General features: G+C 71.8%; 404 protein-coding genes, 11 tRNA genes, 8 pseudogenes and 1 riboswitch (2 of these 424 cut by a window edge). Of the genes and pseudogenes, 194 read left to right on the forward strand and 229 right to left on the reverse strand.

Annotated features, from left to right (window positions below):
- Positions 1-1,192 carry the 5' portion of a tetratricopeptide repeat protein gene (locus Dvina_RS35540; protein ID WP_223093649.1) on the reverse strand. Its footprint begins 107 nt before the window's first position, so 1,192 of the gene's 1,299 nt are visible here — the first part of the coding sequence; it begins with the start codon at positions 1,190-1,192; the stop codon falls past the left edge of the window.
- A gap of 443 nt (positions 1,193-1,635) precedes the next feature.
- On the opposite strand from Dvina_RS35540, the gene Dvina_RS35545 reads away from it, so the two are divergent.
- Positions 1,636-2,001, forward strand: a complete 366-nt coding sequence (locus Dvina_RS35545) for a DUF2203 domain-containing protein (protein WP_223093650.1) — start codon at positions 1,636-1,638, stop codon at positions 1,999-2,001.
- Here the strand turns inward: Dvina_RS35545 and Dvina_RS35550 are convergent.
- Entirely contained in the window at positions 1,998-2,633 is a 636-nt protein-coding gene (locus tag Dvina_RS35550) for a TetR/AcrR family transcriptional regulator (RefSeq protein ID WP_223093651.1), read from the reverse strand. The genes Dvina_RS35545 and Dvina_RS35550 overlap by 4 nt on opposite strands.
- 93 nt (positions 2,634-2,726) lie before the next feature.
- On the opposite strand from Dvina_RS35550, the gene Dvina_RS35555 reads away from it, so the two are divergent.
- Both Dvina_RS35555 and Dvina_RS35560 read left to right on the forward strand, forming a co-directional pair.
- Positions 2,727-4,901, forward strand: a complete 2,175-nt coding sequence (locus tag Dvina_RS35555) for an MMPL family transporter (protein WP_223093652.1) — start codon at positions 2,727-2,729, stop codon at positions 4,899-4,901.
- A 16-nt stretch (positions 4,902-4,917) separates the two neighbouring features.
- Positions 4,918-6,063 (forward strand): aromatic ring-hydroxylating oxygenase subunit alpha, encoded by a 1,146-nt coding sequence (locus Dvina_RS35560; protein WP_223093653.1) that lies wholly within the window; start codon positions 4,918-4,920, stop codon positions 6,061-6,063.
- A gap of 43 nt (positions 6,064-6,106) precedes the next feature.
- Here the strand turns inward: Dvina_RS35560 and Dvina_RS35565 are convergent, their stop codons facing one another.
- The 9 genes from Dvina_RS35565 to Dvina_RS35605 all read right to left on the reverse strand — a co-directional run bounded on the left by Dvina_RS35565 (position 6,107) and on the right by Dvina_RS35605 (position 15,568).
- Positions 6,107-7,432, reverse strand: coding sequence for a hypothetical protein (locus tag Dvina_RS35565; protein WP_223093654.1), 1,326 nt, complete (start codon positions 7,430-7,432; stop codon positions 6,107-6,109).
- 174 nt (positions 7,433-7,606) lie between these two features.
- A complete protein-coding gene (locus Dvina_RS35570) occupies positions 7,607-8,851 on the reverse strand; it encodes an ATP-grasp domain-containing protein (RefSeq protein WP_223093655.1) in 1,245 nt (414 codons plus the stop codon).
- Between the two features lie 11 nt (positions 8,852-8,862).
- Positions 8,863-10,080, reverse strand: coding sequence for an MFS transporter (locus Dvina_RS35575; protein ID WP_246655535.1), 1,218 nt, complete (start codon positions 10,078-10,080; stop codon positions 8,863-8,865).
- Positions 10,077-11,288 carry an ATP-grasp domain-containing protein gene (locus Dvina_RS35580; RefSeq protein ID WP_246655536.1) on the reverse strand — a complete coding sequence of 404 codons (1,212 nt, stop codon included), beginning with the start codon at positions 11,286-11,288 and terminating at the stop codon, positions 10,077-10,079. Before Dvina_RS35580 ends, Dvina_RS35575 begins: the two co-directional genes overlap by 4 nt.
- Positions 11,285-11,599, reverse strand: coding sequence for an avidin-fold protein (locus Dvina_RS35585; protein WP_223093657.1), 315 nt, complete (start codon positions 11,597-11,599; stop codon positions 11,285-11,287). The genes Dvina_RS35580 and Dvina_RS35585 overlap by 4 nt, the downstream gene beginning before the upstream one ends.
- Positions 11,596-12,867 (reverse strand): SidA/IucD/PvdA family monooxygenase, encoded by a 1,272-nt coding sequence (locus Dvina_RS35590; protein WP_223093658.1) that lies wholly within the window; start codon positions 12,865-12,867, stop codon positions 11,596-11,598. The genes Dvina_RS35585 and Dvina_RS35590 overlap by 4 nt, the downstream gene beginning before the upstream one ends.
- Positions 12,854-13,849 carry an FAD-dependent oxidoreductase gene (locus Dvina_RS35595; protein ID WP_223093659.1) on the reverse strand — a complete coding sequence of 332 codons (996 nt, stop codon included), beginning with the start codon at positions 13,847-13,849 and terminating at the stop codon, positions 12,854-12,856. Before Dvina_RS35595 ends, Dvina_RS35590 begins: the two co-directional genes overlap by 14 nt.
- On the reverse strand, positions 13,849-15,222 hold the full coding sequence (locus Dvina_RS35600) for a class I tRNA ligase family protein (protein WP_223093660.1): 1,374 nt from the start codon (positions 15,220-15,222) through the stop codon (positions 13,849-13,851). The genes Dvina_RS35595 and Dvina_RS35600 overlap by 1 nt, the downstream gene beginning before the upstream one ends.
- Positions 15,215-15,568 carry a cupin domain-containing protein gene (locus tag Dvina_RS35605; RefSeq protein WP_223093661.1) on the reverse strand — a complete coding sequence of 118 codons (354 nt, stop codon included), beginning with the start codon at positions 15,566-15,568 and terminating at the stop codon, positions 15,215-15,217. The genes Dvina_RS35600 and Dvina_RS35605 overlap by 8 nt, the downstream gene beginning before the upstream one ends.
- Before the next feature lie 145 nt (positions 15,569-15,713).
- Between Dvina_RS35605 and Dvina_RS35610 the strand changes: the two genes are divergently transcribed.
- Positions 15,714-18,965, forward strand: coding sequence for an AfsR/SARP family transcriptional regulator (locus Dvina_RS35610; protein WP_223093662.1), 3,252 nt, complete (start codon positions 15,714-15,716; stop codon positions 18,963-18,965).
- Here Dvina_RS35610 and Dvina_RS35615 read toward each other — a convergent pair.
- The 3 genes from Dvina_RS35615 to Dvina_RS35625 all read right to left on the reverse strand — a co-directional run bounded on the left by Dvina_RS35615 (position 18,904) and on the right by Dvina_RS35625 (position 21,553).
- Positions 18,904-19,101: a hypothetical protein gene (locus Dvina_RS35615; RefSeq protein WP_223093663.1), complete on the reverse strand. Its 198-nt coding sequence runs from the start codon at positions 19,099-19,101 to the stop codon at positions 18,904-18,906. The genes Dvina_RS35610 and Dvina_RS35615 overlap by 62 nt on opposite strands.
- A gap of 36 nt (positions 19,102-19,137) precedes the next feature.
- A complete protein-coding gene (sigJ, locus tag Dvina_RS35620; protein WP_246655537.1) occupies positions 19,138-20,010 on the reverse strand; it encodes an RNA polymerase sigma factor SigJ in 873 nt (290 codons plus the stop codon).
- 109 nt (positions 20,011-20,119) lie between these two features.
- Complete coding sequence (locus Dvina_RS35625) at positions 20,120-21,553, reverse strand: WGR domain-containing protein (protein WP_223093664.1); 1,434 nt, start codon at positions 21,551-21,553, stop codon at positions 20,120-20,122.
- 180 nt (positions 21,554-21,733) lie between these two features.
- Here Dvina_RS35625 and Dvina_RS35630 point away from each other — a divergent pair, with 180 nt between their 5' ends.
- Genes Dvina_RS35630 through Dvina_RS35640 form a run of 3 tightly spaced genes read left to right on the forward strand, consistent with a single transcriptional unit; the run spans position 21,734 to position 25,320 of the window.
- The gene (locus tag Dvina_RS35630) at positions 21,734-23,461 is read left to right on the forward strand and encodes an elongation factor G (protein ID WP_223093665.1); all 1,728 of its coding nucleotides are present in this window, start codon (positions 21,734-21,736) and stop codon (positions 23,459-23,461) included.
- A gap of 10 nt (positions 23,462-23,471) precedes the next feature.
- Entirely contained in the window at positions 23,472-24,404 is a 933-nt protein-coding gene (locus Dvina_RS35635) for a DUF389 domain-containing protein (protein WP_223093666.1), read from the forward strand.
- Positions 24,397-25,320 carry a small ribosomal subunit Rsm22 family protein gene (locus Dvina_RS35640; protein WP_223093667.1) on the forward strand — a complete coding sequence of 308 codons (924 nt, stop codon included), beginning with the start codon at positions 24,397-24,399 and terminating at the stop codon, positions 25,318-25,320. The genes Dvina_RS35635 and Dvina_RS35640 overlap by 8 nt, the downstream gene beginning before the upstream one ends.
- Before the next feature lies 1 nt (position 25,321).
- On the opposite strand, the gene Dvina_RS35645 is transcribed toward Dvina_RS35640, so the two are convergent.
- Complete coding sequence (locus Dvina_RS35645; RefSeq protein ID WP_343217045.1) at positions 25,322-27,169, reverse strand: glycoside hydrolase family 9 protein; 1,848 nt, start codon at positions 27,167-27,169, stop codon at positions 25,322-25,324.
- A gap of 224 nt (positions 27,170-27,393) precedes the next feature.
- Between Dvina_RS35645 and Dvina_RS35650 the strand changes: the two genes are divergently transcribed.
- From Dvina_RS35650 to Dvina_RS35660, 3 genes are read left to right on the forward strand one after another with little or no spacing between them, the layout of a single operon-like run.
- Entirely contained in the window at positions 27,394-27,918 is a 525-nt protein-coding gene (locus tag Dvina_RS35650; protein ID WP_223093668.1) for a PadR family transcriptional regulator, read from the forward strand.
- A 29-nt stretch (positions 27,919-27,947) separates the two neighbouring features.
- Positions 27,948-28,625 carry an ABC transporter ATP-binding protein gene (locus tag Dvina_RS35655; RefSeq protein WP_223093669.1) on the forward strand — a complete coding sequence of 226 codons (678 nt, stop codon included), beginning with the start codon at positions 27,948-27,950 and terminating at the stop codon, positions 28,623-28,625.
- Positions 28,622-31,003 (forward strand): ABC transporter permease, encoded by a 2,382-nt coding sequence (locus Dvina_RS35660; protein ID WP_223093670.1) that lies wholly within the window; start codon positions 28,622-28,624, stop codon positions 31,001-31,003. Before Dvina_RS35655 ends, Dvina_RS35660 begins: the two co-directional genes overlap by 4 nt.
- 258 nt (positions 31,004-31,261) lie before the next feature.
- On the opposite strand, the gene Dvina_RS35665 is transcribed toward Dvina_RS35660, so the two are convergent.
- Genes Dvina_RS35665 through Dvina_RS35675 form a run of 3 tightly spaced genes read right to left on the reverse strand, consistent with a single transcriptional unit; the run spans position 31,262 to position 32,926 of the window.
- Positions 31,262-32,128, reverse strand: coding sequence for an alpha/beta fold hydrolase (locus Dvina_RS35665; RefSeq protein WP_223093671.1), 867 nt, complete (start codon positions 32,126-32,128; stop codon positions 31,262-31,264).
- Complete coding sequence (locus Dvina_RS35670; RefSeq protein ID WP_223093672.1) at positions 32,125-32,718, reverse strand: P-loop nucleotide/nucleoside kinase family protein; 594 nt, start codon at positions 32,716-32,718, stop codon at positions 32,125-32,127. The genes Dvina_RS35665 and Dvina_RS35670 overlap by 4 nt, the downstream gene beginning before the upstream one ends.
- 46 nt (positions 32,719-32,764) lie before the next feature.
- Positions 32,765-32,926, reverse strand: a complete 162-nt coding sequence (locus Dvina_RS35675; protein WP_223093673.1) for a hypothetical protein — start codon at positions 32,924-32,926, stop codon at positions 32,765-32,767.
- 98 nt (positions 32,927-33,024) lie between these two features.
- On the opposite strand from Dvina_RS35675, the gene Dvina_RS35680 reads away from it, so the two are divergent.
- Positions 33,025-33,918: a hypothetical protein gene (locus Dvina_RS35680; RefSeq protein WP_223093674.1), complete on the forward strand. Its 894-nt coding sequence runs from the start codon at positions 33,025-33,027 to the stop codon at positions 33,916-33,918.
- A 290-nt stretch (positions 33,919-34,208) separates the two neighbouring features.
- Here Dvina_RS35680 and Dvina_RS35685 read toward each other — a convergent pair whose 3' ends face one another.
- The 4 genes from Dvina_RS35685 to Dvina_RS35700 all read right to left on the reverse strand — a co-directional run bounded on the left by Dvina_RS35685 (position 34,209) and on the right by Dvina_RS35700 (position 38,852).
- Positions 34,209-34,901 carry an HAD family hydrolase gene (locus Dvina_RS35685; RefSeq protein WP_223093675.1) on the reverse strand — a complete coding sequence of 231 codons (693 nt, stop codon included), beginning with the start codon at positions 34,899-34,901 and terminating at the stop codon, positions 34,209-34,211.
- A 71-nt stretch (positions 34,902-34,972) separates the two neighbouring features.
- Positions 34,973-35,284: a tyrosine-protein phosphatase gene (locus Dvina_RS35690; RefSeq protein WP_223093676.1), complete on the reverse strand. Its 312-nt coding sequence runs from the start codon at positions 35,282-35,284 to the stop codon at positions 34,973-34,975.
- Positions 35,284-36,015, reverse strand: a complete 732-nt coding sequence (locus Dvina_RS35695; RefSeq protein ID WP_223093677.1) for a peptidylprolyl isomerase — start codon at positions 36,013-36,015, stop codon at positions 35,284-35,286. The genes Dvina_RS35690 and Dvina_RS35695 overlap by 1 nt, the downstream gene beginning before the upstream one ends.
- A gap of 74 nt (positions 36,016-36,089) precedes the next feature.
- Positions 36,090-38,852, reverse strand: a complete 2,763-nt coding sequence (locus Dvina_RS35700; protein ID WP_246655538.1) for a cellulose-binding domain-containing protein — start codon at positions 38,850-38,852, stop codon at positions 36,090-36,092.
- A gap of 125 nt (positions 38,853-38,977) precedes the next feature.
- Between Dvina_RS35700 and Dvina_RS35705 the strand changes: the two genes are divergently transcribed.
- Positions 38,978-40,015, forward strand: a complete 1,038-nt coding sequence (locus Dvina_RS35705; protein WP_223093679.1) for a hypothetical protein — start codon at positions 38,978-38,980, stop codon at positions 40,013-40,015.
- A gap of 57 nt (positions 40,016-40,072) precedes the next feature.
- Here the strand turns inward: Dvina_RS35705 and Dvina_RS35710 are convergent, their stop codons facing one another.
- Positions 40,073-40,426: a DUF1304 domain-containing protein gene (locus tag Dvina_RS35710; RefSeq protein ID WP_223093680.1), complete on the reverse strand. Its 354-nt coding sequence runs from the start codon at positions 40,424-40,426 to the stop codon at positions 40,073-40,075.
- A gap of 191 nt (positions 40,427-40,617) precedes the next feature.
- On the opposite strand from Dvina_RS35710, the gene Dvina_RS35715 reads away from it, so the two are divergent.
- On the forward strand, positions 40,618-41,478 hold the full coding sequence (locus Dvina_RS35715; RefSeq protein WP_223093681.1) for an aminoglycoside phosphotransferase family protein: 861 nt from the start codon (positions 40,618-40,620) through the stop codon (positions 41,476-41,478).
- Between the two features lie 4 nt (positions 41,479-41,482).
- Here the strand turns inward: Dvina_RS35715 and Dvina_RS35720 are convergent, their stop codons facing one another.
- Both Dvina_RS35720 and Dvina_RS35725 read right to left on the reverse strand, forming a co-directional pair.
- Positions 41,483-41,686, reverse strand: a complete 204-nt coding sequence (locus Dvina_RS35720) for a hypothetical protein (protein WP_223093682.1) — start codon at positions 41,684-41,686, stop codon at positions 41,483-41,485.
- A gap of 118 nt (positions 41,687-41,804) precedes the next feature.
- A complete protein-coding gene (locus tag Dvina_RS35725; RefSeq protein WP_223093683.1) occupies positions 41,805-43,517 on the reverse strand; it encodes an ABC transporter substrate-binding protein in 1,713 nt (570 codons plus the stop codon).
- Positions 43,518-43,570: 53 nt separating this feature from the next.
- Here Dvina_RS35725 and Dvina_RS35730 point away from each other — a divergent pair, with 53 nt between their 5' ends.
- Entirely contained in the window at positions 43,571-44,446 is an 876-nt protein-coding gene (locus Dvina_RS35730) for a Vgb family protein (RefSeq protein ID WP_223093684.1), read from the forward strand.
- A 142-nt stretch (positions 44,447-44,588) separates the two neighbouring features.
- Here Dvina_RS35730 and Dvina_RS35735 read toward each other — a convergent pair.
- A pseudogene (locus tag Dvina_RS35735) lies at positions 44,589-45,455 on the reverse strand (phosphatase PAP2 family protein); the annotation flags it as partial.
- A gap of 86 nt (positions 45,456-45,541) precedes the next feature.
- Between Dvina_RS35735 and Dvina_RS35740 the strand changes: the two are divergent.
- Together Dvina_RS35740 and Dvina_RS35745 are read left to right on the forward strand one after the other, a co-directional pair.
- Complete coding sequence (locus Dvina_RS35740; protein WP_223093686.1) at positions 45,542-46,795, forward strand: MFS transporter; 1,254 nt, start codon at positions 45,542-45,544, stop codon at positions 46,793-46,795.
- Positions 46,796-46,830: 35 nt separating this feature from the next.
- The gene (locus Dvina_RS35745; RefSeq protein WP_223093687.1) at positions 46,831-47,064 is read left to right on the forward strand and encodes a hypothetical protein; all 234 of its coding nucleotides are present in this window, start codon (positions 46,831-46,833) and stop codon (positions 47,062-47,064) included.
- A 104-nt stretch (positions 47,065-47,168) separates the two neighbouring features.
- Here Dvina_RS35745 and Dvina_RS35750 read toward each other — a convergent pair whose 3' ends face one another.
- From Dvina_RS35750 to Dvina_RS35770, 5 genes are read right to left on the reverse strand one after another with little or no spacing between them, the layout of a single operon-like run.
- Positions 47,169-48,365, reverse strand: a complete 1,197-nt coding sequence (locus Dvina_RS35750) for an EAL and HDOD domain-containing protein (protein WP_223093688.1) — start codon at positions 48,363-48,365, stop codon at positions 47,169-47,171.
- A 31-nt stretch (positions 48,366-48,396) separates the two neighbouring features.
- The gene (locus Dvina_RS35755; RefSeq protein ID WP_223093689.1) at positions 48,397-49,623 is read right to left on the reverse strand and encodes an EAL and HDOD domain-containing protein; all 1,227 of its coding nucleotides are present in this window, start codon (positions 49,621-49,623) and stop codon (positions 48,397-48,399) included.
- A gap of 54 nt (positions 49,624-49,677) precedes the next feature.
- Entirely contained in the window at positions 49,678-50,340 is a 663-nt protein-coding gene (locus Dvina_RS35760) for a GNAT family N-acetyltransferase (RefSeq protein ID WP_223093690.1), read from the reverse strand.
- Positions 50,341-50,349: 9 nt separating this feature from the next.
- Entirely contained in the window at positions 50,350-50,976 is a 627-nt protein-coding gene (locus tag Dvina_RS35765) for a hypothetical protein (RefSeq protein ID WP_223093691.1), read from the reverse strand.
- 57 nt (positions 50,977-51,033) lie between these two features.
- Positions 51,034-51,687 carry a hypothetical protein gene (locus tag Dvina_RS35770; RefSeq protein WP_223093692.1) on the reverse strand — a complete coding sequence of 218 codons (654 nt, stop codon included), beginning with the start codon at positions 51,685-51,687 and terminating at the stop codon, positions 51,034-51,036.
- A 26-nt stretch (positions 51,688-51,713) separates the two neighbouring features.
- On the opposite strand from Dvina_RS35770, the gene Dvina_RS35775 reads away from it, so the two are divergent.
- The 3 genes from Dvina_RS35775 (at position 51,714) to Dvina_RS35785 (ending at position 54,069) form a co-directional block, all read left to right on the forward strand.
- Entirely contained in the window at positions 51,714-51,896 is a 183-nt protein-coding gene (locus Dvina_RS35775) for a hypothetical protein (RefSeq protein WP_223105892.1), read from the forward strand.
- 22 nt (positions 51,897-51,918) lie between these two features.
- Positions 51,919-53,139: a phosphoglycerate dehydrogenase gene (gene serA / locus Dvina_RS35780; RefSeq protein WP_223093693.1), complete on the forward strand. Its 1,221-nt coding sequence runs from the start codon at positions 51,919-51,921 to the stop codon at positions 53,137-53,139.
- 297 nt (positions 53,140-53,436) lie between these two features.
- Positions 53,437-54,069 carry an HNH endonuclease family protein gene (locus Dvina_RS35785; RefSeq protein WP_223093694.1) on the forward strand — a complete coding sequence of 211 codons (633 nt, stop codon included), beginning with the start codon at positions 53,437-53,439 and terminating at the stop codon, positions 54,067-54,069.
- Positions 54,070-54,145: 76 nt separating this feature from the next.
- Here the strand turns inward: Dvina_RS35785 and Dvina_RS35790 are convergent, their stop codons facing one another.
- The 3 genes from Dvina_RS35790 to Dvina_RS35800 all read right to left on the reverse strand — a co-directional run bounded on the left by Dvina_RS35790 (position 54,146) and on the right by Dvina_RS35800 (position 58,524).
- A complete protein-coding gene (locus Dvina_RS35790; protein ID WP_223093695.1) occupies positions 54,146-54,997 on the reverse strand; it encodes an FG-GAP repeat domain-containing protein in 852 nt (283 codons plus the stop codon).
- Between the two features lie 124 nt (positions 54,998-55,121).
- Complete coding sequence (locus Dvina_RS35795) at positions 55,122-55,991, reverse strand: FG-GAP repeat domain-containing protein (protein ID WP_223093696.1); 870 nt, start codon at positions 55,989-55,991, stop codon at positions 55,122-55,124.
- A gap of 103 nt (positions 55,992-56,094) precedes the next feature.
- Complete coding sequence (locus Dvina_RS35800; RefSeq protein ID WP_223093697.1) at positions 56,095-58,524, reverse strand: GcvT family protein; 2,430 nt, start codon at positions 58,522-58,524, stop codon at positions 56,095-56,097.
- A gap of 338 nt (positions 58,525-58,862) precedes the next feature.
- On the opposite strand from Dvina_RS35800, the gene Dvina_RS35805 reads away from it, so the two are divergent.
- Entirely contained in the window at positions 58,863-59,156 is a 294-nt protein-coding gene (locus Dvina_RS35805) for a DUF4193 domain-containing protein (protein WP_223105893.1), read from the forward strand.
- Positions 59,157-59,170: 14 nt separating this feature from the next.
- Here Dvina_RS35805 and Dvina_RS35810 read toward each other — a convergent pair whose 3' ends face one another.
- The 3 genes from Dvina_RS35810 to Dvina_RS35820 form a co-directional block, all read right to left on the reverse strand.
- Positions 59,171-60,073, reverse strand: a complete 903-nt coding sequence (locus tag Dvina_RS35810) for a ribonuclease Z (protein ID WP_223093699.1) — start codon at positions 60,071-60,073, stop codon at positions 59,171-59,173.
- Positions 60,060-60,791: an aminoglycoside phosphotransferase family protein gene (locus Dvina_RS35815; protein WP_223093701.1), complete on the reverse strand. Its 732-nt coding sequence runs from the start codon at positions 60,789-60,791 to the stop codon at positions 60,060-60,062. Before Dvina_RS35815 ends, Dvina_RS35810 begins: the two co-directional genes overlap by 14 nt.
- 138 nt (positions 60,792-60,929) lie before the next feature.
- On the reverse strand, positions 60,930-62,639 hold the full coding sequence (locus tag Dvina_RS35820) for a VanW family protein (protein WP_223093703.1): 1,710 nt from the start codon (positions 62,637-62,639) through the stop codon (positions 60,930-60,932).
- Positions 62,640-62,800: 161 nt separating this feature from the next.
- On the opposite strand from Dvina_RS35820, the gene Dvina_RS35825 reads away from it, so the two are divergent.
- Together Dvina_RS35825 and Dvina_RS35830 are read left to right on the forward strand one after the other, a co-directional pair.
- Positions 62,801-63,628, forward strand: a complete 828-nt coding sequence (locus Dvina_RS35825) for an ATP-grasp domain-containing protein (RefSeq protein ID WP_223093705.1) — start codon at positions 62,801-62,803, stop codon at positions 63,626-63,628.
- Positions 63,621-64,163, forward strand: coding sequence for a phosphoribosyltransferase family protein (locus Dvina_RS35830; RefSeq protein WP_223093707.1), 543 nt, complete (start codon positions 63,621-63,623; stop codon positions 64,161-64,163). The genes Dvina_RS35825 and Dvina_RS35830 overlap by 8 nt, the downstream gene beginning before the upstream one ends.
- On the opposite strand, the gene Dvina_RS35835 is transcribed toward Dvina_RS35830, so the two are convergent.
- From Dvina_RS35835 to Dvina_RS35875, 9 genes are all read right to left on the reverse strand, one after another.
- Positions 64,152-65,201, reverse strand: coding sequence for a hypothetical protein (locus Dvina_RS35835; protein ID WP_246655540.1), 1,050 nt, complete (start codon positions 65,199-65,201; stop codon positions 64,152-64,154). The two genes, Dvina_RS35830 and Dvina_RS35835, sit on opposite strands and share 12 nt — an antisense overlap.
- 80 nt (positions 65,202-65,281) lie before the next feature.
- Positions 65,282-67,726 carry a glycoside hydrolase family 2 protein gene (locus Dvina_RS35840; RefSeq protein WP_223093709.1) on the reverse strand — a complete coding sequence of 815 codons (2,445 nt, stop codon included), beginning with the start codon at positions 67,724-67,726 and terminating at the stop codon, positions 65,282-65,284.
- A gap of 83 nt (positions 67,727-67,809) precedes the next feature.
- The gene (locus tag Dvina_RS35845) at positions 67,810-68,868 is read right to left on the reverse strand and encodes a LacI family DNA-binding transcriptional regulator (protein WP_223093711.1); all 1,059 of its coding nucleotides are present in this window, start codon (positions 68,866-68,868) and stop codon (positions 67,810-67,812) included.
- A gap of 22 nt (positions 68,869-68,890) precedes the next feature.
- Positions 68,891-69,700, reverse strand: a complete 810-nt coding sequence (locus tag Dvina_RS35850) for a carbohydrate ABC transporter permease (protein ID WP_246655541.1) — start codon at positions 69,698-69,700, stop codon at positions 68,891-68,893.
- Complete coding sequence (locus Dvina_RS35855; RefSeq protein ID WP_246655542.1) at positions 69,697-70,596, reverse strand: carbohydrate ABC transporter permease; 900 nt, start codon at positions 70,594-70,596, stop codon at positions 69,697-69,699. Before Dvina_RS35855 ends, Dvina_RS35850 begins: the two co-directional genes overlap by 4 nt.
- A 28-nt stretch (positions 70,597-70,624) precedes the next feature.
- Positions 70,625-71,908 (reverse strand): ABC transporter substrate-binding protein, encoded by a 1,284-nt coding sequence (locus Dvina_RS35860; RefSeq protein ID WP_223093715.1) that lies wholly within the window; start codon positions 71,906-71,908, stop codon positions 70,625-70,627.
- Positions 71,909-71,932: 24 nt separating this feature from the next.
- Positions 71,933-73,873 (reverse strand): cellulase family glycosylhydrolase, encoded by a 1,941-nt coding sequence (locus Dvina_RS35865; protein ID WP_223093717.1) that lies wholly within the window; start codon positions 73,871-73,873, stop codon positions 71,933-71,935.
- A gap of 248 nt (positions 73,874-74,121) precedes the next feature.
- Positions 74,122-76,266 (reverse strand): terpene synthase family protein, encoded by a 2,145-nt coding sequence (locus Dvina_RS35870; protein WP_223093719.1) that lies wholly within the window; start codon positions 76,264-76,266, stop codon positions 74,122-74,124.
- Between the two features lie 15 nt (positions 76,267-76,281).
- A complete protein-coding gene (locus tag Dvina_RS35875) occupies positions 76,282-77,067 on the reverse strand; it encodes a bestrophin-like domain (protein ID WP_223093721.1) in 786 nt (261 codons plus the stop codon).
- A gap of 87 nt (positions 77,068-77,154) precedes the next feature.
- Here Dvina_RS35875 and Dvina_RS35880 point away from each other — a divergent pair, with 87 nt between their 5' ends.
- Positions 77,155-78,282, forward strand: a complete 1,128-nt coding sequence (locus Dvina_RS35880) for a hypothetical protein (RefSeq protein ID WP_223093723.1) — start codon at positions 77,155-77,157, stop codon at positions 78,280-78,282.
- Positions 78,283-78,298: 16 nt separating this feature from the next.
- Here the strand turns inward: Dvina_RS35880 and ispH are convergent, their stop codons facing one another.
- From ispH to Dvina_RS35915, 7 genes are all read right to left on the reverse strand, one after another.
- Positions 78,299-79,252, reverse strand: coding sequence for a 4-hydroxy-3-methylbut-2-enyl diphosphate reductase (gene ispH, locus Dvina_RS35885; RefSeq protein ID WP_223105896.1), 954 nt, complete (start codon positions 79,250-79,252; stop codon positions 78,299-78,301).
- Positions 79,253-79,266: 14 nt separating this feature from the next.
- Positions 79,267-80,292 (reverse strand): family 2 encapsulin nanocompartment cargo protein polyprenyl transferase, encoded by a 1,026-nt coding sequence (locus Dvina_RS35890; protein WP_246655544.1) that lies wholly within the window; start codon positions 80,290-80,292, stop codon positions 79,267-79,269.
- Between the two features lie 2 nt (positions 80,293-80,294).
- Complete coding sequence (locus Dvina_RS35895; protein ID WP_343217046.1) at positions 80,295-81,731, reverse strand: family 2B encapsulin nanocompartment shell protein; 1,437 nt, start codon at positions 81,729-81,731, stop codon at positions 80,295-80,297.
- Complete coding sequence (locus tag Dvina_RS35900) at positions 81,721-83,145, reverse strand: family 2B encapsulin nanocompartment shell protein (protein ID WP_223093727.1); 1,425 nt, start codon at positions 83,143-83,145, stop codon at positions 81,721-81,723. Before Dvina_RS35900 ends, Dvina_RS35895 begins: the two co-directional genes overlap by 11 nt.
- A gap of 246 nt (positions 83,146-83,391) precedes the next feature.
- Positions 83,392-84,009 (reverse strand): L-threonylcarbamoyladenylate synthase, encoded by a 618-nt coding sequence (locus Dvina_RS35905; RefSeq protein WP_223093729.1) that lies wholly within the window; start codon positions 84,007-84,009, stop codon positions 83,392-83,394.
- 29 nt (positions 84,010-84,038) lie between these two features.
- Positions 84,039-84,857: a hypothetical protein gene (locus tag Dvina_RS35910; RefSeq protein ID WP_223093731.1), complete on the reverse strand. Its 819-nt coding sequence runs from the start codon at positions 84,855-84,857 to the stop codon at positions 84,039-84,041.
- Between the two features lie 163 nt (positions 84,858-85,020).
- The gene (locus Dvina_RS35915) at positions 85,021-85,881 is read right to left on the reverse strand and encodes an NAD(P)H-binding protein (RefSeq protein ID WP_223093733.1); all 861 of its coding nucleotides are present in this window, start codon (positions 85,879-85,881) and stop codon (positions 85,021-85,023) included.
- A gap of 97 nt (positions 85,882-85,978) precedes the next feature.
- Here Dvina_RS35915 and Dvina_RS35920 point away from each other — a divergent pair, with 97 nt between their 5' ends.
- Positions 85,979-86,518, forward strand: coding sequence for a TetR/AcrR family transcriptional regulator (locus Dvina_RS35920; RefSeq protein ID WP_223093736.1), 540 nt, complete (start codon positions 85,979-85,981; stop codon positions 86,516-86,518).
- A complete protein-coding gene (locus Dvina_RS35925; RefSeq protein ID WP_223093738.1) occupies positions 86,515-87,663 on the forward strand; it encodes an aminotransferase-like domain-containing protein in 1,149 nt (382 codons plus the stop codon). Before Dvina_RS35920 ends, Dvina_RS35925 begins: the two co-directional genes overlap by 4 nt.
- On the opposite strand, the gene Dvina_RS35930 is transcribed toward Dvina_RS35925, so the two are convergent.
- Positions 87,644-88,063 carry a DUF350 domain-containing protein gene (locus Dvina_RS35930; protein WP_223105898.1) on the reverse strand — a complete coding sequence of 140 codons (420 nt, stop codon included), beginning with the start codon at positions 88,061-88,063 and terminating at the stop codon, positions 87,644-87,646. The two genes, Dvina_RS35925 and Dvina_RS35930, sit on opposite strands and share 20 nt — an antisense overlap.
- Positions 88,064-88,267: 204 nt before the next feature.
- Between Dvina_RS35930 and Dvina_RS35935 the strand changes: the two genes are divergently transcribed.
- Positions 88,268-88,603 (forward strand): YciI family protein, encoded by a 336-nt coding sequence (locus Dvina_RS35935; RefSeq protein WP_223093740.1) that lies wholly within the window; start codon positions 88,268-88,270, stop codon positions 88,601-88,603.
- Positions 88,600-89,850, forward strand: a complete 1,251-nt coding sequence (locus tag Dvina_RS35940; RefSeq protein WP_246655545.1) for an RNA polymerase sigma factor — start codon at positions 88,600-88,602, stop codon at positions 89,848-89,850. The genes Dvina_RS35935 and Dvina_RS35940 overlap by 4 nt, the downstream gene beginning before the upstream one ends.
- Here Dvina_RS35940 and Dvina_RS35945 read toward each other — a convergent pair.
- On the reverse strand, positions 89,844-90,710 hold the full coding sequence (locus Dvina_RS35945; RefSeq protein WP_223093742.1) for a LysR family transcriptional regulator: 867 nt from the start codon (positions 90,708-90,710) through the stop codon (positions 89,844-89,846). The genes Dvina_RS35940 and Dvina_RS35945 overlap by 7 nt on opposite strands.
- Positions 90,711-90,780: 70 nt before the next feature.
- Between Dvina_RS35945 and Dvina_RS35950 the strand changes: the two genes are divergently transcribed.
- Complete coding sequence (locus tag Dvina_RS35950) at positions 90,781-91,641, forward strand: dihydrodipicolinate synthase family protein (RefSeq protein ID WP_223093744.1); 861 nt, start codon at positions 90,781-90,783, stop codon at positions 91,639-91,641.
- 11 nt (positions 91,642-91,652) lie between these two features.
- Here Dvina_RS35950 and Dvina_RS35955 read toward each other — a convergent pair whose 3' ends face one another.
- Entirely contained in the window at positions 91,653-92,063 is a 411-nt protein-coding gene (locus Dvina_RS35955; protein WP_223093746.1) for a PLD nuclease N-terminal domain-containing protein, read from the reverse strand.
- Positions 92,064-92,158: 95 nt separating this feature from the next.
- A complete protein-coding gene (locus tag Dvina_RS35960) occupies positions 92,159-92,572 on the reverse strand; it encodes a hypothetical protein (protein ID WP_223093748.1) in 414 nt (137 codons plus the stop codon).
- Positions 92,573-92,656: 84 nt separating this feature from the next.
- Here Dvina_RS35960 and Dvina_RS35965 point away from each other — a divergent pair, with 84 nt between their 5' ends.
- Entirely contained in the window at positions 92,657-93,262 is a 606-nt protein-coding gene (locus Dvina_RS35965) for an MBL fold metallo-hydrolase (RefSeq protein ID WP_223093750.1), read from the forward strand.
- Positions 93,263-93,285: 23 nt separating this feature from the next.
- On the opposite strand, the gene Dvina_RS35970 is transcribed toward Dvina_RS35965, so the two are convergent.
- A complete protein-coding gene (locus Dvina_RS35970) occupies positions 93,286-93,729 on the reverse strand; it encodes a MarR family winged helix-turn-helix transcriptional regulator (protein ID WP_246655546.1) in 444 nt (147 codons plus the stop codon).
- A 40-nt stretch (positions 93,730-93,769) separates the two neighbouring features.
- Between Dvina_RS35970 and Dvina_RS35975 the strand changes: the two genes are divergently transcribed.
- The gene (locus Dvina_RS35975) at positions 93,770-95,044 is read left to right on the forward strand and encodes an FUSC family protein (protein ID WP_223093752.1); all 1,275 of its coding nucleotides are present in this window, start codon (positions 93,770-93,772) and stop codon (positions 95,042-95,044) included.
- On the opposite strand, the gene Dvina_RS35980 is transcribed toward Dvina_RS35975, so the two are convergent.
- Entirely contained in the window at positions 95,030-95,416 is a 387-nt protein-coding gene (locus Dvina_RS35980) for a DnaJ family domain-containing protein (protein WP_223093754.1), read from the reverse strand. The genes Dvina_RS35975 and Dvina_RS35980 overlap by 15 nt on opposite strands.
- 35 nt (positions 95,417-95,451) lie before the next feature.
- Here Dvina_RS35980 and Dvina_RS35985 point away from each other — a divergent pair, with 35 nt between their 5' ends.
- Positions 95,452-96,030 (forward strand): DedA family protein, encoded by a 579-nt coding sequence (locus Dvina_RS35985; RefSeq protein ID WP_223093756.1) that lies wholly within the window; start codon positions 95,452-95,454, stop codon positions 96,028-96,030.
- A 181-nt stretch (positions 96,031-96,211) separates the two neighbouring features.
- Entirely contained in the window at positions 96,212-96,802 is a 591-nt protein-coding gene (locus Dvina_RS35990) for a chaplin family protein (RefSeq protein WP_223093758.1), read from the forward strand.
- 115 nt (positions 96,803-96,917) lie between these two features.
- On the opposite strand, the gene Dvina_RS35995 is transcribed toward Dvina_RS35990, so the two are convergent.
- Positions 96,918-97,745: a PhzF family phenazine biosynthesis protein gene (locus Dvina_RS35995; RefSeq protein WP_223093760.1), complete on the reverse strand. Its 828-nt coding sequence runs from the start codon at positions 97,743-97,745 to the stop codon at positions 96,918-96,920.
- A gap of 79 nt (positions 97,746-97,824) precedes the next feature.
- Positions 97,825-98,250 (reverse strand): hypothetical protein, encoded by a 426-nt coding sequence (locus Dvina_RS36000; protein ID WP_223093762.1) that lies wholly within the window; start codon positions 98,248-98,250, stop codon positions 97,825-97,827.
- A gap of 236 nt (positions 98,251-98,486) precedes the next feature.
- Here Dvina_RS36000 and Dvina_RS36005 point away from each other — a divergent pair, with 236 nt between their 5' ends.
- Positions 98,487-99,392 (forward strand): phosphotransferase family protein, encoded by a 906-nt coding sequence (locus Dvina_RS36005; RefSeq protein WP_223093764.1) that lies wholly within the window; start codon positions 98,487-98,489, stop codon positions 99,390-99,392.
- Here Dvina_RS36005 and Dvina_RS36010 read toward each other — a convergent pair.
- On the reverse strand, positions 99,379-100,605 hold the full coding sequence (locus Dvina_RS36010; RefSeq protein ID WP_223093766.1) for a DUF1501 domain-containing protein: 1,227 nt from the start codon (positions 100,603-100,605) through the stop codon (positions 99,379-99,381). The two genes, Dvina_RS36005 and Dvina_RS36010, sit on opposite strands and share 14 nt — an antisense overlap.
- A 10-nt stretch (positions 100,606-100,615) precedes the next feature.
- Positions 100,616-102,043 carry a DUF1800 domain-containing protein gene (locus tag Dvina_RS36015; protein ID WP_246655547.1) on the reverse strand — a complete coding sequence of 476 codons (1,428 nt, stop codon included), beginning with the start codon at positions 102,041-102,043 and terminating at the stop codon, positions 100,616-100,618.
- A 159-nt stretch (positions 102,044-102,202) separates the two neighbouring features.
- Here Dvina_RS36015 and Dvina_RS36020 point away from each other — a divergent pair, with 159 nt between their 5' ends.
- Positions 102,203-103,444, forward strand: a complete 1,242-nt coding sequence (locus Dvina_RS36020; protein ID WP_223093770.1) for a 6-phospho-beta-glucosidase — start codon at positions 102,203-102,205, stop codon at positions 103,442-103,444.
- On the forward strand, positions 103,441-104,418 hold the full coding sequence (locus Dvina_RS36025; RefSeq protein WP_223093772.1) for an N-acetylglucosamine kinase: 978 nt from the start codon (positions 103,441-103,443) through the stop codon (positions 104,416-104,418). Before Dvina_RS36020 ends, Dvina_RS36025 begins: the two co-directional genes overlap by 4 nt.
- A gap of 11 nt (positions 104,419-104,429) precedes the next feature.
- Here Dvina_RS36025 and Dvina_RS36030 read toward each other — a convergent pair whose 3' ends face one another.
- The 4 genes from Dvina_RS36030 to Dvina_RS36045 form a co-directional block, all read right to left on the reverse strand.
- Positions 104,430-106,622: an MMPL family transporter gene (locus Dvina_RS36030; RefSeq protein WP_223093774.1), complete on the reverse strand. Its 2,193-nt coding sequence runs from the start codon at positions 106,620-106,622 to the stop codon at positions 104,430-104,432.
- An 11-nt stretch (positions 106,623-106,633) separates the two neighbouring features.
- The gene (locus Dvina_RS36035; protein ID WP_246655548.1) at positions 106,634-107,194 is read right to left on the reverse strand and encodes a TetR/AcrR family transcriptional regulator; all 561 of its coding nucleotides are present in this window, start codon (positions 107,192-107,194) and stop codon (positions 106,634-106,636) included.
- Between the two features lie 509 nt (positions 107,195-107,703).
- Positions 107,704-109,191 carry a pyridoxal phosphate-dependent decarboxylase family protein gene (locus tag Dvina_RS36040; protein WP_223093778.1) on the reverse strand — a complete coding sequence of 496 codons (1,488 nt, stop codon included), beginning with the start codon at positions 109,189-109,191 and terminating at the stop codon, positions 107,704-107,706.
- On the reverse strand, positions 109,181-109,753 hold the full coding sequence (locus tag Dvina_RS36045) for a helix-turn-helix domain-containing protein (protein WP_246655549.1): 573 nt from the start codon (positions 109,751-109,753) through the stop codon (positions 109,181-109,183). The genes Dvina_RS36040 and Dvina_RS36045 overlap by 11 nt, the downstream gene beginning before the upstream one ends.
- Positions 109,754-109,805: 52 nt before the next feature.
- Between Dvina_RS36045 and Dvina_RS36050 the strand changes: the two genes are divergently transcribed.
- Positions 109,806-110,546 (forward strand): metallophosphoesterase family protein, encoded by a 741-nt coding sequence (locus Dvina_RS36050; RefSeq protein ID WP_223093780.1) that lies wholly within the window; start codon positions 109,806-109,808, stop codon positions 110,544-110,546.
- On the opposite strand, the gene Dvina_RS36055 is transcribed toward Dvina_RS36050, so the two are convergent.
- Complete coding sequence (locus Dvina_RS36055; protein WP_223093782.1) at positions 110,533-111,405, reverse strand: SDR family NAD(P)-dependent oxidoreductase; 873 nt, start codon at positions 111,403-111,405, stop codon at positions 110,533-110,535. The genes Dvina_RS36050 and Dvina_RS36055 overlap by 14 nt on opposite strands.
- Before the next feature lie 84 nt (positions 111,406-111,489).
- Between Dvina_RS36055 and Dvina_RS36060 the strand changes: the two genes are divergently transcribed.
- Genes Dvina_RS36060 through Dvina_RS36070 form a run of 3 tightly spaced genes read left to right on the forward strand, consistent with a single transcriptional unit; the run spans position 111,490 to position 114,530 of the window.
- A complete protein-coding gene (locus Dvina_RS36060; protein WP_223093784.1) occupies positions 111,490-112,023 on the forward strand; it encodes a TetR/AcrR family transcriptional regulator in 534 nt (177 codons plus the stop codon).
- 40 nt (positions 112,024-112,063) lie between these two features.
- A complete protein-coding gene (locus Dvina_RS36065) occupies positions 112,064-113,698 on the forward strand; it encodes a chitinase (RefSeq protein ID WP_246655550.1) in 1,635 nt (544 codons plus the stop codon).
- Positions 113,699-113,720: 22 nt separating this feature from the next.
- On the forward strand, positions 113,721-114,530 hold the full coding sequence (locus Dvina_RS36070; protein WP_223093786.1) for a serine hydrolase domain-containing protein: 810 nt from the start codon (positions 113,721-113,723) through the stop codon (positions 114,528-114,530).
- Between the two features lie 7 nt (positions 114,531-114,537).
- Here the strand turns inward: Dvina_RS36070 and Dvina_RS36075 are convergent, their stop codons facing one another.
- Both Dvina_RS36075 and Dvina_RS36080 read right to left on the reverse strand, forming a co-directional pair.
- Complete coding sequence (locus tag Dvina_RS36075; RefSeq protein ID WP_223093788.1) at positions 114,538-116,439, reverse strand: S8 family serine peptidase; 1,902 nt, start codon at positions 116,437-116,439, stop codon at positions 114,538-114,540.
- Positions 116,440-116,643: 204 nt separating this feature from the next.
- On the reverse strand, positions 116,644-117,624 hold the full coding sequence (locus Dvina_RS36080) for an aldo/keto reductase (RefSeq protein WP_223093790.1): 981 nt from the start codon (positions 117,622-117,624) through the stop codon (positions 116,644-116,646).
- A 64-nt stretch (positions 117,625-117,688) separates the two neighbouring features.
- Between Dvina_RS36080 and Dvina_RS36085 the strand changes: the two genes are divergently transcribed.
- Positions 117,689-118,621, forward strand: a complete 933-nt coding sequence (locus Dvina_RS36085) for an ArsR/SmtB family transcription factor (RefSeq protein ID WP_223093792.1) — start codon at positions 117,689-117,691, stop codon at positions 118,619-118,621.
- Positions 118,622-118,733: 112 nt separating this feature from the next.
- Here the strand turns inward: Dvina_RS36085 and Dvina_RS36090 are convergent, their stop codons facing one another.
- Positions 118,734-119,327, reverse strand: coding sequence for an acyl-CoA-like ligand-binding transcription factor (locus Dvina_RS36090; RefSeq protein ID WP_223093794.1), 594 nt, complete (start codon positions 119,325-119,327; stop codon positions 118,734-118,736).
- Between the two features lie 95 nt (positions 119,328-119,422).
- Between Dvina_RS36090 and Dvina_RS36095 the strand changes: the two genes are divergently transcribed.
- From Dvina_RS36095 to Dvina_RS36105, 3 genes are read left to right on the forward strand one after another with little or no spacing between them, the layout of a single operon-like run.
- Entirely contained in the window at positions 119,423-121,690 is a 2,268-nt protein-coding gene (locus tag Dvina_RS36095; protein ID WP_223093796.1) for a putative bifunctional diguanylate cyclase/phosphodiesterase, read from the forward strand.
- Positions 121,691-121,694: 4 nt separating this feature from the next.
- Entirely contained in the window at positions 121,695-123,707 is a 2,013-nt protein-coding gene (locus Dvina_RS36100) for a prolyl oligopeptidase family serine peptidase (protein WP_223093798.1), read from the forward strand.
- A gap of 1 nt (position 123,708) precedes the next feature.
- A complete protein-coding gene (locus Dvina_RS36105; protein WP_223093800.1) occupies positions 123,709-124,866 on the forward strand; it encodes an ankyrin repeat domain-containing protein in 1,158 nt (385 codons plus the stop codon).
- Between the two features lie 223 nt (positions 124,867-125,089).
- Here the strand turns inward: Dvina_RS36105 and Dvina_RS36110 are convergent, their stop codons facing one another.
- Positions 125,090-125,752, reverse strand: coding sequence for a hypothetical protein (locus Dvina_RS36110; RefSeq protein ID WP_223093802.1), 663 nt, complete (start codon positions 125,750-125,752; stop codon positions 125,090-125,092).
- Positions 125,753-125,797: 45 nt separating this feature from the next.
- Entirely contained in the window at positions 125,798-127,045 is a 1,248-nt protein-coding gene (locus tag Dvina_RS36115; RefSeq protein ID WP_223093804.1) for an MFS transporter, read from the reverse strand.
- A 120-nt stretch (positions 127,046-127,165) separates the two neighbouring features.
- Between Dvina_RS36115 and Dvina_RS36120 the strand changes: the two genes are divergently transcribed.
- Complete coding sequence (locus Dvina_RS36120) at positions 127,166-127,834, forward strand: hypothetical protein (RefSeq protein ID WP_223093807.1); 669 nt, start codon at positions 127,166-127,168, stop codon at positions 127,832-127,834.
- A gap of 137 nt (positions 127,835-127,971) precedes the next feature.
- Here Dvina_RS36120 and Dvina_RS55810 read toward each other — a convergent pair.
- Positions 127,972-128,199 (reverse strand): annotated as a pseudogene (locus Dvina_RS55810) (transposase); the annotation flags it as partial.
- Between the two features lie 14 nt (positions 128,200-128,213).
- Positions 128,214-129,324: pseudogene (locus Dvina_RS36125) on the reverse strand (chorismate-binding protein); the annotation flags it as partial.
- A 369-nt stretch (positions 129,325-129,693) separates the two neighbouring features.
- Between Dvina_RS36125 and Dvina_RS36130 the strand changes: the two are divergent.
- Positions 129,694-129,909 (forward strand): DUF5999 family protein, encoded by a 216-nt coding sequence (locus Dvina_RS36130; protein ID WP_223093811.1) that lies wholly within the window; start codon positions 129,694-129,696, stop codon positions 129,907-129,909.
- 31 nt (positions 129,910-129,940) lie between these two features.
- Here Dvina_RS36130 and gcvP read toward each other — a convergent pair whose 3' ends face one another.
- On the reverse strand, positions 129,941-132,766 hold the full coding sequence (gene gcvP, locus Dvina_RS36135) for an aminomethyl-transferring glycine dehydrogenase (protein WP_380030524.1): 2,826 nt from the start codon (positions 132,764-132,766) through the stop codon (positions 129,941-129,943).
- Between the two features lie 76 nt (positions 132,767-132,842).
- A riboswitch (glycine riboswitch) is annotated at positions 132,843-132,943 on the reverse strand.
- A 31-nt stretch (positions 132,944-132,974) separates the two neighbouring features.
- Here gcvP and Dvina_RS36140 point away from each other — a divergent pair.
- The 3 genes and pseudogenes from Dvina_RS36140 to Dvina_RS36150 all read left to right on the forward strand — a co-directional run.
- Positions 132,975-133,634: pseudogene (locus Dvina_RS36140) on the forward strand (nucleotidyltransferase domain-containing protein); the annotation flags it as partial.
- A gap of 48 nt (positions 133,635-133,682) precedes the next feature.
- On the forward strand, positions 133,683-134,429 hold the full coding sequence (locus Dvina_RS36145; RefSeq protein WP_223105903.1) for a nucleotidyltransferase domain-containing protein: 747 nt from the start codon (positions 133,683-133,685) through the stop codon (positions 134,427-134,429).
- Positions 134,426-135,019 (forward strand): class I SAM-dependent methyltransferase, encoded by a 594-nt coding sequence (locus tag Dvina_RS36150; protein WP_223093815.1) that lies wholly within the window; start codon positions 134,426-134,428, stop codon positions 135,017-135,019. The genes Dvina_RS36145 and Dvina_RS36150 overlap by 4 nt, the downstream gene beginning before the upstream one ends.
- Positions 135,020-135,144: 125 nt before the next feature.
- On the opposite strand, the gene Dvina_RS36155 is transcribed toward Dvina_RS36150, so the two are convergent.
- The 5 genes and pseudogenes from Dvina_RS36155 to Dvina_RS36175 all read right to left on the reverse strand — a co-directional run bounded on the left by Dvina_RS36155 (position 135,145) and on the right by Dvina_RS36175 (position 137,779).
- Positions 135,145-135,333 (reverse strand): hypothetical protein, encoded by a 189-nt coding sequence (locus Dvina_RS36155; RefSeq protein ID WP_223093817.1) that lies wholly within the window; start codon positions 135,331-135,333, stop codon positions 135,145-135,147.
- A 34-nt stretch (positions 135,334-135,367) separates the two neighbouring features.
- Entirely contained in the window at positions 135,368-135,574 is a 207-nt protein-coding gene (locus Dvina_RS36160; protein WP_223093819.1) for a hypothetical protein, read from the reverse strand.
- Complete coding sequence (locus Dvina_RS36165) at positions 135,568-136,020, reverse strand: hypothetical protein (RefSeq protein WP_223093821.1); 453 nt, start codon at positions 136,018-136,020, stop codon at positions 135,568-135,570. The genes Dvina_RS36160 and Dvina_RS36165 overlap by 7 nt, the downstream gene beginning before the upstream one ends.
- A 107-nt stretch (positions 136,021-136,127) precedes the next feature.
- A pseudogene (locus Dvina_RS55815) lies at positions 136,128-136,622 on the reverse strand (NACHT N-terminal helical domain 7-containing protein); the annotation flags it as partial.
- 155 nt (positions 136,623-136,777) lie between these two features.
- Positions 136,778-137,779 carry a hypothetical protein gene (locus tag Dvina_RS36175; protein ID WP_223093826.1) on the reverse strand — a complete coding sequence of 334 codons (1,002 nt, stop codon included), beginning with the start codon at positions 137,777-137,779 and terminating at the stop codon, positions 136,778-136,780.
- A gap of 73 nt (positions 137,780-137,852) precedes the next feature.
- Here Dvina_RS36175 and clsA point away from each other — a divergent pair, with 73 nt between their 5' ends.
- From clsA to Dvina_RS36235, 12 genes are all read left to right on the forward strand, one after another.
- Positions 137,853-138,464 (forward strand): cardiolipin synthase ClsA, encoded by a 612-nt coding sequence (gene clsA / locus Dvina_RS36180; RefSeq protein WP_246655551.1) that lies wholly within the window; start codon positions 137,853-137,855, stop codon positions 138,462-138,464.
- Positions 138,461-139,327 (forward strand): DUF881 domain-containing protein, encoded by an 867-nt coding sequence (locus Dvina_RS36185; protein WP_223106255.1) that lies wholly within the window; start codon positions 138,461-138,463, stop codon positions 139,325-139,327. The genes clsA and Dvina_RS36185 overlap by 4 nt, the downstream gene beginning before the upstream one ends.
- Positions 139,324-139,656 carry a small basic family protein gene (locus Dvina_RS36190; protein ID WP_223093830.1) on the forward strand — a complete coding sequence of 111 codons (333 nt, stop codon included), beginning with the start codon at positions 139,324-139,326 and terminating at the stop codon, positions 139,654-139,656. Before Dvina_RS36185 ends, Dvina_RS36190 begins: the two co-directional genes overlap by 4 nt.
- 2 nt (positions 139,657-139,658) lie before the next feature.
- A complete protein-coding gene (locus Dvina_RS36195; RefSeq protein WP_223105904.1) occupies positions 139,659-140,351 on the forward strand; it encodes a DUF881 domain-containing protein in 693 nt (230 codons plus the stop codon).
- Positions 140,352-140,382: 31 nt separating this feature from the next.
- Positions 140,383-140,763: a glycine cleavage system protein GcvH gene (gene gcvH, locus Dvina_RS36200; protein WP_223093832.1), complete on the forward strand. Its 381-nt coding sequence runs from the start codon at positions 140,383-140,385 to the stop codon at positions 140,761-140,763.
- Between the two features lie 140 nt (positions 140,764-140,903).
- Positions 140,904-141,344 (forward strand): oxoglutarate dehydrogenase inhibitor Odhl, encoded by a 441-nt coding sequence (gene odhI / locus Dvina_RS36205; RefSeq protein ID WP_223093834.1) that lies wholly within the window; start codon positions 140,904-140,906, stop codon positions 141,342-141,344.
- Between the two features lie 73 nt (positions 141,345-141,417).
- Complete coding sequence (gene ftsR, locus Dvina_RS36210) at positions 141,418-142,065, forward strand: transcriptional regulator FtsR (RefSeq protein WP_223105905.1); 648 nt, start codon at positions 141,418-141,420, stop codon at positions 142,063-142,065.
- Positions 142,066-142,223: 158 nt separating this feature from the next.
- Positions 142,224-142,688 (forward strand): bifunctional nuclease family protein, encoded by a 465-nt coding sequence (locus Dvina_RS36215; RefSeq protein ID WP_223093836.1) that lies wholly within the window; start codon positions 142,224-142,226, stop codon positions 142,686-142,688.
- A 334-nt stretch (positions 142,689-143,022) separates the two neighbouring features.
- Positions 143,023-143,643 carry a MerR family transcriptional regulator gene (locus Dvina_RS36220; RefSeq protein WP_223093838.1) on the forward strand — a complete coding sequence of 207 codons (621 nt, stop codon included), beginning with the start codon at positions 143,023-143,025 and terminating at the stop codon, positions 143,641-143,643.
- 55 nt (positions 143,644-143,698) lie between these two features.
- A complete protein-coding gene (locus Dvina_RS36225) occupies positions 143,699-144,634 on the forward strand; it encodes a GlxA family transcriptional regulator (RefSeq protein ID WP_246655552.1) in 936 nt (311 codons plus the stop codon).
- Complete coding sequence (locus Dvina_RS36230) at positions 144,635-145,273, forward strand: DJ-1/PfpI family protein (protein WP_223093840.1); 639 nt, start codon at positions 144,635-144,637, stop codon at positions 145,271-145,273. It abuts the gene before it with no gap.
- A gap of 10 nt (positions 145,274-145,283) precedes the next feature.
- Positions 145,284-145,901: a DUF2461 domain-containing protein gene (locus tag Dvina_RS36235; protein ID WP_223093842.1), complete on the forward strand. Its 618-nt coding sequence runs from the start codon at positions 145,284-145,286 to the stop codon at positions 145,899-145,901.
- A 42-nt stretch (positions 145,902-145,943) separates the two neighbouring features.
- Here Dvina_RS36235 and Dvina_RS36240 read toward each other — a convergent pair whose 3' ends face one another.
- From Dvina_RS36240 to Dvina_RS36250, 3 genes are all read right to left on the reverse strand, one after another.
- The gene (locus Dvina_RS36240) at positions 145,944-147,086 is read right to left on the reverse strand and encodes an FAD-dependent oxidoreductase (protein ID WP_223093844.1); all 1,143 of its coding nucleotides are present in this window, start codon (positions 147,084-147,086) and stop codon (positions 145,944-145,946) included.
- A gap of 124 nt (positions 147,087-147,210) precedes the next feature.
- Positions 147,211-147,807 (reverse strand): hypothetical protein, encoded by a 597-nt coding sequence (locus tag Dvina_RS36245; protein WP_223093846.1) that lies wholly within the window; start codon positions 147,805-147,807, stop codon positions 147,211-147,213.
- 11 nt (positions 147,808-147,818) lie between these two features.
- Complete coding sequence (locus Dvina_RS36250) at positions 147,819-148,799, reverse strand: zinc-binding dehydrogenase (protein WP_223093848.1); 981 nt, start codon at positions 148,797-148,799, stop codon at positions 147,819-147,821.
- 132 nt (positions 148,800-148,931) lie between these two features.
- On the opposite strand from Dvina_RS36250, the gene Dvina_RS36255 reads away from it, so the two are divergent.
- Entirely contained in the window at positions 148,932-149,558 is a 627-nt protein-coding gene (locus tag Dvina_RS36255) for a TetR/AcrR family transcriptional regulator (RefSeq protein ID WP_223093850.1), read from the forward strand.
- A 124-nt stretch (positions 149,559-149,682) separates the two neighbouring features.
- On the opposite strand, the gene Dvina_RS36260 is transcribed toward Dvina_RS36255, so the two are convergent.
- Positions 149,683-151,167 carry a glycosyltransferase family 4 protein gene (locus Dvina_RS36260; protein WP_223093852.1) on the reverse strand — a complete coding sequence of 495 codons (1,485 nt, stop codon included), beginning with the start codon at positions 151,165-151,167 and terminating at the stop codon, positions 149,683-149,685.
- 25 nt (positions 151,168-151,192) lie between these two features.
- Positions 151,193-153,190: an amylo-alpha-1,6-glucosidase gene (locus Dvina_RS36265; RefSeq protein ID WP_343217047.1), complete on the reverse strand. Its 1,998-nt coding sequence runs from the start codon at positions 153,188-153,190 to the stop codon at positions 151,193-151,195.
- Positions 153,191-153,432: 242 nt separating this feature from the next.
- Between Dvina_RS36265 and glgX the strand changes: the two genes are divergently transcribed.
- Genes glgX through treZ form a run of 3 tightly spaced genes read left to right on the forward strand, consistent with a single transcriptional unit; the run spans position 153,433 to position 159,458 of the window.
- The gene (glgX, locus tag Dvina_RS36270; protein ID WP_223093854.1) at positions 153,433-155,538 is read left to right on the forward strand and encodes a glycogen debranching protein GlgX; all 2,106 of its coding nucleotides are present in this window, start codon (positions 153,433-153,435) and stop codon (positions 155,536-155,538) included.
- Positions 155,535-157,748, forward strand: coding sequence for a malto-oligosyltrehalose synthase (treY, locus tag Dvina_RS36275; protein WP_223093856.1), 2,214 nt, complete (start codon positions 155,535-155,537; stop codon positions 157,746-157,748). Before glgX ends, treY begins: the two co-directional genes overlap by 4 nt.
- 9 nt (positions 157,749-157,757) lie before the next feature.
- The gene (gene treZ, locus Dvina_RS36280; protein ID WP_223093858.1) at positions 157,758-159,458 is read left to right on the forward strand and encodes a malto-oligosyltrehalose trehalohydrolase; all 1,701 of its coding nucleotides are present in this window, start codon (positions 157,758-157,760) and stop codon (positions 159,456-159,458) included.
- Between the two features lie 4 nt (positions 159,459-159,462).
- Here the strand turns inward: treZ and Dvina_RS36285 are convergent, their stop codons facing one another.
- Complete coding sequence (locus Dvina_RS36285) at positions 159,463-160,719, reverse strand: NAD(P)/FAD-dependent oxidoreductase (protein WP_223093860.1); 1,257 nt, start codon at positions 160,717-160,719, stop codon at positions 159,463-159,465.
- A 47-nt stretch (positions 160,720-160,766) separates the two neighbouring features.
- On the opposite strand from Dvina_RS36285, the gene Dvina_RS36290 reads away from it, so the two are divergent.
- The gene (locus Dvina_RS36290) at positions 160,767-161,378 is read left to right on the forward strand and encodes a TetR/AcrR family transcriptional regulator (RefSeq protein WP_223093862.1); all 612 of its coding nucleotides are present in this window, start codon (positions 160,767-160,769) and stop codon (positions 161,376-161,378) included.
- Positions 161,379-161,472: 94 nt separating this feature from the next.
- Here the strand turns inward: Dvina_RS36290 and Dvina_RS36295 are convergent, their stop codons facing one another.
- Positions 161,473-162,042 carry a WD40 repeat domain-containing protein gene (locus tag Dvina_RS36295; protein WP_223093864.1) on the reverse strand — a complete coding sequence of 190 codons (570 nt, stop codon included), beginning with the start codon at positions 162,040-162,042 and terminating at the stop codon, positions 161,473-161,475.
- 81 nt (positions 162,043-162,123) lie between these two features.
- On the opposite strand from Dvina_RS36295, the gene Dvina_RS36300 reads away from it, so the two are divergent.
- Positions 162,124-162,474 (forward strand): ArsR/SmtB family transcription factor, encoded by a 351-nt coding sequence (locus Dvina_RS36300; protein WP_223093866.1) that lies wholly within the window; start codon positions 162,124-162,126, stop codon positions 162,472-162,474.
- On the forward strand, positions 162,467-163,333 hold the full coding sequence (locus tag Dvina_RS55555) for an SRPBCC domain-containing protein (protein WP_223093868.1): 867 nt from the start codon (positions 162,467-162,469) through the stop codon (positions 163,331-163,333). Before Dvina_RS36300 ends, Dvina_RS55555 begins: the two co-directional genes overlap by 8 nt.
- Positions 163,334-164,177: 844 nt before the next feature.
- Here the strand turns inward: Dvina_RS55555 and Dvina_RS36310 are convergent.
- Both Dvina_RS36310 and Dvina_RS36315 read right to left on the reverse strand, forming a co-directional pair.
- A complete protein-coding gene (locus Dvina_RS36310; protein WP_223093870.1) occupies positions 164,178-165,839 on the reverse strand; it encodes a substrate-binding domain-containing protein in 1,662 nt (553 codons plus the stop codon).
- A 370-nt stretch (positions 165,840-166,209) separates the two neighbouring features.
- Positions 166,210-167,187: an ArsR/SmtB family transcription factor gene (locus tag Dvina_RS36315; RefSeq protein ID WP_223093872.1), complete on the reverse strand. Its 978-nt coding sequence runs from the start codon at positions 167,185-167,187 to the stop codon at positions 166,210-166,212.
- A gap of 87 nt (positions 167,188-167,274) precedes the next feature.
- On the opposite strand from Dvina_RS36315, the gene Dvina_RS36320 reads away from it, so the two are divergent.
- From Dvina_RS36320 to Dvina_RS36340, 5 genes are all read left to right on the forward strand, one after another.
- Entirely contained in the window at positions 167,275-168,534 is a 1,260-nt protein-coding gene (locus Dvina_RS36320) for an MFS transporter (RefSeq protein ID WP_246655553.1), read from the forward strand.
- 86 nt (positions 168,535-168,620) lie between these two features.
- Entirely contained in the window at positions 168,621-169,508 is an 888-nt protein-coding gene (ppk2, locus tag Dvina_RS36325; RefSeq protein ID WP_223093874.1) for a polyphosphate kinase 2, read from the forward strand.
- Between the two features lie 124 nt (positions 169,509-169,632).
- Positions 169,633-170,466 carry an MEDS domain-containing protein gene (locus Dvina_RS36330; RefSeq protein ID WP_223093876.1) on the forward strand — a complete coding sequence of 278 codons (834 nt, stop codon included), beginning with the start codon at positions 169,633-169,635 and terminating at the stop codon, positions 170,464-170,466.
- A gap of 27 nt (positions 170,467-170,493) precedes the next feature.
- The gene (gene malQ / locus Dvina_RS36335; protein ID WP_246655554.1) at positions 170,494-172,212 is read left to right on the forward strand and encodes a 4-alpha-glucanotransferase; all 1,719 of its coding nucleotides are present in this window, start codon (positions 170,494-170,496) and stop codon (positions 172,210-172,212) included.
- 7 nt (positions 172,213-172,219) lie between these two features.
- Entirely contained in the window at positions 172,220-172,606 is a 387-nt protein-coding gene (locus tag Dvina_RS36340; protein WP_223093880.1) for an SRPBCC family protein, read from the forward strand.
- 4 nt (positions 172,607-172,610) lie between these two features.
- On the opposite strand, the gene serS is transcribed toward Dvina_RS36340, so the two are convergent.
- Together serS and Dvina_RS36350 are read right to left on the reverse strand one after the other, a co-directional pair.
- Complete coding sequence (serS, locus tag Dvina_RS36345) at positions 172,611-173,900, reverse strand: serine--tRNA ligase (RefSeq protein WP_223093882.1); 1,290 nt, start codon at positions 173,898-173,900, stop codon at positions 172,611-172,613.
- A gap of 47 nt (positions 173,901-173,947) precedes the next feature.
- Entirely contained in the window at positions 173,948-174,625 is a 678-nt protein-coding gene (locus Dvina_RS36350; RefSeq protein WP_246655555.1) for a TetR/AcrR family transcriptional regulator, read from the reverse strand.
- Between the two features lie 83 nt (positions 174,626-174,708).
- On the opposite strand from Dvina_RS36350, the gene Dvina_RS36355 reads away from it, so the two are divergent.
- Positions 174,709-176,121, forward strand: a complete 1,413-nt coding sequence (locus Dvina_RS36355) for a DHA2 family efflux MFS transporter permease subunit (protein WP_223093886.1) — start codon at positions 174,709-174,711, stop codon at positions 176,119-176,121.
- Here Dvina_RS36355 and Dvina_RS36360 read toward each other — a convergent pair.
- Together Dvina_RS36360 and Dvina_RS36365 are read right to left on the reverse strand one after the other, a co-directional pair.
- Positions 176,069-177,580 (reverse strand): DHA2 family efflux MFS transporter permease subunit, encoded by a 1,512-nt coding sequence (locus tag Dvina_RS36360; protein WP_223093888.1) that lies wholly within the window; start codon positions 177,578-177,580, stop codon positions 176,069-176,071. The two genes, Dvina_RS36355 and Dvina_RS36360, sit on opposite strands and share 53 nt — an antisense overlap.
- Before the next feature lie 106 nt (positions 177,581-177,686).
- On the reverse strand, positions 177,687-179,051 hold the full coding sequence (locus Dvina_RS36365) for a cytochrome P450 (RefSeq protein WP_223093890.1): 1,365 nt from the start codon (positions 179,049-179,051) through the stop codon (positions 177,687-177,689).
- A 136-nt stretch (positions 179,052-179,187) separates the two neighbouring features.
- Here Dvina_RS36365 and Dvina_RS36370 point away from each other — a divergent pair, with 136 nt between their 5' ends.
- Positions 179,188-180,213 (forward strand): adenosine deaminase, encoded by a 1,026-nt coding sequence (locus Dvina_RS36370; protein ID WP_223093892.1) that lies wholly within the window; start codon positions 179,188-179,190, stop codon positions 180,211-180,213.
- A 45-nt stretch (positions 180,214-180,258) separates the two neighbouring features.
- Here Dvina_RS36370 and Dvina_RS36375 read toward each other — a convergent pair whose 3' ends face one another.
- Complete coding sequence (locus tag Dvina_RS36375) at positions 180,259-180,903, reverse strand: dihydrofolate reductase family protein (RefSeq protein ID WP_223093894.1); 645 nt, start codon at positions 180,901-180,903, stop codon at positions 180,259-180,261.
- A 113-nt stretch (positions 180,904-181,016) separates the two neighbouring features.
- Between Dvina_RS36375 and Dvina_RS36380 the strand changes: the two genes are divergently transcribed.
- From Dvina_RS36380 to Dvina_RS36395, 4 genes are all read left to right on the forward strand, one after another.
- Positions 181,017-181,871: a metal ABC transporter substrate-binding protein gene (locus Dvina_RS36380; RefSeq protein WP_223093896.1), complete on the forward strand. Its 855-nt coding sequence runs from the start codon at positions 181,017-181,019 to the stop codon at positions 181,869-181,871.
- Positions 181,872-181,881: 10 nt separating this feature from the next.
- A complete protein-coding gene (locus Dvina_RS36385; RefSeq protein ID WP_223093898.1) occupies positions 181,882-183,306 on the forward strand; it encodes a M1 family metallopeptidase in 1,425 nt (474 codons plus the stop codon).
- Between the two features lie 9 nt (positions 183,307-183,315).
- Complete coding sequence (locus Dvina_RS36390) at positions 183,316-185,232, forward strand: DUF4132 domain-containing protein (protein ID WP_223093900.1); 1,917 nt, start codon at positions 183,316-183,318, stop codon at positions 185,230-185,232.
- Positions 185,233-185,443: 211 nt separating this feature from the next.
- Positions 185,444-186,031, forward strand: a complete 588-nt coding sequence (locus Dvina_RS36395; protein WP_223093902.1) for a TMEM165/GDT1 family protein — start codon at positions 185,444-185,446, stop codon at positions 186,029-186,031.
- A gap of 46 nt (positions 186,032-186,077) precedes the next feature.
- On the opposite strand, the gene Dvina_RS36400 is transcribed toward Dvina_RS36395, so the two are convergent.
- Positions 186,078-186,425: a Fur family transcriptional regulator gene (locus Dvina_RS36400; RefSeq protein WP_281428417.1), complete on the reverse strand. Its 348-nt coding sequence runs from the start codon at positions 186,423-186,425 to the stop codon at positions 186,078-186,080.
- 249 nt (positions 186,426-186,674) lie between these two features.
- Here Dvina_RS36400 and Dvina_RS36405 point away from each other — a divergent pair, with 249 nt between their 5' ends.
- Entirely contained in the window at positions 186,675-188,282 is a 1,608-nt protein-coding gene (locus tag Dvina_RS36405; RefSeq protein ID WP_223093904.1) for a DHA2 family efflux MFS transporter permease subunit, read from the forward strand.
- A gap of 79 nt (positions 188,283-188,361) precedes the next feature.
- On the opposite strand, the gene Dvina_RS36410 is transcribed toward Dvina_RS36405, so the two are convergent.
- The 6 genes from Dvina_RS36410 to Dvina_RS36435 form a co-directional block, all read right to left on the reverse strand.
- Positions 188,362-188,715, reverse strand: coding sequence for a DUF4406 domain-containing protein (locus tag Dvina_RS36410; RefSeq protein WP_223093907.1), 354 nt, complete (start codon positions 188,713-188,715; stop codon positions 188,362-188,364).
- Positions 188,712-189,488 carry a DeoR/GlpR family DNA-binding transcription regulator gene (locus Dvina_RS36415; RefSeq protein ID WP_223093909.1) on the reverse strand — a complete coding sequence of 259 codons (777 nt, stop codon included), beginning with the start codon at positions 189,486-189,488 and terminating at the stop codon, positions 188,712-188,714. The genes Dvina_RS36410 and Dvina_RS36415 overlap by 4 nt, the downstream gene beginning before the upstream one ends.
- A gap of 68 nt (positions 189,489-189,556) precedes the next feature.
- A complete protein-coding gene (locus tag Dvina_RS36420) occupies positions 189,557-190,591 on the reverse strand; it encodes a lysylphosphatidylglycerol synthase transmembrane domain-containing protein (RefSeq protein ID WP_223093911.1) in 1,035 nt (344 codons plus the stop codon).
- A gap of 469 nt (positions 190,592-191,060) precedes the next feature.
- On the reverse strand, positions 191,061-191,795 hold the full coding sequence (locus Dvina_RS36425; protein WP_223093913.1) for an IclR family transcriptional regulator: 735 nt from the start codon (positions 191,793-191,795) through the stop codon (positions 191,061-191,063).
- Positions 191,796-191,852: 57 nt separating this feature from the next.
- Complete coding sequence (gene lysX / locus Dvina_RS36430; RefSeq protein ID WP_246655556.1) at positions 191,853-195,113, reverse strand: bifunctional lysylphosphatidylglycerol synthetase/lysine--tRNA ligase LysX; 3,261 nt, start codon at positions 195,111-195,113, stop codon at positions 191,853-191,855.
- A 54-nt stretch (positions 195,114-195,167) separates the two neighbouring features.
- On the reverse strand, positions 195,168-195,668 hold the full coding sequence (locus tag Dvina_RS36435) for a hemerythrin domain-containing protein (RefSeq protein WP_223093915.1): 501 nt from the start codon (positions 195,666-195,668) through the stop codon (positions 195,168-195,170).
- A 197-nt stretch (positions 195,669-195,865) separates the two neighbouring features.
- On the opposite strand from Dvina_RS36435, the gene Dvina_RS36440 reads away from it, so the two are divergent.
- Together Dvina_RS36440 and Dvina_RS36445 are read left to right on the forward strand one after the other, a co-directional pair.
- Positions 195,866-196,195 carry a CU044_2847 family protein gene (locus tag Dvina_RS36440; RefSeq protein WP_223093917.1) on the forward strand — a complete coding sequence of 110 codons (330 nt, stop codon included), beginning with the start codon at positions 195,866-195,868 and terminating at the stop codon, positions 196,193-196,195.
- Positions 196,188-200,303: an NACHT domain-containing protein gene (locus tag Dvina_RS36445; RefSeq protein WP_223093919.1), complete on the forward strand. Its 4,116-nt coding sequence runs from the start codon at positions 196,188-196,190 to the stop codon at positions 200,301-200,303. Before Dvina_RS36440 ends, Dvina_RS36445 begins: the two co-directional genes overlap by 8 nt.
- A 3-nt stretch (positions 200,304-200,306) precedes the next feature.
- On the opposite strand, the gene Dvina_RS36450 is transcribed toward Dvina_RS36445, so the two are convergent.
- The gene (locus tag Dvina_RS36450) at positions 200,307-201,068 is read right to left on the reverse strand and encodes a polyphosphate kinase 2 family protein (protein WP_223093921.1); all 762 of its coding nucleotides are present in this window, start codon (positions 201,066-201,068) and stop codon (positions 200,307-200,309) included.
- Positions 201,069-201,195: 127 nt separating this feature from the next.
- Here Dvina_RS36450 and Dvina_RS36455 point away from each other — a divergent pair, with 127 nt between their 5' ends.
- On the forward strand, positions 201,196-201,678 hold the full coding sequence (locus Dvina_RS36455; RefSeq protein ID WP_223093923.1) for a cation:proton antiporter regulatory subunit: 483 nt from the start codon (positions 201,196-201,198) through the stop codon (positions 201,676-201,678).
- Between the two features lie 5 nt (positions 201,679-201,683).
- On the forward strand, positions 201,684-202,868 hold the full coding sequence (locus Dvina_RS36460; protein ID WP_223093924.1) for a cation:proton antiporter: 1,185 nt from the start codon (positions 201,684-201,686) through the stop codon (positions 202,866-202,868).
- 38 nt (positions 202,869-202,906) lie between these two features.
- Here Dvina_RS36460 and Dvina_RS36465 read toward each other — a convergent pair whose 3' ends face one another.
- The gene (locus tag Dvina_RS36465) at positions 202,907-203,761 is read right to left on the reverse strand and encodes an NmrA family NAD(P)-binding protein (protein ID WP_223093926.1); all 855 of its coding nucleotides are present in this window, start codon (positions 203,759-203,761) and stop codon (positions 202,907-202,909) included.
- A gap of 122 nt (positions 203,762-203,883) precedes the next feature.
- Between Dvina_RS36465 and Dvina_RS36470 the strand changes: the two genes are divergently transcribed.
- The 4 genes from Dvina_RS36470 (at position 203,884) to Dvina_RS36485 (ending at position 207,463) form a co-directional block, all read left to right on the forward strand.
- Positions 203,884-204,294: a winged helix-turn-helix transcriptional regulator gene (locus tag Dvina_RS36470; protein WP_223093928.1), complete on the forward strand. Its 411-nt coding sequence runs from the start codon at positions 203,884-203,886 to the stop codon at positions 204,292-204,294.
- 163 nt (positions 204,295-204,457) lie between these two features.
- Complete coding sequence (locus tag Dvina_RS36475) at positions 204,458-205,192, forward strand: hypothetical protein (RefSeq protein WP_223093930.1); 735 nt, start codon at positions 204,458-204,460, stop codon at positions 205,190-205,192.
- A 118-nt stretch (positions 205,193-205,310) separates the two neighbouring features.
- Entirely contained in the window at positions 205,311-205,736 is a 426-nt protein-coding gene (locus Dvina_RS36480) for a MarR family winged helix-turn-helix transcriptional regulator (protein ID WP_246655557.1), read from the forward strand.
- On the forward strand, positions 205,733-207,463 hold the full coding sequence (locus Dvina_RS36485; RefSeq protein WP_246655558.1) for an MFS transporter: 1,731 nt from the start codon (positions 205,733-205,735) through the stop codon (positions 207,461-207,463). The genes Dvina_RS36480 and Dvina_RS36485 overlap by 4 nt, the downstream gene beginning before the upstream one ends.
- Positions 207,464-207,535: 72 nt before the next feature.
- On the opposite strand, the gene Dvina_RS36490 is transcribed toward Dvina_RS36485, so the two are convergent.
- From Dvina_RS36490 to Dvina_RS36500, 3 genes are all read right to left on the reverse strand, one after another.
- On the reverse strand, positions 207,536-208,729 hold the full coding sequence (locus Dvina_RS36490) for an RNA polymerase sigma factor (protein WP_223105913.1): 1,194 nt from the start codon (positions 208,727-208,729) through the stop codon (positions 207,536-207,538).
- Between the two features lie 75 nt (positions 208,730-208,804).
- Positions 208,805-209,137 (reverse strand): YciI family protein, encoded by a 333-nt coding sequence (locus tag Dvina_RS36495; protein ID WP_223093932.1) that lies wholly within the window; start codon positions 209,135-209,137, stop codon positions 208,805-208,807.
- Between the two features lie 34 nt (positions 209,138-209,171).
- Positions 209,172-210,446 carry an amino acid permease gene (locus tag Dvina_RS36500; protein ID WP_246655559.1) on the reverse strand — a complete coding sequence of 425 codons (1,275 nt, stop codon included), beginning with the start codon at positions 210,444-210,446 and terminating at the stop codon, positions 209,172-209,174.
- Positions 210,447-210,517: 71 nt separating this feature from the next.
- Here Dvina_RS36500 and Dvina_RS36505 point away from each other — a divergent pair, with 71 nt between their 5' ends.
- Entirely contained in the window at positions 210,518-211,477 is a 960-nt protein-coding gene (locus Dvina_RS36505) for a GlxA family transcriptional regulator (protein ID WP_246655560.1), read from the forward strand.
- 107 nt (positions 211,478-211,584) lie between these two features.
- On the opposite strand, the gene Dvina_RS36510 is transcribed toward Dvina_RS36505, so the two are convergent.
- From Dvina_RS36510 to Dvina_RS36530, 5 genes are all read right to left on the reverse strand, one after another.
- Positions 211,585-212,229: a tetratricopeptide repeat protein gene (locus Dvina_RS36510; protein WP_223093934.1), complete on the reverse strand. Its 645-nt coding sequence runs from the start codon at positions 212,227-212,229 to the stop codon at positions 211,585-211,587.
- Positions 212,230-212,311: 82 nt separating this feature from the next.
- Positions 212,312-215,386 (reverse strand): caspase, EACC1-associated type, encoded by a 3,075-nt coding sequence (locus Dvina_RS36515; protein ID WP_223093936.1) that lies wholly within the window; start codon positions 215,384-215,386, stop codon positions 212,312-212,314.
- Positions 215,373-215,717, reverse strand: coding sequence for an effector-associated constant component EACC1 (locus Dvina_RS36520; protein WP_223093938.1), 345 nt, complete (start codon positions 215,715-215,717; stop codon positions 215,373-215,375). Before Dvina_RS36520 ends, Dvina_RS36515 begins: the two co-directional genes overlap by 14 nt.
- A 274-nt stretch (positions 215,718-215,991) precedes the next feature.
- A complete protein-coding gene (locus tag Dvina_RS36525) occupies positions 215,992-216,141 on the reverse strand; it encodes a hypothetical protein (protein WP_223093940.1) in 150 nt (49 codons plus the stop codon).
- Positions 216,142-216,262: 121 nt separating this feature from the next.
- On the reverse strand, positions 216,263-217,093 hold the full coding sequence (locus Dvina_RS36530; RefSeq protein WP_223093942.1) for a SigB/SigF/SigG family RNA polymerase sigma factor: 831 nt from the start codon (positions 217,091-217,093) through the stop codon (positions 216,263-216,265).
- Positions 217,094-217,410: 317 nt separating this feature from the next.
- On the opposite strand from Dvina_RS36530, the gene Dvina_RS36535 reads away from it, so the two are divergent.
- The 7 genes from Dvina_RS36535 to Dvina_RS36565 all read left to right on the forward strand — a co-directional run bounded on the left by Dvina_RS36535 (position 217,411) and on the right by Dvina_RS36565 (position 226,154).
- Positions 217,411-218,166, forward strand: coding sequence for an SAM-dependent methyltransferase (locus tag Dvina_RS36535; RefSeq protein ID WP_223093944.1), 756 nt, complete (start codon positions 217,411-217,413; stop codon positions 218,164-218,166).
- An 18-nt stretch (positions 218,167-218,184) separates the two neighbouring features.
- Positions 218,185-219,354: a cytochrome P450 gene (locus Dvina_RS36540; RefSeq protein ID WP_223093952.1), complete on the forward strand. Its 1,170-nt coding sequence runs from the start codon at positions 218,185-218,187 to the stop codon at positions 219,352-219,354.
- Between the two features lie 151 nt (positions 219,355-219,505).
- Positions 219,506-221,146, forward strand: coding sequence for a DUF4331 domain-containing protein (locus tag Dvina_RS36545; RefSeq protein ID WP_223093954.1), 1,641 nt, complete (start codon positions 219,506-219,508; stop codon positions 221,144-221,146).
- 32 nt (positions 221,147-221,178) lie between these two features.
- Positions 221,179-222,459 (forward strand): tetratricopeptide repeat protein, encoded by a 1,281-nt coding sequence (locus tag Dvina_RS36550; protein WP_223093956.1) that lies wholly within the window; start codon positions 221,179-221,181, stop codon positions 222,457-222,459.
- Positions 222,456-223,970 (forward strand): nickel/cobalt transporter, encoded by a 1,515-nt coding sequence (locus tag Dvina_RS36555; RefSeq protein ID WP_223093958.1) that lies wholly within the window; start codon positions 222,456-222,458, stop codon positions 223,968-223,970. Before Dvina_RS36550 ends, Dvina_RS36555 begins: the two co-directional genes overlap by 4 nt.
- 330 nt (positions 223,971-224,300) lie before the next feature.
- Positions 224,301-225,386: a hypothetical protein gene (locus Dvina_RS36560; protein WP_223093959.1), complete on the forward strand. Its 1,086-nt coding sequence runs from the start codon at positions 224,301-224,303 to the stop codon at positions 225,384-225,386.
- 69 nt (positions 225,387-225,455) lie between these two features.
- A complete protein-coding gene (locus tag Dvina_RS36565; protein ID WP_223093961.1) occupies positions 225,456-226,154 on the forward strand; it encodes a DUF5753 domain-containing protein in 699 nt (232 codons plus the stop codon).
- 31 nt (positions 226,155-226,185) lie between these two features.
- On the opposite strand, the gene Dvina_RS36570 is transcribed toward Dvina_RS36565, so the two are convergent.
- Both Dvina_RS36570 and Dvina_RS36575 read right to left on the reverse strand, forming a co-directional pair.
- Positions 226,186-226,392 (reverse strand): DUF397 domain-containing protein, encoded by a 207-nt coding sequence (locus tag Dvina_RS36570; RefSeq protein ID WP_223093963.1) that lies wholly within the window; start codon positions 226,390-226,392, stop codon positions 226,186-226,188.
- Positions 226,393-226,428: 36 nt separating this feature from the next.
- A complete protein-coding gene (locus Dvina_RS36575; protein ID WP_223093965.1) occupies positions 226,429-227,247 on the reverse strand; it encodes a helix-turn-helix domain-containing protein in 819 nt (272 codons plus the stop codon).
- 155 nt (positions 227,248-227,402) lie between these two features.
- Between Dvina_RS36575 and Dvina_RS36580 the strand changes: the two genes are divergently transcribed.
- On the forward strand, positions 227,403-228,089 hold the full coding sequence (locus Dvina_RS36580) for a Crp/Fnr family transcriptional regulator (RefSeq protein ID WP_223093967.1): 687 nt from the start codon (positions 227,403-227,405) through the stop codon (positions 228,087-228,089).
- 11 nt (positions 228,090-228,100) lie between these two features.
- Complete coding sequence (locus tag Dvina_RS36585) at positions 228,101-228,283, forward strand: hypothetical protein (protein ID WP_223093969.1); 183 nt, start codon at positions 228,101-228,103, stop codon at positions 228,281-228,283.
- 308 nt (positions 228,284-228,591) lie between these two features.
- On the opposite strand, the gene Dvina_RS36590 is transcribed toward Dvina_RS36585, so the two are convergent.
- Positions 228,592-230,997, reverse strand: coding sequence for an ATP-dependent Clp protease ATP-binding subunit (locus Dvina_RS36590; protein ID WP_223093971.1), 2,406 nt, complete (start codon positions 230,995-230,997; stop codon positions 228,592-228,594).
- Positions 230,998-231,187: 190 nt separating this feature from the next.
- Here Dvina_RS36590 and pcaD point away from each other — a divergent pair, with 190 nt between their 5' ends.
- Complete coding sequence (pcaD, locus tag Dvina_RS36595; RefSeq protein WP_246655561.1) at positions 231,188-231,955, forward strand: 3-oxoadipate enol-lactonase; 768 nt, start codon at positions 231,188-231,190, stop codon at positions 231,953-231,955.
- Here pcaD and glgA read toward each other — a convergent pair.
- Positions 231,940-233,124 carry a glycogen synthase gene (glgA, locus tag Dvina_RS36600; protein WP_223093973.1) on the reverse strand — a complete coding sequence of 395 codons (1,185 nt, stop codon included), beginning with the start codon at positions 233,122-233,124 and terminating at the stop codon, positions 231,940-231,942. The two genes, pcaD and glgA, sit on opposite strands and share 16 nt — an antisense overlap.
- A gap of 62 nt (positions 233,125-233,186) precedes the next feature.
- Here glgA and glgC point away from each other — a divergent pair, with 62 nt between their 5' ends.
- From glgC to Dvina_RS36630, 6 genes are all read left to right on the forward strand, one after another.
- Positions 233,187-234,440, forward strand: a complete 1,254-nt coding sequence (gene glgC, locus Dvina_RS36605) for a glucose-1-phosphate adenylyltransferase (RefSeq protein WP_223093975.1) — start codon at positions 233,187-233,189, stop codon at positions 234,438-234,440.
- 54 nt (positions 234,441-234,494) lie between these two features.
- Complete coding sequence (locus Dvina_RS36610) at positions 234,495-236,618, forward strand: alpha-1,4-glucan--maltose-1-phosphate maltosyltransferase (RefSeq protein WP_223093977.1); 2,124 nt, start codon at positions 234,495-234,497, stop codon at positions 236,616-236,618.
- 130 nt (positions 236,619-236,748) lie between these two features.
- Positions 236,749-238,449, forward strand: a complete 1,701-nt coding sequence (gene treS, locus Dvina_RS36615) for a maltose alpha-D-glucosyltransferase (RefSeq protein ID WP_223093979.1) — start codon at positions 236,749-236,751, stop codon at positions 238,447-238,449.
- A gap of 17 nt (positions 238,450-238,466) precedes the next feature.
- Positions 238,467-239,795 carry a maltokinase N-terminal cap-like domain-containing protein gene (locus tag Dvina_RS36620; RefSeq protein WP_246655562.1) on the forward strand — a complete coding sequence of 443 codons (1,329 nt, stop codon included), beginning with the start codon at positions 238,467-238,469 and terminating at the stop codon, positions 239,793-239,795.
- Between the two features lie 8 nt (positions 239,796-239,803).
- Positions 239,804-241,924, forward strand: a complete 2,121-nt coding sequence (gene glgB, locus Dvina_RS36625) for a 1,4-alpha-glucan branching protein GlgB (RefSeq protein WP_223093984.1) — start codon at positions 239,804-239,806, stop codon at positions 241,922-241,924.
- Between the two features lie 19 nt (positions 241,925-241,943).
- Entirely contained in the window at positions 241,944-242,384 is a 441-nt protein-coding gene (locus Dvina_RS36630) for an SRPBCC family protein (protein ID WP_223093986.1), read from the forward strand.
- Here the strand turns inward: Dvina_RS36630 and Dvina_RS36635 are convergent.
- Positions 242,372-244,021, reverse strand: coding sequence for a hypothetical protein (locus tag Dvina_RS36635; protein WP_223093988.1), 1,650 nt, complete (start codon positions 244,019-244,021; stop codon positions 242,372-242,374). The genes Dvina_RS36630 and Dvina_RS36635 overlap by 13 nt on opposite strands.
- Positions 244,022-244,150: 129 nt before the next feature.
- Here Dvina_RS36635 and Dvina_RS36640 point away from each other — a divergent pair, with 129 nt between their 5' ends.
- The gene (locus tag Dvina_RS36640; protein WP_223093990.1) at positions 244,151-244,756 is read left to right on the forward strand and encodes a hypothetical protein; all 606 of its coding nucleotides are present in this window, start codon (positions 244,151-244,153) and stop codon (positions 244,754-244,756) included.
- Here Dvina_RS36640 and Dvina_RS36645 read toward each other — a convergent pair.
- Complete coding sequence (locus tag Dvina_RS36645; RefSeq protein WP_223093992.1) at positions 244,741-245,271, reverse strand: hypothetical protein; 531 nt, start codon at positions 245,269-245,271, stop codon at positions 244,741-244,743. The genes Dvina_RS36640 and Dvina_RS36645 overlap by 16 nt on opposite strands.
- 24 nt (positions 245,272-245,295) lie before the next feature.
- On the opposite strand from Dvina_RS36645, the gene Dvina_RS36650 reads away from it, so the two are divergent.
- Together Dvina_RS36650 and Dvina_RS36655 are read left to right on the forward strand one after the other, a co-directional pair.
- Complete coding sequence (locus Dvina_RS36650) at positions 245,296-246,126, forward strand: serine hydrolase (RefSeq protein WP_246655563.1); 831 nt, start codon at positions 245,296-245,298, stop codon at positions 246,124-246,126.
- Between the two features lie 80 nt (positions 246,127-246,206).
- Positions 246,207-247,034 carry a transglutaminase-like domain-containing protein gene (locus tag Dvina_RS36655; protein ID WP_223093994.1) on the forward strand — a complete coding sequence of 276 codons (828 nt, stop codon included), beginning with the start codon at positions 246,207-246,209 and terminating at the stop codon, positions 247,032-247,034.
- Positions 247,035-247,039: 5 nt separating this feature from the next.
- Here Dvina_RS36655 and Dvina_RS36660 read toward each other — a convergent pair whose 3' ends face one another.
- The gene (locus Dvina_RS36660; protein WP_223093997.1) at positions 247,040-248,359 is read right to left on the reverse strand and encodes a diguanylate cyclase domain-containing protein; all 1,320 of its coding nucleotides are present in this window, start codon (positions 248,357-248,359) and stop codon (positions 247,040-247,042) included.
- A 21-nt stretch (positions 248,360-248,380) separates the two neighbouring features.
- Positions 248,381-249,709, reverse strand: coding sequence for an ABC transporter substrate-binding protein (locus Dvina_RS36665; protein ID WP_246655564.1), 1,329 nt, complete (start codon positions 249,707-249,709; stop codon positions 248,381-248,383).
- A 271-nt stretch (positions 249,710-249,980) separates the two neighbouring features.
- On the opposite strand from Dvina_RS36665, the gene Dvina_RS36670 reads away from it, so the two are divergent.
- The 4 genes from Dvina_RS36670 to Dvina_RS36685 all read left to right on the forward strand — a co-directional run bounded on the left by Dvina_RS36670 (position 249,981) and on the right by Dvina_RS36685 (position 254,470).
- Positions 249,981-250,748: a C40 family peptidase gene (locus Dvina_RS36670; RefSeq protein ID WP_223093999.1), complete on the forward strand. Its 768-nt coding sequence runs from the start codon at positions 249,981-249,983 to the stop codon at positions 250,746-250,748.
- 81 nt (positions 250,749-250,829) lie between these two features.
- Positions 250,830-252,812, forward strand: a complete 1,983-nt coding sequence (locus Dvina_RS36675) for a methyl-accepting chemotaxis protein (RefSeq protein WP_223094001.1) — start codon at positions 250,830-250,832, stop codon at positions 252,810-252,812.
- 54 nt (positions 252,813-252,866) lie between these two features.
- Positions 252,867-253,811 (forward strand): SMP-30/gluconolactonase/LRE family protein, encoded by a 945-nt coding sequence (locus Dvina_RS36680; protein ID WP_246655565.1) that lies wholly within the window; start codon positions 252,867-252,869, stop codon positions 253,809-253,811.
- A gap of 8 nt (positions 253,812-253,819) precedes the next feature.
- Positions 253,820-254,470, forward strand: coding sequence for a GNAT family protein (locus Dvina_RS36685; protein ID WP_223094003.1), 651 nt, complete (start codon positions 253,820-253,822; stop codon positions 254,468-254,470).
- A 37-nt stretch (positions 254,471-254,507) separates the two neighbouring features.
- Here the strand turns inward: Dvina_RS36685 and Dvina_RS36690 are convergent, their stop codons facing one another.
- The 12 genes from Dvina_RS36690 to Dvina_RS36745 form a co-directional block, all read right to left on the reverse strand.
- Positions 254,508-255,005 carry an LURP-one-related/scramblase family protein gene (locus tag Dvina_RS36690; RefSeq protein WP_223094005.1) on the reverse strand — a complete coding sequence of 166 codons (498 nt, stop codon included), beginning with the start codon at positions 255,003-255,005 and terminating at the stop codon, positions 254,508-254,510.
- A gap of 4 nt (positions 255,006-255,009) precedes the next feature.
- Positions 255,010-255,768, reverse strand: a complete 759-nt coding sequence (locus Dvina_RS36695; protein WP_223094007.1) for a class I SAM-dependent methyltransferase — start codon at positions 255,766-255,768, stop codon at positions 255,010-255,012.
- Positions 255,769-255,899: 131 nt separating this feature from the next.
- Positions 255,900-255,972: transfer RNA gene (locus Dvina_RS36700), tRNA-Cys, on the reverse strand.
- A gap of 5 nt (positions 255,973-255,977) precedes the next feature.
- Positions 255,978-256,050: transfer RNA gene (locus Dvina_RS36705), tRNA-Arg, on the reverse strand.
- A gap of 5 nt (positions 256,051-256,055) precedes the next feature.
- Positions 256,056-256,137 (reverse strand) — tRNA-Tyr (locus Dvina_RS36710).
- Between the two features lie 65 nt (positions 256,138-256,202).
- Positions 256,203-256,282: transfer RNA gene (locus tag Dvina_RS36715), tRNA-Met, on the reverse strand.
- Between the two features lie 2 nt (positions 256,283-256,284).
- A tRNA-Lys gene (locus Dvina_RS36720) sits at positions 256,285-256,357 on the reverse strand.
- An 11-nt stretch (positions 256,358-256,368) separates the two neighbouring features.
- Positions 256,369-256,443: transfer RNA gene (locus Dvina_RS36725), tRNA-Glu, on the reverse strand.
- A 16-nt stretch (positions 256,444-256,459) separates the two neighbouring features.
- Positions 256,460-256,532 (reverse strand) — tRNA-Leu (locus tag Dvina_RS36730).
- A gap of 6 nt (positions 256,533-256,538) precedes the next feature.
- A tRNA-Gly gene (locus Dvina_RS36735) sits at positions 256,539-256,613 on the reverse strand.
- 17 nt (positions 256,614-256,630) lie between these two features.
- Positions 256,631-256,702, reverse strand: a tRNA-Asp gene (locus tag Dvina_RS36740).
- Positions 256,703-256,738: 36 nt separating this feature from the next.
- Positions 256,739-256,810, reverse strand: a tRNA-Ala gene (locus tag Dvina_RS36745).
- 454 nt (positions 256,811-257,264) lie between these two features.
- On the opposite strand from Dvina_RS36745, the gene Dvina_RS36750 reads away from it, so the two are divergent.
- Positions 257,265-257,732 (forward strand): HAD domain-containing protein, encoded by a 468-nt coding sequence (locus tag Dvina_RS36750; RefSeq protein ID WP_223094009.1) that lies wholly within the window; start codon positions 257,265-257,267, stop codon positions 257,730-257,732.
- A 37-nt stretch (positions 257,733-257,769) separates the two neighbouring features.
- Positions 257,770-259,332: an LLM class flavin-dependent oxidoreductase gene (locus Dvina_RS36755; RefSeq protein ID WP_223094011.1), complete on the forward strand. Its 1,563-nt coding sequence runs from the start codon at positions 257,770-257,772 to the stop codon at positions 259,330-259,332.
- On the opposite strand, the gene Dvina_RS36760 is transcribed toward Dvina_RS36755, so the two are convergent.
- Positions 259,317-260,210, reverse strand: coding sequence for an SDR family NAD(P)-dependent oxidoreductase (locus Dvina_RS36760; protein ID WP_223094013.1), 894 nt, complete (start codon positions 260,208-260,210; stop codon positions 259,317-259,319). The genes Dvina_RS36755 and Dvina_RS36760 overlap by 16 nt on opposite strands.
- Complete coding sequence (locus Dvina_RS36765; RefSeq protein WP_223094015.1) at positions 260,207-261,121, reverse strand: SDR family NAD(P)-dependent oxidoreductase; 915 nt, start codon at positions 261,119-261,121, stop codon at positions 260,207-260,209. Before Dvina_RS36765 ends, Dvina_RS36760 begins: the two co-directional genes overlap by 4 nt.
- Before the next feature lie 95 nt (positions 261,122-261,216).
- Here Dvina_RS36765 and Dvina_RS36770 point away from each other — a divergent pair, with 95 nt between their 5' ends.
- From Dvina_RS36770 to Dvina_RS36780, 3 genes are read left to right on the forward strand one after another with little or no spacing between them, the layout of a single operon-like run.
- Positions 261,217-261,783 carry a TetR/AcrR family transcriptional regulator gene (locus Dvina_RS36770; RefSeq protein ID WP_223094017.1) on the forward strand — a complete coding sequence of 189 codons (567 nt, stop codon included), beginning with the start codon at positions 261,217-261,219 and terminating at the stop codon, positions 261,781-261,783.
- Positions 261,784-261,808: 25 nt separating this feature from the next.
- The gene (locus Dvina_RS36775; protein ID WP_223094019.1) at positions 261,809-264,601 is read left to right on the forward strand and encodes an AfsR/SARP family transcriptional regulator; all 2,793 of its coding nucleotides are present in this window, start codon (positions 261,809-261,811) and stop codon (positions 264,599-264,601) included.
- Positions 264,598-265,242 (forward strand): VOC family protein, encoded by a 645-nt coding sequence (locus Dvina_RS36780; RefSeq protein ID WP_223094021.1) that lies wholly within the window; start codon positions 264,598-264,600, stop codon positions 265,240-265,242. The genes Dvina_RS36775 and Dvina_RS36780 overlap by 4 nt, the downstream gene beginning before the upstream one ends.
- Here Dvina_RS36780 and Dvina_RS36785 read toward each other — a convergent pair.
- Positions 265,239-265,811, reverse strand: a complete 573-nt coding sequence (locus Dvina_RS36785; RefSeq protein ID WP_223094023.1) for a histidine phosphatase family protein — start codon at positions 265,809-265,811, stop codon at positions 265,239-265,241. The two genes, Dvina_RS36780 and Dvina_RS36785, sit on opposite strands and share 4 nt — an antisense overlap.
- A gap of 36 nt (positions 265,812-265,847) precedes the next feature.
- On the opposite strand from Dvina_RS36785, the gene Dvina_RS36790 reads away from it, so the two are divergent.
- Positions 265,848-266,537 carry an HAD family hydrolase gene (locus tag Dvina_RS36790; RefSeq protein WP_223094025.1) on the forward strand — a complete coding sequence of 230 codons (690 nt, stop codon included), beginning with the start codon at positions 265,848-265,850 and terminating at the stop codon, positions 266,535-266,537.
- On the opposite strand, the gene Dvina_RS36795 is transcribed toward Dvina_RS36790, so the two are convergent.
- From Dvina_RS36795 to Dvina_RS36805, 3 genes are read right to left on the reverse strand one after another with little or no spacing between them, the layout of a single operon-like run.
- A complete protein-coding gene (locus Dvina_RS36795; protein WP_223094027.1) occupies positions 266,518-266,964 on the reverse strand; it encodes an Lrp/AsnC family transcriptional regulator in 447 nt (148 codons plus the stop codon). The genes Dvina_RS36790 and Dvina_RS36795 overlap by 20 nt on opposite strands.
- Positions 266,965-266,994: 30 nt before the next feature.
- Positions 266,995-268,143: an acyl-CoA dehydrogenase family protein gene (locus Dvina_RS36800; protein ID WP_223094029.1), complete on the reverse strand. Its 1,149-nt coding sequence runs from the start codon at positions 268,141-268,143 to the stop codon at positions 266,995-266,997.
- Entirely contained in the window at positions 268,140-269,246 is a 1,107-nt protein-coding gene (locus Dvina_RS36805; RefSeq protein ID WP_223094031.1) for a M24 family metallopeptidase, read from the reverse strand. The genes Dvina_RS36800 and Dvina_RS36805 overlap by 4 nt, the downstream gene beginning before the upstream one ends.
- A gap of 168 nt (positions 269,247-269,414) precedes the next feature.
- On the opposite strand from Dvina_RS36805, the gene Dvina_RS36810 reads away from it, so the two are divergent.
- Positions 269,415-270,362 carry a sensor histidine kinase gene (locus Dvina_RS36810; protein ID WP_223094033.1) on the forward strand — a complete coding sequence of 316 codons (948 nt, stop codon included), beginning with the start codon at positions 269,415-269,417 and terminating at the stop codon, positions 270,360-270,362.
- Positions 270,363-270,372: 10 nt separating this feature from the next.
- Positions 270,373-271,281: a 5'-3' exonuclease gene (locus Dvina_RS36815; RefSeq protein WP_223094035.1), complete on the forward strand. Its 909-nt coding sequence runs from the start codon at positions 270,373-270,375 to the stop codon at positions 271,279-271,281.
- On the opposite strand, the gene Dvina_RS36820 is transcribed toward Dvina_RS36815, so the two are convergent.
- The 4 genes from Dvina_RS36820 to Dvina_RS36835 form a co-directional block, all read right to left on the reverse strand.
- Entirely contained in the window at positions 271,271-273,748 is a 2,478-nt protein-coding gene (locus Dvina_RS36820) for a glycogen/starch/alpha-glucan phosphorylase (RefSeq protein WP_246655566.1), read from the reverse strand. The two genes, Dvina_RS36815 and Dvina_RS36820, sit on opposite strands and share 11 nt — an antisense overlap.
- Positions 273,749-273,890: 142 nt before the next feature.
- Positions 273,891-274,571 carry a hypothetical protein gene (locus Dvina_RS36825; RefSeq protein ID WP_223094037.1) on the reverse strand — a complete coding sequence of 227 codons (681 nt, stop codon included), beginning with the start codon at positions 274,569-274,571 and terminating at the stop codon, positions 273,891-273,893.
- A 93-nt stretch (positions 274,572-274,664) separates the two neighbouring features.
- Positions 274,665-275,591 carry an MHYT domain-containing protein gene (locus Dvina_RS36830; RefSeq protein ID WP_223094039.1) on the reverse strand — a complete coding sequence of 309 codons (927 nt, stop codon included), beginning with the start codon at positions 275,589-275,591 and terminating at the stop codon, positions 274,665-274,667.
- Between the two features lie 180 nt (positions 275,592-275,771).
- On the reverse strand, positions 275,772-278,528 hold the full coding sequence (locus tag Dvina_RS36835) for a DEAD/DEAH box helicase (RefSeq protein ID WP_246656626.1): 2,757 nt from the start codon (positions 278,526-278,528) through the stop codon (positions 275,772-275,774).
- Positions 278,529-278,591: 63 nt separating this feature from the next.
- Between Dvina_RS36835 and Dvina_RS36840 the strand changes: the two genes are divergently transcribed.
- Positions 278,592-279,299, forward strand: coding sequence for an HAD family hydrolase (locus Dvina_RS36840; RefSeq protein WP_246655567.1), 708 nt, complete (start codon positions 278,592-278,594; stop codon positions 279,297-279,299).
- A gap of 118 nt (positions 279,300-279,417) precedes the next feature.
- The gene (locus Dvina_RS36845) at positions 279,418-279,798 is read left to right on the forward strand and encodes an Hsp20 family protein (RefSeq protein ID WP_223094043.1); all 381 of its coding nucleotides are present in this window, start codon (positions 279,418-279,420) and stop codon (positions 279,796-279,798) included.
- A 15-nt stretch (positions 279,799-279,813) separates the two neighbouring features.
- On the opposite strand, the gene Dvina_RS36850 is transcribed toward Dvina_RS36845, so the two are convergent.
- From Dvina_RS36850 to Dvina_RS36875, 6 genes are all read right to left on the reverse strand, one after another.
- Positions 279,814-280,698, reverse strand: coding sequence for a diacylglycerol kinase family protein (locus tag Dvina_RS36850; protein WP_246655568.1), 885 nt, complete (start codon positions 280,696-280,698; stop codon positions 279,814-279,816).
- Between the two features lie 138 nt (positions 280,699-280,836).
- Positions 280,837-281,775 carry a twin-arginine translocase subunit TatC gene (gene tatC / locus Dvina_RS36855; protein WP_223094047.1) on the reverse strand — a complete coding sequence of 313 codons (939 nt, stop codon included), beginning with the start codon at positions 281,773-281,775 and terminating at the stop codon, positions 280,837-280,839.
- An 80-nt stretch (positions 281,776-281,855) separates the two neighbouring features.
- Entirely contained in the window at positions 281,856-282,122 is a 267-nt protein-coding gene (gene tatA / locus Dvina_RS36860) for a Sec-independent protein translocase subunit TatA (RefSeq protein ID WP_223094049.1), read from the reverse strand.
- 192 nt (positions 282,123-282,314) lie between these two features.
- Complete coding sequence (locus Dvina_RS36865; protein ID WP_223094051.1) at positions 282,315-282,581, reverse strand: hypothetical protein; 267 nt, start codon at positions 282,579-282,581, stop codon at positions 282,315-282,317.
- 10 nt (positions 282,582-282,591) lie between these two features.
- A complete protein-coding gene (locus tag Dvina_RS36870) occupies positions 282,592-283,539 on the reverse strand; it encodes a helix-turn-helix transcriptional regulator (RefSeq protein WP_223094053.1) in 948 nt (315 codons plus the stop codon).
- Positions 283,536-284,549: a helix-turn-helix transcriptional regulator gene (locus Dvina_RS36875; RefSeq protein WP_223094055.1), complete on the reverse strand. Its 1,014-nt coding sequence runs from the start codon at positions 284,547-284,549 to the stop codon at positions 283,536-283,538. Before Dvina_RS36875 ends, Dvina_RS36870 begins: the two co-directional genes overlap by 4 nt.
- Before the next feature lie 106 nt (positions 284,550-284,655).
- Between Dvina_RS36875 and Dvina_RS36880 the strand changes: the two genes are divergently transcribed.
- On the forward strand, positions 284,656-285,735 hold the full coding sequence (locus Dvina_RS36880; protein ID WP_223094057.1) for a DUF3866 family protein: 1,080 nt from the start codon (positions 284,656-284,658) through the stop codon (positions 285,733-285,735).
- A gap of 70 nt (positions 285,736-285,805) precedes the next feature.
- Here Dvina_RS36880 and Dvina_RS36885 read toward each other — a convergent pair whose 3' ends face one another.
- From Dvina_RS36885 to Dvina_RS36910, 6 genes are all read right to left on the reverse strand, one after another.
- Complete coding sequence (locus Dvina_RS36885; RefSeq protein ID WP_223094059.1) at positions 285,806-286,381, reverse strand: hypothetical protein; 576 nt, start codon at positions 286,379-286,381, stop codon at positions 285,806-285,808.
- Entirely contained in the window at positions 286,378-286,599 is a 222-nt protein-coding gene (locus tag Dvina_RS36890; RefSeq protein WP_223094061.1) for a hypothetical protein, read from the reverse strand. Before Dvina_RS36890 ends, Dvina_RS36885 begins: the two co-directional genes overlap by 4 nt.
- A 34-nt stretch (positions 286,600-286,633) precedes the next feature.
- On the reverse strand, positions 286,634-287,992 hold the full coding sequence (gene pafA, locus Dvina_RS36895) for a Pup--protein ligase (RefSeq protein ID WP_223094063.1): 1,359 nt from the start codon (positions 287,990-287,992) through the stop codon (positions 286,634-286,636).
- A 35-nt stretch (positions 287,993-288,027) separates the two neighbouring features.
- On the reverse strand, positions 288,028-288,627 hold the full coding sequence (locus Dvina_RS36900) for a dTDP-4-dehydrorhamnose 3,5-epimerase family protein (RefSeq protein WP_223094065.1): 600 nt from the start codon (positions 288,625-288,627) through the stop codon (positions 288,028-288,030).
- 49 nt (positions 288,628-288,676) lie between these two features.
- Positions 288,677-289,546 carry a glucose-1-phosphate thymidylyltransferase RfbA gene (gene rfbA, locus Dvina_RS36905; protein WP_223094067.1) on the reverse strand — a complete coding sequence of 290 codons (870 nt, stop codon included), beginning with the start codon at positions 289,544-289,546 and terminating at the stop codon, positions 288,677-288,679.
- A 319-nt stretch (positions 289,547-289,865) separates the two neighbouring features.
- Entirely contained in the window at positions 289,866-290,039 is a 174-nt protein-coding gene (locus tag Dvina_RS36910) for a hypothetical protein (protein ID WP_223094069.1), read from the reverse strand.
- 204 nt (positions 290,040-290,243) lie between these two features.
- On the opposite strand from Dvina_RS36910, the gene rfbB reads away from it, so the two are divergent.
- From rfbB to Dvina_RS36935, 5 genes are all read left to right on the forward strand, one after another.
- Positions 290,244-291,236, forward strand: a complete 993-nt coding sequence (gene rfbB, locus Dvina_RS36915) for a dTDP-glucose 4,6-dehydratase (protein WP_223094071.1) — start codon at positions 290,244-290,246, stop codon at positions 291,234-291,236.
- Entirely contained in the window at positions 291,233-292,099 is an 867-nt protein-coding gene (rfbD, locus tag Dvina_RS36920; protein WP_223094073.1) for a dTDP-4-dehydrorhamnose reductase, read from the forward strand. The genes rfbB and rfbD overlap by 4 nt, the downstream gene beginning before the upstream one ends.
- Positions 292,096-292,497 (forward strand): DUF2304 domain-containing protein, encoded by a 402-nt coding sequence (locus Dvina_RS36925; protein WP_223094075.1) that lies wholly within the window; start codon positions 292,096-292,098, stop codon positions 292,495-292,497. The genes rfbD and Dvina_RS36925 overlap by 4 nt, the downstream gene beginning before the upstream one ends.
- Positions 292,484-293,185 (forward strand): glycosyltransferase family 2 protein, encoded by a 702-nt coding sequence (locus Dvina_RS36930; protein WP_223094077.1) that lies wholly within the window; start codon positions 292,484-292,486, stop codon positions 293,183-293,185. The genes Dvina_RS36925 and Dvina_RS36930 overlap by 14 nt, the downstream gene beginning before the upstream one ends.
- 79 nt (positions 293,186-293,264) lie before the next feature.
- A complete protein-coding gene (locus Dvina_RS36935) occupies positions 293,265-294,944 on the forward strand; it encodes a hypothetical protein (RefSeq protein WP_223094079.1) in 1,680 nt (559 codons plus the stop codon).
- A 113-nt stretch (positions 294,945-295,057) separates the two neighbouring features.
- Here the strand turns inward: Dvina_RS36935 and prcA are convergent, their stop codons facing one another.
- From prcA to arc, 5 genes are all read right to left on the reverse strand, one after another.
- Positions 295,058-295,930: a proteasome subunit alpha gene (gene prcA / locus Dvina_RS36940; protein ID WP_223094081.1), complete on the reverse strand. Its 873-nt coding sequence runs from the start codon at positions 295,928-295,930 to the stop codon at positions 295,058-295,060.
- Positions 295,931-296,104: 174 nt separating this feature from the next.
- Positions 296,105-296,947: a proteasome subunit beta gene (prcB, locus tag Dvina_RS36945; RefSeq protein WP_223094083.1), complete on the reverse strand. Its 843-nt coding sequence runs from the start codon at positions 296,945-296,947 to the stop codon at positions 296,105-296,107.
- 395 nt (positions 296,948-297,342) lie between these two features.
- Positions 297,343-297,558, reverse strand: coding sequence for a ubiquitin-like protein Pup (locus Dvina_RS36950; protein WP_223094085.1), 216 nt, complete (start codon positions 297,556-297,558; stop codon positions 297,343-297,345).
- A gap of 47 nt (positions 297,559-297,605) precedes the next feature.
- Positions 297,606-299,123, reverse strand: coding sequence for a depupylase/deamidase Dop (dop, locus tag Dvina_RS36955; protein ID WP_343217049.1), 1,518 nt, complete (start codon positions 299,121-299,123; stop codon positions 297,606-297,608).
- Between the two features lie 162 nt (positions 299,124-299,285).
- A complete protein-coding gene (arc, locus tag Dvina_RS36960; RefSeq protein ID WP_223094087.1) occupies positions 299,286-301,052 on the reverse strand; it encodes a proteasome ATPase in 1,767 nt (588 codons plus the stop codon).
- A 210-nt stretch (positions 301,053-301,262) separates the two neighbouring features.
- On the opposite strand from arc, the gene Dvina_RS36965 reads away from it, so the two are divergent.
- On the forward strand, positions 301,263-301,553 hold the full coding sequence (locus tag Dvina_RS36965; RefSeq protein WP_223105923.1) for a ferredoxin: 291 nt from the start codon (positions 301,263-301,265) through the stop codon (positions 301,551-301,553).
- Positions 301,554-301,769: 216 nt separating this feature from the next.
- Here Dvina_RS36965 and Dvina_RS36970 read toward each other — a convergent pair whose 3' ends face one another.
- From Dvina_RS36970 to Dvina_RS36980, 3 genes are all read right to left on the reverse strand, one after another.
- Positions 301,770-302,339, reverse strand: coding sequence for a hypothetical protein (locus Dvina_RS36970; RefSeq protein WP_223094089.1), 570 nt, complete (start codon positions 302,337-302,339; stop codon positions 301,770-301,772).
- Positions 302,317-303,225, reverse strand: a complete 909-nt coding sequence (locus Dvina_RS36975) for a tRNA (adenine-N1)-methyltransferase (RefSeq protein ID WP_246656627.1) — start codon at positions 303,223-303,225, stop codon at positions 302,317-302,319. Before Dvina_RS36975 ends, Dvina_RS36970 begins: the two co-directional genes overlap by 23 nt.
- 65 nt (positions 303,226-303,290) lie before the next feature.
- Positions 303,291-304,505, reverse strand: a complete 1,215-nt coding sequence (locus Dvina_RS36980) for a site-2 protease family protein (RefSeq protein ID WP_223094091.1) — start codon at positions 304,503-304,505, stop codon at positions 303,291-303,293.
- Between the two features lie 70 nt (positions 304,506-304,575).
- Here Dvina_RS36980 and Dvina_RS36985 point away from each other — a divergent pair, with 70 nt between their 5' ends.
- Positions 304,576-305,433: a RecB family exonuclease gene (locus Dvina_RS36985; protein WP_223094093.1), complete on the forward strand. Its 858-nt coding sequence runs from the start codon at positions 304,576-304,578 to the stop codon at positions 305,431-305,433.
- Positions 305,434-305,706: 273 nt separating this feature from the next.
- On the opposite strand, the gene Dvina_RS36990 is transcribed toward Dvina_RS36985, so the two are convergent.
- Complete coding sequence (locus Dvina_RS36990; RefSeq protein WP_223094095.1) at positions 305,707-305,886, reverse strand: hypothetical protein; 180 nt, start codon at positions 305,884-305,886, stop codon at positions 305,707-305,709.
- A gap of 406 nt (positions 305,887-306,292) precedes the next feature.
- On the opposite strand from Dvina_RS36990, the gene Dvina_RS36995 reads away from it, so the two are divergent.
- From Dvina_RS36995 to Dvina_RS37020, 6 genes are all read left to right on the forward strand, one after another.
- Positions 306,293-307,501 carry a sensor histidine kinase gene (locus tag Dvina_RS36995; RefSeq protein WP_246655569.1) on the forward strand — a complete coding sequence of 403 codons (1,209 nt, stop codon included), beginning with the start codon at positions 306,293-306,295 and terminating at the stop codon, positions 307,499-307,501.
- 65 nt (positions 307,502-307,566) lie between these two features.
- Complete coding sequence (locus Dvina_RS37000) at positions 307,567-308,172, forward strand: LuxR C-terminal-related transcriptional regulator (RefSeq protein WP_246656628.1); 606 nt, start codon at positions 307,567-307,569, stop codon at positions 308,170-308,172.
- 86 nt (positions 308,173-308,258) lie between these two features.
- Positions 308,259-309,056: an ABC transporter ATP-binding protein gene (locus tag Dvina_RS37005; protein WP_223094097.1), complete on the forward strand. Its 798-nt coding sequence runs from the start codon at positions 308,259-308,261 to the stop codon at positions 309,054-309,056.
- A 5-nt stretch (positions 309,057-309,061) separates the two neighbouring features.
- Positions 309,062-311,617 (forward strand): ABC transporter permease, encoded by a 2,556-nt coding sequence (locus tag Dvina_RS37010; protein ID WP_223094099.1) that lies wholly within the window; start codon positions 309,062-309,064, stop codon positions 311,615-311,617.
- Between the two features lie 176 nt (positions 311,618-311,793).
- Positions 311,794-312,561 carry an ABC transporter ATP-binding protein gene (locus Dvina_RS37015; protein WP_223094101.1) on the forward strand — a complete coding sequence of 256 codons (768 nt, stop codon included), beginning with the start codon at positions 311,794-311,796 and terminating at the stop codon, positions 312,559-312,561.
- A gap of 5 nt (positions 312,562-312,566) precedes the next feature.
- Complete coding sequence (locus Dvina_RS37020) at positions 312,567-315,119, forward strand: ABC transporter permease (protein ID WP_223094103.1); 2,553 nt, start codon at positions 312,567-312,569, stop codon at positions 315,117-315,119.
- Between the two features lie 50 nt (positions 315,120-315,169).
- Here the strand turns inward: Dvina_RS37020 and Dvina_RS37025 are convergent, their stop codons facing one another.
- Entirely contained in the window at positions 315,170-315,808 is a 639-nt protein-coding gene (locus Dvina_RS37025) for an HAD family hydrolase (RefSeq protein WP_223105927.1), read from the reverse strand.
- Positions 315,809-316,091: 283 nt separating this feature from the next.
- Here Dvina_RS37025 and Dvina_RS37030 point away from each other — a divergent pair, with 283 nt between their 5' ends.
- Both Dvina_RS37030 and Dvina_RS37035 read left to right on the forward strand, forming a co-directional pair.
- Positions 316,092-319,334 (forward strand): CHAT domain-containing protein, encoded by a 3,243-nt coding sequence (locus Dvina_RS37030; protein ID WP_246656629.1) that lies wholly within the window; start codon positions 316,092-316,094, stop codon positions 319,332-319,334.
- Between the two features lie 3 nt (positions 319,335-319,337).
- Positions 319,338-320,060, forward strand: a complete 723-nt coding sequence (locus tag Dvina_RS37035) for a hypothetical protein (RefSeq protein WP_223094107.1) — start codon at positions 319,338-319,340, stop codon at positions 320,058-320,060.
- A gap of 63 nt (positions 320,061-320,123) precedes the next feature.
- Here the strand turns inward: Dvina_RS37035 and Dvina_RS37040 are convergent, their stop codons facing one another.
- The 3 genes from Dvina_RS37040 to Dvina_RS37050 all read right to left on the reverse strand — a co-directional run bounded on the left by Dvina_RS37040 (position 320,124) and on the right by Dvina_RS37050 (position 322,887).
- Entirely contained in the window at positions 320,124-321,263 is a 1,140-nt protein-coding gene (locus tag Dvina_RS37040) for an alpha/beta hydrolase (protein ID WP_223094109.1), read from the reverse strand.
- A complete protein-coding gene (locus Dvina_RS37045; protein ID WP_223094111.1) occupies positions 321,260-321,817 on the reverse strand; it encodes a PadR family transcriptional regulator in 558 nt (185 codons plus the stop codon). The genes Dvina_RS37040 and Dvina_RS37045 overlap by 4 nt, the downstream gene beginning before the upstream one ends.
- A 101-nt stretch (positions 321,818-321,918) precedes the next feature.
- Positions 321,919-322,887 (reverse strand): ketopantoate reductase family protein, encoded by a 969-nt coding sequence (locus Dvina_RS37050; RefSeq protein ID WP_223094114.1) that lies wholly within the window; start codon positions 322,885-322,887, stop codon positions 321,919-321,921.
- 156 nt (positions 322,888-323,043) lie between these two features.
- Between Dvina_RS37050 and Dvina_RS37055 the strand changes: the two genes are divergently transcribed.
- Positions 323,044-323,433, forward strand: coding sequence for a hypothetical protein (locus Dvina_RS37055; protein WP_223094116.1), 390 nt, complete (start codon positions 323,044-323,046; stop codon positions 323,431-323,433).
- A gap of 109 nt (positions 323,434-323,542) precedes the next feature.
- Here Dvina_RS37055 and Dvina_RS37060 read toward each other — a convergent pair whose 3' ends face one another.
- Together Dvina_RS37060 and Dvina_RS37065 are read right to left on the reverse strand one after the other, a co-directional pair.
- Complete coding sequence (locus Dvina_RS37060) at positions 323,543-324,478, reverse strand: M56 family metallopeptidase (protein ID WP_223094118.1); 936 nt, start codon at positions 324,476-324,478, stop codon at positions 323,543-323,545.
- On the reverse strand, positions 324,475-324,846 hold the full coding sequence (locus Dvina_RS37065; protein WP_246655570.1) for a BlaI/MecI/CopY family transcriptional regulator: 372 nt from the start codon (positions 324,844-324,846) through the stop codon (positions 324,475-324,477). Before Dvina_RS37065 ends, Dvina_RS37060 begins: the two co-directional genes overlap by 4 nt.
- A 162-nt stretch (positions 324,847-325,008) precedes the next feature.
- Between Dvina_RS37065 and Dvina_RS37070 the strand changes: the two genes are divergently transcribed.
- The 3 genes from Dvina_RS37070 to Dvina_RS37080 all read left to right on the forward strand — a co-directional run bounded on the left by Dvina_RS37070 (position 325,009) and on the right by Dvina_RS37080 (position 327,159).
- Positions 325,009-326,223: a pyridoxal phosphate-dependent aminotransferase gene (locus Dvina_RS37070; protein WP_223094120.1), complete on the forward strand. Its 1,215-nt coding sequence runs from the start codon at positions 325,009-325,011 to the stop codon at positions 326,221-326,223.
- A gap of 118 nt (positions 326,224-326,341) precedes the next feature.
- Positions 326,342-326,752 carry a hypothetical protein gene (locus Dvina_RS37075; protein WP_223094122.1) on the forward strand — a complete coding sequence of 137 codons (411 nt, stop codon included), beginning with the start codon at positions 326,342-326,344 and terminating at the stop codon, positions 326,750-326,752.
- 5 nt (positions 326,753-326,757) lie between these two features.
- On the forward strand, positions 326,758-327,159 hold the full coding sequence (locus Dvina_RS37080) for a hypothetical protein (RefSeq protein WP_223094124.1): 402 nt from the start codon (positions 326,758-326,760) through the stop codon (positions 327,157-327,159).
- Here the strand turns inward: Dvina_RS37080 and Dvina_RS37085 are convergent.
- Positions 327,156-327,812, reverse strand: a complete 657-nt coding sequence (locus tag Dvina_RS37085; RefSeq protein WP_223094126.1) for a hypothetical protein — start codon at positions 327,810-327,812, stop codon at positions 327,156-327,158. The two genes, Dvina_RS37080 and Dvina_RS37085, sit on opposite strands and share 4 nt — an antisense overlap.
- 73 nt (positions 327,813-327,885) lie before the next feature.
- On the opposite strand from Dvina_RS37085, the gene Dvina_RS37090 reads away from it, so the two are divergent.
- Entirely contained in the window at positions 327,886-328,620 is a 735-nt protein-coding gene (locus tag Dvina_RS37090; protein WP_223094128.1) for a phosphotransferase enzyme family protein, read from the forward strand.
- A 17-nt stretch (positions 328,621-328,637) separates the two neighbouring features.
- Here Dvina_RS37090 and Dvina_RS37095 read toward each other — a convergent pair whose 3' ends face one another.
- On the reverse strand, positions 328,638-329,519 hold the full coding sequence (locus Dvina_RS37095; RefSeq protein WP_223094130.1) for a PAC2 family protein: 882 nt from the start codon (positions 329,517-329,519) through the stop codon (positions 328,638-328,640).
- 158 nt (positions 329,520-329,677) lie between these two features.
- Here Dvina_RS37095 and Dvina_RS37100 point away from each other — a divergent pair, with 158 nt between their 5' ends.
- Complete coding sequence (locus Dvina_RS37100; RefSeq protein WP_223094132.1) at positions 329,678-331,324, forward strand: glycosyltransferase family protein; 1,647 nt, start codon at positions 329,678-329,680, stop codon at positions 331,322-331,324.
- Positions 331,325-331,334: 10 nt separating this feature from the next.
- On the forward strand, positions 331,335-334,847 hold the full coding sequence (gene metH, locus Dvina_RS37105) for a methionine synthase (protein WP_223094134.1): 3,513 nt from the start codon (positions 331,335-331,337) through the stop codon (positions 334,845-334,847).
- Between the two features lie 123 nt (positions 334,848-334,970).
- On the opposite strand, the gene Dvina_RS37110 is transcribed toward metH, so the two are convergent.
- Complete coding sequence (locus Dvina_RS37110; RefSeq protein ID WP_223094136.1) at positions 334,971-335,456, reverse strand: DUF7919 family protein; 486 nt, start codon at positions 335,454-335,456, stop codon at positions 334,971-334,973.
- Positions 335,457-335,566: 110 nt separating this feature from the next.
- Between Dvina_RS37110 and Dvina_RS37115 the strand changes: the two genes are divergently transcribed.
- On the forward strand, positions 335,567-336,361 hold the full coding sequence (locus tag Dvina_RS37115; RefSeq protein ID WP_223094138.1) for a GntR family transcriptional regulator: 795 nt from the start codon (positions 335,567-335,569) through the stop codon (positions 336,359-336,361).
- A 100-nt stretch (positions 336,362-336,461) separates the two neighbouring features.
- Here Dvina_RS37115 and Dvina_RS37120 read toward each other — a convergent pair whose 3' ends face one another.
- Positions 336,462-337,073: a YdeI/OmpD-associated family protein gene (locus Dvina_RS37120; protein WP_223094140.1), complete on the reverse strand. Its 612-nt coding sequence runs from the start codon at positions 337,071-337,073 to the stop codon at positions 336,462-336,464.
- A gap of 39 nt (positions 337,074-337,112) precedes the next feature.
- Here Dvina_RS37120 and Dvina_RS37125 point away from each other — a divergent pair, with 39 nt between their 5' ends.
- Positions 337,113-339,197: an AAA family ATPase gene (locus Dvina_RS37125; protein ID WP_223094142.1), complete on the forward strand. Its 2,085-nt coding sequence runs from the start codon at positions 337,113-337,115 to the stop codon at positions 339,195-339,197.
- Here the strand turns inward: Dvina_RS37125 and Dvina_RS37130 are convergent.
- Both Dvina_RS37130 and Dvina_RS37135 read right to left on the reverse strand, forming a co-directional pair.
- Positions 339,190-340,485: an RNA-guided endonuclease InsQ/TnpB family protein gene (locus tag Dvina_RS37130; protein WP_223094144.1), complete on the reverse strand. Its 1,296-nt coding sequence runs from the start codon at positions 340,483-340,485 to the stop codon at positions 339,190-339,192. The genes Dvina_RS37125 and Dvina_RS37130 overlap by 8 nt on opposite strands.
- Positions 340,404-340,973 carry an IS607 family transposase gene (locus Dvina_RS37135; RefSeq protein ID WP_223094146.1) on the reverse strand — a complete coding sequence of 190 codons (570 nt, stop codon included), beginning with the start codon at positions 340,971-340,973 and terminating at the stop codon, positions 340,404-340,406. The genes Dvina_RS37130 and Dvina_RS37135 overlap by 82 nt, the downstream gene beginning before the upstream one ends.
- Positions 340,974-341,009: 36 nt before the next feature.
- On the opposite strand from Dvina_RS37135, the gene Dvina_RS37140 reads away from it, so the two are divergent.
- Positions 341,010-341,735 (forward strand): helix-turn-helix transcriptional regulator, encoded by a 726-nt coding sequence (locus Dvina_RS37140; protein ID WP_223094148.1) that lies wholly within the window; start codon positions 341,010-341,012, stop codon positions 341,733-341,735.
- Positions 341,736-341,834: 99 nt separating this feature from the next.
- Here the strand turns inward: Dvina_RS37140 and mctP are convergent, their stop codons facing one another.
- The 3 genes from mctP to Dvina_RS37155 form a co-directional block, all read right to left on the reverse strand.
- Positions 341,835-343,493, reverse strand: coding sequence for a monocarboxylate uptake permease MctP (mctP, locus tag Dvina_RS37145; RefSeq protein ID WP_223094150.1), 1,659 nt, complete (start codon positions 343,491-343,493; stop codon positions 341,835-341,837).
- Between the two features lie 6 nt (positions 343,494-343,499).
- Positions 343,500-343,730 carry a DUF3311 domain-containing protein gene (locus tag Dvina_RS37150; RefSeq protein WP_223094152.1) on the reverse strand — a complete coding sequence of 77 codons (231 nt, stop codon included), beginning with the start codon at positions 343,728-343,730 and terminating at the stop codon, positions 343,500-343,502.
- A gap of 128 nt (positions 343,731-343,858) precedes the next feature.
- Positions 343,859-344,767: a threonine ammonia-lyase gene (locus Dvina_RS37155; protein ID WP_223094154.1), complete on the reverse strand. Its 909-nt coding sequence runs from the start codon at positions 344,765-344,767 to the stop codon at positions 343,859-343,861.
- Between the two features lie 75 nt (positions 344,768-344,842).
- Here Dvina_RS37155 and Dvina_RS37160 point away from each other — a divergent pair, with 75 nt between their 5' ends.
- The gene (locus Dvina_RS37160) at positions 344,843-345,754 is read left to right on the forward strand and encodes a LysR family transcriptional regulator (RefSeq protein ID WP_223094156.1); all 912 of its coding nucleotides are present in this window, start codon (positions 344,843-344,845) and stop codon (positions 345,752-345,754) included.
- 22 nt (positions 345,755-345,776) lie between these two features.
- Here Dvina_RS37160 and mshC read toward each other — a convergent pair whose 3' ends face one another.
- Entirely contained in the window at positions 345,777-347,027 is a 1,251-nt protein-coding gene (gene mshC / locus Dvina_RS37165) for a cysteine--1-D-myo-inosityl 2-amino-2-deoxy-alpha-D-glucopyranoside ligase (protein ID WP_223094158.1), read from the reverse strand.
- A gap of 168 nt (positions 347,028-347,195) precedes the next feature.
- On the opposite strand from mshC, the gene Dvina_RS37170 reads away from it, so the two are divergent.
- The gene (locus Dvina_RS37170; protein ID WP_223094160.1) at positions 347,196-347,537 is read left to right on the forward strand and encodes an ArsR/SmtB family transcription factor; all 342 of its coding nucleotides are present in this window, start codon (positions 347,196-347,198) and stop codon (positions 347,535-347,537) included.
- A gap of 53 nt (positions 347,538-347,590) precedes the next feature.
- Here the strand turns inward: Dvina_RS37170 and Dvina_RS37175 are convergent, their stop codons facing one another.
- Both Dvina_RS37175 and Dvina_RS55380 read right to left on the reverse strand, forming a co-directional pair.
- Positions 347,591-347,932, reverse strand: coding sequence for an NUDIX hydrolase (locus Dvina_RS37175; RefSeq protein WP_223094162.1), 342 nt, complete (start codon positions 347,930-347,932; stop codon positions 347,591-347,593).
- A gap of 20 nt (positions 347,933-347,952) precedes the next feature.
- Entirely contained in the window at positions 347,953-348,084 is a 132-nt protein-coding gene (locus Dvina_RS55380; RefSeq protein ID WP_281428166.1) for a hypothetical protein, read from the reverse strand.
- A gap of 111 nt (positions 348,085-348,195) precedes the next feature.
- On the opposite strand from Dvina_RS55380, the gene Dvina_RS37185 reads away from it, so the two are divergent.
- From Dvina_RS37185 to Dvina_RS37195, 3 genes are all read left to right on the forward strand, one after another.
- Positions 348,196-349,869 (forward strand): SulP family inorganic anion transporter, encoded by a 1,674-nt coding sequence (locus Dvina_RS37185; RefSeq protein WP_223094164.1) that lies wholly within the window; start codon positions 348,196-348,198, stop codon positions 349,867-349,869.
- A gap of 69 nt (positions 349,870-349,938) precedes the next feature.
- Positions 349,939-350,739, forward strand: a complete 801-nt coding sequence (locus Dvina_RS37190) for a MerR family transcriptional regulator (RefSeq protein WP_246656630.1) — start codon at positions 349,939-349,941, stop codon at positions 350,737-350,739.
- Between the two features lie 20 nt (positions 350,740-350,759).
- Positions 350,760-351,104 (forward strand): VOC family protein, encoded by a 345-nt coding sequence (locus tag Dvina_RS37195; RefSeq protein WP_223094168.1) that lies wholly within the window; start codon positions 350,760-350,762, stop codon positions 351,102-351,104.
- Between the two features lie 9 nt (positions 351,105-351,113).
- On the opposite strand, the gene Dvina_RS37200 is transcribed toward Dvina_RS37195, so the two are convergent.
- The 4 genes from Dvina_RS37200 to Dvina_RS37215 form a co-directional block, all read right to left on the reverse strand.
- Positions 351,114-351,845, reverse strand: coding sequence for an SCO1664 family protein (locus tag Dvina_RS37200; protein WP_246656631.1), 732 nt, complete (start codon positions 351,843-351,845; stop codon positions 351,114-351,116).
- A gap of 78 nt (positions 351,846-351,923) precedes the next feature.
- Positions 351,924-352,496: a DUF3090 domain-containing protein gene (locus Dvina_RS37205; RefSeq protein ID WP_223094172.1), complete on the reverse strand. Its 573-nt coding sequence runs from the start codon at positions 352,494-352,496 to the stop codon at positions 351,924-351,926.
- A gap of 264 nt (positions 352,497-352,760) precedes the next feature.
- Complete coding sequence (locus tag Dvina_RS37210; RefSeq protein WP_223094174.1) at positions 352,761-353,465, reverse strand: MSMEG_4193 family putative phosphomutase; 705 nt, start codon at positions 353,463-353,465, stop codon at positions 352,761-352,763.
- Positions 353,462-354,508, reverse strand: coding sequence for an LLM class F420-dependent oxidoreductase (locus Dvina_RS37215; RefSeq protein ID WP_223094176.1), 1,047 nt, complete (start codon positions 354,506-354,508; stop codon positions 353,462-353,464). Before Dvina_RS37215 ends, Dvina_RS37210 begins: the two co-directional genes overlap by 4 nt.
- Before the next feature lie 118 nt (positions 354,509-354,626).
- Here Dvina_RS37215 and Dvina_RS37220 point away from each other — a divergent pair, with 118 nt between their 5' ends.
- The 4 genes from Dvina_RS37220 to Dvina_RS37235 all read left to right on the forward strand — a co-directional run bounded on the left by Dvina_RS37220 (position 354,627) and on the right by Dvina_RS37235 (position 359,600).
- A complete protein-coding gene (locus tag Dvina_RS37220) occupies positions 354,627-355,598 on the forward strand; it encodes an aldo/keto reductase (protein ID WP_223094178.1) in 972 nt (323 codons plus the stop codon).
- Between the two features lie 41 nt (positions 355,599-355,639).
- Positions 355,640-356,602, forward strand: coding sequence for a YncE family protein (locus tag Dvina_RS37225; protein ID WP_223094180.1), 963 nt, complete (start codon positions 355,640-355,642; stop codon positions 356,600-356,602).
- 13 nt (positions 356,603-356,615) lie between these two features.
- A complete protein-coding gene (locus tag Dvina_RS37230) occupies positions 356,616-356,807 on the forward strand; it encodes a DUF5703 family protein (protein ID WP_223094182.1) in 192 nt (63 codons plus the stop codon).
- Between the two features lie 267 nt (positions 356,808-357,074).
- Positions 357,075-359,600 carry an EAL domain-containing protein gene (locus Dvina_RS37235; RefSeq protein ID WP_223094184.1) on the forward strand — a complete coding sequence of 842 codons (2,526 nt, stop codon included), beginning with the start codon at positions 357,075-357,077 and terminating at the stop codon, positions 359,598-359,600.
- Between the two features lie 6 nt (positions 359,601-359,606).
- Here Dvina_RS37235 and Dvina_RS37240 read toward each other — a convergent pair whose 3' ends face one another.
- From Dvina_RS37240 to Dvina_RS37285, 10 genes are all read right to left on the reverse strand, one after another.
- Positions 359,607-359,825 (reverse strand): DivIVA domain-containing protein, encoded by a 219-nt coding sequence (locus tag Dvina_RS37240; RefSeq protein WP_223105929.1) that lies wholly within the window; start codon positions 359,823-359,825, stop codon positions 359,607-359,609.
- Positions 359,826-359,840: 15 nt separating this feature from the next.
- On the reverse strand, positions 359,841-360,278 hold the full coding sequence (locus Dvina_RS37245) for an SRPBCC family protein (protein WP_223094186.1): 438 nt from the start codon (positions 360,276-360,278) through the stop codon (positions 359,841-359,843).
- A 79-nt stretch (positions 360,279-360,357) separates the two neighbouring features.
- Positions 360,358-361,014, reverse strand: coding sequence for a GH12 family glycosyl hydrolase domain-containing protein (locus tag Dvina_RS55820; protein ID WP_223094188.1), 657 nt, complete (start codon positions 361,012-361,014; stop codon positions 360,358-360,360).
- A gap of 373 nt (positions 361,015-361,387) precedes the next feature.
- Positions 361,388-361,717 carry a DUF3140 domain-containing protein gene (locus Dvina_RS37255; RefSeq protein WP_223094190.1) on the reverse strand — a complete coding sequence of 110 codons (330 nt, stop codon included), beginning with the start codon at positions 361,715-361,717 and terminating at the stop codon, positions 361,388-361,390.
- 30 nt (positions 361,718-361,747) lie between these two features.
- On the reverse strand, positions 361,748-362,527 hold the full coding sequence (locus Dvina_RS37260) for a DUF899 domain-containing protein (protein WP_223094192.1): 780 nt from the start codon (positions 362,525-362,527) through the stop codon (positions 361,748-361,750).
- A gap of 30 nt (positions 362,528-362,557) precedes the next feature.
- On the reverse strand, positions 362,558-363,994 hold the full coding sequence (locus Dvina_RS37265; protein ID WP_246655571.1) for a M1 family metallopeptidase: 1,437 nt from the start codon (positions 363,992-363,994) through the stop codon (positions 362,558-362,560).
- 39 nt (positions 363,995-364,033) lie between these two features.
- Entirely contained in the window at positions 364,034-365,290 is a 1,257-nt protein-coding gene (locus Dvina_RS37270; RefSeq protein WP_223094196.1) for an FAD-dependent oxidoreductase, read from the reverse strand.
- A 49-nt stretch (positions 365,291-365,339) separates the two neighbouring features.
- Positions 365,340-366,686, reverse strand: coding sequence for an FAD-binding oxidoreductase (locus Dvina_RS37275; RefSeq protein ID WP_223094198.1), 1,347 nt, complete (start codon positions 366,684-366,686; stop codon positions 365,340-365,342).
- Positions 366,687-366,782: 96 nt separating this feature from the next.
- On the reverse strand, positions 366,783-369,281 hold the full coding sequence (locus Dvina_RS37280) for a polynucleotide kinase-phosphatase (RefSeq protein ID WP_223094200.1): 2,499 nt from the start codon (positions 369,279-369,281) through the stop codon (positions 366,783-366,785).
- Positions 369,278-370,699 carry a 3' terminal RNA ribose 2'-O-methyltransferase Hen1 gene (locus tag Dvina_RS37285; RefSeq protein WP_223094202.1) on the reverse strand — a complete coding sequence of 474 codons (1,422 nt, stop codon included), beginning with the start codon at positions 370,697-370,699 and terminating at the stop codon, positions 369,278-369,280. Before Dvina_RS37285 ends, Dvina_RS37280 begins: the two co-directional genes overlap by 4 nt.
- A gap of 91 nt (positions 370,700-370,790) precedes the next feature.
- On the opposite strand from Dvina_RS37285, the gene Dvina_RS37290 reads away from it, so the two are divergent.
- Positions 370,791-372,503, forward strand: coding sequence for a hypothetical protein (locus tag Dvina_RS37290; protein ID WP_246655572.1), 1,713 nt, complete (start codon positions 370,791-370,793; stop codon positions 372,501-372,503).
- Between the two features lie 525 nt (positions 372,504-373,028).
- On the opposite strand, the gene Dvina_RS37295 is transcribed toward Dvina_RS37290, so the two are convergent.
- The 3 genes from Dvina_RS37295 to Dvina_RS37305 form a co-directional block, all read right to left on the reverse strand.
- Positions 373,029-373,724: a hypothetical protein gene (locus tag Dvina_RS37295; RefSeq protein WP_223094206.1), complete on the reverse strand. Its 696-nt coding sequence runs from the start codon at positions 373,722-373,724 to the stop codon at positions 373,029-373,031.
- A gap of 58 nt (positions 373,725-373,782) precedes the next feature.
- Positions 373,783-375,084, reverse strand: coding sequence for a M20/M25/M40 family metallo-hydrolase (locus Dvina_RS37300; RefSeq protein WP_223094208.1), 1,302 nt, complete (start codon positions 375,082-375,084; stop codon positions 373,783-373,785).
- Between the two features lie 85 nt (positions 375,085-375,169).
- Positions 375,170-376,015, reverse strand: coding sequence for an SGNH/GDSL hydrolase family protein (locus tag Dvina_RS37305; protein WP_223094210.1), 846 nt, complete (start codon positions 376,013-376,015; stop codon positions 375,170-375,172).
- A gap of 90 nt (positions 376,016-376,105) precedes the next feature.
- Here Dvina_RS37305 and Dvina_RS37310 point away from each other — a divergent pair, with 90 nt between their 5' ends.
- The 4 genes from Dvina_RS37310 (at position 376,106) to Dvina_RS37325 (ending at position 378,600) form a co-directional block, all read left to right on the forward strand.
- Complete coding sequence (locus Dvina_RS37310) at positions 376,106-376,684, forward strand: hemerythrin domain-containing protein (RefSeq protein ID WP_246655573.1); 579 nt, start codon at positions 376,106-376,108, stop codon at positions 376,682-376,684.
- Between the two features lie 230 nt (positions 376,685-376,914).
- Positions 376,915-377,002, forward strand: a tRNA-Leu gene (locus Dvina_RS37315).
- A 102-nt stretch (positions 377,003-377,104) separates the two neighbouring features.
- A complete protein-coding gene (locus tag Dvina_RS37320; protein WP_223094214.1) occupies positions 377,105-377,572 on the forward strand; it encodes an AbrB/MazE/SpoVT family DNA-binding domain-containing protein in 468 nt (155 codons plus the stop codon).
- Positions 377,569-378,600 (forward strand): tyrosine-type recombinase/integrase, encoded by a 1,032-nt coding sequence (locus Dvina_RS37325; protein ID WP_223094216.1) that lies wholly within the window; start codon positions 377,569-377,571, stop codon positions 378,598-378,600. The genes Dvina_RS37320 and Dvina_RS37325 overlap by 4 nt, the downstream gene beginning before the upstream one ends.
- A gap of 322 nt (positions 378,601-378,922) precedes the next feature.
- Here the strand turns inward: Dvina_RS37325 and Dvina_RS37330 are convergent.
- Positions 378,923-379,231, reverse strand: a pseudogene (locus Dvina_RS37330) (helix-turn-helix domain-containing protein); the annotation flags it as partial.
- A 318-nt stretch (positions 379,232-379,549) separates the two neighbouring features.
- Between Dvina_RS37330 and Dvina_RS37335 the strand changes: the two are divergent.
- The 3 genes from Dvina_RS37335 to Dvina_RS37345 all read left to right on the forward strand — a co-directional run bounded on the left by Dvina_RS37335 (position 379,550) and on the right by Dvina_RS37345 (position 382,953).
- Entirely contained in the window at positions 379,550-380,632 is a 1,083-nt protein-coding gene (locus Dvina_RS37335) for an IS110 family RNA-guided transposase (RefSeq protein WP_223092947.1), read from the forward strand.
- 754 nt (positions 380,633-381,386) lie between these two features.
- On the forward strand, positions 381,387-381,665 hold the full coding sequence (locus Dvina_RS37340) for a copper transporter (protein WP_380031590.1): 279 nt from the start codon (positions 381,387-381,389) through the stop codon (positions 381,663-381,665).
- Positions 381,666-381,804: 139 nt separating this feature from the next.
- Positions 381,805-382,953 carry an ISAs1 family transposase gene (locus Dvina_RS37345; RefSeq protein ID WP_246655574.1) on the forward strand — a complete coding sequence of 383 codons (1,149 nt, stop codon included), beginning with the start codon at positions 381,805-381,807 and terminating at the stop codon, positions 382,951-382,953.
- Positions 382,954-383,200: 247 nt separating this feature from the next.
- On the opposite strand, the gene Dvina_RS37350 is transcribed toward Dvina_RS37345, so the two are convergent.
- Positions 383,201-384,892, reverse strand: coding sequence for an NB-ARC domain-containing protein (locus Dvina_RS37350; RefSeq protein WP_223094220.1), 1,692 nt, complete (start codon positions 384,890-384,892; stop codon positions 383,201-383,203).
- Positions 384,893-385,227: 335 nt separating this feature from the next.
- The gene (locus Dvina_RS37355; RefSeq protein WP_223094222.1) at positions 385,228-385,728 is read right to left on the reverse strand and encodes a hypothetical protein; all 501 of its coding nucleotides are present in this window, start codon (positions 385,726-385,728) and stop codon (positions 385,228-385,230) included.
- Between the two features lie 119 nt (positions 385,729-385,847).
- Between Dvina_RS37355 and Dvina_RS37360 the strand changes: the two genes are divergently transcribed.
- Positions 385,848-385,988 carry a hypothetical protein gene (locus Dvina_RS37360; RefSeq protein ID WP_223094224.1) on the forward strand — a complete coding sequence of 47 codons (141 nt, stop codon included), beginning with the start codon at positions 385,848-385,850 and terminating at the stop codon, positions 385,986-385,988.
- Between the two features lie 82 nt (positions 385,989-386,070).
- On the opposite strand, the gene Dvina_RS37365 is transcribed toward Dvina_RS37360, so the two are convergent.
- Positions 386,071-387,105, reverse strand: coding sequence for a tyrosine-type recombinase/integrase (locus Dvina_RS37365; protein ID WP_246655575.1), 1,035 nt, complete (start codon positions 387,103-387,105; stop codon positions 386,071-386,073).
- A gap of 224 nt (positions 387,106-387,329) precedes the next feature.
- Between Dvina_RS37365 and Dvina_RS37370 the strand changes: the two genes are divergently transcribed.
- The 7 genes and pseudogenes from Dvina_RS37370 to Dvina_RS37400 form a co-directional block, all read left to right on the forward strand.
- The gene (locus tag Dvina_RS37370) at positions 387,330-388,532 is read left to right on the forward strand and encodes an IS110 family RNA-guided transposase (RefSeq protein ID WP_223092370.1); all 1,203 of its coding nucleotides are present in this window, start codon (positions 387,330-387,332) and stop codon (positions 388,530-388,532) included.
- Positions 388,533-389,735: 1,203 nt separating this feature from the next.
- Positions 389,736-394,502: a LamG-like jellyroll fold domain-containing protein gene (locus Dvina_RS37375; RefSeq protein ID WP_223094226.1), complete on the forward strand. Its 4,767-nt coding sequence runs from the start codon at positions 389,736-389,738 to the stop codon at positions 394,500-394,502.
- A gap of 438 nt (positions 394,503-394,940) precedes the next feature.
- Positions 394,941-402,023, forward strand: coding sequence for a polymorphic toxin-type HINT domain-containing protein (locus tag Dvina_RS37380; RefSeq protein ID WP_223094228.1), 7,083 nt, complete (start codon positions 394,941-394,943; stop codon positions 402,021-402,023).
- Between the two features lie 8 nt (positions 402,024-402,031).
- Positions 402,032-402,511 (forward strand): hypothetical protein, encoded by a 480-nt coding sequence (locus Dvina_RS37385; RefSeq protein ID WP_223094230.1) that lies wholly within the window; start codon positions 402,032-402,034, stop codon positions 402,509-402,511.
- A gap of 682 nt (positions 402,512-403,193) precedes the next feature.
- Positions 403,194-403,577, forward strand: a pseudogene (locus Dvina_RS37390) (IS110 family transposase); the annotation flags it as partial.
- Between the two features lie 181 nt (positions 403,578-403,758).
- Positions 403,759-404,907 (forward strand): ISAs1 family transposase, encoded by a 1,149-nt coding sequence (locus tag Dvina_RS37395; RefSeq protein ID WP_246655574.1) that lies wholly within the window; start codon positions 403,759-403,761, stop codon positions 404,905-404,907.
- 139 nt (positions 404,908-405,046) lie between these two features.
- Positions 405,047-405,409, forward strand: a pseudogene (locus tag Dvina_RS37400) (transposase family protein); the annotation flags it as partial.
- Positions 405,410-405,766: 357 nt separating this feature from the next.
- On the opposite strand, the gene Dvina_RS37405 reads toward Dvina_RS37400, so the two are convergent.
- The 5 genes from Dvina_RS37405 to Dvina_RS37425 form a co-directional block, all read right to left on the reverse strand.
- Positions 405,767-406,615, reverse strand: a complete 849-nt coding sequence (locus Dvina_RS37405; RefSeq protein WP_223094232.1) for an IS3 family transposase — start codon at positions 406,613-406,615, stop codon at positions 405,767-405,769.
- Between the two features lie 86 nt (positions 406,616-406,701).
- A complete protein-coding gene (locus Dvina_RS37410; protein ID WP_223094234.1) occupies positions 406,702-406,935 on the reverse strand; it encodes a hypothetical protein in 234 nt (77 codons plus the stop codon).
- 681 nt (positions 406,936-407,616) lie between these two features.
- Positions 407,617-408,612: an aldo/keto reductase gene (locus Dvina_RS37415; protein ID WP_223094236.1), complete on the reverse strand. Its 996-nt coding sequence runs from the start codon at positions 408,610-408,612 to the stop codon at positions 407,617-407,619.
- Between the two features lie 78 nt (positions 408,613-408,690).
- Entirely contained in the window at positions 408,691-409,305 is a 615-nt protein-coding gene (locus tag Dvina_RS37420) for a hypothetical protein (RefSeq protein ID WP_223094238.1), read from the reverse strand.
- Complete coding sequence (locus Dvina_RS37425) at positions 409,302-409,691, reverse strand: hypothetical protein (RefSeq protein ID WP_223094240.1); 390 nt, start codon at positions 409,689-409,691, stop codon at positions 409,302-409,304. Before Dvina_RS37425 ends, Dvina_RS37420 begins: the two co-directional genes overlap by 4 nt.
- A gap of 271 nt (positions 409,692-409,962) precedes the next feature.
- On the opposite strand from Dvina_RS37425, the gene Dvina_RS37430 reads away from it, so the two are divergent.
- A complete protein-coding gene (locus Dvina_RS37430; RefSeq protein ID WP_223094242.1) occupies positions 409,963-410,565 on the forward strand; it encodes a hypothetical protein in 603 nt (200 codons plus the stop codon).
- A 107-nt stretch (positions 410,566-410,672) separates the two neighbouring features.
- Here the strand turns inward: Dvina_RS37430 and Dvina_RS37435 are convergent, their stop codons facing one another.
- Positions 410,673-411,308: an SMI1/KNR4 family protein gene (locus Dvina_RS37435; protein ID WP_223094244.1), complete on the reverse strand. Its 636-nt coding sequence runs from the start codon at positions 411,306-411,308 to the stop codon at positions 410,673-410,675.
- Between the two features lie 758 nt (positions 411,309-412,066).
- Positions 412,067-412,768 carry a TetR/AcrR family transcriptional regulator gene (locus tag Dvina_RS37440; protein ID WP_223094246.1) on the reverse strand — a complete coding sequence of 234 codons (702 nt, stop codon included), beginning with the start codon at positions 412,766-412,768 and terminating at the stop codon, positions 412,067-412,069.
- Positions 412,769-413,014: 246 nt separating this feature from the next.
- Between Dvina_RS37440 and Dvina_RS37445 the strand changes: the two genes are divergently transcribed.
- The 5 genes from Dvina_RS37445 (at position 413,015) to Dvina_RS37465 (ending at position 418,594) form a co-directional block, all read left to right on the forward strand.
- Entirely contained in the window at positions 413,015-414,055 is a 1,041-nt protein-coding gene (locus Dvina_RS37445; protein ID WP_246655576.1) for a medium chain dehydrogenase/reductase family protein, read from the forward strand.
- Between the two features lie 105 nt (positions 414,056-414,160).
- Positions 414,161-414,820, forward strand: coding sequence for a DUF998 domain-containing protein (locus Dvina_RS37450; RefSeq protein WP_223094248.1), 660 nt, complete (start codon positions 414,161-414,163; stop codon positions 414,818-414,820).
- A gap of 125 nt (positions 414,821-414,945) precedes the next feature.
- On the forward strand, positions 414,946-415,605 hold the full coding sequence (locus tag Dvina_RS37455) for a DUF998 domain-containing protein (RefSeq protein ID WP_223094250.1): 660 nt from the start codon (positions 414,946-414,948) through the stop codon (positions 415,603-415,605).
- Between the two features lie 73 nt (positions 415,606-415,678).
- Complete coding sequence (locus Dvina_RS37460) at positions 415,679-416,587, forward strand: alpha/beta hydrolase (RefSeq protein WP_223094252.1); 909 nt, start codon at positions 415,679-415,681, stop codon at positions 416,585-416,587.
- Between the two features lie 495 nt (positions 416,588-417,082).
- The gene (locus Dvina_RS37465) at positions 417,083-418,594 is read left to right on the forward strand and encodes an arabinofuranosidase catalytic domain-containing protein (RefSeq protein ID WP_223094254.1); all 1,512 of its coding nucleotides are present in this window, start codon (positions 417,083-417,085) and stop codon (positions 418,592-418,594) included.
- 161 nt (positions 418,595-418,755) lie between these two features.
- On the opposite strand, the gene Dvina_RS37470 is transcribed toward Dvina_RS37465, so the two are convergent.
- The 5 genes from Dvina_RS37470 to Dvina_RS37490 form a co-directional block, all read right to left on the reverse strand.
- Positions 418,756-418,944, reverse strand: a complete 189-nt coding sequence (locus Dvina_RS37470) for a hypothetical protein (protein WP_223094256.1) — start codon at positions 418,942-418,944, stop codon at positions 418,756-418,758.
- Complete coding sequence (locus Dvina_RS37475) at positions 418,941-419,342, reverse strand: hypothetical protein (RefSeq protein ID WP_223094258.1); 402 nt, start codon at positions 419,340-419,342, stop codon at positions 418,941-418,943. Before Dvina_RS37475 ends, Dvina_RS37470 begins: the two co-directional genes overlap by 4 nt.
- A gap of 28 nt (positions 419,343-419,370) precedes the next feature.
- A complete protein-coding gene (locus tag Dvina_RS37480) occupies positions 419,371-419,760 on the reverse strand; it encodes a 3'-5' exonuclease (protein WP_223094260.1) in 390 nt (129 codons plus the stop codon).
- Between the two features lie 372 nt (positions 419,761-420,132).
- Positions 420,133-420,768, reverse strand: coding sequence for a response regulator (locus Dvina_RS37485; protein ID WP_246656633.1), 636 nt, complete (start codon positions 420,766-420,768; stop codon positions 420,133-420,135).
- On the reverse strand, positions 420,768-422,699 hold the full coding sequence (locus tag Dvina_RS37490; protein WP_223094264.1) for a sensor histidine kinase: 1,932 nt from the start codon (positions 422,697-422,699) through the stop codon (positions 420,768-420,770). Before Dvina_RS37490 ends, Dvina_RS37485 begins: the two co-directional genes overlap by 1 nt.
- 107 nt (positions 422,700-422,806) lie before the next feature.
- On the opposite strand from Dvina_RS37490, the gene Dvina_RS37495 reads away from it, so the two are divergent.
- From Dvina_RS37495 to Dvina_RS37505, 3 genes are all read left to right on the forward strand, one after another.
- Positions 422,807-423,364: a hypothetical protein gene (locus Dvina_RS37495; protein WP_223094266.1), complete on the forward strand. Its 558-nt coding sequence runs from the start codon at positions 422,807-422,809 to the stop codon at positions 423,362-423,364.
- Positions 423,365-423,584: 220 nt separating this feature from the next.
- A complete protein-coding gene (locus Dvina_RS37500) occupies positions 423,585-423,974 on the forward strand; it encodes a hypothetical protein (protein ID WP_223094268.1) in 390 nt (129 codons plus the stop codon).
- A gap of 446 nt (positions 423,975-424,420) precedes the next feature.
- Positions 424,421-426,628, forward strand: a complete 2,208-nt coding sequence (locus tag Dvina_RS37505; RefSeq protein WP_223094270.1) for a ricin-type beta-trefoil lectin domain protein — start codon at positions 424,421-424,423, stop codon at positions 426,626-426,628.
- A 182-nt stretch (positions 426,629-426,810) separates the two neighbouring features.
- On the opposite strand, the gene Dvina_RS37510 is transcribed toward Dvina_RS37505, so the two are convergent.
- The 3 genes from Dvina_RS37510 to Dvina_RS37520 all read right to left on the reverse strand — a co-directional run bounded on the left by Dvina_RS37510 (position 426,811) and on the right by Dvina_RS37520 (position 431,733).
- A complete protein-coding gene (locus Dvina_RS37510; protein ID WP_223094272.1) occupies positions 426,811-428,376 on the reverse strand; it encodes a methyl-accepting chemotaxis protein in 1,566 nt (521 codons plus the stop codon).
- Positions 428,377-428,709: 333 nt separating this feature from the next.
- Positions 428,710-430,275: an IS1096 element passenger TnpR family protein gene (locus Dvina_RS37515; RefSeq protein WP_223094274.1), complete on the reverse strand. Its 1,566-nt coding sequence runs from the start codon at positions 430,273-430,275 to the stop codon at positions 428,710-428,712.
- A gap of 339 nt (positions 430,276-430,614) precedes the next feature.
- Positions 430,615-431,733 (reverse strand): baeRF3 domain-containing protein, encoded by a 1,119-nt coding sequence (locus Dvina_RS37520; RefSeq protein WP_223094276.1) that lies wholly within the window; start codon positions 431,731-431,733, stop codon positions 430,615-430,617.
- A gap of 145 nt (positions 431,734-431,878) precedes the next feature.
- Here Dvina_RS37520 and Dvina_RS37525 point away from each other — a divergent pair, with 145 nt between their 5' ends.
- The 12 genes from Dvina_RS37525 (at position 431,879) to Dvina_RS37580 (ending at position 441,961) form a co-directional block, all read left to right on the forward strand.
- Entirely contained in the window at positions 431,879-432,604 is a 726-nt protein-coding gene (locus Dvina_RS37525) for a response regulator transcription factor (RefSeq protein WP_223094278.1), read from the forward strand.
- The gene (locus tag Dvina_RS37530) at positions 432,601-433,686 is read left to right on the forward strand and encodes a sensor histidine kinase (protein WP_223094280.1); all 1,086 of its coding nucleotides are present in this window, start codon (positions 432,601-432,603) and stop codon (positions 433,684-433,686) included. Before Dvina_RS37525 ends, Dvina_RS37530 begins: the two co-directional genes overlap by 4 nt.
- 113 nt (positions 433,687-433,799) lie before the next feature.
- Complete coding sequence (locus tag Dvina_RS37535) at positions 433,800-434,291, forward strand: YflT domain-containing protein (protein ID WP_246655577.1); 492 nt, start codon at positions 433,800-433,802, stop codon at positions 434,289-434,291.
- A 49-nt stretch (positions 434,292-434,340) separates the two neighbouring features.
- Positions 434,341-435,291 carry a TerC family protein gene (locus Dvina_RS37540; RefSeq protein WP_223094282.1) on the forward strand — a complete coding sequence of 317 codons (951 nt, stop codon included), beginning with the start codon at positions 434,341-434,343 and terminating at the stop codon, positions 435,289-435,291.
- 187 nt (positions 435,292-435,478) lie between these two features.
- Positions 435,479-435,790 (forward strand): calcium-binding protein, encoded by a 312-nt coding sequence (locus Dvina_RS37545; RefSeq protein WP_223094284.1) that lies wholly within the window; start codon positions 435,479-435,481, stop codon positions 435,788-435,790.
- Between the two features lie 4 nt (positions 435,791-435,794).
- Positions 435,795-436,673, forward strand: a complete 879-nt coding sequence (locus tag Dvina_RS37550) for a hypothetical protein (protein ID WP_246655578.1) — start codon at positions 435,795-435,797, stop codon at positions 436,671-436,673.
- Between the two features lie 313 nt (positions 436,674-436,986).
- A complete protein-coding gene (locus tag Dvina_RS37555; protein ID WP_223094286.1) occupies positions 436,987-437,226 on the forward strand; it encodes a hypothetical protein in 240 nt (79 codons plus the stop codon).
- 899 nt (positions 437,227-438,125) lie between these two features.
- Positions 438,126-438,389, forward strand: a complete 264-nt coding sequence (locus tag Dvina_RS37560) for an acyl carrier protein (protein ID WP_223094289.1) — start codon at positions 438,126-438,128, stop codon at positions 438,387-438,389.
- 2 nt (positions 438,390-438,391) lie between these two features.
- Positions 438,392-439,537, forward strand: coding sequence for a beta-ketoacyl-[acyl-carrier-protein] synthase family protein (locus tag Dvina_RS37565; RefSeq protein ID WP_223094294.1), 1,146 nt, complete (start codon positions 438,392-438,394; stop codon positions 439,535-439,537).
- Positions 439,534-440,040, forward strand: coding sequence for a hypothetical protein (locus Dvina_RS37570; RefSeq protein ID WP_223094296.1), 507 nt, complete (start codon positions 439,534-439,536; stop codon positions 440,038-440,040). Before Dvina_RS37565 ends, Dvina_RS37570 begins: the two co-directional genes overlap by 4 nt.
- The gene (locus Dvina_RS37575) at positions 440,037-441,404 is read left to right on the forward strand and encodes a class I adenylate-forming enzyme family protein (protein ID WP_223094298.1); all 1,368 of its coding nucleotides are present in this window, start codon (positions 440,037-440,039) and stop codon (positions 441,402-441,404) included. The genes Dvina_RS37570 and Dvina_RS37575 overlap by 4 nt, the downstream gene beginning before the upstream one ends.
- A gap of 8 nt (positions 441,405-441,412) precedes the next feature.
- Complete coding sequence (locus Dvina_RS37580) at positions 441,413-441,961, forward strand: DUF1697 domain-containing protein (protein ID WP_223094300.1); 549 nt, start codon at positions 441,413-441,415, stop codon at positions 441,959-441,961.
- Here Dvina_RS37580 and Dvina_RS37585 read toward each other — a convergent pair whose 3' ends face one another.
- The 5 genes from Dvina_RS37585 to Dvina_RS37600 all read right to left on the reverse strand — a co-directional run bounded on the left by Dvina_RS37585 (position 441,962) and on the right by Dvina_RS37600 (position 445,967).
- On the reverse strand, positions 441,962-443,287 hold the full coding sequence (locus tag Dvina_RS37585) for a cation:proton antiporter (RefSeq protein WP_246655579.1): 1,326 nt from the start codon (positions 443,285-443,287) through the stop codon (positions 441,962-441,964).
- A gap of 69 nt (positions 443,288-443,356) precedes the next feature.
- The gene (locus tag Dvina_RS37590; protein ID WP_223094302.1) at positions 443,357-444,106 is read right to left on the reverse strand and encodes a Crp/Fnr family transcriptional regulator; all 750 of its coding nucleotides are present in this window, start codon (positions 444,104-444,106) and stop codon (positions 443,357-443,359) included.
- A gap of 28 nt (positions 444,107-444,134) precedes the next feature.
- Positions 444,135-444,440: a hypothetical protein gene (locus Dvina_RS37595; protein ID WP_223094304.1), complete on the reverse strand. Its 306-nt coding sequence runs from the start codon at positions 444,438-444,440 to the stop codon at positions 444,135-444,137.
- 3 nt (positions 444,441-444,443) lie between these two features.
- Positions 444,444-444,569, reverse strand: a complete 126-nt coding sequence (locus Dvina_RS55385) for a hypothetical protein (RefSeq protein WP_261959843.1) — start codon at positions 444,567-444,569, stop codon at positions 444,444-444,446.
- Between the two features lie 144 nt (positions 444,570-444,713).
- A complete protein-coding gene (locus tag Dvina_RS37600; RefSeq protein WP_223094306.1) occupies positions 444,714-445,967 on the reverse strand; it encodes an IS701 family transposase in 1,254 nt (417 codons plus the stop codon).
- 661 nt (positions 445,968-446,628) lie between these two features.
- Between Dvina_RS37600 and Dvina_RS37605 the strand changes: the two genes are divergently transcribed.
- Complete coding sequence (locus Dvina_RS37605) at positions 446,629-447,651, forward strand: LuxR C-terminal-related transcriptional regulator (RefSeq protein ID WP_223094308.1); 1,023 nt, start codon at positions 446,629-446,631, stop codon at positions 447,649-447,651.
- 60 nt (positions 447,652-447,711) lie between these two features.
- Here the strand turns inward: Dvina_RS37605 and Dvina_RS37610 are convergent, their stop codons facing one another.
- The 7 genes in view from Dvina_RS37610 to Dvina_RS37640 are tightly spaced (at most 17 nt apart) and all read right to left on the reverse strand, a layout consistent with a single transcriptional unit that may run on beyond the window.
- Positions 447,712-448,500: a thioesterase II family protein gene (locus Dvina_RS37610; protein ID WP_246655580.1), complete on the reverse strand. Its 789-nt coding sequence runs from the start codon at positions 448,498-448,500 to the stop codon at positions 447,712-447,714.
- 12 nt (positions 448,501-448,512) lie between these two features.
- Complete coding sequence (locus Dvina_RS37615; protein WP_246655581.1) at positions 448,513-449,805, reverse strand: beta-ketoacyl synthase N-terminal-like domain-containing protein; 1,293 nt, start codon at positions 449,803-449,805, stop codon at positions 448,513-448,515.
- Complete coding sequence (locus Dvina_RS37620) at positions 449,802-450,041, reverse strand: phosphopantetheine-binding protein (protein ID WP_246655582.1); 240 nt, start codon at positions 450,039-450,041, stop codon at positions 449,802-449,804. The genes Dvina_RS37615 and Dvina_RS37620 overlap by 4 nt, the downstream gene beginning before the upstream one ends.
- Before the next feature lie 17 nt (positions 450,042-450,058).
- Complete coding sequence (locus Dvina_RS37625) at positions 450,059-451,279, reverse strand: hydroxymethylglutaryl-CoA synthase family protein (RefSeq protein WP_223094312.1); 1,221 nt, start codon at positions 451,277-451,279, stop codon at positions 450,059-450,061.
- Positions 451,263-451,544, reverse strand: a complete 282-nt coding sequence (locus tag Dvina_RS37630) for an acyl carrier protein (protein ID WP_223094314.1) — start codon at positions 451,542-451,544, stop codon at positions 451,263-451,265. Before Dvina_RS37630 ends, Dvina_RS37625 begins: the two co-directional genes overlap by 17 nt.
- A complete protein-coding gene (locus tag Dvina_RS37635) occupies positions 451,541-452,464 on the reverse strand; it encodes an LnmK family bifunctional acyltransferase/decarboxylase (RefSeq protein ID WP_223094316.1) in 924 nt (307 codons plus the stop codon). The genes Dvina_RS37630 and Dvina_RS37635 overlap by 4 nt, the downstream gene beginning before the upstream one ends.
- Positions 452,461-461,373 carry the final stretch of an SDR family NAD(P)-dependent oxidoreductase gene (locus Dvina_RS37640; RefSeq protein ID WP_223094318.1) on the reverse strand. Its footprint extends 11,718 nt past the window's final position, so the window shows 8,913 of its 20,631 coding nt (coding positions 11,719-20,631); its start codon lies off the right edge, out of view; its stop codon occupies positions 452,461-452,463. The genes Dvina_RS37635 and Dvina_RS37640 overlap by 4 nt, the downstream gene beginning before the upstream one ends.

The raw sequence follows: 461,373 nt of genomic DNA on the forward strand, positions 1-461,373 counted from the left end.
GTTCGTGCCAGATGACGGCCAGGCGCGGGGCGGCGGCCTCGTCGAACGCTTCGGCGCACTCGGCGAGATAGCGCACGGTCTCCGGGGCTTCCGGGCCGTCGCGCTCGATGACGAAGGCCAGGAGGCGCTCGTACGTCGCGTGGGCGGCCTCCTCGTCCCCGGCCGCAAGGTGGGCCTCGGCCAGGTCGTCGAGGGCGTCGTCGGGCTCGTCGGCCGCGTGCCCCGCCGGGTCATGGGCGGTTGCGGGGGCGCCGCGGGTGGGTGCGGTGCCGGCCCGCGCGTCACGGCCGTGGTCGCGGTCGTGGTCATGGTCGTGGTCATGGTCGTGGTCGTGGTCGTGGTCGTGGTCGTGGTAGGGCTCGTACAGCGGAACGGCTCGTTCGGGGTGGCGGCCGCGCAGGTAGACCCGGGCCAGGGTGTCGCGGGCGGCCCTGGTCTCGGGGGCGTCCGGGCCGTGCCGCAGCTCGTGCCATTGCAGGGACGCCTCGTACTGGGCTGTGGCCGCGCCCAGGGTGCCGGTCCGCTCGTAGAGGTCGGCCAGGCGCTCCAGGGTGGCCAGCACGATCGGCGCCCCCGGGCCGTAGATGCGCTCCAGGCTCTCGATCGCCCGGTGGTACTGCCGCTGTGCCCCCAGCAGGCTCCGGTACGCCCGGAGCACGCCGCGGTGCAGGCTCGCGTACCGCACGGTGTCCCGCTCGTAGACCTCGGCCAGGGCCAGGCGCAGGCCGAGCGTGCGCCGATGGTCCGGGCCCGGCCCGCGCACGGCGTCCGGGATGGCCCGCCGCAGCAGGTGCCGGGCCGCCGCGAAGTCCCCGGCCCGCTCGTGCGCCTGGGCCAGCCGCAGCCGGCCGTGCACGCTCACGGCGTGCCGCGCACCGAGCACCCGCACGGCGTCGTCCGCCGCGGCCTCGAGCCCGCCCGGGTCCCGCTCCGCGTGCGCCAGGGAGATCCGCACGTCGAGCACGTCGGCGTGCTCGGGGCCCAGCTCCCGCCGCCGCTCGTCGAGGATCGCCCGGAGGTGCTCCGCGGCAACGGCCCGCCGCTCGTCGAGCTCGGCGAGCCGCTCCGCGAGGGCCAGCCGCTCGGTGTGGTCGTCCAGGTGGGCGCGGTCGGTGAGCGCCGCCTCCATGACCGGCCCGAGGCGCTCCCGTTCGGCGCCGGTGCCCGCCTCCCACGCCGCGATCAGCTCCACGATCGGAGGCTACTCCGGCCGCGACCCGCCGCGAGCCGGAGCCCGAGCGCTTGCACCCCCGTTCGGGCCGGACCACCCCACGACACTGCACACCCCACCGTGCCGAGCCCGGCAACGCACACGCCGCCGCACAGCGACACGCCGCCACGCGGGCACAGAGCACCACACCACCCGCACCGCGCCGCACACCCACACAGCACCGCACAATCTGCCCAGCGCCACACGGCCACAGCACACCGCACACCCGCACAGCACCGCCAGCACACCGCCCGGCCAACAGGCCGCCCTCGCCGTCGCACGGGGCAGCACGGCGTCGCACAGGCAGCACGGCGTCGCGCGGACGGCGCGGTCGGCGCGGCATGGCGTTGGAGGTCTCGGCGGGCCGGTGGGGGCGGGATGCCGTGCTGGTGGTGGCTCGGTGGGCGTATGGCAGGGTGGGCGCCATGGTGGTGTTCACCGTGCCGGAGGCGCGGGCGGAGTTGGCGCGGATCAGGCCGACGCTCGATCGGCTCGTCGCGGTCCGGGCGGATGCGGCGGAGCTGGCCGCGGCCCTCGCGCCCGGCGGGGTCGGCACGGTGCTGGGCGGGCGGGCTGAGCTCAAGGCGGCTGAGGCTCTGCTCGACGAGCTGATCACCACGGTGCAGGAAAGCGGGGTGCACCTCAAGGGGTTCGCCCCGCTGCTGCTGGACTTCCCGGCCCGGCTGGACGGCGTCGACGTGCTGCTGTGCTGGCTCGAGGGCGACGCGGGGCTGGACTGGTACCACCGGGTCGACCTCGGCTTCGCCGGGCGCCGGCGGCTGCCCGACTAACGCGCGAGGATGCCGGCGACCGTGGCGTCCAGGGCGTGCTGCACCGCGGCCCGCTGCACCTCCGGCGGGAAGTTGCGCAGCGGGCCGTCCAGGAGCAGGTCGGCGACGCCGTGCGCGGTGGCCCAGGCGAACATGCCGAGGTACGGACGGCGCTGCGGGTCGATCGCGCCCAGCTCCACCAGGCGGTCCAGGATGCGCATCAGCATCTGGAACGGGGCGGTCTCCAGCGGATCCATGCCCTGACGGCCGGTCATCGGCTCGGAGTGGTGGAACGCGGTGCGGAACAGGCCGGGCTTCTCCAGGGCGAAGCTGATGTAGCCGTGGCCCAGGGCCCGCATCCGGGCCGCCAGCGCCTCGACCGTGTCGTCGGCGGCGGCGGTGGCCTCCAGCTCCTGCTGCATGCGCTCGGCCAGCTCGGTCAGCGCGCAGTCCTTCACGGCGTGGATCAGGTCCTCGCGGGAGTTGAAGTGACGGTAGGCGGCGGTGGCGGAGACGCCGATCTGGCGGGCCGCCTCGCGCAGGACCACGGCCTCCGGCCCGCCCGCCCGGGCGAGCTCCAGCGCCGCCCCGGTCAGGGCGTTCGCCAGGTCTCCGTGGTGGTACGAGTGGCGGCTCAACTTGCTGGAAGGCACCTCCCCATCCTCCTGGATGTTGACAGCGTTAACAATCCGTGCAATGTTGACGCTGTTAAGTTTACGCCGTCAACATCCCGTGGGGGAGAGCAGATGTTGTACCGGTACGGCACCTTCATCCATCGGCGGGCCCGGCTGATCCTGGTCGTCTCGCTGCTCCTGCTGCTCGGCGCCGGTATTGCCGGGGCCGGCGTGTTCGGGCGGCTGCAGGGCGGCGGGTTCGACGACCCGGCCTCGGAGTCCTCAAAGGCCCAGCAGCTCATCGACGAGCGCTTCGGCGGACGGCCCAACCTCGTGCTGCTCGCCCGCGCCGCCGACGGGTCCGTTGACTCGGCCGACGCCGCGGCCGCCGGGGCCACGCTCACCGCGGACCTCAAGGGCGAGGCCGGGGTCAGTGACGTCGTGTCGTACTGGTCGGCCGGGGTGGCCGAGCTGAAGTCGGGCGACGGCCGGGACGCGATCGTGCTGGCGCACGTCGGCGGGGACGAGACCGAGCGCCGGGAGCGTTCCCAGGCGCTCATCGAACGCTACGCCGTCGACGGCTCGGCCCTGTCCGTGCGGGCGGGCGGCGAGGCGGCCGTGAACGTGGACGTCAACACGCAGGTCGCGCGCAGTTTGGCCATCGCCGAGGCCATTGCGGTACCACTGACGCTCCTGCTTTTGATCATTGTCTTCGGCAGTGTGGTGTCGGCACTGCTCCCGCTGGCGGTCGGAGGAGTCGCGATCGTCGGGACGTTCGCCGAGCTGTCGCTGCTGGGCGCGGTCACGGACGTGTCGGTGTTCGCCATCAACCTCACCACCGCCCTCGGACTCGGGCTCGGCATCGACTACGCGCTGCTCATGGTGAGCCGGTTCCGCGAGCAGCTCGGCACCCCGGGCCAGGGGGACGGCACGCCGGTCGCCGAGGCGCTGGCGGCGACGGTCGCGACGGCCGGGCGGACCATCCTCTTCGCGGCCGCCACGGTCGCCACCGCGCTCACGGCACTGCTGGTGTTTCCGCTGTACTTCCTGCGCTCCTTCGCCTACGCCGGGATCGGGGTCGTCGTGATCGCCGCGGTGGGTGCCCTGGTCGTGCTGCCCGCGCTGCTGGCCGTGCTCGGCCGCCGGGTCGAGGCCGGGCGGGTGCCATGGCGGCGGCGCACCGATGCCGGGCCGGCGGCGGACTCGCCGTTCTGGGGGCGGCTCGCGGGCGCGGTCATGCGCCGCCCCGCCCTGGCCGCGCTGCCGGTCGTGCTCGGGCTGCTCGTCGCGGCCAGCCCCCTCGCGGGCGTGCGGTTCGGCACCCCGGACGAGGGCGTGCTGCGCCCGGGCAGCGACGGGCGGGTGGTCGCCGACCGGCTCGCCACCGGGTTCGCCAGCAACCAGAACGCGGGCGTCGACGTGGTGCTCGACGGCGCCGTGAACCGTGACGCGCTCACCGGCTACGCCGCCGCACTGTCCACACTGGAGCACGTCGGCGCGGTGACGAGCAGCGCCGGGATCTTCGCCGGCGGGACGAAGGTGCGCGACGGCGATCCGAGCCTGAGCCGGCCCGACGGTGAGCGTCTCGCCGTCGCCACGAACCTCACCGCCAAGTCCGACGGCGGGCAGGCGCTCGTGCGGGCCGTGCGGGCGGCCCACTCGCCCGTGCCGGCGTACGTGGGCGGCACGGACGCCCGGCTCATCGACACGACGCACGCCATCTCGTCCCGGCTGCCGTTCGGTGTCGCGGTCGTCGTGCTGGCCACGTTCGCGCTGCTGTTCCTGTTCACCGGCAGCGTCATCCAGCCGCTGCGGGCGCTCGTGCTCAACGTGCTCGGCCTGTCCGCGACCATGGGCGTGCTCACCTGGATATTCCAGGACGGGCACCTGGCCTCGTGGCTGCAGTTCACGCCGCGGCCGATGGACACGGCGATGACAGTGCTCATGTTCTGCATCGTGTTCGGCCTGTCGATGGACTACGAGGTGTTCCTGATCGGCCGGATCGCCGAGCTGCACGGCCGCGGCCTGCCGACGGACGAGGCCGTGCGGACCGGCCTGGCCCGGACCGGGCGGATCGTCTCGGCCGCGGCGATGCTGCTGGCCGTGAGCTTCTTCGCGTTCGGCACGAGCACGGTGAGCTTCCTGCAGATGTTCGGCATCGGCTGCGGCCTGGCGATCATCGTCGACGCGACGCTGATCCGCGGCATCCTCGTCCCGGCGATCGTGCGCGGCCTGGGCCGGCTCAACTGGTACTCCCCCGCGCCGCTGCGGCGCATCCACACGAAGGTGGCGCTCAGCGAGGCTTAGGCGGCATCCTCTTCCCATGACGGAACCGCACGCGGCGCCGCTCGATCCGGCCGGGATCGAGCCGGCGCTGCGACCGTTCGGCGCATCGAGAACGCTCCCGGCCGCCGCGTACACCGACCCGGCCGTGCTGGCCTGGGAGCGCCGGCACCTGTTCGCCGGGGCCTGGACCTGTGTGGGCCGGGCCGACGAGCTGGCCCGGGACTGCACACACCGGGCCGTGACGGTCGGGGACGTCGGCGTGCTGCTCACGTTCGGGCCCGAACCGAAGGCGTTCGCGAACGTGTGCCGGCACAGGGGTCACGAGCTGCTCGGTGACGGCATGGCGGCGGACCGGCCGGCCGCCGTGTGCCCGTATCACGGCTGGGCGTTCCGGCTGGACGGCACGCTCGCCACCGCGCCGCACATGGCCGGGGTGGCGAGCTTCGACCCGGCCGAGCTGGGCCTGGTCGAGCTGCCCGCGGCCGTGTGGCACGGCTGGCTGCTGGTGAACGCGGGCCGGCCCGCACCGGTGGTGACCGAGTACGTCGGGGCGCTGGACGGGCTGCTCGCGCCGTACGCCATCGACAATCTCCGGCTCAGGGCCCGGCACGTGTACGCCGTGCAGGCCAACTGGAAGGCGATCGTCGAGAACTACCAGGAGTGCTACCACTGCCCGCTGATCCACCCCGAGCTGTGCAAGGTCTCACCGCCGACGTCCGGCGACAATTGGGCCCTGCCGGGCGCCTGGGTCGGCGGCACGATGGACCTGCGCGAGCACGCCGAGACCATGTCCTTCGACGGGAGCGGTCCCGGCGTGTTCATCGAGGGTGCGCCCCGGCGGACCATCCTGTACGTCGCGCTGTTCCCCAACCTGCTGATCTCGGCCCACCCGGACTACGTGATGACCCACCGGCTGACCCCGCAGGCGCCGGACCGGACCGAGATCGAGTGCAGCTGGTACTTCGCCGAGGGCATCGAGGACCCGGCGTACGCGGTCGACTTCTGGGACCTCACCAACCGCCAGGACTGGGCCGCCTGTGAATCGGTGCAGCGGGGCCTGAGCTCGCCGCACTACGTGCCCGGGCCGCTGGCGGACAACGAGGACGCCGTGTATCAGTGGATCGCCCTCGTCGCCGCCGCATACCTCGACCCGGCCGGCGCGATCGCCGCTCAGACCGCGTGACCCGCTCGGCCCGCCCGGGCAATACTGGGCGGGCCGGGAACACTCACACCTCGTGGAACACGCAGCCCGACAGTGCGCCGGTGTTCCAGGCGACCACCCCGGCGTCCAGGTCCGGCGCGGCGCGCACCCACGTGCCCGAGTAGCCGCGCCCGGTCAGGAACGCGCCCCACGCCGCCACCCACGGCCGTGGCGGGCCGCCGGCGTCCGGCATGAGCTCCGGCTCGGGCACCACCCTGCGCTGGAGCACGAACGGCCCGCCCTCGGCCGCCCGCAGTGCCCGGTCCCACTCGTCCGCGCCGGCCAGCCAGCCGGCCGTGAAGCCGGCCCCGCCGTGCAGCATCGTCGCCTTGAGCACCAGCCGCTCGCGGTCGCGGCGGGCGTACTCCAGCAGTTCCTCCCGCTCGCCGTCGACGGTGACCGGCCCCGGCCGCAGCATCCGGGTCCACGGCAGCACCCGGTCGACGAGCTCCAGCTCGGCCGCGTCCAGCCGGTCCCGGTGCCGCTCGTCGGACAGCAGCGCCAGGGCGGCCTTGCTGCCGTAGAGCTCGGAGGCGATCGGGGTGAACATCGCCACCTCGCCCCGCGCCGCCGCGGCCAGCACCGGGTCGAGCAGCGCCGGGCCGTCCGGGCGCAGCAGGTCCTCGATGAGGAAGAGGCGGTACACCACGTCGATGCGCCGCCCGCCGACGAAGACACCGCCGGCCCGGACGTCGAGCTGCCCCGCGTGGCAGGCGAGCGCCTCGACGCCGTGGCGGCCCATCAGCTCGGCGTTCTGGCGCAGCTGGGCCTCGAGCTCGGGGAAGCTCTCCGGCCAGTCGACGATCGCGACGAGCCCGCCCGCCGACGGCGCCTCGTCACGCAGGGTTGCGCACAGGGCGGCCATCGTGTCGACGTGCGCCAGGCCGTGCTCGGCGGCGAACGCGGCGAAGTGCGGGCTGCCCAGGAACCCCTCGTTCAGCCCGGCGTTCTCCAGGCCGCCGACGGCGCCGCTCACGTTGAGCTCGAGCAGCTTGAATCCGTCGGCGTCGGTGTAGAGGTCGGCCCGGGACAGCCGGGTGGCCTGCCCGCCGGCCGCGCGGGCGGCGTCGATCTGCGGGCCCTGCGCCCCGACGGCCGCGGCGAACGCGCCCGCGTCGCCGCCGAAGAGCCGGTCCGGGAGGCTGGTGAGCAGGCCGTGCAGGCCGCGCAGGTCGGCGTCGAGGCGTTCCCGCTCGGCCCGGCTCAGGAACAGCGGCCGGGGCATGTGGCCGTTGGCGTAGTACGCCTCGTGCAGCCCGGAGGCCCGCACCGCCTTGGCCAGCTCGTCGTGCGGCATCCGGCCCGCGGCCACCGCCTCCATATAGGCGTCGGTGATGTGGTTGCGGGTCATGCCGCCACCTCCGCAAGCTCCGGCGCCGACATGAACCCCACCCTGCAACATTGATTCACGGCCACTCCGCTGCGCTCCGTACCGCTCATGCCGCCACCTCCGCAAGCTCCGGCGCCGACATGAACCCCACCCTGCAACATTGATTCACGGCCACTCCGCTGCGCTCCGTACCGCTCATGCCCTGACCTCCGGCTCGATCTCGATGCGGCTCTCGATCGCCTTGATGCGCTGGTAGTCGGCCTCGATCTGCTCCGGGTCGGGGCCGGCGAGGATGACCCAGGCCAGGTACGTGACCAGGTCCTCGGTGGCGACGACGCGGTCACCGGTACCAAAGGGAAAATGCTTGTCGACGAATGTCGGCAGCGCGTCGACGCCTTCGAAGATGTCGCCGTTGCGCCAGACGCCGGTGGCGGGCGCGGAGATGAACACCGCTGACAGGTGCTGCCGCAGGTCGTAGGACTCCTTGAACTCCCCGCGCAGCCGGTGGGCGACGGTCCGGGCGATCTGGCTGTCCCCTGTGGACATCCGGGTGATCATCTGGTGGCCGCCGCCGGCCGGGCGGGCCGCCGTCTCGAACAGCCGGGGGCCCTGCTTGGTGAGCATGACCTCGCTGTGCCCGGGGCCGTTGCGGATGCCCAGCGCGTCGAGCACGCCGAAGACGTACGGGCGCAGCTCCAGCACGTCCGGGTCGTCGGCGGGCAGGAACTGCACCCGCTCGTAGATGCCGATCCGGTCGTCGCGGCGGTGCTTGGCGTAGCGGCACACGTCGACCAGGCCGTGCCGGCCGTCGACCGAGTAGGTGTCGACCAGATACTCGGTGCCCTCGGCGAACTCCTGCACCAGCACGCCCTCGTTGCGCACGCCGATGTAGTTGAGCTTGCCCAGGATGCGCTCGAAGATGGGGTGCCAGTCCTCGCCCGGCTGGACCAGGTGCACGTCCTCGGTCGCGCCGGAGTTCGGCGGCTTGACCACGAACCGCTCGTCGGCCAGGCCCTCTGCGGCGATCCAGGCGTCGAGCTCGTCCCGGTCGGCCGAGCAGTGCTGGCGCAGGTGCGGCAGGCCCGCCCGCTGCAGCGCCTGGGCCATCCGCCACTTGTCCCGCCGGTCGGGCCAGGTCGCGGCGTCGTTGCCCGTGCCGGGGCACAGGATCGCGGTCAGCTCGTCGCACAGCTGCACGCCCATCTCGGAGCCCGCGACCAGCCACTGTGGACGATACTGGCGCAGCTCCTCGGCGAGCGCCTCCACCGGCCGGTCGCCGAGCACGTGCACGGCGGCGAAGTTCTCCGGATGCCAGGTGCCGTGGACGGCCTCGACCGCCTCACCGGCGACCATGACCGCGATCGGCGTCAACCCCTCGGCCCGGAAGGCGTCGGCATACTCGTGCCCGGTCGAGACCGGTTCGACAATGATTGCTTCCATCGTGTCCTCCTTCAACTCGAGCGTTCGGCGCGGCGCATGCCGAACCAGGCCGCGGTCAGCCCGGCGAGGCTGGTCAGGCCGAAGATCCACCAGACCGGCGGCCCGATGGCGAGCCACAGGGCGACGCCGCACACCGGCCCGAGCACGGTCCCGAGGCCGTACATGGCCTGTGCCGCACCCTGGTACCGGCTCAGCAGCTCCTCCGGCGCCGCGAGGGCCGGATAGGCGAACATCGTCGGGCCGCCGACGATCTCGGCGAGCGACCAGACGACGGTGCCGGCGACGAACGCCACGACACCCCATTGGAATCCGTACAGCGAGTGCCCGAGCGCCAGCAGCACGAACCCGGTCGCGGCCACCCAGCGGGCCGGACGGCGCTGGGTCAGCTTCGTCACGAGCAGCTCGAGGCTGATGACGATGAGGCCGTTGAGGGACAGCATCGCCGCGTACCAGCCGGTGGCCAGGCCCGCGTCGCGCATCGCCAGCGGCAGCACGGCGACGTACTGCACGTAGACGAAGACGTTGATGAACATAGCGGCCAGGAACAGCGTGTAGCGCCGGTCGGCGAGCACCGGCCGGTAGCCGCCCCGCTGCTGGGCCGCGGACTCCGTGGCGCCGCGCGGGAACAGGAACACCGCCAGCAGCGCGAAGGCCGCCGTGGAGGCCGCCTCGACCCAGTAGAGCAGGTCGTAGGAGACGGCGACGAGCACGGCGCCGAGCAGCGGGGCGGTCGTCGCACCGACGTTCTGCACCAGGCGGTACAGCGCGAAGATCATCACCCGGCGGTGCTTGGCCGTGTGGGTGGCCAGCATCGCCGCGGCGGCCGGGCGGAACAGCTGGGTCGTCGCCCCGACCAGCGCGACGATGACCAGCACGGCCGGGTACTGGTGCAGGTACAGCACGGTGGGCAGCAGCACCGCCGAGCCGGCCATGCTCAGCAGCGTGGTCGGGCGCGGGCCGAGCCGGTCGCCGAGCGCGCCGCCGGCCAGCAGGCCGACCACGAGCCCGGCGCCGTACACGCCCAGCGCCCACCCGGCCTGGCCCGCACTGAACCCGCGCGCGGTCATGAACAGCACGAGGTACGCCTGGAAGAACGTCCCGAGCTGGTTGACGAGCACGCCGGCCAGCAGCGCCCGCACCGGCGTGGGGGTGGCCCGCAGGGTCGCGAGCACCCCCGCGCCGGCCGGCTCCTGCTGCTGCTGCTGATCCTGGTCCTGCACGGCGGTCACGAGGTCACCCGCAGGGCGCCCGCGGCCGCGTCGAGCGCGGCCGTGACCTCCGCCGCCGTCGCCGCGACGGCCGTCACGAAGCCGAGCCGGGTCAGCGCGCTGCCCTTCGGCGGCGGCGAGACGACCATGCCCGGGCGGGCCATGACCACCGTGCGGTCGGCGGCGGCCGGGAGCCTGTCCGCGGCGAACCCGATGGTGCCGATGCGGGTGTCGTCGGCCTCGGCGTAGAGGAACCGCACCCCGGCGACGGTGTGGCGCTGCGGCGGCACGATGTATCGCTCGCCGCAGGCCGTCGCCGCCACCGCCAGGCCCGGCTGGACGCCTGTCGCGCGGGCGCCCAGGTAGCCGATCAGGTCGCCGCCGAGGCGGGCGTTGACCTCGATCACCCGCGGGCCGTCGGCGGTGAGCCGCAGCTCGGTGTGGGTGACGCCGTCGCCGTAGCCCAGGGCGGTGTGGGTCCGCTGCAGGATCGCGGCGAGCTCCTCGTCGCGCAGGAGCGGGTCGGCGCCGTCGACGAGGTGGCCGACCTCCTCGAAGCAGGGCGGGTACCCCAGCTGCTTGCGGGCCACGATCATCGGCGTCACGCGGCCGCGGTGCACGACCGAGTCGACGCTGATCTCCGGGCCGTCGGCGTAGCCCTCGACGAGGACCCGGGCGTCGTGGGCCGGCGCCCCGGGCACGGTGGTGTCGTGCGCGAACGCGAACCGGGTGGCCAACTCGTCCGGGTCGTCGACGCGCACGACGCCGAGGCTGGCCGCGAGCGCGCGGGGCTTGAGCACCACCGGGTAGCCGATCCCCTCCGCCGCGCCCAGGGCCTCCGCGACCGAGGTGACGAGGACCGACGGTGGCTGCCCGACGCCGGCCGCGGCGAGCGCGGCGCGGGTCAGGTGCTTGTCCCGGCAGGCGGCGACGGCGGCCGCGCCGGGCCCGGGCAGGCCGAGCGCCTCAGCGACCCGGGCCACGGGCAGGACGAAGCCCTCGTCCCAGCACAGCACGCCGGCCGCGGCGCCGGCCTCCTTGACCGCGAGGGTCAGCGCGTCCGCGTCGCCCAGGTCGGCCACCTGCGTGGAGCCGGCGAGGTACGGCGTCTCCCAGGTCGGCGCGGCCGGGCTCACCAGGTGCAGCCGGTAGTGCGGGGCGATCTCCTCCAGCAGGTAGCCGCGGTAGTCCTGCAGGCCCGTGCCGATCAGCACGATCAGCGGCTTCACGCGGGCACCTCCTCGATCCGCGACACGCCCACCGAGCCGTCGTCGCGCCGCCAGCGCTCGGTGAGCCGCAGCCGCCCGTCGGCCAGCCGGTCGGGGGTGCTGACGCATGTGCCGGCGACCACCGCACCGTCGGCCATGACCTGGCAGTAGGCCGCCTTGATGACGCCGTCGGCGGCGCAGGTGCCGACCAGCCGTCCGGTGCGCACCGGCCCGCCCGCGAACTCGGCCCAGACCAGCGAGCCGTCCTGGTGGTAGTGGCCGCGCGCGCCGTTGGGCTCCGCGGGCTGCACGACCAGTCCGTCGTAGCTCATGCGATCCACCGCACCGGGCACAGCTCGTCGATGACGTTGTAGACCGCCCGGCCGGCCATCGCGTTGATGACGCCCGCGGCCCGCACCGGCAGGAGCGTGAGGTTCGCGTCCGGGACGCCGTGGCTGTACCGGGCCCGGTTGAGCACGAAGATGCGGTGCCCGTTCATGCCCTTCCAGCGCAGCGAGTAGTCGGGCTCGATGAGCATGTCGCCGTCGTCGTCGTACTCGACCCGCTCGGCCAGGTCGTCGTCGAACGGCACCGGGCTCGCCTCGCGGCCGACGGCGACGATGATGTGCCGGGCCCGGTGCACCTCGCGGCCGCCGGGCGTGTCGCAGCGCATGACGAGCTCGCCGCCGTCGGTCTCCACCGCGACGACGTCCCGGCCCGGGTACAGCACCGCCGGGAACCGGTCCAGGTCAAGCATGCGGTCGTAGTTGGCCTGGTACAGCACCCGCAGCGCGCCCGGGGTCAGTGCGTCGCCGGTGGGCCCCTGCTCGACCACGAGCCGGCGCCGGGTGCCCCGGCTGAGCTGCTGCAGGAACTGCTGGTGCGCCGGGCGGTAGAACTCGTTGGCCACCGGGGAGTCGTCGATGGTCTGGAACCACTGCCGCCGGCCGAGCCAGCGCACGTCGGTGAAGCCGGCGTTGATGAGCTTCAGGACGCACTCGAGGCCGGTCTGCCCGCCGCCGACGACGGCGATCGGCGCGTTGAGGTCGGCCCGCAGCCCGTCGATGCGCCACCCCAGGTCGTCGGCGATGAGCACCGACTCCGGCAGCCCGGCCATCCACGCCGGGCGCACCGCCCGCGTCCCGACCCCCACCGACAGGTGCTGGGCCCGGGCCACCGGACGGCCGCCGGCATGCAGTTCAAACCCGTCGCCGGTGTACGTGACCCGCTCGATCGGGGTGCCGTAGTGGATACCTTCGATGCGGCGGGCGGCCCAGGTCAGATACCGCACGTACTCCATCCGCGGGATCGTGTCGAACTGGGCGTTGAGCAGTGCGAAGAGCCGGCCGGTGGTGACCAGGTAGTTCATGAACGTCAACGGGTGCTGCGGGTCGACGAGCGAGACCAGATCCTTCATCCACGACGTCTGCATCCGCACGCCGGGGCTGAGCAGGGCCGGGTGCCACGCCGGGCCGGGCTGGCTGTCGAAGAGCGCGGCGCGGCCGAGGTTCGCGGCCGGGAACAGTGCGGCCAGGCTCAGGTTGGCCGGTCCGGCCCCGACCCCGGCCACGTGATACGTGGGCAGATCATTGCTGTACACGAGTGTCCTCCTGATTGTGGTGAGGGCTGTCGGGCGTGGTGCCGAGGATCTGCTCGGCCGCCCGGGCGCTTGCCGCCAGCGCGGTCTTGGCCGCGCCGCCGGAGCCGCCGGTGAAGGCGAGGACCCGGCCGCCGGTGCCGGGCACCTCCCGCAGGCACAGGACCGGCGGGTCGGCGTAGCAGTCGGTGGCGTCGACCCGGCGCACGGGCGGGCCGGGGCGCAGTCCCGGCAGGCGGCGGCGCAGCAGGCGGGCGACGTCGACGGCCGGCCGTGCGGGCGGGTCACCGGGGGCGACGGCCCACTCCTCGGTAGCGACGCCGGCGAGGAGCAGGTCGCCGCCGAGCGGGATGCCGTACAGGGCGCCGTCGCTGAAGATCGGCGGGAGCGGCCCCTGGCAGTGGTGCACGGTGTAGCGGATCGCCTTGACCCGCAGGCCCAGCGCGTCGAGCCCGGCCCGGGCCAGCAGCGCGGGCGTCCACGCCCCGGCCGCGTAGACGAGCACGTCGGGCTCGCCGGGCAGCCGGGTGGTGACCGTCGCGTTCGCCCGGGCGGCCAGGTCGGCCAGCACCGCGGCGCGCAGGGCGGCCGGGTCGGTGCGCCCGCCGCCGGTGTCCAGGACCGCGCTCGTGCCGGGCTCGAGGGCCGCCCAGCCGAGCGCGGTCAGCTCGGGGACGCCGACCACGCGGGCGTCCAGGCCGGCCAGGGCCCCGGCGCCGGCCGCGCCGAAGAGGACCGACGGCAGCGGCACGAACGCCGCCCACCGCCGCAGCACCGGGCTGTCGCGCAGCTCGGCGAGGCTGTCGCGGGCCAGTTCCCGCTGCCGGGGATCGGGGTCGTAGCCGCGCACCGCCCCGCCGGAGACGCTCGTCGCGTCGCGCAGCCCCGGCGGCCCGGTGGCCAGCTCGACGTCGGCGCCGGCCCGGGCCAGCCGCCAGGCGAGCAGGGAGCCGGCGAGGCCGGCCCCGATGATGCCGATCCTCATCAGTCGCCGCCGGTGAGGACCGCGCGTAACGTGGCCGCCTCGGCCGCGCCGTCCGGCCCCGCGGCGAGCAGGCTCAGCAGGGCGCGGGCGGCGAGCGGCGCGTCGAAGCCGGCGTAGCGCAGGGCCAGCTCGCCGCGCTGCTGCTCGGCCGGGCGCAGCGCCGCCGGGAGCGACTCGGCGTGCGGGTGGCCCGCAAGCAGCGGCCGGACGTATGCGGTGAACGCGTCGAACGCCTCGCGGGTGAAGTCGCTGCCGACCCGGTCAGGCCGGTTGAAGGCCAGGAACAGCCGCACGATCGCCGGGTCGGCGTCGGCGAGCAGGTCGTTGGCCCACACGGCGTGGTTGCGGCTGGTGGAGAACTTGAACCCGTCGAGGGTGAAGAACCGGTTCACCACGCTCATCCCGGCCAGCCGGCCGAGGTCGACACCGGCCGTGGCGAGCAGGGCCGGCCACATGATGCCGTAGAAGTAGGCGTTGTCGATGCCGTAGAAGTTCCACATGCCACGGACCCGCTCGTTCCAGACGCGGGCCATGGCCGCCGGGTCCTCGGCGACGCCCGGCCGCAGGCACTGGGCCACGCCGCGGACGAAGTTCAGGCAGACCTCGACGTAGACGTCGAGGCGCAGCCCCGCGATCGGGCCACTGCCGGCGACACCCCAGTCGGTCGGGTACGCGGCCGGGATGACCGGCAGCGGGCGGGACAGCGCGGTGTCGATCAGGGCGCGCACGTCGACCGGCAGCTCGGCGCGCAGCCACAGCGACTGCAGGGCCGGGCGGTGCGCCTCCAGGTCGAGCACGGGGACGTTGGCGCGCAACGGCACCGCGGCGCCGCCGCAGCGCGCGCAGCGCACCTCGGTCATGTCCTGGGCCGAGGTGAAGCCGCCGCAGCCCTCGCAGCCGCCGCCGCACGCCTCGTGGCCGCAGGCGCCGCAGAGTCCCTCGACGTAGGAGTGGTGCAGGGTTCGGGCGCAGCCGGCGCAGCGGTGCAGGGTGATCGTCCGCTGGGGCAGCGCACCCGACTCGACGAGCCGCCCGGCCATCGTGGCCATGGCCTCGGCGTAGCCGGGGGCCCGGGGGTCGATGAAGGCGTCGTAGTCGATGCGGGCCCGGCGGAACGCCTCGACGATGTCGTCGCGGAAGCCGTCGACCATCTTGTCGACGTCCACGCCGTCGAGCTCGGCCCGGGTCAGCACCCAGTTCTGGTGCACGTCGACGCCGGCCATGGCCAGCACGTGCTCGCCGCGGGCGCGGGCGGCGCGGGCGGCGAAGTCGGCGGCCAGGTACGGGCCGGAGAGGTGGCCGATGTGCAGCGGCCCGTTGGCGGTCGGCGGCGGGATCGACACCACGTCGACGAGCGGCTCCGGCTCAGCCATGCTGCACCTCGCTCGGGTCGTGCCAGTAGGCGCTGAACACGACGAGCGGCTCGTCGGGGCGGCGATTGTGCACAACGTGGCGTTCGCCGGATTCGAGCAGGAACGCGTCACCGGTCCGGACATCGACGGGTTCGCGCCCGTCGACCGACACCGCGGCGTCGCCCTGCACCACGATCGACAGCTCCAGCTCCGGATGCTTGTCCTCCGGGCTCTGGCCACCGGCCGGCACCTGGTACCACATCGCGCGGAACGGCAGCGCTGTCACGCCCTCGTAGTCGTCCCACCGGAACACGTCCACGTCACCCACGGGCCGGTTCGGCCCACGGCCCATCTGATACGTCCGCATGGCGAACGACTATCGGACCCGTCCCCTGCGTCGCGGCTGCGGCGGCCTGCCCGTCCCCTTGCGGTGCCCTTGCGGTGGCCCCTCGTTTACGCATCCCGAATCTTTGGGGCCGAAAGGAGTGGCGCGTCGGCGATAGTGTTCGATCGTGCAGTTTCGATTACTCGGCGCGGTCGAGGCCGACATCGCCGGGCGGCCGATCAAGCTCGGCTGGCGGCAGGAGCGGTGCCTGCTCGCCCTGCTGCTGCTGGAGAACGGCCACCCGATCCACAACGAGCGGCTGGCCGAGCTGATCTGGGAGGGCGAGCCGCCGCCGGACCCGCGGGCGGCGCTGCAGGTGGTGGTGGCCCGGCTGCGCGGGCACCTCAATGCGGCCGACGCGGCCGGGCACGGGGTGCGGCTGGTGACCAAGGGCGACAGCTACGCCCTGGAGGCCGCGCCCGAGCAGGTCGATCTGGCCCGGTTCAAGATGCTGGTGGCCCGGGCCCGCACCACCGAGCACCCGGACCGGGCGGCCGCGTTCCTGCGCACCGCGCTGCGGCTGTGGCGCGGGCCGGCCCTCGCCGACGTGGCCGGCCCGTGGCTGCGCCGCCGGGTCGCCGATCCCCTCGACGAGCTGCGGCTGGCCGCGACCGAGGAGCTCATGGACGTGGAGCTGGCCGCGGGCCGCCACCACGAGCGTATCGCCGAGCTGACCCAGCTGGTGGCCGAGCACCCGCTGCGCGAGCGGCTGCGGGGCCAGCTGATGACGGCGCTGCACCGCGAGGGCCGCCGGGTGGCCGCCCTCGACTCCTACGACCAGCTGCGCCGCACGCTGCGCGACTCGTTCGGCCTCGAGCCCGGCGCCCAGCTGCGCGAGCTGCACGCCCGGATCCTCCGCGCGGACACGCACCCGCCGGCGGCGGTGGCGGCCGCGGCGGCGCGGGCGCCGGTGGCGCCAGTGGCGGTACCGCAGCCGCCCATGATGACCGCGGCCCGCCCGCCGACACCGGCCGAGTTACCCGCCGACGTCGCCGGGTTCGTGGGGCGCACCGAGGAGCTGTCCCGGCTCGACGCGATGCTCCCGCGGTCGGCCGACGGCGCCGGACCGGTCGTCGTGACCGCGATCGCCGGGACGGCCGGGGTCGGCAAGACGGCTCTGGCCGTGCACTGGGCGCACCGGGTGGCCGCCCGGTTCCCCGACGGGCAGCTGTACGTGAACCTGCACGGGTACGCCACCTGCGATCGCCCGGTCCCGGCGATCGAGGCGCTCGGCGGGCTGCTGCGCTCGCTCGGCGTGCGCGAGGACCGGGTGCCTGACGATCTCGGCTCGGCCTCCGCGCTGTACCGCTCCATGCTGGCCGGCCGCCGCGTGCTGCTCTTCCTCGACAACGCCCGCTCGGTCGAGCAGGTCCGCCCGCTGCTGCCCGCCGGCCAGGGCTGCCTGGTCGTCATCACCAGCCGGGACCGGCTCACCGGCCTCGTAGCCCACGACGGCGCCCGCCGGATCACCCTGGACATCCTGCCCCAGGCGCAGGCCCGGGCCCTCCTGCGCGACATGCTCGGCGCCGACCGGATCGCGGCCGAGCCGGAGGCCACCGACGAGCTCGCCGCGGCCTGCGCGTTCCTGCCCCTGGCCCTGCGGATCAGCGCGGCCGACCTGATCAACCACCCGCTGCGCAGCATCGCCGTGCACGTCGCCCAGATGCGCGGGGCCGACCCCCTCGCCGCGCTGACCGTGGACGGCGAGCGGGCCGTGCACAACGCGCTGGAGCTGTCCTACCGCACGGTCACCGCCGAGGCCCAGCGGCTGTTCCGCCTGCTGGGGCTGGTGCCGGGCGACGACTTCACCGCCGCCGCGGCCGCCGCCCTGGCCGGTGTCACCGGCGCCGAGGCGGCCGCGCTGCTGGACCGGCTGGCCGCGGCGCACCTCGTGGTCGAGGCGGCGCCGGAGCGGTTCACCTTCCACGACCTGCTGCGCTCCTACGCGCGGACGCGCACCGGCGCCGACGATCCGGCACCGGAGCGGGCGGCGGCCGCGCGGCGGCTTTACGACTGGTACTTCGCCACCCTCGACGCCGCGGCCGGGCAGCTCTACCCGCAGCTGGTCCGCCTGCCGTGCACCGGTGTGGCCGCGGTGGCCCCGTTCTGCGGCACCGCCCAGGCGCTGGCCTGGCTCGAGGCGGAGCGGCGCAACCTCGTGCAGCTGGTCCGGCACGCGGCCGCCGACTACTACCCGGAGATGGCCTGGCGGCTGGCCGACGGGATGCGCGGCTTCCTGTCCCAGAGCGGGCGGCTGTTCGACTGGTTCGCGGTGTGCCGGGCGGGCCTGGCGACCGCGGAGGCGGGCGGCGACGTCAACGGCCAGGCCGCGATGCTCATCGGCCTGGCCAGCGCCAACCAGTGGGTGTGCCGGCACGACGAGACGGTCGCGGCGCTGCTCGGCGCGATCCGCCTGGCCGAGGCCGGCGGCTGGCTCGAGGGCACGGCGTGCGCCCGCAACAACCTCGGCATCGTCTACGACGACCTGGGCCGCCCCGACGAGGCGCTGGAGCAGCACAACCGGGCGACCGCGCTGGCCCGCGAGCACGGCTCGACCCGGCTGCTGGTCCCGTTCCTGGACTCCCTCGGCCACCACCACTACGTGAGCGGGCAGCTCACCGCGGCCAAGGAGTGCTTCGACGAGTGCCTGCGCATGGCCGAGACGCTCCAGCCGTCGACCCGCACCACCGCATATCTGCTGGAGTCGCTGGCCGGCACCTACCGTGCCCTGGGCCGCCTGCGCGACGCCGCCGACACGGCCGATCGGGCCCTCACCCTGTGCCGCGACGTCGGCAACCGGCTCCAGGAGACGACGATCCTGTCCCTGCTCGCGATGATCCATGCGGAGCTCGGCGAGCGGGAGTGCGCCCTGGACCTGGCGGCGCAGGCGGTCGCCACCGCCCGGTGCCTGGAGGGCAGCTACGGCACCGCCCGCGCCCTCATCGCCCTGGCCATGGCCAGCCGGGCGGTGGGGCTGCCGCAGCGGGCCGCCGAGCTCTACGCGGAGGCGGGCACGCTGCTGTCCGAGGTCGGCACCGCGTATCACCGCGCGGCCGCGTCGATCGGGCTGGCCGTGGCCCTGCGCGACCTCGGCCGCCTCGATGCGGCGCTGCAGCACGCGAACGACGCGCTGGCCCTCACCGAGCAGGGCCGCTTCCGGGTGCTCCAGGCGCACGCGCACGCCACCATCGCCGAGATCCACCTGAGCCGGGGCGACCCGGTCGAGGCCCGCGCAGCCGCCCGGCGCGCCGCCGCGGCCCACCGCCCGACTCACAGCACGGCGGTCGAGGCGCGCATCCGCGCCCTGGAGGAGCACATCAGCGACGGCTCGCCGCACGCCGGCCGAGCGCCATCAGCACCGCACCCACCAGCGCCGTGACCGCTCCCAGCACCGCGTAGACGGTGGCCAGGAGCCAGCTGGTGGACTCCTGCCCGATCTCGACCCGCACGCCGATGCCGAACAGCACCGCCACCACGAGGAAGCCGATCCCGGTCGGCCGCATCCACGTTCCCACGCGATCAGTACAGCATCCGGGCACAACCCGGACGGGTCAGCCGTTTGTCCAGGTCCGCAGCTTCTCCGGGTTGCGCACGGCCCAGATGCGGGTGATCCGGTCGCCGGCCGCCTCGAACGCCATCACGGTTGTGGTGACGCCGCCGACCTGCGCCACGAGCCCGGGCTGGCCGTTGACTGTCCGCTCCAGCACGGTGAGCTCCGGCCCCAGCGTGAGGATGCGGATCATCCCCTGCGCGATCGCCGCGGCCCCGACCACCGGCTCCAGCAGTGCCGGCACGATCCCCCCGCCGTCGGACACGGCGACCGCATCCGGGTCGAGGACGCCGATCAGCGCGTCGATGTCCCTGGCCGCCCAGGCCCGCGCGAACTGGCGCACGAGCCCGGCCTTGCGCTCGGCCGAGGCCCGCTCGACCCGGGCCGACTCGATGCGCCGCCGGGCCGACGACGCGAGCTGCCGGCACGCCCCCGGCGACCGTCCGACGACGGCGGCGACCTCGGCGAAGGAGTACCGGAAGACGTCGTGCAGCACGAACGCGACCCGCTCGGCCGGCGTCATGTTCTCCAGCACCACGAGGAACGCCATGTTGACTGACTCGTCGAGCGTGACCCGGTCGGCGGGGTCCGCGCCCGCGCCGCCGTCGGTGTCGCCGGGCAGCGGCTCCGGGATCCACTCGCCGACGTAGCGCTCCCGCCGCACCCGCGCCGACCCGAGCAGGTCCAGGCAGATCCGGCTGGTCACGGTCGTGAGCCAGGCCCCGGGTGAGGCGATGCCGCGGCGCTTGTCGGGCGCGAGGGCGTACCACCGCGCGAACGCCTCCTGCACGACGTCCTCGGCGTCGGCGAGCGACCCCAGCAGCCGATACGCCACGTTGAGCAGCTGCCGCCGCTCATCCATGACCGCGCTCATCACGCACCACCTCCACGGGGCCCGACGACGCAGCCCCCTGAAGTGTCAGCCGGCCGGCCGGGCGGAGCCGGGGGCGGCCGCTGCGGGCCGCCCCCGGGAGGGGCTGGGGTCAGACCAGCTTCTTGATGTCGCCCAGGGCGCGGTAGAAGCCGCCGCGGGAGGACTCGCGGATCTCGGAGACCAGGTAGCGGGCGTTGGGCTCGCGGATGCCCTTCGGGAACTGGACCTGCCAGTCGCGGTGGTAGCCGTCGCTCAGGACGCGGATGCGCAGGCGGGAGCCCTCCTGGATGCACTCGACGATCACGCCGTCGCCGGCGGCGGTGTCGGCGGCGCGGGTGAGCTCGACGGTTGTCGACGGGGCCACGCGGGTCATCGCGGCCGGGGCCTTGACGTCGACGAACTCCGGCACGACGCCCTGCTCGGCCGCGCGGACGGCCTCCTCGCTGGCGTCGATGCAGGCCAGGGAGCCGTCGGTGGTGACGATGTAGAGGCGCTCGTCGTGGTACTGCATCGAGTATGCGCTGCCGCAGCCCGTGCCCAGCTTCCACAGGCGGGTGCCGTCGGCGGCGAAGCAGTAGACGGAGGAGCGGTGGTCGCCGGCGAAGACGTAGCGGCCGCCGGGGGCGGTGGCGTTGGAGAAGATGGTGTCGTCGCAGCGGTAGGTGACGCCGGGCCGGCCGGACTTGGTGAACTGCAGGACGGAGTTGGAGGACATGCCCGAATACACCGAGTCGGCCTCCTGCCAGCCGAAGAGCACGGCGCCCTTCGTCGGCTGATACCAGTTTTCGTCGCCGGTGCGCCAGTCGTAGCTGGTCACGCCGCGGCCGTGGCCGTGGTAGACGGCGTCGGCGTCGCAGCGGACCATCCAGCCGGCGGCGCCGTGGCCCTGGCGGCGCCACAGGAACTCGTCCTCGTGGTCGATCGCGCAGATGCCGCCCTTGGCGTCGGAGACACCGAGGATGCTGTCGTGGATGTCGAGCCAGTAGATGTCGATGTCGGGGGCGATGGTGTACGCCAGCCGCGGCACCTTGCCGGACAGGTCGTAGACGTTGCCGTCGTCGCAGCCGGCGTAGATCCAGGCGTCGTCGGCGACGATGCACTTCACGCCGTCGGGCAGCTGATACTGCCGCTCGACGGTGGCGTCGTGGCGCAGGACGGTGATCGCGCCCTTCTCGTTGCCGACCATGCAGACGTCTTTGTCGATGAAAATGCCGAAGGCGGGCGCGCCCGAGCGGTACTTCCACAGCACCGGCGCGGTCTTCGCGGTCGAGTGCTGGCTGACGATCACGCGGCGGGTCACCGAGCGCGGCGCGCGCTGGCCCGGCACGGCCGGCGCGTAGCCCTTGCGGACCTTCTCGCCGATCTTCTTGGTGGCGTCGGCCTGGGCCTTCGCGCCATCGGCGTAGGTCTTGGTCGTGGTCTGCCCGGCGTCGCCGATGCGCCCGTAGCGGACAGTCATCTGGTTGCCGTCGACAGTGCACTCCCAGAACTTGTGTGCGCTCCCGGTGTCCTCGGACAGTTCCAGATACGTCGTCTGCGCCATCGACCCGAGCCTCTCTCACGTCCAGTAGATGGCCGACACAATAGCGACGGGGTACGACAAGAAACGCGGTACAGTCACCGGCAGCAGTGCACAGCCGCACGAGTGAGGAGCAGGACATGCGCCGACAGGTCATCACGCCCCGGCCTTCGTCCGCCTCGCCCGTGAAGGACCTGACCCGCTGTGAGCATCCTCAATCTCGGCATCGTCGCGCACGTCGACGCCGGTAAGACAAGCCTGACCGAGCGTCTGCTGTTCGACGCCGGCGTCATCGACCGCCTCGGCAGCGTCGACTCGGGCAGCACCCAGACCGACTCGCTCGACCAGGAGCGCCGCCGCGGCATCACGATCAAGACCGCGGTCGCCACGTTCCGGCTCGGTGAGCTCACCGTCAACCTCATCGACACGCCCGGCCACCCCGACTTCATCGCCGAGGTCGAGCGGGCCCTGCGCGTGCTCGACGGGGCGATCCTGGTGGTCTCCGCGGTCGAGGGCATGCAGGCCCAGACCCGGATCCTGCTGCGCACCCTGCGGCGGCTGCACGTCCCGACGCTCGTGTTCATCAACAAGACCGACCGGACGGGCGCCGACCCCGACCGCGTGCTCCGCCAGATCGGCCACCAGGCCATCCCCATGTGGCGCGAGCACGAGGCGGCCCTCGCCGAGAGCGACGACGAGGCACTGCAGTCCTACCTGGACGATCGGCCGATCGACATCGGCCGGCTCACCGCGCAGGCCAAGGTGTTCCCGGCGTACAAGGGCAGCGCCATCACCGGCGAGGGCATCGACGAGCTCACCCGGGCCATCGCCCGGCACCTCCCGGCCGCCGCGGAGGACGCCGAAGCCGAGCTGCGCGCCACCGTATTCAAGATCGACCGGGACCGCACGGCCCACGTGCGGGTCTTCGCGGGCGTGCTGCGCGCCCGGACCCGGGTGAACGACGACAAGGTCACCGCCATCGACGACGGCCGGCGCGAGCACATCGGCCCGGGCGAGATCGGCCGGGTGCACGGCCTGCGCACGGTCCGCATCGGCGACACGCTCGGCACCGGGAGCGCTCACGGCGCCGTGTTCGCCCCGCCCACCATGGAGGCCACCGTCGAGCCGGTCGACCCGGGGCAGCGCCGGGCACTGCACGGCGCGCTGCAACGCCTGGCCGAGCAGGACCCGCTCATCGACCTGCGCCTCGACGAGGAGCGCGGGGAGCTCAAGGTCAAGCTGTACGGCGAGGTCCAGCGGGAGGTCATCCGCGACACGCTCGCCGAGGAGTACGGCCTGGCCGTCACGTTCGGCGCCACCGTCACGCTGCACCTGGAGCGCCCGGCCGGCCGGGGCCGCGCCGGGGCCGTCATCGGCAAGGACGGCAACCAGCACATGGCGACCCTGGAGCTCGAGATCGCCCCCGGCGAGGGTCTCGAGGTGCGCCTCGACGTGCCGTTCGAGCATCTGCCCTTGTACGTCTACAAGACCGTCGCCAACTTCCAGGACTCGATGCTCAGGTACGTCCGCGCCGCCCTCGCCCGCGGCGGACGGCACGGCTGGGACGTCGACGACGCCCGCGTCACGGTCACGCGATGCGGCTACATCTCACCGGTGAGCACCGCCGGTGACTTCCGCCGCCTGAGCGCCGAGCTCGTGCCCCGGGCCCTGGCCCGAGCCGGGACCGTGCTGTGCGAGCCCGTGCACCGCTTCACGCTTGACGGCCCGGTGGGAGCGCTCACAGCCACGCTCGGTGCCCTGCCCCGCTTCGGTGCGGTCCCGGAGCCGCCGGACGTGGGCCCGGCCCGCTTCACCGTGCAGGGCACGATCCCGGCGGTCCGCCTGCCCGAGCTGGAGCGGGCCCTGCCCGGCCTCACCCACGGCGAGGGCACGGTGGAGGCGGCCTTCGAGGGCTTCCGGCCGCGGTCGTGATAATGGTCGGGTGCTGCACTTGAGAGTGATCAGTCCGCCGGAGGCGACCGAGCGCGTGGTCGGGCTGCTGAACCGGGAGGCCGGGGCGACGAACGTCATCGTCATGCCCGGCGCGGCCCGGGAGCCGGCCGGTGACGTCGTGCTCGCCGACGTCGTGCGGGAGTCCGCCAGCCCCGTGCTGTCGGCGCTGCGGGAGCTCGGCATCGAGGAGCGCGGGTCGATCGCCATCGAGAACGTCGACGTGTCGCTGTCGCGCACGGCCGAGCGGGCGGCCGACGCGGCGCCCGGGCTGTCCGGGGACGCGGTCGTGTGGGACGAGATCGAGCAGAAGACCGGGCAGGAGACCGAGCTGTCCGGGACGTTCCTGGCGATGCTGGCCATCGCGACGGTCATCGCCGGCATCGGCGTGCTGCTCGACCAGCCGATCCTCATCGTCGGCGCGATGGTCGTCGGGCCGGAGTTCGGGCCCCTCGCGTCGCTGTGCGTCGGGATCGTGCGGCGGCGCGGGCGGCCGGTCCGGCGGGCGCTCGTCGCCCTGGCCGTCGGCTTCCCGGCCGCGATCGCGGTGACGGTCCTGACCACCTGGGGCCTGGATCTGCTCGGCCTGGTGGACAAGGGCATGCTGCTGCGCGACCGGCCGCTCACCGACTTCATCTGGCGGCCCGACGCGCTGTCCTGGGTCGTCGGGTTCTTCGCGGGCGTCGCCGGCATGTTGTCGCTGACCTCGGCCAAGGCCGGGCCGCTCATCGGGGTGCTCATCTCGGTCACGACGGTGCCGGCGGCGGCGAACATCGCGGTGGCCCTCGCCTACGGGGTGCCCCACGAGGCCGGCGGCTCCGCGCTGCAGCTGCTGATCAACCTGGCCGCGATCGTCGTGGCCGGCGTGGCGACGCTGCTGGTGCTGCGCACGCTGTGGCGCACCGGGCGCAAGCGGCATGCCTGAGCTGCGCGAGGCGCTCGACGCGCTGCTGGCCGACGTGCCGCCGGCCCGGCTCACCGACTCGGTGCGCCGGCTCATCGAGGTGTACCGCAGCGGCCTGCCAGCCGGCGAGCCGTTGATCCGCAACATGGTGGATGCGACGGCGTACGCGGCGTACCGGATGCCGGCGACGCACGCCGCGGTCGTCGCCGCGCTCGCGACGCTGCCGGCGATCGCTCCGCGCAGCCACGTCGACCTCGGCGGCGGCACCGGAGCCGCGGCCTGGGCGGTCCAGGAGCGCTACGGCACGATGCCGCACACCGTGCTGGACCAGGTGCCGGAGGCCCTGAAGCTCGGCGAGCGCATCGCCAAGCAGTACACCTGGCAGCCGTGGCAGCTCGGCGAGCCGGTGCCCGCGGCCGACCTGGTCACGGCGTCGTACGTGCTCACCGAGCTCGACGAGGAGCAGCAGCACACCCTCGTCGAGCAGGCGGCCACAGCCGCGGGCACGGCCGTGGTGCTGATCGAGCCCGGCACCCCGCCCGGCTACCGCCGCATCCTCGCCGCCCGCGACCAGCTGCTGCGCCGGGGCTGGCACATCGCCGCGCCGTGCCCGCACGAGCTCGCGTGCGGCCTGCAGGGCAGGGACTGGTGCCACTTCGCCGCGCGGGTCAACCGCTCGTCGCTGCACCGCCGGCTCAAGGAGGCGAGCCTCGGCTACGAGGACGAGAAGTTCAGCTTCGTGGCCGCCGTGCCCGGCCCGGCCGGAACGCGGGGCCGGATCGTCAGGCATCCCGCGTTCCGCAAAGGGCTCGTCACGCTGCAGGTGTGTCAGCCCGATACGACCGTCGGGCCCGTGCTGGTGTCCAAGCGGGAGGGCCAGGTGTACAAGGCCGCCCGCGATGCGGAGTGGGGCGACGCCTGGCCGCCCCCGGGCTGAGTCACGTCTGGTCGGCCACGAACGACGACACCCAGGCCAGCGACGCGTTCCAGTTGATGGTCAGCTCGTTCGTCGACCACGACATGATGTCGTCCATGTAGCACAGCTGCGGCTTGCACCCGCGCAGCGCGTTGCCGGCGACCTCGTCCTGCAGCTGCGAGTTGGGGCCGCCGGCGAGGGTGCCGCGCGGCGGGTTCGGCAGCTTCGGGTCGAGCTGGTGGGCGTACCAGCGGCTGTGCTGGTTCTTGGACGCCTTCTCGCCGTAGCCGGTGACGTAGGACTGGTTGAGCCCGTTGCGGCCGAGGATGTAGTCCATCCCGGAGAGCACGCCGTCGCGGTACTTCGCCTTGCCGGTCAGGTCGAACGCGGTGGCGACGACGGCCAGGTTGTTGAGGATCTGGCTGTTCGAGCCCCAGTCGTAGCCGCCGCTCGGCGCGTACGGCTGCCCGTAGGACTGGCCGGCCATCGTCTTGAGGTAGCGGTCGGCCCCGTCCACGACGGACTGCCGGACCCGCTCCCGGTCGCCCAGCCGGTTGTCCACGGTGGCCAGGTCGAGCCGGCCCAGGGCCGCGGTCGCCCGCCAGTCGAACGGTGCGGCGAACACGTCGGCCCGGTGCAGCGGCGAGCTCGTCACGGCCGTGCCGTACTGCTTCTCGCCGGTGGTGATGAACAGCTCGGCCGCGGCCCAGTAGAACTCGTCGCCGACGTCGGTGTCGCCGTAGGCGCCGCCGCCCGTCGAGTCGGAGTCCGGCGCGTACATGGTCGGGTGGGCCAGGGCCGCCGCGTACGCGGTCCGCGCGGCGGTGAGCAGCTTGGCCGCGTACGCCTTGTCGTAGGGCTCGAAGACCCGGGCCCCCTGCGCGGCCGCGGCGGCCAGGTTGAGGGTCGCGGCGGTCGACGGGGCGTGCAGCTGCCGCTGCTGGGTGTCGGCGGCCGGGTCGGTCGGCAGCGCGGTCCAGCCGGCGTCGTGGACCTTGTGGTGCGCCATCCCGGCCAGCGGCTCACCCGCCGGGACCTGCATCTTCGTGAGGAAGTCGAGCTCCCAGCGGGCCTCGGCGAGCACGTCCGGGGTCTTGCCGCCGTGCTCGGGCAGGCGCAGCGCCCGGGCCTGTGACGCCTTCGGTGAGCGCTCGTAGAGGCTCATCAGCTGGGCGACCGAGATGCCGCCGTTGACGACGTACTTGCCCTGGTCGCCGGCGTCGTACCAGCCGCCGGTGACGTCGAGGGTGTAGTTGCAGCCGGTCCCGGGCACGCACGGGACCTTCGAGTCGCCGCCGTTGGGGGTGTCGGCGGTGTGCCCGGCCTTGCGGGCGTAGCCGGGCGCGATGGCCCCGTCGATGGCGACGCCGCTGCGCTGCGGATAGAAGAAGGACAGGGCGTCCACGCTGAGCTGCCGGTACGCCTTCGGGTCGAGGTCGAACGGCAGGCTGCTGCGCCCGTCCACCTCGAGGGTGTAGGTGTGACCGCTGCCCCGGTACGCGCTGAAGTCGACGACGTGGGTGGACTGCCCGGAGGAGGCGTCCAGGCCGCGGGGTTCGGACTCGCCGGCGGCGACGACCTTGCCGGCGTTGTCCTTGAGCTGCCACGCCAGCGGCCGGGCGGAGTCCGACACGACGGTGGCCCGCTTGGGGCCGTCCGGCAGGTAGCCGACCTGGTTGACGCGCACGGGCGTGTCCGGGATGTGGTCGGGGGTGGCCGGGAACGCGTAGGCGCTGTCGGCGCTCGTCCCGGGCAGTCCGCTCTCGCGGGTGGAGAACACGACTGGCACTACGACGGCGGGCACGGCGACGGCGACGGCCACGGCGGCCAGGCGCGCGCGGCGGGACTGCATGAAGGCGGGCAGGTGCACGGAGCTCCTTCCGGTCGGGTGAGGGTGTTCCGGGCGACGCTAGCTACGAACAAGTCGCGCTAACCGGACAAAACACCCCACCGTGGCGCCGGTCACACTTCGCGCATTGCGGTTGGCACGAATCGCCGTACAAATGCAGGGCCCTGTTGTATGAAATGCCTGATCAGCATGCTCTACACCACACGTATACACAGCATGTATACGTGTGGTGTAGAGTCCCGGCCATGTCCATCGGTCAAGCGTTTCTGGGGCTGCTCGAAGCCCGCCCCCGCCACGGGTACGACCTGAAGCGGGCCTACGACGAGCGCTTCGGCATCGACCGGCCGCTCGCCTACGGGCAGGTGTACGCGACGCTGTCCCGGCTGCTGAAGCACGGCCTGGTAAGCGTCGACAGCGTCGAGTCGGGCGAGGGCCCGGACCGCAAGCGCTACGCGATCACCGACGCCGGGGTCGCCGACGTCGAGCAGTGGCTGGCGCAGCCGGAGAAGCCGGAGCCGTACCTGCAGAGCACCCTGTACATGAAGGTCGTGCTCGCCCTGATGAGCGGCCGGGCCGCCGCCGACGTGCTCGACACCCAGCGCGCCGAGCACCTGCGGCTGATGCGCGAGCTGACCCGCCGCAAGAGCGCCGGCGACCTGTCCGACCAGCTCATCTGCGACCACGCGCTCTTCCACCTCGAGGCCGATCTGCGCTGGCTGGAGCTCACCGCCGCGCGCCTCGACGACCTGGCAAAGGATGTGCGTCCGTGAATGGTTCGCAGCGAGGCGGAGGCGACGGCATGCCCACACTGCTGTCGGCCGACGACCTGTACAAGACGTTCGGCGCCACCCAGGCCCTGGCCGGCGCCTCGATGTCGGTCGCGGCCGGCGAGGTCGTGGCCGTCATGGGCCCGTCCGGCTCCGGCAAGTCGACGATGCTGCACTGCCTGGCCGGGATCCTGCGGCCCGACGCGGGCCGGGTCATGTACCGCGACCAGGAGCTCTCCGCCATGTCCGACGGCCGCCGCAGCGCCCTGCGCCGCAGCGAGTTCGGCTTCGTCTTCCAGTTCGGCCAGCTCGTCCCCGAGCTCACCTGCCTGGAGAACGTCGCCCTGCCCCTGCGCCTGGACGGGGTCCGCCGCCGCGACGCCGAGCAGCGGGCCCGCGACTGGCTGGAACGCCTGGAGATCGACGACGTGACGACCAAGCGGCCCGGCGAGGTCTCCGGCGGCCAGGGCCAGCGCGTCGCCGTCGCCCGGGCGCTCGTCACCGGGGCCCGGGTGGTGTTCGCCGACGAGCCGACAGGCGCCCTGGACTCCCTCAACGGCGAGCGGGTCATGCGGCTGTTCACCGCGGCCGCCCGGGAGAACGGCGCCGCCGTCGTGCTCGTCACGCACGAGCCGCGGGTCGCCGCCTACTCCGACCGCGAGATCGTCGTGCGCGACGGCCGGGCCCTCGACCTGGAGCGGACCCGATGAGCGCACCGCGCCCGCACGCCCGCCCCGGCGCGCTGCGGCGCTGGTCGTCCGAGGTCGGGCTCGGCGCGAAGCTGGCCATCGGCGGCGGCCGGGAAGGGCTCGTCCGCACGGTGCTGACCGCGCTCGGGGTCGGCCTGGGGGTGGCGGTCCTGCTGCTGTCCGTGTCGATCCCGGGGATCCTCGACGGCCGCCACGTGCGCACCGACGCCCGCGACGACCTGCACTACGGCAGCGAGGAGCCGGCCCGCAGCGACACGTCGGTGCTCATGCTGCCGATCCAGAGCTCCTACCACGACCGCGCCGTGACGGGCCGCTTCATCCAGCCCGACGGCGCCCACCCGATCCTGCCGCCGGGCGTGCCGGCGCTGCCGCCGGTGGGCTCGATCGTCGTCTCCCCGGCCCTGCGCGACCTGCTCGCGTCGCCGGACGGGGCCCTGCTGCGCGCCCGCTTCCCGCAGCCGATCAGCGGCACGATCGGCAAGGAAGGACTTTCAGGCCCTAACGAGTTGTACTTCTACGGCTCCCGCGCCGACCTGGCGCAGGACCAGCCCCAGGTGCTGCGGCTCACGCACTACGGGTCCGAGAGCAGCAACGATCCGCTCAACCCGGTCCTGCTGCTGCTGGTCGTCGTCATCTTCGTCGTGCTGCTCATGCCCGTGGCCATGTTCGTCGCCGCCGCCACCCGCTTCGGCGGGGAGCAGCGCGACAGGCGCCTCGCCGCGGTCCGGCTGGTCGGGGCGGACACGTGGATGACGCGCCGGATCGCCGCCGGTGAGGCGGTCGTCAGCGCCGCGCTCGGGGTGCTCATCGGCCTCGGGTTCTTCTTCGCCGCCCGGTCCGTCGCCGAGCGCTTCGAGCTGGCCGGGCTGAGCGTGTACGCCTCCGACGTGCGGCCCACCCCACTGCTGGCGGGGGCGATCGTGGTCGCGGTACCACTTGCGGCTCTGCTCATGACGCTCCTGGCTCTTCGCCGGGTCGTCGTCGAGCCGCTCGGTGTCGTGCGCAAGGCGGTGGCCAGGGCGAAGCGGCGGCTGTGGTGGCGGCTGCTGCCCCTGCTGGGCGGGGCCGCGCTGCTCGTGCCGCTCCTCGGCGGGCACCGCACCGAACGGTTCAACGTGTGGCAGGCGGCGTTCGGCATCATCCTGCTGCTGCTCGGCCTGGCCACCCTCCTGCCGTGGCTGTTCGACAGGCTTGTCACCCGCCTCAGCTCCGGCGGCCCGGTCGCCTGGCAGATCGCGATCCGCCGGCTGCAGCTGTCCCACGACAGCGCGCTGCGGGCGGTCAACGCGGTGGCGGTCGCCGTGGCCGGGACGATCGCGCTGCAGATGCTGTTCGCGGCGGCCCAGGCGCAGAGCACCGCGCCCACCGACCAGGACGTCACCCAGGTCCAGGCGGTCATGCGCACCGAGCTGGGCGGGCTCACCACCGTGCACAGCCAGGCCGAGGTCGAGGCCGCGCTGCGCGGCACGCCCGGCGTGAAGACCGCCCACTCGTATTACCAGCACTTCGGCGGCCCGATCGGCGCCGGCGACCGGGACTTCCTCGAGATGGTCGTGGCCGACTGCGACACGCTGCGCCTGATGGCCAGCCTGCCGTCGTGCGCGGACGGGGACGTGTTCGCCGTCGACCCGGCCTCGATCCCGCCGGAGCAGCAGCCGCAGGGCCTGCTCGACGCCACCGCGCTCGGCGGCAAGGAGCTCGAGTTCGGCAAGGACGCCAAGGACGGCGCCGAGCCGATCCGCTGGAGCGCACCGGCCCGGCTCACGACGGTCAGGCAGCACCGCGACCCGTTCGGCTCCGAGCACACCGGCCTGCTCGTCACGCCGTCCGCGGCCCCGCCGATCGGCGCCGACGCGCACTTCTACACCTTCATCGGCATCGATCGGGCCACCCCCGACGTGGCCGAGCGCGTGCGCAACACGGCCATGTCGATCGGCCCGGCCAACGACGTCTTCATGCTCTCAGCGGTCGGCGTCGACAAGACGTTCGCGAGCATCCGCCGCGGCCTGTTCGCCGGCGCCACGGTCGTGCTCGTGCTCGTCGGGCTGAGCCTGCTCGTCAGCACCGTCGAGCAGCTGCGCGAGCGGCGGCGGACGTTCGCGGCGCTCGTCGCGTTCGGCACCCGGCGGGCCACGATGGCCTGGTCGATCCTGTGGCAGACCGCCGTGCCGGTCGCGCTCGGCCTGGTCACCGCCTCGATCATGGGCCTGATCCTCGGCTCGGCGCTGCTGCGGATCGTCGTCGTCGAGGTCCGCCCGGACTGGGCCGGCATCGGGGTCGTGGGCGCCATCGCGGCCGCCGTGGTCCTGCTGGTCACCGCGGCCAGCCTGCCGCCGCTGTTCCGGCTCATGCGCCCAGAGGGCCTGCGCTTCGAGTAGGTACGGCCCGGCGTACCCCTCCCCGCCATGGACACGACGGTGATCGTGGCGGGGCTGGGTCACCGCCTCGTGGCTGATCGGCTGCGACGCGCCGCCAGCACGGTCCGGGAGGCGGCCGGGTCCTGCGGGCCGGGACGCCACGCACGCCCTGCCGCCGTTCGCCGGGCTCGGCCTGAGCATGGGACTGCGTGACGCCGCCGCCCGGGCCTGGCGGGTGGCGTCGGGAACGGTCACGGTGATCCGCCCCGACCGGGTCGTTCAGCCGAGCACGTCCCGCAGCTTCGCCGCGAACTCCTCCGGCTTGCCCGCGTAGCCGTGCTCGCCGCCCAGGAATCCGCCGTGGTGGCTCGGGAACACGGTGGCGACCTGGCCCAGCGCGGCGGCCAGGCCCTCGGCGGTGCGGGCGGTGTAGGTGCCGGCCGACTCCTCGCCCACGGCGACCACGATCCGGGTCGGGGCGGCGGTCAGGGCGGCCACGTCCGGCCGGTAACCGGTGATCGCCCAGGAGCGCTTGGACAGCAGCGGGTCGTCGCGGGTGCCGTCGTCGGTCGCGGGCATGCCGAACGCGGCCGGGTCGGGCAGCGGCTGGGCGAAGAAGTCCTCGGTGAACTCGCCGGTCCACGCGGTCATCGCGATGAACGCGGCCATGCCTGCGCCGGTGCCCCCGGCCTCATAGGCGTCGTTGAAGCGCGCCTGGGCCCGGCCGGCCGCCTCGGCGTCCGGGAGCACGGCGTTGATCGGCGGCTCGTGCGCGACGAGCGTGCCGACGTCCTGCGGGTGGGCGGTGACCCACTCCAGGGCCGTCACCGCGCCGCCGCTGCTGGCGAACACGTCGACCGGGCCGGTGCCGAGCGCCGCGGCCAGCTCGTGCAGGTCGGCCGCCTGCTGCTGCGGGGTGTTGTCGGACCGGCCGTCGGCTCGGGTGCTGCGGCCCAGCCCGCGCGGGTCGTAGGTCACGACCGTGCGCTCCGGGAAGTGGCCGGCCAGGCAGCGGAACCCGTCAGCGGTCATCGGCTGGCCGATCATGAACAGCACGGGCCGCCCCCCGGCGGGTGGCAGCGGGCCGGCGACGTCGTACACCAGGTCGGCGCCCGGGAGCGAGAGCGTGTGCGTCGTCTGCGTCATGGGCTCAGCGTACGGTTGACCCAGGCGATGATGTGGGCGGCTGACTGTTCGGGCGACACGTCATCGGTCCGCACGACTAGGTCGACGGTGGCCCGCAGGTGCGCCGCGAAGGCCAGGTGCTTGTCGATCGCCCGCTCGCGCCAGCGGGGCCGGGCCTCCAGCCGGGCCGTGCGGACGTCATCGGGGCAGTCGAGGACGGCGAAGTACAGCTCCCGGATCCAGCGGCGACCGGCCAGCGCATCCAGCTGCTCGCGGGTGAACGGGGCCAGCAGGACCGTGGGCCGCCCGCTCTGGGCCGCGCCGTGGGCCACGCTCAGCCACGCGTCACGCAGCGCCGGCCAGTCGACCTCGCCGAACTCGCAGGCCCGCTCGAACGGCCCGATCAGCCAGTCGGCGTCGAACACCATGCACTCGGGCAGCCCCCGCACGAGGTGCGGCAACACCGTCGTCTTGCCGGAGCCGGAAGCGCCGGTGACGATGAACAGCGGCAGCCGGCGGGCGGGCTCGGTGTGGCCGCAGTCGGGGCAGACCGCGAGATCCCCGCGGGGTGCCATGGCGATGGGCTCGTCGCAGCGCTGGCAGTAGTGCACCGATCGACACTAGCGGCGCGCCGGAGGGGTGGCGGGCCGCCCTGCGCTACGAGACGACCCGGGTGAAGAAGTCGCCGAATCCGGTGCCCAGCTGGGCGATGAGCCCGCCGATGCCGCGGGCCACCCTCGCCGCCGCGTCCGGGCGGAACGCGATGAACCAGACGAGGAAGATGACCAGGCCGAACTGCAGTGTTTTCTTGAGCGTCATGGACCTTGCCCCGTGAGTCCTATTGGTGCATTGACCACCAAAGTAACCCGATCGAGGCAGGTTAGTGGGCGAAACGTGAACAAGCGATACTGGATATGATGTCTGTGCCAGCCGAGGTCCGCCGCCTGCCCAACCAGCCGGGCGTCTACCGGTTCCGCGACGCCGAGGCCAGGGTCCTCTACATCGGCCGGGCGACGCAGCTGCGCTCGCGGGTCGCGTCCTACTGGTCCGACCTGCGCGACCGCCCCCGCCTGCGCCGGATGACCCCGCTCATCAGCGCCGTCGAGGCCGTCGTCTGCGACTCGGTCCACGAGGCCGCCTGGCTCGAACGCAACCTGCTGCGCCGCCGCAAACCCCGCTGGAACCGCGCCCGCGACGGCCAGGAGTCAACCGTCCACATCGGACTCGAGGAGGGCCCGTCCAATCCGGGCCTCAAGGTGTTGTACTCCCCCGGCCCCGGCTACTTCGGCCCGTATCTCGGCGGCGCCCGCGCCCGCAACGCCGTCTCCGCCCTGCACCGCATCCGCCCGCTCGCCTACACCGCCGCCCGCCTCACCGGCGCCGAGCGCGACATGGCCGCCGCCCGCGGCGTCACCGCGGCCGACCGCGCCGCCCTCGCCACCTCCATCCGCGCCATCCTGGCCCGCGACCCCGCCGAACTGGCCACGGCCCGCGCCGACCTGATCGCCGCCCGCGACCGGGCATCCTCGAACCTGTCGTTCGAGCTGGCCGCGGAGATCCACGAGGAGCTGGAGGCGCTGGACTGGATCGTCAGCCCGCAGCGCACGGCAACGCTGGAGCCCACCGACCTGAGCGCCGCCGGCTGGTCGAACGGCATCCTGGTCCTGTTCCGGGTCCGCGCCGGCCGCCTGGACGAGTGGACCCAGCGCCCGTGCCCACCGGAGCGGGCGAAGCGCTACCTGACCGCCACGCCCGCCGACTGGCGCGACTTCGCCACCCGCAACGCGGAACTCGCCGCGTCGCTGCAGTAGGAGCCCGCCGCGCACCACAGCCGCCACCCCACCCGACCCGCACCGGCCGCGCACGGCACGGCACGGCACGGCACGGCACGGCACGGCACGGCACGGCACGGCACGGCACGGCACGGCACGGCACGGCACGGCACGGCACGGCACGGCACGGCACGGCACGGCACGGCACGGCACGGCACGGCACGGCACGGCACGGCACGGCACGGCACGGCACGGCACGGCACGGCACGGCACGGCACGGCACGGCACGGCACGGCACGGCACGGCACGGCACGGCACGGCACCAGGGATTATGCGGTGGCCAGGAGGGTCGCGAGGTCGGTGAGGTCGTCGACCGTGTCGGACGGGATGAACGAGTCGGGGTCGTCGCGATGCACCCCGGCGCCCGGGTAGCCCGCGTTCGTCACCAGGACCGGCCGCATCCCCGCGTCGCGGGCCCCCTGGTGCTCGCGGCTTCCACCGTCACCGACGTACCAGCACTCAGCCGGCTGCACGCCGAGCCGCCGGGCCGCCGTCGCGTAGAGCCGCGGCGCCGGTTTGCGGGCGCCCTCCTCCCACGAGAAGACAGCGGCGTCGATGAGCGGCGCGTAGTCCGTCCCGCTCCAGCCCTGGCACAGCTCCGCTCCGCAGTCGCTGAGCACGCCCAGGCGCATCCCGTGCCCGCGCAGGGACTTGAGCACGTCGAGCGCGCCGGGCCGGGGACGCCAGAGCGGTACTGACCCCGCATGATGGGCTTCGACGGCCGCATCCAGGCGCGCACCGGTCGCCTCCGTCCCGCAGCGCCGGGCCATCTCGGCCAGGATCGTCCGCGTGCCACCGAGCCGGCCGGTGATCCGCTCCGTGAACGACGTGGCCATCGCCGTCCAGAACGCCTCCGGCTCCACCCCGAGCGCGGCGGCCGTCACCGCGGCCGCACCCCGCCGGCCGCCCTCGATCCCCGGGTCGGTAAGCGTGCCGAAGAAGTCGAAGACGATCGCCCGCATCCCCAGACCTTACCGACGGGCCGGTGTCAACCAGGTGTCAGCGCGACGCCGCCGAGCGCCAGCGAGCCGCGTCAAGCCACAAGCCGATCGCACAGCGCGGTGAGCTGCGTGTCGGTGAGCCCGTGGGCGCGCAGGTACGCCTCCACGCCCCCGAACCGCTCGTCGACCCGCTCCAGCGCACCCCGGATCGTGGCCGGCTCACACTCGTCGGGCCGCTGCCAGCACACGGCGGAGTACGCGTAGTCCTCGGCGATCACCGCGTCCGGCACCCCCGCGACGCGCAGGAGGAGGGCGATCAGCATGCCGGTGCGGTCCTGGCCGGCGGCGCAGTGCACCAGGACCGCGCCGGGCGGCCTCGTCGGCGCCGCGCAGGTCGATCCCACTAGGCGTACGCGATCGTGACCTTCTGCAGGACGATCTCCGTCTTCGGCGGGCCGTCGCCGGTGCCGTTCGGGTCGGCGGCCACGCCGGCCGCGGCTACCTGGTCGATCAGGTCCATGCCCTTCGTGACCTGGCCCAGCATCGTGTAGTCGGTCTGGAGCTGGGTGTTGTCCTTGTAGTTGATGAAGAACTGGCTGCCGTTGCTCTCCGGCTGGCCCGTGTTCGCGATCGCCACGGTGCCGCGCAGGTACGGGGCGCCCGTGTTCTCGGTGGCGTAGCGGTACGCGGGGCCGCCGGTGCCTGTCGCGGACGGGTCGCCGCACTGGAGGACCCAGATGCCCTGGGTGGTGAGGCGGTGGCACTTGGTGTTGTCGAAGAACTGCTTGCCCGCCAGGTACGCGAAGCTCGCCGTCGAGCACGGAGCGCCCACGCCGTCCAGGGTGATCTCGATCGGGCCCAGGTTCGTCGTGATGCTCATCGTCGCCTTGGCGGCCTTCGGGGTCGCCGGTGGGACGCCGACGTCCTTGGTCGTCGCGTCGGCCGGCGACGGCTTGTACACGCAGCCGCCGGAGCGGGCCGGCGGGGCGGACGAGGGCCCGGTCGCAGTGGCGCCGGCGGCGTTGAGCGGACGGCCCTGGACCGGCTTGGTGCCGGTGTCCGTGCCGGCGGAGCAGCCGGTCAGCAGGAGTGAGCAGGCGAGAGCGGCGGTCACGGCACGGCGGCGCAGAGTCACATAGGTACCTTATGGCAAATCAGAAACGCCGGCCCCTGGAACCGGGGGCCGGCGTATCCGATCACAGCGAAACGTTACGAGACGGAGCAGGCCGTGCCGTTGAGCGTGAACGCCGTCGGCTTGGCGTTCGTGGTGTTGTTCCAGCTGGCCAGGAAGCCGAACTCGGCGGTGCCGCCGTTCGCGGCGATCACCTTCGTGTAGTCGGCGTTGGTGACTGTCACGTTCGCGCCCGACTGGGCGTTGACGCCGCCCCAGATCTGGTTGATGACCTGGCCGTTGGCGAATGTCCACTTCAGCGTCCACCCGTTGACGGCGGTGGCGGAGCCGTTGGTGATCTTCACCGAGCTCTGGAAGCCGCCGCCCCACTGGCCTGTCACGCTGTACGCCACGTTGCACGCGCCGGCCGGGACCGAGACGGACGCGGACGGTGACGTGGAGCGCGACGGCGAGCTGGACGCCGAGGCCGAGCGGGACACGGAGGCCGACACCGACGGCGACGCCGAGCGCGATCCGGACGCCGAGGGCGAGACGGAGTACGACGGCTGGGGGCCGGTGCGGTCGCCGTAGATGATGCCGCGGCCGTTGGTGCCGATGTAGACCCGGCCGTAGATGCGCGGGTCACCGGTGATCGCCTCGCCGATGTTGCCGTACTGGTGCGCGTCGTCGTTCACGCGCAGCCAGCTGGCCCCGGCGTCGTCGGAGCGGAAGACGCCCTTCTTGCCGTCGACCGTGCCGACGATGAACACCGCCGGGTTGGTGCGCCCGGGTGCCGCCTTGCCGAAGCCGACGTTCAGCGCGGCGGTCGCGGTGGCGAGCTTCGTGAACGAGGCCCCGGCATCGGTCGAGCGGTAGAGGCCGGTGTCGCCGGCCAGCCAGACCTCGCCTGTCGCCCCGGCCACGGCCTTGAACTTCGCCGTGGTCGGCAGCCCCGTGGCGGCGGTGGTGAAGCTGGCCCCGCCGTTCGTGCTGACGTAGAAACTGCCGGCGCTGTACCCGTAGAAGACGTTCGGGTTCACGCGGTCCGACTCGACTGTCGCGTTCTGGGGGATGCCGCTGGACTGGGTCCAGGTGTTGCCGTAGCCGACCGAGTAGACCACCGCGCTGTTCTTCGGCGCCCACAGGAACCGGGAGCCGTCGGCGTTGGCCGCGATGGTGCCGCCCTCGTTGATGCCCCCGGGCTCGGAGCCCTGGAACCAGTTCGCGCCGCCGTCGGTGGAGAACGCGGCGTGGCTGTCGTTGGGCCGGTCGGAGTCGGTGAAGTTGCCGGCGCGGACCATCACGCTCGGGTTGAGCTCGGCGTAGTCGAGGCTCGTGGTCGAGGTGAAGATCGGCTGCTTGAACATCGCCGCCGGTACCGCGTCGAGGTTGGTGTGGCGGAAGCCGCCGATGTCACCGAGGGCGGAGATCAGCGGGGCGCCGCTCGGCGGGCTGATCAGGTCGAGGACGGCGGTCTCCTCGAGGCCCGGGGCCATCGGCTTGATGGTGATCTGGCCGCCGGTGTCCCAGGTGGTCAGGTCGGTGCTGCCGTAGATCGTGGCGCCGGTGCCGTACATGAACCGGTTGGAGTTGAACGGGTCGATCTCGACGGACTCGTTCATCCAGCCGAGCTTCGGCGTGACCTCGGGCGGCTGCGGGTTGGTGCCGAAGTCGAGCCACGGCGCGCGGGTGATGTCCATCTTGTAGCGGAAGCTGCGGTTCGGATAGCTGGTGAAGTCCCAGATCCGGGTCCAGGTCGCGCCGCCGTCGGTGCTGCGGAAGAAGATGGCGTCCGGCCACCACGACACCTGCGTGGCCACCATGATCGTGTTCGGGTGCTGGCGGTCGATGGTCAGGCCGCTGTACCCGAAGTAGTCGTCGGAGCTGCTGGACGGGATGGGGCTGATCTGCGTCCACGCACCCGTGGCGGTGTTGTACTTCCACACGTCGCCCTTCGCCCCGTCGTACGGGCCGCCGGTGTCGCTGGTGGAGATGTACAGGTAGCCGCCGGCCGTGTCGAGGACGCCCTTGTGCGCGATGTATCCGGTCGGCTGCCCGGCCAGGCGGGACCAGGTGGTGCCGCCGTCAGTGCTGCGGTACACCGTGTTCTGCTTGTCCGCGACGCCGACGTAGATGGTCTGCGTGGTGTTGCCGGCGGTACCGCTGCGCTTGTCGAACGTCACCCAGACGATGCCCTGGTTGTCCGTCAGGTACCCGTTGGGGTCGGTCGGGTCCTGCGCGTAGTTGCCGGGGTTCGGGAACGCCGTGACCTTGGCCCAGGTGACACCGGAGTCGGTGCTGCGCCACAGGCCGTTGCCGCTGGGCGCACCGAGGTACAGAATCGAGTTCTTGTTGGGGTCGATGGCGAGCCGCTCACCCTGCCCGCGGCCGGGCATGTTGCCGCCCAGCTTGAACGGCAGGACACTTGTCTGCCAGGTCGCGCCCTTGTCGGAGCTGCGCAGGACCGCGCCGTTGTTCGGGTCCCAGCTGTTGGTGTACATGCCGGCGGCCACGTAGACCTTGTTGGGGTCGACGGAGTCGGTGGCCAGGCTGACGACGCCGTTGTACCCCCAGTTGTCCTGCCCCACCCAGTCGAGCAGCGGGACCCAGCGGTTGGTGGCGGTGTCGAGGCGATACGCCCCGCCGATATCGGTGCGTGCGTAGACCAGGCCGGACTGCGACTGGTTGAAGATGATGCCCGGCACGAAGCCGCCACCTTCGATCTGCACGTTCTTGAACGCGTAGGGGTCGGCGGCGGCGGCGTCCGCGGGCCGCGCGGCGGTCTGGACGGCGATGCCGATCGCCGCGACCGCCACGGCCGCCACGGCTGCGGCGCCGACCCTCCTGGATCTGGTCCTCATCGATCTGAATGGCATGCGCGGATGGTGTGTTTCGACACTCTTCCGGGTCAACGCGCCCCAGGTGGGGGGCTGGTCAAGCGCTTCGACAGCGTGAAACTCTCATACGGTTGTTAGGGTGGGCGCGGATGAGGAACGGCCGGACCTTGATCGCGCTCGCCGTGGCCCTGCTGGCCGGCGGCGTCCTCCTGGCGACCACACATCGCACGCCGACCCCGCCACCGGCCCGGGCCCCGGCCGTGGCGGCGATGGAGAAGCCGTCGGTGGCGATCTCCGCGAACCTCGCCGACGGCACCGACTACACCCCGCTGTTCTATGTGACAGCTCCCGTCTCGGTGGGTACCGCCCCGACGCCCGACGACACCGCCGACCGCCTCCTGCTGCGCTCCCCCACCGGCGACCGGGAGCTGCACCGCCTCGCCAAGGGCCGCTACGCCCAGTTCCTCGGGTTCACGGCCGCGGCCGGCCGCCTGTACTGGGCGGAGTCCTCGGCGCTCGCCGGCGGCGGCTACGAGACCCGGCTGTGGACGGCGGCCGTCGAGGGCACCGACCCGCCCGTCTCCCTGACCGCGGACATGGGCGCCGCGGTGTTCTTCGACTCCGAGTTCGACCTGGTCGTCGCCGACGGCCGGGTCAACTGGATCGCGGCCGCCCCGGACAGCGACACCCGCACCGAGCTGCGCAGCGTCGCCGTCACCGGCGGCCCGGTGACGACCGTCGCGTTCGCGGGCCGGTTCCGGCACACGGCGTGGCCGTGGCTGCTCAGCGTCGACGACGCCGCCCCGCTGGTCCTGGCCGACCCGCTGACCGGCGCGCGGCGCACGGTGACGAAGGCCGCCGCCGAGTCGGTCGTGTGCACGCCGACGTGGTGCCGGTCGATGGTGACGGCGGCCGGCGACAGGTACCTGTTCGACGTCCGCCATCCGGACGGCTCGGCCCGCCGCCGGGTCCCGGGCAACCTGAACGCGATCACCGTCGACGCGGCGATCGGCGGCCGCTACGAGATCTTCACCGAGTATCGCAACGAGCGCTCGACACTCGTCGCCTACGACCTGGACACGTCGACCATGCAGACGCTCACCGAGAACACGGGCGTCTCCGCGGCCCGGGCCGGTGTGGTCTGGTGGGCCGAGGGCGGCGAGTGGCGTTCGGTCGACCTTCGCTAGGTGGTCGAGGGAGATGCCGAGGAGGCGTGCGCAAGGCCGGCCCGAGCCGCCCGGGGCTCAGCGCGCGAGCAGCACCGCCGCAAGGGCGAGGGCGCCCGGAAGTGCCTGCACGAGCAGGATTCGCCGGCTGGCCGTGGCCGCACCGTAGATCCCGGCGACGATGACGCAGACGAGGAAGAACACCTGGAACGCCACGGACCCGGTGATGAGGCCGTAGGCGAGCCCGGCGACGAGGAATCCGTTGTAGAGCCCCTGGTTGGCGGCGAGGGCCTTGCTGGCGACGGCGAACTCTTCGGTGGTCCCGAACGCCGCGCGGGTCCGCGGCGCCGTCCACAGGAACATCTCGAGCACCATGAAGTAGAGGTGCAGGAGCGCAACGACGGCGACCAGGACGTCCGCGACGATCTTCACGCCCGAGAGCGTACCCGCACCACCGGCCGGCCGGCCGCGCGCCGGTCGTCGACAGGGACCGCGCGGGCCGGCTGGTATTTTCGGCGGTATGACCCGACCGTTGCGCGCCGGTGCCGCGCGGCACCGGCAGCTCCTGCTCGCGGCGGCCGCCGGCGGGCTCGCCGGGCCGGGGCGGGAGGCGCCGGCGCCGCATGACGCCTGAGGCGTGGCTCGACGCGCGGCTGGCCGAGGCCGGGCGGCGGCGCACCGGGCCGGTCACGGTGGTGAAGCGGCGGGCCTGGGGCACTGTCCGGCGCGCCGACACCGACGGCGGCCCGGTGTGGCTGAAGACGCCGGCGCCCGCCGTGGCGTTCGAGGTGGCGCTGTACCCGCTGCTGCACCGCCTCGCCCCCGCCCGCGTCCTGGCCCCGATCGCCGCCGATCCCGAGCGCGGCCGGCTGCTCCTGCCGGACGGCGGGCCGACGCTGCGCGAGCGGGACGACGGCGGCCAGGCGTTCCTCGCGGCGCTCCCCCGCTACGCGCAGCTGCAGCGAGCGACGTCCCGCGCGGTGCCGCAGCTGCTCGCCGCCGGCGTCACCGACATGCGCCCGAGCGTGCTGCTGCAGCGGTTCGACGAGGCCGCCGAGCTGGTGCCCGCGATCCGGGCGCGGCGGAGCTGGTTCGCCGACGTCGCCGCGGCTCTGGGCGCCTCGGCGGTCCCGGCCGGGCTCGACCACGCCGACCTGCACGAGGGGAACGTCTTCGCGGACGGCGAACGGTTCTTCGACTGGGGCGACAGCGTCGTCGGGCATCCGTTCGGGTCGATGCTCGTCGCGCTGCGGCGGGGCGGGGACGCGGCGCGGGACGCCTACCTGGACGGGTTCACCGACCTCGCCCCGCGGGCCGCGCTCCTCGAGGACCTGCGCCACGCCCGGATCGCGGCAAACGTGATCCGGGCGTTGACGTGGCAGCGGGCGATCGCCGCCGATCCCCGGGCGGACCCGGCGTTTGCGGACGGACCGGCGGTACACCTGCGGCAGTTGCTGGAGCCCGACCCCTGGAACTGCCCGTGAGGCGTCAGTCCTCCTCGGCGACCTGCGTGTCCTCGGTGTCGCGGTCGTGGTTGTCGGAGTGCCCGGTCAGCCCGTCGACGATCGCGTCCACGGGCTGACCGATGTAGTCGAACGCCGGGACGGCGATGTCCTCGGCCTCGTCGCGGATGGTGTCGATGTCGACCGAGTCGTCGACCCGCGGTACCCCGTCGCGTCCAGTAGCAGGCATACGCACCGCATATCCAGGCCGGCGCCCCGTCAAACCTGCGGCGCCGCCACGAGCGCGAACATCACCGGCTCCACGCGGCCATGGGCCAGGATCGCCCCCGGCAGGTGGCGGCTGTTGCTCACGCCACGCCCAGCGCGGTGACGTCCCAGGTGCCGTAGTACTGGTTCACGAACACGTTCGTGAGGCGCGGGTTGCGGTAGTTGAGGACCTGGTCGTAGACGAGCGGCAGCATCGAGGCGCTGTCCATCACCTCGGCGTCGAGCTGTTGCCAGATCCCGGCCGCGCGGACCGGGTCGGCGACCGTGCGGGCCTCGTCGAGCTGCTGGTTGATGAGGGGGTCGTTGAGCTCGGCGTAGTTGTTGTTGCCGCTGGGCCGGATCTGGCGGCCGTCGACGAGTGTCGGGTAGAAGCCGTAGCCGGTCGGGAAGTCGGCCGACCAGGCGGACATGATGATCCCGTACCCCTTGTTGTGCACGTTGTCCGGGCTGCCGACTGTCGAGCGGGCGTACAGCGACGGGTCCGACGGGTCCAGCCGCGCGGTGATGCCGACGGCGGCCAGGGACGACTGCACCGCCTCGGCCGTCTTCAGCGAGCGCGGGCTGCCGGTCGTCGCGATCACGGTGTCGAAACCGTCCGGCTTGCCGCAGCGCTTGAGCTCGTCCTTGGCCTTGTCGGGCTGGGCCTGGCCGGACCGCGTCCGGTACGGGTCGAGCCCGTCGTCGTAGCCGGGGATCCCGGGCGGGAGCATGCCGCCGGCGATCTGCCCGCCGCCGCGCGCGAGCTGCACCGCGTGCTTGCCGACCGCGTACTGCACCGCCCGCCGGCAGTGGATGTCGTCGAACGGCGCGACCCGGGTGCTCAGCGCCGCGTACTGCACGAAGCCGGTCGTCGGCTCGTCGGCGTTGGCCTTCAGGGTCGGGTCGAGCCTGATCTTGGCCTGGCTCGCCGGCTGCACGCCGCCCTGGCCGGCGTCGGCGTCGATGGTGCCGTCGAAGAGCTGCCTGTCGATCTCGTTGGGCTCGGTGCCGATGGTGAGCTCGATGCGGTCCGGCAGGGCCTTGCGCACCGGGTCGGTCGCGGGGTCCCACGCGTCGTTGCGGACCCAGACGACCTTCTTGCCCGCCTCGATGCGCTCGAACCGGTACGGCCCCGACGCGACGGGCATGTCGCCGTAGCGCTCCCCGGTGTCCTTCACCTGCGGGACGGGCGCGGCGACGCCCATCGCGAGCAGGTACGGGAAGTCCGCGAACGGCTCCGCGAGGTGGAACGCGATCGTGCGGTCATCCGGCGTGGTCACGGACCTGAGGTCGGCCCCGTCGCGGTACGGCCCGGCGTACTCCTGGCCCTGGTCCAGCTGGTCGATCAGGTACGTCGGGCCGCCCGACAGCACGTCCTGGGCGAAGAGCCGCTCGATGCCGTACTTCACGTCCTTCGCCCGGATCGGCGAGCCGTCCTCGAACTTGATGTTGTCACGGAGCCGGAAGGTGTACGTGAGCCCGTCCGCCGACACCGCCGGCTGGTCCTCGGCCAGGTCGGGCACGAGCGCGGTGGTCCCCGGTGCGGCGGCCGGTGTCAGCAGCGTGCGCACGTAGAGGCGCTGGAGGTTGTAGACGGCGTTGATGTACGACCGGGTCGGGTCCCACGAGTCGGCGTCGTTCGCGCTGGCCAGCCGCAGTGTCCCGCCGGGCGTCGCGGACGGGTTGACGACCCGGGTCAGCCCGGCGTCATACCCGCCGGCCGCGGTCTCCTCCCCGGTGCCGTTGCCCTTCCCGGCGCACCCGCCGGCCAGCAGCATCGCCACCACGACAGCGGAGCACACCGTAGTTCTCATGTGACCGAGGGTAGTCTTCGGCGGGTACCGTGCCGGGCGATTAGGGTGCGGAGATGATCGAGATGCAGGAGTTCACGGTCGGCGAGGCGGGCGACGGCCCCTACGGCATCACCACCGGGCCCGACGGCAACCTCTGGTGCACGCTCGTGCACGCCGGGCGGATCGCCCGGCTGACCCCGACCGGCGACGTGACGCTCTTCGATCTGGACAACCGCGCCGCCGGCCCGTCGGTGATCGTCGCGGGCCCCGACGGCGCCCTGTGGTTCGCCCGCTTCCAGGACGGCCGGATCGGGCGGATCACCGTCGACGGGGAGCTCTCCTCGGTGGCGGTACCGTCGCCCTACGGTCTGGCCTTCACGCCCGACGGCGCGCTCTGGTCGACGGAGCTCAACGCCGACCGCGTCTGGCGCACCCCGCCGAGCGGCGGCGACCCGGCCCCGTTCGACCTGGGCACCTCCGCCGCCATGCCGTCGATGCTCGCCGCGGGTGCGGACGGCGCCGTCTGGTGCACGCTCAACCAGGGCAACGCCGTCGCCCGGGTCGACACGCCGGCGGTCTTCGCGCTGCCGACCCCCGGCGCGGCTCCCGTGGGCATCGCCGCCGCCCCCGACGGCACCGCGTGGTTCGTGGAGATCGGCGCCGGGCAGGTCGGGCGGATCACTCCCGGCGGGCACATCGAGGAGTACCCCCTCGCCGACCGGGCCGCGCGGCCGCACGCGATCGTCGCCGACCCGGCCGGAGGGTGCTGGTTCACCGAGTGGGCCGGCAACCGCCTCGGCCACATCAGCGCCGACGGCACGGCGATCCGCTCCTTCGACCTGCCCGCCCCGGGCTGCGAGCCGCACGGCCTGACCATCGGGCCGGACGGCGCCGTATGGGTGGCCCTGGAGGTCGGCCGCGTGATCCGGTTCAGCGACCCGGGAGCCTGAAGGTCTGCTCGGCGCCGCCCGGGCGCAGCGGCACGGTGATCTCGCTGTTCGCCGGGAGCCGGTCGGTGACCGGCTCCGGCGGGTACTGCTGCGCCTGGGCGGCGGAGGTCTCGTCGTCGTCGGCCGCGGCGTCGGGGATCCACCGCGGGACGACCCGGTGGGCGGTGGCGAGCACGCCCGCGACCACGACGGCCGCCGTGCCGGCGATGCCGAGCGCGCCGCCCGCGTAGGCCACGAACAGGCGGCGCCGGCTCAGGTCGTCGACGGCCTGCTGGATCACGTCGTCGGTGAGCCGCAGGGCGATCAGCGCGCCGATCAGCAGCCCCACCCCGAGCAGGGCCAGGAACACCGTCGTGTGCACGTTCACCCGGCCGTAGGTGACCCCGCCGTGGCTGCGCTGCGCGATCAGGATGAACAGCGCGGCCGCCGCGGCCCACGCGCCCACCACGAGGAACGCGGCGACGGCGTCGCTGGGCCGGTGCCAGCCCGCCGAGAGCGTCGCCACCCCGACGAGCGACGCCAGGCCGGCACCCGCGAGCGCCACGAGGCCTCGGGTCTTGGGCGGCACCACCAGGATCAACGCGACGGCGACCGAGGCGGCGACGGTCGTATGGCCGCTCGGCAGGCTGTTGCCGGCCGCGACCCGGTCGACGTCGATGCCCAGGTGGGGCCGGTAGATGAGGGCCTTGAAGAGCTGCGTGGTGGCGTTCGACCCGCCGATGATGAGGACCGCGCCGACGGCCAGGGCGAGCCGGCGGCGGGCCAGGGCGATGAACCCGATCACGACCGTCGCGCCCGCGATCGACGCGACGGAGATCGTGCTGAGCGTGTCGTGCACGAGCCCGGCGACGCGCTCCTGCCCGATGCTGTTGCCGGTGAGCGCCACGTAGTCGAGCAGCTGGCCGTGTTCGCTGTGCACGAAAAATCGCCAGACCGCAATGAAGCCGGCTACGTGTGCCACCGCCATGACCAGGAGCCACGCGGCGAGCCGAAAGGGCCACCGTCGCATGGCCAGCAAGATAGCCCAATACCGCCGGTTGCGCTCAACGCGATACCTGTTGCTTTCCGGATGGCACATGAGATCGGCTGGCCGGCATGCGCGACACACCCTACCGGCCGGTCCTGCGCCACCCCGTGCTGCGCCGCATCCTGCCCGGCCTCGGGATCTCGGCGCTCGGCGACGGGATGTCCCTCGTCGCCGTCAGCTGGCTGGCGCTGACCCTCGCCCCGCCGGCCTCGCGCGGCACCTGGGTCGCCGCGGCCGTGGCGGCGTACTCGCTGCCGAGCGCGCTCGGGGGCGTGCTCTTGCGCCGGTACCTGCGCCACCGTCACGGCGCGCAGCTGGCCGGCTGGAACGCCGTGCTGCGCGCGTCCGCGCTCGGCGCGATCGTGCTGGTGAACGCCCTGGGCGCGCTGTCCCTCGCCGGATACGTCGGGCTACTGGCGGTCTCCAGCCTGCTCGCGGCCTGGGGGTCGGCCGGGCGTTACACGCTTATCGCCGACGTCCTCCCGCCCGAGCACCACCTGGCCGCGAACGGTCTGATGGGGACGCTGACGGAGGCGTCCGCGATCGCCGGTCCGCCGCTGGCCGGCCTGCTGATCGGCTGGACCGGCCCGGTGTTCGTCCTCGCCCTGGACGCGGCGAGCTTCGCCGTGCTGGCCGTGACGTACCGGCTCGCGGTGCCCCGCGGCGCCGGACCGGCTCCGGCCGGCGAGCCGGAGGCGGACACGCCGGGCGGCCCAGCGGACACCGCCGGCGCCGGCCGGAACTGGCTGACCGCGCTGTCGTTCGTGTTTTTCCTGCTCTTCGGCCCGTTCTACGTCGCCCTGCCCCTGTACATCGCCGACGACCGGCACGCCTCGGCCACGCTGCTGGGCCTGTACTACACGGTCTTCGGCATCGGCGCCGTCGCGGGCGGCCTGACCAGCGCGTATCTGCGCCGGCTGCCGCTGCGCCAGGCGCTGTTCGGGATCGTGCTGGCCTTCAGCCTGGCCGTGCTGCCCCTGGGCCTGGACGCACCGGTGTGGCTGACGCTGCCGGCGTTCGCGCTGGCCGGCCTGTGCTGGGCACCGTACATGCCGCTGGCCATGGCCCTCTTCCAGCGCACCGTGCCGCCGGCCCGGCTGTCGCAGGTGCTCGCCGTGTTCGGCTCCGTGACGGTGATCGCCGTCCCCCTGGGCACCGCTGCGGGCGGCCCGCTCGTCACCTGGCTGGGACCCCGGCAGACGCTGCTCGTGAGCGCCGCGGCCATGGCCCTGCTGGGCGCCGGCGGGGCGGCCGTCACGATCGTGCGATCATTCCGGAAACCACGGGAGAAAACGCACCCGGATGGGTATGTACACCGGTAGGAACACCTCGAGGGGGGCGTTGGACGATGGTGCTGGTGGGCTACACGGTCGAGGCGAAGGACGGCCAGATCGGCGCCATCGACCGCAAGACCTACGACGGCCGCCAGGTCTACGTCTGCGCCGGCGACGGCTCCCTGCTGAAGGTGGACGTCAACACCGTGGAGCGCATCGACCACCGCAACCACAAGATCTACCTGGCCGTCACCCGCGGCGAGCTGACCGCGGTGGAGGGGGCCGCGCCCGGCGCCGGGCGCGTGCGCAGCCGGTAGGCGACCGCGCAGATCGCCGGCGCGGTCCGGTAGCCGGCGAACGGGACCGGCCGGGCCAGTGGTACGCCGAAGCCGCCGCGGTCACCGGGCCTCGGCCGGCCGGCTCAGGGCGCGGCCGGCTCCGGCTCGGCCAGGGACGCGTTCGTCCAGCTCAGCGCGGCCAGCAGGTCGGCGTGTAGGTCGTCGGCGGCGTCGCCGCGCTGGTAGGAGCGGACCTCGCGCAGGACCGTGCCCAGGTCGCCCTGGCCGTGGATGGCGGCGGCCACGTCGCGGGTCAGGGGGAGCTGGTCGGTCAGGGTGGTGGCCGGGCCGCCCATCAGGTCGCCGATCGCCGAGAGCAGGCCCACCGTGAACGCGGTCGCGCCGGCGCCGGCGCCGCGGCGTTCGGCGACGGTCTGGCACATGCGGGCGCGGACCACGGCGTCGGTCAGGACCGTCTCGTCGCCCTCGGCCAGGTCGGCGACCATCATGAGGGTCGCCCACTGGCGGACCTGGGGGATGCCGAGCAGTACCACCGCCTGGAATATCGACGAGACGGGCTGCTTCAGCCCGTTGGCGGCGGCGTTGACACCGCGCAGGATGCGCACGGCGAGGGCCGGGTCGCGCTCGATCGTCGACACCGCCCGGTCCAGGTCGACGTCGTCGGCGGCCAGCTCGGTGACCAGGCGTACCCGAGCCAGCCGCGACGGGTTCAGCGCCTGCGTGGTGATCAGGTGGGGGCGGCTGAGGATGTGGCCCTGGAACAGCTGGAAGCGGTGCCGGGTCGCCAGCTCCAGCTGCTCCGGGGTCTCGATGCGCTGCGCGATCAGGCGGATGCGGGGGATGCGCCGGCAGGTGTCGACGATGCGGGCGATGGCGCGGCGGTCGCCGGCCTGCATGTCGACCTTCACGAAGTGCACGTGCGGCAGCAGGCGGGTGGCCGCGGGGTCGCCCGTGTAGCCGTCGAGGGCCAGGCGGTGACCCTGCTCGGTCAGGGCGGCCGCGGCGGCCACGAGCTCGTCGTCGACCTCGATGCCCGACAGCAGCTCCAGGCCCACCCGGCCCGGGGCGAAGGGCAGGGGCAGGGCGCCGACCAGGAACTCGCGGGTCAGGTTGACGAAGCACAGCTTGTCGCCGACGAGCTCCTCGATGCCGAAGGCGGTGAACGCCTCGACGATCACCCGGCTCGTGGCGGCGCTGTCGCGGACCGTGGCCTCGTGGGCGTGGGGGCCGTCGCGGAACAGCAGCTCGTACGCGGCGACCTGGCCCTCGGCGTTGTACAGCGCCTGGCGGCCGATGTGCACGGGGCGGGTGCTGTCCACATCCTCATATCGGCAGGAAAGCGCTGATACGTTAGGAAGCCGGGCGGCCCCGCGGCGCGATGATCTGCCCCGTGTACGCCACCGCGTCCAGATAGGCCCGGGCCGTGTCCTCGACCGGCACCGGTGCGGCCAGGAGCATCGGCAGGTCCGACGCCTCGTAGGCGGCCACGAGCGACAGCAGCTCCCCCAGCGGGCCGGCGCCGGCCACCAGCGCGGCGGTGACCTCGTGGCTCAGCGACAGCCGCAGCGCCAGGTCCGCGGCCGGCTGGCCCAGCAGCTCGGCGACGGCCGACACCAGCCCGGCGGTGAACGCGGCCTCCGGTGGCAGGTCCATCCGCCCGGCGATGTTCTGGCACATGCGGGCCCGGGTGATCGCGGCCCCGAGCTGGTGGGTGCCGGGGTCGTCCAGGTCACTGACGAGCATCAGCGTCGCCCAGTCCCGCAGCCGGTCGACCCCCAGGAGCAGGACCGCCTCGTGCACCGACGACACCTTGACCGGCAGCCCGAGGGAGTCCGCGTTCGCGGCCGCCATCAGGCGCAGCGACAGCGCCGGGTCGCTCGTCACCAGGCCGACGACGCGGGCGAGCGGGATGCTCGGGCCCACGAGGAGGCTCAGCAGCTCGACCCGGGCGAGTCGCGACGGTGACAGTGCCGCGGCGCTCACGACCTGCGGGCGCCCCAGGATGTAGCCCTGGAAGAAGTCGAATCCGAGGGCGCGCGCGAGCTCGAGCTGCTCCGGCGTCTCCAGCCGTTCGGCGACGAGCTTGACACCCTCGTATTTGCGGCAACGGTCGACGGTCGCGGAGAGCTCCCCGGCCGGCGTCTCCAGCACGTCGATCTTCACATAGGCGGCCAGCTCGAGCAGCGGCTCGTGGCCGAGGCCGAACACGTAGTCGTCGAGCGCGATGCGGTAGCCCTGCCGGACCAGCCCGGCGACGGCCGCCACGACCTCGTCGTCGATCTCGACGGTCTCCAGGATCTCCAGGACCACCTGCTCGGCGTCGAACGGCAGGGGGAGGTCGCCGACGAGGAACTCACGGGTCAGGTTGACGAAGCACAGGCCGCGCCCGCACAGCGGCTCGATGCCGATCTCGGTGAAGGCGGTGATGAGCACCCGGCTGGTGGCGTACGCACCGCGCTCGTCGGCGTCGGTGGCACCCGCGTCGCCGCGGAACAGCAGCTCGTACCCGTGTACGTCGCCGTGCCGGGTGAAGATCGGCTGGCGGCCGACGTGGACGGCGCCGGGGCGGGGGAACATACCGCACTCATCGACCCGGCCGGCGCGGATCTGCGCTTTTCCGGCCGCTTGCCGTTACTCGGCGCCGGCCAGCGCGATGATCTTCCAGCCCCGGTCGGGGAAGCCGGCCGCGGCCGCGACGTGGGCGCTGGCGATGTTGTCGGGGTCGTGCAGGTAGAGGGCCACCGCCGAGGCGTCGACGATCCGCCGGGCGGCCCGGGCCACCAGGCGCCGCGCGAGCCCCCGGCCGCGGGCCTGCTCGGCGGTGCCGACCGCGATCTCCACACCCGTCGGGTCGTGGGGTTTGAGGCCCACCCCGCACAGGAACTCCCCGGTGCCCGGTTCCCGCGCGACGAGCACCTCGCCGGGGAACGGTCGCAGCCACTCCGGCAACCCCGCCCCGCCCGACGGCTCCCACTCCCCCGCGTCCGGCAGGGCCGCCGGGGTCTGCGTCCACCGGAACACGCCGGTGAAGCACCGCTGCTCGGGCCGCCCGACGAGGGCCGGCAGGTGGGCGAGCAGGTCTTCGGGCCCGGACCGGGCGAGCAGGCCGGCGACCGCGTCGCGGCTGGCCGGCGGGACGGAGAGGACCCCGTTGCCGGCGCCGTCGAGCACGCCCAGGACCCGCTGTTCGGCGCCGTCCCAGCGCGGCCGCTCCCGCTGCGGGCTGCCGACGACGACCAGGCCCTCCGGTGCGGGCCAGGCGCCGATCCAGGTGCGCAGGAATCGATCGAGCACGCCACGATCCTATTGCTGCGTGCGGTACTGCGCGCTCATCACCTCGGCGACGCGCCTGGTCCAGTCGGCCGGGCCGTCGACAGTCCAGTTCTGCCCGAGGGCCATGAACACCGGGGCATGGCCGCCGGCCTGCGTGGACCACTGGGCCTCGACGTCGCTGTGCTCGGCGTACACGCCGACGCCGACCGCACTGCCGCCGGCGGTGCACCGCCCCCGCGAGACCGAGCCGCTGACGGTGGCGACGGCCGGTGACGCGTCGACGGCCTCGTAGCCGGAGCACGGCAGCCCGCGCCGGTCGAGGTAGTCGACGAGGGCCTGGGCGGAGGTGAACCACTGCGGTGCCGCGTCGGCCGTGGCGGCGGGCTCGCGGTCGATCCGGCCGATGAGGATGGCGACCGCGGCCCCGGCGACGAGGACACCGACCGCCAGGGCGGCGATCATCGCGGTCGGCGGCCGGTGCACCGGGTGCTCCCGCGGCGGAGGCGGCGGCAGCGGCTGGGTGGCGTCGTCGAGGTCGGCCGTCAGCGCCCGCGACCGCGCAGCGGCCATGGCGCTCGACGTCAGCGGCTGGGTGGCCGCCGAATCGCTCTCCGGGGGATCCGCGTGGTCGAGAGGCGGGTGCGGCTCATCGGTCACGCGAGAAAATTACCCTTTCCCGTTCTCGGACTGAGCACGGCCGAACGTACAGATCTGTCACTCGGGTTGTCGCGTTTCTTGCATCGGCTGCGCTGGGAGCGCTACCGCGATCTCGTCGCCGAGCGTGGCGCCGCCCAGCAGCTCCAGGTCGTCGCCGCTCCAGAACTTGCCGGGGTCGTACCAGTTGGCGCGCTTGCGGCGTTCCAGCAGCCCCATGTCCTCGTAGGTGACGGCGACGACCTCGGCGCAGTACGCGGTCTCCAGGGTCCCGCTCGTCGCCTCCCGCAGGTGTGGCAGCCGCCCCTTGAACCAGCGCCCGGCGAGGCGGGCCGTCGACGGGAACGGCGTGCCGTCGAGCCGGGCGACGGTGCGCAGCGCCGCGTCCTGCATGGCCGGCCCGGCCTCGGGGAACAGCTGCCGCAGCCAGGCCCGCTGGCCGTAGCGCCGGCCCCAGACGAGCACCGCATCCCGAAGATCGTGCAGCTGTACGCCGCGCTGGCGGGTCCCGGTCCACATGTCGGTAAGTGACCGGCCCAGCTCCGCGTGCCACATCAGCGGCGGCATGTCGTCGAGCACGATGGCCATGCCGACGTGGTTCACGGGGCTGTTGGTGAGCGTCTGGATGGCCCGGTCGGCCGGGGTGCGGCCCCGGAACACCCACAGGTCACCCGTCCGGGTCATCCGCACGGCCTCATCGAGATCCACCTTCACCCGGACTACCCTAGGGCGTCATGCGGATCAAGTGGTGGAAGGTCGTCGGGCTCGCCGGTGTCGTCGGCGTGGCGGCGACGGGTGTGCTGGTGGCGCGGGCCGAGCGGCAGCGCCGGGCGTACACGCCGGAGGAGATCAGGGAGAAGCTGCGCACGCGGCACGCCGTCGCGCAGGTTGGGACGAGTCGCGGCTCACGTACCAGTGACTGATGGGGTCACCTAGGCTGGCCGTGTGCTGACTTCCCAGGCCGACCCGGTGCGGGTCCTGTTCCTCGAAAACATCCACCCGATCGCGGTCGAGCGGATGCGGTCCGAGGGGTACGAGGTCGAGACCGTCGGGCGCGCGCTCGACGAGGACGAGCTGATCGCGAAGCTCGACGGGGTACACCTTCTGGGCATCCGCTCCAAAACCCAGGTCACCGCCAACGTGCTGGCCTCCGCCCCGCAGCTGCGCGCCATCGGCGCCTTCTGCATCGGCACGGACCAGATCGACCTGCGCACCGCCGCCGAGTCCGGCATCGCCGTGTTCAACGCGCCCTTCTCCAACACCCGCAGCGTGGTGGAGCTGGCGATCGCGGAGATCATCGCCCTGACCCGCCGGCTCACCGAGAAGAACGCCGACATGCACAACGGCGTCTGGAACAAGGACGCCGAGGGCTCCCACGAGATCCGCGGGCGCTCGATCGGCATCGTCGGCTACGGCAACATCGGCACCCAGCTGTCCGTCCTGGCCGAGAACCTGGGCCTGCGGGTGTACTTCTACGACACCTCGGAGAAGCTGGCCCTGGGCAACGCCGTGCGCTGCAACTCGCTGGAGGAGCTCCTCGAGGTCGCCGACATCGTGACGCTCCACGTCGACGGCCGCCCGGGCAACAGCGGCTTCTTCGGCGAGGAGCAGTTCGCCCGGATGCGCCCCCGCAGCATCTTCCTCAACCTGAGCCGCGGCTTCGTCATCGACCACGACGCCCTGCGCACCCACCTCGGCAACGGCCACCTCGCGGGCGCCGCCGTCGACGTCTTCCCGAAGGAGCCCAAGGCCAAGGGCGACGAGTTCGTCTCGGCCCTGCGCGGCCTGCCGAACGTCATCCTCACGCCGCACATCGGCGGCTCGACCGAGGAGGCCCAGTCCGACATCGGCTCCTTCGTGGCCGAGAAGCTGCACAAGTACGTGGCCGAGGGCTCCACCACGCTGAGCGTCAACCTGCCGAGCCTCAACCTGACCCAGCTGCCGGACACGGCGCGAATCGCACTGCTGCACCACAACGTCCCCGGCGTACTGGCCGACGTGAACAGCATCTTCGCCGGCCACAAGGTCAACGTCGAGGGCCAGATCCTCGCCACCCGCGGCGAGTACGGCTACCTCCTCACCGACATCGCCGCCCACTACCCGCAGGAGATCCTGAACCAGCTGGCCGCCATGGCCACCACCGTGCAGCTCCGCGTGCTGTCCTGACCTGCGCCTTCGGGCACCCGCACCACAGATCTGTCCCGCCGCCCCGCCACCGCTCACGCGGTCGGCGGGGCGGCGTCGTTCCCGGGCCCGGACGCGACACGCGGTTCGCCGGGCACGGCGGGAGCAGTAGGCCGATTCATCACCCTGAAGGGTGACAAATCCGTACAGTCGGGCGGGAGTCGTATGTGCCCTCGCCGGGCCAATGCATTGATAGACTTCTATCTCCAGACACGTCCGGGCAGGGGCGCGTTCACGGCCGGGCGAGAGCGTGCTCCCACACCCACCGAAGGAGTATGGATGTCGAAGATCGTTCGCGCGGTTGTCGCCGTCGTGCTGGGCGGGGCGGTGGCCGCGGTCGGCGTGGCCGCGCCGGCCGGAGCGACACCGCCCGGGATTCCGTCCAAGGCTACGGCGCAGACGCAGCTCAATGCGCTGACCGTCGCGACCGAGGGGTCGATGAGCGGGTACAGCCGCGACAAGTTCCCGCACTGGATCACGATCAGCGGGACCTGCGACACCCGCGAGACGGTGCTCAAGCGGGACGGGACGTCCGTGGCGACCAGCAGCGCCTGCGCCGCCACCTCGGGCCGCTGGTACAGCCCGTACGACGGGGCGACGTGGACCGCGGCCTCGGACGTCGACATCGACCACGTCGTGCCGCTGGCCGAGGCGTGGCGTTCGGGCGCCAGTGCGTGGACGACGGCGAAGCGGCAGTCGTTCGCCAACGATCTGACCCATCCGCAGCTGATCGCCGTGACCGACAACGTGAACCAGTCCAAGGGCGACCAGGACCCGTCGACCTGGCTGCCGCCGCTGACCTCGTACCGGTGCACCTACGCGCGCATGTGGATCAACGTGAAGTACACCTGGAGCCTCAAACTGCAGTCGGCCGAGAAGTCGGCCCTTCAGGCGCTCCTCAACGCCTGCTGAGTGCCGCAACCAGCCGGCGGGTCCGGATTCGCGCGCGCAGCACTGCGAATCCGGGCCCGCCGAGTCCGTCCCGGACCTACCAGCCGGTGCCGATCATGACCGGGTCCTGGCCGCTGACGCCGCGGGTCGAGTCGCCCGGGAACAGCCACAGGTCGTTGTTCGTCTTGCGGGCGATGAGGTCGGCGTTGCCGTCGTTGTCCCAGTCGGCGGCGCCGGCGAAGTCGTAGCCGTTCCAGCCGCTGCCGATGAGGACCGGCGGCTGCGCGGAGTAGCCGCGCACCGACTCACCCGGGAACAGGCTCAGGTCACCGGTGGTGCCGCGGACGATGATGTCCTGGTTGCCGTCCTTGTCCCAGTCGGTGATGCCGGCGAAGTCGTAGCCGTTCCAGCCGGTCCCGATCTGGACCGGGGCGGCGGTGCTGTAGCCGCGCTTCGACTGGCCCGGGAACATCCACAGGTCGCCGCCCAGGCTGCGGGCGATGATGTCCTGATTGCCATCCTTGTCCCAGTCGGCGATGCCCGCGAAGGTGTATCCGTTCCACCCGAGCCCGATCTGCACGGGCTGCGCGTCCGGCACCCCGCGGGTCGAGTTGCCCGGGAACAGCAGCAGGTCACCGGCCACGTTGCGGGCGATGATGTCCTGGTTGCCGTCGTTGTCCCAGTCGGCCAGGCCGGTGAAGGTGTACCCGTTCCAGCCGAGCCCGATCTGGACCGGCTGGGCGCCGGCCACGGCCCGCGTCGCCTCGCCGGGGAACAGCCACAGGTCCCCGCCCGGGTCGCGGGCGATGATGTCCTGGCTGCCGTCCTTGTCCCAGTCCGTCACGCCCGCGAACGAGTACGCGCCCGAGGCCGACGCCGGGCCGCCGGTGGCCATCGCCACCGCCAGCCCCAGCGCGACCGCCGCCAGGCCGAGTCTCCTGCTTCGCATGTCTTCCAGCTCCCCGTTGCACCGCGAACCGCCTGCTGCGATCCGTCACTGAACAGAATGTGTGCATAAAGCAACGCTGGGTAACATTTTCGGCAGATCGGACGGCGTGGCGAACGGTAACGGCCTACCAGCCGTTGCCGATCTTCACCGGCGGCACCGTCGAGTAGCCGCGCTTGGACTGGCCGGCGTACAGCCACAGGTCGCGGGTCTGGTCGTTGCGCACGAGGATGTCCTGATGGCCGTCCTTGTCCCAGTCGGTCAGGCCGGAGAACGTGTAGCCGGTCCAGCCGTTGCCGATCTGGACCCGCGCCGCTGTCGAGTAGCCGCGCTTGGACTGCCCCGGGTACAGCCACAGGTTCCCGGTGGCGTCGTCGCGGGTCACGATGTCCTGGTGGCCGTCGCGATCCCAGTCGGCCACGCCGGCGACCGTGAACCCGGTCCAGCCGTTGCCGATCTGCACCCGCGGGACAGTGCTGTAGCCGCGCTTGGACTGCCCGGGGTACAGCCACAGGTCGCCGGTGCTCTCGTTGCGCATGACGATGTCCTGGTGGCCGTCGCGGTCCCAGTCGGCGAGCCCCACGATCCGGAAGCCCTGCCAGCCGTTGCCGATCTTCACCCGCGGGGCCGTCGAGTAGCCGCGCTTGGACTGGCCGGGGTAGAGGTACAGGTCACCGGTGGCCTGCTCGGTGACGATGATGTCCTGGTGGCCGTCGCGGTCCCAGTCGGTGATGCCGGCGAACTCGTAGCCGTTCCAGCCGTTGCCGATCTTGACCCGCGGGACAGTGCTGTAGCCGCGCTTGGACTGCCCCGGGTACAGCCACAGGTCGCCGCCGGCGTTGTCGCGCACCACGATGTCCTGGTGGCCGTCGTGGTCCCAGTCCCGCGTGCCGGCCACCGTGAACGCACCCTCCGACGCGGCCGCGGCCGGCGTCCCGGCACCCAGCAGCGCCGACGCCGCCACACCGGCCAGGACTGCCGCGATCGTGATCCTCATGTCCGACTCCCCCGTCTCGCGATCACCGTGCGTGATCGACATGACCGAGAGTAGGGATCAAGTTACGGAAAGCAACGGAATGGTCACCTTCCGGTCACTGCCGTCAAACGCGCACGCGCGCGCTCGCCGGGTCGTACAGGGGCCGGATCGACGCCCGGGCCGGGTACGTCACCCCGGCGATCTCCACGGTCAGCGGCTCGGCGTCCAGCCACGCCTGATCCAGCACCTCCGTGCCGGCGTCGAGCATGGCCAGGCCGACCGCGCCGCCCAGGGTGTGGCCGTAGGAGGCGGCCCGCACGTAACCGACGTCCCGCCCGCCCCGGCGGACCACCTCGCCGTGGTACAGCAGCGCCGCCGGGTCGGTCACCAGGACCTGGACGAGCCGGCGGGTCAGCGGGCCGCGGGCCTTGCGGGCCAGGACGGCGTCGCGGCCGATGAAGTGCTCCTTGTCCAGCGCCACGGCGAAGCCCAGGCCGGCCTCCAGGACGTCGTCGGTGTTGTCGATGTCGTGGCCGTAGTCGCGGTACCCCTTCTCCATCCGCAGGCTCGCGAGGGCCTTGAGCCCGGCGTGGCGCAGCCCGTGCCCCTCCCCGGCCGCGACCAGCTCGTCGTGGACGTGCACCGCCTGCTCGGTCGGGACGTAGAGCTCGTAGCCGAGCTCCCCGACGTACGTGATGCGCAGGCACAGGACCCGCGCGTAGCCGATCTCCAGCTCGGCCGCCCCACGGAACGGCAGCGTGATCTCGGTGCCGGCCGCGGCCGCGAGGATCTCCCGGGAGCGCGGGCCCTGGACGTTGAGCTGGGCCCAGCCGGAGGTGACGTCGGTGGCGAACGCGTGCCGGCCGGCGAGGTGGCGGCGCAGGCGGGCGAAGACGTGGCGGTGGGCGGTGTCGGAGGCGACCACCCAGAACCGGTCGTCGTCGAGCTGGGTGACCGTCAGGTCGGCCTCGATGGTGCCGCCCTCGTTGAGCCACTGCGTGTAGGTGACCCGGCCCTCGTCGAAGCCCGCGACCCGGTTCGCCGACAGCTCCTCCAGGGCCGCGGCGGCGTCATCGCCCTGGACCAGGAACTTCGCCATGAACGACATGTCCATGAGGACCGCGTCCGCCCGCGCCGCCGCGTGCTCGGCCGCCCACTGCGGGAACCACGCCGGACGGCCCCAGGAAAGCGGACTGCCACCCTCGAAACCGTACACATCGGGCATCTCCCAGCCGGAGACGTCGCGGCGGTAGGGCCGCAGCGGCGCGACCCGGTCGTGCAGGGGCGAGCGGCGGGCGTCCCGCGCCGACGAGAACGCCTTGTAGGGGAAGTGGGTGGCATAGACCTGACCCAGCGCCTCGACGGTACGGCGGGCGCGGTAGGACCGGTTGCGCTGGTACGGCTGGAGCCGATCGATGTGCATCCCGGTCACGTCGACGTCCGGGCGGCCCTCGGCGATCCAGGTCGCCAGGGCGCGCCCGATGCCGCCGCCGGTGAGGATGCCGATCGAGTTCATCCCGGCGGCGACGAAGTAGTTGCGCAGCTCCGGGGACTCGCCGAAGACCGGGGCCAGGTCGGGCGTGAAGCTCTCGGGGCCGCAGAAGAAGGTCCGCACCCCGGCCTCCTCGGTGACCGGGATCCGGCTCATGGCCTTGCTCAGGTAGGGCGTCATCCGGTCCCAGTCGGGGGGCAGCGTCCCGAACGCGAACCCGTCGGGCACCCGCTCGACGCTCCACGGCGCGGCCGCACCCTCGAACAGCCCGACCAGCAGGCCGCCGCCCTCCTCCCGGAAGTACCCATAGGAGCCCGGGTCTTCAAGGACGGGCATGTCGCTCGACACGCCGTCGATCGGCTCGGTGATGAGGTAGTAGTGCTCGGCCGCCTGCAGCGGGACGCTCACCCCGGCCTCCTCGCCGAGCTGCCGGGCCCACATGCCGGCGCAGTTGACCACGACCTCGGCCTCGACGTCGCCGAACGGCGTGCACACCCCGGTGACCGTGTCGCCGCGGCGCAGGGTCCCGGTCACCGCCACCCCCTCCAGGATCGTCACGCCCCGCAGCCGGGCACCCTTGGCCAGGGACATCGTGACGTCGACCGGGTTGGCCCGGCCGTCCTCGGCGACGTAGAACCCGGCCAGGAGGTCGTCGGTCCGCGCGAGCGGGAACAGCTTCCCGACCTCCGCCGGGGAGATCTCGTGGACGTCGACGCCGAGGTGGCGGTTGAAGGCGGCGACCCGGCGGTACTCCTCCAGCCGGCCCGGGTCCGCGGCGACCTCGATGAACCCGCACTGGCGCAGGCCCGTCGAGAGTCCGGTCTCGGCCTCCAGGCTGGCGTACAGATCGCGGGTGTACTGTCGCAGCCGCGTCGAGGTCTCCGACAGCGAACCGAAGGTGACGATCAGACCCGCGGCGTGCCACGTCGTGCCGGCCGTGAGCCGGTCCCGCTCCAGCAGCAGCACGTCGGTGACGCCAGCCTTGGCCAGGTGATACGCCACCGACGTCCCGATGACCCCACCGCCGACAACAACCACACGAGCCCGCTCCGGAAGGTTCATGCGCAAACTCTAAAGGCCGCACCGCAGTGTTCGTCCGTTCGGCCAGACCTGCCTCCTGACCTGCGCGTTTTGGTGGCGCCCGGCAACATCTGCGCCGAGAATGCCAAAAGTCCGCGCACGGGCGACCCGGCGAGGTAGCCTCGTTGGCGCTGCCGCTGTTGATATGTCCACAGTGGACCGGATCCCGCCGTTGCGCCCGTGAGCGGATGTGAGCCGGAACACTGTGTTTATTCATTCACGAACGTGACACTTCTAAACAAGGCCGGTCGGGAACACATCCCCTCCCGGCGGCGTTCGTTACACAACCAAGTCACCAAGAGAGGGTGAACGCCATGGCCATCAGCACCGACTACGACGCGCCACGCAACCCGGTCGGCGCCGACCTCGCTGAGGACAGCCTCGAGGAGCTCACCGCCCGCCGGCAGAACGGCCAGTCGGCCGTCGTCGACGTGGACGAGAACGAGGCGGGCTTCGAGCTTCCGGGCGCGGAGCTGACCGACGAGGAGCTCACAGTTCCCGTCGTGCCGATGCGGGTCGACGAGTTCCGCTGCTCGAGCTGCTTCCTGGTCCACCACCGCAGCCAGCTGTCGCGGGAGAAGAACGGCGCGCCGGTCTGCACCGAGTGCGATTGATACATACCGGGTGACTAACCGCGGATCCTGACGCGAGTCAGGTCCGTGGCCACAACCACCTCACCGTCGAAGACCGCTGCCGCCTCCCGTTCCCACTGGAGGAGCGACAAGTCGTCGTAGCGCTGCGAGAAGTGGGTCAGCACCAGGGTGCCGACCCCGCTTTCCGCGGCCACCCGCGCCGCCTGCCCGGCGGTCAGGTGCCCGTGCGCGACGGCCAGGTCCTCGTCGGCGGTGAGGTACGTCGACTCGATCACGAGCACGTCGGCCCCCTCGGCGAGGGCGAACACGCCCGGGCACAGCCGCGTGTCCATGACGAAGGCGAAGCGCTGCCCCCGGCGCGGTTCACTGACGTCCTCCAGCCGCACCCCGCGCAGCTCCCCCTGCCGCTGCAGCACGGCCACGTCCGGCCCGGCGATGCCGTGGGCGCGCAGCCGGTCCGGGAGCATCCGCCGCCCGTCGGGCTCCACGAGCCGATACCCGTACGCCTCGATCCCGTGGTCGAGCGGCTGCGCCTCGAGCCGGAACCTCGCCGTCTCGGCCAGCAGCCCGCCCTCGGTGACCGGCCGCTTGGTGATCTTGGCGACGTCGTAGAACGGGCTGGCGTGGCGCAGGCGGTCGAAGTACACCTCGCCACTGCCCGGAAAATAGGCCTGGACGTCGTGGGGCGAGCCGTCCAGGGAGATCCGCTGGACGACCCCGGGCAGGCCGAGGCAGTGGTCGCCGTGGAAGTGGGTCAGGCCGATCCGGGTGATGGCGCTGGCGCTGACCCCGGCGTGGACCATCTGCCGCTGGGTCCCGTCGCCGGGATCGAAGAGGATGCCCTCGCCGTCCCAGGCCAGGAAGTAGCCGTTGTGGTTGCGCGCCCGGGTCGGGACCTGGCTGGCGGTGCCGAGCACGACGAGCTCACGGAGCGACATTACGGCGACTGTACCGGCGGCTCCAGGCGATCCGCGCCCGCATCTCGCCCTCCAGGCCGTCGCGCACCCAGTCCGCCTGCGGCTGCACCCCCTCCGCGGCGAGCCGCCGGACCAGGTCGAGCGTGCACTCCTGCTGGAGCACGACCTGCTCGGCCAGCCCGTCGGGGTCGATGCCGTAGGCCCGGGCGAAGATGCCGATCCGCCGCTGCCGGTCCGGCGGGGCCGGGTGGTGGTACGACCGCAGCGCCTCCTCGTCGTCCCGGAAGGGCGCCACGTATTCCAGCGCGTAGGCGACATCGTGCACGGGCGGCTTCAGCACGGCGTAGTCCCAGTCGAGGATGCCGACCGGCGCGCCGGCCCGCCAGACCAGGTTCCAGGGCCCGAAGTCGCCGTGGCACATGATCCGGCCGTCCGGCGCGGGCCGGAACCCGGCGACGGCGTCGTGGTACTCCCGCAGCAGCCGCCCCATCGCCGCCAGCCCGCCCTCGTCCGCCGCGTGCCGCCACCCCGCGCCCCCGGACTCGCCGTCGAGGTAGGTGAGGATCTCGCGGCCCTGCTCATCGATCCCGAGAAAGCGCGGCGAGTACGGGAAGCCGACCCGCTCCAGGTACGCAAGGAGCGCATGGACCTCGCCGCTCCACGGGTGCACCGGCCGCCGGACCGTGTCCCCGACCCTGGTCACGGTCCGGTGCGGCGTCGCCTGGAGCACCTCGTCCATGCGCCGGACCCTATCGGCCGCAGTGCCACAGCCGCGGCACCGCGTCGGCCGCGCCCACCACGACCGTGCGGTCCCTTCGGCCGGCGGTCACCCCAGTCGAGGGGACCGCACGGCCGCCGGGTTGAGGGGGCGGCGATATCAGGCCGCGGCGCCCGGGGGCGGCGCGCCGCAGATGAAGTGCGGCTCGGGGTCGTAGCGCCACGTGAAGCGCTCGCGGCGGACCTCGTGGCCGTCCTGGCTGAAGACGCGGTACGCCTCCTGCGTGAAGCCGGGCGCGCCGGCCGTCGGGTTGCAGTCGGCTTCCTGGAGGTACTCCGTCTTCGGCTGGACGATCTTGGTGCGGGGCCCGTAGACGGTCGCGATGTCGTAGCGCTTGGTGCCGTACAGCGTGACCGTCACGGAGTCGTCGGTCGTCGCGGTGTCGATGAGCACGCCGCTCGGGCCGTCGTTGCGGATGCGCAGGTCCAGCGACGGGTAGACCACTGTCGCCTCGATGACCGCCGGGTACCTGTCGAAGTAGTAGCTGTGCGGGTGGTGCTCGACGTCCTGCAGCCCGGCCAGGTACGCGGCGTTGAACAGCGTCGTGGCCACCTGGGAGACGCCGCCGCCCGAGCTGTTCTTGATCTTGCCCATCTCGATGCCGGGCGCGTCGACGTACCCCTTCGCGTGGGTGCGCTCCCCCACCCGCTCGTTGAGGCTGAACGTCTCGCCGGGGCGGATGAGCATCCCGCGCAGCGCCTCGGCCATGGTCCGGATGTTCACGACGCGGGGCTGGCCCGGCTCGAAGTGGGTGGTGAACGAGCCGGCCGGGCCGCTCACGCCGAGCTTGCCCAGCTCCGCCGCGGTGGTGGCGGCAGGCGCGGAGGTCATCGGCACCGTGACCCGCCGCGGGGTGGCCGTGGAGCGCAGCGCCTCGAGCAGCTTCGGCGTCGACAGGTCGACCCGGCTGCCGTCGGTCTCGGCCCGGATGACCGGGCGGCCGCCGACGACCTCGAACCGGGCGTCGGCCGCCGGCACCTCGACCTTGGCGAACGCCGCCGCGGCCGACTTGCGCAGGGCGGCGGCGTCGAGCGCGGGCACGATGTGGCCGTCGGCGTCGGACTCGAGGCGCAGGGCACCCGCGATCCCGGACGCGGTCACCGTCACCTCCCCGCGCGGCGTGGCCAGCACCAGCGGCCCGGCGACGGCCGGGGTGGCGAGGTCGCGGATCAGGCGGTCGACGTCGGCGCGGGTGTCCTTCGGCAGCAGGTCCGCCACCGGGAACTCGAGCGCCGGGCGGCGCAGCCAGCCGGTCTCGGCCAGCCGGGCGATGCCGGTGCGGTCCAGGCCGCGGCCCGGCTCCGGGTACACCGCGATCGGCTTCAGCCCGTCGAAGCGCACGGCCGGCATGACCGGCGCGTCGCCCTGGGCGCCGAGGTGGTCCATGAGCGCGGCGTAGAGGCGGCCCGCGTCGACGTGCACGACCGGTGCGACGTCCTCGTCGGTGAACGGCGCCGGTGTGGCCGCGACCGCGCGGTCGATCGTCGCCGCGGCGTCGAGGGTCAGGCCGACCGCGGCCGGATCGATGACGGCCGGCTCGGTGCCGACCTTGACCGCGACCGGCTGGTGCAGGCGACCGGCGACGCCGCGCTCGAGGACCTGCAGCGCCTCGGCCCGGGACTTCCCGCCGAGGTCGAGGCCCAGCACGTGTACGCCGCGATCGACATCGTGCGCATACGTCCGCAGCACCGTCAGCCCGGGCACGACCACGAGCAGCGTGACCGCCATCACCAGCCGGCGCCGGCGCACCGTCCGGCGGCGGCGCAGCATCGGCGGCACGACGGGCCGGGTTCTGACATCGGTAACCATGGCATTACCGTGCCCGATTTGTTACGTTAGTTCACAAAAGTCGACACCGATGTCCCCGAAAGTGTCACCGCGAATGCCCAGCGTGAGCGCGGGGCCGGGGCGATGTGCCGTCTGTGGGCTCCGCCAACGACACTGACGAGCCTCGCTGGCAGGATATGAGGGTGCGTCAGTTCCGGACCCTGGCAATGAGGGTGCGCTCGCCCGAGGCGAGTGCGGCCCTGACGCATGCCGCTCACCGCATCGGCCTGCCGGTGGCCCAGCTGCCCGGGGACCCGGCTGAGGTCAACGGGCTGCACTCGGCCGACGGGGTCGCCTGGCGGGCGGCCGGCGGCTACCTCACCACGCTCATCGCCGGCGGCGCCGACGTGTGCCTCTACGGCGCGTCCCCGACCTGGTTCGCCGCCCTCCCGAAGGACGTCACCGGCCGCGACATCCGCCTGGTGAGCGTCGGCGAGGCCCCCGACGTCGTCGGCCCCCGGCCGGCCGTGGCCAAGCTCGCCGACGAGAAGCACCCGGCGTTCTCCGCGGCCTGGGTCCGCAACGCCGACGACCTGCGCAACCGGCTGCGCACGGCCCGCCTCCCGGCCGACAGCACGCTGATCATCATGGACCACTGGCTGGACCTGGCCTCGGAATACCGCGTCTTCACGATCGGCCGCCAGCCCGTCGCCTGGAGCCCCTACCTGGTCGAGGGCGAGGAGTGGAGCCCGACCCTGCGCATGCACCGCGCCTCCTGGCACGACGAGGCGGCCGACTTCGTCGGGCTGATGCTCGCCGATCTCCCGGCCGACAATGTGCCGCCCACCGCCGTCATCGACGTCGGCCGCACCGAGACCGGCGAGTTCGCGGTCCTCGAGGTCAACAACGTGTGGAGCTCCGGGCTGTACTCGTGCGACCCCGACGGTGTCCTGCGAGCCGTCCTGGCCGCCAACGACCCCGACTGCCACCCGCGCTGGCGATGGCAGCCGGCCCCGGCGCTCGGTGCCTGACCTCCGCACCCGCCTGCGCGTCGGCTTCCACTGGCGGGGCGGCCCCGACGTGGCCTTCGCGGACATCACGGAGTGGTGGCGCGACCCGGCGGTCCTGCGCGAACTCCCCCCGGCCCTGACCGCCCTCGTCCCCGGCGCCCCGACCGTAGTGATCGGCCCGGCGTCGCGCGGCACGCTGCTCGGCGCGCTCGTCGCCGCCCACCTGGGCGTCGGCCTGGTCGAGGTCCGCAAGAACGACCGGGTGGCCCGGCACTCGCCAGTCCACACGCACCGCTCGCTGCCGGCCGGCTACCACGAGGGCGGCGCGCAGCTGAGCTTCCGGCGCGCCCTGATCCGCCCGGACGACCGCGTCCTGTGCGTGGACGACTGGGTGGAGAGCGGCGGCCAGGCGGCGGCGATCCACGCCATGGTCACCGAGATCGGCGCGGCGTGGCTCGGGCTGGCCGCTGTCGTCGACGACCTCCCGCCCGGCTCCCCGCTGCGGGCCGGCCTGGGCGTGCGCTCCCTGCTGACGGCCGGCGACCTATCCGAATGACAGGCGTTTGCGGCGCTGGGGCGGGCGGACGCCGTGGCGGGCGAGGACGGTGCGGGCCTTGGCGTGGTCGGATGCGGTACAGCCGGGCGTCACCAGCATCAGGTGGGCCAGGGACTCCTCGATCGTGACCACGCGCCCGGCCCCGACCGCCGCGTCCAGCCGGCCGCGGACCAGGTCACGCACCTCGCGGCGGTGGCCGGGCGCGCGGAAGGCCATGGTCACCAGCGCGAACAGTGCCGCGTCGGCCGCCCAGTCCTCGACGCCGAACGCGAGGTCGATGAGCACCTGCCGCCGGGTCGACGACGGCCACGGCTCGTCGGGCGCGTGGTGCAGCAGGCCGAGGCAGACCCACGGCTGCAGCAGGCGATACCAGTAAGTCGGCGTGGAGCGCGCCAGGTGCTGCCACCGCGCCGTGGGCGGCGGGTCGGGCAGGTGCGCGAGGAGCCCCAGCAGATCGTCGAGGGGCAGCTCACCCAGCGGCGCCGCCTGGAGGTATCCGGACAGCATCGAGGGCCAGGTCTCGGCCCCGACCTGGTGCAGCATCGCCACCGCCCCGGCCGAGGGCGGCGGCACCGCGGCCACGGGCCTGACCCCGTCGTACCGCCAGATCGACGACCGCGCCGGCCGCCGCAGCGGCACCCGGATGTCCGGCTCGGGAAACGCGCCGATCCGCAGGTCCACCGGCCCGATGACCCGCCGCGCGGCGAGCAGCGCGGTCGCCGGCTCGGCCGCGGAGAGGCTGAGCCGCCCGACCTCGACCTGATCGCCCTGCGCCCGGCGCGCCGCGATCTCGTTCGCCGCGAGGCAGACGGCCTCGGCCGGCATGGGCACCCAGTTGAGCCAGGACCGGGTCGCCCCGGCGAGCGCGAACACCACATCGGTCATGGCGCAGGGATGTGGATCGTCGACGATGGCCACGAGATCGGCCACGTCACCCCCGACCCGGAACCGCAGCCCCCGCCGCGCCGCGTCACGATGCCGGAACTTCGAGTCCCGAGCCAGCCGCCGCAGTTCCCCGTCGGCGTCCTCCGTGATCATGGCGGGCAGGATAGTCCGCCGGCACCGCGACGGCACCGCCGCCCCCTGTCCGCACGCTGCGGCGGGAAGGGCCGTCCCGGTCAGCCGGTGATGAGGTCGTTGGCGGTGCGCAGGACCGGGGCGCTCGACCAGCGCTGCGGGTCAAGCTCTCCCGCACCCGTGACGTGCAGGGTGACGGTCTCGCCGGGCATGAGGGTCAGGAGCTGGCGGTCCACGGTGGCGGCGGGGTCGACCCGGTCCGGGAAGACGGTCAGGTCGCGCAGCAGCGTGTGGGCCGTCACGTGCAGGTCGACGCCGTCCGGGGCCGCGCTCACCGTCACCGCGGCCGACGGGCGGGGGTAGGCCAGGTCGACGTCCTCGGCGAAGAAGTGGACGGCGCGGTCGCCCGGGAGGTCGGCGACCAGGAGCTCGGCGGACGGGGACTCCGGGGTGGCGACCTCGGGTGGCAGCGGTACCGTCACCGCGCCCCCGGCCGGCACGTCCACGCTCAGCGTGACCTTCGCGCGCGGGGTGCCGTCGAAGGCGAGCCGGCGGACGTCCAGCTCGGCGCGCCACGGCTCAGGGGTGTCGTTGACCGCGACCACCGCCACCGCGCCCTCGCGGGGCTGGAACGTCACCAGCCGGTCGGCGTACACCCGGCGCAGGGCGAACCAGAGGGGCTTGCGACGGCCGTCGCCGTCGACCGCGGACCAGGACGTGACGGGCCAGTTGTCGTTGAGCTGCCAGACGATCGTGCCCATGCAGAAGGGCTTCAGGGCGCGGAAGTGCTCGATGCCGAACGCGATCGCGCGGGACTGGTTGAGCTGCGTGGCCCAGTGCCAGTCGTCGATGCCGTCGACGGGCGGGAAGTGGCCCACGAGGCCGCGCGCGAGCTTGTCGTTGCCGCCGATCGCCTTCTGGTGGTGGGCGACGCCGGGCGACTGCGGCGTGAGCGGGTCGTCGCTGACGGCGCGGCGCAGGGTCGCGAAGGCGGGCGGCGCCTGGAAGCCGAACTCGGCCACGAACCGCGGGCGGTAGGTGGCGTAGTGGCGGTAGTCGTGGGTGTTCCACACGTCCCAGATGTGGGTCGTGCCGTGTGCGGGGTCGTTGGGGTGGACGGCTGCGCCGTGGGCGTCGACACCGCCGGAGTAGGGGCTGCCGGGCCAGTACGGGCGGGTCGGGTCGAGCTCGTGCACGATCCCGGGCAGCACGCGCAGGTAGTAGCCCTCGCCCCAGGTGCGGCCCTCGAGGTGCTCGGGCCAGCCCCAGTCGTGGAAGCCCCAGATGTTCTCGTTGTTGCCGACCCACATGACCAGGCTCGGGTGCGGCATGAGCCGCGCGACCTGCTCCCGCGCCTCGGCCGCCACCTCGCTGCCGAGCGGCTCCTCCTCCGGGTACGCCGCGCAGGCGAACGGGAAGTCCTGGCCCACGAGGACGCCGAGCTCGTCGGCGACGTCGTAGAAGTCGTCGCTCTCGTAGCGCCCGCCGCCCCACACGCGCAGGAAGTTGACGCCCGCGGCGACGCCCTGGCCGATCCGCTCGGCGTAGCGGGCCCGGTCGACCCGGGTCACGAACGCGTCGTCGGGGATCCAGTTGACCCCGCGCACGAACACCGGCTCGCCGTTGACCCGCAGCACGAACCGGGAGCCGCCGGCGTCGGCCGCGGTGTCGAGCTCGACGGTCCGGAACCCGATCCGCCGCGTCCACGCGTCGAGCACGCCACCCTCGGCGGTGAGCTCGACGCGAAGGTCGTGCAGCGTCGCCGCGCCGAAGCCGCGCGGCCACCACAGCGCGGCGCCGGGCACCTCGACGACGACCGACGCCGCGAGCGCGCCCGCGGGCACCTCGACGGCCGACTCGACCCCGCCGACCGACGCGGTGACGACGACCGGGACGTCGGTGGTGCGCTCCAGGTCGACGAGCACCTCGACCCGGCCGGTGGACCCGGTGACCGTGACGACCGGGCGGACCCGGGCCAGGCGGGCGGTGGACCAGGCGTGCAGGCCGATCGGCTGCCAGATGCCGGCGGTGACGACCGTCGGGCCCCAGTCCCAGCCGAAGTTGCAGGCCATCTTGCGGATGTACTGGAACGGCTCGGGGTAGGCGTTGGGCCGCGGGCCGAGGGAGTCGCGGACACCCTCGGCGTAGTCGTAGGCCGAGTCGAACCGGACGCTGAGCCGGTTGCCGGTGGGCCGCAGCAGGCCGGTGACGTCGAAGCGGTACCCCCGGTGCTGGTTGGCGGTCCGGCCGAGCTCGGTGCCGTTGAGGGTGACGGTGGCGACGGTGTCGAGGCCGTCGGCGACGAGGTCGATGCGCTCGGCGCGCAGCTCGGCGGCGTCGAACGAGGTCTCGTACAGCCACGGCGTGCGCCCGATCCAGTGCAGCCGCACCTCGTTGTCGTCGAGGAACGGGTCGGGGATCGCGCCGGCCGCCAGGAGGTCGGTGTGCACGCAGCCGGGCACCGCCGCCGGGAGGGTGTCCTCGACCGGCGCCGCCGCCGCGGCCCGAACGGTCCAGCCGGAGTGCAGGGGACGCAAGACTGACATTGAGGATGCTCCCGACTTAACCGTATAAGTTTCAGCGGACAAAGCCTATGAGCGCCCGCGAAGCGGTGTCAACGTGAACCGGTTCAGCGCACGCGCGGCGGGCGGGTCGACTGGCGGGCGGTCAATGTGCCCGGCGGTAAGGTCAGCCGGGTCTCCACGCCGCCGTAGACGGCCGTCAGCAGCGCCCGGGCCGTGAGCTCGGCCTGCAGGGCCGGGACCTGGACCACCGCCGTGATCTCGGGCACGGTGATCTGGCACAGGTCGGAGTCGTCCCACGCCACGACCGAGAAGTCGTCGGGCACGGTGAGGCCCATCTCGTGGGCGACCTTCAGCGATGCGGCGGCCATGACGTCGTTGTCGAAGACCAGGGCGGTCGGCGGGTCGGTGCGGCTGAGCAGCTCGCGGGTGGCCCGCATGCCGTCGGTGGCGCTGTAGTTCGTGTACACGGACCGGTAGTCGACGTCGCCCGTCGCCCGCACCGCCTGCTCGTAGGCCACGTCCCGGCGGATCGTGTGCAGCAGCTCCCGCGGGCCGGCGACCCGGGCCACCGCGCGGTGCCGCAGCGCCTTCAGGTAGCTGATGATGGCCAGGGCGGTGCCGTCGGTGTCGACGTCGACGTTGCTCACGCCGGTCAGGTCGGAGGTGGCCTTGCCCGGGTGGCCGCCGCCGATGAGCGCGGCCGGGAGGCCGATCTCGCGCAGCGCGGCCGGGCGCGGGTCGCCGCGGCGCAGGTCGGTCAGGATGACGCCGTCGACGTGGCGGCCGCGGTACCAGCGCCGGTAGACGTTGATGGTCTCCTCGAAGTCGTCGACGAGGTGCAGTACCAGCGCGACGTCATTGCGGTTCAGCTCCGCTTCCACACCGCTGAGCATCTGGGTGAAGAACGAGTCGACGACCATGACCCGGGGCGGGCGGACCAGGACCATGCCGACGGCGTTGGCCCGGGCCGTGCCCAGGGAGCGGGCGGCGATGTTCGGGGTCCAGCCGAGCTCACGGGCGGCGGCGAGCACCCGCGCCCGGGTCTGCTCGGAGACGCCGGGCCGGCCGTTGAGCGCGTAGGACACGGCCGCCTCGGACACCCCGGCGTGCGTCGCGACCTGCCGGATCGTGACGCGTCCCTGGTGCTCACCGGATGCGCTCATCGTCCGGCACCATACACGATGCTCATTTGGTGGCTCCGGCCGTGAATCCGTTGTAGATGAACCGCTGCAGCGCCAGGAACACGATGAGCGTCGGGATGATCACCAGGATGACGCCGGCCGAGATGACCTCCCACTGCGCGCCGAACGGGCCCTTGAACCGGAACAGCGACGTGGAGATGACGCCGAGCTCCTGCGACGGCATGTAGAGGAACGGGATGTAGAACTCGTTGTAGATGGCGATGCCCTTGATGATGACGACGGTGGCGATCGCCGGCTTCAGCAGCGGCAGGATGATCCGCCGGTAGATGGTGAACGCGCCGGCGCCCTCCAGGGCGGCGGCCTCGTCGAGCTCGGTCGGCACGCCGCGCAGGAACTGCTGGAAGATGTAGATCGAGATGATGTCGGTGCCGAGGAACAGCGCGATCGCCGACCAGCGGGTGTCGTAGAGGCCGAGGGTGTCGACGACCTTGAACGTGGCGACCTGGGTCGTCACCCCGGGCACCAGCGTGGCCAGCAGGAACATCGCGATGACGAGCGGGCGCAGCCGGAACGTGAAGCGGTCGATCGCGTAGGCGGCCATCGAGCCGATGAGCACCGTCCCGGCCAGCGACACGACCAGGATGATCGAGGTGTTGACGAAGCCCCGCAGCATGTGCCCGTCGTTGAACGCGGTCGCGTAGTTGGCCAGGTTGAGCCAGTCGTGCGGCGGGTCGAACGGCCCCGACGTGGCGAACTCCTGGTGCGTCTTCAGCGACGCGAAGACCAGGACCAGGGGCGGCAGCAGTACCACAAGTGCCGCCCCGAGCAGGCTGAGGTGCTTGAGCAGCCTCACGAGAGCGTCACCTTCTCCTCGGGCGCGATGCGCCGCTGCAGCCACGTCACGACCAGGATGATGACCAGCAGCACGACCGCCATGGCCGAGGCGAGGCCGAACTTGTAGTACTTGAACGCCATGTTGACCGTCTGGATGACGAACGTCTCGCTCTCGTTCGCGCCGCCGGTCATGATGAACGGGATCTCGAACACCGACAGCGAGCCCGAGATGGCCAGGATGAACGACAGGCCGACGACCGGGCGGATCCCGGGCAGGATGATGTAGCGGAACTGGGCCCAGCGCGAGGCGCCGTCCAGCTCGGCCGCCTCGTACAGCTGGCCCGGGATGGACTGGATGGCGCCCAGGAAGAGCACGAAGTTCAGCCCCAGGTAACGCCAGATCGACGTGCCGGCGAGCGAGTAGTTCACGACGCCGGGGTCACCGAGCCACTGCTGCGTCGCGCCGCCCAGCCCGACCGCCTGCAGCGCGGAGTCGAGCGTCCCGCCCGGCTGGAAGAAGAACAGGAAGATCATGCCGATCGCGACGCCGTTGATGAGGTACGGGAAGAAGATGAAGCCCTTGTAGACGTTGCGCAGGAACGTGCTGAAGCTGAGCACTGTCGCGAAGTACAGCGCCAGGACGATCTGCACGAACGACGCGCCGACGTAGTAGAGGCTGACCTTCAGCACGCCGAAGAGCTCGGGCCGGGTGAAGATCTCCACGTAATTGCCGAAGCCCACGAAGTCCTTGGTGGGGCTCAGACCGTCCCAGTCGGTCACGCTGTACCAGAACATGTTCGCGACCGGGATGTACGTGAACACGACCAGGAACGCCAGCGGCACGATGAGGAACACGTAGGGCGTGACGGGGCCGCGCCGGGGTTTCCGGCGCGGCCTGGCGTTGAGCGTCGCCACGATCTGTTTCAGCCCTTCTGGCCCGGAGTCACTTGAGCTTGGCCCTCGCGGCGGCCCACTTCTTGTTGAGATCGGCGAAGAGCTGGTCCTTCGACTCGTTCTTCGCGCCGCGGGCGGCGTCGACGATCACCTGGCGGTACTTGCCGTCGAAGAGCGCGATCTCGGCCGAGTTGCCGATCTTGTCGGCGAGGCCCTCCTTGCCCTTCGGTGCCGGGTTCAGCTCGATGAGCTCGGTCTTGGCCGCGGTCAGGTCGGCGAGCGTCGACGGCATCGCCGCGCTCTTCAGCGTCGACACCCCGCCCTGGTCGGTGGCGTAGTTCGACTCGTCGGTGAACCAGTCGATCCAGGCCCGCGCGGTCGCCTTGTTCTTCGAGTTGACGTTTATCGCGTTCTTGTAGTCGCCGCCGATGACGGAGTAGAACTTGCCGTTCGTCTGGTGCGGGAACGGCCAGTAGGCGATGTCGTCCTTGCTCGCCGCCGCCTGCTGCATCTGCACGATCGACCAGGAGCCGAGCATCATCGTGGCGATCTTGCCGGTGCCCAGCAGGCCCTTCGACTGCTCCCAGTTGGTGGTCGTCGGGTCCGGCTCCGTGTAGCCGCCCTTCACCGCGTCGTAGAGCAGCGAGTCGATGATGTAGTGCTCCTTGCCGGCGGCCCACGGCGCGTCGTCCTCGGCGAGCTTGGTCACCGCGTCCGGGTCGCCGCTGACCGCGCCGCGGACGCCCTCCCACTGCCCGAGCGGCCACGCCTCCTTGTAGTTCGTGTACAGCGGGATCGCGCCTGTCTTGTCCTTGATGGCCTTGAGTGCGGCCAGGAACTCCTCCGGCGACTTCGGCGGCTCGGTGATGCCGGCCTGGGTCCAGACCTTCTTGTTGAGGACGTACCCCTGCGCGTTGCCGGTGATCGACAGCCCGTAGACCTTGCCGTCGAACGTCTTCTCGTTCGTCACGAACCGGTACTTGTCCTTCAGCGCGTCGACAGTGCCCAGCGGCTCGAAGAACGACTTGAGCTGGTCGTCGGTGACGGAGTTGGGGATGAGCAGCACGTCGCCGTAGTTCTTGGTGTTCATCCGGACCCGCACGTCGCCCTCGTAGTCCGTGATGGCCTCGAACTTGACGGTCGTGCCCGGGTACTTCGCCTCGAACTTCTTCTTGTAGTCCTGGAACACGGTGTTGACGATGTCGGTGCGCTGGGTCAGGACGGTGATCTCACCGCCGATCTTCCCGTCGCCGCCGGCGTCGTCGCTGCCGCAGCCGGTCGCGCCGCCCAGGACCAGGCCCAGGGCGAGCGCTGCGGCGATCATGCTTCTCATGTCGGCTCCAAGTGGGGGGTGTGGTTACTCGGCCCGAATGTTGTCGATGTCGAACGAGCCGCCGCCGGAGATCCACACGTAGATCACGCGCACGTCGGCCAGGGCTGTCGCGTCGCACGATATCGCGGTCGTGAGGTCGATCGAGACGGTTGTCGAGGTGCCGGCGTCGATCCAGCCGAACGTCGACTGGCACCAGGTCCACGCGTCGCCGGTCTGCACCGCGATGCTCGTCGAGGTGCCCGCGGCGGCGGTCCGCAGGTCGTACTTGAGCGTGCCCTTGGCCGACAGGTCGAGCGGGGCCGGCAGCGGCGCGATGCCGAACCAGCCGCCGTCGGCCGCGGTGACCCGCAGCCCGGACGCGCCCTGGGTGTGGAAGTCGGGGGTCGGCGCGACGGTGCCGGCGTTGGCCTGCCAGTTGCCGGGTGCGAACCCGTCGGTGCCGTCCTCGAAGCCGGCGATGAGCAGCGCGTCGCCGGGCCGGGGGCGGACGGTGACCTCGATGCGGGCGGGGTTCGACTGGCGGCCGGCCTCGTCGCGGATCGTGTAGGTGGTCGACGCCTTACCCTGGAAGCCGGCGGCCGGGGTGAACGTCACTGCGCCGGTCGCCGGGTTCAGCGCGAAGGTGCCGCCGCTCGTCGACGTGGCGTCGAGGTGGATGGTGGAGGGCTTCACCCTGGTGCGGTACGCGATGTCGTTCGCGGCCGGCTGCAGGGTGACGGCCTCGTCCCGCAGCGTCTGCGCGGTGTCGTCGTCGGCGACCGGCGGGCGGGACCGCTGGCCGTGGCGCAGCTCGTCGCCCGCGTTGGCGATGGTGGTGCAGACGGGGCTGGGGCAGTACACCGTGAAGCCGTCGTAGTCCGGGTAGTTCGTGCCGTCGTCCTGGACGCCCGACAGGATCCAGTAGAGGAAGCCGTCGAGGTTGTCGCGCACGGCCTCGTCCGTCCACGCCTTGTACGTGAGGTTGCGGGTGGTCTTGTCCTTGATGCCGAACTCGCCGAGCATGACCGGCTTGTGGACCCGGTCGGCGATCTGCGCGTGGGTGCGGATCCACTGGGTGCCCCAGGCCGCGTCCTTGCCCCAGCCGTCCGGGTACAGGTGGAACGAGGCCAGGTCGACGCCCGGCAGCGCGGCCAGGGCGGCGGAGTCGACGCCGTCGGCGCAGTTGATCGTCCAGTCGGAGCTGGTCCGGTCGGTGCACAGGAAGCCCTCGTCACCGACGCCGACGAGGTGGTTGCGGTCCACGCCGTGCATGAACCGGGTCACGTCGTCCGCCCAGTTCACAAGCGTGCGGTCGGTGCAGCTCGCGGAGCGGGGCAGCTGACCCGACCCGCCGCAGCGCGGCTCGTTGGCCAGCTCCCAGGCCAGGACCGTCGGGTCGTTCTTGTACTGCACGCCGGTGAGCGCGTTCGTGCGGTTGAGCACGTGCGCGATCCAGTCCTTGTACCAGCCGCGGATGACCGGGTCGGTGTAGAAGTCGTCGTGGTTGGAGCCGCCCCGCCACTTCACGTACTGGTCCATGCCGCCGAAGTCGCTCCAGTTGTTCGTCAGCGGGATGACCAGGCGCAGACCCTTGTCGTGGGCGGCTTTCAGCACGTAGTCGAGGCGCCCCAGGCCGTCGGGGCCGTCGTTGGCGACGGGCTTGGTGCCGTCGAAGGACAGCAGCGACACGCCGTTCTGCCCCGACTCCATGAAGCCCCAGGTGCGCAGCACGTCGAACCCGGCCGCGGCGGCGTCGCCGAGCACGTCGTCGACCATCTTCCGCGACTGGTAGTGCAGGTAGTAGTTGTTGGACCCGGCGAACCGGAACGTCTTGCCGTCGAGCTTGAGATCGGCCCCCTGCCGGGTCACGAAACCCTTGCCGGCGCCGGTTTCGGTGTTCTCGGCGGCGGACGCGGTCCCGCCGGCGGCGACGAGCACCACCGCGGCGGCCGCGGTCAGAGCCCGCACGAGCAGTCTGGTGTACATCGGTGGCCTTTCTCGGCGAGGGAGGGCGGACGCCCAAGCCGTGAACGTAGTCAGCACCGTGCATGCGTCAACAGCGCCGGTCGCGCACGCTGATCAGCCGGGCTGCGACCCGGAAACTTTCAGCGGAGAGGCGGCGTGGGTTAAGCGGTTAATGCGACCCGACCATACGATCAGAGTCCCGGGCAGTCAAGAAACTCGATAAGCCCCGGCCGCGTCGAACGCGGCCGGGGCTGAGTGGTGGTGCGCGCCTACAGCGACGCAACGGCCCCGGTCAGGTGGCCGGAGCGCAGCCAGTGCGGGATCGCCGGGGCGGCCTGGCGGCGGCGCAGGACGGCCTCGTCGTAGCGGTCCGTGTCGCGGTGCCACTTCAGGACCCCGGCCAGCCAGTTCTCCAGCTCGGTCACGTAGCGATTAAGCGCTTCACGTGCCCGCGGGTCCAGCTCGAAGTGCTCGGCGATCAATGGCAGCTCGGTCGCCGCGATGTGCTCGAACTGGCGCATCCGCTCGGTCATCAGGTCTCGCACGACCTCCACCGCGGCGTCCCGCCCGAGCTGCAGGAAGTGCTGGACGACCAGGACGATGTTGTGGACCTCGCCCTCGTACTGCACCTCCTTCTGGTAGGAGAACAGGTCGTTGACGAAGCAGGCGTAGTCGGCCGCCGCGTTCTCCAGGTTCTGCATCGGCCGCGTGGCGAACAGCGCGTCGGGCAGGGCCCGCTCGTGCGCCAGCCGGGCCAGGCTCATCGTCAGGTCGGAGCCGAACGTGCGGCGGCGCATCTCGATGTAGTCCACCGGGTCCGGGACGCGGCGCAGGCGGTGGTTGTCCAGCTCCCACAGCCAGCTCGTCAGCATCGACTCGACCGCCGCCCGGTAGCGGGCCGCACCGGCCCGGCTCATCGTCGCCGCCGTCCGCGGCCACAGGTCGGCCAGGCCCGCCTCGACCGGGTTGGCCGGGACGATCGCGGCGCCGTCCATGATCTGCGAGAGCCGGGACACGAACAGCCGCGCGCCGGCCAGGTCGCCGGTGGTGCCGTACACCTGCGGGAAGTAGTCGTCACCGTAGGTGCCCCAGCTCAGCCAGCGGGTGCCTTGGACCAGCTCGTCCTGCGTGCCGTCGGGGTCCAGGGCGGCCGCGCACACCGCGAGGTCGATGCCGGCCAGGCTCTCCCGGGTCCACACCATCGTGAAGAAGCCGGCCCGCTGCGACCAGTCGAGCACGTCGCGCCGGGCGTGGTCGAGGTGCCGGTTCTGCCGGGCGGTGAACGGCATGTACAGCTCCGGCACGGGCAGGTGCCCGACCGGCGCGAACGGCGCGGGGGCGACCTGGCGCACCCGGGAGCGCAGGCCGAGCCGGGCCGCGGCCGTGCCCAGGCCGCGCGGGCCGCCGAGCCGCGGCGGCCCCGCCGGTGCGTTCATGTACCGCGAGGAGCGCATGTGCCACTCGTGCCCGCCGGCCTGCCAGTCCTGCAGCCCCTGGGCGTACTTCAGCACCCGCAGCTGCTCCGCCGGGTCGAGCGCGTGCTCGGCGAACAGCGGCTGCAGCTCGGTGAGCACCGTGTGCTCGAACTGCTGCAGCCGGGACGTGAGCAGGTCGTTGGTGGCCTCGGCGGCCTGCTGCGCCGAGTGGCCCAGGAACCGCTCCAGCACCAGCACGCAGTTGGCCAGCTCGCCCTCCTCCTGCGTCTCCCGCTGGTAGGAGAACAGGTCGTTGCGCAGGTGCACGCCGTCGGCGAACGTGTCGCGCAGCACCCGCAGCGGCCGGCTGGCGGCGACCCGGGCCGGGACCTCGGCGCCCGTCGCGTGCTCGACCAGGTTGGCCGACCACGGCGCCCCGCCGACCTTGCGGCGCATCTCGATGTACTCGATCGGGTTGGACACCCGCCCCGCGTTGATGTTCGCCAGCTCCCACAGCGACTCGTCGAGGAGGTTGCGGGTGCTCTCGGCGAAGCGCCGCCGCCAGTCGGCGGTCATGCTCGGGACGGTGCGCGCCCACAGCTCGGCCAGCCCGGCCTCGACCGGGTTCGCCGCCGGCGGGAACGCCGCCGGCTCCGCGGGCATGTACTCGCGCAGCCGCTGCAGGTAGGCCCGCGCCCCGGCCCAGTCCTGGGTGCGCTTGTAGACCTCGAGGAAGTGGTCGTCGAAGAAGAAGACCCAGACGTACCAGTCGGTGACGAGGTCCAGCTCGGCGGCGTCGCACTCCGGGTGGGTGTACGCGCACAGCAGCGCGTAGTCGTGGGCGTCGAAGTCGGCCTCGGTCCAGACGCCGGAGCCCTCGATCATGCCCATCTCCCGGGCCCACGCCTTGGAGTGGGTGCGGGCGGTCTCCAGCGCCGGGTTCAGGCGGGCCGGGTGCGGCTGGTAGAACTCCGGCAGCTGGAACGGTTGCGTGCTCACGTGTGGTGAAACCCTTCAGGAAGCCGCGCCGTCGTCGACGACGCTGGAGAAGACCTCGACGGTGACGCTCTCGCCGCGCTGGAACGGGAACTCCAGCTCGTAGACGGCGAAGAGCATGAGCGCGGACATGGCCGAGAGCATCGCGACGATCGCGAGATACTCGCCGCTGCCCTTGACCCCGAACATGAGCGCGTTGGCCAGGGTCAGCACGTCGCCGACGATCAGCGCCAGCCACATGACCCTCGGCAGGCCGGCGTCGGCGGCGGCCAGCCGCGCGTCGCGGGACACGACGAGCTCCCGCAGCGTGTTGCGGGCCTCGGCCTGCCGGGCGACTGCCGCATCGTCGCCCGCTCCGGACGGGGAGCCGACCGGCTGGTCGACGGCCCGCCAGAGCTGGGCGATGACGCCGCTGCCGGCCCGCCCGACGGGCTCGCCCCGGGCCATCGCCGGCCACTCCTGCCGCTCGACGATCTGGACGTACTTCGCCGTCTGCGCCTTGAGCGCGGCGGTCTGCCCGGCCGGCAGCGTCTCGGCGTAGCGGTCCAGGTCGACGATCGCGCGCGCCTCGGCCCGGCTGCTGTCCTGGGCGGCGTCCCCGGCCTCCCACACGCTGACGATCACAAACGTCATGAGGATCGCGTAGAGCACCCCGATGATCGCGAAGGCGATGCCGGCGACGTCGTTGTTCTCCTGCCGGTCGGCGACCGGCACCCACCGCTGCACGGCCAGCCCGGCGACGACGGCGACCGCGACGGCCACGGCCACCACGAGCAGCCCGCCGATCAGGATCTCGCCGTTCACCGCCCGCCTCCGTCCGCTACAGTGACAACGCGCAAAAGCGACAAATCGACCTCGGGGGCCCCTATGCCGGGAGTACAGCTGCGGCGATTGGCCGTCACCGCTCTGGCCGTGACGCCGACGCCCCTGGTGCCGATCGCGCCGCTGCCGCCGGGCCTGGTCTGGGTCGGCCAGGCGCCGGGCGTCACCGGATCGACACTGCACACCGCCACCGGCCAGGTCCGGCTGCGGTACTCCCTCAACGCCATGGCCTGCGGACGCGACGGCCTGCTCACCGCGCTGGCCACCGAGCTGGACGGCAGGCGCCTGCCCGACGCCCCGCACCTGGTCCGCGTCACGACCGCGGGTGCCGTCACCGATCTCGGCCCCGCGCCCGGCCGCCAGGACCTCGTCGCCGGGTACGGCGCCGCGATGGCCACCGCCCCCGACGGCTCCACCGAGCTCCTGGTGACCACCGGCGACCGGCTCCGCCCGCTGCGCCTCTCCCCCGGCCCGCCCGCGCCGCTCGCGTCGCACGCGCTGCCGGACCTGCCGTACGCCGGCGACTGGGCCACCGACCCCCGCACCGGCGAGCTCGTCACCGTCGTGTCCATGGCCGGGGTGGCCCGCGTGGTGCGGCTGCGCTGGGACGCGGCGACAGGCGTCGGCGCCGTCGACACCACCACCGTGCCCGCGCTGCCGCCCAGCTCGGCGTACGGCGGGGTCGCGGTGCTGGCCGACGGCTCCATCGCGGCCGTGTTCAACCGCAACGCGGGCCCCGGCGCCGGGGCCGGGACCGGGCGGGCACCGATGGGCGGGGCGCTGTACCGCATCACCGGCACCAGGGCCACGAAGCTGGCCGACCTGGGCCCGCTGACGTCCTCCGACGCCGCCACGTGCCCGGTGCCGTCGCCGCCACCACAGCCGCCGGTCGCGGCCCGGGCGGTGCCCACGACCCCGCCGCCGGCGACCGCTGCCGCGGCCACGCCCGCGCCGGCCGCCGCTGCGGTGCGCACGACGCCTCCGGCGAAGCCACCAGTGCGCAGCCGGGGTCCGTCGCCGTCGCCGAGCGCACCCGGGCCGACGCCGTCGAGGAAGCCGGCGTTCGTGCCCACGACCGTGGCGCTGGCGGCGAGCGAGGCCCGACACCGCATCGGCTCGCGGTACATCCCGGTCGTCGGCGCGCTGATGGTCGCCGCGGTCGCCGTCGCCCGCCTCGTGCGCCGGAACCGCCGGTAGCCGCCCGGCCGCGGCCTCATGCCCGGACCGCCGGTGGCAGCGCGAACTGGAGGTGCTCGGCCGCGACCGCGCGCTCCTGCACCGTCACCGGCCCCCGCGCCCGCAGCACCTCGATCACCTCGTCGACCAGCCGCGGCGGCGCCGACGCCCCCGCGGACAGCCCGACCACGCGCGCCCCGGCCAGCCACTCGGCCCGCACCCCGCGCACGTCGTCGATGAGGTGCGCCGGCGTGCCGAGGCGCCGGGCCAGCTCGACCAGCCGCTGCGAGTTCGACGAGTTCGCCGAGCCCACGACGAGCACCACGTCGGCGTCGCGGGCGATCGCCTTCACCGCCTCCTGCCGGTTGGTGGTGGCGTAGCAGATGTCGTCCGACCCGGGCCCGCGCAGCCTGGGAAACCGGGCCCGCAGCGCGGCCACGACCTCGGCCACCTCGTCGGCCGCGAGGGTGGTCTGGGTGAGGTACGAGACCCGCTCCGGGTCCTCGACCTCCAACGCCGCCACCCCGGCGACGTCGGCGACGAGCACCGTACGCCGCGGCGCCTCGCCCAGGGTCCCCTCGACCTCCTCGTGCCCGGCGTGCCCGACGAGGATGACGGTGTCGCCCCGCCCGGCGAACCGCCGCGCCTCGGCGTGCACCTTGGTGACGAGCGGGCAGGTGGCATCGACGACAGCGAGCCCCCGCCGGTCGGCCTCGGCCCGCACGGCCGGCGACACGCCGTGCGCGGAGAACACGACGGTGGCCCCGTCCGGCACCTCGTCCAGCTCGTCCACGAACACCGCGCCGCGCGCCTCGAGCGCGGCCACGACGTGCGAGTTGTGCACGATCTGCTTCCGCACGTACACGGGGTGCGCCCGCTGTTCGAGCGCCTTCTCGACGATCTCCACGGCCCGCTCGACCCCGGCGCAGAACGATCGCGGCGCCGCGAGCAGCACGGTGAGCCCGTCCGCCACCGCCCCGCCCGCGTGCACGTCGTGAGCGCCGCTCACCGGTCCCGCCGGGTGGCCAGGCGGGCCAGGGCGATGAGCTCCGCCTCGGTGCGGGGGTCGGGCTCGGCGGCGGCCAGGGCCTCGACCGCGCGGGCCAGCAGGTCGTCGGCGTGGGCCTGGGCCCAGAGGCGGGCGCCGGCCGCCTCGATCAGGCCGGCCTCGCCGCTCAGATCGTCAGGCGCCGGGGCCGCGTAGGAGACGCCCAGCGCATTGCCGGCATCGGTACCGCTCGTCAGCGCCGCCACCACCGGCAGGGACTTCTTGCGGCTGCGCAGGTCCGAGTGCACGGGCTTGCCGGTGACGGCCGGATCGCCCCAGATGCCGAGCAGGTCGTCGGCGAACTGGAAGGCCAGGCCCAGGTCCTCCCCGAACTGGGCCAGGCGCAGCACCTGCGCCGGGCGGCCGCCGCCGAACAGGGCGCCGATCGCGCACGCGCAGCCGAGGAGGGCGCCGGTCTTGGCCGAGGCCATCGCCAGGCACTCGTCGACGCCGACGTCGTCGCGGCGCTCGAAGTCCAGGTCGGCGCTCTGGCCGTCGAGGAGGCGCTGGACGGCGGCGCCGAGCATGCCCGTGGCCCGTGTCGACGCCGGGTGGGCACCGGCCGCCAGCACGTCCATGGCCAGAGCCAGCAGGGCGTCGCCGGCCAGGATGGCGGCGCTGGTGCCGAAGACGCTCCAGGCGGTGGCCCGGTGCCGGCGGGTGGCGTCGCCGTCCATGACGTCGTCGTGCAGGAGCGAGAAGTTGTGCACGAGCTCGACGGCGACGGCCCCGGACACCGCGTCGAGGTCGGTGCCGCCGGCCGCGAGGGCCCCGCCGAAGACGAGGGCCGGGCGCAGCGCCTTGCCCGCGTCCGCCCGCGTCGGGGTGCCGTCGGGGTCCCACCAGCCGAAGTGGTAGCCCGCGATGCGCCGCATGGACGACGGCAGCGTGTCGACGGCGGCGCGCAGGGCCGGGTCGACCAGGCGCCGGGCCTCGGCCAGCTGGACCTGGGCGGTGCGCGGGTCGGCGATGACGGCGACCACTGTCAACCTCCAAAGCCGGCGCCGGCCGGCTGCGTCTTCGGCGATGCCTGGGCCGCCCGGCAGTCGACGTGCTCGAGGATGCCCAGCGCGTCCGGGACGAGGACGGCGGCGCTGTAGTAGGTGCTGACCAGGTACGAGATGAGGCCCCGCCCGTCGATGCCCATGAAGCGGGCGTTCAGCCCCGGCTCGACCTCGTCGGGCAGACCGGTCCGGCGCAGGCCGACGACGCCCTGGTCATCCTCGCCGGTGCGCATGGCGATGATCGACGTGGTGCCGCACCCGCCGATCGGGATCTTGTCGCACGGCAGGATCGGGATGCCGCGCCACGAGCTGAAGGGCCGGCCCTCGTACTGCACCGGCGGCGGGTACAGGCCACGGGCGGAGCACTGGCGGCCGAACGCGGCGATCGCCTTGGGGTGCGCGAGCAGCACCCGCGTCTTGCGCCGGCGGGAGACCAGCTCGTCGAGGTCGTCCGGGGTGGGCGGGCCGCTGCGGGTCGAGATGCGCTGGCGCAGATCGGCGTTGTGCAGCAGGCCGAAGTCGCGGTTCACGAGCAGCTCGCGCTCCTGGCGCTCGCGCAGGGCCTCGATGGTCAGCCGCAGCTGCTGCTCGACCTGGTCCATCGGCTGGTTGTAGAGATCGGCGACCCGGGTGTGCACGCGCAGCACGGTCTGGGCGACGCTGAGCTCGTACTCGCGCGGGCCCAGCTCGTAGTCGACGAAGGTGCCCGGCAGCACCGGCTCCCCGGCGTGCCCGGCGGCGACAGCGATCTCGGCCTCGCCGTGCCGGTTGGCCCGCCGCTCGCGCTCCTGGACCTTCTCGCGGTGCTGGGCGATGTGCCCGCCGAGCGGCGTCTGGGCGCGCAGCCGGTCGATCTCGTACGCGGGCAGCGCCAGCAGTGTCGTCGGCGTCGCCGTGCGCACGGTGAACGCCCAGGCGTGCTGGGCACCCTCGAAGACGCCGTCGCCGAAGAAGTCGCCGTCGGTGAGGACGCCGAGGAGCGACTCCTCGCCGTAGCGGCCCCGGCCGAGCTGGCGCACGCGGCCGCGCACGATGAGGTACACCCGGTCGGCGGGCTGCCCGGCGGTCACGACCGTCTCGTCGGGGCCGAGCTCCAGCTGCTCGAAGCGCTCGGCGAGGGCGCTGAGCACCGACTCGTCCTCGAGCTCACGCAGCGGCGGCAGCTCGCGCAGCTCCTGCGGGATGACCCGGACGGCCGCGCCCTGGCTGGTGAACGTGACCCGGCCGTCACCGAGGGCGTAGGTGAGCCGCCGGTTGACCCGGAACGCGCCGCCCTCGGCCTCGACCCAGGGCAGGGCCCGCAGCAGCCATCGGGGCGAGCTGCCCTGGGTCTGCGGAATCGATTTGGTGGTCGTCGACAGGGTCCGGGCGGCCTGGGTGGAAAGGCTGCGCCGGTCCTGCCCGGCCTCAGTTCTCACGGCCGATTTCCACATTTTCGAGAATGGCCAGGGCGTCGGGCACGAGCACCGCCGCGGAATAGTAGGCGCTCACCAGATACGAAATGATCGCCTGTTCGCTGATGCCCATGAAACGCACGGAAAGCCCGGGCTCGTATTCGTCGGGAATACCGGTCTGGTGCAGGCCGATGACGCCCTGCTGCTGTTCGCCGGTGCGCATGAGCATGATGGACGTGGTGCGGGTGTCGCTGATGCCGATCTTGTTGGACGGGAAGATCGGGACGCCGCGCCAGGCCGGCACCTGGTGGCCGCCGACGTCGACGCTCGTCGGGTAGACGCCCCGGCGACTGCACTCGCGGCCGAACGCGGCGATCGCGCGCGGGTGGGCCAGGAAGAACGACGGCTCCTTCCAGACCATCGACAGCAGCTCGTCCATGTCGTCCGGGCCGGGGGCGCCGCCGCGGGTGTAGGTGCGCTGGGCGAGGTCGGCGTTGTGCAGGAGGCCGAAGTCGCGGTTGTTGACGAGCTCGTGCTCCTGGCGCTCGCGCAGGGCCTCGATGGTCAGCCGCAGCTGCTGCTCGACCTGGTCCATCGGTTTGTTGTAGAGGTCGGCGACGCGGGTGTGCACGCGCAGGACGGTCTGGGCGACGCTGAGCTCGTATTCGCGGGGCGCGGGCTCGTAGTCGACGAACGTGCCGGGCAGGACGGGCTCGCCGTCGTGGCCGGCGGCCAGGTCGATCGCGGCCTCGCCGTGGTCGTTCGTCGCCTTCGGCGGCTCGCTCTGCATCCGCCGGATGTGCTCGCGCAGCGAGTCGGCCTGCCCGTTCATCTGCATCAGGGCCTGGCGGTTGAGGGTGAGCACGGTGCAGCCCGTCAGCGCCTTGGCGGTGAAGTCCCACTGGGTCATGCCGAGGTCGGTGAGGATCTCGGAGCCGAAGTGGTCGCCGTCGGCCAGCACGCCGAGGACCGTCTCCTCGCCGTACTCGCCGGCGCCGATCTTGTTCACCTTGCCGTGGGCGATGAGGAAGACCCGGTCGGCGGGCTGGCCGCGGCTGACGATGATGTCGCCGGCCGCGAACTCCTGCTGCACGAACCGCTCGGCGAGGGAGCGCAGCGCGTTGACGTCGTCGAAGCCGCGCAGCGGCGGCAGCTCGCCGAGCTCCTGCGGGATGACCTGTACCTGGGGTCCGGTGGAGACGAACGTGACCCGGCCGTCGCCGACGGCGTAGCTGAGGCGGCGGTTCACCCGATACGCCCCACCGCCCGCCTGCACCCAGGGCAGGAGCTTGAGCAGCCAGCGGGAGGTGATCTCCTGCATCTGCGGCACGGACTTCGTCGTCGTGGCCAGGTTGCGGGCGGCGGCGGTGCTGAGGCTGAGGCGGCGCTGCTCATCGCGCTCCTGGGAATTTTGATCGGTCGATTCGAGCAGGGTCATTGTTCTTTTCCAATCCGTTTGTGGGCAGGGTGCAGCGACGCTGCAAAAGGGAATGGATTTCGACCGGCCGCGCGAATTCGTTCGGGCGCCGCCGAGCCGCAACGAGAACAAGTATGCCGAAGCAGCCCAACCGTTCGGGCAGTAAACACGAAACGGGTGGCTATTTTTCGGGTGACGGCTAGCCGCTCATTTGCACACGTGCCGGGTTTCCGGCATCTTGCAACTGTCGGGTTCTTTACTGCCCGGTCATTCGAAGCGGGCCGGGTCGCCCGCGCCGACCCGCAGGATCTGCGGCTCGTCCTCGGAGAGGTCCACGACAGTGGTGGGCTCGGTGCCGCACTCGCCGTCGACGACCGCGTCGAGCTGGTGGTCGAGGCGGTCCTTGATCTCCCAGCCCTGGGTCATCGGCTCGTCCTCGCCGGGCAGCAGCAGGGTCGAGGAGACGAGCGGCTCGCCGAGCTCGGCCAGCAGCGCCTGGGTGACCGTGTGGTCGGGGATGCGCACGCCGACGGTGCGCTTCTTCGGGTGCAGCAGCCGCCGCGGCACCTCCGGGCTGGCCGGCAGGATGAACGTGTAGCTGCCCGGGGTGACCGCCTTGACCAGCCGGAACACCGAGTTGGAGATCTGCACGAACTGCCCGAGCTGGGCGAAGTCGCGGCACATGAGCGTGAAGTGGTGCCGGTCGTCGAGCCGGCGGACCTCGCGGATGCGGGCCAGGCCGGGGTGGCTGCCGAGCTGGCACCCGAGGGCGTAGCAGGAGTCGGTCGGGTACGCGATCAGGCCGTCCTCGCGCAGCACCGCCACGATCTGCTGCAGCAGCCGCGGCTGCGGGTTGTCCGGGTGCACGTCGAAGTACCTCGCCACACCATCAGCCTACGGCCGGGCCTGCGCGTTCAGAACGGCAGGACGTCCTCGCGCGCCGGTGGGCTCAGGCGGCGCCACACCACCAGGACGAACCCGGCCAGCAGCGCCAGCATCACGATGCGCAGCGAGGTGAACATGATGGTGGTGTGGTTGACGGCGAGCGCGTCCTCGACGAACGCGAACCGCTCGGAGGGGCGGGTCTCGTCGCGCGCGGCCTCGGCGAAGAGATACACGACGAGCGGGATCAGGGCCAGCCGCCAGCCGATGTACGTCCAGTGGCGCAGCACGACCCGCCGGTCCCGGCCGAGCTTGTCGGCGACGCGCCCGACGGCCCCGAACCAGACGGCGAACATCAGCAGTGTCACCCACAGCGCGACGCTGACGGCCGAGCCGACCCGGTCGACCAGGGCGAACACCGCCTGCGCGCCGGTGGCCTGCAGGTAGTCCTCCTCGATGGCGTACTGCCGCAGGACGGCATCCTCGCGGCGCAGGACGAGCACGTCGACGACGAGCAGCACGATGTGCACGGCGGTGACCGTGAGCAGGATCCAGGTCAGGATGCGCAGCGCGGCCGGGGGCCGGTCGTCGATGACCTCGTCGTCCTCGTTCCCGTCCTCGTCGTCGTCCTCGCCGCCCCCCGGGCCGGTGCGGCGGGACTGCTCGGGGATCCTCGCCGTGAGGGCCTCCGGCGGCGGCAGCGGCACGGTGTCGGCCGTCGGGTCCGGGGCGGGTTCGAAGGCCGCGCCGCCGCCCACGAGGGCCGCGACGAAGTCGGCGGAGGGGACGCCGCCGTGCTGCAGGCAGAGGTATCGACCGTTGGTGTCGTGCCCGGGGGCACCGCACGTCACGCAAACCATCGACACAAGAACCGCAGCCTAGTCGGCAACAACCAACATCGCCTGCCCCGGTTCGGCCGAACCACCCGGCTGTTCGGCTCGGATCACCGCGGTGACCTCCGCATTCCACCCGCGGACCCACCCGGCGTGCCGGGCCGCTCACCCTGCGGGAGGTCTACCAGGCCCACGCCTCCACTGCGGCGACGACCGCCTCACGAGCGGTGACCGGGGGCCGGCCGAGGAGGGTCGCCAAATCGACAGTGGGGGTGTTCGCCCAGCCCGCGCGAATACTCGCATATAGGGCGAGGAGCTGGTCCGCGGCGGCCGGCGGGAAGCCCTTGGCGACCGCCCGGTCACGGAAGGCGGCCGCGGGCTCGGGCCGGTACTGGATGCCGGGACCGGCCAGCTGCGCCAGCTCGTCCCAGCCGATCGCGTCCGGCCCGGTGAGGTCGTAGGTCCGCCCGTCGTGCTCGCCGGCCTCGGCGGCCAGGACGTGGGCGGTCGCCTCGGCCTGGTCCCCGGCCGCCCCGACGGCGAGGCGGGCGTCCCCGGCCGGGGCGGTCAGCACGCCGTCGCGGCGGGCCGCGAGGACGTCGCGGGCCAGGGCGGCGGCCAGGCCGTAGCCGACCCGCACGATCGTCCAGGCCACCGGCAGGGCCCGGACGGCCCGCTCGGTCCCGGCGAAGTCGGCGGTGGACGCCAGCGTGCTGCGCTCGGTGTCGGTCCAGCCGGTGACCACCACCCGGCGGGCCCCGGCGGCGACGGCCGCGGCGATCGCGCCGCGCAGCTGCGGGCCGCGGACCTCGGGCGCGGCGCCGTAATAGGTGCCGTTGACCAGTACGGTATCGGCGCCGGCGAACGCCGCGGGCAGGGTGTCGGACCGGCCGAAGTCGGCCTGGCGCACCGCGACGCCGAGGCCGGCCGCCCGCTGCGGATCGCGCACGCTGACGGCGACGCGGGCCGCGGGCACGAGGTCGAGCAGCCGTTCGGTGACGAGGCGGCCGAACGGCCCGTTGGCTCCGGTCACGATAATCATGCGATCACGTCCTTCCGGGACGGTCCACAACCGGGGCAAGCGCCCCGCTTACGACAGTAGCGGGGCGCTAGCCCCGTTTCAAGGGGGTGGTCCCGCCGTGCCTCGAGCCGACGCCGTGCGCAACCGGCAGCGCATCCTGGCCGCGGCCCGGACCGCGTTCGCGGAGGACGGCCCGGGGGTGAGCCTCGACGACGTCGCCCGCCGGGCCGGGGTCGGGCCGGGCACCGTGCACCGGCACTTCCCCACCAAGGACGCCCTGTTCACGGCGGTGATCACCGACCGGCTCCAGGAGCTCGCCGGGCTCGCCGCCGACGGGGCCGGGGCCGCCGACGCGGGCGCCGCGTTCTTCGCGTTCCTCACCCGGATGGCCGGCGAGGCCGCGCAGAACCTGGCGCTCTCGGCCGCCATCACCGACCGGGCCGGGATCGGCGAGGCGATCCAGGCGGCCGGCCGGGACCTCGAGGCGGCCATCGCCGTCCTGCTCCACCGGGCCCAGGCGGCCGGGGCGGTCCGGGCCGACCTCGACCCGGCCGAGCTGCACGCGGTCATCGCCGGGGCGGTGGTGATGGAGCAGCGGCTGCCGGCCGCGTCCAAGGGCCGCGGCCTGCGCCTGATCGCCGACGGCCTGGCTCCGTGATCACGCAGTTCACCCCGCGGCCGGGCGTGCTCGACCTCGGGTGGGGCCATCCGCGGCCGGACCTGCTGCCGGTGGCCGGGTGGCGGCGCGCGACGGCGTCGGCGCTGGAGGAGTACACCTGGCAGGCACTGACCTATGGCGCCACGGCCGGACCGGCGCCGCTCGTCGAGTGGCTCGGCGCGCATCTCCCCGGGGCCGATGCGGGCTCGTTCGGGCCCGGGGAGTGCTTCGTGACCGCCGGCGCCTCGCAGGCCCTCGCGCTCGCCGGTGCCGTGCTCGTCCGGCCGGGCGACGTGGTGCTGGCCGCGGCGCCGACCTACCACCTCGCGTTCACGCCGATCCGCGACCTCGGCGCCACGCTGCTGCCCGCGCCGGGCGACGGCGACGGCCCCGACCCGGACGCCACGGCCGCGCTGGTGGACCGGCTGCGCCGGGAGGGCCGGCGGGTGACGGCGCTGTACCTCGTGCCGACGTTCGCCAACCCGTCCGGGACCAGCCTGCCCCCGGACCGGCGGGCCGCGCTGATCCGGTTCGCCCAGCGCAGCGGCGTCACGATCATCGAGGACGACACGTACCGCGAGATGGCCTACGACGGTCCGGCCCCGCCGTCGCTGTGGAGCCGCAGCGGCGGCGACGGCGTGGTGCGGCTGGGCTCGTTCGCGAAGACCGTGGCGCCCGGCCTGCGCCTCGGCTGGATCAACGCCGGGGCCGGGACCGTACGCTCGATCGCGGCCCTGGGCCACGTCCACAGCGGCGGCGGCGTCAACCACACCAACGCCCTGGCCATGGCCGCGTTCGGGCGGTCCGGGGACTACGACCGGCACCTGGCGCGCGTCCGCGACGCCTACCGCGAGCAGCGCGACGCGCTCGCCCGGCACCTGCGGGCGGCCGCGCCGGAGCTCGCGTTCACCCTCCCGGCCGGCGGCTGGTTCCTCTGGGTCCACCTCCCGCCGGGCCTGACCGCCGAGGCACTGCAGTCACGGGCCGAGCACCACGGCGTCGGGTTCGCCCCGGGCCCGCTGTTCTACTGCGACGGGGCGGGCGGCTCGCAGTACATCCGCCTGGCGTTCTCGATGCTCCCGCCGGACGACCTGGCCACGGCCGCGCACCGCCTGGCCGCCGCCGTCACAGCGCGACAGCGATGACCGCCCCGACCGCCAGGTGCACGACCGCGGTGACCCAGACGGCCGGCTGCGGCTCCGGGCGCACCAGCAGCTCCCCCAGCCGCCCCGGCGTGCACAGGTCGGTGACGACGAACGCGGCGGTCATGACGAGCAGCCCCAGCAGCCCGTACCCGACCATCGCGGCCAGCCCCGGCCCGAACTCCCCGTGCGCCCCGCGCACCGCCGCGACGGCGATCGTCGCGACAGCGGCGAGCGTGGACCCGAGCACCACCGCCGCGTTGGCGTTGCGCTCGGCCCACACGAGGTGGCGCAGCGACCCCGGCGTGGCCACGTCGACGAGCATCGCGCCGATGCCCATGAGCACGATGGCGATCACCGCGAACCCCAGCGTCACGGCGAGCCCGGTCAGCAGCTCCATCAGCGCTCCACTCGGGTTGTCCTGGCCCGACAAGGTACCAACCGCGGGCACGCCCTTCGTGTCGTCGGCGATGTCGCCCGCCGCGACCACCAGGTGTTCGCCGACCCGGTCCGCAGCGGCAGAATTTTCCCTGCGGAAGCTGTCCGGTTCGGCGGTCCCCGTTCGTCACCAGGGCGTGACGTCACCGAAGCGAGAGGAAACACCCTGATGCAGTACATGATGTTCGTCTGCAGCGACGCCGAGCCCGACACCGACACCGCGCCCGAGCCCGACATCCACGCGTGGGTCGCCGAGAACGACGCCAAGGGCCGCCGGGTCCTCGGCAGCGTCCTGGCCCCGCCCGCGTCGGCGACGACGGTGCGCGTGCGCAACGGTGAGCTGCTGGTGACGGACGGGCCGTTCGCGGAGACGAAGGAGGTCATCTTCGGCTTCGACATCCTCGACTGCGCCGACCTCGACGAGGCCCTCGCCGTGGCCCGGGCGCACCCGATGGCCCGCGGCGGGCGCATCGAGCTGCGACCGCTCGTCGACCTGCCGGAGTGACACCGGACAGCGCGGACCCGGCCGGGCCGCTGCCCCGTCCCGGCCGGACCGAGGCCGCCGTCGCGGGGGCGGCCTCGGCCTACCCGCGCATCGTCGGGGCGCTCATCCGGCTGACCGGGGACTGGGACCTGGCCGAGGACTGCGCGCAGGAGGCGCTGGCCGCCGCGCTGCAGCGGTGGCCGTCGTCGGGCGTGCCGGACAACCCGGCCGCCTGGCTCATGACCACCGCCAAGCACCGCGCGATCGACGTCCTGCGCCGGGCCAGTGTCGAGCAGCAGAAGCTGCGGGATCTGGGGGTACTCGCAGTCGCCGCCGACCCCGAGGAGTCCTACGGCTTCGACGACGACCGGCTCCGGCTGATCTTCACCTGCTGCCACCCCGCGCTGCCCCTCGAGGCGCGGGTGGCGCTGACCCTGCGGACGATCTGCAACGTGCGCACGGCCGACCTCGCCCGCGCCTTCATGGTCACCGAGGCCACGATGACCCGCCGGCTGACCCGGGCGAAGACGAAGATCGCCCAGGCCGGCATCCCGTATCGCGTGCCCCAGGGCGCCGACCTGACCGAGCGCCTGCCCGGCGTCCTGGGCGTGCTCTACGTCCTGTTCACCAACGGCTACAACGCCGACGGCACGCCCGCCTTCGCCGACGAGGCCATCCACCTCACCCGGATGCTGCGCAACCTGCTGGCCAACCTCTCCCCCGCTCCGGACCTGGCCGAGGTCACCGGCCTGCTGGCGCTGTTCCTGTTCCAGCACTCGCGCCGCCGCGCCCGCGCGTCCGCCGACGGCCGGCTGCTGAGCCTGGACCGGCAGGACCGGGCACTGTGGGACTGGGACGCGATAGGCGAGGGCCGGGCCCTGCTCGACGGCGCGGGCCACGGCCCGTACTCGCTGCAGGCCCGCATCGCCGCCTTCCACGCGACGACCGGCGACACCGACTGGGCCGGGGTGGCCGCCTGCTACGACGCGCTGTGGGCGCGGCAGCCGACGCCGGTGATCGCGCTCAACCGGGCCTTCGCGCACGGGTACGCGTACGGCCCGGCGGTCGGCCTGGAGCTGCTGGCCGCGGCCCGGGCGGGCGGGGCCCTCGACGGGTGGCCGCACGCGGTGGCGGCCGAGGCGGACCTGACGTCCCGGCTGGGCGACCGCGCGCGGGCGGCCGGGCTGTTCCGCGAGGCCGCCGCCCTGGCCCACGGCGACGCCGAGCGCGCCGCACTCCTGGAGCGCGCGGCGGCCGAGGATCAGTGATCGGTGCGGGCGCCCATCGCCTCGGCGAACGCCGCCACGGCGGGGTGCTGGGCCGCGCCCGCGCGGAAGGCGAGGCGGGTCCGGCGCCGGGTCTCCAGCGGGGTCAGCACGACGCCGGCCGGGACACCGGTGGCCGCGAGCTCCGGGACGAGCGCGACGCCCTGCCCGGCGGCCACGAACGTCAGGACCGTCACGAAGTCGTCGGCGTGGTGGCGCACCCGCGGGATGAACCCGGCGGCCTCGCAGGCCCGGACGGTCATCGTGTGGCACAGCGTCCCCGGGCTGGCCAGGATCCAGGGCTCGTCGCGGCAGCCGGGCAGGTCCCGGGCCTCGGCCGCCGCCACGTAGATCGTCTCGTCGAGCAGGGCCACGGTGCGCAGGGCCGGGTCGGGCTCGATGGGCACGAGGTCGTAGTCGTGGACCAGTGCCACGTCAAGGGTGCCGTCCCGGAGCAGGTGCGGTACGACCGCCGGGTCGAACTCGTGCACGGAGAGCTCGAGGCGCGGATGGGCCTCGCCGAGCGCGACGAGGGCGGGTGGCAGCAGGGTGCGCATCGCGGTCGGGAACGCGCCGATGCGCAGCGGCCCGCACAGCCCGTCCCGGCCGGCCGCGAGCGCGGCGGCGGCCCGTTCCAGTGCGGCCAGGACCTCCTCGGCGTGCTGGACGAGGGTCCGTCCGGCCGGCGTCAGCGCCACCCGCCGCCCGGTCCGCTCCAGCAGGGGTACGCCCGCCTCCCGCTCCAGCACCGCGAGCTGCTGGGACACCGCCGACGGCGTGTAGGTGTGGGCCGCGGCGACGGCGGCGATGGTCCCGTGCTGGGCGAGGTCCCGCAGCAACCGCAGCCGGCGCACGTCGAGCATCACCTGACCTTACGCTCAACCGCAGAATCGTGAACTGGTTCTGGCGCTTCTGCTCGCCGATCCTTGACGCATGCACCTGTCCGGCATCTTCATCCCGCTGATCACGCCGTTCACCGCCGACGGCGCGGTGGACCACAAGGCCCTCTACGACCTGGCCACCGACACCACCGCGCACGGCGCCGCCGGCCTGGTGGTGCTGGGCACGACAGGCGAGCCGGCGACCCTGACCCCGGCCGAGCGCACCGCCGTCCTGGAGACGGCCTCGTCGACCGGCGCCCCGTTACTCGTCGGCGTGGGCGGCAGCGCCACCGCGGCCACTGTCGCCGAGGTCGCCGCCCTCCCGCCGGACGTGACGCCGATGGTCGTCGTGCCGCCCTACACGCGCCCGGGCGAGGCCGGCGTGCTGGCCCACTTCCGCGCGGTGGCCGCGGCCGCGAACGCCCCGATCGTGATCTACCACGTCCCGTACCGCACCGGCCAACCCCTGCCGGCCGACGCGATCCTGGAGCTGGCGGCCATGGCGAACGTGGCCGGCCTGAAGCTCTCCGACGGCCCGATCACCCCGGCCACTGTCCGCCTCCTGGCCGCGGCCCCGCCGCACTTCGCCGTCCTGGGCGGCGACGACGCGCTGATCTCGCCGCTGCTGGCGCTGGGCGCGCACGGCGGCATCCTGGCCTCGGCCCACGTGGCGACGGCGCAGTTCGTGGCCCTGCACGACGCCTGGCGGTTCGGCGACGTCGACACGGCCCGCCCGCTGGGCCACCGCCTGGCCGCCCTGTCGGAGGCGCTCTTCGCCGAGCCGAACCCGGCCGTCGTCAAGGCCGTCCTGCACGCCCAGGGCCGGATCTCCAGCCCCGCGGTCCGGCTCCCGCTCCTGCCGGCCACCGCCGCCGCGCGCGGGCGCGCCCTGGAGCTGCTGGCGCGGCTCTGACCCGCGGCGGGTCAGGCGTCGGGCTTCTCCTCGCGCCGGCGGAGCTCCTCCTCGCGGCGGCGCAGGTCGGCCTCCCACTTGGAGAACATCTCCTCGTCGGCCCGGCGGGTCTTGGCCAGGCTGCGCAGGAACTCGGGGTCGTCGTCCGGGGCCGCGGCGCGGGCGGCGCGGGGGCGCTGGTCCTCGGGGAAGCCGCTGCCGGGGCGCCACTGGGAGCCGGCGCCGGCCCGGGCGGGCTGCTGGGGGCGGCCGGCGACGAACCAGGCGATCCAGCCGACCGGCGAGAACAGCAGGATGATGAAGACCCAGGCGACCTTCGGCAGGTTGCGGATCGCGAACTCGTCGGTGGACAGGCAGTCGATGACCGCCCAGACGAGCATGACGAGGTCGATCAGGAAGAGGAGTCCATAGAGGCGAACCACGCCGGACATCGTGCCGGAACCCGGGTCCGCTGTCCGTCCCGTGACCGAGTTGTAATGGTTCTGGAGCAGACCGATCGACTCCGGCTGAGCACCCGTCAACCGGTGAGGATCACCCGCAGATGGCCGAGGTCCAGCTCGCCGCGGCGCAGCCGGGTGAGGTCGCTCCACTGGGCGTCGACGCAGACCAGCAGCGCGCGGCCGGCGGACTCGGGGCGGCGGGGCTTCCCGGCGGACTCGGCGGCCGGCGCACCCTCGGCGCACAGGGCGATGCGCCCGGCGCCGAGCCGGGAGCGCACGTCGGACCAGCGGGCCGCCGGGAAGCGCAGCGTGTCGAGCGCCAGGACCAGATCGCACGGCAGGCCGCGCTCGTCGCGCAGCGGGAAGGCGACGAGCGTGCGGTCGGCCAGCAGCCCGGCCAGGGCCAGCATGCGCAGGGCGGCGCGGCGGGTGACCCGCAGTTCGCCGCTCGACGTGAGGACGCCCGGCAGGGGGCGGGCCGGGCGCAGCACGCGATACGTGTACGGGCCGGCCTGGACGTCGTCGCGGCGGGCCGGTCGGGTGCGTACGCGGGGTACGACATAGGCTTTCGAACCATGGTGCGCATCGAACGGCTGGTCACGGCGGGCACGTTCTCGCTCGACGGTGAGACCTTTGACGTCGACAACAACGTCTGGATCGTCGGCGACGACACGGAGGCGATCGTCGTCGACGCCGCCCACGACGCCGCGGCGATCGTCGACGCGCTCGGTGGTCGCCGCCTGGTCGCGATCGTGTGCACCCATGGTCACGACGACCACATCGATGCCGCGCCCGAGGTGGCGCTGCGCACCGGCGCGCCGATCCTGCTGCACCCCGACGACCTGCCGCTGTGGCACATGAAGCACCCCGCTCTCGAGCCGAACACGCACCTTGCCGACGGGCAGACTATCGATGTCGCCGGTGCCGCGCTGACCGTCCTGCACACGCCCGGGCACAGCCCCGGCGCGGTCTGCCTGCACCTGCCGGAGCAGGGCGTGCTGTTCTCCGGTGACACGCTGTTCGAGGGCGGGCCGGGCGCGACCGGCCGGTCCTTCTCCGACAAGCCGACGATCCTGCGCTCCATCACCGAGCGGCTCATGGCGCTGCCGCCGGAGACTGTGGTGCACACCGGCCACGGGCCGGACACCACCATCGGCGCCGAGCGCGACAACGTCAAGTAGCCCGGGCAGGCCGGGCCGCCGCCCTACTCCGCGTCCGCGAGCCGCTCCAGGATCGCGGCCGCGCGCAGCAGCGCGTCGCGCTCCCCCGGCGTCAGGCCGTGCATCACCGAGGCCAGCCACTCGTCGCGCTCCCGCATGTCCTCGCGCAGGGCAGCCCGGCCGGGGTCGGTGATCGCGAAGACCCGCCGGCGCTTGTCGGCGACGTGCTCCAGGCGCTCGATGTGCCCGTCGGCCTCGAGCTCGGCCAGGACCCGGGTGACCGACTGCGGCTGCAGCCGGTCGGCCGCGGCCAGGGCGCCGGCGGCCAGGGGACCCTTGCGGGCCAGGTGCCCCAGCAGGCTGATCTTGGTCAGGCTGAGCCCGTCGGCGGCGCGCTGCAGCTGCAGGCGGCGGGACAGGCGCTGGGTCGCCCGCCGCACCGCGCGCGCCGCGCTGAGATCGGGGTCGGCATCCATGGTTGCGCTCACGCTACCGTGCTGGGATATTCAGCTAGTGCGTAATACGCAGATGCGTAACATCACGGCGGCCGCCACCGGCTTCGCGCCGGTCCTCGCCACCGTCGCCACCCTCATCGCGCTGACCCGCGCGGCCCACCTCGGCATCGGGATCGTCGTGCTCGGCGCCGCCGTGAGCCTGATGGCGACCCGGTCCACCCAGCGGCACAGCCCGTGGCGGCTGCTGCTGGTGCCCGTCGGCGCCGTCGTCATCGCCACGTTCGCCGTGCTCTTCCACGAGGGCCACGCCTACGGCGACGCGTTCTTCGTCGTCACCGTGGCCGCCGCCACGGCCGCCCGCGCCTTCGGGCCCGCCGCCGGCCGGCTCGGCCGCGCCCTGGTCCTGCCGCTCATCGGCATGCTTATCGCGCCGGTGAACCCCGGCGGCCATCCGCTGCGCACGCTCGCCTGGGCCACGCTCGCGGTCTTCATCGCCGAGTGCTTCGTGCTGCTCAAGCAGCGTCTGTGGAGTACGCCCGAGGATGAGGCGGAGCCGCCGAGCACCTCGGCGGCCCGGATCCACGTGTGGCGGGGCGTGCAGTCCGCGCTCGCCCTCACGATGGCGTTCACGATCGGCCAGACGGTGTTCGGGGACCACTGGGCCTGGACGGTGATCAGCGCCTACACGGTCGGGGCGGCCGCCCGGTCCCGCGGTGACGCGCTGCTCAAGGGGGTGCACCGCACGCTCGGGGCGCTCGGCGGCACCGCCGTCGCCACGGTCCTGGCCTACACCGTCGGCGGTCACCAGACCGTCGCCGTGACGCTGCTCATCACCATCCTGGCGGTCGGCTACTACCTGCGCCAGTTCGCCTACGCCTGGTGGGCCGCGTGCATGACGGCCGCCCTCGCCCTGCTCTACCCGCTCGTCGGCTTCGCGAGCGCCGGCACGCTGACCCTGCTCGGCACCCGCCTCCTGGCCGTGGTCATCGGGGCGCTGTGCGCCGTCCTGCCGGCGACGCTCATCGCGCCGATCCGCACCGGCGCCGTGCTGCGCAAGCGGACCGCGGAGTGCCTGCGCAGCATCCGCGACGGCGAGTATGCGCCGGCCCTGCGCCGGCTCGCCGCGCTGCGCGAGGCGGCGGCCCCGCTGTACGCCGTGCGCCGGGTGCACGCCCGGCGGGAGCTGCAGTGGGTCGACGCGCTCACCGCGCTGGAGCCCCACCTGCGCACACTCGTCGACGACGCCGACGACCCGGCCGCGCTCAAGCAGGTCCGGCGCACGCTCGGTCCGGTCGCCGACGATCTGCGGGCCGCGGCCGGGCGCCCGTCACGCCTACAGGCCGCGTAGCTCCCGCCACCGCGCGACGAGCGCGTCGGCGTCGAGCGGGCGCAGGACGGTGGGCGGGCCCTCCATCAGCGAGCGCTTCGCCCTGTCGATGCGCACGTTGAGCTCGGCGACGGCCCGGCGCAGCGAGTCCTCGGTCCGGAACTTCGCCAGCCCCTCCGGGAGGTCCTCGACCTCGCGGCGCAGGCGGAGGGTGGGCGGGATGCCGCCGGGCAGGCCCTCACGGCGGGCCAGGTCCCGGACCCACCAGTCCTCGTCGTAGAGCTCGCCGCGGTCGGGCAGCGGGCGGCCGGCGCCCGGCAGGTCGTCGAAGTCGCCGCGCTCCTGCGCCTCGCGGATCTGCCGGTCGATATGGGATTCATACCAGCTCGTCATCACCGTCAACGGTACCCGTGGCAAGATGCCTTCCGGTGGAGCAGTTCGAGCGGTACGGATACCCGGCGCTGGCCCTCCTCGTGCTCCTCGAAGGGCTCGGCATCCCGACCCCGGCCGTGACAGCGGTCGTCGCCGCCTCCGCCCTCGCGGCCCACGGGCAGTTGTCGCTGCCCGCGGTCGTCGCGGTCACGCTGGCCGCCGCGGTGCTCGGCGACAACCTGGGCTACCTGCTCGGGAGGCGGGCCGGGCGGCCGGCGGTGCTGCGCTTCGGGCGGCGCATCGGGCTGACCGAGGCGCGCCTCGAGCGGGCCGAGCGGTTCATGGCCACCCGTGGCCGGAACATCATCGTGGCCGCCCGGTTCGTCGACGGGCTGCGCCAGACCAACGGCATCATCGCGGGAGCCACCGCGCTGCCCTGGCGGCAGTACGCGCCCCGGGACGCGGCCGGCGGCGTGCTGTGGACGGCCCTGTGGGTGACGATCGGCGCCGTCGCCGGGAACAACATCGACAACCTTCGCCGGTACCAGCTGTGGGTGCTCGGCGCGGCGGCCGTGCTCGGGCTCGGGCTGCTGGTCCGCCACCTCGTGCGCCGCCGGCGGCACACAGCCGGGTAACCGGCATAACCCGGACCGGGCGGACGGCCGGTCCGGCGCGCCGAGCCGACTACTTTATGTCACCGCACGGGTGCATTGCGTGACGTTATTTCGTGAAATATCGGTCTGGGGCTCGCATTTCGGGTTAGGTGGGAATCGCGACGGACGTTCACCGTCGATCACTCGTCGAAAGGTCGTCATCATGAAACGCTGGCTCATCCGGTCGGTGCAGGTCGCAGCGCTGGCTATGGGTGGCCTCGCGCTCACCGGGACCGCCGCCCACGCGGACAACTGGAGTGGCCCGAACGCCGGTTTCTTCAACGGGAACCAGAGCTCCACCACCATCCAGACGCCCGTGAACATCTGCGGCAACTCGCTGGCCATCATCGGCTTCGCGAGCGCCAACTGTGACGGCGGCGCGGTGGCCTACAACGGCGACGGCGGCGCGTACAGCAGCGCCGGCTACAACGGCGGCAACGGTTACCGCAACGGCAACGGCGGCGGCGCCAACGTGAACTCGGTCTCGAACCACCACAAGAAGAAGAAGCACCACCGCCACAACAACAACGGCAACGCCAACGCGATGTCGTACGACGACCGCAACGACTACCGCGGCCGGAGCAACGGCGGCGGCGGCAACGGGGGTGCGCTCGCGTACAACGACAACGGCAACTGGAGCACCGGCTACAACGCCGGCTTCGGCAACGGCAACCAGTCGTCGTTCACGTACCAGGCGCCGACCAACGTGTCGTGCAACTCGGTTGCGCTGATCGGCTTCGCCTCCAGCTGCTGACCCATCCAGCGTGGGGACACCGCCTGTCCCGCACACGTTCGTAGAGCGTTGACCGATGTCCGCGGGGAAGTCAGCCCTTGCCCGCGGTACACCATCGGTCAACGCTCTGCGGCGTTCAGGCGGGAATCTCGACGGCCCGGCCGGTGACCCGCACGCCCGCGCCCGGGTCGGCGTCCAGCGACACCCGCAGCAGGCTCGGGCGGCCCAGGTCGTGGCCCTGGTGGATGGTCAGCTCGGCCGGCACCGGGACCAGGCCGAGCTCGCGCAGGTAGCCGCCGAACGCCGCGGCCGCCGCCCCCGTGGCCGGGTCCTCGTAGACGCCGCCGGGCGGGAACGGGTTGCGGGCGTGGAACACCAGCGCCGACTCCCGCCACACCAGATCGACTGTCGTCCAGCCGTGGGCGGCCATCAGCGCGCCCAGCGCATCGACGTCGTAGTCGAGGCGGGCCAGCCGCGCGCGGTCGCGCAGCGCGACGATCGGGTGCCAGGCACCGGCGAACGCGGCCCGCACGGGCAGTTGCGGGTCCAGGTCCTCGCGGGTGTACCGCAGCGCCGTCAGCAGCTGCGCCAGCACCGCGTCGTCGACGGGGGCGGTCGCGGGGGCCACGGTGCGCAGGGTCGCCGAGCCGTCGGCGGTGTCGACGGCGATCTCCCCGACCGGCGCGGCCAGCCGGATCGGCCCCGGCCCCGACCGCTCGGCGTAGGCGACAGCGGTGGCGATCGTCGCGTGGCCGCAGAACGGCACCTCGGCCAGCGGGCTGAAGTAGCGCACGGCCGCGGCCCGGTCGCCGGTCGGCGTCAGGAAGGCCGTCTCGGAGTATCCGACCTCGGCCGCCATCCGCTGCATGTCCGCCGCGGCGAGGCCGGTGGCGTCGAGCACCACCCCGGCCGGGTTGCCGCCGGCGGGGTCGTCGGTGAACGCGGCGTACCGCAAAATGTCCATGCCCCCGACGCTAGGGCGCCGGGGGCACGTGCGAGGCGGCCAATCGGCCGCCGGTGGCTCGATCGAGCCGTGACGCCGCTTACTTGTCGGCGACGCCCAGCTGGGCCTCGCCGCCGTCCGTGTGCAGCTGCGTGCCCTCGGCGAACGCGCCGTCGAAGCGCTGCTGCAGGGCGTCGAGCTCACCGAACTCGGCCTGGTGCGACGACTCGCTGCCCTCGGCCGCGAAGACGTGGTCGTCGACCGACGCGTCGTGGCTGTAGTTGGTGAAGTCGTCCGACTCGTAGTGCACGGCCGCCGGCTGGTCGTACTCGACGTGGTGACCCTGCGAGAAGTCCGTGGACTCCTGCGCGTGGTGGTCGTTCTCGTAGACGCCGAACTGCGACTGCGCGTCCGCTTCCGAGCCATGGGCCTGGTGCAGCTGGTCGAGGGCGTCGTGCTCCTGACCCGCCTCGTAGTGGCCGTAGTCGACGTCGTGGCCAGTGTCGCCGGCGTCGAAGTCGCTCATGGAGTGTCTCCCTCGTTGCTGTCAGACTGCGATGCGACCGACGTTACGGACTGTGTGGCGTTCCGGAATCCCCCGAACGTGCCACGCGTCACATCCTGTCAGCCCACGGGCGGGCGACATCCGGGCTCACGTGCCCGTATTCATGCATGACTGTCTCCAACCGGGCGTCACCGGGTGAACACAACGTGACGAAATTCCGTGTACGGGCCCGGTGACCGTTTGCGATCATCGGCGGCATGGTGCAGGCATCGGGGGTACGCATCGGCTGGCCGCAGCTGCCGGACCGGGTGCGGGCGGCGGTGGAGAGCGTGCTGGGCGCGCCGGTGACGGGTGCGGTGTCGCAGCCGGGCGGGTTCTCGCCCGGAACGGCCGACCGGGTCGTGGCCGCGAACGGCCGCCGGGCCTTCGTGAAGGCGGTCGGGCTGGACCTCAACCCGGACAGCCCGGCCCTGCACCGCGCCGAGGCCGGGGTGGTCGGCGCCCTGCCGGCCGGGCTGCCGACGCCGCCGCTGCTGGGCGTGTACGACGACGGCGACTGGGTCGCGCTGGTGTACGAGGACGTCGACGGGCGGCATCCGCACACGCCGTGGCGCGACGACGAGGTCGCGGCCGTCCTGGAGGCGCTGCGCAGGCTCGCGGTGCCGGTGTCGGGGCTGCCGTCGCTGCTGACCGAGACCGCCGGGGACTACGCCGGCTGGCGCAACCTCGCCGCCGACCCGCCCGCGACCCTCGACCCGTGGGCCGCGGCCCGGCTGGACCGGCTGATGGAGCTGGCGGCGCGGGGCCACGCGGCGATGGCGGGCGACCGGCTCGTGCACGGCGATGTGCGCGCCGACAACCTGCTCGTGCGGCCCGACGGTTCGGTGGTCGTCGTCGACTGGCCCTGGGGCTGCACGGGACCGGCCTGGTTCGACACGCTGACGCTCGTGCTCAACGTCCGGCTCTACGGCGGGCGCGTCGACGACGCCGTCATCGACGCGGACCCCGGCGACATCGACGGGTGCATCGCGGGGCTGGCCGGCATGTTCGCCGACCGGGCCCGCCGCCCCGCCCCGCCCGGCCTGCCGACGGTGCGCCAGTTTCAGCAGGACCAGGCCGACGTGCTGCTGGCGTGGCTGCGGGAGCGGCTCAGCGCGAGCTGACCACGTTCAGGGGCGCCGCGGTGGCCGCGTTCGGGAACACGTCGGCCAGGGAGCCCAGGCCGCAGCGGCGCTGGAGGATCTCGCCGATGACGGTGCGGTAGTCGGTGGTCGCGGTCAGGTCGCCGGCGCTCAGCGCGGCCGGGGCGAGGGTCGGCCACGCGCCGTGCACCCGGCCGCCGCGGACCCCGCCGCCCAGCAGCAGCATCGCGTTGCCGCTGCCATGGTCGACGCCGCGCGAGCCGTTCTCGGCGACGCGGCGGCCGAACTCGGAGAGCGTGACGAGCGTGACCCGGCCGAACGCGGGGCCGAGGTCGGCCGCGAACGCCTCCAGCGCCAGGGCGAGCTCGGTCAGGTGGTCGTACATCCGCTGCCCCTTGACCGCACCGCCCAGGGCCTCGTGCATGTCCCAGTCGCCGAAGTCGACGGTCGCCGCCATGAGCCCGACGTTGCTCTTGACGAGGCGGGCCACGTCCTTGAGGGCGCTGCCGAGCGCGGTCGCCGGGTAGGTCGCGGCGGGCGTGTAGGCCGGCAGCGCGCCGACCGTCCCGAGGCTCTGGCCGACGGCCCGCGCGGGCGCCGCGACGAGGTCCGGGGCGCCGTCGAAGAGCTTGGCCAGGGTACCCATCATCGGCGTCTTCGGGTCTTCGCCGTTCATCTTGAACCCGTCGACGGTCAGCATGCTCACCGTCGGGGTCGGCCCGGCCAGCAGCCGCGCGGGCGCGCTGGTGCCCATGGCGACGCCGGCCATCGGGAACGACGCGCCGGCGACGCCGAGCATCCGGTCGAGCCAGCCGGTGCGCACGGAGGTGCCGGCGGCGGCCCGCTCCATGTCCTCCATGGCCTGGAAGTGCGAGCGGGACGGGTTCGGCTGCCCGACGGCGTGCACGGCGCCGAACGTGCCGGCCGCCCACCGGGCCTGCAGCGGGGCGAACGCCGGGTGCAGGCCGAACATGCCGTCGCCGGCGATGACCGAGGCCTTCGGCACCGCGATCGTCGGCCGGGCCGCGTAGTAGTCGCTGTCGCCGATGGGGACGATCGCGGAGAGGCCGTCGAAGCCGCCGCGCAGCGACAGCACCACGAGGGTGTCACCGGTGTACGGGGTGCCCGCGAACGCCAGCCGGGTCGACAGGCCCTCGCCGATGAGCCCGGTGAGTGCGGCCCCGGCCCCGATCGTCAGCACCCCGCGGCGGGAGACGCAGCAGTCGGCAATCATGTGGAGCTCCCTACCGGTAGAGGAAGTACGGCGAGTCGAGGATCAGGGCGATCAGGTGCGGCAGCCGTCCGGCGGCGGCCGGGTCGGTCGCCTTGAGCGGGGTGGTCGCGGTCTTGCCGAGGAAGCCGAGCAGCGCCGCGCTGTGCGGCGCGGCGAGGGCCCTGCCGACGAGCCGGGTGGCGAGGGCGTCGACGAACTCGCCGTGGGTCGCGGGGAGCTTCGGCACCAGGTACGCGAGCATCGACGCGGGCCGCACGAGCTGCTTCGGATACCAGCCGGCCGCGATGTTGAGGTGCGCGTTCCAGCGGATCAGCAGCCCGGAGGGGGCGGCCCAGGCGGCGGCGACGTCCGGATACCCGTTCGGCGGGGCCCAGCGCAGCGGCGCGTGGCCCATGTCGTACAGGTAGTAGTACAGGCCGCGGACGCTGTCCAGGTCGGCGCTGGGGCCGATGCCGAGGGCGCGCACGGTCGCGGCGACGTCCTCCAGGGGTGTGCGCACCTTCGCGCCGACGGCCGCCGCGAACTCCGGCGAGGTGAACAGCGCGCGCAGGACAGGAACGATCGCCGTGCGGTTGTCGAGGTACACCTTCGCGAGCTTGGCGACGAGCGTCGCGGGCGGCTCGTCGGCGACGAAGCGGACGCACAGCTTGCGGGCCAGGCGCTCGGCTGTCGCGGGGTGCATGGCCAGCATGTCCGCGTAGGCCAGGGCGGCCGTCTCGCCGCCGCCCGCCGTCGCGTTGTCGTGGCGCCAGCCCAGGATCGTCACCGGGCCCGTCGCGTGCTGGTTGGCGTCGAACCTGTACAGGCCGGTGGCGTGCTCGACGGTGAGCCCGGTCAGCAGCCGGGCCGCGTCCTTCACGTCGGCCTCGGAGTACACCAGGCCGACGGTGTGCAGCTCAAGCAGCTCCCGGGCGTAGTTCTCGTTCGGCTTCGCCTTCGTCGAGGAGCGGTTGTCCAGGTACGACAGCATCGCGGGGGCCGTCATCGACGCCTTGAGCAGGTCGGCGAACCGGCCGAGCGCGTGCTTGCGGATGAGCGCGTCGTAGGCGGCCCGGCTGTCCCAGACCTCGCTGGACGGGCAGGTGACGTTCAGGTGGTTCGACCAGAAGTCGACCATGAGCTCGAACAGCTGCCGCCTGCTCCACGCGGCCCGGGCGACGGCGGCGGTGCCGAGCTGCGCCATGACATCCCACGCGCCGGACTTGAGGGTGCCGGCCGTGACCATCGCCCGCACGCCCGCGATGTCCTTGCCGATGAGGGTGTACTTCGACAGCGCGGCCGTGCACGCGGCGTCGTCGATCGCGGCCGGGTTGAGCTGCCGCTCGAGCCACGCCGGTGCGCCGAGCTTGCGCAGTTCGGCCTCGGACTCGACGGTCGGGCCGAAGCTGGCTCGGCGCAGCAGGTGCAGTACCGGGTCGGCGGGGGTGAAGGCGGTCACGCCGTACTGCTTCGGCACCGGCCCGCACGGCCTTGAACGTTGGCCCGGGCGCACTCCTGGTTGGCAACCCACTTCTTCCATGGAGGATTGACGCAGTATTGTTCCGACTGTCAATTAGGCTTCCTAATAGATTTCCCGAGTGGCGGAGGGCATTGCCGGATGAAGATCGCGGTCGTGGGTGGCGGTTCGACGTACACCCCGGAGCTCATCGACGGCTTCGCCCGATTGGCCCCGTTCGTCAGTGAGATCGTCCTGCTGGACCCGGCCGCGGACCGGCTGTCCACGGTCGGCGCCTTCGCGCAGCGGATCCTGCGGGCCCACGGCTCCCGCACGACCCTGCGCTGGACCGCCGACGTCGACGACGCCCTGGCCGGCGCGGCCACCGTCGTCATCCAGCTGCGCGTGGGCGGGCAGCAGGCCCGCATCAGCGACGAGACGTTCCCGCTCGCGTGCGACTGCGTCGGGCAGGAGACGACAGGCGCCGGCGGGTTCGCGAAGGCACTGCGCACCGTCCCCGTGGTCCTGGACATCGCCCGCCGGGCCGACCCGGGCGCCTGGATCGTCAACTTCACCAACCCGGTCGGCATCGTCACCCGGGCCCTGCTCGACGACGGCCACCGCGCGGCCGGGCTGTGCAACGTGGCGATCGGCTTCCAGCGCCGGTGGGCCGCGCAGCTGGGTGTCGACCCCGCCGCGCTGACGCTCGACCACGTCGGGCTCAACCACCTCACGTGGGAGCGGGCCGCGTACGTCGACGGCGTGGACCGCCTGCCGGCGCTGCTGGAGTCCGCACTCGACGAGATCGCCGGCAACGTGCAGATCCCGGCGGCGCTCGTGCGCTCGCTCGGCAGCGTCCCGTCGTACTACCTGCGGTACTTCTACTGCCACGACGAGGTCGTCGCCGAGGAGCGCGGCCGGCCGACCCGGGGCCAGCGGGTCGCCGAGATCGAGCAGGAACTGCTGCGGCTGTACCGCGACCCGGCGCTCGACACCAAGCCCGAGCTGCTGGGCCAGCGCGGCGGCGCCTTCTACTCGGAGGCGGCGGTGGGCCTTATCGCGTCGCTGCAGCACGACGACGGCGGCGTGCACGCGGTGAACGTGCGCAACCGCGGCTTCCTGCCGTTCCTGGCCGACGACGCCGTCATCGAGACCACCTGCACCGTCGGCGCGCGCGGCGCCGAGCCCGTCGCCGCCGCCCCGCTGCGCCCCGAGCAGGCCGGCCTCGTCGCCGGGGTCTCGGCCTACGAGGAGCTGGCGGTGGAGGCGGCGGTCAAGGGCGGCCGCGACCGCGTGTACCGGGCGCTGCTCGCCCACCCGCTCGTCGCCCGCCACGCCAAGGCCGAGCGCCTCACCGACGACCTCCTCGCGGCCAACCGCGACCACCTGGCCTGGCTGCGGTGACCGCCCGGCTCTACGCCGCGGCCGACGGCGGCAACTCCAAGACCGACGTCGTCATCGGCGACTCCGACGGGCGGGTCCTGGCCCGGGTCACCGGCCCGACGATCTCCCCGCACAACCTGCCGTTCGACGCCGCCCTGGCCCGGCTCGCGGCCCTCGTCACCCAGGCCCGGCACGCGGCGTCCCTGCCGCCGTCGATCGAGCTGTCGCAGCTGTCGGTCTACACCGCCGGCGCCGACCTGCCGGTCGAGGTCGACCGGCTCAACACCGGCGTCGCCGCCCTGGGCCTGGCCGCCGCGACGAGCGTCGACAACGACCTCTTCGCGCTGCTGCGGGCCGGCTCGGCCAGTCCCGACGCGGTAGGCGTGGTCTGCGGGGCCGGCATCAACGCCGCGGGCCGCCGCGCCGACGGGGCCACGTCGCGGTTCCCGGCCCTGGGCCAGCTGTCCGGCGACTGGGGCGGCGGCCAGCACCTGGCCGCGCTGGCCCTGTATCACGCCGTGCGGGCCGAGGACGGCCGCGGCCCGGCCACCGCCCTGGAGCCCGCGGTCCGGGAGCACTTCGCCCGCCCCACCGTGGAGGCGGTCACCATCGCGTTCCACCTGGGCGAGCTGCCGCCGGACCGGATGGACGAGCTCTGCGAGGTCATGTTCACGGTGGCCGCGGCCGGCGACGATCTGGCGACCCGGGTGGTGCGCCGCCTGACGGACGAGATCGAGGCCCTGATCCGCGTCTCGGCGGCGCGGCTGGATCTGCTGGGGTCGCGGTACACCATCGTGCTCGGGGGTGGCGTCCTCACGGCCCGCCACCCGCAGCTGCACGACGACCTCCTGGCCCGGCTGGCCCGGCTGTCGCCGCGAGCCACCGTGAGCGTCCTGGCCGCGCCGCCGGTCGTCGGCGCGGCCCTGCTGGCGCTGGACACCCTGCACGGCGGTCTGTGCCCGCCGGGCATCGAGGAGGCCGTCCGCGCCGCCTGAACCCCTTGGGTTCAGGAGACGGCGACCGTGCTCGCCTCCTGCTGCTCGGGCTCGGCCGCGAGGTGCTTGCGGAGCTTCTCGCCCTCGATGTCGACGTTCGGCAGGATCCGGTTGAGCCAGCCCGGCAGCCACCAGGCGGCCCGGCCCAGCAGCGACACGACCGCCGGGACGATCGTCAGCCGGACGATGAACGCGTCGATCGCCACGCCGATGGCCAGCGCGAAGCCCATCGACTTGATGATCGGGTCCTCGATCAGGATGAAGCCGGCGAACACCGACGTCATGATGATCGCGGCGGCCGTCACGACCCGGGCGCCGTGGCCCATGCCGCTGATCGTGGCCTCCCGGGGTGTGCCGCCGTGCACGTAGTCCTCGCGCATCCGCGACACCAGGAACACCTCGTAGTCCATGGCCAGGCCGAACAGGATGCCGATGAGCAGGATCGGCAGGAAGCTCACCAGCGGCCCCGGCGTGTCCAGGCCGACCAGCCCGGCGCCGTGGCCGTCCTGGAAGACCAGCACCGTGAGGCCGAACGTGGCGCCGACGGTGAGCAGGAACCCGGCCGCGGCCTTGATCGGCACGAGGATCGAGCGGAACACCAGCATCAGCAGCAGCACCGACAGGCCGACGACCAGCAGCAGGTACACCGGCATCGCGTCGGACAGCTTCTCCGACACGTCGATGCCGACGGCCGTCTGCCCGGTGAGCGCGAAGTCGGCGCCGCCGATCGTCTTGAGCTTGGCCCGGACCGCGTGGACGAGGTCCTCGGTGGCCGCGTCGGTCGGGCCGGTCTTCGGGATCAGCGGGACGAGCGCGGTCTTGCCGTCGCGGCTGAAGTTCGGCGCGGCCGCGGCGAGGAGGTTCTCGGTGCCGGTGAGGCCCTGGATCGCCTCGCCGGCCTTCGCCTTCGTCGTGTCGGCCGAGTCGCTCGACACGACGACGAGCAGGCGGCCGTTGAACCCGGGGCCGAAGGACTGCTCGATGAGGTCGGCCGCCTTGCGGGCCGGGGTGTCCTCGGCGCCGGCGCTGGCCCCGGGCAGGGCGATGCGCATGTGCGCGGCCGGGATCGCCAGGGCGGCCAGCCCGAGCACGCCGACGAGGATCACGGGCACCCGGAACCGGACCATCCAGCGGGCCCACTTCGTTCCGAAGCTCTCGGTGTGGTGGGTGGTGCCGCCGTCGGCGACGGCCTTGCGCTGGCGGCGGGACAGGATCCTCGTCCCGGCGAACGCCAGCAGGGCCGGCTGCAGGGTGATGGCGACGAGCACGGCGACGGCGACGGTACCCGCGGCCGCCAGACCCATCACGGTGAGGAACGGGATGTTCACGACGGCCAGGCCCGCGAGCGCGATGACGACAGTCGCCCCGGCGAAGACGACCGCCGAGCCCGCGGTGCCGACGGCGCGACCGGCCGCCTCCTGCGGTTCGAGGCCCTCGACGAGGTTCTGCCGGTGCCGCGAGGAGATGAACAGCGAGTAGTCGATGCCGACGGCGAGGCCCAGCATCAGCGCGAGGACCGGAGCGGTGCTCGTCAGGTGCACGGCCCCGGACAGCGCGAACAGCCCGGCCATGCCGGCGCCGACGCCGAGCAGCGCGTTGAGCATCGTCATGCCGGCCGCGACGAGCGACCCGAACGTCACCAGCAGCACGACAAGCGCGATGACGACGCCGATGCCCTCCTTGCCGCCGACCTCGGGCTCCTTGTTCATGACCTCGCCGCCGTGCTCGACCCGCAGCCCCGCTTTCACGGCCGCCTGGCCGGACTGCTGGAACGCGGCCCGGGCGTCCTTCGACACCTTGTCGGCCCGGTCCTTGTACTGCACGTTGATCAGCGCGGTGCGCTGGTCCATCGAGATGGCCTTTGTCGAGTACGGGTCGAGCGCCCCGACCACACCCGGCAGCTTGTTCGCCTCCTGCACCAGGCCCATCACCAGCGGCTGGTTCGTCTGGTCGGCGACGCTCTGCCCCGCGGGCACCTGGATCACGATGGTGCCGGTGGCCCCGCTGGCCTCCGGGAACTGCTGCTTCAGCGCGTCGATCGCGCGCTGCGACTCGGTGCCGGGCATGGTGAAGTCGCTCGACGTGGGGCCCTTGAACGCGAGGGCCGCGCCGCCGAGCGCGCCGAGCACTACGACCCACAGGATGAGCACCAGCCAGCGGTGCCGGAACGAGGCCCGGCCGAGCCGGTAGAGCACAGTTGCCATGACTTCGAGTCCTAACGGGTTTCGGAGAGGGGGGCGAGGGCCCGGTTGGCCGCCTCGATGAGTGCGGCCCGCAGCTCCTCGTCGGAGTAGCGCGAGTCTTCGTAGTCGATGCCGAACGCGATCGCCGGGATCCCGGCGAGCACGAGCTTCGCCGCGATCATCGTCGCGACGGAGTCGTCGGAGCCCACCAGGATCTCGCAGATCCGGATGGTCATCTGATGCACGTTCTGCAGCGCCGGCTGCTGCAGCAGCGACGGCAGGTCCCCGTAGATGATCTGGATCTCTTTGCGGTAGCGCATCGAGAGGTCCACGAACCCCTCGATCGCCGCCGCCCGGGCCCGCTCCCCCGCCAGCGTCTGGAGCCGCCCGAACAGCTGCTCGAGGTCCGCGATCGCGGGCGCGCACAGCTCGGTGAGGATCGCCTCTTTACTGCTGAAGTGGTACAGCAGCGCCGCCTTGGAACACCCCACGTCCACGGCGATGTCGTGCAGCGACGTCCCCTTGTACCCGGACGCCGCGAACAAGCGCGCCGCCGCGGCCAGGATCTCGTCCCGCGTATTGCTCCGTACCACACGCACAGCATGCCTGGCCGATCGGTCAGGCCCTGACCGATCGGCCAGATTTGAGAGTCACCTCACACTGCGTTCTCACATACCCACCTCCACCCACCGCACCCAAACCGCTCCACCACCCCGCCACCACATGGCCGCCCCTCCTTCCGTATCAGGGTTGCCGCCGGTGCCGCGTCCGGCGGTCAGGGCGTAGGCGTCGCCCATCCGGGCACCGACGCCGCCGTCCGCGCCTGCCGCCGCTCCGCTCGACGAGCCGCCCACGACGACGCCGCGGGGCGAGCATCCGACAGGCGTCCCTGCCGCACGCACGGCGCACCTGTCCATGGCCAACCGCGGCCGGGGCCGTCGCCGGCAGTGCAGAGGTGGCAGCCTGCTCGCGCCGAACGCGCCGGACCGGGCCGGTAGTAGCACAGGTGGCGGCCCTGCTCACGCCAGGCGCGCCCGACCGCAGCGGCAGTGCACAGGTGGCGGTCTGCTCGTGCCACGCGCGCCCGGCCGCGGCGGCGTGCTCAGGCGGCGGTCTGCTCGCGCCAGGCGTGGCGGACCGCGGCGACGAGGGTGTCGGCGTCGGCCGGTGAGGAGCGTGGGTTGACGACGCAGGCGCGCAGGGCGAACGCCGCACCGACGGTGGTGCCGGACAGGAAGGCGGTGCCGCCGAGCTGTACTGCGCGCAGCACCCGCCGGTTGGTGTCGTCGTCGGCGCGGACCCGGAAGCACACGACGCTCAGCCCGTGGGCGAGCAGTTCGAGCTCCGGCGCGGCGGCGACCCGCTCGGCGATCCGCGCGGCGACGGCCAGGTCGTGCTCGATGCGTGCCCGGTAGCCGTCCAGGCCGAGGTGCTTGAGCAGCATCCAGACCTTGAGCGCCCGGAACGGCCGGGTCTGGTCGAACCCGATCTCGCTGAACCAGACCGGCCCGCCGACCCCGTCGACGTCGCCGTCGGTGCGCAGGTAGTCGGGGACGAGGCTGAACGCCGCCCGCGCGGCCGCCGGGTCGCGCAGCAGCACCAGCCCGGCACCGACCGGCGCGTACAGCCACTTGTGCGGATCGAGCCCGACGCTGTCGGCCCGCGCGATCCCGGCCCGGGCCTCGCCGTGCCCGTCGAGCAGGAGCACGGCCGGGCCGCCGTACGCCGCGTCGACGTGCAGCCAGACCCCGAACTCGGCGCAGACTCCGGCGATGGCGTCGATGTCGTCGACGGCTCCGGTGTTGACGGTCCCGGCGGTGGCCACCACGGCGAGCGGCGCCCGCCCGGCCCGCAGGTCCTCCCGGATCGCCGCCCGCAGCGCCCGGGCCGACATCCGGTCCGCCCCGTCGGACGCGACGACCCGCACGTTGGCGTCGCCGATGCCCAACAGCCGCGCGGCTTTGCGAATGGACACGTGCCCTTCGACCCCGACGTACAGCGTCCCGCCCGAACCCGCGCCGGCCCCGGCGTGATCCCCGCCCACCGCGCCCGCCCGAGTCGCGGTGGTCGGACGGACGGGAGCGGAGACGGAGTCGGGGGCGGGGGCGGGGGCGGGTGTTGCGCGGTGCCGGGCGACGGCCAGGGCGGTCAGGGTCGCGGCCGAGCCGCCGGAGACCAGCAGCCCGGTCGCGTCCGGCGGGAAGCCGGCCAGCTCGGCGAACCAGCGCACAACCTGGCGCTCGACGTGGACCGCGGCGTGGTTGCCGCCGGCCACGCTCGGGTTCATCGCCGCCGCGAGGAGCTCCGCGAACACGCCGAGCGGATGCGGGGGCGGGTTGACCCAGCCGAAGAACCGCGGGTGCCCGTTGCCGAACGGCCACGGTTCGACCCGGGTCGCGAACTCCTCGAGGACGGCGGCGACCGGCGCGCCCGCTCGCGGTACACCCTCTGCTTCGAAGGTCTGCACCACGCCGGGGGGCACCGGCTGGAACACCGGCCCGCCGGGGAGCCGGGTGAGGTGCTCGACGACCAGGTCCACCGCCCGGTAGCCGGTCGCGCGCAGCTCCTCGGCCGTCCACTCAGTCGTCATGGCGGGCCCGCCCGGTGGTCACGTCCATGGCCAGGTAGTAGATGCACGGCTCGGGGCCCGGGTTGGCGAAGCCGTGCCGCCGGTCGCCCGCGTAGAAGACGCTGTCGCCGGCGTGCAGCTCGATCGGGTCGCCGTCGAGCGTGAGGCGCAGCGTGCCGGCCTCGACGGCCAGGTATTCGCGGGAGCCGGCGCCATGCGGCTGGAACGTGCCGGCGTCGACCCGGGCGTCGATGGTGGTGCGCATCAGCTCGAACTCGACGCCGGGCAGGACCGGGCTGAGGATGCGCCGCTCCCAGCCGGCCGGGTCGCGGGCCACGTCCTGCTCGGCGCGGCGCAGCACCGTCGTCTCCGGCGGGCGTTCGTCGCGCAGCAGCCGGGCGATGCTCGTGCCGAGGCCGGTGGCGATCCGGTCGAGGACGACGACCGTCGGGACCCGGCCGTGCCGCTCGACCTCGGACAGCATCGACCGGCTCACCCCGCTGGCCGCGGCGAGCTCCTGCAGCGTCAGCCCGCGCCGCTGCCGCTCGCGCTTGATCCGGTCGCCGAGCCCGTCGATCCCCATGCTTTCCACAATAGCGGAAATCCACTATCGTGGAAAGCGCTAGCATCGAGGGATGCGAGTGGCGGTGCTGGCCGACGTCCATGCCAACCTTCCCGCGCTGGAGGCCGTCCTCGACGACGTCGACGCGTGCGGGGCCGACCGGATCGTGCTGCTCGGCGACATCGCCGGCGGCCCGCTGCCGGCCGAGACCCTCGACCGGCTCGCCGCCCTGGGCGACCGGGCCGTCTGGGTGCACGGCAACGGCGAGCGGGAGATCGTCGACGCGTTCGACGGCCGGCCCGGCGAGGGGCGCACGGGCGCCGACGCGGCCGACTGTGCGGCGCTTATCGAGCAGCGGCACCGCGACCTGCTGCACGGGCTGCCGCTGACCGTCACCCTCGACGTCGACGGGCTCGGGCCGGTGCTGTTCTGCCACGCCACCCCGCGCCGCGACGACGAGTTCGTGCTCGTCGACTCGCCCGTCGCACGGTGGAACGCCGTCCTCGGCGGGGTCAGCGCGCCGCTCGTGGTGTGCGGGCACACCCACATGTCGTTCGACCGGCTCGCCGACCGGCGGCGCGTCGTCAACCCCGGCAGCGTCGGCATGAACTACGGGCCCGCCGGCGCCTACTGGGCGCTGCTCGGCGACGGCGTCGTCCAGCTGCGCCGCACCCCGTACGACGCCCGCCGGGCCGCCGCCCGGATCGTCGCCGGGCGCCACCCGCAGGCCGCGTGGTGGGCCGAGCAGTACGTGACAGCCCCCTACAGCGACGCCGACGCGCTTGCCGCGTTCACCGAGTTCACCCGGGACTGACGGCCCCGGCGGCGCCGGCCGGCAGCGCGTACGTGACACCGGTCAGCCGCTCGGACGCGGCCCACAGGCGCTCCTGCAGGCCCGTGTCCGACACCACCGGGGCCGTGGGTGCGGCGACCGGGCGGCCGGTGAACTCGCCCCAGCCGTCCGGGCCGTAATAGGGCGCGGGGGACGGCTCGAACGCGGCCCGCAGGATCGGCAGCGCGGCCGGGAGCGGGTCCTGGATCAGCCAGGAGAACAGCCACTTCGTGCGGCGGCTCACCACGAACCGGAACACCGCCGGGCTCGTGCGCATCAGGCCGGTCCGGGCCGCGCCCGGGTGCGCGGCGACCGACAGCACCGGGGCGCCGGCCGCACTGAGGCGCCGCTGCAGGGCCGCGGCGAAGAGCAGGTTGGCCAGCTTCGACTGGGCGTATCCGGTCATCGGCACGTACCGGCGCCGGGCGAAGTGCAGGTCGTCGAGGTCGACGACGCCGCGCTTGTGGGCGTTGCTGCTGACCGTCACGACCCGCGACCCGGGGGTGGCCAGCAGCCGGTCGAGCAGCAGGCCGGTGAGCGCGAAGTGGCCGAGGTGGTTGACGCCGATCTGGGTCTCGAAGCCGTCGGCGGTCAGCCCGAACGGCGGGATCATCAGGCCGGCGTTGTTCACGAGCAGGTCGAGCCGGTCGGGTGCGAACGCGGCCGCGAACGCCCGCACCGAGGCCAGACTGCCCAGGTCCAGCTCGGCGCGGCCCGGCGTGAGGACGGTGGCGCCCCGGCCGCGCAGCACTGTCGCCACCTCCCGGCCGATGCCGCCGCGCGCGCCGGTCACCAGCGCGACCCGGCCGGTCAGGTCGCCGATATCGTCGATCGACCACATGCGAACCCCCTAGAATCGGGATGAGCGTCCCGGTTATGCCGGCAAATATACGGGACAGCCATCCCGCTTACAAGGAGGTGCCCCATGCGGGCCGACGGCGTGCGCAACCGGCGCAGGGTCATCGACGCGGCGAAGCTCGCGTTCGCGGCCGAGGGGCTGTCGGTGCCGGTGGCCGAGATCGCCCGCCGGGCCGGGGTCGGCACGGGCACGGTGAGCCGGCACTTCCCGACCAAGGAGGCGCTGTGCGAGGCGATCGTCCTGGAGCAGGTCGAGGCCCTCCTCGGCCAGGCCCGCACGCTCGGCTTCCTCGACTACCTGGACCACCTCGTCGGCGTCGCCGCCGAGCATCGCGGCCTCGCCGAGACGCTGACCGGCGCCGGGTTCGACGTCGGCGCGGCCGCCGCCCGCACCGGCCTGGACCTCGACGGCGCCGAGGCCGCACTGCTCACCGCGGCCCAGCGGCGCGGCGAGGTCCGGCCGGACGTGACGATGGCCGACGTGAAGGCCCTGATCGCCGGCTGCGTGGCCCGCGAGTCCGGCGGCCCCGACCCGGCCGCGCGGGCCCGGATGGTCGCGATGATGAAGGCCGGGTTAAGAGCCCTGGACATGAACAGTTAACAAACCTAATAATGGCGACCACCGTCGATGGAGGTCGCCCATGAAGCCGATGAAGCGCGCCGCGCTCATCCTCGGCGCCGCAGCACTGCTGGTCACCGGCCTGTTCGTGGCCACCAACGCGTATGCGGCAAACCTGCTCGTCAACCCCGGCTTCGAGAGCGGCAACCTGTCGGGCTGGTCCTGCACCGGCTCCGGCTCCGGCGCGGTCACCACCCCGGTGCACTCCGGCTCGTACGCCCTCAACGGCAACGCCACCACGTCCGACACCGCCCAGTGCACGCAGACCGTGACCGTCCAGCCGAACACCGCCTACACGCTGTCGGGGTGGGTCCGCGGCAGCTACGTCTACATCGGCGTCACCGGCGGCGCCTCGACCTGGACCCCGGGCGCGAGCACCTATACGAAACTGTCCGTCCCGTTCACCACCACGGCCGGCCAGACCTCCATCCAGGTGTACCTGCACGGCTGGTACGGCACCGGCGCGTACCAGGCCGACGACATCGCCCTCGACGGCCCGGGCACCACGCCCACGACACCCCCGGTCTCGCCGTCCGTGTCGAAGAGCCCCTCAGCCAGTGCCGGCCCGAGCACCAGCCCGTCGGCCAGTGCCAGCCCCAGCAAGAGCCCGTCGACAAGCCCCAGCACCCCGGTGACGGGCATCCCCAAGCACGCCCTGATCGGCTACCTGCACGCCAGCTTCGCCAACGGCTCCGGCTACGTGCGCATGGCCGACATCCCGGCCGCCTGGGACGTCATCGACCTCGCGTTCGGCGAGCCGACGAGCGTCACCTCCGGCGACATCCGCTTCAACCGCTGCCCGGCCGCCGAGTGCGCGGGCGTCGAGTCCGACGCCGAGTTCCTCGCCGCCATCAAGGCCAAGCAGGCCCAGGGCAAGAAGGTCCTCATCTCCATCGGCGGCCAGAACGGCCAGGTCCAGCTGACCACCACCGCCGCCCGCGACACGTTCGTCAACTCGGTGAGCGCGATCATCGACCGGTGGGGCCTCGACGGTCTCGACATCGACTTCGAGGGCCACTCCCTCTACCTCAACCCCGGCGACAGCGACCTGCGCAACCCGACGACGCCCGTCGTCGTCAACCTCATCAGCGCGCTCAAGTCCCTCAAGGCCAGATACGGCACCAGGTTCGTGCTCACCATGGCCCCGGAGACGTTCTTCGTCCAGCTCGGCTACCAGTTCTACGGCGGCACCAGCGCCGGGGACAACCGGGCCGGCTCCTACCTGCCGGTCATCCACGCCCTGCGGGACGCCCTGACGATCCTGCACGTCCAGGACTACAACTCCGGCCCGATCTGGGGCCTCGACAACCAGTACCACACCATGGGCGGCGCGGACTTCCACATCGCCATGACCGACATGCTCAAGGCCGGCTTCCCGGTCGCCAACACCGGCCAGACGTTCCCCGGCCTGCGCGCCGACCAGATCGCGATAGGCGTGCCGGCCGCGGTCAGCGCCGGCAACGGCTACGTCGCCAACGCCGTGGTCCAGTCGGCCGTGACGTGCCTGGTCAACGGCTCGGGCTGCGGCGGCTACACCCTTCGCGGCGGCACCTCACCGGCGCTGCGCGGCCTGATGACCTGGTCGATCAACTGGGACCGGTACTACAGCTGGGAGTTCCAGAACGCCCAGCGCCCCTACCTCAACTCCCTGCCGTAACCGGGTGACGTAGGTTCGACGGGTGAGCGCACTGGAACTCGTCGACCGCTGGCCCGTAGACACCGCCGCCGTGGCGGTCGTGGACCCCAAGGGCGTCCGCGACCGCCACGGCCCGGATACCGCGCTGCCGTGGGCGTCGGTCACGAAGCTGCTCACCGCCCTGACCGTGCTCGTCGCCGTCGACAAGGGCGACGTGCTCCTCGACGAGGCGGCCGGCCCGGAGGGCGCCACAGTGCGCCACCTCCTCGCCCACACCTCCGGCGTGCCGTTCGAAGGCGACGGCGTCCTGGCCCAGCCCGGCCGCAAACGCATCTACTCCAACCGCGGCTTCGAGCTGCTCGCCGAGTTCGTGCTCACCCGCACCGGCGGCACGTTCGCCGAGCTGATGACCGAGTCCGTGCTGCGCCCGCTCGGCATGGGCGGCACCCGCCTGGAGGGCTCCCCCGCCGCCGGCGCGATCGGCCCCGTCTCCGACCTGGCCCTGCTCGGCCAGGAGCTGCTCGACCCGTCGCTCGTCCCGGATCTGATGCCGGAGGCGGTCACCGTGCAGTATCCGGGCGTCACCGGCGTCCTGCCCGGCTTCGGCCGCCAGGACCCCAACGACTGGGGTCTCGGCTTCGAGATCCGCGACCACAAGTCCCCGCACTGGACCGGCGCCCGCAACTCCCCGCGCACCTTCGGGCACTTCGGCCGGTCCGGCACGTTCCTGTGGGTCGACCCCGGCGCGAACCTGGCCCTGGCCTGCCTCACCGACCGTGACTTCGACACCTGGGCGGCCGAGGTGTGGCCGGTCCTGTCGGACGCCGTGCTCACCGAGCACGGCGTCCGGTAACCCTCGTTCAGGACCAGCTCGACGTCGACCAGTCGTCGGCCGACCAGTAGTGGCCGCTCCAGTAGTGCCCCGACCAGTAGTGGCCGGTCCAGTACTGCTCCGACCACTCCGGGTCGCTCCACGCGCCGGTGCCCGTCCACGGCGTGCCGCCCCACGTCGCCGCCGACCACGTCCGCGACGTGTACGGCGGCACCCACCGCTGGTTGTCCTGGTCCAGGCAGTCCCACAGCTGCAGCTGGGTGCCGTTCGCCGGGCTCCAGTCGGTCACGTCCAGGCAGCGGTTCGAGCCGGCGTTGACGAGCTGCCGGGCCGAGGTGACCTTCCACTGCTGCGCCGGGGTGCCGTTGCAGTCGAACAGCTGGATCTTCGTGCCGTTCAGGTTGCCCGCGGACGTCACGTCCAGGCACTTGCCGAGCGCCCGCACGGTGCCGTCGGCCTGCAGCTGCCAGTACTGCGCCGGCGTGTTGTTGCAGTCGTAGAGCTGGATCGGCGTGCCGTTGATGCTCTGCCGGTTCTGCACGTCGATGCACTTGCCGGCCAGGCCCGCGATCTGCCCGGTGCCGCCGGTGCCGCCGTCGCCGGTCCAGGTGTCACCGGCCATCCGGTAGCCCATCCACACGCCGCCGTTCCACGACGTCTTCTGCCCCGCCTGCGACGCCCACGCGGCGTTGTTGAACGGGCCGAAGATCGTCCGCTCGCCGGTCAGCGCCACACCGTCGACGGTCAGATGGTTGCCGCCGCGGGCGGTCTCCACCGAGCCCGTCCCCGTGCCCTTGGCGAACGTCTGCGTGGCCGACGGGGTGCCGAGCGCGGCCGAGGAGGCCACGTTCAGCTCCTTGAAGCCCTTGCCGGTGCCCGTGCTCAGGGTCGAGGCCCCGTTGACGAGCAGCGCCTTGACCTGATCGGGCGTCAGGCCGGGCCGCTGCTGCAGCAGCAGCGCCGCCGCCGACGACACGACCGCCGCCGCCTGCGACGTCCCCGAGCCCTTGAAGCCGGTGTCACCGACCCGCGCCCCCGGATACGTCTGATCCACGTAGGAGCCGATGTCGCGCAGCGACACGATCGACTCACCCGGGGCCAGCAGGTCCACCTTGCGCGCGGCGGCCGAGGCGTTCGTGAACCCGGCCAGCTCGTCGTCGCCGGTCGTCGTGGTCTGCTTCGTCGTGGACGCGCCGACCGCGACGACGAACGGGTCCATCGCCGGGTTCGTCAGCGTCGTCGTGGTGCCGCCGTCGTTGCCGGCCGCGATGACGACAACGATCCCGGCCTGCCACGCCTGCTCGACCGCGAACATGAGCGGGTCGACGTTCTGCGCCGACATCCCGGCCGTGCCGTACGACAGGTTCAGGACCCGGATCGGGTTCTGCGGGTCGTAGTTGCGGTTCTGCACCACCCAGTCGATCGCCGCGATCATCTGCGTCACGTCGGCCGCGCCGGTCGCGGTGCCGACCTTCATCGAGGTGACCTTCGCCTTCGGCGCGAGCCCGACGGTACCCCCGGCGCCGTCGTTGCCGACCATGATGCCCGCCATGTGCGTGCCGTGGCCGAACGTGTCGAGGTAGCGCAGCTGCCCCGACTGCGACTCGAACGACAGGTCGGGCCCGTTGACGACCTGCCCGGCCGGCAGCCCGGTCACGGGCGCGATGCCCGTGTCGACGAGCGCGATGCCGATGCCCTGCCCGGTCAGCGCCGCGGCGGAGCCGCTGTCGGCCCGCACGATCGACCGGACGGTCTTCATCGTGGTGCCCGCGGTCGCCGGCCACTCGTCGGCCAGGAACCCGCCGCCGCCCTTACGTGCTCCGCCGTCGCCGGGCAGCGCGGCCGCGGCCGGCCCGGTGACCCCGAAGGCCCCCAGCGCCGCTGCCACGGCCGCCGCGCCCCAACGCCGGACCGCTCTCGGTTTCTCCATCAACCATCTCCCCATCCGTGGCTTCCGAGAACCACGATGGGTGAGCGACAACCGAAAGTCACGAGCCCGTGACAAGATCGCGCCGTTCGCCCGACAGGAAACCCAAAGCCCTGTCATACCGCCGGCGACCAGCGCAGACGAACCACCCGACACCTACCGTCAGGCGACACAGGCCTCGTCGGTTCGGACGCGGTCGGCCGGCTGCTACCACGCCCACGCCTCCGGCCCTGGTCCACCGTTGCCGACGGGCGGAAACAGCTCCTCCAGCCGTCGCTCAGCGTCATCGCTCAGCGTCGTTTCCAGAGCCTGCAGTGGTACGTCCAGCTGCCCGACCGTCCGCGGACCGATGACCGGCGCCGTCACCCCGGGCCGCGCCAACAGCCACGCCAGCGCGACCGCCGCCGGCTCCAGGCCCAGGTCGTCGCAGAACGCCTCGTACCGCTCGAGCACCTCCCGATGCTCCGCGACCCGGGCCGCCGCGTGGGAGGTGCTCCGGCCGGCCGCGCCGTCCCGGTGCTTGCGCAGGGCCCCCGATAACAACCCCTGCGCCAGCGGCGACCACGGCAGCAGCCCGATCCCGAGCGCCTGCGCGGCCGGCACGACCTCCATCTCCACGTGCCGGGTCAGCAGGCTGTACTTCAGCTGCTCCGAGACCAGCCCCAGCGAGTGCCGCTTCATCGCCGCGGCCTGCGCCCCGGCCAGATGCCAGCCGGCGAAGTTGGAGCTGCCGACGTACAACACCTTGCCCTGCGCGACCAGCCGGTCCATCGCCTGCCAGATCTCCTCCCAGGGCGTGCCGCGATCGACGTGGTGCATCTGATACAGGTCGATGCGGTCCGTCCCGAGCCGGCGCAGCGACGCCTCACACGCGGCGACGATGTGCCGGGCCGACAGCCCCCGGTCGTTGGGCCCGTCGCCCATCGGCTGGTACACCTTCGTCGCCAGCACGACCGCGTCGCGCTTCCCGCTCGCCGCGAACCAGGAGCCGATGTACCGCTCGGCCGTCCCCTCGTAGTCGCGCGCCCCGTACATGTCCGCCGTGTCGACGAAGTTGATCCCTTCGGCGAGGGCCCGGTCCAGGATCGCGTGGCTCTCGGCCTCCCCGATCTGCCAGCCGAAGTTCATCGTGCCCAGGCACAGCCGCGACACCCGTAATCCCGAGCGCCCGAGGTTCGTGTACTGCATGCTGGAACGCTATGACCGCGCACACTCTGGGCCGAAACCGTTCGACCGTGCTCGAATGGACCCCGTGAAGCGACTGGAGCTCACCCCGGACGACCTCCTGCGCCTGCGCTTCGCGCACTCCCCGATGGCCGAGGTGGTCACCAGTGCGCTGGCACTGCGCGGCGACGCGTGGCAGTACAGCCGCTGGCGCCGCCGGCTCGGGACCAGCACCGACGGCCTGGACGTGCTGTGGCGGGTCCTCGACGCGCGAAGCGGCGGCATACCCGACTTCCTGACCCCCGTGCCGCGGACCGCCCGCCCCACCCTCGAGTCCGAGCTCGCCGTGATCGCCGCCACCCACCCGGACCGGATCGCGGCGGAGCTGGACTGCGCCGGCATCGGGTACGACGACCCGGCCGCGCTGATCCCGCCGCTGCTCGCCCAGATCCGCCGCTACTTCGACCTCGCCCTGGCCGACCTGTGGCCGCGGCTGCGCGCCACCGCCGACAACGAGATCGCGCACCGCACGACGACCGCCGCCTTCCCCGGCCCGCACAGCCTCCTGGCCGACCTGCACCCGCGGCTGCGCTGGGACCCCGACGCCCTGCACCTGGACTACCTGAAGGACACCCCGCAGCGCCCGTGGTCACTGCACGGCGAGCCGCTGTACCTGCTGCCGACCGCGTTCACCGGCGCCAAGGCGTGGATCATGGACAGCCCCGCGGGCCGGGCCCTGTGGTATCCGCCGCGCGCGGTGACCGCCCTGTTCGCCGCCCCGGCGCCCCCGCCGGAGCCCCTTGCCGCGCTGCTGGGCGCGACGAGGGCCGCCGTCCTGACGCTGCTGAGCACCCCGTCGAGCACCGGCGACGTGGCCGAGCGGCTGGGCCTCGCCCCGGCGACGGCCTCGCACCACCTGACCGCCCTGCGCGACGCCGGCCTGATCGTCGCCGCCCGCTCCGGCCGCCGCCTCAACTACCGCCACACGGACCTCGGCGAGCGCCTCTCCACCGGCGGCTGACCGCACCGCACCACGCACGGCTTCGGCGGGTTGCCGCGCGGTGTGCAGGTCGCCGCCGTCACAGCCTGCTCTGCGTCCTAGGAAACTAGGCTCCAGGTAGGCCCGCCCGGCGTCAGTAGTCGGCCAGGTGGCGCAGGGCCTCCTCGATCAGGGGCAGCAGCGGCACCGGAGGGTCGGCCTCGATCCAGCGGTGGCTCGCCGCGTCGCAGGCGGCGGCCACGGCCCCGCCTATCACGTCGGGCAGCAGCGAGGCCGGGGGCAGGTCGAGGCGGTCGGCGATCGCGGTGGACAGCGACCGCTGCATGGCGGCGCGGACGCGGAGGTACTCCCCCTGCATCGCGGGCGTCGCCAGGACCATGCGCAGGCCGGCGATCCAGACGCGGTCCGGGACGTGTTCGGGGACGGCGCCGGTGGCGAACTCGACGAGCATCGTCGCCTCGATCGCCGCGCGCAGCGGCTCCGAGCGCGGGCGGGCGCGCAGGGCGGCGCCGGCGCGCTGCGCGCGGTCGACGGCGAGGGCGCAGATCGCCTCGGCCTTCGAGGAGAAGTAGTTGTTGAAGGTCCGGGGCGACACGCCCACCTCGGCCGCGATGTCCTCGACCAGGACGCCGTCGAAGCCGCGCTCGACCGTGAGGCGCAGCGCGGCCAGGGCCAGGGCGCGGCGGGTGGCCTGCTTCTTGCGCTCGCGGAGGCCCGGCGGTTCCATGTTCCAAGCGTAGCAATACGTGCGCGGCCCGCAACGTTTCGTAATGCGCAAGAAATAAAGCTCAGGATGCCGCCGGTACCGCCGATCAGTCGCGCATGGTGCGGGACCGGCTCTGGATCGGCCTGCTCGGGGTCGGGCTCGCGGCGACCGCGCTGTGGGCGTTCGACGTGCTGCCCGGGCTGGCGTTCCCGCTCATCGGCCCGCTCTCCGCCCTCGCCTGGGCGTTCGGGCCACGCCTGCACGACGTGCGCCCGCGGCGGCCGTGGCAGCTGCTCACCGCGGCCTCGCTGTTCTTCCTCGTCGGCATCGTGGTCCGGGCCCTGCTCGTCGGCCGGCCGTATCCGGTGGCGCAGCTCGGCGACGTGTTCTCCGTCTGCGGCTTCGCGCTGCTGATGGCCGGCATGCTCAGCTTCCTCAACCGGTGGGGCCTCAACCGGCACGCGCTGCTCGACGGGCTCATCGTGTGCATCGGCACGGCGGTCACCTCGGCGCTGCTGTTCGTGCTGCCGGCCGTCGCGATCCCCGGGCGGCCGGTGCTCGTGAGCGTCCTCGCCGGCGGGTACCCCATCCTCGACATCGTGGTCCTGCTGCTGGGCGTGAACATGGCCTTCACCACGGCGGTCCGCCAACCGTCGTTCCAGCTGCTCGGGGCCATGATGCTGCTGGTCTTCGCGGGCGACCTGGGCTACGCGGTCATCGGCCGGCACGGGCAGGTCTCCGGCTCGAAGCTGCTCGACCTGCCGTTCCTCGTGGCGTTCACGGTCGGCGGGGCGGCCGCGCTGCACCCGACGGCCAGGGCGCTCGCGCAGGCGACGCCCCTGCCGGTGCAGGCGTGGTCGCCGGCCCGCATGCTGATCATCGGGCCGGCCGTGGCGGCGCCCTTCCTGCTGACCGCGCTGCTGGCGCATCCGTCGCCGCAGTCCCGCTGGATCCTCGCCATCGGCGGCGCGGCCATCGTGGCGCTGCTGCTCGTGCGGGCCTCCGACGCCGTGCAGAGCCACGCCGCGGCCCAGCGCCGCTTCGAGCACCAGGCGACCCACGACCCGCTCACCGGCCTGCCCAACCGGCGGCTGCTGCAGATCATGGTCGACCGCCGGCTGGCCGAGCGCGGCCCCGGCGAGGTGTGGATGTTCTACCTCGACCTCGACGGCTTCAAGCTGGTCAACGACTCGTGGGGGCACGCGGCCGGGGACCGGCTCATCGTCCAGGTCGGGGCCCGGCTGCGCCACGCGCTGCCGGCCGCGGCGAGCGTCGCCCGGGTCGGCGGCGACGAGTTCGTGGTCGTCCAGCGGTGCAGCGAGCCGGAGGCGATGGCCGGCGCGCGGCGGATCATGGAATGCGTCGAGCGGCCCCTGGTCGTCACCGGCGGCGACAACCAGGGCGCCGAGGTGGTGGTGGGCGCCTCGATGGGCATCGTGCGGGCCGACGCCCACGACAGCGCCGAGGCGCTCATGCGCGACGCCGACACGGCCATGTACCAGGCGAAGGAGCAGGGCCGCAACCGCTGGACGGTGTTCGACGCCTCGATGCGCGACGCGGTGCGGGAGCGGGTCGAGATCGAGGTCGCGCTGCGGGCCGCCGTCGCCCAGGAGCAGCTGTCGATCGCCTACCAGCCGATCGTCGACCTCACTGACGGGCTCGGCACCCGCACCGTCGGCGCCGAGGCGCTCGTGCGCTGGGAGCACCCGGTCCGCGGCTGGATCGGCCCGAACATGTTCATCGCCGTCGCCGAGGACGCCAACCTCATCTCCGCGCTCGGCGCCTGGGTCCTGCGCGAGTCGGTGCAGCAGCTGGCCCGGTGGCGCGACAAGGGCGTCGTCGACGGCGACTTCTGGATGTCGGTGAACGTCTCCCCGCGCCAGCTCGGCGACGCGGCGTTCGCCGACCGGGTGGCCGCGATCCTGGCCCAGGCCCGGGTGCCGGCGGCCAACCTGGTCCTCGAGATCACCGAGTCGGTGATGGTCGAGGGCGGGGAGCAGACCGAGCGGCTCCTGCTGCGCCTGCGGGAGCTGGGGGTCCGCATCTCCGTCGACGACTTCGGGACGGGGTTCTCGGCGCTCGGCTATCTGCGCCGCCATCCGGTCACCGGCGTCAAGATCGACCGGTCGTTCGTCGGCGGCCTCGGCGCGAGCATCGAGGACGAGGAGATCGTCCGGGCCGTCGTCGCCATGAGCAGCGCGCTCAACCTGGCCGTCGTCGCCGAGGGCGTGGAGACCACCGCCCAGCGCGACGTCCTCGCCGCGCTGCGGGTCCCGCTCGCGCAGGGCTGGCTGTGGGGCCGGGCCGTGCCGGCCTCGACGTTCGCCGCCCAGATCCGCGCGCGCGAACGGGTGGGCGAACCCATCGCCGTTCGGTCAGACTGATCCGATGCATCTGTGGTTGGAGGACGTGCTCGGCGAGCGGGCACTGGACTGGGTCCGCGAGCAGAACGCGGCGACGGTGGCCAAGCTGACCGACACCGCCCGGTTCACCGAGCTCAACGAGGACATCCGCGCCGTCCTCGACGCCGACGACCGCATCCCGCTCATCGCCTGGCACGGCGAGCGGGTGTACAACCTGTGGAAGGACGCCGTCCACAAGCGCGGCCTGTGGCGGCGCACGACCATGGCGTCGTACCGCACCGACAACCCCGACTGGGAGACGGTCCTCGACCTCGACGCCCTGGCCGCGGCCGAGGGCGAGAACTGGGTCTGGCAGGGCGCCACCTACCTGCGCTGCGGGCCGCTGGCCGGCGAGCACCGCTGCCTCGTCGCGCTGTCACGCGGCGGCGCCGACGCGGCCGTGCTGCGCGAGTTCGACCTCGACAAGCTGCGGTTCGTCGAGGACGGCTTCACCCTGCCCGAGGCCAAGAGCAGCGCGAGCTGGATCGACGAGGACACGGTGTTCGTCGGCACCGACACCGGCCCCGGCTCGATGACGTCCTCCGGCTACCCGCGCCAGGTCCGCCGCTGGACCCGCGGCACACCGGTCGCCGACGCCCCGGTCGTGTTCGAGGGCACCGCCGACGACGTCTCCGTCCGCATCTCCTGCGACCCCTCGTCCGGCGGGCACCGGGCCGTCGTCCGGCAGGCCACTGACTTCTTTCATGCGCGGCGGTACCTCCTGATCGGCGACGCCCTCGAAGAGCTGGACGTGCCCACCGACGCCGACGTCGACATCCACGACGAGTGGCTGCTCATCCGGGTCCGCACCGACTGGCCCGCCGGCGCGGCGACGCACCCGGCGGGGACGCTGCTGATCACACGCCTGGACGCGTACCGGGCCGGCGATCGCGACCTGCAGGTCCTGTTCACGCCGGACCCGCACACCTCGCTGAGCTACAGCGCCTGGACCCGCACCGGCCTGATCCTGGTCCTGCTGTCCGACGTCCGCAGCCGCCTCGAGCTGCTGTCCCCTGTGGACGGTGAGTGGCACCGGACGGTCCTGGGCAGCGACCTGGGCCAGACCGACGTGTGGGGCACGAACAAGGACAACGACGAGCAGTACCTCCTGCTCTCCAGCGGCTTCACCCTCCCGCCGACGCTGCGCCACGGCACGCTGAACGGCCGCGGCGAAGCGCCGGACATCCTGAAGCAGGGCCCCGCGTACTTCGACGCCGACGGCCTGGACACCCGGCAGTTCTTCGCCACGTCCGCCGACGGCACCCAGATCCCGTACTTCGTCGTCGGCCGCCCGGGCGCCGCCCCCGGCCCGACACTGCTGTCCGGCTACGGCGGCTTCGAGGTGTCCCGGGTCCCCGCCTACAACGCGATCGTCGGCCGCGGCTGGCTCGCCCGCGGCGGCACCTACGTCGTCGCCAACATCCGCGGCGGCGGCGAGTACGGCCCGGCCTGGCACCGCGCCGCCCTGCGCGAGAAGCGCCCGCGCGCCTACGAGGACTTCGCCGCCGTCGCCGCCGACCTCGTCGAGCGCGGCATCACCACCCGCGACCAGCTCGGCGCCGAGGGCGGCTCCAACGGCGGCCTGCTCATGGGCGTCATGCTGACCCGCTACCCGGAGCTGTTCGGCGCGATCGTCTGCGCCGTGCCGCTCCTGGACATGCAGCGCTACCACCTGCTGCTGGCCGGCGCGTCCTGGATGGCCGAGTACGGCGACCCAGACAACCCCGACGACTGGGCGTACCTCTCCCAGTTCTCCCCGTACCACAACGTCCGCGCCGCCGTGCCCTACCCGCCGACCCTCATCACCACCTCGACCCGCGACGACCGCGTCCACCCCGGCCACGCCCGCAAGATGGTCGCCCTCCTGCAGGAGCACGGCAAGGACGTCACCTACTACGAGAACATCGAGGGCGGCCACGGCGGCGCCGCCGACAACACCCAGCTCGCCTACAAGTGGGCCCTCGCGTTCGAGTTCCTCTGGCGCACCCTGGCCCCCTGACGTGGGCTGGGACTTCCGCGGCCTCTACACCGTGGGCACCGCGGCCGCCCGCGACCGGCTGACCCGCGACGCCCTGGTCCGGGGCCGGTTCGCCGAGATACCGCCGGCCGCGGCCCCCGACGCCGCGCTGCCGGCGCACGGGCTGCTCGTCGTGCACGGCTTCGGCCCCCACGCCGACGACCCGGTGCCGTGGGACGCCTTCTGGCCGGCCCCCGGCACCGCTGTCGCCGAGCTCCCGGACGAGGTGCGGGCCCTCGACCGGCCCCACCGCCCGCCCCGCAACCTGGTCGCCTGGATGCGCGAGTGCGCCGCGGCCACCGGGGCGCCGATGGTCCTCTACGAGTGCGTCATGTTCGCCGGCACCATCGAGGCCGAGGTCGCGCTCGTCTGCACCGCGACCGGCACGCGGCTGTGCGACAGGGCGACGGCCCGCACCAGCCCGCTGATCGTCATGCTGGAGGTCCTCGGCGCCCGGCCCCGCCAGTGGCTCTTCCCGCCGCACGAGCGCCCGTTCCCGCACCACCTCGACGCGCCGCCGCAGCAGCTGGCCCGGCTCAGCCCGTCCCACGCGTTCCGCCACGACGACCCCGACGTCGTCGACGCCCTGATCCACCGCGGCGCCGAACTCACCGGCGCCTCCCTCTGCCAGGCCGCCGAGCACGGCAACCCGGCGATCGTCGAGCGGCTGCTGCGGGCCGGCGCGCCGCTGACCCCGTTCCCCGACGACGCCCTCGGCCACGCCGCCACCCCCGCCTGCGCCCGCCTCCTCCTGGCCGCGGGCGCCACCGCCGACGCGCGGACGCTGGCGTCGGTCACCTGGCGCGGGTTCACCGACACCGCCCGCCTCCTGATCGACAGCGGCACCCCCGTCGACCTCGCCGCCCTGTGGGAGCCCGCCGTCCAGGGCGGCGTGCGCTTCCTTGTCGAACGGGCCCTCGCGACCGACGCCCCGGTGGACCGGCCGCGGGGGCTCCTGCTCGCCACGGTCTACGACCGCCCGGCGATCGTCGAGCTCCTCCTGGCCGCCGGCGTCCGGCCCACCCCCGAGGCACTCGCCGCCGCCGCCCGCGACGACCGCACCGCCATCCTCCGCATGCTGCTCGCCCACGTCACTCCCGACGCCACCACAGCGGCCGACCCCGGCACGCTCCCGACATGACCGTGGCGGCGCCGGCACCGCCACGGCGCCGATGACCGCGAGCGGGCGTGCGGGCCAGACCGCGGGCGCGCGGGCATCGGCCGCGGGCGCGCAGGTCAGACCGCGGGCGGGCGTGAGGGTCAGACCGCGGGCGTGCCGGTCAGACCGCGGGCGGGCGTGAGGGTCAGACCGCGGGCGTGCCGGTCAGACCGCGGGCGCGCGAGTCGGATTGCGACCGGGCGGGTCAAGTGGCGGCCGGGCGGGCGTCGGCCGCGGCGAGGGCGGCGCGCATCGCCCGGCGCTCCTCCGGCGGCCACGGTCCAGAGGCGGCCAGGGGGATCTCGGTCATGAAGCGGCGCTCGGCCTCCGGGATCAGCGCGGCGACGCGGCCGGGGTCGGTGGCGGCGGTGGCGTAGAGGTTCGGACCGTCGGCGTAGAACAGATCCAGGACGACGAGGCGGCCGTCGGCGGCGCGCATGACGTTGGCCGGGTTGTCGTCGAGCGGCCCGCACCATGGCAGGTCGCGGCGGGCCCGGGCGTGGACGCGGCGGATGTGGGCGGCGAGCTCGGCGACCGGCGGCGCACCGGCGGCGATCGCGCGGTGGAGCGCGGCGGCCTCGTCGACCGGCACCGGCCGGAGCCACTCCAGGATCTGCAGGTCACCGCCGCCGGTCAGCCGCCGGTGCGCGTACAGGTGCGGGACCTGGCGGGTGGACGCGGCGTCCCGGTACAGCGCCGCGGTGTACGGCCCGGTCGGGTCGAACGGGCTGATCCGGGCGGCCGCGGTGCCGTCCGGCGAGCGCAGCGCGATCGCCCAGTCGCCGGCGCCGCCCGGGGTCCAGCCCGCGGCCCGCAGCACCCGCTGCGCGTCCCGGTGGTCGGCCTGCGCGTCCAGCTCCGGCATCATGGCGTGCAGGGTAGGCGATCCCCCGCGTCCGCGAACCGGGTTTTGTTACGCCGGGGCCAGGGCCAGGTCGAGGGTGGCGACGTGGCGGCGGGTGGTGCGGCGGTAGCGGTAGACCTGGACGGCGCCGACGGCCCACAGGACGTACTGGACGGCGAAGGCCCAGCGGAACCCGGCGAGCGACGGGTGGGCGGCGCCCGGCGGGGTGTGCAGCTGGAGCACAACGCCGATGGCGACGATGGCCAGGATCGAGGCGACGAAGCTGCCGACGTTGACGATGCCGGTGGCGCCGCCGATGCGGTCGGCCGGGTTGAAGGAGCGGGCGTAGTCGAAGCCGATCATCGAGCCGGGGCCGCTCATCGTCAGGACCACGACCAGGGTGGTCAGCAGCCACAGCGGGGCGCGGCCGGGCCAGAGCAGGACCGCCGTCCACGCCGCGGCCGACGAGCCGACGATCCCGAGGACAAGCGTCGAGCGGTGGTACGGCAGCCGCCCGCAGAAGTGCCCGACGACCGGCCCGAGAACGATGCCGCCGACCGTGAGCAGCGACAGCAGCAGCGCGGCGGTGCCCGGGGCGACGCCCTCGCCCTGCGTCAGGAACGGATAGCCCCACAGCAGCGCGAACACGCCACCCGGGAAGCCGGTGACGAAGTGCGTCCAGAGGCCCAGCCGGGTCCCCGGATGCGACCAGGAGTGCTTGAGGCCCAGCTCTCGCTTCTGCGCCGGGTGTACTGCGAGGTCGGTGGGCTGATCCCGCAGCGCGACCAGGACCAGGAGGACCGCCGCGGCACCGAGGGCCCCGGCGGCGAGAAATGTGGTCGTCCAGCCGAAGTGGCGCAGGAGGAGCACGAGCGGTACAGCCGAGGAGATCGCTCCTAATTGACCGACCATCCCGGTGAGCTGAACCATCAGCGGATTGCGCCGCGGCGGGAACCACAGCGCCACGATCCGCAGCACGCTGATGAACGTCATCGCGTCACCGACACCGATCAGCACCCGGGCCGCGATGGCCGTGCCCACGTCACCGGCGAAGGCGAAGACCAGCTGGCCGGCCAGCATGAGCGTGCCCCCGGCGACGAGCAGCCGGCGCGACCCGAAGCGGTCGAGGAGGACCCCGACGGGGATCTGCATGGCCGCGTACACGGCGAGCTGCGCCACGGACAGGATCGACAGCAGGGCGGTCCCGACCCCGAGGCGGTCGGCGGCCTCGACTCCCGCGACGCCGAGGGAGGAGCGGTGGAAGACGGCAACGATGTACGCGAGGAGCCCGATGGACCACATGATGTAACGGCGCATAGCGCTCCCAACGCTATCGGCCGAGGGGCGGGTTTCGGGGTGAGGTGTGACGCCCTCAACTGTGGGTTTGCAGACACCGCCTACGCTGTCGGGGTCCGCTTTGTCGTCCAGAGGAACGTCATGACCGAACTGACCGAGCGAGCGATCGCGTGGGAGCACTCGGGCGACGGCGAGTTCCCGTACCACGCCGAGGTCGACGGCCGGACGCTGACCGTCCGCGTCAACGACTTCCCGGCCGAGCCGCTGTACACGCTCATGGCCGACGGCGCCGAACTCGCCGACCTCGACGACTGGCCCTCGTCGTGGCGCCGCCCCCCGGTCCCGCAGCACCTGCTCGACCTGGTCGCCCGCCCGATCACCACCGACCTGCTCTGGACCTGGGCCAGGCGCATCTGCGACGTCACCACCGAACACGCCGCCGAGGTGGCCGCCCTGCTCGGCCTGCCCGCCCCGACCCAGGACGACTTCGGCCGCCTCTTCGTCCAGCCGACCCCGCCCGGCACCGCCTGGCTCCGCCTGTTCATGAACGACAGCGCGGTCGGCGGCCTGGGCCTGGCCTCGGTCGAGGTCCGCTTCACGACCCCGTCCCTGAGCCGCTCGGAGCTGGACGCCTGCTTCGGCCCGAGCGAGAACCTGCCCCGCGTCCACTGGGACGCCCCCCACGTGACAGCCCACCGCATCACCACCCCCGACGCCCCACTGACGTGCACGCTGTTCGCCTCGTTCCACGACGACCCCGGCCCGACCGACCGCGCCTTCCAGATCTCCCTGCGCCGCGACAGCCACTGAGCCGCTTCCCACCGGGGTGTCCTGACTTATCGACGGCGCAGCGTCGGCGGGCGAGACAGATGAGGGCGGCGTTGTGCCGGTGCGACAGCGAGCCGAGGCGGCGAGGAGGAGCGCGTGTTTGCGCTGCTTGCTGCCGCGGCCAGGCCGGCGTAAGCGGCCAGGTGGCCGGGGTCGGGAAGGCGGTACCGTCTCCGACTTTGACGAGGGTTCTGGCTGCGGTCCTGAGCCCTGCGCTCGGCATCGACGTCAGGACCTGGACAGAGGGGGTGCGCATCAGGCATCCCCTCGACCTCACGGGCCGGCTCGTCGCGCTGGCGCAGCACCTCGCGCAGGCTCTCGGCGAGCCTCGCCAGGATCTTCTCCGCCGCGGTGCGGCTCGTCAGCCGGGGTGCAGGGCTCGCTTGATCGGGGCCATCTTCGCGGCCGCCTCGGCCACCTCGGCGGTCGGGTCGCTGTCCCAGACGATCCCGCCGCCGGCCCACAGGTGGGCGCGGCCGGCGGTGACGGCGACGGTGCGGATGGTGAGGCCCAGGTCGATCTCGATGCGGCCGGCGCGGTCGTGGCCGATCCAGCCGCACGCGCCCATGCTCGGGCCGCGGCCGACCGGCTCCAGCGCGGTGGCCACGGCGATCGCGGCCCGCTTCGGGGCGCCGGTGACCGAGCCGCCCGGCCAGACGGCGGTCAGCAGCTCGGCCAGGCCGACGCCGGGAGCGAGGCGGGCGCTCACCGTCGACTCGGCCTGCCACAGGCCCGACCAGCGGCGCAGTGCGAAGAGCTCGTCGACGCGGACCGTGCCCACGGCGGCGACGCGGCCCAGGTCGTTGCGCTCCAGGTCGACGATCATGACGTGTTCGGCGCGCTCCTTGGCCGAGGACAGGAGTTCGGCTCGGCCGGCGGGTGTGGCGGGGCGGGTGCCCTTGATCGGGCGGGTGACGGCGCGGCCGGCGGCGACCGAGATCAGCGTTTCCGGGGAGGCGGTGGCCACCCACCAGTCGTCGCCGCGCAGGACGCCGCCGTAGCGGGCGCCCGGGAGCGCGGCCACCCGGGCCAGGGCGGCGGCGAGGTCGCCGGCGTCCACCGCACGGGCCGGCCGGCCAGAGGCGGCATGGGTGCTGAAGATCGGGGCGCTCGCATGGCCCACGAGGTTGACGACGTAGACGTCGCCGCGGGCGATGGCGGCGCGGACGGCCTCGACCGCCGCCGCGTGCTCGGCCTCCGTCCAGCTTCCGATCCACGGGCCCACGCCGAAATATCGGGATTCGCGGCTTTTGTCGGGCCGGGCATCTGCGCCCCGCGCGCCCGCCGAGTGCGCCGGAACCTGAAAATTGCGCGCCACCTCAGGCTGGCGTGGTGTCCGGTTCCCGACAGTCCGGTCGCCGTCCAGCGGCGGCGCATGACGGGGCCGGGGACCGTGCGAGTACGCCACCGCCACAAGATCGGGCACGGAGGGTGTCGGCGAGGGTGTCACCGAGGGTGGCGAGAGCAAGACCGAAATCCCACAGGTGAATGAGTCAGTGACCGTGGGTGATGCCGAAATATCGGCAATTTGTACGCCGTGCGACTCCGCGAATTCAATCAGTAATCGAAGAGGGTCTCCGCCGTCTTCGGCGTACCATTCGAGCCGGGAGCGCTCCCAGACGTGGTTCTTACACGCGTCGGGTAACCCCGGCGGGTGAAGATCCACTGTCTCGGGCGCATACCCGACGACCGGTCCTAGTGTGCTCATACGAAGGGTGGATTATCCCGAAGTTGTGCCGTCACATGTTCGGAATAGTGTCGTTGGCCGTAGTAGCGTGCATCACTGGTCATGTGAACAACCACACAGGCCCCACCTGAACCTCTCAAATCGGAGACCCCCGATGCTCTGCCAGCACCAGCCCCTCTGCCCCACCGCCGAAGACACCGATCGCGAGGCCGCCCGGGTCGCCGCGAGCCACCCCGAGCAGGGGTGGAGCCTCCTGTGCAACGGTGTGATCGTCTTCGAGGACACCGGCGAGCTTCTGCCCGATTGCTCCGTGATCGAGCCGCACCGCGGCTACGCGCCTCACACGCTCGTGGGCGCGGCGCCGCGGTAACGCAACGTAATTACGAAGCCGACTTAAATAATTACTCCTCGTAAGCGGAGGCCGGTGGGCACGAGCACACCAGGTTCCGGTCTCCGTAGCTGTCGTCGATCCGGCGGACCGGCGGCCAGTACTTCGCCTCGCGCGCCGCTGCGCTCGGATACGCGGCTACCGACCGCGGGTACGCGTACGGCCACTCGTCGGCCGTGACCACCGCCGCCGTGTGCGGCGCGTTGGCGAGAGGGTTGTCGCCGGCGGGCCACTCGCCCGCCGCGACCCGGTCGATCTCCGCCTTGATCGCGATCATGGCGTCGCAGAACCGGTCCAGCTCCCCCAGGTCCTCGCTCTCCGTCGGCTCGACCATGAGCGTCCCGGCGACCGGGAACGACATCGTCGGCGCGTGGAAGCCGTAGTCGATCAGGCGCTTGGCCACGTCGGCGACCGTGACGCCCGAGGCCCGGGTGATCCCCCGCAGGTCCAGGATGCACTCGTGCGCGACCGGGTGCTCGGCGCCGCTGTACAGGACCGGGTAGTGCTCGCGCAGCCGGGCCGCCACGTAGTTCGCGGCCAGCACCGCCGTCGCGGTCGCCTTCGTCAGGCCGTCCGGGCCCATCAGCCGCAGGTACGCCCACGGGATCGGCAGGATCCCGGCCGAGCCGTAGGGCGCCGCCGCGACCGGGCCGACCGGCGCATCGGCCGACAGGAACGGGTGTGACGGCAGGAACCTGGCCAGGTGCGCGCGGACCGCGACCGGGCCGACGCCGGGGCCGCCGCCGCCGTGCGGGATGCAGAACGTCTTGTGCAGGTTGAGATGGGACACGTCGGCGCCGAACTGGCCGGGCTTGGCGTAGCCGAGCAGCGCGTTGAGGTTGGCGCCGTCGACGTACACCTGCCCGCCGGCCTCGTGCACCTTGTTGCACAGCTCGGAGATGCCGCTCTCGTACACGCCGTGCGTCGACGGGTACGTGACCATGATGGCGGCCAGCCGGTCCCGGTGCCTGTCGATCTTCTCGTCCAGGTCGGCGAGGTCCACGTTGCCCAGCTCGTCACAGGCGACGACGGCGACGCGCATGCCGGCCATGACGGCGCTCGCCGCGTTGGTGCCGTGGGCGCTGGACGGAATCAGGCACATGTCCCGGGAAGCGTCGCCGCGGTCGAGGTGGTACGCCCGGATCGCCAGCAGGCCCGCCAGCTCCCCCTGCGACCCGGCGTTGGGCTGCAGGCTCACCGCGTCGTAGCCGGTGACCTCGGCCAGCCAGCGCTCGAGGTCGCTGATGAGCCGGCGGTACCCCTGCGTCTGCGTCGCGGGCGCGAACGGGTGGATGTTCGCGAACTCGGGCCAGGTGATCGGCTCCATCTCGGCCGTCGCGTTCAGCTTCATGGTGCAGGAGCCCAGCGGGATCATGCCGCGGTCGAGGGCGTAGTCCTTGTCCGAGAGCTTGCGGAGGTACCGCAGCATCGCCGTCTCGGAGCGATGGCTGGAGAACACCGGGTGGGTCAGGTAGGACGAGGCGCGGCGCAGCTCGGCGGGCACGTGGTCGGCCGGGTCGAGCTCGGTCACGTCGACGTGGGCCAGGCCGAACGCGGCGAGCACGTCGCGCACGTGGCCGAACGTGGTCGTCTCGTCACAGGCGATCCCGACCCGGTCCGCGTCGATGCGGCGCAGGTTGATCCCCCGCGCGGCGGCGGACTCGACGATCTGGCCGGCCTGCCCGGGCACCAGGGCGGCGACCGTGTCGAAGAAGGCGTCGTGCTCGACGGCGATCCCGCCGGCCCGCAGCCCCGCGGCCAGGCGACCGGCCATCTCGTGGGTCCGCGCCGCGATCTCCCGCAGGCCGTCGGGGCCGTGGTAGACCGCGTACATGCTGGCGGTCACGGCGAGGAGGACCTGGGCGGTGCAGATGTTGCTCGTCGCCTTCTCCCGGCGGATGTGCTGCTCGCGCGTCTGCAGCGCGAGCCGATACGCGGGGGCGCCGCCGGCGTCCTTGGACACGCCGACGAGCCGCCCGGGCAGGGTCCGCTCGAGGCCCTGCCGGACGGAGATGTAGCCGGCGTGCGGGCCGCCGAAGCCCATCGGCACCCCGAACCGCTGGGCGCTGCCGACGGCGACGTCGGCGCCGATCGCGCCCGGCTCCCGCAGCACGCACAGGGCGAGCAGGTCGGCGGCGACGGTGACGATCGCGCCCGCGGCGTGGGCCCGCCCGATGAGCGCTTCGTGATCCCTGACGACGCCCGATTCGCCGGGGTACTGCAGGTGCACCCCGAAGTACGCGTCGGGAAGCTCGTCGGTGGCCAGGTCGACGACCCGGACCTCGATGCCGAGCGGCTCCGCGCGGGTCCGCACGACGGCCAGGGTCTGCGGCAGGACGTCGGCGTCGACGACGTACACGTCGGACTTCACCTTCGACGAGCGCCGCGCCAGCGTCATCGCCTCCGCGGCCGCGGTCGCCTCGTCCAGCAGCGACGCGCCCGCGACGGGCAGGCCGGTCAGGTCCGCCACGACGGTCTGGAAGTTGAGGAGGGCCTCGAGTCGGCCCTGCGAGATCTCCGGCTGGTACGGCGTGTAGGCGGTGTACCACGAAGGGTCCTCGAGCACGTTGCGCAGGATCACCGGCGGGGTGTGCGTCCCGTAGTACCCGAGGCCGATCATCGACACCAGGGGCCGGTTCGCCGAGGCGAGCGCCCGCAGCTCGGCGAGGACGTCGGCCTCCGACGCGGCCGGCGGGAGGTCGAGGGGCCGGTGCCAGCGGATCGACCCGGGGATCGCGGCGGTCATGAGGTCCTCGACCGTCTCGTAGCCGACGGTCTTCAGCATGCGGGCCTGCTCGTCGGCGCTCGGGCCGATGTGCCGCGCGGCAAAACTGGTCATAGCCACACTCTCTGGATCGCGGGACAGGGGCGTTGGCGATGCGCTCCTCCCCCTCTGTCGCAGACTCCAGAGGTGCCAACCCGCCGCGGTCCTTTTGCCTGAGAGGTTCCGGGGAGGATTTGCCCCTTCGGCGCCGCCGTCAACGTTGGTTGCGGTGGTCTCTCCCGCGCGGGTGTTCGGCAGCCCTACCCTACCAACTGTGCAGGACTTGACCATCGTGGCGAAGCACACGATCTACTCGGCAATCGTCGGATCGCGCGCGTACGGACTTGCCGGTCCGGCCTCCGACACCGACCGCCGCGGTGTGTACCAGGCCCCGACCGACGCGTTCTGGACGCTCGGCAAACCGCCCACGCACGTCGAGGGCCCGCGGCCGGAGGAGTTCTCGTGGGAGGTCGAGCGCGCCTGCACCCTGGCCCTGCAGGCCAACCCGACCGTCTGGGAGTGCCTGTCCTCGCCGCTCGTGGAGCACGTCACCGACGCCGGCCGGGCGCTGCTGGACCTGCGCCCCGCGTTCCTGTCGATCCGCGCCGCCCGCACCTACGGCGACTACGCCAAGGATCAGCTCAACAAGCTCACGAGCGTCCGGCAGCGCACCGGCGAGGTGCGCTGGAAGCAGGCGATGCACATGGTCCGCCTCCTGCGCGCCGGCGCCCACGTCCTGCGCACCGGCGACGTGCTCGTCGACGTGTCCCACCTGCGCGACGAGCTCCTGGCCGTCCGCCGCGGCGAGGTGAGCTGGGAGGACTTCCAGGCGCTGGCGGCCGCGCTGGACGCGGACCTGGCCGCGGCCGAGCGCGAGTCGAAGCTGCCGGAGGAGCCGGACCGCGCCGCCGTGGACGCGTTCCTGGTGTCGCTGCGCGGCGGCGCCCCGGCTGCCCGCAGCGCCCCCGCGCGCGTCACGGAGCATCCGCCCATCCCCGCGGGCATCCCGGCGTGGGCGGGCGACGTGGCCGACGAGCACCCCTACCCCTTGGCGTTCGCGACGGTGAGCGGCGCGCACCTGTACGGCTTCGCGTCGGTCGACTCCGACCTCGATCTGCGCGGCAGCCACCTGCTGCCCCTGGACCAGGTCGTCGGCCTGGAGACGGGCCCGGACACGGTCGAGTCCGGCGGCGTCCGCGAGGGCATGGAACTGGACGTCGTCAGCCAGGAGCTGGCGAAGTTCATCCGCCTCCTGCTGCGCCCGAACGGCTACGTCCTCGAGCAGCTGCTGTCGCCGCTCGTCGTGCGCACCTCCGCGCTGCACGAGGAGCTCAAGGCCCTCGCGCCGCACTGCCTGACCGCGGAGCACGCCCGGCACTACCTGGGCTTCGCCTCGGGCCAGTGGCTGCTGTACGCCAAGACCGGCGAGCTGAAGCCGGCCCTCTACACGCTGCGCGTCCTGCACACCGGCATCCACCTCCTGCGCACCGGCGAGGTCGAGGCCGACCTGCGCGTCCTGAACACGCTCGCCTACGTCCCCGAGCTGATCGAGGCCAAGAAGGCCGGCGAGCACCGGGCCCTGCCGCCGGGCCTGGTGGCGGCGGAGCGGCTGGCCGCCGACGTGGCCCGGCTGACGGCCGAGCTGGAGGCGGCCCGGGACGAGTCGAAGCTGCCGCCCACCCCGTCGGCCGGGGCGGCCCTCAACGACCTCCTCATCCGCACCCGCCTGGCCCGATGACCCCCGGCGACCGCACCGAGGCGATCACCGCCTTCCACGCCTCCCTGGACGGCCCGACCTGGCGCGTGGCCGGCTGGGGCAGCCCGGACCTGCAGCGCCTGCGCTTCGACGCCCTGACCCGCAACGCCGGCTACGCGGGCGGCACGGTCTTGGACTGGGGCTGCGGCCCCGGCGACCTGTACTTCCACCTGCGGTCCCTGGGCCACCCGCTCACATACACCGGCATCGACCTGGACCCGCGCATGGTCGCCCTGGCCCAGTCCCGCAACGTCCCGGACGTCACCCTCGGCACCACGGCCACCGGCCGCCACGACTACGTCTTCGCCAGCGGCATCTTCCAGTTCGCCGACCCGGACGACCCGCTGTACTACCTGACCATCCTGGAACAGGCGTACGACGCCGCCGGGCGCGCGGTCGCCGCGAACTTCCTGAGCCCCAACCGCCCGGACTCCGCGAAGGCCGGCGACGAGCTCTACCCCGACCCCACGGTCCTGGCCCGCTTCGCCACCGCCCTGACCGACCGCTGGCGCCTGGACCACGCCTACCACCCCCAGGGCGCCGACTTCACCCTCGCTCTGTTCCGCGATTGACCCAGTCCGTGTACCAGGCCAGGTCGCCGGCAGTATCGAGATCAGCGGAGGAGGGCTCCGGCGGCAGTCCGAGCCGTGCCCGCAACCCGGCGACTGGGTGGCGCCCCAGGTGCATCGGGCGTGAACTACGACTGCCAAAGATGGGACAACCGGTCCCACGAGGCACTTGTCAGTTCGAACCTGTCCAGGGCGGCGCTGATGGTGACCAGGTTCAGCGTGTACACGGCGAGCGCGCCCAGCATCGGCAGCGCCGGATAGGGCGTGTTGCCCATACCGTCGAAGAACCAGCGCGGCGGCACCTCGTCCAATGCCACCGCCAGTTGCCGCTGTACTACTTTTCGTAATGCTTCAACGGTCGGCGCAGTCTCGGGCCCCGTTCAGCCGCACGGGAAGCCACTCCCGCAGCATCTGCACCACGACGGGTCGGGAGTGCAGCGCCGAGTACGAGAGGGCGGCATACCAGGCCGCACCGGGGTCGGCGAGGGTCTCGTGCAGCTGCGGCGCGAGCGACGGCACCACCGACATGGCCCGGACCTGCTCGGTCAGGGTCAGCACCCGTCGTCGCCCGGCCGGCGGGCCGCCCACAGCCGCTCGTCCTCGAGGCTGATCCGCTCGCCGGGGTACCGCAGTTCCGTATAGGCCTGCGGCACGAATGCGTCGCTCCGGCTCGGGTACTCCAGGAGCGCTTCGCCGGGTTCCGGCTCGTACTGGTCGACGATGACCGGCTCGGCGGCCCGCTGGTCGTGGCCGGCCGCGAGGGCTTGGACGACGTCGTCGAACGAGCCGGCCGGGCCAGGTGTGGGCAGCGCATCGGCCAGGCGGCGCAGGCTGACGTCGATTCCTCGCATCGAGTCGAGGACGAGACCGATCCGGGCATCGAGAGCGGCGGTCTCGTCAACGACGAGCGACTGGGTCTTGGCGTGCTCGTAGGCGTTGGCCCAGGTGAAGAAGCCCCCGCTGACCAGCATGAGGTCGAGGTACTGCGCGTAGCAGTGGCGCATCGCCAGGCCGGGCAGCTCCTTGCAGGCGGACTCGAACTGTCCGCGCTGGTGTCGGCCAGGTCCTCGGCGTACCGGGCGAGTGATGCACTCATCTCGCCGTACATCTGCAGCCGCTGCGGGTCCTCGTCGCGGAAGCCGGCGGCCGGCTGCGGCAGCGACGCCGGCGGCAGCCCAGCGTAGGCGTCCTGTTCTTCGGCGTCCGCGACCAGCCGGTCGAGCTGCGTGTTGACCGCCGCGCGCTCCTCGGCGGTGAGTCCCAGGCCGGCGAGCAGCGGACCGAGTGCCTCGTCGGCCGCAGCCCAGAAAGCCGTGTGGGTGATGAGCAGGTGGCCGGCGGCCAGGGACTCACTGCGGGCCAGAAACTTGTCACGGCGGCCGGCCAGCCGGCGGGCCAGGTCGCTGACTTGGCGGACGAGATCGCTCTTCAGGTCGAACAGCCCCAGCAGTGGTACGGCGGCCAAACCCAGCACCGCCGGGGACAGCACCAACGCCGCAGTGATGAGGCCGTCGGTAGCGGCCAGCAGTCCCTCGTCGTATTCGGTGACGATCCGGCGGACGTCGCGGTAGGTGATCTGTGTGATCGACTTCGATTGGCGGCCCACGCGGAGAACCTAGCCTTTCCCGGCGGCGTATGGCGCAGCGTCTCCGTCTTACGACGCTCAGTTCCTTGATCAGCTCCGCGCGGCCGGCCGCCTGCGGCGCAGATCTTGAGGGGTCCGGGTGGAGCGAAGCTCCCCCGAGGAAGGGAAAGAACAGCTCAGGGGCGGCTGCGGCCGGAGTTGGGCTCGACCATCAGCAGGGACGAGTCGACGGCCTCGAAGTCGGTGCCCTTCAGGGTCTTGAGCGCGTCCAGCTGGGTGTTGCTCCACTTCGGGTCGTCGGTGCCGGAGAAGTACCACGGGGAGCCGTTGTCGGCCAGGATGGCGCCGTAGGTCTTCAGGGCCTGGGCGACCGCGCGGGCCTGGGGCGGAAACTTCGAGATGTCCACCGACGCCTTCAGGCGGAAGCGGGCACCCATCGGCGGCAGGGCGGCGTCGGTGGCGTCGGAGGCGGCGTGGCGGGCCGGCCAGATGAACGCCTTGCGGGTCTTCGGGGCGGTGAAGCGGATCGCGTGGTCGATCGAGCCGGCGGCGGCCTCGTCGGCGCGCGGGAGGCCGGGGAGGATCGGCAGGCCGGCGGCGTCGGCGGAGGTCCAGCCGGACTTGCGCAGGGTGTTGCTGCGCAGGTCGTAGGCAGCGCCGGAGCCGGCCTTCCAGGAGCCGTCGGGCTGCAGGACGGCGTCGAAGAGCTCGTAGGCGCGGCAGGCGGCGGTGTCCTGGACCAGGACGTGGCGGTCGCCGCCGGACTCCACGCGGGCCGTCTTCGGGATCGGGTAGGGGCCGGGGTCGCTCTCGTCGGCGTACTGGAAGGTGACCTTGACCTTCGGCTGGCCGGCCGGGACCTGGGTGATCGGCAGGCCGAAGCCGTTGCCGAAGTCCGGGTGGGCCTTCGTGGCGGCGCCGATGGAGGCGACCCAGGCGGCGGAGTCGCGGCTCACCGGGAGCTTGGAGACGTCGGCGTGCCAGACGTTGTCGGCCGGGAAGACGGTGCACGGGCCGGCCGCGGACGGGGAGGCGGCGGCCGACGGCGCCGCGCCCAGGGCGCCCTCCGCGGCGGGCGGGGACGGCACGGCGGGTGACGGCGTGGCTGGCTGCGGGGTCGCCGACTGCGAGCATCCCCCGAGGACCAGCACCAGCATCACGGCAATCGTCCGCCTCATGCCGCGCGACGCTACCCGGCCGGGTAGCGGCGCCTCCACAAGGTCACCCGTGCGGGCTGTTAGCATTCCCGGCGTGGTGGACGGGCAGGCTGACCGGCGGGGTCTCGGGCCGGTGCTGACCGTTCCGAACTTCTTCACGTTCGCGCGGCTGCTCGGCGTGCCGCTGTTCCTGTACCTCTTCCTCGCCACCGACGCCACCGGCTGGGCGGTCACCGTGCTCGTCGTCGGCGGGCTCAGCGACTGGGTCGACGGCTTCCTGGCCCGGCGGCTCAACCAGACAAGCCGCCTCGGTGAGCTGCTCGACCCCCTCGCCGACCGGCTGTACATCCTGGCGACACTGTTCGCGCTCACGTACCGCGACATCGTGCCCTGGTGGTTCACGGTCGCGCTGATCGCCCGCGAGGCGGTCATGGTGCTGGTCCTGGTCGTGCTGCGGATCCTCGGGCACGGGCCGCCGCCGGTGCACTACGTCGGCAAGACCGCGACGGCGGTGCTGCTCATGGGCTTCCCGATGATGCTGCTCGCGCACTTCAGCGACGCCGCCCGGCCATGGGCGCAGCCGAGCGGGTGGGCGCTGCTGTGGTGGGGCATCGTCCTGTACTGGCTGGCCGCCGCCTTCTACGTCATCCAGGCCACGGTGCACGTCCGCGCGGGACGGGCCGCGGCCGCCGCCGGCGCGCCGTGACGCTTCCCGCGGACCCGGACCAGCCGGAGAAGTCCGAAGCGCCGGGCAGGCGCCGCGACGACCTGCTCGGCGAGCTGTTGCGCAACCCGCTCGACCCCGGATACGCGGCCGCCGCCGAGCGCCGCGGTGGCGCGCCCCCGCCGAAGGCCGGCCGCTGGCTGACCGCGGCGGCGATGCTGGCCGTCGGGTTCCTGCTGGCCGTCGCCTACCACCAGGCGGTGCAGGCCGCGCCCGGCACCAGCCAGGCCCGTGACGACCTCGTCGCCGACGTCCACGCCCGCCAGCAGACCGCCGACGACCTGCAGCGGCGGGCGGCGGAGCTGCGCTCCCAGGTCGACCAGGCCCGCGACGACGCGCTCGCCGACAGCGCCGGTGCGGCCCGGCTGCGCGACCTCGCGGCCGGGACCGGGACCGGGAAGGTCACCGGGGACGGCGTGGCGGTCCGGATCGTCGACGCGCCGGCGCCTGTCGATCCGGTGACCGGACGTACCGCCGAGGAGAATCTGGGTCTTGTCCTCGACCGGGACCTGCAGGACATCGCGAACGGGCTGTGGGAGGCCGGCGCCGAGGCCGTCGCCGTCAACGGGCAGCGGCTGACGGCGACCGGGACGATCCGCGCCGCGGGCGGGGTGATCCTCGTCGACTTCCGGCCCGTGACGAGCCCCTACGAGGTGACAGCGATCGGGCCGCCCGATATCGCCGCCCGGTTCGGGGACTCGGCGACGGCGAAGCGGTTCAAGCGCTACGTCGAGGAGTACCGAATGCAGTTCAGCGTGAAGCAGCGCACGAACCTGACCCTCGCCGGCGCGGCCGAGCCGCCGCTGAAGTACGCCCGGACACCCTCTGGAGGTCCCTCCCGATGATCGCCGTGATTGCCCTGATCGCCGGGGTGGCGGCCGGTATCTTCCTCGAGCCGACGGTGCCGCTCGGGCTGCAGCCGTATCTGCCGATCGCCGTCGTCGCCGCCCTCGACGCGGTGTTCGGGGCGCTGCGGGCGAAGCTCGACGGGATCTTCGACGACAAGCAGTTCGTGGTGTCGTTCGTGTCGAACGTGCTCGTCGCGGCGCTCATCGTCTATCTGGGTGACAAGCTCGGCGTCGGCGGGCAGTTGTCCACCGGCGTGGTCGTCGTCCTCGGCGTGCGGATCTTCGGCAACGTGGCGGCGATCCGGCGCCACCTGTTCCGGGCGTGAGCATGCGCAAGCCCGCGAACCTGGTGATCGCGCTGCTGCTGGCCCTGCTCGGCTTCGCCGTCGCGGTCCAGTTCAAGGCCGGGGGTACCGACGCGGAGCTCTCCTCGGCCCGCCCGGAGGACCTGGTCCGGATCCTTTCCGACCTCGACGCCCAGCAGGAGCGCCTGCGGGGTGAGATCAGTGACCTCGAGAGCACCCAGCGCCAGCTGGACTCCGGCGCGCAGGGGCGCGACGCGGCCCTGGCCGAGGCCCGCAAACGCGCCGACGAGCTCGGGATCCTGGCCGGGACGCTCCCGGCCGAAGGACCGGGATTGCAGATCGACCTCACGGCGGGTACCGAGGCCATAAAATCCGAAACCGTGCTCGACGCGATCGAAGAACTGCGCGGTGCCGGGGCCGAGGCGATGCAGATCGCCGGGGCGGGCGGGCCCGCGGTGCGCATCGTCGCGCCGACGTACTTCGTCGACTCCTCCCAAGCGGGGCGCCTCGTGGTCGACGGGACCGCGATCGCCGCGCCGTATACGATCACCGTGATCGGCGGCCCGGACACCATGCGGACGGCGCTGAACATCCCGGGAGGGGTCGTGGACAGTGTCCGTCAGCACGGCGGTACGGTTTCCGTGCGCGAAATGGATCCGGTTCGTGTGAACGCGTTGCACAATGCCGGTGCACTGCAGTACGCCAAGCCCGCCTGAATTGCTCGTTTCTACCCGAAGAGGACTTGACGTGATTCCCGACGATCTGCGGTACACCGCCGAACACGAATGGCTCGCCCCCGCCGGCGACGGCACGTTCCGGGTCGGCATCACGCACTACGCGCAGGACTCCCTGGGCGACATCGTCTTCGTGCAGCTGCCCGAGGCCGGCGCCGCGTTCGAGGCCGGCGGCGCACTCGGCGAGGTCGAGTCGACGAAGAGCGTCTCGGAGATCTACGCCCCGGTCGCCGGGGAGATCGTCGCCGTGAACCCGGCCCTGGAGGGCTCGCCCGAGCTCATCAACTCCGACCCGTACGGCGAGGGCTGGCTGGTGGCGCTCAAGCCCGCCGACCCGGCCGCCGTCGACGCGCTGCTGGACGCCAAGGCGTACGGCGCGCTCACGGCCGGCTGACACATTTTCTGATTCCGCTCGCCGCGCGTCCGGTTGACCCGTGATTTCGCGCGTGACTAGGCTCGCTCAGTCAACCGTATGCACGCGCGGGTCCGCAATGCATCCGGGCGACCCCGACAGACAAACCGTGAGGTGGTTCGATGACGCGCCCAGACGACGAGTTTCCCCCACTCGACGTCACGTCCACGCTCAACCTTGGCGCCATTGAGGATGCCATCGAGGGGCCGGACAACGACACGGTGCCCACCCGCATGTCGGGTTCGCTGCCACCCGGCACGGCGCTGCTCGCGGTGCGCCGCGGCCCGAACGCCGGCGCGCGGTTCCTGCTCGATCACGACGTGACCACGAGCGGCCGGCACCCGGACAGCGACATCTTCCTCGACGACGTGACGGTCTCGCGCCGCCACGCCGAGTTCCACCGCGAGGGCGGCACCTTCACCGTGCGCGACGTCGGCAGCCTCAACGGCACCTACGTCAACCGCGAGCGGGTCGAGGCGGCCACCCTGAGCAATGGCGACGAGGTCCAGATCGGCAAGTTCCGCCTCGTCTTCGTCGCAGGACCGCGCCCCGACGAGAGCTGAGGCGATGACGGCGGCGGCCGCCTGGAACCACGACCACACCCCGGGTGAGGACACCACCCGGGGCGAACGGCTCATGAGCATCGGCGAGGTGCTCGCCAGCCTGCGCGGCGACTTCCCCGACATCACCATCTCCAAGCTGCGGTTCCTGGAGACCGAGGGGCTCGTCGAGCCGCGGCGGACGCCGGCCGGATACCGGAAGTACACCTGGACCGACGTCACCCGGCTGCGGTACGTGCTGACCGCGCAGCGGGACCAGTACCTGCCGCTGCGGGTCATCCGCGAGCACCTCGCGACCATGCGCGAGCCCCTGGCCGACGTGTCGGCGGTGGAGCCCGTCGAGGCGCACACCGAGACCCGGCTCACCCGGGACGAGCTCATCACCAAGGCCGGGCTCACCGAGGCGCTCCTGAAGGCCCTGGAGGACCACGGGCTGGTCAAGACCCGGCCCGGCGCCGGCTACGACGCCGACGCCCTGGAGGTCGCCACGGCCGCGGCCCGGCTCGCCGAGTTCGGCGTGGAGCCGCGGCACCTGCGGGCCTACCGGGCCGCCGCGGACCGGGAGGTCGGCCTGTTCAGCCAGCTCGTCACGCCGCTGACCAGGCAGAGCGGCCCGGCCGGGCGGGCGAAGGCGGCCGACACGGTGCATGAGCTGACCGCGCTGACGGCCCGGGTGCACGCGGCGCTGGTGCGGGCCGGGCTGCGGGAGATCCTCGGCAAATAGCCCCGAGCTGGCAACATTTGAGTGAACGAGACATTTCCGGCGCGGCTCGCGTCGGGCGATCTTCGCCACTCGGCACATCACACGGCCATTGCGAGTGGCACGACTGCGGTGGAGTCCGTGTAACGTGCAGGGAGAGGCAAGTCGACACGGAGGCGGCAGTGCGAGAGCTGAATGTGGTCGGAGTCCGCGTGGAGCTGCCCACCAATCAGCCCATCGTGTTGCTCAAGGAGGTCGACGGCGACCGCTACCTGCCGATCTGGATCGGCGCGGTGGAGGCGACGGCCATCGCCTACGAGCAGCAGGGCGTGAAACCGGCGCGCCCGCTCACCCATGACCTGATGCGCGACATGCTGGCGGCCCTCAAGGCCCCGCTGCACGCCGTCGAGATCGTGGAGATGCGCGACAACATCTTCTACGCCGAGCTGGTGATCGGCGACAACGTCCGGGTCTCGGCCCGGCCCAGCGACTCCATCGCCCTGGCCCTGCGCGTCGGCGCCCCGATCCGCTGCGCCGACCAGGTGCTGACCGAGGCCGCCATCGTCATCCCGGACGAGCAGGAGGACGAGGTCGAGAAGTTCCGCGAGTTCCTCGAGCAGGTCCGCCCGGAAGACTTCGCCGGCTGACCCTCCCGGGACGCCGCCTCGGCCGGGGCGGCTCGCATTCCACCTCTTTTGACGCAGCGTAGCCGGTTGGTAACAATTTGCTAACCCGCCCGTGTGACAACGGGCGATTCGGCTGCGCTTTCGGCGAAGACGCTTGCCTTCCGGGATGGGCCAGGTAGCGTCGGTGCCGGGTCAACCGCAGGTTCCGACACCGTCGCCGACGGTGAACGATCTTCGCGGGTGGACGCGCGCAAGGTTTCACGCACCGACACCCGGCGTGTCGCGGCGTTACCTCCCCGCAGACCCTCAAGGTGCGCTATAGGGTTGCGGGTGTTGACGCTGGAGGTGGGTCGCAATGCAACAGCCGCCTGATCCTGGGATACCTGGCTATGCCGCTGAACCGGCGCCGGTGACCACGACTACCGCTTCGGGCTTCGACGCCTCCGAGGACGTCGGATACCGCGGGCCGACCGCGTGCCACGCCGCCGGCATCAGCTACCGCCAGCTCGACTACTGGGCCCGGACCGGCCTCGTCGTCCCGTCCGTGCGCGACGCCACCGGCTCCGGCAGCCAGCGCCTCTACTCCTTCCGCGACATCGTCGTGCTGAAGGTCGTCAAGCGCCTCCTCGACGCCGGCGTCTCCCTCCAGAACATCCGCAAGGCCATCGACACCCTGCGCTCCCGCGGTGTCGCCGACCTCGCCGGCATCACCCTCATCTCCGACGGCACCACCGTCTACGAGTGCCGCTCCCCCGAAGAGGTCGTCGACCTCCTCCAGGGCGGGCAGGGCGTGTTCGGCATCGCGATCTCCGGCGCCTTCAAGGAGATCGAGGGCACCCTGTCGCACCTCCCGGCCGAGGCCGCCACCACCGGCGAGGAACTCCCCGCACCCCCGGCGACCGGCAGCAGCTCCGGCGACACGTTCACCGGCGGCGACGAGCTCGCCATGCGCCGGGCCCGCCGCCGGGCCGGCTGAAAAGGTGGGCAGCGCGTCGTTGCTGACGCGCTGAGCAGCCCCGAAGATCGGTTGTATGGCCGGTCAGCACCACGTCGTGATCGTCGTCTTCGACGGCGTCCAGAGCCTCGACGTCACCGGGCCCCTCGAAGTGCTCGCCGGGGCCAACCTCGCCGGCGGGCAGTACGGCATCAGCATCCTCAGCATCGACGGGCAGCCCGTGCGCACCTCCAGCGGGCTGCGCCTGCTCCCCGACGGCGCGCTCGACGGCCCGCCCGACCTGCTGATCGTGCCCGGCGGCGCCGGCACCAAGCGCGGCGACCCGCGGCTCGTCGCCTGGCTGCGTGAGCACGGGCCCCGAGCCGCGCGGCTCACGTCCGTCTGCACCGGCGCGTTCCTCCTCGCCGAGGCCGGGCTGCTCGACGGCCGCCGGGCCACCACCCACTGGGACCACTGCGCCGCCCTCGCCCGCCGCTACCCCGCCGTCACCGTCGACCCCGAGCCGATCTACGTCCGCGACGGCACCGTCGCCACCTCCGCCGGCGTCACCGCCGGCATCGACCTCGCCCTCGCCCTGGTCGAGGACGACCACGGCCGCGACACCGCCCTCGCCATCGCCCGGCACCTCGTCATGTTCCTGCGCCGCCCCGGCGGGCAACGCCAGTTCAGCGCCCAGCTCGCCGCCCAGGTCGCCGCGCGCGACCCGCTCCGCGACATCCAGCGGTACGCCGCCGAACACCCCGCCGCCGACCTCTCCGTCCCCGCCCTCGCCCGCCGCGCCAACCTCTCCCCGCGCCAGTTCAGCCGGGCCTTCGCCGCCGAGGTGGGCACCCCGCCCGGCCGCTACGTCGACCAGGTCCGCCTCGAGTCCGCCCGCCGCCTGCTCGAAGAGCGCCACGGTGGCGTCGAGGAGGTCGCCCGGGCCTGCGGCTACGGGACGCCGGAGGCGATGCGCCGGGCCTTCGTCCGCGAGCTGGGCATCAGCCCGGCCGACTATCGGGAGCGTTTCTAGATGCAGATAGCCATGGTGTTGTACCCCCACATGACCGCGCTGGACATCGTCGGACCACACGAGGTGCTGTCCCGGCTCCCCGGCGCCACGACGACGTTCGTGGGCGCGGGCGCGGGGCGGGTACCCACCGACACCGGCACACTGTCCCTCGGCGACAAGGCCGACTTCTCGGCCGTGCCGGCGCCGGACGTCGTCGTGGTGCCCGGCGGGCGGGACGTCGCCGCCCAGCTCGCCGACGCCGCCCTGCGCGACTGGCTGCGCGCCGTCGACGCCGGTGCCACCTGGATGACCTCCGTCTGCACCGGCTCGCTCATCCTCGGCGCGGCCGGGCTCCTCGAGGGCCGGGCCGCCACCTCGCACTGGATCGTCCGGGAGCGGCTGCGCGAGTTCGGCGCCGAACCGTCACCCGAGCGGGTGGTCGTCGACGGGAAGTACGCCACCGCGGCCGGCGTCTCCGCCGGCATCGACCTCGCCCTGACCCTCGCCGCCCGCATCGCCGGGCCGCAGGTGGCGCAGACGATCCAGCTCGCCATCGAGTACGACCCGCGGCCCCCGTTCACCGCCGGCTCGCCCACCACGGCCCCGGCCGGGATCGTCGGGCACCTCCGCGCCAACGCCCACCTGATCGTCACGTCCTAAACTCCAGGGCGTGACGTTCCGCGGCTGGCCGAGCGAGGCCCTCGAGTTCTACGACGGCCTCGAGGCCGACAACTCGAAGACGTACTGGACCGCGCACAAGGCGATCTACGACGACCAGGTCCGCGCCCCGATGACGCAGCTGCTGGCCGAGCTCGAACCGGAGTTCGGCCCGGCCAAGATCTTCCGCCCGCACCGCGACGTCCGCTTCAGCGCCGACAAGTCCCCGTACAAGACCCACTGCGCCGCCTCCTTCGAGCGCGGCGGCTACATCCAGCTCTCCGCGTCGGGCCTCGCCGCGGGCGCGGGCGCCTACATGATGGACGCCCCGCGCCTGGCCCGCTTCCGCACCGCCGTCGCCGCCGACGCCTCGGGCACGGCGCTGGCCGCGATCGTCGCCGACCTGGAGGCCCGCGGCTGGTCGGTCACGTCCCACGAGCAGCTCAAGACGATCCCGCGGGGCTTCGACAAGGACCACCCACGCGCCGCCCTGCTGCGCCAGAAGGGCCTCATCGCCTGGCACCAGTTCCCGCTGCGGCCCTGGCTCGGCACCGCCAAGGCCCGCACCCACGTCGAGCAGTTCCTCCGCGGCTGCCGCCCCCTGCAGGAGTGGCTGGCCACGCACGCGTGAGCGCCGGCCCGCGCGGCGGCCCGCCGGCGACCGGGAGTTCGCTCAGGCGCCCCGGCCGACGCCGGCGGCGCCGGTGAGGAGCGCGATCAGGCCCCGGGGCGCACCGGCGCCGAAGACGAGGTCGATCGTCCGGTGGGCGGCGACCGCCTCGGCCTCGCTGCGGCGGAACATGACCTCCTCGTATGCGGCGAACGCGGCCTCCGGATCGCCCGGATGCGCGGCGAGCGCCTCCCCGAGCTCGGCCCCGTCGAGCATCGCGGTGTTTGCGCCCTCACCGCCCGGCAGCGTCACGTGGGCCGCGTCGCCGAGCAGCGTCACGCCCGGCACCCGCTCCCACCGGTGCCGATCCGGCAACCGATGGATGCTGCGCAGCACCGGCCCGGTCTCACCGTCGGCGATGAGCGACACCAGCTCGGGCGCCCACCCCTCGAACTCGGCCGCGACGGCCCGCCGCGCGGCCGGCGCGTCGGCGAAGTCGATCCCGGCGAACCACTCGAGCGGCCGGAAGAACACGGCGTAGGTGTGGATGACGTCGCCGGCCTCCCGGTGGGCGAGGAGCCCCTGGCCGGGCGTGAGCGCGTACATGGCCCCGGCCCCGACCGTCTTCGCCGCCGCGCCGTGGCGCACCTCGACGTCGCGGAGGGAGGTGTCGATGTAGCTCATGCCCGCGTACGTGGGCCGCTCGTCCGACAGCAGCGCCCGCACCCTCGACCAGGTCCCGTCCGCGCCGACGAGGACGTCCGACCCGACCACCGACCCGTCGGCGAACCGCAGCTCGTGCCGCCCACCACCGACGGCGGTCGCCGCCACCAGCTTCCGGCCCCACTGCACGGTCCCGGCCGGCAGCGAGTCGAGCAGGATCCGCCGGATGTCACCGCGCAGCGCCTCCGGCCGGGCCATCGACCCGTCGTCCGGAATCTCGGCCAGCAAGGCCCCGCGCGGGTCCAGGACTCTGCGGGCCCCGCCGCCGCGGTGGATGATCGCCCGGTACTGCTCGGTCAGCCCGGCCATCGCCAACGCCCGCTGCCCGTTGTGCTCATGCAGGTCGAGCTGCCCGCCCTGCGTACGCGCCCCCGCCGACGCGTCCGCGTCGTACACGGTGACGGGCAGCCCGCGCAGGTGCAGCACGCGCGCCAACGTGAGCCCGCCGAGCCCGGCCCCGACGATCGTCACGGGACTGTCCATGGTTGCCGCACCTCTTCAGCGAACTAAGTTCCATCTGACGATCTAAGTTCTACGCGGCGAACTAAGTTCGTGTCAACGCAACGTGTCACGCCCGACATCCATCCGCACGGCCCGGCGGGTGGCGTCAGGCGGTCACGGGTGGCTGCCGGTAGACGACGGCGATGTTGTCGGCGGAGGGCTGCAGCGTCCAGCCGGGCGCCCGGGCCTCACCCATGAGGAGCTCGACCGTGCCCCGGGCGAAGCCGACGGTCGCGCGCGGGCACCAGAATCCGCCGTCCTGCGGCTTGTAGTCCAGCTGGACGTCCATGACCGTCTCCCCGGCGAAGCCCGCCCAGCCGCTGCGACGGGTCACGTCCCAGATCGCGATGTCCGAATCGGGCAGCACCGCGCAGCCCAGCAGCGGCTGCTCCCAGAACACCAGGCCCTCGGTCCAGCCCGGCGTCTGCCACGTCACGCTGAAGACCCGGCCGTCCACGCACTCCAGCTCGACGCCGAAGTCGACGGAGTCGAACCCCTCGTACCGCCACGAGGGCCGGTCCCACTCCGCGACATCCACGATCCAGCGCGGACCCGCCAGGTCCGGTGCCGCGTCCTCGCGGGCGTAGTCGATGTCGACGTACCGCACCGCGCCGAGCACCGCGCCCACCATCTGCCGGGCGTGGTCCTCGCGCAGGCGGCGCTCGTCGGCGGTGCGCACGAACGACGTCATCGAATCCAGCACGCAGTCGATTGTCAGGGAATCAGGGCGAGCTTGCCCATCGTGGTGCGGGCTTCCAGTTCGGCCAGGGCCTTCGGGCCGTCGGCCAGGGCGTAGGTGCCCGGGTCGGCCGGGGCGATGACGCCGGTCGCCAGCAGGGTGAAGAGCTCGCCCATGACGTCGCCGAAGATCTCGGGTGCGGCCTGGATCAGGGTGCCGAGGTTGAGGCCGATGACGTGGACCTGGTGGCGGTACACGAGGTCCCAGTTGGTGATCGACGCCTCCCCCGCGGCCAGGCCGTAGACGACGACGCGGCCGGTGACGCGCCTGGTCGCGGCCAGGCTCGCGGCCAGGGTGGGGCCGCCGGCCGACTCGAGGACCAGGTCCGCGCCCGTGCCGCCGGTCAGCTGCAGGACCGCGGCGGCCAGGTCGGCGCGGCGGGAGTCCAGGACGTGGTCGGCGCCCAGGGCGAGCACCGTCTCGTGCTTGGCCCGGGAGGCGGTGGCGATGACCGTCGCGCCGTAGTGCTTGGCCATCCGGACCGCCGCCTGGCCCGTGCCGCCGGCGGCGGCGTGGATCAGGACCGTCTGGCCGGCGGTGAGGGCGCCCAGGGGTTTGAGGGCGGCGAGGGCGGTCGGCCAGTTCACGACCAGGCCCAGGGCCTGCGCGCCGGTCCAGCCGGCCGGGATCGGGACGGCCGCGGCCGCGGGCAGCAGCAGGTATTCGGCGAACGCGCCGCCGCCGATGCTGACGCCGACGACGTTCGCGCCGGGCGCCACGGCCGTCACGCCGGGGCCGGCCGCGACAACGGTGCCGGCGGCCTCGATGCCGGCCACGTACGGCGGCTGCGGCCCGCCCGCGAACGCCCCGCGGGACTGGGAGATGTCGACGAAGTTGACGCCGGCGGCGGTGACCTTGACCAGGACCTCGCCGGGGCCCGGGGACGGGACCGGGGCGTCGGTGATCAGGCGCAGGTCGCCCGGGCCGTTCAGGGAGGTCTGCTGCAGGGCGCGCATGGTCGGCTCCTCGGCTGTGCGATTTGTTTATCGAACGACCAACAAACCATGCCGGAGCCGGCCCCGAGCGTCAAGGTAAAGTTGATCGAACGGCAAACAAGTACGGAGACGACAAGTGCGGAGACGATCGGCATGGCCCCTCGCGGACGGCCGCGCACGTTCGACCCCGATACCGCCCTGCGGCAGGCGCTCGACCTGTTCTGGGAGCGCGGCTACGAGGGGACCTCGCTGCAGGATCTGGCCGGCGCGATGGGTGTCGCATCGGCCAGCATCTACGCCTGCTTCGGCAGCAAGGAGGAGCTGTTCCGCCGGGTGATGGCCCTCTACGGGAGCACCTCCGGCGAGCCGCCCCGGCGCGCGCTGCGGGAGGGGGCCACGGCGCGGGCGGCCGTGCACGCGATGCTGCGGGCCACCGCCGACCAGGTCACCGGCGCGGACACCCCGCACTACTGCATGCTCGTCCTGGCCGCCCCCGTCGGCGCCGTGGAGAACCACACGGTCCGCGAGTTCCTGGCCGAGCGCCGCCGCGGCCAGCACACGGCCATCCGCGACCGCCTCGCCCGCGGCGTCACCGACGGCGACCTCACCGCCGCCCCGGCCGATCTCGACGCGCTGGCCCGCTATTACACGACGGTGGTCCAGGGCCTGTCGATCCAGGCCCGCGACGGCGCCACCCGCCCCGAGCTGGAGACCGTCATCACCTGCGCGATGGCCGCCTGGGACGCCCTCACCGCCGCGCCCTCACCAACCGCACCCTGACCCCACAGCCATCACATCGCCGGGCACGGCGCTGGGCGCGATCGGCCCCGCGGGGCGCGCACACAGTGACGCAGCCGCCCATGCCTGAGCGGCTGCGTGGAGAAGCCGGCGAAACGGGGCGCGGCTACCGGCGTTCGACCGCCGCCATCACCACGTCGAACGGTGCCGCGGCCGCGCGGGCGGCGGCGTCGCGGTCGGCCGCCTCCCGGGCCACGGCCTCGGACCACAGCCCGCCCTCGGCGGCCAGTGCGGCCCGCGCGGCGTCGGCGCCGGCCTGCCAGGCCGCCTCCTCCGCGGCCGCGCGGACCAGGCTCGCCGGGCGCGCACCCACGGGGACGCGGGGCGGGTCGGCCAGGAGGTTGCCGGGCGGGACGAAGACGACCGGGAGGCCGCTGCCGAGCACCGTGGCGCGGCGGCGGGCCTCGAAGGCCGGGGACTCGTCGACGGCGGCGCCGTAGACGGCCGCGGTGCGGGCGGCGATGGCATGCCAGGAGTGGCGTTCGCGGGCCATGGCGCGGGCGCGGGAGGCAAGCGTCTGGGCGAAGATCGGGTCCTGCAGCAGGGCGTCCACGGCGTCGACGAGACCGTCGGGGTCGCCGGACGGGAAGCGGATGCCGGTGACGCCGTGCTCGACGATCGAGGCCAGGCCGCCGGTCGAGGCGACGACGAGCGCGGCGCCCGAGGCGGCGGCCTCGAGGGCGACGGTGCCGGTGGGCTCGTAGCGGCTCGGCATGACGAAGGCGTCGGCGGCGGCGAGGACGGCGGCCAGGGTCGGCTGGTCCAGGGTGCCGGGGAAGGAGACCGCGCGGTGCAGCTTGAGGCGGCGGGCCTCCTCGATCAGGGCGCCGCGGTAGGGGCCGTCGCCGGCGACGACCGCACGGGTGCCGGGGTGGCGCTCGCGGATCGCGGGCATGGCGGCGAGGAGGTCCTGGACGCCCTTCTCGCTGATGAGGCGGCCGGCGTAGACGAGCAGCGGGCCCTCGCCGGCGAAGCGGAGGCGGGCCTGCAGGACGGCGCGCGGCTCGGCGGTCCACACGTCGGGGTCGATGCCGCTGGGCACGACGTCGACGCGCTCGGCGGGGACGTCGAAGAGGTGCTGGACCTCCCAGCGCAGGTACTCGGTCGGGACGATCACCCGGCACGCCTCGGAGCCGAGCCACCACTCGACGGAGTGCACCGAGCGGCTGGTGTCGCCGTCGACGATGCCCTGGTGGCGGCCGGCCTCGGTGGCCTGGAGGGTGGCGACGAACGGGATGCCGAAGTGCTCCTTGAGCGTCACCGCAGCGTGGGTGACGAGCCAGTCGTGGGCGTGGATCACGTCGTAGCCGGCGGCCGGGGCGGTGCGGATCGCGGCCTCGGCGAGCAGGTGGTTGACGGCCATCGTGTGGCCGAGATCCGGGTCGTCGGCATCCGGGTCGAACTCGGGCAGCGGGTCGGCCCGGACCACCCGGACACCGCCGAAGGAGGCTGTCGAACGGCCGTGCCGGGTGACGACCGTGACGTCGTGGCCGGCGGCGGCAAGCGCGGCGGACAGGGCGGCGATGCGGCCCTCCCGGGCGGCTATCGCGTCACTTGGAGGGAAGTCCCAGGCGATCATCAAAACGCGCATAGCGGATACCTCTCGTCGCCGACTGTCACCGTAGCGCGTTCCGACGCTTCCGCGGACCGGCTTCGCGGGCCAATTTCAGTTTTCCGGATTGGGCGGGTTGTGCAGCTTGCACATTGCAGTTTTGCCTGATGACGGTGCGGGCGTGCAGGAGTGCGGCGACCGATCGGGCGGAGAACGGCGCACCCGTCGGGCGGTAGGGCGCGTCACCCTCCGCGATCTCGCTGACGGAGCCGAGACCACACTCACTCAAATGTCCGGTAAGGGCGGCGGGCAGCGCGTCCACCGGTCGGCCGGCGGCGCACATCGCGTCGGCGTACGGCCCGAGCCACCACGGCCACACCGTTCCCTGGTGATATGCCGTGTCCCGGGCGACCACACCGCCTCGATGGCCCCCAAGGTACCCGTACTCCCCCGGCGCGAGCGTACGCAGACCCAGCGGCGTGAGCAGGCTCTCTCCCACGGCCCGCAGCACGTCGTCGCGCAGCCGCGTCTCGTCGGCCGCGGGCGCGTAGGGAAGGCTGAACGCGAGCAGCTGGTTGGGGCGCAGGACCGAGTCGTCGTGGACGCCGGAGCCGCCCTTCGGATACGGCGCGGGGCCGGCGTCGACGACGTCGAAGAGCCAGCCGTCGGGCGCCCGGAAGCGCTTCACGAACTGGGCCCGGACGGCGTCGCGGCGCGCGTGCACGACCGAGGCGTCGCGGCCGCAGCGCTCCCGCAGCGCGGCCAGCGCGCCGAGCGCGTTGGCCCACAGCGCGTTGAGCTCGACCGGCTTGCCGTCGCGCGGGGTGACCGGGCCGCGCGGCAGGTGGGCGTTCATCCAGGTGCGGCCGCCGTGGTCGGCGTCGAGCCGGAGCAGGCCGTCGAGCGCGTCGATGGTGACGCCGTCCATGGTGCCCTTGGTGTAGGCCGCGATGACGCTCTCGACCGCGGGCAGGAGCTCGGCGGCCAGGCTGTCGTCGCCGGTGCGCGCGATGTGCCGGTCGACGGCGTGGACGTACCACAGCGGCCCGTCGGCATCGGCGAGTGCTTCGGCGCGCATGCGGGCACCGAGGCCGGCGTGGGAGCGCAGCAGCGCGCGGCCCTCGCCGGCCCGGTTCGTGTCGAGGAAGAGCCCCTCGTAGGCGGTCATGGTGTCGCGCAGGTAGCTGCCGAACCACGGGTATCCGGCCACGACGTCGGGGTGGCCGTCGCGCTGGATGATGAACGCGTCGGCGGCCAGGGTGAGCAGGCGGTCCTCGAACCCGCGGGCGCCGGCCTGGCGGATGAGCTTGCGGGCCCGGCGCCGGGCCGCCTCGACGATCGCGGGGCCGTCGGGCAGCGGCGTGGGGTCCTCGACGTCGGAGCGGGCGGTGACCGTGAGCGTCTCGCCGGCGCGCAGGTCGGCCGTGAACGTCCCGGCGGCCCAGAGGTCCTCCACCGGGTTGAGCCCGCGGGCGGCCTCCTCCCGGTGGTACGCGTCGAGGTACCACTCGCCGACGGGCTTGAAGTCGGGCCCGTCGAGGCGCATCACGTCCTCGACGACAAGCTCGCCGCCGGAGGAGAAGCGCTCCCCGTCGGCGTCGCGCCAGGTGCACAGCGCCCCCAGCACCAGCCGCACCTGGGCGCCGGGCGGGGCGGCGACGAGGCGGTGGACGACGGCGACGGCGTTGCGGCCGTACACCATCGCGACCTCGCGCTCGAGGACGTACTCACCGAACCGCCAGCGCCACCGCGGTACACCGTCGACGATGTCGAAGGACTCCAGGTGGTGATGGCCGGTGGGGTCGAGCGCGCCGGAGCCCCACTCGTGGACGGCCAGGCGGTGCTCGGCTCCCCCGGGCAGGCGCAGCACCGGGTCCAGCGCGGCGAGCGCCACCTGACGGGCGGGGGTGACAAGCAGTGCGTGGTACCGGCGGGTGCGCAGCCCCGCGATCGTGCCTGTCGCGTATCCCCCGAGGCCGTCGGTGACCAGCCACTCCCCTTCGAACCCGGCCGGGGTCGCGCAGGCGTGCGGGCCGAAGGTCATCACCGATCCGGGGGGCATGTGCCCAACTATGATCCGTTCCCCCTTGTTTCAAACGCGCGCCACGGCTGAATTTGCCGGAGATTCATCCGCCGACCGTGTCGGAAATCCGACCCGCCGACGAGCACGATTCATTATTGGGCGAGCGGGGCATATGGCAGCCAGCTTCGCGCGTATCCGTGCGTGAACTTTCGACACACGTAACGTGGTGGCAACGAGGGCACCGTTGAACAGCGGTGCCGAGAAATAGAGCAGGAGCGAGCATGCAGGTGTGGCCGGGCAACCGGTACCCGTTGGGTGCGACGTACGACGGGCAGGGCACGAACTTCGCGATCTTCAGCGAGGTGGCCGAGTCCGTCGAACTGTGCCTCTTCGACGACGCCGACGGCGAGGAGCGCATCCGCCTCGTCGAGGTGGACGCGTTCGTCTGGCACGCGTACCTTCCGGGCGTCGAGCCGGGGCAGCGGTACGGATTCCGGGTCCACGGGCCCTACGACCCGGCCCGGGGCCTGCGGTGCAACCCCAACAAGCTGCTGCTGGACCCATACGCCAAGGCCATCGACGGCGACATCAACTGGGACCCGGCGGTCTACGGCTACGACTTCAACGACCCGGAGCAGATGAGCGAGGCCGACTCGGCGCCGTTCATGCCGAAGGCGGTCGTCGTCAACCCGTACTTCGACTGGGGCAACGACGCCGCGCCGCGCGTGCCGTACCACCACACGGTCGTCTACGAGGCCCACGTCCGCGGGCTCACGATGCGCCACCCGGACGTGCCCGAGGAGCTGCGCGGCACCTACGCGGGCATCGGCCACCCGGCGATCGTCGAGCACCTCAAGCGGCTCGGGATCACCGCGATCGAGCTGCTGCCGGTGCACCACTTCGTGCACGACCAGCGGCTGGTCGAGCTGGGCCTGTCGAACTACTGGGGCTACAACACCATCGGGTTCTTCGCCCCCTATCACGGGTACGCCCGCCGGCACCGCGGTCAGCAGGTCCAGGAGTTCCGCGGCATGGTCAAGGCGATGCACGCGGCCGGCATCGAGGTCATCCTCGACGTCGTCTACAACCACACCGCGGAGGGCAACCACCTCGGGCCGACACTGTCCTTCAAGGGCATCGACAACGGCCACTACTACAAGCTCGAGGACGAGGACAACCGGTACTACACGGACTACACCGGTACCGGCAACAGCCTCAACGTGCGCAACCCGCACACCTTGCAGCTCATCATGGACTCGCTGCGCTACTGGGTGACCGAGATGCGGGTCGACGGCTTCCGCTTCGACCTCGCCTCGACCCTGGCCCGCGAGTTCTACGACGTCGACCGCCTGTCGACGTTCTTCGAGGTCGTGCAGCAGGACCCGGTGGTCAACCAGGTGAAGCTGATCGCCGAGCCGTGGGACGTCGGGCCCGGCGGCTACCAGGTCGGCAACTTCCCGCCCCTGTGGACGGAGTGGAACGGCCGGTTCCGCGACACGGTCCGTGACTTCTGGCGCGGCGAGCCGGCGACGCTCGGCGAGTTCGCGTCGCGGATCACCGGCTCGGCCGACCTGTACCAGGACGACGGCCGGCGCCCCTTCGCCAGCATCAACTTCGTCACCTGCCACGACGGGTTCACGCTCAACGACCTCGTCTCGTACAACGAGAAGCACAACGAGGCCAACACCGAGGACAACCGCGACGGTGAGAGCCACAACCGCTCCTGGAACTGCGGCGTCGAGGGTCCCACCGACGACCCGGCGATCCACTCGCTGCGGGCGAAGCAGCGGCGCAACTTCCTGACCACGCTGATGCTGTCGCAGGGCGTGCCGATGATCTGCGCCGGTGACGAGCTCGGGCGCACCCAGGGCGGCAACAACAACGCGTACTGCCAGGACAACGACATCAGCTGGGTCAACTGGGACGACGTCGACGAGCAGCTGCTCGCGTTCACCCGCGGCCTGGCGCTGTTCCGGGAGCGCCACCGGGTGTTCCGCCGCCGCCGGTTCTTCACCGGCCGGCCGGTCGCCCGGGCCGAGGGCACCCCGATCCCGGACGTCGCCTGGTTCGCCACCGACGGGCGGCAGATGACCGAGGAGGACTGGGACAACCACTTCGGCAAGGCGCTGATGCTGTTCGTCAACGGCGAGAGCATCACCGAGCGGGGCTCGCACGGGGAGCGCCACGTCGACGACTCGTTCCTGCTGTGCTTCAACGCGCACTACGAGCCGCTCGAGTTCGTCATCCCGCAGCAGGATTTCGGCAAGGAGTGGGAGCTGGTCATCGCGACGGCCACCGGCCCGGCCCGCGACGGCGTCAGCTACACCGCCGGCGGGACGATCACGGTGCCGGACCGCTCCCTCGTCGTGCTGGACCGCACGGTATGAGCACGCCAACGGGGACCTACCGGGTGCAGGTGCGCCCGGACTTCGGCCTGGACACGGCGGCCACCCTCGCCGGATATCTCCACACGCTCGGCGTCAGCCACATGTACTCGGCGCCGCTGCTGACCGCGACGCCCGGCTCCCCGCACGGCTACGACGTCGTCGACCCCCGGGCCGTCAACCCGCAGCTCGGGGGCGCGGCGGCCCTCGACCGGCTCGTCGGCGCCCTGAAGGACAATGGCCTCGGCCTGGTCGTCGACATCGTGCCCAACCACATGGGCCTGTTCCAGCCGGCCGCCAACCCCATGTGGTGGGACGTGCTCAAGCACGGCCGCGGCAGCGAGTACGCCGGCTGGTTCGACATCGACTGGGACGCCGGACCGATCATCGTGCCGGTGCTGGGCTCCCCGGCGCTCGACGACCTGGCGGTGGCGCACGGCGAGCTGCGGTACTACGAGCACCGCTTCCCGCTCGCCCCCGGCACCGAGGGCGGCACCCCGCAGGAGGTCCACGAGCGCCAGCACTACCGGCTCGTGTACTGGCGGGAGGGCAACGAGCGGCTCAACTACCGCCGGTTCTTCGCCGTCACCGAGCTGGCCGGGCTGCGCGTCGAGGACCCCGCGGTCTTCGAGGCCACCCACACCGAGATCCTCCGCTGGGTCCGAGAGGGGCTCGTCGACGGCATCCGCGTCGACCACCCGGACGGCCTGCGCGACCCCGGCGGCTACCTCGCTCGCCTGCGCGAGCACGCCCCCGGCACCTGGCTGCTGGTCGAGAAGATCCTGGAGCTGGGCGAGCCGCTGCCGCCGTGGCCGGTCGACGGCACGACCGGCTACGAGGCCCTCGCCGAGGCGTGTGGGCTGTTCGTCGATCCGGGCTTCCCGACCGCTGCCGACGTCTCCTGGTCGGACGAGGCCTACGCCCAGAAGCTCGACGTGACCAAGCGCCTGTTCGGCGCCGAGCTCAACCGCCTGGAGCGGCTCGGCGGCGACAAGGCCGTCCTCGCCGAGCTCGCGGCGAACTTCTCGGTCTACCGCACCTACCTGCCCTACGGGGCGGAGCACCTCGACGAGGCGCTGGCCAAGGCCAGAACCGAAGTGCCGGCGGATCTGGTGCTGCGGCTGCGCGACCCGGGCGACGAGCTGGCGGTCCGCTTCCAGCAGCTGACCGGCGCCGTCATGGCCAAGGGCGTCGAGGACACCGCGATGTACCGGTGGAACCGCCTCATCGCGCTCAACGAGGTCGGCGGCGACCCCAGCCGCGTCGGCGTCGGACCCGACGAGTTCCACGCGGCCCAGGCCCGGCGCCTGCGCGAATGGCCGCACAGCATGACCACGCTGTCGACGCACGACACCAAGCGCGGCGAGGACGTCCGGGCCCGCCTGGCCGTCCTGAGCGAGATCCCGGCCGACTGGGCCGCGGCGGTCGCCGGCTGGCGCGAGACCGCCCCGCTCGACGACCCGTCATTCGAGGCGCTCTTCTGGCAGACGATCGTCGGCGCGTGGCCGATCGAGCAGGAGCGGCTGCGGGCGTACTTCCAGAAGGCGGCCCGCGAAGCCAACCGCTCGACGTCGTGGGACGAACCGGACGAGGCGTTCGAGGCGGCCGTCAACACCAACCTGGAGCGGGTCTTCGACAACCCGGACCTGCGCCACTCGGTGCACGACTTCGCCGCCCGGATCACGCCCTTCGGGTGGAGCAACGCGCTCGGCCAGAAGCTGGTGCAGCTCACGATGCCCGGGGTGCCGGACGTGTACCAGGGCACCGAGCTCTGGGAGAACTCCCTCGTCGACCCCGACAACCGCCGCCCGGTCGACTTCGCCGAGCGCCTCGACCTGCTCGCGGCCATCGACGCCGCGGCCGCCGCGCAGCAGCCGCTGCCGCCGGTCGACGTGTCGGGCGCGGCCAAGCTCCTCGTCGTCAGCCGCGCGCTGCGGCTGCGCCGGGACCGCCCCGAGCTCTTCGGCGGCTACGAACCGGTCGGCGCGAGCGGCCCGGCGCAGCAGCACGCCGTCGCGTTCGACCGGGGCGGGGCGCTGACCGTCGCCACCCGCCTCCCCGTCGCCCTGGCCGCCGCGGGCGGGTGGCGCGACACCGCACTGCACCTGCCCGAGGGCACGTGGACCGACGCGCTCACCGGGCGCGGTGTGCCGTCCGCGGCGCTCGGCGACATCCTCGCCACCTACCCCGTCGCGCTCCTCGTGAAGGGCTGACCGAGCACCATGGACTTCCGCGTCTGGGCGCCGTCCGCGCGCCGTGTCGTGCTGCACAGCGGTACCCGCCAGATCCCGATGACGGCCGACGGTCAGTGGTGGACCGCCGAGGATCCGCACGCCGGCCACGGCACCGACTACGGCTTCTCCCTCGACGGCACCGACCAGGTGCTGCCCGACCCGCGCTCCCGCCGGCAGCCCGAGGGGGTGCACGGCCGCAGCCGGGTCTACGACCACGACCGGTACACCTGGGGCGACGGCGCCTGGACCGGCCGCCAGCTCGCCGGCAGCGTCATCTACGAGCTGCACGTGGGCACGTTCACGCCGTCGGGGACGTTCGACGGGGCGATCGAGCGGCTGCCGTACCTGCGCGACCTCGGCGTCGACCTGATCGAGCTGCTGCCGGTGAACACCTTCAACGGAGAGCACAACTGGGGCTACGACGGCGTCGGCTGGCACGCCGTCCAGGAGAGCTACGGCGGCCCGGACGGCCTGAAGCGCTTCGTCGACGCCGCCCATCAGGCCGGGATCGGCGTCATCATCGACGCCGTCTACAACCACTTCGGCCCCTCCGGCGCCTACACCCCGCAGTTCGGCCCCTACCTGTCCCAGGGCGCCAACACCTGGGGCCGCTCGCTGAACCTGGACGAGGCCGACAGCGGCGAGGTCCGCCGGTTCATCATCGACAGTGCCCTGCAGTGGCTGCGCGACTACCACTGCGACGGCCTGCGGCTGGACGCCGTCCACGCCCTTGTCGACCGCGGCGCCACCCACCTCCTGGAAGCGCTGGCGGTCGAGGTCGACGCGCTGTCCGCGGCGGTGGGCCGCCCGCTGACCCTGATCGCCGAGTCGGACCTGAACGACGCCCGGCTCATCACCGCCCGCGAGGCCGGCGGCTACGGCCTGCAGGCCCAGTGGGACGACGACGTCCACCACGCGCTGCACGCCATGCTGACCGGCGAGCGCCAGGGCTACTACGGCGACTTCGGCAGCGCGGAGTGCTTCAAAACCGTCTGGGAGCAGGCGTTCTACCACGCCGGCACCTGGTCGACCTTCCGCCGCCGCATCCACGGCCGCCCGGTCGACCGGTCCCGCATCCCCGGCTACCGCTTCGTGGTCTGCCTGCAGAACCACGACCAGATCGGCAACCGCGCCGTGGGCGACCGCCTGACCGCGACCCTGTCCCCCGGCCTGCTCAGGGTCGGCGCCACCCTGCTGCTGACCTCACCGTTCACCCCGATGCTCTTCATGGGCGAGGAGTTCGGCGCCCGTACCCCCTGGCAGTTCTTCACCAGCCACCCGGAGCCCGAGCTGGCCGCCGCGGTGGGCAAGGGCCGCCGGGAGGAGTTCGCCGAGCACGGCTGGTCCTCCGAGGAGGTCCCCGACCCGCAGGACCCGCAGACCTTCTCCCGCTCCCACCTGGACTGGGCCGCCCAGGACCCGGACCTCCTGCAGCTGTACCGCCGGCTGATCGCGCTGCGCAAGACCCACGCGGGCCTGGCCGACCCCCGCCTGGACCAGGTGCACGTCGTCCACGACGACGGCGTCCTGCTGATCCGCCGCGGCGACCGGACGGTCGTGGCCAACCTGACCCAGCACCCCAGAACCATCCCACTGGGCGCCGACTGCTTCCTCTTCACCACCGACGAGGCAGCGGTCGTCCAGTCCGACTCCCTGACCCTGCCCGCCGAATCCGCCGCAATCCTCTAGACCGCTACGGTTCCGGCACGTCGAGCCCGCCGCGCCACCTGGCGGGGTGTGCCCGGCGTCCGGTGCGGCGCCGGGCCACGGTCAGCCGCAGGAGGTTGGCCGGGCCGAAGTACGGGCCGGCCGGGACCAGGCCGGCCAGGACGCCCAGGAAGCGGGTCACCTCGGCCGGGTCGTCGGCGATCGCCGGGTACAGCCGCCGGCCCACCCGGTCCGGGCCGAACGCGGCCAGCCCGGTCGTGAGGCGGTACATCGCCCGGCGCTCCCGGTCCCGCCCGCGGTGGTAGGCGGCCAGCGCAGCCGGCAGCGGGGCCGCCCCGCCCAGGCCGGCGATGAGCGCGGCGGCGAGGGCGTCGGCGTCGCGCAGGGCGTTGGCGATGCCCTGGCCGGTGATCGGGTCCATCACCAGGCCGGCGTCGCCGGCGAGGGCCCACCCCGGCCCGTACGGCACCCGGAAGGTGTTCGGCAGGTCGACGGTGGCCCGGACGTGCTCGGCCAGGCGGGCCGCGGCGATGCGCTCCCCCAGGTCGCCCAGGCCCGCGAAGCCCGCCGCGAAGCCGGCCGCCAGCCCCTGCGACCGCACCTGCGCGAAGCGGTGGGCGGGCACCGACAGGAACGCGACGGCCAGGCCGTCGTTCGTGGGCCAGGCCGAGCCGAGCCGGTCCGGCCGCGGGTACATCTCCCCGCCGCGCAGTGCCAGGCCGTCCACGTACGCGTAGAAGGCTCCGGACCTCGCGGCCCGGGTGCGGTACGGGCGGGCGGCCACCGAGCGGGCCACCGTGGAGTGCTTCCCGTCCGCGCCGACGACCCAGGCCGCGGTCGCGGTGACCGGGCGGCCGGCCCCTCGTGGTGTGCCCTCGACGCCCGCCACCCGGCCGTCGGTGACGTGCAGGCCCGTGACCGCGAACCCCTCCCACACCTCGGCTCCGGCCGCGCGGGCCGCGGCGACCAGCAGCGCGTCGAGCACCGTGCGGCGCGGGCTCAGGACGCCGTCCGGTCCCGGGTACGCACCCTCGAGCACGGCCGGGCCCGGGTCGAACCTGGCCGTGCGGACCAGTGGCGCCCCCGCGGCCAGCAGCGCATCGAGCAGGCCCCACCGCCGCAGCAGCGCCACGCCCGGTGGCTGGATCTGGTGGGTGGACAGGGTGTCGCTGGGGAACCGGGCCCGGTCCACGAGCAGGACCCGCAGGCCGGCCCGGGCCAGCAGCAGCGCGGTGGACGCGCCGGCGGGGCGGGCGCCGACCACTATCACGTCGAAGCTCAAAGTTTTGATACGCCGTAACGTAACAGCGTCACGATAAGCTGGCAAGCATGGGCCGGCCTCGGGAACACGGTGCGGACACACGCGCGGCGCTGCTCGCGGCGGCCGGCGAGATCGTGCACGCCGAAGGGGCGGCGGCGGTGTCGGTGCGGCGGGTCGCGGACGCGGTGGGCACGACGACGCGGGCCGTGTACAGCCTCTTCGGCGACAAGGACGGGCTGCTGCGCGCGCTGTCGCTCGACGTCGCCGAGACCATGCGGCGCCACCACGCGGCGGTGCCGCAGCTGGCCGATCCGCTGGCCGAGCTGCCGCTGCTCATCGCCGGGTTCCGGGCCGCCGCACTGGAGAAGCACCGGCTCTACGACCTGTTCATGGCCCAGGTCCGGCCCGACGCCGACCCGGACGACCCGGTGTTCCGGCTGGTCTACGCGAGCTTCGACCGGGTCCTGTCCACCATCCGCCGCGCCCTGGACCTGGGGCTGTTCCCGGGGCGGGACGAGTTCGCGGTCGGCCGGCACCTCCTGGCGCTGGTGCACGGGCTGGCCTCGCTGGAGCTGCGGGGCGTGCTCGGCGGCGCGGACACCGCCGGGCCGGTCTGGGATCAGGCCACCGCGGCGACTCTGGCCGGGCTCACAGCAGCCGGGCCAGTCCTACCGCGATGAGCAGCAGCACGGCGGCGGCGACGGTCACCGCGACGGCCGACCAGACCCGCTCGACCTTCCCGCGCAGCCGGTCATGCGGGGCACGGTAGCAGCGTCAATCAATGTCCCAGCGGTGCACGGCACCGGAGGCGTCGTAGCCGAGCAGGGCCGGGCGCAGGGACGGCGCCGGGGCCAGGCCGGTCAGGGACGTCGCCGCGGTCGGCTGCGGCGGCAGCAGTGACGCGCCGGTCGCCGCGTCCCACCGGTACAGGGTTGTCGCGTCGCAGGCGATCAGGGTGATGCCGCCGCCCGGGCGCGGTACCGCGGTGATCGCGCGCAGGGGCGGGCCGAGCAGCGACGACGAGCCGAGGCGGGTGCCGGCGACGACGTCCCAGCGGTGCAGTCCCGCGGGGCCGGCGCCGGCCAGGACGGTGCCGGCCGCCGTCACGTCCCAGACTTCGGCCGGGTCGCGCACCGGGGCCAGCTCCTCCCCCGCGTCCAGGTCGAAGCGGCGGGGGCCCGCGCCGCCGGCGGCCAGCAGCAGCGTCCGGCCGCCGGGCAGCGCCACCGACGCCCGCACCACCGGCGACCAGGTCGCGCGCAGGGTGCCGGTGCCGGCGTCGACGAGGCGGCCGTCCAGGCAGCGCAGCGGGCCCTGCGGCGTGGGTACGACGTCGATCCGCACGGGCTACTCCTCTTGACCGCAGACACTCCCACCTGCTTAAGTAACCAGCAGGTTAGATAACCACTTGGTTAGGTACACGACGTGACCGATCGATTGAGTATCACCTTCGCGGCGCTCGCCGACCCGACCCGGCGGGCGATTCTGGCCCGGCTGGCCGGCGGAGAGGCCACTGTGAAGGAGCTGGCCGCGCCGTTCGCCATGAGCGGGCCCGCCGTCTCCAAGCACCTGCGGGTGCTGGAGCAGGCCGGGCTCATCACGCGCGGGCGCGACGCGCAGTGGCGGCCGTGCCGACTCGAGGCGGGGCCGCTGCGGGACGTGGCGGCGTTCGCGGAGGAGTACCGGCGGTTCTGGGACGCGAACTACGAGCGCCTCGACGCATACCTGCAACTCGTACAGGACGGTCTACAGGGAGATGAGCCAGAACATGAGTGACGAGCTGGGCGTGACCGGGTTCGAGCTGGACGGCGAGCAGGACGTGCGCATCACGCGCGTCGTCGCGGCCCCCGCCGAGCTGGTGTTCGACGTGCACACGAGCCCCAGGCACCTGCCGCACTGGATGCTGGGCCCGCCCGGCTGGACGATGCCGGTCTGCGAGATCGACCTGCAACAGGGCGGGGCCTTCCGGTACGTCTGGCGCAACAACGACGGCGAGGAGCTGACGATCGCGGGCACGTTCGAGGAGATCGAGCGCCCCCGGAGGCTTGTCAGCACCGAGCGCTGGAGCGGCGGCTGGCCCGCGACCCGCAACACGCTCACCTTCACCGACGTCGGCGACGGCGGCCGGACCCGGATCACCACGCACATCCACTACGCGTCGGCCGAGGCCCGCGCCAACGCCGTGCAGTCCGGGATGCGCGAGGGCCTCGACGCCGGCTACGCGAACCTGGACGGATACCTGGACGGGCAGTTCACCATGCGCCTCGAGCTCGTCCCGGTCCCGGTCAGCGACGTCGACGCCGCCCTGGCCTTCTACGCGGACCGGCTCGGCTTCCACGTCGACCACGACATCGCCCCCGGCAACGGCGCCCGCATCGTCCAACTGACCCCGCCCGGCTCGGCCTGCTCCATCCTGCTGTCGGAGAACCTCCCGGGCATGGACGCGGCGCCGGGGGTACTGCAAGGCTTGCACCTGGTGGTCAATGATGTGCGCAAGGCGCGCGCGGTGCTCCTCAAGAAGGGCGTCGAGGCCGGCGAGATCATGGACATGGGCGGCATCCTGTACGTACCGTTCGCCGACCCGGACGGCAACAGCTGGATGCTGCAGGAGATCCCTCCCCGATTCACGGCGTGACCAACCCGCGATATAGCAGCAACGCCGGGACGCACGCCATCCGTGTGCGTCCCGGCACCGAACGCCACACCACCAAGTCCAGAAATGATGCCAAGCCGAAGGCCCCCCGACCCGCAACCACCGAATGACGACCACGACGAACCACTCACAAACCGAAAAACCGCAACCACCAAACGGCGACCAAACAACGGTCGCGCCCACGCCAATCCGGTACTTACCATCGGCCGAGCCCACAATTTGCGGCTGCCCCTCCAACCGGGCGACACAACCACCGACGGCGCCGCTGCGACCGGCACGACGTCGACCGGCACAACTTCGACGGGCACCGCCGCTTCCACCTGCACCGGCACCTCGGCCTGCACCTCTTTCGCGGCCGCCCGAGCCTGGAGCCACTCCTCCTCGGTGACCGGCACGTTGTCCCTGTAGATCCGCCGGAGCTTGGCCGCGTGCCGCCGCTGGAGCCCCCAGTGGCGCTGCTCCTTGTGCTCGCGCCGAAACTCTTCCCCGATCGGGCTGTAGTTTCGTGACCGGGTCCGATCGCGCATTGTTGCGACTTCACTGCGACCGAGAAGACTTGCCTGCCCCCGCATACGTTTATTATCGCAAACATAGCAGTGAATCACACTCGTCACTATTTCACATGGCGCACTCTATCGGGATTCATCCCGTTGGAGGGGCAGCCGCAGATGTGACCTCGGCCGATGGTAAGTACCGGATTAGCGTGGGCGCGACCGTAGTCTGGTTACCGTTTGTTGGTTGCGGTTCGCGGGGTGGCGGCAGGTCCGTCGTGGTCGTCATTCGGTGGTGGCGGTGGGATTCGTTTTTTGTTTTGTGATCATTTTTTTTATTCGTGTAGTCCGCCGGCTACTACGTGGATGAAGGCGGCTTGGACGTCGTCGGCGCTCGATGCGTTGTCGACGTAGGCGCCGAGGGGTTGGAGGGCGGTTTTGAGGCGGTCGGCGGCGTCTTTTTTGGCCAGGACCACGACGCTGATCGTGACGGGGCGTTCTGGGTCCTGCAGCGCCTTCAGCTTCTCGACCATCGCGGCGACGGCCTGGGCGTTGGCGCTGTCCTTGTTGGCGTCGTCGGTCAGGATGAATACCTGGTTGAGCATGTCGTCGTGCCAATCGTCGCGGACCGACTGGTAGGCGGCGACGATCGTGTCGAGCAGGCCCGCGCCTGCCTTGTGGGTGTTCAGGGTGTTGACCGAGCGGGTGAAGGCGGCGCGGGAGGTGTCGTCGAGGCGGTCGCTCGGGAGCAGTTTGCGGTAGCCGCCGGGCTGGCCGGGGCTGATCTCCCACAGGCCCAGGCGGGAGCCGACCGGCATGAGGTCGCCCACCGCGCGGCAGCCGGCCTTGAGCACGTCGAGCGCCGACTGCTTGCCGCCGGTCGGGGCGGTGCTGCCGCCGCCGGCGCCGGGGGCGGCCATGTCGACGGCGATGAGCAGGTTGCCGCGGCGGTCCTCCGCGTCCCAGGTGGCGAAGACGTGCTGGACGTGGTGGGCGGCCAGGACGGCGAAGGGTTCGGCGGTCGGCTCGGGCAGCGTGGAGCCGCCCTCGAACGGCGGGCGGGTCTGGCCCGGGCCGCGCAGACCGGCGGCGTTGAGGGCCTGGCGGACCTCGGTGCTGGCGAACGCCTCCCGCAGCCGGTTCAGCGCGGCGACGCGCTTGGGGTCGCGGGCGGCCTCGGCGGTCGGGAACCAGCTGTAGCGCATCAGCGCCGTATTGTCCGCGCCCGCCAGGTAGACCCGGCTCTGGGCCAGGTTCATGATCGGCAGCAGGGCGTACTCGGGCACCAGGCCCACCTCGCCCGGCTCGTTCGGCGTCGCGGCCAGGTCGTGGTTGACCGTCCGGGTCACCGCCATCGCGTTGTTGAGGGTCAGCGACGAGGAGTCCATGCCCTCCTTGAGCCAGACCGCCTCGCCCACGGCCCCGGCCGCGACAAGGCCGTCGCCGGACAGCGCCGGGTCGCGCACGACGAGCCGCACGCCCGGGGTCTTGGCGTCGAGGAGGTTGGCCAGGGCCAGCCAGCCGTTGCCCTTGTCCTTGATCTTCTCGGCGGTCGGGGCGTCGGTGACCATGAGGATCGGCGAGGTGGCGAGGGTGGTCCCGGCGCCGGTGTCGCGCTTGGCCTGGCTCTCCTTGTCGGTGGGGACCAGCAGCCCGGGCGGGGCGGCGGTGGCCCAGGCGGCGTCGTCGGGCATCCACACGTCGGCGCCGAGTTGGGCGACCTGCCCGGCTGCGGGGCGCCCGTCGGCGGTGGTGACGTCGAGCAGGATGCAGTCCTTGGCCGCGCGCAGCTCCCGGCCGGCCGCGGAGACGACGGTGGAGAACGAGGAGGCGGTCACCACGCGCAGGGTGGTCGGGCAGTCCGCACCGTCGGCGTCGGTCGCGTCGTCGTGCAGCACATACCAGCCGGCGCCGGCGACGAGGCCGACGGCGAGCAGGAGCACGAGCCCGCGCATGAGCGCGCCGAGCATCCGTGAACCCGACTGATGCCTACCCATGACCGCTACCGTCCGCGCTCGGAAAAGGAGGAAGTGCCCTGATCGCGGGCAAGTATGACATCGAGCGCAGCGGATTCACGGCCCTGATCGGCCGGTCGGTCAAGACCACGAACCGTTCGGGCCACACATTCTCCGCAGAACGGTCGCCCCGATGCACGCACGGTGACCCGGCGGACACGAAAACGGCGTTCCGTCGGGAATCCGCCAGACCCCCGGTCCCACCATACGAAACGCCACTTCCAGCATGTGGCTGGCCGGGCCGCACCGCACCGCCGGCTCCGCGCCGGTCGGCCGGTCCGTTCGCCGAGCCGGGGCGCCCGCTGCCCGCAGCGTTCGGGAGAGCCGCGGACGTCGGTGATCATAGAGCCCTTCAGCCCGGCCAGGCGGCAGGGTCGGGCGCTACCAGGTGGTCACCGAGCGGGGAGCGGCGGTAGAGCACGGACCGGCCGTCGCGCACTCCGACGAGCAGGCCACCGTCGCGCAGCGCACGCAGGTGCTGGTTGATCGCCGTCGGCGTGACGCCGAGGCGGGACGCGAGTTCGGTGGATGACGCCGGCGTCTCCAACGTGACGAGCAGACCGGCCCGTACGGCGCCCAGCAGGGCCGCCAACGCGCCCGGCGCGGCCAGCGGCTGCGGCTCCCACAGCGTTGCCACGCCGCGCGCCGCGTAGATGATCATCGGCGGTTCGGCCTCGGAGATCGGCGTCGATGCGTTGATCGTCCAGAGGCTCGGCACGAGGGTCAGCCCACCGTTGGTGCCCCGCGTGTATCGCAGGCGGGATCGCAGCCGCACCTCGACGGTCGCGTCGACGAGCCGGACCTGAGGCGAGAGCCCGTTGAACATCGCCGCGAGTCCGTGCTTGGAGATCTGCCGCGCGCGAAACGTCACGTCGCCCTCGAGCAGAGCCCGCATACGCGGCCAGTGCGGCGCGAAGCAGCGCCGCCAGTAGCCGGCCAGGGCATCGATGATCCTGGACAGCACCCGCGGGGCGGGACCACGCAACGCTCGGGGCAGCGACCCCGCACCGTGCACGGCCCGCAGGTCGCGGGCCACCAGAGCCGGGTCGATGGTGGCCAGGCTCGCCAGCTCATCGTCGAGGCGGGTCAGCGGGGAGGCCGGCCGGGGGTTGAGGAAGTCAGGCGTCCACAGTCTCGCATCGGTCAGGGCCAGCAGCGTCTCGTGGTCCAGCGCGCTTCGCGACTCGTGCACAGAGCGCACCCAACGCAGATGCAAGGGGAACCGACCAGGGTCTCGCCACGCGCGCAGCGACAGCACCACCTCGTTGAGCGGCGAGATCGCGAACCGGACGTCAGCCAGGTCACTACCGACCAGCTCGTAGCGGACCATGAAGCAGGACGCTACATCGTTGGCGGCGACGGACCGGACGGTGCGACAACTGCAGTCGTGTTTCCCGCGATGATCCAGCGGCCGGCCATGACGGAGTGGCTTGCCCTGTACCTGAACCCGGTCGACCCGACGGCCCGGGCGCTGACCTGGTCCACGATCGCGTCCTCACTGTCAAAGGGCGTGTTCTTCAGCGTCAGCGTGCTGTACTTCACGCGCGTGGCCGGCTTTCCCGCCGCGACCGTCGGGCTCGGGCTGACCATCGCCGGATGCCTCGCGGTCGCCGCGGCGCTGGGCGCCGGCTACCTTGCCCGGGCGATCGGCGCGCGGCAGGTGCTGGTTCTGGCCACCGCCGGACAGGGTGTGGCGCTGCTTGCTTACCTACTGGCCCGGACGCCGGCCGCGTTCGTCGTCGTCGCGAGCGTCGCGGTCTGCGGGCAGGCCATGCAGCGCACCGCCCTCACCACGATGATCGCGGAGTCCTTCACCGCGGCGGACAGACTCGCCGTGCGGGCCCGGCTGCGGGTCGTGATGAATGTCTTCATCGCCCTGGGGACCGCGCTGGCGGCGATCGCCCTCGCGGTCGGCACGAGGCCCGCGTACCGGGTGGCGATGCTGGCCACCGGGGCGTTGACGCTCGTCTCCGCCTATACGCTCGTCCGGGCCCGTCGGCCGCCCCAATCAGCCCACGTCGAGACCGACCCTGCACGGCGGACCCGATCCGGCCGGCCGACGCGACGCTCACCGCTGCGGGACCGCACCTATCTGGCGATCACCGCCCTCTACGCGCTCCTGTCCATGCAGTTCGGACTGTTGACGGTCGGGATGCCACTCTGGGTCGCCGGCCATACCCGGGCGCCGGCGGTGACCGTGGCCGTGCTGCTGGCCGCGAACACCGTCATCGTGTCGGTCCTGCAGCTCTGGGCGGCACGCCGAACGACCGACCTGCGCTCCTCCGGCCGCGCGATCACGCAAGCCGGCGCGCTCCTGGCGCTCGCCTGCGCCCTGTACGCCATCGCCGCCTACGGCTCACCCGCGATCGCCGTGGCCTTCCTGGTTCTCGCAGCCATCGCGCACAGCCTCGCGGAGATCCTCTCCGAGGCCGGCAGCTGGACACTCGCCTTCGAACTGGCCGACCCCGCCAACGCCGGCGCCTACCAGGGCGTCAGCCAGACCGGCGCGGCACTCGGCGCCATGCTCGCGCCCCTCCTCGTCACCACCACCCTCGAGCACGGCGCGGCGGGCTGGGCCATCCTCGCCGCCGTCTTCCCCGCCGCGGCGCTCACGACCCAGGCGCTGTGCCGGCAGCCTCGCCCTCATCGATCGGTGAGGCCTCCGCACCGGCTCTGAGCACGTCCAGCTTGGAAAACGCTCATTTGCCGGCCGTTCAGACCCCGGCAGTGGTGCTCCGGCGGGGTTTGGGGTACCACCGAGGGATGACGGAACTCTCGCTCGACGACTACCTGGTCGAGGACGACGACGATGACGACCCGGTGCTGCTGCGCAAGGACGGCCAGCCGGTCGACACGTGGCGGGAGGACTACCCCTACGACGAGCGGATGACGCGCGAGCAGTACGACCGCGGCAAGCGCCTGCTGCAGATCGAGCTGCTCAAGCTGCAGAACACGATCAAGGATCGCGGGGACCGGCTGGTCCTGCTCTTCGAGGGGCGCGACGCGGCGGGCAAGGGCGGCACCATCAAGCGCTTCATGGAGCACCTCAACCCGCGCGGCGCCCGGGTGGTGGCCCTGGAGAAGCCCAGCGAGCGCGAGTCGACGCAGTGGTACTTCCAGCGCTACCTCCGGCACCTCCCGGCCGCCGGGGAGATGGTCCTGTTCGACCGGTCCTGGTATAACCGGGCCGGCGTGGAGCGGGTCATGGGCTTCGCGAGCCGCGCCGAATACCTGGAGTTCATGCGCCAGGCTCCCGAGCTGGAGCGCATGCTCGTGCGCTCCGGGATTCGCCTGGTCAAGTTCTGGTTCTCGGTGTCACGCAACGAGCAGCGCACCCGCTTCCTGATCCGCCAGGTGGACCCGGTGCGGCAGTGGAAACTGTCGCCGATGGACCTCGCCTCGCTGGATAAATGGGACGACTACACCGAGGCGAAAGAGGCGATGTTCTTCTATACCGACACCGCCGACGCGCCGTGGACGGTCGTGAAGAGCAACGACAAGAAACGCGCGCGCCTCGAGGCGATGCGGCACGTGCTGAGCCGGTTCGACTACGAGGGCAAGGACCGCGACGTCGTCGGCACGCCCGACCCGCTGATCATCGGCCCGGCCGCGCTCGCTGACGACAAGGCCGACGACGCGCCGCGCCTCTAGTTGCTCTTAGGCAATGCGAGGGGTATCGGTGAGTAATGAAATGCCGACTTGTTGAGTAGAGCAAGTTCGGGATTCACGCTCACGGCATTCACGACACCGTCATTCACGTCGTAATGTGTTCCCCGTGCAGGACCCTCGGGCGGCGTTGTTCGGCAAGCACGTCAACCTCGCTTACTCAAGCGACGACGACGTGCGCGAGATCCTGACGGACTTCGCGCAACGCGCTGTCACCGCAGGTCACCGCGTTGTGATCTTCCTGGACACCGATTCGGCCGCGCTGGCCGGGCGGCTCGCCACCGATGTAACAGGTGCCGCCCCCGGCCAGTGCTCGCTGCTCCGCTACGGCACCGGTAAAAGCGGTTCCTTCGGTGGCGCGCTGTTCGGGGTGGCCGACATGCTGGCGTTGCTGAGCCGGCTCGCCGAGGAGACGCTCCAGGCGGGCTGGCCGGCGATCTCGGTGGCCGGCGAGATGACCTGGACCGACCGCCCCGCGTGGACCCCGACCGACCTGTTCGCCTACGAGCACCAGGTGAACCGCTTCTTCGGCGACCCGCGCGTCACCGGCCTGTGCCTCTACGACCGGCGGCGCTTCGGCAAGGAGCTGCTGGCCCGCATCAAGGCGGTCCACCCGGGTCCGCTGCTCGCGTTCACGCTCGGCGGCTGGGGCGCGCACCTGCGGCTCACCGGCGAGCTGGACGCCTCCAACGCCGAGTCGCTGCCCTCCATCCTCGAGCTCGTCGCCGGCGCCGAGACCGTGGTGATGCTCGACGCGAGCGAGCTGTCGTTCGTCGACGCCGCCGGGGCCGGGCACATCGTCCGGTTCGCCGCCTCCCGCCCGCACCACCACACGGTCGTCCGCTGCGGCCGCGGCGTCCGCCAGGCGTTACAGCTGGTCGGCGCCGAATCGGTGCCCAGTCTCGTGTTACGCGATCGGGTGATCGCCGCCGCCGCTTCATGACCGCCCGATATGGGTAAGACTGGGCGCGTGTCTGACGAGTCGCGCTCCGCTCTGGAAGCCCCGGCCGCCGCCCGTGGGGTGGCCACCTGGTACGAGACCGCCGGCCACCGGAGGGTCGACATCGACCCGGAGGTCGTCCGGTCGGTGATGGCGCTGCTGGAGCCGCGCACCGCGGCGCCCGCGCCGGTCTCCGCCGGAGTCTCGCTGCCGGAGGTGCCGCGGACGTGGGGATGGATGCTACAGCTGTACGGCCTGCGCTCCGCCGAGTCCTGGGGCGTGGGCGACTTCGCGGACCTGGCCGCGTTCGCCCGGTGGGCCGCGCTCACCGGGGCCGGGGCGATCCTGGTGAACCCGCTGCACGCCGTGGCGCCGGTCGACCCGATGCCGTCCTCGCCGTACTCCCCCTCGTCGCGCCGCTTCGTGAACCCGCTCTACCTGCGCATCGCCGACCTGCCCGAATACCGGGCGGCCGACTCGTCGCTGCGCGCGCAGGTCGACGCCCTGCGCCCGCCCGTGGCCGAGCTCATCGACTACGACGCCGTCTGGCGCGCGAAGCGGGCGGCGCTCGCGCTCCTGGCGCCCACCACCATTGCCGATACCGCCGACCTGGCGCCCGCGCTGCGGGATTTCGCGGTGTACACCGCCCTCGCCGAGGTGCACGGCGTCGACTGGCGGGAGTGGGCGCCGCCGCTGCGGCACCCCGGCCCGGACGCCTACGCCGCCGCCGAACCCGCGCGCGTCGCCTTCCACGTCTGGCTCCAGCAGCGCTGCGCCGCGCAGCTCGAGGCGGCCAACGCGGCTGCCGCGAGCATGGCCGTCGGGATCGTGCACGACCTCGCCGTCGGCATCGACCCGGGCGGCGCCGACGCCTGGACGCTGCAGGACGTCATCGCCCGGGGTGCCAAGGTGGGTGCCCCGCCGGACGCGTTCAATCAGCAGGGCCAGGACTGGGGCCTCGCCACGTGGTCACCGGACCGGCTGGCCGCGACGGGCTATGCGGCGTACCGGGAGCTGCTGCGCGGCATCTTCGCCCACGCCGGTGGCCTGCGCATCGACCACGTGGCCGGCCTGTGGCGCCTGTGGTGGATCCCGCCGGGCCAGGGCGCGACGCGCGGCGCCTACGTCCACTACGACCCGGAGGCCATGCTCGGCGTCCTCATCGAGGAGGCCGTCAAGGCCGGTGCGGTGGTCGTCGGCGAGGACCTCGGCACGGTGGAGCCGATCGTCACCGAGACACTGCAGAACCGCAACATCCTGGGCTCGGCCGTACTGTGGTTCACCCGCGACGACGCCGGCCGCTTCATCCCCCCGGCGCAATGGCCCGCGAACGCCATGGCCAGCATCTCCACCCACGACCTGCCGACCGCCCTGGGCTTCCTCACCGCCGAGCACGTCCACGCCCGCGCCGAGGCCGGCGCCCTGACCCGCCCGGTCGACGAGGAGATCGCCGCAGCCGCCGCCGACCGCGCCGCCCTCCTGGAGCTGCTCGTCGCGGAGGGCCTGGCCACCGACACGAGCACCGACGCCGAACTCGTCGTGGCCATGCACCGGCTCCTGACCCGCACGCCGTGCCGCATCCTGCTCGCCTCCCCCTACGACGTCCTCGGCGAGCCCCGCCAGCCGAACCTGCCGGGGACGTCGGCGGAGTACCCGAACTGGCGCATCCCGCTCCCCCTGACCCTGGAGCACCTCACCGCCGACCCCCGCATGCTGCAGATCGCCGAGCTGTTCGACTCGCGGTCCTGACGACGCCATGGTCGGTTCGCTGGTGGTGGACGGACCCTGCGGGGCGGACGAGGTCTGGGATCGGTATGCGCGGCCGTCGCGGTGGGCCGAGTGGGCGCCGCAGATCCGGGGGGTGACCTACCAGGGGGAGCTCATCGTGCCCGGGGCCGAGGGCGTGGTGCACGGGCCGGTCGGGGTGCGGGTGCCGTTCCGGATCGTCGCCGTCGACGCCGGCGGGCCGGTGCGGCGGTGGGCGTGGGAGGTGCGGGTGCTCACGATGAGGCTGTGGCTGGAGCACGTGGTCGAGGCCCGGGGCACAGGGGTGCGGACCCGGCTGTCGGTGGCCGGGCCCGCGCCTGTCGTGGTGATGTACCGCCCGGTTGCCTGGGCGGCGCTGCGGAGGCTGGTGCGGTAGGCGACTACTTGCGCTTGGCCGGCTTCGTGATGCGGTCCGTGCCGACCTTGTCGCGGAGCACCTCCGGGACCAGGACCGAGCCGTCGGGCTGCTGGAACTGCTCCAGGATGGCGGGGACCAGGCGGCTCGTGGCCAGCGCGGAGCCGTTCAGGGTGTGGACGAAGCGGTTGTTCTTCGAGCCGGGGACCCGGTAGCGGATGCCGGCGCGGCGGGCCTGGTAGTCGCCGGCCCAGGAGACCGAGGAGATCTCCTTGTACTTGTCCATGCTCGGCATCCAGACCTCGATGTCGAGCGTCTTGCGCATCGAGGCGCTGGCATCCTTGGCGGCCAGCAGGGAGCGGCGGAAGTGCAGGCCCAGGTCCAGGACCATCGACTCGGCATAGTCGACCATCTCCTCCAGGGTCTTCTCGCCGTCCTCCGGGGTCGTGAACTGGAAGATCTCCACCTTGTTGAACTGGTTGCCGCGCACCGTCCCGCGCTCGTCGGAGTGTGAGCCGGCGCGCTCGTCGCGGTAGCAGGGGGTGTACGCGTACACCCGATGGGGCAGGTCGGCCGTGTCGAAGATTTCGTTCTGGAACGCGCCCAGGATCGCGGTCTCCGAGGTCGGGAGCAGGAAGCGGCCGCGCTCGCCCTCGCCGACGGCGATGTGGAAGACCTCGTCGTAGAACTTCGGGAACTGGCCCGCGGCGTAGCCGGCCGAGTCCAGCAGCAGGTGCGGCGGGAGCATGAACTGGTAGCCGGCCTGGAAGTGCCTGTCGATGAACCAGTTGATCAGGGCCCACTCGAGGCGGGCGCCCCAGCCGGTGTAGATCCACGAGCCGGAGCCGCCGAGCTTCGTGCCGCGCTCGAAGTCGACAAGGCCGAGGTCGGTGGCGAGCTGCACGTGGTCGCGCAGGTTCTCGATCTTCGGCACCTCGCCGAAGACGCGGACGACCTCGTTGGCCTCCTTGCCGCCGGCCACGACGTCGTCGGCGGGGAGGTTGGGCAGCTCGCTCATCGCGGTGTCGAGGTCCCGCTGCGCCTGCGCCAGCTGGTCCTCGAGCGACTGCAGCGCGGCCTTGGCGTCGCGGGTGGTCTCGATGGCCTGGCCGGCCGCCTTGGCCGCGGCGAACGCGCGGGCCTCCTCCTTGCGGCGGGCCCGCTCGGCGTCGATCTCGCCGATCAGCTCGCGGCGGCGCTTGTCCAGCTCGGCGATCGAACTCAGCGCGCGGGACACCTCGGACGGATCGAGCCTCTTGGACAGTCCGGCCTCGACAGAGGCCCGGTCCTTGCGAATCAACTCGATGTCGAGCATGGTGCCGCGCACCTTCCTGAGCTACGTAACCCGAAAAACCCGGACGCTCAGGATGCTACCGGGCGGCTCGCAGCCATTTTCTCCACCGCGCCAATCAGCAGGTCGATGCCGAAGGCGTAGTACCGGTCCAGGTCGGGCAGCGTGTGGTAGGTCTCGGCCAGCCGGACCATCTGCGGGTAGCGCTCCGCCGAGAGGCTCTGCAGATGGACCCGCTGGGTCCGCAGCCACTCCTGGATCTGGTCCGGCGGCAGCTGCAGCGGCGGGCAGCCGGGCTGGCCCTGGACGAGGCCGATCGCGGAGTGCAGCAGGTAGGTCGCGACCCAGTACGCCTCGTCGAGGGCGAACCCGGCCCGCTCGAGCAGGCCCAGGGCGTCGTCGGTGGCCCGGGTGAAGCTCTCGACGCTCTTCTTGTCGGCCGCGTGGAGCAGGTCGGGCAGGCACGGGTGGGCCCGCATGGCCCGCACGAGCGCGGCGACCATCGCGCGGAGCTGGTCGGGCCAGGGATCGGAGGCCGCGCGACCGGCCCGCACGTCGGCCAGCACGTGGTCGATCAGGCCCAGGAGCAGCTCGTCCTTGTTCTTGAAGTGCCAGTACAGCGCCATCGGGGTGACGCCGAGCTCGGTCGCGAGCCGGCGGATGGTGATCGCGTCCAGGCCCTCGCTGTCGCCGATGCGCAAGGCGCGCTCGGCCACAGCGGTGCGGGTGAGTGAGGTTTTCGGCGGCACTTGACAACTGTACAACGTATGGGTTCTCCTCTACAACGTACATGTACGACGTACAGGTACACCGTATAGGGGGAGATCATCCGATGAGAAATCGCTGGCTGGCCCTGGTCGCCGTGGCCCTGGGCACCTTCATGACCTACCTGGACAACAACGTCGTCAACGTGGCGCTGCCGTCGATCCAGAGCGACCTGCACCTGAGCATCGCGGGCCTCGAGTGGATCGCGAGCGCGTACATCCTGGTCTTCGCCGGCCTGCTCCTCGTCGGCGGCCGGGTCGCCGACGTCTTCGGGATGCGGCCCACCTTCTTCGCGGGCCTGGGCATCTTCACCGTCGCCTCGATCGCCGCGGGTCTGGCCGGCAGCCAGGAGGTGCTGATCGGGTCGCGGGCGCTGCAGGGCGTCGGTGCGGCACTGCTCACCCCGACCGCGCTCGCGCTGCTCACCGAGCTGTTCCCGGACCCCAAGGAGCGCGGGGCGGCGATCGGCATCTGGGGCGGCGTCGGCGCGCTGGCCCTGGCCATCGGGCCGCTGACCGGCGGATACCTCAGCCAGCACGCCTCCTGGGGCTGGATCTTCCTGATCAACGCCCCGATCGGCCTGGCCACCGCCGTCATCGCCGCGATGTCACTGCCGCCCGGCAAGCGTCACCCCAACCGCAGCCTCGACATCCCCGGCCTGGCCACCAGCGCACTGGCCCTGTTCGCGCTGACCTTCGCGCTCATCGAGGGCGAGTCGCGCGGCTGGACCTCCGGTGTGATCCTCGGGGCGTTCGCCCTGGCCGCGTTCGCCGCGATCGGCTTCGTCGTCATCGAGCTGCGCACCGAGCACCCGATGGTGGACCTGAACTTCTTCCGGCTCCGGGTGTTCAGCGGCGGCCTGGCCACGATGGGCCTGTGGGCGTTCGGCGTCTTCGGGATCTACTTCTTCACCGCGATCTTCCTGCAGAACGTGCTCGGCTTCTCACCGACCGAGGCCGGCTCCGCGTTCATCCCGATGGCGCTGCTCATGGCGGTCATGGCGACGCTCGCGCCGCGCCTGGAGTCGCGCTTCGGCGCCGGGCCCGTCGTCGCGGCCGGGATGGCGCTCATGGCGGCCGGTGTCGGTGGACTGGCGACCGTCGGCGAGGGCTCGGGGTACCTCGACCTCCTGCCCTGGTTCCTGGTCTTCGGACTGGGCGGCGGTCTGCTAGTGCCGCTCAACAACGTGGTGCTGAGCGCGCTGCCGCAGGCCCGGGCCGGCATCGCGTCGGGCATGCTCAACGTGTCCCGCGAGGTCTTCGGCCTGCTGGGCATCACGATCCTGGGCGCGATCCTGTCCAACCGCCAGCACGCGGCAGCGGGTGCGCCGCTGCACCAGTTCCTGGCCGGCTACCAGTTCGCGCTCGTCGTCGCGGCCGCCCTGGTCGCGGCCGGCGTGCCGATCGCGCTCGTGACGCTGCGCCGGCTCAGGACTCCCGAGCCGGTCGGGACGCTCCAGCCGGAACTGCAGCCGGCGTAGCGGCCGGCGGCTCGCAGACCGCACAGTGCGAGAAGTCGGGCACGTCGACCGCCTTGACGTTGCGGATCGTGACCGCGGCCAGCAGGCCCGCCACGACGCACAGCAGGGCACAGATCAGCACGGCCCGGTGGAAGCCGGCCGACAGCAGGGCGGGGTCCGCATACGCGGCGCTCGTGATCCCCGCTGCGGCCGGCAGCACCGCGACGGCGATGAGCCCGGCCGCCCGGGCCACGTCGTTGTTGACCGCCGAGGCCATCCCGGCGTGGGTCTCCGGGGCCGCCGACAGCGCGGTCGAGGTCAGCGGCGCCACCGTTATCGAAAGCCCCAGACCCAGCGTCAGTACCGCCGGCAGCACCTCGGTCAGGTAGGAGCCCCCGGCGTCGACGCGCGAGTACAGGGCCATCCCGATCCCGGCGACCACCGGCCCCACGCTCATCTGCAGCCGCGGCCCGATCCGCGCGGCGAGCGCTCCCGAGCGGGCCGACAGCAGCAGCATCACGACCGTCACCGGCAGCAGCGAGACGCCGGCCTGCAGGGGTGTGTATCCGGCGACCTGCTGCAGCTGGATCGGCAGCAGGAACAGCGCGCCGCCGAGCGCGCCGTAGATGATGAACGTGACCACGTTCGTCGAGGTGAACTGGGCCGAGGCGAACAACTCCAGGGGCAGCATCGGGTGCTCCAGGCGGGTCTGGCGCCACAGGAACAGCGCGATGAGCGCGGCCCCGGCGACGAGCGCACCGAGCACCGGCAGGCTCGCCCAGCCCTGGGCCTGGCCCTCGATGAGGCCGTAGGTGACGCCGATGAGCCCGGCCGTGACAAGCGCGCCGGAGAGCAGGTCGACCCGGCCGCTGGCCTCCTCGTCGCGCGACTCGGGGACGTGGCGCCAGGTGAGGTACACGACGGCCGCGGCGATCGGCACGTTGATGGCGAAAATGAGCCGCCACGACGACTCGCCGAGGCCGACGAGCCACCCGCCGAGGAACGGCCCGATCGCGGTGGCCACCCCGCCGAGCCCGGACCAGGCGCCGATCGCCTTGCTGCGGTCCTCGGCCCGGAACGACGCCTGCAGGATGGCCAGGCTGCCCGGTGTGAGCAGCGCCGCGCCGACGCCCTGCAGGGCCCGGGCGGCGACGAGCGTCCAGCCGTCCGGCGCGATGCCGCAGACGACCGACGCCGCCGCGAACCAGACGACGCCGATGGTGAACATGCGCCGCCGGCCGTAGCGGTCCCCGAGCGCCCCGGAGAGCAGCAGCAGCCCGGCGAGGGTGAGCGTGTACGCGGTGACGACCCACTGCAGCACCTGCAGCCCGGTGTCGAACGAGCGCCCGATCGCCGGCAGCGCGATACCGACGACCGTCGCGTCGATGGAGGCGATCCCGGACCCGAGAATCGTGGCCGTCAACACCCACCGGCCGGTGGCACTGGAGAACTCGAGCCCGCTGCGCTCCGTACCGCTCATGCCGGCACCTCCGCAAGCTCCGGCGCCGACCTGAGCTCCGAACTGCAACACTGATGACCGGCCACTCCGCTGCGCTCCGTACCGCTCATGACCAAGAAACTAGTCCCTAATTGCGCAGAGCCCGTACCCGCACCTTGAACGACATGGCCGGGCCCGGGGACGGTGCGGTCTTCGTGGCCAGGACGTAGTCGGGCGACTCGAGCTCCAGGTCGAGCCGGTGGAGCAGCCGGGCCATGGACAGGGCCATCTGCGCGTCGGCGAAGCTCTTGCCCAGGCAGGTGTGGGGGCCGCGGCCGTACGGTGAGTAGGCGCCCGGCCGGAGGTGCTCCGAGCGGGGCTTCTCGTAGCGGGTGATGTCGAACTTCGCCGGCTCGGGGAAGTACTCCTCCATGAAGTGCGGGACGGCCGTGGCGATGTACACCGTCTCGCCCTCCCGGATCGTGTGCCCGGCGAACTCGAAGTCCTTGGCCGCGTTGCGGACCAGCATGGGCGCCACCGGGTACAGGCGCATGGTCTCCATCAGCGCGTAGCGGGTCGCGGGCAGTTTGCGCACGTCGTCCTCGGTGACGGGCCCGCCGCCGGCGAAGAGCGCGTCGGCCTCGGCCCGGATCTGCGCGAGGACCTCGGGGTGCTTGAGGACGGCGTAGACGAAGGCGGCGGTGGTGTTGGCGACCGTGTCCAGCCCGGCGACGTACGGCCCGGTCAGGGTCATCACCAGGTCCTCGGCCGGCACGAGGCCGGGCCGGTTCAGGTGGGCGTCGATCAGATCCTCGACGAGGTTGCGCTCGGACTCGGCCTTCTCGCCGTGGCGGGCCTTGAGCTCGGCCGCCATCGAGTCGCCAAGCGCGAAGACCCGGGCCTTGGCTCGCCTGTACTTCGGGTTCCTGAGCAGCACCCGCGGACGCTGCCTGGTGACCAGCACGTTGAGCACGTACAGCGTGAGCAGCCGGATGTCGGACACATACTCCCGCGGTGCGCTGCCGGTGAGCAGTTCGCCGAGCTGCTCCGTGACGAGGTACTGCATCCCCTGCACCACCGGCACCCTGGTCCCGGCCGCCCAGTCGCGCGCGATGACCCGGTCGGTGATCTCGAGCAGCTGCGGCACGCGGCCCTTGATGGCGTCGCGGGAGTACCCCCGGCGCATCAGCTCTCGAAGCTCTTTGTGGCTTTCGCCGTCTTCGCCGGTGATCGCGCGGGTGGCGCCGTATTCGTCGACCATGCCCTGCCAGAACTCCCGCGACCGCAGGCTCTCGCGCCCCTCGCGGGAGTTCATGAACTCGGCCGCGTCCGCGCCGGCGATGACCGTGCACGACCGGCCGAGCAGCTTCATCCGGAAGACCGGGCCGTAGTCACGGTAGGCCTTCACGAGGAAGGCCGCGGGGTCCTTCCCCATCGCCAGAGCGCTGCCCAGAATAGGCGCGCCCTTCACCATCGGCGCCGACCCGGCCGGCGTCGCATCCGTGATCGTCACGTGTCGCCCCCTTGTTTCGCGACCCAGCGTATCGAACAAGATTGTTTTCCGATGCATCCGGCGTTACTGATCCGTGACGAACGGCTACCTAACCCGCCGCAGCGCGGCCCGCCGGACCTTGTTACGGTCGTTTTTCATGCGCGACCTGACCGCTTTCGTCGCCGGCCTGCCGAAGGTCGAGCTCCACGTCCACCACGTCGGCTCGGCCGCCCCGGCCACCGTCGCCCGCCTGGCCGAGCGCCACGCCGGCACGACCCCGGTGCCCGCCGACCCGCTGCTGCTGGCCGAATACTTCACGTTCACCGACTTCGCCCACTTCATCGAGGTGTACCTCTCCGTCGTGGACCTGATCCGCGACGCCGAGGACGTCGCCACGCTGACGTACGACATCGGGGCCGGCCTGGCCGCGCAGAACGTCCGCTATGCCGAGCTGACGCTCACGCCCTACTCCTCGATCGTCCGGGGCATCCCCGCCGAGGCCTTCTGCGAGGCCGTCGAGGACGCCCGCGCCCGCGTGGCCCGCGACCACGGCACGCAGCTGCGGTGGTGCTTCGACATCCCCGGCGAGGCCGGCGTCGCCTCGGCGGACATCACCCTCGAAACGGCCCTGAAGCACCGCCCGGACGGCCTGGTCAGCTTCGGCCTGGGCGGCCCCGAGCGGGGCGTCCCCCGCGAGTGGTTCGCCCCCCACTTCGCCCAGGCCCGCGCGGCCGGCCTGCGCAGCGTGCCCCACGCCGGCGAGTCGACGGGCCCGCAGACCGTCTGGGACGCGCTGCGCTTCCTGCACGCGGAGCGCATCGGCCACGGCATCGCCGCGGCCACCGACCCTTCGCTGATGGCCCACCTGCGCGACAACGACATCGCTCTGGAGGTCTGCCCGACCTCCAACGTCTGCACCCGCTCGGTGCCGTCGCTGCACGAGCACCCACTGGCGGCCCTGGTGGCGGCGGGTGTCCCGGTCACCATCAACTCCGACGACCCGCCGATGTTCTCGACGACCCTCAACCAGGAGTACCTGGTGGCCGCGTCGCTGCTGGACCTCGACGAGGCCGGCGTGGCGAACCTGGCCAAGCAGGGTGTGCGCTACTCCTTCCTGGACGAGCCCGCGAAGGCCAGGCTCTCGGCCGAGATCGACGGCTACACGACCGCCTTCACCGCCTGAGCCGTAGACGGTCGGGCGCGCCGCCGGTCGTCCCCGCGGTGTGGGTCACGCGGCCGTGCGCTCCATGACCACGTGCATGACCTCGTCGGAGGCGGCGAACGAGGTGGTGCGGTAGCCGGTCAGGCCGTCGTCAAGCAGGCGTTCGCCCCGGCCCAGCAGGACGGGGACGATCGGCAGGTGGAGCCAGTCCACGAGGCCCGCGCGCAGGTACTGGCGGATCGTCGACACGCCGCCGCCCAGCCGCACGTCCCGGCCGTCGGCGGCGGCGAGGGCGCGCTCCAGGGCGGCCTCGATGCCGTCGGTGACGAAGTGGAAGACGGTGCCGCCCTCCATCGGCAGTGGCGGGCGCGGCTCGTGGCAGAGCACGAAGACCGGGTGGTGGTACGGGGGGTTCGGACCCCACCAGCCCGACCACTGCGGGTCCGTGGACCACGGGCCGCGGACCGGGCCGAACATGTTGCGGCCCATGACGGTGGCGCCGATGCCCTCGAAGCCGCGGGCCACGAACTCGTCGTCCAGGCCGGTCGTGCCGCCCGGCCGGCCCAGCATCTCCAGGCCGGTGCGGGTCTTGAACACCCACTCGTGCAGGCGTTCGGCGCCGGCGCCCAGCGGGTCCTCCCGGCTCTGGTCCGGGCCGGCCCCGAAGCCGTCGAGGGACAGGCAGAAGTTGTGCACGCGCAGCTGCGGCATGGTGGCGTCCTTCCTCGTCGAGGTCATTCTCGACAACCGGTCGCGGCTCGCGGGCAGTTCTCGACACCCATGCGTTTTTGACAATGATTGTCATCACCGGAGAGACTTGCGGCATGCGGAAGACGGCGGCCCTGATCCTGGGAGCAGCCCTCCTCGCCCTCGCCGGCTGCGCGGTCCGGGCGACGCCGCAGGACGGGCGGGTGCACGTCGTCGCCGGGTTCTACCCGCTGCAGTTCGTCGCCGAGGAGATCGGCGGCGACCGGGTCGGGGTCGAGAACCTCACCCGGGCCGGGGCCGAGCCGCACGACCTGGAGCTGCAGCCCAGCCAGCTCGCCGCGCTCGAGGACGCCGACCTGGTGCTGTACCTGCGGGGGTTTCAGCCCGCCGTCGACGAGGGCGCCGACCTGCAGGACAGGGCCAGGACGTTCGACGTGTCGAAGGTCGCCACCCTGCACGGCGCCGACCCGCACGTGTGGCTCGACCCGCTGCGGCTCGCCGCGATCGCCGACAGCGTGGCGCAGCGCCTGGCCGCCGTCGACCCGGCGCACGCCGGGGAGTTCGCGACGCGGGTGGCGGATCTGGACGGGCGGCTGCGGGCGCTCGACCGGGAGTACACCCAGGGGTTGAGCGATTGTCAGCGCCACGACGTGGTGACGAGTCACGAGGCGTTCGGCTACCTCACGGCCCGTTACGGGCTCAACCAGATCCCGGTGACCGGCCTGAACCCCGACGAGGAGCCCGGACCGCAGCAGGTGCGCGACGTGGCCCGGGTCGCCCGGGAGCGCGGGGTCACCACGATCTTCTTCGAGGCGCTCGTCAGCCCGAAACTGTCGCAGACCGTGGCCCGGGAGATCGGCGCGCGGGCGGCGGTGCTCGACCCGATCGAGGGCGTCGAGGACGGGGCGACGTACTTCAGCGTGATGCGCACCAATCTCGCCACGCTCCGTGACGCGCTCGGCTGTCGCTAGTCTGGATCGGGTGCGACGCGCGCTGGCAACCACGGTCATCGCCACCGCCCTGCTCGCCGGGTGCACGAACGATCCGGTCGGCTCGCAGGGGGAGCCGGTCACCGGGGCGAGCGCGACGGTGGAGGACCGCACGAACCGCGACGGCACGTCGGCCCCGGTCGCCGACCCGATCTACCCGGCGTACGGCAACCCGGCCCTCGACGTCCTGCACTACGACCTGGCCCTGGCCTGGGCGCCGCCGACGCGCACGCTCACCGGCACGGCCACCATCCGCATCCGCGCCGTGCGCACCGTCCAGCAGCTCCGGCTCGACTTCTCGGACGCGTACACCCTCAGCGCCATCAGCGTCGACGGAGCCTCCGTGCCGGGGCGGGTCGCGGACGGCGATCTGGTCGTCGACCGGGCGGTGCCGAGCGGGTCGACGGTGACGCTGTCGGTCGGATACACCGGCACCCCCACGACCGTCGCCATGCCCTCGCACCGCAGTGACGCGGAGCCGCTCGGCCTCACCGTGACCGCCGACGGCTCGCTGTGGACGATGCAGGAGCCCTACGGGGCGAGCACCTGGTACCCGGCGAACGACCAGCCCTCCGACAAGGCCCTCTACGACATCGCGGTCACCGTCCCGGACGGCTGGTCGGCGATCGCCGGCGGCACGCCCGGCCCGAGCGGCGGCGGCACGTTCCGCTACGCCTCCACCGTCCCGGTCGCGTCCTACCTGACGACCCTCGCCGTGGGGCAGTACACGAAGACGTCGCTGAGCGGACCCCGGGGCCTGCCCATCACCCTCTGGACCCGGTCGTCCGACGGCCCGCCGCGCCTCGACGACCTCAAGCAGCTGCCGGTGTACCTCCAGTGGCTGGAGGACCGCTTCGGCCCGTACCCGTTCGCCAGCACGGGCGCGGTGCTCGTCCCCTCCGCGACGGCGATGGAGACCCAGCAGATGATGACCATCGGCGGCGACGCGGTGGAGTCCGCGGGCGCCGCCGTCCTGGTCCACGAGCTGGCCCACCAGTGGTTCGGCGACGCCGTCGGCCCGGCCACCTGGCGGGACGTGTGGATGAACGAGGGCTGGGCCAGCTACGTCGAGCAGCTGTACCGCCACCGCTCCGACCCCGCCGCCCTGGACGGCTGGGAGCGGCAGGCCCGCGGCGCCGACGGCACCGCCCGCGCCGCCCAGGGCCCGCCCGGCAACCCGCGCGCGGACAGCTTCGCCGAGACCAACGTGTACGTCGGCCCGGCCCTCATGCTCCGCCAGATCCACAAGGCCATCGGCGACGAGCGCTTCTTCGCCCTCGGCCGGGCCTGGGCCGCCGCCCACACCGGGACCGCCCGCACCCGCGCCGAGTTCGTGGCGTTCGTCAACCGGCAGACCGGCCGCGACTTCACCGCCTTGATCAACTCCTGGCTGGACTCGCCGACGACTCCCTCCTAGGGTCGGCGCGTGGTGGTGGTGTGGGCCGACGGGGAGCGCGCGGCGTGGCTGGCCCGGGCCCAGGCCCTGGAGCACGGCCTGGAGCAGCCGGACTGGGTGCTCGCCGCCACCGGCGCGGACCGGTTCTCCGACCTGACCGCCCCGCAGGTGTCCTGGCTGATCGCGCGGGGCCCCGAGGCGTCGGCGCGGGCGCTGCTGGCCACACCGCTCTTCCACCACCCGCAGAAGCTCGACCTGGGCCTGGTCGCGGCCGCCCGGTTCGAGCTCGACGCGCTGCCCTACGTCCTGCGCGAGGCCGCCGCGAGCCCCGACCGCCTGGGCTGTCTGGTCGGGCCGTTCCGCACCCCCGAGGCCCGTGACCTGATCGCCGGCTGGACGCGCCACCTCGGCTCGGCCCGGCTCTGGGCGCGCCGGTGGCTGGAGCGCCACGGCGAGGCGCTCCCGCCCGCCGCCACCAAGACCCGGCCCCGCAAGCCGAAGATCCCGCCGTGGCCGCTCCCACCGGCGCCTGTCGACAGCGCCCGGCTGCTCGACGCGCTGAGCCGGTCGCGGCTCGCCGACCCGCCGGAGCCCCCGCCGGCCGGTGGTGTCGAGTCCTCGGCCGCCACCCAGCCCCTCGTCGCGCCGCCCGATCCGCAGCTGCGGGAGCTGCTCGCCGGCGGCGACCGCGCGAGCCTGGCCGCGTTCGGCCGGGCCGTGCTCCGGGCCTGGATCGACGACGGCATGCCGCCGCAGTCGGCGTGGGCGCTGCTGGCCCAGGCCCACCTCGGCGACGACGCCACCATCGACGAGCTGGCGCCGCTGGTGCGCTCCTGGCCCGGTCAGAGCCGATACGCCCGGGCGATCGACGGCCACGCGGTGCTCGCCACGGTCGGCACCGACACGGCGCTGCGCCACCTGCTGGCCATCGAGGAGCGCATGTCCGGCGGCGCGACGAACGACCGGGTCGCGGACTACCTCGGCCAGGCCGCCGCGGCCCGCGGGCTGACCCCGACCCGGCTGGCCGACCGACTCGCACCGACCCACGGCCTCGACGCGGGCGTGACGGTGGACTACGGGCCCCGCCGGTTCACGGTGGTGCTTGACGACCTCGCCGCCGTGCACCCCGCCGACGCCGACGGCCGCCGCCTGGCGAAGCTCCCGCGCCCCGGGGCAAAGGACACCAACCCGGCCGCGTACAAGGCGTTCCAGCAGCTCACGCGGGACGTGCGGGCCACCGTCACGGCGCAGGCGGCCCGGCTGGAGCGCGACATGCTCCGCCGCCGCCTCCGCCCGGCCGCCGACCTCTCGTCGGTCGTGCTCCCCCACCCGCTGCTCGGCCCCCTCGCCCGGCGGCTGCTCTGGGGCGAGTACGCCGGGAAGCGGCTGGTCCGGGCGCTGCGGATCGCGGAGGACGGCAGCCTGGCCGACCTCGACGACCGGGCCGCGCCGGTGGCCGGCGACGCCGAGCTCGGGATCGTCCACCCGGCCGAGCTCGGGGCCGACCTCCCGGCCTGGAGCCGGCTCTTCCTCGACTACGCGATCCTGCCGCCGTTCCCGCAGCTCAACCGGCCGGTGGTGATCCTGGGCGAGGCGGAGCGGGCGGCCACGAGCCTGGCGGGCTTCGGGCCGGTGCCGATGGAGCGGCTGCAGTCGCTGCTGCACAACGGCTGGCCGGGCGATGCCGACGATTTCCGGTACCGCCGCCATATGCGGTTGCGTCGTGCCCTGCCGGACGGCCTGACGCTGCTGGTGGAGCTCGACCCCGGCCTCCCGACCGGCCCGGCCGACCCGCAGGAGCAGCACCGGATCGCCGAGATCTGGGCCGACGACGCGCGGTCGCACCATTGGCAGCGCACCCGCCGCATCCCTATGGGCGCCTGCGACCCGATCGCGCTGTCGGAGCTGCTGGTGGAGATGCGGGTCACCGTCGACGCGACGGGGTGATCGGCTATGGTGGAGGGGCACGAAGGGGAGTAGTCCTCAACTGCCCGGTCGACATACTGGCGTCGCTCGCGACACCCGGCCGCGCGGCTTCCGGATCATCGGAAGCGGACGAGACTTTCGGCCTCGCTGTCGGCTGTATTCACGAGTCGGACGGCCGGGTCGAGGTCGTCCACCCCTCCTCCTCCCGGACCGTCCCGGGAAGGGTTCTGTTTTGAGCGCGTTCCTCGCCGCCCTCGCCATCAGTTTCGGCGTCATCTTCGTCGCCGAGCTCGGCGACAAGTCGCAGCTGATGGCGCTGACGTTCGCCACCCGGTTCAAGACCGGGCCGGTCCTCATCGGCATCACCATCGCGACAGCGGTCGTGCACCTGGTCTCCGTCGCCGTCGGGTACGGCCTCGGCGCCGCCCTCCCCACCGCCTGGATCTCGCTCGTGGCGGCGCTCGCGTTCTTCGCCTTCGGGGCCTGGACGCTGCGCGGCGACAAGCTCACCGACGAGGAGAAGGGCAAGGCCGAGCGGACCACCCGCTCGGCGATCATCGCCGTCGGCGTGTCGTTCTTCCTGGCCGAGCTCGGCGACAAGACCATGCTGGCCACCATCACCCTGGCGACGCAGCACGGGTGGCTCGGCACCTGGATCGGCTCGACCGTCGGCATGGTCGCGGCCGACGCCCTGGCCATCGTCGTCGGCCGCCAGCTGGGGCGGCACCTGCCGGAGAAGGCGATCAGATACGGCGCGGCCGTGCTGTTCGTGATCTTCGGCGTCTGGCTGCTGATCGAGGCGCTGCGGGAACTGCTGTAGGGCGCACCGCCGCCGGGGCCGGCCGCTGCGGTTCGCGCGGCCGGCCTCAGCGCTTGCAGCCGGCGCAGGTGCCGAAGATCTCCAGGGTGTGGCTCACGTCGGTGAAGCCGTGCTCCTCGCCCACCCGGTCGGCCCAGCGCTCGACCGCCGGGCCCAGCACCTCGACCGTCCGGCCACAGCCGCGACACACCAGGTGGTGGTGGTGACGGTCGCTGCAGCGGCGATACCGGGTGTCGCTGCCCGGCACCTGCATGACGTCGATCTCGTTGCTCTCGGCCATGAGCTGCAGGGTGCGGTACACGGTGGTGAGGCCCACGTTGGCACCGCGGTCGCGTAGCATCACGTGCAGTTCCTGGGCGCTGTAGAAGCCGTCAACGGAGCCCAGCAGCGACATCACCGCGTCGCGCTGCTTCGTGTTGCGGCGGACGGGGTGTGCATCCACGTCGTGGGTGGGCTCGGTCACCCGTCGAGCTTAGCGTGGCCTTACTGCGTTGAACCGCTCCCGGTTCGGACCGCTCACCCGTGTTGCGCCCCTGGCATAAGCAGGGGATCTCGCTCGCCCCTCGCAACAGGGGCCGCGTACGCTGACGCCGGAACCAAACACTTGTACGTGTGAGTGGCACACGGTGGGGGGAGCAAGGACGTGGCTCAAGGGGAAGCTGCCGTCGCCTCAGGAGGAGGCTCGGCCGCGGCGCCTGAAAAACTCGACGCCGCCGTATTCAAGATCGCGGGCGTGGTCGTGCTCGGCGCGGTCATGTCGATCCTCGACGTGACGGTCGTCAGCGTGGCGATCCCGAAGTTCATGGAGACATTCGACGCGACCTACGCGCGCGTCGCGTGGACGATGACCGGCTACACGCTGGCCCTCGCGACGGTGATCCCGCTGTCGGGTTGGGCCGCGGACCGGTTCGGCACCAAGCGGCTCTACATGCTGGCCCTGTTCCTGTTCACCGTGGGCTCCGGCCTGTGCGCCACCGCCGACTCCATCAACCAGCTGATCGGCTACCGGGTGCTGCAGGGCCTCGGCGGCGGCATGCTGATGCCGCTCGGCATGACCATCATGACCCGGGCCGCGGGCCCGCAGCGCATCGGCCGGCTCATGGCCGTCCTCGGCATCCCGATGCTGCTCGGGCCGATCTGCGGCCCGATCCTCGGCGGCTGGCTCATCGACGTGGCGACCTGGCACTGGATCTTCCTGATCAACCTGCCGATCGGCCTCGTCGCGCTGATCTACGCGCAGTTCGCGCTGCCGAAGGACCACACCGAGCCGTCGGAGTCGTTCGACTTCATCGGCATGCTGATGCTCTCGCCCGGCCTGGCGCTGTTCCTGTTCGGCGTCTCCTCGCTGCCCGAGGAGAAGACGATAAGCGCGAACAAGGTCTGGATCCCGATGCTCGTCGGCGCCCTGCTGGTGATCGGGTTCATCGTCTACTCGTTCAAGCCGAAGCACCCGCTGCTGGACCTGCGCCTGTTCAAGAACCGCCGGCTCACGGTGGCGGCGGTCTCGCTGTTCGTCTTCGTCATCGCGTTCATGGGCGCGGGCCTGCTGTTCCCGAGCTACTTCCTGCAGGTGCGCGGCGAGTCGACGCTCGACGCCGGCCTGCTCATGGCCCCGCAGGGCCTCGGCGCGATGCTGACCATGCCGATCGCCGGCATGCTGGCCGACAAGATCCCGGTCGGGCGCACCGTGCCGTTCGCCATGGCGCTCATCGCTGTCGGGTTCTTCTCGTTCACCCAGGTCGAGCCGGACACGTCGTTCCTGATGCTGGAGGGCTCGCTGTTCGTCATGGGCCTGGGCATGGGCGGCACGATGATGCCGCTGATGACCTCGGCGCTCAAGACGCTCACCCATCAGGAGGTCGCCCGCGGCTCGACGCTGGTGAACATCCTCCAGCAGATCGGCGGCTCCGTCGGCGGCGCCGTCATGTCGGTCGTGCTGACCAGCAAGACCGGCGACGCCCCGACCGTCCCCGGCACCACCAACCCGGTCACCGGGCAGCCGCTGTCGATCACCGACCTGGCCGTCGCGTCGCATCAGGACCCGCGGGTCGCGCAGATGCCGGGCGGGCCGGAGCTCATCGACCGGGGCCTGCACTTCCTGGCCGACTCGTTCGCCTCCACCTACTGGGTGGGCTTCGTCCTGGTGCTCGCCACGTTCATCCCGATCGCCTTCCTGCCCCGCAAGAAGGAGGTCTCGCACCTCGCCGCCGACCAGACCGAAGGTGCCGCACCACCCGTGATGATGCACTAGGCGGCGTTGGTACTTCCCCGCTGAGGCCCCGCGACGCCCGTTCGCCGGGGCCTCAGCCCGTCTCACCGGCCGGAGCGGGTCACGCCGCGGGGACGTCGGCCAGCGCGGCGAAGACGACCTTCCCCTCGGCCCGGGCCTGCGCCACCATCGCGTCCGCGCCCGCCGACGGCCCGCCGATGCGCAGGACAGCGTCGCAACGGGCCAGCAGCCGCGCCGAGATCGGGTGGAAGATCTCGTCGAACACCGGGTCACCGACGCCCGCGGAGCCGGCCCGTTCGATGAGCGGCAACGCGAGCGCCTCCCCCGTCACGGGCAGGTGCCCGGCCCGGAAGAGCCGCACTGCCGCATCGTTCATGGCGTCGACGTTCGCCCGCAGCTTCGCCGGGTCGTCCCCGGTCCCCGAGCGATACGGCCCGGCCACCAGAATCATCATGCGAAATCCCCTTCAACCTGCTCGATATGCACGCCGGCATCCCGGAGCGCCCGGACTGTCGCATCGCCGGGCGGCGCGTCGGTGACGAACACGTCGACGTCCCCGAGCGGCGCCACCCGCGCGAACGCCTGCACGCCCAGCTTCGAGGCGTCCGCGACGACGATCGTCCGCCCGGCTCGCCGCAGCCCGGCCCGCTTCACGGCGGCGTCGTCGAGGTCGAACTCGGACCACCCGAGCTCCGCGTGCACGGCCCCGATCGACATCACGAACGTGTCGAACCGCAGCTGGTCGAGCGCACTCAACGCGAGCGGCCCGACGAGGCTGCGCTCCCCCGCCCGCGACTCCCCGCCGATGACGAGCAGCCGAATCCCGGGCCGGTCGGCCAGCTGCGCCGCCGCCTGCAGGCTCAGCACCGCCACCGTCAGCGGCCCCCGCGCGGGCAGGTGGGCGGCAACCTCGGCGGTGGTGGTGCCGGCGTCGAGCAGCACGGTGCTCCCGGGCTCGATGAGCGCCGCGGCCGCCCGGGCCAGCCTGCTCTTGGCCGCCGCTGACCACCGGGCCCGCACCGAGAACCCGGCCGCCTCGACGGGCACGTCGAGGGCGACGGCTCCGCCCCGGACCCGCCGCACGAGCCCCTGCTCCTGCAACTGATCGAGGTCGCGCCGGACGGTCATCTCGGAAACCCCGAGCCGCTGCGCCAGCTCGGCAAGCGTCACCCGCCCGCCGCCGCGCACCAGCCGCAGTGTGAGGTCGAGCCGATCCGCGAGCGCCACGGGCCGAATCTAACAGGCTCCGTGTGAGATTTGAAAGATAGGTGTGAGATCGGCTCTCCGACCCGGGCTCAGCGGCGGGTCGCCAGGGCCGGCGGCTGCACCGGCGGGGCGTCCGGGACCTTCGGGCCGCGGCGGAGGGTCGCATACGTCAGCAGGCCCAGCGGGATGATGATCCAGCAGGAGAGCAGCCGGTAGACGAGCATGGCGGCCGCCGCGGGGCCGTGGGCCGCACCGGCCGAGACCAGGCCGGCCAGCAGGGCGACCTCGACCACGCCGATGCCGCCCGGGCTCAGCGGGATCTGGCGGACCAGCTGCACGGTCAGGTACACCGTGGCCAGCCGGACCAGGCTGACGTCGATGCCGAAGGCGGCGGCGGTCGCGGCCAGGCAGGCGAAGTCCAGGCCCCAGTTGACGGTGGCGTGCACGAGGGAGAGCACCCAGGAGCGGCGGGGCAGGCGGCGCAGGTCGTCCCAGGTCCGGCTGACGGAGGCCCTGGCCCGGGCGATGCGGCCGCTCGGGTGCTCCGGGTCGTCGTCGGCCAGGACCGGCGGCGGGGCCGGGCGGCGCGGTGAGAGCAGGAAGTCGAGCAGGAAGACCAGGCCGGCGATCACCAGCATCGCCAGGACCAGGACCAGGGTGTCGGTGTTGCCCGTCGCGCCACCGCGGGGAATGAGGACGACGGCGCCGTACATCAGCAGCAGTGCCACGCCCGACAGCACCCCGGACAGGACCGCTACCGCACCGGCCGAGCGGCGGGTGGCCCCCGCGGTGCGGAACTGGCGGAACGCGAACCCGGCCGAGACCGCCGAGCCCGCGGGCAGGCTGAACGAGATCGCCGAGCGGGTGAACGTGACGGCTATGGCCCGCGGCACCGACATCCGCACCCCGAACCCGGCCAGCAGCCGGCGCTGCTGGAGCGCGAAGTGCCGCAGCGACGTCATCTCAGCGGCGGCCGCGAGCAGCAGCCACCACGGGTGCGCGGACCGCAGCACGTCGAGGGTCTGCCCCAGATCGGGAAGATTCGTGCGCAGCGTGAGCACCGCGACCGCGAGCACCAGCAGCAGGCCGAACACCCGCAGCGCCGTCCTCCGTCGCTTGCCCACCTGATCACGATCCCACCCGTTGGTAGCAAAACGAGGAAGATTCTCAGGTTGACCTCAGTAACGCACATCACGCGCTACAGTCCCGTCGCCTCCGCCTGCACCCGGCTGCCACCGAGTCGGCGCGTCCAGCCGATCCACCCGGCCGGGAGCGCCGCGACCGGCCGGCGTGCCGGCCGCCCACGCCCCGGGGCGTGCCGCTCAGCCCGGCGGCGCCGGTGATGACCGCGTCGAGCCGGCACTTGAGCTGCCCGACCAGGCCACTGCGCGGCCGCCGCCGCGACCGCTTCGAGCAGCGGCCGCCGGCCACATCCCAAGCGCCCCGCGCCGTTCGGCCTGCTCGTCGGCGCGGACCGGTGGCGTCGGCCGTTCGGGCGGCGGCCGCGACCGGCCGCAGCGCGCTGCCGGTGGGGCGGGACGGAGCGGCCGGCTCCACGGCCTGTGGCGTGGCGGCCGTGGGGTGGGCGGTTGATTACGTGAGCAGTTCGGCCAGGGTGGCGGTGGCGTGGTGGAGGGCGGTGGCGATGTCGTCGGTGTGGTCCGGGGTCAGGCGGGGCAGGGGGACGCCGCAGCTGATCGCGTCGGTCACCGGGAGGCCCGGGACGCGCACGGCGGCGGCGAGGCAGCCGACGCCGGGGATGAGCTCGCCGCGCTCGTACGCGACGCCGCGGGTGCGGCAGTCGGCCAGGGCGGCGTACAGCTCGGCGCGGGAGACGACGGAGTCGATTGTGTGGGCCTGCACGCCGTCGTCCAGGATGGCGTCGACCTCGGCCGGAGCGCGGTGGGCCAGGATGGCGCGGCCGCTGGCGGCGGAGATGGCGGGGAAGCGGCGGCCGACGACCGGGCCGGCGGGGTCGTGGGCGGACTCGCGGCAGGCCAGGCAGACGATGGCGGCGCCGTCCAGGCGGACCAGGCGCACCGACTCGTCGAGCTGGTCGCGCAGGCGGGAGAGGATCGGGCCGGCCAGACGGGCGGTGCGGTCGGCCGAAAGGTACGCGCTGCCCGGGCGGAGCGCGCCCACCCCGATCGCGTAGGAGACGCCCTCGGCATCGGCGTCGACCCAGCCGCGGGCCACCAGGTGAGCCAGGCGGCCGCGGACGAGGGGCTCCGGCAGCCCGATCTGGCGGCAGAGGGCGTCGATAGTCATCCGGTCCGGCGCGGCGGCCAGCCGTTCGAGGAGGTCCAGCGTAGGGCTCTCATCGGCCATCCGGCAGGCGTTTCCCCTTCGGAATATCATTAAACATGGATCTTCACCCGTTCCAGTCTAGCGGCCGGGCTTGACCAGCGGAAACGGCAGGGTCTCGCGGATCGTGCGGCCGGTGAGCAGCATGACCAGCCGGTCGACGCCGAGGCCGAGGCCGCCGCTGGGTGGCATGGCGAACTCGAAAGCGTCAAGGAAGTCCTCGTCGAGCTCCATCGCTTCCGGGTCGCCGGCCGCCGCCCGCAGCGACTGGGCGGTGAGCCGGGCCCGCAGCTCGACGGGGTCGACGAGCTCGGTGTACGCGGTCCCGAGCTCCATCCCGAACGCGACCAGATCCCAGCGCTCGGCCAGGCGCGGGTCGTCGCGGTGCTGGCGGGTCAGCGGCGACACGTCGACCGGAAAATCCACATAGAACGTCGGCTGTACCGTCGCGCCCTCGACCAGGTGCTCGTAGAGCTCGAGCACCAGCTGCCCGTGGGTCCACCCGTCGAGCCACGCGACGGAGAGCTTGTCGGCCAGGTCCCGCAGCTCGCCGACCGTCGAGTCCGGCGTGACGGGAGCCCCGGCCGCCTGCGACACCGCGGTGTAGACGGGCACGACGGGCCACTCGCCGTGCAGGTCCACCACCCGGTCGACCCCGCCGAACGGGCGGCGCAGCACGGTGTCGTCGCCGGCCGCGGCCAGGATCAGCTCGCGGACCAGGCCGCGCATGGTCGTGTAGTCGCCGTACGCCTCGTAGGCCTCCAGCATGGTGAACTCCGGGTTGTGGGTCGCGTCCACGCCCTCGTTGCGGAAGTTGCGCCCGATCTCGAAGACCCGCTCCACGCCCCCCACGGCCAGGCGCTTGAGGTACAACTCAGGCGCAATTCGCAGGTAGAGCCGCATGTCATAGGCGTTGCTGTGGGTCACGAACGGCCGGGCGTTGGCGCCGCCGTGGATGGGCTGCAGGACCGGGGTCTCGACCTCGACGTAGGCGTGGCCGTGCAGCACCTTGCGCAGCGCGAACGTGACGGCCGAGCGGGTGCGGACCATGTTCCGGGCCGGCTGGTTGACGATGAGGTCGACGTGGCGGCGGCGGACCATCGCCTCCGGGTCGGCCATGCCCTTGTGCTTGTCCGGCAGGGGCTGGAGGCACTTCGCGGTGAGCTCCCAGCGCCCGGCGAACACCGACAGCTCGCCGCGCCTCGTGGTGCCGACCTCGCCGGTGACACCCACGTGGTCGCCGAGGTCGACGGTGGCCGCGAAGTCGCGCCGGCCGGTGAGCACCACCTGCAGGTCGCCGGTCCAGTCGCGCAGCGTGGCGAAGCACAGCGCACCGTGGTCGCGCAGGCGGACGACCCGCCCGGCCACCGCTACCTGCTCGCCGGTGCGGGTGTCGGGGGCCAGGTCGGCGAAGAACGCCCGGATCTGGGTGACGCTGTGGGTGCGGCCGAAGCCCGGCGGATACGGGTCGATGCCCGACGCCCGCAGCGCGTCGAGCTTGGCGATGCGGATGCGCACCTGCTCGGGGCGCTTGCGGGTGGCGGCGGCGGGCGCCGGGGTCAGCTCCTCGTCGGTCAGGACGAGCTCGCGGCGGTCTTCCACGAAGGATGCCGCGGCGCCCCTGCGCAGCAGGGTACGCAGCCGCGGTACCACCACGAAGCCCTCGGCGACGCCGGAGGCGAGCCCGACCTTGGCCAGGTCCCGGACGTCCTCGAAGCACAGGAACCGGGGCAGCCACTGGGGGCTGTACTTCACGTTGGAGCGGTACAGCGACTCGAGCTGGAACCAGCGTGACGCCAGCAGCAGCAGCGCCCGCCACAGCCGCAGGACCGGCCCGGCGCCGATGCGGGCGCCCTCCTCGAACACCGCCCGGAACACCGCGAAGTTCAGCGACACCCGGTGCACACCGATGCGGGGCGCCTCGCGCATGAGGGTGGCCACCATGTACTCGATCAGGCCGTTGTCCGACGCGCGGTCACGGCGCATCAGGTCCAGCGACAGGCCCCCGGCGCCCCACGGCGTGAACGACAGCACGGCCACCTCGCGACCGGCGGCGTCGTGGGCCTCGACGAGCACGCACCGGCCGTCGTTGGGGTCGCCGAGCCGCCCGAGGGCCATCGAGAACCCGCGCTCGGTCTCGGTGTCGCGCCACTGCGCGGCCAGCTCGATGATCCGGGCCATCTCCTCGGTGCCGATCTCGGCGTGGCGGCGGATGCGCACGGTGTATCCGGCCCGCTCGACCCGGTGCACGGCCTGGCGGACCTGGCGCAGCCGCGGCGCCTCGAGGTCGAAGTCGCGCACGTGCAGGATCGCCTCGTCGCCGAGCTCGATGACCCGCAGGCCGGCCCGGGCGTAGGCGGTCGCGCCCTCCTCGCTCGCGCCCATGACGGCGGGCGTCCACGCGTATTCGCGCGCCTCCTGCAGCCACGCCTCGATCGCGGGCGGCCAGGCGTCCGGGTCGCCGAGCGGGTCACCGCTGGCCAGCGACACCCCGAAGACCACGCGGTAGGTGATCGCGGCCCGCCCGGTCGGCGAGAGGATGACCTCCTTGTCGCGGCGGGTGGCGAAGTATCCGAGCGAGTCGCGCTCCCCGTGCTCCGCCAGCAGCCGCCGCACGGCCCGCTCCTCGTCCGGGTCGAGCGAGGCGATCATCCGCTGCGAGCGCAGCAGGGCGAACAGGGCCGCGAACAGCGCGATGGCCCCGAAGACCCCGAGCACCAGGTTGACCCAGCCCGGAGCCCGCCCGTGGCGGTCGACGTCGAAGCCGAAGGCGCCACCCAGCACGACCCGGCCGCTGTACTCCAGCCGCTGCACCCCGTGCCCCATCGAGCCCGGGAACAGCTCGACGATCCCCCACCCGATCGCGGTGAAGCTCACGAGCAGGATCCCGAGGGTGGCCAGGGCCTTGGGCAGGCTGGCCGGCTGGACCTTGGCCCGGAACTCGCGGCGGGCGAGCACGAGCAGCCCCAGCAGGACGACAGTCACGCCGAGGTTCACCGCCGCGGCCGTCGTCCCGTGGAACGGCAGCCGCAGCTCCCGGGCCTCCTCGCCGCGATCGGCCGGCGTCGCCAGCACGATCACGTCGTAGAGGCCCTGGATGCCGAAGATCAGGGCGAGCATCCAGAACGCGACACGCTTGCGGTTGTTGACCCCGGCCGCCAGCGTGATCAGGAACGCCGCGTAGCCGACGTTGGCCGGGGCCGGCACCAGCAGCGCATCGATGCTGGCCCGCACCGGGTGGACCCGCGCCCCGAGCGCCACGCTGATCGCGGCGGTGGCGCACAGGACCGCCACGACCAGCAGAGCGCCCGCGTACCAATCCGGAATTCGTGCTCGCTTCACCGGGACATCATGCCCGGTTGGTCGAAACGCTCCGTCTCGGTCCAGCTCCCAGGCTCAAGAGTGCTCTTCGATGTACCGCTTGGGGTCCTTGTCGGTGAACGTGAGTCCCTTGCCGCTGGGGTGCTCGCCGTAGAACGTCAGCCACTGCGCCCCGAGGTCGACCCGCAGCTGCGTGCCGGCGTGCTTGCGGAAGTCGGGCAGGACCTCGTCCTCCTCCTCGGTCAGGTGCTCGCTGTTCTCCTTGCGCGCGTCCCAGACCGCCTTCCACCACTCGTCGGACCCGACGGGGTGCTTGCGGGCCTCCTCGATCGCGTCGCGGATCTTGTTGTGATCCCGGATCGCGTCGTCGGTCTCCTCTTCGGCCTCGTCGGTGTGCTCCTGCAGCAGGTGCGGGTAGAGGATCCGCTCCTCGGCCTCGGCGTGGATCTCGAGGTGCAGCGCCAGCGCGTCCCAGACGGCGGTGAGCTGCTCCTCACCCTCGGCGTCGTCGAGCCGGGCGAACCCCCGCCGGAACGCGGCATGGTCGTCAAGGATGAGCGCGGTGATGTCGTCCATGCTGCTCTGTTCACCCGATCGGCGATCCGGCAAACCCGCCACCGCCGCGAGGCCGGTCGAGCCGGAATCGATCAGCCGTCCGGTCGATCTACAAGCGTAACGACGCAGGTCATTGTGGCATTTGCGCCCACCGGTAGACTGATCCGACCGAATTCGCAGCGCTCCGCCGTTGAAATGCGAAGGGAATTCAAGCTTTCATGGACGACACCCAGCCCCTCGCCATCGTTCCCGTCATCGTCGACGAACAAGGGACGATCGCCTATATCGAGGCCCGGGTGCTCGACGAGGAGACACGGGTCGCCTCGGTGCCCAAAGCAATGTCGGCCGCGCTGTCCAGCGTCAGGGCGATCTCCGCGCAGTTGCTCGACGCGCTCTCGGTCATCCAGCCCAAGAAGGCGACGCTCGAGATCGGTGTCGAGTTCGCCATCGAGTCGGGCGAGCTGACGGCGTTGCTGGTCAAGGGGTCCGGCAAGTCGAATGTCACGATCACGCTGGAGTGGGAGCGTGACTCCCCAGCGAGTGAGTGACCCATCGACCGGCGGGCGTGAGGCGCTGGCCGCGCGACTCCACGCGGCAACCGTCCGGCTGAGCGTCGGCCCGGCGACCGGGACGGGCTTCTTCGTCACCGACCAGCTGCTGGTGTCGTGCGCGCACCTGCTGCCGGCCGCGGCCCAGATCGGTGCCGAGGTCAGCATTCACGTCGGCGGTCGTACGTGCACCGGCGTCATCCGGGAACTGCTGCGCGGTGCGCCCAAGAGCGAGTACCCGGACCTGATCTGCATTGACGTCGGCGACCCGATCCCCGATGTGTCCTGGGCGTTCCTCGGCCCCGGCGCCACGGCCGGCGATGAGGTTTACGCCTATGGATTCCCGAAGGCGTACGCCGATGGTGACTCGTTCTACGGACGCATCGAAGGAATAGCCGGCGTCGGCACCGGCCGCGAGTTGCTGAAGTTCCAGCAGACCCGAGTCAGCGAGGGCGTTAGCGGCAGCCCGCTGCTGAACATCCGCACCGGTGCGATCTGCGGCATGATCCAGAGCGCTTTCAACCGCGGCGAGGGCGGCCGGGCGCTGGGCAGCGACAAGATCTTCGAGCTGCTGCCGGACGTCGCCGCCTGGCAGGCGGCCCGGGCCGGGCAGAACCAGCGATGGCTGCGCGAACTGAGCGACGAGCAGCTCGGCAGCGGAGCCTGGTCCCGAGCGATAGTGCAGGCCGTTCGCCCGGCCCATGACCCCTTCGCCGAATACTGCCGACACCTCATCGATGCGGCCGACCATCACGTCACGGAATACGTCGTCCCCAATGGCGAGCCCATCGCGTTGTCGAGCACAGCATCCCCGGAGCTGTTGCGCCAGCCAGTGCCCGAGGCGCTGGCCAACTGGAAGCCGTCCATCTTCTCGATGAATGTGCAGTCCACGGCGTTCGGGCGGACGGAACCGACCCGGTTTCTTACACTGCAGTCCGCGCTGGAGCTATACCACTGGAGGATGCTGCTCCTCGGCGAGCCCGGCTCCGGCAAGACCTTCAGTCTGCGCCTTCTGGCCCGTGAGGCAGCTCGGCAGTATCTGCAGAACCCTGCCGCACCGCTGCCGTTGTACGTCGCAGCCCGATTGTGGCGGCAGGACACCGACCGCGACCTGGCCGGCTGGATTGCGCGTACCACTGGTGTCGAACGGTCGGCCGTGGCCGCAGCACTCACCGACGGCCGGGCGTTTCTGCTGCTCGATGGCCTGGACGAGCTCGAGAGTCACGCGGCCGAGGTTGCCCAGACGCGCGACGACTCTCCGACCAGCCTGCTGAACGAGCTCTCGAAGCTCCACAACTGTCGCGTGGTGCTCAGCTGTCGACGCATCGAGTACGAGAAGATCGCCGATGCCGTGAGCTTCAGGCTGCCATTCCTGGGAGCGGCCACGCTGGACCGCCTCACTCCGGAGCAGATCGAGGAGTACATCGGGCACATCCCCGGCTTCCTCGAGGTGCTCAGGGTCGACTCGTCGCTGCTGAGCCTCGCCGCCAATCCGCTGCTGCTCGCGCTGCTGGCGCATACATACCTTCTCGACCCCACCAGGTTCGCCGAGTGGAAGGAAAGAGCACCATCGGAGGACGGCGTCCATGCCGTGTTCCGCCAATATGTCGAGACCAGATTCAACTGGGAGGCCGAGCGCCCTACCTTCGACATCCCAGTCACGCTCGACGAGTTTTACGAAGGGCTCGGCCTCGCACTGCTGCGTTCCCGATCGATCGACGACCCCAGCGGCGACTGGATTCTCGACCGCGACACCGTCGTGGCTGTCCTGGGCGATCGCGCGGCGGCGGTCATCGCCCTTGCACAGCAGATGGGTCTACTGTCGCCATCCCGGTTCCGGGCGCTATCGAAGATCCGCTTTACCTTCCGCCACGCATTGCTGCGGGATCACTTTGCCTATCCGGCGGCTCAGACGGCTCTCCAGTCCGCCGATGAGGCAGACCTGCAGACCGCCGTGCTGGCGTTGAGCCGGCTGGGCGGCACGGAGGCGCGTGACCGGCTCATCGAGATCGCCCGAGACGAGACTCGGGGAAAACTGATGCGGGCTTCCGCCATCGAGGCGGTGGGTGCGCTCCGTGATCCGGACACATATTCATGGCTTCGGGAGTATCTACGCGGCGAGGATCAGGAGGTGAGCTTCGCCGCGGCGGAGGCATGGCAGCGTGTCGGCGGCCGGATCGCCGCTGACGAACTTGCGGCATTTATCGAGGAGCGCGACGCCGGCAACGGCAAGCCGGAGTCCTTCGCTGTTCTCGCCTCTGCGATCCAGCTGTGCAGGCTGACCGCCGACAATTCGTATGCTCGGCAGCGATATCTGGGGTTCTTGCGCCAACCCGATCACTGGATCGCTTCATTCGCCAGGTTCGCCACCGTTTCCGAGCCGGAGGAAGTCGCCGAGGCAGCCGAGATCTACCGTGCTCGCCTACCCGATGCCGCCACGCCGCTGAAGGTATTGTTGCTGGCCGGCCTGGCGACGATCGAGGGTGAGGGCGCTCTCGACGTCTTGCTGGCCAATCTCGGCCATGCCGACCAATCGGTTCAGGGAATCATTAGGTGGGAGTTGAACCGATTCGGTGAAACGGTGCTCGAAGAACTCGACCGCCGAGCCCGCGCAGCGGCAACAGCGGAGCTTCCGCCGCTCCTGAAAGCCATAGGCTATGTTCGAAAAGAAAGCGCGGCCAAGCTTGTCGCATCATTCATCGACCCGACGAATGAAAACGTCATGGGTGCGTGTTTCTTTGCTCTCAGCCAGATGGGCTCAAAGGCCGACTCCGTACTGCGGGACCTCCTCGATCAGCATGAAGATGCCAATGTCCGGCGCGCGGCCGCCTGCATCCTGGCGATCCACTCCCGAGAGGGATTTGCCGAGGTTCTGCGGCGCGTGGTGGCCGATGCGGCAGAGATGGATGGGCCGATCGCTCACGGGTTGTCAGACAGCCTCCTGATAACCGGGTATGACACCGCCCGCATGGCGACTATGTTCGACCTTGTCGACGATCAGGCGACAAGTGACGGTTCCAAACTCATCGAACTCACTACTTCACTGGGTGACATCAGAGTTTGGCCGGCCCTCGAGCGGCTGGCCGCCTCGCCCGACGAATCGAAGCAGCAAGCCGCGACTGCTGCCATGACGCGGCTGATCAGCACCTACCGTGCACGCCTGTTGACCCATCACATCAAGGGAACCATCGAAGGCAGTGACGTCGCCGCGGCGGCACGTATTCTCGACCAGTTTTCTCCGCTCCCGTTGTCCGAACTGGTCAGATATTTTCTTGAGTCCGTGGAACAACAAGATTTGCAGCTCGGATTCGCAGCCATAGCGGCTATTCTCCACTCCGGACGGGACAATCTTCAACAAATTGTCGATGAAATCGCCGAACGTGGTACGCGGGACGCTGATCGTACAATGCTCATGAGTGCCGTTATCCTTCTTGTCGGCGGCGGCTCGTCTGCACGCCTTCTAGCAGAACTCTTCGATGAAGTGCCCGTCCCCATCCAGGAAGAGATGTCCGAGATCGTCGGGCGGCTCTCCAACCCCGAGATCGTTTCGTCGTTCGAACAGATCGACAACCAACGCCGAAACGCTCGATACGGCACCATCTTGGCACTTATTGGCAGCTTGCCGGTCCCGCGGCAGGCCGGAGGTCAGTACGACGCATCGCCGCCTGACGGCGATATCGCGTCTAAGCTAGGGCAGTCGGAACCATTCGGCCATTCCGAGGAAGTCGAGTCCGCGATCATAGCTCTGCTCCGGTCGAAGGCACGGAAAAATTCGAGTGAGTTTGCCCTGAGATGGCTCGCTACCCGGCGGTCGAAAGAGGCCAGAGCGGCCCTTATCCGGATGCTTCGTCCGCCCAGCGACGTGAGGCATCTGGCCGCACTGGGTCTGGGCCTCGCCGGCGGCCCGGGCGAGGTCCCCTCCCTTATTGCGTACGCCAAACGCGCGGATGCGGTGGGGCGGGTGTGCGCCGTTTGGGCAATGACAGCAACAATGGGGTCGAGGCGCTACGCGGATTTCGCCCGGCTGGCGATCTCGTCTCGGGCCGACCAGCCACCGCTGAAGCCGAAATCCGAGCCGCGCAGGGCCAAGCGGCGCCGGGCCCGTTGACCGTCAGTCGGCGTCGGTCAGGTTGTAGCCGCGCTTGGTGAGCTTGGACTCGAGCGTGTGGCACACCTGCTCCAGGACGGCGACGCGGGCGTACTTCTTGCTGTCGCCGGGCACCACGTGCCAGCGGGCGCGGGGCCGGTCGGTGCGCTTGAGCATCTCCTCGACCGCGGCCTCGTACTCGCCCCGCTTCTCCCGGTTGCGCCAGTCCTCGTCGGTGAGCTTCCACGAGCGCAGCGGATCGTTCGCCCGGTCCTCGAACCGGCGCAACTGCTCCTCCGGTGAGACGTGCATCCAGAACTTGATGAGGATCATGCCCTCGGCGGTCAGCGTGCGCTCGAACTCGGCGATCTCGTCGTAGGCCCGCCGCCACTGCTTGACGGTGGCGAAGCCTTCGACGCGCTCGACGAGGACGCGCCCGTACCAGGACCGGTCCAGCACGGCCATCCCGCCCCAGCCGGGCAGCACGCCCCAGAAGCGCTGCAGGAAGTGGTGGCGCTTCTCGTCGTAGGTGGGCGCCGCGAACTGCGCGACCCGCACGTGGCGCGGATCGAGCGGCGCCACCAGCCGCTTGATGGTCCCGCCCTTCCCGGACGCGTCCCACCCCTCGAACACCACGCACAGCGGCGGCCCGATCCGGTGCTCACCCAGCTGCCCGCCGAGCAGCAGCCGCAGCCGCAACAGCCGCTGCTGCGCCGCCTCGAGCCGCTGCTCGGCCTCGTCCCGCGGGAGATCGGCCGACAGATCGACCTTGGAGAGCCTCGCCATCCCCCGAGCGTGTCACACAAGCCGCCCGGCCGCGCCTTCGGCTCCGCGGCGGGCGCGAGGGCTCCTGCGCGGGGCAAAGCGGGGGAAGTACCAAATGCGGAGGTTTATCGCTTTTAAGCTTTTCGTCATGGACGTCGAGCGGATCGACCTGCCCGGGATCGGGACCAGTCACGTGGTCACCACGGCGCGGGGACGGCGGATCGGGATCGTGTCGCACCGCAGCGGGCGGCGGGATCTCGTCGTCTACGACAAGGACGATCCGGACACGTCGGTGGTGTCGGTGGCGCTCAACCCGGACGAGGCGGGGGTCGTCGCCGAGCACCTCGGGACAGCGCGCATCATCGAGCAGCTCGCCGAGGTGCAGCGGCAGGTGGCCGGGCTCGTCACGGAGCAGCTCGTCATCGCGCCCGGGTCGCCGTACGACGGGCGGACGCTCGGGGACACGAAGGCGCGGACGCGGACCGGCGCGTCGATCGTGGCGGTGGTGCGGGGCAACGACGTGATCGCCAGCCCGCGGCCGGACTTCGGGCTCCAGGCGCGCGACCTCATCGTGGCGGTCGGGACCACGGCCGGGGTCGAGGGCGTCGCGGCGCTGCTCGCCGACGGGTAGGGCCCGTGGAGCACGACACGATCCTGGTCGAGCTCGGCACCGTCATCCTCGCCCTGGGGCTGCTCGGCGCCGTGTCGCTGCGCTTCTCCATCTCCCCGATCCCGCTGTATCTGCTCGCCGGGCTGGCGTTCGGCGCCGGCGGGGTGCTGCCGCTGAACACGAGCACCGAGTTCATCTCCGCGGGCGCCAAGATCGGCGTGATCCTGCTGCTGTTCACGCTGGGGCTGGAGTACACCGCGCCGGAGCTCGTGGGGACCCTGCGCTCCTCGGCGCCGGCGGGCCTGGTCGACCTCGTGCTGAACGCGGCGCCCGGGGTGGCGACGGCGCTCGCGCTCGGCTGGGGCGTGACGGCGGCTGTCGCGCTCGGCGGCGTCACCTACGTGACCTCGTCCGGGATCACCGCGAAGGTGCTCGGCGACCTGGGCTGGCTCGGCAACCGCGAGACGCCGGCGGTCCTCTCGCTGCTGGTCTTCGAGGACCTGATGATGGCCTTGTACCTGCCCATCCTCACGGCCATGCTGGCGGGCGTGGGGCTGCTCGGGGGCACCGCGACCCTGGCCCTGGCGGCGGCGACGATCAGCTTCGTCCTGCTCGTGGCGCTGCGGTTCGGCACCGTCGTCGAGCGGTTCGTGGCCAGCGAGAGCGACGAGGTGCTGTTGCTGAAGGTGCTCGGGCTGACGGTGCTCGTCGCCGGGGCCGCGGAGCTGCTGCAGGTCTCGGCCGCGGTCGGGGCGTTCCTGGTCGGCATCGCGCTGTCGGGCCCGCTGGCCCACACCGCGCGGCAGCTGCTGACGCCGCTGCGCGACCTGTTCGCGGCGGTGTTCTTCGTCTTCTTCGGCCTGCAGACCGACCCGGTGGCGCTCCCGCCGGTGCTCGGCATCGCCGCCCTGCTGGCCCTGAGCGGGGTGGCGACCAAGCTCACGACCGGGTGGATCGCGGCCCGGCGGGCCGGGGTGGCGCTGACCGGCCGGATTCGGGCCGGGGCCGCCCTGCTCCCGCGCGGCGAGTTCAACATCGTCATCGCCGGGCTCGCCGTGGCCGCCGGCAGCCACCCGAAGCTGGGCCCGCTCGCCGCCGCGTACGTCCTGATCCTCGCCGTCATCGGCCCCCTCGCGGCCCGCGCCGCGGAGCCGGCCGCCCGCATCCTGCACCGGCGGCGCGCCCGATCGGCGGCGGCCCGGTCGACCTGACCCGGATGCGCGGTTGCCGGCAGCGCGGCGCCGGCCGGTCAGCGCAGTGCGGCGGTGATCGCTTCGGCAAGCGTCGTGGTCGGACGTCCGATCAGGCGCCGCAGGTCGCCGGAGTCGGTGAACATCTCGTCGCGGCTCATGGCGAGGTCGGCGTCGGCCAGGACGTGCGCCAGTTCGGCCGGCAGGCCCGCGTCGGTCAGCACCTGTGTGAACGCGTCGGCCGTCAGATGGGCGTACTCGATGCGCTCGCCGGTGGCGGCCGAGATCGCCGCGGCCAGTTCGGCCAGGGTGAACGCTTCGTCTCCGCCCAGCTCATACACGTTGCCGGTGTGCCCGTCGGTGGTCAGCACCGACGCGGCGGCGTCGGCGTAGTCGCTTCGGGTCGCGGCGCTGATCCTTCCGTGGCCGGCGGCCCCGGCGACGACTCCGCCTTGCCGCACCTGGGGCAGCTGGGAGGTGTAGTTCTCCAGGTACCAGCCGTTGCGCAGCATCACGCTGGGAAGGCGCTCGCGCAGATACTCCTCCGTGGCGCTGTGGGTGGGGGCGAGGCTCGTGGTGGACGTGTCGGCGCGCAGCATGCTGGTGTACGCGACAAGTGAGGCGCCCGCCGCGACCGCCGCATCGATGGCGCGGCGGTGGTTGGCGACGCGCTCGCTCGGGGTCGTGGTGGAGATCAGCAGGAGCCTGTCCGCGCCCTCGAAGGCCGCGGGGAGGCTGTCCGGCTCGGCGAAGTCGGCCCGGCGGACAGCGACACCACGGTCGGCGAAGTCCTTGATCCTGGTGACGTCACGGCTCGTCGCGACGATGTCGGAGGCCGGCACCCCGCGGGCCAGCAACGCCTCGACGGTGAGCCGGCCCAGCTGACCGGAGGCTGCGGTGACAACGATCGACATGGTGGTGGTGGTTCCCTCCTGCCGTGGACCTCCCACGGCGCGAGACCCACGATGAACCGGTCACTCTCCTTTGGTAAGGGCCCACTTTTCGGTAAGGTGGCCACCCGGACGAAAGCATCGAGGTGAGGTCAGTGCCCACAGCCCGGGAAGTGAGCGAGCCCATATCGTCGTGGGATCCGTACGCGCGCGGCTGCCCGTCGCGTGACGTGCTCGACCAGATCGGCAGCAAGTGGGCGGTCCTCGTGATGGGCGAGCTCGGCAGGCACGGGGCGTGCCGGTTCACGCAACTGCGCCAGCAGCTCGCGGGGGTGAGCGAAAAGATGCTCACCCAGACCCTGCGGACGCTCGAACGCGACGGGCTGATCCTGCGCACCGTGTACCCGGAGGCGCCGATCCGTGTGGAGTACGAGCTGACGCCGCTCGGGCAGACACTGCGGGGCCCCCTGAAGGCGCTCACGGAATGGTCGGTGCAGCACATCGGCGAAGTCCTCGACGCCCGCGAGGAGTACGACGAGCGCGCCGGAAAGCGATAGCCGGCGCCGGCACGAGATAGGTCCGATGTATGCCAACGGGCCAGTCAAGTCTGCCCGAAATGCGGAATTTCCCTCATCTGCCGGTCTTTGCCCTTGTCAAAGTGTTTGGCTCACGTCGGAGGTGCCACGGCAGCGCTGCCGTGGCGGACGACGGGGGATCACCATGCTCAAGCACAACCGTGCGTTGCTGCCGGCCATCGGCGCGGCGACGCTCCTGGCAACGCTGCTCGGCGCTCCGGCCAACGCGGCGGAGACCGGCCACGGCCCGGGCGACTCGGGCAACGGCGGCGGGGCCATGACCTTCAACCAGCCCAAGCACCAGGCCCACAGCAACGCGGCGCCGATGCAGTGCAAGGAGATGACTGTCGACGGCGGGTTCGAGACGCCGAAGCTCGGCAAGGGCGACGACTACATGCAGTTCGACGAGGACGACGTGCCCGGCTGGCGCACCGACGACCCGGACGGCAAGATCGAGATCTGGGGCGGCAGCATGGGCGTCGCGCCGCGCTTCGGCAAGCAGTTCGCCGAGATCAACGCGACCGGCTCGTACAACTCGATCTACCAGGACATCAAGACCAAGCCGAACACGAAGATCTACTGGTCGTTCTGGATCCGGGCCCGGGACAGTTCGGACGGCAAGGACGTCGACGCCACGTCGATCCACTTCAGCAAGACGCCGAAGAACGACACCAGCATCAACGGCCTCCAGGGGCAGTTCGCCTACTCCAACTCGTCGGACGACGTGCGGTGGAAGCGGCTCTACGGCTGGTACAAGACCGGCCCGAGCCAGACCTCGACCCGGGTCACGCTCACCGCGGACGACAGCGCGTCGACCGACGCCGGCTACGGCAACCTGGTCGACGGCCTCACCATCACCGAGGCGCCCAACTGCATGTGAGCAATGCCAGAACAGACGCCGGTCGGGGGTACTCCGACCGGCGTTTTCTTTGTCAAGAGGGGGTGAACAACATCGCACTCGATAAGCCACTTCTATAAGCGCGTGATACGAATTGGCTATGCCCACGGCTCGTACCGCATTGGATCCTGCGCGGCTGACGGTCGCCGTCGAGCGCGTGTTCAGCCTCCTGCGGCAGGGCAATCCCCCGAACGACATCAGCCTCACGGCCGCCTCGACGCTGCGGCGCCTGGAGCGCGAAGGACCGCGGCGGCTCACCGAGCTCGCCGCCGCGGAGGGCGTCACCCAGCCCGCGATGACCCAGCTCGTCCAGCGCCTGGAGCGGGAGGGGCTGGCCGACCGGGCCGCCGACCCCGGTGACGGCCGGGTCGTGCTGGTGCGGATCACCCGGCCCGGGTCGCAGCTGCTGGAGCGCCGCCGATCGGTGCGCGCCGGCCACCTCGCCGCCCTGCTGGTCGACCTGTCCGAAGACGAAGAGGCGCTGATCGCGGCTGCGCTGCCGGCGCTGGAGAGGCTCGCGAAGTGACCGAAACCCTGGAAGCGCCCGGCGGCAAGCGCGGGCTGCGGGGCGCGTTGTCCGGCGGCAGCGACCACCCCCACTACAAGTGGGTGGCGCTGTCCAACACCACGCTCGGCATGCTCATCGCCACGATCAACTCCTCGATCGTGCTGATCTCCCTGCCGGCCATCTTCAACGGCATCCACCTCAACCCGCTCTCTCCCGGCAACGTGTCGTACCTGCTGTGGATGCTGATGGGCTACATGCTCGTCAGCGCCGTGCTCGTGGTGACCCTGGGCCGCCTCGGCGACATGTACGGCCGGGTGCGCATCTACAACCTCGGCTTCGCCCTGTTCACGATCACGTCGATCGCGCTGTCCCTGGACCCGTTCGACGGCGGCGGCGGGGCCATGTGGCTGATCGGCTGGCGCGTGTTGCAGGCCGTCGGCGGGGCCATGCTCATGGCCAACTCGGCCGCGATCCTCACCGACGCATTCCCGGCCGCCCAGCGGGGCATGGCGCTCGGCGTCAACATCGTGGCCGGCATCGCGGGCTCGTTCATCGGCCTGGTCCTCGGCGGGCTGCTGGCCGAGTGGAACTGGCGGGCCATCTTCTGGGTCAACGTGCCCATCGGGGTCATCGGGACCATCTGGGCGTACCGCAGCCTGCACGACACGGGTCTACGGCGGCCGGGGCGGATCGACTGGTGGGGCAACCTGACGTTCGCCGCGGGCCTGACCGGGCTGCTCGCCGCGATCACGTACGGCATCCAGCCCTACGGCGGCCACAGCCAGGGCTGGACCAACCCCTGGGTGCTCACCGGCCTGATCGGCGGCGTGGTCGTCCTCGCGCTGTTCGTCTGGATCGAGCGGCACGTGTCCGAGCCGATGTTCCCGCTCGGGCTGTTCAAGATCCGCGCGTTCGCGTACGGCAACATCGGCGGGCTGCTCGCCGCGATCGCCCGCGGCGGCCTGCAGTTCATGCTCATCATCTGGCTGCAGGGCATCTGGCTGCCGCTGCACGGGTACTCCTACGAGTCCACGCCCCTCTGGGCCGGCATCTACCTGCTGCCGCTCACCGTCGGCTTCCTCGCGGCCGGGCCGATCGCCGGGCACCTGTCGGACAAGTACGGCCCCCGGCTCTTCGCCGCCGTCGGCCTGCTCGTCATGGCGCTGTCGTTCGGCGGCCTGCTCGTCGTGCCGACCGACTTCAACTACTGGGCCTTCGCGTTGCTGATCTTCCTCAACGGCCTCGGCGGCGGCCTCTTCGCCGCGCCGAACACGTCGCTGATCATGTCCAGCGTCCCGGCCCACCTGCGCGGCGCCGCGTCGGGCATGCGGGCCACGTTCCAGAACGCGGGCATGGTGCTCTCGATCGGCGTGTTCTTCTCGCTCATGGTCGCCGGGCTGTCCTCGTCGCTGCCCACGTCGCTCAGCAACGGCCTGACCGCGCAGGGCGTCCCGGCCTCGGCGGCCGACCAGATCGCCGGCCTGCCGCCGGTGGGCACGCTGTTCGCCGCGTTCCTCGGGTACAACCCGATCCAGTCGCTGCTCGGGCCGCAGCTGCTGGGCTCGCTGCCGGCGGCCAATTCGGACACGTTGATCGGCCGGGAGTTCTTCCCGCACCTGGTGTCCGGCCCCTTCCACGACGGACTGGTCATCGTGTTCTGGCTGGCGATCGCGATGGCGCTGATCGGCGCCCTCGCCTCGCTGGTGAAGCCGGCCAAGCACCAGGCCGAGCCGGCCGCCGAGTAACAGGCTTCCTCCTGTGGGAAGCGCCGCACCGGAACATGCCACGGGCCGGTGCGGCGCCGCGGGTCGGGCCGATCATCCCGGGGAGTGGGGTGGTCGGCCCGTCCGTTGCCACTGCTCCTGCAGAAACGCCCGCTCGACCACGTTGTCACAGACCTGCAGCGCCCGCTCGTAGGCCAGCCGGGCGGCGGCGGTCTCACCGAGGCGGCGCAGGAGGTCGGCCCGCGCCGCGTGCAGATAGTGGTACCCGCCGAGCCGCGGGTCCCGGGCCAACTCGTCGAGGATGTCCAGCCCCGGCCGCGGCCCGTGCACCATCGCCACCACGACGGCCCGGTTGAGCGCGACCACCGGGGACGGCCAGGCGGCCTGCAGCAGGTCGTAGACGGCCAGCAGCTCACGCCAGTCGGTGTCGGCGTAGGTGGGGGCCTCGGTGTAGATGGCGGCGATCGTCGCCTGGAGCGCGAACCGCCCCGGCTTCCCGCCGCGCAGGGCCGCGCGCACGAGTGCCCGGCCGCGCTCGATCTTCGCGCCGTCCCATTCGGTACGGTCCTGCCGCTCGAGCAGCTGCAGCCGGCCCTCGGCGTCGGTGCGGGTCGCGGCCCGGGCATCGTGCAGCAGCATGAGGGCGTGCAGGCCCAGAGCCTCGCGCTCGTCGGGCATCAGGCCGCAGAGCATCTCGGCCAGGTCCAGGGCCCGCTCCACGAGGTCGTTGCGCACGAGCGCCGGGCCGGTGGGGGCGGCGTGGCCGGTGGTGAAGAGCAGGTGGACGACGGTCAGGACGGCGTCGAGGCGCTCGGGGAGCTCACTCGGCTCGGGCTCCCGGTAGGGGATGCGGGCCGCGGCGATCTTCTTCTTGGCTCGGGTGACGCGCGCGGCCATCGTCGGCTCGCTGACCAGGAACGCGTGGGCAATCTCCCCCGTGGTGAGGCCGCAGACCAGCCGCAGCGTCAGCGCGAGCTGCGCCTCGCGGGCGAGCGCCGGGTGGCAGCAGGTGAAGATCAGCCGGAGGCGGTCGTCCGGGAACCCGTCCGGCTCCTCGGCGACCTCGGCCGTGTCGGGCATGACGAGCAGGGGCAGCTTCGAGCGCAGCGTGGCCGCCCGGCGCTGCGCGTTGAGCGCCTTGCGCTGGGCGGCCGTCGTCAGCCACGCGCCCGGGTTGTCCGGCACGCCCTGGCGCAGCCACGCGTCCATGGCCGCCACGTACGCGTCCTGGACGCACTCCTCGGCCAGGTCGAGGTCGCGCGCGACGCGCACCGTCGCGGCGAGCACGCGGGCCCACTCGCGACGGTGCGCGTCGGCGATGGCCGACCGGATGAGGTCGTCCACCCTGAATACCCGGCCGGACTACTCGAACACCGCGATCGGGCGGACCTCGACGCCGCCGAAGCGGGCCGGGCACAGTTTGGCGATCTCCAGGGCGTGGTCGAGGTCGCGGGCCTCGATCAGGTAGTACCCGCCGAGGACCTCCTTGCTCTCGATGAACGGCCCGTCGGTCACGACGTCGCTGCGGATCGACGTCGCGGTGCCGACGCCCTGCAGCGCGTTGCCACCGAGCAGCGCCGGGCCGACCTGCTCGGCGAACCGGTTGTGGGCGTCCATGACCTCCTTGTACACCTGCTCGCCGCCGGCGGCGTAGCCCGCCTCGTCCTCGTAGATCAGGATCAGGTACTGACTCATCGCGGTCTCCTCACGAAATTGCCTACTGACACTCCTACGTCAACCGGGCGGGCTCGGAATCGACAACGCGGTCAGAACTTTTTGTGCGCACGTAGGCGGCGGCGCCGGCCGCGATCACCAGGGTCCCGATCATGTACCAGCCGGTGACCACCACCAGGCCGATCGAGGACACCAGCGCGACGATCGCACCGACCCGCGCCCCGGACCCGGCCGGCAGCAACTTGACGGCGGCGGCCGAGCCCAGCAGGTACACCAGCACGAAACACCCGCTCGTGAGCAGGACCAGGACCCGGGTCCCCATGCCGGTCGCCGCCACCAGCACCAGCGACGAGGCGCCGAGCGCCGCGACGACGAGCAGACTCCGCCGTGGTACCGCACCGGCCGCCGCGCCCCGCGCGAACCACGCGGGCAGCGCCCCGTCGCGCCCGAGCGCGGCACCCAGCTTGGCCGCGCCCGCGTAGTAGGCGTTCATCGTCCCCAGGGTGAGCAGGACGGCCGCGGCCGCGGCGATGGTGCGCACGTGGCCGCCGACGCCGATGGCGAGCAGCTCGGCCAGGGGTGCCGCGCCGCCGCGCCCGCCCGCGGCCAGCCCGGGCCCGAGCACGAGCGTGGACGCGGCGGCGATGCCCAGGTACAGCAGGCCGACGACGACCAGGGCGATACCTGTCGCGCGCGGCAGGTCACGCCCCGGTGTCCGGAAGTCCGCGGCGAGCGAGGTGACCGCCTCCCACCCGGCGAACCCCCAGACCAGCACGGCGACGGCCGGCCCGATGGACCACCATCCGTTGGGCGCGAACGGCCGCAGGTTGCCCAGGTCGGCGTGGGGCAGGGCGGTGACGGTGGCAGTGACCAGGAGCGTGATCAGCAGCGCGGCCAGCCCGAGCTGCAGCTTTCCGGAGACGCGGATGCCGCCGAGGTTGCCGGCGGTGACGATGACCATGAGCACGGCCGCGGTGCCGAGGGCTGTCGCGGTGCCGCCGCCGGCCGCCGACGCCACGTACTCACCGGCGAACAGGGCGGCGGCGGGGGCGCCGACGGGTACCGCCAGGAAAAATGACCATCCGACAATCGCCGCCGCCCGCGGCCCGAACGCCCGCCGCGCGTAGGTGGCGACCCCGCCGGCGTCCGGATAGCGGGCGCCGAGCGCGGCGAACGTGGCCGCGAGCGGGATCGACAGCACGACCAGGATGCCCCACGCCACGAGCGCGGCCGGCCCGGCGGTCTGGGCGGCGAGGGCGGGCAGGGCGATGACGCCGGTACCGAGCACGGCTCCGATCGAGAGCGCGGCCCCTTGAGGAACGGTGAGCACACCGTAGATCTTCGGGCGACGGCGCCGGGCATTCGAGTGGCAGGAATGCCGATTCGCGATAGATTCCTGCCATGTCCGCCGCTCGCCACATCGTGGGTGTCGCCGTCACGCCCGACATGCCGGTCTTCGAGCTCGCCGTGCCCTGCGAGGTGTTCGGCATCGACCGCGCCGACCTGGCCGACCCCTGGTACGAGCTCCGGTTCGCCGCCTCGAACCCGGGGCGGCACGCGGCCCGGTCGGGCCTGAGCGTTGACGCGCCGCACCCGCTGTCGTCACTTGCCGACGCCGACACCGTCATCCTGCCCGCGTTCGCCCGGGCCCGGCAGGTCGAGCCGCCGCCGGAGATGGTCGCCGCGGTCCGTGCCGCCCACGCGCGCGGCCGGCGGATCGTCGCCATCTGCACCGGCTCGTACGTGCTGGCCGCGGCCGGGCTCCTGGACGGACGCCGGGCGACGACGCACTGGATGAACGCGTTCGATTTCACGCAGCGCTATCCCCAGGTCACGTTCGACCCCGACGTGCTCTACACCGAGGAGGGCAACATCTTCACCTCGGCCGGCACGGGCGCCGCGATCGACCTGTGCCTGCACCTCGTCCGCCTCGACCACGGCGCCGCGGTCGCCAACGAGGTCGCCCGCCGCATGGTCGTGCCCCCGCACCGCGACGGCGGCCAGTCCCAGTTCGCCACGCCCCCGCCCCGCCCGCGCACCCCCGACTCCCTGGGCGGCGCGCTGGACTGGGCCCGCCGCCGGCTGGACCAGCCCCTCACCGTGGCCGACCTGGCCCGCGAGGCCCGCTTGAGCCAGCGCACGTTCGCCCGCCGCTTCCGCGAGAGCGTGGGCACGAGCCCGCTGCAGTGGCTGGTGGGTCAGCGGGTCCGGCTGGCGCAGGAGCTGCTGGAGACGACCGACGACTCCATCGAGCGCATCGCCCACCGCACGGGCTTCGGCACCCCCGCCAACCTCCGCACCCACTTCGCCCGCCAGACGAGCGTCACCCCGACGACGTACCGCCAGGTCTTCCACCGGTGAGGCCACCCCCCGCGGCACCGACCTCAGCAATCACGGGTCGCGCCTGTGTCCGCCTTCCGCCGCACGCAGCGCCGCGGCAAGCCGTGCCGCCACTGCCGGAAGCGCCGTCAGATCTGCGTGCGCGCTTCCTCGACGTGCCGCTCGATGGCGTGCGCGCCGTGCTCCCGAACGATCGCGCCGGCCTCGTCGAGGATGGCGACGGCTGCCGCGTGGCGATCCTGCGCCGCGGCGATGTAGGCGAGCCCGACCATGTTGGACGCGACGCCCGCCAGGTTCCCGTCTTCGCGCCGCAGCCGCGACGACTCCTCCAGCCGGTCGCGGGCCTCGTCCAGGCGGCCGGCCAGGTGGGCCGAGATCCCGAGATGCCGCAGCGCCTCGGACCGCACGGCCCGGTCGCCGACCTGCGCCGCCAGCCGCTCGGCGCGCTCGAGGAACGGCACCGCGGCGGGATCGTCGCGCCTGATGAACTGGTGCACGCAGCCGATCCAGAACAGCGCCTCGGCCTGGCCGCGCTCGTCGTGCAGCCCCTCGTAGAGCTCCAGCGCCCGCTCGAACAGCTGCAGCTCGGCGGGGTCCGCGTCCACGCCACCGTGCTGGAACCGCGCGTGCAGGAGCAGGCCGCGCGCCAGCGCGACATCAGCCTCGACCGCATCCAAGCCCCGCGCGGCGTCGTCGAGCTCGCCGACGTCGCCGCCGTACACGGCCGCCCGGTACACCGCCCGCGCCCGCTCGATCCGCCCATCGATCGCCATCGCCGCCCCCGTTGCCCTCGCCGATCCTTGTCGAGATCGGGAGTGTAGCGGCCGAGCGCCGTCTCGGGCGCCGTTGCCGAGCTCAGGGCAGGAGCTGCGGCAACAGCGGTCGGGGCAGTGGTTCGAGTGGTATGTCGGACGACCACTGGATGCCCAGGTGAAAGTCGGACGGGAGACGATAGCCGTGACCGAAGATCGTCTCGCACTTTCGGGCGAGCGTGTACGGGTCGCGGTCCGGCGTCGAGTTGCGGGCCACCCACGCCGCGATCCCAGCCGGCTGATCATCCGGACTGTCGTCGGTCTCCCGGAATCCCTCTGCCGCCAGATACTCGCGGAGTCCAGCGGATCGCCGGCCGCCGAGCCGGCCGTGCGCCGGCAACGAGGCGAACAGGACCGTTCCGGCACCATCGAAGGTTGCCACCAGCCGCGCCGTCCGACGGCCCTGATCGTAGAAGGTGACCGATGCCGACCTGGTGGCGGTCAACCAGGTCAGCCAGTGGCCCATCATCCCGATCCGGGTGTCGATGTCGATGGCCAGACTGACGTCGGCCTCCAGCGCGAACGGCCACAGTTCCTCGGCACCCGGCGTCTGCATGAGCCGATCGGTCAGGGTATCGGCCTTGCCGTCGTCGCCCTGGCCGCGGTAGTGCTGCGCGCGGAGCAGCAGGCTGTATCCGACGGCGAGCGGCTCGGTGGACTTGGCCGCTCTGGCCCAGTACGCGACAGCGCGGCGCTGACGCCCGGCGCGGTGCTCCAACTGGCCGAGACCGAGCTGGAGCCACGGTGCCGTGGCGGGGTCCTCGTGCGCCAGCCCGTCCTCGAACACCCGCTCCGCTGCGTCGTCGTCGCCAGCGTCGGCCAGGAGCCAGCCGAGTTGGAGTGCCGCTTCGGCCGCGCATTGCGGTCCTCCGGACCGCATCGCCTCGGTGTATGCGGCGCGGGCCTGTTCGGGCCGCCCGGCGGCGTCGTGGCAGGCGGCCAGATGCAGCTGGGCAATCGTGCGAACGCCGGGCCCCGCATGGACGGAGGCAAACTCCAGCAGTTGCTGCGCGGTCTGCAGGTCATTGTGCTCGTCCCGGCGCAGCACGGCGTGCGTCACGGCGGCGGCGGCACGGATGTCCGGCCGCGAGCGCCTCACCAGTTCACGCAGCTCCCGCTCGGCGGCATCGAGATGGCCGTCGCGCCACAGGTCCACGGCCTGTTGCCATGGTCGTCCGGCGGGAGGGCGCAGTCGGCCGAGGACGGCGACGAGCTCCTCCTCGGTGGCCGGCACGGGATCTAACAGGGCCGCCTGCCAGCTATCGACGCGGCGCGCGGCCAGCTCCGAGCCGATCCGGCGGGCCCGGTGCACGTCCTGCCGCGCGACCTCGTGCAGCAGGACGGCCGCGCTCGTCCAGGCTTCGGCCGCGGCGAGGTTCGGCAGAATACCGGCACCGGTGCCGTCAGCGAGCGACGCCAGCGCGCGGAACAGCGGCCGGAGCTCGGTGCTTTCCGCGCGGTCGTCGGCCCCGTCGAGCGAGCGCGGCCAAGCGGCGGTGGAGCGGGCAGCGGCGTCGAGAATCCGGCGGGCACTCGGCTCATCCTCGGCGTACACGTTCAGCAGCGCGGCGACATCCGCTGCGGTGCGCTGCTCCGCGGCGTTCTCCAGAAGCTGGATCGCACCCAGGGGCCGACCGATCTCCCGCAGCTCACGGGCGAACTCCACGACCGCCTCGATCCCGCGGGCCGGGGCGGTGGCCTGGAGCAGCCCGACGGCCAGGTCGGATGCGCCGCCCGCGCGCAGGTGCACGGCGACTGCGCAAACCCCGGCGTTGTCGAAGCCACGCGCCGCCAGCTGCAGCACGACGTCCGCCAGGTCGCCCAGCCCGCTGCCCGCGGCGACGAGCGCGGCCGCCTGCTCCGGTGACAGGTCATCCGCCGCCGCCCGGCGCAGGACCCGCTCCGCGACGTCGGCGTGCCCGGCCGCCATGAATGCCTGGGCCAGCTCAACAGCGCTGCCGGGAGAGTCGTGCTCGGCCGTGACCGCAACCAGCAGCCGCGCCCGGTCGACCTCCGTGAGCGCCGGGTACACGGCAGCAACGGTCGCGGGCGGTCGGCGAGCGACGAGGCGGACCAGGCGGCCGGCGTCTTCGCCGGCGCCGATCTCGGTCAGGACCCGGGTCAGCTCGACGACATCCTCGACGCGGCGTGTCGCGGCCGCGTCGAGCAGCGGCAGCACGGCCGGCGCAGGGCCGCCCGCGCGCAGTGCGGCAACGAGTGATGCGAGCTCCTGCTCGGGCCAGGCTCGCCCGAGCTCCGTCAGCACGGCCGTAGCCTCGTCGTCGCGGCCCTGGTCGACGATCGCCGTCACGGCGGCGGCGAGTTGCGCCGGAGCCATCGTGAGGTAGCGCCCCATCCACGAGCGCTCGTCCTGCTTCGGTACGACGTCGCCGCGCCGGTTACGCACCAACGCGAGCGAGCGGCCGTCGTTGCGGGCGCGCTGCTGCGGGATGGGTCGGCCCTTCGCCGCCAACTCCTGCCGGACATGTCGATAGAGCGTGTCGAGGTCGAGCAGATCCGGCCCGCCGGTGACGCCGCCGCGCAGGGCCCGGACAATCTCGCCCGTGAACGCGGTGAACTCCTCGCCGATCGGCGCGGAGGCGAGCTTGGTCTCTTCCGAGGCGGTGAGCAGATACGTGCCCTCCATCCGCGCCTGGTCGGCGATGGTGGGCCCGGCGCTCATGCCGCCGGCCATGGCCTCGCCGCTGAAGCAGCAGTCGAGGATCACAACCTTGGCCGGGCACACGGCGGTGTCGATCACTTCACGGCGTAAGTCGTCGTACCGCACCGCCTTGTGCAGTCGGATCGGGCTCGACCCGGCCAGGGTCAGGAACAGGTTGCTGCGCTGGTCGAGCAGTCCATGGCCGGCGTAGTACACCAGCAGCAGGTCCGTCGCGGCGACGGCGGCGGCGTGCACCGCGTCGAGCACCTCGTCGATGGTGCTCGGGTTCGCCAGCACCGTGCAGTGCGATGCGGGCAACCCCCACAGGTCGCCGTCCTGGAGCAGTTCGGCGAGTTCGGCCAGGTTGTTGTGGATCGCGGGCAGTGGCTCCAGCTCCAGGTAGTCGGCGCAGCCGATGAGCACCGCACGCGAGGCGGCCGGATCAGCCAGCCTCATTGCTCAGTTCCTTGACGACCTGAGCGATCTCCTCCGGGGTGCAGCGCGAGACAATCACGATCTGGTTGCCGACCTTGACCTGGATGCCCCCGGGTGGCTGGCGGCGGCTGGTTCGCCAGGCAGCGAATGCGAGCACGATTCCACCGATGGCTTCCGCGTGGGTCAGCACCATGCTGATCACATCGGCGGTGCCCATCGTGCCGAGCGGCTTCTCCGGCGGCGCCTTGAACACGACATCACGCCGCAGATCACGATCACGGCGCAGCCACGCCTCGAGCGACGGCAGCGAGTCGGCCGAAGCGTCATCCGCCATGCTGATCTCAACGAGCATGCGCACCTCCACGAGCCGTCATCGGCGCACCGATGTTGGCACGGTGGACGGGGGAAGCGGATGCTGCGAGCGCCGGTTCAGCCGAACATCGCCCGATTCTGAAGAGATCGGCCGCACCCTGCTGACGATCGAGATGGACGCGCGCCGTACGGCGGACCCTATTCCGGCTCCGCGAGCCGATCCGTGCGCGTGGCGCACGGCCCCGCACGACCTGGCGCCGGCGGCGTGGATCGTGCGGGGGTGTGGGTGGAGGCGAGGCCTCCCCCGCCGGCGATCAACACGGTATGAGCTCGGTGCGCCGGACCTTGACGCGGGTGCCGTCGGTAAGTGTGACCTCGACGCGGCCTACGGCGTCGGTGTCGCCGAACGCGTAGATCTCTTTGCCGTCGTGCTCGGCCAGGTCTGTGTGGTTCGGACGGAGCACCCACTTCAGTTCGCGCGATTTGCCCGATTTACCCATTTCGCCCACCCCCTCGGGCGACTACGGTACGGGCTTCGCCCCGCCCGCGTGGTCGACACACGGACAGGGCCACTCGAAAGAAGGGTCAGTCCTCGCGGGTCAGCTGCTCGCGCAGCGACTTCAGCGCGCCGGCCAGCAGGCGCGACACGTGCATCTGCGAGATGCCCAGCTCGGCCGCGATCTGCGACTGCGTCAGGTTGCCGTGGAAGCGCATGGCGATGATCTTCTGCTCGCGCTCGGGGAGGCGGGCCAGGAGGGGGCGCAGGGCCTCGCGGTTCTCCACGTTGCGCATGTCCGGGTCGTCGCCGCCCAGCAGGTCGCCCAGGCCGTTGGTGCCGCCGTCGCCGCCGTCGCCGACGGGGGCGTCGAGAGAGAGGGCGCGGTACGCCTGGCCGCAGTCCAGACCCTCGATGACCTCTTCCTCGCTCACGCCGAGGCGGGCCGAGAGGTCGGCGACGGTGGGCGAGCGGCCGAGGGTCTGGGTCAGGTCGCCGGAGATCTTGGAGATCTCCAGGCGCAGCTCCTGCAGGCGGCGGGGCACGCGGACGTCCCAGCCCTTGTCGCGGAAGTGGCGCTTGAGCTCCCCGACGATCATCGGGATGGCATAGCTGGTGAAGGCCGCGCCGCGGGTCGGGTCGAAGCCGTCGACCGACTTGATGAGGCCGAGGTGGGCGACCTGGATGAGGTCCTCGAGCTGCTCGCCGCGGTTGCGGAACCGGCGGGCCAGGTACTCCGCGAGCGGGATGTACAGCTCGATGAGCCGGGCCCGGACGCGGGCGCGGTCGGTGCCGGCCGGCAGGTCGGACAGGAGCGACAGCAGCGCCTTGGCCTGGGCGTCGGTCTCGCGGTTGGCGCGGGTGCCGTGCGCCTGGGTGGCCTCGGTGCGGGTCTCGGCCCGCTGCACGTCGATGCTCATGGCGGAGTTCAGCCTTTCAATTGGTACCGCAAAGACCGGGAGCGTTTCGGCGGCGCGCGCACGGGAAACCCGTAGGAAGCAAGCGAAAGCCGCAGGAAGTGGCCCGGTCGAAGACGCAATGGCACCCATTTGCTTGAGCGCCGGCGTTTATCTCCGGTGTCGTCACGCTCCGGTGTACCGCCACTGTCTGGACGGGACCGGCCGCACGGGGATACACGTCACCCGGCGGGGTGGGACTCTCCCCACCTTACAAGAAGTTTCCCCATGGCAAAAGCCAGGGGCCGCGGCCGTACCGCCCCAGGCCCTATCGTGACCGCATGACCATCGATACCGGGGTCCCGAACGTCGCGCGGATGTACGACTACTACCTCGGCGGCTACCACAACTTCGCGGTCGACCGCGAGGCCGCCGAGAAGATCCTCGCGATCTTCCCCGACACGCCGGCGGCCGCCCGCAGCAACCGGCGGTTCATGCAGCGCGCGGTGCGCCATCTGGCCGGCCGGGGCGTGCGGCAGTTCCTCGACATCGGCGCCGGCCTGCCGACGCAGGGCAACGTGCACGAGCACACGGACGGACGGGTCGTCTACGTCGACAACGACCCGGTCGCCATCGCGCAGGCCCGGACCCTGGTCGAGGCGGACGAGCGGGTGTCGGTGGCCCTCGCCGACCTGCGCGAGCCGGAGGCGCTGCTGGCCGACCCGCACGTGTCGGGGCACCTGGACCTGGCCGAGCCGGTCGCGCTGATGCTGGTCTCGATCATGCACTTCCTGCCCGACGAGGCCGACCCCTGGGACCTCGTCGCCCGGCTGCGCGACGCGGTGGCGCCCGGCAGCGCGATCGTCGTGTCGCATCTGACGCTCGACGGCGTCGACCTGGAGCCGGCGATGCAGGGCACCCAGGTGTACCGCCGGTCGAGCGCCCCGATCGTCCCGCGCACCCACGCCGACATCGAGCGCTTCTTCGCCGGCTTCGAGCTCGTCGACCCGGGGCTGGTATGGATCGGTGAATGGCACCCCATACCGGGCGAGGACGGTACCTCACACGGGTATGGAGGCGTGGGAATCAAGCCCTAGTGCGCAATACTCACCGTCATGATTGCGATGACGGAGAGTGCGTTCGGCGTCCGGTCCGCCTCGCCCGCGACGCTCGGCGGATCGCTCGCCGCGATCGGCCGCGACCGGCCGGTGGTCTTCGACGAGCTGATGGGCGCGCCGCTGGTCCTGCGGCACCGGGACGTGTCGGCGGCCCTGCGCGACACGGCGACGTTCAGCACGCGGTTCTACGGCATGGGGCCGATGAGCTCCGCGATGATCGCCCTCGACGGGCCCGAGCACGCCCGGCGGCGGCGCATCCACAACCGCTTCTTCAGCCCGGGCGCCACCGCGCAGTACGCCCGGATCGTCGAGCCGATCGCGCAGCAGACCTTCGGCTCACTGCCCGCGGCGCTCGACCTGGTCGGTGAGCGCATCGCCGCCTACCCCATGCGGGTGTTCATGGGCCTGCTCGGCGTCCCGGACGACCCCGGCGAGCAGGGCCTCACGTGGGTGCGCACCATCATGGCCTGGCTGGCCGCGCCGATGGACCCGAGCCTCGCCGGGCCCGGGGAAGCCGCGCTCGCGCAGCTGCAGGCCTACACGACGGCGCTCGTCGAGGCCGAGCGGGCCCGGCCCGGCGACAACCTGCTCGGCCAGATCGTCCAGGCCCACGTCGACGAGGGCGGGTACACCCCGGAGGCGGTGACTGTCGCGGTCATCTCCCTGCTCCTCGGCGGCTTCGAGACGACGGTGCAGCTGCTGACCGGCACGATCGCCGCATTGCTGCTGCACCCCGGCGTGCTGCGGGAGGTACAGGCGGAGTCGGCACTGCTCGATGCGGCGCTCGACGAGTCGCTGCGCTGGGCGGCGCCGACGGCCGGGCTGTATCGCCTGGTGCTGCGCGACACCGAGATCGCCGGGACGCCCGTCGCGGCCGGCGGCATGGTGTATCTCGCGATCGCCGGGGCGCACTTCGACGAGTCGGTCTATCCGGACCCGCACGAGTTCCGGCTCGACCGGCCGGGCCCGCACCTCGGCTTCGGCGTCGGCCCGCACTACTGCATCGGCGCGCCGCTGGCCCGCCTGGAGGCCCGCACCGCCCTGTCCGCCCTGTTCACGGGCGCACCCCGGCTGCGCCTCGACCCGTCGGCGCCACTCGATTTCCACTACAGCGCCCGCGGCTTCCCGCAGCACGGCGCCGACACGCTGCGGGTGCTCACGAACTGAAGGCCCAAGCAGCGGATTCGGTACCGCCGGTGCGCCGGACTGGTCGCTGACCGCAACTCGACACCCACCAGTCATCGACGCCACTCGCTCCGAAGTCCTCGCGCAGGCGGTCCGACAGCCCGGACCGCCACGATGTGGGAGGACCACACAGATGCGATTCGCTACCGTCCTGCGGGCCGGCGCCGCCACGGTGCTGGCCGGCGGTGTCGCGCTGGCCGGCCTGGGGCCCGTCGGCTCAGCGGCGTCGAGCCACCGGGAGGCCCCGCTCATCGCGGCCGACCCGGCGGTCGACAACACCGACCTCTACGCGTTCGCCAGCCCCGAGCGGGCCGGCTACGTCACGTTCATCGCCAACTGGCAGCCGTTCGAGGACCCGGACGGCGGCCCGAACTTCTTCCCGTTCGCGACCGACGCGGCGTACCTGATCAACGTCGACAGCGACGGCGACGCCAAGGCCGACGCCGTGTTCCGCTACACGTTCAGCAACGTCGACAAGCGCGGCGGCGACACCTTCCTCTACGCCAACGGCCCGGTCACGTCGCTCGACGACGAGAACCTGCTGTTCCGCCAGACCTACACCCTCGAGTCCTCGTTCCACGGTGAGCCGTGGAAGACGAGGGTCACCGGCGCGCCCGTCGCCCCGTCCCGGGTGGGCCGGGCGACGATGCCGGACTACGCGAAGCTGCGCGGCGACGCGAACAAGCGCCTCCCGGGCGGCTGGAACACGTTCGCCGGCCAGGCCGACGACCCGTTCTACCTGGATCTGCGAGTGTTCGACCTGCTCTACGGCGGTGACCTGAGCGAGGTCGGGCGCGACACGCTGCAGGGGTACAACGTCAACACCATCGCCCTGCAGGTCCCGTTCACCGATGTGGCGCTCAAGGGCGATCCGAAGCGCAACCCGGTCATCGGCGTGTGGACGACCACCGAGCGGGCCCGGACCAGGATCACCGGAAACTCGGCCGACAAGGCTGCCACCGGCGCCGCGGCCGACATCCGCACCGGCGAGCGGGTGCAGGTGTCCCGCCTCGGCAACCCGCTGGTGAACGAGGTCGTGGTGCCGGCCGCGCTCAAGGACGCGTTCAACTCGATAAGCCCCGACAAGGACGCCGGCATCCCGGCCGTCGTGGCCCGGGTGACCGATCCCGAGCTGCCCCGGCTCATCGAGGGCATCTACAAGGTCCCGGCGCCGCCCGCCCCGCGCAACGACCTGGTCGAGATCTTCCTGACCGGCATCACGACGAAGGCGAACGGCCCCATCAAGGCCGACCTGAACTCGCAGCTGAACAACGCCGACGTCGACCCGGCCGGCTTCAAGCCGTCGGAGATGCTGCGGCTCAACCTGGGCGTGCCGGTGACGGCGCGGCCGAACCGGCTCGGGGTGCTCGCCGGTGACCTGCAGGGCTTCCCGAACGGCCGCCGGCTCGCCGACGACGTCGTGGACATCTCGCTGCAGGCCGTCGAGGGCGCGGCCCAGACCGGCACGCTCGTCGACGCGCTGGCGGCCGGCGACAAGGTCGACGCGAACGACAGCGCATTCGGGGACTCGTTCCCGTACGTCGCGCTGCCCAACACCACGAAGGCGTCCTCGTCGTCCGCCCCGGGTGGCGCAGCGTCGTCGGCCGCGCCGGCGCCCGGCTCGGTCGGCGGCTCGGTCGACGCTAAGCCGTCGGCGTTCGAGTCCGGCTCCGGCATGACCGCGGTGGCGGCCGGCACCGCCGCCCTGGCCGCGGGGCTCGGCGCGACGCTGTTCGTCGGCTGGTGGCGGCGCCGCAACAACCCACTCTCCTGACCCGAGCCGCTTGCTGAAAGGAGGCGATCGCCGTGCGACTTCGCAGACTCATGACCGTGGCACTTGCCGCCGCGCTGCTGTTCGGGCTCGGCGCGCTCGTCGGGCGCACCCGCAGTACCACCGAAACCGCTTTTGGCAGTGCCGAACGGCCGGCCGCGAAACTTCCCGCGGCGATCGCCGCCTATCAGGACCGGCTCCGCAAGGTCCCCGGCGACTGGACCACCTGGGCCGCGCTCGGCTCGGCCTACCTCGAGCAGGCCCGGGCCACCGCCGACCCGTCCTACTACCCGAAGGCCTCCGGCGCGCTCGACAAGTCGCTGGAGGTGCGGCCGGGCAACGCCCTGGCGCTGGCCGGGCTCGGCGCGCTGGCCAACGCCCGCCACGACTTCGCCGCGGCCCGCGGACTGGCCCGGCAGGCGCTCGCCGCCGACCCGTACTCCGGCACCGCCTACGGCGTGCTCGCCGACGCCGCGACGCAGCTCGGGCTGGCGGCCGAGGCCACTGACGCGGTGCAGCACATGCTGGACCTGCAGCCGGGTCTCACGTCGTACTCCCGGGCCTCCTACGACCTGGAGCAGCACGGCCGGCGCACCGAGGCGATCGACCTCATGCGGCGGGCCCTCACCGCGGCGACGGAGCCGGCCGACATCGCGTTCTGCCATCAGCACCTGGCGTCGCTGGCGTGGGCGGCGGGTGACGTGGCCACCGCCTCCAGCGAGGTCGCGCTCGGCCTCGCCGCCGACGACACGGCCGCCGGCCTGTGGCAGCTGCGGTCCCGGGTCGACGCGGCGGCCGGCGACCTCGCCGCGGCACTTGCCGATCTGGACCGGGTCGTGGCCCGCACCCCGACCGTCGACGCGCTCGTCGAGCAGGCCCGCCTCCTGCAGGCGGCCGGCCGCGACCCGGCGCCGGCGCTGGCCCTCGCCGACGCCGCGCACACGCTGTTCGCCGCGAACGGCGGCACCGACGACCTCGGCGCGGCCGCCCTGGCGATGGCGGCCGGGCGGCCCGCGCAGGCCGTGCAGCTCGCCCTGCGGGAGTGGGACCGCCGGCAGTTCGCCGAGGTCGCCGACGCCGTGGCCTGGAGCCTGCACGCGGCCGGGCGGTCGGCGGAGGCGGTGCCGTACATCGGCAAGGCCGAGGCCCTGGGCCGGCTCGACCCGACTGTCGCGTTCCACCACGGGATGATCGCCCTCGGCGCCGGCGACCGGGTCACCGCGGCCCTGCAGCTACAGCTGGCGCTCTCCCTCAACCCGCACTTCAACCCGGTCGACGCCCCGATCGCCACGCAGACGCTGGCGGGTCTGCGATGAGGCGTCTCCTGCTGTTCGTGCTCATGTTCGCGGGGGTACTGCTGGTGCCGGCAACGGCCGCCGAAGCGCACCCGCTCGGCAACTTCTCGGTCAACCAGCTCGCGGCGCTGTCGTTCACCCCGTCCGACGTCACGGTGGCGGTGACTGTCGACTTCGCGGAGCTGCCGACCTTGCAAGAGTCGCTGGACGCCGCGGCGGAGTGCGACGCGTTCCGGTCGTCGTTCGCGGTGCGGGTCGACGGGTCGCCGCTGGCCTTCTCGGTGGCCTCGCCGTCGCTTGTGTACTCCCCCGGCTCCGGCGGCCTGCGCACCAGCCGCCTGACGTGCACGCTGGCGGCGCCGGCCCCACTTGACCGGCAGGTCTCCGTCGACGTGGCCACTCACTACCGCGACGACCGCGTGGGGTGGCGCGAGCTGACGGCGGTGGCCACGGGCGTGCACCTGGTGGACTCGCCGCTGCCGACCGGCTCGCGCACCGACGGTCTGCGCACGTATCCGGACGATCTGCTGAGCTCGCCGCCGGACGTACGGACCGCGCACCTGTCCGTGGCGCCCGGAGGGGCCTCGTCTCCGCCTGCTTCGCCGTCTTCGCCGTCCTCGCTGTCTTCACCGACTTCGCTGTCTTCGCTGCCTTGGTGGCTTTCGCGGGCGGACGCGGCGCTGCGGGGCTTCGTGGGGTCGCGGTCCTTGACGCCGTGGGTCGGCTTCCTGGCCGTGCTGTTGGCCCTGGTGCTGGGCGGCGCGCACGCCGCGCTGCCCGGCCACGGCAAGACGGTGATGGCCGCATACCTGGCCGGCCGGCAGGGGCGACCCCGCGATGCGCTGGCGGTGGGCGCGACGGTCACGCTGACGCACACGGGCGGCGTGCTGGCGCTGGGCCTGCTCCTGACCTCTGTCGCCGGCCTGGCGGGAGAGACGGTCCTGGCCTGGCTGGGCGTGGTGAGCGGTTTGCTGGTGGCGGCGGTGGGCGTGGGCATGCTACGAAACCGCCGCCTGACCACGGCCCACTCCCACGCGCATTCCCACTCGCACTCGCACTCGCACGGCTTTGCGGCGGACCGTTCCCACTCACACGATGACGGCTTTGCGGCGGGTCACTCCCACTCGCACGACCACGGCTCGGGGGCGGGCCACTCCCACTCGCACGACCACGGCTTTGCGGCGGGTCACTCGCACTCGCACGCGCCTGGGCGGCCGAGCCGCTGGGCGATCGTCGGCATGGGCGTGGCCGGCGGCCTGGTCCCGAGCCCGTCAGCGCTTGTCGTGCTCCTGGGCGCGATAAGCCTGGGTCGCACCTGGTTCGGCATCCTCCTGGTGCTGGCCTACGGCGCCGGCATGGCCGCCGTCCTCACCGCCGCCGGCCTCCTCCTGATCCGCATCCGCGATCGCTGGCGCCGGCCCACCCGCCTGCGCCTACCCGCACGCCTGGCCGCGTGGGCCCCGAACGGTACCGCCGCCCTGGTCCTGATCGTCGGCTCGGCCCTGGCCATCCGATCCCTGGTAACCCTCTGAGGACAGAAATACGCGAAGGCGGGGCAGGCGCACGGCAGCGGGGCCGGGTATTCTGTGGCCCAGGCAGTTGCGCCTGCCCGAGCCTGACCCGGCCGCCCACGCCGTCCGGGATGAAGGCCAAGAGGCAACGACTCAGCGCACCGATTCGGGCTGCCCTGTGTCCCCAGCCCGGCGGAAAGCCACCAACCGTCCGATCGGTGCGAGCGTGGGTAAACGCCGGAGGACCCCATGCCCGAGCAACCACCACACGCCAACCCCGAAGCCGCCGGCCCACTCCCGTCTCCCGGCATAGGAGGCAACCCCGCTCAGCCAGACACACCACGTGCCGACGTGCCACGCGCAGAGGCACCACCCGCGGACGCACGACTCGCGGACGCACCAACCGCCGACGCACCACCCGCGGACTCAGCACCCGCGGACGCACCGCACGCGGACGCACCGCCCCGGAGCGGCGCCGCGCAGCCGAGCTCCACTCCCCCATCGCCGCGCACCAAAGCGAAATCCCGCACCGGCCGCGACCGGGCCCGCCGCCGAGCGGTACGGGCCCACGCCGCCCAGACCGGCGTCGCCTACTCGATAGCCGCCCGCCAACTGGCTGCCGCCGCCCTGGCCCCCGGCGAGACGCTGGCCAACACGGGCCGGACCGTCTACCCCACAGCCCTGTCCCCGGGCCGCTGGACAATCCTGTCCCGCGAGCTTCGCTCCCCGGCCGACAAGCTCGCCGCCACCCGGACCGCCGCCAGAATCCCCACCGGCCGAGCCCGGCACCTGACCGACCGCTTCCCATCGGCCGAAGCCGCCGGCCACCTCTTCTACAGCGGCGACCTACGCCCAGAACTCCTGGCCATGGTCTACCTGGCGGTGGCACACGAATACCCGGGCCTGATCCCCTCCCCACTGGACCTGGCCTGGACCGCCGAGCTGGGCGAAGAAACCGCCGTGGACACCACCTGCGCCGACCTGGACAAAGCGGCCAGGACCCTGCTGAGCGACCACCCCGCCGCGAGGTGGAACCGCATAGACACCGCCCTCGAGGCAGCTCAGCACCACCAGGACCCCGCCACCAGGTACGCCGCCGACCTCCTCACCCTCGCCCACCGCCGCCTCTGCACCCCGACCGAGACGAGGACCGGCGACCCCCAAGTGGCCCCAGCCCCGTGGACGGGAGTCCGCCAGACCTTGGACGCCCTCCTGGTGGTAGCGGAAGACGGCCACGCCCCCGGCACCCGAGTCCGCGAACCCGGCACAACCCCCCACCGCGAGGGCACGATCCTGGGCGCCAACTGGCCCACCGTGGGCTCGCCCACGTCCTACGACATCGCGTACGACGACGACCCCACCACCCACACCGTCGCCCCCTCCGAGATAGTCGTCCTACGAGCCCAGGAGTCCGACGCCCCCGCCCTGGCCCTCTGAGCGCCACCCGGTAACCCATATGGCTACGCATCCACCAGAATCGGCCGCGGAAACAATCTCACCCGCCTCATGACATCGACACCCGTATTGATTGAGTGCGCTATAATCTCGTGGGTGGAGCATATCTCGACATCCGGGACCGGCTGGTGGAAAGCATTCGCGGACACCGTCCCGGACGGCTATCTGGCTCTGATCGAGGCCGAGGAAGAGGCCACCGAAATCGTGCATTTCCATCCGATGTTCGTGCCCGGCCTGCTGCAGACCGAGGCGTATGCGTCGGCGCTCACCGAATCGACGAGCCTCAAGGGCGTGACCCACGCCGACGTCGAGCGCCTGGTGCGCGTCCGGATGCTGCGGCAGAAGACGGCATTCCGTGCGGAGCGACCGCGGCGGCTGACGTTCGTGCTCGACGAGTCGTGCCTGCACCGGCCGGTCGGCGACCCGGGCGTCATGTGCGGCCAGCTGGAGCATCTGCTGGAGCTACACGGCCACCCGACGGTTTCGCTGACCGTCACGCCATTCGGGATCGGTCCGCACCCGGGGCTGCTCGGACCGTTCCTCGTGCTTGACTATCCGGACGGTGCCGACAGCGTGCTGTGCTTCGAGTGGCAGCAGGGCAACACGGTAGTCCGGGGACGCCCCGATCTGATCCAGCACTACCGCACCCTCGTCGAGCGGCTGACCCAGACGGACCCGACCGGCAGCGCAACCGAGGAGCTGCTGCGCTCGGCGCTGCGGCGGGCCGCGGCTCCGGTTGGCGGCAGCTGACCGTCACCAACCGGACGCAGTGGAAGGCGTTCTAATGCAAAGCGCCCGTGCGCACGGCGGCGACGAAGCCGCGCCAGGCCTCAGGCGAACAGGCGAGCACAGGTCCGCCCGGATCCTTCGAGTCTCGCACCCCGATCCCGATGGCCGGCAGTACAGCGAATTCGACACAGTTGGCCGTGTCGGAGCTGTAACTGCTCTTACGCCAGCGCACGAGACTCTCAATCCGCGCAAGATTCATCTTCCGGTATTCCCTCCTATGGTTTCCGACCCCTTACTAAGGGGTGGCGGCGAAAATTTCAGCCGATTCTTGGGCACTCAGGGCCAGCTCTTGCAGCGCCGCAAAGCATGCGCGGTACCGGTGCACTTCATCCGGAAGGTGACGAAGCACGCCGCCGGTCAAACCATCACAGAAAACGTGCGGCGGAGTTGCAGCGGCGGCGGCGAAGTCCAGGATCGCGAATTGTCCTGTCACCGCGGGGTGCGCACCGACCGCGAGCGGTAGTACGCGAATCGTGGTGGACGGCCGCTCGACGAATTCACCTAGGCGAATCATCTGCCGACGCATGATGTCGGCGCTACCGACCGGCCGGCGCAGCACGGCCTCATCGATGATCACGTCGAGGGCGACGGGGCTGGTGAACACGGCCTGCCGCTGCAGGCGGAGCGACAGCCGCTCCTCCGCGAGCTCCGGCTCGGGCTCTGGCGTCGCGTCGATCACGGCCGCGGCATACTCGGGTATCTGCAGCAGGCCGGGCACGACCGCTGCCGCATACATAGAGATCCGTTCGGCGGTGCGCTCCAGTGTGGCGTACTCCCCATAGGCGGCCGGCACGGCGGCGCCCGCAGACCCGGCCGCCGGATCACCGGCCAGGAGGGCCGTCAGCCTCGACCGGATGGTGTCGTCGGCGCCGTAGAGGTCGAGCAGCGCCGCCAGGTCGGCGCTCATGACTCGCGACTTCGCGTTCTCGATGCGGCTCAGCTTGCTGGCGTTCCACCCCAGCTCATGAGCTACTTCGCGGGCTCGGCGTCCCCGGGCTTCCCGGATTTGCCGCAGCTGCGCGCTGACCTCCTGCGACGGCTCGGTGCCGGACATCCGCTCACAGTAACTCAGATTGCGCAAGATTCCGCAACATTGCTGCCAATCGGCAATCTTGCGCGTTAACCGACTTCGTTGCGCAATGGATACAGCACGTTGCGCATCCTGGAGCCCGCCGGGATGGCACGGCGGCCGCTGCCCGGGAGGTCGCGATGGAACCGCTACCCGATCCGACGTACTGGGATGATCTGACGACCGGCGCACAGGCAGCCCTCCTCGCGGCCGGCGAGATTGTCCGCATAGCTCCGCGCCGCCCGGTCCTGACTCCGGCAACCGAGCCGGGCGAGGTGTTCATCATCCGCCAGGGCCTGGTGAAGATCGTCGCCCGAGCCGGGTCCAAACAGGTGGTACTCGCGCTGCGCGGGCCCGGAGACATTCTGGGCGAGTCGGCCTGCCTCGACCGTAGGCCAGGCTCGTCCAGCGCGCTGGCAATCGGCTGGGTCGAGGTGCACCGCGTCACCCGGGAGCCGTTCGCCGACATCCTCGACCGTCATCCGGTCGTCCGCGACCAGATGGTGAAGACGGCCACGGCCCGGGCCCGGGAGAGCGGCCGTGACCGGGTGGCCGCCGCCACCATGAACGTGGCGCAGCGGCTGGCCCGTGTGCTGCTGAAGATCGCGCTGCGCTACGGGCTCCCATCCGACGACGGCGGCGTGACGATTCCCCGGCTGCCCGTGCCTGACCTCGCCGCGTACGTCGGCGGCGGCACCAGCTCGGTGGCCCGCGTGATCAAGAACTGGCGGGATCGCAGCATCCTCGCCACCAATCCGTACTCGATGACCGTCCACCGCCCAGACGACCTGCATCGCATCGTCGGCGCCGATGCGCCACCCTCATGAAGGAGCCCGCCGTGTCCAGACGACCTACCGAACCAGCCCCGGCTGAGCCCGGCCGGAGGCTTCCACTGCGCTGGGCGTTCATTCTCGGTGTCGCCGCTTTCGCCGGTGTCGCCGCCGAGTCCGTGGGCGGGCCGGCCGCCGGCATCACGGCCGGCGCGATCATCGCCGGGCTGTTGCATGCGGTGCTGGACTGACCGGCCAAGCTCAGCACATCGTCCCGCCACACCCGCCGCGCGGCCGGCTCTCCTCCCGCTCCCGGCCGGCCGCCCAGCGACGACAGCCGGGCCACGGCGATCAGCTCGTCGGCGTACGGGGCCCGCCCTCCGCCGACCAGCTGCCGACAAACGAGATCCAGCCGGTGCCGACCGGCCCGGCGGCCGTCCACAACACGGCGAAGACCAGACCGAAGCTCCAACCAACACTCGTCCCACGGGAACTGCCAGACCAGGTTTCCGAGGTCGCGGCGAAGCTCAAGCCGCATCCTTGGGCGCCGGGGATGGCCCTATGCGGGAACCCGGGCAGGCTCCGCGGTCGTAGTGAAGGTCAGGCCGTGCTCCCCGATGTCGACGATCACTGTTGTGCCTGGGGTCAGGGTGCCGTCCAGGAGGAGGGTGGAGAGTTCCGTCTCCAGGTCTCGCTGGACGGCTCGGCGCAGGGGGCGGGCGCCCAGCTTCGGGTCGGTGCCGGAGGTGGCCAGGTGGAGGCGGGCGGTGTCGGTGACTGTCAGGGTGATGCCGCGGGCGTCCAGTTCGAGGGTGACGCGGGTCAGGTGGTGGTCGACTATTGCCAGCAGTTGCTGCGTTGTCAGTGGGTGGAAGACCAGGACCTCGTCGATGCGGTTCAGGAACTCGGGGCGGAAGTGGCGGTCCAGGTCTCGGGCCACGGCTGTCGTCGCCGGCGCCTGCGGGTCGGTGGTGCGGCCGGCCACGTCGGTGGCGAAGGCCGGGCGAGTCGCGGTGGAAGCCGGCGAGGTCGCGGTGGTGGAGGCCGGAGAAGTCGTGGTCAGGGCCTGCGTGGTGGTGAAGGCCGGGGGCGTCATGGTGAAGCCGGCCGGCGTGGTGGCGGTGCCCAGGTTGGTGGTCAGGATGACGATCGTGTGGCGGAAGTCGGTGCGGCGGCCCTGGGCGTCGGTCAGATGGCCGTCCTCCAGGATCTGCAGCAGGGTGTTGAAGACGTCGGGGTGGGCCTTCTCGATCTCGTCGAACAGGATGACCGAGAAGGGGCGGCGGCGGACCCGTTCGGTGAGGTGGCCGCCCTCGTCGTGGCCCACGTAGCCGGGCGGGGCGCCGATCAGGCGGGCGACGGTGTGGTGGTCGTGGTACTCCGACATGTCCAGCTGGATCAGCGCGTCCTCGGTGCCGAAGAGGTGCTCGGCCAGGGCCTTGGCCAGGGACGACTTCCCGACGCCGGAGGGGCCCGCGAAGATGAAGCTCGCCGTCGGGCGCTTCGGGTCGGACAGGCCCGTGCGGGCCCGGCGGATCGCCGCGGCGACCGCGCGCACCGCGTGGGCCTGGCCCACCACCCGGCGGTGCAGGGAGGACTCCAGGGCCAGCAGGCGGGTCGCCTCGTCGGCCGACAGCTCGCCCACCGGAATGCCGGTCCAGGCGGCCAGGACCTCGGCGATGTGCCCGCGGTCGACCAGGGAAGCCGGGGAGGCCGGGGCGTCCGGGGAGGCCGGGGAGGAGCCGGACGCGGCGAGCGCGGCCAGCGCGGCCCGCGCCCCCGACTCGTCGAGCAGGTCGATGGCCTTGTCCGGCAGGCGGCGGTCGGGCACGTAGCGGTCGGACAGGGTGACGGCGGCGGTCAGGGCGTCGTCGGTGTAGGTGACGCCGTGGTGCGACTCGTAGCCGGCGCGCAGGCCGTGCAGGATGGAGATCGACTCCGGTACCGTCGGCGCCTCCACCACCACCGCCTGGAACCGGCGGTCCAGGGCTCCGTCGCGGGTGATGTATCGGCGGTACTCCTCCGTCGTCGTCGCGCCGATCGTCTGCAGCTCCCCCCGGGCCAGCAGCGGCTTCAGCAGGGAGGCGGCGTCGATGGCGCCCTCCGCGGCCCCGGCGCCGACCAGGGTGTGGATCTCGTCGATGAAGAGGATGACGTCGCCCCGCGTGCGGATCTCCTTGATGACCTTGCGCAGGCGCTCCTCGAAGTCGCCCCGGTAACGGGAGCCGGCCACCAGCGAGCCCAGGTCCAGGGAGTAGACGCTGCGGCCGGCCAGCGACGGCGGGACCTCGCCGGCCGCGATGCGCTGGGCCAAGCCCTCGACGACGGCCGTCTTGCCCACGCCGGGGTCGCCAGTCAGGATCGGGTTGTTCTTGCGGCGGCACGTGAGGATCTGCACGACCCGCTCGATCTCGACGGCGCGGCCGATCACCGGGTCCAGTGCGCCGTTGCGGGCGTCGGCCGTCAGGTCGTGGCCGAATTGGTCGAGGGTCGGCGACGCAGCGGGCGCGGCCGGGGCGGCCGCCGACGGGTGCCCGGTCAGGCCGTCCATGATCTGGGCCCGCAGCGCGTTGGGAGCGGCGCCCAGGCGGATCATGACCTGGGCCGCCGTGCCCTCGCCGTCGCGGATCAGGCCGAGCAGGATGTGCTCGGTGCAGACGTGGTTGTGGCCCAGCCGCAGCGACTCGCGCAGTGCCAGCTCCAGGATCTTCTTGGCCCGCGGGGTGAACGGGATGTGGGCGACCGGGGCGACCGAGCCCAGCCCGACGATCTCCTCGACCTCGCGGCGGGCCGCCTCCAGGGTGACGCCCAGGCCGCGCAGGGCGGCCGCGGCCACGCCGTCGCCCTCCATGAGCAGGCCGAGCAGCAGGTGCTCGGAGCCGAGGTAGTTGTGGTTGAGGGTGCGGGCGGACTCCTGGGCCATCAGGACGACCCGGCGGGCCCGGTCCGTGAAACGCTCGAACACAGCGACGCCTTCCCGGGCGGGCGACGATCCGCACCCGCCCTCGCACGAAGCAACACGAAGGAGGATGCGCTGAGTCGAAGCCTCTTGGCCCGGTGGGCGCGGGTGGGCGCGACCACCCCGAAACCAAGATAACGCCACAAGCGCCCCCGGTCGTTCCGCTCTCAGCGAAGCGGGGTGATACAAGAACGTGGTGACGGCAACGACGCTGTTCCAACGCACCACGGGCCCCCTCGGCGCGCCCTTCCTGCTGCTCGGCGGCTCGCTGGGCAGCAACCTCGACATGTGGAAGCCCCAGTTGCCGCGCTTCGGGGACCGGCTGCGGGTAGTGCGCTACGACCACCGGGGACACGGCGGCTCACCGATCGGCCCCGGCGGGTACGGCATCCAGGATCTCGGCCGCGATGTGCTGGCGATGATGGACCGGCTCGGGATCGAGCGGGCCTCCTACTGCGGCTCTTCGCTCGGCGGCATGGTCGGCCTCTGGCTGGCCGCGCACGCGCCCGAGCGCATCGAGCGGCTCGTCGTCATCGCGACCTCGGCCCACCAGCCGCCGGCCGAGGGCTGGCTGGAGCGGGCCCGGCAGGTGCGGGCAATGGGGATGGAGCCGGTCGCCGACGCGGTGCTCGGCCGGTGGTTCACGCCCCGGTTCCGGGCCGCGCTCCCGGCCCGGGTGGCGCCGTACCGGGCGATGATCGCCGCCTGCCCGGCCGAGGGCTACGCGGGCGGGTGCGAGGCGATCGCCGCCATGGACCTGCGCGCCGACCTGGTCCGCATCACCGCCCCCACGCTCGTCATCGCGGGGGCGGACGACCCGGCCACGCCCCCGGAGCACGGTGAGCTGATCAAGCGGCAGACGATGAAGAGCCGGTTAGTGGTGGTACCGAACGCCGCCCATCTGGCGAACGTGGAGCAGCCGGAGGCCATCTCCCAGCTCATCACCGATCATGTGATCGACTGATACACGGCCAGGGTCCGGTCGGCGATCGCCGCCCACGAGAAGTGGTCGACGGCCCGCTGCCGCCCGGCCCGCCCGAACGCCGCCGCCCGGGCCGGGTCCCCCAGCAGGGCCGTCATCGCGTCGGCGAGGTCGGCCACGAACCGGTCCGGGTCCAGCGGGGTGCCGGAGCCGTCCGGGACCTGCTCGATCGGGACCAGCAGGCCGGTCTCCCGGTCGGCGACGACCTCGGGGATGCCGCCGGTCGCCGTGGCCACCACCGCGGTCTGGCAGGCCATGGCCTCCAGGTTGACGATGCCCATCGGCTCGTAGATCGACGGGCAGACGAACAGCGTCGCGTGCGTCAGGACCTGGATGACCTCGCGCTTCGGCAGCATCTCCTGCACCCAGACGACGCCGGTGCGGGTCGCCTTGAGCTCGTCGGCCAGGGCGGTGACCTCGGCCGCGATCTCGGGTGTGTCGGGCGCGCCGGCCAGCAGGACGAGCTGGGTGTCGGCCGGCAGCGAGCGGGCGGCCCGCAGCAGGTACGGCAGCCCCTTCTGCCTGGTGATCCGCCCGACGTAGACGACGCTCGGCTTCAGCGGGTCGATCCCGAGGCGCTCCAGGACGTCGATCGAGCTGTCGGGTGCGTACTGCGCGGTGTCGATGCCGTTGTAGACGACGTGCACCTTGTCGGGGTCCACGTCCGGGTAGGCCCGCAGGACGTCGGCCTTCATGCCGGCCGAGACGGCGATGACCGCGTCGGCCGCCTCGATGGCGGTGCGCTCGGCCCAGGACGAGAGCGCGTAGCCGCCGCCGAGCTGCTCGGCCTTCCACGGGCGCAGCGGCTCCAGGCTGTGGGTGGTGACGACGTGCGGTACCCCGTGCAGGAGCTTCGCCACGTGCCCGGCCAGGTTGGCATACCAGGTATGGCTGTGCACGACGTCGGCGCCGGCGCACCCGGCCGCCATCTCGAGGTCGACGCCCAGGGTGCGCAGGGCGGCATTGGCCCCGGCCAGTCCGGCCGGGTCGGGGTAGCCCGTCACGCCGGCCTCGTCGCGGGGCGCGCCGAAGCAGTGCACCCGGACGTCCAGCGGCAGGTTGCGAAGTTCGCGGGCCAGGTACTCCAGGTGGACACCGGCGCCGCCGTAGACGTCCGGCGGGTACTCTCGGGTGAGTAGATCTACGCGCACACCCCAAACACTAAATGCTGTTCGTCTGGCGCAACACGCCGGACACGTTTAGCGTCTGGCCCATGGCTGCCAAGAACGTCCTCGCGATCGTCCTCGCCGGAGGCGAGGGCAAGCGGCTGATGCCTCTGACCACGGATCGCGCCAAGCCCGCGGTGCCGTTCGGCGGCATCTACCGCCTGATCGACTTCGTCCTGTCGAACCTGGCCAACGGCGGCTATCTGAAGATGGTCGTGCTGACCCAGTACAAGTCGCACTCCCTCGACCGGCACGTGACGAAGACGTGGCGGATGTCGACGCTGCTCGGCAACTACGTGACGCCGGTGCCGGCCCAGCAGCGGCTCGGCCCGCGCTGGTTCGCCGGGTCGGCCGACGCCATCTACCAGAGCCTGAACCTGATCAACGACGAGCGCCCGGACTACGTCATCGTCTTCGGCGCCGATCACATCTACCGGATGGACCCCGAGCAGATGATGCGCCAGCACATCGAGTCGGGCGCGGCCGCGACGGTCGCCGGCATCCGCCAGCCGCTGGCGATGGCCGACCAGTTCGGCGTGATCGAGGTCGGCGAGAATCCTGGTGGCGTCGGGAACAGCCGCCAGATCAGCGCCTTCCGGGAGAAGCCGAAGGACGCGAAGGGCCTGGCCGACAGCCCCGGCGAGATCTACGCGTCGATGGGCAACTACGTGTTCACCACCGACGCGCTCATCGACGCGGTGAGCCGCGACGCGCAGGACGCGTCGAGCAAGCACGACATGGGCGGCAACATCATCCCGTACTTCGTGGAGAAGAACGACGCCGCCGTGTACGACTTCAGCACGAACGTGGTGCCGGGCAGCTCGGAGCGCGACCGCGGCTACTGGCGCGACGTCGGGACCCTCGACTCGTACTACGAGGCGAACATGGACCTCATAGCGGTGCAGCCGGTCTTCAACCTGTACAACTACGACTGGCCGATCCTCACCGGCAACACCCCGTGGCCGCCGGCGAAGTTCGTGCACGGCTGGGGCGAGCGGGTCGGCCGGGCGATCGGCTCGATGATCTCCCCCGGGGCCGTGATCTCCGGCGCGCTCGTCGAGAACTCGGTCGTCTCGCCGAACGTGAAGGTGCACTCCTGGGCCCACGTCGAGGGCTCGGTGATCATGGAGGGCGTCGACATCGGCCGCCACGCCGTGGTGCGCAACGCCATCCTCGACAAGAACGTGATCGTCCCCGAAGGCGCCGAGATCGGCGTCGACCTGGAGCGGGACCGGCAACGGTTCACGGTCTCCGAAGGGGGCATCGTCGTGGTGGGCAAGGGTCAGCGCGTCGAACCCTGACAAATACCAAGACGAGCCCTGCAGGCTCCCGGACAATTCGATACGGTGAGGATCATGGGCAATCCCCCCGAGGCGCTCAAGACCGAGATCGCGACCACCAAGCCGACCGAGACGGAGGTCGCCCTGTCTGCGGAGCCCGTCGAGGCCCAGGAGACGGCGGAAACGCCGGCCGCGTCGTTCAGCGCGCCGGCGGTCGGGCTCGGCCGGCGATTCCCCATCGAGAGCGTCACGCCGCAGATCGAGGGAGGCCGGTTCGCGGCCAAGGCCGTCGTCGGCGAGGCCGTCCCGGTCAGCGCCGTGTCCTACCGTGAGGGCCACGCGATGATGGGCACCAACGTGGTGCTCATCGCGCCCGACGGCACCGAGCGGCCGTTCAACCGGCTGCGCCCCGGCCCGACCGGCACCGACTCCTGGCTCGGCGAGATGCGCCCCGACGCGGTCGGCGCGTGGCGCTTCGCCATCGAGGCGTTCAGCGACCCGTACCTCACCTGGCACAGCGCCGTCTCCAAGAAGATCGCCGCCGGTCAGGGCCTCGAGGACCTCGCCAACGACCTGGTCGAGGGGGCCGAGCTGCTGCGCGCGGCGGCCGCGGACATGCCCGCGGAGGAGCGCGGCCGGGTCATCGGCGCGGCCGGCGCCCTGGCCGACGCCGACATCCCGCTCTTCGCCCGGGTGTCGCCGGCCCTGGGGCTCACCGACGTGCTGTGGCGGCACCCGCTGCGCCAGCAGGTGACCCGCTCCGACGAGCTGCCCCTGTGGTGCGACCGGGAGCGGGCGCTGTTCTCGGCCTGGTACGAGTTCTTCCCGCGCTCCGAGGGCGCCGTCGTCGACGAGCTCGGCAAGCCGGTCAAGCACGGCACGTTCGCCTCCGCCACCCCGCGGCTGGCCCAGGTCGCGGCCATGGGCTTCGACGTGGTGTACCTGCCGCCGATCCACCCGATCGGCCGCAAGCACCGCAAGGGGCCGAACAACACGCTCGTCGCCGGCCCGCAGGACGTCGGCTCGCCGTGGGCGATCGGCGCGGACGAGGGCGGCCACGACGCCATCCACCCGGACCTCGGCACCCTCGACGACTTCCGCGCGTTCATCACCGCCGCGCACGACGCCGGCGTGGAGATCGCGATGGACCTGGCGCTGCAGTGCGCGCCGGACCACCCGTGGGTCACCGAGCACCCGGAGTGGTTCACGACCCGGGCCGACGGCAGCATTGCCTACGCCGAGAACCCGCCGAAGAAGTACCAGGACATCTACCCCCTGAACTTCGACAACGACCCGGAGGGCATCCGCACCGAGATCCTGCGGGTGGTACTGCACTGGGTCGACCAGGGCGTGAAGATCTTCCGGGTCGACAACCCGCACACCAAGCCCGTCGGGTTCTGGCACTGGATCATCGGCGAGGTCAAGGCGGTCGACCCCGACGTGCTGTTCCTGGCCGAGGCGTTCACCCGCCCGGCGATGATGCACGGCCTGGGCAAGATCGGCTTCACCCAGTCGTACACGTACTTCACCTGGCGCGTCGAGGGCTGGGAGATCCGCGAGTACGTCGAGCAGCTCATCGCGGCCGCGGACTACATGCGGCCCAACTTCTGGCCCAACACCCCCGACATCCTGCCGGTCCATCTGCAGCAGGGCGGGCCGCCGATGTTCAAGATCCGGGCGGTGCTGGCGGCGCTGCTGAGCCCGTCCTGGGGCATGTACGCGGGCTTCGAGCTCTTCGAGCACATCCCGCGGCCGGGCGCCGAGGAGTACCTGGACAACGAGAAGTTCCAGCTGCGCCCGCGCGACTGGGAGGCCGCCGAGCGCAACGGCGAGTCGCTCGCGCCCTACCTGCGCCGGCTCAACCAGGTGCGCCGGGAGCACAAGGCGCTGCAGCGGCTGCGCAACACCGTCTTCCACGGCATCGACAACCAGCAGATGCTGTGCTGGTCGAAGCGCGAAACCGACCCGGCGACCGGACTCGAAGACACCGTCCTGGTCGTCGTGTCACTGGATTCACACAATGTGCAGTGGGGTAACACGACATTGGACATGCCCGCGCTGGGGTTCGACTGGCACGAGCGGTTCACGGTTCGCGATGAGGTCACCGGCGCGACCTTCGAGTGGGGACAGCACAACGCCGTTCGGCTCGACCCCTACTACGAGCCGGCACACGTGTTCACGGTGCATCGGCACCGGTGATCCCGCACCGGGGCCGACGGGCAGCAAGGTAGGTACAGAGCATGAGCGGTACGGAGCGCAGCGGAGTGGCCGCGAAACATCGGCGCAGTTTCCGGCTCGGGCCGACGCCGGAGCCTGCGGAGGTGGCGGCATGAGCGATACAGTCGAGCACCCGTCGTCGAGCGACTTCGACCAGGCCCGGGTCCTGCCCGCGGACGACAGCTGGTTTCAGCGGGCCGTGTTCTACGAGGTCCTGGTCCGGGCCTTCGCGGACTCCAACGCCGACGGCTCGGGCGACCTCAAGGGGCTCATCGGCCAGCTCGACTATCTCCAGTGGCTCGGCGTGGACTGCCTCTGGCTGCCGCCGTTCTACGACTCCCCGCTGCGCGACGGGGGGTACGACATCCGGGACTTCTACAAAGTGCTGCCGGAGTTCGGGACTGTCGAGGACTTCGTGGCGCTGCTCGACGCCGCGCACAAGCGGGGCATCCGGGTCATCACCGACCTGGTCATGAACCACACGTCCGACTCCCATCAGTGGTTCCAGGAGTCCCGCCGCGACCCCGACGGACCGTACGGGGACTACTACGTCTGGTCGGACACGGACAAGGCGTACAGCGACGCCCGGGTCATCTTCGTGGACACCGAGGAGTCCAACTGGACGTTCGACCCGGTGCGGCGGCAGTTCTTCTGGCACCGGTTCTTCTCCCACCAGCCCGACCTCAACTACGCCAACCCCGACGTGCAGCGCGACATGATCGACGTGCTGCGGTTCTGGCTCGACCTGGGCATCGACGGCTTCCGGCTGGACGCGGTGCCGTACCTCTTCGAGTCCGAGGGCACCAACTGCGAGAACCTGCCGGAGACGCACGAGTTCCTGCGCCGCTGCCGCAAGGTCATCGACGACGAGTTCCCCGGCCGGGTCCTGCTCGCCGAGGCCAACCAGTGGCCGGCCGACGTGGTCGAGTACTTCGGCGACGGCGACGAGTGCCACATGGCGTTCCACTTCCCGCTCATGCCCCGCATCTTCATGGCGGTGCGGCGCGAGTCCCGGTTCCCGATCTCGGAGATCCTGGCCCACACGCCGCAGATCCCGTCCAACTGCCAGTGGGGCATCTTCCTGCGCAACCACGACGAGCTGACCCTGGAGATGGTCACCGACGAGGAGCGCGACTACATGTACGCGGAGTACGCCAAGGACCCGCGCATGCGCGCCAACGTCGGCATCCGCCGCCGCCTCGCCCCGCTGCTGGAGAACGACCGCAACCAGATCGAGCTGTTCACCGCGCTGCTGCTGTCGCTGCCGGGCTCGCCGGTGCTGTACTACGGCGACGAGATCGGCATGGGCGACAACATCTGGCTCGGCGACCGCGACGGCGTGCGGACCCCGATGCAGTGGACCCCGGACCGCAACGCCGGGTTCTCCCAGGCCAACCCCGGGCGGCTGTACCTGCCGGCGATCCAGGACCACGTGTACGGCTACCAGTCGGTGAACGTGGAGGCGCAGAAGGAGAGCTCGACCTCGCTGCTCAACTGGACCCGCACGATGCTGCAGGTCCGCCGCCGTCACGACGCGTTCGCGGCCGGCGAGTTCCGCGAGCTCGGCGGCTCCAACCCCTCGGTCCTGGCCTTCGTGCGCATCCACGATGAGGACGTCGTGCTGTGCGTCAACAACCTGTCGCGCTTCCCGCAGCCGATCGAGCTGAACCTGCAGCCGTGGGCCGGGTACACGCCGATAGAGCTCACGGGGCACGTCCAGTTCCCGCCGATCGGTCAGCTGCCGTATCTGCTGACCCTGCCGGGCCACGGGTTCTACTGGTTCCAGCTGACCGCGCCGGTAGAGCAGAACTGACCGGAGAGGTGATGAGAATGGCCATGACTTCTCTGCCGTTCACCGATTGGCTGCCGCATCAGCGGTGGTACGCGGGGCGCACCCGCACGTTGACGCACGTCGAGCCGGCCGTGGTCACCCACCTGCCCGACGGGCTGGACCACGTGCTGCTCGACGCGCACTACGAAGACGGCGGGTCGGAGCGCTACCAGGTATTCGTCGGCTGGAACCTCGACGTGGCCGCAGAGCTGTCGGCGGCCGCCCTCATCGGCGCCGACGGCGACCGCACCGCCTCCGACGCCCTCTACGACGAGCACTCCGCCCAACGGATCCTCGCCCTCATCGACACCGGCGCGGTCGTCGAGGCGGTGCGGTTCATCCCCGAGCCCGGGGTCGCGCTGCCGGTCGACGCGCCGGCCCGGATCACCGGGGCCGAGCAGAGCAACAGCAGCGTCGTGTTCGACACCGCGGCGATCCTCAAGGTCTTCCGCCGGGTCACGCCCGGCACCAACCCCGACCTCGAGCTCAACCGCGTCCTGGCCCGCGCCGGCTGCCCGAACGTGGCCCGGCTGCTCGGCGCGATCGAGCAGGACGACCTGGCCCTGGCCATGGTGACCGAATACGCGCAGAACTCGGCCGAGGGCTGGGCCATGGCCACGACGAGCGCCCGCGACCTCTACGCCGAGCACGACCTCAACCCGGAGGACGTCGGCGGCGACTTCGCCGGCGAGTCCAACCGGCTCGGCGAGGCGGTCGCCCACGTGCACCGGACCCTCGCCGACGAGCTCGGCACCCAGAGCGCGGCCCCGCCGGTCGAGGCGATGCTGGCCCGGCTCGACACCGCGCTGGCCGTGGTGCCCGATCTGCGGCCCATGGCCGGGGACATCGCGGCACTGTTCCGCTCGCTCGGCGAGGAGCCGGTGCGTACCCAGCGCATCCACGGGGATCTGCACCTCGGACAGGTGCTGCGCACCCCGGAGTCGTGGCTGCTCATCGACTTCGAGGGCGAGCCCGGCGTGCCGGTGCAGGAGCGTCTGCGGCCGGACTCCGCGCTGCGGGATGTCGCCGGCATGCTGCGCTCCTACGAATACGCGGCCCATCAGCTGCTGCTCGGCCAGGAGGACGACGATGAGCTCGCCCGCCGGGCCCGGCAATGGGTCGAGCGTAACCGGGACGCATTCTGCGACGGTTATGCTGCCGCCGCTGGATACGACCCGCGGGACGACCAGGCGCTGCTGCGCGCCTACGAGCTGGACAAGGCCGTCTACGAGAGCGCCTACGAGGCGCGCTACCGGCCCGGCTGGCTGCGCATCCCCCTGCAGTCGATCGAGCGCATGGTGAACGGCTCCGACCTGACGACAAGGTGAATACCCCTATGAATCTCGACGACCTGATCGCCGGCCGGGCCCACAACCCGCACGGCATCCTCGGCGCCCATCCGGTCGACAAGACGGACAACGAAGTGACGGTCGTGCGGGCGCTGCGCCGCGGTGCTGCCGACGTGGTGGCCGTGGTCGACGGCGAGCGGTATCCGATGACGAAGGTGCACGGCGAGGGCGTGTTCGAGGCCGAGATCCCGGGCGTCGTCACCGACTACCGCATCGACGCCGACGGCACACTTGCCGACGACCCGTACCGGCACCTGCCGACCCTCGGCGAGCTCGACCTGCACCTCATCCAGGAGGGCCGGCACGAGAAGCTGTGGAAGGTGCTCGGGGCACAGGTCCACGAGGGCGGTGTCGCGTTCGCGGTGTGGGCACCGAACGCCCGCGGCGTGCGCGTCGTCGGCGACTTCACCGGCTGGGGCCCGCACGACGGCCTGCCGATGCGTTCACTCGGCGGCAGCGGCGTGTGGGAGTTGTACGTCCCGGGCGCGGGCGCGGGCCAGAAGTACAAGTTCCGGCTTCTGACCCCCGACAACGACTGGGTCGAGAAGGCCGACCCTCTCGCGCAGCACACCGAGATCCCGCCGGCCACGGCGAGCGTCATCTACAGCTCGACCTACGACTGGAAGGACGGCGACTGGTGCGCCGCCCGGGCCGAGCGGCGCGGCCACGAGCAGCCGGTCAGCATCTACGAGGTCCACCTCGGCTCGTGGCGGCCCGGCCTGAGCTACACCGAGCTGGCCGATCAGCTGACCGAGTACGTCACCGACCTCGGCTTCACGCACGTGGAGTTCCTGCCGGTGATGGAGCACCCGTTCGGCGGCTCCTGGGGTTACCAGGTGACCGGCTACTACGCGCCCACCGCCCGGTTCGGCTCGCCCGACGAGTTCCGCTACCTCGTCGACCGGCTGCACCAGGCCGACATCGGCGTGATCCTGGACTGGGTGCCGGCCCACTTCCCCAAGGACGCCTGGGCCCTCGCCCGCTTCGACGGCACCCCGCTCTACGAGCACGGCGACTGGCGGCGCGGCGAGCACCCCGACTGGGGCACGCTGATCTTCGACTTCGGCCGCAGCGAGGTCCGCAACTTCCTCGTCGCCAACGCCCTGTACTGGTGCGACGAGTTCCACGCCGACGCGCTGCGGGTGGACGCGGTCGCCTCGATGCTGTACCTCGACTACTCCCGCGAGCACGGCCAGTGGGCCCCGAACCAGTACGGCGGCCGGGAGAACCTCGACGCGATCTCCTTCCTGCAGGAGGCGAACGCGACCGTCTACAAGCACCACCCCGGCATCATGATGATCGCCGAGGAGTCGACGGCGTGGCTCGGCGTCACCCGCCCCACCGACTCCGGCGGTCTGGGCTTCGGCTTCAAGTGGAACATGGGCTGGATGCACGACACGCTGTCGTACATCGCCAAGGACCCGATCTACCGGCAGTACCACCACAACCAGATGACGTTCTCGACCGTCTACGCGTGGAGCGAGAACTACGTCCTGCCGATCAGCCACGACGAGGTCGTGCACGGCAAGGGCTCGCTCGTGGGCAAGATGCCCGGCGACTTCTGGAAGAAGATCGCCAACACCCGCGCGCTGCTGGCCTACATGTGGTCGTTCCCGGGCAAGCAGCTGCTGTTCATGGGCTGCGAGCTGGGCGACGAGCAGGAGTGGAGCGAGGAGCGGGGCCTGAACTGGGGCCTGACCGACGATCCGCTGCGCGGTGGCCTGCAGCGGCTGGTGCAGGACCTCAACAAGGTGTACCGCGACACGCCCGCGCTGTTCACCCAGGACACGACCCCGGACGGGTTCCGCTGGATCAACAACGAGGACTCCGGCAGCAACGTGTTCAGCTACCTGCGCTGGGGGGCCGACGGCTCGGTGGTCGCGGTCGTGGTGAACTTCGCGTCGCACCCGCACGAGGAGTACCGCATCGGCCTGCCGTTCACCGGCCGCTGGCTGGAGATCCTCAACACCGACGCGGACGTCTACGGCGGCTCGGGCGTGGGCAACATGGGGTCCGTCGAGGCCGTGGGCGAGCCCCGCAACGGGTTGCCCGCCTCGGCGGCGATCCGCGTCCCACCTCTGGGCGCCCTCTGGCTGAAGCTCGGCTAGGCGGTCGTACCCTGCGGGGATGACCGTCGACTTCCGCGACACCATCACCATCGCCGCGCCGGCCGCGGTCGCCGGGGACATCATGAAGGCGGTTCAGGAGTGGCCCTCCTGGACCGCCTCCGTGTCTTCGGCGGTCCGCTCCAGGTCCGGGCCCTTGACCGTCGGCGAGACCGTCGTCGTCACCCAGCCGAAGCTCCGCCCGGCCACCTGGACCGTCACCGAGGTCGACGCGGGCGGCTTCGAGTGGAAGTCCGACTCGGCGCCGGGCGTACGCAACGTCGGCGGCCACTGGGCGAGCGACAACGGCGACGGCACGTGCACGGCCGAGCTGACGCTGTCGTTCGCCGGCCCCCTGGCCCGGGTCGTCACGCTGCTCTACTCGAGCCTGATCCGGCGGTACATCCGGATGGAGGCCGAAGGGTTGAAGCGGGCGGCCGAGGCGGCGGCTCAGACCAGCTGATGGCGGGGCAGATAGGGCAGGACGTCGTGGTCGTAGACCAGCACCGTCCACCGCGTGAAGTCGACCTGCTGGATCGGCGCACCGAGGCGTAGCACCACGCCGCTGAGGGTGCCGTAGCGCTCCAGCTCGCGGTCGACGACCACGAAGTTGGCGTCGTGGCGGCGGGGGTCGAACCACTCCCGGCGCGACTCCCAGTGGAACGCCCGCGGCACCTCGTCCACGATCGGGGCCACCTGCACCCGGCCGCCGGTCTGCACCGTGATCGTGTTCGACGCCCAGTACGCTCCCACGCCGTAATGCAGGTCGTGCTGCTCCAGCCAGGCCGCCACCTCGGCGGCCTCGGTCGGGGCGGGCCGGGCGAGCGCGGTCTGCACCGCGAACGCGCCGATGAGCACCGCCGCCAGCGCCCCGGCCACCCACCGGGTCACCGCGGACGGCCGGACCCGGTCCGCGAGGACCCGGGCGATGAGCACCGCGCCGAACGGCAGCACCGCGACGACCTGGCGGGCGCTGGCCATGTCCCCGGCCTGTGTCGATGCCACATACGCGGCCAGGTTGAAGACGATCGCGACGGCCAGCCATTGCGCGACCCGGTCGGGCTCGCCGCCGCGGCGCAGCAGCCGCCCGATCGTCACGAGCGTGGCGGCCAGGGCGGTCAGCATCAGCGCGAACTTGATCGCGGCGGCGGCGGAGAACAGCACTGTCCAGTCGTCGCCGAGATACGGGAAGTAGGCGCCGTAGTCGACGGCGACCGTGCGCCACAGCAGGTCGAGGTGGTCGGGGACGTCCTTGAGCTTCGTGAACTCCGCGATCGGCGGGTGCACCTGGTAGCCGCCGAGCAGCCCGATCAGCTTCACCGCCGCGTGCGCGAGCAGGATCGAGGCGACCGCGGCCACCAGCAGGTGCGCGTCGACCATGGCCCGGCGCCGGGACCAGACCAGGCGCACGGCACTGACCAGGGCCAGGGGGATCGCGCCGATGTACATGGCCAGCGGGTCGCCCATCTGTGCCACCGCCAGCACCGCCGTCACGACGAGCGGCCACCAGCGGCGCAGCGCCGGCCGCCGGTCGACGAGCAGCGCGGTGAGCAGCAGCGGCACGCCGGTGCCGGTGTGGTCAGGGGTGTTCAGCACGATCGACCACCCGGCGTGCGGCTGCGGCACCAGCATCACCGCGACGACCACACCGACCCGCACCCAGGCCGCACGGCCCGTCGCATCCCCGCGGGCGGCCAGCGCCGCGAACACGATGAGCAGCACATAGGTGCTCGCCGCCGCCACGTGCACGACGTCGGGGCGCAGACCGGAGAAGAGCTCGATGAGGGTGTACTGGATCAGCTCCGTCGGGAAGAAGGAGACGTCGCTGAGCGTCCACCCGGCCAGGAACGCGTTGCCGTGCAGGATGTCCCACGCCTGCAGGGCGTTTGCCGCACCGTCCGCGTTCGTCCCGTTGGCGCGGGCGATGCGCAGGTATCCCAGCAGCATCACCGCGAGCCCGCTGCACACGAGTCCGGCCGTCACGAACCGGCGGCTGCGCGACGGGGCGCCGACGGGCGATGCGGGGCCGATGGGTCCGGCGGTTTCCGGGGTCCGCTGCTTCGGAATGACGACGGCGGCAGCGGTGGGCGTCGGGCTCACCGGGCAATTCTGAGCCAAGCCCGCTGTCGTGCATCGGTCAGGTCCGATCACCGACAGTACGCGGATTCCGTGCAACCTCACGCTGTCTTCGGGACGTCCGGCCCGGAGACGACTACACTGCGTAGTGTTATGCGCACCAGGATCACGCTCATGCTGGTCGCGGCCGGGACCGCGGCCGGATTGACGTTCGTCGCATCCCAGTCGGCGATCGGGCTCCCGCCGCCGCTGCACCCGTCGGCCTCGCCGTCGATGGAGCCGCCGTCCGCGTACCCGTCGCCTGTCGTCTCCGGCCCCGGCGCCCAGGCCGTCGACTGCGCGACGATCCCCCGCCTCAGCAGCGGCGCGCTGCCCCAGGACGCCGGCGGCGAGTTCATCGCCTACGGCGCCGACACCGTCACCCGCTGCGACACGCTGCTGCAGACCCCGGGCCCGACTGTCGCGCCACCGGAGGTCCTGCACCGCGCGGAGGCCGTGACCTCGTTCGTGCGGCTGCTCAACAGCCTGCCCGCCCCGCCGGCCGATCAGGCGTGCCTGCGCGTGGCGTTCACGGACCAGCTGAGCTTCGTCGTCACGTTCGCGCCGCCGACGCGCAAGCGCCCGCTGATCGTCGTCGTCGACCGCAACTGCGCCGCCCTGCTCGTCACCGAGAACTTCGCCACCCGGGTCCGCTCCTACGCCTCCCTGGACCCGATGCCGCTGTTCGAGCAGCTGTACCGGGCTCAGCCCCCGAACTGACCGGACTGACCGGGCTGATCCGGGTCCGGGCCGGCGTCCATCGGCACCACCTCGAAGGCCGGCGCGCTCGCCGAGTGCTCGGGCGCGGGCCGATCGCCGCCCCCCGTGTGCGAGTGGACCTGCTTGCCGCTCGGCCCGCGGCGCGAGATCACCGGGAACGGGACGAGCCGGATCGGCTCCGGCGGCGTGGTGAAGCGCCCCGAGCCCCAGCGCACCCAGAGGGTCTCCCGCCCGGCGGCGGCCTCGGCGACCAGCTTGTCGAGGGTGCGCCTGCGGTCGGCGTGGTCGACCTCCACGACGAGCGGCGGCCCGTCCGGGCGGGCGATCCCCACGTCGACAACGGAGAACTGCTGCTCGTACGGCGGGGGCAGACGCACCACGCTGGCGGCGCGGCGGTACACCCGCCAGCCCTGGCTCGTCGCCCATTCGACGGTGGACTCGATCAGCAGCTCCGTGACCTCGTCGGCGCCGCGGTCGGCGAAGCTCAGCCGCTGCAGATACGCCTCCAGGTCCATGCCGAGCACCCTAAACTGCGGCGGGTGAGCGCACCGCCGGCCGTCACCCGAATCCGCCGGGCCTACGCGCGGGCCAAGGCGGCGGCCGGCGGCGCGTGGCACGCCCGGATCACGATCGGCGACCGGGTCGTGGTGAGCGACAGCGACGACGAACCCGTCCCGGGCTACAGCATCCAGAAGCTGTTCGTGGCGGCGGCCGTGCTGAGCCGGGTCCCGCTCGACCGGCGCGTCCGGCTGCGCAGCACGGACGTCCTCGGCGGCAGCGGCCTGTACCACCTGCAGCCCGTCCACGGCGACGAGCTCACCGCGGCCGGGATTCTCACCGCACTGCTGCTGGTCTCCGACAACACCGCGGTCCGCCTCTGCGGCCGGCTGCTCCCGGCGGCCGAGATCAACGACACCCTGGCATCGCTCGGTTTCGCCCGCACCCGCGTGGCGCCGACGCCGGACCCGGCCCGCTTCTTCCTGGGCGACACCACGGCCCGCGAGACCCACGACCTGCTGACCCGTCTCGCCGCCGGCACGCTCCTCGACCCCGCGGGCACCGCGTTCGTGCTCGCCGTCCTGCGCTCCCCGACCGGCTACCACGACGGCATCCGCCACGACCTCTCCGGACCCGCCCGCACCAGGGTAGCCACGAAACACGGCGCCGACCACGACACCCGCGGAGCGGCCCGGCACGAGGCCGGCATCGTGTTCGCCCGCAACGAGTCCCCGGCCGCGGTCTACGCCCTGTTCGCACACACGCTTTCCGGCGCCGACGACTACGGGCCCACCCATCCGGCCGCAAGGGCCCACGCCGCGCTCGGGCGGGCGATGTGGGCGGCGACCCGAGAACCGGAGCCGCCGGATTAGCTCGTCTACACCGCCCGGCGAGGAACTGCAAACCGCCCTGATGTTGGCAATCCATGCAGTTTCAGCACTAGGTTCGGAGGATGTTGCAGCGGTACCGCGAGCAGTCGCGCTTCAGCGAGCCCGGGCGGTTCGGGGGGCTCCTCGATGAGCTGCCCGAGGACATTCCCGGGCTGATGGCGGGCGTCCGGAACGTGCTGGTGCACTACCGGGCGTCGGGGATCTCGTTCGACGCGGCCCGGCTGGCGGAGATCGACTCGCGGTGGGCGTCGCGGATCCTCCAGGTCGACCAGGAGCGGTTCCCGGTTGCGCTGGCCGAGCCGCGGCCGGTGGAGCAGCGGGTGCTCGGGTGCTGCCGGGACTTCACGCTGCTGACCATCGCGGCGCTGCGGCGGCGCGGGATTCCGGCGCGCAGCCGGGTCGGGTTCTCGCCCTACTTCGCCGAGGACTGGAACTACGACCACGTCGTGGCCGAATACTGGAACGGGCGCCGGTGGGTGCTCGCCGACGCGCAGCTCGATCCGGACGACTATCCGTTCGACACCGCCGACCTGCCGCTGTTCGTGACCGCGGCGCAGGCGTGGATGGCGCACCGGCAGGGCCTGATCGACGCGGACTGCTACGGCGTGGACCCCGGGCTGCCGTTCCGCGGGCACCAGTTCCTGCTCGACAACGTGCTGCTCGAGGTCGCCCACCGGCAGTGCGACGAGGCCCTGCTGTGGGACCAGTGGGGAGCGATCACCGACCGGACCGCCGACGAGCTGGCCGAGCTGCTGCTGTCGGCCGATCGCGGTGACGTCGACGCGGAGCGGACCCTGGCGAAGCGGTACCAGAGCGATCCGTCCCTGCGGCTCAGCAACCGCGTGCACTGCATGTCGCCGAGCGGGTTCGACGGCTGGGTGTCGATCTAGCGGCGTCAGGCGTGCACGACGCGGCCCTTGCCGCCGGTCTTGGCCGCGTACATCGCCTGGTCGGCGTCGTGCATGAGGGCGTCGATCGGGACCTCGCCGTCCCACACGCTCACGCCGATGCTGGCCCGCGGGGTGATGACGCAGCTGTCGCGGTAGACGGCCGGCTCCTGCAGGTCGGTGCAGAGCCGGTCGGCGATGAGGTAGACGTCCTCGGCCGAGTCGACGCCGTCGAGCAGCACGGCGAACTCGTCGCCGCCGAGGCGGGCCACGGTGTCGGCGGACCGGACGCCGGCCTGGAGGCGCTCGGCGACGACGGTGAGCAGGTAGTCGCCCGCGTTGTGGCCGTAGGCGTCGTTCACCTGTTTGAAGCCGTCGAGGTCGATGAGGAGCATGGCGACCGGGCGCCCGCCGGCGGCGTTGGGGCGGGCGGCGGCGATGCGCTCGCGGAGCAGGGCTCGGTTGGCCAGGCCCGTGAGGCCGTCGTGCGAGGCTCGATGGTGCACCTCCTCGAACGCCGCCCGCAGCACGCCCAGCGTCTCATTGAGTGAGCGGCCCATCTGCCCGACCTCGTCGCCGCGGTCCAGCTCGACCCGGCGGCTCAGGTCCCCCCGCGCAACCCGGGCCAGGACGTCGACGACCTCGCGCAGCGGCCGGGAGATGGCCCGGGCCGTGAGCACGGCCAGCAGGAGCCCGGTGAGCGCGCCCACGCCCAGCAGGGCCGCGGTGAACCGGCTGTTGCGCACGCCGTTGGCCTTGGCCTGCCGGGCGCCGTCGGCGACGGCCTCGACGAGCTGGTCGAGGAACGAGTTGGCCCGGTCCTTGACGGCCCGGGCGATGGCCTCGGAGCGCACCAGGACGACCTGGGCGGCCTTCTGCTGGTCGCCGGCGTGGGCGGCGTCGAGGGCGGCCTGGCGGGCGGTGCGCCACATCGTGATGGTCGCGGAGAACGCCTTGAGGCCGGAGCGCTCCGACTGCGGCAGCGCCATGGCGCGCAGCTCGGCGATGCGGGCGTCGATGTCCCGGTCGGACTCGGTGATGATCTCGGCGTAGGTGTCCCGGTAGAAGCCGGGCTCGGACAGGATGTAGGCCAGGACCGCCTCCAGCTGGGCGCCGACGGCGGAGCGCACGGTCGTCATCCTGTCCAGGGCCACGACGTTGACGCGGTACTGCCGGTCCTGCTCGTCCACCAGCCGCTGGAGGTTGACCAGGCCGACCACGCCGGACGCGGTGAAGACGGCGGTCACGACCAGGGAGACGCTGACGATCTTGGTCGCGATCCGCAGATCGGCCAGCCGCCTCCGCACGCGTCCGAACACGGTGTTCACATCGGCAACCGCGACACCGGATCAAGCCGGCCAGGTGGTCTCGATGCGGTGCAGGACGGTAGCGGTGTCCGTACCACGGACCCAGTCGGTCATCCCGGACCAGAACGTGCCGGCACCGACGGCCGCGGGCATCTGGTCGGAGCCGTCGAAGCGGAACGCCGCCTCCGGGTCGGCCAGCAGGGCGGCCGAGAGCTTCCCGATGGGGGTGGTGAGCACGTCGCGGTCCAGGCCCTTGTTGGAGCTGACGATGCCGGAGGTGCGGGCGCGGCTGTCGGCGAAGTCGGGGGTGGTGAGGTACAGCGAGAATGCCTGGACCTCGGGCCGGTCGGTGAACGCGGCCGCGAAGACACCGGCGCCGAGCACGGGGCGCCCGGCGGCCGGGTCGACCGGCGGCAGGTAGAAGGCGTAGAGGTCGCCGTCCGGGGCGACGTCCGCGTTGGCCGGCCAGAAGCTGGTGTAGAAGGACGCCTGGTGGTGCAGGGCGCAGTCGTGAGTCAGGATCGGCAGCCCGGCCTCCTGGTAGGCGGTGGTGGCGATGCTGGCCACGCCGCCCAGGCCACCGTTGACGTACCGCGGGTTGCGCAGAATCCCGCCGACCCGGTCGAGCGCGGCCACGACCCGCGGGTCGTCGAACGGGATGCGGTGCTCGACCCACTCGTCGTAGACGGCCGGCCCGGCGGTGCGCAGCAGCATGTCCTCGAGCCAGTCGGTGACCGGCCAGCCCGTCGAGCCGCCCGACTCGATCCCGGCGCACCACGGCTTGATCCCGGTGCCGGCGATGCGGTCGCTCAGGCCGATCAGCTCGGCCCAGGTCTGCGGCACCGTCCACCCGTGGGCGGCGAAGAACTTCGGGGAGTACCAGACGAGCGACTTCACATTGCCGTCGATGGGCGTGCCGTAGAGCTCGCCGTCGACGGTGCCGTACCGCTGCCAGTCGGCCGGGAAGTAGCGGCGCACGTTGTCGGCGACCGCGGCCGGGGCCGGTTGCAGCCGCCCGGCCCGGGCCATCAGGGCCAGCAGGCCCGGCTGCGGGAACAGCGCGACGTCGGGCACGTGCCCGGCGCCGACCTCGACCGGCAGCGACTTCTCGAAGTCGGCCCGGCCGGTGTAGTCGATCGTGATGCCGGTGCACGTTTCGAAGCCGGCCCACGCCTGGACGAGCTTGTCGGCCTCGACGCCGCGGATGGAGGAGCTGACGGTGACCGTGCCGCCCGCGTGGCCGTGGTACGCGGCGTAGGGGGCGCAGGCGGGGTCCTCGGCGGGCCCGCTGGGGCCGGGTCCGGCGCACGCCGCGAGCATTGCGAGGGTCGCGGCGGCGGTGGCCGCTCGCGGTACCCCCGGAAAGCCCATGAATGCAGCATATGCGCGCAAAAAGCCGTCAAACCCGGGACGCCCGAACGGCCGGGAAAGGTTGCCCGGTCGGTACGGACATATCTGTCGATACCCACCCTGATGCGGGTGAGATAGGTGGTGAGGAATGTCACGAAGGGTCACGGGAGCGCCAGGAGCGGCCTAGCGTCGCGAACGGCCCTCACTGGGGCTGGACAACAGAATTGTCTGCTTTGCCCGGTACTTCGGGTCAGCGCCGGCATGACGGGCGCTCCACCCGAGACACGCGAGAGTGCACCGGGCCGACCATGGAGCCGAACTGAACGCTCGCCAGCCGCTGCACCGCATTGCAGCAGGCACCGCAGCCATTGCCCTGTCCGCCGTCTGGCTCGGCCCCTCGGCCGCAGCGGCCCAACCCGCACCAACCGCGAAGGCGGAGACCGGGACCGTCCTCACCGGCTCGCCCGCACTGACGCTCGCTGAGCAGGAGGCACTGCTCACCGCCTACGAGCGCGTCGACCGTGCCAACCGCGACGTGACGCTGCATCTGGCCGCGTCGCAGCGCGACACGGCGACTCCCCCGGCGCCGCCCGCGCCGACGCCCACCAAGACGGCCTCGTCGACAGCTTCGAAGAAGACCACGTCGTCGTCCTCGTCATCCTCGTCGTCGTCCTCATCGTCCACGAAGAAGACGACAGGCGGCACGACCACCACGGTGAAGCCCCCGTCCGGGGCCGCCGGCACGGTGGTGTCGTTCGCGATGGCCCAGGTGGGCAAGCCGTACGTCTACGCGGCCTCGGGCCCGAACGCGTACGACTGCAGCGGTCTCGTGGCCGCCGCGTACGCCAAGGTCGGCATCAAGCTGCCGCACCAGAGCGAGCAGATCGCCGCCCGCGGTCGCCAGGTCCCCGCCGGCCAGTGGCTGCCGGGCGACGTCATCCACACGTCGGGGCACGTCGCCATCTACATCGGCGGCGGCAAGATGGTGGAGGCGGCCAACCCGTCGGCCGGCATCCGCGTCGCCCCGGTGCGCGGCGGCACGGCGTACCGCTTCCTGTAGGCCGGTTCCTGCAGTTCGCTTTTCGGACCGGGCGGGGCGTTTTCCCTCAGAAGCGCGCCCGCCCGGGCCGATCAGGCGCATGTGAGCGTTTCGCGCCGGCCCGCACTGCTCGTGCCGATGCTGTGGTTGTCCGACCGGGTCCGCACGAGCACCCGGCTGGCCGTGCTGGTGGTGGTACTGCTGGTCCCCGGCCTCGGCACCACCTACGCCTACACCACCTCCGTCGGCAACCAGCTCGGCTTCGCCGCCGGCGAGCGCACCGGCACCGAGGTGGTGCTGCCGGCCCTCACCGCGATGACCGAGCTCGCATCCGGCCGCAGCCCCGACCTCTCGGCGCTGCCCGGCAGCCTCCCCAGCGGCGGGGGTCCGGCCGCGGCCGACGCGGTCGCCACGCTCATCACCGACGTCGGCAACAGCTCCGGGCTGATCCTCGACCCGGACCTCGACACCTACTACGTCATGGACGCGCTCGTCGTCGAGCTGCCCAGGGCCCTCGCGGTCGCGGCCGGCGTCGCCGCCCCCGACACCACCGCGCCGCTCGCCGACCGGGTCGCCGCCCAGGCCGTGCGGGCCGGGCGCCTCGACGACGCCGCGGCGGCCCTGCGCACCGGGTCGAAGACCGCCGTGGCCAACACCGCGGACGGCGCGCTCGCCGGCGACCTGCAGCCACTCGGTGCTGCCGCCGACGCGCTCACCGCGCTCTCCGCCACCCTGACCAAGGGTCTGGCCACGCCCGGACCGGTCGACGCGAGCGCCGCCGCGGCCGCCATCCGCCAGGCGATCGGGCCGGCCACCGGCGCGCTGCAGCGACTCCTCGGCGAGCGCTACGACCGGCTCTCTCGGGACCGTACGATCAACCTCACCGTCACCAGCGTGACCGCCGTGCTGGCGATCTGGTTCGCCGCGTCGGTCTGGTGGCGCACCCGCCACGACGTGCAGCTCGCCGTCGGCGCGGTCACCGCCACCGCCCAGGGCGACCTGTCCGCGCGTGAGGTGCCGGCCGGTCGCGACGAGCTCGGCGACATCGGCCGCGCCCTGGAGCGCTCCCGGCAGCGCCTGGTCGAGCAGGAGGAGCAGCTCGGCCGGGCCCAGCGGATCCGCGAGGAGCAGCTGCACGCCAGCTTCGAGCAGCAGCGCGAGGGCCAGCGGCAGCTGCGGGAGCGGGCCCAGAGCGTCGTCGACGAGTCGGTCGGCGCGATCTCGGCCGAGCTCGAGGACGTCGTCGGCCAGGTCGGCGAGGTCCGCCAGGCCGCGCGCACGATCGAGGAGCGGGTCACCGAGGCCGACCGGGCCACCGCATCCGTCATGGCCCGGGCCGCCGAGGCCGAGCGGGTCGTGGCCGCCCTCGGCGAGCGCCTGCGCCAGGTCGACGCCACCTCCCAGCTCATCGCCGGCATCGCCGCCCAGACCCGGCTGCTGGCGCTCAACGCGACGATCGAGGCGGCCCGGGCCGGTGAGGCCGGGCGCGGCTTCACGGTCGTCGCGAACGAGGTCAAGGACCTGGCCGGCAGCACCGCCGAGTCGACCGAGCGGATCGCCGCCACGATCTCCGAGCTCGAGCGGACCGCCGCGCAGATGAACGGCACCATCCGGGCGATGGTCACGGGCGTCGGCGGGATCGGGGAGTGCACGGGGGTGCTGCACACCGTCGCCCAGGACCAGCACGCGACCGTCGAGCGGCTGACCGGCCGGGTCGGCGAGACCATGGAGCGCATCAGGGGCATGTCGGCGCTGGCCGAGAAGCTCGAACGCCGCCACGCCGAGCGGATCGCGGCGTCCGGCCCGGTGCGCTTCGGTGTCGACGGCGGGTCGGAGTTCGTGACCGGCGAGCTGATGGACCTGAGCACGGGTGGCCTGCGCGCCTGCACGGAGGGGGACGTACCTGTCCGTTCGGGCGACACCGTGGTCGTCGAGCTGAACCTCGGCGGCCCGGTGACCCGCACGCACGCCCAGGTCATGCACGTGGTGCGGCAGGGCCCGCAGACCGAGGTGGGGATGCAGCTGCTGACCCCGTCGCCGGAGGTGGTGGAGCGGATCCGCCGGTTCGTCGACGCCTCGGGCTGAGCGGATTCGGCTGGTTGCCGAACGCTTCCCAGCTTTGCGGTGTAAGTACTAGGCATGACCGTACATCGGCGCATGACTGTCGTCCTGACCCTGGCCGCCGCGCTCACGGCCACGCTGCTGGCCGGGCCGGCCGCCGCGTCCGCCGCGGGCGCGGACCGCCCGCTACCCACCACGATCAACCTGCCCGACGGCTTCCAGCCCGAGGGCATCGCGATCGGCCCGGGTGCCTTCGCCTACTTCGGCTCCCGCGCCGACGGGCGAATCTACCGCGTCAACCTCGTCAGCGGGGCCGGCACCCAGCTCAGCCCGCCCGTCGGCACCGCGTCGCTGGGCATGAAGACCGACGGCCGCGGCCGCCTGTTCGTGGCCGGCGGAGGCGGCGGCGACGCGCGCGTCGTCGACACCCGCACGGGGGCGGTGCTGGCGTCCTACACGTTCACGACCGACACCACGTTCGTCAACGACGTGATCCTGCTCGACGGGGCCGCGTACTTCACGGACTCGCGGCAGGGGGTGCTGTACAAGGTCGCTCCGGGCCGCCGCGGCAACCTCCCCGAGTCGTTCACCAAGCTGACCCTGACCGGCGACTTCGTCCTGACGCCGGGCGTGAACAACCTCAACGGCATCGCCGCGACCCCCGACGGCCGCGCCCTGATCGCCGTGCAGTCCAACACCGGGCTCCTGTTCCGCATCGACCCGCGCACCGGCGTCACCGAGCGCATCGACACCGGCGACCGCACCTTCGTCAACGGCGACGGCCTGTGGCTCTCCGGCCGCACGCTCTACGTGGTCCAGAACCGCGACAACAAGGTCGTGGCGGTCGCCCTCAACCACGCCGGCACCAAGGGCACGGTCCGCGCCGAGCGCACCGACCCGCGCTTCGACGTGCCGACGACGATCGCCCAGTTCGGCCACCGCCTGTACCTGCCCAACGCCCGCTTCAGCACGCCCCCGGCCGCCGGCACCACGTACACCGCCAACTCCATCGCCGTGTTCTGATTGATCGCATGGGGGATTCGTTAGCCGCACTGCTCGACGCCGCCGCCGCGGGCCGCTTTCCACCCCCTGACGGCGGCGTCTCGCTGCTCCCCCAGCCGAGCCCGCGCGACGCGGGCGTCATCGCCTTCACCGCCCACTCGGCCGTCTTCGTCGACGAGGACCCCGCCTGGCTGCGCGCTCAGCTGGCGGCCACGGGCACCGACCGGCTGGCCGCCCCCATGCACCCCCGCTTCCTGACCGCGCTGTCCGACCGCACGGGCCGCACCGCCGAGACCATCGACCTGCTGACGGTGGCCACCGCCCTGGCCGGGCCCCCACCCCTGGACCTGCGCCAGGTGGACGCCGCAACCCACCCGAGGGTCGTCCGCGCCCGGACCCGCCGCGCCGACGTCCGGGCCTACGCAACCGAAGGCGCCCTCCTGGTCATCGGCCGCGGCGTGGCCGGCCGCTGGGAGGCCGCCATCGAGGTCGAGGAGCCCCACCGCCACCGGGGCCTGGGCCGCTCCCTGGCCCTGGCCGCCCGCCACCTGGTCCCCGACGGCGCCCCGATCTGGTCCCAGCAGGCCCCGGGCAACGCCCGCAGCGTGCGCACCTTCCAGGCCGCCGGCTACCGCCCGGTCGGCGCCGAGGCCCTCCTGGTCCGGCCGGGGCCGGCCTGACCCGCCACGCGTCCGAGCCGCTGCTGCCGCGCCGGCGTCAGTCGCGGTCGTCCTCTTTCTTCTCGCGCTGCATCGCGAGCTCGAGGGCCAGGACGGCGCAGAGGATGAGCAGGTGGTTCTCGCCGTCGGCGATGTTCACGGCGTAGCTGTCGCGGATGCTCAGCCAGCGCTTCGAGACCGACGCCACCTCGCGGCCGCCGCGCTCGACGGTGAACTCGTGGTCGAACAGGTCGCCCGACATCGTCAGGTCGTCCGGGCCGGGGACGTCGATCGTGAACTTCTCGCGGAACGGCGTGAAGAGCTTCTTCCTGACCTCGCCCGCCTCTTCGCCGCCGATCTCGATCTGGTACGCCGGGCGCAGCGAGATCAGCTTCCGGTGCACCGACGCGACCTCGTTGCCGGAGGGGTCCTCGATGACGAGCTTGTCGCGCAGGCTCAGCACCTTGCCGTCGACGTGCAGGACCTTGCGCCCGTGGTCGTCGGTGACGTCGAAGTCGTCGCCGACGTCGAAGAAGCGCTCCTTGATGACATACATGCCGTCAATTGTCGGTCCTGGCCGCCACTTGCGCCCTGCGGGCCAGGACCAGATGCCCCTGCAGGTCGACGACGGTCGCGCCGCCGAGCCCGTCCAGTGTGGAGGCCAGCGCCGCGAGCGTGCGCTCCCGGTCGGCCGGCGAGCGCATCCGGAACGGGTTGAAGGTGCGCACGAGCCGCAGGAACCGCGCGGTGTCCATCGACACGGTCCGGCTCGAGTACTGCACTGTCACGTCCGCCCACAGCCCGGCGCCGCGGACGTCGTCATACGCCCACTCGATGGGCCGCAGGACCGACGGGGCCGGGTCCACCGAGGCGAAGGCCGCGTCGATCGCGCGCTCGTGGACCGGGTCGGCGTAGCCGTACCGGTGGCCGAACAGCGCGAGGGTGCCGCCGGGCCGCAGGGCGTCGAACGCGAGGCGGTTGCGCCGGGCCGGGTCGAGCCAGTGCCAGGCCATCGCGCAGCCGACGACGTCGGCCGGGCCGGTCCCGGACGCCTCGAACGGCGCCACGACGATCGTCGCGGCCGGGAAGGCGCCGCGCAGGAGCGCGGCCATCCGCGGGTCCGGCTCGACGCACGTCAGCGCGCCGCCCAGCCGCGCCAGCACAGCCGTGCCTTTCCCCGTCCCGGCGCCGATCTCCAGGACGTCGCGCGGCGGAGGACCGTGATAGGCGGCGATCGCGTCGGACAGCGCCGGGTCGTAGCCGGGCCGGGCGTCGTCGTAGACGTCGGCCACCTCACCGAACCGCGTGCCGTCCCCCATGTCGGCCAGCATCGCACAGTCGCAGGCCCCGGTGTCGATCCGGGCATTCCGCCGTTATGAGCGGCGGCCGAGCAGCCGGCTCCGCCTGCGCAGCACTGTGGAACTCCACAGTGGACGGCACACGCGACGGGAGACCCCAGCCGGATTCGAACCGGCGTAGACCGCTTTGCAGGCGGTTCCCTGACCAGACTCGGGCATGGGATCGGGCGTACCCCCGGCTGGACTCGAACCAGCGACCTTCAGGTTCGGAACCTGGTGCTCTGTCCACTGAGCTACGAAGGCATACGTGCGGGCGGAGGGATTCGAACCCCCTCAGACAATGCAACTGGGTTACAGCCAGCCCCGACTCTCCGACGTCGGCGCGCCCGCTTGGGGACGGGACCGGCCGGCGCCCCCGTCGAACGCGGCCGGTCCCGTCGTGATGTGGTGAAACGTGGAGGCAGGGGTGGGATTCGAACCCACGATCACCCGGCTTATGAGACCGGTGAGGACGACCAGGCTCCTCTACCCTGCAAGTGCGCCGCCGGGGACTTGAACCCCGAACGCGCCGATGAAGAGTCGGCTGCTCTACCGGTTGAGCTAGCGGCACGTGCACCTTCGAAGCGCGGACGGGACTCGAACCCGCACTGTTCCGGGGTGAAAACCCGGTGACTCTCCCAATTCGTCCACCGCGCCACGCAAGACGATCAAGTGCCCCCGGCGCGATTCGAACGCGCACCGTCGACGTCCTCAACGTCGTGCCTCTGCCTTTGGGCTACGAGGGCGTGAAGAGCGGCAGCCGGGATTCGAACCCGGGACCTCCGCCATGGCGAGGCGGCGCTCTGGCCGGACTGAGCTACAACCGCGTGATCAGAAAACTGCGCACCGTCGACCGGGTTCGAACCGGCGACCTCGGCCTCGACAGGGCCTTGCTCTCCCACTGAGCTACGACGGCATGCGTGGCGAACCTCCCCCCAGGGGTTCGCACACGTGGACCTGAGCGGATTCGAACCGCTGACCCTCGGTCTGCCAGACCGATGCGCTACCACTGCGCCACAAGCCCATGGGCCGCCCGAAGGCGGCACGAAACAATTGCGTGTGCCATCCACTATGGAGTTCTCAATGCAGAACAATCGCACGAGGGCATGCCGAAACAGCCATTCGGCGAGGTGTGAAAAGGCAAAGAAAAACCGCCCGGACCCCGGTGGGGCGGGCGGCGGAAGCGTCGCTGGCGTGATGCTAGCGGCTTCGCCCGCCCGAGGCGTCGTAGCTGGTCAGACACGTGCAACCGGCGGCCAGGAGGAGACGGCCGAGCATGGCCCGCTTGGCTTCGAGTGCCGGGTGCCGCTGCATGACTTCCTCCTTCTTCCTCGGGTCTTTCATCCGTGTCCTTCTCGGTGCTGATGAATACATTACGCATTCGGGCGGCGATGCACAATGTATTTATTCGAGCGACCGGGCTCCCGGGAAGCGCCGGCAGGCGGTACCTTGCCCCCATGCCAGAGGAGCCGCCTCCCGTGTGGTTGCTCGACGTGGACGGGGTCATCAACGTCAAGCGCCCCGGCTGGGGTGCGGCGCCGTTCCACGACCGGGCCTACGCGCTCGGAGCGCAGTGGCGGCTGCGCTGGGCGCCGGCCCTCATCGCCCGGATCAAGCGGCTGCAGCGCGACGGCGTGGCGGAGGTGCGCTGGTGCTCCACGTGGTGCGCGTGGCCGGACGAGGTCGAGCGGGTCTTCAAGCTCAAGCTCGACCGGGCCTTCGGGGAGGTCCCCGACTACTCCGTCGCGAAGCTGGCGGCGGCGCGGGCGGTCCTGCGGGGCGGGCGGCGTCTGGTGTGGACCGACGATGTGGAGGTACCGCAGGCCGGTCCGCTGTTCGACGAGCTGACCCGGGACGACCGGGCGCTGCTCATCCGGCCCGACGACAGGCGCGGGCTGACCCCAGCGCACCTCGACGCGATCGAGGACTTCTGTAAACGCCTGTAAATTTGCCCATAAACAATCTGCGTGGAATATTATCTGTATGACCGACTATGGCCACGACCTGCGGTTCGGGACCTTCCTGCCCGCCGAGGCCGCCAACGCCGCCGAGGCGCTGCGCCTCGCGGTGCGCACCGAGGATCTCGGCCTGGACCTCACGAGCCTGCAGGACCACCCCTACCAGAGCAAGTTTCTGGACTCCTGGACCCAGCTGTCGGTGATCGCCGCGCACACCGAACGGATCTCGGTGTTCCCGAACGTCGCCAACCTCCCGCTGCGCCCGCCCGCCGTCCTCGCCCGGGCCGCGGCGAGCCTCGACCTGCTCACCGGCGGCCGGGTCGAGCTCGGCATCGGCGCCGGCGGGTTCTGGGATCCGATCGTGGCGATGGGCGGGCCCCGGCGCCGCCCCGGCGAGGCGCTGCAGGCCCTGGAGGAGGCGATCGCGGTCATCCGCGCCCTGTGGAGTGAGGAGCGTTCGGTCCGCTTCGCGGGTGAGCACTACCGGCTGGAGGGCGCGCACCCCGGCCCCGGCGCGGCGCACGACATCGGCATCTGGATCGGCGCGATCAAGCCGCGCGCCCTCGCGCTGACCGGCCGGGTGGCCGATGGGTGGCTGCCCAGCTCGCCGTACGTCCCGCCGGAGCAGTTGGCCGAGTCCAACCGCCGCATCGACGAGGCCGCGGTCGCCGCCGGTCGCCGCCCCGAGGACATCCGCCGCCTGTACAACATCGCGGGCACGTTCCGCGGCGACGGCCGCGAGTTCCTGCAGGGCCCGCCGAAGGTCTGGGTGGAGCAGCTGGCCGAGCTGGCCGTCACCGAGGGCATGAGCTCGTTCATCCTCATGGTCCAGGCCGGGGGCGACAGCGACCTGGAGCGGTTCGCGACCGAGGTCGTGCCCGCGGTCCGCGAGCTGGTGACGGCGGAGCGGACCGGGCCGTCCGCGAAGCCCCGAGCCGCGGTGGTCGAGCTCGCCGAGCCCGCACCGGGCACAGCCGAGCGCCCGCTCAACCCGACACTCGCCACGCCCACGCCCGACGACGGCACGCGCTTCTCGGACGTGCGGCTGTGGGACGAGTCCGAGCGGCCCACCGGCCCCGAGAGCGACCTCGCCGCCACCTACAGCGCCCGGCAGCGGGCGTCGGGGGCGCACCTGATCGAGGTACACGACCATCTGCGGCAGGAGATGCAGCAGCTGCGCGATCTCGTGGACCAGGTGGCGGCCGGGGCCATGGACCTCGGCCGGGCCCGCTCGATGATCAACACGATGGCGATGCGGCAGAACAACTGGACGCTCGGCACCTACTGCGAGAGCTACTGCCGGGTCGTCACCACGCACCACACCATCGAGGACCTGAGCCTGTTCCCGCGCCTGCGGGCGGCCGACCCCCGGCTCGGGCCGGTCGTCGACCGCCTGGAGGCGGAGCACCACGTGATCGCCGACGTCCTGGAGCGCGTCGACCGGGCGCTGGTGGCGATGGTCGCGAAGCCCGAGGGCATCGACGAGGTGCGGGCGGCGGTCGACCTGCTGACCGACACGCTGCTGTCGCACCTGTCGTACGAGGAGCGGGAGCTGGTCGAGCCCCTCAGCCGCTACAACGTGATGTAGCGCGTCGAGACCTCCCACAGCCGGGCCGCGGCCTCGGGGTCGAGCGCGTAGGCGGCGACCCCGGTTCGCGACCCCGGCTCGTGGGGCCCGGCGAGGGCGCAGTCCTCGTAGTAGGTGCCGAACTCGGTGACGAGCGGCGACCCGGCCAGCAGCGCCGAGGTGGCCGCGCCCTGCTCCGGCGTCTTCCACCGCATCGGCCGGCCGCCGTTGGCCGCGGTCGCCGTGCGGATGAGTTCGTCGACGTCGATGTGGCGCTGGAGGTTGGTGTGGATGCCGCCGGGGTTGAGGGCGTTGACCCGGACCCCGTCGCCGCTCCAGCGCCGGTCGGCCTCCACCGCGAACAGCACGTTTGCCGTCTTCGACTGCCCGTAGGCCAGCCACGGGTCGTACTCGCGCCGCTCGAACTGGATGTCCTCGAACACCACCGGCGAGCGCAGGTGCGCGGTCGAGCTCACGGCCACGACCCGCGCGCCCTGGGCCGCCCGGAGCGCGGGCAGCAGCCGCACCGCGAGCGCGAAGTGCCCGAGGTGGTTCGTCGCGAACTGCGACTCCCAGCCCTGCGCGGTCCGGCTCAGCGGCGAGGCCATCACGCCCGCGTTGTTGACGAGGATGTGCAGCGGCCCGTCCCAGGCGAATGCGCGCACCGACGCCTGGTCGGCCAGGTCGAGGTGGGCCACGTCCGCCTTGATCTCGGCGGCCAGGTCCCGCGCCGCCGCGGTGTTGCGCACGGCCAGGGTGACCGCGGCGCCCGCGGCCGCGAGCGCGCGGGCCGTCTCGACGCCGATGCCCGACGCGCCGCCGGTGACGATCGCCCGCTTGCCGCTCAGGTCGACGCCCGCGAGGACCTCGGCCGCCGTCGACTCGAAACCGAAACTCACCGGGACACCTCCTGCTCACTGATCGTCCACAGGCGCGCGGCCGCGTCCGGGTCCAGGGCGTAGGCGGCCACACCCGTCCGCGTCCCGGGCTGGTTGGGGCCGGCCTCGTTGCAGTTCTCGAAGTAGCGGCCGCCGACGCCGTCCAGCAGCGGCGAGCCGGCCAGCAGCGCCGACGTGGCCGCGCCCTGCTCCACGGTCTTGAGCTCCGGGTTGGGGTTGCCGGTCGCGGCGCGCAGGCGCTGGAGTTCGGCGGCGTCGACGTACCGCTGCAGGTTCGTCTGAATGGAGCCGGGGTGCAGGGCGTTGACGAGGACGCCGTCGCCCGACCACCGCCGGTTCGCCTCCACCGCGAAGAGGATGTTGGCCGTCTTGGACTGCCCGTAGGCCGACCAGGGCTCGTACTCCCGGCGCTCGAAGTGGATGTCGTCGAACACGACGGGCGAGAAGAGGTGCCCGGCCGACGACACCGAGACCACGCGGGCCCCGTGCGCCGCACGCAGCGCCGGCAGCAGCCCGGACGCGAGCGCGAAGTGGCCGAGGTGGTTCGTCGCGAACTGCAGCTCCCAGCCCTCCGGCGACCGCCCGAGCGGCCGGGCCATGACGCCGGCGTTGTTCACGAGGATGTGCAGCGGCCCCTCCCAGGCGCCGGTCAGCTCGCGGACCGAGCCCTGATCGGCCAGGTCGAGCGGGACGACGCCGTGGGCCTTGACCTCGGCCGCGACCCGCGCTGCGGCCGTGACGTCCCGGGCGGCCAGGGTGACCTCGGCGCCCGCGGCCGCGAGGGCCCGGGCGGTCTCGACGCCGATCCCGGACGCCCCACCGGTGACCAGGGCGCGCTTCCCGCCGAGGTCGACGCCCGCGAGGACCTCGGCCGCGGTCGACGCTTTCCCGAACGGTGTGGTGACGGTCATGATCTTCTCCAGCGGTATGCTTGGAAACGGAGGTTCCTCCGCATGCCTCCACGTTAACCGGAGGAGCCTCCGATTCGCCACCCTTGGAGTGTGACGTGACGCACCCGCGCCCCCTGCGCGCCGACGCCCGGCGCAACCGTGACCGCCTCCTGGAGGCCGCCCTCAAAGCCTTCTCCACCGAGGCGGCCGAGGAGGTCACCCTGGAACAGGTGGCCCGCGACGCCGGCGTGGGGATCGGCACCCTCTACCGGCACTTCCCGACCCGGGAGGCGCTCATCGAGGAGGTGTACCGGGCCGAGCTCGCCCGCCTGTGCGAGTCGGCCCCGCGCCTGCTGGCCACCATGTCCCCGCCGGACGCGCTGCGGGCCTGGATGGACGCCTTCATCGACTACTCGGCGGCGAAGCGCGGTCTGGCCGAGGCCCTGCGCACCGTCATCGCCGCCGGCGGGCAGCCGTTCGCCCAGAGCCGCACCTCGATGGAGGCCGCCCTGCGCGAGCTGCTGGCCGCGGCGGCGGACTCGGGCGTGCGCCAGGACGTCGAGCCCTACGACGTGATGGTCGCCCTGAACGCCGTCTCCCTGTGGGTCTCCGAGGCGGACCGCCGGGACCCGGCCGCCCGCGTGCTGGACCTGCTGATGGACGGTCTGCGGTACCACGGCTGAAGCGCCGGTCGGCGACAATCGACCGATGAGGGTGGGGCTGCTCGGGCCGGCGGAGATCATCGACGGCGGGGCGCGGGTCGCGCTCGGCGGCCGCAAACCGTCGATCCTCGTCGCCGTCCTGGCCTGCGCGGTCAACCGGCCGGTGCCGGGCGCCGAGCTGTGCGCGGCGCTGTGGGGCACGCCGGTCCCGGCCCGGGCCGAGCAGAACCTGCGGGTCTGGGTCCACCATCTGCGCCGGGCCATCGGCGGCTCCCGCATCGACAGGCGCGGCGACGGGTACGTCCTGGCCCTCGGGCCGGACGAGCTCGACATCACGGCGTTCCGGGCGCTGGCCGAGCAGGGGCGCGCGGCCGCCGGTGCCGGGGCGGCGCAGCGGGCCGGCGGGCTGTTCGGTGCCGCCCTGGACCTGTGGCGCGGGCCGGCGCTGGCCGGTCTGGAGGCGGTGCCGGTCCTCGGGGCCGAGGCGGCCCGGCTGGAGGAGGAGCGCCTGCAGGTGCTGGAGCAGCGGTTCGCGGCCGACCTCGCACTCGGGCGGCACGCCGCGATCGTGGCCGAGCTGCAGTCCCTCACCGCCCGCCACCCGATCCGCGAGACGTTCCACGGCCAGCTGATGGAGGCGCTCGCCGGCGCCGGGCGGACCGCGGAGGCGCTCGCCGTCTACGGTGCGCTGCGGGAGGTCCTGGCCGACGAGCTCGGCGCCGACCCCGGCCGGCCGCTGCAGGACCTGCACCTGGCGCTCCTGCGCAACCGGCCGCCGGCCGCCAGGCCCCCGGCGGCCGGGGCGCTGCCGGTGGCGGTGCCGCGCCAGCTCCCCGCCGCCGTGACCGGGTTCGTGGGCCGGGCGGCCTGGCTCGCCCGGCTCGACGCGCTGCTGCCGGACGGGTCCCCGGCGACCCCGATCGCCGCCGTCAGCGGGCCCGGCGGCATCGGCAAGACCACCCTGGCCGTGCACTGGGCCCACCGCGTGCAGGACCGGTTCCCCGACGGCCAGCTCTACGTCAACCTGCGCGGCTTCGACCCGACCGCGGCCCCGGCCGACCCGGCCGACGTGCTGCGCGACTGCCTGGAGGCCCTCGGCGTGCCGGGGTCCGCCGTCCCCGACCGGTTCGAGGCCCGCTCCGCCCTGTACCGCACCACCCTGGCCGACCGTCGCGTGCTCGTCGTGCTCGACAACGCCCGCGACGCCGACCACGTCCGCCCGCTGCTGCCCGGCAGCCGCCACTGCCTGACCATGGTGACCAGCCGCGACCAGCTCACCGGGCTCGTCGCCGAGGGCGGCCGGGCCCTGCCGCTCGACGCGTTCTCGGCCGCCGAGGCCCGCGCGCTGCTGGCCCACCGCCTGGACGCCGCCCGGGCCGCCGACGCCGACGCCGCCACCGGCCGGATCGTGGAGCGCTGCGCGGGCCTGCCGCTGGCCCTGACGATCGTCACCGCCCGGCTGGCGACCAACCCGCACCTGAGCCTCGACGCGGTCGCCGACGAGCTGGCCCGCAGCCGCCGCCGGCTCGACCCGTTCACCGGCGGCGACGTGGTCACCGACGTCCGGGCGGTGTTCTCCTGGTCCTACCGGATCCTGAGCCCCGGCGCCGCCAGGCTGTTCCGCCTCATGGGGCTGCTGCAGGTCGGCCCCGACATCGGGCTCGCGGCCGCCGCCGCCCTGCTGGAACTCTCCCCGCAGGACGCCCGGCCGCTGCTGACCCAGCTCGTGCGCGGGCACCTGATCGGCGAGCGGCCGGGCGACCGGTACGCGCTCCACGACCTGCTGCGCGCCTACGCCGCCGAGCTCGCGGCCGCCACCGACTTGCCCGCCGATCGCGAGGCCGCCCTGCGCCGGCTGCTCGACTACTACCTGTACTCTGCCCGCGCGGCGGCGGTCGCCCTGGAGCACTCCGGCGCCGACGCGGTCCCGGACGAGCCAGCCGAGCGGTTCGCCGACCATCGGGCGGCCGTGGCCTGGCTGGCCGCCGAGCGCCCGGCGCTCGTGGCCGCGGTCGGCCGCGCGCACGACGGCGGCCGACCGGAGCACTGCCGCCGGCTGGCCCGGATCATCCAGGACTTCCTCGCCGCCCAGGGCCACTGGCACGACCTGCGCCGGGTCCAGCAGATCGCGCTGAGCTCCGCGACCGGCGCGGACGACCCGGCCGCGCAGATCATTGCCCGGCGCAGCCTCGCCTACGCCGAGACGCTGCTGGGCCACCACGACCGGGCCGAGATCCACCTGCGGTTCGCGCTGGAGCAGATCCACCGGCTCGGCGACCCGGTCCAGGAGGCGTACTGCATCCACAACCTGGCCATCGTGAAGCAGTCCCAGGCCGGCTATGCGCAGGCGCTGGACCTGGAGCGGCAGGCACTCGAACGGTTCCGGCGGCTCGGCCACCCGCGCGGCGAGGCGGCCGTGCTCAACACCATCGCGTGCCTGCACGCGGCGCTGGGCGAGCCCGAGCTGGCCCTCGAGTTCGGCCAGCAGGCGCTGGCCGTGCACCGCACGAGCGACTCGTGGCGGCGCGACCCGGCGTTCCTCGACACCATCGCCGACGCCTACCGGCAGCTCGGGCAGTATCAGGCCGCGCAGGAGCACTACCGCGAGGCGCTCGGGCTCGCGCGGGACGTCGGCAACCGCTACCTGGAGGCCGCCATCCTGGCCCAGCTCGGCGACACCCACCACGCCGCCGGCGAGCCCGGCCCGGCCGGCGGCGCCTGGCGCGAGGCGGCCGAGCTCATCGCGGACCTCGACCAGCTGCCCACCGTCAGCCCGGTGAACGACTTCCACACCAAGGTTCCCGACCTGGCGACGCTCTACGCGAAACTGGGCGCATGATCGGCACAGTGAGCGCGGTGGTCCTCGACACCACCGGCCATCGAGCCCTGGCCGCCTTCTACCGCGACCTGACCGGCTGGGCCCCGGCCGGCGACACCGCCACCCGCACCGCGCTGCACGCCCCCGACGGCTGGACGGTGGCCTTCCGGTCCGTCGACGCCGCCCGGCCGCACCGGGGGCACCTGGACATCCGGGTCCCGGAGCTGGAGCCGGCCCTGGAGCGCGCCGTGGCGCTGGGCGGCACGCCGGTGCGCCGGTTCGAGCGCTGGATCACCGTCGCCGACCCGGCCGGGAACCCGTTCGACCTGAACTGGCAGCCGAACCTGACGCACTACGACCTGCTGGGCCCGGTGCTGGACTGCCCCGACCCGTGGCGGCTGAGCGTCTTCTACACCGGCCTGCTGGGCAAGCCGCTGACGTACAACGGCGACGACGGCTTCGCGATGATCGGCGAGACCGGCGCCCAGCCGATCACGTTCCAGCGGTCCGCCACCTACCACCCGCACCCCGGGCAGCTCCACCTCGAGATCGCCGTCGATGACCTCGCCGCCGCCGCGGCGGCGGCGGAGTCTCTCGGCGCCACGCAGGACGCCGGCCGGTGGCTGGACCCGACCGGCCGGCCGTTCACGTTGCGGGGCTAGACGGGCGGGGCGTTCCAGAGGCGCAGGGACGGGGTCTCGTGCTCGTGGCCGAGGACCGAGACCGTCGCCGTCCCGAGGGTCAGGTGGGCGCCGAACGCCACCGGCTGCTCCAGCCAGCGGGCGGCCAGGGCGCGCGAGGCGTGGCCGTGGCTCACGACGGCGACGTCGCCCAGGGCCAGCATCGGGCGGAGCTTTGCGATGAAGCGGTCCAGGCGGACGGTGACCTGCTCCGGCGTCTCCCCGTCGGGGCAGCCGTCGGTCCACAGGTCCCAGCCCGGGTCGGCGGCGCGGATCTCGGGCGTCGTCAGGCCCTCGTAGGCGCCGTAGTTCCACTCGGCGACGTCGTTGTCCACGTCGGTCACGAGCAGGCCGGCCAGCTCCGCGGTGCGCAGGGCGCGCTTGCGGGGGCTGGCGATGACGGCGACGAACGAGCGCGGCGCGAGCGCGCGGGCCAGGGACTTGGCGCCCTCTTCGCCCTCCGGGGTGAGGTCGAGGTCGGTCGTGGAGGTGTGCCGCCCACCGGCGCTCCACTCGGTCTGTCCGTGCCGTACCACCACGATCTCTGCCATCTCCGGATTATGCCGGTTGCGGCTACGCTCCACCGGGTGGACGGGATTCTGGTGCTCTGGGACGTGGACCACACGCTTGTCGACGTGGACGGGCTCGGGCGCGAAGCCTATGACCTGGCGTTCCTGCGCCGGTTCGGGACGGCGGTGACGCACCAGCCCCCGATGGCCGGGCGGACGGACCGGGCCATCGCCATCGACATGCTGCGGTGCAACGGGGTGGCGGTCACGGAGCCGCACCTCGAGGACCTGCGGGAAGGGGCGGAGGCGGCGCTCGACGAGCTGGCGCATCTGCTGCCCACGCGGGGAAGGGCGCTGCCGGGGGCCGCCGCGGCGCTCGCCGCGCTGCACGGGCAGACGCTGCAGTCGCTGCTGACCGGCAACGTCAGGCGGATCGCGGAGGTGAAGCTCGGGCCGTTCGGGCTGGCCGCGCACCTGGATCTGGATGCCGGAGCCTACGGCTGGAGCCACGAGGTGCGCGCCGAGCTGGTGGCGGTGGCGCGCCTCAACGCGTACCGACGCAGCAATCGGCACTTCGACCGGGTGGTGCTGATCGGCGACACGCCCGAGGACGTCGGGGCGGCGCTGGCGAGCGGGGCCGGTGTGGTCGGGGTGGCCACCGGGCGCTACTCGCGCGCCGACCTCGAGGCGGCCGGCGCGCACGTGGCGCTCGACGACCTGGCCGACACCGACCGTGTGCAGGACGCGATCAGGCGGGCCGCACGCTAGGACGGTGCTCGTAGGGCGTGGAGAGCACGACGGTCGTGCGGGTGGTGACGTTCGCGGCCGAGCGGATCTCCTGGAGCAGCCGTTCGAGCGCCAGGGGGTTCTCGACGCGGACGAGGAGCATGTAGAAGTCCTCGCCCGCAACCGAGTAGCAGCTCTCGATCTGCGGAAGCCGGGCCAGGCGGTCGGGGGCGTCGTCGGGCTGCGACGGGTCCAGCGGGCGGATCGCGACGAACGCGGTCATCGAGACGCCCAGGGCATCGTGGTCGACCTTCGCGGCGTAGCCCTTGATGACACCGCGCTGTTCGAGGCGGCGCACCCGCTGGTGCACCGCCGACACCGACAGGCCGACCCGCTCGGCCAGGTCGGTGTAGGACAGGCGGCCGTCCGCGGCCAGCGCCGCGACGATCGCGCGATCGGTCTCTTCCACGGTGCGAACCCTAACCCGAGGCGCAAGTGTTCACAGCGATCGGGAGATCACCACCCGCTGGATCTGGTTGGTGCCCTCGAAGATCTGCAGGACCTTGGCCTCCCGCATGTACCGCTCGACCGGGTGGTCGCAGACGTATCCGGCGCCGCCGAGGACCTGGACGGCGTCCGTGGTGACGCGCATCGCGGTGTCGGTGCAGAAGAGCTTGGCCTTGGCCGCCTCGGCGGTGTGGGGCAGGCCGGCGTCGCGCAGCCGGGCGGCCGAAAGGTACAGCGCGCGGGCCGCGGCGGTCTGCGTGGCCATGTCGGCGAGCATGAAGCCGACGCCCTGGAACTCGGCGATGGGCTTGCCGAACTGCTCGCGCTCCCGGGCGTAGGCGACCGCGTAGTCGAGGGCGGCCTGGGCCAGGCCGACGGCGCACGCGGCGATGCCGAGCCGGCCGCCGTCGAGGGCGCTCAGGGCGATCGAGAAGCCGCGGCCCTCCTCGCCGATGAGCCGGTCGGCCGGGACGACGGCGCCGTCGAAGGTCAGCTGCGCGACGGTGGACGAGCGCAGGCCCATGGTCTTCTCGGGGGTACCGCTGGCCACGCCCTCGGTCGCGGCATCGATCAGCAGGCACGAGATGCCGGCGGCCCGCCCGTGGGTCTCCGGGCCGCCGGTGCGGACGAACACGTTGTAGAAGTCGGCCTGCCCGGCGTGCGTGATCCACGACTTGGCGCCGGTCACGACGTATCCGTGGGCCTCGCGGGACGCCCGGGTCCGCAGCGCGGCCGCGTCGGAGCCGCTGTGGGCCTCCGACAGGCAGTACGCCCCGAGCAGCTCCCCGCCGAGCATGTCCGGCAGCAGGCGCGCGCGCTGGGCGTCGGAGCCGAAGGCGGCCAGGGGGTAGCAGGCCAGGGTATGCACGGAGACGCCTTCGGCCACGGCCAGCCAGCGGGCCGCGAGCTCCTCGAGCACCTGCAGGTACAGCTCGTAGGTGACGCCGGCGCCGCCGAGCGACTCGGGATACGGCAGGCCCAGCAGCCCGGCCTTGCCCAGCAGGGTGAACAGCTCGCGAGGGAAGCGGCTCCCGGCCTCGTATTCGTCGACCCGCGGGGCCAGCTCGCCGTCGGCGATCTCGCGGACGAGCCCGATCAGGGCCGCGCCCTCCTCGGTCAGGAACGGGCGGCTGACGGTCATAGGATCACCAGCTCCGTGTCGATGGTGTTGAGGCGCTCGACGCCGGCCTCGGTGCACACGACGATGTCCTCGATCCGGGCGCCGTGCCGGCCGGCGAGGTAGATGCCGGGCTCGACCGAGAACGCCATCCCGGGCTCCAGCGGGGTCTCGTTGCCGGCCACGATGTAGGGGTCCTCGTGCCCGTCCAGGCCGATGCCGTGGCCGGTGCGGTGCAGGAACGCGTCGCCGTAGCCGGCCCTCGCGATGCGCTCGCGGGCCGCCGCGTCGACGGACTCGCAGGTGACCCCCGGGCGGACGGCGGCGACGGCGGCCCGCTGGGCCTCGTGCAGCACGGCGTAGTAGTCGGCGAAGTCGGCCGGCGGCTCGCCGATGCAGTAGGTGCGGGTGGAGTCGGAGCAGTAGCCGTCGGGCATGGCCCCGCCGATGTCCACGACCACCGGCTCGCCCGCCCGGATCACCCGGTCGGAGACGCCGTGGTGCGGGCTGGCCCCGTTGGGCCCGGCGGCGACGATGGTGAACTCGACGGTGGCGTGCCCGGCCTCCCGGATGGCGGCGGCGATGTCGGCGGCCACGGCGGCCTCGGTGCGCCCCGGCCGCAGCCACTCCCCCATGCGCTGGTGCACGGCGTCGATCGCCTGGCCGGCCCGGCGCAGCGCCTCGACCTCGGCCGGGGTCTTGCGCAGCCGCAGCTCCCGCAGCACGGCTCCGGCCAAGGCCTGGTCGGCGTCCGGCAGTGCGGCGCGCAGGGCCAGGACCTGCTCGGCCCACATGCGGTTGCCGATACCGACGGTTCTGGCGGCTTTTACACGTACTTTGACCAATTCATAGGGATCACTGCCGTCCTCGTGATCGACGAGTCGCACACCGACCGACTGCGCCGGCGACGCCTCCGCGGCCGGGCGTTCGAGCCGTGGGACGATCAGCACCGCGTCGCCGTCGGCGGGCAGCACGAGCAGGGTCAGGCGCTCCAGGGCGTGCGCGTCGTAGCCGGTGAGGTACCGCAGGTCGGCGCTCGGGCCGATGAGCAGGGCGTCGAGCCCGGCCGCGGCCATGGCGCGCCGGGCCGCGGCGAGCCGGTCGGGGGTATACAGCTCCACGGTCATCAGCTTAACGAACGTTTGGTTTTTCGTGCGCCCCCGCGCTCGCCGGCGGCCCTGCGGTACCAACGGGTAGGTGATTGACGCGCGTTCTTGGCGTAGTCTGTGGTCGACGTTTGAGTAAAGGCTCCGCATGTAGCTGGAGCCGGACCGAGAGATGAGTCAAGCATCTCCATGAGTCGCCCAAGTGCGCCGACGCCCAGCGAACGGGTCGCCGACCCCTTCGTGCACGAGGCGCTGCTGCACGAGGGCGTTGTCGGGTTCCTCGACGGCACCATGAAGTTCATCTACGAGGGCTTCTCCCTCGACGAGCCCACGCTTGTCGCCGCGCCGGCCGGCAACGTCACGCTGCTGCGGGAGCGGCTCGGCGCGTTCGCCGACGGCGTCGCGTTCCTCGACATGCAGGAGGCCGGGCGCAACCCCGGGCGGATCATCCCCTGGGTGCTGTGCAAGTTCATGGACAAGCACCCGGGCCGCCGGGTCCGCATCGTGGCGCAGACCGTCTGGCCGGAGCGGACGGCGGAGGAGTACCCCGGCTGCGTCCAGCACGAAGCCATGGTCAACATCGCGCTCGCGGGGCGCGAGGCGACCCTGCTGTGCCCATACGACCTGGCCCGGCTGGACAGGCGCCGAATCGACGACGCGCACCGCACGCACCCCACGATGGTCGATGACAACGGGCGGTACCCCAGCGCCGCCTACGACCCTCAGGACGCCAACCGGTCCGGCAACGTGCCGCTGTCCGAGCCGCCCGCCGGGGCCACCACGCTGCGCTTCGAGCTGGAGAGCCTGGTCGACGTGCGCCGCCGGGTGGCCGAGGTCGGCCTGGACGCCGACCTGGTGCCGGACCGCATCGTGGACCTGCAGAGCGCCGTCAACGAGCTGGCCACCAACAGCATCCAGCACGGCGGCGGCTCCGGGACCCTGCGCACCTGGTACGACGACGAGCGCGTGGTCTGCGAGGTCCGCGACTTCGGCCACGTCACCAACCCGATGATCGGGCGCCTGCGCCCGCCGCACGGCCGGGGCCGCGGCCTGGTGATGGTCCACTACCTGGCCGACCTCGTGCAGCGACACACCAGCACGACCGGGACCGCCACCCGGATCCACGTCTTGCGTTAGCCTCGCGAGGGTGGACCGCCCTCTGCTGCTCATCGACTCGGCCAGCCTCTACTTCCGTGCGTTCTTCGGCGTGCCCGAGGCCGCCGCGAAAGCCCCCGACGGCACCCCGGTCAACGCGGTGCGCGGCTTCCTCGACATGCTCTCCACCCTGATCAAGGGCCGCCGGCCGGACCGCATGGTCTGCTGCCTCGACGAGAGCTGGCGCCCGGCGTGGCGGGTCGCGCTGCTGCCGTCGTACAAGGCGCACCGGCTCACCCCGGCCGGCGGCGAGGAGGTGCCGGACGCGCTGTCCACGCAGGTCCCGATCATCCTCGAGTTCCTCGCGGCGCTGGGCATCACCGCCGTCGGCGCGCCCGACTTCGAGGCCGACGACGTCATCGGCACGCTCGCCCACCGCGAACCGGGGCCGGTCGAGGTGGCCACCGGTGATCGCGACCTGTTCCAGGTCATCGACGACGCCAAGCCGGTGCGGGTGCTGTACTGCGGGCGCGGCGTCGCGAAGCTGGAGGTCCTGGACAACGCGGCGCTGCACGGCAAATACGGGGTGCCGGCGGCCGGCTACGCGGACCTGGCCGCCCTGCGCGGCGACCCGAGCGACGGCCTGCCCGGCGTCGCGGGCGTCGGCGAGAAGACCGCGGCCCGCCTGGTCGACCGCTACGGCGACCTCGACGGCATCCTGGCCGCCCTCGACGACCCGCAGTCCGGCTTCGCACCGGGCCTGCGGGCGAAGCTCGTCGCCGGGCGGGAGTATCTGGAGAAGTCCCGCGAGGTGGTCGCCGTCTCCCGCACGGTGCCCCTGCCCGACCTCGACACCAAGCTCCCGCAGGGCCCCACCGATCCGGACCGCCTGCTGGAGCTGGCGCAGCGGTGGGGCCTCGCGGGTGCGTCGAAGCGGATCGTCGACGCCCTCAGCCCGTGACCCGCACCGGGTCGACGCGCCAGATCAGGTCGCAGTAGTCGCGCACGGTCCGGTCGGAGGAGAAGAACCCGCACCGGGCCGCGTTCAGCACGGACATCCGGGCCCACGCGTCCTGGTCGCGCCACGCGCGCTCGACCCGCTCCTGGCACTCCATGTAGGCGCGGTAGTCGGCCAGGGCCAGGTACTCGTCGCGGCCCAGCATCGCGTCGACGACCGGCGCGAACAGGGTCCGGTCGCCCTTCGCGAACACGCCGTTGGCGATCGCGTCGATCGCGGCCCGCAGGTCGGGGTCGGTCTCGTAGTACGCCCGCGGGTTGTGGTGGCGGCGCTGCTCCTCGGCCTGCTGCGCGTCCAGGCCGAACAGGAAGAAGTTCTCCGCGCCGACCCGGTCACGGATCTCGATGTTGGCCCCGTCGAGCGTGCCGATCGTGACCGCGCCGTTGAGGGCCAGCTTCATGTTGCCGGTCCCCGACGCCTCCTTACCGGCCAGCGAGATCTGCTCGGACAGGTCGGCCGCCGGGATGACGACCAGGGCCCGGCTCACGTTGTAGTCCGGCTGCAGCACGACCTTCAGGTGCCGCGACACCACCGGGTCGGTGTTGACCGCCTCCGCGACCGCGTTGACCAGCCGGATCAGCAGCTTCATCGAGTGGTATCCGGGCGCCGCCTTGCCCCCGAAGAGCACCGTGCGCGGCACGACGTCCAGGTCGGGGTCCTCGCGCAGGCGGTTGAAGAGCGTGATGACGTGCAAGAGCTTCAAATGCTGGCGTTTGTACTCGTGGAAGCGCTTGATCATCACATCGCACAGCGAGTCGGGGTCCATCACCACCCCTGTCGACTGCTCCACCAGCGCGGCGAGGTCCACCTTGTTGGCCCGCTTGACCGCCCGCCACCGGTCCAGGAACTCCTGATCGTCCGCCTTGCCGGCGAGCGCGTCGAGCTGATCGAGGTCGGTGATCCACCGCTCGGACCCCGTCGTCGTCGTGATCAGCTCCGACAGGCGCGGGTTGGCCATGCGCACGAACCGGCGCGGGGTGACGCCGTTGGTGACGTTGTGGAACTTCTGCGGCCACAGCTCGGCGAAGTCGCGCAGCGTGGTCTCGGTGAGCAGCCGCGTGTGCAGCTCGGCGACCCCGTTGACCGCGCTCGACGCGACGACCGCCAGGTGCGCCATGCGCACCCGCCGCTCCCCGTCCTCCGAGATGATCGACAGCCGCCGCACCCGGTCGCCGTCGCCCGGGAACGTGGCCTCGACCTCCTGCAGGAAGAAGTAGTTGATCGAGTAGATGAGCTCCATGTGCCGGGGCAGCAGCCGCTCCAGCAGCGCCACCGGCCAGGTCTCCAGCGCCTCCGGCAGCAGCGTGTGGCACGTGTAGTTGAACGTCCGCCGGGTGATCGACCAGGCCCGGTCCCAGTCCACCCGGTACTCGTCCACGAGCAGCCGCATGAGCTCGACGACCGCCATCACCGGGTGCGTGTCGTTGAGCTGCACGACGACCTTCGCCGGGAACGCGTCCCACCCGTCGTTGCGCAGCCGGTAGCGCCGGATGATGTCGCGCAGCGAGCAGGCGACGAGGAAGTACTGCTGCTTCAGGCGCAGTTCGCGGCCCTGCTCCGTGCTGTCGTCGGGGTAGAGCACCTTGCTGATGTTCTCGGCCCGGGTGATGTCCTCGACCGCCTCCTTGTACTGCCCCGCGCCGAACCGCGACAGGTCGAACGACTCCCGGCTGGCCCGCGCCCGCCAGAGCCGCACGATGTTGACGGTCTGCGTGCCGTAGCCGGGCACGAGCATGTGACTCGGCTCGCCCCGCACGATCTCGCCCGGGCTCCACTGCCGCCGCAGCCCGCTGGGATCATCGAGCACGGGCGCGGTGGCCCCGTAGAACCCGACCTTCTGCCGGTCGTCGGGCGCCGGGAACTCCCACGGATTGCCGTAGAATGTCCAGTCGTCGGGCCGCTCGACCTGCGCGCCGTCGCGGAACCCCTGCTTGAAGATCCCGAACTCGTACCGGATGCCGTACCCCACGGCCGGAATGTCGAGCGTCGCCATCGAGTCGAGCAGGCACGCCGCCAGCCGCCCGAGCCCGCCGTTGCCGAGCCCGGGCTCGACGTCGTAGCGCTCGAGCTCCTCGATGCTGGTCCCGAGCTGCGCCGCAATGGGCCGCGCGAGCTTCTCGGTGTCGGTGTACAGCAAATTCTGCCGCAGCTGCCGCCCGAGCAGATACTCGGCCGACAGGTAGTAGACGAACCGCGGATTCGCCTCGTAGTGCGCCGCGGCGGTCCGCGCATACCGCTCGATGAGCCGATCCCGCACGGTCAACGCCAGCGTGTGGTAGCCGTCCGACCCGCTGGCCGACTCGAGCGTGGTCCCGCGCTGGTAGTACAGGTTGCTGATGAGGTCGCGCTCGAACTCCTCGAGCGTGCTGCCAACGGATCGCATAGTGGGCCGGGGCCGCGCATCAGTCACGACCTTCACCCTATTCGTTCGGCTCCGCGCCGGGGGAGGCTTCCCCTCCACCCGGACCCGGCCCCGAGCCGGGCCACCAAGCCCCGCCGGCGGTCCCGCAACGTTCGGCGGGATGTCGGCGTGATCGAACAGGTGTTCGATCCTACACGGTGTTGCGGCGTGGCTTCAGCGCCGCCCGGAGCGTCGCGGCCGGGTCCGGGTCGGGGAGGTCGAGCCGCGGGCTGGAGCGCTCGCGGCTCGGGGGGTCGATGAGGCCGGCCGCGGCCAGCAGGCGCATCCAGGGGGCGATGTACCGGCGCTTGTGGGTCTGGTACGGGCGGACGTTGCACACGATCGCCGCCAGGCGCGGGTAGCCCGGGCCGAACACGTAGTGGGTGAAGAAGGACGGCACGTCGGGGGCGAACTCGTCGACCTCGATCTCGTCCAGCCCGTAGCCGTCGATGCAGTAGAAGCGGTAGCTGTCGCCGTCGATGTAGTAGACGCTGCCGTCCGTGACGTCCACGGTCAGGTCGCCGATCGCGATGTTGTCCTCGGGGCGGTCGCCGGTGAGAACGTACCCCTCGCCGATCGACGGCATGTCGCCGAGCGGCGAGTCCTCGTCGATCTCGCGGTCCCGCCATGCCGCCGGGGACCGGGCCTCGGCCGGCGGGGCGAACCGCAGGTCACCGGTGTCGACGTGGCCGACGATGTCGAACACGTCGTACAGGCCCGGCGGGAGCTCGGGGTTGCGCGGCAGCGGGTCCGGGTCGCCGATGACGACCGGGATGACGTGCTCGGCCGCCAGGCGGCGAAAGGTCTCGACCCGCTCGCGCAACTCGTCCATCGGCGAGCACTGTATCCGGCGGCGCGCCATTGCGCGGGGCCTCATGGACGATGCCGGCAATTGTCCGGATGCGCCGGGAACGGCCGCGGAACGTCAGCGGCCGCGGTCGCGGCGGGCGTCGGCGCGGCCGCCGAATGCCTGGGCCGCCTTGCTGCGCTGCGGCAGGGAGCCGGCCGGGCCGCTCGCGGGCAGACCGTCGCCGATCGGGCCGCCGCCGAAGACGGGGGTGTTGTTCTCGCGGATGACGCGGCCCTGGGCGATCTTCTCGCGGACCGCCTCGGCCTCGGCCTGCTCGCGTTCCGACGGGACCGCCATCACGGCGCTGGCCAGCGCGATGACGACGACGAGCACGAACAGGACGATCGGGGCCAGGAACCAGTTCACGTCGACGCCGGGAACGTTGGCGCCGCTGTGCTGCAGGTGGAACTCCATGGAGTACATGCCGGTGTAGTGCATGGCGCAGACGGCGACGCCCATCAGGGTGGCCGCGGCGGTCGTGGCGACCATCCCGCGGACGACAACGGTGAACCACAGGGCGACGGTCGCCGCGACGATGGCGATGGCGTAGGAGGCGATGTACAGCGCCGGCCGATACTCGAACGAGCCGTCCACGTTCATCGCGGCCATGCCCGTGTAGTGCATGAACGCGACCGAGACGCCGGTGATCGGGCCGCCGACGAAGACCTTCCACAGCCGGCGCTCACCCATGCCGACGATGAACAGGCCGATGCCGACGGTGACCACGGCGATGAAGAAGCTGGCGACGGTGATCGGCACGTCGAAGCGCAGCGGGCTGTCCTGGACGCTGAAGCCGACCATGGCCATGAAGTGCATGACCCAGATGCCGGTGCCGCCGATCGACCACGCGGCCAGCACGAGCAGCCAGGCCCGGCGGCGGTTGTCGGTGGCGACGCGGGCCCGGGCGGTGCTCACCAGGCCGAGCAGCGAGCCGAGAAACGACATCGCGAAGGCGAAAATCGGTGTGATGGCGCCGTATGTGAAATGGTGCAGCTGACCCACGGTGTCCTCCGTCTGTGCCGTTCGCCGAGGCCCGCGCAAACGGCACGGCGAACCGGCCACCGCAGTCTTACGGACGCGAATGATTTTTCCTAGTTCGCATCCGGCGAGAAAACGGAAAAATCGTACGGGACGGACCGTGAAATGGCGCACCGGTCCGCCATCCGACACCGTCCGGGCCGGTCAGCCCATGATGCTGTAGGCGAGGACGCCGCGGGTGATGGCGGTCATCGCCTGCCGGGCCGTGCGGCGCACGCCGTCGGGCGCGCCCGTGGCCTCGGCCAGCTGGCCCAGGAGGTCGAGGACCTGGCGCGACCAGCGCACGAAGTCGCCGGCCGGCATGTCGCCCTCCAGGCCGTGGACGCTGCCGAGGACCTTGGTGAGCGACTCGCCGCGGGCCCAGCGATACACGGGCCACACGAAGCCCAGGTCCAGCTCCCGGGTCAGCTGCAGGCCGTGCGCATCCTCGTCGTCGCGCAGGTCGGCCCACAGCTGCAGCGTCGCGTCGATGGCGTCGGTGACCTCGCCCCGCGGTACCGACGCGCGGTCCTCCGCTTCTCGACGGGCTTCATAGACCAGCACACTGGCGGCGGCGGCGAGCTCGGCCGGGCCGAGGTTGTCCCACACGCCGCGGCGGAGGCACTCGGCGATGAGCAGGTCGGTCTCCGACCAGATCCGGGCCAGCATGCGCCCGGCATCGGTGACGCCGCCCGCCTCGGTCAGGTAGCCGCGGTCGGTGAGCAGGCCGCAGACCCGGTCGAAGGTGCGCGCGAGGGAGCCCGTCCGGCTGGCCACCTTGCCGCGCAGGCCCTCGGTGTCGCGCTCGAGGCGGTGGCGGCGCTCGGCCCAGCGGGCGTGCTCCTCGCGCTCGGGGCAGCGGTGGCACGGGTGGCGCTTCAGCGACGCGCGCAGCGAGTCGAGCTCGTGGTCGTCGGCGGCCGCGGCGTTGCGTGAGCGGCCGCGGGGGCCGCGCTCGGGCGGCTCGAACTCCACCCGGCGCAGCTGCGCGGCCAGGTCGCGGCGGTCCTGGGCCGAGCGGTAGTTGAACTGCCGCGGGACGCGCACCCGGCCGATCGCCTCGACGGGCTGGGTGAAGTCGGCGCCGGAGATGCGCCCGGCCCAGCGGTCCTCGGTGAGCACGAGCGGGCGCGGCTCGCCGAAGCCGCCGGTGCCCGGGTCGATGACGATGGCCAGGCCCGAGCGGCGGCCGGCCGGGACCCGGATGACGTCGCCCGCGCGCAGCCGCTCCAGGGACTCGAGGGCGGCGGCGCGGCGCTGCTGGACGCCCTGGCGGGCGATGGCCTTCTCGCGCTCGGCGATGGCGACGCGGATGGAGAAGTACTGCTCGAAGTCCCCGAGATGGCACGTCATCTCGCCCGCGTAGGTGGCCATGGTCTCGGTGTTGCGCTGCACCTGCCGGGCCAGCCCCACGACCGAGCGGTCGGCCTGGAACTGCGCGAACGAGCTCTCCAGCAGCTCCCGGGCGGCCGCGAACCCGACGGAGCCGACGAGGTTGACGGCCATGTTGTAGGAAGGGCGGAAACTGCTCTTGAGGGGGTACGTCCGGGTCGACGCGAGCCCCGCGACGTGCCTGGGATCGAGCTCCGGCGCCCACACGACTACCGCATGGCCCTCGACGTCGATGCCGCGGCGGCCCGCCCGCCCGGTCAGCTGGGTGTACTCCCCCGGGGTCAGGTCGACGTGCGCCTCGCCGTTGAACTTGACAAGCCGCTCCAGCACGACGCACCGGGCCGGCATGTTGATGCCCAGGGCCAGGGTCTCGGTGGCGAACACGGCCTTGACCAGCCCGCGGACGAACAGCTCCTCGACGACCTCCTTGAACGCGGGCAGCATGCCGGCGTGGTGGGCGGCGAGGCCCCGCTCGAGGCCGTCGAGCCACTCCCAGTAGCCCAGGACCTGCAGATCCTCGCTCGGGATGTGCTTGGTGCGCTCCTCCACGACGGTGCGGATCTCGGCCCGCTCGTCAGGTCCGGTGAGGCGCAGCCCGGCGGCGAGGCACTGCTGGACGGCGGCGTCGCACCCGGCCCGGCTGAAGATGAACAGGATGGCCGGCAGGAGGCCCTCGCGGTCGAGCCGCTCCACGATCTCCTGGCGATACGGCCCGGTCCAGCGGCCCCGCTTGCCCCGGCGCAGGTCACCGCCCGCGAGCTCGACGCGGCGCAGCATCTCACGGTGGTAGCGCAGCAGCTCGGGGTGCACGTCGTGCTTCTGGGCCGCCTCGGCGTCGTGGAACAGGTCGAACATCCGCTTGCCGATGAGCATGTGCTGCCAGAGCGGCACCGGCCGGTGCTCGCTGACCACCACTGTCGTCTCACCGCGGACGGTCACCAGCCAGTCGGCGAACTCCTCCGCGTTGGAGACGGTCGCCGACAGCGAGACGAGCGTCACCGACTCGGGCAGGTGGATGATCACCTCTTCCCAGACGGCACCGCGGAACCGGTCGGCCAGGTAGTGCACCTCGTCCATGACGACGTACGACAGGCCCTGGAGGGTCGCCGAGCCCGCGTACAGCATGTTGCGCAGCACCTCGGTCGTCATGACCACGACCGGCGCGTCACCGTTGATCGCGTTGTCGCCGGTGAGGAGCCCGACCCGCTCGGCGCCGTACCGGCCCACGAGGTCGTTGTACTTCTGGTTGGACAGCGCCTTGATGGGCGTCGTGTAGAAGCACTTGCGCCCCTGCCGCAGCGCCAGGTGCACCGCGAACTCCCCGACGACCGTCTTGCCGGCCCCGGTGGGCGCGCAGACGAGCACACCCGTGCCGCGCTCCAGGGCCGCGCACGCGTCGATCTGGAACGGGTCGAGGTCGAACTCCAGCTCGTCCACGAACTCGGTGAGCGCGGGCTGCGCCGCGGCCTTCCGGGCCCGCTCACGAGCCGCCGCGTAGCGGTCGGCCGGGCTACCCGCAAACTCCTCCACACCGCTCACAAGACCCAGGCTAGGCGAAGAAGGCCCGGATCCGCTCATGGGTATCGTGCTGGCGTGCCGGAAAGCGACGAGTCACTGACTTCCCGACGGCCGATCGAGGCGGTGCTGCTGGACTTCCACGGAACACTTGCGCAGGTCGAGGACCCGATCCGGTGGGTCACGCTGGCCGCGCAGAGCGCCGGGACGACGCTGGACCGGGCCCGCGCCACGGTCCTCGCCGACCGGCTCACCACCGCCGGGCGCGCGGGCGGGCCGAAGCCGCACCGGGTCCCGGCGCACCTGGCCGAGGTGTGGGCCGACCGGGACCTGTCCGTCGAGGCGCATCGGGCCTGCTACACCGGGCTCGCCGCGACCGTGGACGAGGCGCTGGCGACCGCGCTGTACGACAGGCTGCTGCTCGCCGACGGCTGGGAGCTCTACGCCGACACCATTGCCACGCTGGAGGCGCTGCGGGCGGCCGGAGTACCCGTGGCGGTGGTCAGCAATATCGGCTTTGACCTGCGCGAACTGGCGGGCGCGCTCGGATTCGCGGACCTGGTGACGCAGTTCGTCCTGTCCTACGAGGTGGGGCGGACCAAGCCGGACCCGGCCATCTTCTGGAAGGCGTGCGCGGCGCTGCGCGTCGACCCCGAGCGGGCCCTCATGGTCGGCGACACCCCCGCCGACGCCGGCGCGGCGGCGGCCGGCTGCTCCGTGCTCGTCCTCCCGGAGAGTGAACCGGGCAAGGTGCATGGACTGGGAGGAATCCTCCGCCTGCTCTGACTTGCGCATGGTTTGCATCCTGGGCGGGAAACACTGTCGCAACACCGGCTCTGCGCTTGTCCGGCCGGTTCGGCGCGACGACAGTGCACACCATCATGCTTGTTATCGGAGGTACATCATGCCGTTGAACCGCTGGGACCCCACGAACGCCCTCGCCCGCATGCAGGACGACCTGAGCAGCGCCGCCCACCAGGCCCACTCGCACTCGGCGTCGGTCAACACGGCCACCGAGGGCGACGACCTCGTGATCACCGTCGAGGGCATCGACCCGTCGGACGTCGACGTGCAGGTCGGCGGCGGCCGCCTGACGATCAAGGGCGCCGGCGGCGGCAGCACCTCGGAAAGCCACGACGAGGGCGGTGCACACTTCTCGTCCTCGTCGTCGAGCTCCTCGTCGTTCAGCCGCAGCTTCTCGATCCCGGAGGGCGTCGAGCAGTCCGACGTGTCGACCGAGCCGTCCGGCAACGGCGTGAAGGTGCGCATCCGCAACGCCGCCTAGTGCTGCCGCCCGGTTCTACTGCTGGAGGAGCTTGAGTGCTCCCGGTACACACGCGATCGTCACGGGGAGTGGGCAGATCCGCTCCCCGTCGGCGTACGCGGTGACCCCGGCGGCGTCGAGCTCGACCACCTTCGCCCGGTAGGTGCTGACCCGCGGGTCGTGGATGTGCGTCCCCTTGAGCGCCTTGGGCCGCAGCCCCATCAGCGCCAGCCGCCCGAGCGGCTCCGCCACCACGACGTCGAGCAGCCCGTCGGTGGGGTCCGCGCCGGCCGCGATCCGAAACCCGCCGCCGTAGCTCTCCGTGTTGCCGACCGCCACGAGCACTGACGCGAACCGGCTCTCGGCGCCGTCCAGCCGCATCGTGTACTGCCGCGGCTTCAACGCCACCAGCTCCTCGACGATGGCCCGGTTGTAGCGCTGCGCCCCCTTCGGCCACCGCATCCGGTTGGCCCGCTCGTTGACGAACGCATCGAACCCCGCGGCCAGCACCGCCCCGAACCACGCCGTCGTCCCGTCCTCGCCGACGACCCGCGCCAGGTCAACGCTTCGGGTCGCGTCCGCGGCGAGGGCGGCGGCGACGGCGTCCGCCGCGGCGAGGGGCTCGGTGGGCAGCCCGAGCCGGACCGCGAAGTCGTTCCCGGTCCCGGCCGGCACGATCCCGAACGCCGTACCCGTCCCCGCCACCGCCTGCAGCCCCAGGTGCACGGTCCCGTCGCCGCCCATGGCGACGAGCGCGTCACACCCATCGGCCACGGCCCGGCCGGCCAGCTCTCGGGCCGCCGCCGCGCTGTCCGCGCCCAGCACCGTGACGTGGGCGCCGAGCCGCTCCTTGATCGCGGGCAGCAACGCGGCCCGCCGCCCTTTGCCGGCAGTGGGGTTGGCGAGCAGCGCGATGTTCACGGCGCTGACTGTAAGCGTTGGCCCCCGGGGCGGGCGATGGCGTCCGCCGAAATAGCGCTGTGCGCGGCGGGCGTATCGGCACCACACGGCAGCGGCGCCCCGGGTGAGCCCGAGGCGCCGCTGCCGCTGAACGCTTGCTTACGTGATGTCGTCCCAGCGGCTGTCGAGCGGCCGGGGCTTCTCCACCGGGGTCGGCGCCGCCACCGGGGACGGGCCGTCGACGGGGTCGTAGCCGTCGATCGGGCTCGCCGCCTCGACCGGTTCGACCTCGTAGTCGTCGAGCGAGGAGACCTCGTCGTCGCCGATGCCCGCGTAGGACGGGCGGTTGCGGCCCTTGCGCTTGTCGTTGACCAGGGCGAAGACCACGGCGGCGAAGTACAGGATCGACATCGCCAGGGCCAGGAACGTCATGCCGAACGGGTCGGCCGTGGGGGTGGCGACCGCGGCGAAGACGAAGAAGATGAAGACCGCGATGCGCCACCAGCCGAGCAGGCGCTTGCCCGTGGCGATGCCGGCGATGTTGGCCAGCATGATGCCCAGCGGGAACTCGAAGGCGACGCCGAAGACGAGCATCATGCCCGTGACGAAGTCGACGTACGACATCGCCTCCAGCATGATCTGCGTCTGCGGGTTGATGAAGCCGATGAGGAATTCGAGGCCCTTGGAGACCACGATGAACGCGAGCACCGCGCCGGCGGCGAAGAGCGGGGCGGCCAGGCCGGCGAACACGTAGGCCCAGCGGCGCTCCTTGCGGTGCAGGCCGGGGGCGACGAACGCCCACAGCTGATACATCCAGAAGGGCGCCGACACGATCAGGCCGACCCACAGCGAGATCTTCAGCTTCAGCAGGAGCGGATCGGTGACTTTGAGCGCCACGAACCCGCACTTCCAGCCCACCGGCAAGCCCCCGCCGGTGGCCTGGCGTTCGAGCTTCTCCGCCAGCTGACAGTAGGGGTCCTGCAGGATCTGCAGCACGTGGTTGGACAGCAGGTATCCGACGATCATGCCCAGGACGATCGCGATCGACGCCCGGAAGAGCCTGGTTCGGAGCTCCCGCAGATGCTCCAGCAGGGTCATGGAGCCATCTGCGGCACGCTCGAAGTTCGACGGCTGCTTACTGCGCCGCCGGGCGATGATGCTCACGACCGGAGCGCGCCTCAGCGCTCGCGTGCGTGATCAACCGGGTCGACGCGGGGGGTCGGCGACGGCTGGTTGTCGGCGATCTCGCCCCGCAGCGGCTCCCGGCCCGACTGCGCCTCCGCCTTGGCGTCGACGTCGTCGTCCTGCAGGCCCTTGGTCTCGGCCTTGATGATCCGCATCGAGCGTCCCAGCGCGCGGGCCGCGTCGGGCAGCCGCTTCGCGCCGAACAGCAGGATCAGCACCACCACCAGCACGATGATGTGCCACGGCCTAACTGCACCCATGTGAAGCCACCTCACTGTATTCGAGCTGCCGCACCCATCGTACTGACCCCTGGAGAGTGAGGGCAGTGGCCTGGGGGTTGCGGTCTCGGGTCAGGCCCCTGAAGTCCTGACGAGTGTTGACGCTGGTCCGCCCGATCGTCAACCATCCGTCCGGACAAAGGTGCACTTTGCCCGTTTAATCCGCCAGGATTGTTAACTGTTCTCCACCTGCGCGGCCTTGAGCGCGGCGCGCTCCTGCTGCTGGGCCGCCATGGCCTCGAGCTGCGGAACCACCAGCTCGACGGTCTGCTGGAGGGCGGCCAGACGGGGCTCGACCCGGCGCTGCCCGTCGACGAGCCGCGCCTGCATGGCCCGGGCCGCGTTGTCGAACGCGCGCAGCCGAGCCATGACGGCCAGCGCGACGTAGACAAGGACGACGAGTGAAAGCACCACGAGAATCCCGGAAATCCACCACAGCACGAGCTCGACCCTAATGCACGTACGCGGCGAGCGCTGAGTTCGCCTCGGCGACCACCGCTTCGGCGAGTGCGGGCGGCGCGACCACCGTGACCTCGGCGCCGAGGCGCATCACCAGGCGGCGGGCCCAGTCGAGGTCGGAGGCGCGCAGGGAGACGGACCAGTGCTCGCCGGCGCTGCGGTCGACGCTCTCGCACGGGTACTGCTCCACGATCCACCGCGCCCCCCGGCCCACCCGCAGCGTGATGAGCGGCAGGTCGGGCGTCGGCGTGAAGAGCGTGCCGGTGCGGGTGTCGATCGGACGGGCCTTCGGGGGTACCTGCGCAGGCTCGTCGAGCTCGCAGGAGGCGTCGATGCGGTCCACGCGGAACAGCCGGACCGCCTGGGCCCGCCGGCACCACGCCTCCAGGTAGGCCCACCGCCCCACCACCAGCACCCGCATCGGATCGACGACCCGCTCGGTGGTCTCGTCCCGGGTCGCCGTGTAGTAGGTGATCCGCAGCGCCCGCCGCCGGTCCACGGCCCCGCGCAGCTCCTCGAGCCGGTCGGAGGCGCCGGGCAGCCGCACCGCGACGGGCGCGTCGGCCAGGTCGCCGGCCGCGTGCTCGATCTTCGCCAGGGCCCGGTGGACGCCGTCGCCGGCCGTCACACCCGGGGTCTCGGCAAGCATCCGCAGCGCCACGATGAGCGCGAGCGCCTCGTCGGGCGTGAGCCGCAGCGGCCGGCCGATCCCGGCGTCGTAGGTGAGCGTCACGCTGTCGCCGACGAACGCCATGTCGATGAGGTCGCCGGGGCCGTAGCCGGGCAGCCCGCACATCCACAGCAGCTCGAGGTCCTCGCGCAGCTGCCGTCCGGTGATGCCCTGGTCGGCGGCGGCCTCGGCGATGGTGATCCCGGGCCGGGCCTGCAGATACGGCACCAGGTTGAGCAGCCGCGCGAGGCGGTCCGCAGAGTTCGTCATGCCGGCACCCCGATGGGTGGCGGCGGGGCGGCGGCCGGGTCGGTGTCGTAGGCCGAGGCGATGGCGCGCAGCCGCTTCACGACCTCGGCGCGCACCTCCGGCGGGTCGAGCACGACCAGGTCGGCGCCGTAGCCCACGAGCCAGCCGGCGAACTGGTCGACGTCGGAGTAGCTCAGCGTCAGCCGGTCACCGTCGGGCGTCTGGACGCAGTCCTCGGCCCATCGACGTACCCCCGCCGCCTTGCCGGTCTTGACAAGCACGGTGGCCCGGCCCGTGCGCTCGACCGGTCCGCTGAAGCCCGCGACCTTCGCGATCAGGTCGGTCTTCGGCGGCTCGTAGGCGTCTCGGCGGCCGATCCGGCGCACCGCGCTGACGACCCGGGAGAGCCGGAAGCAGCGCTCGGCGCCGCGGTCGAGGTCGTGGCCCACGACATACCACCGGCCGCGCCAGCACACGACGCCCCACGGCTGCAGCCGCCGCACCCCGGCCCCGTCGCGCTCGGGCACCTCGTAGGAGAACGAGACGGCCTGCCTGTCGCGCACCGCCGCGGTCAGCGGCTCGAACGCCGGGTCGACAGTCACGACCGTCTCGACGCCGAGCGTGGCGTGCGGGTCGACGTCGATCCCGCCGGCCCGCAGCTTGGCCAGGCCCGACGACGCGGCCGCGGCCAGCCCGGTCTGCTGCCACAGCCGCACCGCGATCCCGACGGCGGCGGCCTCGTCGGGCGCGAGGGTGATGTCGGGCAGCGCGTATTCGCGCCGCGCGATCCGGTATCCCTGCTCCTGGTCGAAGATGCTGGCCGTGCCCATTTCGAGGGGGACGCCGAGCTCGCGCAGCTCCGACTTGTCCCGCTCGAACTTGCGCTGGAACGCCTCATGGTCGCGCTCGTCGTTCGGATCGTGCTCGTAGCCGGGCACGATCGCCGCGATCTGCTCAGCGGTCAGGAAGCGGCGCGTAGCGAGCAGGCAGATCACCAGATTCACCAGGCGCTCGGTTCGAGTCCGCGACACGGAAGCGAACCTACCAGCCCGAACGCCTGTTCTGCGCCACCCGTGCGGTGAGCGTTCACACCGTCACCACAAGACCGCGCTGCGTCGCTGCGTTACGGTGTGTGCCGTGATCAGGTGGCGCTGGGGGACGGTCGTGCAGGCCCGCCGCGAGTGGCGCGGGAGCCTGGAGCTCGACGTCACGGTGGACAAGCGACGAGCGGAAGATCCGGATTCGGTACGCGCACTGGCCTACCCGTCGCTCGTCGGACGACCCCGGGCGGGTGACCGCGTCCTGCTGAACCTCAACGCGCTCGCCCTCGGCCTGGGCACCGGCGGCTACGCGCTCGTCGTGGCCGTGCCCGACAACCTCCCGGACGATGTCGACGTCCCCGGCCACGTGGTCAAGGCGCGGTACACCCCCCTGCAGGCGGTCGTGCTGGCCGCCGACGAGGAGGCCTCTCCCCTGCGCTCCGCCCTGGCCGGCGCGGCCTCGCTCGACGGCCTGCCGGTGGTGGTGGCCGACCTGCACTCCGCCCTTCCCGCCGTGCTGGCGGGCGCGCTGGCCACCCGCCCCGACCTGCGCGTCGCCTACGTCATGACCGACGGCGGCGCCCTGCCCGCCTGGTTCTCCCGCACCCTCGACGCGCTGAGCCCGCTGCTGGCCGGCACGGTGACGACCGGCCAGTCGTTCGGCGGCGACCTGGAGTCCACGAACGTCCACAGCGGCCTCCTCGCGGCCCGCCACGGCCTGCACGCCGACCTGGCGATCGTGACGCAGGGCCCGGGCAACCTCGGCACCGGTACCCACTGGGGGTTCTCGGGGGTGGCGGCGGGCGAGGCGGTGAACGCGGCGGCCGCCCTGGACGGCCGCCCGGTAGCCGCGCCCCGCATCTCCGACGCCGACCCCCGCCCCCGCCACCACGGCGTCTCCCACCACAGCGTGACCGCGTTCGGCCGGGTGGCCCTGGCCCCGGCGGACCTGGTGATGCCGTCCGACCTGGCACCCGACCTGGCCGCGGCCGTCCGCGCCTCACTGTCCGCCCTGTGCCCGCCCCACACCCTCGTCGAGGTGCCGTCGCTGGACCTCGCGCCCGCGCTGGCCGGGCTGCCGGTGAAGCTCTCGACGATGGGCCGCGGCCTGGCCGAGGACACGGCGTACTTCCTGTCGGCAGCGGCCGCCGGCCGACACGCCGCCGCCCTCGCCTGACGCCACGCCGGCGGCCACGTGCCGAACCGACACCTTCCGGCGCCACCGGAGCCCGTTCGGGACTGAGTGCTTACGCCTTGGAAAGCGCGGTGTTCGCCACCGAGCGGAGCTGGGACAGGTGGTCGGCGTTCGGTGCGGCCGCCACGACCAGGTACACCGCCACGATCGCCTTGCCGCGGCGGGTCAGCAGCGTCTTGGACCTGTCCGACAGCGCCGCCTCCCCCACGCCGCCGACGGCCTCGAGGGACGCGATGGTCGTCCACAGCTTCGCCGCCTGCGAAGGGTCGGCAAACGTCAGCGCCACCACTGTCACCTGGTCGCCGGCCGGGCTGCCGAAGGGGCACATCCGCGCTCGGGCGTTGAGGCCGAGGGTCTGGACCGCCTGGCCGTACTGTGCGACGGCCGCCGCCCCGTCGCCGGCGCTCGGCTGCACGGGTAGCCCCGTGGTCTGCTGGACCTGACCGGCCGCGATGAGACCCTGGCAGCCGTCGGAGTTGACGACCGGGCCCAGGGACGGCGACGGCAGCGGGGCCAGGGAGACGTCGGCGGTCGTGGTGGGGGCGACCGGCAGCGGGGTGTGGTTGGCGCCTTCCGTGCAGGCGGCCAGGCCGAGAGTCAGGAGCAGCGGCGCCAGGCGACGGATCACGAGTAGACCACGATCAGGATGAAGAACGCGATGATCGCGACCAGGATCAGCGCGAGCACCCACGTCGGGTACTTCGGCCCCACCGTGCGGTTGCGCTCGACCTCGTCGCGGATGCGCTGGAGGCGGCGCCCGAACCGGTTGCTGGCGGGGCGGTCCGGGTTGAAGTCGGCTCCGAGCTTCTTCGGCGTCGGGGGCGGCTGGTCGGGCAACTGGTCCATAGCCCGGCCAGCCTAACCCCCGAAGCGGGAACCGTCACATGCTCGCGATGAGCCGGTCCACCCGCTCGTCGTAGGCGCGGAACGGGTCCTTGCACAGGACCGTGCGCTGCGCCTGGTCGTTGAGCTTCAGGTGCACCCAGTCGACGGTGAAGTCGCGGCGGCGCTCCTGGGCGTGGCGGATGAACTCGCCGCGCAGGCGGGCGCGGGTGGTCTGCGGCGGGGTCTCCTTGGCCTCGAAGATGTCGAGGTCGGTGGCGACCCGGTCGACGGAGCCGCGCTTCTCCAGCAGACCGTAGAGGCCGCGGCCGCGGCGCAGGTCGTGGTAGGCGAGGTCCATCTGGGCGACGCGGGGGTGGGACAGGGGCAGGTCGTGCTTGGCCTGGTAGCGCTCGATCAGGCCCAGCTTCGTCACCCAGTCGATCTCCCGCTCGACCTCCTTGTGGTTGCCGCTCTCGACCGCGCCGAGCACCCGGCCCCACAGCTCCATGACGCGCTTGGTCGCCGCATCGGCGCCGCGGCGGTCCAGGAACTCGGTGGCCTTGTCGAAGTACTCCTGCTGGATCTCCAGCGCCGAGATCTCCTTGCCGCTGGCGAGGCGGACGCGGCGGCGGCCGGTGATGTCGTGCGACACCTCGCGGATGGCCCGGATCGGGTTCTCCAGCGAGAGGTCCCGCATCGCGACGCCGGCCTCGATCATCCGCAGCACGATGTCGGCGGTGCCGACCTTGAGCAGCGTGGTGACCTCGTTCATGTTCGAGTCGCCGACGATGACGTGCAGGCGGCGGTAGCGCTCGGCGTCCGCGTGCGGCTCGTCGCGGGTGTTGATGATCGGGCGGGAGCGGGTGGTCGCCGACGAGACGCCCTCCCAGATGTGCTCGGCTCGCTGGGACAGGCAGTACACGGCGCCGCGCGGGGTCTGCAGCACCTTGCCCGCGCCGCAGATGAGCTGACGGGTCACCAGGAACGGGATCAGGATGTCGGCCAGGCGGCCGAACTCGCCGTGCCGGCTGACAAGGTAGTTCTCGTGGCAGCCGTAGGAGTTGCCGGCGGAGTCCGTGTTGTTCTTGAACAGGTAGATCTCGCCCGCGATCCCCTCGTCGTGCAGCCGGCGCTCGGCGTCGACAAGCAGACCCTCGAGAATGCGCTCACCGGCCCGGTCGTGAACGACCAGATCGGGTACCGAGTCGCATTCGGGGGTGGCGTACTCCGGGTGGGAGCCGACATCCAGGTAGAGGCGCGCGCCGTTGCGCAGGAAGACGTTGCTGGAACGGCCCCACGACACGACGCGCCGGAACAGATAACGGGCGACCTCGTCCGGCGACAGGCGGCGCTGTCCCCGGTAGGTGCACGTGACCCCGTATTCGGTCTCAAGGCCGAAAATTCGCCGGTCCATGTACAGACATTAGCCGCCTGAACGCCGATTCGAACCTATTGGAAGCGGAGACTTTCGGTATACCTCTGGCAGGTGGCGTAATCCGGCAGCCGCCCTTCCGCGCGCAGCTGCGCGAGCGACGGCGCCGCAGTGTCCCGGGCGGAGAGGATGGGCTCGTCGACGGGCCACCGGATGTCGAGATCCGGGTCCAGCGGGTGCAGGGTGTGCTCCCCCGTCGGATTGAACGTCTCCGACACCATGTAGGCGAGGGTGGCGTCGTCGGTCAGGGCGCACACGGCGTGGCCGAGGCCCTCCCCGAGGTACACCGCGCGCCGCTCCTCGTCGTCCAGCTGCACGCCCTCCCAGAGGCCGAATGTCGGGGATCCGACCCGCAGATCCACGACGATGTCCAGGACCGCCCCGCGGATGCAGCTGATGTACTTGGCCTGCCCCGGCGGGACGTCGGCGAAGTGCACGCCGCGCACCACCCCGCGGGAGGACACCGACAGGTTCGCCTGGGCCACCCGCAGCGGGTGCCCGATCTCCGCGGCCAGGTGGTCGGCGCGGAAGATCTCGGTGAACAGGCCCCTGGGGTCCCCGTGCACGACGGGGGTGATCTCCCAGGCGCCGCCGATCGAGAGCTGTCGGATCTTCACGAACTCATCTCCGTAGCGTGTCGGTCGTCGTGCAAAGCACCCCGAGTGGCTAATTCTGCCAATCGAGCAGGTTCAACAGATACTCGCCGTACCCGCTCTTGCGCAGCGGCTCGGCGAGCTCCCGGAGCCGCACGTCGTCGATGAGCCCGGCCCGCCAGCAGACCTCTTCCACGCAGCCGACCTTGAAGCCCTGCCGCTCCTCGATGACCCGCACGAACTCGGCCGCCTGGACCATCGTGTTGAAGGTACCGGTGTCGAGCCAGGCGGTGCCGCGGTCCAGGACGGCCACGTGCAGCTCGCCCATCTCGAGGTAGGCCGCGTTGACCGCCGTGATCTCCAGTTCGCCCCGGTCGCTGGGCTTGAGGTCGCGGGCGATCTGGATGACGCGATTGTCGTAGAAGTACAGACCGGGCACTGCGTATCGGGATTTGGGCTTGGCCGGCTTCTCCTCGATCGACAGCACGCGGCCGTCGGCGGCGAACTCGACGACGCCGTAGTCCTGCGGGTTGCTCACCGGATAGGCGAACACGCGCCCGCCGACGAGGTTGCCGTTGTCCGACAGCCGCTGCCCGAGCGCGCCGCCGTGGAAGATGTTGTCACCGAGCACGAGCGCCACGGTGTCGTCGCCGATGAAGTCGGCGCCGATGATGAACGCCTGGGCCAGGCCCTCGGGCCGGGGCTGCGCCGCGTACTGCAGCTTCAGCCCCCACTGCGAGCCGTCCCCGAGCAGCCGCTCGAAGGCCTCTTGGTCCTCGGGTGTGGTGATGACGAGGATCTCGTTGATGCCCGCCATGACGAGGGTCGTGAGCGGGTAGTAGATCATCGGCTTGTCGAAAACGGGCATGAGCTGCTTCGACACAGCCTTGGTCAGGGGCCACAGACGTGAGCCGGTCCCGCCGGCGAGGATGATGCCGCGCACCCGGCCACCGTACGGGACTCCCGCAGCCGGGGTCTAACGGCCCGCTGGCGCAGTTACCATGACCAGTTGGGCAACATTTCTCGAACTCGTGCGAATTTGGCCGCATGTCGCGGCGGCGCGCATCTGCTGAACCTCGGGCGCTGCGCCGCTACTCCGACGCCTGGTTCGCCACGGCCAAGCGCCGACGGCGGGCGACCTGTCCGCCCGCTTCCCGCGGCGCCGGCGCGGGCTCATGCCGGTGCGCTGGTATCACGGAACATTCACTCTCAAGGAGCTCGAGCTCAGGCTGACGACGGCATCCGGGCGCCCACCGCTGTGGCTACGCCTGGACGAAGGCCGCCACCGCCGCCGAATCCGCCAGGTCCAGCACGAAGCCGCGAAGACCGTTGTCACGTGGGCGGTGCAACAGCGGATCGGCACGCTGATCGTCGGCGACCCGCGCACCGTCCTCGACCTGGCCGCGGGGCCACGGCACAATCTCCGGCTCCGGCAATGGCAGATCGGCCGGGCCATCGCCGTGCTCCGCGACAAAGCCGAACTCGCCGGGATCGCCGTCTCGTCAGTTGGCCGGTCACGGCCCGCCCCGCTCCGTCATGGGCATGCGGGGAGTCGCTCGTGCGCACCATGCGGCGAGGAACCACAAACACCACCCCGGCCGGGGCGATGATCGTGGTAGTGCCACTAGACTCCTGGCCCTGTGAGAATCCTCGTCACCGGCGGTGCCGGTTTCATCGGCTCGCACTACGTGCGCACGCTGCTCAGCGGGGGGTACCCCGCCTACGCCGGCGCGGCCGTGACCGTTCTGGACAAACTCACCTATTCGGGTAACCGGGCCAATCTGGCGCCGGTCGCGGGCGATGCCGGGCTCACGTTCGTCGAGGGTGACATCTGCGACGCCGCGCTCGTCGGCGAGCTCATGCCCGGCCATGACGCCGTCGTGCACTTCGCGGCCGAGTCGCACGTCGACCGCTCGATCCTCGGCGCCGGGCCGTTCGTGACCACCAACGTGCTCGGCACCCAGGTGCTGCTCGACGCGGCCCGGGCGGCCGGGGTCGGGCGGTTCCTGCACGTGTCGACGGACGAGGTGTACGGCTCCATCGAGGACGGCTCCTGGACCGAGGAGTGGCCGCTGCAGCCCAACTCGCCGTACTCGGCGTCGAAGGCCGGCTCGGACCTGCTCGCACTCGCGTACCACCGCACCCACGGGATGGAGGTGGTGGTCACCCGGTGCTCGAACAACTACGGCCACTACCAGTTCCCCGAGAAGGTGATCCCGCTGTTCGTCACGAACCTCATCGACGGCGGGACGGTGCCGCTGTACGGCGACGGCGGCAACATCCGCGACTGGCTGCACGTGTCCGACCACTGCGCCGGCATCCAGCTCGCCCTCGAAAAGGGCCGGGCGGGCGAGGTGTACAACATCGGCGGTGGCCGGGAGCTGACGAACCGCGAGCTTACCGAGGCCCTGCTCGCCGCGACCGGACGCGAGTGGGAGTCCGCGGTGCGCTACGTCGAGGACCGCAAAGGACATGATCGGCGGTACTCCCTGTCGATCGACAAGATCCGCAACGAGCTCGGATACACCCCCCAGGTCACGTTCGAGCAGGGCATCGCGGAGACGGTCGCCTGGTATCAGGACAACCGCGCCTGGTGGGAGCCGCTCAAGGCGCGGGCGGCGCTGGGCTCATGAGCGGTCCGCAGCGAAGCGCAGGCCACACGGCCAGGTTCCTCGTCACCGGCGCCGGCGGCATGCTGGGCCGTGACCTGCTCGCCGTCCTGGCCGACCACGACGTGACAGCGGCGACCCGGGCCGAACTCGACATCACCGACACCGCGAAGGTCAGCGACCTCGTCGACGGCCACGACGTCGTCATCAACGCCGCGGCCTGGACCGACGTCGACGGCGCCGAGGCCGACGAGGCCGCCGCGACGGCGGTCAACGGCACAGGCGTCGAGGTGCTGGCGCAGGCGTGTGCGGCGACCGGCGCCAGGCTGATCCACGTCTCCACCGACTACGTCTTCCCCGGCGACGCCACCGAGCCCTACGCCGAGGACGCCCCGACCGACCCGATCAACGCCTACGGCCGCAGCAAGCTGGCCGGCGAGCGCGCGGCGCTGCGGCACGGCGGCCATGTCGTGCGCACCGCCTGGCTCTACGGCGAGACCGGCCGGAACTTCGTGACCACGATGCTCAGGCTGGCCGGCGAGCGCGAGTTCGTCGAGGTGGTCGACGACCAGCTCGGCCAGCCGACGTGGTCGCGCGACCTGGCCGAGCGCCTGGTGCAGCTGGCACTGGCGGACGCACCCGCCGGCGTCTACCACGGCACCGCGTCGGGCCAGGTCACCTGGTTCGGGCTGGCCCAGGCGGTCTTCGCGGAGGCCGGCCACGACCCGGCCCGGGTCCGCCCGACGACGAGCGCCGCCTACGCCCGCCCGGCGAAGCGCCCCGCCTACAGCGTCCTCGGCCACAGCCGCTGGGCCGCGGCCGGGCTGGCGCCCATGCGCCAGTGGCGTGCCATGCTGCATGACATGGTCCCTGGAGTCGTCCGGTGAAGCTCACGATCGTCACCGGCCTGACCGCCCTCGCGGTGCTCGCGTTCATGGTCGAGCTGCTGCGGCGCCGGCAGCTGCAGGAGAAGTACGCCATCCTCTGGCTGCTCGTCAGCATCGTCATGCTGCCGCTGGCGTTCTTCCCGTTCATCACCGACAAGACGGCGCGGCTGCTCGGCATCGCCAGCGGCGTCAGCCTGGTGCTGTTCCTCGGCATCGTCTTCCTGCTCCTGGTCACCGTGCACCTGAGCTGGGAGGTCAGTCGCCTGGAGGAGGAGACCCGGACCCTCGCCGAGGACCTGGCCCTGCTCCGCAGCGAGCTCGGCCGGCCGCGGCCCCAGGACGAGATCCCCCACGAGGCCCTCGAAGCGCAGGGAACGGCACCCGATGATCAACGGTAAGAAGGTACTGATCATCATCCCGGCCTGGAACGAGTCGGGGTCGATCGCCGAGGTCGTCCGCGAGGTCCGCGGCGAGCTGCCCTCGGTCGACATCATCGTGGTCGACGACGGCTCCGCCGACGACACCGCGATCAAGGCGGCCGGCGCCGGGGCGATCGTGGCGAAGCTGCCGTTCAACCTCGGCGTCGGCGGGGCCATGCGCACCGGCTACCGGTACGCCCGCGACCACGGCTACGACGTCGCCATCCAGGTCGACGCCGACGGTCAGCACGACCCGCGGTACATCCCGAAGCTCGTCGACGCCCTCGACGAGCACGACATGGTGATCGGGGCCCGGTTCGCCGGCGAGGGTGGCTATGCGGTCAAGGGCCCGCGCCAGTGGGCGATGAAGATGCTGTCGGTCGTCCTGTCGCGGCTCTCCCGCACGAAGCTGACGGACACGACGTCGGGTCACCGCGCGGTGAACCGGCGCACCATCGAGTTCTTCGCGCACTGGTACCCGGCCGAGTACCTCGGCGACACCATCGAGGTCCTCGTCCGCCTGGCCCGCAACGGCTTCAAGATCACACAGATCCCGGTGGCCATGCGCCCGCGGATGGCCGGCACCCCCAGCAACTCCCCGGTGAAGGCCACCATCTACCTCGGCCGCGCGTTCGTCGTGCTGCTCCTGGCCATCATCCGCGCGTGACCGGTCCGCGGCCCGAGAGCCGGCGGCTCCACTTCCCGTGGCGCGGCGGCCGCGGGACGGTGGAGGGGGCGGCGTAGACGTGGCGCTGCTGCGGGCGTTCGAGGACCACGGCTACTGGCCGGAGTACAGCACGTTCCTCCTCCGCGACGCCGGGCGCGGATCGCCGGCCCGGGTCGGCGGCCTGCTCGCCGAGTACGCGGTCCGGACCGCCCCGTGCGGCTCCATCGCCCGGGCCGGCGACGGCTGGGTCGACGCCCAGGCCGCCGGCCGCTACCAGCACGTGCGCCTCGAGGCCCACGACGACCGGCCGCCGCCCGAGCCGGGCTGGCCCGAGCTCGTCGAGACACCCTTCAACACCGCCGGCGTCGTCGGCCTGTCCATGGTCGCCAGCGGGGTCCGCGACGCCTTCCGGCTGGGCGACCCCGGGCTGTACCGCCTGCGCCTGGGCCGCCGCCACGACCCCGACGACCCCGACGGCAGCGCGTACCTGCTGCAGTTCTGGCCCGTCGAGGCCCCCGTCGACCCGCCCCGGTGGCTGGCCCGCGACCACCCGCTCCTGCGCGCCGACCGCCGCGCCGACGACCTGCGCGACGCCGTGACGGATCTCGTGATGCTCGTCCTGTGGGCGGGCGAGTCGGGTGACGTCCTGACCGTCGCCCGCATCGCCGACCGCCTGCAATGCCCGGCCCTCGACGCCCGCGCCGTGCTGGCCCGCGCGGTCGCCGACGGCTTCGTGACCGGCTACGCCGACCAGCCCGAGGAGGAGCCGCTCACCCTCGCGGTCCACGGCCGGCCCGAGCCGCCGCCCCGGATCGCGGCGCCGCCGACGCAGCTCGTGCCCCGCGCCGCGTACTCCCGGTCCACGGCCCCCGAGGGCCCTCCCCCGAAGGCGGGCTTCGCCGGCTCCGGCGGCGAGCTGATCGTGTGGCGCGACGGCTCCCCCGTGCAGCTGGCCCACTGGCCGCGCGCCCAGATCCGCCAGGCCGTGCAGACCCGCCACGGCACCGTCCTGCTCGCCGCCGACCACCAGGCCGCCCTGATCCGCCCGGACGGCGAGTTCGTCCTGCTGGGCACCGCTTTCGGCGGCCGCGCACACGTCGACGACCAGGGCGAGCGGCTGGCCCTGACCGAGCGCCACGTGGGCCGCAGCACGTGGTTTCGCATCCACTGCTTCGACCTGGCCGACGGCACCGACCACACCATGCCACCCGGCCGCATCGACGGTCTGAACGCCGCCACCCACGGCATCATCGACGGCCGCGTCCACGCCTCGATCGGCCGCGAGAGCGTGACCTGGCGCCCCGGTTCCGAAGAGCCGATGCCGCTTCCGTACCGCCTCAGGCAGCTCGACCCCCACAGCGCGACGATCCTCGCGCAGTCCCCCACCGCGCCGACGATGCTCGTCTGCGCCGACGGCGGGCCACGCCCGCTGGACGTGGACCCCGTCGCCGGCCTGGCCCCGGGCGGCCGCTGGCTGCACACCTGGGACCACGACCCGCCGGCACTCGTCCTCTACGACCTGCCCGACCCGAGTGAGGCCCGCCGCGTCGCCCTGCCGCGGGGCAGCGCCGTGGGCCCGGCCGGCGGCGTGGTCTGGGAGGACGCGACCCACATCCTGGTGCCGGCGCAGTACGGAGCGAACGAGCTGGGCGTGCCGCTGGCCCGGGTCGACGTCGTGTCCGGCGCGTTCGAGGCCGTCGCGCTGCCGGCCGCGGGCCAGTCCCGGCCGACGCTGGTCGAACCCCTCTGGACCGCCTGACCGGCGCGACCGCGCGCCGGCGCTCGGCAGTCCCCGGCAACGGCGGAGGGGCACCACCGGCGACGGCCGGTCGTGCCCCTCTATGCTGCCTGAAGCTGCGGTCGCGCCCGGTGCTACTCGGCGTCGCCCTTGTCGGCCGTGTCGCTGCTGGGCTTGGGGTCGCCCGGCTCCGCGGGGGCCGGGGTCGGCCCGCCGGACGCGTTGTCGGCCGGGGTGCTCGGGGAGGCCGGCGGCTGCGGCTTGTCCTCGAGGCCCTCCTCGATGTCGGCGTCCTTGGTGGTGCCCGACGTGTCGTCGAGGATCGCCGTCAGGGCCAGGCCGGTCAGCCGGCGGAAGGTCCGCCCGGGCCGGTTGCGGTCCAGGACGGCGACCTCCAGCTGGTGGGCGGCCAGGGTGCGCGGCTGGCCGTTTTCGCCGCCGACGCTGGCGAGCCCCTCGACGGCGAGCTTGAGGGCTTCAGCGAGCGTCTGGTCGGGCCGCAGGCGGCTCTTGACGGCGGTGGCGACGGCGTCGGACTGGCCGCCCATCGTGACCATGCCCTGCTCGTCCTGGACCGACCCGTCGTAGGTGATCCGGTAGAGCTCGTCGTCCTCGGCCGTCAGCCCGGCCTCGGCCACGCAGATCTCCACCTCGTAGGGCTTCTGCTCCTGCGTGAAGATCGCGCCGAGGTTGCGGGCGTAGAAGTTGGCGATCTGCCGCCCGGTCACGTCCCCGCGCGCGTAGGAGTATCCGTGCAGGTCGGCCAGCCGGACCCCGGCCGAGCGCAGCGCCTCGAACTCCGGATAGCGCCCGACCGCCGCGAACCCGATCCGGTCGTAGATCTCGCTGACCTTGTGCAGCGCGGTGGAGAGGTTCTCGGCCACGAACAGCACGCCGCCCTCGTAGCTGAGCACCATGACGCTGCGACCGCGAGCAATGCCCTTGCGCGCGTACTCCGAGCGGTCCCGCATGATCTGCTCGGGCGAGGCGTAGAACTGCATGGCCACGGTGGCGGACTCTCCTTCAGCTCGGTTGGTACGCGTGCGGTGGTGCTGCGTCCAGGTGGTGCTGTGTCCAGGTGGTGCTGTGTCCAGGTGGTGCTTCGTGCCGGTCGCGGCGACGCCCGCGGTCGCTGCGGGCCGGCGGTGGAGCGGTGGTGGAGCGTGCGGGCGGTGGGGCGGTCAGGGCGTCGGGTTCTCGGAGCGCTCGGCGATGATCTGCTCGGCCACGGCCCGGGTCTCGTCGTCGCCGTAGCGGCGGGTGCCTTCGACAGTGGCGGTCATGATCACCGGGAAGATGTTGCGCAGGAGGTCGGGGCCGCCGGTGGCGGTGTCGTCGTCGGCGGCGTCGTAGAGGGCCTCGATGGCCAGCTTGACGGCCTCGTCGGTGGTGACGCCGGGCCGGTAGCGCTTCTTCAGCGACGACTTGGCGAAGAGCGAGCCGGAGCCGATCGAGTCGTAGCCGCGCTCCTCGTAGACGCCGCCGGCCACGTCGAAGCTGAAGATGCGGCCGGCCTTGTCGACGCTCTTGGCGTCGACGTCGAAGCCGGCGAAGAGCGGGACGACGGCCAGGCCCTGCATGGCCGCGCCGAGGTTGTTGCGGACCATGCTGGCCAGCCGGTTCGCCTTGCCCTCGAGGGAGAGCATGCTGCTCTCGATCTTCTCGTAGTGCTCGAGCTCGACCTGGAACAGCCGGATCATCTCCAGGCCGAAGCCCGCGGTGCCGGCCATGCCGACGAGCGAGTAGGCGTCGGCCGCGAAGACCTTCTCGATGTCGCGCTGGGCGATGAGGTTGCCCATCGTCGCGCGCCGGTCGCCGCCCATGAGGACGCCGTCGGTGCAGGCGATCGCGACGATCGTGGTGGCGTGGGCGCTCACGCCTTCGGCCGCCATGCCGGGCGGCAGCGGCCGCCGTCCGGGGAGCAGCTCCGGCGCCACGCTCGACAGAAACTCAGTGAAGGACGAGCTCCCGGCGGCGTGGAACGCGGCGGGCGGGCGCCCTGAGTGGTCAAGACCCGACGGCAACGGAGCCCCTCCTTGGTCGCTGTGGTGACGTGCTGGTGATCGACTGTAGTGCCCAACAATACGCCGCCCGACAGCTCCCTCGCGGCGCGCCGCAACGCTGTGGGCGAACACGCACCGGACGAACCATCGAGACCCGGCCTGACCTGCACCGTCCCCGAACCACCGGCCCGACACGCCTGCCCGACCATTGCCGGACCGCTGCGGCGGACCCGCGAGCCGATGGTGCGCACGCCGGACGGTTGGTGCGCGATGGTGCTGACCCGGCCCCGCGCGCATGACTCCGGCCCGGCCGAACGCTCATCCCCGCCGGAGTCGCACGGCGCCGGCGGCGGCGGTGGATGGGTGAATGGGCACCGCCCGCCCGGGGTGACCCGGACGGGCGGCGGTGGGTGCGGCTACTCGCCGCCCTTCTGCACGTATCCGCGGACGAATTCTTCGGCGTTCTCCTCGAGCACGGAGTCGATCTCGTCGAGGAGGTCGTCGACGTCCTCGCCCAGTTGCTCGACCCGCTCGGCTGTCTCCGGGTTGACCTCGGGCGCGGCGACGTCCTGCTCTTCGTCACGCTTCGACTTCCCGGACTGGGACTGCCCGCCCGTATCCCTCGTAGCCATGCTTCATCCTCCTCGGGGGGACCACCATACGTACCGCTGCATCGAACTTACCCGGAAGTGATCGCTTCGAGCAGATCCTTCGCGCTCGGGCATTTGTCGAACAGGGCGCCCACGTGCTTCTTGGTCCCTCGCTCGGGCTCCATCATCGGCACCCGCACGAGGGACTCGCGGCCCACGTCGAAGATGACGGAGTCCCAGCTGGCCGCCACCACCTCGGCCGGGTACTTCGCGAGGCAGCGGCCGCGGAAGTAGGCCCGGGTGTCGTCCGGCGGCTCGACGATCGCCCGCTGGACCTCGTCCTCGGTGAACAGCGTCGCCATCGAGCCGCGGGCGACGAGCCGCTGGTAGAGGCCCTTGTCGGGGCGTACGTCGGAGTACTGCAGGTCGACGAGCTGCAGCTTGTGGGACGACCAGCCGAGGTTCTCGCGCTCGCGGTAGCCCTCCAGGAGGCGCAGCTTGGCCACCCAGTCGAGCTCGCCGGCGCACAGCATCGGGTCGCGGCCGAGCTTGTCGAGCGCGTCCTCCCAGCGGTCGAGCACGTCGAGGGTGATCTCGTCGGCGTCGTCGCCCTCGCGGCCCTCGACGAAGGCCCGGGCCCGCTCGTAGAACGCCCACTGGATGTCGAGGGCGGTGAGGCGGCGGCCGTCGCGCATGCGGATGAGGTGCTTGAGCGACGGGTCGTGGCTGACGTTCTTGAGCTCGGTGACCGGGTCGGCGATGCCCAGGTCGGACGGGAGCGCCTTCTCCTCGATCATCCCGAGGATCAGCGAGGTGCAGCCCACCTTGAGGTACGTCGAGATCTCCGACAGGTTCGCATCGCCGATGATCACGTGCAGGCGCCGGTACTTGTCCGCGTCGGCGTGCGGCTCGTCGCGGGTGTTGATGATCGGCCGCTTGAGGGTGGTCTCCAGCCCGACCTCGACCTCGAAGAAGTCGGCGCGCTGGGAGATCTGGAAGCCGGGGCCGGAGCCGTCCTGGCCGATGCCGACCCGCCCGGCGCCGCACACGATCTGCCGCGTCACGAAGAACGGGGTGAGGTGCATGACAATGTCGGCGAAGGGTGTCTGCCGGCGCATGAGGTAGTTCTCGTGCGTGCCGTAGCTGGCGCCCTTGTTGTCGGTGTTGTTCTTGTACAGGTGGATCGGCAGCGTGCCCGGGATGGTCGCGGCGCGCCGGGCGGCCTCGGCCATGACCCGCTCGCCGGCCTTGTCCCACAGGACGATGTCCCGGGGGTTCGTCACCTCAGGGGTGGAGTACTCGGGGTGGGCGTGGTCGACGTAGAGCCGCGCGCCGTTCGTCAGTATCACGTTGGCCAGGCCGAGGTCCTCGTCGGCAAGCGCCTCGGCCGGGTCGTAGAGCGCACCCGAGTAGGTGAATCCGCGGGCGTCGCGCAGCGGCGACTCCTCCTCGTAGTCCCAGCGGGCCCGGCCGTTCTTGGAGAGCTCGGGCCGCGCCCCGTAGGCATTGACCACCTGGGAGGACGTGACCATGGGGTTGGCACCCGGCTGACCGGGAACGGACACCCCGTATTCGACCTCGGTACCCATCACGCGCCGCACACTCATGAGACAACCCTAGTCGTATCGTCGGCGACCCGGCCCACTCACGTGGGCCAGTTTCCCTGCCGGGAGCAGCGGGGCGGCCGGCAGGACTCAAGCGGAGCTACCCCGCAAGCTTAAGCGGGCGGTGACCCATCGGTCACCGCCCGCTCATCGTTCAATCATGATTTACAGGTATTGGCCGGTGTTGGTGGCCGTCTCGATGGAACGGCCGGCCTCGGCGCCCTTGCCGCCGGAGACGAGCGTGCGGATGTACACGATCCGCTCGCCCTTCTTGCCGGAGATCCGGGCCCAGTCGTCGGGGTTGGTGGTGTTGGGCAGGTCCTCGTTCTCCCGGAACTCGTCGACACACGAGTCCAGGAGGTGCTGGAGGCGCACGCCCTTCTGGCCGCTGGCGAGGAAGTCCTTGATCGCCATCTTCTTCGCCCGGTCGACGATGTTCTGGATCATCGCGCCCGAGTTGAAGTCCTTGAAGTACAGGACCTCCTTGTCGCCGTTGGCGTAGGTCACCTCGAGGAAGCGGTTCTCCTCGGTTTCGGAGTACATCCGCAGGACGACCGCGTCGATCATGGCCGCGACTGTCGCGTCCTTGGAGTCGCCGTGCTCGGTGACGTCATCCTTGTGCAGGGGGACGTCGGTGAGGATGTACTTCGAGAAGATGTCCTTGGCCGCCTCGGCGTCCGGTCGCTCGATCTTGATCTTCACGTCGAGCCGGCCGGGGCGCAGGATGGCCGGGTCGATCATGTCTTCCCGGTTGGATGCGCCGATGACGATGACGTTCTCCAGGCCCTCGACGCCGTCGATCTCGCTGAGGAGCTGGGGGACGATCGTGTTCTCCACGTCGGAGGAGACGCCGGATCCGCGGGTGCGGAACACGGAGTCCATCTCGTCGAAGAACACGATGACGGGTGTACCCTCGCCGGCCTTCTCGCGCGCCCGCTGGAAGATCAGCCGGATGTGCCGCTCGGTCTCGCCGACGTACTTGTTGAGCAGCTCAGGACCCTTGATGTTGAGGAAGTAGCTGGTCTGCCGCTCCTCGCCGCGCCGCTCGGCGATCTTCTTCGCCAGCGAGTTGGCCACCGCCTTCGCGATGAGGGTCTTGCCGCAGCCGGGCGGCCCGTAGAGCAGCACGCCCTTCGGCGGGCGCAGCTTGTGCTCTCGGAACAGCTCGGCGTGCAGGAACGGCAGCTCCACCGCGTCGCGGATCTGCTCGATCTGCGACGACAGGCCACCGATGTCGTGGTAGTCGACGTCGGGGACCTCCTCCAGGACCAGCTCCTCGACCTCACTCTTCGGGATGCGCTCGTAGGCGTACGCCGAGCGCGGCTCGATCATGAGCGAGTCGCCGGCCCGAATCGGCTGGTCGGCAAGCGTGTGCGCCAGGTAGACGATCCGCTCCTCGTCCGCGTGCGAGACGACGAGGGCACGGTCACCACCTTCGAGGATCTCCTTCAACATGACGACCTCGCCGGCCCGCTCGAACCCGAGCGCGTCGACGATGTTCAGGGCGTCGTTGAGCAGGACCTCCTGGCCTCGCTGCAGCTCCTCGGTCTCGATGGCCGGTGAGACTGCCACGCGCAGCTTGCGCCCGCCGGTGAAGACGTCGACAGTGCCGTCGTCATGGCGGGCGAGGAAGACGCCGTAGCCGCTCGGCGGCTGCGCCAGGCGGTCGACCTCCTCTTTCAGCGTCACGATCTGGGCCCGCGCCTCCTTGAGGGTGGCGACGAGCCGCTCGTTGTTTTCGGTCAGCCGGGCAATCTGCGCCTGCGCTGCGGCGAGCCGCTCCTCGAGCTGTCGCACGTGTCGCGGGGTCTCCGTCAGCTTGCGCCGCACCAGGGCGAGTTCCTCTTGAAGAAACGCGACCTGCGTGGAGAGATCGTGGGCGTCCTTCTCCCATCGTGCGGCGCGCGTCTCCGCGTCGTCGCTGCGTGCCACGTCCCACCTCCCCGGGGGCTTTGAACGTTGTGCTCTAACACTAACTGCTCTTCGGCGGTTCGGGCCCCCTCGAACACGTGCGCCACAGGGTGTTTACAAATCCGAGTCGCTTCAAGGGCCCTATCCAGTACCCTTTCAGCCCTCACTGCGGCGTGTGTCACGGCCCCCTCCACGCTTTCGGGCGGGTCGGGTAGCGTCGGTGGGGTGAGCGTGGAGACTACCCAGGACAGCTTGGACGTGTGGGTCGACCAGGACCTGTGCACCGGCGACGGCCTGTGTGTGCAGTATGCCCCGGAGGTCTTCGAGTTCGACGTCGACGGCCTGGCGTACGTCAAGGGGCCGGACGGCGAGCTGCAACTGGCGCCCGGTTCGCGGGTCGGCGTGCCCTCCCACCTGCGGCTGGAGGTCATCGACGCGGCCAAGGAGTGTCCCGGTGACTGCATCCACGTGCACCGCCGCGAAGACGGCGTGCCGGTCGCCGGGCCGAACGCCGAGGACTGAGGCGTTCGTTTTCCGGCCGCGCTTTGCGCGGGACGGCCATCGGCCCCGCTCGGCGGGGCCCGGCCGCGCTCTGCGCGGCTGTGTTCGGACCGTAAGCAGCGGCGGACCTGGCAGGGAGGCCCCCCGGGGCCGACCGGTCACTGGCGGGAGCAACGGTCCGCAGTCCCGCGGACCCGAGTCTTGAATTTCGCATTGTGCCTATTCAGGCGGGTTCACTCACAGCATCGGCTTGCCGACGAGTGAACTGACCAGCCGGGCGAACTCCTCCAGGCGGGCGATCTGGCCGGCGCCGCCGTCGTCGAGGGTCTTGCCGAAGCGCAGGGCGTCGTGGCGGATGACCGAGCCCGCCTCCTCGGCCGCCACGTTCGCCTCGTCGAGCGACGTGAGCAGCAGATACACGTCGACGCTGTCGACGCGGTGCGTGCCGTTCGGGTTGCGGCTGATCCGGCGGCGGCAGCCGACCTCGGTCACCGCCGAGAGGGCCACCACCCGCAGCGACGAGGTCATCGAGCCCGGCGGGGCCTCCTCCGGCGGGATGTCCTCGCCGTGCCACAGGATGAGGCGGTTGCCGTCGCAGACCACGACCTCCTGCCAGACCCCGTTGACGTCGTTGACGAACCGCTCGAGGGTGAAGCCGAGCACGCTCTGCCCGCGCAGGACGCCGGCCATCGCGTCGAGCGCTATGTCCGGATCGCGCAGGTATGCCCGGGCCGCCGACTCGAGGTCCGGGTACGGCGACCAGTCGGGAAAGACCGCGGGTAGGTCACTGAAGCTCGGTCGGCTCATGCCCCTCGGCCTCCTCGTCTCCCGTTGCGGCCGCGGCCGCCGCGAGCCGCCGGGCCGCGTACGCCTCGGCGCCCTTGCTCGGTTTGCGCCGGCGCGGCGGCGCGGTGACACCGGGTGCCAGCTTGCGGGCGCTGACCAGGAACGCCGTGTGGGCGATCATGCGGTGGTCGGGCCGGACGGCCAGGCCCTCCGCGTGCCAGTCCCGCACCAGACTCTCCCATGCCCGAGGCTCGGTGTACCCGCCATCCTCGCGCAAGGCCTCCACCAATTCCGACAATTGCGGCGTTGTCGCCACATAGCCGATGAACACGCCGCCGGGGATCAGCGCCCGCGAGACGAGCGGCAGGATCTCCCACGGCGTGAGCATGTCCAGGATTATCCGATCAAACCCGGCATCCTCGCATCCGGCCACGTCACCGACCCGCAGGGTCCACCCCGGCTGCGGGCCGAGGAACGCCTCGACGTTGCGCCGGGCGATGGCCGCGAAGTCCTCCCGCATCTCGTAGGACGTCACCGACCCCGCAGGCCCCACCGCCCGCAGGAGTGAGCAGGTCAGCGCGCCGGAGCCGGCCCCGGCCTCGAGGACGCGGGCGCCCGGGAAGATGTCGCCCATGGCCACGATCTGTGCGGCGTCCTTGGGGTAGATGACCTGGGCGCCGCGGGGCATCGACAGCACGTAGTCGGACAGCAGCGGGCGCAGGGCCAGGTAGCCGGTGCCGCCGATGCTGACCACGCTGCCGTCGGGTGCGCCGATCAGCTCGTCGTGGTTGAGCCGGCCGCGGTGGGTGTGGAACTCCTTGCCCGGCTCCAGCACGATGGTGTGCATCCGGCCCTTGGGGTCGGTGAGCTGCACGCGGTCGCCGGGGGTGAACGGTCCCCTCCGGATGACGGCGGACTGGGGCTGGACCCCGGCAGATGGACCACTGCCGACGGCTGTAGGGGCTTCCACGGTCACGTGCTGTTCCTCCGGGCGGTCGGATGCCGTGGCCGCCGGTTGGGGGCCACGAGGGCAAGGAGCTCGGCGCCGCGCAGGACGCCGTGCACATCCTCCCCGGTGACCACCAGGTAGTCGCCGCCCGGGTCGTCCCGGATGGCCTGCAGCAGCTCGGCGCCCCGCAGGTCGCCCGTGAGCACGTGATCCTCGTCGATGCGCCGGGTGACGTCGCCGACGGGGACCCAGGGGCGCCGCTCGGCCGGCACCGCCCGGGCCGACGCGCCGTGCAGGAACCCGACGAGGCTCCCGGCCCCGTCCACGACCGCGACCACCGGCCGGCGCTCGTTGTCGCCGAGCGCGGCGATCCGGTCGGCCTCGGCCAGCGGGGTCGGCTGCGTGACGGCGACGATCGGCCGGGCCAGCTCGCGCGCGCTGAACGGCGGCAGCTTGCCCACGGCCTTCGCGTGCCGGATGGCCTGCCCCGCCCCGACCCACATGGTCAGGGCCACGAGCAGGGTGAAGAGGATGCCGAAGTACCCGTGGACGAGGGGCGACCACAGCAGCAGGACGGCCACGGCGGCGGTACCGAGGGCCAGGAGCCGCCCGACCCACCCGGCCACGATCCGCCCGGTGTTGGCGTCCCCGGTCAGCTTCCACACGAGCGCCTGCAGGGCCCGGCCGCCGTCGAGCGGCAGCCCGGGCAGCGCGTTGAAGACCGCGACGACGATGTTGGACAGGGCCAGCTGGAACGCGAACGTCTCGGCGAGCCCGCCCGGCGGCAGCACCGCGGCGGCCCCGGCCGCGAGCAGCCCGATCGCCAGGGAGACGGCCGGCCCGGCGAGGGAGACGTAGAGCTCGACGCCGGGGCGCGGCGCCTCCTTCTCCATCTCGGTGTAGCCGCCGAGCATCTCCAGGGTGATCCCCCGCACACCGATCCCGCTGTGCCGGCTCGTGAAGGCGTGCCCGAGCTCGTGGAGCAGCACAGAGATCAACAGACACACCACGAACCCGAACCCGACGGCCAGCCCGGCGGTGAGGGTGAGCGCCTCGGAGCGGCTGGAGAGGTACTGGCCATACGTGATCGTGATCAGCGCGGCGAGCAGCAGCCACGAGGGCGCCAGGAAGATCGGGACGCCGGCGATCCGGCCCAGCCGGATGCCCGAGCCGCGCTCCTGGGGCTCCGGCCGGGCCTTCGGCGACGCCGGCGCGGATGCCGTGCGGTGTTCGTCCATTGCCCCCGATGCTACGTGGAAAGAAGGGCGAAACCAGTTTTTGTCGTACCCCCCGTTTAACCTCTGGGGCATGACGGTGCCCGTTACCTCCGCCCCCGAGGCCGCCCTGCCTACTTTGTCGCCGTCGCGCGCCGCCGACTTCAAGACCTGCCCGCTGCTCTACCGGTTCCGCACCATCGACCGCCTGCCGGAGCGCCCGACCCCCGACCAGGCCCGCGGCACGCTTGTCCACGCCGTGCTCGAGGTCCTGTTCGACTCCCCGGCCGGCTCCCGGACCCTGGAGCAGGCCGCCGCCCTGACCGCCCCGCAGTGGGCCCGGCTCGTCGAGGAGGAGCCGGAGCTGGCGTCGATCTTCACGGGCAGCGCTCTGACGCTCGAGCAGTTCCTGGTCGAGGCCCGGGAGCTGCTGGGGGGCTACTTCTCCCTCGAGGACCCCAACCGTCTGGAGCCCGCGGACCGGGAGGCGTATGTGGAGGCCACCGTCGACGAACGGCTGGTCATCCGCGGCATCATCGACCGGCTCGACGTGTCCCCGGCCGGGGACGTCCGCGTGGTCGACTACAAGACGGGCGGGGCGCCGCGGGAGGCGTTCGAGGCCCGGGCCATGTTCCAGCTGAAGTTCTATGCGCTGGTGCTGTGGCGGACCCGCGGGGTGGTGCCTCGGGTGCTGCGGCTGATGTACCTGCGGGATCAGGAGGTCTGCGACTTCGCGCCGGACGCGGACGACCTGGTCCGGTTCGAGCGGACGTTGCTGGCGCTGTGGCAGGCGATCGAGGCGGCCACGGCGTCCCGGGACTTCCGCCCGAAGCCGTCGCGGCTGTGCGCGTGGTGCTCGCACCAGGCGCTGTGCCCGTCCTACGGCGGGACTCCCCCGGCGTTCCCGGAGCCACGCGTCCCGGTGGATTCGGTGGTTGTCGAGCGGGACTGACCCCCGGGGGGTTCGCGCGGTCGAGCTCAGGGCCCGGGGGTGAGCGGCCCGCGGATGTGGCTGGGCGAGCGGGTGCCTCAGCGGCCGGGCCTCACTCACTCACCACCGGCTTCGACGCGGCGCAACGGGGTGCGGCGGCGTCCGGCGGCCTGGCGACGACAGCCCGGATCGTGCCTCATGACCAGGGGCCGCGAGTCACACCTGGTCGAGCGGCCGGGCATCTCCTCGGCGGCGGCGAGCAACGAGGTCGCGGGGAAGGTGGCCTCACCGGCTTCAGGTGGCGAAGTCCAGCTCCACCTCGTCGGATCGCCGGCACTCGCAGGGCGGGGTGAGCGCGTAGTCGGCGTCCGGGTCGGGGCGGCCGGAGCGCAGGCGGTCGCCCCGGGCGTCGGGCATCTCGTGGACGGCGCCGGTGCGGCGGCGGCTCGGGTCGGCCTGCGGCGGGATCGTCACGCGAAACTCGGCGCCGGCCGCGGGCAGGTCCGGCCGCGGGTAGCACTCGCTGTGGTTGCCGCCGACGTCATGGACTTCGAGGACGGACCAGTACCTATGGGCGGCGGACCTCGGTGCACACCACGACGGCGCGGTGGCCGGCCGGTCCGGTGGCGATCAGCACCGACGGGCCGCTGTTCGTGTTCGGGGCGCGGCTGGACACGACGGGACCGGGCGCACCGTCAGCAGCATCGGAGGAACCACCCCGATGCGAAGGAGCGCCATGACCGAACCCCATCGACACCCCGCGACCCGCCGCCGCGCCGGCCCGGGTCATCCTTGGCGCGTGGCGGGTCGTCCTTGAGGATGAGAGGCTGTCGCGCGCGGCGATGAACGCGGGGCGCCTCGGGGCCGATACCGTCGGAGTGTGGGTGCGGTGAGGCGGTTCTTCGGGCGGCGGGGGGACCCGTTCGCGCAGGATGTCGTGCTCGCGCTGGCCTGGCTGGCGGTCGGGGCGTTCTTCGAGGTCGTGGCGCAGCAGGCGTTCGGGGTGTCGGACCCCGGGGCGCAGTTCGTCTACGACGCGCTCGGGCTCGTGGCCGTGGCGATCCGGCGGCGGGCGCTGTGGGTGGCGGTGGCCTGGACCGGGCTGCACATCCTCGTGCCGTTCTTCGTCGGGTGGGACCTCGTCAACGGCGGGATCGCCGTCATTGTCGTCACCTATACCGCGGCCGCGAATCTGCCCATTCGGCAGGCGTTTCTGGCCGCGGCCGCCATGTGGGCGCCCGGTATCGTATTCGCTGTCGTGTTCGGGCGCACCGGGGGCACCGCGTTCTATCCGGACACCAAAATCTTCGTGCTGTTCAATTTGATGAGCGCGCTGGTGTGTTTCACCGTCGGGCGGACCGTGGCCACCCGGCGGGCGTATATCGCGGCCCTGGAGGATCGGGCCCGGACGGCGGAGAATACGCAGGCGGCGCTCACCGAGAAGGCGGTGGCCGAGGAGCGGCGGCGCATCGCCCGGGAGCTGCACGACGTCGTGGCGCACCACGTGAGCGTCATGGGGGTGCTGGCCACCGGGTCACGGCGGATGCTCGGGCGCGACCCGGCCGCCGCCGACGAGGCCCTGGCCACGATCGAGGAGACCGGGCGGACGGCGCTGCGGGAGATGCGGCGGCTGCTCAGCGTGCTGCGGACCGCGACCGAGCCGGCCGGGGAGCTGGCGCCGCAGCCGGGGCTCGGCGGGATCGAGGGTCTGGTCGAGCAGATCCGGGAGGCCGGGCTGCCGGCCTCGCTGCACGTGAGCGGGGAGCCGGGAATTCTCGACCCGGGGGTTTCATTGACGCTGTATCGCATTGTTCAGGAAGCGCTCACGAATGCGCTCAAACATGCGGGAGCGGCGACTGTCGAAGTGCGGCTCTCGTTCACGCCGGCCGACGTGACGGTGGAGATCTGCGATACCGGGCGCGGGCCGCAGCTGGGCACGGCGGCGGTCGGGCACGGATTGCTGGGCATGCGCGAGCGCGTGATGTTGTACGGCGGGACCCTGCGGACCGGGCCGCGGCCCGGTGGCGGATATCGTGTGCATGCACGCATTCCGATTGAGGCGCCGGTAGAGAGGCAGTTGGCGAATTGAGCGAGGCCCGACCGATCCGGCTGTTGCTCGCCGACGACCAGCCGCTGCTGCGCACCGGGTTCCGGATGGTGCTCGGCGGCGAGCCCGACCTGGACATCGTGGCCGAGGCCGGTGACGGGGTCGAGGCGGTCGAGCTGGCCCGGCGGCTGCTGCCCGACGTGGTGCTGATGGACATAAGGATGCCGCGGATGGACGGGGTGGCGGCGACCAGGGCGATCGTCGATGCCAAGCTGCCGGTCCGGGTGCTCATCCTGACCACGTTCGACCTGGACGAGTACGTCGTCGGGGCGTTGCGGGCCGGGGCCAGCGGGTTCCTCGCCAAGGACGTGCCGGCCGACGACCTGGTCATCGCCATCCGGACGGTGGCCGCCGGCGAGGCCGTCGTCGCTCCGCGGATCCTCAAGCGGCTGCTGGACAAGTTCGCCGACGCGCTGCCGGACCCGTCCGCGCAGCCCCCGCGTGACCTGCGGGTCCTCACCGATCGCGAGCGCGAGGTGCTGGTACAACTGGCGCGGGGTCTGTCGAATGCGGAGATCGCGCGGGCACTGTCCGTGAGCGAGACGACGGTCAAGACGCACGTGGGGCATGTGCTGACGAAGCTCGGTCTCCGCGATCGGGTGCAGGCCGTCGTCCTCGCGTACGAGACGGGACTGGTCCGCCCCGGGTCGTGAGGTCGTTCTCGGGGACGAGTTTCCGGGCGCGGCGCGGCCTTAGCGTGAAGTGGACAACGAGGACCACTCCACGAGGGGGAACGAGCGTGACCACGAACGTCACGGCTGGAGGCGGCATCGCCGCCCGTGCGGCCGACGTCTGGAAGGTGTACGGCAGCGGCGAGGCTCAGGTCATCGCGCTGCACGGGGTGAGCGTCGAGCTGGAGCGCGGGCACTTCACCGCGATCATGGGGCCGTCCGGGTCCGGGAAGTCGACACTGATGCACACGCTCGCGGGCCTCGACTCGGTCACCCGCGGCGACATCTTCGTCGGTGACACCCGGCTCACCGGGATGTCGGACAAGGCGCTCACCGATCTGCGCCGGACCAAGGTCGGCTTCATCTTCCAGCAGTTCAACCTGCTGCCGACGCTGACCGCCGAGGAGAACATCCTGCTGCCGCTGTCGATCGCGGGGCGCAAGCCGGACAGCGCGTGGTTCGACACCGTCATCAAGACGGTCGGGCTCAGCGACCGGCTCGGGCACCGGCCCAGCCAGCTCTCCGGCGGTCAGCAGCAGCGGGTGGCGTGCGCCCGGGCCCTGGTCTCCCGGCCCGAGGTGATCTTCGCCGACGAGCCGACCGGCAACCTGGACTCCCGCTCCGGCGCCGAGGTGCTGTCGTTCCTGCGCAACTCGGTGCGGGAGTTCGGCCAGACGATCGTCATGGTGACCCACGACCCGAACGCGGCCTCCTACGCCGACCGGGTCATCTTCCTGGCCGACGGCCGCATCGTCGACGAGCTGCGCGACCCGACCGCGGAGGCGGTGCTCGACAAGCTCAAGGGCCTCGACAGCGCCGGCTCCATGGACCTGGCCCCGGCTCGGCTCGCGGACGAGGTGGCCTGACCGCCATGTTCAAGGCGACGCTGAAGAGCCTGCTGGCGCGCAAGCTGCGGCTGACGCTGTCGACCCTCGCGGTCGTGCTGTCGGTCATGTTCGTGTCCGGCTCGCTCGTGCTCACCGACACGCTCGGGCGCACCTTCGACAACCTGTTCGCCAACGTCTACACGTACACCGACGTGCAGGTGAACGCGAAGCCCCCGGTCCAGCAGGACGGCGGCAGCAACGACAGCACACCGTTCCCGGCGGCGACCGTCGACAAGATCAAGGCGATGCCGGGCGTGGCCGACGCCACCGGCGGGGTGTTCCTCAACGGCGCGACCCCGATCGGCAAGAACGGCAAGGTCATCGTCAACCAGACCCTCCAGCAGTTCGGCGGGGGCTGGAACGGCGAGGACCAGCTCGTGCACCTGTACCAGGGCCGGGGCCCGCAGACGGACAGCGAGATCGTCATCAACAACGGCCTGGCGACGACCGCGAACGTCAAGGTCGGCGACACCATGGACGTCATCACCCGCGACCAGCAGCGCGCCACCTACACGATCGTGGGCACGATGCAGTACGCCGGTGGCCGGGACTCGATGGCCGGCGAGAGCGCGATCTTCTTCACCATCGCCAAGGCGCAGTCCGCGATGCTGGGGGCGCCCGGGGAGTACAACTCCGTCGATGTGAAGGCGGCGGCCGGAGTCAGCGACGAGCAGCTGCGGGACACGGTCAGGGCGGGCCTCGGCGACCAGTTCGTCGTCAAGACCGGCAAGGAGCTCTCCGAGGAGTCGAGCGCGGGCATCAAGAACCTTCTGAAGTACGTCAACTACTTCCTGCTCGGCTTCGGCGCCGTGGCCCTGCTCGTGGGCGTGTTCCTGATCCTCAACACGTTCTCGATCATCGTCGCCCAGCGCACGCAGGAGCTGGCCCTGCTGCGGGCCATGGGGGCGGCCCGGGGCCAGATCCTGCGCTCGGTACTCCTCGAGGCCGTGCTGATCGGCGTGGTCGGCTCGGTCTTCGGCTTCCTGGTCGGGCTCGGCCTCGGCGCGCTGGGGGCGCGCGGGTTCGTCAGCCTGGCCGACGGCGCCCAGGTCGCGAGCCTGGGCTTCCCGCCCTCGGCGATCATCGCGTCGTTCGTGATCGGCATCGGCGTGACGGTGGTCGCGGCCCTCATGCCGGCGCTGAAGGCGTCGCGGGTCGCCCCGATCGCGGCGATGCGGGAGTCGGCCACGCCCGACCGCCCGCTGACCCGGCTCACCATCGCCGGCGCGGTCGTCACCGCCCTGTCGGCCGGCGCGCTGATCTGGGGCCTGGCCGGGGCCGGTGACGCCACGCTGCTGCTGGTCTTCGGCGGTGTGCTCGGCGTGATCATCGGCGTCGCGCTGCTGACCCCGATCATCTCCCGGCCGCTCGTCGCCGCGCTCGGTGCGGCACTGTCCTGGTCGGTGCCGGGCAAGCTCGGGCGGCGCAACTCCTCCCGCAACCCGCGCCGCACCGCGATCACGGCCGGCGCGGTCATGGTCGGCATCGCGATCGTGACGGCGATCAGCACCATCTTCAGCTCGCTGTCCACGGCGCTCGGCGACGAGCTCAACAAGCAGCTCGCCGCCGACGTCATCGTGCTGGGCCAGTCCTCCACGCCCGACGTGCCGGCCGTCATCACCGACGAGCAGCTCAAGGGGCTCGAGGCGCTGCCGCAGGCGCAGACCGTCGCCGCGGCCGCCACCGGCGCGGTGCTGGTCGGCGACAAGCCGGACTTCGTCGCCTCCTACGTGGACCCGGCCGCCGTCGCGACAGTGCTCAAGGTGAAGGCCGAGGAGGGCCGCATCGACCGGCTCGGCCCGGGCGAGTTCCTCGTGGACCGCAAGACCGCCGACGCCCGCAAGTACAAGCTCGGCGACACGATCGACGTGACGTTCGCCAAGGGCCAGCACAAGACGCTGACGCTCGTCGGCATCTCGAGCGCGTCGAGCGTCAGCAGCGGCGGGATCGTCGTGGACTACGCCGACGCCCGGGAGGGCTTCGCGTTCCCGCAGGCGTCGCAGGCCTTCATCGCGATCAGGGACGGCACCTCGGCGACGGGGGTCAAGGACGCCGTCAACGAGGTGCTGAAGGACAACCCGAAGGTCCAGGCGTACACCAAGGACGAGTTCATCAGCACCAACCAGCAGGGGCTCGACTCGGTCCTGGTCATCGTCCAGCTCCTGCTGCTGATCGCGCTGTTCATCTCGGTGCTCGGCGTCATCAACACGCTGCTGCTGTCGGTCATCGAACGGACCCGGGAGCTGGGCATGCTGCGGGCCGTCGGCCTGCGCCGGGGCCAGACCTGGCAGATGGTGACCACGGAGTCGATAGTCATCACCGTCTTCGGCACCGTGCTGGGCCTCGCGGTCGGCGCCGGGCTGGGCGCGGCGATCGTCACGGCGCTGAAGGACGTCGTCGGGTTCGGCGCGGTCACCCTGCCGTGGGGACTCATGGTGGCGTACTTCTTCGTCTCGATCCTCGTCGGCGCCATCGCGGGTCTCATCCCGTCGGTGCGGGCGGTGCGCCTGAACGTCCTGGGTGCGATCGCATACGAGTAGGTCCTGCTCGGCGTGCGTGTCTGAGAAAGCTGTGCGGAGCCCGGGTCGGGGTCATCCCTGACCCGGGCTCCGGGCTGCTCCCCACCTGAATATCCGTGGCCGCGTCTACCTGCAGGTGGACGCTTCTTCCCCCGGCGGCCGAGACGATATGGGCACACCATTCACCAGGGGGAATCATGACTGCATCGGTTGCGACGCGCACCGAGGTGGCCGCGAAGGCGGTCGACGTCTGGAAGGTCTACGGCTCCGGCGAGGCGCAGGTCAACGCGCTCGCGGGAGTGTCGGTGGAGCTGGAGAAGGGCCGTTTCACGGCGATCATGGGCCCGTCCGGCTCCGGCAAGTCGACACTCATGCACTGCCTCGCCGGGCTCGACGCCGTGACCCGCGGGCAGGTGTACGTCGGCGACACGAAGATCACCGACCTGTCCGACCGGGGGCTGACGAACCTGCGGCGCAACAAGGTCGGCTTCATCTTCCAGCAGTTCAACCTGCTGCCGACGCTGACCGCCGAGGAGAACATCCTGCTGCCGCTGTCCATCGGCGGGCGCAAGGCGGACCCGGCCTGGTACAGCACCGTCATCGACACGGTCGGCCTGCGCGACCGGCTCTCGCACCGCCCGAGCCAGCTCTCCGGCGGCCAGCAGCAGCGCGTCGCCTGCGCCCGGGCCCTGGTCTCCCGGCCCGAGGTCATCTTCGCCGACGAGCCCACCGGCAACCTCGACTCGCGCTCCGGCGCCGAGGTCCTGTCGTTCCTGCGCAACTCGGTCCGCGACTTCGGCCAGACGATCGTCATGGTGACCCACGACCCGGTCGCCGCCTCCTACGCCGACCGCGTCGTCTTCCTCGCCGACGGCCACATCGTCGACGAGCTCCACGCCCCGACCGCCGACGCCGTCCTCGACCGGCTGAAGCGCCTCGACACCGCAGCCGGCAAGGTGGCCTGAACACCATGCTGAAGGCCACCCTCAAGAGCCTGCTGTCGCGCAAGCTGCGCCTGACGCTCTCCGGGCTCGCGGTCGTGCTGGGCGTCATGTTCGTGTCGGGCGCGTTCGTGCTCACCGACACCCTGCAGCGCTCGTTCGACAGCCTCTTCTCGTCGGTGTACTCGGGCATCGACGTGCAGGTCACCAAGAAGCCGGCGCTGACCGCGGCCGGCTTCGACGGCCCCGACTCGCAGGCCGCCACCATCCCCGCGGCCGAGGTCGACAAGGTCAAGGCGGTCGCCGGTGTGGCCGGCGTGACAGCGAACGCCTCCACCGACGGCGCCCGGGTGATCGGCTCCGACGGCAAGGTCGTCACCACGTTCGGCCCGCCACGCCTCGGCGAGAACTGGGTGGGCGAGACGGACCAGCTCAAGCTGCGCGAGGGCCGGGCCCCGAGCGCCGACAACGAGATCGTCGTCAACAAGGCCCTGGCCGACGCGGCGAAGATCAAGGTCGGCGACGACGTCGGCGTGCTCACCCTGCAGCCGAAGAAGACCTTCAAGCTCGTGGGCGTCTTCGGCTACAGCGGCGACCGCGACTCCCTCGGCGGCTCGCTCGAGGTCATGTTCACCACCCCTGTCGCCCAGGAGCTCATGCTCGGTCAGCCGGGCGTCTTCAGCAGCATCGACGTGCGGGCCGGACCCGGCGTCACCCCCGAGCAGGTGCGCGACCGGGTCACCGCCGCCCTCGGCGACGGCTACCAGGTCAAGACCGGCAAGCAGCTCTCCGACGAGACGTCCAAGGACTTCCAGCAGGGCCTCGGCTTCTTCAACAACATCCTGCTCGGCTTCGCCGGCGTGGCGCTGTTCGTCGGGACGTTCCTGATCCTCAACACGTTCTCGATCATCGTCGCGCAGCGGACCCGCGAGCTGGCCCTCATGCGGGCCCTCGGCGGCAGCCGCGGCCAGACGCTCGGCTCGGTGCTCACCGAGGCGGTCGTCATCGGCCTGTTCGGCTCCCTGTTCGGCCTCGCCGCCGGCATCGGCATCGGGTCGCTGCTGGCCCTGCTCTTCGGCAACGTCACAGGCGTGCCGCTGGCGTCGATCGGCGTCCCGGCCGCGGCGGTCATCAGCTCGTTCGTCGTCGGCATGCTCGTCACGATCGTGGCCGCGATCATGCCGGCCCTGCGGGCCAGCCGGATCGCGCCGATCGCCGCGCTGCAGGAGGTGTCCACGCCCGACCGGCCGCTGACGAAGCTCACGGTCAGCGGCGCGCTCGTCGGCGCGGCCGGCGGCACCCTGCTCGGCCTCGGCCTGAACGGCACCGGCAGCGACAACACCACGCTGTGGCTGATCCTCGGCGGCGTGCTGATCACGTTCATCGGCGTCGCGCTGCTCACCCCGCTGCTGTCCCGGCCGATCGTCGGCCTGCTCGGCCGGCTGTTCTCGTGGTCGGTCCCCGGCAAGCTGGGCCGGCTCAACTCCGGCCGCAACCCGCGCCGCACGGCGATCACCGCGGCCGCCCTCATGGTCGGCGTGGCCCTGATCACCGGCGTGAACGTCATCATCGCGTCGGCCAAGTCGAGCCTCAGCCAGCAGGCCGAGAAGGACGTCACCGTCGACCTGATCATCTCCGGTGACGGGGACCAGAACGGGCCGGCGACCTTCGACGCGGCCGTGATGACGGCGGCCGCGAAGATTCCCGGGGTCTCCAGCTCGGCGTCGGAGTACTGGGAGTACGGCCAGGTCGGCGCGGAGCGCCACTCGGTCTCCGCGGTGCCTGACGCGGCCGCCTGGGCGGGGATGTTCAAGCTCCAGGCCCAGCAGGGCGTGCTGCAGTTCACCGGCAAGGACCAGGCCATCCTCGACCCGGACACGGCCAAGGAGCACGGCCTGGCGGTCGGGCAGAGCGTGGACATGCGCTTCACCCACGGCGACGTGCACCACGTGACGGTGGTCGGCATCTACACGAAGAGCAACGTCGCCGGCGGCATCATCGTCTCGCCGGACATGATCCCGGACTTCCGCATCCAGCAGCCGTCGTGGGGCTACCTCAAGGTGGCCGCGGGCACCGCTGTCGCCGGCGTCCAGCAGCAGGTCGACGCCCTGCTGAAGGACAACCCGGAGGTCTCGGTGGCCAACCGCGCCGAGTACGTGGCGGCCCAGTCGGCCCAGTTCGACCAGCTGCTCACGATGATCCAGATGCTGCTGGCGCTGGCGATCCTCATCGCGATCCTCGGCATCATCAACACCCTCGCCCTGTCGGTGCTGGAGCGGACCCGCGAGCTGGGCCTGCTGCGGGCGGTCGGCATGCGCCGGGGCCAGACGATGCGGATGGTCACCGTGGAGGCGGTCGTCATCTCGGTCTTCGGCGGCCTGCTCGGCGTCGCGGTCGGCGTCGGCCTCGGCTCGTCGGTGGTCCAGGCGCTCAAGAGCGACGGCATCACCCAGCTGGCGTTCCCGTGGTCGCAGATGGCGACGTACCTCGCCTACGCGGCCCTGGCCGGCGTCATCGCCGCCGTCCTGCCGTCGATCCGCGCGGCCCGGGTCAACGTCCTGCAGGCCATCGCGCACGACTGACACGTCGATCGGGGGCGGGCGCCCGCGGCTGCGGCTGCGGGCGCCCGTTGTCAGGCGACGAGCTTGCGCAGGAAGTCGATGTCGACGTCGAGCAGTGAGCCGACGAGCGTCACGCCTTCAGGATCAAGAGCGACCTCACATGGTACCGCCAGCACGGCGCACCCGGCCGCCCGCGCACTGGTGATGCCGTTCGGGGAATCCTCCACCGCGACACAGCTGCGCGCCTCGGCACCCACCATCGCCGCGGCCGTGAGATAGGGCATCGGGTGCGGCTTGGTGCTGTCGACCTCGTCCCCGGCCACGATCGCGTCGAAGTGCTCGGCCCCGATCGTCAGCAGCGCCACGTCGACCAGATGCCGATGCGTGGCCGTCACCAGGGCCAGCGGCACACCCGCCGCCTTGAGCGCGCCGAGCAGCTCCTTCGCCCCCGGCCGCCACGGCACGCCCCCGCGGAACAGCTCCTTGACCCGCTCCTCCAGCCACACCACCGACTCGTCCATGGCCGCCCGCGTCACCGGCAGCCCGAGGTCGGCGTGCAGAATCCGCATCGAGTCGCTCATGTTCGTCCCGACCATCGCACGCCGCGCCCGCGCCGACAGCGCCCGCCCGTGGTGCTCGGAGAGCTCACTGAGCCCGATCTCCCAGACCTTCTCGCTGTCCACGAGGGTCCCGTCCATGTCGAAGAGCACCGCCTGCATCACCACACCGGCGATCCTGCCAACTCCTGGTTGCCGCAGCGGCCGGCGACCCCGGTTAGGTGCGCAAACTCACGACTCGCGGCCACCGCCCGCCGCCGGGCGCCGCGGTGCTCGAAGGCTGCCGGGCCGCCGCGGCGGGAGGCCGGCGGGTCAGCGGCCGGTGGAGCCGTCGAGATGCTCGCGGCGGCGGCCGGGAGTTCTGCCGGTTCGGCAACACCGTCACCGGATCGGCGGACTGATTCCGGGTCGGCTGTCGGGTTCACTGGCAGCCGTGATGGGGCGTGGGCCGCAGGGGCGGGTGCGGCTGGCGGTGTCGTCGGTCGAGGTGCTGGAGCCGGTGCGGCCGGGCGCGGGGTTCCGGCTCTCGGGGTCGGCGCGGCTGACCCGGGTCGTGCGGAACGTGGTTGACGGGATGGAGCTCGCATGGTGGGCGGACGGTCGGGTGCAGCCGTTTGCGCCGTCCACGTTCGCGGGGCGATGGGTGCGCGGCGGCGGTGTCTTCCGGTTCACGGCGGCGGCCGGGCATCCGAGTGGGGTGTGGGACACGTTCGACGGGGTGGTCCTCGACGGTGAGCCGGTGGTGCACATCGTGCACGTGCTCGGGGCGCGGGCGGTGGTCGCGTACGTCCGGGCCGTCTGCACCGTCCTGGGCGATGACCCGGGTGCGTGGGGCGAGCCCGAGCTGCCCGACGGGGCGCTGCCCAACGCCGCGCCCGAGTCCGCGCTCGACGTGGACTTTCCGTTCTATCGCGTCGCCGGCACCACCGAGCGGGGATTGGCGCTGGCCGGGCGGCTGGTGCTCAGCCCGCACGAGGGCGGGCGGTTCGGGTTCACCCTCGGGTGCCGGGACGAGGCCGGGTCCGCCATCGTGCTCTGGAACGGGCGGGACCTCGAGCGGGCCGGGCACGTCAGGGGTGCGCGGATCAGTGTCACCGCCCGGCGCGAGGGGCTGCCCGACTTCTCCGTGGACGGGCGGCGGATCCGGTTCGACGAGGCGTCGCTCGACTTCGGCTTCGAGCCCGGCGAGCACCGGGTCGGCGGGGTGTTGACGCTCGGCGACGAGCTGCGGCTGCCGTTCGCCGGGGTGCTGCGCGGGCGGGACGTGCAGCGGCTGCGGGAGCGCATCGCCCGCCCGGACGCGGCGGGGCCGTGGGTGGCGATGCTCGGGGCGGCCGGTGCGGTGGGCGGTCCGGCGCGGCCCGGTGCGCCCGGGCCGGCACTGGTGATGACCGGGCCGGACACGGTGGCGCGGCTGGCGCCGGCGCTCGACCTGCTCGTCGGGGTCGGACGGGTCGACGGCGGGGCCGGGTTCCAGGCGTGGCGGCGGGCGGCTGACCGGTACCCCATCCAGGATTTTGATCTTGACGATCGCGATGCGCTGCGGTTTCTGGGCCAGGATCTGGCGGTGGCCGGGCGGGCGGCGGAGGCGGCGCCGCTGATGCGGCGGGCGGCCGCGCTGCTGGCCGGGGGCGAGCCGGATCCGATCGGGCTGGCGCTGCTGCTGAACCACCAGGTCAACGTCGCGTTCGCCACCCGGGACTACCCGGGCCTGCTCGAGCACCTGCGGGCCGCGGTCGTGATGCGCGGGCGGCTCTCGTCGGCCGCGATGGTGCAGGACGCGATCAGGCCGATCGCCCGCACCCTCGAGCAGGCGCACGACGTGCTCGGCTCGTTCGCCGCCTACCTGGAGGCCGCCGCGCAGCGCGCGCCGGCCGGGGTCGCCGCCGCGTACCCGCCGCTCACCACCGCCGTGCGGGAGTCCCTCGACCTGCTGGCCGAGCTGCACCGGCGGGCCGACGGGCCGGCGAGCGGGCCCGACCCCGAGGACGCGGCGGCCATCGGCGCGCTGGCGGACGGGCTGGCCCGGGCGCCGCAGACGCTGAGCGCGCTCGCCGATCGGGCCCTGGCCGGCGGTGCGGGCGCGGTGGCCGCCGTGGCGCACCTGGTGGCCGCCCGCGACCGGCTGATCGGCATGTTCGCCAACGGGCGGTTCGCGGCCGCGGCGCCCGGCGCGATCGAGGACGCCGAGGCCCGCTTCCTCGACGCCGTGCACCGCGACGCGGCCGCGGTGCCGGGGCTCGACCTGCTGCTGCGCGTGCAGATGGAGACCGGGGTCGCCGTGCACTCGGCGGCGTTCCAGGTCGCCGAGTCGAGCCGGTACCTCACCCGGGCCGACCCCCTCGCCGCGCTGGCCGATCGGCGCGGCGGCAACCGGGACGGCGCCGCCCGGCTGGCCGGCTACGTGGAGCAGTGGCGCGGGCTGCTCGACCAGGACCGGGACCGCATCCTCGCCGTCGAGGGCGCGCTGGAGTTCTACGACGCGCTCGTCGGTCTGCTGCTCCAGCTGGGTGCGGTCGAGGAGGCGCTCGTCGCGGCCGAGCTGGCCCGGGCCCGGGCCACGGCCGACCTGCTCGGCGCGCCGGACGCCGCCGCCCCGGCCCCGGGCGTGGCCGAGATCCGCGCGACGGTGGCCCGGCTCGGGCACTGCGCGGTGGAGTACTTCGTGCGACCGGACGAGCTCGTCACCTGGGTGATCCGGCCGGACGGCGAGATCCGCTGCCACCGCCATCCGGTCCCGACCGGCCCGCTGCGCGACGCGGTCGCCGAGCTCGACCGGCTGATCGAGCGGCGCACCGGGTGTGCGGCCGGCGAGGTGGCCGCCGTCGAAGCGGCGATCACCGGGCTGCTCGACCGGCTCGGCGAGCACGTGTGGCGGCCGGTCGCCCCGCTGCTGCCGGACCACGGACCGGTCACCGTCATCCCGCACCTGTTCCTGCTGCGGGTGCCGTTCGCGGCCCTGCCCGACCGCGCCGGCGGCCGGCTGATCGAGCGGCGGGCCCTCACCACCGTGCCCGCGCTGTCGCTCGTGGACCGGCTGCTCGACCGGCGGCGGCCGGACGCCCGCGCCGGCGGCCTGCTCGCCCTGGTCGACCCCGAGCCCATGCCGAAGCCCGGGCTGGCCCCGCTGGCCTGGACGCGGCGGCACTTCGGCGACGTGGCCGCGCTGTTCCCGGCGGCCGGCCGCGACGTGCGCACCGGCGCCGCGGCGAGCTACGCGGCGCTGCGCGAGGCCGGCCCGGCGGCCGGGGTCGTCTTCCTGGCCACGCACGCCGAGGCGGCCGACGGGGCGCGGCCGGCCGCCGAGTCGTACGTCGCGCTGGCCCCGTCGGACGCCCACGACGGGCGGCTGGGCCTGGACGACATCGCCGGGCTCGGCCTCGACTCGCCGCTTGTCGTCCTCTCCGCCTGCCACAGCGGTGCCGGCCCGGTCACCGGCGACGGCGTGCTCGGCGTGAGCCGGGCGTTCCTCGTCGAGGGGGCGGGCGCGCTGCTGCTCACCCAGCACCGCGTGGTCGAGGAGGCCGCCCTGGGGCTGGCGTACGGGTTCCTCGAGCGCTGGCGGGCCGGGGCGCGCACCGACGAGGCGTTGCGCGCCGCGCTGTGCGACCTGCTCGCCGACTTCGCCGACGACACCGCGATGTGGCTGCCGTTCACGCTCTACGGGACCGGAGACTGACCCTTGATCGAGATCCCCGGCGGACCACTGCCCGACGACGCCGTCGCCGGGCACGAGACGCTGTACTCGCAGAGCCAGACCCTGGGCCCGGACGGCCGCCCCCGGCTGACCGCCGAGGGTGGGGTGCGGTTCGGCCGACCGGCCGTGTACCCCCTCACCCGCAACGACCTGACCGCCATGACCAGGCGCCGCCCCGACCTCGACGGCCGCGCGTTCGACATCGTCGAGTTCCCGTTCGACCTCGACCCGCTGCCGGGCCGGCGCCAGTACGCCCGGGCCGACTACGTCGTCACCGTGACCACGGCCGGCGTGGTCGCCCGGAGCCTGTGGCCGGCCGACGTCTCCGGCCCGGCCGACGTCGACCGGGCCCGCGTCTTCTCCGTCGGCGCCGACCTCGCGTTCGCCGGCCGGGCGGACCCGGACGGTCCGACCTTCCGGTACCGCGACCTCGAACCGGTCATCACCACCCGCGGCCTCGGGCAGAGCCTGTTCGGCTGGGCGTTCCACGCGCCACCCGGCCGCCCGCTGGCCACGAGCAGCCGCAGGGTGTTCGCCCTGCTGGAGCGCGCCCACGACGAGCCGGACCTGACCGGCACCCTGTTCGTCAGCACCCACGTCCACCGCCGGACCCTGCCCAGCGCCGGCCCGGTCGAGGCCCACACCCGCACCCGCCCGTTCCGCCTGGACACCGCCTACGGCACCTTCACGCTCGCCGAGCCCACCTGACCGTCGGCACCACCCATTGCCGCGATCGCCCGGCCGCCGGCCCACCGCTGCTGACGAGCGCCGCTACCCGGCGGTGGCGTGGCTGACGAGCCAGGGGCCGACGGTGTCGACGCTGCGGTCGATGATGCCCAGGTGGTCGGTGGCGGCCACGACGCCGGTGGTCGCCAGTGGGGCGTGGGCGGCCCACGCGGTCACCTTCGCGGCGTCGAAGACCTCGTCGTCGGCGCCGATCCAGACGCCGACGGGCTGGGGCGTGCGGGCGAGGACGGTGGCGCTGTCGCCGGCGTCCTGGGCCAGCGCCATCGCGGGGGTGTAGCGGCTCACCAGGCCGGCTCGGTCGATCTCCTCCTGGGTGTAGGCGAAGCTCACCGCGTAGGTGTGGGCGTCGAGCAGGCCGTTGCTCAGGACGTCGGCGATCAGCACCCGGTGGCTGAGGGTCACGAAGTTGGCGGCGCCGGACCGGCGTTCGGTGCCGGAGTGCAGGCCGAAGTCGGGGGCGAGGTAGACGTAGCCGGCGAGGTCCCGGGCGATGCGGTCCTCGCTGTTGAGGACCAGCCCGGCCCCGGCGGAGTGGCCGCCGGCGAACTCGGGCAGCGCCGGGTGGGCCCGCTTCACGAACGCCACCGCGGCCTGCGTGTCCGCGAACATGCGCCGCGGGCTGGGGGCGTCGCCCCGGCGGCCGCCGGACCGGCCGTGGCCGCGCATGTCGAAGAGGTAGGTGGCGATCCCGTACCGCGCGGCGAGCTGCCGGCCGAAGTCGAGGTAGCCGGCGCCCGCGTTGGCCCCGGAGCCGTGGTAGAACACGAGCGTGGCCACCGGATCGGCCGGGATGTCGGCGAAGTAGGCGAGCTTCGTCCCGTCCGACGCCGTGAGGTAGCCGGTCGGCTCCGGCTCGCCCGGTGTGCGGGCGCTCTGCGCGTTGCTGAGCCCCGAGGCCGCGGCCGACGCCGGGAGGTCGGGCGGCACCAGCGCCACCGCGACCGCCAGGCCGGTCAGGACGGCCAGGAGCGCGGCGGTGACGGCCACCGCCCGCCCGCCGCTGCGGCGTCGCCGCCACACCAGGACCCAGCTCAGCAGCCCGGCGGCGACCAGCGCCACGCCGAGCCCGGGCACCGGAGTATCGGCCTGCGGGCCGAGCTCGACGGTGCCGCCGACGACGAGGGCGTATCCGGCGAGTGTCGCAAGGACCCGGGCGGCGCTCACTGCGCGCTCCGGCGGCGCAGCTCGGCCTCGAGCGAGTCGCACCAGTCGATCGCCGCCTGCGCGAAGCCGATGCCGTGGCCGCGGATGAAGTCCGGGGTCGGCAGCGCCGCGGCCCGCTCCAGCGCGCTCCAGCCGGCGGCCGGCGTGACCGCCTCCAGGTGCTCGCGGAACTCGCGGAAGTACTGCCGCCGCTCGGCGACGAGCCGCAGCGCCTCCCCCGGATCGAGCTGCGCCGCGAACAGGATCTTCACCAGGTTCTCGTCGCGGATCTGCAGCGGCGCCGACGGTGCGCGCACCCAGTCCAGCAGCGCCCGGCGGCCCTGCGCGGTCAGCCGCCACACCTGTCGCGCCCGCGGCCCGCCGCCCTCGTCCACGGCCTCGATCAGCCCGCCGGCGGCGAGCAGCTTGAGCTGGGGATAGAGCTGGCCGTCGCTGACCCCCCAGAAGTACGAGACGGCCCGCCGGGCCGCCTCGCGGATCTCGTAGCCGGACCGCGGATGGGCGGCCAGGAACCCCAGAATCGTCCGCCCGGTGGGCGTCACCTCGTCGACCACGACGCTAACCCCTCTGCCAGAGCTATCTCTGCCAGAGACATTACGGCCGCAGACCACGCCGCGGCGACCACTGGCCGATAGCCGACAGCGGTGCCGGGCGCTCAGCGCCCGGCGGACCCGTCGATGGCCGCCCGCAGCTGGGCCGGGGGCATGCTGCCGGGGGCGGCGCCCCGGGTGGCGGCCTCGATGACCAGGCGGCGGGCGGTCTCGTTGGCCGGGGCCGGGGTGTCGTGCAGGCGGCCCAGCAGGACGATCTCGCCGTTGAGGTAGTCGGCCTCCACCTCGCCGGTCGCGCGGGCCAGGCTCTGCCAGGTCGAGCCGCCGCCCCGCTCCTGGCCGGCCACCGGAACCAGCTGCAAGAGGTCACCGCGGCGTTCCCGGTCCTCGGCCGCGCTGGCGTATTCGATGCCGGCCGCGCGCAGGACCGCCTCGCCCTCGGCCCGCAGGAGCGCGGCCAGCTCGTCGGCCGCCTCGGACCGGCCGCACAGCGCCTCGACGGCGTTGCCCAGGTTCATCAGGAGCTTGGTGTACTTGCGGCGCATGATGTCCGGGCGGGCCTCGCAGACGAAGCCGGCCTCGACGAGGTGGGCGGCGATCGCCTCGGCGCGCGGGTCGACACCGCCCGGGATGCGGCCTATGTCGAGGATGCCGGGGATCGGCGCGCACTGGGCCACGACGACACCGGGCTCGAGGTGGGCGGACGGCAGCATGACGCAGACGCCGTACACGTCGGGGAACAGGCGCAGCGCGGCGCGCTCGTTGGCGACGCCGTTCTGCAGGCACACCACCGGCGTGTCGCGGGGCAGCCGGGTCAGGAGCGACTCGGTGGAGTTGCTCTTCACGGCCAGCACGGCCACGTCGCCGGCGCGCCAGTCCACCTCGGCCGGCGTGGCGAACGCCGGGAGGTGGTGGCGGGAGTCGCCGCCCGCCTCACGCAGCAGCAGACCGTCGCGGCGGATCGCCTCCAGGTGGGCGCCGCGGGCGACAAGGGCGACGGCCGCGCCCGCGCCGGCCAGGCGGCCCGCGACGACACCGCCGACCGCGCCCGCTCCAATGATCACGAATCGCACGCCCCCGACCGTACCCACTCCGCCGGCCGGTTCCACATACGACGGCGACTCGTAGCGGCCGGGCGTGCTGGCACGAATGGGGGATCTCTTCTACGAGTCTGCCTAGTAGGTTGCTCACCAACAGCAGGGACCACACCCGGGAAAGAGGATACGGCGATGAGCGAGTACGGCGAGTTCTCGATGGGCCAGGAGTCGGGCGAGCTCGAGCAGCTGCACCAGGCCACCGGCGGCGAGCAGGACTACCAGTCGCAGTTCGGCGTGTACGAGGCCGACCACAACGCGGCCGAGTCGACCGACTTCGAGACCGGCAGGCACGTCGAGTTCGAGGGCGCGGACGGCTCGCGGTTCGAGTCGACCGACTTCACCAACTACTCTCACGACGCCGAGGAGTCCGACCACGTGTTCGCCGCCCAGGGCGGCGAGTCGATGCACAGCGCCGAGTTCTCCGAGCTCGACGCGCTGCGCGCGCAGTTCGGCACCAGCTTCGCGCAGGGCACCCGGCTCAGCACGGGCGACGGCCCGGACCTGTCGATCGCGTCCAGCTGAGGGGTTCACTACGACGGACGCTAGTAGTACTCTGTGGCTCGGCCGCGCCGGCAGGAATGCCCAACTACCCCTTGGTCGGACGCCGGCGCGGCCGTGATGCGCGAAAAGCCTACAAAACCAGGAACGTCCGCTCCAGTACCGCCAGCAGCGGCGGAGTCGTCACCCCGCCCGCACAGAGCGTGGCGACGGCGGCCCGCTGCAGCAGCGACAGGGGCCGCGGCGGGTCCAGCAGGCGGTGCATGCGCTCGAGGGCGTCGCCGCCGTCGAGGGCCAGGTCCGGCGCCGGGCCCGGCGAGCCGGCCAGCGCGACGAGCGCGCGGGCGAGGTCGAGGCGCTCGGCGGTGCGGGCCGCGGTGTCGTCGGCGCACATCTCGACCAGGCGGTCCACCTGGCGCGCGCCCAGCCGGAAGCACACGGCCCCCGGGAACGCCTGCGCGAGCATGCGCATCCACCGGGTCGCCTCGAAATGGCGGCCTTCGTGGTGCCCGCGCTCGTGGGCGAGTACCGCTGAAAGCTCCTCGGCCTGCAGACGGTCCACGGCGGCCGACGTGATGACGATGTCGGCCGGGCGGCCGGGCAGCCGCGGGCCGGGGACCAGGTAGGCCGCCGGCTCCGGGTGGGTCACCACCGTCGCGCCGGGCACCGCGTGGCTCGTCCCGGCCGCCCGCACCAGCAGCCGCAGCCGGCTGCGCAGCGAGCGGTGCGTCGTGTAGAGCCGGGCGGTGCTCAGGCCCAGCCGGGCGCCGAGCAGCACCAGTGCGGCCAGGCCGGCCAGCGCGATGGCCCGGGCCCGGCGGTCCTGGCGGCCCAGGAGCGCGTCGAGGCAGAAGTGCCAGGCGCCGGCCGCGAGGTCGTGGGCGCAGTCCCAGTACAGCACCAGCGTCAGCCCGGCCAGCAGCGCCGACAGCAGCACGCCCGCGCTCAGGGCCAGCCAGGCGACAACGCCGAGCCGGGGCGAGCGGGCCACCCAGCCCGCCGCGGCCAGCCGGGGCGCCGCGACCAGGGCGAGCGCGGTGCCGAACGCGACGAGCAGCAGCGGGCTCATCGCCCGCCGATCCGGCGCTCGAACGTGCTCAGCGCGGCCCGCAGCGCCGCCGCCTCGTCGAGCGTCATCCTCCCGACGAAGTGCGTGAGCGCCTCGAGCCGGTCACCGCTGTCGACGAGGGCCTCGTGCATCGTCCGGGCGACGTACTGGTCGCGGGTGAGCGCGGGGACGTACCGGTAGGCCCGGCCGTCCGGCTCGCGGGTCAGCCAGCCCTTGCGGAACAGGGTGTCCAGGACCGTCATCACCGTGGTGTACGCCAGGTCGCGGTGCCACCGCAGCTCGCTCATCGCCTCCCGGACGGTGGTCGGGCGGTCCCGCCGCCACAGCAGCTCCATCAGCGCCGCTTCCAGTTCACCGAACCCCTGCACGCGCCCTCCCCAGTTTTACTAGCGCGAATCGTACCGATGTCCGCCGTTTCGGGCAGTCGGCCGCCTCGCCGTTTTTCGCGGCTGCTGCTCGCGGCCGAGCGCCGGGCCACATGCTGGGAAGTGGCTACCGCCCGGGCCGCCGGGCCGCCGTAGGGTGCGTGCATGCAGGTGACTCAGTCCGCGAAGCTGGCCAACGTCTGTTACGACATCCGCGGACCGGTCATGGCCGCCGCCAAGCGCATGGAGGCCGACGGCCACCACATCCTGAAGCTCAACATCGGCAATCCGGCGCCGTTCGGCTTCGAGGCGCCGGAGGAGATCCTGCAGGACGTCATCCTGAACCTGCCCGCGGCGCACGGCTACGGCGACTCGAAGGGCCTGCTGTCGGCCCGGCGCGCGGTGGTGCAGTACTACCAGCAGAAGGACGTCACAGGGGTCGACATCGAGGACGTGTACCTCGGCAACGGCGTCTCCGAGCTCATCGTCATGGCGCTGCAGGCGCTGCTCGACAACGGCGACGAGGTGCTGATCCCCTCCCCCGACTACCCGCTGTGGACCGCGTCGGTCTCGCTGTGCGGCGGGCGGCCCGTGCACTACCTGTGTGACGAATCCAACGAGTGGATGCCCGACGTCGACGACATCGCGGCCAAGGTCACATCGCGCACCAAGGCGATCGTCGTGATCAACCCGAACAACCCGACGGGCGCCGTGTACAGCCGGGCGATGCTGGAGCGGATCGCCGAGGTCGCCCGCCGGCACAACCTGATCGTCTTCTCCGACGAGATCTACGACAAGATCCTCTTCGACGGCGCCACCCACGTCTCCACGGCCGCCGTCGCGCCGGACCTGTTCTCGATCACGTTCAACGGGCTGTCCAAGGCGTACCGGGTCGCCGGCTTCCGCACCGGCTGGATGGTGCTGGCCGGGCCGAAGTCGCACGCGACCTCGTACATCGAGGGGCTCGACGTGCTCGCCAACATGCGGCTGTGCCCCAACGTCCCGACGCAGCACGCGGTGCAGACGGCGCTGGGCGGCTACCAGTCGATCAACGACCTGGTCCTGCCGGGCGGGCGCCTGCTGGCGCAGCGCGACATCGCCTGGGAGATGCTCAACGCCATCCCCGGCGTCTCGTGCGTGAAGCCCCGGGGCGCGCTCTACATGTTCCCTCGCCTTGATCCCGAGGTGTACCCGATCAAGGACGACCTGCGGTTCGCGCTGGACTTCCTGAAGTCGGAGAAGGTCCTGGTCGTGCAGGGCACCGGCTTCAACTGGCACCACCCGGACCACTTCCGCATCGTCACGCTGCCGCGGGTGGCCGACCTGCAGGATGCGGTGGCCCGCCTCGGGCGCTTCCTCGCCACCTACGTCCAGGACTGAACCCGCGGGTTGACGACACTGCGGTGATCTGTTTCCCGACGCCGGGCCCGGCGCGGGATCTCTAACGTCAGACCGGACACCGAACGACCGGCATGACTCTTAGAGGAATACATACATCATGGGCCTTTTCAAGCAGTTCAAGGACATGCGTAACGTCGTCGCCGCGGCGCCGGACATGATCGCGCAGGCGCAGCAGACGAGCGCGGCCGCCCAGGCGTACGCGGCGCAGGCGCAGGCGTCCTACGGCATGCCCGCCGGCTACGGCTTCGCGCCGGGCGCGCCGGCCGGTGGGATCGCCGCCGGCGACCCGCGCCTCGCGCCGATCGCCGGGGTCGACCTCACCATGTACGCCCGGATCTCGAAGGCCGCCTCGCAGGAGGGCCTCAACGCCGACGGGCTGGTGCTCAAGGCGCAGAGCTACGGCGTGTCCGCGCAGGCGTGGCAGGAGGCCGCGACCGGCTGGCCGGCCCGCATGCGCGGCGACATGCAGCTGGCCGTGCACTACGGCAACCTGTTCGGCCAGGTCTGAGCACCGTGGGCTTCTTCAAGGACGTCCGCCGGCTGCAGCAGCAGGCGAACGAGATCAGCCGCACCTACGACCCGGCCGCGCAGATGCGGGCCGGCATGGCCCAGATGCAGCAGGCCCAGCTGTCGCTGCAGACCCAGACCGCCGACCTGGAGCTGCAGCGCACCGGCACCCCGGGCGCGGCGACGGTGCTGGCGCTGGCCGACACCGGCACCCGGATCAACATGGTGCCGCTGGTGCGGCTGACGCTGCTGGTGGAGCACGGGGGCCGGCCGCCGTACCCGGTCACGACCGAGACGATGCTGCCGCTGCACGCCTCGGCCCAGGCCGGCGTCGGGCAGCGGGTGGCGGTGCTCGTCGACCCGCAGCGGGCCGACCGCGTCCTGGTCCGCTGGGGCGTGCCGGTCTAACGTCCCTTCGGCTCGCGCGGGACGACTTCGACGACGGCGCCGGATGCGGTGTCGACGCGGTAGTGCCGTCCGGCCGGCAGCGGCCGCTCCAGGGGCCGCACACGCAGTTGCACGCCGTCCGGCGCGATCTCCCGGGCGGCGGCCAGCGCGTAGCCGTCGACGTCCAGGTCCGCGTCCTCGGCGTCCTCGGTCCGCGACACGGTGAGCGTGAAGCGGATCGCACCGGTGATCGCGTCGAAGACGAGCCGGTAGTGCTCGAGCGTCGCCGTCGCGTATCGCGGCAGCACCGGACCCGTCTGGAAGATCAGCCCGTTGACGCCGGCCCAGCCCTGCCCGACGTACACCCGGAAGCTCACCGCCGTGCAGTCGTCGTGCTCCGCCCGCGACCCGGCCGCGTACTCCCACGCCCCGGTCCCGCCGTGGCGGAACCCGACGAACGAGTGCGCGGCCACCGAGTAGTGCCCCGGCGCCGAGGGCACCTGCGGAAACGGGTAGGCGGGCGGCCGCACGTCGGACAGGCAGGCGACGGCGAGCACCCGGCAGCGCGGGATCCGCACGATGTGCTCACCGATGACGTAGGACTGCGCGGCGGGCGTGACGGAGTAGTCGAGGATGTTGTCGGCGGCGACGTCCGCACTGGCGATGAGGTCCATCCGGCCGTTGTAGCCCCGGTTCGGCGCCGTTACCCGCGACTGGCGTCTATACGACGTGCCATATCGTGAGTCGATGGGGTGGGAGGCGCTCGGGCAGTGGGGTGCGGACGCCGAGCGGGTCGAGCGGCTGGCCGGTGGTGTCGCCAACGACGTGTGGAGCGTGCGGGTCGGGGGCCGGCTCGCGGTCGGTCGGCTGGGCTCGCGCAGCGACGCGGACCTCGCGTGGGAGACCGGGCTGCTGGAGCACCTGGACCGCTCGGGGTTGACGGTGCCGGTGCCGATCCCCACCGCGGACGGGCGGCTGTTCGCCGGTGGGCTGGTGGTGATGACGTTCGTGGAGGGCGGGCCGCCCACGACGGCCGGCGACTGGCGGCGGGTGGCCGACGTGCTGCGGGAGCTGCACCGGCTGACGCTCGGGTGGCCGCAGCGGCCGGGGTGGCGCTCGTCCGGCGACCTGCTGCACGTCGTCCGCGGCACGCGGGTCGACCTCGACGCCATGCCCGCGGAGGCGGTCGCCCGCTGCCGGGCCGCGTGGGCGCGGCTCGCCGGGCGGCCGACGTGTGTCGTGCACGGCAATCCGGCCAATCCGGGCAACGTCCGGGTGACCGCGCAGCGGGTCGCGCTCATCGACTGGGACGAGACCCACGTCGACGTGCCCGACCTGGACCTGGTGCTGCCGGGCAACGCGGCCGGGCTCGACGACGCCGCGCTCGACGTCGCCGGGCAGGCGTCGGCGGCCTGGGAGGCCGCCGTCTGCTGGGGTGACGACTACGCCGTGCGCCGCCTGGCCGAGGTCCGGACCGCCTGAATCCGGCGGCCGGGCCGCTACCAGGCGCCGGTGGCCGAGGGCCCGGCCTGGCCGCCGCGGCGGCGCAGGTACTTCTCGAACTCCTGGGCGATCTCGTCGCCGGAGAGGGGTTGCAGGCCGGCGTCGCCGGAGCGCTCCTCCAGCTCACGGACGTACTCGGCCAGCTCGGCGTCCTGCTCGGCGGCCTGCTTGAGCCGCTCCTCCCACTCCGCCGACTCCTTGGCCAGGTCGCCGGTGGGCACGGGGATGTCCAGGATCTCCTCGACCCGGTGGAGCAGGGCGAGGGTGGCCTTCGGGCACGGCGGGTTGTTAGCGTAGTGGGGCACGTGCACCCAGAACGACACCGCTTCGAGGTCCGCGCGCAGGCAGGCGTCGTGCAGGACACCCACGATGCCGGTGGGGCCCTCGTAACGCGTGGGGATGAGGCCCAGGCGCTCGATGGTCTCCGCCGACGCTCCCGACGGCGCCGAACCGCTGACGGGCAGGGCTCGGGTGTACGGCACGTCGGCGAGCAGCGCGCCGAGGAGGACGACCCGGCTCACCTCGAGGGAGTGGCAGACCTCGAGGACCTCCTCGCAGAACGTGCGCCAGCGCATGCTCGGCTCGATCCCGCGGATCAGGACGATGTCGCGCTCGGCCTCCGGCGGGCGGGCCACCGAGAACCGGGTCGTGGGCCACTCGATGCGCCTGGTCTCGCCGTCGGACATGACCACTGTGGGCCGGTTGACCTGGAAGTCGTAGAAGTCCTCGGGGTCGAGCGAGGCGATGGTCTCCGCACCCCACTCCTGCTCGAGATGCTCGACGACGGCGGTCGACGCATCGGCAGCGTCGTTCCACCCTTCGAACGCGGCAATCGCGACAGGGGAGCGCAACACGGGCAGGCCGTCGAACTCGGTCACGGTCCCAGCCTACGTGGATGCCCGCGCAATGGCTTGCCAGCCTCGCGGGAGCGACCCAGATGAGAATGGATACACCCCGGTAACCCTGCGCGACGGGGCTCGGGTGATCTGTCACGCCCCGTAGCAGGGTTCACAAGATCTCCCGATAGCATCCGGGAATGCGAAACGGACGCAGGTCCTGGCTGCTCGCCTTCTCGGCGTTTTTCCTGGTCTTCGGCGCGTGGTGCTTCGCCGCGCCGTTCGACGGGCCCGCCGACGAGGTCCAGCACACCATCCGGGCCGCCGGGGTCGCCTCGTTCGACCCGGGGCAGATCTTCGCGGCTCCCGCGGTGGTGCCTGACGCGTTCGAAAAGCCCGGTATGGGGGCATATCAGCGGGTTCCGGAGGGTATGCAGGCGCACGCCGTGTGCTTCGGGTTCAAGCCCCAGGTCAGCGCGGCCTGTGCGGCCGGGCTCCGGGGCGGGCCGATCGGCGAGGTGCCCACCAGCGCCGGGCGGTACAACCCGCTGTACTACTTCGCGGTCGGGGTGCCGCTGCGGCTCCTGCCGAACTGGGGCGGGCTGGTCGTGGCCCGGCTGATCAGCTCGGCCATCTGCGCCGCGCTGCTCGCCTCCGCGTTCGTGTCGCTGCTGCGCTGGTCGCGCTACGGGCTCACGGCGGCGGCGCTGCTCGGCGTGGCCACGCCCATGCTGGCCCACCTGGCCGGCGGGGTGAACCCGAACTCGGTGGAGATCGCGGCCGGGATCGCGTTCTTCGCCGCCGGCATCCCGCTGCTGCTCGAACCGCCCGACCTCGTGGCCAAACGGCCCCTGGTGACGCTGCTCGGGATCAGCTCCGTGCTGCTGCTGACGCTGCGCTCGGCCGGGCCGGCCTGGTTCGCGTTCGCCTTCTTCGCGCTCGCCGTGCCGGTCCGGTGGGGGTGGCTGCGTGAGTACTGGCGGCTGCTGCGGGTCAAGCTGTGGACCGCCGGGGTCGTGCTGGCCGCGGTGCTCTCGGCCGCCTGGATCGTCGGCATGAAGACCGGTGAGCTCGTGCCGCCGCCGCCGGGGCTGTACGAGTTCAAGACCGGGGAAGCCATCGCGATCTACATCAACAGCTGGTGGATCTACCTCGAGGGCATGATCGGCGTCGCCGGCTGGTTCGACGTGCTCCTGTGGTCGCCGTTCTACCTCGTATGGGCGCTGATCGTCGGCGGGCTCGTCGTCCTCGGGGGCATGTTCGGCGACTGGACCATGCGCTGGCGATACCTCGTCATCCTGCTCGGCGGGGTCGCGCTGCCCGGGTTCCTGCAGGTGACCCAGGCCAACATGACCGGTTTCATCATCAACGGGCGGTACATGCTGCCGCTGCTGGCCGGGCTGCCGCTGCTGGCCGCGTGGACCCTGGAGCGCCGGCTCTTCGACGCGGCCCAGGCCCGGACCGTCGCCCGGACGATGACAATTTTCTTGCTCCCGGTACACCTGGTGCTGCTGGTCTGGGCCATGGTGCGGTGGCAGCGCGGGCTGCCGACGAACGCCGGGGTCGGCTGGTTCAACCCGCTCAAGGGCGACTGGCACCCGCCGACCGGCTCGGTCACCCCGCTGCTGATCATGGTCGTTGGGCTGCTGTTCGTCGCCGCCGTCTTCTGGCGCGTCCCGCACGACGAGTTCGTCACGCCGCTCGGCCGCGGGGAGGCGCCGGCGCTGGAGCCGGCCGGCAAAAGCGTGACCGAGAACCCCGACGTTCCCAGCCAGCGGGAGACCGGTACCGATACGTGGCGGGAATCGCGTACGCCCGGAGAAGATTCACCTAAGAAGGCCCGATAGCCTTTGGGGTATGCCGGATCTACTGAAGACGCTCGCTGAGCGGGTCCTGCTCGCCGACGGGGCGATGGGCACCATGCTGCAGGCGGCCGACCTCACCCTCGACGACTTCGAGGGGCACGAGGGCTGCAACGAGGTCCTCAACGTGACCCGCCCGGACGTGGTCCGCGGCGTGCACGAGGAGTACTTCGCGGCCGGGTCCGACGCCGTCGAGACGAACACGTTCGGCGCAAACCTGGCCAACCTCGGCGAATACGGCATCGAGTCGCGCATCCGCGAGCTGTCCCAGGCCGGCGCCCGGCTGGCCCGCGAGGCGGCCGACGCGCACAGCACGCCGGACCGGCCGCGCTTCGTGCTCGGCTCGATCGGCCCCGGCACCAAGCTGCCGACGCTCGGGCACGCCCCGTTCACCGCCCTGCGCGACGCGTACTTCGACAACGCCGCCGGGCTGATCGAGGGCGGCGCCGACGCGCTGATCATCGAGACCTGCCAGGACCTGCTCCAGACGAAGTCGGCGATCATCGGCGCGCAGCGGGCGTTCGCCGCCACCGGCGTCACCGTGCCGATCATCTGTCACGTCACCGTCGAGACGACCGGCACGATGCTGCTCGGCTCCGAGATCGGCGCCGCGCTGACCGCCCTGGAGCCGCTCGGCATCGACCTGATCGGGCTCAACTGCGCGACCGGGCCCGCCGAGATGAGCGAGCATCTGCGCTACCTCGCCCAGCACGCGACGATCCCCGTGTCGGTGATGCCCAACGCCGGGCTGCCCCAGCTGACCTCGAACGGCGCCTACTACCCGCTGACCCCGGCGGAGCTGGCCGAGGCGCTGCAGCGCTTCGTGCTCGAGTACGGCGCGGGGCTGGTCGGGGGCTGCTGCGGTACCACACCGGAGCACATCAGCGCCGTCGCCGCCCGGCTCGGGGCCCAGGCTCCGGTCGGGCGCACCCCGCAGATCGAGCCGGGCATCGCGAGCATCTACCACCACGTGCCGTTCCACCAGGACGCCAGCGTGCTCATGGTCGGCGAGCGGACGAACGCCAACGGCTCCAAGGCGTTCCGCGAGGCGATGCTCGCCGCCGACTACCAGGCCTGCGTCGAGATCGCCCGCCAGCAGGCCCGCGACGGCTCGCACATGCTCGACCTCAACGTCGACTACGTCGGGCGCGACGGCGCCCAGGACATGCGGGAGCTGGCCGGCCGGTTCGCCACCGCCTCCACCCTGCCGATCATGCTCGACTCGACCGAGCCCGAGGTCATCGCGGCCGGCCTGGAGATGCTCGGCGGCCGCTGCATCGTCAACTCGGTCAACTACGAAGACGGCGACGGGCCCGGCTCCCGCTTCGCCCGGATGATGCCGCTGGTCAAGGAGCACGGCGCGGCCGTCGTCGCCCTCACCATCGACGAGGAGGGCCAGGCCCGCACCGCCGAGTGGAAGGTCCGCGTCGCCACCCGGCTCATCGACGACCTCACCGGCAAGTGGGGCATGCACGTCTCCGACATCCTCGTCGACTGCCTCACCTTCCCGATCACCACCGGCCAGGAGGAGGTGCGGCGCGACGGGATCGAGACGATCGAGGCGATCCGGGAGATCACCCGGCTGTACCCGGGGATCAACTTCACGCTCGGCATCTCCAACGTCTCCTTCGGCATCAACCCGGCCGCCCGTCAGGTGCTCAACTCGGTCTTCCTGCACGAGTGTCAGGAGGCCGGGCTCACCAGCGCGATCGTCCACGCGTCGAAGATCCTGCCGATGAGCCGGATCCCCGACGAGCAGCGCGAGGTCGCCCTCGACCTCATCTACGACAGGCGCCGCGAGGGCTACGACCCGCTGCAGAAGTTCATCCAGATGTTCGAGGGCGTCGACGTCGCCTCGGCCCGGGCCTCCCGCGCCGAGGAGCTCGCCGCGCTGCCCCTCGACGAGCGGCTCAAGCGGCGCATCATCGACGGCGAGCGCAACGGCCTCGAGGCCGACCTCGACGAAGCGCTGACCGGGATGAGCGCCCTGGCGATCATCAACGACGTGCTGCTGGACGGCATGAAGACCGTCGGCGAGCTGTTCGGCTCCGGCCAGATGCAGCTGCCGTTCGTGCTGCAGTCGGCCGAGGTCATGAAGACCGCCGTGGCCTACCTCGAGCCGCACATGGAGAAGGCCGAGGACGACGCCGGCAAGGGCCGCATCGTCCTGGCCACCGTCAAGGGCGACGTCCACGACATCGGCAAGAACCTCGTCGACATCATCTTGTCCAACAACGGCTACGAGGTCGTCAACATCGGCATCAAGCAGCCGATCTCCGCGATCATCGAGGCGGCCGAGGAGAAGCAGGCCGACGCGATCGGCATGTCCGGCCTCCTGGTCAAGTCCACGGTGATCATGAAGGAGAACCTGGAGGAGATGAACATCCGCGGGGTGGCCGAGCGCTGGCCCGTCCTGCTCGGCGGGGCCGCGCTCACCCGCGCCTACGTGGAGGACGACCTGCGCGCCCTCTACCACGGCGACGTCCACTACGCCCGCGACGCCTTCGAGGGCCTCGCGCTCATGGACCGGGTCATGACGGCCAAGCGCGGCGGCGCCCCGGCCATCGACCCCGAGCGGGAGGCCGCCCTGGCCGCCCGCCGCGAGCGCCGGGCCCGCACCGTCGAGGTCCGCGAGGACCTGCCAAGCCTCGACGACGCCTCGGTGAAGTCCGACATCACCTACGACAACGCGGTCCCGAAGGCGCCGTTCTTCGGCACCCGCGTCGTCAAGGGCATCCCGCTGGCCGACTACGCCGCGCTGCTCGACGAGCGGGCCACGTTCCTCGGCCAGTGGGGGCTGCGCGGCGCCCGGGGCGACGGCGGACCCTCCTACGAGGAGCTCGTCGAGACCGAGGGGCGGCCGCGGCTGCGGTACTGGATGGACCGGCTGGCCGCCGACCGGGTCCTCGAAGCGGCAGTCGTCTACGGGTACTTCCCCTGCTACTCCGAGGGCAACGACCTCGTCGTGCTCGACGAGAACGGGCACAGCGAGCGGGCCCGCTTCTCCTTCCCGCGCCAGCGCCGCGACCGCCGCCTCTGCATCGCCGACTTCTTCAAGCCGCGCGACGCCGGCCAGCTCGACGTGATCGGCATGCAGCTGGTGACCGTCGGCCAGCCGGTGTCGGACTACACCGCGAAGCTGTTCGCCGAGAACGCCTACCGCGACTACCTCGAGGTGCACGGCCTGTCCGTGCAGCTCACCGAGGCGCTCGCGGAGTACTGGCACAAGCGGGTCCGCGAGGAGCTCGTCCTGCCCGACGGCCGGCCGATGTCCGCCGAGGATCCGAAGGACCTCGAGGGCCTGCTCAAGACCGACTTCCGCGGCTGCCGATACAGCTTCGGCTACCCGGCCTGCCCCGACCTCGAGGACCGGGCCAAGACGGTCGCCCTGCTCGACCCGTCGCGCATCGGCGTCTCCCTGTCCGAGGAGTTCCAGCTGGTGCCCGAGCAGGCCACCGACGCGATCATCATCCACCACCCGGACGCGTCCTACTTCAACGCCAAGTAGCCGGACCGGGGCGCCGGCGGCGGGTTCACGCGCAAGCGACACCCCGCCGCCGGCCCCAACCTCCGACCGGCTGGACTGGTCGCCGAATCGTCACGACGCAGGTTGCCCGGCGGTGCCGTTCTATCAGCGACTGCGCTGCGCGTCGGGCGGGATCCAGGGGCTTGGCTCGGTGGCCCAGCCGGCGTCGTAGCGCCGCACCGCGTCGACGAACTCCACCGGCGGCCGGTAGTCGTGCGCGGTGACGTAATGCCAGACCAGTGCCGGCGCCGCGAACATCACGCCCGGCCGGGCCGGGACCCTGATCTCGTAGTACGCCAGCCAGCCCCGGCCGGGCCGCGGATCGGCGATCGTGTTCGCGTCCGGCGGGCAGAACTCGCAGTCGTGGAGGCCGCGATACTCGTTGACCGGCGGGTGGCCGACGACGTCGAGCAGCGCGTCAGCGAACCAGTCCGGGACCGCACCCCGGCCGAACGGTTGCGACGCGTCCAGCCAGCCGACGTTGAGCCGCTCGTACCGCGGACGGTAACGCACATTGCCCCGTCCGTACCCGACGGTGTCGTGGTCGGAGTCCCCATACATGTAGGGCGTCAGATCCGCGAAGTAGGCCACGAGGCAAGGTACTCGCTGCGTTTGACCGGCTGCCGCTGCCATCAGGCGAGTTGCCGGCAATTTGGTCGAACACGTTGCCTAGAGCGTCCTAGGAGGCTAGTTTAGGCCCCATGACGATCAATCCGGGGGCCGCCGAGTTTCCGCATCGGCAGATCGGGGCGCAGATCCGGGCGCAGATCCAGCGCGGGGACTGGGCGCCCGGTGAGCGGCTGCCGTCGATTCCGGCCCTGGCCGCGCAGTACGGGGTGGCCAAGCAGACGGTGCAGCGGACCATCGACCAGCTGCGGATCGAGGGCCTGCTGATCACGCGGCCGGGGTCGGGGACGTTCGTGCGCGGCACCAAGCGGCGGATGAACCGGCTCTCCCGTGGCCGCTACGGCTCGCAGCGCGGCTACCACGCGGAGCTCGCGGCCCGGTACCGGCAGCATCTGATGATCGTGGCGCAGATGCCGGCGCCGGCCGAGGTGGCGGAGGCGTTCGGGCTCGATGCCGGGGCGCCGCTGCTCGTTCGGCGGCATCTCGTGCGGACCGGGGATTCGCCGGTCGAGGTCGGGGCGTCCTGGTTTCGGCCGAACGACGTCCGCGGCACCTCGATCGAGCGGCCCGACATCTTCGACCGGCCGCTCTACCAGGAGGTGGAGGACGAGCTCGGCCGGCGCTACGCCAGCGCCCGCGACCAGGTCAGCGCCCGTCTGCCCTCGCGCGAGGAGGCCGAGCTGCTGCAGATCCGGCCGGACACCCCGGTGCTCGTACTCCTGCACGTCGCCTACGACGAGGACCACAAGGTGCTCGAGGTCGCCCAGGCGGCCTGGCCGGGGCCGATGACGCAACTGACCGAGGAGTACCGCATCCCCGCCCCCCGCCCCGGCCTGCCCGAAGACGAACCGGGCATGGCCCTGGGCTGAGCGGGGACGAGCCGAAACCACAGCAGAGCCGAGACCGCCGAAGCGCCGGGACCGAGACCGAGACCGCCGGCGAGGCCGAGTCTGCCGGAAGCGCCGGGTGTCACCCGGGTGGTGTCGCCTCCGGCCGGGCCTTCTGCGGGTAGATCGTCTCGTGCCGGGCCAGCATCGCCACGAACTCGCCGATCTTGCGCGAGCGGGTCTCGGCCCGCTTGACGGCGTTGACCCGGTAGATGAGCGCGAACCGGTTGGTCTTGGTGAGCACGTCGAACATGGCCTGGGCCTGCGGCTCGGCGGCGATCGCGGCGGCCAGGTCGGGCGGCACCTCCGCCTCGGAGGGCGGTGCGTAGGCCGCCGCCCACCGCCCGTCCGCCTTCGCCGCCTCGACCGCGGCGATGCCCGCCGGCCGCATGAGGCCCTGCGCCTCCAGGCGGGCCACGTGCGTGACGTTGCGCTGCGACCAGGCGCTGCGCGGCGAGCGCGGGGTGTAGCGGATCCAGGAGATCTCGGCGTCGCCCTTGCGGGCCTGCCCGTCGATCCAGCCGACGCACAGCGCCTCGTCGACCGCCTGCTGCCAGGTCAGCGTGGTGACGGTGCCGCCCTTCTTCCCCAGCGCCAGCCAGACCCCGGGCGAGGTGGTGTGGTTGGCGGCCAGCCACGCCCGCAGGGCATCGGCGTCCGCGACGATCAGCTCATCCAGCTCCGCTCCAGGCACAAGCAGCAGGCTAGACGAGGGGTCTGACAAAATCGGCGGGTGCTCGTTGGACGCGACAGCCAGGTGGCCGCAGTGCAGGCACTGCTGCGCTCCGCCGCCGGCGAGCACGGCGGCGGGCTGGTCCTGCGCGGCGAGGCCGGCATCGGCAAGACCGCCCTGCTCGCCCGGGCGGTGGCCGACGCCGAGGCGGCCGGGGTAAAGGTCGTCACGGCGGCCGGGGTGCAGGCCGAGGCCCGGATCCCCTACGCGGTGATGCACCAGCTGCTGCGCCGGATGCGAGTCCGGCTCGATCCGGACGGCGGGGCGTCGCCATATCGGATCGCGATGCAGGCCCTCGACCGCCTCGACGAGCTGGGCGGGCCGGTGCTGATCGCCGTCGAGGACGCGCACTGGGCCGATGAGCCCAGCTGGGACGCGCTGACCTTCCTGGGCCGCCGCCTCGACGCCGACCCGGTTGCGCTGATCATGACCGTCCGCGACGGCGACGACGTCGACCGGCGGGTCACCGCGGCCGGGCTGCCCGAGATCCGGCTGGAGCCGCTGGGCCCGGACGCCGCCGCGGACCTGCTCGACCGTGTCGTCCCCGGCCTCTCCCCCGCCCTGCGGTCCCGGGTCCTGGACGAGGCGGCCGGCAACCCCCTCGGGCTGGTCGAGCTGGGCGAGGCCGCGGCCCGCTCCGGCGCGTCCGCGCTCATGCCGTCCGCGCTGCCGCTGAGCACGCGGGTCGAGCGCACCTTCTCGGCTCTCGTCGCCGAGCTGCCGGAGCCGACCCGGGCCCTGCTGCTGACCGCCGCACTCGACGACGGCGACGCGCTCGACGAGGTGACGGCGGCGACCGCCATCGTCCGCGGCCACCCGGTGACCGGCGCCGACGCCGAGCCGGCGGTCACGACCCGGCTGATGTCGGTCGACGGGCAGTACACCATCAGGTTCCGGCATCCGCTGCTGCGTTCCGCACTGGCCGGGGCCGCCCCGCCCGCGGCGCGCCGGGCCACCCACGCCGCCCTCGCCCGGGTCCTGGCGGGCGAGCCGGACCGGCAGATCTGGCACCGGGCCGCGGCCGCCGCCGGGCCGGACGAGGCCATCGCGCGAGACCTGGCCAAGACCGCGATCCGGGCCCACCGCAGCCAGGCCGCCGGGGTCGCGCTCGCCGCGCTGGAGCGGGCCGCGCAGCTCAGCGAGGACCGCACCGAACGCGTCCTGCGGCTGCTGTGGGCCGCGGAGATGGCCAGCCAGCAGGGCGACGGCGACACCGTGCGGCGGCTGCTGGCGGCGATCGAGGCCGAGGAGCTGCAGCCGGCGCATCAGGCGCGGTACGCGTGGCTGCACGAGTCGTTCGTCGGCGCGGGGTTCACCGGGACGGCCCGGCTCGGGGTGTACCTCGACCTGATCGACGACATGCGCCGCACCGGCGACGCCAACCTGGCGCTGAGCTCACTCGTCGATCTGAGCCTGCGCATGCACTGGTCCAACCCGAGCGACGCCCACCGGCGGCGCTACGTCGAGATCGCCGAGGCCCTCGACGGGCCCGGCGACGACTACCGGGCGCTGAGCGCGGTCGCCACCGCCGCCCCGATCGAGCGCGGCGCGGTAAGCCTCGACCGGCTCCAGCGGCTGCGCGACCGGGTCGGGCTCAGCGCGATGGCCCAGAGCGAGCTCGGGATGGCGGCCTCCGCGCTTGGCGCGTTCCCGCTGTCCAACCGGCTGATGGCCCCCAGCATCGCCGACCTGCGCCGCCAGGGCCGGCTGGGCCTGCTGCTCTTCGGGCTCAACTGCCTGGCCTACAACGCGGCCGCACTGGGCGACGCCCGGTCGGCGGCCCGGCACGCCGACGAGACCGTCAGCCTGGCCACGGAGCTCGGCTACCAGCAGCTCGTGCTGACCGGCCGGCTCAGCCTGGCCACGGCCGCGGCGCTGCGCGGCGAGGGCGAGCGGGCCCGGGACATCGCCGACGGTGCCGAGCGCGTCCTGACGGCGGCCGGCATGCACCGTTCGGAGAATCTCAGTGATTCTCGTTCCTGCTTCACCGGTCCGTGCCCCCGCTTGCGCTGGGGTCTTACAGGTCCTCCACAGGCGTTTCGCGTCTCCCACGGAACTCCGAGGCGACGTCATGCAATCAGGTAGCGGCGTGCATCGCTGCGAGGAGGTTCCTCGCTGCGTTGTGGTCCCGGTCGTGTTCGGCGCCGCACTGGCACACCCACATCCGGTCGGACAGGGTCAGCCCGGAGTTGACGGCACTGCAGGCCGAGCATGTTTTGCTACTCGGGTACCAGCGGTCGGCGGCCCAGACCTTCGAGCCGTACCAGCCGGTCTTGTATTCGAGTTGCCGGATGAACTCTGCGAACCCCGCGTCGGAGATCGAACGGGCCAGCCTGCGGTTGCGCTTCATGCCCGCGACGTTCAGCGACTCGACGGCGATGGCGCGCTTGGATCTCGCGAGCCTCGTCGTGAGCTTGTGCAGGAAATCGGCTCGCTGGTTCGCGACCTTGAGGTGGATCTCGGCGACCGCCTGCCGGGCCTTGGCCCGGTTCGCCGACCCGCGTTGCTTGCGGTGCAGGGCCTTGTTCGCACGGCGGAGCCGCCGCAGACCGGCGTTCAGCGCACGGGGCGCATGAACCTCCTCGACGTCGCCGGTGTCGCCGGCGATAACCGCGAACGTCTTCAGGCCGAGATCGATCCCGCACGTCGGCGCATCCGGGTCGACGGTCCGGGCGGTGTTGATGTCGGAGCGGTCGACGTCGAGCTGGAACGTCACCCACCAGCGCCCGGCCTGTTCCCGGACAGTCGAGCCGATGATCCTGGCCCGGCCGTCGGCGAGGCGTTCGGTGAGCCACGTCAGCGGTTCGCGGGTGCGGACCTTCCCGGGGATGCCGGGCAGCGCCACGGTGCCGTCACCTGCGGGTTTCGCCCGGTCGGCGTCGTAGCGGAACCGGGAGCCGTGCTTGCGTTTGCGGACCTTCGGGAACCCGACCTTGCGACCCTGACGTTTGCCGGTCTTGGACTCCCACCAGTTTTTCAGCCCGGCCGCGCGGAGACGGCATGCCGCTTTGGGGATGCGGGACGACAGCCCCGAGTCGGCGAACCACGGCGCCACGACCGGGTGCTCGGCCCGCCACCGCTTTTCCAGGTCGATCGCCGTCCACGGCGCTTTCGTGCGCTGCGACGCAGGGATGCCCGCGTGTTCTTCGGCTGCGCGGGCGGCGAACGCAGCCCGGATCTGGTCGAGGGCGAAGTTCTCCACGAATCGCGACAGCCCGGCGTGGCGGCCCATCGCCGCAGCCTGCTCGGGGGTGGGCGCAAGTTCGATGCGGAAACCCTGCTTGACCCGGCTCATGCGGTGGCCTCGGCGGTGGCCATGGCAGCGTTCGCTTTGCGTCCAGCGGACCGGCGTCCGTACAGGCGGGCACAGCACGATGTCAGGACCTCCACCATGTCGCGGACCAGGTCGTCAACCACCTCGGCGTCGTCGAGGATGACGATCCGTCGGCCGGTCGCGGCGAGTGCGCAGGTGAGGTGCTCGACCCCGAATCGGGCGAGCCGGTCACGGTGCTCGACCACGATGGTCACGGCGTGCGGGTCTCGGAGCAGCTTGGCGAGTTCGGGCCGGTTCCCGTCCAGCCCGGACCCGACCTCGCTGACCACTTCGGCGACGGTCAGGCCACGGGCGGTCGCGGCGGCGACAACCCGTCCGGCCTGCCGCTCAAGGTCGGCTCTCTGGTCGGCGGACGACACCCGGCAGTACGCGACCGTGCGGCCCGTATCGGCGGTGTCCGGCGGGATGACGAGATACCGACCTGTGGGAGTCTTCACGACCGGGACGGGCATCTGCCCGTTCTTCGCCCACGACCATGCGGTCTGGTAGTGCACACCATTCCGGCGCGCCCACTCCGACAGCTTCATAACGGAATCAACGATGACACGGGCTGAGAGTTACTGATGAAACCGCAAGCAGACCTCAACCCCATCGTGGCCCAGGTCCTGCGGGTCCGCGGCGTCGACGCGCTCGCGGGCGGCCGGGCCGAGGAGGCGTTCCGGCAGCTGCGGAGGATGTTCGACCCGGCCGATCCGGCCTACCACCCGTACATCCGGTTCACTGTCGTCGGGCACCTGGCGGAGGCCGCCCTCCTGGCCGACCTGCGGGCCGAGCTGGCCCCGGTCGTCGCCGGCCTGGAGCCGGAGGCCGCGCTGTGCCGCAATCCGGCGCTGCTGGCCGGTCTGCGCTACGCCCGCGCGGTCCTCGCCGACGACGACGCCGGGGCGCCCGGTGACGAGCTCGCCGAGTGGCCGTTCGAGCGGGCCCGCCTGGCCCTCGCCCAGGGCACCCGGCTGCGGCGCCGGCGGCACAACCTCGAGGCCCGCCGGCCCCTGCGGGAGGCGGCGGCCACGTTCGACGCGCTCGGGGCGACCCCGTGGGCCGAGCGGGCCCGGGCCGAGCTGCGGGCGTCGGGCGAGTCGCTGCGCCGGCCGGTCGACGCGACGGCCGCGCTCACCGAGCACGAGCTGCAGGTCGCGCACCTGGCCGCCGAGGGCCTGAGCAACCGCGAGATCGGCGAGCGGCTGTTCCTGTCGCCGCGGACGATCTCCACGCACCTCTACCGCATCTTCCCGAAGCTCGGCGTCAAGTCGCGCGGCGAGCTGGCCCGGGTCCTCCTCGACAGGTGACGCCGGCGCCGGCCTCGTCGGGCGAGGCCGGCGCCGGGCCGCGGGTGTGCGCGGCAGAGCCGGTGACCGGGCCGGGGTGATCAGGTCCAGGCGGTCGGGTCAGGTGATCGGGTCGGGGGCCGCGGTCGCGGCCGGGGCGGGCGAGGTCGGCACGGCGGTGACGCGGGGGTCGCCCTCGTCGGCGAAGTAGTCGTCGCGGGTCGTGTCGTCGCCGCCGTCGGCGACCTTCGTGGAGCGCAGGATCAGCGTGACGATGACGGCGACGAGGAGGTTGACGATGACGGCGACGAAGCCGACGTAGATGGTCTTCTTGGTGTCGAAGCCCCACTCGCTCAGCGGGAACGCCGAGCCGGCGAAGTGCCGCTTCGTGGTCGGGTTGACCACCTGGTAGAGCATCCACAGGCCCAGGCCCATCCCGGCGGCCCAGCCGGCGACGAGCGCGCCCCGGTGGAACCAGCGGGTGAACAGGCCCAGGGCGACGGCCGGGAGCGTCTGCAGGATGATGACGCCGCCGATGAGCTGGAGGTCGATGGAGAACTGCGGGTCGACGAAGACGACGAAGAGCAGGGCGCCGAACTTCACGACCAGGCTCACCACCTTGGCGACCGAGGACTCCTGGGCGGGCGTGGCGTCGCGCTTGAGGTACTCCCGGTAGATGTTGCGGGTGAAGAGGTTGGCCGCGGCGATCGACATGATGGCCGCGGGGACCAGGGCGCCGATGCCGACCGCGGCGTACGCCACGCCCGCGAACCAGTCCGGGAAGATCTTGTCGAACAGCAGCGGCACCACGGTGTTGTTGTCGTTGGTGCCGTTGGGGTTCTTCAACGGTGTCACGCCCGCGGCGATCGCGGCGAAGCCGAGCAGGGCGATGAGGCCCAGCAGGAAGCTGTACGCCGGGAGCGCCGACATGTTCCGCTTGATGACGTCGCGGTTCCGGCTGGCCAGGACGCCGGTGATGCTGTGGGGATACAGGAACAGGGCCAGTGCGGAGCCCAGCGCCAGCGTGAAGTACTGGACCTGGTTGTCGGCCGTGAGCAGGATGCCGTCGGCCGCGGACGGCGTCTTGTCGAACTTGGCGTCGGCGGCGTCGAAGATCGAGCCCCAGCCGCCGAGCTTGTACGGCAGGTAGAACACCGCGACCAGGATGACGACGTAGATCAGAATGTCCTTCACGAACGCGATGAGGGCCGGGGCGCGCAGGCCGCTGGAGTACGTGTACGCGGCCAGGATCGCGAACGCGATGATGATCGGCAGGTGCCGGGCCAGGGTGCCCGAGCCGGTGACGCCCATGGTCTTGAGGACCGACTCGATGCCGACGAGCTGCAGCGCGATGTACGGCATCGTGGCGACGATCCCGGTGATGGCGATGACAAGCGCGAGCGTCGGTGACTGGAACCGGGCCCGGACGAAGTCGGCCGGGGTGACGAACCCGTGCCGGTGCGACACCGACCAGAGCCGGGTCAGGGCCAGGAACACCAGCGGATAGATGATGATCGTGTACGGCACCGCGAAGAACCCGGCCGCGCCCGAGGCGAAGAGCAGGGCCGGCACCGCGACGAACGTGTACGCCGTGTACAGGTCGCCGCCGACGAGGAACCAGGTGATCCAGCCGCCGAAGTTGCGGCCGCCGAGGCCCCACTCGTCGAGGTGGTTCAGGTCGTCCGGGCGGCGCCAGCGGGCGGCGACGAAGCCCATCGCGCTGACCGCCAGGAACAGGATGACGAAGACGACGATCTCGAGTACGTGATCACGCCACATGCCGGGTCACCGCTTCTTCGTCATCTGGTAGACGAGCGTGGTGACGCTGACGCCGACGATGATAAACGCGAACTGCAGCCAGTAGAACCGGGGAAAGCCCAGCAGGCGCGGGCTGTCACCGTTGAACAAGAATGTCAGCAGGGGCAGGACGATCGGGATGAGCAGCAGCCAGTTCCACGGGCTGCGGTCACCCGACGCCGCCGCCGGCGGGGCGGTTCGCTCTTCAGGAGCGGCCATGACAGACCTCTTCCTTGACGGGGGTACCGGACCTGGGCGGCAGGTCCGCAGTGATCGACGTAACCTGATCCCCGCCGTGCGCTCAGCCCCGCCGGGCCGCGAATCGGCGAACGGTAGAAACAATGCGCCTAACGGGCAAGCTCCAATTCGGTGGCGTTGGCTCCCGTCACCACCACTCCAACGGTGGCCCCCAGAAGATCCGGTCGCTGCCGTACCGCCGCCAGCCCGGCCGCACCCGCCCCCTCGGCCTGGGTGCCGGCGAGCCGCGCGAGCACCCCCCGGGCGGCATCGATCTCGTCGTCGCCGACCAGGACGAAGTCGTGCAGCCGCGCGCGGAGGATCTCCTGCGGGCCGGCGAACCCGCGCCCGGTGGCGAGCCCGTCGACGCGCGTGTGATTGCCACGCTGCACACACGTGCCCGCGCGCCACGAGTCGTGCGCGGCCGGCGACGCCGCCGACTGGACCCCGATCACCCGGCAGTGTGGGGCGACGGCCGCGGCGACCAGGCAGGCGGCCGCCGCGCCGGTGCCCGAGCCGACCGGCACCACGAGTGTGTCGAGGTCGGGGTGCCGTTCGAACAGCTCCAGGTACAGCGTCGCGACCCCGGCGATCAGGGCCGGCTCGTCACCGGGGCTGACCAGGCGGCCCGGCAGCGTCTGCGCGTGCGCCTCGGCGTCGGCCATGTTGACACCGTGCAGCACGACCTTGGCGCCGAGCGCTTCAACGGCCCGGACCTTGAGCGGGGCGGCGTGCTCGGGCATCACGATCGTGGCGTGCCGGCCGTACTCGCGCGCCGCGTACGCGATCGCCCGCGCGTGGTTGCCGGTGGAGTAGGTGACGATGTCCTCGTCCAGCGTGGCCAGGAGATTGAGCGCGCCGCGGACCTTGAAGGCGCCGGTCGGCTGGGCGTTCTCGTGCTTGACGACCAGGCGGCGGCCGACGGCCTCGTCGAGCAGCGGATAGGACCAGGACGGGGTGGGCGGCAGGTGGGCGGCGACGATCCGCCGGGCCTTGAGCACGTCGCGCATTGTGGGCATGGGGCGAGCTTCCCGCAGTACCAACAAATAGGTCCAATGCTTGTTTTGCTGATGACCGATAGACATCATTGATGAATGCTGGATGTGACGCGGCTGCGGGTCCTGGTGGCTGTCGCGCGGCACGGGTCGGTGACGGCGGCGGCCGCGGCGTTGCACTACGCGCAGCCGTCGGTCAGCCACCACCTGGCCCGCCTGGAGATCGAGACCGGGGCGCAGCTCGTGCAGCGGGTCGGCCGCGGCATCCGGCTGACGCCCGCGGGCCTGCTGCTGGCCGAGCGGGGCGAGGAGATCCTGGGCCGCCTCGACGCGGCCGAGTCGGAGCTGGCCGAGCACAGCGGCCTGCGCGCGGGCCGGGTCCGGCTGGCGGCGTTCCCGTCGGCGCTCGGCTCGTTCGTGCCGGCGGTCGCGGCCCGGTTCGCGGCGGCCCACCCGGACGTGGAGCTGCAGTTCGTGGAGGCCGAGCCGCCCGCCGCCCTGCGCCTGCTGCGCTCCGGCGACGCCGACCTGGCCGTGGTGTTCGACTACGACTCGGCGGACTCCCCGGGCAATGTCCGGTTGACGCCGCTGTTCACGGAGGGCCTGCACCTCGTGACGCAGCCGGGCCGCGAGGGCGCGCTCCCGGACTTCGCGCGGTCACGGTGGATCGCCGGATGCGAGCGGTGCCGCGAGAGCCTGGTGCGGCGGTGCACGGCGGCCGGGTTCGAGCCGGACATCGCGTTCACGACCGACGACTACGTGGCGGTCCAGGCCCTGGTCGCGGCCGGTCTGGGCGTGACGATCCTGCCCGATCTGGCCCTGCGGGCGCACCGATCGCCGCACGTCGCCACGGTGCCCCTGGCCGGGGGCGAGCGCCGGGTGCTCGCCGCCGCGTACGGCGTCCCGCCCGACCCGCCGGCCACCGCCCGCCTGCTGGAGTTTCTGGCCGACCCTCCGCCGCCGGCCACCGTCCGACTGGTGGCCGGCGACGATGAGCCGCTACCGGTATAGACGGATGCAGCGGCCGGTTGGATCAGAGCCGGATGCCCAGCAGTGCGTCGACCGCCGTCGCCATGAGGGCCGGGGCCTCGCGGTCGTCCCCCGCGTCGGCCAGTGTGGCGTCGACCCAGGCGTCGACGACGGCCAGGGCGCCCGGGGCGTCGAGGTCGTCGCCGAGGCGCTCGCGGAGCTGGGCGAGGAGTTCCGCGCCCGACGGGCCGATGCCCGCGCGGGCCGCCTCGCGCCAGCGGGACAGGCGCTGCTGGCCGGCCTTGAGCACGTCGTCGGTCCACATGCGGTCGTTGCGGTAGTGATCGGCCAGCAGCGCCAGGCGCAGGGCCATCGGGTCGACGCCGTCGCCGCGCAGGCGGGAGACGAAGACCAGGTTGCCCTTGCTCTTCGACATCTTCTCGCCGTCGAAGCCGATCATGCCGGCGTGGACGTAGTGGGCGGCGAACGGGGCCTTGCCGGAGAGCGCCTCGGCGTGGGCGGCCGAGCATTCGTGGTGCGGGAACAGCAGGTCGTTGCCGCCGCCCTGGATGTCGACGGTGTCGCCGAGCAGGCTCTGGGCGATCACGGCGCACTCGATGTGCCAGCCGGGGCGCCCGGGCCCGAGGTCGCCGCCGTTCCAGGCCGGCTCGCCGTCACGGGCGCCGCGCCACAGCAGCGGGTCGAGAGGGTCGCGCTTGCCGGGGCGCTGCGGGTCGCCGCCGCGCTCGGCGGCCAGGCGGAGCATCTCGGTGCGCGACAGGTTGGACTCGTAGCCGAACGCGGGGGCGGTGGCGACGGAGAAGTACACGTCGCCGGTGCCGTCGTCGAGCGGGTAGGCGTGGCCGGAGGCCAGCAGCGACGACACCTTGCGGGCGATCTGCGGGATCGACTCGACCGCGCCGACGTAGCGCTTCGGCGGCAGGATGCGCAGCGCCTCCATGTCCTCGCGGAACAGCGCCGTCTCCCGCATCGCGAGCACCACCCAGTCCTCGCCGTCGCGGGCCGCCCGCTCCAGCAGCGGGTCGTCGATGTCCGTCACGTTCTGGACGTAGTCGACCTCGAGCCCGCCGTCCCGCCACACCCGGTTGGCCAGGTCGAACGCGATCATCGTGGCCGCGTGGCCGAGGTGGGTCGCGTCGTACGGGGTGATGCCGCAGACGTACATGGTCGCGGGCCGGCCCTCGATCTCGACCGGCGCGATCTCCCGGCGCGCCGAGTCGAACAGGGCGAGCGGCGCTACGCCGGCGGCGGGGCGGGGCAGCGTCGGCAGCGCGGGCGCGATCCAGGAGTCCATGACCAACAGCCTATCCGCGCCGCCCCCGAACGCGTGATGTGACGAACGCAGTGCTGTGACCGCAGCCATAGCCTGCTCGGCGGCGCCGACCGGCGCTGTCGCCGTCCGGAACGGGCGCCCGGCCTTGCTAAACTCGCGGCGTCCCGCACGCGACGAAGGGGGTGGGGGGTGGCCAGCCCGCCGCTGTATCAGCTGAAGGCCGAGTTCTTCAAGACGCTGGCACACCCGGCCCGCATCCGGGTGCTGGAGCTGCTCAGCGAACGCGAGCACGCCGTCTCCGAGATGCTGCCCGAGGTCGGGATCGAGTCCGCCCACCTGTCGCAGCAGCTGGCCGTGCTGCGCCGGGCCAACCTCGTGGTGTCGCGCAAGGAAGGTTCGACCGTCTTCTACGCGCTCACCAGCCCGGACGTGGCCGAGCTGCTCGCCGTGGCCCGCAAGATCCTGACCGGCGTGCTGACCGGCCAGGCCGGGCTGCTGGCCGACCTGCGCACGTCGCCCGCGCCCAGGTAGCGCGGCGACCCGACCGGCCACGCCCGGGGCGGCGGCTTCGATCCCGCTCCCGGCTACCAGGGAGCGCGGTTGCGCGGTGCGGTGCTCGCCCGCGGCGGGCCGGCCGACAGCAGATACAGGCGATCGGCGATCCGCCTGGCCAGGTCGGTGAGATCGTCACGGGCGTCCGCGCGGAGCAGCCGTACAGCGGCGTGGACGGCACTGACGAGCATCGGGCCGTGCTCCGGCCACAGCGACGCCGACCGCATGATGTGCGATGCCGCCACGCCGAGCCGGACGTTGAGCGTCGCCGGCCCGGCCGCCGGGTCCTGCAGCGCGGTCAGCAGCCTGCCGGCGACGACGGTGTAGGCCTCCCACGCCGCTCGCCGCGCCGGCGGGCCCGGGCTCACGGCCACCGGGCCTCCGGCCGGCCGGTTCACGCCGCCGCCGGCGCTGATGCGGCGCTCGCGGTGAGGTCGGCGCTGAGCAGCTCCGGCACCCGGATGCGCACCGGGTGGCCGAGCGTGCGGAACAGCTCGACCTCCAGCTGGTCAAGCGGAACGTCCATCGCGCTCCTCCATTGCCGGGCGCGTCGCCGCGTGGGGCGACACCCACGAACGACTGCTGACTTTACTATATTCGCAACTGCTAAATTCGGCATATACGAGGGTGGGATGGGATGCGGCGAATCCTGGAGGCGCCCTCCGCACGGTTGATCGAGCTGCTGCCCGGGCGGTCGGACTGGGACGCGGTCCGCCGCAGCCCGCGCGCCGATCTCGTGGCGGGGCTCACGGTGGCGGTGGTGGCGCTGCCACTGGCGCTGGCGTTCGGTGTCACCTCCGGCCTCGGCGCGCAGGCCGGGCTCATCACCGCGGTGGTGGCCGGGGCGCTCGCCGCCGTGTTCGGCGGCTCCAACCTCCAGGTGTCCGGGCCGACCGGCGCAATGACCGTGGTGCTGGTGCCGGTCGTCCAGCAGTTCGGCGCCGGCGGCGTGCTGCTGGCCGGCCTGATGGCGGGTGTGGTGCTGCTCGGGATGGCCCTGGCCCGGCTGGGCCGGTTCGTGCGGTATCTGCCCACGCCGGTGATCGAGGGCTTCACCGCCGGGATCGCGGTCGTGATCGCCCTGCAGCAGGTCCCCGCGGCGCTGGGTGTCGCCGATGCGCACGGCGCGAAGGTGTGGGCGGTCGCCGGCGATGCCCTGGCCCGGTTCGTCAAGCACCCCCACCCCGCCGCCGTCGCGGTCGCCGCCGGTGTCGCGGCAGTGATGCTGCTCGGCGCGCGGTGGCGCCCGGGGTTGCCCTTCTCGCTGCTGGCGGTGGCGGCGGCGACCGGTTTGGCGCAGTTCGCACCGATCGAGCTGACCCGCATCGGCGCCCTCCCGGCCGGGCTGCCGGCACCGTCGCTGGCGTTTCTGGACCTGGGCGCCGTCTGGACGCTGCTGCCCTCCGCGCTGGCCGTCGCGGCGCTGGCCGCGCTGGAGAGCCTGCTGTCGGCGACGGTGGCCGACGGGATGAGCGTCGGCGAGCGGCACGACCCGGACCGTGAACTGTTCGGCCAGGGCCTGGCCAACCTGGCGGCCCCGCTGTTCGGCGGCATCCCGGCGACCGCCGCGATCGCCCGCACGGCGGTCAACGTCCGGGCCGGCGCACGCTCGAAGCTGGCGGCGCTCACCCACGCCGTGGCCCTCGCCGCGATCGTCCTGGCCGCCGCGCCGCTCGTCTCCCGCATCCCGCTCGCCGCCCTGGCCGGCGTGCTGCTGGCCACGACGGTGCGGATGGTCGAGGCCAGCGCCCTGATCGCCCTGGCCCGCTCGACGCGCGGCGACGCGCTGGTGCTCGCCCTGACCTTCACGGTGACAGTCGTGTTCGACCTCGTCACGGCGGTCGCGGTTGGCATCGGCGTGGCGGTCGTGCTCGCGTTGCGGGCGGTGGCCCGCAGCGTCCGGCTCGAGCAGGTGCCGCTGGAGCCCGGTGACCACAGCGCCGAGGAGCATCAGCTGCTGGCGGAGCACATCGTCGCGTACCGCCTCGACGGTCCGCTGTTCTTCGCCGCCGCCCACCACTTCCTGATCGAACTGTCCGAGGTCGCCGACGTCCGGGTGGTGATCCTGCGCATGTCGCGGGTGTCGACGATCGACGCGACGGGCGCGCACGTCCTCGGCGATGCCATCACGCGGCTGCAGCGGCGCGGGATCGCCGTGCTGCTGTCCGGCATCGCCCCGGGCCACGACCAGGTGCTGGCCACGCTCGGCGTCGCCGAGCAGCTGCGGCGCGACAACCTGATCTTCCCCGACACCCCGTCGGCCATCGCCTACGCCCGGACCCGCCTCCTCGGCCCGGCCGCCACCCGATGAGCCGGCCGCCGCACACGGCATCGGCGGTGCGCTTGCCCTTCCCGTAGCTGGAAGGGTTTGACTGTGCGTATGACGACGGGCGTGTCCATCGGGGAGTTCTCGCGGCTGTGCCACCTGTCCGCGAAGACGCTGCGGTACTACCACGACATCGGGCTGCTGGTGCCGGCCGCTGTCGACCGGGGCACCGGGCATCGGCGCTACCAGCCGGAGCAGGCCGGGGACGCGCACCTCATCCGGCGGCTCCGGGGCCTGGACATGCCCCTCGCCGAGATCCGCACCGTGCTCGCGGCACCCGCGGCGCAGGCGCGGGTGGCGGCCCTCGCCCGGCACCTGGATCGGATGGAGGCCGAGCTCACCCGGGCCCGGGAGGTCGTCGCCTCACTGCGGCGGCTGCTGGACGAGCCACCGCCGATCACGGTGCTGTACCGCGCCCAGGCCCCCGTCCCCGTGCTGCGGCGGCACCGCCGGGTCGCGCGCGCCGACGTCGCCGAGTGGTGCCGGGTGAGCTTCGACGAGCTCTTCGGCGCGCTCGCCGGGGCCGGGACTGACCCGGCCGGCGTCCCGGGCTCCACGTACTCGCCCGAGTTCTTCGAGCGGGACGAGGGCGAGGTCGTCACGTTCGTCCCGGTCCTGCCCGGCGTGCTCGACGCCGACCCGCGCCGGGCCGAGCTGCCCGCGCGCCGCTACGCGGTGGCCGTGCACGCCGGGCCGTTCGCCGACTGCGACCTCACCTACGGCGCGCTCGGCGCCCACGTGGCCGCCCACGACGAGGCGCTCACCGAGCCGATCGTCGAGCAGTACCTGGTCGGCCCGCACCACACCGCCGACCCCGACCGCTACCGGACCGAAGTCTGCTGGCCGGTCCGCTGACCATCGAGAGGAACGTACGAATGTCGGATCTTCAGGTAGCCAACATCACCACCGACTGCACCGGCAACGCCACCGAGCTGGCGCAGTTCTACGCCGGCCTGCTCGGCCGCGCGGTGAACCCCGGGGCGTCGGAGTACTTCGCGGCGCTGAGCGGCTCGCCCACGCTCATGTTCATCAGGGTGCCCGACCGCACGCCGGGAAAGAACAGCGTCCACATCGACATGCACACCGACGACATCCCGGCCGCCGTGGAGCGGGCGGTGTCGCTGGGCGCCAAGCACGTCGGCGACTTCGACGAGTACGGCGCGAGGTGGGCCACCCTCACCGACCCCGAGGGCAACCTGTTCGACATCGGCGCGAGCTGAGGCCGGCGGCTAGATCGGCGGCCACGGGATCGCGTGGCGGTCCTCGTCGGGCTCGGGGAACGTGCGGGCCTTCAGCAGTGCCTCGATGCGGACCGAGACCATGCCGACCTCGGCCGGGGTCAGGTGCTCGCCCAATGCTTCGGCGAGGCCCGCGGAGTACTGCGCGCGCAGCTTCTCCAGCACCTCGATGCCCTCGTCGGGCAGGGGCTCGCCGGCCCAGCCCCAGATGATCGTGCGGAGCTTGTCCTCCGTGTGGAAGCAGATGCCGTGATCGACGCCGTGGACCGAGCCGTCCACGGTGTCGATCACGTGGCCGCCCTTGCGGTCGGCGTTGTTCGCGACCGCGTCGAAGACCGCGATGCGGGCCAGCCGCGGGTCGTCGGCGTGGGCCAGCACGAACGGGCGGCCGCGCTCGTCGCGGGCCGACATGATCCGCCGCCACGACCGCGGCACCTTGTTCGCCGGGACGAACCCGAGGAGCAGGTCGTCGCTCTGCTGCTCGTCGTCGATCCAGAGCTGGACCATGCCCGGCCCCAGCGGGCCGTCGCGCAGCAGGGTCGGGGGGACGATCCCCCAGCCGGTGGCCTCGGAGAGCAGCCACGCGGAGTACTCCCGGCCGGCGAGCGTCCCGTCGGGGAAGTCCCACAGCGGGCGCTCGCCGCTGACCGGCTTGTAGACGCACCGGGCGACCGTGTCGCCGAGGGTGATCACGCAGCGCAGGGTGGCGTTGGAGGCGTCCATGAGCCGGCCTTCGAGCTCCAGCTCGCCGTGGCGTAGCAGCTCCAGCGCCTCGTCCTCGGGCAGGGCCGGCACTCGGCGCTACCGGCGGTAGCCGTTGTGCCGCGGGCAGAGGTGCCCGCGCGCGTCGAGGGGCTGGCCGCACAGCGGGCACGGCGGGCGGCCGGAGGCGACGACCCGCTTGGCCCGCTCGATGAACGCCTTCGTGGCGGCCGGGGTGAGCCGGACCCGCAGGCGGTCCCGGTCGGCGGTGGCCAGCTCGTCGTCCTCGTCGTCGAGCTCGCTCTCGCGCTCCTCGGTCTCCTCGTCGCCGACGGCGATCGCCTCGATGATGACCGTGGCGGTGTCGACGTCGAACTGCAGGCCGAGGGTGCCGACCCGGAACTCCTCGTCAAGTGGCGTGTCGAGCGGCTCGTTGTCGGCGGTCTCGACGACCGTCTCCGCCGCGAGGTCGACGCCGAAGCGGCGGTGGGCCTCCTGCAGCAGCTCTTCCAGCTTCTCGGCCAGCAGGGTGACCTGCACCTTCTCCAGGGCGACGCTGACCAGCCGGCCGCCGCCGCGCGCCTGCAGGAAGAAGGTCCGCTCCCCCGGCGCACCGACTGTGCCGGCAACGAACCGCTCCGGCGGCTCGAATGCATACACGTGGTGGCTCATGCTGTCACCTCCGCTTCGCTCCGGCGCCAGCCTGAGCCCAATCTGCGCCCATGATGAGTGGCCTCTCCGCAAGCTCCGAACCACTCATGCTGTCACCTCCGCTTCGCTCCGGCGCCAGCCTGAGCCCAATCTGCGCCCATGATGAGTGGCCTCTCCGCAAGCTCCGAACCACTCATGCTGTCACCTCCGCGTCGCTCCGGCGGAACCACTCATGCTCTGAACTCTATCCAGTCGGGCGGCTATCCGCCGCAGGCGGGCACAAGATCACACCGAACCGCCCGAACCGCCACCGACGGCCGCATCCGACGACGGTTCGCCCTCGGCCTTCTCCGGCGGCTGAAACCCGGACAGATCTCCGCCGGTGTCGTTCAGGCGAAGCACAAAAGACCTGAGTGGGGTGTACCGGATCACCGTCACCGAGGCCGGCTCCACCGCGAGGCGCTGGAACAGGTCGAGGTGCATGCCCAGCGCGTCCGCGGCGATCGCCTTGATGATGTCGCCGTGGCTGCACGCCAGCCACACCGCCTCGGGCCCGTGCGACTCGGCGATGCGGGCGTCCCAGGAGCGGATGGCGCTTATCGCCCGGGCCGACATGGCGGCCATCGACTCGCCGCCCTCGCCGGGGAAGACGGCCGCCGACGGGTGGGCCTGCACCGTCGCCCACAGCGGCTCCTTGGCCAGCTCGCTGAGGGGCCGGCCGGTCCAGTCGCCGTAGCGGCACTCGATGATGCCCTCGTCCTCGAGCACGTCGGTGACGTCGGGCAGGGCCAGGGACAGCGTCTCCCGGCAGCGGGGCAGCGGGCTGCTGACCACGGCGGCCAGGGGCAGCTTGGCCGCCGCGAGCCGCTCGCCGACCTTGACGGCCTGGGCCCGGCCGACCTCGTCGAGGCCGACCGGCTGGTGGCCGGCCAGGACCCCTGTCGCGTTCGTCGTGGTCCGCCCGTGGCGCAGCAGCAGCACAGTCGTCATGAAAGACCGGCCTTCTCCCACGCGTCGGCGAGCTGGCGGATCGTGCTTATCGAATACTCCGGGTCGCCGAAGACGATCGTGGAGAGCTCCGTCAAGCCGGCCTCCTGGTATGCCTTGAGCCGCTCCGCCACCCGCTCGACGGGCCCGAGCAGGGAGGTGCGGTCGATGAACTCCAACGGTACGGCGGCCGCCGCGTCCCGGTGCTTCTTCGCCAGGTAGAGGTCCTGGATCTCCTTCGCCGCGTCGCCGTAGCCCATGCGGGTGGCGAGGGCGTTGTAGAAGTTCTGCTCGCGCGAGCCCATCCCGCCGACGTAGAGCGCCGCGTAGGGCCGCACCAGCTCGGCGCACATCGCGACGTCGTCGCCGAAGACCACCGGCACCGACGCCGCCACCTCGAAGCCGTCGAGCGTCTTGCCGACCTTGGCCCGCCCGGCCGCGATGGACCCGAGGGACTCGCTCGCGTATTCGGGGGAGAAGAAGATGGCCAGCCAGCCGTCGGCGATCTCACCGGTGAGCTCGAGGTTCTTGGGGCCGACGGCGGCCAGGTAGACCGGCACGTGGTCGCGCACCGGGTGCAGGATCAGCTTGAGGGCCTTGCCGGGGCCGTCGGGCAGCGGCAGGGTGTAGAACTCGCCGTCGTACTGCACGACCTTGCGGCTCAGGGCCAGGTTGACGATGTCGACGAACTCCCGGGTCCGCTTCAGCGGCTTGCCGAACCGCACACCGTGCCAGCCCTCGGAGACCTGGGGACCCGACACGCCGAGACCGAGGCGGAACCGCCCGCCGGACAGCTTGTCGATGGTGGCGGCCGTCATAGCGGTCATGGCCGGGGTGCGGGCCGGGATCTGGAAGACGGCGGAGCCCAGCTCGATCCGCTCGGTCTGCCCGGCGATCCAGGACAGCAGGCTCGGCGCGTCGCTGCCGTAGGCCTCGGCCACCCATACGCAGGAGAAACCGAGCCGCTCGGCCTCCTGCGCAACGGTCAGGAACGCCTCCGGGTCGTTCCATGACGACAGGTAACCGAGATTCAACGCAAGCCGCACAACTGCCTCCCAGGGGGTACCCCGCGCGACCCTGCACGGGCGGCACCAGCGTAGCCTCCGCGGCCGACAGGGCCACGCCTACCGGAAGAAGGCGCCATCCGGCCGTATCGTTCCATGCATGCAGCAGCGACCGCTCGGCCGTAGCGGGCTGGCGGTATCCCGGCTGGCCCTAGGCACCATGACGTGGGGCCGTGACACCGACGCCGACGACGCCGCGGCCCAGCTCAAGACGTTCCGCGACGCCGGCGGGACGCTGCTGGACACCGCCGACGTCTACGCCGACGGCGAGGCCGAGTCCGTCATCGGCGCCCTGGTCGGCCGCCTGGTACCGCGCGAGGAGCTGGTCATCGCCACCAAGGCCGGCCTGCGCCCGGGCATGGCCCGCCGCCGCGACGGCTCCCGCGGCCACCTCCTGCACGCCCTCGACACGTCCCTGCAGCGGCTCGGGACCGACCATGTGGACCTGTGGCAGGTCCACGGCTACGACCCGGACACGCCCCTGGAGGAGACCCTCTCGGCGATCGACACGGCGGTCTCGACCGGCCGGGCCCGCTACGCCGGCGTCTCGAACTACTCCGGCTGGCAGACCGCCCGCGCCGCCACGTGGCAGGGCGCCTGGCCGGGCCGCGCCCCGCTGGTCTCCACCCAGGTCGAGTACTCCCTGCTGGAGCGCGGCATCGAACGCGAGGTGGTCCCGGCCTGCACCGCGCTGGGCATCGGCATCCTGCCCTGGTCGCCCCTGGGCCGCGGCGTGCTCACCGGGAAGTACCGCACCGGGGTCCCGGCCGACTCGCGGGCCGCGTCGCCGCACTTCGAGCGGTTCGTGTCACCGTACCTCGACGACCGCTGCGCCGGGATCGTGGAGGCGGTCGCCACCGCGGCGGGTGGGCTGGGGGTGTCGCCGCTGGAGGTGGCCCTGGCCTGGGTCCGCGACCGGCCCGGCGTGATCGCCCCGGTGCTCGGCGCCCGCACCGTCGGGCAGCTGCTCGGCGCGCTGCAGACGGAGGAGATCGTCCTGCCGCGCGAGATCCGGGCCGCCCTGGACGACGTGTCCGCGCCCACCTCGGGGTATCCCGAGCGCCAGACGTAGCCGCACCCGCCCGCATCGGGTGCCGATACGCTGGGCCGATCATGCTGCGCCGACTGATGCCGCTCGCCGGCCTGCTCCTGCTCACCGCGTGTGACGCCGGCGCGCCGGTCGATCACCCCGACGCCACTGTCCCCACGCCGACCTGGGCTCCGGCGCCCTCGGTGGTGCCGACCGGCGCGGCTGTGGTGCCGCAGCGGGTCACCGGGCTGGCGTTCGGCACGGATATCGCCGTGATGACACCAAATTCGGCATTTGTACTTCCGGCCGGCGCGACCGCCCCGACGACGCCCGCTGCGCCCGGACCCGCGAAGTCGGTGCTCGCCCTGCCCGGCGGGGGATTCCGGGCCGTCGTCGGGTCGACGCTCGTCGAGCTGCCCGGCGGTGCTGTCACGACGTTGCCGGCGGAAGGCGGGGCGATCGCCGCACCGCCGGGCGGGGACTGGATCGCCGTCGCCCTCCCCGGCCGCGGCGATGTGATCATGCTCTCCCCGGCCGGGAACGTGCTCAGGACCATCCACACCGGGGGGCGGCCCAGTGCGCTGGCGGCCGACGCCGAGCGGATCGCCGTCGTCGACGCCGCCGAGTCGTCGCTCACCACGTTCGACGCGGCCACCGGAGCGCGGCAGGAGGCGCTGCGGGCCGGGGACGGGGCCGTGACCGTCGCCGCGGTCGGCGCCGGGCGGTTCGCGGTGGTGGATGCGCGGGACGGGGAGCTGCTGGTGTTCGACGCCGGGCCGTTGATCCTGCGGCAGCGCTACCCCGTGAAGGGCGGAGCCTGGGCCGCCGCGTTCGACCCGGGCCGGGGCGTGCTGTGGGTCACGCTCACCGCGCGCAACGAGGTGGTCGGGCTGCACCTCGGTGGCGGGTCGCCGCGCGAGGTCGGGCGGCATGCGACGGTACAGCTGCCGATCGCCCTTGCCGTTGACGCCGCGACCGGTGCACTGGCCGTCGCCGGGTCGGGCGCAACTGCGGGACAAGGGCTGGTGCAGCGCATTGTGGCGTAGCACTATCGGGGCTATGGACTACGAATACGTGCCGCTGCGGTTGCCGTCGAATGTCGATCGGCTTACCGCGAGCGCACAGCTGACGATCCAGGCCGAGTACGGCGGCTGGGAGCTGGCCCGGGTCCGCCTCTACGCCGACGGGACCCGCCAGGTGGTGCTCCGCCGCCGGGTCACCAGCGACGCCATGCCCGGGCTCAGCACGTAACCCTTCGTTATCCGGATGCCCCGGGACTGCCCGCCCTGCTACGGTCGCGTCGAGAACGCCCGGTGCGCAGGCGCCGGTTACTTCGGGATCCCTTACTGTGCAGGTTCGAGTCCTGCTCGTGGCCGCAAGGCCGCGGTGGCGCAATTGGCAGACGCGACGGATAAAAGCCCGGCTCCGATATTGAACTCGGGCGTTCCCAATGCGCGCGACGGACCGTAATGTCGTCAATGCTTGCCGCATTGTGCGACGTGCGCCAAACTCAGCTCCGTGCTGCTGGTCTCGGTCACGCTGAGCGCCGCCGCGCTCGTCGCGGCCCTCGCCGGGCTCCTGCCCGCCGGGCTGGCGCTCGCCGTCGCGGGGCTCGTCACCGCCGCGCGCGGTGCGGCCCTGGTCCTGCGCCGCAGCGGGTCGGCCTGCTGGCAGCGGCCGGTCAGCGCCGGGCTCGGGTTCTGCGGCCTGTCGACCGCCGCCGCCGGGCTCGCCGACTGGCTCGCACCCGACGCCTACCTCACCGACGTGCCGCTGCCGGCCGAGCTGCCGCTGATCGGGCTGTTCTTCGTCACCGGGGCGCTGCTCATCGGCCTGTTCCACCTGCCCGGGCAGGCGGCGACGTACGTCGGGCGGGCCCGCCGGCTCCTCGACGGCGTCGGCATCGGCGTCATCCTGTTCTTCATCGCCTGGCTCGTCGTGTTCGAGGCGGCCGGGCTCAAGGGCGCCGCTCTCACCGCCGTCCTGGTCGCCAGCGTCGCCGTGGGGGCCGCCGTGGTCGGCACCATGCGGGCCGCGCCCATCCAGCCCGGTGCGATCCTGCGCGGCCTCGGCGCCCTGATCATGATCATCGCGCAGACGGCGCTCATCCTGATCCTCGACTACCACCTCGACGCCGACTGGCTCCTGCCGGCCGGTGTCGCGCTCATCGCCGGGCCGCTGCTGGCCGGGCGGGACCTGCCGCCCGGGCGCGCACCCGAGCCGGCGACCGCGACGACGACCGACGGCAGCTTCGCCCGGTATCCGCTGCTCGCCCTCCCGCTCGGCGGTGCGCTCGTCGCCGCCGCGTATCACCTGGTCGTCACCGGCCACTTCGACCCCGTCTCGGCCGTCCTGGCGATCGTCGGCGTCGTCATCATCGCGATCCGGGAGGCCCTCGCGGTCGCCGACGTGCGGCAGTACGCCCGGTGGCTCGCCGACCGCGAGGCCCGCTTCCGCGCGCTCGTCGCCGGCTCGGCCGACGTGACAATGATGCTCGACGACAGCCTCGTCGTGCGCTGGCAGTCACCGGCCGCCGCCCGCCGCCTCGGCCTGGCCGACGCGGACGTCATCGGGCGGCCGCTGCTCGGACGGGTACACCCCGATGAGGCCGACGCCGTCGCGGCCGCACTGGAGTCCGGCGCCACGCTCATCGAGGCCCGCCTCGGCGACGGCTTCGGCGTCTGGCGCGAGACCGAGTGGAGCGTCTCCGACCAGCGGGCCGACCCGTCGGTGCGGGCCGTCGTCGTGCACGTGCGCGACATCAGCCAGCGCCGCCAGCTCGAGCACGCCCTGCACCAGGCCGCCCGCAGCGACCACCTCACCGGGCTGGCCAACCGCACCGAACTGCTGCGCCTGCTGAGCGAGCGGACCGGGCCGAGCGTGCTCATCGTCCTCGGCCTCGACGGGCTGAGCAGCGTCAACCAGCTCCGCGGCCACGAGGTCGGCGACGCCGTGCTGGTCGAGGCGGCCCGCCGGCTGCGCGCCGCCCTGGCCCCCGGCGAGCTCGCGGCCCGCCTGGCCAGCGACCGGTTCGCGGTGGTGACGAACGCGGGTGCGGTGCACGCGCAGATGACCGCGAGTCGCCTGCTGACGCTGCTGTCCGACCCGTACCCGGTGCTCGGGGTGGCCTCCCACCTGTCCGCCTCGGCCGGCCTGGCCGAGCAGCTCATGTACGACGACCAGGGCGGCGGCGCGCTCAACCGGGCCGAGCTGGCCCTGCAGCGGGCCCGGCAGCTCGGCCCCGCCCAGCCGCCGCAGTGGTACGACGAGGCGACCGCCACCCTCCTGCGCCGCCGCCTCACCATCGAGCAGGACCTCCCCGGCGCCCTCACCCGCGGCGAGCTCGACCTGCTCTACCAGCCCGTCGTCGAGCTCCCCGGCGGCCGGGTGGCCGGCGTCGAGGTCCGGCCCCGCTGGCGCCGCGCCGGTCTCGGGCCCGTGGAGGACACCGAGTTCCTGCCCGTCGCCGACCAACTGGGCCTGTACCACGAGCTCGGCACCTGGCTGCTCGCCGCGGCCGGGCGCCAGCTCGGCGCCTGGAGCGCCACCGCGGTATCGGGGCCGCCGCTGTGGCTGGCCGTCCCGGTCTCCCCCGCGCTGCTGGCCGCCGACGGGTTCGTCGACCTGATCGCCGCGACCGGCTTCCCGCCGTCGCGCCTGGTCGTGCAATTCACCCTGTCCGAGCCGGAGCGGCCGGACCTCGTCGACCGGCTCGCCGCGATCCGGACGCTCGGCGCCCGCACGGCCCTCGTCGGGTTCGGCGTCCAGGCGACCTCCCTGAGCCTGCTGCGCCGCCTGCCCCTGGATCTGGTCCGGGTCGACCGCCGGACCTTCGCGGGCGCCGACACCGCTGTCGTGGCCGCGGTCGTCAACCTGGCCCGCCAGCTGGGCGTCGAGGTCGCCGTCGACGGTGTGCGCGACGACGAGGAGCTGGAGACGATCACCGCCGCCGGCTGCCGGCTCGCCCAGGGCTCCCTGTTCTGTGCCGCCTCGGTGCCGGAGCGCATGGAGGCGTACCTCGACACGCAGCGCGCCGGCCGCTAGGTCCGCTCAGCCCGGGTGGCCCTTGGCCACGCGGCGCAGGTAGTGGTCGACCTGCTGCTGGTTGTAGCCGCGCAGCACCACCCGGAAGCTCACCGCCTGCGCGTCCGCGCGGGCCCGGGCCACCCGGGTGGGCTCGGCGGAGGCGAGGTCGTCGTCGGCCCGGGCGGCGAACTCGTCGACCTGGGCCCGGTCATACCCGCGGAACACGACCGCGAACTGTGTCATCCGTCGAGTGTGCGCTTAGTCGAGCTCCCGCGCGAGGGCGTCGAGCCACTCGGCGGTGCCGTGCTCGCGCCACTCGGGCCGCTCATGCTCGTCGAGGTACACGGCCTGCTCGGTCAGGCGCAGCGCGGTGCCGAGGACCGTCGGGCGGAACTCGACGGTGGTCAACGAGATCGTGGCGACGACGTCGGCCACGTGCAGCGTCGAGGAGTACACGATCCGCTCGCTGGGGACGATGTCGTGGTAGCGCGACTCGTACCGCAGCGAGCGCCCCTCGTCGTCGTGGTCGCGGACCATCTCCCGGCCACCGATGCGGAAGTCGAGCATGTGCTGCTCCCCGCCGAACCAGCGGGCCTTGCTGGCCGGGTCGGCCCAGGCCGCGAACACCCGGCCCGGCCGGAGCGGATAGCTGCGTTCGAGGGTGAATGACCCGTGCAGCACAGTCGTGTCAATCATGAGCGCCGACTGTACCGAGACCGGCCCGCTCCCGGTGCCCCGTCCATCGATCGACGGCCGGGAGCGGTGCCGGGGACGGTCAGCTGTAGGTGAGCGTGAAGGTGTTGCAGACGAAGCTGGACTGGCCGGCGGTACCACTCACTTCGAAACCGAACTGGACCTGACCGACGTTGACGTCGCCCCACCAGCCGTTGGTGCGCAGCCAGTTCATGACGGCCAGCACGTCGACGGTGCCGGAGTTCGTGTTGCCGGTACGCACGAACGAGAAGACCGCGTTGGCGCCGTTCGAGCCGCGGTACACGTTCCAGGTGTGCCCGCCGGCGCTGACGTTGCGGGCGTTGGGCACCGCGCCGTTGGCGTCGTAGGACTCGGCGATCGGCCCGACCGCGCCGTGCTGGTTCGTCCAGATCATGACCTCGTACGCGTTGTTGTTCGCCCAGATGTCGTACGCGGTCTCCCAGGCGCCCGTCGCGACCCAGGCCGCGTCGCTCGGCACGCCGCCGGGGTTGGAGCCCCCGCCGGTCGGGGTCGGCGTCGGGGACGACGCGGTCCGCGTGGGCGTCGGGGTGCTTGTCACGCCACCCGTGCAGCTGGTGCCGTTGAGCGTGAAGGCCGTCGGCACCGGGTTGCTGCCCGTCGCCGAGCCGTTGAAGCCGAACGATGCGGTCCCGTTCGTGGCGATGGAGCCGTTGTACCCGGCGTTCTTCGCGGTCACCGTCGAGCCGCTCTGGGTCACGGTGGCGTTCCTGAATCACTGCGAGCAAGCTCGCGGCGGGGGAGGCGCAGCCTCCACCCCCACCCCCGCACAATCACCGCCGCCACCGCCTGGCCGCCGTGGTCGGCCTCACCCCAGGGCCGCCGTCCGCACGTCCGCATCGTCATCGGCCGCGAGCCGGGCGAGTGCCGCCCGCGCTCCGATCCGGCCGGCGTTGCAGTGCCCACGCGGCCCGGTACCGCACCCGGCGGTCGCTGTCGCCGGCGCACGCAATGAGCCGCTCGGTCGCCGCCGGCCCGCGCTCGGCCCACAGCCCTGCACCGCCCAGCCACGTGGCGCGAGCGCCAGTTCAAGCTCCGCGCGTCCATGGCGCCGCAATCACGTGCACCGCCGGTCAGTGCTTGAGCGGGTCGTGGCCCCAGTTCATCAGGGAGTACCGCCACTTCGTGTCGCGGACGTCGCCGGAGGGGCGCTGGGCCAGGTGGCGGTGGACGTAGCCGACGACCTTGCGCATGTGGGCCTCGTCGGCGTCGGTGAGGTCGGACTTCTTCGTGTGCAGGAGCTTGACGATGCGCCGGCCGCTGTCGTGGCCGACCGACTCGCCGCCGCCGCTGTCGGTCTTCTGGCCCACGTCCTTCGACTCGTCGGTCCGCAGCCAGCGGTCGAGCTCGGCGGCGGTCATGTTGACGGCGTCCTTGAACTGCGCGTATGTGTCGGTGGTCATGACCTGGGAATACCCCGGATCGGCCGGCCGTCACGGACGTTCGGGCCCGTCGGGCAGGCGCATGGCCGGGCCGCCGACGTGCAAACCGAGCGGGGTGGCGCGGCCCTTCGGCTCCTCCCAGGGCTCCTGGCGGCCCAGGACGGTCAGGTCGAGGTACGGATTGCCGTTGTGGAACTCTTCGAGCCCGCGGCCATACGTGCTGTACGTGTGGAAGATGCCCTCATCGGTGCGCAGAAACGTGCTCAGGCCCGGCATCTCCGTGCCGCGCAGGCTCGTCGTCCACGGGCCGCCGGTCCAGGGGACGTTGAGCTCGCCCGCGTCGCGGAAGTGCAGCATGACCGGGGCGACCCGGTCGTCAAGCGTGGCGTGGAAGTCGTAGTTGAAGTCGCCGCCGAACGAGGAGTACCACGGGAACGTCCCGCCCATCCGCTCCCGGAACGCGGCGATCTTCGGGTACGGGGCCCGGGACACGGCGACGAGCGTGGTGTTGCGGATGTGCAGGCGCCGCAGCCCGGCGATCCCCTCGGCCGCCGAGGAGCAGCTGGCGCAGGCCGCGTCCCAGTCCGGGGCGAACATGAAGTGGTGCACCACCAGCTGCGGCCGGCCGTCGAAGAGGTCGGCGAGGCCCACCGGGCCGGCGGGCCCTTCGAACGCGTAGTCCTGCTCGACCCGGACCATCGGCAGCCGCCGCCGGTCCGCGTTGAGCCGGTCCCGGGCCCGGGTCAGCTCCTTCTCCCGGATCAGCAGCTCCCGGCGGGCGGCCAGCCACTCCTCGCGCGACACCACCGCGGGCAGTTCTCCGATCGTCATGCCCAGAACTATAGCAACCAATCGGTTGCTTCACGCGATAGGAAGCGGGTCGGGGTTGACGGGCTTGACCGGGCCGGACAGCCAGGCCAGCAGCAGCGGCCGGACGTCCTGCCCGGACAGCCGGGACGCGAGGGCGATGAACTGTTCGGTGGAGGCGTTGCCGTCGCGGTGCTGCGCCGCCCACGTGCGCAGGAGCGCGAAGAACACCCGATCGCCGACCCGCTCGCGCAGCGCGTGCAGCGCCATCGCGCCCCGGTAGTAGTTCGACGACTTGATCGCGTCGCCGTCGGTCGGGTCGTACGGCGCCGGCGTCCAGAACGGGAAGTCGAGCGGGTAGTCGTAGAAACGGTTGAACTGCTCGCGGACCGTCCGGAAGCCGTCGTGCTCGTCCCAGAGCCACGACGCGTAGGTGGCGAAGCCCTCGTTGAGCCACAGGTCGTACCAGAAGTCGATGGAGACGCTGTCGCCGAACCACTGGTGCGCGGTCTCGTGGGCGACCGTCTCCACCGCGTACTTGGCGTTGGTGTCCTCGAAGCGGTTGCTCGGGTAGATCGGCCGGGTCTGCGTCTCGAGGGCGGCGAGCAGGCCCGGCTGCCGCTCGACGATCGCGCCCGCGGACTCGAACGGGTACGGGCCGAAGAGGGTTTCGAAGTAGTCGATGATCTCGTCGGTGCGGGCGACCGGGGCGTCGTACTGCGGCCCGAGCGCGGCGTCGACCGCGATGATCGTCGGGCGGCCGTGGTGCAGGTGCGAGTCGATGCGCCAGCGGCCGATCGCGATCGTGGTGGCGTAGGTGACCGACGGGTGCCGGCTCGCCCAGCGCCACGTCGTCCAGCCGGAGCGGGTGGTGTGGCCGAGCGGGAGCCCGACGCTCATCGCGGCCAGGCCGTCGGGGACGGTGACCGCGACCGCGAACGTGGCCTTGTCGGCGGGGTGGTCGCTCGACGGGTACCACGTCATCGCCGACTCCGGCTCCCCCAGCACGATCGCGCCGTCGTCGGTGGGGACGAAGCCGAACTGCGTGGGCGGGTGCTCCCCCGAGTCGTCGGGGATTGACCAGCCCTTCGGGACGCCGTGGTAGGTGACGTCGACGGTGAACGGGCGGCCCTGCCGCAGGCCGCGCGGCGGGGTGACGACGAGCTCCCAGCCGTCGCGGGTCCAGGTCGCCGGCCGCCCGTCGACCCGGACCGCATCGACGGTGAGGCCGATGAGGTCGAGGTCGAAGCGGGACAGGTCCTGCGTGGCGGTGGCCCGGATGGTGGCGTGGGCGGCGGTGAGCTCGTCGGTCGCCGGCTGATACCGCACGTCCAGGTCGTAGTGAGCGACGTCGAAGCCGCCGTTGCCGTAGGTGGGCAGGGCCGGGTCACCGGCGCCGGGCGCCCCGGGGGTGAAGGCCGGTGCGGCGTGCGCGGCCGCACCGGTCGCGGCGAGCAGTGCGATGGTCGCCGCCGCAGCGGTCGGCAACACTCGTGACAGCATATATGTCAGTGAATAGGTTACATTGGCTCAATGCAATACCCGCCGGAGCACGGGTGCGCTGAAGAGGTGCCCGGGCGGCGCGACCAGGTTCACCACGCGGTGGAAGGCGAGCGCGACCTCCGGATGGTGCTCGGCGGCCCGCAGGACCCGGGCGAGGTACCGGTTGAGGACGCGCACCTTCAGCGTCCGCCGGCCGGGCACCGACGGAAAGGCCAGGTCCCCGCCGACCGCCATCTCCCAGGGCGTGTCGATCACCTTGGCCGCGGCCGCGTAGAACTTCGCGGGGTCGGTGACGTTGCGCAGTACCAACGCCTCCTGGGCCGCCACCGTCATGCCCTGCCCGTAGATCGGGTTGAATGCGCAGAGCGCATCGCCGAACGCCAGGAACCCGCGGGGATGCCGTTCGAGGCGCTCGAAGCGGCGCCTGACGCTGGCCGGCACCCGGAACGCCCGCGGCTCGGTGACCGGCCGCGCCCCGAACACCACGTCGGCGACGTCGGCGATGCCGAGCCGGGTGGCGTAGGCCGCGAACCCCTCGGCGTCGATCGGCGGTGCGTCGCCCGCGAGCCCGCACAACGTCATGATCCAGCGGTCGCCCTCCTGGGGCAGCAGCGCGACCCCGAAGGGGAATGCGGGTGACATGCCGGTCAAGACCCCGAGCGATGGCGGGTGTACTCCCCCACGCTCGAACTCCCGCGTGGCGTACACGATCCCGGCGTGCACCGACTCCTCGACCGGCACCGCGTACCCCAGCCCGGCGAGCCAGGCCGGTGCCCGGTTCCCCCGGCCGGTCGCGTCGACGACGAGATCGGCGGTGATGTGCTCGTCGTCGATGCGCGCCCCGGTCACGACGCTGCGGTCGGCGTTCGTCAGCAGCCCCGTCGCGACCCGCCCGCCGTGGACCTCGACGCCCGGCAGTTTCGCCACCCGCCCGCGCAGATAGTCCTCCAGCGCCGGCCGGCTCAGGCACAGCACCGTGAGGCCGGACCGCGCCCGGGCCATCGGGTTGGGCCCGTTGTGCCAGGCGAAGTCCCCGTGAATGTCGACAGGCACCGCCCCGGCCGCGGTGAGCTCCCCGGTCAGCCCGGGAAACAGCTCCTCGAGCACCTCCAGCCCCTTGGCCAGCATCGCGTGGGCGTGCCGTCCCTGCGGCACCCCTTTGCGCGGCCCGCTCCCGGCCAGATCGTCCCGGTCGAACACCGAGACCCGGTCGAATCCCTCGCTGAGTGCCCGCGCCGCCAGCAGCCCGGAGATCCCAGCCCCGAGCACAATCGCATGAGTCATGCCCACACGTCACCATCCGGAGCCGGCTCGCTGTACGGAAAAGTACCCGCTACAACAGTCCGGGAATTGCCGAAAAAATCCCGGCCGGATCGTATTGCCGCTTGGCCGCCAGCACTCGTGCGAGGTTCACCCCGAACGATGCCCGGGCCCGCTCGTCCTCGTCCGGCCCGACCTGGTTCGGATACGCCCCCGGCAGCGCGACCGGGGCAAGGGCCTCGGCGGTGGCCTCGGCCCATTCCCGGTGCCGCTGCGGTGCCGGGTCGTCGGGCGCCCACACCGCGATCATCTCGATCACCTGGTGCGGGCGGCGGTGCGCGAACGCCGTCGCCGCCGGGTCGACCCGGGCCGCGGCCCCGTGCAGCCGGCTGACGAACAGCACCGAGTACGGCGACGACACGGCCGCCGCCCCGGCCGCGAGGGCCTCGGCGGCGACGCCCGCCAGGTCGGGCACCCAGGTGCTGCGCAGCAGGTAGTGGTTGCCCGCCACGGCGTTGCCGGCGAACATCCCGACCGCCGCCGCCACCGGCATGGGGCCGACCTGGTCGACGAACGGGTGCCCGAGCGCGCGCAGCCGGCCCACGTGCCGCTCCCCGGCCGCGAGGTCGTCGCCGCACCAGACCGGGCACAGGAACACCGTCGGCCCGTGCGGCCCGGGCAGGAACCCGGTCATCACCGTCAGCTCGTCGGGGGCGTCGGCGACGATTCCGGCGTAGCCGTCGAGGACCGCGGCGGCCTCGGCGATCGGGAACATGAGGATGCCGGCGAGCACCAGCGCAACTGGCTGGAGCCTGATCTGCATCGACGTGACGACGCCGAAGTTGCCGCCGCCGCCGCGCAGCGCCCACCACAGCTCGGCGTCGCCGTCCGGGCCGGCCGTGACGATGGACCCGTCGGCCAGCACCACCTCGGCCGACAGCAGGTTGTCGGCGCCGAGCCCGCAGCGGCCGATGAGGGGCCCGTAGCCGCCGCCGGTGGTGAACCCGGCCATCCCGACACCCGGCTCGACCCCGGTGACGGCGGCCAGGCCGTGCGGCTGCGCGGCCGCCAGCAGGTCAGCGCCCGTCGCCCCGCCCGCCACCACGGCCACGCCCGCGGCGGCGTCGACAGTCACCGCGCGCATCCCGGTGAGGTCGACGACGACACCGCCGTCGCGGACCGCGCGCCCGGCCCAGTCGTGCCCGCCGGCCCGCACGGACAGCGGCTGCCGCGCCTCCCGCGCGGCCCGCACGACCGCGGCGACCTCGGCCGCGTCCCGGCACCGCGCGACCGCCGCCGGCCGGCTTGTCACGGCCGCGTTCCACACCCGCCGCGCACCGTCGTAGCCGTCGTCGTCCGGCCGGAGCAGACGGTCACCGAGCAGTGGTCGCAGGGCGCGGGCGATGTCGGCTGCTGTCATGCCGGGACCGTAACCCGCCACCACGGTGAGCGCCGTCACCAATACGACCCGTCACGATTGAACCGCGGCCGCACCGGGCCGCACCGGGCCGGCGGGTCACAGGCGCGGGTCGACCGGCTCCGACTCGAGGGCGAGCACGGCGAACACCGGCTCGTGGATGCGCCACAGCGGCTCGCCGGCCGCCGCGCGTTCGAGGGCCTCGAGGCCCAGCGCGTATTCGCGCAGCGCGAGGGACCGCTTGCGCCCCAGGCTGCGCTGCCGCAGCCGCTCCAGGTTGGCCGGTTCGGTGTAGTCGGGGCCGTAGATGATCCGCAGGTACTCGCGCCCGCGCACCTTGATCCCCGGCTGCACCGGGCCGTGGCGGCCGCGGACGAGGTTGGCGAGGGGCTTCACGACCATGCCCTCGCCGCCGGCCGCGGTCAGCTCCTCCCACCACGCCGCGCCCGCCGCCGACGACTGCGGGTCGGTGGTGTCGACGACGAGGCGCCGGGTGGTGCGGATCAGCTCCGGCGCCGCCTCGACCAGCCGGTCGGCGATCGCCAGATGCCAGCCGTGATCCCGGTCGTGATACGTCGACCCTTCACTGGCCAGAACCTGGAACGGCGCCAGTTGTACCCCTTCGAGCCCGTCGGTCGGCCAGCAGTACACCCGATAGGCGTCGGTAAATGCTCTGGCGTTGTCGGCCCGGGCCGACGTGCGCTCCAGCAGGGCCGCCACGTCGAGGCCGGCGGCCTGCGCGGTCTCGAGCGCGGCGACCGCGGCGGGCAGTGCCGCCCGGGCGGCCGCACCGACCGCGGCGTACTGGCCGCGCAGCAGCTCCCCGGCCTTGGCCGACCACGGCAGCAGCTCGCAGTCGAGCAGCAGCCAGCCGGTGCCGAGCTCGTCCCAGAGCCCGGCCGCGGCGATCGCGGCGCGCAGCCGGTCGAGCAGCGACGCGGTGAGCGCGGGGGCGAAGAACGGGCGGCCGGTCCGGGTGTACAGCGCACCGCCCTCGTCGCGGCGGACGAGCGCGACGGCGCGGGAGCCCATGTGCTTCTCCTCGCAGATCACCTCGCTCACGCCGTCGCTGCGGTACGCGGCGAACGCCTCCGCCGGGTGCTCCAGCCGGTCCGGCCGGGCCGAGGTCGCGCACGGGGCCATGGTCGGCGGCAGGTACAGCAGCCGCCCCGGGTCGATCGCGAACCGGCTCATCACCTCCAGCGCCCCGGCCGCGTTGTCCTCGCCGACGGTGACCCGGCCGAGGTGGCGGGTCTCGACGATCCGCTTGCCGAGCACGTCGGTGATGTCCAGGACGTCGGGGAGCCGCTGCGCGACCGCCGGGAACGGCTTCACCGGCGCGTACCAGACCCGTTCGGCGTCGACGGACACGACCTCCTTCTCGGGGTAGCGCAGCGCCGTCAGCCGCCCTCCGAAGACGCACCCGGTGTCCAGGCACAGGGTGTTGTTGACCCACTCCGGCGCGGGCACCGGCGTGTGTCCATAGAGGACGGTTGCGGCGCCGCGGTAGTCGTTCGCCCACGGGTAGCGCACCGGCAGCCCGAACTCGTCGGTCTCGCCCGTCGTGTCGCCGTAGAGGGCGAAGCCGCGCACCCGGGCCGACGCCCGCCCGTGGTACGCCTCCGGCAGCCCGGCGTGCGCGACGACCAGCCGCCCGCCGTCCAGGACGAGGTGCGAGACGAGGTCGCGGGCGAACACCTCGACCTGCTTGCGGAACTCGTCGGTCTCCCCGGCCAGCTGCTCGAGTGTCTCGGCGAGGCCGTGGGTGACCTGGACGTTGCGCCCGGACAGCGCCCGCACCAGCTTGTTCTCGTGGTTGCCGGGCACGGCGAGGGCGTGCCCGGCGGTGACCATGCCCATCACCAGGCGCAGCACGCCGGGCGAGTCGGGTCCGCGGTCGACGAGGTCGCCGACGAACACCGCCGTGCGCCCCGCGGGGTGGGCCGCGTCGACGGCCCGGCCGGTACCGTCGCGGGCGATGGCGTAGCCGAGCTTGTCCAGGAGCGACTCGAGCTCGGCGCGGCAGCCGTGCACGTCGCCGATGACGTCGAACGGGCCGGTCTCGTGCCGGAAGTCGTTGGGCAGCCGCTCCCGCACGATGTGCGCGGCGTCGACCTCCTCGGCGCTGCGCAGGACGTGGGTCTTGCGGAAGCCCTCCCGGGCCAGGCCGCGCAGGGATCGGCGCAGCTGCTCGCGCTGGCGGCGCACCACGTGAGCGCCGAACGCCCGGTCGGGCCGGGCCGCGTTGCGCTCCAGGCACAGCTTCTCGGGCAGGTCGAGGACGATCGCGACGGGCAGCACGTCGTGGGCCCGGGCGAGCTCGACGAGCTTGCGGCGGGCCTCGGGCTGCACGTTCGTCGCGTCGACGACGGTGAGGCGCCCGGCGGCCAGGCGCTTGCCCGCGATGTAGTACAGGACGTCGAAGGCGTCGCTGGTGGCCGCCTGGTCGTTCTCGTCGCCGCTGACCAGCCCACGGCAGAAGTCGCTGGAGATCACCTCGTAGGGCCCGAAGTGCCGGCCCGCGAACGTCGACTTCCCCGACCCGGACGCGCCGATGAGCGCCACCAGGCTGAGCTGCGGGATCACCAGATCGGTCACGGCGTGCCCTCCTCGGGTGCGGCCAGGCTGAACACGGCCATCTGCGTCGGCGGCCCGGCCTCGGGGTCCTGCGCCCCGACGGGCCGATACCGCACCCGGTAGCCGTGCCCGTCGGCGACGCGGTCCGCCCACGCCCGGAACTCGGACCGGCTCCACTCGAACCGATGGTCGCGATGGCGCATCCGCCCCGGCTCGAGACCGGCAAAGCGGCTGTTGTACTCCACGTTCGGCGTCGTGACGACCACAGTGGACGGACGCGCCAGCCCGAACACCACGTGCTCCAGCGCCGGCAGGCGCGGCGGATCGAGGTGCTCGATCACCTCCATCAGCACCGCGGCATCGAATCCGGCGAGCCGATCGTCGCGATAGGTCAACGACGACTGCAGCAGGTGTACCCGCTCCCGCCGCCGATCCCCCATGCGCTCCAGCCGCAGGCGCCGCGCCGCGATCTGCAGCGCCCGGTGCGACACGTCCACGCCGAGCACCTCACGCATCGCCGGATCGTCGAGCAGCACCCGGATCAGCGCTCCCTCGCCGCACCCGAGGTCGACGACCCGGGCCGCGCCCGCCTCCCGCAGCACGTCCACCACGGCGGCCAGCCGCTGCGCGGCCAGGGAGGTCCGCACCGGCGCCTCGTCCTCGGGCGGCACCGCGTTGTCCAGCTCCTCCGGCGCCGTGTCGTCGACCTCGGCGAGCCGCCCGACCGCCGTGGCCACCAGCTCCCGCCGGTGCGCCAGATACCGCCGCGTGATCAGCTCCCGCTCGGGGTGCGTCCCCAGCCACCCGTCCCCGGCCCGGATCAGCTTGTCGACCTCGTCGATGCTCACCCAGTAGTGCTTGGCGTTGTCGAGCACCGGCAGCAGGACGTACAGGTGGTTGAGCGCGTCGGCCAGCCGCACCTCCCCGCGCAGCGTCAGGTCGACGTAGCGCGAGTCCCCCCACTGCGGCACCAGCGGATCGAGCGCCACCGGCGCCGCCGCGACCTCCCACCCGAGCGGCCCGAACACCCGCTCCGCGACCTCGGCGCCACCCGCACAGGGCAGCGCCGGCACCGTGATCTCCAGCGGCAGCGCCCGCCGGGCCAGCTCCGGCCGGGCATCACACCGCCCGGCCATCGCCGACTTGAACACCCGCGCGATGGCCACCGAGAGCATCGACGAGGCCGCGTACGGCCGATCGTTGACGTACTGCGCGAGCGAGAACCCTTCCGCGCCGACCCCCCGCCGGCCCCGGACGAGCCCCACCGGGTCGACCTCGACGAGCAGGGCCGCGGTACACCGCCCTTGCGACGCCTCCGGGTAGAACACGTGCGCCCGCCCGACGGCCACGTCGAACTCCTGCACCTTCCCGGGGTGCTTGTGCAGCAGGAACCCGAGCTCGGTAGCCGGCTCCAGGGTGGTCGAGATCGTCAACAGCACCGCCGAAGTATCCCCAGAACCGACTCCGATCGCCGCCGATTATCGGCATCCGCCCGCGGAACCTTTTGCCGGCCCGCCGAGTACAGGAGGCATGCGAAAACTCGCCGTCCCTGCACGGCTTCGGACCGACCTGCCGGCCGCACTCGTGTTCGTCGGGCTGGCGGCGGTCATGCTGGCCGGCTACTGGGGCGACGTGCGGGGCCGGATCTCGGCGGAGCTGCCCGACGATCAGGTGTGGTTCGAGTGGCTGCTCGCCCACGGCGCCTACTGCGTGCGCCACGCCACCGATCCGCTGTTCTCCATGCGGCAGAACGTGCCGGCCGGGGTGAACATGATGACCAACACGTCGGTGCTCGGGGTCACGGTGCCGCTGGCCCCGGTGACGCTGCTGCTCGGTCCGCACATCACATACCTGCTGTGGCTGGGCGGCGCACCGGCGGCGACGGCGTTCGCCGGATACTGGGTGCTGTCCCGGCACGTGGTCGCCTCACCGGTGGCCGCCGCGGTGGGCGGCGGGTTCGCCGGGTTCGCGCCGGGAACGGCCCACCACGCCGAGGGCCAGCCGAACTTCCTGTCGAACTTCCTGCTGCCGTTCATCGCCCTGTACGTCGCCCGGCTCGGCCGGCCGGGGCGGCGCTGGACGCGCGACGGGCCCGTGCTGGGGCTGCTCGTGGCCTACCAGGTCTTCATCAACGAGGAGCAGCTGCTCGTCCTCGCGCTGGGCTGCGCCGTCGCCCTGACCGTGTCCGGTGTGCTGCGTCCCCGGCCGGGCGCCGCCGCGCTGCGCCCGTTCGCCGCGGGCCTCGCGACGGCCGCGGGCGTCGCTGCGGTACCGCTGGCCTATCCGCTGTGGTGGCAGTTCCGCGGACCGCAGACCTACACCGCGAACCCGCTGTTCAACTCGTGGGGCGAGGACCTGCACGCGCTCGTCACGTACCCGTACAACACGGTCGCCGGCGCGCGGGCGACCGAGGCCACGATCGGCGCGACGGAGCAGAACAGCTGGTACGGCATCACCACCGTCGCCGTCGTCGCCGTGCTGGTGCTGGTGCTCTGGCCGTCGCTGCCGGCCCGCACGGCCGCCGTCACCGGGCTGATCTTCGCCATCCTGTCGCTGGGCCCGCGCCTGCGCGTCGGCGGCCGGCTCACGGCCCACGACGGCCCGTGGGCCCTGATCCCCGACGGGCTGCCGATCGTGAGCCAGATGATGCCGTCGCGGCTGGTGTACATCTCCACCCTCGCGATAGCCGTACTGCTGGCGCTGGGCTGGGACCGGGCGTCGGCCGACATGATCCTGGACGTGCGCCTGGCGCTGGCCCTGACACTGGTCCCGCTCTTCCCCACCCCGACCCCGGTCCAGCCGATCGATCCGGTCCCGCACTTCATCACCGCCGGCGGCTGGCACGCGTACGTAGCCGACGGCCGCACGGTGGTCCCGCTCCCGGTGCCCAGCAACGGCGCCGGCCTGGCCGGACTGCGCTGGAGCGCGGCGGCCCTGCACGAGTTCGCCGTTCCGGCCGGCTACTTCCTCGGCCCCGACGCCGACCACCGGGCCATGATGGGCCCGCCGTCCCGCCCGACGACCCGCCTGCTCGACCTGGCCGCATACAGCCCGACCGCGTTGGCCGTCACCGACGCGGACCGCGCCGCCGCCCTGGACGACATCCGCTACTGGAGGGCGGCCATCCTGGTGCTTGACCCCCGCCACCGGCCGGACGGCCTGCGCCAGACCGTGGTCAAGCTGTTCGGACCGGGCCGGCAGGTCGACGACGTGTGGGTATGGGACGTCCGCGACCGAACCTGAGGCCAGCCCGGCCCTACCTGTCCGGCCGGACGTCGCAGTGTTGCAGCGGGACCGGGTCGCAGCCCGTTGGCCGTCCTTCACGACGCCACGCGAGATGGATCTCCGTGCTCAGCCCGCGACGGGACCGGCCGATCGCCTCATCGCCATACGCACCCACCGTCGCGCCGGCGTCGTCCAAGCCGCCGATCCCCGTTCCTGGACTCCGGCTGCATGCTGGTACGCCCCGACGGCCGAGGGCTCAACCCAGACAGTCCAGTCCACCAGGGGCCCGCCATCGCGAACCTACGCCACCCAAGGACCCGGTTCCGTCTGCCGCCCGCTGCCCACCGCCGGACTCGTGCCTGCAACGTCTTCCCCAAGCCGCAGCGTTTCCGGCAGGTCTCGCCACGGCGCACCCGTCAACCGATCGCGACGAACCGCCGGCGCATCGGCACCGATCACCACCGACATGATCGGCAGGACAAGCCACGACCCCGGGACGACTCACCCGTCCCGGGGTCGAGGCCCGCGCTTGTTGAGCCGGTGTTACTCGGCGGTAGCCTTACCCGTGGCGGCCGGCTCCCCGTCACCCTCCGGCTCCTCGTCGAGCTCGAGGTCGGCGAACGCGTGCTCGTCCAGCCGGTCGACCACCCGGTCGCCCGCGGCCAGGGCGAACGGCCCCACGCCGTCGTTGTCCTCGTAGGTCTCCGGGTCCAGCGGCGTCTCGACCTCGGCCACGATGACCACACCGTCGAGGGACTCGAGCTCCGGGATGTCCAGGGCGCCCAGCGAGCCGTCGCCGGCCTGCATGAGCTCCAGCACGGCCTCGCCCACGGTCTCGACCGCCGCGCCGTCGCCGTCGCCCGGGTTGGCCCGGCGGGCGGCCTCGGCCACGGCCAGCAGGGCGCCGACACTCGGGATGCGGTAGTCGCGGCGCTGGCGGACCGAGATCACCCGCGGGTGCGGGTCCTCGGCCTCCGTGCCGTCGACGATGCCGACGCCGAACTGGCGGTCGGCCTCCTCGGGGTCGATGGCCTCGACGTCCCACGGCGTGACCTCGCCGAACTCGTCGAGCAGCAGCTCGTCGTAGCTGTTTGACGCGTTGTTGAGCTCCACGTAGGCGCGCCACACCTCGTCGTCGTCGGCGCGCCCGTTGGCCGCCTTGACCGCGGCAAGATGCTCGCGGGCCGCCGCGATGACGCGCTCGAGCGCGGCCTCAAGCTCCGCGTGCCGGTCGGTCATGATGGGACTCCCCCTGATATCGATGAAGCGCTGGCTGGGTCACGGCTGATCAGGTCGATCAGGACTGCTGCAGGAACCGGTCGAGAACTCGCACGCCGAACTGTAGTCCCTCCAGCGGAATGCGCTCGTCAATGCCGTGGAACAACGCGCCGAAGTTCAGGTCGGCGGGCAGGCGCACCGGCGAGAAGCCGAAGCAGCGGATCCCCAGCTTCGCGAACTGCTTGGCGTCGGTGCCCCCGCTGAGCATGTACGGCACCGCCAGCGCCCCCGGGTCCTCGGCCCGCAGCGCCGCCGACATCGCCGCGACCAGGTCACCGTCGAACGTGGTCTCGATCGCGGGCTGCCGGTGGATGTACTCCAGCTCGATGTCCGGCCCGACGATCCGCCGCAGCTCCGCCTCGAACTGCTCCGACTGCCCGGGCAGCGTGCGGCAGTCGATGGTGGCCGAGGCCCGGCTCGGGATCACGTTGTCCTTGTAGCCGGCGGCGAGCCGCGTCGGGTTCGCGGTGTTGCGCAGCGTCGCCCCGATGATCATCGCGATCGGCCCGATCTTGCCGACCGCCGCCTCGGGGTCGTCGAGGTCGAGCTCGATGCCGAGGACCTGCGAGACCTGCTCCAGGAACGCCCGCACCGTCGGCGTGAGCACGACCGGGAACCGGTGCGTGCCGACCCGGGCGACCGCCTCCGCGAGGGCCGTCACCGCGTTGTCGTCGTTGATCATCGAGCCGTGCCCGGGCCGCCCCTTGGCGTGCAGGCGCAGCCAGTCGATGCCCTTCTCGGCCGTCTCGATCAGGTAGAGCCGCTGGTCACCGCCGACGCTGACGGAAAACCCGCCGACCTCGCCGATCGCCTCCGTGACCCCCTCGAAGTGCCGGGCGTGGTGCTCCACCAGATACTGCGCGCCATAGGTGCTGCCCGCCTCCTCGTCCGCGACGAACGCGAGCACGACGTCACGCGGGGGTTTGCGCCCCTCTCGCTTCATCTGCCGGACCAGCGCCAGCACCATGGCGTCGAAGTCCTTCATGTCGACGGCGCCGCGGCCCCACAGGTAGCCGTCCTTGATCTCCCCGCCGAACGGGTCGACCGACCACTCGGAGGCATCGGCGGGTACCACATCCAAATGACCATGGATCAGCAGCGCGTCGCGCGACGGGTCCTCCCCCTCGAACCGCGCCACGACGCTGGCCCGCCCCGGCTCGCTCTCGTGGATCTCGGGCTGGAAGCCGACCTCGGCGAGCTTCTCAGCCACGTATTCGGCGGCGACCCGCTCCCCGACGCTCGTGTCGAGGTCGCCGGTGTTCGTGGTGTCGATGCGCAGCAGGTCCCGGCAGATTTCGATGACCTCGTCGGTGGCGTCCATGAGGAAGTCATACCAGGCGGGGATGACAGTTTTCCGGATGGTCCGGCGGAGACTACCGTGCGTCGCCGCCGGATCACCCTAGGGTTCACCAGCCGAAGCCGGCGGCGTAGCTGATCGAGGCGAGGGCCGCCTGCCCGGCGGCGTTCGGGTGGAAATAGTCCCAGGTCGAGACCTGCGAAAGGGTGAACTGGTAGCCGAACACGGCCCCGCCGTCGTACTTGCAGTTCGCCCCGTACGCGACACACGCCGCGGCGAGCTGCCCGTTGAAGTCGACGACCCGCTGGCGCACCCGGTCCCGGCGGGCGACGTCCGCGGCGGCGGTCGAGGACGGGTTGGCCAGCATCGACTGACACACCCCGAAAACCGACCATATGGTACGCGCGGAGGCACTCCCGCTGCCCACCTGCCAGAGCCGCTTCAGGTCGGGAATGCTGATCAGCAGCACCTTCGCGCCGGGCAGCCCCGCCTTCAACGCCCCGAGCGCCGAGTCGAGCGACGCCCGGAACGCGGCCACGCTCGTCATCGACGACTCCGAGCTCGTGCAGGCGTCGTTCGCACCGATGAGGATCGTGACGTACGCGGCCCCCTGGCTCACCGCGCTCGCGGCCTGCCCGGGCATGTCCGCGACCTTGGCGCCGGATGCGGCGTCGTTGTAGTTGTGGCCGTTGATGGCCGCGTTGACGGCCTTGATCCGCAGGTAGTGGCTGTTCACGCCGGTGTCAGTGCCAGTGCTGAAGGATCGGCTCGGGCAGTCGACGTACCATCCACAGGCATTGAAACCGCGGGAGATCGAGTCGCCCATGGAGGCGATGGACCCGGGTGGCGGACCCGGAGCCGCGGCGGCCGGAGCGACGAACCCCAGCTGAGCGGCGGTGACGGCGGCGGCGGTGAGCACGGCGAGGGCGGCGGCCCCTCGCCAGGACAGTGACATGGCGACCCCTTCCATCGATCTAGGTGCATGTCAGCGTACTGGCGGGTAACCGCCAGTTTCAAGAATCCGCCGCCCGGGTACCTCCAGCCCGTGAGCGGACTCCCGTTGCCACCCCTCCCGCCGATCGATGGCGACGCCACCGGCCGCAGCATGCTGGACCTCCTCGACGAGGAGCACCGCCAGCTCGACCGCCTCTGCACCCGCGCCGAATCCTCGCCGGCCGCATCCGAGGTCCTGGTGGCGACGCTGGCGCGACACCTCTCAGCGGAAGAGCAATACCTCTATCCAGCATTTGAGGGTGTACTGCCAGACGCCCACGACGTCGTGGAGCGCGAACTGGCCGCCGACGCCGAGCTCCTGGTCGCCCTGCGCCGCCTCCACACGTCAGCCGACCGGACCGCCCTGCACACCGTCGCCGAGCAGGTCCGCTCCCACACCCACCGCACGACGGCCGACGTCTTCCCGGCCCTGCGCACCCACTGCACCGACGACGAACTGGTCCGCCTGGGCAACCGCGTGGAGATCGCCCGCTCCGCCGCCCCCACCCGCCCCCACCCCGGCACGCCGTCGACCCCACCCCTGAACAAACTGGTCGACCCGGCCCTGGGCGTCATGGACAAACTCCGCGACGCCCTGACCCGCCGGACAACGTGGGAAGAAGATCTCTGAGAACCACGTTTATCGATCACCCCACCCCGGGTACAACACTTCCAACCACAGACTCGGGGCGGCCGGTCCCCCCTCCGACCGCCCCGGCAAACAGGCCCCGGCGCCCCAGGCGCCGGGGCCTCGGCGTGTCCGGACCCCCCGATTCGTCAAGATCTCCCAGGACCGTGTAATGTGTCGCGTGGCCGTTGGGAACGGGGTCCGCAAGGACACCGAACACAATGGTTCAGCCGGTCGAAGTGGCGGAATGGCAGACGCGCTAGCTTGAGGTGCTAGTGCCCTTTATCGGGCGTGGGGGTTCAAGTCCCCCCTTCGACACCAACCCATAGCATCCGTGCGTTGTATGACGTGCCCGTGTTCGAGTGCGCTCGAACACGGTGATCCAGCATCCATGCTTGGTTCCGGTGGACGGCGGTGCCGTCCGTGACGAGCATCGTGCCCGCCCTCATCCCTGCGTCGCCCGGGCCAGCAGCGGACAGTCAGACCATTCCCGGCAGGACAAGCCGCGGGCCGCTGCCGCTGGCGACCTTCGCGGACGAGCGGACCCGCAGCACGCTGTACGCGTTGCCGGCGATTGACATCAACGGCAGGCTCGCTGACCAGACCATCGTTCGTTCGATGGGCTGGGAGCCCGGAACCCGCTACGCCATCAAGGAGCACGGTGGCCTGCTGCTCGTCGAGGGCACCGCGCACGGCATCTTCAGCATCACCCGGCGGGGTCACCTGTACATCCCGGCGGTGGTCCGTCGCCGTTTCGCGATCGCGGCGTCCGATCGGTTGTTCGTTGCCGCGGATCCGGCCGAGCGGCGGATCGTCATCCATCCGCCGGCCGCTGTCGACGCGATGATCACTGAACGCCATCGCCTGGTGCTCGGCGGTGCTGCAGGATGACGCAGTCACCGTTTCGAGCGCCCGCGGGTGTTGCGGACCTTGAGGCGGCCCGGGTGCTGCTGGATCGGCTCGGTGTGTCGCCCGCGGATCTTCTGGGTCTGGTGGCGCGCGATCCGGCTCCGACCTTCGCCGAGTACATCCCGGTGGTCGCGAAGGCGGTGCCTGAGGGCAGCCGCCGGGCGTACAGCAGCTACTGGAACAGGATTGTTGAGGCGTGGCCCGACCGGCGCCTCGACGAGATCAAGGCGTCAGAGGTCGAACAGCTGGCGGAGCTGATCAAAGCCAATGTGGTCGTGCGCCGCAACGCGCGTGGCGGGCGCAGCGCCGCCGAGAACTTCATCTCGGCGCTGCGATGTATCTACCGGCGGGCGATCGCGGACGGGCACATCGAGGAGGGGAGGAATCCCGCGCTCAGGGTGGCCAAGCCGCGCCGGCTGGAGAGTACCCGGCGGGCGCTGAGCGACGGGGAACTCGCGCAGATCAATGCGGCAGCGTCGAGTACCGGCAATGATCCGGTCCTGGACAGCCTGCTGCTGCGGTTGCATACCGAGACCGCCTGCCGGCGCGGTGGTGCGGTGGCGCTGCGCCCCGTCGATCTGGACCAGGACCAGTGCCTGATCAGATTGCGGGAGAAAGGCGGCACCGTGCGCTGGCAGCCGGTGTCACCGACACTCATGGGATATCTGCAGCAGCATGCGGTGGAGCGGCTGGCGCCGGTCACGGGGCAGTTGTTGCGGTATGCCAACGGCAGCCCGATCACGGACCGGCGCTACGACCACCTGTGGGCGCGGCTCGGTGAGCAGTTGCCGTGGGTGGCGACGCAGCAGGTCACCGCGCACTGGTTGCGGTACACGACCCTGACGTATGTGGAGCGGAGCTTCGGTTATGCCGTGGCGCGTGCCTATGCCGGCCACGCGTCCGGTGGCGGCGGTTCTGCGGGCGTGACGGCGACGTACGTCCGTGCGACGCTGCAGGAGATCGTGCGGGCGCTGGCTGCGCTCACCGGCGAGCCGCATCCGTTGCTGTAGCTGGGATGCGCCGGGGTTGCGATGCCGTGTGGTGGCCTGCAAAGCGACGGGCCACCACACGGCGTTCAAGCACACAGCGTTCGAGCTGCGGTGCATCTTCACGCAGTCTGGTGTTGCCGGGCCTCGACCTTGCCGACGCATACCGGCATGGTCGCGTCGCCTGCCGCTTCCTGCAGTGCAGTCGGCCATATCGGCTTCGCACCGCAGCGGCCGGCTTGAGCCATATCAGCTGCACGGGGCAGCAGCATCGATGGACCGTACAAGGAGTTGATCAATTTGGAAGGGGCGCATCATGGGTGCAGCAGCGAGCATTCGGGGACCAGTCATCGATCGCGTACGCGAGGGCCCGGATGCGCCCTGCCGCAGCGGCCAGATCGCCGGTGGCTGCGGCGAGCAGGGCGATCACTTCTTGGACGTAGCGCCAGGCGGTCGCGACACCGATCTCGAACCCTGCGGCGAGGCGGGTATAGGTGTCGCCGTTACGCAGATGGGCCAGGGCGAGCAGCGCTTGCCGGCCTGGGTCGAGGCGCCGCCACCGGGATCGATGCTGGTTGCGGTGCTGGCGGATGCGATGCGCGAGGTCGTTGAGGGTGCGGCTGGACAACGGAATCGTGGCGGGGTAAGACAGCACGGCGAGGCTCCCGGTCGGGGCATCGGATCTTGGTTGACGCTTCTATATGCGTGGTGATCGAGTCCGGGTATTCGTGATCCGCTAGGTTCGGCGCTGGCCGTGACGGTGTGACCCCACAGCAGTCTGACCATTGACGTATGTGTCGTGTAGTCGACCTGTCCACCGTCGCGGCCGGCATCGGCCGCCACCCTTACTGGCCTGATCAGAAGCATGTCCGCTGGCCACGCCAGCGTGACCCATCACAGATCTGCCGTCGGGTGAACCTCCCGGGCCGACGCCGTTGACCGGCATCAGCCTTCAGGAAGGACACCCACCGTCATGCCAATCGAGGCAGGCCAGCCCGCCGATTCTCGCCCTGATCGACGCCGATGGGTCGTCGGAGTCGACACTCACACCGACACCCATGCCGCCGCACTGGTCGACGCCCTCGGCGAGGTCCATGCCCAGACCGAGGTCAGCGCCGACCCAGACGGCTACATCCGGCTGCTGGCCTGGGCCGGCGAGCACCTTCCCGCCGGCCAGCGGATGTTCTGGGCCGTCGAAGGCACCCGCGCGCACGGACACGGCCTGACCCGAGTGCTCCAAGCAGCTGGCCACCAGGTCATCGAAGCCGTGCCCCCCGTGCGAGGCAGCCGCCGCCGCGGCGGCAAGTCCGACCGGCTCGACGCCATTCACGCCGCTCGCACAGCGTTGATCAACGACCATCCCGCCACGCCCCGCGCCGACGGCCCTCGCGAAGCGCTGCGCCTGCTGGTCACGGCCCGCCAGCACTACTCCACGACGCGCACTGCCACGATCAACGTCTTCAAGTCGGTGATTCTCGGCGCCACGGAGCTGCGCGAACAGCTACGTCATCTACCCACTGCGGCCCAGATTCGCACCGTGCTCACCCTGCCCGAGCCCGAGACCGCCGATGTTGAGGAACGCATCCGTCTGCAACAACTCCAGACTCTCGCGCAGACCGTCACCGACCTGAACGCCGTCCTGGCCGCCAACTACCAGCAGCTGGAAGACCTCGTCCGACAGCTCTGCCCAGCGCTGCTCGACCTGCCAGGCGTCGGGCCGCAAACTGCCGCTGTCGCACTGACCGCCTGGTCGCATCACACCCGGCTGCGCGACGAAGCGGCATTCGCCGCTCTCGCCGGCGCCGCACCGCTACCCGCCAGTTCAGGACGCCACCAGCGCCACCGCCTCAACCGCGGCGGAGACCGAACCCTCAACGCCGCACTCCACACGATCGTTACCACCAGACGTCGCATGAAACACCCAGCCACCAGCGCATACATCGCCCGCCGCACTGCCGAAGGACTCACCCCGAAGGAAGTCCTTCGCTGCCTCAAGCGCTACACCGCGCGCCAACTCTTCCGGCTGATGCAGACCACCGCACCCGCAACCACTTGACAAACACTACTCACAGACTGCTGTCTTACCTGGAGCCTCGCCCTCATCAATCTCCGGGTCTGCCGCACCCGCCCCGAGCCGCAACGTCAGCTTGGAAATGGCTCAGTGTTGTGGCGAACGGTGTTCTGGCCTGTTGAGTGGTTGCGGGTCTGGGTGAGCATCGTTGTGTCGTGGAAGCCGGCCTTGTCGACGATGATTGGTGGCGCTTGATGGCCGTTGCTGGCTGAGCGGCTACGGTTTCGGGAGTGCGATGGCGTCGCAGAGGGGGCCGCGTATTGAGGTCCAGCCGCCGTTGATGCCCTCCTTGATGTAGCAGTAGCCGGCGGAGTCGCGGGTGGCCATGCGGTCGCCGTTGATCGTGATGGCGGTGCAGTTGGGGCCGCGTACCGACGTCCAGCCCCCGTTGATCCCATCTTTGACGTAGCAGTAGCCGTCGGAGTCTTTGGTCGCGATTCGGGTGCCGGTGAGAGCGATCTGCTGGCATATAGGTCCACGTACTGATGTCCAGCCGGCGCCGATGCCGCCTTCCTTGACGTAGCAGTAGCCGTCCGCGTCGCGGGTGGCGATACGGTCGGGGCTGTGACTGCTGGCGGAGCTGTCGTAGAACAGGTTGGCGCCGGCGGCAGCGCTCGAGGCCTGCGTTCCCCCGGCGCTCTACCGTAGCCTGAACGGGAATCACCGCCGGCGCGGGCCGGGTCGTTGCAGTGTGTGCGTCCGACGACGGCTCCGCGCCGCCGTCTGGATAGGTTGCGCCTTGATCAATTTTCGATACCACGTCGTGTCGCTCGCCGCTGCATTCCTGGCTCTCGCCATTGGACTTATCGTCGGCACCGCCGCAGCGAACGGTCCGATCGTTGAAAATCTCAACGATCAGGTCGTCAAGATTTCCAATGAGAAGCAGCAGCTGCGCGATCAGCTTGATCAAGCTCAGGCAGAGGTGGACAAAAACGAGGGCTTCGCCAACGAAAGCGCGTCTCGCCTGCTTGCCGGAACCCCAGGGCCTCGGCAAAGTCGTGATGGGTGTCCGGCTTGAGGTGATTGGCGTAGACGCGCCTTGTCTGGAGGCAGCAAGACGGGCATGACCCGTTCGGAAGATCATCAAGGTTCCTACGCCATGTTGATCGCCGCCGAAGTGAGCCATGCCCGCATCGCCATCATCGCTGATCGCCTCGTTGTCACCTGCACCGGCCGGTCTGTTCGAGCTCCGCCCGTCGGAGCTGACCGCCGGTCTGCCCGCCGCCCTGGCCGCCGTGCCCGACCCGCGCGCCCGTCGCGGCATCCGCCATCGCCTGGCCGTGGTCCTCACCGCAGCCGTCTGCGCGGTGATAGCCGGTTACCGCTCCTACACCGCGATCGGCGAGTGGGTGGCAGATCTCCCCGCCGGGACAGCACTGCTGCTCGGGATCGACACCGATCGGCGGCCGTCTGAGGCGATGATCCGCAGACTCCTGCAGGCCGTCGACCCCGATCTGCTCGCCGCGGCGATCGGAACCTGGCTCGCCACCAGGATTCCCGAGCCGCCACCCGGTTCCAGATGGGCGATCGCCGTGGACGGCAAGACCATACGAGGCTCACGCACGCGCCACGTCACCGCCCGGCACGTCCTGGCCGCCGCGGACCAGCACACCGCAGCCGTGCTCGCCAGCACCGACGTCGACAGCAAGACCAACGAGATCACCCGCTTCGCCGCGCTGCTGGATCAACTCCATGACCTGGACGGCGCCGTGGTGACCGCCGACGCGTTGCACTGCCAACGCGACCACGTCACCTACCTCGCCCAGCGCGGCGCTCACTGGATCCTGACCGCCAAAGGCAACCAGCCCACCCTGCACCAGCAGCTCACCGGCCTGCCCTGGCACCTCGTCCCCATCGCTGACCGCACCACCGACCGCGGCCACGGCCGCCGGGAGATCCGCACCCTGAAGATCCTGTCGGTCTCCACCGGCATCGACTTCCCTGACGCCGCCCAGGCCCTGCAGATCCGCCGTCGCCGGCGACCGCTCGACGAACCGAAACGCTTTACCACCGAAACCGTCTACGCCATCACCGATCTCCAAGCCCACCAAGCCAAACCATGGCAGCTCGCCGATTGGATCCGCGGCCACTGGACGATCGAGAACAAAGTTCACTGGGTCCGCGACGTCACCTACGACGAAGACCGATCCCAGATCCGCACCGGCACCGGACCCCAAGTCATGGCCACCCTCCGCAACGCCGCCATCAGCGTCCTCCGCCTCGACGGCACCACCAACATCGCCGCCGCCAACCGCCACTACGCCCGCAACCCCAACCACCCACTGGCCCTACTCGGCATCACCTAACGACTTTGCCGGGGCCCTGGCTCGCTGATCGAGTGCGGGCACTGATCACAGACTACGGGCAATGAGAAATTGCCGCACTCCGCATCGGTCAACGCAATAGTGCCGCCAGCCCAATTATGGTGTATCGGCGCGACACTTGCGGCTGCAGTATCTTGTGAAGGTCTTCCTCGAAGGCTTCGAGATTTCCGTCGAGTCGCCAGCGGGCGCACTCAAGCTTCCGGGCGGATTACCGGAGGTCATCTCGCTTCTAATCATATCGATCTCGGCGGTCGTGGTCTAACAAGTTCGTCGAAATTGTCGGACTTGAATCATCCCAATGATACTCTGCCCGAGGGTGTGGCGCACGATTGCGGGACGGGGCGCCGAGGCTGAGAGGAAGCTCAACGGTCGGCTCGTCGTCTATATCGTACCCCGAGTAAGGCAGAACATTCGAAGACCAATCGGACATTATCGCGGCCACACCTGAGTCTGGAAGGGCAGGCAGGACGCGCTTCAAAGCACTTTCCATCGGCAAGGAATCGATGGATATTGCTTCAAGCAGCGCGCCTCGTGCGTCTTGATGATGATCACATGCTCTACCCAGAGTAGTGAGAGCATGAACTGCCTGAGCTTCACTTAGTGAGGCAAGTAGCGTTGCTCGGGCATCTGAACTCCTCCTTGTGATTGCTTGTACCGCCAAAATCTCTGCTATCAGGCCGGGCTGAATTACAGACCGCCGTCCTTTGTGCTCGCCCGGATAGAGGTCGGCGAGCCAGCGCGCAAGCTTAGGAATTTTGGTCTTGTCTGCTGAAGGACCCAAAGCTAAGTGAAATAAGTTTTCGTCAGACGCGTTCCCCTCGAAGCCCAGAAGCGACGCTAATCCGACCAGGTCACGCAGCTGGTCCAACACTTCGCTGCCGGCGTCGTCCAGGAGCCCCGCCCTTCGAGCACAGCCACGCCAGTAGCGCTGTTCATGGAGAATTAGCTCGTACAGAATCTGCATCGAGTCTCCTGGAGAAGTGGAACCGAGCACTACGAGCAGAGCCTCGGCATGAAGGACCACTATAGGCGTACCCCATGGCCTATCAGGTAAATTTGCCAATGCCTTCCATGGTACCGGCCGACTTAGATGCGTAGCGAATGCCTGCGCTGCTATGGCGCGCAGCCGCTGCATTCCCAAAGCGGTCACATCTGGAGGTACGGACCGGGAGGTCGCGCCTCCAGTCACGGCATCAACAAGGTGCTCTTGTTCGGGGTATGAGGCTGAGAGATCATGCCACCATCGACCCGCTTGACGGGCGATGAGGAGAAGCTTGGCATGACGGACTGCGTGGGCCGCGCAAATTAGAGTGGCCAGCCCATGTGGTTCACGTGTTTCCGCATAATCAACGACCAGTAGGACTTCCGCCGCAGTGGGATCATTGCGAAGTTTTGCTGCCACCGCCAATTCTGCCCCGTAGCGAATAGGCCGGTATTCCCATCTGTCGCGCCGCACCCATGAGCTTACCTGACGATGCCACCGGGTTTCTCGCCTTGTAGTATTCCATAACTGCTGAGCAAGGCGCGATTTTCCAACACCGCCGGGTCCAACGAGAAGGCGAACGGGTTCATCCGATTTCATCAGCCACTGTCGAAGTTCCGCTACTTCATCTTCCCTTCCGACAAATGGAACAATTTCCTTGCTGGGATGAAGGAGCCAAGCAACCGACTCGGGTAAATCTTCACGTGCTGCATCGGCGCTGAATGATCGGATTTCTCGTTCTCTAGCAAGCCACGCAGACCGCCACTCCATGACGGTTGGACCGAACGCACCGATGACCGCTGCTGCAGCGGCCGCCACCACGGTCCATCCCGTTTTGTTGTCGGCAACGGAGGCCCAGGCCGCTACGCCTGCCACGACTTCTGGCGCGATGCTCCAAGATAACTTGCGAAGCAGCTTCGACGGAGACGAGTGAGCCACGGAAGCAGAGTACTAGAGAGGGCCAACAAGGATTATGATGCTTGGCGGAAGCAATCCGAACACGGATAAACATGATCAAACGGATTTCAACTATTACGACGAGGATTTAAATGGGTTGCACCCTGTCATTCGCAAACCTGGAGGTCTGATAACACAAGCCGCTATTCCGGGCGGAAGCTTGTGCACGATCATCGGCATGAGTGTGCGCCAAAGCGTCAGGCGAGCCCCACTGCGCAAAGTAGCTGCCGCTGAGGTTCAGACGATCATGCTAGGTCCGAATACGACCGTTCTGGTGGGGCCAGCTCCGGTATCTGTCGACCAGAAGCGCCCAAAGGCTACTGCCAGCCGCGCCCTTGCACAGCTTTGGCCTGGCTGAGCAGCACCTGAACAAGGACACGGTCCAGACTGACGGTGCGGCGGTCGCCAGGAACCCACGAGACCCCGCACTGCGTGCAGAACATCGCGCGGTGCCAAGCGGACGCAGCCGCAGCATGCGCGATGCCGAACCGTTGGTGCGCGCGTCGTCCTCCCCAGCTCTGCATGCTGGCCGCGACCGCGACGATCGTGCCCACCGCCCCGAACAATCGTAGCGCCGCTACATCCTGCTCTGAAGCCGAGCTGACAGCACCGATCATCAACATCGCCAAGGCCACCCCTGCCGCTGCTGCCAAACCGGTAGGACGCCGCCACGAAGGCAACGCCATCGGTGGCCGCAACGCCGCTGCCGGCGCGGTCTGCCCCCAGGCCTCGCCGAGGTATCGGTTCCGCATGCCGCTGCGCCGAGACCGCACCTCGACCCCGACCCGAGTCCGGCCGGCGCCATACAGCACCGGCACCGCAACTACCGAATGTCTGGGGTCCGACCGGCACTGATCGACGAGTGGTCCCCGAATGCTCGCTGCTGCACCCATGATGCGCCCCTTCTAAAGTGATCAACTCCTTGTACGGTCCATCGATGCTGCTGCCCCGCGCAGCTGATATGGCTCAAGCTGGCCGCGGTGCGAAGCTGATATGGCCGACTGCACTGCAGGAAGCGGCAAGCGACGCGACCATGCCGGTATGCGTCGGCAAGGCCCGGCAATATCAGGCTGCGTGAAGATCCACCGCAGCTTGAACGCCGTGTGGCGGCCCGTCGCTTTGCAGGCCACCACACGGCTCGCAACGTCGGCGAATCCTGGCTACAGCAAGGGATGCGGCTCCCCGGTGAGCGCAGCCAGCGCCCGCACGATTTCCTGCAGCGTCGCACGGACGTAGGTCACCGTCACGCCGATAGAACCGCCGCTGCCGGGCGCATGGCCGGCGTAGGCCTGGGCAACGGCGTAGCCGAAGTTCCGTTCCACATAGGTCAACGTCGTGTACCGCAACCAGTGCGCGGTGACCTGCTGTGTCTCCACCCACGGCAGCACCGCACCGATCCGCGCCCACAGATGGTCATAACGCCGATCGGTGATCGGGCTGCCGTCGGCGTACCGCAGCAACTGACCCTTGGACGACGCCAGCCGCTCCCGCGCATAGTGCTGCAGATGGGCCTTGAGCGTCGGTGACACCGGCTGCCACCGCACCGTGCCGCCCTTCTCCCGCAACATGATCAGACACTGGTCCGGGTCAAGGTCCACGGGACGCAACGCCACCGTGCCACCGCGCCGGCAGGCGGTCTCGGTGCGCAACCGCAGCAGCAGACTGTCCAGCACCGGATCGTTGCCGGTGCTCGCCGTAGCCTGATTGATCTGGGCCAGTTCCGCGTCGGTCAGCGCCCGCCGGGTGCTCTCCAGCCGGCGCGGCTTGGCCACCTTCAGCGCCCGGTTCTTGCCCTCCTCGATGTGCCCATCGGCGATCGCCCGGCGGTAGATGCACCGCAGCGCCGTAATGAAGTTCTCGGCCGCACCCCGCCCACCGCGCGCGTTGCGGCGCACGACGGCATTGGCTTTGATCTGCTCCGCCAGCTGCTCGATCTCCGATGCCTTGACCTCGTCGAGGCGCCGGTCGGGCCACGCCTCGAGAATCAGGTCCCGGTAACTGCTGTACGCCCGGCGGCTCCCGGCAGGCACGGCCTTCGCGACCACCGGGATGTACTCGGCGAACGTCGGCGCCGGGCACTGCGGCGCCGCCAAACCAAGAAGGTCCTCCGGCGACATGCCGAGACGATCGAGCAGTATCCGCGCCGCCTCGATGTCCGCAGCGCCCGCAGCCGCCCTGGGCGGTGACTGGCTCATGCTGCCCTACCTTTCATAGCGAGCCCAGGTTTGATATTGATCTGGGTTGACGCGGGCGAGGCAGGTATGGCTTTCATGCTGGCTGCCGTCGATGGTTCAGGACGCATGGCCGCCTGCCTCGTCTGCTCTTGCTGACTGCTGATTGGGCTCTGCGATCCATCGCTGTGTAGGGCGTTGACGGCGGCAAGAGCGCGCGGTGACAGGCCATGGGAGAAGGGAGTCAGATGGCTGTCGCGGTCGGAGTCGATGTGGCCAAGGAACTGCACTGGGCCGCCATCGTGCACACCGAGACCGGGAAACTGCTGGCCAGCTGCAAGGTAGCCAACGAACCGGCGGCGATCCATGAGTTGATCGACCAGATCCACGCGGCCGAGGGCGATCACGGCCCGGCGACGGTCGCGATCGACGTACTCGGCGGGATCGCCGGGCTGTTGCAGGTCATGCTCAGCGACGCCGGCTTGGACCTGGTCCACGTATCCGGGCTGGCAGTCAACCGGGCCCGGCGGGCCACCCGCGGTGGCGAGCACAAGTCGGATCCGCGCGATGCCAAGGTGATCGCCGATCAGATCCGGCTGCGCCGCGAGGAACTGCGCCCGGTCACCACCGACACCGACGCCGATGCCGAACTGCGGCTGCTGGCCGGACGCCGCCGGGAGCTCGTGGTCGATCAGACCCGCCGCATCGCACGGCTGCGGGACCTGCTCGCCTCGATCCATCCCGGCCTCGAACGCGTGCTCGACCCGACCAACAAAGCCGATGCCGCACTGCTGGCCCGCTATGTCACCCCGGCCGAAATCCGCCGCGCCGGCCGCAACCGGATCATCACCTACCTGCGCACCACCGGCCGGCACAACACCGCCGTCATCACGGCCTTGGCCGACAAAGCCCTGACCGCCGCAACCGGGCAGCACCTCACGGTGCCCGGCGAGGCAGTCGCTGCCGACATCGTGCGTGACCTCGCCCGCGAGGTGCTCGCCGGCCGCGACAAACTCGCCGCGATCGACGCCCGGCTCGCCGAGGCGCTCACCCGCCACCCTGACGCGGCCCTCGTCCAGTCCCTGCCCGGGATGGGGGCCACCCTGACCGCCGAGTTCCTCGCCGTGGCAGGCGGCATCAGCCGATTCGCCAGCGGCAACCAGCTCGCCTCCGCAGCCGGACTCGCCCCCGTGCTGCAACAATCCGGCAAGATGCACTACCTGCGCCGCGCCAACGCCGGCGACAAAACCCTCAAACGCATCTTCTACCAATCGGCGTTCTGCGCCCTGCAACGAGACCCGGCCAGCCGCGCCTTCTACGACCGCAAACGAGCCGAAGGAAAGCGGCACCACCAAGCCCTCATCGCCCTGGCCCGCCGACGCATCAACGTCCTGCACGCCATCCTGCGCACCCGGCAGCCCTACCAAGCAAACTTTGCTCTCGCCTCTTGACTCAGACATTAGGCTGCGTCACCACCGATCACCTGATGCGCCTGCGTGATCATCGCATCGAGCGTCGCCGGCGATGGATCACCAGCAGTTGCTGATCCGGCTCCGCGGCCAGCAGCACCCGATCGCCGGGCCGCAGATGGCACCACCGCCGGACCGGCTCCAGTAGATTCAGGTGTCCCGCGTCGTTGAGGCTGAGGACGCCGCCGTCGTCGCGGCGGACCAGGACGAAGCCGTGGTCCTCGCAGATCTGTAGCCGCGTGCGAGCCGGTCAGCCCAGCGCCCCGAAGATCGCCCGACTGGCGATCCGGCCCGCTTTGTCGACCGCCGCAAATCCGTAGACCGTCGACCGGCTCCGACGTGGCGGGGACGCCGGCATCGGCAGCACGCGCGGACGGGCGGCCAGCGGCGCCTGCCGGAGCAACGGACGAGCGCCTGCACCTGGAATCAAGGCCGGGACGGTGTCCGTCACGAAACCCACCTGCCTGGACAGGTGGTGACGGAGCGTCGCGTGAATGCTGGGTTCGGGTGCTCGAACGCACTCGAACCCGCGTACGTCGTTTGTCGCATAGGTGCGACACGGGGGTGTTGAAGGGGGGAATCCGACCCAAAAAACGAGCACACACGCCGAAAACGTGTGCACAGACCGATAGCTTATCCAGCTCAGCACACGGTCTCAACTGGCACAGGTAGCAGCCCTGGACGGATGACAAGGGCGGGTTTAAGGCGAGGCGGGTTCGAGAGATCGTTCGGGTCCGCGCCGCGTGTGCTGCGGTGTGCTGCACCAGCCGGGGCGTGACCGATTCGACCGTGTAGGTCCCCCACACGCGCCTGACCAGCACAAACACCCACGCCTAGTGACGCGCCCCGTCACCGGGTCAAGCCCCATTTCCCCAGCTCAATCCCGCATTTTCGCTATCTAGATCAGACGCACATCTGCGGAACCGGGGTGAGGTGTAGAGCAAATTGTCGAAGTAGCCGATGAGTAATGTTGGAAGTTGACGGTCCTGCCTGTTGGCGAACTGGTTGATGGCATCGGTCTGATGAGGATGCCGCCGAATCGGATATTGGCGGAATAATCACGCCTTTCGATCAGGTGGTCTTCCACCGGCTGCTCTTCGATGGTTTGCTTACGGTCGGCTTGAAGAACCACACGGGGGAAGGACCGTCATGTCGCGGTTGTGGGTGGGTAGACGCCATCGGGCGTTGCTTCTTGTCCTTGCGCTGTTCGCCACCACGTTCGTCCTTGGCAGTCCACAGTGGACTGGCGTTGCGGCGGCGCAGCCGGCCGATACGGCTGACACGCCGGTGGGTACCGAGCAGGCCCTTGCCAGGGCGAGGCTGACCAATTCGGTGGTGCCGGTGCCTGCTGCCACGACCGCGACCGACACACTCGCTGCCAATCCGAACGGCACTCTCACGTTGAACCGCACTGTGGTGCCGGTGCGTAAGCAGATTGCTGGGGTCTGGACGCCGCTCGACGCGACACTGCAGCCCAACCCTGACGGAAGCCTCAGTCCGAAGGTGGCAACGTCCGACCTGCGACTTTCCGGTGGCGGCAACAGGTCGCTTGCCCAGATGACACGCCGGGGCGGCACTCTGGGCCTGGATCTGCCGTTCTCCCTTCCAGTTCCGACGCTGTCCGGCGCGACCGCAACGTACCCCAACGTCCTGCCCGATGTTGACCTGCAGGTGACCGCCACCGATCAGGGTGGATTTAGCGAGGTCCTCGTTGTCCGCACCGCCCAAGCGGCTGCGAACCCCTTGGTGCGTCAGCTGGCCATGCCGCTGACAATCAGCGGGCTCACCATCAGTGCGGACGTATCGGGGAACCTCAAGGCGGCTGACCGCACCGGGCAGGCCGTGTTCGCGGCCAACGCGCCGATGATGTGGGATGCGGCCGTACCCGCCGCCCCTGGGGTGACTGCACAGCGGAAGACGGCCGGTGGGGCCATGGTGCGGGTCGATCCCGGGACGGGAGCGCCGGTGGACTCGAGCGCGGCCGGGCCGGGCGTTGCCGCGCACACTGCACCGATCGACGTAACGGTCGGCGGCAACACGTTGACGCTCACGCCGGATGCTGGGTTGCTCGGTGCGACCAGCACGGTGTTTCCGGTGTTCATCGACCCGTCGTGGAATCCGGTGGCGGGGGCGTACGCGACCGTCACGAGCCTGCACTCGGCCACGAACTACTGGAACAGCACGCCAGACCCGGACGGGCATCTGCAGGTCGGGCACAACAGCAGCATCAACTCGCGAACTCTTCTGAATTTCCCCATCAATGTCGGATCGCTTAGCGGTGCGACCATCTCCTCGGCGACGTTGTATCTGTTCGAGGTGTACGCCTCGGACTGCACCGCCCGGCAGATGAACATTTACGCGCCCTCGACCACACTCTCGTCAGGCAACGCCAACTGGAACACCTGGAACGGCGTCAACTGGGGAAGTGCGGTGGGCAGCGCGAGTACACAGACGGGATACAACAGCTCGTGCCCGAACGGGACCGGGGTGGGAGCGGACGTCACCGGCGCGGTGATCGGGGCGGTCAACGCCGGGCGGACGGTGCAGACATTTGGGCTCCGTACCTCCAACGAAAGCGACTTGCTCAACTACAAGGAGTTTCTGGCGTCCGGGAGTAGCGCCCCGTCGATGTCCATCGTGTACAACCACCCGCCGAACACGCCAAGCGGGCTGCGTACCTCCCCAGTCACGACCTGTGCAGGCACCCCGACAACCGTCGGCGACGGGTTGGTGTCGTTGTACGCGCCGGTGTCCGACCCGGACGGTGGCAACGTCGGGGTGGCGTTCAAGATTTGGCGGACGAGCGACGGGCAGGTCGAGAAGACATCTGACCCGGCTGTACTCACCGCGGCGTCGGGGACGACGGCGGTCCTACAGGTGCCTGAACTAACCTTGAAGACAGCATCAGGCAGCGTCGTGACCAGCTTTTCGTGGGCCGTATATGTCACCGATGGCAGCATCAACAGCGCCTGGTCGACGACCTGTACGTTCAACTTCGACCCGACCCGACCCGGCACACCAGTTGTGACGAGACCCGCATCGCCAGCGATGGGGCAGGCAGCGACCTTCACCATCGCCAAGCCAGTGACCGGTGCCGTGCCGAGCGCCTACATGTATCAACTCAACGGTGGAGCTCCGCAGCAGGAGAGCGCCACGAGCGGCAACGCGACCATCACGGTCACCCCCGAACGGTTCACGAACGTGCTCACCGTTACGGGCCTCTCCGCTGGGAACAATGTCGGTGAGACGGCGAGCGTCGTGTTCGACGCAACGCCACCAGCCACGCCTCGAGCAGATCAGGACATCACCGGCGACGGGTACGCCGACCTCGTTGCAGGTGGCGCAGCCAACGGTCTGCCGGCCGGTATATGGCTTGCCACGGGCCGCCGCACTGGTGCGATCGTTCCGGCCACCACCGATATCGGCGTCAACGGCGCTGGCATCAATGCCGGCAGCGGCATCAGTCTTCCATCGGATTTCAACGGCGCACAGGTCCTTACCGGTCACTTTACCGGCACGGCCCTGCAGGACGTCGGCGCGTACTATCCGACCGGCCCGGCTGCCGGGCAGTTCATCGTCGTCACCGGCACCGGCAACAGCTCGCCCATGCAGGGCCAGAACAGCAACTACGTCCACCGGATACCGGCCGGCGGCTTGCAAGATCGCAACGGCGACAGCCCGCTGCAGCTCGTCAACGTCGGCAACGGCTCAGGGCAGACCACGCCCTACCCCGATCTGATGGCGATCAGTGGTGACCCGACCAGCGGCTACTACCTCGACTACTACGTCAATCGGGGCGAAACAGCCCGGTACGAATTCCCCGCCACTCTCATGAATGCCACGCCGACCGGAGGCGTCGACTGGAACAACTGGATCATCTCCAGTGCCCAAACCCCGTCCGGCTCATGGCTGTTCCTATGGAACAAGACCACCGGCCGGCTGTACCTATGGAAAAACCCGACCTTCGACACGGCCGGGCAGGCCCTGACATACACGCAGTACACCCTGGCCACGAACTGGAACGTCGGCGCGGACATCACCCTCCGCGCCGCGGACGTCGACCGGGACAGCAACCCGGATCTGTGGAGCATCGACTCCACCGGGATCGTCACGCCATGGCTGGTCTCCGGCCTAACCAGCACCCCAACCCTCACCGCGCGCCCGGCGCAAAGCATGACGACCACCGCGCACAACTGGTTGCTCAATGACAAAAGCAATGGCGTTGTCACCGCCGCGACCGATGGTGCTGGAACGCTCAACCTGACCGGTGACGGCGCGGCCGCATGGCACTCCGGGGACCTGTTCAACCCTGATGTTCAGTTCGACGGCAGCAGCGCAACCCTGACGAGCACGACCACAGCCGTCACCACCGACGCCAATTTCACCCTGTCAGCGTGGGTCAAACCGGACAACAACAACCACGCCGTCATCCTCTCCCAGGACGGGGCCCCATTCTGGCTCTACATCGACACCGACCACTCATGGCGATTCGCCATGACCAGAAGCGACCACGTCACCTGGGACATTGCCGCCGCTGCGGCCAACAGCGTCACCGTCGGCGTGTGGACACACCTCACTGCCAGCTTCCAACAGTCCACGAATACCATCAGCCTTGCCGTCAACGACCAGACGGTCGCCACCAGCAGCCACAGCAGCACCTGGCAGGACACCAGCAAGTTCCGCGTCGGCGCCGGCTACTCCGGCGGTGGACCCTGGCTCTTCTTCTCAGGCCAGGTCGCCGCAGTGGAAACCCGCAGCTCGCTGCTCACCCCTGTCAGCATCGGCCAGCTCGGCAGCGCCGACAACGCGTCCGGCAACCTCGACAACGTCATCACCACTATCGACCTGACCCGCCAAGGCATGACCGACTGGGCCAGCTGGGGCCAGAGCGATGCCAGCAGCTACGACCACAAGAGCAGCGGTCAAAGCCAGATCACCAACCCCACGGCCAACGGCCAGCCCAAAACCAGATCAAGCGGCGGCGCGACCCTCGCCTGGAGCGACGGCACACCATCCGGTCCAGTCACGAACGCCGGCAACGGTGTAGCCGCGGCCGGTCTCGGCAGCGACCTGCAGTTCACCGCACCAGCTGGCATCACCACCCGCGTCCTGCGCATCTACGCCGCCGTCACGCACACCACCGGCATCCTGACCGCCAAAGTGAGCGATGGCAGTGGCACGTACATCAGCAATAGTCTGTCCAGCCCTACCGCGACCGCGACCGGCGTCTTCACCATCGCCTACCGAGCCAAAGTGCCCAACCAGGTTCTGACCGTCACCTGGCAGGCCAGCACATTCATCGATCCCACCAGCAGCATCGCCCTGCAAGGTGCCACCCTGCAGCAAGCTCAATTCGACACCTCCCTCGAGGCCGGCCAAACCCAGCTGACCTGGACCGACACCGTCGACACCGGCACCTACCCACATGGTGGACTCACCAACGTCGCCGGTGTCTGCTGCGGCCTACCCGGTCCCGAGACCCGACTCGACCAGTCCGGCCCAGCCCACGCTGGCGGCACCCACCGCATCCTCTACTCCGGTTACGACACCTCCGCCACTACCTCATTCGCCTACACCAAGGCCTTCGACCTCACCACAGCGAACGTCACCGTCAAGCCCGGTACCACGCTGTCCTATTGGATCTTCCCGCAGAGCGCCGCCAACAGCGGCAACCTTGCCGACGGTACCAACAGCACCTGCGTCGGCATCGATCTCGGCTACGCCAACAACACCAGCCTCCGAGACAGCAGCGCCACCGAACAGCATGGCCGGCCGGTCCATCCCGCCAACCAGTGCACCAACCTGACCCTCGACACCTGGAACTTCGTGTCCATCGACCTCGGCGCCGCGAGCAACGGCCAGACGATCAACACGATCGACATCGGCTACGACCAGCCCGCCAACCAGGGCGCCTACCGAGGTTTCATCGACGAGATCACCATTACCGGCTAACAGTTGCTCGTGCCCCGCGCCGCAGTAGCACGACCGGACCGGGCACTCTGTGAGGAGGCCGTAGAAGCGGCAACGCGCCGAGGCGGTGCGTTGCCGATTTCCAGCACCCAGCAGCCGTCACAGGTCATTGGTTGGCTCACCGGGCGGCCGAAGTCATTCGCCCAGCACGTTGCCAACGCCGTTCCTTCGCGCACCACACGCATCACGAGCAGTCGAACGGCGGACTGTCGCGTCGCTCGCCGCTAACCAATGTGCTGGCTGCCGACATTCGGCACGTCCTTGCAATCGATAGCAGGCCGTTGATGCTTGAAGATCCGTTTTGACCGATCTCCAGGTGTCGATATTAGTGGGACGGCCATAGCCAACTTATTCCGGATCATGAGAAAGTGCATCCGCCTTCATGAAACTGTCATACTTTGCGACCTCGGGGAGCGGGCATTGAGTACGAACCTCGGCTGGAAACTGTCCGCACGCCGAACGTCCTTGTTGGCGCAGGTATTGGTGGTCCTCCTGGTCGGCAGTGCGGCCACTGTGGTGTTGCCAGCGACAGCGGGGGCCGCCCCACCATTGCAGCCACAGCCGAACCCCGGCCCGCAGGTGACGAAGGTGCACGCGGCGACAGCGAACGACGCCGCGAAGGCCGTGCCGCCACCGGAGTTCCGGGCAAGCGCCACCGCGCTGCCTGCTGCGGGTACGGCAACGCTGACCCTCGACGTCAAGACCAAGGCGCGGGCCGCCGGGTCGCCGGTGTGGGCGCAGCCGATAGCCGACGCGCAGGGCCGCTACGTCGGCCCGGCCACTCTCGGGGTGCAGGTCGCCGACCGCACCGCCACCGAGCGGGCCGGCGTCACCGGTGTCCTGCTCACCGTCGACCCTCAGTCCGCCGGTTCGGGCATGGCGCAGGTCGGTGTCGACTACAGCAGCTTCGCGCAGGCCTACGGCGGGAACTACGCCGAGCGCCTTCACCTGGTGCAGTTGCCTGGGTGTGCGCTGTACACGCCGCAGCGGGTGGAGTGCCGGCAGGCGATCCCGCTGCCAACCACCCGGGACCGGGAGGCCCAGGCGCTGTCAGCGCCGGTGATGTTCACGGCCCCGGCCCGCACGGCGAACGTTTCGGCGGCGTCACTGTCCGCGACAACCGCGCCGATGATGGTCCTAGCCGCGACCGCTGACGGCGGGCAGGACGGCGGCAGTCTCGGCACGTACGCCGCGACAGACCTCAAGGCGTCCGGCTCGTGGTCCAGCGGTGGCAGCACCGGCGGGTTCAGCTACAGTTACCCGGTCGTCGTGCCGCCGACGTCGGTCGGGACGGCCCCAAACCTGGGCCTCGGATACAACTCGGCCAGTATCGACGGGCAGACCGCGTTCGCGCAGGCGCAGGCGAACTGGGCGGGTGACGGGTGGTCGCTGCCGCAGTCGTACATCGAGCAGTCGTTCCTGTCATGCAAGGACTCCCCGGAAGGCTCGGCGGTCACCAACGCCACCCCGGACCTGTGCTACAACGGGCCTGTCCTGACGATGTCGCTGAACGGTTCGTCGACGTCGCTGGTCTGGGACGCCGGGAAGTCGGTCTGGAAACCCGAGCACGATGACGGTTCGGTGGTTACCCATGTGACGAACCAGAACAACGGCTCGGGCACGCACGACAACGACTGGTGGACGGTCACCACCCGCGACGGCCGAACGTACTCCTTCGGCCGCAACCACCTGCCCGGCTGGGCGCCGGGGAAGGCGGCCACCGGCTCTGTGGACTATGAGCCTGTCTACATGGGCCACTCCGGCGATCCGCTGTGGAGCATGTGCCCGTTCCCGACCTCGGCGTGCACGATGGCGTACCGCTGGAACCTCGACTACTCCGTGGACCCCCACGGCAACGCCATGGCCTACTACTACCACCAGGACACGAACTTCTACGGCCTGCACAACGGGGCAAGCAACGTCTCATACGTGCGCAACAGCTACCTCGACCACATCGACTACGGCTTTGCCGACGGCAACGCCTACGGCACCGTGCCGAACACAGTCCTGTTCGGCACTGACATACGCTGCACCAACGCCCCGTGCACGCCACTGAATGCCTCGACGAAGGCGAACTGGCCCGACGTGCCCTACGACGCCATCTGTGTATCCGGCACGACGTGCCCGGCACACTCGCCATCGTTTTTCTCCACGGTACGGCTCAAGACGATCACGACCCGGCAGTGGTCGACGAGTGTCAACGACTACGTCACGCTCGACACGTACACGTTGACGCACAGCCTGCCGCAGCCCACCGACAACACGTCGCCGACGCTGTTCCTGACCTCGATCGTGCGGACCGGCAGTGACACCAGCGCCGGCGGCTCGAGCGGCCCGAACCCGGCGATCACCCTGCCGCCGACGACGTTCACGCCGGTGGCGCTGGCCAACCGGCGCGACACCACGTCGTATCCGGCGCTCTACCGCAACCGGATCGGCTCGATCACCACCGAGACCGGCTCCGTGATCAGCCCCACCTACACCGTCGTCAACCCCTGCTCGACCCCGGTGACGCTGGACCCGGCCACGAATACGACGTCGTGCTATCCGGTGTACTGGACACCGGAGGGTCTGGCCAACCCGATGCGGGACTGGTTCTTGAAGTACAGCGTTACCAAGGTGACCCAGTCCGACCCGCTCGGCGGGGCCCCGGCGACGGCGACGAGCTACCAGTACTTCGGCGGCGCGGCGTGGCACTACGACACGAGTGAGGTCGTCAAGCCGCAGTACCGCACCTATGGGCAGTTCCGTGGCTTCGGCGACGTGAAGACCACGACCGGCGACCTCGCCAACGACGCGCGGACGCGGGCGGAGACGCTCTACTACCGCGGCATGTCGAACAACAACAACACGACGGCGGTGACGCTGTACGACTCGCAGGGCGCCGGGCACGACGACGCCGACCAGCTCGCCGGCAACGTCCTGGAGGCCAAGTCGTACCTGGGTGAGAACGGGCCGGTCGACCACTCGACGATCACGTCGTACTGGGTGTCGCCAGCGACCGCCACCCGCAGCCGGACGGGCCTGCCGGCGCTGACAGCGAACTGGATCGCGCCGGTGGAGACGTTCACCCGCCAAGCGGTGACCGGGCCAAGCGGCACGACGTGGCGCTACACCGAGGCCGACACCACCTACGACACGAACCCGTCCAGCGCCACCTACGGCTCGATGGTGTGGCAGTACACGCACACGGTGCCGGTCCAGGCCGACTACGATCGGTGCACGCACACGACGTACGCGCCGGCGAACGCGGGCAAGAACCTGGTCGCGTTGCCGTCGGCGGTCGAGACGGACGCCGTCGCCTGCGGCGGGTTCACCGCAGTGGCGCACCCGTCGGCGCCGTGGGGGTACAACTCGCTGACCGCGCCCGCGGCGGTGAACCGGCCGGCGCAGGTGGTCTCCGCGACCCGGACGTTCTACGACGATCCGACGTTCGGCACGGCGTTCCCGCAGACGACCGCGCCGACGCGCGGCGACCCGACGATGACACAGAAGGCGTCGGACTACATCGGCGGCGCCCTCACGTACCTGACCAACACGAGGGTGGCCTACGACAGCGCCGGGCGCATCACCAAGACATACAACGCCAACGGCTACAGTGTCACCACCGCCTACACCACCAACGCGGTCGGCCTCGTCACCGGCAGCACCATGACCAACGACACGCTGCTGACGCACACGTCGACGACGAACGACCCGACCCGCGGCCTGGTCCGCACGGTGACCGACGCGAACGGTGTGGTGACGACCCGCGAATACGACACGCTGGGCCGGGCCGCGGCGGTGTGGCTGGTGTCCCGGCCGACGACCGACCCTGCAAACTACCTGTACACCTACAACGTCGCCAACACCGGCCCGGCCGGGCGGGTCTCGGTGCTCACCCGGACCATGAACTCCGCAGCCGGCTACGTTGCATCCACGTCGATCTACGACGGGATGTATCGCATTCGGCAGACGCAGACGGCCACACCGAACGGTGGCCGGTTGATCAGTGACACGTCCTACGACAGCCGCGGCTGGACCCGCGCTACGAACGTCGGCTGGTCGAACCCTGGCAGCGCCCCCGATACGACACTCGTCGCACCGGACCAGGTCACCCCACCGCCAGCCATCCCCGTACAACACCTGTACACCCATGACGGCCTCGGACGGGTCGTGGTCGACACCAGCGCCAACTCCGGTGTCACGGTGTCGTCGACGACCACGGTGTACAACGGCGACCGCACGACCGTCATCCCGCCGCCCGGCGGCACGACCATCACGATCAAGACAGATCCGCTGGGCCGCACAGTCGAGACGGACCAGTACAGTGCGCCGCCGGCGCTCAACACCCCGGCGAACACGTTCACCGGGGTGTATACGGTAAGCGGCGGCACGGCCGTGGTCACGCAGTTCGGCTTCGATAGCCACGGCAACCAGAACACCGTCACCGACGCCGCCGGCTCGACCTGGTCCAGCACCTACGACCTGCTCGGCCGGGTCACCGCGAAGACCGACCCGGACGCCGGCGGCAGCAGTTACCAGTACGACAACCTCGGCAACGTCACCCAGATCACCGACAGCCGCTCCAAAACGACCTCATTCGTCTACGACGCACTGAGCCGCAAAACTGCCGAATTTGATGCGCCGTCGACTGGGCAGAACGCGGAGAACCAGGTCGGCGCCTGGGTGTATGACAACTCCGACAACGCCATCGCGGGCATGAAGTTCCCGGTCGGGCATCTGACCAGATCCACGGCGTTCTGGAACGGCAACGCGTACAAGATCCAGTTCCGGAACTTCAACAAGTTCGGCGAGTCCCTCGGCGAGACCGTCACCATTCCGTCCGGGACCACCGGCGAGGGTTCCGTCCTAGGCCAGTCCTACGTCTACGACCACACGTACGCGACGTTGACCGGTCTGCCACTCACAGATTCATACCCGAGCGCCGGCGGACTTCCGGCAGAGACGGTCGGCTACTCCTACACCAGCCCGCTCGATCTGGTCAGCACCGTCGGCGGTCTGGCTGCCTACGAGGACGGCACCGGCTACGACGACTGGGGCCGACCGAGCTCCACCACCCTAGGCGCCCAGCCGAACGTTGCCCACCTCACGAACCAGTTCGACCCGCACACCGGCCAGCTCACGGACGTGAAGGTCACCCGGCCGAACACGGCCCCGAACGACGTCAACGAGGAGGCGTACCAGTACGACCTGGTCGGGAAGCTGCTGCGGCAGACGTCGACCCGGCTGGGCGCCACGGCGGCCACCGAGACGCAGTGCTACGGCTACGACGGCCTGGCCCGCCTCACTGCCGCCTGGACGGCCATCGACGACTGCACGGCCACACCGACGCCGGCCAGTCACGCGACGGTCGGCGACACGCTCGGCGCGTCCGCGGCGTACTGGACGACGTGGAGCATCGACCCGCTGGGCAACCGGACCCAGCAAGTGAAGCACGCCGCCTCCACCGGCGCCGACACGACCACCGACTACACCTACAACGGCGACGGTACCGGCCAGCCGCACACGCTGACCGGCACTATCACCACGGGCGCCGTCACCACGACGTACCACTACGACAGCGTCGGCAACATGACCTACCGCAGCACCCCGGCCCAGGGCTCGAAGACGTTCACCTGGAACGACCAGGGCCAGCTCGTCGCCGCGGTCGGCAGCAGCGGCACCACCTCGTACAAATACGGCGGCGACGGCAACCTACTCGTCCAGCACGAGATCGGCACCACGACGTTGTACCTGCCGGGCGAGCAGCTCGTGCTCAACAACACCACCCAGGCAGTCACCGGCACCCGCTACTACGCCCTGCCCGGCGGCGCCACGGCGATCCGCACCGGCACAGCGGCCAGCGACTACACGTTCCAGCTCTCAGATCAGCACGGGACGCCAAGCCTGTACCTCAACAGCTCGGTGCAGACGGCGACTTGGCGGCAGAGCACCCCGTACGGCGAGGCGCGCGGCGCGACCGGCAGCTGGCCGGACAATCGGGGCTTCCTCGGCGCGCCGACGAACGGCGACACCGGCCTGACCCGCCTGGGTGCCCGTGACTACGACCCAGTGACGGGCCGGTTCACCAGCCTCGACCCGGTCCTCGCTGTCGGCGACGCGCAGCTGCTCAACGGGTACAGCTACGCCCGCAACGCCCCGACGAACAGCAGCGACCCGAGCGGCCTGTGCCCTCGCGACCGGTGCGAGGGCTACGGCCAGGCCCCAGGCCACCCCGATTGGAAGCCGGCGGACGGCAAGCAGGACGATCCCGGCGGCGACTACCAGCCCGACAACGACCCGGGGATGCCGTGGCTGAGCGCGAAGGCCCCGACCAAGAAGCTCAGCAAGAACATGACCGACAAGGACGTCAAGAACTTCTTCTCGGGCATGGGCTGCGAAGTCTCCGGCGACGGCCCGGTCACCAACGCCGACGCGATGGCCTGTTCCAAGAAGAGTGCGGACAACTGGACGCAGATCTGCACCCTGATGTACGGCGGCGATGCCGACAGCACCTGCCTGAAGGATCCGTTCGCCAGGGGCGGCATGGCCGTCCCGATCGCCATCGTCGGCATCTTCGTCTGCTCGGCCCTCATCGAAGTCTGCGTCGTCGGCGTCTATGACATGGCCGCCTACGGCGGCACCGGCATGGGCTTTCTGGAGGGCGCCGGATTGGGCGCCGAGGGTGCGGCCGTCGACCGTGCGGTCACCGAGGCCGGCGCCGAGGTGGACACGGCTGCTGGAGCCAAAGCCGCCGAGGAGCAACTCGCCAGAGCGTGCACGAACTCCTTCACCCCCGACACGCTGGTCCAGATGGCCGACGGCACCACAAAGCCCATCGCGGACGTCCGGGTCGGCGACCAGGTACTCACGTCCGACCCGGACACCGGCGACACGACAGCCCACGTCGTGACACAGCTGCACCGGAACCTGGACCGGGATCTGACGGATCTGACGCTCACCGGAGACGGGCGGCGGACCCAGACCGTGCACACCACGCACGGCCACCCGTTCTGGAGCGAGACCCGGCACACCTGGATCGACGCCGGTGACCTACGCCCAGGCGAGCGCCTCCACACAGCCGACGGCACCACCGAGACCGTCGTCGCGCGCACCAACCGCACGCATCACGCGGTGATGTACAACGTCACAGTCGACGCCGTCCACACGTATTTTGTGATCGCCGGGTCCAAGTCGGTGCTCGTGCACAATAGTGGCTGTGTCATAACTCCGGAAGGCTGGAAGCACGTTCAGGACTTCCATCGTCCGGGCGGGTTGGGTGTCGATGAGGGGAAGAGTGTCTTCACTGGGTCGGATGCCGATGTGCAGGATCTGATCCAGCAAACGGTGCAGCGTGGCCGTCCGCAACGGAATACACAAGGTCGTGACGGGACGGTATATGAGTGGGACTTCGGGCGCGCTGTCGGTACCAAGAGTGTGACAGACGGTGGCGGAGAAGCCACAATGGTGCGAGTCGTCGTCAACCCGGATGGAACGCTCCGGACCGCCCATCCCTTCTAGGAGGCGCAGTGATGTTCATTGACTTCGCAATTGATCCATTGGACCGCGTATTGTCGCCGCTCTGGCGCTCGGGCCGTCAGGTTGATCTGGCATCGGTCAGTGAGATGGATCTTCGGTATGAGTATTTTTGGAGCAGGGTTCGGCTCGTCGCCGACGAGACAGACCTGACCGCGGGGTGGGGCAAGGTCCCGCTCCTGGACTTCGCTGCAACATTGGCAACAATGGCAGATTCACTTACTCGTTCGGGCGTCGGGGTGATGGATTTGACCGAAAGTGCAGCTACGCTGACCTTCGTACGTCGAGGTGATTTGGTTGATGTTCATGACGCTCAACGGCGGAGTGTCGCCACATGTGGAACCGCTGAGCTGCTCGCTGCCGTGAAGGCCTTCGTCGATAAAGTGATGACAACCCTCTCGGAAGATCATCCCGAAATAGCCCTGAATAAGTTTTTCCGTGATCTAGGTACCGTATTCATATCCGAATGCTGAGCTCGTGGCCTAGTATCGGTAGTTTACACTTTTCCGTTCAAGCGCTGCTGGCCTCGGCCTGCCGGCGGTTCAATTTTTACCGCAGACTTCATCAAGCGGGATCGGAGCGGTGCGGTTCGCATAATCGACTCAAAAGTTAATATCGGTTCAATTGCGCAAGCCGGGCGAAAGGGTGCCCCGGACATGAAGGTGGGTGAAGCGACGGTCTATATCAGCCGCCTCAAGGCGGCATATGGGTTGCGAAATGGTGATGTAATGCCTGCGACCTCTGTTGAATTGGCCATTGGGCCTGTCCCACGTGTGGATAACCTATATAGGGCCGTAACTGTTTTGCGACCTCTACGTGCACGGAACCATGGAGGCGAGGGAATGCCTGACCTTTGAAGCGAAGACAGTTGTCGGGAGTATGTGGAGAAGCTCACTGACGGCGAATCCCCCCCCCCCCCGTTACCTTTTTGATCGTCCCCAGCCGGGGACTGCTCGGTCGCTCGGCCTGGTATGACTTACTGCCCCTGTCGTTGGGATGATCCGGGGGGTGTTGTCGCCAGGCCGGGTGGCGTCGGCGGACCGCTGATAGGGACCCGGCCGCCCCGTCCGGGGTTGGTCTCTTCGTAACGTGGGTGCCGGCAGTCCGACGCCGAACCGGCGGCCGAGACCGCTTCGTCGACGGTGTGGAGGCGTGGTGCACGGCGAATACAGCGTGTTCCTCGGGCTGGACGTGGGCAAAGGCGAACACCACGCGGTGGGTCTGGCCCTCGACGGCAAGCGACTGCACGACGCGCCGCTGCCCAACACCGAAGCCAGGCTGCAGGCGTTGTTTGCGAAGCTGGCCCGGCACGGCACGGTGCTCGTGGTGGTTGACCAGCCGGCCTCGATCGGCGCGTTGCCGGTCGCGGTCGCCCGGGCCGGCGGCCATCAGGTGGCCTACCTGCCTGGTTTGGCGATGCGTCGCACCGCTGACCTGCATCCGGGCAGCGCGAAGACCGATGCGCGTGATGCTTACGTCATCGCTGACGCGGCTCGGACCCTGCCGCACACGCTGCGCCGGGTCGACACCGGCGACGAGGCCCCAGGGCCTCGGCAAAGTCGTGATGGGTGTCCGGCTTGAGGTGATTGGCGTAGACGCGCCTTGTCTGGAGGCAGCAAGACGGGCATGACCCGTTCGGAAGATCATCAAGGTTCCTACGCCATGTTGATCGCCGCCGAAGTGAGCCATGCCCGCATCGCCATCATCGCTGATCGCCTCGTTGTCACCTGCACCGGCCGGTCTGTTCGAGCTCCGCCCGTCGGAGCTGACCGCCGGTCTGCCCGCCGCCCTGGCCGCCGTGCCCGACCCGCGCGCCCGTCGCGGCATCCGCCATCGCCTGGCCGTGGTCCTCACCGCAGCCGTCTGCGCGGTGATAGCCGGTTACCGCTCCTACACCGCGATCGGCGAGTGGGTGGCAGATCTCCCCGCCGGGACAGCACTGCTGCTCGGGATCGACACCGATCGGCGGCCGTCTGAGGCGATGATCCGCAGACTCCTGCAGGCCGTCGACCCCGATCTGCTCGCCGCGGCGATCGGAACCTGGCTCGCCACCAGGATTCCCGAGCCGCCACCCGGTTCCAGATGGGCGATCGCCGTGGACGGCAAGACCATACGAGGCTCACGCACGCGCCACGTCACCGCCCGGCACGTCCTGGCCGCCGCGGACCAGCACACCGCAGCCGTGCTCGCCAGCACCGACGTCGACAGCAAGACCAACGAGATCACCCGCTTCGCCGCGCTGCTGGATCAACTCCATGACCTGGACGGCGCCGTGGTGACCGCCGACGCGTTGCACTGCCAACGCGACCACGTCACCTACCTCGCCCAGCGCGGCGCTCACTGGATCCTGACCGCCAAAGGCAACCAGCCCACCCTGCACCAGCAGCTCACCGGCCTGCCCTGGCACCTCGTCCCCATCGCTGACCGCACCACCGACCGCGGCCACGGCCGCCGGGAGATCCGCACCCTGAAGATCCTGTCGGTCTCCACCGGCATCGACTTCCCTGACGCCGCCCAGGCCCTGCAGATCCGCCGTCGCCGGCGACCGCTCGACGAACCGAAACGCTTTACCACCGAAACCGTCTACGCCATCACCGATCTCCAAGCCCACCAAGCCAAACCATGGCAGCTCGCCGATTGGATCCGCGGCCACTGGACGATCGAGAACAAAGTTCACTGGGTCCGCGACGTCACCTACGACGAAGACCGATCCCAGATCCGCACCGGCACCGGACCCCAAGTCATGGCCACCCTCCGCAACGCCGCCATCAGCGTCCTCCGCCTCGACGGCACCACCAACATCGCCGCCGCCAACCGCCACTACGCCCGCAACCCCAACCACCCACTGGCCCTACTCGGCATCACCTAACGACTTTGCCGGGGCCCTGATCAGCGAGCCATTTCCAAGCTGACCTTGCGGCTCAGGGTGGGCACGGCGGCGATGAGGGCGAGGCTCCAGGTAAGACAGCAGTCGACCAAGATCCGATGCCCCAACCGGGAGCCTCGGCGTGCTGTCTTACCCCGCCACGATTCCGCTGTCCAGCCGCGCCCTGAACGACCTCGCCGGGCTCATCCGCGAGCACCGCAACGAGCATCGGTCCCGGTGGCGGCGTCTCAACCCAGGCCGGCAAGCCCTGCTCGCCCTGGCCCACCTGCGCAACGGTGACATCTAGACCCGCCTCGCCGCTGGCTTCCAGGTCGGCGTCGCGACCGCCTGGCGATACGTGCAGGAAGCGATTGCCTTGCTCGCTGCGGCCGCCGGTGACCTGGCGGCGGCGATGGCGCGCCTCCGCACCCTCGCGTACGCACTCCTGGACGGCACGCTCATCCCGATCGACCGCGTCGCCGATCAACGGCCGTACTACTCCGGCTGTGAGAATCAAGGTGCGCTGCAGCGGGTGAGATCTGACCCGTACTCCGGCTGACCCTTGGTGCCTTGTGTTTGATCTGTCGATCGGAGCCCGCAGCAGCGTGTAACGCTTCGAACCGGCAGGGCGTGTCCCGATAGGGGCCTTCGCGAACAGGCACCGTCACAGTCCTGACCGCCAGTCGGTCCAGGGCCATACCTTGTCCATTGCCCGGCCTCGGAGATCATGACCGTGTCCAGCATGCCCACGCCCTTGTCTGGCCCATTTGCACCTGGCCCTGATAGCAGGGTGGTGATCGGGGTGGATACCCACAAGGACGTCCATGTCGTCTGAGGTTCCCCCCGAACAGTGGACAGGTCTTCAAGCAGCGTTCGCTGTGCCTGTCAGGGTTTGCTCGTATCGGATTGGGCTGAGCATCCCGACTGCGGAGTGGCGTCGTTCATGGTTGTACCGGCGAATCCAATTGTCAATCGCGGCAACGAGTTCCGCGCGTGTGGCGAAGGTGTGGCGGTAGTAGTACTCGTGCTTGAACGTGGACCAGAACGACTCGGCCGGGCTGTCGTCCCAGCAGATGCCGGTATCGCCCATCGAGCGTCGCAGGCCGTGCCGGGCGCACGCCTGAACGGTCAGCGAGCCGGTGAACTCCCCGCCGCGGTCGGAGTGCAAGACGGTGCCGGTCACGTCGTGACCCGCGCTCGTGCGGCAGGCTACGGCGGTGTCGATGGCGTGGGCGACCATAGTGGAACCGATCCGGTCGGCCACGACGTGCCCGAGGACCCGCCGGGTATGCCCGTCCAGGATCGCGCACAGGAACATGTCACCCTCACCGCAGGTCAAGTAGGTGATGTCGGTCAGCCAGACCGCGTCGGGCCGGCCCTGGTCGAAACGCCGGCGGACCAGATCGGGCGGGAACACCGCCGCCGGGTCGGCGATGGTGGTGCGCAGTTTGAACGTTCGGGGGCTGATGCCCTCGATCCCGATCCCGGCCATGATCGACGCGACGGTCTTCGCGCTGACCCGCTCGCCGCGATCGCGGAGCTCGGCCGTGATCCGCGGGGACCCGTAGGTGCTCCCGGACCCGGCGTGCACGTCCAGGATCTGCACCGCCAGGTCCGCGCGTCGCTGCTGCCGTGGTGCTGGCTGCGGGGCCCGCACGCGTCGCGCGTGCGCGTAATAGCCCGACGATGAAACCTGCAGCAGCCGGGCCATCCGCCGCACCGAAAACCGCACAGGGCCGGCGTCACCGGCGCCGTCACCGGCGCCGCCGGACTTGTCGGGGCCGGCGTACTTGGCCATCAGCTCGAACCGCGTGAAGGTTTCTGCATCGCGGCAAAGTACGCCGAAGCTTTTACCAGGAAGGCGTTGTCCTTCTCCAACTCGCCCACCTGCCGCCGTAACCGCAGCAACTCCGCCCGCTCGGCCGGCTCCAACGGCGTATCCCCGACGACTTCGGCAGCCACGACCCGGCGCCGCTCGTCTTTGACCCAGACACGCAACATGCCCGGATCGATCCCCAACTCCCGGGCCACCTCAGCGATCGTCCGATCCAATCGATCACCCGATGAGCAGCCTCGACCTTGTACTCAGCCGTGTACGACCGGCGCTTACCAGGAGGCATACGGACATCCTTCCAGCAGAACCTCCGGTCCTGTTAACTCGGTGTCCACTTTCCGGGGGAACCTCACTCGACCGCACTGCCGGCACGGTCCGCCGGTTTCGGGCAGCGACGAGTGCTGCCGGTGGCACAGTTGCAAGCGCGGCGTACCCGATCGACGGTGTACGGGTTGGCGGCAGTCGACAATCGGGGCCGCATTGCCGACGGCGCCCTGTTCCGCACGCTGGACTGACTTCCTGGTACCCGACTGCAGGTCCGGAAACACCACGGATTCGTCCTGCTCAACGCCGACCAGCAAGGTGATCGCAGCACTGCATTGTGCCTACAACCACGCGGTCGCCGACGGCTACCTCACCGAGGACGAGAACCCGGCCCTGAAGGTGCCTGCTCGTCTACCGTGAGTTCCTCATGACACCCATCGCCTTCGAGCACCCGGAGCTGGTCGTAGTCAGGGGGCTATGCGGGTCCCCTAGCGCGGAGCCGCGTGCCGGGCTGTGCCTCCGAGACACCGACCAGGCCCCGGAGCGCGATGGCATGTCCGCGGGCGCGCCACAATCCGATGGCCTCACCAAGCCGGGAGCCCGCTTGAGGGCGGTCAGGCGCCCGCCGCATCCAGCGTCTCCAGGACCGTCGCGTCGAGTTTGACGTCCAGGCCGACAGCCGTGGACTCATACTGCGCAGGCGTCCGCGGCCCGATCAACGCCACCCGCCGCGGCGACTCCTGGTGCAGCATCCAGGCCAGGACCAGCTGCGTCCCGGTGATCCCCAGCTCGCCCGCCAACCGGCCGACGGTGGCCAGACGGGCGTCTGAGTCAGCGCCGCGGTAGGTGTGCATCTGTCCGAGGTCGCGCTGCTTGGCCGGGTCGTCGTAGACGCCCTTCAAGATGGGCGAGTAGGCCACCAGCGTCAGGTCGTCGTGCGCCTGCAGGTACCGCAACTGCTCATCGTCGACGACGGAGACGGTGTCGCGGCCCGGATGCCGGCGCAGGTACGTGTGTTCCTGCTGGAGCGCGACAGGTGCGGGCCAGCCGTACCTGTCGCAGAGCTGCCGGATCCGCTCCAGCCGCCACGTTGTCACGTTCGACCAGCCGATGTACCGGGTCTTACCCGCCGCCACCAGCCCGGCGAGCGCCTCCAGCGTCTCCTCCAGCGGCGTGTGCAGGTCGTCCACATGCACGTAGTACAGGTCGACGTGGTCGGTGCCGAGCCGACGGAGGCTGCCGTCGAGCGCGTGCCGCAGCGTGTCGCCGCCGGCACCCGCGTACTTCTCGCGGTCGGTGAGCCGACCGGCCCGCGCGGCTTGCGGGTCGGCGACCCAGGCACTGCCCTTCGTCGCCAGGAACACCTCGTCGCGCCGGCCGGAGCGGGCGAACCAGCGGCCAAGCACCGACTCGCTCTCCCCGCCGGTGTACCCGGGACCGGGCCACCAGGCGTAGCAGTCGGCCGTATCGAGGAAGCTGCCACCGGCGGCCACGTACCGGTCCAGGATCGCGAACGAGTCGGGCTCATCGGTCGACGTGCCCATCAGCATGCAGCCGAGGGCGAGCTGGCTGACCTGCTCACCGGTACGGCCCAACGGAATAGTGCGCATGCGCCGACCGTAGGACCTGGAGCGCGCTCCAGGTCAACACGACGTTCGGCCCAGCCGTCCGCGCCGCGGTGGCAACCCTCAGCCGAAGGCGGTGCGCACCCAGGCGGCCAGCTCGGCGTCGCCGCGGCCCTCGAGGAAGGTGGCCAGCCGGTCCCGGTCGGCGGGCGCGGTGTCCTCGATGATGCACATCAGCTCACCGGTGCGCCGGTCGGCGGGCCGGCCCGGCAGCTTCGCGTCCCGGTCGCGCAGCGCCGCGTGCAGGGCGGCCCGCGGCAGCAGCGGCAGCCAGGTGTCCTGCAGCGCCGCGCGCAGGGTGGCCACGAACTCGCCCGTGCGCTGCTCGAGGGTCGCCGCGGTGACCTCCCAGATGCCGGGCGGCCAGCCGTTGGGCGCGGCGATACGGTCCCAGATCAGCCCGTCGCCCTCGCGGTACCGGGTGCCCCGCGCCGCGGACAGCGGCACCCGGCGGGTCCAGGCGGTGTACGGCAGCACGCATAACGCCACCGCCAGGTGGAACGACGCCGTACCGGCCGGGGCGGCGCGCCGCTCGGTGTACACCGCCAGGCGGTCGCCGCGCTCGCCGTCGACGGTGAGGACGGTGCCCTCCCGGCGCACCCCGAGGTCGGCCTGCTCGCCGGTGGCCGCGTCCAGCAGCGCACCGACGAGGGCCGGGGCCTTCAACGACCTGGTCACACCGCTCCCGCGAATCCGTAGGCGACGCCGCCGAGGGTACCGGCACCCGCCACCGCCGCGGCGCCGGCCGCGACCTCCGGGGCGATCAGGATCGCGACGCCGACCGCGACACCGGCCAGGAGCAGGCCGCCGATGACGGTCTCCGGCGACAGGTAGCAGACCCAGCCGGCGTTGCAGGCGGGGACCTCGGCCCGGATGAGAACGTAGGCGGCCGCGACGGCGGTGTTGTGCTCCAGGGTGAACCAGGGCCGGCCCGGGCTGGCGGCCGCCCTCGACTCGACCACGCCACCCGCGGTGCGCGAGGCGACGACCCAGCCGCCGAACTCGTAGTGCCGGGTGCACCACCACGGCACCCGGGCGCCCCCTCCCCCGGAGAACCGGCGCACGCCGAACAGGACGGCCGTGACAGCGCCGTAGCCGATGCCGATCTGCCAGGCTCCCGTCCACGTCTGCTCCCAGACGTATCACCTCGTCCTCGAACCGGACGCTGACGGCGGCCACTTCACCATCCTGGCCGTCGCCTACGTGCCGTACCTGGTCTCGCAGCACGCAGACGGTGACGCATCGACGTCCGCGGGGCTTCCGCCGGCCACCACGAGCCAGTCCGCGTGGCGGCGCCGACTGAGGTAATGCCCTTGTCGATGACATACTGCTCATGTGGATCACGACGACCCGATGTTTGCTCCGATCCGCGATGCGGTGCTCACCTCGGTAGAGGAGCTGTACGACCGTGACGCGGTGATCCTCGGAACCACAGAACGCGTCGTGGTGGGCCGGTTGATGATCTATCTCAATGCCCGACTGACCCAGCTGATCAGCCGAGGCTACGTGCTCGATCAAGAGTACGAACGCTTCGGCCTGGTCAAGAAGGCGTTCACTGGCGGCGCCGCGCTAGAGGATCGAAAGTTTGTACCCGACATCATCCTTCACCGCCGGCTCGACAATGCCGATTCGGCCAACCTCCTTGCCGTCGAGGTCAAAACCGATCGTCAGCGCGGTCGTCTCCACGACTTCGCCAAGCTCTCCCTCCTGACCGGCCATGCGCACTACGCATTGGCTTTCAACAAGTCGCTGCGGCTTGAGGGCGCTGCCACGCCCGCAGGCCAGCGGCAGGTCGGGGAGGTGTACCGACCCGATTGCATGTCTCCGTACCGGTTCGGCCTCTGGCTGCTCGTCCTGCCGCAGCGGGCGGAGTTCTGGTGGTGGCTGAACGGAGCGGCTCCGCAGCTGCTCGATATGCGAACGCCCAGCAGGCCGTAACCTTCCGGCCGGGCCAGCACAGGTACTGTCCAGCTACGACTGGCGACTCCGACTCGACTGGCAGCTGCCTCGTCAGGCCGATGACCCCGCGGGCGGCAGTAAACCGCTCAGCGCCCGTTCCACTCCAGTTCGCCGGTCTCGGTGATCGCGGCCCATGCCCGAGGGTCGCTGGCGAACCCGGCCGCCCGGAGCCGTTCGGCGTACGCGACCATCGCCGGTTGACCCAGTTCGAGAGCGTCGGCGATGTCGGTGAGCATATCGGTGACACCCGTCCAGTCGTGCGGCTTGAGGAATCCCTCCTCGTGGTCCCACTCGCTCACCGAGCCGCGCAACGGGCCAGGGCGCAGGTCGACGAAGAGAACCTGGCCGCAGTGGTCGGTGGAGATCGGCAGGAACGCCGGCTGGTAGCGGTTACTGAAGCTGCCGGCGTCGTAGCCGTCGCTGTCCGGCCAGCCCACCCGCGCTGACAGCTCCACCAACTGGCGGCGTTCGTCACGGGCGACCGCGATTGGCAGGGGCACATGAATCCACGGAATCAGCGCCTGCAGCACTCCCGGTTGGAACCCGTCGGCAAGCCGCCACCAGGCCCGCAGATCGGCCGGCAACGGCACACCGACATCCCGCTCGACCGCGTCGATCAAACTCGGGTCACCCGGCCCCTGGACCTGCGCCGCGGTATCCGGCGCGTGGACACCCAGCCAAGCGGTGATCCGCCGCCACGCGTCGCCGACCGCATCCTCCATACCCGCATCCTCGCCCATGATCCGGTCCGGGCGCCGAGCATCGGGCAATCAGGGTCAGTCTGTAACCGCACCGGCGCGGTCCGCCGAGAGGCCAACCGGCTGCAGCATTGCGCAGCTCTGCGACTTCGCCGTGGCATCGGCACGCTCTGCAGCCGCCGCAACGACAGCAGCAACAGGCAGGCGGGCTGCGGCCGGTGAGGGCGCCGGAGGCGGATGCCGGCCCGCGATCCTGGCCGACCGCGGCTTGCCGCGCAGACCGCACCCGGCAGCCGGGTGCCGGGTGCGGAACTACCGCTGCGGGTGGGTTTTGCGCAGCGGCGCCGATCGGCCGGCCGGGGCGGATCGGGCCAGCACCGCCTTTCCGGCCACCGCGCCGGACACGGGCGGACGCTACTCAGCCCTCGGCTACCACAGCCCCACCGACTACGAACAAACGCTCGGAACCCGACGTCCTGCACAACGACCTGCTTCGGCTCGAAGAGCTGCGGCTGACGCTGCGTCAGAGGGCCGCTGAGGCCGCCGGCTCCGACAGCGACCGCTGGACGCCGCCAGGTGTGCTCGCGGGCGACCCAACGATCGCCACGATCAGCCGCCTGCAGGACGCGCTGCGGCCCACCTGTAGCCGCACCGGACTCGGCGAGCAGCGCAACCGGATCGAACACCCGCCCGCTGAGCCCCGCTGGTACGCCGCATCGCCGTCGACGAGGACCGAGCCGCCCGCCCGGCGCTGCAGTCCCATGGCCCCGGAGTTGGGCCGGTCAAGGGGTAGCCGGCGTCAGCAGCTGGATGGCGTTGTCGACCTCTAGGTCGATGAGTCGTTGGACCTCGACGGTTGATTTGTCGAGCATGCCGGTGAGTTCGAGGCTCACGATCCCGTGTACCCGCGTCCAGATGACGATGGCAGCACGCGCAATGCGTGGTGTGGTTTCCGGTCGTTGCTGGGCACGGGCCCAGGTCCGCAGCTGTCCGTCCAGCGTGCGGTCGCCGCTCGAGGTATGGGTGGATGAGCCGTCGGGTATGGACACGAGCAGGTCGACGAGCAGTGCCATCGCCTGGTCCAGTGGCGTCCGGGCGCTGGCGTCCTCGGGCGCGACGCCGATTCGCTGGCCGAAGAGCATCCCGTACCGGTTGGCGTGCTGCAAAGCCCAGTCGCGGTATGCGGCGACCAGCAGCCGCACCCGGGCGCGCGGCGTCCATCTGCCGCCCTCCAGCGCCTGACTCATGGCCGTGAAGAGGTGCTGATAGGACTGGTTGATCAGGTGTGTCAGCAGCGCGTCCCGCGACGGGAAGTAGCGGTACAACCCGGGCGCGGACATTGCCATGCTCCTGGCCAGCGCTGCGATCGACAGCGCGTGCACGCCATCCGCGTCGATGATTGCGAACGACGTGTCTTCAATGTCCTGCAGCGTCTGTGCCCGCAGTCGCTCGCGTCTGCTCACCGTCTGCGGCTCGTTTGTCATCGCCGCATTGTAACGATCCGTGAGAACCGGGACGGTCAGTTGTGACGCTACGGTCCGTAACGGACTGACGGGCGTCATGCCGTGCCGGACACGCGGGGCTCCGGTCGCTGTCCCGACCTCACCTGTTTCGGCTTGACTCTACGCGTCGTACCACTGCATAGTTACTGCCATTCGCATAACGATGATCAGTCGCAAATATCCGGGGAGTCCGTCATGACGGAGATGAACACCGCGGCGGGGGCCACCGTGACCGCCACCGAGGTGGTGCTGCCGGGCAAGGTCGGGCCGGCCGGCCTCCGGCTCGTCCGGCGCACACTGCCGGCACCGGCCGCCGGTCAGGCTCTGATACGTGTGGAGTCGACAGCGGTGTCCTTCGCCGAGAGTGCGATGCGCCGGGGCCGCTACCAGGGTCAGCCCAAGTTCCCGTTCGTGCCCGGCTACGACCTTGTCGGCGTCGTCGAGGCTGTCGGCCCCGGCGTGGACCGGGCGCTGGTCGGCCGGCGGGTCGCCGCACTGACCAAGACCGGTGCCTGGGCCACGGCCGTCCTGCTCACCGCCGCCGAGCTGGTGCAGGTGCCCGACGGGGTCGGCGCCGACGAAGCGGAGACGTTGGTTGTCAACGGGCTCACCGCCTACCAGATGCTGCACGGCAGTGCGAAGGTGCGAGCCGGGCAGACCGTGCTCGTGCTGGGCGCCAGTGGCGGCGTGGGCTCCATCCTGGTGCAACTCGCCCGGCTGGCGGGCGTCCGCGTGATCGGCACCGCCAGCCCACGCCATCACGAGGCGCTACGTGCGCTCGGGGCGGAGGCGATCGACTACCACGACTCCGATGTGGCTGCCCGCGTGCGGGAATTGGCGCCGGACGGCGTGGACGCCGTGTTCGACCACCTCGGCGGTGCGAGCGTCGGCCGCTCCTACCGGCTGCTCAACCGTACCGGCACGCTGGTTTCCTACAGCATCGCGAGCCATCTCGACGACAAGACTCCCGTGCTGCTGACGTTCATGGTCCTGCTGACCAAACTGACGTACTGGAACTTCCTGCCCACGGGCAAGCACGCGAGCTTCTACAACGTCTGGGCCGGCGCCGGCAAGCCGGGCTCGGCCAAGCGCGCGGCGTTCCTGGCTCGCATCCGCAACGACCTGACGCACGTCTTCAGCCTGCTACGCGACGGCAAACTCACCGCGAAGATCGCCGCCCGTTATCCGCTCACCGAGGTCGCCGCGGCTATCGAACTGTCGGAGTCTTCCGGCCGCACCGCCCTGGGCAAGATCATTCTGGCCCCTTGAGCAGGGAACCAGCGACCCGTAGTCGGGAGGAATCCGACCATGGACGACAGACTTGCGCAAACACCGGGATCGAGGGCGCTCGCGGCAGCGGCGATCGCCCTCATCGTGGGCGCGCTGGTGTTTCTCGTCGGCGAGGCCCTGGTAGCTCGTGCCTGGTCCGGTCCGGGCTACAGCTACCGTGACAACTTCATCAGTGACCTGGGCAATCCGCAGTGCGGCCCGTACGACGGGCGGATGGTCTGCTCACCGCTCCATTGGGTGATGAACGGGGCGTTCGTCACCCAGGGCGTGCTGCTCGGGTGCGCAGTCTGGCTGGCCGGGCGGATGCTCGAAGGCCGGTCGCGGGCAGCGGTGTTCTGGGCCGGCGGAATCACCGCCGCGGGATTCGTGCTGACCGGTGTGGCGCACAGCTCGCCCGAGGCCACCGAGAACGGCATGCTGTGGCTGCACTATCTCGGTGCGACGCTGGCAATCCTGGGCGGGAACGCCACCGCCATCCTGGTCAGCCGGCAGTCGCGGCGGATGCGGGTCCCCGCCTGGGTCGGTGCCGCCGGCACCGCCCTGGGCACCCTGGGCATCGTCGCCGCGTTGACGTGGCTGGCGACCTTCCGGATGCTGCCGCCCGGCTTGCTGGAACGCATCGCCGCCTACGCCTTCATGCTGTGGCAGATCGGCTTCGGCGGCTACCTGCTGCACGTCGCCCAGCCCATGCGTACGCTGCTGCGGCGATCCCCGGCCACGACCGGCGGGAAGACCGGCCAATAGACAGGTCCTTGCCGCCACGTTCGCCCTGTCCTGTCGGATCGTCCGGGGTCCGACCGCACCGCCAGAGCCCGACCATCCCGACGGCACGCGGTCCGAGAGACCGGCCTTCATCAAGGAGCACCACCATGTCCTCCGCCACGGCCATCCCGCTTCGTACAGTCGCGCGCTGGGCGGGGCCTGCCCTCATCGCGGCAGTTCTCACAAGCCTGGTCACAGAAGCGATCGTCGCCGCCGCATGGGACCGGCACCCGTACAGCTACACCGAGGACTACGTGAATTTCCTCGGCAGCCCGTTCGTCGGGGAGTTCCGCGGCTTCCTCATCTCCTCACCCCTGTGGTGGCTGATGAGTATCGCGTGGGTCGTCTCGGGAACGCTTGTCGCCGCCGCCAGCATCGCCCTCAGCCGCAAGCTCACCGGCTGGAGACGGCGGACGACCGCCGCCCTCGGCCTCGCCCAGGCGACCGCCCTGATCCTGTTCGCCGCATTCCCGCTCGGCCCGGCGCGCTTCGACGACGGAACCCTGGTGCTGTACCTGATCGGAGCGTTCCTTTCCATCATCGCCGGCAACGCTCTCGCCATCGTCACCGGCTTCTCGAGCAGTAGGCTCGGCCTCCCCCGATGGCTCGCGATTGCCAGCATCGCCCTCGGCGGTATCGGGCTGCTCAACATCCCGCTCACCTACGGATGGACACCCACGGGACTCGCCGAACGCATCTCCCTCTACAGCTACCTGCTCTGGGCTCTGATCACCGGCCTTGCCCTCATCCGCTCCCTCCACCGGTAAACCCTGCCACCCGGAGTGCAGCGCAACCCGGTCCATTCCGATCAACTACCGGACGGCTACGACAGGACTGATCATGAGCGAAGAGCAGCGCGCAGCGATTCACCAGCTCCTCCGGGACGCCCCCTTCGACCTCGGTGGGGCGGTCGCGATCCAGCGGCCGCGACTGGAGGAGATGCTCACCGCGCACCCATTGCCCGACGACGTCCGCACGTCGACCGGCGAACTCGGCGGTGTGCCCGTGGTGTTCGTCGACCTGGCCGGAGTGGACGCCGCCGGCGTGCTCTTCCATCTGCACGGCGGCGGGTTCGCCCTCGGCTCGGCCATGGGCTCGGTCGAGCTGGCTTCGGGACTGGCTCGTCGCACCGGGCTGAGCGTTGTCACGGTGGACTACCGCCTGGCTCCGGAACACCCATATCCGGCTGCCGTCGACGACGTGGTCAACGCCTACCGGGCCCTGCTCGCACGGGAGGGAGGCTCGACGAACGTCGTTGTATCCGGTGAATCGGCCGGTGGGAACCTCGCGCTCGAGTTGCTCCTCGCCCTCCGGGCGGAAGGGCTCGCGCAGCCGGCCGCAGCCGTGCTGCTCTCTCCGATGACCGACCTGACCGTGAGCGGGGAGAGCTACCGCACCAAGGCCGCGGCCGATCCGAACATCACGGCCACGGCCATTCGCACCCGGGTCGGTGACTATCTGGGCGGTACCGGCGTCGACCCGGCCGATCCGAGGGTCAGCCCGATCTTCGCCGATCTGACCGGCCTGCCCCCGCTGCTCGTGCAGGCCGGCTCGAACGAGGTGCTGCTGGACGACGCCACCCGCCTGGCGGTCCGGGCCGCCGCCGACAACGTGGCGGTGATCCTGGACGTCGTCCCCGGCGTGCCCCACGTCTTCCAGGCTTTCGCCGCCACCCTGGATGAGGGCGCCGCGGCACTGGACCGGGCTGGACGCTTCATCGGCAGCCACCTCGCGTCTGCCACGTCCTGACCGCGCAACCACGCCATCGATCAAGAGGGATCTGAACCGCCTGCAGGTGCATGCCCGTACCGTGCCTGCCCGGAGGGCGGCACGTACGGCGCCGGCCGCCGCTCGAAGCCGGTCAGCATCGGGTGGGCGCAGGGAACCGGCGAGGGCGGGCCGGGCCCGGACCCGGCAGGGTGTCCCATTCGCCGAGCACAGTGTCGGACCGGCGTGTTCTCGGCGGCGGCGTCGGGCTGGTCACGCAGGGCGACCGACACCGCGTCACGAAACTTTCACGGCGCTGACCAGGGCGGATGAGATTTTTCGCCCGTTTCCGTAATCGCGAACGCTGTCTGGCCATCTTCAGAACCGATCAGCCAATCCCGGCCGTGGCCCGCCTTGCTCCGGGTTCGGGGCAGCCCACAGCGGGGTGGTGATCACACAGCGACTAGCGAGTAGGGGTCGGCACACATGAAACGTCTCGTCACAAGGCCCAGGGTAGGCGTCGCCATCGCGGCGATCGTGACTGTTCCGATCGCGGTGATCGCGGTGACGGCCTGGCCGTCGCAGGCAGCGACGGCTCCGACGGGTGGTGGTGTCTACACGCTGGCCAGTGGGGCCAGTGGAAAGTGCATCGATGTCGTCGGCGCGTCGACGGCGAACAGTGCGCTGCTTGTCCAGACGGCGTGCAACGTGGCGGCGGCCGACCAGCAGTGGAGGGCGGTGGCGCAGGCGTCTGGTCGGTTCAATCTGGCTAACGGCAACGGTGGCCGGTGTATCGACGTGCCGAGTTCGTCGACGGCGTCGGGGGTGCAGCTGCAGCAGTACGGTTGCGGCGACGGCACGAAGGTCAACCAGTTGTGGACGTTCACCGCCTCCGCGGTGGCGGCCGGGAAGTACGTGATCAAGAGCGTCGCGACCGGGTTGTGTGTCAGCGACAAGGACGGGTCCACGGCGGGCAACAACCCGATCGTGCAGGAAACCTGCTCGGACATCGCCCGGATGCAATGGTCGTTCAACTACGTGAGCGGCTCCACCAGCGCACCCACCACGAGCACGGGAACCCGGCAGCCGTGTGACATCTACGCGGCCGGTGGCACCCCGTGCGTGGCCGCGCACAGCACCACCCGGGCGCTGTACGCCGCATACAGCGGGAATCTCTACCAGGTCAAGCGGGCCTCGGACAGCACCACGAAGAACATCACGCCGCTGGCCGCGGGTGGGGTGGCCAACGCCGCCGCGCAGGACTCGTTCTGCGCCGGTACGACCTGTCTGATCACCATCATTTACGACCAGTCGGGCAAGGGTAACCATCTCAAGCAGGCGCCCCCTGGCCGCTTCTCCGGCCCCGCCGCGGGCGGCTACGACAATCTCGCGACCGCGACCGCGGCGCCGATCACGGTCGGCGGGCACAAGGCGTACGGCGTGTACGTCGTTCCTGGCGTCGGATACCGCAACAACGCCACCACTGGCATCGCGACAGGCGATCAGCCAGAGGGCCTGTACTCCATCTTCGACGGGACGCACTACAACGGTGGCTGCTGCATGGACTACGGCAACGCCGAGACCAACGGCATGGACAACGGCAACGGCACCATGGAAGCCGTCTACTTCGGCAACAACACGAGCTGGGGCTCCGGCGCCGGGTCCGGGCCGTGGGTGCAGGCCGACCTGGAGAACGGACTCTTCGGCGGGGCGCAGCAGTTCGGCAACGCGAACAACCCGACCCACACGGACCGGTTCCTGACCGCGATCGTCAAGGGCAAGGCGAACAACTTCGCCATCCGCGCCGCCAACGCCCAGTCTGGGAGCCTGTCGACCCACTACAACGGGGTCCGGCCATACATCGGCCTGCGCGTCAGCGGGAGCTACAACCCGATGCGCAAGGAAGGAGCGATCATCCTCGGCACCGGTGGTGACAACAGCATCCAGGGAGCCGGCACCTGGTACGAGGGCGCGATGACCTCCGGCTATCCGACGGACGCCACCGAGAACGCCGTGCAGGCGAACATCGTCGCCGCCGCCTACAAGTAGACCAACCCTTGCCAGGCTGTGAGGGATTCCCATGTCTCAATCACAGGCAGTCCGTCTCCGGAGATCCAACCGATGGCGGTTGGTCGGCGGGGTGGGCGTTGTGTTGGCCTACGATCCTCGTCGGGGTTAAACCGAACTCGGTTCAACCCCGATCACGGCGGTCAATACACGAGGCCGGGGTACAGCATCGCAGCCTCGATCAGCCGATCATCTGGCGCTGCGGTGGCCGGGTCACGCGCGCACAGCAGCCCGGCCAGCACCACGGCAGCCGGTCCGAGCGCACCGGCTTCGGCGAGCGACCTCGCGAAGACGACACAGCTCTCGAGTGTCGTGTGCACAGCGGTGGTCATGTGGGCACCGCCCCGGCGGGCATCGTCTGATCGGCTACATCGTGCCGATCGGCGGCGGGCGGCGGGTACGGGCAGTCGGGAAGGTGCTGGGCGGGTGTGCGGGTCCGTGGGCTGGGCCGGGTCCGCAGGTTGTCGTGCGCTGTCGGCGTTGCGGTGGGGGCGCCCGGCTCGGTGGCGATCATGGCGTACAGGTCGTCGCTGATCCAGTGCAGGAACTGCCCGATCAGGCAACCGGGGCAGGCGTCGGGTTGGTCCAGCCACGCGCGGCCGATGGCGCTGGCCAGGGCGAGCCCGACGCCGGGGCCGTTGCCGGCGTGGACGGTGGCGGTGAGGTTGGCCTGCCCGATGGCGCACGGCCACGGCGTTGCACAGGTCGCGCAGCGCCAGTCCCGCCGCACCGGCTGATGATCCGCCAGCAGCCGCGCGTCAGCTTCTGGGTGTCCAGGAGCGCTGCGGGCGTGATCGTTGGGCAGCGGCGGTGCAGCAGCCGCCAGTCGACGCCCACATTGTGTCCGACCAGGATCCGGCCGTTGAGCCGGGCTGCGAGATCTGGCTCAACGGCGGCGCTTCGGCGAGCATCTGATCGGTGAGCCCCGGTGAGATCCACGGCCGCTGTGGGACGGGCCGGCCAGGGTTGACCAGGGTGGTGTAGGCGGTGGTGGTGTCGGGGACGCCGTCGACCAGCCGGATCGCGGCGACCTCAAGAATGGCCTCGTTATCGCGGTCCTGGGCGCCGGCGCCTTCGAGGTCGACTGCGACGAGCGGTGCGGCCCGCCACGGCCTGGTCAGCCACGACTCGATGGTGACGTTGTCCACGAAAGTCCCCCACAGGTGAGCCGGTGGTGGTGCGGTCGTCCTCATAGCGGGCGGCCAGCGCCAGCTCGGCTTTGGCGGCTTCCACGGCGGCCGGTTCAGTCGCGTCGATCCTATGGCCGTGCAGGGAGTGTCCGTGGGCGCCGGTGAAGTGTGGCGAGTCGACGTTCCAGAGCTGGTAGCCCGGGAGGTGCTGGATCGGGGTGACGTGGGCGACGAAGCCCGGATGCCCGAGCTGCCGCACCAGGACGGGTCGTAATTGGACCTGGCATGATCGACGGAATCCCAGAGGCAGCTACTTTGCGCACTCATGCCGAGTCGAGCACGCCAGCGAGATGAGTGCGGGCTCCGGATCGCCGTTGCGAAAGGCGTTTTCTAAGCCCGCAGCAATGTAAGGACAGCCAGCACGCGGCGGTGCTCCCGTTCGTGCTGGACCAGTCCGAGCTTGATGAAGATCGCCGTGACGTGCGCCTCGACGGTCTTGATCGCCAGGTGGAGGTCGGCGGCGACGGCGGCGTTGGACAGGCCTTGGGCCATGAGGGCGAGCACGGCGCGCTCCCGGTCGGTGAGCTCGTCGAGGGCATCCCGCTCGCGGCGCCGGGCGACCAGCCGGGCAACGAGTTCGGGGTCGATGACGGTTTCGCCGCGGGCCACCTTCCGCACGTCGGTGCCGAACGCGGCAAGGTCGGAGACGCGGTCCTTGAGCAGGTAGCCCACGCCTCCATCGAACTCGGTCATAAGCCGCATGGCGTGGTGGACTTCGACGTATTGCGAGAGCAGCATCAGGCCCGTGGTCGGCGCCATCGCGCGGATCGCGGCCGCGGTGTCGATGCCCTCGGCCGAGAAGTCGGGCGGCATGCGCAGGTCGATCACGGCGACGTCTGGCGGGTCGGCGCGCACGAGGTTGAGCAGCGCCGCACCGTTGCCGGCCTGCCCGGTCACGGTGAATCCGTCGTCGGTGAGGATGCGGGCCATGCCTTCGCGGAAGAGTACGGCGTCGTCGGCGAGCATCACCCGCACGGGATCACCGTCCTCAGTCGCGTGCCGGCTGGGCCGCTGTCGACGGTCAGACGGGCGTCGAGCGTCGCGAGCCGGTCGGCGAGCCCTTCCAGCCCGCTGCCCGCCCGCACCGCCGCGCCGCCGCAGCCGTCGTCGGACACCTCGGTGATCAGGCTGGCCCCGACGAGGGCAACCCGGACCGTGACGGCGTCGGCGCCGGAGTGCTTGGCGGCGTTGGTCAGCCCCTCGCTGACCACGAAGTACGCCGTTGACTCGACCTCGGCCGACAGCCGCCGCGACACCGACACGGTCAGCCGCACCGGCAGCGGCGACCGGTCGGCGAGGAAGCCGATCGCGGCCTCGAGCCCGTCCTGGGTCAGCACGGCCGGGTGCAGCCCGCGGGCCATTTCGCGCAGCTCCGCGGTGGCCTCGAGCAACTGCCGGCGTACGGTTTCGGCGCGCGCCGCGACCTCGGCGGCGCCGAGCGTCTTGGCCAGCCGTACCACCCCGCCGAGCTCCATCGCGACGGTCACCAGTCGCTGCTGGGCGCCGTCGTGCAGGTCGCGCTCGAGCCGCCGACGGGCGGCGTCACCGGCCGCGACCAGTCGCTGAGCGGTCGCCCGCAGCTCCAGGACGAGCCCCGCCTGGGCGGCCAGGTCGCCGACCAGGCGCTGCTCGCCAATCGACAGCGGGTCGCCCGGAGCTTTCGTCACGGTGATCGCGCCGCGGAGCCGGCCGTCGTGGCGTACCGGCACCGCCGACAGATCGGCCAGCGTCCGAGCACCTGGCGGGAGGGGGGTCGTGGTGGGCCAGACGGATACGGCCCGCAGCCCATCGACGGTGCCGGTCCAGAGCATCACCTCACGCGCTCCGACGGCGTCGGCGACGGTTGCGCAGATGCCGTCGAGCAACCCACCGGCAGGGGCGGTGAAGTGCGCCGACAACCGGGCCAGCGCCTCGTAGGGCGTGGCCCGCCGTCCGTAGACGACCCGGTCGGCCAGCCGCTGCACGCGCCGGCGCAGCGGCTCGAAGGCGACCGCCACGAGACCGGTGGCCAGCAACGACAGCAGCGTGCCGTACCCGTTGACGAGGCGGCCGACGCCGGTCGCCACGACGGCGTAGCCCAGGGTGACAAGCGTCGCCATCGCGCCGAAGACCAGCGACTTGTTGATCACAGGGTCGATGTCGTAGAGGCGGTACCGCAGGATCGCGGCGCCGGCCGCCACGGCGAGCAGCGGCACCGTCAACGCCCCGGGAACCGGCGATCCCCACACCGCCAGGCCGAGCACCATCACCGCGGCGGACACCGTCGCCGCATAGAGGAACCAGCGAAGTTGACGGGCCTCGTCGCCGTGGGCCCGCCGGACCCGCACCGCCACGCAGGCCACCCAGGTCAGCTGGAACAGCAGGTAGCCGATCGGACGGGCGACGCCGTAGAACGCGTCGGCGGTCGGCAACCCTGGAAGGTCGAGCGGGTGACCGGCGACCAGGCCGGTGCGGCCGTACTCGACCGGCCACAGCGCCGAGGCCACCGACAGGACGAACCCCACGGCGGCGAGGACGCCGACGACCGGCACCCATCCGCGCGCCGGGAGCCGGCCGGTCGGGAAGCACATCACCGCCACGCCGACCAGCACCAGCACCAGCGGAAGCGGCCAGACCCCGACCCAGCCGATCCAGGAGGCGCCCGGCAGCGGGCCCGGGTGCAGGCCGTACTGCCGGCCAGCGAACATCACCGCGTGGCTGGCGCCGACCGCGACGAACAGCCAACCCTCCCGGCTGCCGGGGCGGCGACGGACCACGTACAGCCCGACCGCACTGAACGACGCGGCGATGAGCCCGTTGTGCAGGTTGCCGACGTGCAGACCCAGCGCGAAACCAGCAACGACCAGCGCCGCGGTCGCCACACCCACCGTCCAGCCCAGCACCGCTCCCCGGCTCACATCCGTATAGTGCCAGCACCGAAGTGCGGTGTGACCAGGGTTAACCCTCCAATTGTCGAGGGTCGGCTCCGATGTCCGGCCGGGCCGAGGCGACGACGATGCCAGCCATGACTTCCACGCCTTTGGAGCGCCTGCTCACCGGGTCGCTCGTCGTCGCGCCTGCCGTGTATCTGATCGCCGACCTCCTGTACGCGACCCGCGGCTGGGACGACCCCACCGCCGCCGTGGTCCACGTCCTCGCCGCGGTCGGCTACACCCTCGTCATGATTCGCCTCGTGACGATCGGTAACGGTGTTCTGGCTGCGTTGCTGCTCGTGGTCGGCGCATTCGGCGCGGCCGGCGACGTCGCGTACGGGTTCAACACCATTCACGTCTCATTGGGCGATACCGACCTGGTCGACGCGACAGGTGCGGCCGTGCTGATCAAGCCGCTGGGCCTGTGCTTCCCACTCACGCTGCTCCTCGGCGCCGCCGTCCTGCGGAGGATCGCGCGGACCTGGACCGTCGCGCTCCTCGCGGTGAGCGCGATCGCCTGGCCGGTAGCCCACATCGCCAACATCGGCTGGCTCGCTGTGGCGGTCAACGCCATGCTCGTCGCGGTGTTCGGCGCCGTCGCCGTCGCCCTCCACCGCACCTCCGACCCGGTTCCGGCGTCAGCCGGCTAGGGCCCAGCCTCGGGTGCCTGGTAGCTGGCGATCGGCCGGCGAAGTCGGACCGTCCGGTTGCGGCGCCTGCCGCGCGCATCGCGACACCCAGAGAGGCCGCTTCGTGACCCTGTGACCGATCGGTGCTGGCGAAACGGAGGTCCGGCAGCGCACACTCGACCTGTCCAGCGATCGGCGCCGCCGAGATCGACTTCCGTGCAGTGCAGTTGGGATGGCATGCGTGAGGCGCACCGCGGCACAGTACGGCATCACCGAAGACACCTGGGCCACCGCCAAGCAGCAGGTCCGCAGCGTAATCCTGCGCGCGGCGTACGAACGCCGCATGACGTGGCACGCGGAGATCGCCGACCGGGTCGACGCCGTCAGCCTCGACCCGGCGTCGTCGCTGATCAACGACCTGCTCGCCGCGGTGTTCGCGGACGAGTACGCCACCGGCGGGCCGGCGCTGACGTCCATCGTCACCGTCAGCTACGGCGACCTCGAGCCCAACTCGGCCTTCTACACCTCGGCTCGCGACCTCGGGTACCGGTTCACCGAACCGTTCACGTTCTGGACCGAGGAGGTCCACAAGGTCTTCGCCGAGCACGGGCGGCCCGAAGGTCGCCGCTGACATTGCCGGACGACGGGTCGTACGGCCGGTAGCCACGTGAGTGTTTCAGCCCGCCACTCGCAATTTCTGCGGAGCGACCCCACCTGGCTCACCTCGCCGGGCCTTTGGGCCAGTGGCGCCGCCGGTAGCAGCGCCGCTGCTCGCTGACCGGTGCTCTTCGGGCGGGCCGACGGCCTGTGCGTAAAGGTGCTGCGGTCGCCCATCGTCGTTCCACGGCCGACGGGTGCCTCGCTTCGCCGCCAGGCCCGCGCGGGACGTCACCCATGGTGATCGAGTCGTCGTCAGGCCGGCAAGGCCCGCCAGTACAGGAAAGCGCTCTCCGGGCCGGGGTCCATTACGGCCCCTTGACGAGCGTTCACATCGACGTAACACTTCACCTACTCGCTGAGAGCGCTCTCACCCGCCCTCGACGCGCCCGGCGAGCACATCCCGAAAGCAGGCTGCCCATGCGTCCGAAACCACGCACCGTACGACGTCTTCTCCTGGCCGCGACGGCGCTGGCCGTCGTCGCGCTCGGCCTCGCCGGACAACTCGGATCGGCCTCCGGCGCCGTCACCGGCAACCCCATCATCGGCCCGGCCGGCAAGTGTGTGGACATCTCCGGTGACGACACCGGCGTGAACGGCACCGCGGCCCAGCTCTGGGACTGCCAGGCGGCCGCCGCCGACCAGCACTGGACGTGGAGCGGCACCGCGCTGACCGCCATCGGCCGCTGCCTCGACATCACCAGCGGCGGCACCGCGAACGGCACCCAGCTCCAGCTGTGGGACTGCAACGGCACCGGGGCCCAGCAGTGGGTGACGCAGGCCGACGGCTCGATCAAGAACCCGCAGTCCGGCCGGTGCATGGACTCCCCGGGCGGGGCCACCGCCAACGGGACCCGTCTGCAGATCTGGGACTGCAACGGTACCGGCGCGCAGAAGTTTTCCATCACCACCACGACACCGCCGGCGACGGGCACCTGCCCGACCTACTCCGACACCCCGGACTTCGGCGCGAACGTACACATCTACGACCACTCGATGAGCGACGCCGCCATTCAGGCGTCCCTCGACTCGGTCTTCAACGCGCAGAAGGACACCCAGTCGGCGCAGTTCGGCACCCGCCGCGACGCGCTGGTGTTCAAGCCGAGCACGACCCCCTACGCCGTCGGCGCGAACATCGGCTTCAACACGTCGATCCTCGGCCTCGGCCAGAACCCGGACGACACGCGCATCAACGGCGCCGTCACGGTCGACGCGTTCAACGCCAGCGACGCCGGCAACGCCACCCAGAACTTCTGGCGCTCCGCGGAGAACCTGTCGGTCAACACCCTCGGCGGCACCAACCGCTGGGCCGTTGCGCAGGCCGCACCGTATCGCCGGATCCACGTCCTCGGCGGGCTCAACCTGTTCCCGGCCAGCTACGGCTGGGCCAGCGGCGGCTACATCTCCGACTCCAAGGTCGACGGCAACGTCGAATCCGCCTCCCAGCAGCAGTGGTACACCAAGGACAGCACCCTGGGCAGCTGGAGCGGCTCGAACTGGAACATGGTCTTCTCCGGGACCAACGGCGCACCGGCGCAGAACTTCAACACCGCCGCGGCCGGTCCGCGCTTCACAACGCTCGGCACCACACCGGTCTCCCGTGACGTGCCCTACCTTTACATCGACGGCGCCGGCAAGTACCGCGTGTTCCTGCCCTCGCTGCGCACCAACGCCTCCGGGCCGAGCTGGGCCGGCGGCTCCACCCCGGGCACCTCGGTGCCGATGAGCACGTTCTTCGTCGCCAAGCCGACCGACTCGGCCGCGACGATCAACACCGCGCTCGCCAACGGCTGCAACGTCTTCTTCACGCCCGGCATCTACCACGTCAACCAGACGCTGCACGTGACCAAGGCCAACACAGTCGTGCTCGGCATCGGCTACCCGACGATCATCCCCGACGGCGGCGTCAACGCGATGGACGTCGCCGACGTCGACGGCGTGCGGCTCAAAGGCCTGCTCTTCGACGCCGGCACCACCAACAGCGACACGCTGCTGAAGGTCGGCCCGGCGAAGACCGGCGTGGCCCACGCGAGCAACCCGGCGACGGTCCAGGACGTGTTCTTCCGCATCGGCGGCATGGTCGCCGGCAAGGCCACGAACAGCCTGGTCGTCAACACCAACAACACGATCATCGACCACACCTGGGCCTGGCGCGCCGACCACGGCAGCGGCATCGGCTGGACGACGAACACCGCTGACAACGGCCTCACCGTCAACGGCGACAACGTCCTGGCGACCGGCCTGTTCGTCGAGCACTACCAGAAGAACGAGGTGGTCTGGAACGGCGCCAACGGCCGGATCATCTTCTTCCAGAACGAGATGCCGTACGACCCGCCGAACCAGGCGGCCTGGATGAACGGTACGACGCAGGGCTACCCGGCCATCAAGGTGGCCGCGGGCGTCACGACCTTCGAGGCGTGGGGTCTGGGCAGCTACTGCTACTTCAACGTCAACCCGGCCGTGGTCTCCGCCCGGGCGTTCGAGGTGCCCGCAGTGGCCGGCGTGAAGTTCCACGACATGGCGGTCGTCTCCCTCGGCGGCGTCGGCACCGTCAGCCACGTCATCAACAACACTGGCGCCGCGGCGAACTCGAGCAACAACAACGTGTACCTGGTCAACTTCCCGTAACCACCACCGCACCGCGACACCGCGGCGGCCGGCCCGGCGCATCGGGCCGGCCGCCGTCGTGTGCCGCCGGCAGAATGCCAGACCCGGGACGTGGACAGCTGACCGTTTGTACCGCTGCCACCCGCCGACGCACCGGATCACGACAGGGCGCCGCCGGCGGATGTACGCGCGGCGCTCGATGGTCAAGAGGTCAGTTGGAAGCGGGTCACGATGGACTGCAGGTTCATGGCGGTCGTGGCCAGGTCCTGGGCCGCGCGCTGGGTCTGCGCGGCGGTCGTGGTCGCCTGCTGAGAGGTGCTCGTGACGGCGGCGACGCGGGTGGCGATGTCGGTGGTACGGTCGGCGGCCCGCCCGGCCCGGTCGGTGATGTCCCGGGTGGCGGCGGACTGGGTGCCGACCGCCACGGAGATGCGCTGCTGGATGTCGGCGATCTGGTTGATGGTGCCGGCGATGCCGTCGATCACGGCGGAGGCGGCCGAGCCGTCGGCCTGCAGCGAGGCGATCTGGCGGGCGATGTCCTCGGTGGCGGTCGCGGTCTCCCGGGCGAGGTCCTTGACCTCGCCGGCGACGACGGCGAAGCCCTTGCCGAGTTCACCGGCCCGGGCCGCCTCGATGGTGGCGTTGAGGGCGAGAAGGTTCGTCTGCTCGGCGATGGCGGCGATGACCTTGGCGACCTGACCGATCTGGTCGGTGGAGGCGGCGAGCTTGGTGACCGTGATGTTGGCCCCTTCCGCGGCACTGACGGCGGTGGCGACGACCGCACTGGCGGCCTCGGCGTTGCGGGCGATCTCGTTGATCGAGGTGTGCATCTGGCCGGTGCCGTGGGCGATGCCCTGCACGTCGTCGCCGACCTGGGCGGCACTGCCGGATGCGGCCTGCGCCTCAGTGGCGACCTGGGCGGCGTCGGTGGCGACCTGTCGGCTGACCCCGCTGAGGTGCTGAGCCGCCCCGGACAGCGCCGCGGCCTCCTGCGAGATCTGGTGCAGTGCCTGCCCGACCCGATCCACGGTGTCGTTGACCGCGGTGGCCATCTGGCCGAGGTCATCGCCGGATCTGACGGTGAGCCGTCCGGTGAAGTCGCCGCCGGCGACGCGTTCGAGCAGCTGCTTGGTGGTGCGGATGGGGGTGGCGATCACGCGGGCGACGAGGACGGTGATGGCCCCGACGACCAGCGCTGAGAGCACGGTTGCCATGACGATGACGATCTTCGTCCGGCGTGCGCTCGAGTCGGCCGCCGAGACATTGCGGGCCGCAGCGCCGGACAGTGCGGACTTGACCGCGTCGCTGCGTTGGTCGAAATCGTCCCAGTGCTGCTGGACCCGGTCGAACGTGTCCTGGGACACCGGGCCGGACGTTCGGGCGAGGGCGGCTGCGTCGTCGAGCACCGGGTTGATGGTCGCGATGAACGCCGTCATGTGCGCGGCGAACTCGGCACCGAGCCCGACGTCCGGCTGGAGGGCGCCGAGTTGCTCATGGAGCTCGCCGGCGTGCTCGGTCAGCTGCGCGATCACCTCGCTGTGCCGGTCGTCGGCCAGCGGGTTGAGCAGGATGCTGGCGTCTGCCAGCACCACCGAGGCGGTGTGCTGCGTGTCGATCACCGCCGACAGGGTGCTGCCCACCACAAACGCGTGGGTGGCGTCGCGGGCGGAACTGGTGGCCTGGGTGAAGCCGATAACACCCACGGCGACGGCCGCGATGATCGACAATGCACCGACCGCGGTCAGGCGCCGCCCGATGGTCCAATTCACGATGTGCCTCACTGTCGACGGCGTGTCCGACCCCATCGGCAGCTGCCCGGCCGACATGAGTTGAAGCCACCAGCCGACCGCCGGCTGATGTGCCTGCCCCTCGACGCCAGCTGCGCTGTTCACGCCCGATGGGCGGTGCGACCCGGCCGGCGCCGCACGGACCGTTTTGAAGGTCCGCCGGCGCTGCCGCGGACAGGTCCGCCTCCGCATCGCGGAGTCGCCGCGGATCGGTGATCCCGAACCGGTCCCGTAAGACGCAGGAAACCGGGTCGGCGTACCGATCGACAGTCATGCGGCGGTAAGCGTTGCCGCCCGCGGTTCGAACCAGTTGTGCTACACGCCGAGCAGCGCCGCCAGCCGTCGGTTGATCGTGTCGATGTCGAACGCCGTCGTACCCTCGCCGTCCTCGGGATGCCAGTCCTCGATCGGCGCGTCACCTCGGCCGTCGATACACGTGATGGCATCAGCGGCGTCCGGCTCCTCCGACTCGTCGATCTTCTCGACGAGGATCCGGTGCTCCCAGCAGTCACCCAAGTCGTAGACGTACGTCATCGTGGCGCCTTCGCGGGGCATGGCCTTGGCCAGCCGTACATCCGTCTCGTCTTCACAACCGTCGAGCGCGATGTCCGGGTCGCTGTAACGTCGCCGGTCGGCCTCGAACGTGTGCAGATGATCGTCGTCCCAGTCGAAGGCGGCCTGGATCGCGTGGTGCAGGACGTCGAGCGGGATCGACGCCGGCACGCGCAGCCGCCGCCACACAGGCGGCGTGACGCCGGACAGGACGATCTTCAGCTGGTACACCCGCTGCGGCGGGCGCCCGGCGGCAGCCAGCGCAGCGCGGAGAGCGGGCGCGCCCGGATGGCCGCTGGCGTCCACGACCGCCGGGCCGCCGAAGTCCTGCACGAGGTGGTACCGCTCCTCGGGGTCCTCGACGGCGAGCGCGTACTCCACCGCCAACCACGACCGGTCCGCTTCGCTCGGCTCCCACTGCTCCTCCGCCGCATCCCAGGTGGCCAGGGCAGCGCGGGCGTGCGCGGCGAGCATCGGCCGTTCGAGCGCCGCCTGCCACGCCGGGCGCATCGCCTCACCGAGCGCGCCGACCAGATCGACCCCGGCGAGCCGGGCCGCCGGCGTCCCAACCTCTGCCGCGCTCAGCACCTCCGCGACGGCCTCGTCGATGTCCCGACCCACGAGCCAGCGCCGCGCCTGGCGCAGCGCGTCCTGCTCGGACAGCGATGCCAGCATGGTCAGCAGCTCGGATGCCGGCAGGTCCGGCGTGACCGGCGGTGGCGTGGCCGCCGCGAAGCGCCGGCTCGCCCACCGACCCAGAGCCGTCAGCCGCGCCGCGGCGTCCACCGCCCCGAACTCGGCCAGCACCTCCAGCCCGCCGTCGACGGGCATCACCCCGCGGCGGAACGCCTCGAAGACCGCACCGAACTGCCACAGGTCCGCTGTCTTTAGCCGTTCCTCCACCCTGTCCTCGAGCTCGTCGAGCGGTGGCTCGTCCTCCAGGACGGCCAGCAGCGTCCGGCACAGCACGACCGCACCCTCGCCGCGACGATCGTGAGATTCCGCCCGCAGTACCGCAAGCAGCGCCGTCCACCACGCCTCCAGCTCATCGCCGGCCGGGCCGGCCGTCGCCGCCACCCGGGCCGCGCCGATCGCGATGAGCCCCACGGCCTGGGCCGCGACCCACGGCCGGTGCAGCACCTCGACATCGGCGGCGGTGCGCGCCTTCGGTGGCGCCTCCACACCCATCGCCGCCGCCGTAGCCGGAATGTCGACCGGCCGGAGCACCCCTTTCGCGGTCACCGGCCGTCCCGCGCCCACCCAACCGGCCAGCAGCCGGGCCCGGACCATGATCGTGCAGTTGACGGCATCCATGCGTGCAGTGGTCATCCCGCGTCCCGATCAGCGCTCGATCAACGGTGTGAGGTACCGCAACATCGTGCCATCGACCGTGGCGACGTCACGCAGCCGGTCGCGGCGGTTCAGTCGGGATCCGCGACTACGCGATCCTGATGCTGGTGGCGCGGCTCGGGTCGCGGTCGATCGAGGTGTCCAGGGCGCGGCTCAATGATGTCGATTGGCGCTGCGGTGAGATCGTCGTTCGGGCACGGGCCGGCGCGAGGACCTGCTCCCGCTGGCGGACAGGTCAGCCCGCCGGACCCGGACGGGCGGTCGCGCTGGCCGGGCGCGCGGCCGGCCGGGCCGCCTCAGGTTCCGGCCGCAAGGGCCTTACGGACGCGTGCTGAGCGCGACGCCCTGGTGCTGCTCGAGGATGCCTGGCCGGGTGAAGGCGATCCAGCCACCGCGGGTGAGGACGAGTTCGATGAGCTCGTCGACCGCGTCGTCGATGACGTCGGGGTGCTCGATGTCGTCGGCGGGGATGAGCGTGTCGCCGTCGTCGGAGAGGCGGGCCGGATAGAACAGCGTCTCGTCGACGATGAGCATCTCGGGCCGGCCGGTACGGGCGGCGAGCCAGGCGGCGGGCATCCCGGTGGCGACCCGCCCGGCGCTGAAGCGCTTGTCGAGCAGGGCGAGGGCCTCGTGCTCGCGGCGGTGCAGGTAGGCGTCGATCGTGGCACGGATGCGGCCGGCCAGCTCGGTGGCGCCGGTGGCGGTCAGGTTGCCGCGCACGGTACCCGCCAGCCGCCCGCAGTTGACCGAGACGCGCTGGAACGCGCTGGTGGCCCGCTCATCACCGACCAGCACCAGCGGCGCCGGGTGCAGGCGCAGGTAGGCGCCGAGAGCCGCGTCGACCTGCCGGTAGAAGTCCGCGGCGTCGGCCGCCCTGGTGGGCCGGTCGGCGCGGCCGCGGCCACGACCGGGGGTGCGCGACGCCCGGTACATCGGAAAGGCGCTGGTCAGGGCGGGCAGCATGGTGTCGGCGGCGGCGTCGAACAGCCGGGCGTGGCCGGCGTTGAACGCCAGGACGAGGTGGCGTGGGGTGCGATGCAGCGCTCGCACCAGGTCGCGGGTGGCGAAGGTCGGATCGACCACGGCCCGGTCCCGCACCGCGATCGGCAGCCGGATCAGCGACTCGGCACTGGCGGAGGCGTAGACGGCCAGGCCGTGGGCCGCAGGTCCGCGCCGGGCCTGCTCGACGAGGCGGTGCAGGCGGCGGATCGCCGGCAGCGCGGCCTCCGGCTGCAGTTCGTCGTCCAGCCGGTCGACGGCCGAGGCGGCCAGCGCATCGAGCCGCAGCGCGTCGGCGCGGGTCAGGACCGCCGCCGGGGTGGTGGACAGCAACAACGACACGGCCGGATACTCGCGGACCTGCTGCAGGGCGGTGACCTGCGCCGCAGCCGGAATGCCGGCGTACGCGGGGGCGGGTGTGGCGCTCGTGGACGGCATGGCGGTCCTCCGCTTCGTCGGTACGGCCCGGCGTCGACGATGCCGCGCCGGCAGCACCAACGATTCGCGCCGTCCGTGCAGACCAGGGCGGGTGGTCCATGAAGAAGCCATGAAGACGGCCGGGCCGGGTGCGGACACTGGGAGGATGGACAGCGATGCGAGCCCGGGTCCGGCCGCGCGGGTACTGGTCGTGGAGGACGACCAGCACCTCGCCCACCTCGTCAGCCGATACCTGCAGCGGGACGACTTCGAGGTCGAGCACGCCGGTGACGGCGCCGCCGCGGTGACCCACGCGCGCCGGTTCGCGCCGGACGTGGTGATCCTCGACATCGGCCTGCCGGGCATCGACGGGCTGGAGGTGTGCCGGCGGCTGCGGCAGTTCACCGACTGCTACATCATCATGCTCACCGCCCGCGACGACGAGATCGACAAGCTGGTCGGGCTGACCGTAGGGGCCGACGACTACCTCACCAAGCCCTTCAGCCACCGGGAGCTCGTCGCCCGGGTCAAGGTGCTGCTGCGCCGGCCACGCCGGCCACACCCGGCCGCCTCGCCCGCGATCCCGCCCGCGGTCACGGTCGGTGCGCTGCGCATCGACCCGGCGGCCCGGGAGGTGCATCTCCACGATCGCCTGATCCCGCTCACGCCGACCGAGTTCGACCTGCTGATCACCCTCGCGACGCACCGGGCGATGGTCCTGTCCCGACGCCAGCTCGTCGACGCCGTGTGGGGCCCGGCCTGGGTCGGGGACGAGCGCATGATCGACGTGCACATCCGCAACCTGCGCCGCAAACTCGGCGACGACGCCACCACGCCGAAGTACATCCGCACGATCCGCGGCGCCGGCTACCGCATCGGCACCGGGCAATGACCGCGGCCCGCCGGCGCATCACGCTGCGGACCCGCCTCGTCCTGGGCAACCTGCTGCTCGTCGTCACGGCGCTGGGCGTCACCTGGACCATCGTCGCCGTCTCGGGGCCACCGCTGTTCCGCCGGTACGTCGAACAGGTGCGACCGCTGCCCACCGACGTGCTGGACCGCGCCGAAGCGGCGTTCCACGTCGTCAACCTGGTCGAGGTCGTGCTCGCCGTCACGATCGCGTTCCTGCTGACCGTCGCGCTGAGCGTGCTCGTCACCCGGCCCATCGGCCGGGCCGTCGCCGCCATGGCCGCCGCCGCCGGCCGCCTCAGCACCGGGGACTACACGGCCCGGCTGGCCACCCACCCCACCATCGACGAGTTCACCGCCCTCGCCACCGCCATCAACTCGATGGCCGGCACCATCCAGCAGACCGAGGCCACCCGCCGGCGCATGCTCGCCGACCTCGCCCACGAGCTGCGCACGCCGCTGGCCACCATCGACGGATACCTCGAGGCCATCCAGGACGGCATCGAAACCGCCGATGCGCCCACCCTCGCCATCCTGCGCAACCAGGTCAGGAAACTCACGGCCCTCGCCGGCGACATCAGCGCCATCTCCGCCGCCGAGGAAGGCCGGCTCCACCTGGCCCTGCGACCCACCTCACTCAACACCGTCATCGACGACGCCACCGGCGCCCTGCAGCCCGCCTATGCCGCCAAAAGTGTGGCCCTCACCGTCGAGGCACGGGCTGAGGTGCAGGTCAACGGCGATCCGGTCCGCCTCGAACAGGTCATCACCAACCTGCTCACCAACGCCCTGAGCCACACCCCGGCCGCCGGTCGCGTCGCCGTCGAGCTCACCGCCGATACCGCCGGCGCCCACATCCGGGTGACCGACACGGGCGCCGGCATTCCCGCCCACCACCTGCCCCATGTGTTCGAGCGCTTCTACCGCGCCCACCGGGACAGCCACGGATCGGGGATCGGCCTCACCATCAGCCGCGCCATCATCACCGCCCACGCCGGCACCATCACCATCAGCTCGGCCGGCCCCGGGCAGGGCACCACCGCCCGCATCACCCTGCCCCGCTAGCCGCACCCGTCTTCATGGTTTCTTCACGCCGCGTGCGGCCCGCTCTGCATCGGCGAGCCCGACCGTTGGTGCAGTACCGCTGAGGCACCACCAACGAGCAGGGAGGACGTCCTATGCTGCCGATCGATCAGCGCCAGCTCCACCAGGTCACCATGGCGTGGAACACGGTGGCCCGCTACGACGACTACGCCAGCGCTCAGGCGGCGGTGGACCGCCTGTCCGACGACGGGTTCCCGGTCGGCCAGCTGAGCATCATCGGCTCCGACCTGCGCCTCGTCGAGCAGGTCACCGGCCGGCTGACCAAGGCGAAGGCGGCACTGTCCGGCGCGGCCAGCGGCGCCTGGTTCGGTCTGCTCATCGGCGTGCTGCTCGGCCTGTTCGCCACCGGGTCCGGCTGGCTGGCCATGGTCGGCGTCGGCGTCGCCTTCGGCGCCCTGTGGGGGGCGGCGTTCGGGTTCCTCGCCCACGCGATGACCGGCGGCCGGCGCGACTTCAGCGCCGTACGGTCCCTGGCCGCCGCCCACTACGACGTGATCGCCGGCAGCGCCCACGTCGACCGGGCCCGGGTGATGCTCGGCCAGGCCGGGCTGCTCCCGCGCGACTGACCTGCGGTCCGCCGCGCCGGATTCGAGCAACGACGATGGAGCGCGATTCATGAACGTGCCGTTCTGGATGTGGGCCGCCGTGGTGGCCGGGATCCTGGCCATGCTCGCCGTGGACCTGCTCGCCCACCGCCGCCCGCATGAGGTGAAGCCGCGTGAGGCCGCCACGTGGAGCATCGTGTGGCTCAGCCTCGGCTTGGGGTTCGGGCTGCTGGTGTGGGCCGGCTGGGGCGCCGGGCGGGCCGGCGAGTACTACGCCGGCTTCCTGATCGAGAAGAGCCTCGCGGTCGACAACGTGTTCGTCTTCGCACTCATCTTCACCGCGTTCGCCGTCCCCCGCGCGTACCAGCACCGCGTCCTGTTCTACGGGGTGGTCGGCGCACTGATCATGCGAGCGGTGTTCATCGCCGCCGGCGCCGCACTGATCACCAGGTTCCACTGGGTGCTGTACGCATTCGGCGCGCTGCTGCTCTACACCGCCTGGAAGATGTACCGCACCCGCAACACCCACGCCGACCCCACCACCGGCCGGAGCTGGCGACTGCTCACCCGCGTCATCCCCAGCACCGACGAGTACCACGGCCAGCACTTCCTGATCCGCCAGGCCGGTCGGTGGCTCGCCACACCACTGCTGCTGGTACTCATCCTCGTCGAGATCACCGACCTGATCTTCGCCGTCGACTCCATCCCCGCCATCTTCGCCGTCACCACCGAACCGTTCCTCGTCTTCACCTCCAACGCCTTCGCCATCCTGGGCCTGCGCGCCCTGTACTTCCTGCTCGCCGACCTCATGCACCGCTTCACCCACCTCAAGACCGGCCTCGCCGTCATCCTCGCCTTCGTCGGCGCCAAGATGCTGCTGATCGACGTCGTGAAGATCCCGATCGGGGTGTCGCTGGGGTTCATCACCGCCGTGCTGGCCGTCAGCATCGTCACCAGCCTCCGCACCAGCACGAACGCGCCACCGACCCCGGCCGCAGACGACACCCGCACACACCGATAGCCGATGACTGACGGCGACGGACCACGCATCCGGCCCTCACCTCGTCGCCGAGCAACGCGGCAAGCCGCGACCAGATGAGCGCAGTACCCGGCGCGGCCCCATGCAGCGGCGGAGGCCGACGAGCCGGCCGAAGGCTCAGCGTATTGCCGGAAGCGATAGGCGTCGGCGGCTCCGGTATCCTCCGCCGATGGCAGCGAAGCGCGACGCGACCCTCGAAGCGATGATCGAAGAGGCCACCGTCGACGCGTACGGCGAAGACGAAGAGCTCACCGGCCTGTTCACCATGCTCGAGGAGCACCTGGCTGTCCCGTTCAGCACCACCGTCCTCGGGGTGGAGGTCACCGTGCGCAAGCTCGACCTGACCGGCGACGCGATCGTGGCGATCTGCTCCCGGGGCCGCGCACGGCAACGCATCGACCTGCTCGACCTGCCGCTGCCCAGCCCCCCACCGGACGGCGCGGTCTGGATCGACGCCTACCGGTACTGGGCCGGCCGGTGAGCCGGTGAGCGAATACCAGTACTACGAGTTCACCGCGCTCGACCAGGCGCTGACCGCGCGGCAGCAGAGCGAGCTGCGGTCGTTGTCCACCCGAGCCGACATCACCGCCACCAGCTTCGTCAACACCTACGAATGGGGCGACTTCAAGGGCGACCCGCGCACGCTGATGGAGCGGTACTTCGACGCCCACCTGTACCTGGCGAACTGGGGCACCCGGCGGCTCATGCTGCGGCTGCCGAAAGCCGTTCTCGACCCGGCGACCACCGCCGAATACTGCGTCGGGGACAGCGCGTTCGCCTGGACCAGCGGCAAGCACCTCATCGTCTGCCTCAACCGCGAGGACGAAGACGGTACCGACGAATGGGACATCGACGGGCACGGCATCCTCGGCTCGGTCATCCCCGCGCGGTCCGACCTCGCCGCCGGCGACCTTCGCCTGCTCTACCTCGGCTGGCTACGTTGCGCCCAATCCGGAGAACTCCGCGACGACGAACCCGAGCCCGCGGTCCCGGCCGGTCTGGGCACCCTGAGCGCCTCACTGACCGCCGCCGCCGACTTCTTGTGCATCGACCCCGACCTCATCGCCGCCGCGGCCGACCGTTCCGCGGCGACCGACGCCAGCGAGCCGACCGACGCGCAACTGCGGCAATGGGTCACCGCACTGCCCGCGGGCGACAAAGACGCGATCCTCGCCGCCCTCATCACCGGCACGGACAGGCAACTTCGCGGGCAACTGCTGCGCCGGTACCGCACCGAGCATCCACCGCGCCCGACGACCCCCGCACGCACCGCCGGGCAACTGCTCAGCGCTGCCGCGGACCGGCGAGCCGAACGTGAGCATCAGCTCGCCGCACGCCAGGAACGCGACCGGATCCGACAATAACGATCCGCGGCGGCCGAACGGCAGCGCCACCTCGACGCAGTCGCCGCCGACCAGGCATCCGCCTGGCAACACGTCGACGCCCTCATCGCCACGAAGAAGCCACGCGAGTACGACACCGCCGTCCAACTGCTCGTCGACCTCCGCGACGTCGCCCAACGCAACGGCGACCCGGCACCGTTCCACCGGCTCCTGACAGCCCTCCGAGCGGCACACGCCCGCAAGCCAAGCCTGCTCGAACGCCTCGAACTGGCCGGACTCGACGGCTGACACCACCCGGCCCACCGCGGCACACGCCCAGGCCAACCTCCACGCCGTGCTGCAGCTCGTCGCGGCCGGACGGCTGCGGTACAGCGAAACCACCCGCCGCCCGGCCGCATCGACCGTCGCCGCGGTCCTCGACGGCGGCGACTGCTACCCGGGCGAGCCCATCGTGCCAGGACGGCCGGGCAGCTCGGCCGGGCGGTGCCGGCGGCTGACGCCGGCGCTGTCGACGAACGTGCACACCGAGTCGGCCGGGAAAGGGTCACCCCCGGCCGGGGATAGCCCCCCGTAGGGATATTTCGGGGTTGACCCGGGTTGCCGGTCATGGGCTCCTACCAGGCTGGTTAGGTGCCGTTGGGGCACGGTTGATCACCGGTGTGGCGGTAGGGGGTACGCCCGGGGGTACGCCCGCCGGTCTGCCTGCCCTGACGCCTGCCCGTTGCGGTCGGCTGGGCTCCGGAGGCTGGCGGCGCAGCCGATGCGGTGCCGGCACGAGGCGGCGCGTCGTGGGCTGCGTGTGGGTGGCGGCGCTGAGGTCCCAAGGCTCAGAACCAACGCGGCGCCGCGTCGGGAGGGCCGGTGCACTACATCCCAGCGCGCCGCCGGTCCAGGCGCCCGGACCGGCGGCGCACCTCGGCCCGGACCGGGCGGCGTGGACAACCGATCCGGTCGCCCTGCGGACGTACGGTGAAGCGGCGGTTCGTCGTTTTGGACTGTGGCCCGGACATGTGCGGTCCAACCGTTCGCGCGCCAGTTGGAAGCTCCCAGGCATGGCTGAGGTTTGTTGGGTGCGGGCTCGTCGGGTCGGCGGCGCCGTTGGGTGATACCGCCCCAACACGGTTGGGTAGCACTACCCAACACCGTTGGGTGACACCGCTCAACCCGATACGGCCGGCACGGAACTCCGTTGGGTTGCTCGCCCGCCACCACCCAACCGAAACTCGGCCGCGCGGGCGTGGCGCTCTGCTCGGCCACCGGACCACTCGACACCGCCGCGCCGGCCGGCCGGATGGTGGTGCAGATGCTCGCCGTGTTCGCTCCGACGACCACCTGCCCACCTGCGTCGGCCGGTCGAGCTCGCATCGGGTTCGGTGAGGTCGGTGGCGGGCTCTGCTCAATTGTGACCAGCCGGGGGTGGCGGGGACGGGGACGCTGGGAGGACGCTGCCGGCCGAACGAAAGGCGCCTGGAAATGGATGTCATCGAGTCCGTGAAGGACATTCTCGCGTCCGAGATCTATGTCGAGGTACCGGTGTCGCGAATGGGGCTCGACGACAGCCTGCGCGACGTCTTCGGGCTCGACTCGCTCGGGTTCGTCGAGTTGCGGGTGCAGTGTCAGGTCCGGTTCGGGATCGACATCAGCAACGACGACTTCACGCCGGAGAACTTCAGCACGATCCGGACCGTCGTCGCGCTCGTGGACCGGCTGCTGCCGGCGACCGTGGCCGCGCCGTAGCCGTGGACGACGCGAACCCGGATCCCGGCGAGGTCCTCGTCACGGGGATGGCGTGGACCACCCCACTGGGCTCCACGCTCGACGGGGTCTGGGGCGCGCTGCTCGCCGGCGCGCACGGCCTGCGTGAGCTGCCGTCCCCGCATCCGCTGCGGACCACGCTCGCGGCCACCGTCGAATCGGTGCCGGCGGACCTGTCGCCCTCCGAGCGTCAGTTGCAGCTGGCCGTGGGTACCCTTGCCGAGGCCTTCGACTCGGCCGGGCTGGACCCGCGCGGCCGGGGATGCCGGGTGGTCCTGGGCACGAGCTACGGCCCGTATCTCGACGAGCCCGCCGCCGCGCTCGACGACTGGGCCCGGGCCGCGGCGAACGAGGTCGGCCATCCCCACCGCCCGGTCTGCGTCAGCACCGCCTGCTCGGCCGGGGCGGACAGCATCCTCGTCGCCGCCGAGCTGATCCGCTCCGGGGTCACCGACGTGTGTCTGGCCGGCGGTGTCGACATCGTCACCGCGGCCAAGCGGCTCGGCCACTCCGCGCTCGGCACGATGAGCGAGGACCGGCTGCGGGCCTTCGACGAGCGCCACGACGGGATGGTGCCGGGCGAGGGCGCCGCCTTCCTCGTCCTCGAGTCGGCCGCGTCGGCCCGCCGCCGGGGCGCGACGGCACTCGCCGTGCTGCGCGGCGCCGGCTCGGCGAACGACGCCGCCGGCCTGACCGCGCCCGATCCGTCAGGTGACAGCGTCGTCCTCGCGATCGAACGCAGCCTCAGCGGCCGGTCCGCGGGGGACGTCGCCATCGTCAGTGCGCACGCCACCGGGACACCCCTCAACGACGCCGTCGAGAGCGTGAGCCTGCGCCGGGTATTCGCAAACCAGGGCGACAAGGGGTACCGCCCGCTCGTCTTCGCCACGAAGGGCGCGCTCGGGCACAGCCTCGGGGCAACCGGCGCCATCGAGGCGATCACGGTCATCCTGGCGTTGCGCGACGGGAAGGTACCGCCCGTCTACGGACTCGACGCGCCCATGCCGGACTTCCCGCTGCCCGTCGCGATCGGCGGCCCGGTCGCCTTCGACGGGCGTCTGGGTGCCAGTGTCACGCTCGGCTTCGGCGGCTTCCACACCTGCCTGCTCTTCGAAAGGGTGGGACCATGATCGCATTGGCGTACGGCGAGGCCGACACGGCCGATGCCCGCAACGCCCCGTCGTTCTACGTCGACCCGGCCGGCTGGCTCGTCAACACCGCGGTGTCCGGCGCGCTGCAAACAAGCGGCGCGCTGCAAACAAGCGGTGCGCTGCGAACAAGCGGTGCGCTGCGAACCACGGCGATCGAACCCGACGAGGTAGCGGTGATCGTGGTCAGCGACATCTGTTCGGCAACCACGATGGCGTCGATCGCGGCGAGCGCCGAACGGGGCGTGGTGTCGCCGCTGCGGTTCGCCGGCGCCAATCCCGGTGTCCTGGCCGGCCTGCCCTGCATCCGCGGAAAGCTGCGCGGCCCGAGCCTCACCCTCACCATGCCCCCGGACGAGGGCCTCCCGGTCGCCGCCGTGGTCGCCGCCGGCTGGCTGCGCGACGGCCACGCCCGGCACGTGGTCCTGGCCACGTACGCGATCGAAGCCGGCCGGCCCGTCGCCCGCTGCGCGGTCGTGCGATGACCCCGCTCGAAGCCGCCGACGTCACCCGGCTCCTCGACCGGTCGGTCGACCTCGGCCAGTCCGGACCCGGCCCGGACCTCACCGACGTCATGGCCGACCTGGCCCGGCTGGGTCTGCCGGAGGGCAGCCCGGTCGTCATCGCCATGGCCAACGGCCGGCGACAGCTCACCCACTACTTCGCCGTCCTCCTCACCGGCGCGGTCCCGGTCGCGATCTCCCCGGCGACACCGTCGGCCCGGATCGCCCGGATCGCCGGCGAGCTCGGCGCCGGCGCCGTCATCGCCGCCCGGCTCGAACCCGGCCGCTACGGCACCGCAGCGGTCCGGAAGGTCGGTGACGCGGAGGCGGTGACGCTGCCCCGGCCACGGGTCATCGCCCCGGACCACGTCCTGATGCTCACGTCCGGCACCTCGGGCATGTTCAGCGCCTGCCTGCACCGGCTGGAGTCGCTGACCCGCAACGCCCGGCGCCACGCTGACGCCGTCCACCTTCGCGGCGACGACACCATGCTGGTGAACCTGCCGCTGTACTACTCCTACGCCATCGTCGCGCAGGCGTTCGCGGCGCTCGCCACCGGCGCCCGGCTGGTCATCGCCGGGCCGCCGTTCTCGCCCGTCGACTATCAGGCCGCGCTGCACCGCCACGACGTCACGTCCTCGTCGATCACGCCGACGATCGCGCGGCTGCTGCTGAGCCAGGACCGGCGCCTGCCGGCCACGCTGCGGATGCTGACCGTCGGCGGCGACCGGCTCGACCCGGCGCATGCCGGCGCGCTCAGCGCCCGCCATCCGTGGCTGGAGCTGTATGCGACGTACGGCCTGGCCGAGGCCGGCCCCCGGGTGTCCACGTTGGCCGTCCACGACGAACCCGCCCACCGCCACGGCTCGGTGGGCCTGCCCCTCGCCGGGGTGACGGTCTCGACCCGGCCGGTGCCCGGCCACGCTCCGGCCGGCGAGCTGCTCGTCGCCACCGACACCGCACTCGTCCGCAAGCTCGGATCCACGCAGCGGACCCTCGCCGCGCCGGACGTCATCGCGACCGGCGACCTGTTCGAGCTCGACGACGACGGCTACCTGTACTTCCGCGGCCGACTGTCGGACTTCCTGGTCGTGCGCGGCGAGAAGGTGTCCCTGCACGACGTCCGCCAGTACGTGCAGTCGCTGCCCGAGGTCGTCCGGTGCAGCGTCGTGCGGGCCGCGGCCGACGACGGGTCCGCCGTGTTCGACCTCGACGTCCACGTGGCCACCGAGTCGCCCGACGTGGAGCGCAGCATCCGTCGCGCGCTCGCGGCGTTCCTGCTGCCCGTGGAGCGACCGCGCACGCTCGTGGTGCACCGCGCGGAGCTGGCGACCTTCCAAAAGTAGGATGCACTGTGCCCGAATCGATGCCACACGTCGCGCTGCTGCGGGGTATCAACGTCGGCAGCAGCCGGCGGATCGCCATGCAGCGGTTGCGGGAGATCTTCGCTGAGCTCGGCCACCCGGACGCGGTCACGCACCTGCAGAGCGGCAACGTGATCTTCGGCGCGACCGCCGCCGGGGCCGACGACCTCGCCACCCGCCTGGAAGCGGCCATCGAAGCCGAGTTCCGGCTGCGGGTCCGCGTCCTGGTCCGCAGCCGCGACGACCTCGCCGCGGTGGTGGCCGGCAACCCCATGCCCGAGCGCACCGCAGACCCCGCCCGGCTGCTCGTCGCGTTCCTGTCCGAAGCACCCCTGGTGCACACCACGAACGCGCTCGGCCCGGCCGCGTTCTTCGGCGCCGACTTCGCCGTCCGCGGCCGGGAGACCTACCTGTTCTGCCCCGAGACCGTGAAGATGACCCTGCTCAGCGGGGACGTCTGGGAGAAGAGCCTGGCGGTGACCGCGACCCTGCGCAACTGGAACACGGTCACCCGGCTGGCGAGCATGACGCAGGGCTGATCAGCGACCGTCGGCGACATCCAGGGCCGGGGCCTCCCAGGCGGCGAGCCGCAGGCGCTCGTCGGCGCTCTGCTCGATCCGCGTCATCGCCCAGCGCAGCATCGGCGGGGCCATCACCGAGGTCAGCACGGCGATCAGGACGACGATCGTGTAGGACGCGGTGCTCAGCACCCCGAGCCGCAGCCCCACGGTGGCGACCACGACCTCGATGACCCCGCGCGCGTTGAGCCCGGCGCCGAGCGCGAGACCCTCCCACCGGTTGAGCCGGCTGAGCCGCGCCCCGAGGTACGCCCCGGCGAACTTGCCGAGCGTGGCCAGCAGCAGCATGACCACCCCGGCCAGCAGGACGCCCGGGTCCCGCAGCGCGCCGAGGTCGATGCGCAGGCCGGCACCCGCGAGGAAGATCGGCGCCAGGACCGAGATCGAGATCGTCCGCAGCGGGGCGAGCCGCGCCCGGTCGGCCGGGCGGGCGCCGCTGATCAGGAGGCCGACCACGAACGCCCCGAATACGGCCTCCAGCCCGAGCGCCTGGCCGGCGGCCGCGCCGAGCACGATGAGGACCACCGCTGTCGCCGCGGCCGGGCCGGGGTCCTCCGACCGGCCCGCGATCCGCAACGCCAGGTGTACCGCCGGCCGCCCGGCGACCACTGCGAGCACGACGAACCCGATCAGCAGCGCCGCCGACAGGGCGATGCCGCCGGGTCCGATGCCGGTGAGCACCATGGTGGAGACCAGCGACAGCAGGAACCAGCCGACGACGTCGTCGATCGCGGCGACGGCCAGGGTGAGCTGGCCGAGGTCGCGATGCAGCAGCCGCATGTCGGACAGGGTTTTGGCGATGACCGGGATCGCGCTGACGCACAGCGCGACACCGAGGAAGAGCGCGAACGTGAGGCGGTCGGCCTTCGCCCCGAGCAGCTGCCCGGGCAGGAGCCAGCCGGCGCCGATGCCGAGCGCGAGCGGGACAAGGAGACCGCCGGCGCCGACGCGGGTCACCACGCGTTGGCGTCGCCGGATGAGTTTGAGGTCGAGGTGTGCGCCGGCGATGCCGACCAGCAGCAGGACTGCCAGCTGGCCGACGGCGTCGAGCAGATGGGCCTGGTCAGCGTCGGCCGGCAGCAGCCAGCCGGCGATCCCGGGGGATGCCGAGCCGAACACGGACGGGCCGAGGAGGATGCCGGTGGTCAGCTCGCCCACGACGGCCGGCAGGCCGAACCGCCGGGCCAGCCGGCCCAGACAGAGCGCGACGAGCAGCAGGGTTCCGAGCTGGAGAAGGAAGATCAGCACCTGGTGCTGGGAGAGCGCGGGGGCGATGGCGAGGGTCACGTCCTCGAGGATCAGCCCGGCGTCGGTTCAGGAGATACTCAAAACTGGGCAGCGGTACCGCCCGTGTCACTACGCCGCGGTGTAGTGGGACACCTGGGGGCGCCGGATATCGCGGGCCGCCGGGGCGTAGCCACACTCCATGAAGTCGTCCAGCCGGGGTTCGTCGACGAGGAGGAAGCAGTCGTCCCGGGTCGCGACGAGACCGGCGTTGCGGAAACGTTTGAGGAAGTAGCCGACGCGCGACCGGGTGGTGCCGACCATGCCGGACAGCTCTTCCTGGGTGATGCGCTCCTCGATGCGCAGGAGGTGTTCCTCGCGCTTGCCGTGTTTGCGGGCCAGGTGCAGCAGTATCGCCGCTAATCGGTATTCGCTGTCGGCGGTCACCAGCCCGATGATGAGCTGCTGCTGCTCGAACAGACGCTGGGCGAGGTAGCGGACGAACTCACCGCGCAGCCCGGCGTCGGCCAGGGCCGACAGGACCTTCGCCGCGGAGATGCGCCGTAAGACGGTCGGCGTCATCGCGATGACGGTCTCCATCCGGTCGCTGCCGACGAGGCACAGCTCGCCGAAGACGTCGCCGGCGGCGTAGATGCCGAGGAGGCACTCCTTCCCCTCGCGTGAGGGGGTGACGGCCTTCACCTGGCCCTGCTCGACGAGGTAGAGGCTCCGGTCGCCGTCGAGACAGCCGTAGACCACCTCGCGCCGGCCGACCTTGATGGTTGAGGCGCAGAGGGCCTCGGCCCGGATCAGCCGGCTCAGCGTGCCGCCCAGGTCCGAGTGCATGCCCAGGCTCGCCGGTGTCAGTGCGGTGACCGTCATCGACCGCTCTTCCTGTTCAACGTCTTGTTCACGATCGCATCCCTTCCGTGCCGAACTCATCGCCGGTCCAGATCCGAAATCCGCTGTAAGACACATGTCGTAACTCGTCGGCCACCGTTGGGCCCACCTCTTCAGCAAAGCCACGTGTTTCGGTCGCCGCCTCGGCCGTGATGAATACGACGACATACATCATTCCGAGAGCTTTTCGCACCCGCAGATGCTCAATCTTTGTCGTCTCCCGCCGATCGTTGCGCCGGATGCTCGCTTCCATCGTCTCGATGGAGGGCGGAACGCTACCGGCGTCGACGGTGAAGCACAGCTCGACGGCGTACATGGTTTATCTGCCGTTCATGTCGGAGCTGCCGAAGCCCCACTCGAATCCGTCACCGCTCGCGGCGCCGTGGGTGCGGAGGTTGCGCTGCGAACCGACCCGGGTGGTGGTGTACTCGACTGGAGTTGACATGGCTGGCTCCTCTTCGCTCGGGCTTGCGCCGATCCGGCTGGTTGTCCCCGTCGGCGTCCCACTCAGCCTGCGAGACGCAACGCCCCTTGTCAGCGACTTGAACGGCGCAGGAGGTGCCATGGCACCTAGTACTCCAACGTCACTTCAGCCGTTGCGTGTGAGTCTGCGCTGGTAGTGGGATCGGCGGGCGCGGGCTTGGACGGTTCGTCGCCAAAGTGACCAGCGCAGGGCGTGGCTGGGATCGATGGGTCGGTGGAGGGTCAGGGCGTTGAGGAGGCGGCGGGTCTCGGGCACGGTGAGCGCGATCGTGGGGCTTTGCAGGTCGGGTTCGGTGACCGGCTCGGGTGCTGGGACGAGCGTGGTGAGCAGGGCGAGGGCGAGCATGGCCAGGGTGATGAACCGGTGCCAGCTGGTCCAGGTCTGGACCTGGTAGTGGTCCAGGCCGATCTCGTTCTTGCCGGTCTGGAAAAGTTCTTCGACGCTCCATCGGCTGCCCGCGACCCGGACCAGCACGCGCAGCGGCACCGGCCGGGGTGACCAGCACAGGTAGAACGCGACTTCGCCGGTGTGCGGGTTGCGGCGCACGAGCAGCCAGCGATGCTCGCCGGGATGGGTGGCGGTGGTGATCCAGGCCCACTGGTAGGTGCGTGGTCCTTTCGCGCCCGGGCCGCAGCTGTGTGTCTGCCAGCTGCCGGCGGGGACACGGGCGGTCAGGGTGTCGGCGCGGATGATGGTGCGGCCGTGGTTGATGCGGACTCGCCGGTCGCAGCCGATCGCCAGGACGTAGCCGACACCACGGGCTTCGAGGTCGGCGCGCAGGTCGGGGTCGGCGCCGTAGACCTCATCAGCGGTGACCCAGCTGGCTGCAACGCCGGCGACGGACGCGGCAGTGAGCATCTGCCGGGCCAGGGCCGGTTTGGTGGCGAACACGGTGTCGTCGGGCACGCCGGCTCGGGCGCGCCGGTCTGGCTGGTTACACCAGTTGGCTTCGGGCAGGTAGAGCCGCCGGTCGATCAGACCACGACCGCGCGGGGAGGCGTAGGCCAGGAACACCGCGACCTGGCTGTTCTCGATCCGGCCCGCGGTACCGGTGTACTGCCGCTGGACCCCGACCGAGGATCGGCCTTTCTTGACGAAGCCGGTCTCATCGACGATCAGCACGCCGTCGGCGTGACTGACCTGTTCGAGCAGCAGGTCGCGGGTGTCGTCTCGGACGGCGTCGGCGTCCCACACCGCCTTACGCAGCAACCGTTGCATCGGCTGCGGATCCGGATGCCCGGCGTGCTCGGCCAAGGACCAGCAGGTCTTGCGTTCTACCGTGGAGAGCAGACCCGCGACGAACGCCGCCGCGGTCCGGCGGACCTCGGCTCGGGCGAACCGGCCGGCGATGCGGGCCATGCCAGTGTCGAGCAGCGCACCCCACCGCTCAGGGTCTACGCTGTGGCACGCGGCCACCGCTTGATCTTCTTTTGTCTTCACAAACCATCGATGATCACCGCGGTGGCCGTCTTCATGCCCACGCCACGCCGCACCCAGCCGCGAAGTGACGTTGGAGTACTAGCTGTCAATTAGCCGAATTTGGGCGACGTCCGGCATTCGGTCCCAACCGGACGTGAACTCGACCACGTCCAGCATCTGAGACCCAGACTGTCGGGAAAGCGACAGAAGTGCCCGACAAATCACCACAGATTTTCCCAGCAAAGCACCCGGCAATGCAGGAGTTCAGCGCCCGGGTCGAGCAGGTCCCGGCGGCCCCGCCGACGTCGGCGGAAATGTCCGGGAGCGGCGGGTATGCCACCGGCGCCCGAGCCCGGGCGAGGCCCGTCCGACCGCTTCGCGAAACGCGCTGGAAACCCATCGTCGCCGATGCTCCATCTGCTGGTAAGCCGGGCCTGGGGCGTTAGCATCAACTTGCGTTGATCACTCTCAAGTGGCGCGCCCCGGCGGCTAGCATCACCATGGATTGGTCACCTGGAAACGGGCGAGACCAAGGCACAAGCACGTTTGCAAGGGGGTCGGCGGCGTGACGCAACCACCGTTCGCAGCGAAGCACACGACCATGGCGGACTCGGTCCGCGACGGCGCACCCGACGAGGCGATCATCGACGGCGCCGTCATCGACGATCATGTGGCCGCCGCCTACAATCTCCTGCTCGAACAGCCCGGGCTGGACCTCCAGCAGTTCGCCGAGCGGCTGAGCTGCACCGAGGCGGCCGTCCGGGCGATCCTCAACCGGCTGACCGACCTGGCCCTGCTCAACCACACGCAGAGCGAGCACGGCGGGCTCGTCGCCGTCAGCCCGCTCGCGGCCATGCAGAGCCTGCTCGCCCGGGAGCAGGCCGCGCTGAACCAGCGCCAGGAGTTCCTCCAGCAGAGCGCCGACACGTTCAGCTCGATCCTGTCCGCCTACGGCGGCATGACCGGCCGCGGCGACTCCGACCGCCTCGCCCAGCAGCTGACCGACCTGCCGACGGTGCGATTACGGCTGCAGGAGCTGGCCATGTCGGCGAAGGAGGAGGTGCTCTCCTTCAGCCCCGGACCACGCAATCCCAGCGCCACCCGGGCCGCCAGCCGCCCGCTCGACCTCAGCGCGCTCAGCCGCGGCGTGCGCATGAAGACCATCTATCTGGACACCATCGCGTTCGATCCCGAGGGCCTGAAATACGCCCAGGAAATGGTGAAGGCCGGCGCCGAAATACGGACCTGCGCCGCCCTGCCCATGCGCATGATTGTCATCGATTCGACTACCGCCGTGCTGCCCCGCTCGCCGGACAACGACACCGACGGCGCCGTGATCATCCGGCAGGAATCGATGGTCGCGGCCCTTGTCGCACTGTTCGAGAGCCACTGGAATCAGGGCCGGGCCCTGCCGGAGCCCGACGCCGAGCCGACCGGCTGGAACGCCAGCGAGCGGGCGGTGCTGCGACTGCTGGCCACCGGCGCGAAGGACGACGCGGTGGCCCGCCAGCTCGGCACCTCCGTCCGGACCGTCCGGCGCACCATCGGCGTCATGATGACCCGGGCCGGCGCCAGCTCCAGGTTCACCTTCGGCGTGTACGCGGCCCTGCAGGACTGGCTCTAGACACCTTGCCGGGGCGGCGGCACCCGGCGGGCCGGCCCGGGTGCTGCCGGCCGCCGGCGGCTACGGCTGCGCTCCGAAGCCGAACACCCGGGCCAGATCCTGCCGCAGGGCCGATGTCACGTCCGACCGGTCGTCCCCGCGGTCGCCCTTCAGGTAGAAGTGGCCGCCTCGGAAGACCCGCATGGTGAACTCCCCCGTCGTCTCCTCCTGCCAGGCCAGCAGCTCGGCGCGGCTCACCTCCGGGTCCTCGATGCCCACGTAGGCGATCAGCGGGCAGCCGAGCCGGGGCCCGGGCAGCACCGCATAGGCCTCGTTGAGCTCGAAGTCGGCCCGCAACGCCGGCATCATCATCCGGATGAGCTGGGTCTCGCGCAGCACCTCCGGGGGCGTGCCGCCCAGGTGCCCGATCGCGGTGAGGAACTCGCCGTCCGGCAGGGAGCTGAACAGCCGGCGGGCGGTGGCCAGCCGCGGCGCCCGCCGCCCGGACACGACAAGGCCGGCGGGCGGGAAGCGGCGGGCCACCTCGAAGGCGATGATCGAGCCGAGGCTGTGCCCGAGGAACGCGAACGGACGGTCCAGGTACGGCTCGATCGCCTGGCACAGCGGGTCCAGCAGCTGTTCCATCCGGCGGTACGGCAGCTCCCGCACCCTGGACTCCCGGCCCGGCAGCACGACGGGGCAGACCTCGACGCCCGGCCCGAGCAGCGAACGCCAGGGCCGGAAGATCGCCGACCCACCGCCCGCGTGCGCGAAGCAGAACACCCGCATCGCCGCGTCCGACCCGGCCGGATCGGCGCTGCCGGCCAGCCAGCGGGCCGAGTCCGGCAGCAATCGCATGTCGGTGTACATCGGGGTACCTCCCTATCCGCGATCGGGCCGGCCGAACACCACGCTGGTGTTGAAGCCCCCGAAGCCGAAGCCGTTGGACATCGCGTAGCCGATCTCGGCCGGCTGCGCCAGTGCGCCGACCAGGCGACGGGCCGGGTCGATCGGCGCGCGGAGGTTGGCGTTCGGGTGCACGAACCCCTCCCGCATCTGCACCAGGCTGGCCACCGCCTCCACCACACCGGCGGCGCACAGGCAGTGCCCGATCAGCCCCTTCGTGGAGTTGACCCACGGCCCGGCGATCTCCGGCGGGAACACCTCGCGCAGCGCGGTCAGCTCGACCTCGTCGCCCTTGGTGGACCCGGTGCCGTGCGCGTTGACGTAACCGATGCGGTCCGGGCCGATCCCGGCGCGGTGGATGGCCCGGGTCATCACCCAGCTCTCGCCGTCGATGCTGGGGTCGGCCAGGCCGTTGCCGTCCAGCCGCAGCGCGTGCCCGGCGACGCGGGCCCACGCCGGTGCGCGCCGCCGGGCCGCCGACTCCGCGGACTCCAGCACGAGGCAGGCGGCGCCCTGGCCGGGCACGAACCCCTCCCGGTCGGCGTCGAACGGGCGGCACCGCTCGTGCGGGGCGCCGTCGCCGTTGACGCCGGCCATCGCGCCCAGGTTGTAGAAGCCCTGCAGCTCCATCGCCGACAGGTCGGTCAGCGCGCCGAGCACGAGACACACGTCGACGGCCCCGGCGGCGACGAGCCGGCTGCCGTTGATGATGGCCACGTTCCCGCTCGCCGAGGCGCCGCCGACCGTGTAGCCCTCGCCGGTGATCCCCAGGACCTGGCTCACCGTGCCGACGTGGTCGGTGTCCATGAATCGCAGCGGGTACCGCGCGGGCAGGTGCACCGGGCTGTTCGAGTAGCGGGGGCGGACCTCCTCGGCGTAGCGGCCGCCGAGGTTGTGCCCGGCCACGACGATGCCGATCCGGTCCGCCGGCACCGGCGCGCGGTGCAGGGCCGCGGACTCCCAGGCTTCGAGGGCGACCGCGACAGCCGCCCGGATGGCCAGCGGGGCCCGCCCGGCGACCCGGACGGCGCTCGCCCGCAGCCGCTCGGGCAGGCTCGCCCGGACCGCGACAGCGGCCCGGAAGTCGAAGCCGCGCAGGTCGGCCGACAGCGTCGGGCGCAGGCCCTCCTGTTCCGCCTCGTGCAGCACCGGCCGCAGCCCGATGCCGGAGACGCCGTCGCGCAGCGCCGCCGCGAACGCCTCCGTGCCGGCCGCGGTGGAGCACAGCACACCCGTGCCGGTGACCACCACCTCACACGGCGCGGTCACGGCGAGTGCCTGCGCAACAGCCGGGCCAGGGAGCCGATGTCGCGCACGTCGCGGAACTCGCCGACGGGCACGCTGACGCCCAGGTCGTCCATCGTCATCGTCACCACGTCGGTGCGGTCGATGCTGTTGGCGCCCAGATCCGTCAGCGACACCTCCTCGGTGACCTGACTCGCCTCGAGCTCCGGAAGGACCTCCAGCACACTGCGCCGGATGGCCTCCATGACCAGATCGTCCATTGTGGAACCCGCCTCTCTCATCGCCATTCGTAGGTCCGGTGGTAGTCCTTCGTCCCGGCGTGCACCAGCAACGGCCGGTCACCGCCGAGGAAGTCCGCGTAGGGCTCCAGGTCGACCGTGCGGTGCTCCTGGGGTGCCAGCGTCTGGAGCGCCTCAGGAAGCAGGGCCTCGTACTCGGCGAAGCTCAGCTCCCGCCGAAGCGCCAGCCGCTCGCGGATGCCCTGCGTGGCCACCGCCGCGCTGGAGGCGCTGTCCACCACGCCGCTGAAGAACTCCGACGAGCAGCCCGAGCCGTAGGAGTACAGGCCGACCCGGGCCCCGTCGCCGAGGTCGGCGTGGTCGAGCAGGCTCGCCAGGGCGAGGTACACCGACCCGGAGCAGAGGTTGCCGACCTGGGCCGGGTAGACAAGCGACGGCTGCACCCGGCGGGCGAAGTCCTCCTCGGCCCGGGCCGCCGGCAGGCCCGTCTCCCGCATCATCTTGCGGTGCGCGGCGCGCACCAGGCCGCTGAACGGCGTATGCATGACGAGGTGGTCGAACGTCGTCGCGAAGTCCGCGCCGTCGACCCGGGAGCGGTAGTCGGCGAAGCTGTTGGTGAGGCAGTCCAGGTAGGCGAACAGCGACCGGTCCACGTCGGCGATGTCGAAGTACGGCGACGGCCGGGCCGAGTCCATCGTCTCGTAGCTGTAGCAGCCGAACGCGCCGAGGTCCACGGCCAGCACCCGCGGGTCGTCGCTGAGCAGCACGGCCGCGGCGCCGTGCCCGGTCGCCGGCTCGGCGTAGCCGGCCCGGGCGTCGACGAGGGCCACGTCAGTCGCGATGACGAGCGCCTTCGCGCCCGGCGAGCCGCCCGCGGCGAGGTAGCCCGTGGCCAGCTGCAACGCCCCGGTGGCCGCGTAACAGGCCTGCTTGACCTCCAGCAGCCGGCAGTTGCGGCTCAGCCCGAGATAGTCGTGGACATAGGACGCCACCGACTTGCTGAGGTCCAGCCCGGACTCGGTCGAGGTGACGAGCACCTCGATCGCGGCGCGGTCGGCCGGGTCGAGGGCGTCGACGATCGGCTTCGCCGCGTTGACCGCGTTGGTCACCGGGTCCTCGAACGGCAGCCCGACCGAGCGGTTGTACATCATGAGGTTGGTCAGCCGGTCCGGCTCTAGTCCCCGGCCGGCGAACAGTGCCGGCACCGGGATCTGCGCCACCCCGGCGTACACGTTGAGTGCCTCAATGCCGTACCGCATGCCCTGCTCCTTCCTTCTCCTTGCTCAGCAGGAAGTCCACGAGCGCGTCGAGGTCGGGCAGCTCACTGAAGGCGGCCATCGGCTCCCGCACGCCCACCCGGTCGATGAGCGCAAGGATGATCTCCACGCGGTCCACCGAGTCGGCGCCGAGGTCCTTCGGGTGCCGGTCGCCGGTCATGGCGCTGCGCGGCACCCCGGGCAGGATCTCAGCGACGGTGTTGCGGACCAGCTCGGCCATCCGGGCGCGGGCATCGGCGGTGCTCATGTGGCGTCTCCTATCAGGACGGTGAGGGTGCAGACGGCCAGGACGCGTCCGGTCCCGCGGTCGCGCAGCACGACGTTGAACAGTTCCCGGCTCTCGTCGCCGGCGGCCCGCCAGCGCCGCACCGACGCCGTGACCACGCAGCCGGCGTCTGCGTTGCCGAGGTAGCACAGCTGCTGGTCGACAACGATCCGGTCGAGGAACGAGCGCTCCGAGCGGCCCAGGCCACGCCACAGCCGCAGCAGCGCCCAGTCGACAATGGAGAAGTACGACGCGAAGTAGAGCAGGCCGACGCCGTTGAGGTCGCGGGCGGCGTCCAGCTCGTAGTCGACGTGCAGCTCGGCGCCGTCCGGGACATGCCCCCGGTCCTCGTCCACGAAGGACAGTGCGGTCCGGGCCCGGTGACAGGCCACCCGCGGGTTGTACCGCTCGGGCAGCGACGGCAGATGGCGGTGCCGGAAGTCCACCGGGGAGGAGCGGACAAGCCCTTCGTTCGAGCCGGCGGTGCCCCGGGTCACCCAGCGGTTGAAGTTCTCCACGTAGAGGCCGTCCCCGTCCCCGGCGTAGAACTCGTCGAGGTCCAGCGGGACGTCGGCGCCGCGCTCCGGGGTGATGCGGTGCAGGGCGAGCACCGACTCGCTGCCGAAGTCGAACAGGCCGGTGGTGATCCGCAGCCGGTCGCCGAAGGTGGGGCTGCGAAGGTGGAACCGGCGGCTGCCCCGGATGCGGTAGTAGTAGAACGACAGGTACGTCGGCCGGCCGGCGGCGTTGTGCGCCCGCAGCACGTCGGTGCCGCACAGCCGGCCCACCGCGTCCCAGGTCCAGTCGCCGATCTGCCCGGCGAACAGCGAGTTGTGCCCGCACATGCCCGGCCAGATCAGCTCCGAACGGGTAAGCGTCGTGGCCTCCAGTGCGGCGGTCATCGCGAACTGCCCAGGGGTGCGTGTGCGGCCAGGAACGGCAGGACCACGTCGGCCACCTCGTCCGGATGGGTCAGGCACGGGAAGTGCCCGGCCCCGGCGAGCTCGACGTACTGCGCGGTCGGGATCGCGCCGTGCAGCAGATGCGCCGCCTTCGCCGGGATCACCGTGTCATGGCGGCCCTGCACGATCAGGGTCGGCACCTCGATGTCGGGCAGCCGCCCGAACAGCGTCGGCTGGGCCGCGAACACGTCGAGGAACCGCAGCCCGATCTCCGGGTCCATGCTCTCGCAGCGCAGCAGCAGCCGCTCCAGCCCGGCCCGTTCCCGGCCGATCCGCGCCGACGACGCGTGCGCCACGATCCGGTCGAAGTCCTCCGCCGCCACCACCGACAGCCGGTTGACCTCGCCGTTACGGTTGCCCACCTTGTATGAGCTGCCGACAAGCGTCAGCGAGGCACATCCGGAGGGGTACTGCAAGGCGTAGCTCTGCGCCACGAGCCCGCCGAACGACGACCCGAGCACATGCACCTGTTCGGTCACGCCCAGCTCGTCCAGGACCGAGCGGTACAGCCGGGCGAGCCCGTCGAGCGTCAGATCCTCGGCGGCCGCGGTGGCACCCACACCGGGGTGGTGCACGCTGATCAGCCGGAAGCGGTCGCTCAGCCCGGCGAACTGGTGCGCGAAGACACCGGCCCCGATGTTGAACGGGTGCATGAGCAGCAGGACCGGGCCGTCGCCGGCGGTCAGCACCTCGACCGGCCGGTCCGGGCGGCCCAGCAGCAGGCGCCGCACCCCGGGTGCGTGCTCCCGCAGCACCGTCACGTTGTCGTCGGCAGCCCGGTGCCCCTCGCGCATCGCCTGCTCGATGTCCTCGGGCAGTTCGGCTGCCGGGTGGTAGCGCAGCGGCGCCCCGGCGTGGCCTGGCCGGCCCTCGACCGGCAGCAGCTCCGGGATCGGCGACGGGTCGCTCCAGAGTGCGGCCAGCCGGCCGGCGATGTCCCTGGCCTCGGCGGCCGTCAGGCCGACCGGGACGGCCAGGCGCAGGTGCCGGCCCGACGGCGCGTCGGGGCCGAGGTCGCCCAGGTGCCGGGCCGCCCGCACGCCGGTGCCGCCGTAGATCCAGGCCAGGCAGGACTCGGCGGGCAGCGCCGAGCCGGCCAGCCGCTCGACCCGCTCGAGGTCGAGCAGGACGCAGTGTCCGGCCGCGGGGGCGACCACCGGCACGCCGGCGGCGTCCAGGCCGGTCCACAGCGCCCGGACCGCCTCCATCCGCTCGGTCACCTGGCGGGCCACGCCATCGCGGTCGTCCAGGGCCGCCGTCAGCATCTTGCGGGCGGCCAGGCCCACCTCGCGGCCCCGGATCGCCTCGTGCTCCCGCAGCCGGTCGGCGAGCGCCGGGATGCGGGTGGCGACGAGACCGCCGAAGGACACGCCGAAGTCCTTCGAGAGGCTGAAGGTCGCGGCGTCGGCGAGGCTGAGCAGCTCCCGCACCACGTCCCAGAGGTCCGCGCCGCGCCACTGCTCCTCGTGCCGGGCCACGAACGCCGCGTTCTCCAGCATCCGGGTCGCGTCCAGGACGATCGGCACGCCGTGCGTGGCGGCCATCTCCCGCACCGCCCGCAGGTTGGCCACCGAGATCGGGTAGCCGCCTGTCGCGTTGCCGCTCAGCTCGATGCCCACGAACGCGGTGCCGCCGTTGATCTCCGCCAGGCGGCCGCGCAGCAGCGGCAGGTCGACGTCGCCCTGGAACAGGCCGGTCGGCCGGGGCCGGCGGTCACCGACATTCGGGGTCCGCACGGCGGCGAAGCCCGCGTCGGCGAGGCTCAGCGACCAGCTCGGGAACAGGCCGTTGTGGATGACGGTGCCGCGGGGGCCGGCCCAGCTGCGGCACAGCAGCGCCTCGGCGGCCTTGCCCGAGGAGGTCAGGACGGCGTGCTCGAACGGCAGCCACGACGGGCCGGTCCAGCCGCTGCGGTGATCGGGCCGGCGGGCGGCGAGCTCGTCGAGGTGGGCGGCCCGTGCGGCCACCGCCGGGGTCGCAAGCTCCGCCCAGGAGTCGGTCAGCAGGTCGATCTCGACGTCGGCGTGGGCCATATTCAACGGGTTGTACCCGCAGCCGGCCAGGTCTCGGGCCGGGGCGTTCGCCGGGGCCTTCACAGGAGCCTTCGCCGGGACCTTTGCCGTTTCCCCTGCCTTGACGGCGGCCGGCGCTGGGCGCGGCACGGGGGTGCCGCCGTGCAGCATGCCGGGGACGTCGGCGTCGATGTCCGGGTTCGCGATCATGAGGATCACGTCGGTGACCGCCGTGCGTGGCCCCTGCGCCGGGCGGCACAGGTAGATCGCCGCGTTGCGCGGCCGGAACTTGTTCTTGAACTGGAAGTTGCCCTCGCCGAAGATGCCCGCCGACCGCAGCTCCGTCAGCCCCGCCTCCACGTCCGGGTCGGCGGTCGGCGAACTGCCGAGCCGGACACCGAAGCTGGCGCCGAAGCTGAACAGCGCGCTGCCCTCGTCACGGAGCTTCTCCAGAATCGCCACGATGGTGTACTCCAGCCCGCCCCGCGCCATCTCCTGCGGATAGAACTCGAGGTCCAGCAGGTAGCCCGGCTCGGACGGGATCTTGGTGATGATGACGACGTTGGCGAGGGTGCCGTTGACGCGGGTCAGGAAGACCCGGTGCCGGCCCGCCAGCCGGCCCTGCCCCAGCTCGTCGCGGACGATCCCGACGTATGGGTTGACCATCTGTTTGTGCGCGCCCCACCGGTCGACCATGTCGGCGATCTCGCGGTCGGTGCCCGCGTCGTCGCCCACGCGGTACTCGACCACCTCGCACCGCCCGGAGCGGCCGAACCGCCGCACGAGGTTGCGCAGGCGGCTCATCCCGGCGGCGTCGAGGGTGAACGCGGCCAGGTCCTCGAGGCGCTGGACCGCGCCGAACGGTGTGGCGGTCAGCGGCACCCCGGCCACCTCGCCCAGGGGCAGCAGCGACAGGAAGTTGGGCCGCAGGCCGTGGCGGGTGGCGTAGGCGATCCACTCCTCCACCAGCGGTGCGAAGTCCTCCTCGGAGCCGGCGTAGCTCCAGGCGAACAGGTGCTCGTCGCGGCGGGAGAAGTTGAAGTACGACCGGCGGGCCGAGCCGACGAAGGCCAGGGGGGCGATGTCGCGACCGGCGAGACCGCCTTCCTTGGCGTGGGCCAGGTCGATCTCGTCGAGCAGCGCCGACACCTGCGGGAGCTCGCCGAGCAGCCGCTTGCGGATGATCAGCGGACCGTCCCCGGGCGGCGCCGCCACCGGGACCAGGCTCACGGGCCCGCCCGTGCTGTCGGGGGCTTCGTCGAGGCTCGCGCGCAGCAGCCCGGCACTGCGGTCGGGTCCGTACTCGCCGGTCAGATGATCGGTCAGGGCGTCGACGGTGGGCCGGTCGAACAGCAGCGTCTTGCGCACGGCACCGAAGCGGCGCTCCAGCGCGCTGACGATCCGCAGCATGTCGAACGAGGTGAGCCCGTTGTCGGTGAAGCTCCGGGTCTCGTCGATCGGCCGGGCGAGCACCCGCTCGACGAGCTTGACGACAAGCGCCCGGACGCCCTCGACCGGGGCCACGCTCACGACGGCGGGCGGCTCGACGCTCTCCGCGGCGTCCCGGCCGGTGCTGCCGCCCACGGTGACGTGGCCGGCCAGCAGGTTCACGGTGTCGTACTCGTACAGCTCGGCCGCCTGCAGCTCCAGCGAGAACGCGGTGTTGAGCCGCCGGGCGAGATCCATCCGGAAGATGGAGTCCAGGCCCAGGTCGGCGAACGGCCGGTCGGCGGCAACCTCCTCCGGCAGCAGGCCCAGGATGTCGGCGACCTGGTCGCGGATGACCGCGTACGCGCCGGTCCGGGCCGGTGCCGGTACCGGATCCGATGGCGGCGGCAGCTCACGGACGGCGGCCGGCGGGGCGGTGCGGCGCTGGGCGGAGACCGGTGCCAGGCTCACCCGACTGCCCCGTCGAACAGCGACGGCTGCGGGCCGGCCCGGTTCGGGCGCTTGCGGCATGGCTTCCTCCCTTGAGGTTTGATCAACTCGGTCGTCGAACCAGAACGTGCGGCGCTGCAACGGCGGGCCCGGCAGCGGCGTGCGCCCCGGCACGGCGCCCGGCCACAGCTCGCCGAACTCCACCGCGGCACCGGCCACCCACCGGGTGGCGACGGCCTCCAGCGACCCGCCCGGTGCGGAGGCGGCATCGGCCGGACCACCGACGCGGGCCGATGCACCCGCCGGCGCCACGCCCCGGTGAACCTCGGCCGGTGTCTCGCCGGCGGCGAAGGCGCGCAGGACACCGGCGGCGTGCTCCTCGTCGCGGGCGACGAAGGCCAGCCGATGCGGGTAGGCCGCCCGGCCGACCTGCAACGTGTACGCGACCCGGTCCAGACCCGCGCCGAGCGCATCGGCCAGGCTCCCGGCGTACTCGCGCAGCCCCGTCTCGCCCCGCGCGGACAGCACGAGCAGCCGCGGCCCGCCGGGGGCCCCGGACACCGCCGCCGGTGCCGGTGCCGACTCCAGCACGATGTGGGCGTTGCTGCCGCCGAACCCGAACGAGCTCACGCCCGCCCGGAGCACCGCCTGACCGTCCGGGCCGGCCACACCGTCCCAGGGCCGGAGCCGGTCGTTGACGAAGAACGGCGTGCCGTCCAGCCGCAGGTACGGGTTCGGCTCGGCGAAGTGGATGCTCGGCGGCAGGCTCCGGTGCCGCATGGCGAGCAGCATCTTCAGCACCCCGGCGATCCCGGACGCCGCTTCCAGGTGCCCGATGTTGGTCTTGACCGAGCCGATGGCCACGTGCGCCGCCGCCGGTGCCGGGTGCCCGCGGTCGCCGTACAGCTCCGCGAACGCCTTCTTCAATCCCTCGACCTCGACCGGGTCGCCCAGGCGGGTGCCCGTGCCGTGGGCCTCGATCGCCGTCACGGTCGCCGGGTCGATGCCCGCCGACCGGTATGCCCGCGCCACCACCCGGGCCTGCGCCTCGGGGTTCGGCGCCGTCAGCGAGGCCGAGCGGCCGCCGTGGTTGACCGCGGTGCCGCGGATGACCGCATAGACATGGTCGCCGTCGGCCTCGGCGGCGGCCAGCGGCTTCAACAGGATCACACCGACGCCCTCGCCGCGGACGTATCCGTCGGCGTCCTTGTCGAAGGTCTTGCAGGCGCCGTCCGGGCTCAGCATCCCCGACTGCGCGAACGCCGTGAACAGCCCGGGGCTCAGCAGCGCGTTGACGCCGCCGGCCAGGGCGAGGGTGCAGTCACCGGCCGCGATCGACTGGACCGCGCGGTGAATCGCCACCAGTGAGCTGGAGCAGGCGGTGTCGACGGCCTCGCTGGGACCGTGCAGGTCCAGCACGTGCGACACCCGGTTGGCCAGGATCGAGTGGGCGATCCCGCTGGCCGTGTGCGCCTGCACCGCGACACCGTGCGCACGCAGCAGGTCGGCGTAGTCGGTGGTCGACACGCCCACGAACAGCCCGGTGTCGGTGCCGGCGAGACTCTCCGGCCGGTACCCCGCGTCCTCGACGGACTGCCAGGCCGCCTGCAGGAACAGCCGCTGCTGCGGGTCCATCAGCGCCGCCTCGGCGGGCGAGATGCGGAACAGGCCGGCGTCGAACCCGGCCACGTCCGCGATGAAGCCGGCCCGCACCTCGCGGGTGTCGGCGTGCGCGTGCAGCTCCAGCCGGTCCGCCGGCGCCGCCCCGATGAGGTCCGCACCGGCGGCGAGCCCGGCCCAGAACGCCCCCAGATCCGCCGCGCCGGGCAGCACGCCCGCCATCCCGATGACCGCCACGTCACCTCGCGCCGAGCCGGCCGCCACGACCCGCGCGCCCGGTGCAGTCTCGCTCGGCGCGACCGGCGTGCTCGTCACGGCAGCCGGTGCGGTCGATGCGGTCGGCGTGCTGGGCGTCGAGGGTGCGACAGGCGGCAGCGTCGCGGCGATCTCGGCCGGGTGCTCCCGGACCAGATACTGCGCGAACAGCGCCAGGTTCGCGCACTCGAACAGCACCGTCGGCAGCAGGTCGAGGCGGTACACGTCGTTCACCCGCGTGATCAGCTCGGTCAGCGAGATCGAGTCGAACCCGGTCTCCAGCAGGTCGTCGCGCAGGTCCACCTCGGACACGTCGACCAGCAGGAACGCCGACGCCAGCCCACGCAGCCGCTCCTCGACCCCGGCCCGGAGCCGCTCGGGGTCCGCCGCATCGGCCAGATCCGGCTGCGGTACCGCACGTGCCTGCGACTCCGGCGGCACCGCGGCGGGCAGGCACTGCGCCACCAGGAACGAGGTCTGTGACCCGGCCAGCCCGCGGCGGAACGCGTCGAGCCCCGCCGCCGTGCTCATCGGCACCATCGACCACCGCTGGGCGAACAGCTTCCGCGTCGCCTCGTCGACCCGCATCCCGCCGTCGGCCCACAGCGGCCAGCCGATGGCGACCGTCCGGCCCCGGCGTTCCCCGCGTGCCCGGCGCGACTCCCGCTCGTCGGCGAACGCGTTGAGGAACGCGTTCGCGGCGGCGTAGTCGGCCTGCCCCGGGTTGCCGGTCTCGGCGACGACCGACGAGAACAGCACGAAGAAGTCAAGCGGCGCCCCGGCCGTCGCCGCGTCCAGCAGCACCGTGCCGGTGACCTTCGGCGCCAGGACCTCGGCCACCTGCTCCGCTGTCTTGCGCACGGCGAGCGCGTCGCGGGTGACCCCGGCGGCGTGCACGATCCCGTGCAGCGCGCCGATCTCGGCGACCAGGCCGCGCACGGCCGCCTCGTCGGCGATGTCCGCCCGCCGGTACTCCACCGCCGCACCCAGCTGCGCGATGCTGTCCGCCACGGCCCGGCTCGGCCGGGAGCGTCCCACCAGGACGATACGGCCCGCGCCGGCCTCGGCGAGCAGCCGCGCGATGTGCCGGCCGAGCGCTCCCGCACCACCGGTGACGAGGTAGGTCCCGTCCGGCCGGACCGGCGGGGCGGCCGCCGCGACAGGCGTGAACTCCTCGAGCCGTTTGGTCGAGCGAACCCCGTCGCCGATGCGCACCTCCACCGCGCCGGTGGCCGCCGAGGCCAGCTCCTCGAACAGCCGCGCCGCCCGGAAGCCGGCGGAGGCGCCGGTCTCGAACTGGACCCGCGCACCGCCGACCCCGGAGTGCTCCAGGGCGAGGGTCCGGATGGCCGCGGCCACCATGACGTCCCGCGGCGCGCTCCCGGTGTGCGCGTAGACGACCCGCAGCGGCGACGGTGAGCGTCCCCGCAGTACCCCGGCAACGAGCTCGAGCAGCGACAGCAGGCTCGAGCCGGGGTCCGCCGGCGAGCCGGTGTGCACTATCGCATCGGGCAGCAGCCCACGCCCCGCCAGGCTCTCCACCGTCCGCGACACATCGGCACCCGGCGCCGCCACCTCGACGTGCGTGCCCGCCGCCTCGGCGATTCGTCGCAGCTCCTGCGCCAGCGGGTGGTCCTCGGTCGACACCAGCAACACCCGCGGCCGCCACGAGCTGCCCGCGGCGGGACTCAGGTCCCACGCGGGGCGCTGGTACCGCATGACCGTCTCCTGCACCGTCGAGAGCCAGTGCCGGCTGCGGGCGAAGGGGTAGGTCGGGAAGCCGATCCGCCGCGGCGCCGGTGCCGGCCAGCGAGCCGCCCAGTCCACCGTGGCACCGCGGACCCAGGCGGCGACCGGGTCGTTCGCGGCTGCGCCGTCCGGAACCTCAGCACTGGGAGCTTCATCGCCCGCGGCGTACGCGGACAGCTTCGCGGCCAGGTCCATGGGGCTGTGGACCCGCACGGCGAGCCGTTCGGCCATCGCCCGCCGGCCGACCTGGCTCGTGTAGCACAGGTCCTCCAGCCGGATGTCCAGCGCCGCCGGTGTGCCCAGGAACTGCGCCACCCGAGCCGCGTACGTGCGCAACTGTCCAGGCGTACGCGCCGAGAGCACGAACACGTGCTCCTGCCCGATCACCCGCGGCTGCGCCACCGGCGCGCCCATGTACTCCTCGACCACGAGGTGGACGTTCGACCCGCCCGCCCCGAAGGAGCTCACCCCGGCCCGGCGTGGCACGTCCGCCGCGATCCGGGGCCAGTCCGTCAGCTCGCGCGGGAAGTACCACCGCTGCGGGTCGAGCCCGATCTTCGGGTTGACCGTCTCGAGGTGGGCACAGGGCGCGAGCCGGCCGTGGCGCAGCTGCAGCAGTACCTTCGTCAGCCCGGCGATTCCGGCCGCGCCTTCCAGGTGACCGATGTTCGCCTTCACCGACCCGATCGCCCGCCGGCTGCCGCCCGGCTCGTCGGTGTCGAAGGCGCGGCTCAGGCCGGCGGTCTCGATCGGGTCGCCGAGCTCGGTGCCGGTGCCGTGGGCCTCCACGTAGCCGATCGTGGCCGGGTCGACGCCGGCCCGCCGGACGGCCTTGGCGACGAGGTCGGCCTGAGCGCCCGGGTTGGGCACGGTGTAGCCGCCGGTCTTGCCGCCGGCGTTGGCCAGGCCGCCCTTGAGCACGCCCCAGATCTCGTCGCCGTCGGCGATCGCGGCGCGCAGCGGCTTGAGCAGGACCGCGCCGACGCCCTCGCCCGGCACGAAGCCGTCCGCGGCGGCGTCGAAGACCTTGCTGCGGCCGTCGGCCGAGAGCATGTTGAGCGAGCTGAGCGCGACGAAGTGGGCCGGGTGCAGGAGCACGTTGACCCCGCCGGCGATCGCCGTCCGGCACTCCCCCCGCCGGATGCTCTCGCAGGCCAGATGTACCGCGAGCAACGACGACGAGCAGGCCGAGTCCACGGCGAAACTGGGCCCGTGCAGGTCGAGGAAGTAGGACACGCGGTTGGCGATGGACCAGTACGCGGAGTGGGCGCCGCTCAGCTCGCCGCGGGCCCAGCCGGCCGCGGCCAGCTGGCCGTAGGAGCCGTACATGGTGCC

The sequence above is a fragment of the Dactylosporangium vinaceum genome (genome assembly GCF_019904175.1).
Classification (GTDB): Bacteria; Actinomycetota; Actinomycetes; order Mycobacteriales; family Micromonosporaceae; genus Dactylosporangium; species Dactylosporangium vinaceum.

Coding starts and splice junctions, on each gene's coding strand:
- Dvina_RS37060 (WP_223094118.1), bottom strand. CDS start 324,478: ATGAGCCCGCTGCTGCTCGTCGCGTTCGGCACCGCGCTCGCCCTGGTC.
- Dvina_RS36545 (WP_223093954.1), top strand. CDS start 219,506: ATGCGATTCGCTACCGTCCTGCGGGCCGGCGCCGCCACGGTGCTGGCC.
- Dvina_RS36320 (WP_246655553.1), top strand. CDS start 167,275: ATGACGGAGTGGCTTGCCCTGTACCTGAACCCGGTCGACCCGACGGCC.
- Dvina_RS37600 (WP_223094306.1), bottom strand. CDS start 445,967: ATGGCCCGCATCGCCGGCCGGTTCGCCCGAGCCGAGGTCCGCCGGACC.
- Dvina_RS35915 (WP_223093733.1), bottom strand. CDS start 85,881: ATGATTATCGTGACCGGAGCCAACGGGCCGTTCGGCCGCCTCGTCACC.
- Dvina_RS35665 (WP_223093671.1), bottom strand. CDS start 32,128: ATGACGCAGACGACGCACACGCTCTCGCTCCCGGGCGCCGACCTGGTG.
- treZ (WP_223093858.1), top strand. CDS start 157,758: ATGGACTTCCGCGTCTGGGCGCCGTCCGCGCGCCGTGTCGTGCTGCAC.
- Dvina_RS36515 (WP_223093936.1), bottom strand. CDS start 215,386: ATGAGGCTGGCTGATCCGGCCGCCTCGCGTGCGGTGCTCATCGGCTGC.
- Dvina_RS37505 (WP_223094270.1), top strand. CDS start 424,421: ATGCGTCCGAAACCACGCACCGTACGACGTCTTCTCCTGGCCGCGACG.
- Dvina_RS36040 (WP_223093778.1), bottom strand. CDS start 109,191: ATGACGACTGAGTGGACGGCCGAGGAGCTGCGCGCGACCGGCTACCGG.
- Dvina_RS36755 (WP_223094011.1), top strand. CDS start 257,770: ATGACCGACTATGGCCACGACCTGCGGTTCGGGACCTTCCTGCCCGCC.
- Dvina_RS35565 (WP_223093654.1), bottom strand. CDS start 7,432: ATGACCCGCAACCACATCACCGACGCCTATATGGAGGCGGTGGCCGCG.
- Dvina_RS35545 (WP_223093650.1), top strand. CDS start 1,636: ATGGTGGTGTTCACCGTGCCGGAGGCGCGGGCGGAGTTGGCGCGGATC.
- glgB (WP_223093984.1), top strand. CDS start 239,804: ATGAATCTCGACGACCTGATCGCCGGCCGGGCCCACAACCCGCACGGC.
- Dvina_RS37010 (WP_223094099.1), top strand. CDS start 309,062: ATGTTCAAGGCGACGCTGAAGAGCCTGCTGGCGCGCAAGCTGCGGCTG.
- Dvina_RS36225 (WP_246655552.1), top strand. CDS start 143,699: ATGGCCGGTCAGCACCACGTCGTGATCGTCGTCTTCGACGGCGTCCAG.
- glgX (WP_223093854.1), top strand. CDS start 153,433: ATGCAGGTGTGGCCGGGCAACCGGTACCCGTTGGGTGCGACGTACGAC.
- Dvina_RS36220 (WP_223093838.1), top strand. CDS start 143,023: ATGCAACAGCCGCCTGATCCTGGGATACCTGGCTATGCCGCTGAACCG.
- Dvina_RS36090 (WP_223093794.1), bottom strand. CDS start 119,327: ATGGAACCGCCGGGCCTCCGCGAGCGCAAGAAGCAGGCCACCCGCCGC.
- Dvina_RS37255 (WP_223094190.1), bottom strand. CDS start 361,717: ATGACCACCGACACATACGCGCAGTTCAAGGACGCCGTCAACATGACC.
- Dvina_RS35585 (WP_223093657.1), bottom strand. CDS start 11,599: ATGAGCTACGACGGACTGGTCGTGCAGCCCGCGGAGCCCAACGGCGCG.
- Dvina_RS37220 (WP_223094178.1), top strand. CDS start 354,627: ATGCAGCAGCGACCGCTCGGCCGTAGCGGGCTGGCGGTATCCCGGCTG.
- Dvina_RS36580 (WP_223093967.1), top strand. CDS start 227,403: ATGGAACCGCTACCCGATCCGACGTACTGGGATGATCTGACGACCGGC.
- Dvina_RS36240 (WP_223093844.1), bottom strand. CDS start 147,086: ATGGACAGTCCCGTGACGATCGTCGGGGCCGGGCTCGGCGGGCTCACG.
- Dvina_RS36410 (WP_223093907.1), bottom strand. CDS start 188,715: ATGATGATTCTGGTGGCCGGGCCGTATCGCTCGGGGACCGGGGACGAC.
- Dvina_RS35815 (WP_223093701.1), bottom strand. CDS start 60,791: ATGGACGAGGTGCTCCAGGCGACGCCGCACCGGACCGTGACCAGGGTC.
- Dvina_RS35965 (WP_223093750.1), top strand. CDS start 92,657: ATGGTGCGCATCGAACGGCTGGTCACGGCGGGCACGTTCTCGCTCGAC.
- Dvina_RS36765 (WP_223094015.1), bottom strand. CDS start 261,121: ATGACCGTCACCACACCGTTCGGGAAAGCGTCGACCGCGGCCGAGGTC.
- Dvina_RS37245 (WP_223094186.1), bottom strand. CDS start 360,278: ATGATTGACACGACTGTGCTGCACGGGTCATTCACCCTCGAACGCAGC.
- Dvina_RS35660 (WP_223093670.1), top strand. CDS start 28,622: ATGAGCGCACCGCGCCCGCACGCCCGCCCCGGCGCGCTGCGGCGCTGG.
- Dvina_RS35685 (WP_223093675.1), bottom strand. CDS start 34,901: ATGCGGGCGATCGTCTTCGACTTCTTCGGCACGCTTACCGACCCGGGG.
- Dvina_RS37300 (WP_223094208.1), bottom strand. CDS start 375,084: ATGGACGCCACCGACGAGGTCATCGAAATCTGCCGGGACCTGCTGCGC.
- Dvina_RS36380 (WP_223093896.1), top strand. CDS start 181,017: ATGCGGAAGACGGCGGCCCTGATCCTGGGAGCAGCCCTCCTCGCCCTC.
- tatC (WP_223094047.1), bottom strand. CDS start 281,775: ATGACCCTGCTGGAGCATCTGCGGGAGCTCCGAACCAGGCTCTTCCGG.
- Dvina_RS36340 (WP_223093880.1), top strand. CDS start 172,220: ATGGTCGGTTCGCTGGTGGTGGACGGACCCTGCGGGGCGGACGAGGTC.
- Dvina_RS55555 (WP_223093868.1), top strand. CDS start 162,467: ATGAGTGACGAGCTGGGCGTGACCGGGTTCGAGCTGGACGGCGAGCAG.
- Dvina_RS37535 (WP_246655577.1), top strand. CDS start 433,800: ATGCTGCCGATCGATCAGCGCCAGCTCCACCAGGTCACCATGGCGTGG.
- Dvina_RS36505 (WP_246655560.1), top strand. CDS start 210,518: ATGTCCGCCGCTCGCCACATCGTGGGTGTCGCCGTCACGCCCGACATG.
- Dvina_RS35725 (WP_223093683.1), bottom strand. CDS start 43,517: ATGAGAACTACGGTGTGCTCCGCTGTCGTGGTGGCGATGCTGCTGGCC.
- Dvina_RS37135 (WP_223094146.1), bottom strand. CDS start 340,973: ATGAAGCTGTCGGAGTGGGCGCGCCGGAATGGTGTGCACTACCAGACC.
- Dvina_RS37150 (WP_223094152.1), bottom strand. CDS start 343,730: ATGGCCGCTCCTGAAGAGCGAACCGCCCCGCCGGCGGCGGCGTCGGGT.
- Dvina_RS37055 (WP_223094116.1), top strand. CDS start 323,044: ATGAGCGAGTACGGCGAGTTCTCGATGGGCCAGGAGTCGGGCGAGCTC.
- Dvina_RS36970 (WP_223094089.1), bottom strand. CDS start 302,339: ATGAGCCGACCGAGCTTCAGTGACCTACCCGCGGTCTTTCCCGACTGG.
- Dvina_RS36400 (WP_281428417.1), bottom strand. CDS start 186,425: ATGTCGCTGCTGGGCTCCGTTGACGGCTTCTACAGCGCCCAGGAACTG.
- tatA (WP_223094049.1), bottom strand. CDS start 282,122: ATGGGTGCAGTTAGGCCGTGGCACATCATCGTGCTGGTGGTGGTGCTG.
- Dvina_RS36825 (WP_223094037.1), bottom strand. CDS start 274,571: ATGGACGAGTTGCGCGAGCGGGTCGAGACCTTTCGCCGCCTGGCGGCC.
- Dvina_RS37470 (WP_223094256.1), bottom strand. CDS start 418,944: ATGACCACCGCTGTGCACACGACACTCGAGAGCTGTGTCGTCTTCGCG.
- Dvina_RS37195 (WP_223094168.1), top strand. CDS start 350,760: ATGTCGGATCTTCAGGTAGCCAACATCACCACCGACTGCACCGGCAAC.
- Dvina_RS35990 (WP_223093758.1), top strand. CDS start 96,212: ATGAAACGCTGGCTCATCCGGTCGGTGCAGGTCGCAGCGCTGGCTATG.
- Dvina_RS35945 (WP_223093742.1), bottom strand. CDS start 90,710: ATGCTCGACGTGCGCCGGCTGCGGTTGCTGCGGGACCTCGCCCAGCAC.
- Dvina_RS37365 (WP_246655575.1), bottom strand. CDS start 387,105: ATGAGCCAGTCACCGCCCAGGGCGGCTGCGGGCGCTGCGGACATCGAG.
- Dvina_RS36655 (WP_223093994.1), top strand. CDS start 246,207: ATGTTGCAGCGGTACCGCGAGCAGTCGCGCTTCAGCGAGCCCGGGCGG.
- Dvina_RS37160 (WP_223094156.1), top strand. CDS start 344,843: ATGCTGGATGTGACGCGGCTGCGGGTCCTGGTGGCTGTCGCGCGGCAC.
- Dvina_RS37140 (WP_223094148.1), top strand. CDS start 341,010: ATGAAACCGCAAGCAGACCTCAACCCCATCGTGGCCCAGGTCCTGCGG.
- Dvina_RS36255 (WP_223093850.1), top strand. CDS start 148,932: ATGGCCCCTCGCGGACGGCCGCGCACGTTCGACCCCGATACCGCCCTG.
- Dvina_RS36495 (WP_223093932.1), bottom strand. CDS start 209,137: ATGAGTCAGTACCTGATCCTGATCTACGAGGACGAGGCGGGCTACGCC.
- Dvina_RS36780 (WP_223094021.1), top strand. CDS start 264,598: ATGATCGGCACAGTGAGCGCGGTGGTCCTCGACACCACCGGCCATCGA.
- Dvina_RS35980 (WP_223093754.1), bottom strand. CDS start 95,416: ATGACGAGCTGGTATGAATCCCATATCGACCGGCAGATCCGCGAGGCG.
- Dvina_RS37435 (WP_223094244.1), bottom strand. CDS start 411,308: ATGGAGGATGCGGTCGGCGACGCGTGGCGGCGGATCACCGCTTGGCTG.
- Dvina_RS36075 (WP_223093788.1), bottom strand. CDS start 116,439: ATGGAGAAACCGAGAGCGGTCCGGCGTTGGGGCGCGGCGGCCGTGGCA.
- Dvina_RS36360 (WP_223093888.1), bottom strand. CDS start 177,580: ATGAGCGGTACGGAGCGCAGCGGGCTCGAGTTCTCCAGTGCCACCGGC.
- Dvina_RS37495 (WP_223094266.1), top strand. CDS start 422,807: ATGACTTCCACGCCTTTGGAGCGCCTGCTCACCGGGTCGCTCGTCGTC.
- Dvina_RS35705 (WP_223093679.1), top strand. CDS start 38,978: ATGAGGAACGGCCGGACCTTGATCGCGCTCGCCGTGGCCCTGCTGGCC.
- Dvina_RS36355 (WP_223093886.1), top strand. CDS start 174,709: ATGAGAAATCGCTGGCTGGCCCTGGTCGCCGTGGCCCTGGGCACCTTC.
- Dvina_RS37570 (WP_223094296.1), top strand. CDS start 439,534: ATGATCGCATTGGCGTACGGCGAGGCCGACACGGCCGATGCCCGCAAC.
- Dvina_RS37240 (WP_223105929.1), bottom strand. CDS start 359,825: ATGACACAGTTCGCGGTCGTGTTCCGCGGGTATGACCGGGCCCAGGTC.
- Dvina_RS36845 (WP_223094043.1), top strand. CDS start 279,418: ATGCCGTTGAACCGCTGGGACCCCACGAACGCCCTCGCCCGCATGCAG.
- Dvina_RS36475 (WP_223093930.1), top strand. CDS start 204,458: ATGCTCAAGCACAACCGTGCGTTGCTGCCGGCCATCGGCGCGGCGACG.
- Dvina_RS36680 (WP_246655565.1), top strand. CDS start 252,867: ATGACCGTACATCGGCGCATGACTGTCGTCCTGACCCTGGCCGCCGCG.
- Dvina_RS35650 (WP_223093668.1), top strand. CDS start 27,394: ATGTCCATCGGTCAAGCGTTTCTGGGGCTGCTCGAAGCCCGCCCCCGC.
- Dvina_RS36645 (WP_223093992.1), bottom strand. CDS start 245,271: ATGGACCTGGAGGCGTATCTGCAGCGGCTGAGCTTCGCCGACCGCGGC.
- Dvina_RS36440 (WP_223093917.1), top strand. CDS start 195,866: ATGGACGACACCCAGCCCCTCGCCATCGTTCCCGTCATCGTCGACGAA.
- Dvina_RS36080 (WP_223093790.1), bottom strand. CDS start 117,624: ATGCAGTACACGAACCTCGGGCGCTCGGGATTACGGGTGTCGCGGCTG.
- Dvina_RS37205 (WP_223094172.1), bottom strand. CDS start 352,496: ATGAGCCACCACGTGTATGCATTCGAGCCGCCGGAGCGGTTCGTTGCC.
- Dvina_RS37575 (WP_223094298.1), top strand. CDS start 440,037: ATGACCCCGCTCGAAGCCGCCGACGTCACCCGGCTCCTCGACCGGTCG.
- Dvina_RS35700 (WP_246655538.1), bottom strand. CDS start 38,852: ATGAGGACCAGATCCAGGAGGGTCGGCGCCGCAGCCGTGGCGGCCGTG.
- Dvina_RS37275 (WP_223094198.1), bottom strand. CDS start 366,686: ATGACAGCAGCCGACATCGCCCGCGCCCTGCGACCACTGCTCGGTGAC.
- ppk2 (WP_223093874.1), top strand. CDS start 168,621: ATGACGGAACTCTCGCTCGACGACTACCTGGTCGAGGACGACGACGAT.
- metH (WP_223094134.1), top strand. CDS start 331,335: ATGCCGGATCTACTGAAGACGCTCGCTGAGCGGGTCCTGCTCGCCGAC.
- Dvina_RS35560 (WP_223093653.1), top strand. CDS start 4,918: ATGACGGAACCGCACGCGGCGCCGCTCGATCCGGCCGGGATCGAGCCG.
- mctP (WP_223094150.1), bottom strand. CDS start 343,493: ATGTGGCGTGATCACGTACTCGAGATCGTCGTCTTCGTCATCCTGTTC.
- Dvina_RS36890 (WP_223094061.1), bottom strand. CDS start 286,599: ATGGACCAGTTGCCCGACCAGCCGCCCCCGACGCCGAAGAAGCTCGGA.
- Dvina_RS37635 (WP_223094316.1), bottom strand. CDS start 452,464: ATGACCGCCGCACTGGAGGCCACGACGCTTACCCGTTCGGAGCTGATC.
- Dvina_RS37415 (WP_223094236.1), bottom strand. CDS start 408,612: ATGCGCACTATTCCGTTGGGCCGTACCGGTGAGCAGGTCAGCCAGCTC.
- Dvina_RS36520 (WP_223093938.1), bottom strand. CDS start 215,717: ATGCTCGTTGAGATCAGCATGGCGGATGACGCTTCGGCCGACTCGCTG.
- Dvina_RS35675 (WP_223093673.1), bottom strand. CDS start 32,926: ATGACGCTCAAGAAAACACTGCAGTTCGGCCTGGTCATCTTCCTCGTC.
- Dvina_RS36150 (WP_223093815.1), top strand. CDS start 134,426: ATGACCCCCGGCGACCGCACCGAGGCGATCACCGCCTTCCACGCCTCC.
- Dvina_RS35975 (WP_223093752.1), top strand. CDS start 93,770: ATGCGTAACATCACGGCGGCCGCCACCGGCTTCGCGCCGGTCCTCGCC.
- Dvina_RS36640 (WP_223093990.1), top strand. CDS start 244,151: ATGCGCACCAGGATCACGCTCATGCTGGTCGCGGCCGGGACCGCGGCC.
- Dvina_RS37100 (WP_223094132.1), top strand. CDS start 329,678: ATGCGAAACGGACGCAGGTCCTGGCTGCTCGCCTTCTCGGCGTTTTTC.
- Dvina_RS37545 (WP_223094284.1), top strand. CDS start 435,479: ATGGCAGCGAAGCGCGACGCGACCCTCGAAGCGATGATCGAAGAGGCC.
- Dvina_RS37625 (WP_223094312.1), bottom strand. CDS start 451,279: ATGCGGTACGGCATTGAGGCACTCAACGTGTACGCCGGGGTGGCGCAG.
- Dvina_RS36030 (WP_223093774.1), bottom strand. CDS start 106,622: ATGGCAACTGTGCTCTACCGGCTCGGCCGGGCCTCGTTCCGGCACCGC.
- gcvP (WP_380030524.1), bottom strand. CDS start 132,766: ATGACCAGTTTTGCCGCGCGGCACATCGGCCCGAGCGCCGACGAGCAG.
- treY (WP_223093856.1), top strand. CDS start 155,535: ATGAGCACGCCAACGGGGACCTACCGGGTGCAGGTGCGCCCGGACTTC.
- Dvina_RS37525 (WP_223094278.1), top strand. CDS start 431,879: ATGGACAGCGATGCGAGCCCGGGTCCGGCCGCGCGGGTACTGGTCGTG.
- Dvina_RS37090 (WP_223094128.1), top strand. CDS start 327,886: ATGGGGTGGGAGGCGCTCGGGCAGTGGGGTGCGGACGCCGAGCGGGTC.
- Dvina_RS36930 (WP_223094077.1), top strand. CDS start 292,484: ATGATCAACGGTAAGAAGGTACTGATCATCATCCCGGCCTGGAACGAG.
- Dvina_RS36480 (WP_246655557.1), top strand. CDS start 205,311: ATGCCCACGGCTCGTACCGCATTGGATCCTGCGCGGCTGACGGTCGCC.
- Dvina_RS35835 (WP_246655540.1), bottom strand. CDS start 65,201: ATGATCACGGAGGACGCCGACGGGGAACTGCGGCGGCTGGCTCGGGAC.
- Dvina_RS37070 (WP_223094120.1), top strand. CDS start 325,009: ATGCAGGTGACTCAGTCCGCGAAGCTGGCCAACGTCTGTTACGACATC.
- Dvina_RS37595 (WP_223094304.1), bottom strand. CDS start 444,440: ATGTACGCCGTCGAGCTGTGCTTCACCGTCGACGCCGGTAGCGTTCCG.
- Dvina_RS36435 (WP_223093915.1), bottom strand. CDS start 195,668: ATGGACGACATCACCGCGCTCATCCTTGACGACCATGCCGCGTTCCGG.
- Dvina_RS55380 (WP_281428166.1), bottom strand. CDS start 348,084: ATGGACGTTCCGCTTGACCAGCTGGAGGTCGAGCTGTTCCGCACGCTC.
- Dvina_RS37540 (WP_223094282.1), top strand. CDS start 434,341: ATGAACGTGCCGTTCTGGATGTGGGCCGCCGTGGTGGCCGGGATCCTG.
- Dvina_RS36175 (WP_223093826.1), bottom strand. CDS start 137,779: ATGAGGCGGACGATTGCCGTGATGCTGGTGCTGGTCCTCGGGGGATGC.
- Dvina_RS36665 (WP_246655564.1), bottom strand. CDS start 249,709: ATGGGCTTTCCGGGGGTACCGCGAGCGGCCACCGCCGCCGCGACCCTC.
- Dvina_RS35595 (WP_223093659.1), bottom strand. CDS start 13,849: ATGAGGATCGGCATCATCGGGGCCGGCCTCGCCGGCTCCCTGCTCGCC.
- Dvina_RS37260 (WP_223094192.1), bottom strand. CDS start 362,527: ATGACGATCGGAGAACTGCCCGCGGTGGTGTCGCGCGAGGAGTGGCTG.
- Dvina_RS36455 (WP_223093923.1), top strand. CDS start 201,196: ATGGACGTCGAGCGGATCGACCTGCCCGGGATCGGGACCAGTCACGTG.
- Dvina_RS36315 (WP_223093872.1), bottom strand. CDS start 167,187: ATGGTCCGCTACGAGCTGGTCGGTAGTGACCTGGCTGACGTCCGGTTC.
- ftsR (WP_223105905.1), top strand. CDS start 141,418: ATGAGCATCGGCGAGGTGCTCGCCAGCCTGCGCGGCGACTTCCCCGAC.
- Dvina_RS35840 (WP_223093709.1), bottom strand. CDS start 67,726: ATGTCAGTCTTGCGTCCCCTGCACTCCGGCTGGACCGTTCGGGCCGCG.
- Dvina_RS37085 (WP_223094126.1), bottom strand. CDS start 327,812: ATGGACCTCATCGCCAGTGCGGACGTCGCCGCCGACAACATCCTCGAC.
- Dvina_RS37455 (WP_223094250.1), top strand. CDS start 414,946: ATGTCCTCCGCCACGGCCATCCCGCTTCGTACAGTCGCGCGCTGGGCG.
- Dvina_RS37335 (WP_223092947.1), top strand. CDS start 379,550: ATGCCAATCGAGGCAGGCCAGCCCGCCGATTCTCGCCCTGATCGACGC.
- Dvina_RS37610 (WP_246655580.1), bottom strand. CDS start 448,500: ATGTACACCGACATGCGATTGCTGCCGGACTCGGCCCGCTGGCTGGCC.
- Dvina_RS37200 (WP_246656631.1), bottom strand. CDS start 351,845: ATGGACGCCTCCAACGCCACCCTGCGCTGCGTGATCACCCTCGGCGAC.
- Dvina_RS36020 (WP_223093770.1), top strand. CDS start 102,203: ATGAAGATCGCGGTCGTGGGTGGCGGTTCGACGTACACCCCGGAGCTC.
- Dvina_RS36110 (WP_223093802.1), bottom strand. CDS start 125,752: ATGATGCCGGAGCTGGACGCGCAGGCCGACCACCGGGACGCGCAGCGG.
- Dvina_RS36190 (WP_223093830.1), top strand. CDS start 139,324: ATGATCGCCGTGATTGCCCTGATCGCCGGGGTGGCGGCCGGTATCTTC.
- Dvina_RS36290 (WP_223093862.1), top strand. CDS start 160,767: ATGGGCCGGCCTCGGGAACACGGTGCGGACACACGCGCGGCGCTGCTC.
- Dvina_RS37440 (WP_223094246.1), bottom strand. CDS start 412,768: ATGACAAACGAGCCGCAGACGGTGAGCAGACGCGAGCGACTGCGGGCA.
- Dvina_RS36265 (WP_343217047.1), bottom strand. CDS start 153,190: ATGCCCCCCGGATCGGTGATGACCTTCGGCCCGCACGCCTGCGCGACC.
- Dvina_RS37115 (WP_223094138.1), top strand. CDS start 335,567: ATGACGATCAATCCGGGGGCCGCCGAGTTTCCGCATCGGCAGATCGGG.
- Dvina_RS35730 (WP_223093684.1), top strand. CDS start 43,571: ATGATCGAGATGCAGGAGTTCACGGTCGGCGAGGCGGGCGACGGCCCC.
- Dvina_RS35810 (WP_223093699.1), bottom strand. CDS start 60,073: ATGTCGCTCCGTGAGCTCGTCGTGCTCGGCACCGCCAGCCAGGTCCCG.
- Dvina_RS37370 (WP_223092370.1), top strand. CDS start 387,330: ATGGCTGTCGCGGTCGGAGTCGATGTGGCCAAGGAACTGCACTGGGCC.
- Dvina_RS36620 (WP_246655562.1), top strand. CDS start 238,467: ATGGCCATGACTTCTCTGCCGTTCACCGATTGGCTGCCGCATCAGCGG.
- glgC (WP_223093975.1), top strand. CDS start 233,187: ATGGCTGCCAAGAACGTCCTCGCGATCGTCCTCGCCGGAGGCGAGGGC.
- Dvina_RS35800 (WP_223093697.1), bottom strand. CDS start 58,524: ATGAACCTTCCGGAGCGGGCTCGTGTGGTTGTTGTCGGCGGTGGGGTC.
- Dvina_RS35935 (WP_223093740.1), top strand. CDS start 88,268: ATGCAGTACATGATGTTCGTCTGCAGCGACGCCGAGCCCGACACCGAC.
- Dvina_RS35860 (WP_223093715.1), bottom strand. CDS start 71,908: ATGAGAAGCATGATCGCCGCAGCGCTCGCCCTGGGCCTGGTCCTGGGC.
- Dvina_RS36575 (WP_223093965.1), bottom strand. CDS start 227,247: ATGTCCGGCACCGAGCCGTCGCAGGAGGTCAGCGCGCAGCTGCGGCAA.
- Dvina_RS35900 (WP_223093727.1), bottom strand. CDS start 83,145: ATGACCCTGCTCGAATCGACCGATCAAAATTCCCAGGAGCGCGATGAG.
- Dvina_RS36095 (WP_223093796.1), top strand. CDS start 119,423: ATGGTGCGGGACCGGCTCTGGATCGGCCTGCTCGGGGTCGGGCTCGCG.
- Dvina_RS36630 (WP_223093986.1), top strand. CDS start 241,944: ATGACCGTCGACTTCCGCGACACCATCACCATCGCCGCGCCGGCCGCG.
- Dvina_RS37185 (WP_223094164.1), top strand. CDS start 348,196: ATGCGGCGAATCCTGGAGGCGCCCTCCGCACGGTTGATCGAGCTGCTG.
- Dvina_RS36530 (WP_223093942.1), bottom strand. CDS start 217,093: ATGAGCATCGACGTGCAGCGGGCCGAGACCCGCACCGAGGCCACCCAG.
- Dvina_RS36565 (WP_223093961.1), top strand. CDS start 225,456: ATGACATCGACACCCGTATTGATTGAGTGCGCTATAATCTCGTGGGTG.
- Dvina_RS36130 (WP_223093811.1), top strand. CDS start 129,694: ATGCTCTGCCAGCACCAGCCCCTCTGCCCCACCGCCGAAGACACCGAT.
- Dvina_RS35570 (WP_223093655.1), bottom strand. CDS start 8,851: ATGGAAGCAATCATTGTCGAACCGGTCTCGACCGGGCACGAGTATGCC.
- Dvina_RS36980 (WP_223094091.1), bottom strand. CDS start 304,505: ATGGACGAACACCGCACGGCATCCGCGCCGGCGTCGCCGAAGGCCCGG.
- Dvina_RS36050 (WP_223093780.1), top strand. CDS start 109,806: ATGCGAGTGGCGGTGCTGGCCGACGTCCATGCCAACCTTCCCGCGCTG.
- sigJ (WP_246655537.1), bottom strand. CDS start 20,010: ATGAGCGCGGTCATGGATGAGCGGCGGCAGCTGCTCAACGTGGCGTAT.
- Dvina_RS37620 (WP_246655582.1), bottom strand. CDS start 450,041: ATGGACGATCTGGTCATGGAGGCCATCCGGCGCAGTGTGCTGGAGGTC.
- Dvina_RS37520 (WP_223094276.1), bottom strand. CDS start 431,733: ATGCCGTCCACGAGCGCCACACCCGCCCCCGCGTACGCCGGCATTCCG.
- Dvina_RS35555 (WP_223093652.1), top strand. CDS start 2,727: ATGTTGTACCGGTACGGCACCTTCATCCATCGGCGGGCCCGGCTGATC.
- Dvina_RS35720 (WP_223093682.1), bottom strand. CDS start 41,686: ATGCCTGCTACTGGACGCGACGGGGTACCGCGGGTCGACGACTCGGTC.
- Dvina_RS36775 (WP_223094019.1), top strand. CDS start 261,809: ATGAGGGTGGGGCTGCTCGGGCCGGCGGAGATCATCGACGGCGGGGCG.
- Dvina_RS37590 (WP_223094302.1), bottom strand. CDS start 444,106: ATGACGGTCACCGCACTGACACCGGCGAGCCTGGGCATGCACTCGGAC.
- Dvina_RS37405 (WP_223094232.1), bottom strand. CDS start 406,615: ATGGCCCGGCTGCTGCAGGTTTCATCGTCGGGCTATTACGCGCACGCG.
- Dvina_RS37485 (WP_246656633.1), bottom strand. CDS start 420,768: ATGCTCGCCGACGACGCCGTACTCTTCCGCGAAGGCATGGCCCGCATC.
- Dvina_RS35995 (WP_223093760.1), bottom strand. CDS start 97,745: ATGGACATTTTGCGGTACGCCGCGTTCACCGACGACCCCGCCGGCGGC.
- Dvina_RS37295 (WP_223094206.1), bottom strand. CDS start 373,724: ATGACCGACCGGCACGCGGAGCTTGAGGCCGCGCTCGAGCGCGTCATC.
- Dvina_RS36230 (WP_223093840.1), top strand. CDS start 144,635: ATGCAGATAGCCATGGTGTTGTACCCCCACATGACCGCGCTGGACATC.
- Dvina_RS36810 (WP_223094033.1), top strand. CDS start 269,415: ATGAGTCGCCCAAGTGCGCCGACGCCCAGCGAACGGGTCGCCGACCCC.
- Dvina_RS37230 (WP_223094182.1), top strand. CDS start 356,616: ATGGACTACGAATACGTGCCGCTGCGGTTGCCGTCGAATGTCGATCGG.
- Dvina_RS36100 (WP_223093798.1), top strand. CDS start 121,695: ATGCATCTGTGGTTGGAGGACGTGCTCGGCGAGCGGGCACTGGACTGG.
- Dvina_RS36800 (WP_223094029.1), bottom strand. CDS start 268,143: ATGACCGTCAGCCGCCCGTTCCTGACCGAGGAGGGCGCGGCCCTGATC.
- Dvina_RS36165 (WP_223093821.1), bottom strand. CDS start 136,020: ATGCGCCACTGCTACGCGCAGTACCTCGACCTCATGCTGGTCAGCGGG.
- Dvina_RS37270 (WP_223094196.1), bottom strand. CDS start 365,290: ATGACTCATGCGATTGTGCTCGGGGCTGGGATCTCCGGGCTGCTGGCG.
- Dvina_RS36010 (WP_223093766.1), bottom strand. CDS start 100,605: ATGATTGCCGACTGCTGCGTCTCCCGCCGCGGGGTGCTGACGATCGGG.
- Dvina_RS36950 (WP_223094085.1), bottom strand. CDS start 297,558: ATGGCTACGAGGGATACGGGCGGGCAGTCCCAGTCCGGGAAGTCGAAG.
- Dvina_RS36195 (WP_223105904.1), top strand. CDS start 139,659: ATGCGCAAGCCCGCGAACCTGGTGATCGCGCTGCTGCTGGCCCTGCTC.
- Dvina_RS37605 (WP_223094308.1), top strand. CDS start 446,629: ATGGCGGACTCGGTCCGCGACGGCGCACCCGACGAGGCGATCATCGAC.
- Dvina_RS35790 (WP_223093695.1), bottom strand. CDS start 54,997: ATGCGAAGCAGGAGACTCGGCCTGGCGGCGGTCGCGCTGGGGCTGGCG.
- Dvina_RS36510 (WP_223093934.1), bottom strand. CDS start 212,229: ATGGCGATCGATGGGCGGATCGAGCGGGCGCGGGCGGTGTACCGGGCG.
- Dvina_RS37290 (WP_246655572.1), top strand. CDS start 370,791: ATGCGAAAACTCGCCGTCCCTGCACGGCTTCGGACCGACCTGCCGGCC.
- Dvina_RS35605 (WP_223093661.1), bottom strand. CDS start 15,568: ATGCGGACGTATCAGATGGGCCGTGGGCCGAACCGGCCCGTGGGTGAC.
- Dvina_RS35740 (WP_223093686.1), top strand. CDS start 45,542: ATGCGCGACACACCCTACCGGCCGGTCCTGCGCCACCCCGTGCTGCGC.
- Dvina_RS36450 (WP_223093921.1), bottom strand. CDS start 201,068: ATGGCGAGGCTCTCCAAGGTCGATCTGTCGGCCGATCTCCCGCGGGAC.
- rfbD (WP_223094073.1), top strand. CDS start 291,233: ATGAGCGGTCCGCAGCGAAGCGCAGGCCACACGGCCAGGTTCCTCGTC.
- Dvina_RS36535 (WP_223093944.1), top strand. CDS start 217,411: ATGACCATCGATACCGGGGTCCCGAACGTCGCGCGGATGTACGACTAC.
- Dvina_RS36250 (WP_223093848.1), bottom strand. CDS start 148,799: ATGCGCGCCCTGCAGCAGACCTCCCTGAACGGCCCGGGCGACCTGCGC.
- Dvina_RS37075 (WP_223094122.1), top strand. CDS start 326,342: ATGGGCCTTTTCAAGCAGTTCAAGGACATGCGTAACGTCGTCGCCGCG.
- Dvina_RS55385 (WP_261959843.1), bottom strand. CDS start 444,569: ATGTCAACTCCAGTCGAGTACACCACCACCCGGGTCGGTTCGCAGCGC.
- Dvina_RS36555 (WP_223093958.1), top strand. CDS start 222,456: ATGAGGCGTCTCCTGCTGTTCGTGCTCATGTTCGCGGGGGTACTGCTG.
- odhI (WP_223093834.1), top strand. CDS start 140,904: ATGACGCGCCCAGACGACGAGTTTCCCCCACTCGACGTCACGTCCACG.
- Dvina_RS37530 (WP_223094280.1), top strand. CDS start 432,601: ATGACCGCGGCCCGCCGGCGCATCACGCTGCGGACCCGCCTCGTCCTG.
- Dvina_RS36425 (WP_223093913.1), bottom strand. CDS start 191,795: ATGGCCGATGAGAGCCCTACGCTGGACCTCCTCGAACGGCTGGCCGCC.
- Dvina_RS36695 (WP_223094007.1), bottom strand. CDS start 255,768: ATGGGGGACGGCACGCGGTTCGGTGAGGTGGCCGACGTCTACGACGAC.
- Dvina_RS37020 (WP_223094103.1), top strand. CDS start 312,567: ATGCTGAAGGCCACCCTCAAGAGCCTGCTGTCGCGCAAGCTGCGCCTG.
- Dvina_RS35655 (WP_223093669.1), top strand. CDS start 27,948: ATGCCCACACTGCTGTCGGCCGACGACCTGTACAAGACGTTCGGCGCC.
- Dvina_RS36805 (WP_223094031.1), bottom strand. CDS start 269,246: ATGACCGTGGAGCTGTATACCCCCGACCGGCTCGCCGCGGCCCGGCGC.
- Dvina_RS36375 (WP_223093894.1), bottom strand. CDS start 180,903: ATGCCGCAGCTGCGCGTGCACAACTTCTGCCTGTCCCTCGACGGCTTC.
- Dvina_RS37225 (WP_223094180.1), top strand. CDS start 355,640: ATGCTGCGCCGACTGATGCCGCTCGCCGGCCTGCTCCTGCTCACCGCG.
- Dvina_RS37560 (WP_223094289.1), top strand. CDS start 438,126: ATGGATGTCATCGAGTCCGTGAAGGACATTCTCGCGTCCGAGATCTAT.
- Dvina_RS37000 (WP_246656628.1), top strand. CDS start 307,567: ATGGTGCTCGGCGGCGAGCCCGACCTGGACATCGTGGCCGAGGCCGGT.
- Dvina_RS37325 (WP_223094216.1), top strand. CDS start 377,569: ATGACGCAGTCACCGTTTCGAGCGCCCGCGGGTGTTGCGGACCTTGAG.
- Dvina_RS36310 (WP_223093870.1), bottom strand. CDS start 165,839: ATGGGTAGGCATCAGTCGGGTTCACGGATGCTCGGCGCGCTCATGCGC.
- Dvina_RS36465 (WP_223093926.1), bottom strand. CDS start 203,761: ATGTCGATCGTTGTCACCGCAGCCTCCGGTCAGCTGGGCCGGCTCACC.
- Dvina_RS35640 (WP_223093667.1), top strand. CDS start 24,397: ATGCCTGAGCTGCGCGAGGCGCTCGACGCGCTGCTGGCCGACGTGCCG.
- Dvina_RS36370 (WP_223093892.1), top strand. CDS start 179,188: ATGCGCGACCTGACCGCTTTCGTCGCCGGCCTGCCGAAGGTCGAGCTC.
- Dvina_RS37360 (WP_223094224.1), top strand. CDS start 385,848: ATGCTGCTGCCCCGCGCAGCTGATATGGCTCAAGCTGGCCGCGGTGCG.
- Dvina_RS35680 (WP_223093674.1), top strand. CDS start 33,025: ATGTCTGTGCCAGCCGAGGTCCGCCGCCTGCCCAACCAGCCGGGCGTC.
- Dvina_RS35795 (WP_223093696.1), bottom strand. CDS start 55,991: ATGAGGATCACGATCGCGGCAGTCCTGGCCGGTGTGGCGGCGTCGGCG.
- Dvina_RS35820 (WP_223093703.1), bottom strand. CDS start 62,639: ATGGTTACCGATGTCAGAACCCGGCCCGTCGTGCCGCCGATGCTGCGC.
- Dvina_RS36690 (WP_223094005.1), bottom strand. CDS start 255,005: ATGTATGTCATCAAGGAGCGCTTCTTCGACGTCGGCGACGACTTCGAC.
- Dvina_RS35950 (WP_223093744.1), top strand. CDS start 90,781: ATGCACCTGTCCGGCATCTTCATCCCGCTGATCACGCCGTTCACCGCC.
- Dvina_RS37030 (WP_246656629.1), top strand. CDS start 316,092: ATGGGGCGTGGGCCGCAGGGGCGGGTGCGGCTGGCGGTGTCGTCGGTC.
- Dvina_RS37460 (WP_223094252.1), top strand. CDS start 415,679: ATGAGCGAAGAGCAGCGCGCAGCGATTCACCAGCTCCTCCGGGACGCC.
- serS (WP_223093882.1), bottom strand. CDS start 173,900: ATGCTCGACATCGAGTTGATTCGCAAGGACCGGGCCTCTGTCGAGGCC.
- Dvina_RS37190 (WP_246656630.1), top strand. CDS start 349,939: ATGACGACGGGCGTGTCCATCGGGGAGTTCTCGCGGCTGTGCCACCTG.
- Dvina_RS36005 (WP_223093764.1), top strand. CDS start 98,487: ATGGTGCAGGCATCGGGGGTACGCATCGGCTGGCCGCAGCTGCCGGAC.
- Dvina_RS36985 (WP_223094093.1), top strand. CDS start 304,576: ATGACGGTGCCCGTTACCTCCGCCCCCGAGGCCGCCCTGCCTACTTTG.
- Dvina_RS36610 (WP_223093977.1), top strand. CDS start 234,495: ATGGGCAATCCCCCCGAGGCGCTCAAGACCGAGATCGCGACCACCAAG.
- Dvina_RS36000 (WP_223093762.1), bottom strand. CDS start 98,250: ATGAGCGACTTCGACGCCGGCGACACTGGCCACGACGTCGACTACGGC.
- Dvina_RS37155 (WP_223094154.1), bottom strand. CDS start 344,767: ATGCCCACAATGCGCGACGTGCTCAAGGCCCGGCGGATCGTCGCCGCC.
- Dvina_RS35755 (WP_223093689.1), bottom strand. CDS start 49,623: ATGTTCCCCCGCCCCGGCGCCGTCCACGTCGGCCGCCAGCCGATCTTC.
- mshC (WP_223094158.1), bottom strand. CDS start 347,027: ATGGACTCCTGGATCGCGCCCGCGCTGCCGACGCTGCCCCGCCCCGCC.
- dop (WP_343217049.1), bottom strand. CDS start 299,123: ATGAGTGTGCGGCGCGTGATGGGTACCGAGGTCGAATACGGGGTGTCC.
- Dvina_RS35625 (WP_223093664.1), bottom strand. CDS start 21,553: ATGGCGCAGACGACGTATCTGGAACTGTCCGAGGACACCGGGAGCGCA.
- Dvina_RS36870 (WP_223094053.1), bottom strand. CDS start 283,539: ATGACGAACTCTGCGGACCGCCTCGCGCGGCTGCTCAACCTGGTGCCG.
- Dvina_RS35715 (WP_223093681.1), top strand. CDS start 40,618: ATGACGCCTGAGGCGTGGCTCGACGCGCGGCTGGCCGAGGCCGGGCGG.
- Dvina_RS37015 (WP_223094101.1), top strand. CDS start 311,794: ATGACTGCATCGGTTGCGACGCGCACCGAGGTGGCCGCGAAGGCGGTC.
- Dvina_RS36260 (WP_223093852.1), bottom strand. CDS start 151,167: ATGCGCGTTTTGATGATCGCCTGGGACTTCCCTCCAAGTGACGCGATA.
- Dvina_RS37515 (WP_223094274.1), bottom strand. CDS start 430,275: ATGACCACTGCACGCATGGATGCCGTCAACTGCACGATCATGGTCCGG.
- Dvina_RS37305 (WP_223094210.1), bottom strand. CDS start 376,015: ATGTCACTGTCCTGGCGAGGGGCCGCCGCCCTCGCCGTGCTCACCGCC.
- Dvina_RS36540 (WP_223093952.1), top strand. CDS start 218,185: ATGATTGCGATGACGGAGAGTGCGTTCGGCGTCCGGTCCGCCTCGCCC.
- Dvina_RS37210 (WP_223094174.1), bottom strand. CDS start 353,465: ATGACGACTGTGCTGCTGCTGCGCCACGGGCGGACCACGACGAACGCG.
- Dvina_RS35865 (WP_223093717.1), bottom strand. CDS start 73,873: ATGTACACCAGACTGCTCGTGCGGGCTCTGACCGCGGCCGCCGCGGTG.
- Dvina_RS36045 (WP_246655549.1), bottom strand. CDS start 109,753: ATGGGGATCGACGGGCTCGGCGACCGGATCAAGCGCGAGCGGCAGCGG.
- Dvina_RS36685 (WP_223094003.1), top strand. CDS start 253,820: ATGGGGGATTCGTTAGCCGCACTGCTCGACGCCGCCGCCGCGGGCCGC.
- Dvina_RS36055 (WP_223093782.1), bottom strand. CDS start 111,405: ATGTGGTCGATCGACGATATCGGCGACCTGACCGGCCGGGTCGCGCTG.
- Dvina_RS36570 (WP_223093963.1), bottom strand. CDS start 226,392: ATGAATCTTGCGCGGATTGAGAGTCTCGTGCGCTGGCGTAAGAGCAGT.
- Dvina_RS37630 (WP_223094314.1), bottom strand. CDS start 451,544: ATGAGCACCGCCGATGCCCGCGCCCGGATGGCCGAGCTGGTCCGCAAC.
- Dvina_RS35785 (WP_223093694.1), top strand. CDS start 53,437: ATGTCGAAGATCGTTCGCGCGGTTGTCGCCGTCGTGCTGGGCGGGGCG.
- pafA (WP_223094063.1), bottom strand. CDS start 287,992: ATGGACCGGCGAATTTTCGGCCTTGAGACCGAATACGGGGTCACGTGC.
- Dvina_RS36115 (WP_223093804.1), bottom strand. CDS start 127,045: ATGCGCCGTTACATCATGTGGTCCATCGGGCTCCTCGCGTACATCGTT.
- Dvina_RS36785 (WP_223094023.1), bottom strand. CDS start 265,811: ATGGCAGAGATCGTGGTGGTACGGCACGGACAGACCGAGTGGAGCGCC.
- Dvina_RS35600 (WP_223093660.1), bottom strand. CDS start 15,222: ATGGCTGAGCCGGAGCCGCTCGTCGACGTGGTGTCGATCCCGCCGCCG.
- Dvina_RS36060 (WP_223093784.1), top strand. CDS start 111,490: ATGCGGGCCGACGGCGTGCGCAACCGGCGCAGGGTCATCGACGCGGCG.
- Dvina_RS35845 (WP_223093711.1), bottom strand. CDS start 68,868: ATGAGCGCATCCGGTGAGCACCAGGGACGCGTCACGATCCGGCAGGTC.
- treS (WP_223093979.1), top strand. CDS start 236,749: ATGAGCGATACAGTCGAGCACCCGTCGTCGAGCGACTTCGACCAGGCC.
- Dvina_RS36120 (WP_223093807.1), top strand. CDS start 127,166: ATGACCGAACTGACCGAGCGAGCGATCGCGTGGGAGCACTCGGGCGAC.
- Dvina_RS36065 (WP_246655550.1), top strand. CDS start 112,064: ATGAAGCCGATGAAGCGCGCCGCGCTCATCCTCGGCGCCGCAGCACTG.